General features: G+C 68.8%; 406 protein-coding genes and 7 tRNA genes (2 of these 413 cut by a window edge). 140 read left to right on the top strand and 273 right to left on the bottom strand.

Annotation, left to right across the window (positions count from 1 at the left end; translation table 11 throughout):
- On the bottom strand, positions 1–1,968 hold the 5' portion of the coding sequence (locus tag B7K24_RS05535) for an immune inhibitor A domain-containing protein (protein ID WP_144268138.1). 330 nt of this gene lie to the left of the window's left edge; the window shows 1,968 of its 2,298 coding nt (coding positions 1–1,968); its start codon is at positions 1,966–1,968; the stop codon falls past the left edge of the window.
- A gap of 443 nt (positions 1,969–2,411) precedes the next feature.
- Here B7K24_RS05535 and B7K24_RS05530 point away from each other — a divergent pair, with 443 nt between their 5' ends.
- The 3 genes from B7K24_RS05530 to B7K24_RS05520 all read left to right on the top strand — a co-directional run bounded on the left by B7K24_RS05530 (position 2,412) and on the right by B7K24_RS05520 (position 4,661).
- Positions 2,412–3,344 carry a type IV toxin-antitoxin system AbiEi family antitoxin domain-containing protein gene (locus tag B7K24_RS05530; protein WP_159449160.1) on the top strand — a complete coding sequence of 311 codons (933 nt, stop codon included), beginning with the start codon at positions 2,412–2,414 and terminating at the stop codon, positions 3,342–3,344.
- A gap of 361 nt (positions 3,345–3,705) precedes the next feature.
- A complete protein-coding gene (locus B7K24_RS05525) occupies positions 3,706–4,170 on the top strand; it encodes a hypothetical protein (protein WP_084129106.1) in 465 nt (154 codons plus the stop codon).
- Positions 4,167–4,661: an RNA polymerase sigma factor gene (locus B7K24_RS05520; RefSeq protein ID WP_234986562.1), complete on the top strand. Its 495-nt coding sequence runs from the start codon at positions 4,167–4,169 to the stop codon at positions 4,659–4,661. Before B7K24_RS05525 ends, B7K24_RS05520 begins: the two co-directional genes overlap by 4 nt.
- A 179-nt stretch (positions 4,662–4,840) precedes the next feature.
- Here the strand turns inward: B7K24_RS05520 and rho are convergent, their stop codons facing one another.
- Entirely contained in the window at positions 4,841–6,676 is a 1,836-nt protein-coding gene (gene rho / locus B7K24_RS05515) for a transcription termination factor Rho (protein WP_084129271.1), read from the bottom strand.
- A gap of 419 nt (positions 6,677–7,095) precedes the next feature.
- Between rho and B7K24_RS05510 the strand changes: the two genes are divergently transcribed.
- The 4 genes from B7K24_RS05510 to B7K24_RS05495 all read left to right on the top strand — a co-directional run bounded on the left by B7K24_RS05510 (position 7,096) and on the right by B7K24_RS05495 (position 10,243).
- The gene (locus B7K24_RS05510) at positions 7,096–7,539 is read left to right on the top strand and encodes a DUF6325 family protein (protein ID WP_084129105.1); all 444 of its coding nucleotides are present in this window, start codon (positions 7,096–7,098) and stop codon (positions 7,537–7,539) included.
- A 1-nt stretch (position 7,540) separates the two neighbouring features.
- Positions 7,541–7,906 carry an SHOCT domain-containing protein gene (locus tag B7K24_RS05505; RefSeq protein WP_084129104.1) on the top strand — a complete coding sequence of 122 codons (366 nt, stop codon included), beginning with the start codon at positions 7,541–7,543 and terminating at the stop codon, positions 7,904–7,906.
- 62 nt (positions 7,907–7,968) lie between these two features.
- Entirely contained in the window at positions 7,969–8,943 is a 975-nt protein-coding gene (locus B7K24_RS13530; RefSeq protein WP_200808279.1) for a TIGR00341 family protein, read from the top strand.
- Positions 8,944–9,049: 106 nt separating this feature from the next.
- Entirely contained in the window at positions 9,050–10,243 is a 1,194-nt protein-coding gene (locus B7K24_RS05495; protein ID WP_084129102.1) for an ROK family transcriptional regulator, read from the top strand.
- A gap of 61 nt (positions 10,244–10,304) precedes the next feature.
- On the opposite strand, the gene B7K24_RS05490 is transcribed toward B7K24_RS05495, so the two are convergent.
- The 3 genes from B7K24_RS05490 to B7K24_RS05480 all read right to left on the bottom strand — a co-directional run bounded on the left by B7K24_RS05490 (position 10,305) and on the right by B7K24_RS05480 (position 13,660).
- Entirely contained in the window at positions 10,305–11,309 is a 1,005-nt protein-coding gene (locus B7K24_RS05490; protein WP_084129101.1) for a sugar phosphate isomerase/epimerase, read from the bottom strand.
- A 31-nt stretch (positions 11,310–11,340) separates the two neighbouring features.
- Positions 11,341–12,510 carry a Gfo/Idh/MocA family protein gene (locus B7K24_RS05485; protein WP_234986561.1) on the bottom strand — a complete coding sequence of 390 codons (1,170 nt, stop codon included), beginning with the start codon at positions 12,508–12,510 and terminating at the stop codon, positions 11,341–11,343.
- An 85-nt stretch (positions 12,511–12,595) separates the two neighbouring features.
- Positions 12,596–13,660, bottom strand: a complete 1,065-nt coding sequence (locus B7K24_RS05480) for a substrate-binding domain-containing protein (RefSeq protein WP_084129100.1) — start codon at positions 13,658–13,660, stop codon at positions 12,596–12,598.
- A gap of 315 nt (positions 13,661–13,975) precedes the next feature.
- Here B7K24_RS05480 and B7K24_RS05475 point away from each other — a divergent pair, with 315 nt between their 5' ends.
- On the top strand, positions 13,976–15,496 hold the full coding sequence (locus tag B7K24_RS05475; RefSeq protein WP_234986560.1) for a sugar ABC transporter ATP-binding protein: 1,521 nt from the start codon (positions 13,976–13,978) through the stop codon (positions 15,494–15,496).
- Positions 15,493–16,554, top strand: a complete 1,062-nt coding sequence (locus tag B7K24_RS05470; RefSeq protein WP_084129099.1) for an ABC transporter permease — start codon at positions 15,493–15,495, stop codon at positions 16,552–16,554. The genes B7K24_RS05475 and B7K24_RS05470 overlap by 4 nt, the downstream gene beginning before the upstream one ends.
- Positions 16,555–16,639: 85 nt before the next feature.
- On the opposite strand, the gene B7K24_RS05465 is transcribed toward B7K24_RS05470, so the two are convergent.
- The 8 genes from B7K24_RS05465 to B7K24_RS05430 form a co-directional block, all read right to left on the bottom strand.
- Complete coding sequence (locus tag B7K24_RS05465; protein WP_084129098.1) at positions 16,640–18,706, bottom strand: ABC transporter ATP-binding protein; 2,067 nt, start codon at positions 18,704–18,706, stop codon at positions 16,640–16,642.
- Positions 18,706–20,499 carry an ABC transporter ATP-binding protein gene (locus B7K24_RS05460; RefSeq protein ID WP_084129097.1) on the bottom strand — a complete coding sequence of 598 codons (1,794 nt, stop codon included), beginning with the start codon at positions 20,497–20,499 and terminating at the stop codon, positions 18,706–18,708. The genes B7K24_RS05465 and B7K24_RS05460 overlap by 1 nt, the downstream gene beginning before the upstream one ends.
- Positions 20,500–20,611: 112 nt before the next feature.
- Positions 20,612–21,220 (bottom strand): N-acetyltransferase, encoded by a 609-nt coding sequence (locus tag B7K24_RS05455; protein WP_159449159.1) that lies wholly within the window; start codon positions 21,218–21,220, stop codon positions 20,612–20,614.
- Positions 21,217–21,918, bottom strand: a complete 702-nt coding sequence (locus tag B7K24_RS05450; protein ID WP_084129095.1) for a ThuA domain-containing protein — start codon at positions 21,916–21,918, stop codon at positions 21,217–21,219. Before B7K24_RS05450 ends, B7K24_RS05455 begins: the two co-directional genes overlap by 4 nt.
- A gap of 60 nt (positions 21,919–21,978) precedes the next feature.
- Positions 21,979–22,668: a ThuA domain-containing protein gene (locus B7K24_RS05445; protein WP_084129094.1), complete on the bottom strand. Its 690-nt coding sequence runs from the start codon at positions 22,666–22,668 to the stop codon at positions 21,979–21,981.
- Between the two features lie 9 nt (positions 22,669–22,677).
- Entirely contained in the window at positions 22,678–23,577 is a 900-nt protein-coding gene (gene thrB, locus B7K24_RS05440) for a homoserine kinase (RefSeq protein ID WP_307181942.1), read from the bottom strand.
- Between the two features lie 29 nt (positions 23,578–23,606).
- Positions 23,607–24,665: a threonine synthase gene (gene thrC / locus B7K24_RS05435; RefSeq protein WP_084129092.1), complete on the bottom strand. Its 1,059-nt coding sequence runs from the start codon at positions 24,663–24,665 to the stop codon at positions 23,607–23,609.
- Positions 24,666–25,952 (bottom strand): homoserine dehydrogenase, encoded by a 1,287-nt coding sequence (locus B7K24_RS05430; protein WP_234986559.1) that lies wholly within the window; start codon positions 25,950–25,952, stop codon positions 24,666–24,668. It lies immediately after the preceding gene.
- An 85-nt stretch (positions 25,953–26,037) separates the two neighbouring features.
- Between B7K24_RS05430 and B7K24_RS05425 the strand changes: the two genes are divergently transcribed.
- Both B7K24_RS05425 and B7K24_RS05420 read left to right on the top strand, forming a co-directional pair.
- Complete coding sequence (locus B7K24_RS05425; RefSeq protein ID WP_084129268.1) at positions 26,038–26,871, top strand: DUF817 domain-containing protein; 834 nt, start codon at positions 26,038–26,040, stop codon at positions 26,869–26,871.
- Positions 26,872–26,901: 30 nt separating this feature from the next.
- Positions 26,902–27,480 (top strand): low molecular weight phosphatase family protein, encoded by a 579-nt coding sequence (locus B7K24_RS05420; protein ID WP_084129090.1) that lies wholly within the window; start codon positions 26,902–26,904, stop codon positions 27,478–27,480.
- A 37-nt stretch (positions 27,481–27,517) separates the two neighbouring features.
- On the opposite strand, the gene B7K24_RS05415 is transcribed toward B7K24_RS05420, so the two are convergent.
- From B7K24_RS05415 to B7K24_RS05405, 3 genes are all read right to left on the bottom strand, one after another.
- Entirely contained in the window at positions 27,518–27,739 is a 222-nt protein-coding gene (locus B7K24_RS05415; RefSeq protein ID WP_084129089.1) for a hypothetical protein, read from the bottom strand.
- A gap of 86 nt (positions 27,740–27,825) precedes the next feature.
- Positions 27,826–28,041 carry a hypothetical protein gene (locus B7K24_RS05410; RefSeq protein WP_084129088.1) on the bottom strand — a complete coding sequence of 72 codons (216 nt, stop codon included), beginning with the start codon at positions 28,039–28,041 and terminating at the stop codon, positions 27,826–27,828.
- 128 nt (positions 28,042–28,169) lie between these two features.
- Positions 28,170–28,550 (bottom strand): helix-turn-helix domain-containing protein, encoded by a 381-nt coding sequence (locus tag B7K24_RS05405; protein WP_084129087.1) that lies wholly within the window; start codon positions 28,548–28,550, stop codon positions 28,170–28,172.
- A gap of 100 nt (positions 28,551–28,650) precedes the next feature.
- Between B7K24_RS05405 and B7K24_RS05400 the strand changes: the two genes are divergently transcribed.
- Entirely contained in the window at positions 28,651–29,505 is an 855-nt protein-coding gene (locus B7K24_RS05400; protein ID WP_084129086.1) for an SDR family oxidoreductase, read from the top strand.
- A 73-nt stretch (positions 29,506–29,578) separates the two neighbouring features.
- Here the strand turns inward: B7K24_RS05400 and lysA are convergent, their stop codons facing one another.
- Both lysA and argS read right to left on the bottom strand, forming a co-directional pair.
- Positions 29,579–30,913 (bottom strand): diaminopimelate decarboxylase, encoded by a 1,335-nt coding sequence (gene lysA, locus B7K24_RS05395; RefSeq protein ID WP_084129085.1) that lies wholly within the window; start codon positions 30,911–30,913, stop codon positions 29,579–29,581.
- Positions 30,914–30,918: 5 nt separating this feature from the next.
- Positions 30,919–32,595, bottom strand: a complete 1,677-nt coding sequence (argS, locus tag B7K24_RS05390) for an arginine--tRNA ligase (RefSeq protein WP_084129084.1) — start codon at positions 32,593–32,595, stop codon at positions 30,919–30,921.
- 102 nt (positions 32,596–32,697) lie between these two features.
- Here argS and B7K24_RS05385 point away from each other — a divergent pair, with 102 nt between their 5' ends.
- Positions 32,698–33,657 (top strand): serine hydrolase, encoded by a 960-nt coding sequence (locus B7K24_RS05385; protein WP_084129083.1) that lies wholly within the window; start codon positions 32,698–32,700, stop codon positions 33,655–33,657.
- Here B7K24_RS05385 and B7K24_RS05380 read toward each other — a convergent pair.
- From B7K24_RS05380 to B7K24_RS05370, 3 genes are all read right to left on the bottom strand, one after another.
- Positions 33,654–34,412 carry an MBL fold metallo-hydrolase gene (locus B7K24_RS05380; RefSeq protein WP_084129082.1) on the bottom strand — a complete coding sequence of 253 codons (759 nt, stop codon included), beginning with the start codon at positions 34,410–34,412 and terminating at the stop codon, positions 33,654–33,656. The genes B7K24_RS05385 and B7K24_RS05380 overlap by 4 nt on opposite strands.
- Before the next feature lie 8 nt (positions 34,413–34,420).
- A complete protein-coding gene (locus tag B7K24_RS05375; protein WP_084129081.1) occupies positions 34,421–34,753 on the bottom strand; it encodes a hypothetical protein in 333 nt (110 codons plus the stop codon).
- Positions 34,754–34,842: 89 nt separating this feature from the next.
- Positions 34,843–35,871, bottom strand: a complete 1,029-nt coding sequence (locus B7K24_RS05370) for a LacI family DNA-binding transcriptional regulator (protein ID WP_084129080.1) — start codon at positions 35,869–35,871, stop codon at positions 34,843–34,845.
- 302 nt (positions 35,872–36,173) lie between these two features.
- Here B7K24_RS05370 and rhaI point away from each other — a divergent pair, with 302 nt between their 5' ends.
- The 6 genes from rhaI to B7K24_RS05340 are packed head-to-tail and all read left to right on the top strand — an operon-like array spanning position 36,174 to position 43,310.
- A complete protein-coding gene (gene rhaI, locus B7K24_RS05365) occupies positions 36,174–37,340 on the top strand; it encodes an L-rhamnose isomerase (RefSeq protein ID WP_084129079.1) in 1,167 nt (388 codons plus the stop codon).
- A 3-nt stretch (positions 37,341–37,343) separates the two neighbouring features.
- The gene (locus tag B7K24_RS05360) at positions 37,344–37,691 is read left to right on the top strand and encodes an L-rhamnose mutarotase (protein WP_084129078.1); all 348 of its coding nucleotides are present in this window, start codon (positions 37,344–37,346) and stop codon (positions 37,689–37,691) included.
- Positions 37,688–38,530 carry an alpha/beta hydrolase gene (locus B7K24_RS05355; protein ID WP_084129077.1) on the top strand — a complete coding sequence of 281 codons (843 nt, stop codon included), beginning with the start codon at positions 37,688–37,690 and terminating at the stop codon, positions 38,528–38,530. The genes B7K24_RS05360 and B7K24_RS05355 overlap by 4 nt, the downstream gene beginning before the upstream one ends.
- Before the next feature lie 18 nt (positions 38,531–38,548).
- Positions 38,549–40,585 carry a bifunctional rhamnulose-1-phosphate aldolase/short-chain dehydrogenase gene (locus tag B7K24_RS05350; RefSeq protein ID WP_084129076.1) on the top strand — a complete coding sequence of 679 codons (2,037 nt, stop codon included), beginning with the start codon at positions 38,549–38,551 and terminating at the stop codon, positions 40,583–40,585.
- The gene (locus B7K24_RS05345; RefSeq protein ID WP_084129075.1) at positions 40,582–42,024 is read left to right on the top strand and encodes a rhamnulokinase family protein; all 1,443 of its coding nucleotides are present in this window, start codon (positions 40,582–40,584) and stop codon (positions 42,022–42,024) included. The genes B7K24_RS05350 and B7K24_RS05345 overlap by 4 nt, the downstream gene beginning before the upstream one ends.
- Positions 42,025–42,026: 2 nt before the next feature.
- The gene (locus tag B7K24_RS05340; RefSeq protein WP_084129267.1) at positions 42,027–43,310 is read left to right on the top strand and encodes an alpha-hydroxy acid oxidase; all 1,284 of its coding nucleotides are present in this window, start codon (positions 42,027–42,029) and stop codon (positions 43,308–43,310) included.
- Positions 43,311–43,382: 72 nt separating this feature from the next.
- Here B7K24_RS05340 and B7K24_RS05335 read toward each other — a convergent pair whose 3' ends face one another.
- The 6 genes from B7K24_RS05335 to uxaC form a co-directional block, all read right to left on the bottom strand.
- Positions 43,383–43,853: a hypothetical protein gene (locus B7K24_RS05335; RefSeq protein ID WP_084129074.1), complete on the bottom strand. Its 471-nt coding sequence runs from the start codon at positions 43,851–43,853 to the stop codon at positions 43,383–43,385.
- 312 nt (positions 43,854–44,165) lie between these two features.
- Positions 44,166–50,099: a LamG-like jellyroll fold domain-containing protein gene (locus tag B7K24_RS13240; protein WP_144268134.1), complete on the bottom strand. Its 5,934-nt coding sequence runs from the start codon at positions 50,097–50,099 to the stop codon at positions 44,166–44,168.
- Between the two features lie 696 nt (positions 50,100–50,795).
- Entirely contained in the window at positions 50,796–51,899 is a 1,104-nt protein-coding gene (locus tag B7K24_RS05310; protein ID WP_084129073.1) for a sugar kinase, read from the bottom strand.
- Positions 51,900–52,520 (bottom strand): bifunctional 4-hydroxy-2-oxoglutarate aldolase/2-dehydro-3-deoxy-phosphogluconate aldolase, encoded by a 621-nt coding sequence (eda, locus tag B7K24_RS05305; RefSeq protein WP_307181990.1) that lies wholly within the window; start codon positions 52,518–52,520, stop codon positions 51,900–51,902.
- A gap of 5 nt (positions 52,521–52,525) precedes the next feature.
- Positions 52,526–53,902 (bottom strand): Gfo/Idh/MocA family protein, encoded by a 1,377-nt coding sequence (locus tag B7K24_RS05300; protein ID WP_084129266.1) that lies wholly within the window; start codon positions 53,900–53,902, stop codon positions 52,526–52,528.
- A 96-nt stretch (positions 53,903–53,998) separates the two neighbouring features.
- Entirely contained in the window at positions 53,999–55,435 is a 1,437-nt protein-coding gene (gene uxaC, locus B7K24_RS05295) for a glucuronate isomerase (protein ID WP_084129071.1), read from the bottom strand.
- A gap of 171 nt (positions 55,436–55,606) precedes the next feature.
- On the opposite strand from uxaC, the gene B7K24_RS05290 reads away from it, so the two are divergent.
- From B7K24_RS05290 to B7K24_RS05280, 3 genes are read left to right on the top strand one after another with little or no spacing between them, the layout of a single operon-like run.
- Positions 55,607–56,575, top strand: a complete 969-nt coding sequence (locus B7K24_RS05290; RefSeq protein WP_084129070.1) for a LacI family DNA-binding transcriptional regulator — start codon at positions 55,607–55,609, stop codon at positions 56,573–56,575.
- A gap of 12 nt (positions 56,576–56,587) precedes the next feature.
- A complete protein-coding gene (locus B7K24_RS05285; protein ID WP_084129069.1) occupies positions 56,588–58,111 on the top strand; it encodes a mannitol dehydrogenase family protein in 1,524 nt (507 codons plus the stop codon).
- The gene (locus tag B7K24_RS05280) at positions 58,108–59,664 is read left to right on the top strand and encodes a UxaA family hydrolase (protein WP_084129068.1); all 1,557 of its coding nucleotides are present in this window, start codon (positions 58,108–58,110) and stop codon (positions 59,662–59,664) included. The genes B7K24_RS05285 and B7K24_RS05280 overlap by 4 nt, the downstream gene beginning before the upstream one ends.
- Positions 59,665–59,724: 60 nt before the next feature.
- Here B7K24_RS05280 and B7K24_RS05275 read toward each other — a convergent pair whose 3' ends face one another.
- Positions 59,725–60,708 (bottom strand): amidohydrolase family protein, encoded by a 984-nt coding sequence (locus tag B7K24_RS05275; protein ID WP_084129067.1) that lies wholly within the window; start codon positions 60,706–60,708, stop codon positions 59,725–59,727.
- A gap of 2 nt (positions 60,709–60,710) precedes the next feature.
- On the bottom strand, positions 60,711–61,325 hold the full coding sequence (locus B7K24_RS05270; RefSeq protein ID WP_084129066.1) for an NAD(P)-dependent oxidoreductase: 615 nt from the start codon (positions 61,323–61,325) through the stop codon (positions 60,711–60,713).
- Between the two features lie 127 nt (positions 61,326–61,452).
- Between B7K24_RS05270 and B7K24_RS05265 the strand changes: the two genes are divergently transcribed.
- Positions 61,453–62,160, top strand: coding sequence for a TetR/AcrR family transcriptional regulator (locus tag B7K24_RS05265; protein ID WP_084129065.1), 708 nt, complete (start codon positions 61,453–61,455; stop codon positions 62,158–62,160).
- Between the two features lie 38 nt (positions 62,161–62,198).
- Here the strand turns inward: B7K24_RS05265 and B7K24_RS05260 are convergent, their stop codons facing one another.
- The 8 genes from B7K24_RS05260 to B7K24_RS05225 form a co-directional block, all read right to left on the bottom strand.
- A complete protein-coding gene (locus tag B7K24_RS05260) occupies positions 62,199–69,557 on the bottom strand; it encodes a beta-sandwich domain-containing protein (protein ID WP_159449158.1) in 7,359 nt (2,452 codons plus the stop codon).
- 547 nt (positions 69,558–70,104) lie between these two features.
- Positions 70,105–72,867: an alpha-L-rhamnosidase gene (locus tag B7K24_RS05255; protein ID WP_144268133.1), complete on the bottom strand. Its 2,763-nt coding sequence runs from the start codon at positions 72,865–72,867 to the stop codon at positions 70,105–70,107.
- A 2-nt stretch (positions 72,868–72,869) separates the two neighbouring features.
- On the bottom strand, positions 72,870–73,724 hold the full coding sequence (locus B7K24_RS05250; RefSeq protein WP_084129063.1) for a carbohydrate ABC transporter permease: 855 nt from the start codon (positions 73,722–73,724) through the stop codon (positions 72,870–72,872).
- The gene (locus B7K24_RS05245; RefSeq protein ID WP_084129062.1) at positions 73,721–74,653 is read right to left on the bottom strand and encodes a carbohydrate ABC transporter permease; all 933 of its coding nucleotides are present in this window, start codon (positions 74,651–74,653) and stop codon (positions 73,721–73,723) included. The genes B7K24_RS05250 and B7K24_RS05245 overlap by 4 nt, the downstream gene beginning before the upstream one ends.
- Positions 74,654–74,748: 95 nt before the next feature.
- Positions 74,749–76,080, bottom strand: coding sequence for an ABC transporter substrate-binding protein (locus tag B7K24_RS05240; RefSeq protein ID WP_234986557.1), 1,332 nt, complete (start codon positions 76,078–76,080; stop codon positions 74,749–74,751).
- A 117-nt stretch (positions 76,081–76,197) separates the two neighbouring features.
- Positions 76,198–77,193, bottom strand: a complete 996-nt coding sequence (locus tag B7K24_RS05235) for a LacI family DNA-binding transcriptional regulator (protein WP_255372778.1) — start codon at positions 77,191–77,193, stop codon at positions 76,198–76,200.
- Positions 77,194–77,476: 283 nt separating this feature from the next.
- The gene (locus B7K24_RS05230; RefSeq protein ID WP_234986556.1) at positions 77,477–79,696 is read right to left on the bottom strand and encodes a glycoside hydrolase family 3 C-terminal domain-containing protein; all 2,220 of its coding nucleotides are present in this window, start codon (positions 79,694–79,696) and stop codon (positions 77,477–77,479) included.
- 35 nt (positions 79,697–79,731) lie between these two features.
- The gene (locus B7K24_RS05225; protein ID WP_084129059.1) at positions 79,732–80,655 is read right to left on the bottom strand and encodes a hypothetical protein; all 924 of its coding nucleotides are present in this window, start codon (positions 80,653–80,655) and stop codon (positions 79,732–79,734) included.
- Positions 80,656–80,949: 294 nt separating this feature from the next.
- Between B7K24_RS05225 and B7K24_RS05220 the strand changes: the two genes are divergently transcribed.
- The 3 genes from B7K24_RS05220 (at position 80,950) to B7K24_RS05210 (ending at position 86,610) form a co-directional block, all read left to right on the top strand.
- Positions 80,950–82,161, top strand: a complete 1,212-nt coding sequence (locus B7K24_RS05220) for an MFS transporter (protein ID WP_159449157.1) — start codon at positions 80,950–80,952, stop codon at positions 82,159–82,161.
- A 66-nt stretch (positions 82,162–82,227) separates the two neighbouring features.
- Positions 82,228–82,875: a TetR/AcrR family transcriptional regulator gene (locus B7K24_RS05215; RefSeq protein WP_084129057.1), complete on the top strand. Its 648-nt coding sequence runs from the start codon at positions 82,228–82,230 to the stop codon at positions 82,873–82,875.
- A gap of 405 nt (positions 82,876–83,280) precedes the next feature.
- Positions 83,281–86,610, top strand: coding sequence for a DUF4978 domain-containing protein (locus B7K24_RS05210; RefSeq protein ID WP_144268131.1), 3,330 nt, complete (start codon positions 83,281–83,283; stop codon positions 86,608–86,610).
- Between the two features lie 90 nt (positions 86,611–86,700).
- Here the strand turns inward: B7K24_RS05210 and manD (B7K24_RS05205) are convergent, their stop codons facing one another.
- From manD (B7K24_RS05205) to B7K24_RS05165, 9 genes are all read right to left on the bottom strand, one after another.
- A complete protein-coding gene (gene manD, locus B7K24_RS05205; RefSeq protein WP_084129055.1) occupies positions 86,701–87,939 on the bottom strand; it encodes a D-mannonate dehydratase ManD in 1,239 nt (412 codons plus the stop codon).
- Between the two features lie 96 nt (positions 87,940–88,035).
- The gene (locus tag B7K24_RS05200; protein WP_200808277.1) at positions 88,036–89,040 is read right to left on the bottom strand and encodes an SGNH/GDSL hydrolase family protein; all 1,005 of its coding nucleotides are present in this window, start codon (positions 89,038–89,040) and stop codon (positions 88,036–88,038) included.
- A gap of 80 nt (positions 89,041–89,120) precedes the next feature.
- Positions 89,121–90,752: a hypothetical protein gene (locus tag B7K24_RS05195; protein WP_084129053.1), complete on the bottom strand. Its 1,632-nt coding sequence runs from the start codon at positions 90,750–90,752 to the stop codon at positions 89,121–89,123.
- Positions 90,749–92,731, bottom strand: a complete 1,983-nt coding sequence (locus B7K24_RS05190; protein ID WP_159449156.1) for a glycoside hydrolase family 28 protein — start codon at positions 92,729–92,731, stop codon at positions 90,749–90,751. Before B7K24_RS05190 ends, B7K24_RS05195 begins: the two co-directional genes overlap by 4 nt.
- 8 nt (positions 92,732–92,739) lie before the next feature.
- Positions 92,740–93,615 carry a carbohydrate ABC transporter permease gene (locus B7K24_RS05185; RefSeq protein ID WP_084129051.1) on the bottom strand — a complete coding sequence of 292 codons (876 nt, stop codon included), beginning with the start codon at positions 93,613–93,615 and terminating at the stop codon, positions 92,740–92,742.
- A 9-nt stretch (positions 93,616–93,624) separates the two neighbouring features.
- Positions 93,625–94,602: a sugar ABC transporter permease gene (locus B7K24_RS05180; RefSeq protein WP_084129050.1), complete on the bottom strand. Its 978-nt coding sequence runs from the start codon at positions 94,600–94,602 to the stop codon at positions 93,625–93,627.
- Between the two features lie 81 nt (positions 94,603–94,683).
- Positions 94,684–96,246 (bottom strand): extracellular solute-binding protein, encoded by a 1,563-nt coding sequence (locus tag B7K24_RS05175; protein WP_084129049.1) that lies wholly within the window; start codon positions 96,244–96,246, stop codon positions 94,684–94,686.
- A gap of 20 nt (positions 96,247–96,266) precedes the next feature.
- Positions 96,267–96,935, bottom strand: coding sequence for a DUF624 domain-containing protein (locus tag B7K24_RS05170; protein ID WP_159449155.1), 669 nt, complete (start codon positions 96,933–96,935; stop codon positions 96,267–96,269).
- Positions 96,936–97,076: 141 nt separating this feature from the next.
- On the bottom strand, positions 97,077–98,126 hold the full coding sequence (locus B7K24_RS05165; protein WP_084129047.1) for a LacI family DNA-binding transcriptional regulator: 1,050 nt from the start codon (positions 98,124–98,126) through the stop codon (positions 97,077–97,079).
- Between the two features lie 188 nt (positions 98,127–98,314).
- Here B7K24_RS05165 and B7K24_RS05160 point away from each other — a divergent pair, with 188 nt between their 5' ends.
- Entirely contained in the window at positions 98,315–99,904 is a 1,590-nt protein-coding gene (locus B7K24_RS05160) for a glycoside hydrolase family 31 protein (RefSeq protein ID WP_084129046.1), read from the top strand.
- Here B7K24_RS05160 and B7K24_RS05155 read toward each other — a convergent pair.
- From B7K24_RS05155 to B7K24_RS05135, 5 genes are all read right to left on the bottom strand, one after another.
- The gene (locus B7K24_RS05155; protein WP_084129045.1) at positions 99,867–100,433 is read right to left on the bottom strand and encodes an asparaginase domain-containing protein; all 567 of its coding nucleotides are present in this window, start codon (positions 100,431–100,433) and stop codon (positions 99,867–99,869) included. The genes B7K24_RS05160 and B7K24_RS05155 overlap by 38 nt on opposite strands.
- 56 nt (positions 100,434–100,489) lie before the next feature.
- Entirely contained in the window at positions 100,490–101,296 is an 807-nt protein-coding gene (locus tag B7K24_RS05150) for an energy-coupling factor transporter transmembrane protein EcfT (protein ID WP_084129044.1), read from the bottom strand.
- Positions 101,293–103,056, bottom strand: coding sequence for an ABC transporter ATP-binding protein (locus B7K24_RS05145; protein WP_084129043.1), 1,764 nt, complete (start codon positions 103,054–103,056; stop codon positions 101,293–101,295). The genes B7K24_RS05150 and B7K24_RS05145 overlap by 4 nt, the downstream gene beginning before the upstream one ends.
- A gap of 81 nt (positions 103,057–103,137) precedes the next feature.
- Positions 103,138–104,043, bottom strand: coding sequence for a cell division protein FtsQ (locus tag B7K24_RS05140; protein WP_084129042.1), 906 nt, complete (start codon positions 104,041–104,043; stop codon positions 103,138–103,140).
- A 38-nt stretch (positions 104,044–104,081) separates the two neighbouring features.
- On the bottom strand, positions 104,082–105,707 hold the full coding sequence (locus B7K24_RS05135; RefSeq protein WP_084129041.1) for an HAD-IA family hydrolase: 1,626 nt from the start codon (positions 105,705–105,707) through the stop codon (positions 104,082–104,084).
- 103 nt (positions 105,708–105,810) lie between these two features.
- Between B7K24_RS05135 and B7K24_RS05130 the strand changes: the two genes are divergently transcribed.
- Positions 105,811–106,806 carry a LacI family DNA-binding transcriptional regulator gene (locus B7K24_RS05130; RefSeq protein ID WP_200808276.1) on the top strand — a complete coding sequence of 332 codons (996 nt, stop codon included), beginning with the start codon at positions 105,811–105,813 and terminating at the stop codon, positions 106,804–106,806.
- A gap of 27 nt (positions 106,807–106,833) precedes the next feature.
- Positions 106,834–106,906, top strand: a tRNA-Arg gene (locus tag B7K24_RS05125).
- A gap of 199 nt (positions 106,907–107,105) precedes the next feature.
- On the opposite strand, the gene B7K24_RS05120 is transcribed toward B7K24_RS05125, so the two are convergent.
- The 5 genes from B7K24_RS05120 to B7K24_RS05100 all read right to left on the bottom strand — a co-directional run bounded on the left by B7K24_RS05120 (position 107,106) and on the right by B7K24_RS05100 (position 111,100).
- Positions 107,106–108,146 carry an NAD(P)-dependent alcohol dehydrogenase gene (locus B7K24_RS05120; protein ID WP_084129040.1) on the bottom strand — a complete coding sequence of 347 codons (1,041 nt, stop codon included), beginning with the start codon at positions 108,144–108,146 and terminating at the stop codon, positions 107,106–107,108.
- A gap of 9 nt (positions 108,147–108,155) precedes the next feature.
- Complete coding sequence (locus B7K24_RS05115; RefSeq protein ID WP_159449154.1) at positions 108,156–109,427, bottom strand: multidrug effflux MFS transporter; 1,272 nt, start codon at positions 109,425–109,427, stop codon at positions 108,156–108,158.
- Positions 109,428–109,553: 126 nt separating this feature from the next.
- On the bottom strand, positions 109,554–109,802 hold the full coding sequence (locus tag B7K24_RS05110) for a hypothetical protein (protein WP_084129038.1): 249 nt from the start codon (positions 109,800–109,802) through the stop codon (positions 109,554–109,556).
- 4 nt (positions 109,803–109,806) lie between these two features.
- A complete protein-coding gene (locus tag B7K24_RS05105; protein WP_084129037.1) occupies positions 109,807–110,676 on the bottom strand; it encodes an aldo/keto reductase in 870 nt (289 codons plus the stop codon).
- Positions 110,677–110,746: 70 nt separating this feature from the next.
- Positions 110,747–111,100, bottom strand: a complete 354-nt coding sequence (locus B7K24_RS05100) for a hypothetical protein (protein WP_144268129.1) — start codon at positions 111,098–111,100, stop codon at positions 110,747–110,749.
- Between the two features lie 61 nt (positions 111,101–111,161).
- Here B7K24_RS05100 and B7K24_RS05095 point away from each other — a divergent pair, with 61 nt between their 5' ends.
- Positions 111,162–112,052: a patatin-like phospholipase family protein gene (locus tag B7K24_RS05095; RefSeq protein ID WP_159449153.1), complete on the top strand. Its 891-nt coding sequence runs from the start codon at positions 111,162–111,164 to the stop codon at positions 112,050–112,052.
- Here B7K24_RS05095 and ald read toward each other — a convergent pair.
- Positions 111,961–113,067: an alanine dehydrogenase gene (ald, locus tag B7K24_RS05090; RefSeq protein ID WP_084129034.1), complete on the bottom strand. Its 1,107-nt coding sequence runs from the start codon at positions 113,065–113,067 to the stop codon at positions 111,961–111,963. The two genes, B7K24_RS05095 and ald, sit on opposite strands and share 92 nt — an antisense overlap.
- A gap of 228 nt (positions 113,068–113,295) precedes the next feature.
- On the opposite strand from ald, the gene B7K24_RS05085 reads away from it, so the two are divergent.
- The gene (locus B7K24_RS05085) at positions 113,296–114,120 is read left to right on the top strand and encodes a class II aldolase/adducin family protein (RefSeq protein WP_084129033.1); all 825 of its coding nucleotides are present in this window, start codon (positions 113,296–113,298) and stop codon (positions 114,118–114,120) included.
- A gap of 64 nt (positions 114,121–114,184) precedes the next feature.
- Here B7K24_RS05085 and B7K24_RS05080 read toward each other — a convergent pair whose 3' ends face one another.
- The 3 genes from B7K24_RS05080 to B7K24_RS05070 all read right to left on the bottom strand — a co-directional run bounded on the left by B7K24_RS05080 (position 114,185) and on the right by B7K24_RS05070 (position 117,533).
- Positions 114,185–115,027, bottom strand: a complete 843-nt coding sequence (locus B7K24_RS05080; RefSeq protein WP_084129032.1) for a M15 family metallopeptidase — start codon at positions 115,025–115,027, stop codon at positions 114,185–114,187.
- Positions 115,028–115,212: 185 nt separating this feature from the next.
- A complete protein-coding gene (locus B7K24_RS05075) occupies positions 115,213–116,247 on the bottom strand; it encodes a hemolysin family protein (RefSeq protein WP_084129031.1) in 1,035 nt (344 codons plus the stop codon).
- A complete protein-coding gene (locus B7K24_RS05070; RefSeq protein ID WP_084129030.1) occupies positions 116,244–117,533 on the bottom strand; it encodes a hemolysin family protein in 1,290 nt (429 codons plus the stop codon). The genes B7K24_RS05075 and B7K24_RS05070 overlap by 4 nt, the downstream gene beginning before the upstream one ends.
- A gap of 94 nt (positions 117,534–117,627) precedes the next feature.
- On the opposite strand from B7K24_RS05070, the gene B7K24_RS05065 reads away from it, so the two are divergent.
- The 4 genes from B7K24_RS05065 to B7K24_RS05050 all read left to right on the top strand — a co-directional run bounded on the left by B7K24_RS05065 (position 117,628) and on the right by B7K24_RS05050 (position 123,874).
- Complete coding sequence (locus B7K24_RS05065) at positions 117,628–118,533, top strand: ATP-binding cassette domain-containing protein (protein WP_084129029.1); 906 nt, start codon at positions 117,628–117,630, stop codon at positions 118,531–118,533.
- Complete coding sequence (locus tag B7K24_RS05060) at positions 118,530–119,336, top strand: ABC transporter permease subunit (RefSeq protein ID WP_084129028.1); 807 nt, start codon at positions 118,530–118,532, stop codon at positions 119,334–119,336. The genes B7K24_RS05065 and B7K24_RS05060 overlap by 4 nt, the downstream gene beginning before the upstream one ends.
- Before the next feature lie 183 nt (positions 119,337–119,519).
- On the top strand, positions 119,520–123,269 hold the full coding sequence (locus B7K24_RS05055; RefSeq protein ID WP_373994158.1) for a multifunctional oxoglutarate decarboxylase/oxoglutarate dehydrogenase thiamine pyrophosphate-binding subunit/dihydrolipoyllysine-residue succinyltransferase subunit: 3,750 nt from the start codon (positions 119,520–119,522) through the stop codon (positions 123,267–123,269).
- The gene (locus tag B7K24_RS05050) at positions 123,266–123,874 is read left to right on the top strand and encodes a GDSL-type esterase/lipase family protein (protein ID WP_084129027.1); all 609 of its coding nucleotides are present in this window, start codon (positions 123,266–123,268) and stop codon (positions 123,872–123,874) included. Before B7K24_RS05055 ends, B7K24_RS05050 begins: the two co-directional genes overlap by 4 nt.
- A 199-nt stretch (positions 123,875–124,073) precedes the next feature.
- Here B7K24_RS05050 and B7K24_RS05045 read toward each other — a convergent pair whose 3' ends face one another.
- Entirely contained in the window at positions 124,074–125,165 is a 1,092-nt protein-coding gene (locus tag B7K24_RS05045; RefSeq protein ID WP_144268128.1) for a type IV pilus twitching motility protein PilT, read from the bottom strand.
- A 122-nt stretch (positions 125,166–125,287) separates the two neighbouring features.
- On the opposite strand from B7K24_RS05045, the gene B7K24_RS13765 reads away from it, so the two are divergent.
- The gene (locus B7K24_RS13765) at positions 125,288–125,362 is read left to right on the top strand and encodes a 50S ribosomal protein bL37 (RefSeq protein ID WP_371327667.1); all 75 of its coding nucleotides are present in this window, start codon (positions 125,288–125,290) and stop codon (positions 125,360–125,362) included.
- Positions 125,363–125,532: 170 nt separating this feature from the next.
- Here B7K24_RS13765 and rsrA read toward each other — a convergent pair whose 3' ends face one another.
- A complete protein-coding gene (gene rsrA, locus B7K24_RS05040) occupies positions 125,533–125,769 on the bottom strand; it encodes a mycothiol system anti-sigma-R factor (protein WP_084129025.1) in 237 nt (78 codons plus the stop codon).
- Positions 125,769–126,371 carry a sigma-70 family RNA polymerase sigma factor gene (locus tag B7K24_RS05035; RefSeq protein ID WP_234986555.1) on the bottom strand — a complete coding sequence of 201 codons (603 nt, stop codon included), beginning with the start codon at positions 126,369–126,371 and terminating at the stop codon, positions 125,769–125,771. Before B7K24_RS05035 ends, rsrA begins: the two co-directional genes overlap by 1 nt.
- Positions 126,372–126,545: 174 nt before the next feature.
- On the opposite strand from B7K24_RS05035, the gene B7K24_RS05030 reads away from it, so the two are divergent.
- The 3 genes from B7K24_RS05030 to rsgA are packed head-to-tail and all read left to right on the top strand — an operon-like array spanning position 126,546 to position 129,384.
- Positions 126,546–127,049: a hypothetical protein gene (locus tag B7K24_RS05030; RefSeq protein ID WP_144268127.1), complete on the top strand. Its 504-nt coding sequence runs from the start codon at positions 126,546–126,548 to the stop codon at positions 127,047–127,049.
- Complete coding sequence (aroA, locus tag B7K24_RS05025; protein ID WP_234986554.1) at positions 127,046–128,365, top strand: 3-phosphoshikimate 1-carboxyvinyltransferase; 1,320 nt, start codon at positions 127,046–127,048, stop codon at positions 128,363–128,365. Before B7K24_RS05030 ends, aroA begins: the two co-directional genes overlap by 4 nt.
- Positions 128,362–129,384, top strand: a complete 1,023-nt coding sequence (gene rsgA, locus B7K24_RS05020; RefSeq protein ID WP_084129022.1) for a ribosome small subunit-dependent GTPase A — start codon at positions 128,362–128,364, stop codon at positions 129,382–129,384. Before aroA ends, rsgA begins: the two co-directional genes overlap by 4 nt.
- An 87-nt stretch (positions 129,385–129,471) precedes the next feature.
- Here the strand turns inward: rsgA and B7K24_RS05015 are convergent, their stop codons facing one another.
- Positions 129,472–130,482: a DMT family transporter gene (locus tag B7K24_RS05015; RefSeq protein ID WP_084129021.1), complete on the bottom strand. Its 1,011-nt coding sequence runs from the start codon at positions 130,480–130,482 to the stop codon at positions 129,472–129,474.
- A gap of 38 nt (positions 130,483–130,520) precedes the next feature.
- Between B7K24_RS05015 and B7K24_RS05010 the strand changes: the two genes are divergently transcribed.
- Positions 130,521–131,057 carry an ABATE domain-containing protein gene (locus tag B7K24_RS05010; protein ID WP_084129020.1) on the top strand — a complete coding sequence of 179 codons (537 nt, stop codon included), beginning with the start codon at positions 130,521–130,523 and terminating at the stop codon, positions 131,055–131,057.
- 19 nt (positions 131,058–131,076) lie between these two features.
- Here the strand turns inward: B7K24_RS05010 and B7K24_RS05005 are convergent, their stop codons facing one another.
- The 3 genes from B7K24_RS05005 to B7K24_RS04995 all read right to left on the bottom strand — a co-directional run bounded on the left by B7K24_RS05005 (position 131,077) and on the right by B7K24_RS04995 (position 133,311).
- The gene (locus B7K24_RS05005) at positions 131,077–131,913 is read right to left on the bottom strand and encodes a DUF4097 family beta strand repeat-containing protein (protein ID WP_084129019.1); all 837 of its coding nucleotides are present in this window, start codon (positions 131,911–131,913) and stop codon (positions 131,077–131,079) included.
- Complete coding sequence (locus B7K24_RS05000; protein WP_084129018.1) at positions 131,910–132,392, bottom strand: toxin-antitoxin system HicB family antitoxin; 483 nt, start codon at positions 132,390–132,392, stop codon at positions 131,910–131,912. Before B7K24_RS05000 ends, B7K24_RS05005 begins: the two co-directional genes overlap by 4 nt.
- A gap of 151 nt (positions 132,393–132,543) precedes the next feature.
- Complete coding sequence (locus B7K24_RS04995) at positions 132,544–133,311, bottom strand: SDR family NAD(P)-dependent oxidoreductase (protein ID WP_084129017.1); 768 nt, start codon at positions 133,309–133,311, stop codon at positions 132,544–132,546.
- Between the two features lie 123 nt (positions 133,312–133,434).
- Between B7K24_RS04995 and B7K24_RS04990 the strand changes: the two genes are divergently transcribed.
- Complete coding sequence (locus B7K24_RS04990) at positions 133,435–134,295, top strand: helix-turn-helix transcriptional regulator (protein ID WP_084129016.1); 861 nt, start codon at positions 133,435–133,437, stop codon at positions 134,293–134,295.
- Positions 134,296–134,384: 89 nt separating this feature from the next.
- Positions 134,385–134,837 (top strand): SRPBCC family protein, encoded by a 453-nt coding sequence (locus tag B7K24_RS04985; protein ID WP_084129015.1) that lies wholly within the window; start codon positions 134,385–134,387, stop codon positions 134,835–134,837.
- 152 nt (positions 134,838–134,989) lie between these two features.
- On the opposite strand, the gene B7K24_RS04980 is transcribed toward B7K24_RS04985, so the two are convergent.
- Positions 134,990–135,385 (bottom strand): DUF2510 domain-containing protein, encoded by a 396-nt coding sequence (locus B7K24_RS04980; RefSeq protein WP_084129014.1) that lies wholly within the window; start codon positions 135,383–135,385, stop codon positions 134,990–134,992.
- A gap of 141 nt (positions 135,386–135,526) precedes the next feature.
- Here B7K24_RS04980 and B7K24_RS04975 point away from each other — a divergent pair, with 141 nt between their 5' ends.
- On the top strand, positions 135,527–136,405 hold the full coding sequence (locus B7K24_RS04975; RefSeq protein ID WP_234986553.1) for a pseudouridine synthase: 879 nt from the start codon (positions 135,527–135,529) through the stop codon (positions 136,403–136,405).
- Between the two features lie 19 nt (positions 136,406–136,424).
- Here the strand turns inward: B7K24_RS04975 and B7K24_RS04970 are convergent, their stop codons facing one another.
- From B7K24_RS04970 to B7K24_RS13720, 6 genes are all read right to left on the bottom strand, one after another.
- Positions 136,425–136,823 carry a VOC family protein gene (locus B7K24_RS04970; RefSeq protein ID WP_084129013.1) on the bottom strand — a complete coding sequence of 133 codons (399 nt, stop codon included), beginning with the start codon at positions 136,821–136,823 and terminating at the stop codon, positions 136,425–136,427.
- Between the two features lie 63 nt (positions 136,824–136,886).
- A complete protein-coding gene (locus tag B7K24_RS04965) occupies positions 136,887–137,693 on the bottom strand; it encodes an alpha/beta fold hydrolase (RefSeq protein ID WP_084129012.1) in 807 nt (268 codons plus the stop codon).
- A complete protein-coding gene (locus tag B7K24_RS04960) occupies positions 137,690–138,010 on the bottom strand; it encodes a HigA family addiction module antitoxin (RefSeq protein WP_084129011.1) in 321 nt (106 codons plus the stop codon). The genes B7K24_RS04965 and B7K24_RS04960 overlap by 4 nt, the downstream gene beginning before the upstream one ends.
- The gene (locus B7K24_RS04955) at positions 137,985–138,212 is read right to left on the bottom strand and encodes a type II toxin-antitoxin system RelE/ParE family toxin (RefSeq protein ID WP_234986552.1); all 228 of its coding nucleotides are present in this window, start codon (positions 138,210–138,212) and stop codon (positions 137,985–137,987) included. The genes B7K24_RS04960 and B7K24_RS04955 overlap by 26 nt, the downstream gene beginning before the upstream one ends.
- A 156-nt stretch (positions 138,213–138,368) precedes the next feature.
- Positions 138,369–139,550 carry a multidrug effflux MFS transporter gene (locus B7K24_RS04950; RefSeq protein ID WP_144268126.1) on the bottom strand — a complete coding sequence of 394 codons (1,182 nt, stop codon included), beginning with the start codon at positions 139,548–139,550 and terminating at the stop codon, positions 138,369–138,371.
- A 65-nt stretch (positions 139,551–139,615) separates the two neighbouring features.
- Positions 139,616–139,744 (bottom strand): hypothetical protein, encoded by a 129-nt coding sequence (locus B7K24_RS13720; protein WP_255372777.1) that lies wholly within the window; start codon positions 139,742–139,744, stop codon positions 139,616–139,618.
- A 100-nt stretch (positions 139,745–139,844) separates the two neighbouring features.
- Here B7K24_RS13720 and B7K24_RS04945 point away from each other — a divergent pair, with 100 nt between their 5' ends.
- Together B7K24_RS04945 and B7K24_RS04940 are read left to right on the top strand one after the other, a co-directional pair.
- Positions 139,845–140,714 (top strand): helix-turn-helix transcriptional regulator, encoded by an 870-nt coding sequence (locus tag B7K24_RS04945; RefSeq protein WP_084129009.1) that lies wholly within the window; start codon positions 139,845–139,847, stop codon positions 140,712–140,714.
- Between the two features lie 33 nt (positions 140,715–140,747).
- A complete protein-coding gene (locus B7K24_RS04940) occupies positions 140,748–141,773 on the top strand; it encodes a zinc-dependent alcohol dehydrogenase family protein (RefSeq protein WP_084129008.1) in 1,026 nt (341 codons plus the stop codon).
- Positions 141,774–141,854: 81 nt separating this feature from the next.
- Here the strand turns inward: B7K24_RS04940 and ychF are convergent, their stop codons facing one another.
- Positions 141,855–142,940 carry a redox-regulated ATPase YchF gene (ychF, locus tag B7K24_RS04935; RefSeq protein ID WP_084129007.1) on the bottom strand — a complete coding sequence of 362 codons (1,086 nt, stop codon included), beginning with the start codon at positions 142,938–142,940 and terminating at the stop codon, positions 141,855–141,857.
- 77 nt (positions 142,941–143,017) lie between these two features.
- On the opposite strand from ychF, the gene B7K24_RS04930 reads away from it, so the two are divergent.
- Positions 143,018–143,221, top strand: coding sequence for a hypothetical protein (locus tag B7K24_RS04930; protein ID WP_084129006.1), 204 nt, complete (start codon positions 143,018–143,020; stop codon positions 143,219–143,221).
- Positions 143,222–143,372: 151 nt separating this feature from the next.
- Here the strand turns inward: B7K24_RS04930 and B7K24_RS04925 are convergent, their stop codons facing one another.
- From B7K24_RS04925 to B7K24_RS04910, 4 genes are all read right to left on the bottom strand, one after another.
- Positions 143,373–145,118 (bottom strand): ABC transporter ATP-binding protein, encoded by a 1,746-nt coding sequence (locus B7K24_RS04925; RefSeq protein ID WP_084129005.1) that lies wholly within the window; start codon positions 145,116–145,118, stop codon positions 143,373–143,375.
- Positions 145,115–146,050, bottom strand: coding sequence for an ABC transporter permease (locus B7K24_RS04920; RefSeq protein ID WP_084129004.1), 936 nt, complete (start codon positions 146,048–146,050; stop codon positions 145,115–145,117). The genes B7K24_RS04925 and B7K24_RS04920 overlap by 4 nt, the downstream gene beginning before the upstream one ends.
- Positions 146,043–146,969 (bottom strand): ABC transporter permease, encoded by a 927-nt coding sequence (locus B7K24_RS04915; RefSeq protein ID WP_084129003.1) that lies wholly within the window; start codon positions 146,967–146,969, stop codon positions 146,043–146,045. Before B7K24_RS04915 ends, B7K24_RS04920 begins: the two co-directional genes overlap by 8 nt.
- 312 nt (positions 146,970–147,281) lie before the next feature.
- Positions 147,282–148,949 carry an ABC transporter substrate-binding protein gene (locus B7K24_RS04910; protein WP_084129002.1) on the bottom strand — a complete coding sequence of 556 codons (1,668 nt, stop codon included), beginning with the start codon at positions 148,947–148,949 and terminating at the stop codon, positions 147,282–147,284.
- A 296-nt stretch (positions 148,950–149,245) separates the two neighbouring features.
- On the opposite strand from B7K24_RS04910, the gene rmuC reads away from it, so the two are divergent.
- Positions 149,246–150,553 (top strand): DNA recombination protein RmuC, encoded by a 1,308-nt coding sequence (rmuC, locus tag B7K24_RS04905; RefSeq protein ID WP_159449152.1) that lies wholly within the window; start codon positions 149,246–149,248, stop codon positions 150,551–150,553.
- A gap of 126 nt (positions 150,554–150,679) precedes the next feature.
- On the opposite strand, the gene B7K24_RS04900 is transcribed toward rmuC, so the two are convergent.
- A complete protein-coding gene (locus tag B7K24_RS04900) occupies positions 150,680–151,648 on the bottom strand; it encodes a 4-hydroxy-3-methylbut-2-enyl diphosphate reductase (RefSeq protein WP_373994155.1) in 969 nt (322 codons plus the stop codon).
- Between the two features lie 31 nt (positions 151,649–151,679).
- On the opposite strand from B7K24_RS04900, the gene xseA reads away from it, so the two are divergent.
- Positions 151,680–152,942, top strand: coding sequence for an exodeoxyribonuclease VII large subunit (gene xseA, locus B7K24_RS04895; RefSeq protein WP_234986551.1), 1,263 nt, complete (start codon positions 151,680–151,682; stop codon positions 152,940–152,942).
- A gap of 35 nt (positions 152,943–152,977) precedes the next feature.
- Here the strand turns inward: xseA and B7K24_RS04890 are convergent, their stop codons facing one another.
- Positions 152,978–153,409 carry a hypothetical protein gene (locus tag B7K24_RS04890; protein ID WP_159449151.1) on the bottom strand — a complete coding sequence of 144 codons (432 nt, stop codon included), beginning with the start codon at positions 153,407–153,409 and terminating at the stop codon, positions 152,978–152,980.
- 88 nt (positions 153,410–153,497) lie between these two features.
- Between B7K24_RS04890 and B7K24_RS04885 the strand changes: the two genes are divergently transcribed.
- From B7K24_RS04885 to B7K24_RS04870, 4 genes are all read left to right on the top strand, one after another.
- A complete protein-coding gene (locus B7K24_RS04885) occupies positions 153,498–153,785 on the top strand; it encodes an exodeoxyribonuclease VII small subunit (RefSeq protein WP_084128998.1) in 288 nt (95 codons plus the stop codon).
- On the top strand, positions 153,782–154,708 hold the full coding sequence (locus tag B7K24_RS04880) for a carbohydrate kinase (protein ID WP_084128997.1): 927 nt from the start codon (positions 153,782–153,784) through the stop codon (positions 154,706–154,708). The genes B7K24_RS04885 and B7K24_RS04880 overlap by 4 nt, the downstream gene beginning before the upstream one ends.
- Before the next feature lie 29 nt (positions 154,709–154,737).
- Positions 154,738–156,141 carry a class II fumarate hydratase gene (locus B7K24_RS04875; RefSeq protein WP_373994154.1) on the top strand — a complete coding sequence of 468 codons (1,404 nt, stop codon included), beginning with the start codon at positions 154,738–154,740 and terminating at the stop codon, positions 156,139–156,141.
- A 116-nt stretch (positions 156,142–156,257) separates the two neighbouring features.
- Positions 156,258–157,571 carry an NAD(P)/FAD-dependent oxidoreductase gene (locus tag B7K24_RS04870; protein WP_084129257.1) on the top strand — a complete coding sequence of 438 codons (1,314 nt, stop codon included), beginning with the start codon at positions 156,258–156,260 and terminating at the stop codon, positions 157,569–157,571.
- 74 nt (positions 157,572–157,645) lie between these two features.
- Here the strand turns inward: B7K24_RS04870 and B7K24_RS04865 are convergent, their stop codons facing one another.
- The 3 genes from B7K24_RS04865 to B7K24_RS13525 all read right to left on the bottom strand — a co-directional run bounded on the left by B7K24_RS04865 (position 157,646) and on the right by B7K24_RS13525 (position 158,764).
- Complete coding sequence (locus B7K24_RS04865; protein WP_084128995.1) at positions 157,646–158,131, bottom strand: hypothetical protein; 486 nt, start codon at positions 158,129–158,131, stop codon at positions 157,646–157,648.
- Between the two features lie 200 nt (positions 158,132–158,331).
- Positions 158,332–158,601: a metal-sensitive transcriptional regulator gene (locus B7K24_RS04860; protein WP_084128994.1), complete on the bottom strand. Its 270-nt coding sequence runs from the start codon at positions 158,599–158,601 to the stop codon at positions 158,332–158,334.
- 1 nt (position 158,602) lies between these two features.
- On the bottom strand, positions 158,603–158,764 hold the full coding sequence (locus tag B7K24_RS13525; RefSeq protein ID WP_200808273.1) for a hypothetical protein: 162 nt from the start codon (positions 158,762–158,764) through the stop codon (positions 158,603–158,605).
- A gap of 107 nt (positions 158,765–158,871) precedes the next feature.
- Between B7K24_RS13525 and B7K24_RS04855 the strand changes: the two genes are divergently transcribed.
- Positions 158,872–160,548: an FAD-dependent oxidoreductase gene (locus B7K24_RS04855; RefSeq protein ID WP_084128993.1), complete on the top strand. Its 1,677-nt coding sequence runs from the start codon at positions 158,872–158,874 to the stop codon at positions 160,546–160,548.
- Positions 160,549–160,692: 144 nt separating this feature from the next.
- On the opposite strand, the gene B7K24_RS04850 is transcribed toward B7K24_RS04855, so the two are convergent.
- The 4 genes from B7K24_RS04850 to hemE form a co-directional block, all read right to left on the bottom strand.
- On the bottom strand, positions 160,693–161,883 hold the full coding sequence (locus B7K24_RS04850) for a ferrochelatase (RefSeq protein WP_084129256.1): 1,191 nt from the start codon (positions 161,881–161,883) through the stop codon (positions 160,693–160,695).
- A gap of 5 nt (positions 161,884–161,888) precedes the next feature.
- A complete protein-coding gene (gene hemQ, locus B7K24_RS04845) occupies positions 161,889–162,563 on the bottom strand; it encodes a hydrogen peroxide-dependent heme synthase (RefSeq protein ID WP_084128992.1) in 675 nt (224 codons plus the stop codon).
- A gap of 259 nt (positions 162,564–162,822) precedes the next feature.
- On the bottom strand, positions 162,823–164,109 hold the full coding sequence (locus B7K24_RS04840; RefSeq protein ID WP_159449150.1) for an NAD(P)/FAD-dependent oxidoreductase: 1,287 nt from the start codon (positions 164,107–164,109) through the stop codon (positions 162,823–162,825).
- Entirely contained in the window at positions 164,102–165,193 is a 1,092-nt protein-coding gene (hemE, locus tag B7K24_RS04835; protein ID WP_144268125.1) for a uroporphyrinogen decarboxylase, read from the bottom strand. Before hemE ends, B7K24_RS04840 begins: the two co-directional genes overlap by 8 nt.
- A gap of 55 nt (positions 165,194–165,248) precedes the next feature.
- On the opposite strand from hemE, the gene B7K24_RS04830 reads away from it, so the two are divergent.
- From B7K24_RS04830 to B7K24_RS04800, 7 genes are all read left to right on the top strand, one after another.
- Positions 165,249–166,568, top strand: a complete 1,320-nt coding sequence (locus B7K24_RS04830) for a glutamyl-tRNA reductase (RefSeq protein ID WP_234986586.1) — start codon at positions 165,249–165,251, stop codon at positions 166,566–166,568.
- 335 nt (positions 166,569–166,903) lie between these two features.
- The gene (locus B7K24_RS04825) at positions 166,904–167,896 is read left to right on the top strand and encodes an iron ABC transporter permease (RefSeq protein WP_084128988.1); all 993 of its coding nucleotides are present in this window, start codon (positions 166,904–166,906) and stop codon (positions 167,894–167,896) included.
- A complete protein-coding gene (locus tag B7K24_RS04820; RefSeq protein WP_084128987.1) occupies positions 167,893–168,924 on the top strand; it encodes an iron chelate uptake ABC transporter family permease subunit in 1,032 nt (343 codons plus the stop codon). Before B7K24_RS04825 ends, B7K24_RS04820 begins: the two co-directional genes overlap by 4 nt.
- Positions 168,921–169,715, top strand: a complete 795-nt coding sequence (locus B7K24_RS04815; protein WP_084128986.1) for an ABC transporter ATP-binding protein — start codon at positions 168,921–168,923, stop codon at positions 169,713–169,715. The genes B7K24_RS04820 and B7K24_RS04815 overlap by 4 nt, the downstream gene beginning before the upstream one ends.
- Positions 169,712–170,251 carry a hypothetical protein gene (locus B7K24_RS04810; RefSeq protein ID WP_084128985.1) on the top strand — a complete coding sequence of 180 codons (540 nt, stop codon included), beginning with the start codon at positions 169,712–169,714 and terminating at the stop codon, positions 170,249–170,251. The genes B7K24_RS04815 and B7K24_RS04810 overlap by 4 nt, the downstream gene beginning before the upstream one ends.
- A 13-nt stretch (positions 170,252–170,264) precedes the next feature.
- Positions 170,265–171,377 (top strand): ABC transporter substrate-binding protein, encoded by a 1,113-nt coding sequence (locus B7K24_RS04805; protein WP_084128984.1) that lies wholly within the window; start codon positions 170,265–170,267, stop codon positions 171,375–171,377.
- An 84-nt stretch (positions 171,378–171,461) separates the two neighbouring features.
- Positions 171,462–172,301: a siderophore-interacting protein gene (locus B7K24_RS04800; protein ID WP_084128983.1), complete on the top strand. Its 840-nt coding sequence runs from the start codon at positions 171,462–171,464 to the stop codon at positions 172,299–172,301.
- A 72-nt stretch (positions 172,302–172,373) separates the two neighbouring features.
- Here B7K24_RS04800 and B7K24_RS04795 read toward each other — a convergent pair whose 3' ends face one another.
- Positions 172,374–173,732, bottom strand: a complete 1,359-nt coding sequence (locus tag B7K24_RS04795; protein WP_084129255.1) for a PhoH family protein — start codon at positions 173,730–173,732, stop codon at positions 172,374–172,376.
- A 367-nt stretch (positions 173,733–174,099) separates the two neighbouring features.
- Positions 174,100–174,864 (bottom strand): isoprenyl transferase, encoded by a 765-nt coding sequence (locus B7K24_RS04790; RefSeq protein ID WP_084128982.1) that lies wholly within the window; start codon positions 174,862–174,864, stop codon positions 174,100–174,102.
- Between the two features lie 77 nt (positions 174,865–174,941).
- Between B7K24_RS04790 and B7K24_RS04785 the strand changes: the two genes are divergently transcribed.
- A complete protein-coding gene (locus tag B7K24_RS04785; RefSeq protein WP_084128981.1) occupies positions 174,942–175,598 on the top strand; it encodes a hemolysin III family protein in 657 nt (218 codons plus the stop codon).
- Between the two features lie 20 nt (positions 175,599–175,618).
- Here B7K24_RS04785 and B7K24_RS13235 read toward each other — a convergent pair whose 3' ends face one another.
- Positions 175,619–175,846 (bottom strand): hypothetical protein, encoded by a 228-nt coding sequence (locus tag B7K24_RS13235; RefSeq protein WP_144268123.1) that lies wholly within the window; start codon positions 175,844–175,846, stop codon positions 175,619–175,621.
- Positions 175,847–175,885: 39 nt separating this feature from the next.
- On the opposite strand from B7K24_RS13235, the gene B7K24_RS04780 reads away from it, so the two are divergent.
- Positions 175,886–176,293, top strand: coding sequence for a DUF4307 domain-containing protein (locus tag B7K24_RS04780; RefSeq protein ID WP_159449148.1), 408 nt, complete (start codon positions 175,886–175,888; stop codon positions 176,291–176,293).
- An 88-nt stretch (positions 176,294–176,381) separates the two neighbouring features.
- Positions 176,382–176,867 carry a transcription elongation factor GreA gene (greA, locus tag B7K24_RS04775; protein ID WP_084128979.1) on the top strand — a complete coding sequence of 162 codons (486 nt, stop codon included), beginning with the start codon at positions 176,382–176,384 and terminating at the stop codon, positions 176,865–176,867.
- A 56-nt stretch (positions 176,868–176,923) separates the two neighbouring features.
- Here greA and rlmC read toward each other — a convergent pair whose 3' ends face one another.
- Positions 176,924–178,069 (bottom strand): 23S rRNA (uracil(747)-C(5))-methyltransferase RlmC, encoded by a 1,146-nt coding sequence (gene rlmC, locus B7K24_RS04770; RefSeq protein ID WP_084128978.1) that lies wholly within the window; start codon positions 178,067–178,069, stop codon positions 176,924–176,926.
- Position 178,070: 1 nt separating this feature from the next.
- Positions 178,071–179,480, bottom strand: coding sequence for an AI-2E family transporter (locus B7K24_RS04765; RefSeq protein ID WP_084128977.1), 1,410 nt, complete (start codon positions 179,478–179,480; stop codon positions 178,071–178,073).
- Between the two features lie 99 nt (positions 179,481–179,579).
- Between B7K24_RS04765 and msrA the strand changes: the two genes are divergently transcribed.
- A complete protein-coding gene (msrA, locus tag B7K24_RS04760; protein WP_084128976.1) occupies positions 179,580–180,227 on the top strand; it encodes a peptide-methionine (S)-S-oxide reductase MsrA in 648 nt (215 codons plus the stop codon).
- Positions 180,228–180,248: 21 nt separating this feature from the next.
- Here msrA and B7K24_RS04755 read toward each other — a convergent pair whose 3' ends face one another.
- From B7K24_RS04755 to B7K24_RS04745, 3 genes are all read right to left on the bottom strand, one after another.
- The gene (locus tag B7K24_RS04755; RefSeq protein ID WP_084128975.1) at positions 180,249–181,241 is read right to left on the bottom strand and encodes an acetylxylan esterase; all 993 of its coding nucleotides are present in this window, start codon (positions 181,239–181,241) and stop codon (positions 180,249–180,251) included.
- Between the two features lie 89 nt (positions 181,242–181,330).
- The gene (locus B7K24_RS04750) at positions 181,331–182,128 is read right to left on the bottom strand and encodes a Bax inhibitor-1/YccA family protein (RefSeq protein ID WP_084128974.1); all 798 of its coding nucleotides are present in this window, start codon (positions 182,126–182,128) and stop codon (positions 181,331–181,333) included.
- A gap of 151 nt (positions 182,129–182,279) precedes the next feature.
- Entirely contained in the window at positions 182,280–182,819 is a 540-nt protein-coding gene (locus B7K24_RS04745; RefSeq protein WP_084128973.1) for a YaeQ family protein, read from the bottom strand.
- Positions 182,820–182,856: 37 nt separating this feature from the next.
- Here B7K24_RS04745 and B7K24_RS04740 point away from each other — a divergent pair, with 37 nt between their 5' ends.
- Positions 182,857–183,288, top strand: a complete 432-nt coding sequence (locus B7K24_RS04740; RefSeq protein WP_084128972.1) for a YdeI/OmpD-associated family protein — start codon at positions 182,857–182,859, stop codon at positions 183,286–183,288.
- On the opposite strand, the gene B7K24_RS04735 is transcribed toward B7K24_RS04740, so the two are convergent.
- From B7K24_RS04735 to B7K24_RS04715, 5 genes are all read right to left on the bottom strand, one after another.
- A complete protein-coding gene (locus tag B7K24_RS04735; RefSeq protein ID WP_234986550.1) occupies positions 183,285–184,727 on the bottom strand; it encodes an MDR family MFS transporter in 1,443 nt (480 codons plus the stop codon). The genes B7K24_RS04740 and B7K24_RS04735 overlap by 4 nt on opposite strands.
- A gap of 50 nt (positions 184,728–184,777) precedes the next feature.
- Positions 184,778–184,851: transfer RNA gene (locus tag B7K24_RS04730), tRNA-Leu, on the bottom strand.
- A gap of 139 nt (positions 184,852–184,990) precedes the next feature.
- On the bottom strand, positions 184,991–185,947 hold the full coding sequence (locus tag B7K24_RS04725; RefSeq protein WP_084128970.1) for a Ppx/GppA phosphatase family protein: 957 nt from the start codon (positions 185,945–185,947) through the stop codon (positions 184,991–184,993).
- Positions 185,944–186,492, bottom strand: a complete 549-nt coding sequence (locus B7K24_RS04720; protein WP_084128969.1) for a DUF501 domain-containing protein — start codon at positions 186,490–186,492, stop codon at positions 185,944–185,946. The genes B7K24_RS04725 and B7K24_RS04720 overlap by 4 nt, the downstream gene beginning before the upstream one ends.
- A 10-nt stretch (positions 186,493–186,502) precedes the next feature.
- On the bottom strand, positions 186,503–186,955 hold the full coding sequence (locus B7K24_RS04715; RefSeq protein WP_144268122.1) for a septum formation initiator family protein: 453 nt from the start codon (positions 186,953–186,955) through the stop codon (positions 186,503–186,505).
- Here B7K24_RS04715 and B7K24_RS04710 point away from each other — a divergent pair.
- Positions 186,954–187,292 (top strand): hypothetical protein, encoded by a 339-nt coding sequence (locus B7K24_RS04710; protein WP_084128967.1) that lies wholly within the window; start codon positions 186,954–186,956, stop codon positions 187,290–187,292. The two genes, B7K24_RS04715 and B7K24_RS04710, sit on opposite strands and share 2 nt — an antisense overlap.
- A gap of 146 nt (positions 187,293–187,438) precedes the next feature.
- On the opposite strand, the gene eno is transcribed toward B7K24_RS04710, so the two are convergent.
- From eno to mfd, 4 genes are all read right to left on the bottom strand, one after another.
- A complete protein-coding gene (eno, locus tag B7K24_RS04705) occupies positions 187,439–188,722 on the bottom strand; it encodes a phosphopyruvate hydratase (RefSeq protein ID WP_084128966.1) in 1,284 nt (427 codons plus the stop codon).
- A gap of 86 nt (positions 188,723–188,808) precedes the next feature.
- Positions 188,809–189,483, bottom strand: coding sequence for a MazG family protein (locus B7K24_RS04700; protein WP_234986549.1), 675 nt, complete (start codon positions 189,481–189,483; stop codon positions 188,809–188,811).
- The gene (locus B7K24_RS04695) at positions 189,476–190,099 is read right to left on the bottom strand and encodes a hypothetical protein (RefSeq protein WP_144268120.1); all 624 of its coding nucleotides are present in this window, start codon (positions 190,097–190,099) and stop codon (positions 189,476–189,478) included. The genes B7K24_RS04700 and B7K24_RS04695 overlap by 8 nt, the downstream gene beginning before the upstream one ends.
- 5 nt (positions 190,100–190,104) lie before the next feature.
- Positions 190,105–193,626, bottom strand: coding sequence for a transcription-repair coupling factor (gene mfd / locus B7K24_RS04690; protein WP_084129253.1), 3,522 nt, complete (start codon positions 193,624–193,626; stop codon positions 190,105–190,107).
- Between the two features lie 53 nt (positions 193,627–193,679).
- Between mfd and B7K24_RS04685 the strand changes: the two genes are divergently transcribed.
- The 10 genes from B7K24_RS04685 (at position 193,680) to B7K24_RS04640 (ending at position 204,497) form a co-directional block, all read left to right on the top strand.
- Complete coding sequence (locus B7K24_RS04685) at positions 193,680–194,357, top strand: response regulator transcription factor (protein WP_084128964.1); 678 nt, start codon at positions 193,680–193,682, stop codon at positions 194,355–194,357.
- Positions 194,354–195,757 carry a cell wall metabolism sensor histidine kinase WalK gene (locus B7K24_RS13230; RefSeq protein ID WP_144268119.1) on the top strand — a complete coding sequence of 468 codons (1,404 nt, stop codon included), beginning with the start codon at positions 194,354–194,356 and terminating at the stop codon, positions 195,755–195,757. Before B7K24_RS04685 ends, B7K24_RS13230 begins: the two co-directional genes overlap by 4 nt.
- A gap of 121 nt (positions 195,758–195,878) precedes the next feature.
- Positions 195,879–198,044 carry an MMPL family transporter gene (locus B7K24_RS04675; RefSeq protein ID WP_084128963.1) on the top strand — a complete coding sequence of 722 codons (2,166 nt, stop codon included), beginning with the start codon at positions 195,879–195,881 and terminating at the stop codon, positions 198,042–198,044.
- The gene (locus tag B7K24_RS04670; protein WP_084128962.1) at positions 198,041–198,664 is read left to right on the top strand and encodes a hypothetical protein; all 624 of its coding nucleotides are present in this window, start codon (positions 198,041–198,043) and stop codon (positions 198,662–198,664) included. Before B7K24_RS04675 ends, B7K24_RS04670 begins: the two co-directional genes overlap by 4 nt.
- Positions 198,665–198,704: 40 nt before the next feature.
- Complete coding sequence (locus B7K24_RS04665; protein WP_084128961.1) at positions 198,705–200,156, top strand: adenosylhomocysteinase; 1,452 nt, start codon at positions 198,705–198,707, stop codon at positions 200,154–200,156.
- Positions 200,153–201,463 (top strand): amidohydrolase family protein, encoded by a 1,311-nt coding sequence (locus tag B7K24_RS04660; RefSeq protein ID WP_084128960.1) that lies wholly within the window; start codon positions 200,153–200,155, stop codon positions 201,461–201,463. Before B7K24_RS04665 ends, B7K24_RS04660 begins: the two co-directional genes overlap by 4 nt.
- Positions 201,460–201,909, top strand: a complete 450-nt coding sequence (locus tag B7K24_RS04655; protein ID WP_084128959.1) for a cupin domain-containing protein — start codon at positions 201,460–201,462, stop codon at positions 201,907–201,909. The genes B7K24_RS04660 and B7K24_RS04655 overlap by 4 nt, the downstream gene beginning before the upstream one ends.
- A gap of 65 nt (positions 201,910–201,974) precedes the next feature.
- A complete protein-coding gene (locus B7K24_RS04650) occupies positions 201,975–202,874 on the top strand; it encodes an ABC transporter substrate-binding protein (protein ID WP_084128958.1) in 900 nt (299 codons plus the stop codon).
- 13 nt (positions 202,875–202,887) lie between these two features.
- Positions 202,888–203,766 (top strand): amino acid ABC transporter permease, encoded by an 879-nt coding sequence (locus tag B7K24_RS04645; RefSeq protein WP_084128957.1) that lies wholly within the window; start codon positions 202,888–202,890, stop codon positions 203,764–203,766.
- Positions 203,763–204,497, top strand: a complete 735-nt coding sequence (locus tag B7K24_RS04640) for an amino acid ABC transporter ATP-binding protein (RefSeq protein ID WP_084128956.1) — start codon at positions 203,763–203,765, stop codon at positions 204,495–204,497. The genes B7K24_RS04645 and B7K24_RS04640 overlap by 4 nt, the downstream gene beginning before the upstream one ends.
- A 50-nt stretch (positions 204,498–204,547) precedes the next feature.
- On the opposite strand, the gene B7K24_RS04635 is transcribed toward B7K24_RS04640, so the two are convergent.
- The 5 genes from B7K24_RS04635 to B7K24_RS04615 all read right to left on the bottom strand — a co-directional run bounded on the left by B7K24_RS04635 (position 204,548) and on the right by B7K24_RS04615 (position 211,465).
- Positions 204,548–206,476 carry an FAD-dependent oxidoreductase gene (locus tag B7K24_RS04635; RefSeq protein ID WP_234986547.1) on the bottom strand — a complete coding sequence of 643 codons (1,929 nt, stop codon included), beginning with the start codon at positions 206,474–206,476 and terminating at the stop codon, positions 204,548–204,550.
- 149 nt (positions 206,477–206,625) lie between these two features.
- Positions 206,626–209,184, bottom strand: a complete 2,559-nt coding sequence (locus B7K24_RS04630) for a glycoside hydrolase family 65 protein (RefSeq protein WP_084128955.1) — start codon at positions 209,182–209,184, stop codon at positions 206,626–206,628.
- The gene (locus tag B7K24_RS04625) at positions 209,181–209,930 is read right to left on the bottom strand and encodes an HAD family phosphatase (protein ID WP_255372776.1); all 750 of its coding nucleotides are present in this window, start codon (positions 209,928–209,930) and stop codon (positions 209,181–209,183) included. The genes B7K24_RS04630 and B7K24_RS04625 overlap by 4 nt, the downstream gene beginning before the upstream one ends.
- 266 nt (positions 209,931–210,196) lie before the next feature.
- Positions 210,197–210,769 carry an aminoacyl-tRNA hydrolase gene (pth, locus tag B7K24_RS04620; protein ID WP_200808272.1) on the bottom strand — a complete coding sequence of 191 codons (573 nt, stop codon included), beginning with the start codon at positions 210,767–210,769 and terminating at the stop codon, positions 210,197–210,199.
- A 93-nt stretch (positions 210,770–210,862) separates the two neighbouring features.
- Positions 210,863–211,465, bottom strand: coding sequence for a 50S ribosomal protein L25/general stress protein Ctc (locus B7K24_RS04615; RefSeq protein WP_084128952.1), 603 nt, complete (start codon positions 211,463–211,465; stop codon positions 210,863–210,865).
- A gap of 196 nt (positions 211,466–211,661) precedes the next feature.
- Here B7K24_RS04615 and B7K24_RS04610 point away from each other — a divergent pair, with 196 nt between their 5' ends.
- A complete protein-coding gene (locus B7K24_RS04610) occupies positions 211,662–212,456 on the top strand; it encodes a DUF1206 domain-containing protein (RefSeq protein ID WP_084128951.1) in 795 nt (264 codons plus the stop codon).
- Positions 212,456–213,184 carry a phosphatase PAP2 family protein gene (locus B7K24_RS04605; RefSeq protein ID WP_084128950.1) on the top strand — a complete coding sequence of 243 codons (729 nt, stop codon included), beginning with the start codon at positions 212,456–212,458 and terminating at the stop codon, positions 213,182–213,184. Before B7K24_RS04610 ends, B7K24_RS04605 begins: the two co-directional genes overlap by 1 nt.
- Positions 213,185–213,211: 27 nt before the next feature.
- On the opposite strand, the gene B7K24_RS04600 is transcribed toward B7K24_RS04605, so the two are convergent.
- From B7K24_RS04600 to B7K24_RS04590, 3 genes are all read right to left on the bottom strand, one after another.
- Positions 213,212–214,192: a ribose-phosphate diphosphokinase gene (locus B7K24_RS04600; protein ID WP_084128949.1), complete on the bottom strand. Its 981-nt coding sequence runs from the start codon at positions 214,190–214,192 to the stop codon at positions 213,212–213,214.
- 84 nt (positions 214,193–214,276) lie between these two features.
- Complete coding sequence (gene glmU / locus B7K24_RS04595; RefSeq protein WP_084128948.1) at positions 214,277–215,821, bottom strand: bifunctional UDP-N-acetylglucosamine diphosphorylase/glucosamine-1-phosphate N-acetyltransferase GlmU; 1,545 nt, start codon at positions 215,819–215,821, stop codon at positions 214,277–214,279.
- 411 nt (positions 215,822–216,232) lie between these two features.
- Positions 216,233–217,081: a hypothetical protein gene (locus tag B7K24_RS04590; protein WP_084128947.1), complete on the bottom strand. Its 849-nt coding sequence runs from the start codon at positions 217,079–217,081 to the stop codon at positions 216,233–216,235.
- A 123-nt stretch (positions 217,082–217,204) separates the two neighbouring features.
- Between B7K24_RS04590 and B7K24_RS13415 the strand changes: the two genes are divergently transcribed.
- Entirely contained in the window at positions 217,205–217,372 is a 168-nt protein-coding gene (locus B7K24_RS13415; protein ID WP_159449147.1) for a hypothetical protein, read from the top strand.
- Between the two features lie 27 nt (positions 217,373–217,399).
- Positions 217,400–217,618, top strand: a complete 219-nt coding sequence (locus tag B7K24_RS04585; protein WP_084128946.1) for a hypothetical protein — start codon at positions 217,400–217,402, stop codon at positions 217,616–217,618.
- A 61-nt stretch (positions 217,619–217,679) separates the two neighbouring features.
- Here the strand turns inward: B7K24_RS04585 and B7K24_RS04580 are convergent, their stop codons facing one another.
- The 6 genes from B7K24_RS04580 to B7K24_RS04560 form a co-directional block, all read right to left on the bottom strand.
- Positions 217,680–218,006, bottom strand: a complete 327-nt coding sequence (locus B7K24_RS04580) for a hypothetical protein (protein WP_084128945.1) — start codon at positions 218,004–218,006, stop codon at positions 217,680–217,682.
- 222 nt (positions 218,007–218,228) lie between these two features.
- Positions 218,229–218,594 carry a DUF2335 domain-containing protein gene (locus tag B7K24_RS13410; protein ID WP_159449146.1) on the bottom strand — a complete coding sequence of 122 codons (366 nt, stop codon included), beginning with the start codon at positions 218,592–218,594 and terminating at the stop codon, positions 218,229–218,231.
- A gap of 14 nt (positions 218,595–218,608) precedes the next feature.
- Complete coding sequence (locus B7K24_RS13405) at positions 218,609–218,857, bottom strand: hypothetical protein (RefSeq protein WP_159449145.1); 249 nt, start codon at positions 218,855–218,857, stop codon at positions 218,609–218,611.
- A 174-nt stretch (positions 218,858–219,031) separates the two neighbouring features.
- Entirely contained in the window at positions 219,032–219,328 is a 297-nt protein-coding gene (locus B7K24_RS04570) for a hypothetical protein (RefSeq protein WP_084128943.1), read from the bottom strand.
- Between the two features lie 50 nt (positions 219,329–219,378).
- Positions 219,379–219,630: a DUF4190 domain-containing protein gene (locus B7K24_RS04565; RefSeq protein ID WP_234986546.1), complete on the bottom strand. Its 252-nt coding sequence runs from the start codon at positions 219,628–219,630 to the stop codon at positions 219,379–219,381.
- A 198-nt stretch (positions 219,631–219,828) separates the two neighbouring features.
- Positions 219,829–220,542 carry a hypothetical protein gene (locus tag B7K24_RS04560; protein WP_084128941.1) on the bottom strand — a complete coding sequence of 238 codons (714 nt, stop codon included), beginning with the start codon at positions 220,540–220,542 and terminating at the stop codon, positions 219,829–219,831.
- A 156-nt stretch (positions 220,543–220,698) separates the two neighbouring features.
- Between B7K24_RS04560 and B7K24_RS04555 the strand changes: the two genes are divergently transcribed.
- The 3 genes from B7K24_RS04555 to B7K24_RS13715 all read left to right on the top strand — a co-directional run bounded on the left by B7K24_RS04555 (position 220,699) and on the right by B7K24_RS13715 (position 221,568).
- The gene (locus B7K24_RS04555; protein ID WP_084128940.1) at positions 220,699–220,899 is read left to right on the top strand and encodes a hypothetical protein; all 201 of its coding nucleotides are present in this window, start codon (positions 220,699–220,701) and stop codon (positions 220,897–220,899) included.
- Between the two features lie 75 nt (positions 220,900–220,974).
- Positions 220,975–221,412 (top strand): hypothetical protein, encoded by a 438-nt coding sequence (locus tag B7K24_RS04550; RefSeq protein WP_084128939.1) that lies wholly within the window; start codon positions 220,975–220,977, stop codon positions 221,410–221,412.
- 21 nt (positions 221,413–221,433) lie between these two features.
- Positions 221,434–221,568, top strand: coding sequence for a hypothetical protein (locus tag B7K24_RS13715; RefSeq protein WP_255372775.1), 135 nt, complete (start codon positions 221,434–221,436; stop codon positions 221,566–221,568).
- Between the two features lie 159 nt (positions 221,569–221,727).
- On the opposite strand, the gene B7K24_RS04545 is transcribed toward B7K24_RS13715, so the two are convergent.
- Positions 221,728–221,943 (bottom strand): hypothetical protein, encoded by a 216-nt coding sequence (locus tag B7K24_RS04545; RefSeq protein WP_084128938.1) that lies wholly within the window; start codon positions 221,941–221,943, stop codon positions 221,728–221,730.
- 98 nt (positions 221,944–222,041) lie between these two features.
- On the opposite strand from B7K24_RS04545, the gene B7K24_RS04540 reads away from it, so the two are divergent.
- Positions 222,042–222,470 carry a hypothetical protein gene (locus tag B7K24_RS04540; protein ID WP_084128937.1) on the top strand — a complete coding sequence of 143 codons (429 nt, stop codon included), beginning with the start codon at positions 222,042–222,044 and terminating at the stop codon, positions 222,468–222,470.
- Positions 222,471–222,748: 278 nt separating this feature from the next.
- Here the strand turns inward: B7K24_RS04540 and B7K24_RS04535 are convergent, their stop codons facing one another.
- The 3 genes from B7K24_RS04535 to B7K24_RS04525 all read right to left on the bottom strand — a co-directional run bounded on the left by B7K24_RS04535 (position 222,749) and on the right by B7K24_RS04525 (position 223,746).
- Positions 222,749–223,285: a hypothetical protein gene (locus B7K24_RS04535; protein WP_084128936.1), complete on the bottom strand. Its 537-nt coding sequence runs from the start codon at positions 223,283–223,285 to the stop codon at positions 222,749–222,751.
- Positions 223,282–223,503 carry a hypothetical protein gene (locus B7K24_RS04530; protein WP_084128935.1) on the bottom strand — a complete coding sequence of 74 codons (222 nt, stop codon included), beginning with the start codon at positions 223,501–223,503 and terminating at the stop codon, positions 223,282–223,284. The genes B7K24_RS04535 and B7K24_RS04530 overlap by 4 nt, the downstream gene beginning before the upstream one ends.
- Before the next feature lie 171 nt (positions 223,504–223,674).
- Positions 223,675–223,746 (bottom strand) — tRNA-Gln (locus B7K24_RS04525).
- Between the two features lie 94 nt (positions 223,747–223,840).
- On the opposite strand from B7K24_RS04525, the gene B7K24_RS04520 reads away from it, so the two are divergent.
- Together B7K24_RS04520 and mscL are read left to right on the top strand one after the other, a co-directional pair.
- A complete protein-coding gene (locus tag B7K24_RS04520; RefSeq protein ID WP_084129250.1) occupies positions 223,841–224,455 on the top strand; it encodes a TetR/AcrR family transcriptional regulator in 615 nt (204 codons plus the stop codon).
- A gap of 57 nt (positions 224,456–224,512) precedes the next feature.
- Entirely contained in the window at positions 224,513–224,971 is a 459-nt protein-coding gene (gene mscL, locus B7K24_RS04515) for a large conductance mechanosensitive channel protein MscL (RefSeq protein WP_084128934.1), read from the top strand.
- A gap of 59 nt (positions 224,972–225,030) precedes the next feature.
- Here mscL and B7K24_RS04510 read toward each other — a convergent pair whose 3' ends face one another.
- The 7 genes from B7K24_RS04510 to rsmI form a co-directional block, all read right to left on the bottom strand.
- Positions 225,031–225,960, bottom strand: a complete 930-nt coding sequence (locus B7K24_RS04510; protein ID WP_084128933.1) for a 4-(cytidine 5'-diphospho)-2-C-methyl-D-erythritol kinase — start codon at positions 225,958–225,960, stop codon at positions 225,031–225,033.
- The gene (gene rsmA / locus B7K24_RS04505; protein ID WP_200808271.1) at positions 225,957–226,841 is read right to left on the bottom strand and encodes a 16S rRNA (adenine(1518)-N(6)/adenine(1519)-N(6))-dimethyltransferase RsmA; all 885 of its coding nucleotides are present in this window, start codon (positions 226,839–226,841) and stop codon (positions 225,957–225,959) included. The genes B7K24_RS04510 and rsmA overlap by 4 nt, the downstream gene beginning before the upstream one ends.
- Positions 226,842–226,845: 4 nt before the next feature.
- Complete coding sequence (locus B7K24_RS04500; RefSeq protein WP_307181875.1) at positions 226,846–227,580, bottom strand: G5 domain-containing protein; 735 nt, start codon at positions 227,578–227,580, stop codon at positions 226,846–226,848.
- A 196-nt stretch (positions 227,581–227,776) separates the two neighbouring features.
- The gene (locus B7K24_RS04495; protein ID WP_084128931.1) at positions 227,777–228,613 is read right to left on the bottom strand and encodes a TatD family hydrolase; all 837 of its coding nucleotides are present in this window, start codon (positions 228,611–228,613) and stop codon (positions 227,777–227,779) included.
- Positions 228,610–230,406 carry a methionine--tRNA ligase gene (gene metG / locus B7K24_RS04490; protein ID WP_084128930.1) on the bottom strand — a complete coding sequence of 599 codons (1,797 nt, stop codon included), beginning with the start codon at positions 230,404–230,406 and terminating at the stop codon, positions 228,610–228,612. Before metG ends, B7K24_RS04495 begins: the two co-directional genes overlap by 4 nt.
- A 93-nt stretch (positions 230,407–230,499) precedes the next feature.
- Positions 230,500–231,351 (bottom strand): M15 family metallopeptidase, encoded by an 852-nt coding sequence (locus B7K24_RS04485; protein WP_084128929.1) that lies wholly within the window; start codon positions 231,349–231,351, stop codon positions 230,500–230,502.
- On the bottom strand, positions 231,348–232,187 hold the full coding sequence (gene rsmI, locus B7K24_RS04480) for a 16S rRNA (cytidine(1402)-2'-O)-methyltransferase (RefSeq protein ID WP_234986545.1): 840 nt from the start codon (positions 232,185–232,187) through the stop codon (positions 231,348–231,350). Before rsmI ends, B7K24_RS04485 begins: the two co-directional genes overlap by 4 nt.
- 60 nt (positions 232,188–232,247) lie before the next feature.
- On the opposite strand from rsmI, the gene B7K24_RS04475 reads away from it, so the two are divergent.
- The gene (locus tag B7K24_RS04475) at positions 232,248–233,765 is read left to right on the top strand and encodes a dolichyl-phosphate-mannose--protein mannosyltransferase (protein ID WP_084128927.1); all 1,518 of its coding nucleotides are present in this window, start codon (positions 232,248–232,250) and stop codon (positions 233,763–233,765) included.
- A 3-nt stretch (positions 233,766–233,768) separates the two neighbouring features.
- Here the strand turns inward: B7K24_RS04475 and B7K24_RS04470 are convergent, their stop codons facing one another.
- On the bottom strand, positions 233,769–234,137 hold the full coding sequence (locus tag B7K24_RS04470; RefSeq protein ID WP_084128926.1) for a rhodanese-like domain-containing protein: 369 nt from the start codon (positions 234,135–234,137) through the stop codon (positions 233,769–233,771).
- Between the two features lie 286 nt (positions 234,138–234,423).
- The gene (locus B7K24_RS04465; protein ID WP_084128925.1) at positions 234,424–234,861 is read right to left on the bottom strand and encodes an Lrp/AsnC family transcriptional regulator; all 438 of its coding nucleotides are present in this window, start codon (positions 234,859–234,861) and stop codon (positions 234,424–234,426) included.
- Between the two features lie 188 nt (positions 234,862–235,049).
- Between B7K24_RS04465 and B7K24_RS04460 the strand changes: the two genes are divergently transcribed.
- Together B7K24_RS04460 and B7K24_RS04455 are read left to right on the top strand one after the other, a co-directional pair.
- The gene (locus tag B7K24_RS04460) at positions 235,050–236,108 is read left to right on the top strand and encodes an ornithine cyclodeaminase (protein ID WP_084128924.1); all 1,059 of its coding nucleotides are present in this window, start codon (positions 235,050–235,052) and stop codon (positions 236,106–236,108) included.
- A gap of 64 nt (positions 236,109–236,172) precedes the next feature.
- On the top strand, positions 236,173–237,408 hold the full coding sequence (locus B7K24_RS04455; protein ID WP_159449144.1) for an AI-2E family transporter: 1,236 nt from the start codon (positions 236,173–236,175) through the stop codon (positions 237,406–237,408).
- A gap of 183 nt (positions 237,409–237,591) precedes the next feature.
- Here the strand turns inward: B7K24_RS04455 and B7K24_RS04450 are convergent, their stop codons facing one another.
- The 3 genes from B7K24_RS04450 to B7K24_RS04440 all read right to left on the bottom strand — a co-directional run bounded on the left by B7K24_RS04450 (position 237,592) and on the right by B7K24_RS04440 (position 241,872).
- The gene (locus B7K24_RS04450) at positions 237,592–238,557 is read right to left on the bottom strand and encodes an FKBP-type peptidyl-prolyl cis-trans isomerase (protein WP_234986544.1); all 966 of its coding nucleotides are present in this window, start codon (positions 238,555–238,557) and stop codon (positions 237,592–237,594) included.
- A 155-nt stretch (positions 238,558–238,712) separates the two neighbouring features.
- Positions 238,713–239,504: a transglutaminase family protein gene (locus B7K24_RS04445; RefSeq protein ID WP_084128922.1), complete on the bottom strand. Its 792-nt coding sequence runs from the start codon at positions 239,502–239,504 to the stop codon at positions 238,713–238,715.
- Between the two features lie 31 nt (positions 239,505–239,535).
- Positions 239,536–241,872 (bottom strand): AAA family ATPase, encoded by a 2,337-nt coding sequence (locus tag B7K24_RS04440; RefSeq protein ID WP_084128921.1) that lies wholly within the window; start codon positions 241,870–241,872, stop codon positions 239,536–239,538.
- A 54-nt stretch (positions 241,873–241,926) separates the two neighbouring features.
- Here B7K24_RS04440 and cls point away from each other — a divergent pair, with 54 nt between their 5' ends.
- Positions 241,927–243,375, top strand: coding sequence for a cardiolipin synthase (cls, locus tag B7K24_RS04435; RefSeq protein WP_084128920.1), 1,449 nt, complete (start codon positions 241,927–241,929; stop codon positions 243,373–243,375).
- A gap of 10 nt (positions 243,376–243,385) precedes the next feature.
- Here cls and B7K24_RS04430 read toward each other — a convergent pair whose 3' ends face one another.
- The 4 genes from B7K24_RS04430 to B7K24_RS04415 are packed head-to-tail and all read right to left on the bottom strand — an operon-like array spanning position 243,386 to position 246,345.
- Positions 243,386–243,703 (bottom strand): hypothetical protein, encoded by a 318-nt coding sequence (locus B7K24_RS04430; RefSeq protein WP_084128919.1) that lies wholly within the window; start codon positions 243,701–243,703, stop codon positions 243,386–243,388.
- A gap of 6 nt (positions 243,704–243,709) precedes the next feature.
- Positions 243,710–244,537, bottom strand: coding sequence for a hypothetical protein (locus B7K24_RS04425; RefSeq protein WP_084128918.1), 828 nt, complete (start codon positions 244,535–244,537; stop codon positions 243,710–243,712).
- A complete protein-coding gene (locus B7K24_RS04420) occupies positions 244,538–245,206 on the bottom strand; it encodes an iron-containing redox enzyme family protein (RefSeq protein ID WP_084128917.1) in 669 nt (222 codons plus the stop codon).
- Positions 245,207–245,217: 11 nt separating this feature from the next.
- On the bottom strand, positions 245,218–246,345 hold the full coding sequence (locus tag B7K24_RS04415; protein WP_084128916.1) for a 3-oxoacyl-[acyl-carrier-protein] synthase III C-terminal domain-containing protein: 1,128 nt from the start codon (positions 246,343–246,345) through the stop codon (positions 245,218–245,220).
- A 148-nt stretch (positions 246,346–246,493) separates the two neighbouring features.
- Here B7K24_RS04415 and B7K24_RS04410 point away from each other — a divergent pair, with 148 nt between their 5' ends.
- A complete protein-coding gene (locus B7K24_RS04410; protein ID WP_084128915.1) occupies positions 246,494–247,348 on the top strand; it encodes a Sir2 family NAD-dependent protein deacetylase in 855 nt (284 codons plus the stop codon).
- Positions 247,349–247,416: 68 nt separating this feature from the next.
- Here B7K24_RS04410 and B7K24_RS04405 read toward each other — a convergent pair.
- Both B7K24_RS04405 and B7K24_RS04400 read right to left on the bottom strand, forming a co-directional pair.
- A tRNA-Ala gene (locus B7K24_RS04405) sits at positions 247,417–247,492 on the bottom strand.
- 161 nt (positions 247,493–247,653) lie between these two features.
- On the bottom strand, positions 247,654–248,385 hold the full coding sequence (locus B7K24_RS04400; RefSeq protein WP_084128914.1) for an SDR family NAD(P)-dependent oxidoreductase: 732 nt from the start codon (positions 248,383–248,385) through the stop codon (positions 247,654–247,656).
- Positions 248,386–248,493: 108 nt separating this feature from the next.
- Here B7K24_RS04400 and B7K24_RS04395 point away from each other — a divergent pair, with 108 nt between their 5' ends.
- The 3 genes from B7K24_RS04395 to B7K24_RS04385 all read left to right on the top strand — a co-directional run bounded on the left by B7K24_RS04395 (position 248,494) and on the right by B7K24_RS04385 (position 252,896).
- Complete coding sequence (locus B7K24_RS04395; protein WP_084128913.1) at positions 248,494–249,129, top strand: HdeD family acid-resistance protein; 636 nt, start codon at positions 248,494–248,496, stop codon at positions 249,127–249,129.
- Between the two features lie 281 nt (positions 249,130–249,410).
- Positions 249,411–251,615, top strand: a complete 2,205-nt coding sequence (locus B7K24_RS04390; protein WP_084128912.1) for a glycoside hydrolase domain-containing protein — start codon at positions 249,411–249,413, stop codon at positions 251,613–251,615.
- A 3-nt stretch (positions 251,616–251,618) separates the two neighbouring features.
- Entirely contained in the window at positions 251,619–252,896 is a 1,278-nt protein-coding gene (locus B7K24_RS04385) for a glycosyltransferase (protein WP_084128911.1), read from the top strand.
- 57 nt (positions 252,897–252,953) lie between these two features.
- Here B7K24_RS04385 and B7K24_RS04380 read toward each other — a convergent pair whose 3' ends face one another.
- The 4 genes from B7K24_RS04380 to glp form a co-directional block, all read right to left on the bottom strand.
- The gene (locus tag B7K24_RS04380) at positions 252,954–254,858 is read right to left on the bottom strand and encodes an adenylyl cyclase (RefSeq protein ID WP_200808270.1); all 1,905 of its coding nucleotides are present in this window, start codon (positions 254,856–254,858) and stop codon (positions 252,954–252,956) included.
- 246 nt (positions 254,859–255,104) lie between these two features.
- Positions 255,105–256,112, bottom strand: a complete 1,008-nt coding sequence (locus B7K24_RS04375) for a hypothetical protein (RefSeq protein ID WP_084128910.1) — start codon at positions 256,110–256,112, stop codon at positions 255,105–255,107.
- Positions 256,113–256,166: 54 nt separating this feature from the next.
- A complete protein-coding gene (locus B7K24_RS04370; RefSeq protein WP_084128909.1) occupies positions 256,167–256,742 on the bottom strand; it encodes a GNAT family N-acetyltransferase in 576 nt (191 codons plus the stop codon).
- Between the two features lie 4 nt (positions 256,743–256,746).
- The gene (glp, locus tag B7K24_RS04365; protein WP_159449143.1) at positions 256,747–257,952 is read right to left on the bottom strand and encodes a gephyrin-like molybdotransferase Glp; all 1,206 of its coding nucleotides are present in this window, start codon (positions 257,950–257,952) and stop codon (positions 256,747–256,749) included.
- A 98-nt stretch (positions 257,953–258,050) separates the two neighbouring features.
- Here glp and B7K24_RS04360 point away from each other — a divergent pair, with 98 nt between their 5' ends.
- The gene (locus B7K24_RS04360) at positions 258,051–258,680 is read left to right on the top strand and encodes a 5-formyltetrahydrofolate cyclo-ligase (RefSeq protein WP_200808269.1); all 630 of its coding nucleotides are present in this window, start codon (positions 258,051–258,053) and stop codon (positions 258,678–258,680) included.
- A gap of 9 nt (positions 258,681–258,689) precedes the next feature.
- On the top strand, positions 258,690–258,893 hold the full coding sequence (locus tag B7K24_RS04355; protein WP_084128906.1) for an FmdB family zinc ribbon protein: 204 nt from the start codon (positions 258,690–258,692) through the stop codon (positions 258,891–258,893).
- 13 nt (positions 258,894–258,906) lie between these two features.
- Here B7K24_RS04355 and B7K24_RS13400 read toward each other — a convergent pair whose 3' ends face one another.
- From B7K24_RS13400 to manA, 7 genes are all read right to left on the bottom strand, one after another.
- Positions 258,907–262,998, bottom strand: a complete 4,092-nt coding sequence (locus B7K24_RS13400; protein ID WP_159449142.1) for a DUF4011 domain-containing protein — start codon at positions 262,996–262,998, stop codon at positions 258,907–258,909.
- A gap of 188 nt (positions 262,999–263,186) precedes the next feature.
- Positions 263,187–263,259 (bottom strand) — tRNA-Arg (locus tag B7K24_RS04345).
- Positions 263,260–263,336: 77 nt separating this feature from the next.
- Positions 263,337–264,320: an aldo/keto reductase gene (locus B7K24_RS04340; RefSeq protein WP_084128905.1), complete on the bottom strand. Its 984-nt coding sequence runs from the start codon at positions 264,318–264,320 to the stop codon at positions 263,337–263,339.
- Positions 264,321–264,419: 99 nt separating this feature from the next.
- The gene (locus B7K24_RS04335; RefSeq protein ID WP_234986542.1) at positions 264,420–265,130 is read right to left on the bottom strand and encodes a C40 family peptidase; all 711 of its coding nucleotides are present in this window, start codon (positions 265,128–265,130) and stop codon (positions 264,420–264,422) included.
- 149 nt (positions 265,131–265,279) lie between these two features.
- The gene (locus B7K24_RS04330; RefSeq protein WP_084128904.1) at positions 265,280–265,984 is read right to left on the bottom strand and encodes a metal-dependent transcriptional regulator; all 705 of its coding nucleotides are present in this window, start codon (positions 265,982–265,984) and stop codon (positions 265,280–265,282) included.
- Positions 265,981–267,312, bottom strand: coding sequence for a UDP-glucose/GDP-mannose dehydrogenase family protein (locus B7K24_RS04325; protein WP_084128903.1), 1,332 nt, complete (start codon positions 267,310–267,312; stop codon positions 265,981–265,983). Before B7K24_RS04325 ends, B7K24_RS04330 begins: the two co-directional genes overlap by 4 nt.
- A 25-nt stretch (positions 267,313–267,337) precedes the next feature.
- On the bottom strand, positions 267,338–268,495 hold the full coding sequence (gene manA, locus B7K24_RS04320; protein WP_084128902.1) for a mannose-6-phosphate isomerase, class I: 1,158 nt from the start codon (positions 268,493–268,495) through the stop codon (positions 267,338–267,340).
- 41 nt (positions 268,496–268,536) lie between these two features.
- Here manA and serC point away from each other — a divergent pair, with 41 nt between their 5' ends.
- A complete protein-coding gene (gene serC / locus B7K24_RS04315) occupies positions 268,537–269,661 on the top strand; it encodes a phosphoserine transaminase (protein WP_084128901.1) in 1,125 nt (374 codons plus the stop codon).
- Entirely contained in the window at positions 269,658–270,545 is an 888-nt protein-coding gene (locus B7K24_RS04310; RefSeq protein WP_084128900.1) for a CAP domain-containing protein, read from the top strand. Before serC ends, B7K24_RS04310 begins: the two co-directional genes overlap by 4 nt.
- Positions 270,546–270,612: 67 nt before the next feature.
- Here B7K24_RS04310 and B7K24_RS04305 read toward each other — a convergent pair whose 3' ends face one another.
- Positions 270,613–271,518: a DUF3027 domain-containing protein gene (locus B7K24_RS04305; RefSeq protein ID WP_234986541.1), complete on the bottom strand. Its 906-nt coding sequence runs from the start codon at positions 271,516–271,518 to the stop codon at positions 270,613–270,615.
- Entirely contained in the window at positions 271,515–271,898 is a 384-nt protein-coding gene (locus tag B7K24_RS04300) for a cold-shock protein (protein WP_084129245.1), read from the bottom strand. The genes B7K24_RS04305 and B7K24_RS04300 overlap by 4 nt, the downstream gene beginning before the upstream one ends.
- Before the next feature lie 206 nt (positions 271,899–272,104).
- Between B7K24_RS04300 and B7K24_RS04295 the strand changes: the two genes are divergently transcribed.
- From B7K24_RS04295 to B7K24_RS04285, 3 genes are all read left to right on the top strand, one after another.
- Positions 272,105–272,854 carry a hypothetical protein gene (locus tag B7K24_RS04295; RefSeq protein ID WP_084128898.1) on the top strand — a complete coding sequence of 250 codons (750 nt, stop codon included), beginning with the start codon at positions 272,105–272,107 and terminating at the stop codon, positions 272,852–272,854.
- A gap of 194 nt (positions 272,855–273,048) precedes the next feature.
- A complete protein-coding gene (locus tag B7K24_RS04290; RefSeq protein ID WP_084129244.1) occupies positions 273,049–273,336 on the top strand; it encodes a WXG100 family type VII secretion target in 288 nt (95 codons plus the stop codon).
- 28 nt (positions 273,337–273,364) lie between these two features.
- Entirely contained in the window at positions 273,365–273,631 is a 267-nt protein-coding gene (locus tag B7K24_RS04285; RefSeq protein WP_084128897.1) for a DUF4031 domain-containing protein, read from the top strand.
- 111 nt (positions 273,632–273,742) lie between these two features.
- On the opposite strand, the gene groL is transcribed toward B7K24_RS04285, so the two are convergent.
- From groL to B7K24_RS04270, 3 genes are all read right to left on the bottom strand, one after another.
- Entirely contained in the window at positions 273,743–275,368 is a 1,626-nt protein-coding gene (groL, locus tag B7K24_RS04280; RefSeq protein ID WP_084128896.1) for a chaperonin GroEL, read from the bottom strand.
- Positions 275,369–275,636: 268 nt separating this feature from the next.
- A complete protein-coding gene (locus B7K24_RS04275) occupies positions 275,637–276,263 on the bottom strand; it encodes a LytR C-terminal domain-containing protein (RefSeq protein WP_084128895.1) in 627 nt (208 codons plus the stop codon).
- A 9-nt stretch (positions 276,264–276,272) separates the two neighbouring features.
- Positions 276,273–276,563: a DUF3263 domain-containing protein gene (locus tag B7K24_RS04270; RefSeq protein WP_084128894.1), complete on the bottom strand. Its 291-nt coding sequence runs from the start codon at positions 276,561–276,563 to the stop codon at positions 276,273–276,275.
- 106 nt (positions 276,564–276,669) lie between these two features.
- Here B7K24_RS04270 and B7K24_RS04265 point away from each other — a divergent pair, with 106 nt between their 5' ends.
- Positions 276,670–277,338 (top strand): uracil-DNA glycosylase, encoded by a 669-nt coding sequence (locus B7K24_RS04265; RefSeq protein WP_084128893.1) that lies wholly within the window; start codon positions 276,670–276,672, stop codon positions 277,336–277,338.
- Here B7K24_RS04265 and B7K24_RS04260 read toward each other — a convergent pair.
- The 6 genes from B7K24_RS04260 to B7K24_RS04235 form a co-directional block, all read right to left on the bottom strand.
- The gene (locus B7K24_RS04260; protein WP_084128892.1) at positions 277,335–278,735 is read right to left on the bottom strand and encodes a signal peptidase I; all 1,401 of its coding nucleotides are present in this window, start codon (positions 278,733–278,735) and stop codon (positions 277,335–277,337) included. The genes B7K24_RS04265 and B7K24_RS04260 overlap by 4 nt on opposite strands.
- A 20-nt stretch (positions 278,736–278,755) precedes the next feature.
- Positions 278,756–279,181 carry a hypothetical protein gene (locus B7K24_RS04255; RefSeq protein ID WP_084128891.1) on the bottom strand — a complete coding sequence of 142 codons (426 nt, stop codon included), beginning with the start codon at positions 279,179–279,181 and terminating at the stop codon, positions 278,756–278,758.
- A 470-nt stretch (positions 279,182–279,651) separates the two neighbouring features.
- Positions 279,652–279,724: transfer RNA gene (locus B7K24_RS04250), tRNA-Thr, on the bottom strand.
- Positions 279,725–279,952: 228 nt separating this feature from the next.
- A complete protein-coding gene (locus tag B7K24_RS04245; RefSeq protein ID WP_084128890.1) occupies positions 279,953–280,786 on the bottom strand; it encodes a thioredoxin domain-containing protein in 834 nt (277 codons plus the stop codon).
- 42 nt (positions 280,787–280,828) lie between these two features.
- Entirely contained in the window at positions 280,829–281,314 is a 486-nt protein-coding gene (locus B7K24_RS04240) for a MauE/DoxX family redox-associated membrane protein (protein WP_084128889.1), read from the bottom strand.
- 119 nt (positions 281,315–281,433) lie between these two features.
- Positions 281,434–283,065 (bottom strand): serine/threonine-protein kinase, encoded by a 1,632-nt coding sequence (locus tag B7K24_RS04235; protein WP_084128888.1) that lies wholly within the window; start codon positions 283,063–283,065, stop codon positions 281,434–281,436.
- A gap of 165 nt (positions 283,066–283,230) precedes the next feature.
- Here B7K24_RS04235 and B7K24_RS04230 point away from each other — a divergent pair, with 165 nt between their 5' ends.
- Positions 283,231–284,382, top strand: a complete 1,152-nt coding sequence (locus B7K24_RS04230; protein WP_084128887.1) for an ABC transporter ATP-binding protein — start codon at positions 283,231–283,233, stop codon at positions 284,380–284,382.
- Positions 284,383–284,538: 156 nt separating this feature from the next.
- Positions 284,539–285,858: a DUF4032 domain-containing protein gene (locus B7K24_RS04225; RefSeq protein WP_084128886.1), complete on the top strand. Its 1,320-nt coding sequence runs from the start codon at positions 284,539–284,541 to the stop codon at positions 285,856–285,858.
- 36 nt (positions 285,859–285,894) lie between these two features.
- Here B7K24_RS04225 and rlmB read toward each other — a convergent pair whose 3' ends face one another.
- The 5 genes from rlmB to B7K24_RS04200 all read right to left on the bottom strand — a co-directional run bounded on the left by rlmB (position 285,895) and on the right by B7K24_RS04200 (position 290,087).
- A complete protein-coding gene (rlmB, locus tag B7K24_RS04220; RefSeq protein WP_084128885.1) occupies positions 285,895–286,845 on the bottom strand; it encodes a 23S rRNA (guanosine(2251)-2'-O)-methyltransferase RlmB in 951 nt (316 codons plus the stop codon).
- Positions 286,846–287,025: 180 nt separating this feature from the next.
- The gene (cysS, locus tag B7K24_RS04215; protein ID WP_084128884.1) at positions 287,026–288,441 is read right to left on the bottom strand and encodes a cysteine--tRNA ligase; all 1,416 of its coding nucleotides are present in this window, start codon (positions 288,439–288,441) and stop codon (positions 287,026–287,028) included.
- 10 nt (positions 288,442–288,451) lie between these two features.
- Entirely contained in the window at positions 288,452–288,940 is a 489-nt protein-coding gene (gene ispF, locus B7K24_RS04210; protein ID WP_084128883.1) for a 2-C-methyl-D-erythritol 2,4-cyclodiphosphate synthase, read from the bottom strand.
- Positions 288,937–289,608: a 2-C-methyl-D-erythritol 4-phosphate cytidylyltransferase gene (locus B7K24_RS04205; protein WP_144268117.1), complete on the bottom strand. Its 672-nt coding sequence runs from the start codon at positions 289,606–289,608 to the stop codon at positions 288,937–288,939. Before B7K24_RS04205 ends, ispF begins: the two co-directional genes overlap by 4 nt.
- The gene (locus B7K24_RS04200) at positions 289,605–290,087 is read right to left on the bottom strand and encodes a CarD family transcriptional regulator (RefSeq protein ID WP_084099629.1); all 483 of its coding nucleotides are present in this window, start codon (positions 290,085–290,087) and stop codon (positions 289,605–289,607) included. Before B7K24_RS04200 ends, B7K24_RS04205 begins: the two co-directional genes overlap by 4 nt.
- A gap of 173 nt (positions 290,088–290,260) precedes the next feature.
- Here B7K24_RS04200 and B7K24_RS04195 point away from each other — a divergent pair, with 173 nt between their 5' ends.
- The gene (locus B7K24_RS04195) at positions 290,261–290,731 is read left to right on the top strand and encodes a hypothetical protein (RefSeq protein WP_084128881.1); all 471 of its coding nucleotides are present in this window, start codon (positions 290,261–290,263) and stop codon (positions 290,729–290,731) included.
- 311 nt (positions 290,732–291,042) lie between these two features.
- Here B7K24_RS04195 and pstB read toward each other — a convergent pair whose 3' ends face one another.
- From pstB to B7K24_RS04165, 6 genes are all read right to left on the bottom strand, one after another.
- Complete coding sequence (pstB, locus tag B7K24_RS04190; protein ID WP_084128880.1) at positions 291,043–291,822, bottom strand: phosphate ABC transporter ATP-binding protein PstB; 780 nt, start codon at positions 291,820–291,822, stop codon at positions 291,043–291,045.
- 20 nt (positions 291,823–291,842) lie between these two features.
- The gene (gene pstA, locus B7K24_RS04185) at positions 291,843–292,835 is read right to left on the bottom strand and encodes a phosphate ABC transporter permease PstA (protein ID WP_084128879.1); all 993 of its coding nucleotides are present in this window, start codon (positions 292,833–292,835) and stop codon (positions 291,843–291,845) included.
- Positions 292,835–293,833 carry a phosphate ABC transporter permease subunit PstC gene (gene pstC, locus B7K24_RS04180; protein WP_084128878.1) on the bottom strand — a complete coding sequence of 333 codons (999 nt, stop codon included), beginning with the start codon at positions 293,831–293,833 and terminating at the stop codon, positions 292,835–292,837. The genes pstA and pstC overlap by 1 nt, the downstream gene beginning before the upstream one ends.
- A gap of 97 nt (positions 293,834–293,930) precedes the next feature.
- Positions 293,931–295,088 (bottom strand): phosphate ABC transporter substrate-binding protein PstS, encoded by a 1,158-nt coding sequence (gene pstS / locus B7K24_RS04175; RefSeq protein ID WP_084128877.1) that lies wholly within the window; start codon positions 295,086–295,088, stop codon positions 293,931–293,933.
- Between the two features lie 241 nt (positions 295,089–295,329).
- The gene (locus B7K24_RS04170) at positions 295,330–296,025 is read right to left on the bottom strand and encodes a response regulator transcription factor (RefSeq protein ID WP_084128876.1); all 696 of its coding nucleotides are present in this window, start codon (positions 296,023–296,025) and stop codon (positions 295,330–295,332) included.
- Positions 296,022–297,134 carry a cell wall metabolism sensor histidine kinase WalK gene (locus B7K24_RS04165; RefSeq protein ID WP_144268116.1) on the bottom strand — a complete coding sequence of 371 codons (1,113 nt, stop codon included), beginning with the start codon at positions 297,132–297,134 and terminating at the stop codon, positions 296,022–296,024. The genes B7K24_RS04170 and B7K24_RS04165 overlap by 4 nt, the downstream gene beginning before the upstream one ends.
- A gap of 146 nt (positions 297,135–297,280) precedes the next feature.
- Here B7K24_RS04165 and phoU point away from each other — a divergent pair, with 146 nt between their 5' ends.
- Entirely contained in the window at positions 297,281–297,940 is a 660-nt protein-coding gene (gene phoU / locus B7K24_RS04160) for a phosphate signaling complex protein PhoU (RefSeq protein ID WP_084128874.1), read from the top strand.
- A gap of 172 nt (positions 297,941–298,112) precedes the next feature.
- Here phoU and B7K24_RS04155 read toward each other — a convergent pair whose 3' ends face one another.
- From B7K24_RS04155 to dacB, 26 genes are all read right to left on the bottom strand, one after another.
- Positions 298,113–298,856, bottom strand: coding sequence for a phosphoglyceromutase (locus B7K24_RS04155; protein ID WP_084128873.1), 744 nt, complete (start codon positions 298,854–298,856; stop codon positions 298,113–298,115).
- Between the two features lie 48 nt (positions 298,857–298,904).
- Positions 298,905–299,960 carry a beta-propeller fold lactonase family protein gene (locus tag B7K24_RS04150; protein WP_159449141.1) on the bottom strand — a complete coding sequence of 352 codons (1,056 nt, stop codon included), beginning with the start codon at positions 299,958–299,960 and terminating at the stop codon, positions 298,905–298,907.
- A gap of 77 nt (positions 299,961–300,037) precedes the next feature.
- The gene (locus B7K24_RS04145; RefSeq protein WP_084128871.1) at positions 300,038–300,358 is read right to left on the bottom strand and encodes an Lsr2 family protein; all 321 of its coding nucleotides are present in this window, start codon (positions 300,356–300,358) and stop codon (positions 300,038–300,040) included.
- A 150-nt stretch (positions 300,359–300,508) separates the two neighbouring features.
- Positions 300,509–300,727: a hypothetical protein gene (locus tag B7K24_RS04140; RefSeq protein WP_084128870.1), complete on the bottom strand. Its 219-nt coding sequence runs from the start codon at positions 300,725–300,727 to the stop codon at positions 300,509–300,511.
- A gap of 1 nt (position 300,728) precedes the next feature.
- Complete coding sequence (lysS, locus tag B7K24_RS04135; RefSeq protein WP_084129243.1) at positions 300,729–302,192, bottom strand: lysine--tRNA ligase; 1,464 nt, start codon at positions 302,190–302,192, stop codon at positions 300,729–300,731.
- Positions 302,193–302,427: 235 nt separating this feature from the next.
- A complete protein-coding gene (nadC, locus tag B7K24_RS04130; protein WP_084128869.1) occupies positions 302,428–303,351 on the bottom strand; it encodes a carboxylating nicotinate-nucleotide diphosphorylase in 924 nt (307 codons plus the stop codon).
- A gap of 46 nt (positions 303,352–303,397) precedes the next feature.
- Positions 303,398–305,086, bottom strand: coding sequence for an L-aspartate oxidase (locus tag B7K24_RS04125; protein ID WP_084128868.1), 1,689 nt, complete (start codon positions 305,084–305,086; stop codon positions 303,398–303,400).
- Positions 305,087–305,234: 148 nt separating this feature from the next.
- Positions 305,235–305,696: an aspartate 1-decarboxylase gene (panD, locus tag B7K24_RS04120; RefSeq protein ID WP_234986540.1), complete on the bottom strand. Its 462-nt coding sequence runs from the start codon at positions 305,694–305,696 to the stop codon at positions 305,235–305,237.
- Positions 305,693–306,556 carry a pantoate--beta-alanine ligase gene (gene panC, locus B7K24_RS04115; protein WP_084128867.1) on the bottom strand — a complete coding sequence of 288 codons (864 nt, stop codon included), beginning with the start codon at positions 306,554–306,556 and terminating at the stop codon, positions 305,693–305,695. Before panC ends, panD begins: the two co-directional genes overlap by 4 nt.
- Positions 306,557–306,615: 59 nt before the next feature.
- Positions 306,616–307,497 carry a Rossmann-like and DUF2520 domain-containing protein gene (locus tag B7K24_RS04110; protein WP_084128866.1) on the bottom strand — a complete coding sequence of 294 codons (882 nt, stop codon included), beginning with the start codon at positions 307,495–307,497 and terminating at the stop codon, positions 306,616–306,618.
- On the bottom strand, positions 307,494–309,152 hold the full coding sequence (locus B7K24_RS04105; RefSeq protein ID WP_084128865.1) for a PH domain-containing protein: 1,659 nt from the start codon (positions 309,150–309,152) through the stop codon (positions 307,494–307,496). Before B7K24_RS04105 ends, B7K24_RS04110 begins: the two co-directional genes overlap by 4 nt.
- Positions 309,152–309,631 (bottom strand): PH domain-containing protein, encoded by a 480-nt coding sequence (locus tag B7K24_RS04100; RefSeq protein ID WP_084128864.1) that lies wholly within the window; start codon positions 309,629–309,631, stop codon positions 309,152–309,154. The genes B7K24_RS04105 and B7K24_RS04100 overlap by 1 nt, the downstream gene beginning before the upstream one ends.
- Before the next feature lie 38 nt (positions 309,632–309,669).
- Positions 309,670–310,137, bottom strand: a complete 468-nt coding sequence (locus tag B7K24_RS04095) for a DUF3180 domain-containing protein (RefSeq protein ID WP_159449140.1) — start codon at positions 310,135–310,137, stop codon at positions 309,670–309,672.
- 1 nt (position 310,138) lies between these two features.
- Positions 310,139–311,260, bottom strand: coding sequence for a 2-amino-4-hydroxy-6-hydroxymethyldihydropteridine diphosphokinase (folK, locus tag B7K24_RS04090; protein ID WP_084128862.1), 1,122 nt, complete (start codon positions 311,258–311,260; stop codon positions 310,139–310,141).
- Positions 311,261–311,264: 4 nt separating this feature from the next.
- A complete protein-coding gene (gene folP / locus B7K24_RS04085) occupies positions 311,265–312,080 on the bottom strand; it encodes a dihydropteroate synthase (RefSeq protein WP_084128861.1) in 816 nt (271 codons plus the stop codon).
- A gap of 3 nt (positions 312,081–312,083) precedes the next feature.
- Positions 312,084–312,650 (bottom strand): GTP cyclohydrolase I FolE, encoded by a 567-nt coding sequence (gene folE, locus B7K24_RS04080; protein ID WP_084128860.1) that lies wholly within the window; start codon positions 312,648–312,650, stop codon positions 312,084–312,086.
- Positions 312,647–314,656, bottom strand: coding sequence for an ATP-dependent zinc metalloprotease FtsH (gene ftsH, locus B7K24_RS04075; protein ID WP_084128859.1), 2,010 nt, complete (start codon positions 314,654–314,656; stop codon positions 312,647–312,649). Before ftsH ends, folE begins: the two co-directional genes overlap by 4 nt.
- 190 nt (positions 314,657–314,846) lie before the next feature.
- Positions 314,847–315,689 carry an endonuclease domain-containing protein gene (locus B7K24_RS04070; RefSeq protein ID WP_144268115.1) on the bottom strand — a complete coding sequence of 281 codons (843 nt, stop codon included), beginning with the start codon at positions 315,687–315,689 and terminating at the stop codon, positions 314,847–314,849.
- 269 nt (positions 315,690–315,958) lie between these two features.
- Positions 315,959–317,119: an adenylyl-sulfate kinase gene (gene cysC, locus B7K24_RS13225; protein ID WP_144268114.1), complete on the bottom strand. Its 1,161-nt coding sequence runs from the start codon at positions 317,117–317,119 to the stop codon at positions 315,959–315,961.
- Positions 317,119–318,135 carry a sulfite exporter TauE/SafE family protein gene (locus B7K24_RS04060; protein ID WP_084128857.1) on the bottom strand — a complete coding sequence of 339 codons (1,017 nt, stop codon included), beginning with the start codon at positions 318,133–318,135 and terminating at the stop codon, positions 317,119–317,121. The genes cysC and B7K24_RS04060 overlap by 1 nt, the downstream gene beginning before the upstream one ends.
- A 2-nt stretch (positions 318,136–318,137) precedes the next feature.
- Entirely contained in the window at positions 318,138–319,382 is a 1,245-nt protein-coding gene (locus B7K24_RS04055) for a sulfate adenylyltransferase subunit 1 (RefSeq protein ID WP_084128856.1), read from the bottom strand.
- Complete coding sequence (cysD, locus tag B7K24_RS04050) at positions 319,382–320,293, bottom strand: sulfate adenylyltransferase subunit CysD (protein ID WP_084128855.1); 912 nt, start codon at positions 320,291–320,293, stop codon at positions 319,382–319,384. Before cysD ends, B7K24_RS04055 begins: the two co-directional genes overlap by 1 nt.
- Positions 320,290–321,087 (bottom strand): 3'(2'),5'-bisphosphate nucleotidase CysQ, encoded by a 798-nt coding sequence (locus B7K24_RS04045; RefSeq protein WP_084128854.1) that lies wholly within the window; start codon positions 321,085–321,087, stop codon positions 320,290–320,292. The genes cysD and B7K24_RS04045 overlap by 4 nt, the downstream gene beginning before the upstream one ends.
- Before the next feature lie 140 nt (positions 321,088–321,227).
- Positions 321,228–321,767, bottom strand: a complete 540-nt coding sequence (gene hpt, locus B7K24_RS04040; protein WP_084129241.1) for a hypoxanthine phosphoribosyltransferase — start codon at positions 321,765–321,767, stop codon at positions 321,228–321,230.
- 59 nt (positions 321,768–321,826) lie between these two features.
- Complete coding sequence (gene tilS / locus B7K24_RS04035) at positions 321,827–322,831, bottom strand: tRNA lysidine(34) synthetase TilS (RefSeq protein ID WP_084128853.1); 1,005 nt, start codon at positions 322,829–322,831, stop codon at positions 321,827–321,829.
- A gap of 3 nt (positions 322,832–322,834) precedes the next feature.
- Positions 322,835–324,238: a D-alanyl-D-alanine carboxypeptidase/D-alanyl-D-alanine-endopeptidase gene (gene dacB, locus B7K24_RS04030; protein WP_084128852.1), complete on the bottom strand. Its 1,404-nt coding sequence runs from the start codon at positions 324,236–324,238 to the stop codon at positions 322,835–322,837.
- A 66-nt stretch (positions 324,239–324,304) separates the two neighbouring features.
- Here dacB and B7K24_RS04025 point away from each other — a divergent pair, with 66 nt between their 5' ends.
- The gene (locus B7K24_RS04025; RefSeq protein ID WP_084128851.1) at positions 324,305–324,829 is read left to right on the top strand and encodes an inorganic diphosphatase; all 525 of its coding nucleotides are present in this window, start codon (positions 324,305–324,307) and stop codon (positions 324,827–324,829) included.
- Between the two features lie 97 nt (positions 324,830–324,926).
- Here B7K24_RS04025 and B7K24_RS04020 read toward each other — a convergent pair whose 3' ends face one another.
- From B7K24_RS04020 to B7K24_RS03995, 6 genes are all read right to left on the bottom strand, one after another.
- Complete coding sequence (locus B7K24_RS04020) at positions 324,927–326,279, bottom strand: hypothetical protein (RefSeq protein WP_144268113.1); 1,353 nt, start codon at positions 326,277–326,279, stop codon at positions 324,927–324,929.
- Between the two features lie 32 nt (positions 326,280–326,311).
- Positions 326,312–327,406 (bottom strand): glycosyltransferase, encoded by a 1,095-nt coding sequence (locus tag B7K24_RS04015; RefSeq protein ID WP_084128849.1) that lies wholly within the window; start codon positions 327,404–327,406, stop codon positions 326,312–326,314.
- A 2-nt stretch (positions 327,407–327,408) separates the two neighbouring features.
- Positions 327,409–328,605: a hypothetical protein gene (locus B7K24_RS04010; protein ID WP_144268112.1), complete on the bottom strand. Its 1,197-nt coding sequence runs from the start codon at positions 328,603–328,605 to the stop codon at positions 327,409–327,411.
- Positions 328,606–328,621: 16 nt separating this feature from the next.
- Positions 328,622–329,764: a glycosyltransferase family 4 protein gene (locus B7K24_RS04005; RefSeq protein ID WP_084128847.1), complete on the bottom strand. Its 1,143-nt coding sequence runs from the start codon at positions 329,762–329,764 to the stop codon at positions 328,622–328,624.
- Positions 329,765–329,866: 102 nt separating this feature from the next.
- Positions 329,867–331,129: a glycosyltransferase family 4 protein gene (locus B7K24_RS04000; RefSeq protein ID WP_084128846.1), complete on the bottom strand. Its 1,263-nt coding sequence runs from the start codon at positions 331,127–331,129 to the stop codon at positions 329,867–329,869.
- A 137-nt stretch (positions 331,130–331,266) separates the two neighbouring features.
- Entirely contained in the window at positions 331,267–332,754 is a 1,488-nt protein-coding gene (locus B7K24_RS03995; protein ID WP_084128845.1) for an NlpC/P60 family protein, read from the bottom strand.
- 199 nt (positions 332,755–332,953) lie between these two features.
- Here B7K24_RS03995 and B7K24_RS03990 point away from each other — a divergent pair, with 199 nt between their 5' ends.
- Positions 332,954–334,150, top strand: coding sequence for a homoserine O-acetyltransferase (locus B7K24_RS03990; RefSeq protein WP_084128844.1), 1,197 nt, complete (start codon positions 332,954–332,956; stop codon positions 334,148–334,150).
- 42 nt (positions 334,151–334,192) lie between these two features.
- On the opposite strand, the gene B7K24_RS03985 is transcribed toward B7K24_RS03990, so the two are convergent.
- Positions 334,193–335,554 carry a UDP-glucose/GDP-mannose dehydrogenase family protein gene (locus B7K24_RS03985; protein ID WP_084128843.1) on the bottom strand — a complete coding sequence of 454 codons (1,362 nt, stop codon included), beginning with the start codon at positions 335,552–335,554 and terminating at the stop codon, positions 334,193–334,195.
- A 200-nt stretch (positions 335,555–335,754) separates the two neighbouring features.
- Positions 335,755–336,762 carry an NAD-dependent epimerase/dehydratase family protein gene (locus tag B7K24_RS03980; protein WP_084128842.1) on the bottom strand — a complete coding sequence of 336 codons (1,008 nt, stop codon included), beginning with the start codon at positions 336,760–336,762 and terminating at the stop codon, positions 335,755–335,757.
- 806 nt (positions 336,763–337,568) lie between these two features.
- Between B7K24_RS03980 and B7K24_RS13220 the strand changes: the two genes are divergently transcribed.
- Together B7K24_RS13220 and B7K24_RS03975 are read left to right on the top strand one after the other, a co-directional pair.
- A complete protein-coding gene (locus B7K24_RS13220) occupies positions 337,569–338,888 on the top strand; it encodes a hypothetical protein (protein ID WP_144268111.1) in 1,320 nt (439 codons plus the stop codon).
- 52 nt (positions 338,889–338,940) lie between these two features.
- Positions 338,941–340,077, top strand: coding sequence for a glycosyltransferase (locus B7K24_RS03975; protein WP_144268110.1), 1,137 nt, complete (start codon positions 338,941–338,943; stop codon positions 340,075–340,077).
- On the opposite strand, the gene B7K24_RS13215 is transcribed toward B7K24_RS03975, so the two are convergent.
- From B7K24_RS13215 to B7K24_RS03950, 6 genes are all read right to left on the bottom strand, one after another.
- Positions 340,051–341,382, bottom strand: a complete 1,332-nt coding sequence (locus B7K24_RS13215) for a hypothetical protein (RefSeq protein WP_144268109.1) — start codon at positions 341,380–341,382, stop codon at positions 340,051–340,053. The genes B7K24_RS03975 and B7K24_RS13215 overlap by 27 nt on opposite strands.
- Positions 341,366–342,457 carry a glycosyltransferase gene (locus tag B7K24_RS03970; protein ID WP_084128840.1) on the bottom strand — a complete coding sequence of 364 codons (1,092 nt, stop codon included), beginning with the start codon at positions 342,455–342,457 and terminating at the stop codon, positions 341,366–341,368. Before B7K24_RS03970 ends, B7K24_RS13215 begins: the two co-directional genes overlap by 17 nt.
- A gap of 36 nt (positions 342,458–342,493) precedes the next feature.
- Positions 342,494–342,928 carry a serine O-acetyltransferase gene (locus B7K24_RS13745; RefSeq protein ID WP_084128839.1) on the bottom strand — a complete coding sequence of 145 codons (435 nt, stop codon included), beginning with the start codon at positions 342,926–342,928 and terminating at the stop codon, positions 342,494–342,496.
- 143 nt (positions 342,929–343,071) lie between these two features.
- On the bottom strand, positions 343,072–343,878 hold the full coding sequence (locus tag B7K24_RS03960) for a glycosyltransferase family 2 protein (protein WP_084128838.1): 807 nt from the start codon (positions 343,876–343,878) through the stop codon (positions 343,072–343,074).
- Positions 343,875–344,405, bottom strand: coding sequence for a DapH/DapD/GlmU-related protein (locus tag B7K24_RS13740; protein WP_084128837.1), 531 nt, complete (start codon positions 344,403–344,405; stop codon positions 343,875–343,877). Before B7K24_RS13740 ends, B7K24_RS03960 begins: the two co-directional genes overlap by 4 nt.
- A 15-nt stretch (positions 344,406–344,420) precedes the next feature.
- A complete protein-coding gene (locus B7K24_RS03950; RefSeq protein WP_159449139.1) occupies positions 344,421–345,035 on the bottom strand; it encodes a WecB/TagA/CpsF family glycosyltransferase in 615 nt (204 codons plus the stop codon).
- A gap of 360 nt (positions 345,036–345,395) precedes the next feature.
- Between B7K24_RS03950 and gmd the strand changes: the two genes are divergently transcribed.
- The 3 genes from gmd (at position 345,396) to B7K24_RS03935 (ending at position 348,897) form a co-directional block, all read left to right on the top strand.
- On the top strand, positions 345,396–346,421 hold the full coding sequence (gene gmd, locus B7K24_RS03945) for a GDP-mannose 4,6-dehydratase (protein WP_084128835.1): 1,026 nt from the start codon (positions 345,396–345,398) through the stop codon (positions 346,419–346,421).
- A gap of 20 nt (positions 346,422–346,441) precedes the next feature.
- The gene (locus B7K24_RS03940; protein ID WP_084128834.1) at positions 346,442–347,443 is read left to right on the top strand and encodes a GDP-L-fucose synthase; all 1,002 of its coding nucleotides are present in this window, start codon (positions 346,442–346,444) and stop codon (positions 347,441–347,443) included.
- A 71-nt stretch (positions 347,444–347,514) separates the two neighbouring features.
- Positions 347,515–348,897: a polysaccharide biosynthesis tyrosine autokinase gene (locus B7K24_RS03935; RefSeq protein ID WP_084128833.1), complete on the top strand. Its 1,383-nt coding sequence runs from the start codon at positions 347,515–347,517 to the stop codon at positions 348,895–348,897.
- Here B7K24_RS03935 and B7K24_RS03930 read toward each other — a convergent pair whose 3' ends face one another.
- The 3 genes from B7K24_RS03930 to B7K24_RS03920 form a co-directional block, all read right to left on the bottom strand.
- Positions 348,898–349,371, bottom strand: a complete 474-nt coding sequence (locus B7K24_RS03930) for a hypothetical protein (RefSeq protein ID WP_144268108.1) — start codon at positions 349,369–349,371, stop codon at positions 348,898–348,900.
- A 200-nt stretch (positions 349,372–349,571) separates the two neighbouring features.
- Positions 349,572–350,099, bottom strand: a complete 528-nt coding sequence (locus tag B7K24_RS03925) for a hypothetical protein (RefSeq protein WP_084128831.1) — start codon at positions 350,097–350,099, stop codon at positions 349,572–349,574.
- A 46-nt stretch (positions 350,100–350,145) separates the two neighbouring features.
- Positions 350,146–351,921 carry a DUF4012 domain-containing protein gene (locus B7K24_RS03920; protein WP_234986539.1) on the bottom strand — a complete coding sequence of 592 codons (1,776 nt, stop codon included), beginning with the start codon at positions 351,919–351,921 and terminating at the stop codon, positions 350,146–350,148.
- A 59-nt stretch (positions 351,922–351,980) separates the two neighbouring features.
- Here B7K24_RS03920 and B7K24_RS03915 point away from each other — a divergent pair, with 59 nt between their 5' ends.
- Positions 351,981–352,532 (top strand): low molecular weight phosphatase family protein, encoded by a 552-nt coding sequence (locus tag B7K24_RS03915; protein WP_159449138.1) that lies wholly within the window; start codon positions 351,981–351,983, stop codon positions 352,530–352,532.
- On the opposite strand, the gene B7K24_RS03910 is transcribed toward B7K24_RS03915, so the two are convergent.
- Genes B7K24_RS03910 through B7K24_RS03900 form a run of 4 tightly spaced genes read right to left on the bottom strand, consistent with a single transcriptional unit; the run spans position 352,529 to position 356,983 of the window.
- Entirely contained in the window at positions 352,529–353,008 is a 480-nt protein-coding gene (locus B7K24_RS03910) for a CAP domain-containing protein (protein ID WP_084128828.1), read from the bottom strand. The genes B7K24_RS03915 and B7K24_RS03910 overlap by 4 nt on opposite strands.
- The gene (locus B7K24_RS13395) at positions 353,005–353,496 is read right to left on the bottom strand and encodes a CAP domain-containing protein (RefSeq protein WP_159449137.1); all 492 of its coding nucleotides are present in this window, start codon (positions 353,494–353,496) and stop codon (positions 353,005–353,007) included. Before B7K24_RS13395 ends, B7K24_RS03910 begins: the two co-directional genes overlap by 4 nt.
- Positions 353,497–353,540: 44 nt before the next feature.
- Complete coding sequence (locus tag B7K24_RS13390; protein WP_159449136.1) at positions 353,541–354,101, bottom strand: YdcF family protein; 561 nt, start codon at positions 354,099–354,101, stop codon at positions 353,541–353,543.
- The gene (locus tag B7K24_RS03900) at positions 354,098–356,983 is read right to left on the bottom strand and encodes an FAD-binding and (Fe-S)-binding domain-containing protein (RefSeq protein ID WP_084128826.1); all 2,886 of its coding nucleotides are present in this window, start codon (positions 356,981–356,983) and stop codon (positions 354,098–354,100) included. Before B7K24_RS03900 ends, B7K24_RS13390 begins: the two co-directional genes overlap by 4 nt.
- 365 nt (positions 356,984–357,348) lie before the next feature.
- Between B7K24_RS03900 and B7K24_RS03895 the strand changes: the two genes are divergently transcribed.
- Positions 357,349–360,957, top strand: coding sequence for a hypothetical protein (locus B7K24_RS03895; RefSeq protein ID WP_084128825.1), 3,609 nt, complete (start codon positions 357,349–357,351; stop codon positions 360,955–360,957).
- A 140-nt stretch (positions 360,958–361,097) separates the two neighbouring features.
- On the opposite strand, the gene B7K24_RS03890 is transcribed toward B7K24_RS03895, so the two are convergent.
- Together B7K24_RS03890 and B7K24_RS03885 are read right to left on the bottom strand one after the other, a co-directional pair.
- Entirely contained in the window at positions 361,098–361,898 is an 801-nt protein-coding gene (locus B7K24_RS03890) for a L,D-transpeptidase (protein WP_159449135.1), read from the bottom strand.
- A gap of 89 nt (positions 361,899–361,987) precedes the next feature.
- On the bottom strand, positions 361,988–363,502 hold the full coding sequence (locus tag B7K24_RS03885; protein WP_144268107.1) for a sugar transferase: 1,515 nt from the start codon (positions 363,500–363,502) through the stop codon (positions 361,988–361,990).
- A gap of 134 nt (positions 363,503–363,636) precedes the next feature.
- Here B7K24_RS03885 and B7K24_RS03880 point away from each other — a divergent pair, with 134 nt between their 5' ends.
- The 3 genes from B7K24_RS03880 to B7K24_RS03870 all read left to right on the top strand — a co-directional run bounded on the left by B7K24_RS03880 (position 363,637) and on the right by B7K24_RS03870 (position 366,867).
- Positions 363,637–364,512 (top strand): polysaccharide pyruvyl transferase family protein, encoded by an 876-nt coding sequence (locus B7K24_RS03880; protein ID WP_144268106.1) that lies wholly within the window; start codon positions 363,637–363,639, stop codon positions 364,510–364,512.
- On the top strand, positions 364,509–365,339 hold the full coding sequence (locus tag B7K24_RS03875) for a methylenetetrahydrofolate reductase (protein ID WP_084129239.1): 831 nt from the start codon (positions 364,509–364,511) through the stop codon (positions 365,337–365,339). The genes B7K24_RS03880 and B7K24_RS03875 overlap by 4 nt, the downstream gene beginning before the upstream one ends.
- Positions 365,340–365,400: 61 nt before the next feature.
- Positions 365,401–366,867 (top strand): NAD-dependent succinate-semialdehyde dehydrogenase, encoded by a 1,467-nt coding sequence (locus B7K24_RS03870; RefSeq protein WP_084128822.1) that lies wholly within the window; start codon positions 365,401–365,403, stop codon positions 366,865–366,867.
- A 123-nt stretch (positions 366,868–366,990) separates the two neighbouring features.
- On the opposite strand, the gene manD (B7K24_RS03865) is transcribed toward B7K24_RS03870, so the two are convergent.
- Both manD (B7K24_RS03865) and B7K24_RS03860 read right to left on the bottom strand, forming a co-directional pair.
- Positions 366,991–368,232 carry a D-mannonate dehydratase ManD gene (gene manD, locus B7K24_RS03865; RefSeq protein WP_084128821.1) on the bottom strand — a complete coding sequence of 414 codons (1,242 nt, stop codon included), beginning with the start codon at positions 368,230–368,232 and terminating at the stop codon, positions 366,991–366,993.
- An 11-nt stretch (positions 368,233–368,243) separates the two neighbouring features.
- Positions 368,244–371,312: a glycoside hydrolase family 2 TIM barrel-domain containing protein gene (locus B7K24_RS03860; RefSeq protein ID WP_234986537.1), complete on the bottom strand. Its 3,069-nt coding sequence runs from the start codon at positions 371,310–371,312 to the stop codon at positions 368,244–368,246.
- 106 nt (positions 371,313–371,418) lie between these two features.
- Here B7K24_RS03860 and B7K24_RS03855 point away from each other — a divergent pair, with 106 nt between their 5' ends.
- A complete protein-coding gene (locus B7K24_RS03855; protein ID WP_084128820.1) occupies positions 371,419–372,936 on the top strand; it encodes an alpha-N-arabinofuranosidase in 1,518 nt (505 codons plus the stop codon).
- A 172-nt stretch (positions 372,937–373,108) separates the two neighbouring features.
- On the opposite strand, the gene B7K24_RS03850 is transcribed toward B7K24_RS03855, so the two are convergent.
- From B7K24_RS03850 to B7K24_RS03840, 3 genes are all read right to left on the bottom strand, one after another.
- The gene (locus tag B7K24_RS03850; protein WP_159449134.1) at positions 373,109–374,422 is read right to left on the bottom strand and encodes an ABC transporter substrate-binding protein; all 1,314 of its coding nucleotides are present in this window, start codon (positions 374,420–374,422) and stop codon (positions 373,109–373,111) included.
- 87 nt (positions 374,423–374,509) lie between these two features.
- Complete coding sequence (locus B7K24_RS03845) at positions 374,510–375,313, bottom strand: carbohydrate ABC transporter permease (protein WP_084128818.1); 804 nt, start codon at positions 375,311–375,313, stop codon at positions 374,510–374,512.
- On the bottom strand, positions 375,313–376,185 hold the full coding sequence (locus tag B7K24_RS03840; RefSeq protein ID WP_084128817.1) for a carbohydrate ABC transporter permease: 873 nt from the start codon (positions 376,183–376,185) through the stop codon (positions 375,313–375,315). Before B7K24_RS03840 ends, B7K24_RS03845 begins: the two co-directional genes overlap by 1 nt.
- Positions 376,186–376,375: 190 nt before the next feature.
- Here B7K24_RS03840 and B7K24_RS03835 point away from each other — a divergent pair, with 190 nt between their 5' ends.
- Positions 376,376–377,368: a LacI family DNA-binding transcriptional regulator gene (locus B7K24_RS03835; protein ID WP_084128816.1), complete on the top strand. Its 993-nt coding sequence runs from the start codon at positions 376,376–376,378 to the stop codon at positions 377,366–377,368.
- Positions 377,369–377,483: 115 nt separating this feature from the next.
- Here the strand turns inward: B7K24_RS03835 and B7K24_RS03830 are convergent, their stop codons facing one another.
- The 3 genes from B7K24_RS03830 to B7K24_RS03820 form a co-directional block, all read right to left on the bottom strand.
- Positions 377,484–379,652 carry a bifunctional diguanylate cyclase/phosphodiesterase gene (locus tag B7K24_RS03830; RefSeq protein WP_159449133.1) on the bottom strand — a complete coding sequence of 723 codons (2,169 nt, stop codon included), beginning with the start codon at positions 379,650–379,652 and terminating at the stop codon, positions 377,484–377,486.
- 113 nt (positions 379,653–379,765) lie between these two features.
- Entirely contained in the window at positions 379,766–380,833 is a 1,068-nt protein-coding gene (locus B7K24_RS03825; protein WP_234986536.1) for a family 43 glycosylhydrolase, read from the bottom strand.
- 331 nt (positions 380,834–381,164) lie between these two features.
- A complete protein-coding gene (locus tag B7K24_RS03820; protein WP_084128814.1) occupies positions 381,165–382,559 on the bottom strand; it encodes an oligosaccharide MFS transporter in 1,395 nt (464 codons plus the stop codon).
- A 312-nt stretch (positions 382,560–382,871) separates the two neighbouring features.
- On the opposite strand from B7K24_RS03820, the gene B7K24_RS03815 reads away from it, so the two are divergent.
- Positions 382,872–383,576, top strand: coding sequence for a hypothetical protein (locus B7K24_RS03815; RefSeq protein WP_144268105.1), 705 nt, complete (start codon positions 382,872–382,874; stop codon positions 383,574–383,576).
- 3 nt (positions 383,577–383,579) lie between these two features.
- On the opposite strand, the gene B7K24_RS03810 is transcribed toward B7K24_RS03815, so the two are convergent.
- Positions 383,580–384,593: a tocopherol cyclase family protein gene (locus B7K24_RS03810; protein WP_084129236.1), complete on the bottom strand. Its 1,014-nt coding sequence runs from the start codon at positions 384,591–384,593 to the stop codon at positions 383,580–383,582.
- Positions 384,594–384,647: 54 nt separating this feature from the next.
- Between B7K24_RS03810 and B7K24_RS03805 the strand changes: the two genes are divergently transcribed.
- Positions 384,648–385,226, top strand: coding sequence for a dienelactone hydrolase family protein (locus B7K24_RS03805; protein ID WP_084128812.1), 579 nt, complete (start codon positions 384,648–384,650; stop codon positions 385,224–385,226).
- On the opposite strand, the gene B7K24_RS03800 is transcribed toward B7K24_RS03805, so the two are convergent.
- Positions 385,223–385,474, bottom strand: a complete 252-nt coding sequence (locus B7K24_RS03800) for a hypothetical protein (protein WP_084128811.1) — start codon at positions 385,472–385,474, stop codon at positions 385,223–385,225. The two genes, B7K24_RS03805 and B7K24_RS03800, sit on opposite strands and share 4 nt — an antisense overlap.
- A 97-nt stretch (positions 385,475–385,571) precedes the next feature.
- Between B7K24_RS03800 and B7K24_RS03795 the strand changes: the two genes are divergently transcribed.
- The gene (locus B7K24_RS03795) at positions 385,572–385,799 is read left to right on the top strand and encodes an RNA-binding S4 domain-containing protein (RefSeq protein ID WP_200808268.1); all 228 of its coding nucleotides are present in this window, start codon (positions 385,572–385,574) and stop codon (positions 385,797–385,799) included.
- Between the two features lie 181 nt (positions 385,800–385,980).
- On the opposite strand, the gene B7K24_RS03790 is transcribed toward B7K24_RS03795, so the two are convergent.
- The 4 genes from B7K24_RS03790 to tmk form a co-directional block, all read right to left on the bottom strand.
- A tRNA-Thr gene (locus tag B7K24_RS03790) sits at positions 385,981–386,056 on the bottom strand.
- A 41-nt stretch (positions 386,057–386,097) separates the two neighbouring features.
- Positions 386,098–387,648, bottom strand: coding sequence for an alpha/beta hydrolase (locus B7K24_RS03785; protein ID WP_084128810.1), 1,551 nt, complete (start codon positions 387,646–387,648; stop codon positions 386,098–386,100).
- Positions 387,649–387,711: 63 nt separating this feature from the next.
- Entirely contained in the window at positions 387,712–388,854 is a 1,143-nt protein-coding gene (locus tag B7K24_RS03780; RefSeq protein WP_084129235.1) for a DNA polymerase III subunit delta', read from the bottom strand.
- On the bottom strand, positions 388,851–389,507 hold the full coding sequence (gene tmk / locus B7K24_RS03775; protein ID WP_084128809.1) for a dTMP kinase: 657 nt from the start codon (positions 389,505–389,507) through the stop codon (positions 388,851–388,853). Before tmk ends, B7K24_RS03780 begins: the two co-directional genes overlap by 4 nt.
- 157 nt (positions 389,508–389,664) lie before the next feature.
- Between tmk and B7K24_RS03770 the strand changes: the two genes are divergently transcribed.
- Positions 389,665–390,252 (top strand): SGNH/GDSL hydrolase family protein, encoded by a 588-nt coding sequence (locus B7K24_RS03770; RefSeq protein WP_159449132.1) that lies wholly within the window; start codon positions 389,665–389,667, stop codon positions 390,250–390,252.
- A gap of 36 nt (positions 390,253–390,288) precedes the next feature.
- On the opposite strand, the gene B7K24_RS03765 is transcribed toward B7K24_RS03770, so the two are convergent.
- Together B7K24_RS03765 and B7K24_RS03760 are read right to left on the bottom strand one after the other, a co-directional pair.
- On the bottom strand, positions 390,289–403,395 hold the full coding sequence (locus B7K24_RS03765) for a PA14 domain-containing protein (RefSeq protein ID WP_144268104.1): 13,107 nt from the start codon (positions 403,393–403,395) through the stop codon (positions 390,289–390,291).
- A gap of 460 nt (positions 403,396–403,855) precedes the next feature.
- Positions 403,856–404,872 (bottom strand): Gfo/Idh/MocA family protein, encoded by a 1,017-nt coding sequence (locus B7K24_RS03760; RefSeq protein WP_084128807.1) that lies wholly within the window; start codon positions 404,870–404,872, stop codon positions 403,856–403,858.
- Positions 404,873–404,960: 88 nt separating this feature from the next.
- Between B7K24_RS03760 and B7K24_RS03755 the strand changes: the two genes are divergently transcribed.
- Entirely contained in the window at positions 404,961–405,596 is a 636-nt protein-coding gene (locus B7K24_RS03755; RefSeq protein ID WP_084128806.1) for a DUF998 domain-containing protein, read from the top strand.
- 3 nt (positions 405,597–405,599) lie between these two features.
- On the opposite strand, the gene B7K24_RS03750 is transcribed toward B7K24_RS03755, so the two are convergent.
- From B7K24_RS03750 to B7K24_RS03720, 7 genes are all read right to left on the bottom strand, one after another.
- The gene (locus B7K24_RS03750; RefSeq protein ID WP_084128805.1) at positions 405,600–406,487 is read right to left on the bottom strand and encodes a hypothetical protein; all 888 of its coding nucleotides are present in this window, start codon (positions 406,485–406,487) and stop codon (positions 405,600–405,602) included.
- Positions 406,484–407,017, bottom strand: coding sequence for a sigma-70 family RNA polymerase sigma factor (locus B7K24_RS03745; RefSeq protein WP_084128804.1), 534 nt, complete (start codon positions 407,015–407,017; stop codon positions 406,484–406,486). Before B7K24_RS03745 ends, B7K24_RS03750 begins: the two co-directional genes overlap by 4 nt.
- A 56-nt stretch (positions 407,018–407,073) precedes the next feature.
- Positions 407,074–408,450 (bottom strand): hypothetical protein, encoded by a 1,377-nt coding sequence (locus tag B7K24_RS03740; RefSeq protein ID WP_084128803.1) that lies wholly within the window; start codon positions 408,448–408,450, stop codon positions 407,074–407,076.
- Complete coding sequence (locus B7K24_RS03735; protein ID WP_084128802.1) at positions 408,447–408,983, bottom strand: sigma-70 family RNA polymerase sigma factor; 537 nt, start codon at positions 408,981–408,983, stop codon at positions 408,447–408,449. The genes B7K24_RS03740 and B7K24_RS03735 overlap by 4 nt, the downstream gene beginning before the upstream one ends.
- A gap of 73 nt (positions 408,984–409,056) precedes the next feature.
- Positions 409,057–410,595: a hypothetical protein gene (locus tag B7K24_RS03730; protein WP_084128801.1), complete on the bottom strand. Its 1,539-nt coding sequence runs from the start codon at positions 410,593–410,595 to the stop codon at positions 409,057–409,059.
- Entirely contained in the window at positions 410,588–412,177 is a 1,590-nt protein-coding gene (locus B7K24_RS03725; RefSeq protein WP_084128800.1) for a hypothetical protein, read from the bottom strand. Before B7K24_RS03725 ends, B7K24_RS03730 begins: the two co-directional genes overlap by 8 nt.
- Positions 412,177–412,935 (bottom strand): hypothetical protein, encoded by a 759-nt coding sequence (locus tag B7K24_RS03720; RefSeq protein ID WP_084128799.1) that lies wholly within the window; start codon positions 412,933–412,935, stop codon positions 412,177–412,179. Before B7K24_RS03720 ends, B7K24_RS03725 begins: the two co-directional genes overlap by 1 nt.
- Before the next feature lie 150 nt (positions 412,936–413,085).
- Between B7K24_RS03720 and B7K24_RS03715 the strand changes: the two genes are divergently transcribed.
- The gene (locus B7K24_RS03715) at positions 413,086–413,748 is read left to right on the top strand and encodes a DUF998 domain-containing protein (RefSeq protein ID WP_084128798.1); all 663 of its coding nucleotides are present in this window, start codon (positions 413,086–413,088) and stop codon (positions 413,746–413,748) included.
- A gap of 107 nt (positions 413,749–413,855) precedes the next feature.
- Here the strand turns inward: B7K24_RS03715 and topA are convergent, their stop codons facing one another.
- Positions 413,856–416,519, bottom strand: coding sequence for a type I DNA topoisomerase (topA, locus tag B7K24_RS03710; protein ID WP_084128797.1), 2,664 nt, complete (start codon positions 416,517–416,519; stop codon positions 413,856–413,858).
- A 173-nt stretch (positions 416,520–416,692) separates the two neighbouring features.
- On the opposite strand from topA, the gene B7K24_RS03705 reads away from it, so the two are divergent.
- Both B7K24_RS03705 and B7K24_RS03700 read left to right on the top strand, forming a co-directional pair.
- Entirely contained in the window at positions 416,693–418,144 is a 1,452-nt protein-coding gene (locus B7K24_RS03705) for an oligosaccharide flippase family protein (RefSeq protein WP_084128795.1), read from the top strand.
- A gap of 60 nt (positions 418,145–418,204) precedes the next feature.
- Entirely contained in the window at positions 418,205–419,029 is an 825-nt protein-coding gene (locus tag B7K24_RS03700; protein WP_084128794.1) for an inositol monophosphatase family protein, read from the top strand.
- A gap of 57 nt (positions 419,030–419,086) precedes the next feature.
- On the opposite strand, the gene B7K24_RS03695 is transcribed toward B7K24_RS03700, so the two are convergent.
- From B7K24_RS03695 to B7K24_RS03665, 7 genes are all read right to left on the bottom strand, one after another.
- Positions 419,087–422,110, bottom strand: a complete 3,024-nt coding sequence (locus B7K24_RS03695; RefSeq protein ID WP_144268102.1) for a leucine-rich repeat domain-containing protein — start codon at positions 422,108–422,110, stop codon at positions 419,087–419,089.
- A 121-nt stretch (positions 422,111–422,231) separates the two neighbouring features.
- A complete protein-coding gene (locus B7K24_RS03690; RefSeq protein ID WP_084128791.1) occupies positions 422,232–423,533 on the bottom strand; it encodes an alpha/beta fold hydrolase in 1,302 nt (433 codons plus the stop codon).
- A gap of 43 nt (positions 423,534–423,576) precedes the next feature.
- Positions 423,577–424,422: an anaerobic ribonucleoside-triphosphate reductase activating protein gene (locus B7K24_RS03685; RefSeq protein ID WP_084128789.1), complete on the bottom strand. Its 846-nt coding sequence runs from the start codon at positions 424,420–424,422 to the stop codon at positions 423,577–423,579.
- A 164-nt stretch (positions 424,423–424,586) separates the two neighbouring features.
- Positions 424,587–426,113, bottom strand: coding sequence for a methyltransferase (locus tag B7K24_RS03680; protein WP_084128788.1), 1,527 nt, complete (start codon positions 426,111–426,113; stop codon positions 424,587–424,589).
- 9 nt (positions 426,114–426,122) lie between these two features.
- Positions 426,123–427,544 carry a M20/M25/M40 family metallo-hydrolase gene (locus B7K24_RS03675; RefSeq protein WP_084128786.1) on the bottom strand — a complete coding sequence of 474 codons (1,422 nt, stop codon included), beginning with the start codon at positions 427,542–427,544 and terminating at the stop codon, positions 426,123–426,125.
- On the bottom strand, positions 427,541–429,079 hold the full coding sequence (locus tag B7K24_RS03670) for an MFS transporter (protein WP_084128785.1): 1,539 nt from the start codon (positions 429,077–429,079) through the stop codon (positions 427,541–427,543). The genes B7K24_RS03675 and B7K24_RS03670 overlap by 4 nt, the downstream gene beginning before the upstream one ends.
- Before the next feature lie 36 nt (positions 429,080–429,115).
- Positions 429,116–431,419 carry a sodium-translocating pyrophosphatase gene (locus B7K24_RS03665; RefSeq protein ID WP_084128783.1) on the bottom strand — a complete coding sequence of 768 codons (2,304 nt, stop codon included), beginning with the start codon at positions 431,417–431,419 and terminating at the stop codon, positions 429,116–429,118.
- A 201-nt stretch (positions 431,420–431,620) separates the two neighbouring features.
- Between B7K24_RS03665 and B7K24_RS03660 the strand changes: the two genes are divergently transcribed.
- Together B7K24_RS03660 and B7K24_RS03655 are read left to right on the top strand one after the other, a co-directional pair.
- A complete protein-coding gene (locus tag B7K24_RS03660) occupies positions 431,621–432,160 on the top strand; it encodes a sigma-70 family RNA polymerase sigma factor (RefSeq protein WP_084128782.1) in 540 nt (179 codons plus the stop codon).
- Positions 432,157–434,109, top strand: a complete 1,953-nt coding sequence (locus B7K24_RS03655; protein WP_084128780.1) for a hypothetical protein — start codon at positions 432,157–432,159, stop codon at positions 434,107–434,109. The genes B7K24_RS03660 and B7K24_RS03655 overlap by 4 nt, the downstream gene beginning before the upstream one ends.
- On the opposite strand, the gene B7K24_RS03650 is transcribed toward B7K24_RS03655, so the two are convergent.
- Entirely contained in the window at positions 434,096–434,482 is a 387-nt protein-coding gene (locus B7K24_RS03650) for a VOC family protein (RefSeq protein ID WP_084128779.1), read from the bottom strand. The genes B7K24_RS03655 and B7K24_RS03650 overlap by 14 nt on opposite strands.
- Before the next feature lie 169 nt (positions 434,483–434,651).
- Here B7K24_RS03650 and B7K24_RS03645 point away from each other — a divergent pair, with 169 nt between their 5' ends.
- Positions 434,652–434,903 carry a DUF4242 domain-containing protein gene (locus B7K24_RS03645; RefSeq protein WP_084128777.1) on the top strand — a complete coding sequence of 84 codons (252 nt, stop codon included), beginning with the start codon at positions 434,652–434,654 and terminating at the stop codon, positions 434,901–434,903.
- A gap of 16 nt (positions 434,904–434,919) precedes the next feature.
- Positions 434,920–437,493, top strand: a complete 2,574-nt coding sequence (locus B7K24_RS03640; RefSeq protein ID WP_084128776.1) for an AAA family ATPase — start codon at positions 434,920–434,922, stop codon at positions 437,491–437,493.
- A gap of 7 nt (positions 437,494–437,500) precedes the next feature.
- Here the strand turns inward: B7K24_RS03640 and B7K24_RS03635 are convergent, their stop codons facing one another.
- From B7K24_RS03635 to B7K24_RS03615, 5 genes are all read right to left on the bottom strand, one after another.
- A complete protein-coding gene (locus B7K24_RS03635; RefSeq protein ID WP_200808267.1) occupies positions 437,501–437,899 on the bottom strand; it encodes a hypothetical protein in 399 nt (132 codons plus the stop codon).
- Positions 437,896–438,192: a hypothetical protein gene (locus B7K24_RS03630; RefSeq protein WP_144268101.1), complete on the bottom strand. Its 297-nt coding sequence runs from the start codon at positions 438,190–438,192 to the stop codon at positions 437,896–437,898. The genes B7K24_RS03635 and B7K24_RS03630 overlap by 4 nt, the downstream gene beginning before the upstream one ends.
- A gap of 26 nt (positions 438,193–438,218) precedes the next feature.
- A complete protein-coding gene (locus tag B7K24_RS03625; RefSeq protein WP_084128773.1) occupies positions 438,219–438,386 on the bottom strand; it encodes a DUF4244 domain-containing protein in 168 nt (55 codons plus the stop codon).
- 129 nt (positions 438,387–438,515) lie between these two features.
- The gene (locus tag B7K24_RS03620; protein WP_084128772.1) at positions 438,516–439,484 is read right to left on the bottom strand and encodes a hypothetical protein; all 969 of its coding nucleotides are present in this window, start codon (positions 439,482–439,484) and stop codon (positions 438,516–438,518) included.
- Positions 439,465–440,514, bottom strand: coding sequence for a TadA family conjugal transfer-associated ATPase (locus B7K24_RS03615; RefSeq protein WP_234986535.1), 1,050 nt, complete (start codon positions 440,512–440,514; stop codon positions 439,465–439,467). The genes B7K24_RS03620 and B7K24_RS03615 overlap by 20 nt, the downstream gene beginning before the upstream one ends.
- 149 nt (positions 440,515–440,663) lie before the next feature.
- Here B7K24_RS03615 and B7K24_RS03610 point away from each other — a divergent pair, with 149 nt between their 5' ends.
- Both B7K24_RS03610 and B7K24_RS03605 read left to right on the top strand, forming a co-directional pair.
- Positions 440,664–441,461 carry an HAD family phosphatase gene (locus B7K24_RS03610; RefSeq protein ID WP_084128770.1) on the top strand — a complete coding sequence of 266 codons (798 nt, stop codon included), beginning with the start codon at positions 440,664–440,666 and terminating at the stop codon, positions 441,459–441,461.
- Positions 441,462–441,693: 232 nt separating this feature from the next.
- Entirely contained in the window at positions 441,694–442,629 is a 936-nt protein-coding gene (locus B7K24_RS03605) for a hypothetical protein (protein ID WP_084128768.1), read from the top strand.
- Between the two features lie 24 nt (positions 442,630–442,653).
- On the opposite strand, the gene B7K24_RS03600 is transcribed toward B7K24_RS03605, so the two are convergent.
- Positions 442,654–442,923, bottom strand: coding sequence for a hypothetical protein (locus B7K24_RS03600; protein ID WP_084128767.1), 270 nt, complete (start codon positions 442,921–442,923; stop codon positions 442,654–442,656).
- Positions 442,924–442,977: 54 nt separating this feature from the next.
- Positions 442,978–443,154 carry a hypothetical protein gene (locus tag B7K24_RS13385; RefSeq protein WP_159449131.1) on the bottom strand — a complete coding sequence of 59 codons (177 nt, stop codon included), beginning with the start codon at positions 443,152–443,154 and terminating at the stop codon, positions 442,978–442,980.
- Positions 443,155–443,328: 174 nt separating this feature from the next.
- On the opposite strand from B7K24_RS13385, the gene acs reads away from it, so the two are divergent.
- The gene (gene acs, locus B7K24_RS03595) at positions 443,329–445,338 is read left to right on the top strand and encodes an acetate--CoA ligase (protein WP_084128765.1); all 2,010 of its coding nucleotides are present in this window, start codon (positions 443,329–443,331) and stop codon (positions 445,336–445,338) included.
- Between the two features lie 61 nt (positions 445,339–445,399).
- On the opposite strand, the gene B7K24_RS03590 is transcribed toward acs, so the two are convergent.
- From B7K24_RS03590 to B7K24_RS03570, 5 genes are all read right to left on the bottom strand, one after another.
- A complete protein-coding gene (locus tag B7K24_RS03590; RefSeq protein ID WP_084128764.1) occupies positions 445,400–447,079 on the bottom strand; it encodes an ABC transporter ATP-binding protein in 1,680 nt (559 codons plus the stop codon).
- The gene (locus B7K24_RS03585; protein WP_084128762.1) at positions 447,076–448,122 is read right to left on the bottom strand and encodes an ABC transporter permease; all 1,047 of its coding nucleotides are present in this window, start codon (positions 448,120–448,122) and stop codon (positions 447,076–447,078) included. Before B7K24_RS03585 ends, B7K24_RS03590 begins: the two co-directional genes overlap by 4 nt.
- 1 nt (position 448,123) lies before the next feature.
- Positions 448,124–449,209, bottom strand: a complete 1,086-nt coding sequence (locus B7K24_RS03580) for an ABC transporter permease (protein ID WP_084128761.1) — start codon at positions 449,207–449,209, stop codon at positions 448,124–448,126.
- 88 nt (positions 449,210–449,297) lie between these two features.
- Entirely contained in the window at positions 449,298–450,968 is a 1,671-nt protein-coding gene (locus B7K24_RS03575; protein ID WP_084128759.1) for an ABC transporter substrate-binding protein, read from the bottom strand.
- 184 nt (positions 450,969–451,152) lie between these two features.
- Complete coding sequence (locus tag B7K24_RS03570) at positions 451,153–451,344, bottom strand: hypothetical protein (RefSeq protein WP_144268098.1); 192 nt, start codon at positions 451,342–451,344, stop codon at positions 451,153–451,155.
- Positions 451,345–451,422: 78 nt separating this feature from the next.
- Here B7K24_RS03570 and B7K24_RS03565 point away from each other — a divergent pair, with 78 nt between their 5' ends.
- Positions 451,423–451,881, top strand: coding sequence for a GNAT family N-acetyltransferase (locus B7K24_RS03565; RefSeq protein WP_084128756.1), 459 nt, complete (start codon positions 451,423–451,425; stop codon positions 451,879–451,881).
- 22 nt (positions 451,882–451,903) lie between these two features.
- Here the strand turns inward: B7K24_RS03565 and B7K24_RS03560 are convergent, their stop codons facing one another.
- From B7K24_RS03560 to B7K24_RS03545, 4 genes are all read right to left on the bottom strand, one after another.
- Positions 451,904–452,602 (bottom strand): phosphatase PAP2 family protein, encoded by a 699-nt coding sequence (locus B7K24_RS03560; protein WP_084128755.1) that lies wholly within the window; start codon positions 452,600–452,602, stop codon positions 451,904–451,906.
- Positions 452,603–452,727: 125 nt separating this feature from the next.
- Positions 452,728–454,383 carry an ABC transporter permease subunit gene (locus tag B7K24_RS03555; RefSeq protein WP_084128753.1) on the bottom strand — a complete coding sequence of 552 codons (1,656 nt, stop codon included), beginning with the start codon at positions 454,381–454,383 and terminating at the stop codon, positions 452,728–452,730.
- A complete protein-coding gene (locus B7K24_RS03550) occupies positions 454,383–455,297 on the bottom strand; it encodes an ABC transporter ATP-binding protein (RefSeq protein WP_084128752.1) in 915 nt (304 codons plus the stop codon). Before B7K24_RS03550 ends, B7K24_RS03555 begins: the two co-directional genes overlap by 1 nt.
- Positions 455,294–455,815 (bottom strand): GbsR/MarR family transcriptional regulator, encoded by a 522-nt coding sequence (locus B7K24_RS03545; protein ID WP_084128751.1) that lies wholly within the window; start codon positions 455,813–455,815, stop codon positions 455,294–455,296. Before B7K24_RS03545 ends, B7K24_RS03550 begins: the two co-directional genes overlap by 4 nt.
- Positions 455,816–455,917: 102 nt before the next feature.
- Between B7K24_RS03545 and B7K24_RS03540 the strand changes: the two genes are divergently transcribed.
- Together B7K24_RS03540 and B7K24_RS03535 are read left to right on the top strand one after the other, a co-directional pair.
- The gene (locus tag B7K24_RS03540) at positions 455,918–458,125 is read left to right on the top strand and encodes an RNA degradosome polyphosphate kinase (protein ID WP_200808266.1); all 2,208 of its coding nucleotides are present in this window, start codon (positions 455,918–455,920) and stop codon (positions 458,123–458,125) included.
- Positions 458,122–459,096, top strand: coding sequence for an NUDIX hydrolase (locus B7K24_RS03535; protein ID WP_084128748.1), 975 nt, complete (start codon positions 458,122–458,124; stop codon positions 459,094–459,096). The genes B7K24_RS03540 and B7K24_RS03535 overlap by 4 nt, the downstream gene beginning before the upstream one ends.
- Before the next feature lie 262 nt (positions 459,097–459,358).
- Here the strand turns inward: B7K24_RS03535 and B7K24_RS03530 are convergent, their stop codons facing one another.
- Positions 459,359–459,958, bottom strand: coding sequence for a hypothetical protein (locus B7K24_RS03530; RefSeq protein ID WP_084099754.1), 600 nt, complete (start codon positions 459,956–459,958; stop codon positions 459,359–459,361).
- Positions 459,959–459,990: 32 nt separating this feature from the next.
- On the bottom strand, positions 459,991–460,407 hold the full coding sequence (gene msrB / locus B7K24_RS03525) for a peptide-methionine (R)-S-oxide reductase MsrB (protein WP_084128746.1): 417 nt from the start codon (positions 460,405–460,407) through the stop codon (positions 459,991–459,993).
- Between the two features lie 437 nt (positions 460,408–460,844).
- Between msrB and B7K24_RS03520 the strand changes: the two genes are divergently transcribed.
- Together B7K24_RS03520 and B7K24_RS03515 are read left to right on the top strand one after the other, a co-directional pair.
- On the top strand, positions 460,845–461,135 hold the full coding sequence (locus B7K24_RS03520) for a DUF1540 domain-containing protein (RefSeq protein WP_084128744.1): 291 nt from the start codon (positions 460,845–460,847) through the stop codon (positions 461,133–461,135).
- 69 nt (positions 461,136–461,204) lie between these two features.
- Positions 461,205–461,373, top strand: the beginning of a protein-coding gene (locus B7K24_RS03515) for an AzlC family ABC transporter permease (protein WP_084128743.1). Its footprint extends 653 nt past the window's final position; only the first 169 of its 822 coding nucleotides appear in the window; it begins with the start codon at positions 461,205–461,207; its stop codon lies off the right edge, out of view.

The raw sequence follows: 461,373 nt of genomic DNA, 5'->3' as shown, positions 1-461,373 counted from the left end.
GTCCGAGTACGAGGTGTCCCAGTACGAGATCAGCAGACCCTCCTGGTAGGCGTAGTGGTCCACCAGGTCGGGCTTGGACTCGCCATAGCCGAAGAAGTACGGCCCGGTCTCGAGGTACTTGTCGTACGAGGTGTAACTACGGTTCGCCGCGATATAGAAGTGCGGGTAGTCCTCGGTGGACTCCTCCCCCACGATCGCGAAGCCGTCGGCGACCCAACCGTTGTCTGCTGACTCGGCATCGTCCGAGAAGACGCCCTCCACCGCGATGTCGTCGAGGAAGATGCCGTCGACCACGTCGGGGTCGTTACCCGCGACTCCACCGTCGGTCATGTAGCGCAGGCGGAGGCTCACGTCCTGTCCGGCGAAGGCGGTGAGGTCATAGCTGGCGTCCATCCAGTCGGCCTGGGTGCCGTCCGTCGCGAAGATGTCCTCCGTTGTGGTGAGGCTTCCCTCGATCGGCACGTAGCCCGAACCCGAGTCGACCTCGACGTAGAAGTAGTCGTAGCCGGTCTCGATGTCGTAGCGGGCCTGGAATGTGAGTTCTGCACCCTCGGCAGGGACGGTGAGGTCGCGGGTAAGGGTGCTGGAGAGGTCGTCGCCCGTTCCGGAGTACCACTGGCCTTCACCGCTGGCCGGCGCGCCCAGGTCGACCGTGACCGTCTTGGGCGGCAGGCCCACGATGAGGGACTGGGGCTTCTTCGAGTTGTACTCGGCGGGGCCAAGATCGACCTTCTTCTTAGTTCCCGCGGTCACGTACTCGTAGTCGAGCCAGCCCAACTGGAGCTTGTTCCACGCGCCCAGGTCGCCGCCGCGCTCGCCGAGCCCGCCGTCCCTCTTAGCGTTGAGCCGACTCTGCGCCATCAGCGTCCAGTGCTCGTTGTTGTTGTCACCGCCGGACAGCACGTTGTAGTCGTCCGGGAGCCCCAGGTCGTGGCCGTACTCGTGGTAGAACACGCTGCGCCCGCCGTTTTCAGGCTGGATGGTGTAGTCGCCGATCCACACGCCGGACGTGCCGATCTCGGTGCCACCCAGGGGGTTGCTCGACGGGCCCGCCAGGCCGATGGTGTTGGCGAAGGCGTACCAGCGGTGGGACCAGATGGCGTCCGAGCCGTAGATGGGGTCGCCATCGGCCTGGTCTCCACCCGCGTGGACGATCTGGAAGTGGTCGATGTAACCGTCCGGCTCATTGAAGTCGCCGTCGCCGTCGAAGTCGTAGCGGTCCCACACGTCGAACGACTGCAGGTCCGCGTTCACCTCCTCCTCGGAGCGGCCCTGGGCAAGCTGGTCCTCGTACCAAACGTTGGCGGCGTCCTTCACCAGGTCCCAGACCGTGCTGCAGACGTTCGAGCCACAGGCGTCGGTGCCGTAGCGGGCCTGCGAGTAGTCGACCTTGACCCAGTCCGTCACGGTGCCGTCCACGCTGTAGCGGCCCGAAGACTGCGTCTCGTAGTACTCCCGCAGCGACTCGTCGTCGCCGAAGTACAGGTCCTGGTAGTGGCCCTGGTCGTAGTCGGCCTGCCACACGGTGGAGTTGTCGACCTTGCGGTCGGGGGCCGGGATCTCGTTGTGGAGCGGGCCCTCGGTGCGCTGCGCATCCTCGGCAGGCTCGATGCCGTCGAGCTGCTCGTCGCCGAACTCGGCGAGAATCACGAAGATCCGGTCGGTCGCCTCGCGGGACAGCTCGACGTACTGGTCCTTCGTCTTCGTGCCGCCCTTGGCACCGCGGGCGTTGGGATTCGTCGCCGCAACGGCTTCCTCGCCGACCTTCGCGACAGTGCTTGCACCGCGCTGCTCGGTCTCTAGGTCACCGGTGAGGACCTGGGCCACCGCGCTCTCGCGCAGCGCCGAGCGCTTCTCGTCGAGGGGGTTCGGCATGTTGTCGCTCTGAACGGCTTCGCTCGCGACCGGATCCTCCGGTGGGGCGCCGTTGGCGCTAGGCGCGGCGTGGGCCGCGGGGACGGCGAACATGCTCCCTCCCAGAAGCGCAACTGTGGTCGCCGCCAGCATGGTCTTTCGCATCCATTCCTCCGTGCGTATCGGATGCCAGAGCCGCTCGTGGTGGTCCCGGCATCGTGCCAGGCGGGTCCGGTTGGCCCGCCTTGGTGCGTGACGCCTCGATGAGGGCTGTGGCGTCCCCATCGGAGGTCGCATCGTCACGACCTGGGGAATAGACGTAGCACCCGTTCGGGGCGAATGTCCTGGTTTGTGGGGTATTCAACATCTGACTTGCGCTCTCAGAAACCTCACAGTCGCGGGGGCTGGCGGCCGCATGCGCCCCGTGGATTCTGGCGGGACATGAGGGTCGGATTCGGGCCATTTTCGACCCTCATGTCCCGCTGGGACGCGCGGCGTTGTCCACAGATCGCGCCGAACGCTTCTGAAGGCTGCGGGAAGGTGGTCGGATGGCCGTTGTGCGCCTCATCCTCGACCTCATGGCACGCGATCGACCGCTCGCCGAATTCCTCGCATCGAACGCACATGCCTTCACGAGGTCGGATTTGGTGTCCGGTTGGTCGCGGGTCGCGCTCGAGCGCGTCGTACATGACGGCAACGCGGAGCGGATTCTTCCGGGCGTGTACTGCGGTCGTGCGCACCGCGCGCACCCGGTGGTCATGGGCGAGGCACTCAACCTGTGGCACCCCGCCGGGCTGGTCACCGGCCCGCTGGCTGTCCACTTGTATGCACCATCGATGCCCGTGCCTGCCGTCGCCCACGTGCGAGTCATCAATGGGCGCCGCCCGCGAGCCCCTTCCTGGGTACGCACCATTCAGGGCGACAGCGTCACGCGCAAGAGCTATCCGAAGATGATCGGCTGCACCGTCCCCCAAGACGCGGTCCTCGACGCATGGCGGGTCGGCTCGCCGGGCGACCGGCTCGACTTCCTCTGGCAAGCACTCTGGACAAAGGTGTGCACCGCCCGCCAGTTATCCAGCACTCTCGCACAGGCCCACCGCGTCCCGTCACGAAGCGCGTTGCAGCAAGTACTTAACTGGTTCCGCGATGGCGCAACGTCGCCGTTGGAGGTGCGTGCCAAGTACGAGACGTTTGCTGACGCGAGGTTCAGGGAGTTTGAGTGGCAGGTTCCGCTCGTGTTCGGCCCACGTCGCGCCGTCGTCGACATGCTGCATCGCCGCGCCATGGTCGTGGTGGAGCTCGACGGCGACCGGTTCCACTCCACCGTCAGAGCTCGCAATGACGACAGGAACCGGCAGACCGACCTCACCGCCGCCGGGTATTCGGTGGTGCGCTTTGGCTGGAACGACATCACGCAACGTCCCGAGTGGTGCCGCGAGCGCGTCCTGCGGACCGTGGCCGGTCGTCTTGCACGCCGTAGCGGGACATGAAGGCCGGAGTTCGATTCACGCACATCCCCGTGGCCCCACCCTTCGCCCTCGCGCCGGCGCACTTGTGGCCAACGCGCATGGACGATTGACCCCACTCCCGGCATGAAGGGGTATGAATGCATCACCGATGAACGACCTTGACCACCTGCTCGCGCGATCGGCGCCTCCGTCCACGCCTGACGGGCCCGCGATGGACGCAGCAATCAGCGCGCTCGTCGACGAGGCGCGCGCCGCGGCCACTCCACGCCGGCGCTGGCGACGCCGCGCGCTATGGACGGGCGCCGCGGTAGCGGTAATCGCCCTAGGAGGAGCGGGGGCCGCAGCGGTACTCCCGGATAGGCGTACCGAGCCAGATCCATTCATGCTCTCCACCGAGCAGTGGAACGCGATGCCCGCTCAGATCGAGTGGACCTATACGGATGCCGATGGCTACCGCTGCGCGGCGCGTCTCGTGACATCTGAGCTTTCCAAGGCGCAGGAAACCGAGATCCGCTCGCGGCTGAGCGATCCCGCATCGTTGCTCGAGGCCGACGGTGGCGCAGTGCGCGCCGAGTTCATGGCACGGTACGACGAGGACGAGCGCAAGCAGGAGATCGCAGACAGAAGCACGTGGGCCTCGTGGATCGAGCTCGCCTACGACGAAATCGCACGCCTCGACCTCGACGCTGGCACATCGGAGCTCGAGGGCGTGCCCATGACCTCGACTCATACCAACGAAACATTCGAGCACGCCTACTCCCGGCTCATCCTGGATGGCCTTGAGTCCGACCTCGTCGACCCACTCAGCGATCTTGTCCCGGACTCAGCCTGCGAGGTGGGCGAGTGAGTGCCGCCGACGATCAGTTCGCGGGCGACCTGCACACGCACGGGCCCGACATCCTCCGCTACCTCCAGCGCCGCTCCCCCGATGCCGCCGCCGACCTGTTGGGCGAGACCATGCTCGTGGCCTGGCGACGGCGAGCCGATGCGCCGAGCGAGGACGGCCAGACGCGCCTATGGCTCTTCGGGATCGCGCGGATGTGCCTCCGCGGGCACAGGCGCGACGAATCGCGCCGGTTGAGACTGACGGAGCGCGTAGCGGTACTCGCCGTGGCACCGCCCGACACCGACGAGGCGCTCGTCCTCGACGTGCGTGCCGCGATCGCGTCCCTCCCGGAGCCCCAACGCGAACTCGTCGAGCTCATTCACTGGGAAGGTCTCTCGATCGTCGACGCAGCATGCGTCCTGGGCACGAAAGCCTCGCCAGCGCGGTCGCGCTATGCGAAGGCGCGGGCCGCGCTTGAGGACACGCTGGCATCGGCCGTCGTGGACCGGTGAGTGCCTCGTAGCGGGACATGAAGGTCGGATTCGGGCGATTTTCGACCCTCATGTCCCGCCAGGAGCGAGGCGCGCGGGGCGGCTCGGGGCAGAAAGACGCGAGGGCCCCGGCGCCTCCCACAAGGGAAGGCTCCGGGGCCCTGGCGAGAGCAGCGCGGTCCGTCGGGGCCGCGTGCCGCCTACTTCGTGGTGAGCTCGTTGTCGAGGTCGTCCTTGCCCGGCGTGGTCTTGGCGACCTGCATCAGGAACTCGGCGTTCGACTTGTTCTCGCGCAACTTGCCCAGCAGCAGCTCGGTCGCGGCCTGCGCGTCGAGCGCGGTGAGCACGCGGCGCAGCTTCCACATGACCTTGAGTTCCTCGTTCGAGACCAGAATCTCCTCGCGGCGCGTGCCGGACGAGTTCACGTCCACGGCCGGGAAGATGCGGCGGTCCGCGAGCTGGCGCGAGAGGCGCAGCTCCATGTTGCCGGTGCCCTTGAACTCCTCGAAGATCACCTCGTCCATCTTGGAGCCGGTGTCGACGAGCGCGGTCGCGAGGATGGTCAGCGAGCCGCCGTTCTCGATGTTGCGCGCCGCGCCGAAGAACTTCTTGGGCGGGTACAGCGCCGCCGAGTCCACGCCACCGGACAGGATGCGGCCCGATGCGGGTGCGGACAGGTTGTAAGCGCGACCCAGGCGGGTGATGCCGTCGAGCAGCACCACGACGTCCTGGCCCAACTCCACCAGACGCTTGGCGCGCTCGATCGCGAGCTCGGCAACCTGGGTGTGGTCGGAGGCGGGACGGTCGAACGTCGACGCGATGACCTCACCCTTGACCGAGCGCTGGAAGTCGGTGACCTCCTCGGGGCGCTCGTCGACGAGGACCACCATGAGGTGCACCTCGGGGTTGTTCGCCGCGATCGCGTTGGCGATGTTCTGCATGATCAGCGTCTTGCCGGCCTTGGGCGGCGACACGATGAGGCCGCGCTGACCCTTGCCGATGGGCGCGACGATGTCGATCACGCGGGTCGACAGCAGGCGCGACTCGGTCTCGAGGTGCAGACGCTCCTGGGGGTACAGCGGGGTGAGGTCGCCGAACTCCTTGCGGTTCCTGGCCTCCTCGGGCGTCACACCGTTGACCGTCTCGACGTGCGCCAGCGCGTTGAACTTCTGGCGCTGGCCGCGGTCGCCCGGACGGGGAGGACGCACGGCGCCAGTGATCGCGTCACCCTTGCGCAGGCCGTACTTCTTGACCTGGTTCATGGACACGTACACGTCCGACTTGCCCGAGAGGTAGCCGGTGGTGCGTACGAAAGCGTAGTTGTCGAGAATGTCGATGATGCCGCCGACGGGCGTCAACTCATCGTCGTCGTGGACGTCATCCTCGTCCTGGCGCAGGCTCTGGCCTCCCTGGCCGGAAGCCTGCTCATCGCGCTCACGGCCACGCCCACGGCCGCGACCGCGGCCACGGCGGCGGCGCCCACCACGCTCGTCGTCATCGTCGCTCGCGCGGTTCTGATTGTCACCCTGGCGGTCGTCCTGAGCGTCCTTGGCCTCGGGCTTCTCGGCTCCGGGCAGCTGCAGTGCCTCGGCGGCACGGCGCGCTCGCTCGGAGCGGTCGTCCTGCTCGTTGCGGCGCTGAGTGTCGGCCTGGGCTGCCTGCGAGTCGCGGCCGTCCTGGCGCGCGTTCTGAGGCTGGCCGCCCTGCGACTGGCTGCGGCGCGAGCGCTGCGCGGCGGGCTTGTCCGCCGCCTCGCCGGAGGCGGGGGCCGATGCCGTGGCGTGGGCCGCGGCCTCGCTCGCCTGGGCGGAGCGGGCAGGCTCGGAAGCCTGCCCGGACGCATCGGCGGCGGGTGCGGCGGCCTTGGCGGCTGCGGCGCCGGCCTTCGAGGCCCGCTCCTTCTTCGGGGCGGTGGCGGGCTTGGCCGGGGCGGCTCCGCCGTTCTTGATGGCCTCGATGAGGTCACCCTTACGCATCTTCTTGACGCCAGAGACGCCCAGTTCGGAGGCGAGTGCCTGCAACTGGGGGAGCTTCATGGCGCTGAGGGCCGCGCTGTTGTCCGCGCTGGCCACGGTGGTGTCGGTCACACTGTTCCTTCCCTCGCACGAGCCGGGGCGGCTCTAGAGAATGTGAATGCGAGTGATCCCCTCAAAGCATCCGGGTATGCGCGTACGCCGTCGTCCGCTGACGCTTCAAAGTCTGGGAATCGTTCCTCACCCGCGACCTGTGTCTGCCGGGAGGAACATGGCCAGGTTAGCACCCGGCGGTTCGGCGGCTCAACCAGCGTGATGTCCGGGCGTGGCGCACGCGCGCGAACCTGCGGGTGCCCCGGATGTCACGGTGCCACAGCAGAGGAATCTGCGCGTCCATCTTGCTGGCGCCACCGCCGCGCAATAGCCTCAAGCTGACGAGCCGCCGACGGCGCGTCGGCAACCAACGAGAGGATGTGCGGTCCATGACCCTCGGACCCATCGAAATCGTGGTGATCGGCTTTGAGTCCGGCACCTTCAAGGGCGAGATCGTCCAGGAGCTAGGCACCCTGGTCGACGCCGGCACCATCAGCATCGTGGATGGCCTGTTCGTGCGTCGCACCGCCGAGGATGAGCTCGACTATCTGGAGCTGGACCAGGTCGGCGACGACTCCGAGGTGTCGCGCCTCGCGGCACTGGCGGACCGCATCGACGGCCTGGTGTCCGCGGAGGACGTCGACGAACTCGCGGGAGAACTGCCCGTGGGCGGCGCGGCGGCGATCCTGGTGTTCGAGCACACGTGGGTGAAGCCCCTGCGTGACGCCGTCTTCGCCGCCGGCGGCGAACTCGCCGAGTCCATCCGCGTCCCCGGCCCGGTCGTCAGCGAGGTTCTCGCCGAGATCGAGGCGCTCGAAAACGAGGAGAACTAACATGCCCCGCAGGATTGGCCGCCCCGGCCTCATCGGCACGATGGCTCGCACGGCCGTCATCTCGGGCACCGCCACCGCGGTGTCCGGCAACGTCGCTCGCCGGCAGGCCGGCCGCGCGCAGGCCCGCCAGGAGCAGCAGTACGTTGAACAGGCCCAGGCTCAGCAGGTGCAGGACAACCAGGCTCAGCTGGCCGCCATGCAGGCGCAGCTCGCGGCCCAGCAGGCCGCACCCGCGGCACCTGCCGCACCCGCCTCCTCGGCCGGTGACGACCTCATGGCACAGCTGTCCAAGCTGGCCGACATGAAGAACGCAGGGATCCTCAGCGACGACGAGTTCGCTGCCGCGAAGGCGAAGCTCCTCGGATGACCGGTTGGGCTTCCCTGATTCGGGAAACTCGCTGGTCAGGGAAGCTCAATAGCGTCGACTACATGCGCGACGCGGTCCTCTTCGAGGGGGACCGCGTCCGCGCGCAGTACACCCGCTTCTGGCTGCTCCTCATTCTTGCCGCGGCCATCGCGACGGCGGGCATCGCGGCCGATTCGACCGCCACGGTGATCGGCGCAATGATCGTCGCGCCGCTCATGCGCCCCATCCAGGGGACCATGCTCTCCACAGTCTTGGGAGACCGTCGCCAACTCATCCGCTCGATCGCCACCATGTGTGCGGGCGCGGCGGCGGCCGTCGGCGTCGGCTTCCTGCTGGGGCTCCTCCTCGTGCAGCCCATGCTCGCCTCCACGAACGGTCAGATCGCGGGGCGCGTGTCGCCCGGGCTCGTCGACCTGTTCGCGGCGCTCGCCACGGGCGTCGTGGGATCGATAGCGCTGGTGCGCTCCGACATCTCGGACACGCTGCCAGGCGTCGCCATCGCAATCTCCTTGGTCCCGCCGCTGTGCGTGGTGGGCCTCACCCTCGAGTCCGGCGCGTGGTCGCAGGCGCTGGGGGCGCTCCTGCTCTTCGTGACCAACGTGGCCGCGATCCTCGCGACCGGCGCGATCGTCATGGCGATCTACGGGTATTCGAAGTTGAGGCTGCTCGAGGTGGAGGACATGGAGGCCGAGCGCCGCCGCCGCGTCCGTGTTTACCTCACGACCGCGTCGCTGGTGCTGCTCGTGTCCGGCCCGCTCGCGTGGTCGACGGCGAAGGCCATCGAGGACCGCGGCCGCATCGCGTCGGTGCAGTCGTACCTCGAGGACCTCACGGTGGACACCCGCTGGGCAGTCGTCTCGGTCACGCCGCGCGAGGACAACGTCATCTACGTGGTCGTCAAGGGCACTCCCCCGTTGCCCGACGTCGATGAGGTCTACGCCGGCATGGAGAGTGCCGGACTCGATGCCGACGACATCGTGCTCGAATTCATCCCGTCATACACCTTCGACGTGAGCGGCGAACGCGATAACTTCTAGCGTGACCCCCACACGGAGGCGCACTTATGACGAACGCGGAACATAAGTCGCGTCCGTGCGGTGGCGGACGGCCCACTTTGGTCACCCGGTCCGATACGATCGAGAGATGATCGACCAGCGCGGGCAGGAGACCCTCACCGGTTCCGCGCAGTCGGAGATCTTCCAGATTCTGCGCGATGGACGCCCGCGCACCCGCTCCGAGCTCGCAACCCTCACAGGACTGGCCCGCTCCACCGTGGCCGCCAGGGTCGACGCGCTCTTGCGCACGCGCCTGATCACCCCGGTGGCGGATGCCGCGTCGACGGGGGGACGCCCGTCTCGCCAGTTCGCCTTCGACGGTACGCAGCACGGGGTCTTGGGCGTGGACATCGGCGCCACCCACGCGCACATCGCCATCAGCGACCTCCAGGGCACGCTCCTCACCGACTCCGTCGCCTCGATTGCCGTAGCCGAGGGCCCAGAAGCCGTCCTCGGCTGGGTCATCGAGGAGGGCGCCCGCCTGGTCGCAGCGTTGGACGCCGCGCCCGGGTTCCTGCGCGCTATTGGCGTCGGCCTGCCAGGCCCCGTCGAGCACACCACCGGCCTCCCCGTCGACCCGCCGATCATGCCCGGCTGGGACCGCTTCGACGTGCCCGGCATGCTCACGCGCGCCTTTGGCGTGCCGACCTTGGTCGACAACGACGTCAACGTCATGGCCGTCGGCGAGCACGACGCCTTTTTCCCCGATGTCGACGACCTGCTCTTCGTGAAGGTGTCGACGGGCATCGGCGCCGGCGTTATTGCCAGCGGCCACATGCACCGCGGCGCGCTCGGTATCGCTGGAGACATCGGCCACGTGTGGGTGCCCGAGGCCGACGACGTCCCGTGCCGATGTGGAGCGACGGGCTGCCTCGAGGCGATCGCCGCGGGCCCCGCCATCGCCGCGCGGCTGCGCGAGTCCGGCCTCGACGTCACAGGCCCGCAGGACGTCGCCGCGGCGGTGACCCGCGGTGACATCGAGGCGGTGCGCGCGGTGCGGGATGCCGGCCGCATCATCGGCCGCGTTCTCACGACCTGCGTGAGCCTCATCAACCCCGCGGTCATCGTGTTGGGCGGACCCATCGCGAACGCAGGCGAGCACCTCCTCGCGGGTGCGCGCGAGGTGATTTACGCGCGGTCGACGCCGTTGGCCTCTGGCGGACTACAGATTGTGCGCTCGCGCGGCGCGGACAATGCTGCGGTGGCGGGAGCCTCGGCCATGGCGATCCAGCAGGTGCTGTCGGTGGACAGCATCGAGGCACTCATTCGCGAGAACGCGTAACGCGTCGCGCCGACCGAGCAACGCCCGGCCGGCGCGACATCAGACTCCTGCGAAGGGTCGGTCAGTCCTTGGTGCTGAACGCGGCGTCGAAGGCCGCGTCGGGGGCGTCGAACGCCAGGCGACGGACGAACTCGAGCGCCTCGGGCGCGCCGAGCAGCCGGTCCATGCCGGCGTCCTCCCACTCGACCGAGATGGGACCCTCGTAGCCGATCTGGCTCAGCATGCGGAACGCGTCCTCCCATGGCACGTCGCCGTGGCCGGTAGAGATGAAGTCCCAGCCGCGGCGAGGATCGGCCCACGCGAGGTGCGAGCCCAGGCGGCCGTTGCGGCCGTTGACCATGCGCTTGCGGGTGTCCTTGCAGTCGACGTGATAGATGCGGTCCTTGAAGTCCCACAGGAAGCCCACCGGGTCGAGGTCCTGCCACACCATGTGGCTGGGGTCCCAATTGAGGCCGAAGGCCTCCCGGTGGCCGATGGCCTCGAGCGTGCGCACGGTGGTCCAGTAGTCGTACGCGATCTCGCTGGGGTGAACCTCGTGCGCAAACTTCACGCCCTCCTCGTCGAACACGTCGAGGATGGGGTTCCAGCGGTCCGCGAAGTCTTGGTATCCCGCGTCGATGGCGTCTTGACCGACGGGCGGAAACATCGCGACGTACTTCCAGATCGACGATCCGGTGAAGCCGATGACGACGTCGACGCCCAGGCGCCGTGCCAGCCGCGCGGTGTTCTTCATCTCCTCCGCGGCGCGCTCGCGCACGCCTTCGGGGTCGCCGTCGCCCCACACGCGCGGGCCCACGATGTCTTGGTGGCGATGATCAATAGGGTCGTCACAGACCGCCTGACCCTTGAGATGGTTGGAGATCGCGTAAAGCTTCAGGCCGTGGCGCTCGAGCAGGTCGAGCCGGCCCTGCACGTACTCCTCGTCGTCCCACCGCCACGGATCCAGGTGGTCGCCCCAGCAGGCCAACTCGAGGCCGTCGTAGCCCCACTCGGAGGCGAGCCGGGCCACCTCCTCAAGCGGAAGGTCGGCCCACTGGCCAGTGAAAAGGGTGATCGGTCGCGTCATTGTCAGTCCAATCCTTTCCGTGAAGTATGTGTCAGGCGGCGGTGGTGAGCCAGGTCGAGCCCGCCTCGGCGGAGCGCTCGACGGCGTCCAGCACCCGCTGCACCTGGTAGCCCTCCGTGAACGACGGGCGCGGCTGCTCCCCCGCGGCGATCGCCTCGACGAAGTCCTTGGCCTGGTGCACGAACCCATGCTCGTAGCCCAGGAGGTGACCCGGCGGCCACCAGGCCGAAAGATATGGATGCTCGGCCTCGGTCACGATGATGCGCTTAAAGCCCTGCTCGGTCGCGGGCGCCGTAGCGTCGTAATACTGCACCGCGTTGAGGTCCTCGAGGTCGAACAGGATCGCGCCGCGGTCCCCCGCCACCTCGATACGCAGGCCGTTCTTGTGGCCCGTCGCGAAGCGTGTGGCCTCGAACGCGCCCAGTGCGCCGGAGGCGAATCGCCCCGAAAACGACGCGTAATCATCGACCGTCACGGGACCCGTGCCGTCGCCCACCGAACCGGACAGACCCTGGCCCGCGCCGAGCATCGGCCGCTCCTTCACGAACGTTTCGATGATGCCGGAGACGGACTCGAGGGACGAGCCCGTGATGAACTGAGCGAGGTCGACCGCGTGCGCACCGATGTCCCCCAGGGCTCCGGACCCGGCCTTGGACTTATCCATGCGCCACGTGAGCGGCGCCTGGGGGTCGGACAGCCAATCCTGGAGGTACTGCGCGCGCACCTGGCGGATGGTGCCGACGGCGCCGCGCGCCACGAGATCCCTGGCAAAGGCGGCGGCGGGGATGCGGCGGTAGGTGAAGCCCACCATCGCGAAGACGCCGCGCTCGGCGGCGGCAGCGGCGGCAGCGGCCATCCGACGAGCCTCCTCGACGGTGTTGGCCAGCGGCTTCTCGCACAAGACGTGCTTGCCGGCCTCGAGGGCGGCGATCGCCATGTCGCAGTGGAGGTGTCCGGGGGTGACGATGTCAACGATGTCGATGTCGTCGCGGGCGATGGTCGCCGCAAAGTCCTCGGAAGCCTCGGTCCAGCCCCACGTGGAGGCGAGCTGCGCGTTCTTGTTGGGGTCGCGGCCCACCATCACCGCCATCTCGGGCGTGGCCGGCAGGTCGAAAAATCGGGGGGCTGTCCTCCAGCCCTGGGAGTGTGCGGCGCCCATGAATCCATTGCCGATCATGGCGACGCGCATAGGCGCGGGCATCTGGCTCTCGCTTTCTGTGGTGGAGAAGGGGCGGCCGATGCGGTGGTCGCGTCTGCGCGCGACCACCGCACCGTCGGGGGTCCGGTTAGGACTCGAAGCCGATCTCCAGGTAGTCGTCGACGTTGTCCGCGGTCACCACCGGGGCGTCGAGGACGATCCGGTGCGGGACACCGGGCGACGCGAGGTCGGACATGTCGGCGCCCTGAGCCACGAGGCGGGCCAGCGCGATGCCGTCCGCCGCCTGGGTCGACGGGTAGATGACGGTGGCCTCGAGGACCGAGTCACCCGCCTGGATGGCCTCCATGGCGTTGAGCGAGCCGGCGCCGCCCACCATGAAGAACTCGTCACGTCCGGCCTCGTCGATGGCCGCGAGGACGCCGATGCCCTGGTCGTCGTCGTGGTTCCACAGCGCGTCGATCTCGGGGTTGGCCGCGAGCAGCTCCGCAGTGACCTCCTGGCCGCCGGCGATGGTGAAGTCGGCGGCCACGCGAGCCGACACGGACAGGCCGCAGTCCGCGAGCGCGTCGTTGAAGCCCGCGGAGCGGTCCTGGGTGAGCGGCAGGGAGTCGATGCCGGCGACCTCGGCCACCACGGCATCGGACTGGCCCGCGAGCTGCTCACAGATGTAGGTACCGGCGCTCACACCCATGCCGTAGTTGTCACCCAGGATGGTGACGCGCGCGGCGTCGGTCGAGGAGAACTCGCGGTCGACGTTAATGACCGGGATGCCGGCCTCCATCGCCTTGAGGGCCGCTTCGGTCAGGGCCGCGCCGTCGGTAGGCAGCAGCACAATGGCGTCGACGCCGTCGTTGATGAACGTCTCGACCTGGCTAATCTGCAGGTTGGCGTCGTTGGTGCCCTCGGCGACCTTGAGCTCGACGTCGTCATACATCTCGGCCTGCGCGAGCGCGGCCGAGTTGATCGCGCCCAGCCAGCCGTGGTCGGCGGCGGGACCGGAGAAGCCGATCACGACCGTCTCGCCCGAGCCGGACTCTTCGCCCTCGTCGGTGCCGCCTGCCTCGGCGGTGGTGGTGCTCTCCTCGGCCGAGCCGTCGTCGTCGGAGCTGCAGCCGGCGAGGAGCGCGACCGCGGCGATCGCGGTGGTGCCGGCGGCAAGCATCCGCATGCGTGTGGAGCGGGATGCGTACATGGATTCCTCCTGATGTGGATCACTGTCGTCGTTGCCAGCGATGCGGCTTCTCAGGGCCTCTCTCATCCTCGGGAGAGGGCTGCTGATGTCCACACTGACACTCGCACGCTAGCAGGGTTTGGCGCCATGTGTGCAACTTTTGTTTGTCCCTCGTCATAACGATTCGGCAACGACCGTCCCGCCGCCCTCGGGGCAGAGTCGGTCATTTACCCTGGTAAACAGCACCACAACGATGGAGATCCGGCCGACGCCGTGGCTGAACTCCAGCCACACCCCCCTTGCGAGGGCTCTAGGACCCCGTGTTATGTTCATCGCGTGATCGAAGACGACCACCCCGTGTCATTACTCGAGGTTCGGGGCCTCGTAAAGACCTTTGGCAGCGCCCGCGCGCTCAAGGGAGTCGACCTCCAGGTCCTCCCTGGAGAGGTGCATTGCGTGCTCGGCCAGAACGGCGCCGGCAAGTCGACCCTGATCAAGACCTTGTCGGGAGCACACCAGCCCGACGAGGGCGAGATCGTGTGGAACGGCGAGCCGGTGACGATCGAGAATCCCGTCGCCGCGCTCGAACTGGGCATCGCCACGATGTACCAGGAACTCGACGTGGTCGACGGCCTCTCGATCGCCGAGAACATCTACCTGGGCCACGAGTTGGCGCGCGGCGGCGTCCTTAGCCGGCGCGAGGCAGCCAAGCGCACGCGCGACCTGATGAAGCGCCTGGGGCACCCTCAGCTCTCCCCCTCACGCGAAGTGGGGACGCTGTCGCCCGCCAACAAGCAGATTGTGTCCATGGCTCGGGCCTTGTCGCACGACATCAAGCTGATGATCATGGACGAGCCCAGCGCCGTGCTGGACTCGGAGGAGGTCAATAACCTCTTCCGCGTGGTCGACGAGCTCACCTCGCAGGGCATCGCCGTCATCTACATCTCGCACAGGCTCGAGGAGATCGAGCGCATCGGCGACCGCATCACCGTGCTCAAGGACGGCGCGTCGGTCGGCTCGAACCTACCGGTCGCCCAGACTCCCCCGCGCGAGCTGATTCCCCTCATGACGGGCACGGACGTCGCGCACGTCTTCCCCCAGCGCGCCCCCATCGCCGATGACGCGCCCGTGGTGCTCGAGGTCGAAGGCCTCACCCTCGCGGGTGTCTTCGAGGATGTCAGCCTCACCGTGCGCGCGGGCGAGGTCGTCGGGCTCGCCGGACTCGTCGGCTCGGGCCGCTCGGAGATCCTCGAGACCATCTACGGCCACCGCAAGCCCACCTCCGGCACCGTCTCCGTCGGCGGTCGGCGCCTCAAGCCGGGTTCCGTCGGAGCGGCCGTCGCCGCGGACATGGGCCTGTCCCCCGAGGAGCGCAAGAGCCAGGGCCTGCTGCTCGAGGAGCCTATCTACCGCAATGCGACGCTGTCGACGTTCAGCCGCTTCGCGAAGGCCGGCCTGCTCGACGAGGCCGCCGAGCGCCGCGCCACCGAAGAGCAGATGAAGGCCCTCGAGCTGCGTCCCGCCGAGCCGAACCGCATCACTCGCACCCTGTCGGGCGGCAACCAGCAAAAGATCATGCTCGCGCGCTGGCTCATCCACGGCACCAAGGTGCTGGTCCTCGACGAGCCCACCCGGGGCGTCGACGTGGGCGCCCGCGTGGAGATCTACGGGCTGATCCGCGACCTTGCGGCCGCCGGCACCGCCATCCTCGTCGTCTCCTCGGAGATCGAAGAGGTCTTGGGCCTGGCCGACCGTGCCCTCATCATCGCCGACGGGCACGTGCTCGCCGAGCGTTCCACCGCCGACATCGACGAGCACGGCGTGCTCGACATGGTCATGAAGGGAAGTGCCGCGTGAGCGAGCAGACCACCACCCCAGCGCCTCGCCCCGGGGCGACCGAGAACGCCGGTGACCCGGCGGGCTCCGCCCCCAAGGCCAACCCCCTCAAGCAGTTCTTCAGCGGCCCCGCCGGCCGCAGCATCGGCCTCGTGGTCGCGTTGATCCTGCTGATCGTCATCGGTGCCATCACCGCGGGCGAGAACTTCATGAACGTCGACAACATGTTCGTGATCCTGCGCTACGCCTCCGTCATCGGCGTGGTGTCGATCGGCATGACGTTCGTCATTACGGCCGGCGGCATCGACCTGTCGGTCGGCTCGGTGCTGGGCCTGTCCTCTGTTGTCGCATCGCTGGGCGCGATCCAGACCGCCTCCGAGGGCTTCTGGCCTCTCATGGTGTTCGTCGCCATCGCCGTGGGCGTTCTCGCGGGACTGACCAATGGCTTCATCATCGCCTACGGCAAGGTGGTCGCCTTCATCGCGACCGTCGCCATGCTTGCCGCCGCGCGCGGCCTCGCCGAGCTCATCTCGCAACGCTCCACACAGGTCGTCACGAACAACGGCTTCCTCGACTTCTTCCGCGGCGACCTGTTGGGTGTCTCGTGGGTGGTGTGGATCTTCGCGCTCGTCTCGCTCGCCGGTTGGTTCGTCCTCAACCGCACCACGTTCGGCCGCCGCACCGTCGCGATCGGTGGCAACGAAACCGCCGCCCGCCTCGCCGGCGTCGCCGTGAAGCGCCACACCGTGTACCTGTACATGATCGCCGGCGCGTGCGCGGGCATCGGCGCCACCATGACCCTGGCCCGCACCACAGCTGGCACGTCGACGCATGGCATGCTCTACGAACTCGACGCGATCGCCGCGGTGGTGGTCGGCGGCACGCTGCTGATCGGCGGCCGCGGCACCATCGGCGGCACCGTCCTGGGCGTGCTGCTGTTCGCGACGCTGAGCAACGTGTTCACCCAGAACAACCTGTCGTCCTCGGTGCAGCTGGTCGCGCGCGGCGTCATCATCGTCGTCGCGGTCATGCTGCAGCAGCGCTTCGCCAACCGCGAGTCCACCGGCTCGGGAGGCTAACGCCACCACCTTCGCGCGAAGGCCGCCGCCCCGTGAGGGGGCGGCGGTCTTCGTCGTTGCCGGTCCGGATGGCCGATGCCGTGGCTTACGCCTTCGCCGCGCCCCCACCCTCGCGCGGCTCGGGGTCCGTTACCCGTGAGTCCTGCGGTAGCGCCGCCTCAGGGACGACGCCCTCCTCGACCGGAGCCGGGGGAATCGGGGCGACCGTCGCATCGGCCGGCTCCTCGAGAGCCTCGTCACTGATGCCGCCACCGAGCGGGTCGTCGACGTCGTCGACCGGCGCCGCGAACTGCGCCTCATAGAGCCTCGCATAGGCGCCGTGCGCGGCGATCAGCTCGTCGTGGCTGCCCTGCTCCACGATGTCGCCGTGCTCCATGACGAGGATGAGATCGGCGTCGCGGATGGTCGACAGGCGGTGCGCGATGACGAAGCTGGTGCGGTCCTTGCGCAGGTCGGCCATGGCCTGCTGGACGAGCAGCTCGGTGCGCGTGTCGACGGAGCTGGTGGCCTCGTCGAGGATCAGCACACTGGGCCGCGCCACGAAGGCGCGCGCGATGGTGATGAGCTGACGCTCACCCACCGACACGTTGGTCGCGTCGTCGTCCAGGACCGTGTCGTAGCCCTCGGGCAGCGAGTGCACGAAGCGGTCCACGTACGCGGCCTTCGCGGCGTCGAGGATCTCCTCTTCCGTGGCCGTGGGGCGACCGTACGCGATGTTGTCGCGGATGGTGCCGCCAAACAGCCACGCGTCCTGCAACACCATGCCCGTGCGCTGGCGGAGGTCGTCGCGGGTCATCTGCGCGATGTCCGTGCCGTCGAGCGTGATGCGGCCGCCGTCGAGCTCGTAGAAGCGCATGATGAGGTTCACGAGTGTGGTCTTGCCCGCGCCCGTGGGCCCCACGATCGCGACCGTCTTGCCCGGCTCCGCGACCATCGACAGCCCCGTGATCAGCGGCTTGTCCTCCTCGTAAGAGAACCTCACGTCCTCGAACTCGAGGCGGCCGCGGAACTGCGCCGGGGTGTCGGCGGGGTCGAGGTCGTCGCTCTGGTCGTCGGCGTCGAGTAGTTCGAAGACGCGTTCGGCCGACGCGACGCCCGACTGCAACAGGTTGAACATCGAGCCCAATTGGCTGAGCGGCTGCTGGAACTGGCGGGTGTACTGAATGAACGCCTGGATGTCGCCGATGGGCAGCGAGCCGTTGGCCACCATCACACCGCCGACCACGGCCACGGCCACGTAGACGAGGTTCCCCACGAACATCGTGGCGGGCATGATGATGCCGGAGATAAACTGCGCGCCGAAGGAGGCCTGGTAGAGCTCCTCGTTCTTCGCGTCGAACTCCTCCTGCGTGCGGGCCTGGCGGCCGAACACCTTCACGAGCGAGTGGCCGGTGTAGGTCTCCTCGATCTGGCCGTTGAGCTCTCCAGTGTGCTTCCATTGCGCGACGAACTTCACCTGCGAGCGCTTGGCGACCTGGGTGACGATGATCAGCGTCAACGGGATCGACACGAGGGTGACCAGCGCGAGCACCGGCGAGATCACGAACATCATCACGAGCACGCCGATCACCGTGAGCACCGAGGTAAACAGCTGGCTCAGGGTCTGCTGCAGCGTCTGGGACACGTTGTCGATGTCGTTAGTGACGCGGCTGAGGAGCTCTCCGCGCTGATGCTTGTCGAAGTAGCTCAGGGGCAGGCGGTGGATCTTGGTCTCGACGCGTTCGCGCAGCCGGTAGACGGTGCGCTGCGTCACGCCGTTGAGGATGTAGCCCTGGGCCAGCGACAACAGGGACGAGGCGACATAGATCACGACCACCCACAGCAGGATGCGGTGGAGGCTGTCGAAGTCGATGCCGGTGCCCGTCACCAAGCCCTCGAAGATCACCGTGGTGGCGTTGCCGAGGATCTTGGGGCCGATCACTGCGAGCGTCACCGATGCAGCGCCGAGCAAGATGACGACGGCCACCAGCGCACGCTCCGGCGCGAGTTCGCCGAAGAGGCGCTTGAGGGAGGCGTTGAAGTTCATCGCCTTCTCGGTGGGCATGCCCGCCCCACCCATCGGGCCCGGGCCGCCGCCGCGCGGACGTGCACGGGCCGCGGCCTTGGTGTCGGCGTCCTGCACCGGCGCGGTGGTCTTGTCCTGCTTGGCCATCACGCCTCCTCCGCCCGTAGCTGGGTACTGACGATTTCTTGATAGGTGGGCGAGGTCGCGAGCAGCTCGTCATGCGTACCGCGGTCCACGATCTCGCCGTCCTCGATCACCAAGATGAGGTCGGCGTCCTGGATCGAGCTGACGCGCTGGGCGACCACGATGACCGTGGCATCGGCCGCCGCCGTCTTCAGCGCCGCGCGTAGGCGGGCATCGGTCGCGGTGTCGAGCGCGCTGAACGAGTCGTCGAAGAGCAGGATTTCGGGCTTGCGGATCAGCGCACGCGCGATGGACAGGCGCTGGCGCTGGCCGCCCGACACCGTCGTGCCGCCCTGTGCCATGGGGGTGTCGAGGCCGTCCGGCATAGCCTTCACGAAGTCCTCGCCCTGGGCGACGCGCAGCGCCTCCCAGATCTCCTCATCGGTCGCGTCCTCCTTGCCGTAGCGCAGGTTGGAGCCGACCGTGCCGGAGAACAGGTACGGGCGCTGCGGCACCAGGCCGATGCGGGTCCACAGCGTCTCGAGGTCCGCCTCGCGTAGATCCACACCGTCGATGCTGACGGTGCCGTCTGTCGCGTCGTACAGGCGCGGCACCAGGCCCACCAGGGTGGACTTGCCCGCGCCGGTCGAGCCGATGATCGCGGTCGTCGTGCCCGGCGTGGCGGTGAAGGACACGTGCTTCAGCACGGGCTCCTCGGCGCCAGGGTAGGCGAACGTGACGTCGTCAAAGACCACGGTGCCGCGCTGCGCAAAGGTACGGGTGGCATCGGCCGCCTGGACGACGGTGCTGTCGGTCGACAGCACCTCGCTGATGCGGTCGGCCGAGACGGAGGCGCGCGGGATCATCACGAACAGGAACGTGGCCATCATCACCGACATGAGGATCTGGATGATGTAAGTCAGGAACGCGGTCAGCGCCCCCACCTGCATCTGACCGTTCTCGACGCGCTCGGCACCAAACCACAGCACCGCGACCGAGGAGACGTTCATGATGAGCATGACGATGGGGAACATCGCGGCCATCAGGCGGCCGGCCTTCAGAGCGGACTCGGTGACCTTGTCGTTGGCCTGGGCGAAACGCGCCGTCTCCTCGCGCTCACGCACGAAGGCGCGCACCACGCGGATGCCCGTGAGCTGCTCACGCATGACGCGGTTGATGGCGTCGATGCGCTTTTGCATGCGCTGGAAGTGGGGCACCATGCGCGAAATGATCGCGATCACGGCGATCAGCAGCAAAGGGATGGCGATCACGAGGATCCACGACAGCGTGGCGTCCTGGTGCAGCGCCATGAACACGCCGCCGATGGCCATGAAAGGCGCCGTCACGAGCAGCGTGCAGCCCATGAGGACCAGCATCTGAACCTGCTGCACGTCGTTGGTGGAGCGGGTGATGAGGCTGGGGGCGCCGAAGCGCTGCACCTCGTTCTCGCTGAACGAGCCGACGCGCCTGAAGATGTTCGCGCGCAGGTCGCGACCCACGGCCATCGCGACCTTGGCGCCGAAGTACACGCCGGTGATCGCGAACGCGATCTGCAGCAGCGACAGGGCGAGCATGATGCCGCCCACCTGCCAGATATAGGGGATGTCCCCGGTCGCGACGCCGTCGTCGATGATCGACGCGTTGAGACTGGGCAGGTACAGGTTGCACACCGCCTGCGCGCCTTGGAAGATCACCACTCCGAGGAGCAGCTTCCAGTAGGGCTTGGCCGATGCGACGAGCAGCGGCCACAGGGCGCCCTTCGTCTTCTCGTCGTCCTTCGCGCCGCCGGTGCTGGCGCGCGTGGCGACGGCCGTCATGCGGCCGCCTCGCACATGCGTGTGATGGTCATGAGTTCACAGTAGAACTGTCGCGCCTGGTGCGTGGCCCGCGCGGGACTTCCGTTCGCTACCAGCGTGCCGCCCTGCCCTGCTACGGCAAGGAGCGAACGAACGTGTCCGGGTCTGCCTCCGAGACGGGAGTGAACCCCACGCGCGGGTAGAACGCGCGAGCGCCGTCGTTGCGCGGGTCGATACCGAGGTGGACGCCCCTGGCGCCGCTGTGAGCGAGCACACCGCACGCCGCCTCGATGAGCGCGCGGCCGGCTCCCCTCCCCTGCGCCTCGGGCAAGAGGTCGATATGGAGGTGGGCGGGAAAGTCCTCGATCACCTCGAGGAGCATGCGGCCATGGTCGGCGGCGCTGCGCAGGAGCTTCTCGTCCGCCTCGGTCACGAGCGCGTGGCGGTCGGCGACCGAGGGCCACCAGGTCTGGGTGAACCATGTCTGAAACGCGCGGGTGTCCGCGGTACCCAGCACATAGCCCAGCGGACCGTCGCCCTCGTCCCACACGAGCGCGAAGCAGGCGGGGCCGTGGAGGTAGGGCGTGGCGTAGACGTCCGCGAGCGCGGTGTCGTCGCTGTGGTGGCCGGTGGCATCGGCCCCCGCGTCGCCGGTGAGGCGACAGATTCTCGCGATGGCGGCGGCGTCGCCGGCGCCGGCCTCGCGAATGGCTGGATGGACCGGTGAAGAGGCGGCGATCACAGGCGCTGGTCCCGTGCCGCCCAGTCCATGCCGCGCTCGATCAGCGCGCTGACCTGCGGCATCTGCAGCAGCTCCACGGTGTGGCCGAGGGTCGTGGCGAAGATGCGTCCCTCACCCCACTGCCGGGTCCACGCGACAGGCATGGTCAGCGGCCGCGACCACTCGTCTCCGTCGCCGGGCACGAGCTTGCAAGTGGCCAGTACCTCGTTGAGGGAGTCCGTCAGCACCCAGTACTGCTCGGTACTGACGGCGAAGTCGTCCAGGCTGGCAGTGATCGGGTGCACGGCCCCGGCATCGGTGACGTGGACCGTGTAGTCCCGATACGGGTCGACATCGGTGCGGCCCCGGTCCTCGGGCGCATGGGGGTGAGCGGCGAACTGGGCTCCCGTCAACTGCAGGTAGTCGGGCGCATTGCGGAACGAATCGATAAGGCCGCCATGCCAGCCGGCGAGACCGGCACCCGCCGCGACGGCGGCGCGCAGGCCTTCGACCTCATCGACGGTGGCGCTTCCCATGGTGACCGATTGAACGATGAGGTCGTAACGCGCCATCGCATCGGCGTCGGCATAGATCTCGGGAGTGTCCTCGATCTCGACCCGAAAGTTCATGCGATCGAGCGCGGGCAGGAAGTGGTCGGTGGACGCCACCGGGTCGTGTCCCGGCCATCCCCCTCGGACAATCAAGCAGGCCCTCGTCATGCGTCCCCTTTCGCGGCGGTGCGAACGCGCCCATCATAGGGCGGCACACGGGTGGCCTCGCTAGCCCGCTGTCCGCGCCGCCCAGGCGAGGCCGCAGCGGATCACGTGCTCGACCTCGGGGCGCAGGAGTGTCTCCATGTCGTGGCCAAGCGTGTGGACGAAGATGCGCCCCCGACCCCAGCGTCGCGTCCACACCACCGGCATCGTCACCGGCGCATCCCACTCGTCGCCCATCTCCGCCACCATCGTCGCGGTCGCGAGCACCTCGTTGAGGCCGTCGGCGAGGACCCAGTACTGCTCGGTCACGACCTCGAACGCGTCCACGCCTGCGGTGATCGGGTGAGACGCGCCTGCGGCCGTGGGAGTCACGCGGTAGCGCCGGAAGGGCGGCGAACCCGGAGCAGTGTCTGGCGGTCCAGGGTGTGCGACAAACTGTGCCCCGAGCATCTGCAGGTAGTCCAACTGGCCGCGGTACGCGGCGATGAGGCCGCCATGCCATCCGGCGAGACCCGCGCCGGCGACTACCGCCGCTCGCAGCCCTGCAGACTGCTCATCGGTGATGGTGCCGTTCGTCACCGCCTGAACGATGAGGCCGTAACAGGCCATACGGTCCGCGTCCGCGTAGACCGCCGGGCTCTCCTCGACGTCGACCGCGAAGCCCAGATCCTCGATCGGGGCGACCATCGCCTCGGTCTGCGCGACCGGGTCGTGCCCAGGCCAGCCACCGCGGACAATGAGGCAGCGGGACATGGCGGCGCGCTACACCCGGTGGGTGGTAGCTCCGGGCACCCGCTCAACCGTGTGCACCACGCGCCAGTTCTCGTCGCCGATGCCGCGCGCCCACTGGGGCATGCCGGACTTCAGGCCATGCGCGGCGAGGTCGGTGCCCAGCACCAAGACCGAGGGCCCGGCCCCCGAAACGACGGCGGCCAGGCCCTGTGCGCGCAGGTGCGACATCATCGCCATGGCGGCCGGCATCACGTCGGCGCGATAGCCCTGGTGCAGGCGGTCCTCCGTGCCCTCGAATAGCAGCTCAGGCTGGCCGTTGAGCGCGGCCACCAGCAGCGCGGCGCGGCCCACGTTGAACGCGGCGTCACCGTGGGGCACCTGCAGGGGCAAGACGGAGCGCGCCTGCTTGGTGGGCAGCGTCGATCCGGGGATCAGAACGGCGGCCTCGATGCCCTCTGCCATCGACAGCGTGGCGGCCTTCGCGCCCGACTCCCCCACCCACGCGACCGTCGCGCCGCCGTAGATCGCCGGCGCGGCGTTGTCGGGGTGGCCCTCGAATTGGGTCGCGATCTCGAGCGCGACCTCGGCGGACAGCGCCTCGGGCTCGGCGATCAGTCCGCGCGCCGCGGAGATGCCTGCGACGACAGCGGCTGCGGACGAACCGAGCCCGCGGCCATGCGGAATGCGGTTGACGGCGCGGATCGACAGCCCGGTCTGCGACGCGTTGACGTGATCGAGCGCGGCGCGTAGCGCACGGACGACCAGGTGGGACTCGTCGCGCGGCAGCGAGTCGGCGCCCTCACCCTCGATGTCCAGCTCAACGGCGGCCGATGCGACGGCGCGCACCTCGACCTCGTCGGCCAGCCCCAGGGCGAGGCCCAGCGAGTCGAAGCCGGATCCGAGGTTGCCCGCGGTCGCGGGAACGGTCACGACCACATGGTCGGCGCCCAACCGCATGGTTACAGCCCCAGGACCTGTGCCGCGGCGGCAACGTCGACGGGGATCACGGTCGGCTCGACCTCGTGGCCCGCGAGCGCGGTCGCGGTGTCCTTGAGTCCGTTACCCGTGACGGTGCACGTGATAGTGGCGCCCTTCGGCACCTCACCGAGCGCCGCGGCGGCCAGCAGACCCGCGATGGGCGCGGCCGAGGCGGGCTCCACGAATACGCCCACGTCGGCCGCGAGTCGCGCCTGGGCGGACAGAATCTGGGTGTCGGACACCGCACGGATCCAGCCGCCGGACTCGTCGCGCGCGGCGACGGCAAGGTCCCACGAGGCGGGCTTGCCGATGCGGATCGCGGTCGCGACCGTCTCGGGGTCCTTGATGGGGTGGCCTGCGACGAACGGCGCGGCGCCGGCGGCCTGCACACCCCAGATCTTGGGTCGCTTGGTGGCCCGGCCCGCATCGGCGAACTCCGTGAAGCCCATCCAGTACGCCGAGATGTTGCCGGCGTTACCCACGGGGAGCATGTGAATGTCGGGGGCGTCACCCAGCTGGTCGATGATCTCGAACGCCGCGGTCTTCTGACCCTGCAGGCGATACGGGTTGACGGAGTTCACGAGCGCGACGGGGTACTCCTCCGACAGCGAGCGCACGATGTCGAGGCACTCGTCGAAGTTGCCGTCGACCTGTACCAGCTTCGCGCCGTGCACGATGGCCTGCGCCATCTTGCCCGCGGCGATCTTGCCCTGGGGGATCATGACGACGCAGTTGAGGCCCGCGTGGGCGGCGTAAGCGGCGGCCGAGGCGCTCGTGTTGCCGGTGGAGGCGCACACCACCGTATGGTCGCCGTCCTTCACGACCTGGGTGATGGCGCTCGTCATGCCGCGGTCCTTGAAGGACCCGGTCGGGTTCATGCCCTCGACCTTGACGAAGACGTCGGCTCCCACCTCGGCCGAGATCGACGGCGCATGCACCAGCGGCGTGCCGCCCTCGCCGAGCGAGATGAGGCGATCGTCCTCATCGAACGGCATGTGCTCCAGGTATTCGCGGATCGCTCCGCGCCAGACGTGTGCCACTTACTCTCCCTCGATCCTCAGGACGGACCAGACATCATTGACGGCGTCGGAGGCGCGCAGGTCCTCGACCGTCGCACGCAGCGCGGCCTCGGACGCGCGGTGCGAGGACAGGATGAGGCCCGCATGGCCCTTGCCCGCCTGCTGACGCACCGACTCGATGCCCACGCCGTGGTTGGCGAACATCTGCGCCACCTGGGCGAGCACTCCGGGCCGGTCGGGCACGCTCATGCGTACCGCGTAGCGCGTCTGGGCATCGTCGATGGGCAGCACATCGTGACGCGCATAATTCGATTCGCGCGGGCCGCGGCCGCCGCCGGCGACGTGACGGGCCACGGAGACGACGTCTCCCAGGACGGCCGATGCCGTGGGCGCCCCTCCCGCTCCCTGGCCGTAGAACATCAGCTCGCCTGCCGCCTCGGCTTCGACGAACACCGCGTTGAACGCGCCGCGCACGCCGGCCAACGGGTGGGAGGCGGGCAGCAAGGTGGGATGGACGCGGACGCTGACGCCGGCATCGGCCTGATCGGCAATCGCCAGCAACTTGATGACGCGGCCCGTCTCCTGGGCCGCCGCGATGTCGTCCGCGGTGACCGCGGTGATGCCCTCGCAGTAGACGTCATCGAGGTGCACGCGCTGGTGGAAGGCGAGCGACGCGAGGATGGCGGCCTTCGCGGCGGCGTCGTGGCCACCCACGTCGGCGGTCGGGTCAGCCTCGGCGTAGCCCAGCCGCTGAGCCTCCGCGACCACATCTGCGTAGTCGAGACCCTTGGTGGTCATCTCGTCGAGCACGTAGTTGGTGGTGCCGTTGACGATGCCGAGGATGCGGGTAACGTGGTCACCGGCGAGGGACTCGCGCACGGGACGGACCAACGGGATCGCCCCCGCGACGGCGGCCTCAAAGTAGAGGTCGGCGCCGGCGTCGTCGGCGGCCTCGTAGAGCTCGGCACCGCGAGTGGCGAGCAGCGCCTTGTTAGCCGTCACCACACCGGTGCCGGCCGCGAGCGCGCGCAGAATGAGCGCACGCGCGGGCTCGTCGCCGCCCATGAGTTCGACGACCACGTCGGCGGAGTCGACCAGCGCCTCGGCGTCCGAGGTCAGTAGGTCGACCGGGACCACCGCGTCGCGCGGCACCGACGTGTCGCGCACGTAAATGCCCGCGATGTCGACGGGCGCACCCACACGCGCGGAGAGATCGTCGCGCTGTTCGGTGAGGAGTCGCACCACCTGGGTGCCGACGGTCCCGCATCCGAGGATGGCGATCTTGACGGAAGCTGCGGCGGTGGACACGGCGCCCACTCTATACGGGTCACAGGCGGCGGCTCGTGCGGTGCGCCTCTTGTCCTGCGGCCTGCCCGTGGTGCTGAATGGGCGGATGACCGCCTTCTCCACCCGGCCCGCCCTAAGGCGTGCCCACGCGGAACTGCGGCTCCTGGGGCTCTTCGTGGTGACACAGCTGCGATGCCTGGTGTTTGCCATCGCGATCTTCGCGGCGATGGCGGTGACGGAGCTGGTCGACGCCGGCATCGGCCGCTACGACGCGCTCCTCGTCGCCGGCCTCGCCATCACCGCCGTCCTGTGGTGGACGGGGTACGAGACCACTCGCGAGGTCGGCGTCATCTTCGCCTTCCACCTGTTGGGACTGGGCCTCGAACTGTTCAAGGTCAGCCAGGGCTCGTGGGCCTACCCCGCTGAGGGCGTGACGATGATCGCTGGGGTGCCCCTGTATTCGGGATTCATGTACGCCGCCGTGGGCTCCTACCTGTGCCAGGCGTGGCGGCGCTTCGACCTGCGCATTACCGGCTACCGCGCCGCGCCCATGCTCATCTTGGCGGTCGCGGCCTACGCCAACTTCTTCACGCACCACTGGATGTGGGACGTGCGCTGGCTCATCGCCGTCCTCTTCGTGATCGCGATGTGGGACACGTGGGTGCACTACAGCCTGGGCGACACGCGATTGCGCATGCCACTGGCGGTCGCCTTTGTGCTCATCGGCTTCTTCCTGTGGCTCGCGGAGAACGTGGGCACCTTCCTTGGCGCCTGGCAGTACCCCGACCAGGAGGCGTTCTGGCAAGCGGTCCACATGGGCAAGCTCGGCTCCTGGGCCCTGCTCGTCACGCTGAGCTTCGTCATCGTCGCGACGCTCAAGCAGTACGAGGGCACGTTCTACGGCCACGCCGGGGACGAGGCGACGGTGACGCGGCGATAGCCACCGCCACGGTGACGTAGCCTGCGTGGCATGTCACGCCCCGCCCGAGTCACCATGGTCTGCACCGGCAACATCTGCCGCTCCCCCGCGATGCACTATCTCGCCCGGCGCGAATGGGGCGATGCCGCAGAGGTCACGAGCGCCGGCATCTATGCGGAGATCGGCATGGATGTGCCCCAGCCGATGCGCCGCGCGGCCGAGCGCCACGCGCTTGTCATTCCGAGGCATCGGCCCACCCAACTCGACACGCGCATCCTCAGCCAGGCCGACCTCGTGCTGGTGGCGACGCAGCAACACGCCAGGTGGATCGAGGCGGAATGGGGCGGCGTCGCGCCCCACGTCTTCGGCATCAAGGAGGCGGCAGAACTCGCCGGGCGGGCTCAGCGACCTGCCGGTGACACCGCCGCAGAACGGCTTGCGAACGCCGCCGCGGCATTGCACGCCGCCCGCGAGGCTGACCCCGCTCCGCTGCGCAGCCTGGACGACCCCTGGTCGCTCGACCAGGGCACCTACGACCGCGTGATGGACGAGATTGTCAAGGATCTCGCCGCGCTCACCGAGTGGGCCGGGCTGGGCCGGACGCACGAAAGCGGCGACCCGGAGCGCTGAGGGGGGGTGTGCTCCGGGCCGCCGCAGTGGCGGCGCGTCAGTGGCCGAACGCCTGAATGGGCGGCATCTTCTCGCCGCCCGGGTCGACGCTGGAGTCGTCGACCTCGGCATTCGCGTCCGCGCGCGTCTCGCCCGTGGGACGGTCCTCGGACTCGTCCTGCGCGTCAAAGGCGGTGCGTCCCTTGGCGCGTCGTTCCTCCTCGACCTCTTGGGCGAGTTGGGTCAGGGCGTCGGTGCCCTCGTGATCCTTGAGTGACATGGCGGTCTCCTTTCCACCGTGTCCGGCAACGCCGGTCACGTCTAGGGAACGCCCACGAGTCGCTCAGATACTTCTCAGGTAGCGCCTCACAGCGGCCCGAGGTTCGCGGCGCCGGGCGGTGCGTCGATGTCGACCTCGTCGTCGTCCTCGTGGTCTTCGCGGGTCTCGCCGTCGTCGGCCGGCGTGTCATCATCCGGCATTAATCCAGCGCCTCCACGCTCGCGCTCCGCCTCAACCTCGTCGGCGATGTCCTGGAGGGCCTGGGTGCCCTCGTGAACATCCTTGTCGGTGGGGTCTGACATGATCTCGCTCCCTCCGTCGGGTGGACGACACGGTGCCGCCTCGCCCGCGTCAACGCGTCGACGCCGCCAGACCTTCCCCGGCGGCCGATGCGTCGGCGGGCTCGCGCTCCCCCGCGCCGTGGCGTGGGTCAGCTCCCGTAGCGTTGACGCGCCTCGTCGATCTGGGGCACGGCGGCCTCAAGCAGGTCGGCGAGGTCTCGAAGCCGCGTGGCGACCTGGGACCCGAGATCGGTGAGCGTGTAGTCGACCCGTGGCGGCGACTCAGCGTAAGCCGTGCGGGTGATCATGCCGTCGCGCTCGAGGGTGCGCAGCGACTGCGCGAGCATGCGCTCACTCACGCCATCGACGCGGGAGCGAAGTTGGCCGAACCGTTGCGTTCCCTCGCCAAGCGCGATAAGGATGAGGGAGGGCCATTTGTCGGCGACGTCCTCGAAGGTGGATCGCGACGTGCAGTCCCGCGCGAAGACATCGGCCACCAGGGCCTGATCCGGCGCGGAGTCGAGCGACATGCTCCCCAGAATACGTCCGAAACTGCGGAATAAGTAGTCACTTACTGATCGTTAGCATTGGCGTAGCATCCGCATAACTCCCCCTACGGAAGGACGCATCATGACCACCATTGCCGTCACCGGCGCCAGCGGCCAGCTGGGCCACCTCATCGTCGAGCACCTCCTGAACCGCGGCGTGGACGCGGGCGACATCGTCGCCGTGGCGCGCACCGAGTCGAAGGCCGCCGACCTGGCCGAGCGCGGCGTCACCGTTCGCCACGGCGACTACGACGCCCCCGAGACCCTCGACGCCGCCCTCGCGGGTGTGGACCGCGTCGTCCTCGTGTCCGCCTCCGAGCCCGGCAAGCGCCTGCCCCAACACCAGGCCGTCATCGCCGCGGCCGAGAAGGCTGGCGTGAGCCGCATCGTCTACACGTCGCTCATCAGGGCCAGCGAGACGTCCAACCCGCTCGCCCCCGAACACGTGGCGACCGAGGAGGCCCTCGCGGCATCGGCCATCCCTGCCACGATCCTGCGTAACTCCTGGTACATCGAGAACTACACCGCGCAGATCCCCGGCTACCTCGCCCAGGGCGCCATCACGACCGCGACCGCCAACGCGCGCCTGTCAGCCGCGACCCGCAGCGACTACGCGGAGGCGGCTGCCGTCGCGGCGCTCCAGGACGCCGAGGGCGCCACCTACGAGCTGGGTGGCGACACCTTCACGATGACCAATCTTGCGGAAGCTATCACCACCGCAACCAACACGGACGTGCGCCACCACCTGGTGAGCGTCGACGAACTCGTGGGCGGCATGGTTCAGGGGGCGGGCATGGATGAGGGCACGGCCCGCTTCTGGGCGAGCGTCGATGCCTCGATCGCCAAGGGCGAGCTCGAGACCGAGTCGACTGACCTCGCGGACCTCATTGGCCACGAGCCCACGTCGATGCAGGACGCGGTGCGCGCAGCGCTGTAAGTCGCGTCTGGAAGGACCGCAGCCCGGCCCCCTCGTGGGAGCCGGGCCGCGGTGCGTGAGGCCTCTGCGGGGGTCACTCCCCCGCGACGTCCCAGCTGAGCAGGTCCTCGAGGGTGTCGCGGCGGACCAGCACCTTCGATGCCCCGTCGCGCACGGCGACCACGGCCGGGCGCAGCGCGGCGTTGTAGGTCGAGGCCATCGAGCGGCCGTACGCACCGGTCGCCGCGACGGCGAGCAGGTCGCCGCGCCTTGTGTCCTCGGGTAGGTCGACGTCGCGGACCACGATGTCGCCGCTCTCGCAGTGCTTGCCGACCACGCGCGACAGCGTCATCGGCGACGAGGACAGCCGCGAGGCGACCTCGGCGTGGTACTCGGCTCCGTACATGATGGTGCGCGGGTTGTCGCTCATGCCGCCATCGACGGCGACATACTGGCGCGAGCCGCCATCCTCCAGGCGAACGTCCTTCGTGATGCCCACCGTGTACAGCGTGAGCCCGGCAGGCCCGGCGATCGCGCGCCCCGGCTCGATCGAGAACCGCGGCCACGCACCACCGATGGGATCCATCACGGCCGCCACCGCATCGGCAATTTCGTAGGCGGCCACGGACGGCTCGAGCGCCTCGGCATCGGCCGTATACGCGATGGCATAGCCGCCACCCAGGTCGACCTCGGGAAGGTCGGCCCCGGTGTCGGCCGTGAAGGCGGCGCGCAGGCGCAGCATGCGGTCCGCGGACTCGCGGAAGGCCTCGACGGACAGGATCTGGCTGCCGATGTGGGTGTGGATGCCCAAGAGCTTCAGGCCGGGGGCGTCGTGGCACGCGAGCAGCGCGTCGTAGGCGGCGCCGGACGCGAGCGACAGGCCGAACTTCTGGTCCTCGTGGCTGGTCGCGATGTACTCGTGCCCACCCGCGTGCACGCCGGTCGTGACGCGCACCATCACGGGCGCGATCACACCCATCTCGCGCGCGAGCGCGTCGAGCACCTCGATCTCCGTGAACGAGTCGACGATGATCCGCCCCACGCCCACGGACAGCGCCCGGCGCAGCTCGTCCTCGGCCTTGTTATTGCCGTGAAGGCCGATGTGCTCGGGCGGCATGCCGCCACGCAGCGCGATCTCGAGCTCGCCGCGCGAGGCGACGTCGAGGCACAGGTCCTCCTCGCGCATCCACCCGGCCACCTGCGAGGCGAGGAAGGCCTTGCCCGCGTAGTAGACGTCGACCTTGGCGCGGTGGCGGCCAAACGCGGCCGTGAAGTGGTCGCGGAAGGCGGCCGCGCGCGCACGGAAATCCGCCTCGTCCACCACGTAGAGGGGCGTGCCGTGCGCGGCCGCGAGGTCGCGCACGTCGATGCCGCCCACGCTCAGCGCACCGTCGTCACCGCGGGCGACGGACGAGGACCAGACCGCCATCGGCGTCACATCCGCTCGGGCGCGGAGACGCCCAGCAGGTGCAGGCCGTTGCGCAGCACCTGCTGCGCGGCGTCGTTGAGCCACAGGCGCGTGCGGTGCAAGTCGGTGACCTCCTCCTCGCCCTGCGGGGTCACGCGAGTGCGGTCGTACCAGCCGTGATACGTCGAGGCGAGCTCCTCGAGGTAGCGGGCGACGCGGTGCTGCTCGCGGAACTCGACGGCCTGGGCCACGATGCGCGGGAACTCGCCGAGCACGCCCAGCAGCTTCGAGTCCCACTCGTGCTCCAGCTGGGCGGCGTCGAAGCCGTCCTCGCGGGCGATGCCGTACTCGGCAGCGTTGCGCTGCACACCGCACGTACGGGCGTGGGCGTACTGGACGTAGAAGACGGGGTTCGCGTTGGTCTTGGACGCCAGCAGGTCGAGGTCGATGTCGATCGACGAGTCCGCGGAGGAACGCGCGAGCGAGTAACGCGCGGCGTCCACCCCCACGGCACCCACCAGGTCCTCCATCGTGACCACGTTTCCCGCGCGCTTGGACATGCGCACGGGCTCGCCATCCTTCACGAGGTTCACCAACTGGCCGATGATCACCTCGACCAGGTCAGGCGAGTAGCCCAGGGCCGCCGCGGCGGCCTTGAGGCGCGCGATGTAGCCGTGGTGGTCCGCGCCCAGCAGGTAGATGCACAGGTCGGCGCCGCGCTCGGCCTTATCGCGGATGTAGGCGATGTCACCCGCGATGTAAGCCGCGTTGCCGTCCGACTTCACGACCACGCGGTCCTTCTCATCGCCGTGGTCGGAGCTGCGCAGCCACCAGGCGCCGTCAGCCTCGTACAGCGCACCCGACTCCTTGAGTTCCTTGAGCGCGTGCTCGACCTTGCCCGACTCGTGCAGCGAGTCCTCGTGGAAGTACACGTCGAACTCGACGCCGAAGTCCCTCAGCGAGTTCTTGATCTCGTTGAACATGAGGCGCACGCCGCGCACGCGGAAGAACTCGATCGCCTCGTCACGGGGCAGCTCGAGCGGATCGGTGTCGCCGTTCTCCATGGCCTCGACCATGACCTCATTGGCGATGTCCTGGATATACTGGCCGCCGTAGCCGTTCTCGGGCGCGTCCTCACCCGCGACGACCGCGTAGAGCGAGCCCGCAAAGTTGTCGATCTGGCTGCCGTGGTCGTTGAAGTAGTACTCGCGGGTCACCATCGCGCCGTGGAACTCGAGCAGGCGCGCGAGCGAGTCGCCCACGGCCGCCCAACGCGCACCGCCCAGGTGCACGGGTCCCGTGGGGTTCGCCGAGACGAACTCGAGGTTCACCGACGTGCCCGTCAGCGACTCGCCACGGCCGTAGTCGGCACCGTACTCGACAATGCCGCGCGCCAACTCACCGGCGGCGCCTGCGGCGAGGCGGATGTTGATGAAGCCGGGGCCGGCGACCTCGGCCGCGTCGATGCCGTCGATCTCGGCCAGGCGCTCCACCAGGGTGTCGGCGAACTCGCGCGGGTTGGTGCCTGCCTTCTTCGCCAGCTGCATCGCAATGTTGGTCGACCAGTCGCCGTGCTCGCGCTGGCGGGGACGCTCCACGCGGATGTCCTCGGGGACATCGAACGGGGACAGCTGGAAGTCGCTGTCGTCGATGCCCTGCAGCAGGGCGGCGCGGATCTGGGCGGCAAGTTCCTCGGGAGTCACCCGTCGAGTCTATCGGCGCGCACACGGTGCTGCCCTCCTGGGTAGTCTCGCTTCCGAATGGCCGATGCCACGGCCGGGCGCCGTAGAGACGAGGGAGTCGCGATGGGTTTTGAGGAGGCGCTCGGCTGGGCGCGCGCGCAGGTCGAGACAGGTGCTTCTCCGGGCGGGGTGTTGGGACTCGTGACCGCCGACGGTGCGGTCGAACTCGACGCCGTCGGCGACGCCGCCCCGGGTGACGCCTATCCCCTGTTCTCCATCACCAAGGCGCTCGTGGGGCTGACCGTCGGGCGCCTCCTCGAGGCCGGCTCGCTCTCGCTCGATGATCGGCTGGCCGATGCCGTGGCCGGCTTTGGCTCAGACCGTCCCGACGAGGTGCAGTTGCGCCATCTGGTGTCTCATAGCGCAGGGATCCCCGAACCCGCGCTCGACTTCGCGGGCGATCTCGACGAGGCGCTGCTGGCGCCCGGCCGCGACTTCGAGGCGGGCACGGTGTCGCGCTACTCGTCCATCGGCTACCAGGGCATCGTGCGGATGATCGAGCACGCGACGGGGCGGTCCTGGCGGGAGGAGCTAGCCGCCACCCTCGCCCCGGTGGGCGCCACCGGGGTGACGATGGAGACCGATTCCTCGGCGCATCGGCCGGTGCTCCGCGGCGACGCCGCGCTCGACTGGGATGCCTTCGCTCGCCTACGCCACCCCGGGGCGGGCGCGGTCGCGACCGCCGAGGACCTGCTCGCGGTGGGACGGTCCCTTCTGGCCGACGACGGGGCCCTCGTCTCACCGGCCACGCTCGCGCTGATGCGCACCTCGCTGACGGCGGGCATGGCCACGATCGACCCGTACCCACCTGAACGCGGCTGCGAGTGGGGCGTCACGTTCTGTCTACGCCGGCGCGTGCCGGGGCTCGTCGCGACCGACGGGTTCGGCCACGCGGGCTGGGCGGGCACCGAGTTCTGGGTGCACCCCGAGCGCGGCGTGGCGTTCGTCTGGCTCACCAACGTGGCTGGCGCCGAGGGCGAGGGGATGGACCCGATCGCGCTGGCCAACGCCGTCCTCGCCTAGGGGACGAGCCGGCTCTCCCCTCGCTCGAGGAGCGTGACGCGGTCGCTCGCACCGGCAGCGGCCACCGCCGCGACGAAGGCCTCGCGCGGCTGCGTGAAGTGCGCCCAGTCGTCGATGTGAGCCGGGATCACCGTCGCGTCGGGCCAGCGCGAGGCGATCTCGAGGGTGCGTTCGGCATCGGCCGTCAACATCATGTCGTTCAGACGAGGGGAGCGCGCGGCTCCGGCGAAGACGATCGCGACGTCGACCTCCGGGAAGCGGTCGGCGACCCTGCCCGCCTTGCGCACCGAGGAGTTGTCGCCCGAGACATAGAGCGTGGGCCAGCCCTCCGCCTCGAGCACGAATCCCGTCACCTGGCCGGCGAGGTGCTTCACCACGGACGGGCCGTGGCGCGCGGGGACCGAGGTGATCGTGACCGTCGACGTGCCGCCGGGGATGATCGCCTGATCCCAGCGCCGCATGCCCTGGGCCGCGGCGAGACGCTCGCCTCCCTCGGGCGTGGTGAGGATGTGGCGGACGCCGTCGAGCATGGCGCGTCCAGAGACGTCGAGGTTGTCCTCGTGCTCGTCGTGGCTGAGCAGCACCACGTCGATGTGGCCCACCTCTTCGCGCGTCACAGCAGGCCCCGCGAGCTTGGTGAGGTTGCCGACCGGGCCTGGATCGTCGAACGTGGGGTCGGTGAGGAAGCGCAGCCCGGCGTACTCGATGAGCACGGTGGGGCCGCCGATGAGGGTGAGCTGCGCCTGCGCCGTCATGGCGCTAGTCAAGCACCTCGGCGCACCTCGACGGCCTCGACCTGGCATTGGACGGGGAAGGACTCGGCGCACGCGCCCGTCCACACGTTGATCGCGTCGCCGGCAAGGATGTCCGCGGCGCTGTCGACGGCACCGCCGACCGCCACCTCGGGGCCTAGCACGAAGGTGGTGCCCTCGAAATACTCGTAGCCGGGCGCCGTCCCGAACGACACGCTCGTGGTGTCCCCCTCGGTGACCACGGCATCGGCCTTCCCGACGGCCTCCGGCTCACGCTCGGGCAGGCTCGAGCCGCACCCGGCGAGGACCAGGGCGACGCCGGCGACGGCGATCAAGCGCTTCATCCCCACAGTGTGAACCGTTTCCTGCTCCGGCACCCGGTGCGTCGCCCCGTTTGCGGCGGTGGCGACGGCGTGTCGAGCCGCGATCCGGTTCAAACTGTCTGGGATGAGGGGGTCTGGGTGGAGGCGCGGACCACGAGCTCGGGCTGGAACACCACGTGGTCACGGGTGGCGCCCTCGGCGGCCTCGCGCTCGGCGAGCAGCAACTCGACGGCGGTCGTGCCGATGGCGCGGCGCGGCTGGCGCACCGAGGTGATCGGGACCACGGCGGCGGCGGCAAACGAGATGTCGTCGTAGCCCACGAGCGCGACGTCGCCCGGGATCGACACCGGGTCGGGCCCCGACAGCAGCGCCTGCTGGACGCCGATCGCGAGCAGGTCGTTGGCCGCGAAGACCGCATCGACCTCACCGGCGCGCACCATGTCGCGCACCTGCGCGCCCACGCGCATGCCTTCCTCGAGCGTGAGCGCCTCGGTGTCGAGACGCACCATCGAGGAGCCGTCCACCTTGGCGATCGCGAGGTCGGCGCCGGCATAGCGGTCGGCCACCTGGTGGATCGAGTGAGGGCCACCCACGAAGGCGAGCCGGCGACGGCCGCCCTCCAGCAGGTGCTCCGCCGCTATCCGACCCCCAGCGACGTCGTCGACGGCGACCGAGGCGACCGAGGCATCGGCCGTCGAACGGTCCACCAGCACCACGGGGATGCCGTGCTCGCGCAGACGCGCCACGGAGTCCCCCGCATCCGCGGTGGGCACCAGCAGCACGCCCGCGACGCGTTGGGTCTCGAACTGCTCAAGGTGCTTGCGCTCGCGCGCGCCTGACTCGTCGGAGTTGGCCAGGGTGACGGTGAGGCCCGCTTCCTCGGCGCGGGCCTCGGCGCCGCGCGCGACGTCGGTGAAGAAGGGGTTCGACACGTCGAGCACCACGAGGGCGAGCGTGGTCGACTGCCCGGCGCGCAGCTGGCGCGCGGCGGCGTTGGGGACGTAGCCGAGCTCCGCGATCGCCTCGCGCACCCTCTCGACGGTCGTGGCCTTGACCTGGTCGGGGCGGTTCAGCACGTTCGACACGGTGCCGACAGACACCCCCGCCCGCTGCGCGACCTCCCGCACACTGACTGCCATCGCTTACGCCCTCTCGTCTACCTATCCCATGAATCGTTACACAGGCTCGCGCACCAGCAGGGACGCTCGCGGGCGAGAGCCACACGGCGGCCCCGTCGCCGCATCCGACACGCGCATCTGCCCGAGTGGCTGGAAAGCGCTATCCGTCTGTGACACGATAACAGCACGTGCAGTGCGGCACGGCGAGCACTCCCGTGTTGACAGGGGTCGCTCGGGGCCGTACTGTCGGCAGAGTTGAAACGATTCACAACGGCGACAAGGCACCCACGCCACTCGCCCCGGCAGGACAGGACAACGACGTCATGACGAACTTCGCGAGCATCGCCCCGCGTCTCGAGGAACAGGCCATCGAGCTGCCCTCGTGGGCGTTCGGCAACTCCGGCACACGGTTCCGGGTGTTCACCACGCCCGGCACACCGCGCGACCCCTTCGAGAAGATCGCGGACGCCGCGCAGGTCCACCGGCACACGGGGCTCGCCCCGACCGTCGCCCTGCACATCCCGTGGGACAAGGTCGACGACTACAGCGCACTCGCGGCCCATGCGAAGAACGAGGGCGTCGCGCTCGGCACCATCAACTCGAACACGTTCCAGGACGCCGACTACAAGCTGGGTTCCCTCGCGCACCGCGACGACCGCATCCGCCGCAAGGCCATCGATCACCACCTCGAGTGCATCGACATCATGGATGAGACGGGCTCGCGCGACCTCAAGATCTGGCTCGCGGACGGCACCAACTACGCCGGCCAGGACGACATGCGCGGCCGGCAGGACCGCATGCACGAGGCCCTCCAGGAGATCTACGCTCGCATCGGCGAGCACCAGCGCCTGGTCCTCGAGTACAAGATCTTCGAGCCGGCGTTCTATCACATGGACGTGCCGGACTGGGGTACGAGCTACGCTCAGGTGGCGGCGCTCGGCGAACGCGCCACGGTGTGCCTCGACACGGGCCACCACGCCCCCAGCACCAACATCGAGTTCATCGTCATGCAGCTGCTGCGCCTCGGCAAGCTCGGCTCATTCGACTTCAACAGCCGCAACTACGCCGACGACGACCTCATCGTAGGCGCCGCCGACCCGTTCCAACTGTTCCGCATCATCGTCGAGGTCATCCGCGGCGGCGGCTACGGCAAGGACGGCGACACCGCATTCATGCTCGACCAGTGCCACAACATCGAGGACAAGATCCCCGGCCAGATCCGCTCCGTGCTGAACGTCCAGGAGATGACGGCGCGCGCGTTGCTGGTGGACCGTGAGGCTCTGACCGCGGCACAAATCGAGGGCGACGTCCTGAAGGCCAACGGCATCCTCATGGACGCCTTCTACACCGACGTCCGCCCGGACCTCGCCGCGTGGCGCGAGTCCCGGGGCCTGCCCGCCGACCCCATGCAAGCCTTCGCCGATTCGGGCTACCTCGCCCGCGCCGCCGAGGAGCGCGTGGGCGGCACGCAGGCCGGCTGGGGCGCCTAAGCCGTGCCCCGCATCTGCTTCACCCTCCAGGTGGACCCGGCGCGGCTCGACGAGTACGTCGAGGCCCACCGGGCCGTCTGGCCCGAGATGCTGGAGGCCATTCGCGACGCGGGGCGCCGGGACTACTCGCTGTTCCTGTCCCCCACCGGCCTGCTGGTGGGCGTGTACAAGACCGATGACGATGCCGCCTCCGCGGCGGCCCTCGCCTCGGACCCGCGTACCGCACGCTGGGAGGAGACGATGGCGCCGTTCTTCGTCTCACTCGATGGTGATCGCCCGGACCAGGGAGCGCCGCAGCTACCCGAGGTCTTCCACCTCGAAACCCAACTGAGCGCGGCGGGCCTGTCGTGACCGCGGCCACCCTCACGGTCGAAGACGTCTTCATCGACGGTGCCGTTCCCGCCCGTCTCTATCGGCCGGCCGACGCGGCCGCCGGCTCTCGCGGCATCGTCTGGTGTCACGGGGGCGGCTTTGTCCACGGCGACCTGGACATGCCGGAGGCCGATGCCGTGGCGCGCCGGTTTGCGGGCGCCGGTCACGTGGTGCTGTCGGTCGACTACCGGCTGGTCACGGCCGCCGGTGAGAACCGCTTCCCCGCCGCGCACGAGGACGTCCTCGCCGCCGTCGCGTGGATGGCGGCGCACGCCGAGGAGTTCGGCGTGGATCCGGCACACCTGATGCTGGGCGGCGCGAGCGCGGGCGGCAACGTCGCCGCGGGCGTCGCGCTGCGGCTGGCACGCGAGAGCGCGGCCGGTGCCGGCGGTCACGCGCCGACCCCCGCCGACCTCTACCTCGCCTATCCCGTCACCCACGCAAGCCTGCCGAGCGCGAGCCCGCAAGCGGCATCGGCCGTCGTCAAGGCCCCCGAAGGCAGGCGGTTCCGCCCCTCCAAGGTCGCAGCGATGAACCTGCACTACGTGGGCGACGCCGCGATCCTCGCCGACCCGTACGCCTTCCCCGGCGGGCACGACCTCACCGGAATGCCCCGCACGCTCATCATCGACGGCGACGCCGACGACCTGCGCGCGATGGGCGAAACCTTCGCCGCCGAACTCGAGGCGGCTGGCGTGGACGTCACCTACGCCGTCGAGCCAGGCACCACGCACGGCCACCTCAACCACCCCGAGCTCCCCTATGCGGAGCGCACCCTCACCACCGTCCTCGCCTGGCTCGCAGGCGAGACCCCCTGACTACCTCGAAGGACGATCATGACGAACCCCGTCGCCCATGACCTCATCACCCGCTCCAACCGCCTGGGGGCCGACCCCAAGAACACCAACTACGCCGGCGGCAACACGTCCGCGAAGGGCTCCGAGACCGACCCCGTGACGGGCGAGTCCACCGAGCTGCTGTGGGTCAAGGGCTCGGGCGGCGACCTGGGCACGCTCAAGGAGTCCGGCCTTGCCGTGCTGCGCCTGGACCGCATGCGCGCGCTCGTGGACGTCTACCCCGGCGTCGAGCGCGAGGACGAGATGGTCGCGGCGTTCGACTACTGCCTGCACGGCAAGGGCGGCGCGGCCCCGTCGATCGACACCGCCATGCACGGCCTGGTCGACGCCAACCACGTGGATCACCTTCACCCCGACGCCGGCATCGCCATCGCGACCGCCGCGGACGGTGAGGAACTGACCCACAAGATCTTCGGTGACGCGGTGGTGTGGGTGCCGTGGCGCCGCCCGGGCTTCCAGCTGGGCCTCGACATCGCCGCCATCAAGGAGGCCAACCCGCAGGCGATCGGATGCATTCTCGGCGGTCACGGCATCACCGCGTGGGGCGACACCTCGGACGAGTGCGAAGCGCGCTCGCTGCAGATCATCGACACCGCCGCGGCCTACATCGAGGCCAACGGCAAGCCCGAGCCCTTCGGCCCGGCACTGGACGGCTACGGGGCGCTGGCCGCCGACGAGCGTCGCGCGAAGGCCGCCGCCCTCGCCCCCACCATTCGCGGTATCGCGTCGACGGACAAGCCCATGGTGGGTCACTTCACCGACGCCGACGTGGTGCTGGACTTCCTTAGCCGTGCCGAGCACCCGCGCCTCGCGTCGCTCGGCACCTCCTGCCCCGACCACTTCCTGCGCACCAAGGTCAAGCCGATGGTGCTCGACCTTCCCGCCGACTCCTCCGTCGAGGACGCCAAGGCCAGGCTCAAGGAACTTCACGAGGCCTACCGTGCCGACTACCAGGCCTACTACAAGGCCCACGCGACCTCGGAGTCGCCCGCCATCCGCGGTGCCGACCCGCTCATCGTGCTGGTTCCCGGCGTGGGCATGTTCTCGTTTGGCGCGAACAAGCAGACCGCGCGCGTGGCCGGCGAGTTCTACATCAACGCCATCAACGTGATGCGCGGCGCCGAGGCCCTGTCGACCTACAGGCCCATCTCGGACGCGGAGAAGTTCCGCATCGAGTACTGGGCACTCGAGGAGGCCAAGCTCCAGCGCATGCCGAAGCCCAAGAGCCACGCCACCCGCGTCGCGTTCGTGACGGGCGCAGCCTCGGGCATCGGCAAGGCCATCGCGACCCGCCTCGCCGCCGAGGGCGCGTGCGTGGTGATCGCCGACCTGGACCTCGCCAAGGCCCAGGAGGCCGCGGCCGAGTTGGGCTCGACCGACGTCGCCGTGGGCGTGCAGATCGACGTGTCCAGGGCCGATGCCGTGGCGGCGGCGATCAACGAGGCCGTCCTCGCGTTCGGCGGCGTGGACCTCATCGTCAACAACGCGGGCCTGTCGCTGTCCAAGCCGCTGCTCGAGACCACCGAGCGCGACTGGGACCTCCAGCACGACGTCATGGCGAAGGGCTCGTTCTTGGTCTCTCAGGCGGCCGCCCGAGTCATGATCGACCAGGAGATGGGAGGCGACGTCCTCTACATCGCCTCCAAGAACTCCGTGTTCGCCGGCCCCAACAACATCGCGTACTCCGCCACCAAGGCGGACCAGGCTCACCAGGTGCGCCTGCTCGCCGTGGAGCTGGGCCAGTTCGGCATCAAGGTCAACGGCATCAACCCCGACGGCGTCGTGCGCGGCTCTGGCATCTTCGCCGGCGGCTGGGGCGCCAACCGCGCTAAGACTTATGGCATCGACGAGGAGAACCTGGGCGAGTTCTACGCGCAGCGCACGATTCTCAAGCGCGAGGTGCTCCCCGAGCATGTCGCGAACGCCGCGGCCGTCCTCACGGGCCCCGACATGACCCACACGACCGGCCTGCACGTGCCGGTGGACGCGGGCGTGGCGGCGGCATTCCTGCGATGAGCCCCTCCCCCGCGAACCCGGTGGCCGTCGCCGCCGTCGACCTGGGCGCCACGAGCGGCCGGGTGATGGTGGGACACGTGGGCCCCGGGGAGTTGCGCCTGCGTCAGCTGGCGCGGTTCCCCAACGGCCCCGTGGCCCTTCCCGACGGGCTGCACTGGGACGCCCAGGCGCTGTACCGCGCAGCGCTCAGCGGCCTGCGCGATGCGCATGCCTGGGAGAGCGGCATCGCCTCGGTCGGCATCGACTCCTGGGCCGTGGACTATGCGCTGCTGCGCGGCGACCGCACCCTCGGCGAGCCGTTCCACTACCGCGATGCCCGCTGTGAGGCGGGAGTCGCCGCGGTGCACGCCAAGGTGGGATTCCCGGGGCTGTACGCGCGTAACGGCCTGCAATATCTACCCTTCAACACGGCGTACCAACTGGCCGCGGAGGACCCCGCGGTGCTGGGGCTTGCCGACCGCATGCTGCTGGTGCCCGACCTCCTCGCGTTCTGGATGACGGGTCAGCAGGTGGCGGAGCGCACCAACGCGTCGACCACCGGTCTGCTCGACGTGGCCAGCCGGGAGTGGGACCTGGCCCTCATGGAGGCGTTGGGCCTGCCCGCCGCGGTGCTGCCCGGCCTCGTGAGCCCCGGCGACCGCATCGGCCCTCTGCTGCCGTCGGTCGCCGAGGCGACCGGGCTGGCGACCACCACCCCGGTGACGGCCGTGGGAAGCCACGACACGGCATCGGCCGTCCTCGCGACCCCGATGCGCGAGACGGGAGGCGCCTACATCTCCTGTGGCACCTGGGGCCTGGTGGGCGTCGAGACCGAGGCGCCGGTGCTGACCGACGCGGCGCGCGAGGCGAACTTCACCAACGAGGGCGGCGTGGATGGCCGCACAAGGTTCCTCCACAACGTCATGGGCCTGTGGCTGCTGAGCGAGACGATTCGCACCTGGGAGCGCGGCGGAGAGAGCGTGGACCTCGAACGCCTACTCGCCGAGGCCGATGCGGTCGGCGACGACGTTCCCGTATTCGACGCCAATGACGACTCCTTCCTTGCGCCCGGAGACATGCCGGCGCGGATTGCGCAGTGGCTCACGGAGCGCGGGCTGCCGGCACCGTCATCGCGGGCCGAGATGGCCCGCTGCATCATCGAGTCGCTCGCGGCCGCGTTCGCTGACACGGTCGCCGAGGCCTCGCGCCTGTCCGGCCAGGCCGTCGACACCATCCACCTCACCGGCGGTGGCTCCCAGAACCGGCTGTTGTGCCAGCGCACGGCAGACAGGTCCGGCCTTCCCGTAGTCGCCGGCCCCGTCGAGGCGACCGCGCTGGGCAACGTGCTGGTGCAGGCGCGCTCGCTCGGCGCAACGGGTGAGAGCATCGAATCGCTGCGCGACCTCGTGGCGCGCACGCAAAACGTCCGCACGCACGAGCCTCAGGGAGGCACCCGATGAAGATGGAGCGACGCGTCCCGCGTCCCGCCGACCTGGCCCCGCTGATGCGGTTCAAGGGTTTCGAGCCCAACGGCCGCGCCCGGCGCCTGGCCAAGGCGCACCGGATCGAGGACCTGCGCACCATCGCGAAGCGCCGCACCCCCAAGGGCGCGTTCGACTACACCGACGGCGCCGCGGAGTTCGAGCTGTCGCTGGGTCGCGCCCGCCAGGCCTTCCGTGACATCGAGTTCCACCCCGCGATCCTTCGCGACGTGTCCTCCGTGGACACGTCGGTGGAGATCCTGGGCGGTGTGTCCGCGCTGCCTTTCGGCATCGCCCCCACCGGCTTCACGCGCATGATGCACGCCGAAGGCGAGCGAGCCGGGGCCTCCGCCGCTGGCGCCGCGGGCATCCCGTTCTCGCTGTCGACCGTGGGCACCACCTCGCCCGAAGGGGTCCGCGAGGCCAACCCCGACGGCCGCAACTGGTTCCAGCTGTACATGCAGAAGGACCGGGACAAGTCGATGTCGCTGGTCTCCCGCGCCGCGGAGGCCGGCTTCGACACGCTGCTCGTCACGGTGGACGTGCCCGTGGCCGGAGCTCGCCTGCGCGACTCGTACAACGGCTTCACGATCCCGCCGCAGCTCACCCCCGCGACGGTGCTGAACGCCATCCCGCGCCCCGAGTGGTGGTGGAACTTCTTCACCACCGAGCCGCTCACGTTCGCGTCGCTGTCCGAATGGAACGGCACCATCGGCGAGCTGCTCAACGCACTCTTCGACCCCACCGTCGACTTCGACGACCTCGCGTGGATCCGCGACCAGTGGCCCGGCAAGGTGGTCGTCAAGGGCATCCAGACGGTCGACGACGCCAAGCGCGTGATGGACCTCGGCGTGGACGGGATCGTGCTGTCCAATCACGGCGGCCGGCAGTTGGACCGCGCACCTGTGCCGTTCCACCTGTTGCCGTCGGTGCGTGCTGCCCTCGGCAAGGACGCCACCATCATTCTCGACACGGGCATCATGTCGGGGGCCGATGTCGTGGCCGCCCTGGCGATGGGCGCCGACTTCACGCTCGTGGGACGCGCCTACTTGTACGGCTTGATGGCGGGCGGGCGCGAGGGCGTGGACCGCACCATCGAGATCCTGCGCACCGAGATTGTGCGCACCATGAAGCTCCTGGGAGTGGCATCCGTGGCCGAGCTCGACCCCGGCCACGTCACCCAGCTGCGCTCGCTCGCCCCGTGGACCCCAGCCTCTCCTCCGGGGGCTCGCAGGGCGCCGGCGAAGAAGCGCGCCGCGTCCTAGGGGGAGGAAGCGAAAGGGGCCCGCGACGGCGGGCTCCTTTCGTCTGTCTACTGTGTGCGGAGTGCGGCGGCGTTACGCGGCGGGCAGCTCGCGAGCCACGGTCAGTCCGTCACCCTCAAACGTCTGGAAGTGCGAGGAGTCGGTCGTGATGATCGTGTAGCCCTCGGCCGTCAGCAGCCCGGTGTCGGTCCCGGCGGCCTCGCGGGTCGCGAGGTCGGCGTCCTGGTCCTCGGCGGTGTCATAGATCGCGAGGGTGGTCTCGACGGCGCCGTCACCGTCCACGTCGCAGGTGTACTCCCACGCGGCAGTCACGTCCTCGCCTGCCACCTTGCCGCCGGCCCACGTGCCACCGAAGGTCTCGCAGCCGGTCAAGGTCTTCACGTTGGCCACCACGTCGCCGACGTTGACGGCCTGTTCCGCAGCGGGGCTGGTCGACGCGGTCGGGGTCGAATCAGCCTCGCTCGCCGGGGCACAGCCCGCGAGCAGGACGGCGCCGATGCCTGCGACGGCGAGGGCGGAGACGGTGGAGCGGGAAAAGAGCATGGGTGATCCTCGTATCGATGCGGGTGAGGCCGGGTGGGCCTCTTCTATTGCACCGCCTTTGAGGACGCATCGTGTGCGCCGTTGGTCCCGCGAGTCGCGGGGCAAAGCCCGCGCGGCCGCCCGACCGGCGGGCCAGAAGATTCTAGGCCCTCGCTCAGGCACGCTTTGCCACACACGACCCCTGTCGCAGGCCCGCCGGCAATGGCACGTGCCTCGGCCGTGGGCACTGGCACACCCCCGCGTCGAGCCTCACAGAGCGCTCGCGAACCTCGCGCCGCGGCTGAGGAGAGCGAGGCCCGTCCCGCCGCGAGGTCACCCGGCGGAGGAGGCCCGCCGCATCGCTCCACGACGGCTCAGAGCGACGGCCATTCCCGCGCTCATCAGCAGCATGGCAAGCGCAAGCCATCCCGCCACCTGGCCCGCCGGTCCCGTGTCCGCCAGGGCGCCAGCGGAGGCGGCCGTGAGCGTCAGCGGTGCCCACCCGAGTACCTCACCTGTCTCGCTATAGACCGCGATGGTGTGCTCGCCCAATGGCGCCGTGAAGGGGATCGTCACGGAGAAGGTACTGTCCCACTCGACGGATCGAATGCCCAGCAGGGTCGGCTCAGAATAGATGTACACCGACACCCGCTCGCCCACATGCCCGCCGTGGCGGAACCCGACGCGAATAGTCTGGCCCGGCCGCGCCGACTCCGGCAACACCAATTGACCCTCCGGCGAAAGCAAGACCTCGTCGAGGGCGAGCGGAGACGCCGCGTTGCCGTTGCCGCCACCGTTGCCGTTGCCGTTGCCGTTGCCGTTGCCGTTGCCGTTGCCGTTGCCGTTGCCGCCACCGTTGCCGTTGCCGTTGCCGTTGCCGTTGCCGTTGCCGTTGCCGCCACCGTTGCCGTTCCCGCCACCGTTGCCGTTGCCGTTGCCGTTGCCGTTGCCGCCACCGTTGCCGTTCCCGCCACCGTTGCCATTGCCGTTGCCGTTCCCGCCACCGTTGCCGTTGCCGTCGTCATCGGTTGACATACGCAGGAACGTGATCGAGTGAGCCGGGAACGTGTACGTGAAGGACGAGGAGATCCCTTCGACGGTGTCGATTACCGGCGCAACCGGAGTCGCGGTCCGCGTGTTCGTCGCTGCAGGACTCGCGGCGATCACCGTCCGCTGCGCCTCGTTGCCCACCTCGAGCGAGCCAAGGTCAATGGCTGTGCTCGCCGCGCGACCCTGAGCGTTGACAACCTTCAGGATCACGTCGCCGGTCGCATCGTCCTGTGTGAGCACCTGTGCGAAGGGCTCGACGACCTTGTCGTCGTCGAAGGAGCCCTCCAGCACCCCGTCGAGGTATAGATCGACGTGAGTGCCGCGGACTTCGATCCGCACTTCATATTCGCGGCCCGTCTCGATGCTGTGCCCCTCCTTGGCGAACACCGTCTCCTTCGCCCCGTTCGTGGCCTTCTCGACCACACTCCGAGTGTTGTTCCACCCTCCGAGGTTCCACCAATAGAAGTTGCCCGAGTCCTTCACGCCAAAGCCGATCAGGAAACCCTCGGCACCTGCGAGTTTGGTGGCCTTCATGTCGATGTTGTAGTCGGTGGCCGTCACGGGCGGTCCCGCGACGAGAGTGTCTTGGGCCGACGTGGACGTTTGCACGTATGCGCCGTCATCGACAGCCCACGTGCCGCGGCCCGCAAGCGATTCCCAACCGTCAGCGTCGCCGTCCTCGAAGTCGTCGGAGAACAGAACGGTGTCCTCGTGGTCCGTGACGACGACGTCGTCGTAGCGGGCCGACGTTGACCACGTCGATAGGCCCACACTGCCGGTGATGGGCTGCGCCTCGATGACATCGCCAGAGGCCTCTGTCGGGACCACACGATCGCCGACGTTATTCATGAAGAGCTTCTGAACTTCGTAGTTTGCGGAACCCCACGACTCATCGTTGTCGAACCAGATCATGTCCGGTGTCCACTGGTAGTGCTCGGTGTTCGCGAGCAGCGGCGCGTACGACGCCATGGTGACGAGGTCAGCGTTGCGCTCCAAGCCCGTCATGAACGCCGCCTCGGCGAGCGCGTTCGCGAACCGGTTGTCGAGCGATGCATACTCACCCAGCCACACCTTCGGACCCGAGCGATCGTAGGAGTCGTAGCGGTCGTTGTTCTGGAGGAACCACGTGGGACTGTTGTAGTAATGCTCGTCGACCATGTCGACACCCTCGGCGATGTTCTGCTCCCAGTGGAGGTCGAAGGCTGCCCCTTGGTCATCGGGACCGGAATTGCTGATCACCATCACGTCCGGATACTCGGCCTTGATGGCATCGCGGAACTGCGCGAACACCTGCATGAACTCCACAGGGAAGTTCTCTTCGTTTCCCACCTCCAGTCGGTCCATGCCGAATGGCTCCGGGTGCCCCATCTCGGCCCGCACGGCGCCCCACTCGGATGTCGCAGGGCCGTTGGCGAACTCGATCAAGTCGAGCGCATCCTGAATATGCCGTTCGACGAGCTCTGGGTCGTTCCACTCCCCGTCCCGCAAACTCTGACCGCAACCATTCATGAGCGCGGGTACCACGGGTACCGGCTTCGCGCCGATGTCTTCGGCAAACTGGAAGTACTCGTAATAGCCGAGCCCATAGGTCTGGTTGTAGCCCCAGAAGTTCGCATTGGTGGCGCGTTCCTCCACGGGGCCGATGGTGTCCTTCCACTGGTACGACCGCGACCGCTCATAGTCCGAGGCTGCGTCGTAGCCCTCATGGCTGTTGACATTGACGATGCACCCGCCGGGGAATCGGATGAACCCCGGGTCGAGGGCCTCGATCTTCTCCGCCAGGTCGGCGCGCAGCCCGTTCTGGCGTCCCTTGTATGTGTCCTGCGGGAACAGCGAAATCATGTCCAGCCGCAGGGTTCCTGTGCCGGATGCTTGGACGTCGAGTCGTGCCGCGTCCGTCGTCGTCGTGGCCGTGAGGACACCGGTCAAAGGCGCCCATTCGTCGTCGCCCACGACAACCGTGAGGGTGTCGGATACGGCGGCTCCGTCACCGTCTCGCAACGTGACGTGGAGTGGCGTGCCCGCGGGAGCGGTGGTACGGGCGTGGACGGAAAAGTTGTACGACGCTCCGTCGTCGATAGCGAAGCCTGCGTTGTAGCCCGCGTTGCTCACACCATAGGTGCCGTCTCCCTCGCTCGTGAGGTCCAGCCGGAGATAGGTGCGATTACGTTCGTTGAGGCGCTCCGCATCATTCGGCGTGGATGCCGAGCCTGAGCCGGACGACGTGCCAGACGCTGTCCATGCGGTCATGCCGGTGTAGCCAGAGGCGTCCACAGGAAGGAACTCGAAGGACCGGTTGCGGACCATCTCGGCGTACAAGCCGCCGTCGGCAGCCCAGTTGATGTCCTCAAAGAACACGCCGTACATCGTGTCGTCGATGTCGGCGCCCGTTTGCCCGTCGACGACGGCGATCGAGTACTCACCCTCCGCGTCATTCGGATAGGCCTCAAGGAGGCGCTCCTGTTCCTCGCCGGTGATCGGCAGGACAGTGCCATGCCGCGCGTTCGTGGGCAGCTGCGCATCGATCACCGAGGTCCAATCACCGGAAGCGATGTCATACGTCTCGAACAGCATGTACCCCTCGCCACCGTGATAGCTCGGCTGGTCGATCATGAGATACCAGTGGTCGGGGTCCTCGTTGTCACGGAAAGCGCTCGGGCCCTCGCCCTGGGTAAACGTCCCACCCCACGGGTTCGGTTCACCCACGCCGATGTGCTCCTTGACGAGCTGCCACCCAGCGTCTGGCGACGACGTCGTGGGCAAGGCGTCCGATACCGTCGCGCGAAGGTCCGTCGACCTCTCCTGACGAATGTCGAAGCTCGCCTCGTCCTTGATGAAGCGATAGAAGACATCGCCATCTTTGACCACGTTGGCGTCGATCATGCCTAGCCCTGCGCCACGCTGAACATCAACCCACTCCTGCGGCTCGCTGAAGGTCACGAAGTCCCGCGTGGTGACATACATCATGCGGTTGTACGTGGTGGTGACGTCGCGGCCAGCAGTCGATGCTGACGGATAGAGGTTCGAGGCCCAGTACACGATGTACTCGCCGGCCTCGTCGTCGTAGGTCGCCTCGGGAGCCCAGGTGTTGCCTGCGTATTCACTGGACACGGTGATCGAGCGCTGTTCGCCCCAGTTCACGAGATCGGTGGACTCCCACACGTTGAGGCGTCGACTCCCTGTCTCCTGAGCGGTCCCAAAGTCATAACCGCTATAGAGCTCATTCATGTTGAGGTCAGTTGAGATCATGAAGAAACGGTCACCCTCCGGCGAGCGCATGACGAAGGGGTCCCTGATGCCCTCCTCACCCAGGGTGGATTGAAGGACGGACTCACCGTTGTTGAGGTCCTGCCACGCGAGCGGACTGTTGCCCAACGAAGTCGCGAAGTAGATCTCCTCGCTGACGGTCGTCGACTCACCCGTGAAGAAGGGGAAGAAGTATGCGTTGTACTCGGATACGGCCGGCAGCGGCAACACGGTCGCTTCAAACTCCTTGGTATCGCTCAGGTCACCGAGCGTGAGGGTTGCCGTCAGCGTGACGGACACCGGGTCCTCGCCATTGGCCGGGCGGGTCACCTCGCCGGTAGGCGTCACTACCGCGTTGTCTGACGAACTCCACGCGATGGCGCTGCCGTTCTCGCCCGAAGTCGGCAATGTCAGGTTTCCGCGCACCTCATCGGCATGAACGAGCGACAGCGCGGCAACATCGGCAGCCAAGGCTTCCGCGTCGCTCGCGGGTCGGTCCTCGTAGAGCGCGGCGACGTCAGCATCCGTCAGCGCACCGTCATAGATCGTGACGTCGCGTAGACCGCCCTCGTAGAACACGTCGGGATAGGACGAGCGCCCCAAGAACGCCACGAGGTCGGAGCCGAAATCCGACACCGTGCGAGTCGTCGCAACAGTGTCGACCACGGCACCGTCCAGGTAGCCAGTGATCGACGTCGGCGTGATCACCGCGGTGTACATCGCCCACTCGCTACCCGTCACCGGACCCGCCACACCTCGGTCGGCAAACGTCGGAGAGATTCCCGACTCAGTCGTCCACGGCTCCGACGGAGCGTTGCCGTCCGTCACGACAGCCTTGAACCGGCCGTCCGGGTTCGCGGGATTCAGCAGGAAATACTGCGCCGGCGGCGAAACCTCCGAACCAAAGAACATCGCCGCATAGTTGCCAGGACCCGTCTCATTCTGGAGCCACATCGACACACTCACCGAGTCACGACCATCAAACAGCCCCGTCGGCAACTCGACATACGCCGCATCTGACCCCGGAGCACCCCCAGGAAGCATCAACGCGGACCCCACCACAGACGCCCCCTCGCCCACGATCGTCGCATCGTGACCATTTCCCGTGGCATCCGGCACCGACGTCCCACTCGTCGCCGCAAAGTCGTACTCCGCCAAAGGAGCGCCGTCGAAGGGAGCACCCGCAGCGTGAAGCTCAGTGACATCGGCCGCTGTCAGTGCACCGTCGAAGATGACGACATCTCCAATGCCGCCCTCGTAGAACACGTCGGGATAGGACGAGCGCCCCAAGAACGCCACGAGGTCGGAGCCGAAATCCGACACCGTGCGAGTCGTCGCAACAGTGTCGACCACGGCACCGTCCAGGTAGCCAGTGATCGACGTCGGTGTGATCACCGCGGTGTACATCGCCCACTCGCTACCCGTCACCGGACCCGCCACACCTCGGTCGGCAAACGTCGGAGAGATTCCCGACTCAGTCGTCCACGGCTCCGACGGAGCGTTGCCGTCCGTCACGACAGCCTTGAACCGGCCGTCCGGGTTCGCGGGATTCAGCAGGAAATACTGCGCCGGCGGCGAAACCTCCGAACCAAAGAACATCGCCGCATAGTTGCCAGGACCCGTCTCATTCTGGAGCCACATCGACACACTCACCGAGTCACGACCATCAAACAGCCCCGTCGGCAACTCGACATACGCCGCATCTGACCCCGGAGCACCCCCAGGAAGCATCAACGCGGACCCCACCACAGACGCCCCCTCGCCCACGATCGTCGCATCGTGACCATTTCCCGTGGCATCCGGCACCGACGTCCCACTCGTCGCCGCAAAGTCGTACTCCGCCAAGGTCTCAACCGATACGGCGGCCTGTGCCTCTGCGGCAGGAACGAGTACGGCGACCGCCAAGGAAGCGGCCGCCGACATCGCAGCAATGACAGTGGCCTTTCGCTCGAGAAATGCAGTGGGCCTCATGGTGGCGTCCTCCTTGACGTACCTCTACGAATCTGGACCGAAGAACGGCCCTATCTGCGAAAAGTGATCGCTCACATTCTGACTCCAGGCGATCCCCGGGCTCTTCGTTGAGGGGGTTGAGTCGAGAATGTTCTCGTTCACATTCACCAGCATGATTGTCCAGTTCGACCCGTACGTCAAGGGCGTCGTGTGAGAATCTCGCGCCACCAACGAGGGTTCAGCGCAGAAATGCAGCCCGTCCGCGCCTCGCGCGCACTCGCACGTGATCGCTCACATTGCCACCGATGCCCTACCAACGGTCAGAGCGAACTCGACCTTCGCATCCGTTCAGGCACACACCCCTTGGACCGCGCTCGGGCGTCAGTCTGGCCTCGAGACGAGTCGATTCAAGGCGCCGCGTCGAGGTCCGCTGAGCGGGCCGGTCAATGATGCCGCCTCGTGGTGGATGCGGGTGCTGGCGTGGAAGCACGCCGAGTCCCAGGAGGAAGGAAAACGGGACGGGGTAAGCGACGGTTGACCCCGCCCTTTGATGATCCTTCCCTTGCCACCAGCTCGCGGCGCCTACCCCGCACACTCCACCGCCCACCGTGCATTCTGGCGGGACATGAGGGTCGAGTGCGGCCCGGAATCGACCTTCATGTCCCGCTAGCACGGGTGGGGAGTGGCCGATGCCGTGGCGGGGTTGGCGGTCCGGGTTTAGCGGTCGACGCGGGCACCTCCTCCGGCGGCCAACTTGTGCACCTCGGCCTTGGTGGCCATGGTCGTGTCGCCAGGGGTGGTCATGGCCAGGGCGCCGTGGGCGGCCCCGAGGTTGACGGCACGCTCAAGGGTGTCGCCTTCGAGCAGGCCGTGAATCAGCCCGGACGCGAAGGAGTCTCCGCCGCCGACCCGGTCGAGGATCTCGAGGCCGTCACGTTGCGTGGCACGCACCACGCCAGAGTCCTTCGACCATGCCAGGGCACCCCAGTCGTTCACGGTCGCGGATCGCACGCCACGCATGGTGGTGGCGATGACGGAGAAGTTCGGGAACGCCTCAGCGGCGGCACCGATCATCTGCTCAAAGCCGGCCACATCCAGTTCAGCCAGGTCTTCGTCGACGCCAGGAACCTCAAACCCGAGGGAGGCGGTGAAGTCTTCCTCGTTGCCGATCATCACATCCACATGGGGTGCGATGGCGCGGTTGACCTCTTGGGCACGCTCCTTGCCACCAATCGCCTTCCACAGGCTGGGCCGATAGTTCAGGTCATAAGAGACGACGGTGCCGTGGGCGTGGGCGGCCTCCACGGCCGCGATCACGGTCTCGGCAGCGGTGTCCGACAGGGCCGCGAAGATGCCGCCGGTGTGAAGCCAGCGCACACCAAGCTCGCCGAAAAGATGATCGAAGTCAACGTCATCTGCAGTGAGCTGGGATGCGGCGGTGTGACCACGGTCCGAGACCCCGACCGCTCCGCGCACGCCAAAGCCACGCTCGGTGAAGTTCAGGCCGTTACGCACAGACCGGCCGATTCCGTCATAGTCCTTCCAGACGACGTTGCTGATGTCGACGCCTCCAGCGAGGATCAGGTTCTCCACCAAGTGGCCGACCTCGTTATCGGCCAACGCCGTCACAATGCCGGTGCGATACCCGAACGCGCGGGCAAGACCACGCGACACGTTGTACTCACCCCCACCCTCCCAGGCCGTAAAGGACCTGGCGGTGCGAATACGCCCCTCGCCCGGGTCCAGACGCAACATCACCTCGCCCAGCGAGACCGCATCGAAACGACACTCGGACGCTGCCTTCACGTTCAGCACAGACACTCAGGCCTCCTTCACCAGCGCGACGGCCTCCGCCGTCAGGCGCTGCACCTCATCAACATCACCGGCAGCAATCAGATCGCGGGGCACCATCCACGAACCCCCCACCGCATGCACCGCCGGGATCGACAAATACTCGTGAAGGTTCTTCGGCCCGATCCCACCCGTGGGCACAAACCTCACATCCTTGAACGGCGCCGCCAAGGCCTTGACCGCGGCCACACCGCCAGAGGTTTCCGCCGGGAAAAACTTCACCGTCGACACCCCCAACTCCAGGGCAGCCATCACCTCCGACGCCGTCACCGCACCCGGCAAAGCCAGCACCCCCCGCTCGGCACACCGCTCCACCACCGCACGGCTCAGTCCAGGCGAGACCACATACGACGCCCCCGCATCAGCCGCCTCATCCACCTGAGAGGCCGTCACCACCGTCCCAGCACCCACGACCATGTCACCACGAGCAACCATCACCCGAATCGACTCCACAGCAGCCGCCGTCCGGAACGTCACCTCCGCCACCGGCAAACCCCCCGCCACCAACGCCTCAGCCAACGGCCCCGCGTCAGACACCGCATCCAACACCACCACCGGCACCAACCGATGCTCACCCAACCGAGCCAGCACGTCGCTCACAGCGCCTCCCCGAGGTCGAGCGCGGCGATGTCGACCGGCTGGCCGGTGCGCAGCGACTGGTTACCGGCGATGCCGACGGACACCGCTCGGAGCCCGTCGCGATATCCGGCCGCGCGGCCCAGGGGGTCCTCCCCCACCAGCAGGTCGCGGCGGAAGACCTCCATCAGCAGGATGGCGTCGCCGCCGCCGTGGCCGCCGATGCCCGCGGGGATCTCGACCTCGACGGGAGCCTCCCAGTGGCGCTGGACCACCAGGCGGTCGCCCTCGGGGCGCAGCGACTGGGTGGCGACGCCCTCGGGCGTGGCGGAGGGGTCAAGCGTCACGTGTCCGTCCGGGTCGGCGATCACCGCACCCCGCTCGATGACCTCGAGCTCGGCCCGCCCCTCGGTGCCGTTGACCGTGACGCGGTAGCCCTCCCACGGCGCGTGGGCGTTGAGCGAATACGTCATGACGGCGCCCGAGCGGTAGTCCACGACCAGGGCGAGGTTGTCTTCGATGTCGATGCCGTCGTCGAACACGTCGCGGTCGCGAATGTAGCCGTCGTGGTGCTCGGACTTGAGGTAGAGCTCCTCCAGACGCGGGTCGTCGCGCAGGTCGAGCGAGAAGGGGTCGCCCTCCGCCCCGGTGCCTCGCGAGGGACGCTCACCCAGGCCGCGTGCGCGGGCGTTATCGCCGCCATAGAACTTGAGCCCGCCGCGGGCGTAAACGCGTTCGGGGACGTCGCCCAACCACCAGTTCACCAGGTCAAAGTGGTGCGAGGACTTGTGGATCAGCAGTCCGCCGGAGTTGGCCTTATTGCGGTGCCAGCGGCGGAAGTAGTCGGCGCCGTGGACCGTGTCGAGCGCCCACTCAAAATGCACGGACGTGACGCGGCCGATCCGGCCCGACGCGATCACCTCGCGCAGCGTCGAGTTGCGCGGCGCGTAGCGGTAGTTGAACGTCATGACGAGGTCGCGGCCCGTATCCGCGACGGCGGACGTGATGGTCTGGCAGCCCTCCGCGGTGGTGGTGAGTGGCTTCTCGACCACCACGTTGGCGCCGGCACGCATGGAGCGGTCCACCATCTCCGCGTGGGTCGCGTCGATGGTGGTGACGATGACGGTGTCGACCGACTGCTCGGCGATCATCGCCTCGAGCCCGTCGGCGTCGTAGCGCGGCAGCCCCGCACGCCCCTCGGCGCCCGAGCGCGAGCCGGCCACGCCGTCGTAGTACTCGATGCGCCCGGGGTTGCGGTCGAGCCAGGCGACGATCTCGGCGACGTCCGCGTGGTCGCCCGTGATCGCATCCACGTACATGCCGGCGCGGTGGCCCGTGCCGATGACGGCGTAGCGCGTGCGGGGGCGGTCGGCGGCCGGCTCCTCGAAGACGGGCATCACGAGCGGACTCGGCCCACCGGCGGGCTCGCGGCGCGGCGGGGCGGTGGGGTTCTGGTCGGCAACCTGGGTCACGGTGCGGGGGTCCAATCGGGTTCAGCGGGAGATGGCCGGGTACACGGCGCGGGGAATCTCGTAGGCGAGGTCCACGGCCGTCTCGGCCGCCTCCTCGAGCGACAGCCGGTGCTCGGCAACCAGGTGCGCGAGGTGGCCCGCGTCGATGCGCCTGGCGACGTCGTGCCTGGCAGGAATCGACAGGAACGCGCGAGTGTCGTCGACAAAGCCGGCCGTGTTGTAAAAGCCCGCGGTATCGGTGACGGTGTCACGGAAGCGGCGCATGGCATCGGGCGTATCGAGGAACCACCACGGCGCCCCCAGCCGCACCGCCGGGTACACCCCGGCGAGCGGCGCGAGTTCGCGGCCGAACACGTCCTCGTCCACGGTGAACAGCACCAGCGTGAGGCGGGGGTCGTGACCATAAAGGTTCAGCAGGGGACGCAGCGCGCGGGCGTGGTCAATGGGGACGGGGATGTCGTAACCCACGTCGGGCCCGCGCTCGGCGAACACACGCGCGTCGTAGTCGCGCAGAACGCCCGGGTGCAGCTGCATGACGAGGCCGTCCTCACACGACATCCGCGCCATCTCGGTGAGCATGTGGCCGGCGAAAGTGCGGGCCGATGCAGGATCGATCTTGCCCGCGAGCGCAGCCTGGAGGATCCGGTCGGCCTGGGCGGGGCTGAGGGGGGTGGTCTCGGCGTAGAGGTGTCCGTGGTCGGTGGCGCGAGCGCCCGCAGCGACGAACGCGGCGCGGCGCGACTCGATGGCCTCGATGTAGGTCGCGTAGTTGACGATGTCGATGCCCGCGCGTTCACCCATCGAGCGCACGCTCGCGAGCCAATCGGGGCGGTCGAGGTTCACCACCGCGTCGGGACGGAACGTGGGCACCACGCGGTCCGCGTAGCCGTCGCCAGCCAGCCGTGCGTGCGACGCTAGGGGGTCGTCGGCGGCATCGGTGGTTGCGAGGATCTCGATGTGCAGGCGGTCGAGCAGGGCGAGAGGCCGGAAGGCGGGCTCCGCCAGGCGCGCGGCGATCGCGTCGAAGGTCTGGTCGGCGTTGTCGGCGCTCAGGCGCGAGGTGACGCCGAGCACCTCCTCCAAGACGTGCTCCATCCAGATCCGCGTCGGCGTGCCGCGGAACAGCTTCCAACGCGAGGCGAACGCGCGCCAGATCTCGCGGGCGTCGGTCTCCACCGGCTCCCCATCGCGGCGAGGCACGCCCAGCGAGTCGTGGGAGACGCCCTGGGAAATCAGCATGCGCACGAGGTAGTGGTCGGGGATCACCAGGAGTGAGGCGGGGTCGCCGAAGGGGCGATTGTCGGCGAGCAGCGCCGCGTCGACATGTCCGTGCATCGACACGATCGGCAGGTTCCGAGTGGCAGCGAACAACTCACGGGCGATCGCGCGCTCCTCGGGCTGGGCAGGCAGCAACCGGTCGTCGTGCAGAGTGCTGAGCGGCGTGGTGGCGACAGTCACCTGGACCTCCTCGTCCTGATTGATTGGCACGTCAATGTGAAAAACTTGAATGCGCTTTCACGGCGTAAATCCCACTCTCTCACGCACAGAGACCTACGGCAAGCCCTTACCTAAATGAAAGATCCTGTGTCATGATGGGGCGACTCGCACCGTTCGGGAAGGGAGGCATCGATGGCCACACTGCAGGAGGTTGCGGTGGCCGCAGGCGTCTCCCCCGCCACCGCCTCGCGTGCGCTCAGCACCCCCGCATCGGTGTCGATAGAGCGCCGTCACAGGGTGCTTGAGGCGGCCGAACGCCTGGGCTACCGGCCCAATCGATCGGCTCAGGACCTCGCCTCGGGACGCAGCCGTCACATCGGCCTGGTCGTGCCCGACCTCGCCAACCCGTATTTCGCCACCGTGGCCAAGGGCGTTCAGGCGCAGGCTCGTGGGGCGCATCGCTCGGTCCTCGTCGCCGACACCGACGAGGACGTACGCGCGGAACGCGAGATCCTGGGAGACCTGCAGCCCAACGTCGGTGGACTATTGCTGTGTTCCCCTCGCCTCCCCGAGGACGAGGTTCGTGACGCCGCCACCCGCGGCCCGCTCGTCATTGTCAACCGCGAGGTTGCCGGTCTCGCCTCGGTCAGTTTCGACGTTGCCAGCGGCGTGCGCGCCGCCCTCGAGCATCTGAAGGCCCTCGGACACACGCGCGTGGCATATGTCGGCGGCCCTGCTTCATCGTGGTCGGACGCTCGCAGGCGTGCCGCGCTCGGCGACGTGAGCGGAGTAGAGATCGTCGACATCGGCGGCCATCGCCCCATCCACCAGGGCGGCGTCGCCGCGGCGGACCTCATCGTCGCCGCCGGAGCGACGGCCGTGCTCGCGTACAACGACCTGGTCGCGCTGGGCGTCATGAGCCGGCTTACCGCTCGGGGCCTCGACGTCCCTGGCGATATCTCGGTCGTCGGGTTCGACGACATCCCCGCGGCGTCGTACGCCTCCCCCGCCCTCACCACCGTCGCGTTGCCGCTCACCCGAGCGGGCCACGAGGCCACCACGCTACTTGATGGGCTCGACACGGCGGCCGCACCTCCCACCGTTCGCCTTGCCGTCGAACTCGTCGTGCGCGACTCGACCGGGCCCGCTGCCCGCCCCTGACAAAGGATGACAATGACGTCACTGCCCCGCCTATCCACCGCCACCCTCGCGTCCCTGAGCGCGTCCGGATTCCCTAGCGCCGTCGCGATACCGCCCGGACTCGACCGCACTACTGCGCCCGGTATCGTCCACTTGGGCATCGGCGCCTTCCACCGCGCCCACCAGGCCGTCTTCACTCAGCGCGCCGCGGCAGCGACGGCGGACGATCGCTGGGGCATCGTGGGCGTCACTCAGCGCAGCGCGGGGGTGCGCAGTCAGCTCGCACCCCAAGACGGGCTCTACGGGGTACTCGAACTCTCGGACGCTGGCGCAGGGATCGAGCTCGTCGGCCAGGTTCGCGACGTGTTGTTCCCCGCCGAGCAGACGGCCGACGTTCTCGCCGCCATCGCCGCCCCCACCACCCACATTGTCTCGCTGACGGTCACCGAAAAGGGCTACCGGAGGTCCGCCAGCGGCGGTCCCGATATGACCGATCCTGCGCTGGCTTTCGACCTCGAGCTCCTGTCACGAGAGATCGACGGAGCGGCCGATGCGACGGTCACCTCTCACAGCGCCATTGGTTTGCTCCTCAGAGGCCTCGCCCACCGCTGGCACGGTGGCGGCGAGCCCCTCACGGTGGTGGTGTGCGACAACCTGATGGACAACGGCCCCCAGGTTGAGTTGCTCGTCCATTCGATCGTCGACGCGTGCCCTGCGGCCGGGGCCGAAGGTTTCGTGGACTGGCTGCGCTCGTCGGTGGCCTTCCCCGCGACGATGGTCGATCGCATCGTCCCTGCCACGACCGACACCCATCGAGCGACTGCATCGGCCCTGGTGGGCGCGACGGACGCCGGCCTCGTCGTGGCCGAACCGTTCATGCAGTGGGTCATCCAGGATCGCTTCGCAGGAACCCGGCCTGCGTGGGAGCATGCCGGGGCGCAGATCACCGACGACGTGAGTGCATACGAGCACACCAAACTGCGCATCCTCAATGGGACACACTCGGCGCTGGCCTACCTGGGCGCGCTGCGAGGTCACGCGCTGATTGCCGACGCCGTCGCTGATCCCGAGCTCCACGCCTTCGCCCGCGCCCTGATCGACGAGGACGCCGTGCCGTCCTTGGCGCCGTCTGCCGAGATCGACACCGCCGCGTACCGTGAGTCAGTGCTGGAACGCTTCGCCAACGCGGCCATCGGCCACACGACCGTGCAGATCGCCATGGACGGTTCACAAAAGTTGCCCATCCGCTTCCTCGCGACGGCTCGGGACCGGTTGGCGGCGGGCCACGTGCCGCATGCGATCGCTCGCGCGGTCGCCGCTTGGATGCTCTACGTCCGCGCCACCACTGACGGCGAACTCGAGGTGGCGGGGCGCCGCGTGGAACTCGACGATCCGCTGGCCTCGCTCCTCGGCGAGCTGGCCGCGGGCCCGCTCGACGGCCTCGCCGACAGGCTCATCGACGGCAGCGGGATTTTCCCGGCCGGCGTGGCTGACGACGACCGCTTCCGCGCTGCGGTGAGATCCGCGGTGGCCGACCTCCAGGCGGTGACCGTATGACCGAGCCAGCCACGGCATCGGCCCTCGATTTTGCCGACGTCACCATCGTGCTGGCCGAGGGCGACGACGTCGCCGTGGCGACGCGCGACCTCGCGGGCGGCACCGTCGTGACTGGCGCACCTGGGGGCGACCTCACGGTGGGCTCGAACGTCGCGCGCGGGCACAAGATCGCCCTCCGCGCAATCGCCGAGGGCGAGTCGGTACGCAAGTACGGCCAGGTCATCGGACGCGCGACGGCCCCGATGAAGGCCGGCGCACACGTTCACGCCCACAACCTGGGCATGGACGACGGCGCACGCGAGATCGAGGTGGGCGTCGACCGCCGCCCCACCGTACCTGCCACGCGACTGCGCACCTTCGAGGGCTACCGCCGCTCCGACGGCACATGGGGCACCAGAAACTACGTGGGCATCGTCACGTCGGTGAACTGCTCGGCGTCGACCGCGCGCATGATCGCGGACCAATTCCGGGGTCCCGTGCTCGACGCCTATCCCCACGTGGACGGCGTGGTCGCCCTGACGCACGACACGGGCTGCGGATTGGTCCCCACGAGCGAGGGAGCGCAGATCACGCGGCGCACCCTTCAGGGCTACGCCTCGCACCCCAATATGGCCGGACTGCTGGTGCTAGGCCTGGGCTGCGAGATGTTGCCGGCCGCGACCATTCTCGATGGGGTGACGCTGCGTTCGGACCTGCCGGTCACCACCCTGACCATTCAGGACACGGGCGGGATCCGCGCCACGGTGCGCGCGGGCGTCGCCGCCATTGAAAAGATGCTTCCCACGATCGAGGCGCTACGACGCGAGACGGCGCCGGCATCGGCCCTCGTTCTCGGCACCAACTGCGGAGGGTCCGATGGCTATTCAGGGATTACTGCCAACCCCGCACTCGGACACGCAAGCGATCTCTTGATCGCCCAGGGCGGACGCTCGGCGCTAGCCGAAACGCCCGAGGTCTACGGCGCCGAGCACCTGCTGCTGCGCCGCGCTGTGTCCCAGGACGTGGCCGATGCCCTGGTCAGCCGCCTGCAGTGGTGGGAGAAGTATGCCGCTGACGGGGGCGGCACGCTCGACAACAACCCCTCCCCTGGCAACAAGGCCGGCGGACTCACGACCATCCTCGAGAAGTCACTCGGCGCCGTGGCGAAGTCCGGTTCGTCAGAATTGGTGGCGGTGCGCGAGTACGCGGAGAAGATCGACCTGCCCGGACTGACGTTCATGGACACGCCTGGCTACGACCCCGTGTCGGTGACCGGCTTGGTCGCGGGCGGGGCCACCGTCGTCGTGTTCACGACGGGCCGCGGCTCGGTGCTGGGCTGCAAGCCTGCGCCGTCGATCAAGGTCGCGACCAACACCGAGACCTACGAACGCATGCGCGAAGACATGGACCTCAACGCGGGGCGCATCGTCGACGGCTCTGCTTCCTTGGAGGAGGTGGGGCGAGAGATCTTCGAGAAGATCCTCACGGTCGCCTCCGGCGAGCAGACCGTGTCGGAAGAACTCGACCTCGGGTCCGACGAATTTGTGCCGTGGCAATTGGGGGCCGTGACGTAGGCGAACCGCGCGCGCAAGCGTCAGCGCCGTGCGGGCCGAGATCGCCAGTCGCCGACCCGGTCACCGCACGACGAACGCCTCAAGTCGCAGGAGCCGCCGCGCGTTGTCGGCGCCTATCTTGCGCTTGGCCGCAGCGGACAGCGACGTCGCCTCCAAAGCCGCAACGGCATCGGCCGTGCGCTCGTATGGATAGTCGACCGCGAAGGCGACGTTGTCGATACCCACGATCGCGACGAGCGCCTCGATGACCGCGGGCGAGAACACGCCACTCGTGGTGACCACGACGTTGTGTCCGAAGTACTCCGACGGGGGCCGCTCGAGCGGCTGGGGCGGGGTGATGGTGGCGTACCGGGAGTTGAATCGGGTGAGCTGGAAAGGGAGAAACTCGCCCGCGTGACCGAGGATCATCGTCGCGTTCGGATGGCGGTCGAACACACCCGAAGCGATCACCCGCATCGCGTGCCCTCCGGTGGTCGCCTGCCAACTCCAGAGTGCTCCGTCTAGCTCCGGCCGGCCGTCGAGTACCCGCCAATGATCTGCCGCGGGCATGCCCGGGTGGAGGTAGAGAGGAACGCCCAAGTCGGCGAGCGTCGCCCACAACCCGTCGTATGCCGGGTCGTCCAGGTAGCGGCCCTGAACATGGTCGTTCACCAGTGCACCGACGCTTCCGAGCTCCTCGACGCTGCGTCGCAGCTCGACGACGGCGGCGTCGGGGTCCTGGAGCGGGAGCGTCGCGAAGGCGGCGAAGCGGTCGGGGTGTATCGCGACGAAGGCGGCGAGAGAGTCGTTGGCGAACCGCGCAGCCTCCACCGCGTGCGCGGGGTTCGCGATCGCCTCGACACCGGGGGTGGTCAACGACAGGACCTGCATGGCGACCCCATGCTCGTTCATGTCGGCAAGTCTGAGGTCGGCGACCTCCGGCAACCGCGCCGCCATGTCGGCAAGAAAGCGCGGCTCGACATTGGACGGCAGGGGCACCGAGAGCCCCATGTCGGCGAGCGCGGGGACCATCACGGCCTCCTCGATCGCGATGTAGCCGTCCATCACTACTTGGCCACCGGCACGAGAATCTCGGCACCGGCCGTGGGCGTCTCTGCCTCGTCGAGCATCGCGGCCGCGACTGTCGCTCGTGACGCGTGCGGGGGCAGTACCGGAGCCGGGTACTCGGCCAAGCGAGGGCTCCGCCGGTTCGCGCTCACAGGCCCGACCCATAGGTCGGGCGCGTGGAAGACCGTAGCGCCGCCCTCGAGTGCCAGCGCGTCCGCGGCGGCCTTCTCCTCCAGCTCCTTGCCGACGAACATCTTCATGATCGCCTGATACAGCCCGCCGCCTGCTCCCGTCGACGTGCCGGAACCGAGCGCGCCAAGCCACAACACCCGTGCGCCAGCCGCCGCGAGGACTCGCGCGCCGGCAACCAAGACGCCTGGCCCGTCGCCCTTACTGATGCCGAGGGCGGAGATGACGACGTCGACGTCGCCAAGCGACGGGAAGGCCTCCGGCGACGTGACGTCCGCCCGCCGAACCTCGACGGCACCGCCGGTCGGCGGCTCGTACGCCTCGGGCGCGCGCACCAGCGCCACCACGTCGTGCCCGCGCTCAAGCGCCTGCTCGGTCACCAAGCGGCCCACCTTGCCGGTGGCTCCAAGAACTGCAATCCGCATTGCCCACTCCTTAACTAAACATATGTTGGTTACCTAAGTGAACACCTGTAGGTTGGTATTGTCAATCGGTCGGACGCGAACCATCTGGGCGACGTCCGGCCGACCCACGGACTGAGAGGAGGGCGCCATGCCGGAGTCGCGACCGGAAAGGCGGCGCAATCCGCGCGGGCAAGGCCGGCTCTTGCGCGAGCAGCTCATCGAGGCGACGGGAGACCTCCTCGCCACCCTCGAGCACCCCGAGACCCTCACCTTGCGTCAGGTGGCGCGCGAGGTGGGCGTGGCCCCAGCCAGCATCTACAGCCACTTCCCCGACCTCGGCGCGCTGGTGCAGCACGTGCTGCTGATGCGTTACGCCGAGCTCGCTGCACTCATGGACACGGCGGCGGCTCGCGCGACAGACCCTCTGGGCGATCTGTGTGGGCGCGCGCACGCCTACGTCCGGTGGGGCGTCGCACATCCCGGCGAATACCGCACCCTGTTTGGTGGCGGGATCTCCCACGGCGATGTCTCCGTCAGCGCGCACGGCGCAGGGGAGGCCCTCCTCAGCGCCGTCGTCGCGTCCTTGGCGGAGGCCCGGCTACCCCACCCCGACGCGACAAGTAGCGAGGACCCGTGGGAGGCGGGGCTACTGCTGTGGACGGGACTCCACGGCCTCGTGGGCCTCTACAACGACCACGGCGCCATGGACTGGCCGTCGCTCGACACGCTCATCACTTCCACTGTCGCCCTGCACACCAGGCGCCTCCCCGAGGAGATCGCGGCGCGGATGGGCGCCCTTGCTCCCGACCTTCCAGATGCGACGGCTCGGGGGCATCTCGGGGACTCACCCACGTAGCGCTCGCCGATGCTCGGGAGGGCGCAAGGAGTCGACGATTACGACGCCGCGTCAGCTCCCTGGGCCCCATCGGTGACGGTGATGTTGTCGAACCTCCATTGGGCTCCGTTCGCGCCCACACCGGCATAGCCGTACACGTACGTGTCGTCATCGACATCGATAATCGGCTCGTCCTCACCATCGACGAAGACCTTGATATTCGACCCCGTCGTCACCACCTTCAGGTGATGGTCCACCGACCAATCAGTGTCACGCTGCACCGAAGCCAAACGCGTGATCGACGACCCTGCACGATCGAGCTCGATGAGGCCCGAGTGGTTCCACGCGACGAAGTACCCAGAATCGTTGATGGTGTCGGACGGGGCTTGCTTGCGGAACAACACCGCCGCCCAGTTCTGACCACCCTGATACGACAGATCAGCCTCGTAGGTCGCATCACGCCACACACTGCCCGTGATCGCCGACTGATACCTCCACGCACTGCTGCCACCGAGCGTGGACTGCACGTACGCACCATCAACGACCGACCACGAACCGCGGCCAGGCGACCACGCGCCCGCACCGGCGGAAAAGTCATCGAAGAAGTCGCCAACGGTATCAAGCTCAAGCGTCACATCGACCGTCGCCGACTCACCCTTGACCACGACCACACCGTCAACCGTGGCCGTGCGGAACAGATCCTTCTGCACCGTCATCGCGTAGGACCCGGCCGGAATGTCCTCAAACGCGAACGAGCCATCCGACTGAGTCAACACCGAATATTCATGCTCCTCGCTGACCACCGACACCGACGCACCCGACACCACCGCGCCAGCATCATCAACCACAACACCCGACACACCCCCGACATCGTCGTAGTCCTCACTCGCGCCATAGGCCGCAACAATGGTGAAGTAGCTCGCTGCCTCGTTGGACGTCGCCGCATTGCCTCCCAACGTGAGAGTCGCGCCGGCGGCAACCCGCTTGGCGAAGAGAACGAGCGACGCCTCTGAGCCATCGGCCACGACGGCACCCAACTCGGTCTCTTCGAAACCCTCTGCGTCGAGCCACGATGGCCACCACACGCCGCGCCCACGCTCGTCGAACGCCACGTAGACGACGGATTCCTTGGCGAACCCCAGCTGCAGGTAGTCGGACTCTGCGCTGACCCGCTTGTCGTCGTTCGCGCCCGGGATGAGCACGGCGCCAGCAAGAGACTCTGGGAATTCGGCCAGAGCGTAGGCGCGGTCGACGTAAGGCAATGCGCCCACGTCGCCGCGCCTCGCGTTGTCGAGAGAGGCAGGTGTCACCACGGACACGTCATCGAGGTCGATGGACAGCACGTCGACGTCGACCGTGGCTGCCTCGCTGAGGGCCGTCTGCCTCATGCCGTTCTTGGGATCGTCGTAAGTCGCGGCGACCTGCACCGACATCGGACCGTACTGACCGGAGGCGCGTGTCACGTTCCACGTCGCGGACGCCTCGCCTCCGGCAGGGAGGCTAGCGAACTCGACGGAGGTCAGCGGCGCTGCGGTCCACCCCTCGGGAAGGCGCGGTTCGAGGACGACGTCTGCAACCGCGTCCGCACCCGCGTCACCGAGGTGCGTGAAGGTCGCGGTGAGCTCGGCGCTTTCGCCCATCTGCGGCCCGTCGAACTCGGCGAGCGAGACCTGGACAGGAGTCTGATTCACCCCGACGTGATAGACGATCGTGTGAATGTCTAGCCCCTGGCTCAGGTTCACCGCGACGTAGTGGCGGTCGGCATACCAATACTGATTGTCGTCGAGCGTGATCGGTGCCGTGGTGAACGTGCCGTCGGCCTCAAGGCGCGCCTCGACGGGCGTCCGGTCACGATCCACGTAGACCTGCAAACGGCCGTCCTCTACGAAATCGGGGTGTGCGGACAAGTCGACCTGTCCCTGGAGGACGAAGGTCGCCGAGGGAACCGAGGTGACGTGGTCCGTCTCGCCGGTGCGTGAGGCGGTGAGCTCGACGTCCTGTGCACCTTCGACGACAGCGGACGCGTTCCCGTTGAGGCCGAGCGGGGTCGTGTCGTAGACCCGCTCCACGCTCGTTGACGGGTCAACGAAGACCGCGTTCTCGATCACCAGATCGCTGATGAACTTGTTCGACCGAAAGGCAGAGGCCGGATTCTGCGTCGAGTGGAGCGTGACATTTCTGGCGTGCACGCCGTCGACCGGCGCACGCGAAACGGCACTCGAGAATCGGAAGAGCTGCGGGCTCGTGGTCACGTCCGAGGTCGTCGTGACACCGTCGATCCAGATGCCGCGCACGGTCGGGTTGAAGATGTCCGACTGCTCGAACGGCAGGGTCTCGGGATAGTCGGCGTCAAGCTCCATCACAGCCCACTTAGCCTGCTCAATGACGCTGTCCCTCACATGCCAGTTCTCGATGGCGCCGCCGCGATTCGCGTTGGTCTTGAGCTTGAACGCCATCACCATGCCCGGTCCGCCAAAGGTCAGGTCGTGCGCAAAGACATCGCGCACGCCTCCGGACATCTCGCTGCCTGCTGACACACCAGCCGAGTTGCCACCGTCGTTGCGGAACTCGCTATGGCGGATGATGATCCCGGCACTTGCCTCTCGCTGCTCCCGGCCGTCGCGATTGCGGCCCGCCTTAATCGCCACACCGTCGTCGCTGACGGTCACGTCGACGCCTTCGATCACCACATTTTGGGAGGACTCGGGGTCGATGCCGTCGTCGTTGTTCCAACCTGTCGACTCGTACCCGGTGGTCTTGTTGCTATAGATGTCGACACCCCGGACAAGGATGTTCTGGGAGTTCATGGGGTGGATCTGCCAAAACGGCGCGTTGCGTAGGCGTACGTCTTCGATCAGGATGTTCAACGAGTGGTTGAACTCGATGAACGCAGGTCGGAACGTCGACTCAAGAATGGTTGCATCCGCGGGGACGTCCATGCGAACGACCTCGCCATCCACCATCGTCGGAATCGACTCGGGAGCCTCACCGTCATCGGTGAAGATGCGCTTCTCGACCGGTGTCGCCTGCGCGTTCATGACATTGAGCACGCCCTGCTGCCCGTAGCCGGCGTCCAGCGAGCGGTCCTCTACCGAGAGCTCCCCCCAGTAGCCCTTCTTCCAAGGACGCCAGTTCCACATGTCTTCCTGGGCGTCTAGCGTGCCGCCGCCAGTCACCGCAATGTTGGACTGCCCGAGCGCGTTGACGAAGGCGGAAAAGTTGTAGATGTCGGTGCCCTCGTAGCTGGTGAGGGTCACGGGGTAGTACTCGTTGGTCTTGTTGCGCATGAACTTCACGGTGGCGCCTTCCTCGACCAGGAGGTTCACGTCGTTGAGCAGCGTGATGGCACCTGAGTAGTAGGCGCCGTTGGCGTTTTCGGACTCGCCGGCGGGGATACGGACGATCCCACCGCCAGCCGACGAGCAGTCCTCGATCGCCGCGTTGATCGCGTCACCGTAGTACCAGACCTGTTGTTCCTTGTACACGAGGGGCGAACCCGTATTGGCGGGTGATCCGGCCTCGTTTCCATCGGCATACACCTCGGTAGCCTCGCGAATCAGATCCCCATACTCCGCATCGGTCACCACGCACTCACGCTGCGGGAACGTGGGTGTGTGCGCATTGACGGTGCTATCGATGGTGTCGTAGCGCGCCGCATCCCAGTAGTCGCCCGCAGCGGCCTGCTCGGACTCATCGTGGATGGCGATTGCATAGGTGCCAACTGTCACCCCATCCTCGGCGAGGATCTCGACCACGTCGCCGTGCTCGACCACGCCGGTGCGCGGGGACCCTGTGGAGTCGAGCACCGCGCGCGTCTGCGAGGAGTCATCGGCGGCTCGCAGTTCTGCGAGCGTGTCAGTGGCCGTACTACCCGGCGACACGGTCACTGTCGACGTCCCGACGGCGAGAACGGCGTTGGCGTTCCCCGCCGCGACGATCACGGTGCCGGTCGACAGGCCCTCGACATCTGGATCGTCGACGAGGCCGACCAGGCTCCACACGCTGACCGCGCCCGGCTCTTGGTTCCGCGACCACCACTGGGCGCGCCAGACCTGGTCGTCGTGGACGGCGAGGTCTCCAGTGGTATAGATGCCGGAGGCCGTCCACTGGCGGACGTTGCCGAAGGAGGTGTCGACGAGCGCGCCGATTTCTACCCAGGCACCACGGGGGTCGCCGGGTGCCTGGCCGCGAGTGGTCCACTCCGCACGCCACACCGACCCCTCGTACACGGCCAGGTCGCCAGCACTGTACGGCCAGGACGCCGTCCACTCGCGCACCTCACCGAACTCCGTCTCAACCTCGACACCCAGCTCCGCCCACGGTCCCGTCGCGCGGCCGGGCTCCTGGTACTTGGTCCACCATTGCGCAACCCAGATGGATCCGTCGTGGCGAACCTGTGCCCCTTCCTGGTAGACACGCTCCGCCTCCCACGGCTGGATCGGATCGGCGTCCACCGACACCGTCACGCTGACATCGACGGACACGTGGTCGGGGTTCGTCACTCCCTCGGGGAGAGTGACCACTCCGTCGACGTCGAAGGTCTGCGACGTGTAGGAAGACGGGTCATAGTCGCTGTCGTCGACGGCCCAGGTCACGTCGGCAGCTCCCTCGCCGGCGCTGGTGTGAATGGCGATCGACTCGGGCAGAGCAAGCGCCTCTGCGGACTTCGCCGTTCCATTCGCCAGGCCGACGATGGGGTCGAGCGTCGCCACGCACTCGAGCACCACTTTCTCTGGCGTGTCATCGGTGACGGTGATGTTGTCGAAGCTCCATTGGGCTCCGTTCGCGCCCACACCGGCATAGCCGTACACGTACGTGTCGTCATCGACATCGATAATCGGCTCGTCCTCACCATCGACGAAGACCTTGATATTCGACCCCGTCGTCACCACCTTCAGGTGATGGTCCACCGACCAATCAGTGTCACGCTGCACCGAAGCCAAACGCGTGATCGACGACCCTGCACGATCGAGCTCGATGAGGCCCGAGTGGTTCCACGCGACGAAGTACCCAGAATCGTTGATGGTGTCGGACGGGGCTTGCTTGCGGAACAACACCGCCGCCCAGTTCTGACCACCCTGATACGACAGATCAGCCTCGTAGGTCGCATCACGCCACACACTGCCCGTGATCGCCGACTGATACCTCCACGCACTGCTGCCACCGAGCGTGGACTGCACGTACGCACCATCAACGACCGACCACGAACCGCGGCCAGGCGACCACGCGCCCGCACCGGCGGAAAAGTCATCGAAGAAGTCGCCAACGGTATCAAGCTCAAGCGTCACATCGACCGTCGCCGACTCACCCTTGACCACGACCACACCGTCAACCGTGGCCGTGCGGAACAGATCCTTCTGCACCGTCATCGCGTAGGACCCGGCCGGAATGTCCTCAAACGCGAACGAGCCATCCGACTGAGTCAACACCGAATATTCATGCTCCTCGCTGACCACCGACACCGACGCACCCGACACCACCGCGCCAGCATCATCAACCACAACACCCGACACACCCCCGACATCGTCGGAGATGTCGAAGCGGTAGTCGTTGCTCATCACACCGTTGAAAGTAGCGGCCACGGTCACACTGCCGGCGAGTCCGGGCTGGAGCACGGAGCCGTCGAGGCTCGCGTGCTCCTCACCGGAGGTGATGGTCCATGCGGGCGTCGCCGCGTCGAGGACGTGCACGCCCCCGCGAGCGTCGGTCCCGGTCATAATCAGGTTCTCGAGGTCGTAACTCTCGCCGTTCTGGGCGAGCAACGTGGGCTCCGCGGAGATCTCGATCGACTCCAGTCTCGCTGCGGGCTGCACCTCTTGATCGTTCATGTAGTAACGAATCGAGGGGTCCACGGCAGGGCTGTCGAACGTCGACGGGTCGATCTCAGTCGTCGCCGGCGCCTTGCCGACGCCCATGTACCCCATGGGGTGGTAGCCGCCTTCCCAGTAGTTGGTCATCGAGAAGCGCAGGCTGGGCACGTCGCCACCGGGGTCGAGGACGGCGAGTTGGAGCGCGTAGTCCTTGACGGGCAAGCCGTCCGGCAAGGTGAAAGTACCCGTCTCAGTGTTCGCGACCGGAGCGTTGGAGTACTCAAGTACTCCCTTGCTCCAGTTCCCGCTCTTCTTCTTGTCCCACGTGGCGATGCCACTGCCCGGTTGCCAATCTCGCACGTCGACGTCGTCGAACGTGTCGCTCCAGACGACCTCTCCAGTGTCGGGATCCTTGAGGCTCAACTGAACCGGCCAGTCGTAGTACATGGGCGCGGAACCCTTGTTCGTGACCGTGAATGACACGTCGAACTCTTCGCCCGGTTGTACTTGGGTGGGGTAGCTGAACTCGTCCATGACGTACCGGTAGCCGAGGTCGCGCTGGATCTGTTCGGCTCGCGAGTCGATCAGCGCCTTGTTGTCGAGGTAGGCCTCGCGGCCACCCACGGCATCGTCTGCCGTCCACCGCGATCCGTAGGGGTAGTCACCGAGCCAGGTGAGGTAGGTGGCGTGAGTGGAGCGGATCGCGTTCGTGGTGTTGTTCCACAGTTCCGTGTCCAGGTACGTGTTGCGCACGAGGGGGTTGCCGTGAATGTTCGTACCGTTGTAGTCGAAGGCGGGCTCGCCGCCGATGGGCTTGGTGTCCCAGTTCGACGCTGTCCGCAGGTCGCCCCACGAGTCGTTGTACTGGCCGAAGGCGTCGGGATTCTCCCATTGACCCTTGTCGTAGTAGCGAACCTGGACATGCTTGTTGGTGAAGTACTCGGTGAAGTACCTCTCGATATTCGCCGGCTGTGCGGTGCCGTGCTGCTCGCCCCACGTTCCGAAGATGCCCATCTTGATGTACGACACGCGAGGGTCGTCCTCCCACAGCTCCGCGAGCCGTTGGATGAGGCGTTCGAGGCGCGCATCGAACTCGGCGCTCGTGAAGTCGCCGTTGGCGAGGTCGTCGGGCCAGTGGTCCCCGGCGAGACCGAAGAAGTCGCCAGAGTTGCCCGAGGTCGAGGTCGGGAACCTCAGGTACACGATCGGGATCACCTTGATGTTGTATTCCTCGTAGCCGTGCCACTGGCCCGCGGCGTCGTAGCCGCCCCAGCGCGCGTCAAAGTACTCGGCGATCTTTTCGATGCCATCGCTCTCGTCATTCTCCAAGGCATCCCACGGCAGGAACGACTGGATCTGCGTCGACCAGGGCTGGTAGTCGAGCGGCTGGTCGTTCTGAGGGTTCTCACCCCCCGTGTTGACGTAGAAGTGTTTGGAGGCCAGGCCCATCAGCGGATTAGCGATCGCGCCGTCGTACTCGACAGGTCGGACCGTGGTCACGGGCGCCTCGGCTTCCTCGGCGAAGGCCGCCGATGGCATGGCGCCGAGAGAGGCGACCAGCGTCGCGAGGGCAGTCCACGAGGCTGTACGCAGGGCAGGAGGTGTCATCGTGCGTCCTTTTCGTCGTTGAATGTCGCAAGGCGCCGCCAGCATCGTCGTGGCCGCGCAAGGGTGAAACGGGCAGGGAAGAACGGCTTGTCGGTCAGGTCTCTCGCCACAAGGGGATGAGCGGCCGAGGCAGGGCACATGGCCGGGGAGCGGGTGTGTGGCGCGTCGTCCGAGTGCGCATGCGCTTACCTCCTCGTAAGTGCCGCTTCATGTCAGCAACAGGCTCCAGTGCCGGTCGCGATCGCAATGAACCGTTCCATTATTGCCACACGGATGAGCGCAGCGCAAGTGCAGAGCCGAGATTTCTTACCGCGCGTCAGATTGCATAGATCCAGGTATTTAGCCTTGAAAGGACAAAGCGGAGCGCCAGCTTGCCGGGTCGACGACCGCGCGTGCCCCTCGAAGCCGGTCATGATTCGGTTCATATTTCGGTGCACCACCGGCTTGCCGTCGGCGCTCAACCGACCCAGTGCGGACTGCCGATGGCACCCGTCGCGCGTGGCGGGAAACAGGGTCTGGGGCGCGCACCCCCGGACCCTGCCCCCACTCACACCTCGGACAGCGCCTTGTCGATCTCGTCGACAATGCCCCCGGGAAGCACCAGCGCATGCATGCGGAAGGTGCCGTGCGCGCCCCACTCCATGGTGCGCAAGAACTCTCGGCTCGCCGGCAACCCCAGAAACTTCTCGGCGGCCTTGCGCACTGCCGCATACGCCTCGTCGTCGCGACGGATCTCGACGAAGGGGGTATCGGCGGAAAAGGTCGGTCGGCTCACACGCGGCCTCGGCACGCGCACAGTCCACTCGTGGTCGCCAGAGGCCACCTCGACGGGATCGGCAAGTCCAGGCACGTGCACTGTCGCCGTCGTATTCGGCGGCACGGTCACGCGGATGACCACCTCATCACCCTCGCGCGCCCAGCCCGCCGCGTGCGCGCCATAGGACGACTCGTACGTCGCCTCGGCGTGGTCGAGCCCGTCAACGAACACGGGACGCACCTCAGTGCGTTGATAGCCGGGAGCCGCGTGCGCGAGCCCCGCGACGCGACGGTGAAGCCAGTCGGCGATCGCCCCGAGCGCGTAGTGGTTGAAGCTGGTCATCTCCCCGGGGTTGACCGTGCCGTCCTCGAGCATCGAGTCCCAGCGCTCCCAGATGGTGGTGGCGCCCATGGTCACGGGATACAGCCAGGAAGGGTTCTCGTCGTTGAGGACGAGCCTTCCGGCTACGTCGACGTGCCCGGTGTCGGTCAGCGCGTCTGCGATGAGCGGCGTGCCCACGAAGCCCGTCGAGATTCGGTAGCCGGCCTGCTCGACCAGCTCGGCGAGTCGGTCGCCCATCGCCTGCCGGCGCGAGTCGTCCACGATGCCGAAAGCGATGGCAAGCGCGTAGGACGTCTGCGCATCGGACATCAGGCGTCCCGTTGCGGTGACGTACTGCGCAAGCCACGCCTGCCGCACCCGCTGCGCCAGTGCCGCGTACCGGGCCGCGACCTCGCCGTCGCCCAGGACCTCGGCGGCCTGGGCGACCACGTCGGCAGAACGGAAAAAGTGCGCGGTGGCCACGAGGTCCTTATCAGCCTTCGCGGCGGCGGGGCGCTCGGGCGGTGCGGTGGGGTCGAGCCAGTCGGCGAACTGGAAGTCGCCCTCCCAGAGGAGGTTCTCCCCCGCGCGGCCCGCCATCCAGTCGACCCACAGCCGCATGCTTGGGAACTGGCGGGCAAGCGTGTCGCGATCGCCGAAGCGCTGGAACAGCGTCCACGGCACCAGCGTCGCGGCGTCCCCCCACGCGGCGGTACCCACGTGCGCCGAGTTCAGCACGTCGGGCACCACGAAGGGAACCGAGCCATCCTCAGTCTGCTCGATCGCAAGGTCCTCGAGCCACGACGACAGGAACGCGTCGGCGTCGTGAAGGAAGGACGCGGTGGGGGCGAACACCTGGATGTCTCCCGTCCACCCCAGCCGCTCGTCACGTTGAGGGCAGTCGGTCGGAATCGACAGGAAGTTGCCACGCATGGACCACACCACGTTCTCGTGCAGCCTGTTCAGCAGCGCGTGCGACGAGGTAAACGTGCCGGTCCTGCGCATGTCGGAGCCGACCACGACCGCTGTCACATCAGCGGGGTCAAACTCGCCGGGCCAGCCATCGATCTGCGCGTAGCGGAAGCCATGGAAGGTGAATCGCGGCTCCCACACCTCCTCGCCCGTGCCCTCAAGGGTGTACGAGTCCGTCGCCGCGGCACGGCGAAGCGGGCGCAGCGCGAGCTCGCCGTGCTCGAGGACTTCGGCATGGCGCAGGGTGACCACGGTCCCTGCAGGGCCGCTCACACGAAGGCGAAGGTGACCGACGAGATTCTGACCAAAGTCGAGTACGGTCGCGCCGGCGGGCGTGGTGATGACCTCCACCGGCGCGAGTTCCTCGGTCGCCCGTACGGGCGGACTGGTGCGCGGCACCGGCTCCGGATTGACGGGGGCCGATGCGGCACTCACCCAGGCGGTCGGGTCACCCCGGCGTGCGTCGACATGCTCGCCGGCATAGATGCCGGAGGCGACGACGGGGCCCTCGTCTGTCACGTCCCACGACCCGTCCGTGATCACCTGGTCGACGCTGCCGTCGTCGTAGGTCAAGGTGAGGACACCCGAGAATGACGGCTGCGACGAGCCGTAGAGGCACTGCTCGAGCCCGTCCCACCCAAACTTTTCAGCGAACCAGCCCGCCGCGACGTCGGTTGTCACGTCGCGCTCCCCCGCAGCGAAGAGGTGGGTGACGTCGGTGGCGGCGTAGGTGTCTCGCACGCCGTAGGTAGTCCACCCAGGCTTCAAGCGCTCGTCGTCGACCGCGACGCCGTCGACGTACACCTGGTACACGCCGTGAGCGGTGGCGTGAAGCATCGCCGAAACAAGCCCCTCGCGCACGTCGACGGCGCGACGCAAACGTACGGGGCACTGCTCGGCGCGGGGGTCGGGGTGCGACACCCACGCTGCCGGCCAGTCTTCGCGCACTCCGCACACGAGCAGGGCGTCGTCACTCCACGATGACCACCCGGTCTCGGGTGAGTAGACACGCACGCGTACCGTGCCGCGCTCGCCGCTACCCAGCGGGCTGAAGGGCCACGGAACTCGAGCCGACGTCGCGCCGGCGACCTCGAACACCCGCGTGCCGCTCGCGCCGGTCCAGGCGACCTCGGCCGCTTCCTGGCTCCAGCCAGGCGCGTCGGTTGCGGTCGCCCAACTGAGGAACGGCGTACGAGTCATGACGATGGCACCAAACGCCTCAGAGTCGATGCGAGCGGTGACGGTGGTGACGAAGGACACGCTTACCCCTTGACTGCGCCGGAGGTCATGCCCGCGACGATCTGACGGTTGAAGAAGACGTACATGATGAGCATCGGAACCATGATCACGAGGATGTTCATGAACATGAGGTTCCACTGCGTGGAGAACTGCCCCTGGAGGGCATACAGGACAACCTGCAAGGTCGCACCGTCGTCGCCGGGGAGGAAGTACAGAGGGTTTTGGAAGTCGTTGAACACGGTGACGGCCTGAACCACGATCACGGTGACGATGACGGAACGCAGCAAGGGGAAGATCACCCTAAAGAAGAGCCGGACAGGGCCGGCGCCGTCCATAATCGCCGCCTCGTCGAGCTCGCGCGGGATGCTTGCGACGAACGCGCGGAACATCAAGATGCAGAACGACATCCCGAAGGCGACCTCGATAAAGATCAGCCCGTGCAGAGTCTTGTAGATACCCAGCGCCTGCATGACCCAGATCGTGGGGACCACGGCGGGCGGCACGATGAGCCCCGCGAGGACGAGGAAGTTGATGAGCGGGTTCCACTTCGACTTCCGACGCTGGAGGACGTACCCCACCATCGCACTCAAGATCACCATGATCGCGATCGAGCCCACGGTGAGCAGGGTCGAGTTGATGAACGCCGTGATGATGATGCCGTCGCGGTGCTCGAAGACCTCTTGGAGGTTCTCGAAGAACGCCCACTGCGTGGGCCACGAGAACTGCAACATCGAAGCTTCGGCCCGGTCCTTCGACGCGGTCAGGAAGATGAACGCGAACGGGACGAGGAAGACGACGGCCGTGACGACGATCGCGACGAGGCCACCGATGCGCGAGTAGGCGCGATTGGCCTTGGAGATTCCTGTGGCGCTGCTCACTGTTCCACCTGCTTGCGGTTGAGGAACCAGAACAGCGGGATGACGATCGCCGCCACCAAGAGGAACAGCACGACGTTGCCCGCCGTGGAGAGTCCATAGAAGCCGGCCTGGTATTGCTTATAGACCACCGAGGCCAGGACGTCGGAACTGAAGCCCGGCCCGCCCTTGGTCATGGTCCAGATGAGGTCGAACGAGCGCAGCCCGCCGATGAGGGACAGGATGATGACGGTCGCCGTCGCCGGCTTCATGAGCGGCAGGGTGATGTGCCAGAAGTTACGGAAGGCGTTGGCCCCGTCCACCCGCGCCGCCTCGAAATACTCCTGAGGAATCGCGACGATGCCCGCGATGTAGATAAGCGTCGCGATGCCGACACCGCGCCAGATGTCGACCGCGGCGACCGACAGGAGCGCCATGTCCGGGTCGGTGATCCACCCGGGCCCGTCAATGCCCACCTTGGCGAGCAGGTTGTTGATCAGGCCGTCGAAGGGATCCATGAGGACCGAGAACGTCACACCCACACCCACAGCACTCACGAGAGTCGGGAAGAAGATGACCGACCGAAGGTAGCCTCGGGCGATGATCTGGCTCGACAGGAAGACCGCGAGCAGGAGGCCGATGACGACCTTTGCTGCGGACGTCACCACCGCGTAGATGATGGTGTTGACCAGGCTGTCAAAGAGGTAGGGCTCAGAGAAGAACGTGCGGAAGTTGTCGAGTCCGATGAATTCCGAGTCGAAGATCGTCCAGCGCGTCAGGGAGAAGTAGAACGAGGCGAAGGTGGGCACCACGAACAGTGCGGTGTAAATCACTCCCGCGGGCGCGTAGAACCACATGGGGTACATGCTCTTGCGCTTGGGTGGCCGAGCCTTGGGCGGCGGTTCGGATGAGGCCGATGCCGTGGTGGGGGCGGGAGTGTGGGTGTCCGTCATGGTGGTGCTCCGGTGAGTCCCGGCCCGTGGCGATGGACGCCACGGGCCGGGGGTGGTGAGTGAGGTGAAGGTGCCGGATCATTCCGGCCCGGGGGTCACCAGCCTTCGAGACCCAGCTGCTGCGCCTGCTTCTTGACGTCCTCGTCGTAGTACGCGGCCGCGTCCTCCGCTCCGCGAATGCCGGAGCCGACCTCGACCATGATGTTCTCGAGGGCGGGGCCCTTGACCGGGGACAGGAACTCCAGGGCGGGAGCGGTGTTGCCGGCGTCGAAGTACGGGAGCATGTCCGCGATCATCTGCGGCACCTCGTCTGGCAGCGTGCATCCGTCGACAAAGTACGGACCCTGCGCGCCGACGGCCTCGGTCTGCACGTCGCAGGCCTCGGGCGTCGCCACCCAGCTCAGGAAGTCCTTCGCCGCATCGGCGTGCTCGCTGGACGCGGGGATGTAGAAGCTCGACGACAACCAGGAGGTCAGCGGCGATTCGCCGGAGTCGCCAGGCATGGCGAAGAGGCCGACGTCGTTGACGTTGTCCGGGGTGTTGTTCTGAAGCTCGGTGAACGCGAAGGTCAGCATCGGGTAGTGAGCGCCCTCGCCGAGCGCGACCATGCGCATGCCGTCGGGAACACCCGCCGTGGGGAAGTCCTCGTTCAGGTAGCCGGCATCGGCCACATCCTGGAGGTGCTGGAAGCCGTTGATTGCGGGAGGGCCGTCGGCGTACTTCACCTCGTTGGCGGTGTACTTGTCTGCCCACTCGGGGTCGGCGGCGATGACGTTGCCGAAGTCCGCGAGCACGAACAGCTGCGAGGTCCAGGTCTCACCATAGGTCTGCACCACGGGTGCCACGTCGGGCTTGGCCTCCGCGATCGCGGCGTTGTTGGACATGAACTCGTCCCACGTGGTCGGAACCTCGAGGCCGAGCTCCTCGTAGAGCGGGATGTTGTACATCACGCCGCCGCCCATGGCGGTGCCGGCGGGAACGCCGTAGGCGGCGCCGTCGACGGTGACGCCCGCCTTAAAGGTGTCGGACACGGCGTCGTAGTTCTCGATGTCGTCCAGCGGCGTCAGCGTCTGGCCCGGCGCGAGCGCCTGGAACAGGGAGCCGGCGTTGTAGATAAAGATGTCCGACATGTCGCCGGTCTGGAGGCGCGTCTTCACGACGTTGTCTCCCTCGGTGCCGCCGGGACGCTGCTCGATGTCGATCGTCACGTTCGGGTTCGCCTCCTCGTAGGCGGCGACGAGCGCCTCGGCGATTCCGATGGTGAGCTCACCGTTGTCGATGAGCATGCTGAGCTCGACGGGTTCGGCAGTGTCTCCCGAGGCAGAGGCCGCGGGGCCCTCCTCTCCGCCGGATGAACACGCAGCGAGGCCGATGGCGGAGACCGCCAGCATTGCCGGGAACGCCATCCTGCGATTCCTGAAAGTCATCATTGTCCTCCATTCGCGCCGAGGCCCCAATGCCTCGTCGATGAACCGATTCAACCACACGATGCGCGTGTTGCCAACCACGAAATGTAACGGTTCAGCGACAGTGGCGCGCTCGAGTCACCCACCCGAGCTGGCACGCACCACGAGCGTGGGTGCGAGCGAGCGCGGGCCGTGCTCATGCGAACCGCGGCCCGCAGCCGCCTGACGCTCCTCGTCGATCAACGAGATGGCGAGCCGGGCGATCTCCTCTTGCGGCTGCGCGATGGTGGTGAGAGGCACCACCGCGGTGCGGGCAAAATCGATGTCGTCGTAGCCGACCACCGCGATGTCATCAGGCACCACGACCCCGGCTCGCGACAACTCCATCATGAGCCCAAGAGCCACCAGGTCGTTCGCGGCAAAAACACCATCTGGCCGTTCCGTCGGCGTCAGCGCCATGATGCGACGGGCCGCGTTGACCCCCTCCGCCACCGTCAGGTCGGCGGTGCCAATGACCGTGACCTGCGCACCCGCGACGGCCTCGGCCGCCTGCACGGCGCCAGCAAGACGGTCGGAAACCTGGCCGACCGGGCCGCCCACGAAGCAGATCTTCCTGCGCCCCGCATCCAGCAGGTGCGAGACGGCCAGGCGGCCACCTTGCGTGCCGTCGAGGGTCACCGAGCAAAAATCGCGCCCGTCGGCATGCTCGTTGAGGAGCACCACCGGCGTACCCCTGCCCCGCACAGCACGCAGTTCATCGGTCACGCCCTCCACCGGCGCGACGAGAAGGCCACGCACGCGCGCCTCCTCGAACTCGCGCAGGTACCGCAGTTCGCGCGCGGGGTCCTGATCGCTGCTCGCGATCATCATCGACGAGCCGCCTGCCTCCGCGGCGACCTGCGCGGCGTGAGCGACCTCGGCGAAGAAGGGGTTCGCGATATTGAGGACGAGCATTCCGATGCTGTTGGCGGCCGAGCCCCTGAGCTGGCGCGCGTGCGAGTTGGGGACGAACCCGAGCTCCGCAATCGCACGGTGGACACGCTCGGCGTTGCGGGCGCTCACGGTCGGCACGCCGTTCAGTACGTTGGAAACCGTGCCCATCGACACGCCTGCATGTGCGGCGACCTCACGCACCCCTACCTTTGCCCGCAACGTGTGTCGCTCCCCTCGTACGCCGTCGTATCGATGTCAGCAGCTCACGACCCCTGGCTCGGGGCGCTGCACTGCTGCGCTCAGTCTGCCACGAATGAACGAACACAATGAACGGTTTCACCAGATAGCGGCGCGCGGGCGCCGTTGGCGCGTTCGCGGCGGGTGCACGCGTGAGGACCCGAGGGGGAACCACGCACGGGTCGCGGGCCACACCGTTGGTGTGACCCGCGACCCGTGACCCGTGACCCTGCGCCGAGGGGCCGCTTCAGGCCTGTCGGTCGAGGAGACCTGCCAGCTGAGCGCGGTCGAACAGCATGCCCTCGAAGTCCGCGATGAGGCGTAGCGGCATGTCTCCCGCCATCCGCTCCAGGTCCTCGCTCATGGGGAAGTAGGCGCCGGTCGACACGCCGTCTCGTAGCCTCGGGCCCACCACTGGGTGGCGCAGCGCCTCACTGAGCGACGCCCACTGGTCGAGGGCGGCCGTGTCGACATCAGGCTCTACATCGAGCACCGTGTGCGAGCGGAGGTCGCGGGAAGACGACCCCAACCACACCGAGACTCGCCCTCCGTCGACCTTCCACTTCCCGCCGCGGACATCCCAGTAGGCAAAGTCACGGCGCTCAAGCGCAAACTCGACGTTGGCCGATTCACCGGAGTCGAGCTCGACGCGGGCAAATGCCTTGAGCTCACGTGGCGCTCGGCGCACGTCACCGTCTGGCACTCCGACGTACAGCTGCACCACCTCCGCGCCAAAGCGGTCGCCCGTGTTCGTGATGGTGGCCGTGACACGGAACTTCTCACCCGCATCGCGCACCGCGACGTTGCCGTACTCGAAGGCGGTGTAGCTGAGCCCGTGCCCGAACGGGAAACCTACTGGACCGTCGATCAAGTCATGGTGTCGGTACCCCACAAAAACACCCTCGCCGTGCCGGACGTGGCCCGCTTCGCCAGGAAACGTGGCGAAGGCACTTGTGTCCTCAAGCCTCAGCGGGATGGTCTCCGCGAGGCGACCCGAGGGATTTGCATCACCTGTGAGGACCCTCGTGATCGCCGACCCGCCTGCCTGACCAGCAAGCCACATCTCGACGATGGCTGGAGCCGTATCCGCCCACGACGAGAGGACGACGGGCGCGCCGTTCTGAAGGACGATGACGACTCGCGAATGGTTCGCGAGGAGGCGCTGAGCAAGCTCGACTTGTGCGGCGGGAAGGTCGAGGTGGGGCCGGTCGTACCCCTCGGACTCGGCGTTCTCGGGAAGTCCCAAGAAGAGCACGACCGTCGTGGCCCGCGTCGCAGCGGCGCAGGCGGCGTCTGCGAGCGCGTCGTCGTGATCCTCGAGCGAGTACCCCGGCTCGAACGCCACCTCTTCATCGAACCGCGCACGCAATTCGTCGAGTGGGCTCTCGCGTCGCGTCGGCACCACTTGGCTCGAGCCCGAACCTTGCAGTCGCGGGCTTCGCGCCAACTCACCGACGATGAGCACCCCGGTCGCGCTGGGATCCAGCGGCAGCACAGGGCCATCGTCGACGGGATCGTTGCGCAACAGCACCATGCCTCGTTCCGCCGCGTCGCGCGCGAGTCGATGGTGCGCGTCGTCGTCCGGCACCGTCGCCACGTCCGAACGCCGTGTGCGTTCCGTCAACGCGAGTATGCGACGCACAGAGGCATCGAGGTCTAGCTCATCGATCTCGCCGGACTCGAGCGCACGCTCCAGGTCTTCCCGACCCGCGATTGCGGGTCCGGGCATCTGAAGGTCAAGGCCCGCCTTGAGTGACGCGGTCCGGTCGGAGACACCTCCCCAGTCAGACACGACTGCTCCGTCAAATCCCCATTCGCCGCGTAGGACGTCGGTGAGTAGCGCGCGGCTCTCGGCCACGAATTCGCCATTCACCTTGTTGTACGACGACATGACGGTCCACGGGCGCCCGCCCTCGATCGCGCGGCGGAACGCCTCGAGGTACACCTCACGAAGGGCACGCTCGTCGACGTCCGCCGAGATCCGCATGCGGTCCGTCTCCTGGTTGTTGACGGCAAAGTGCTTCAGGGAAGCCGCAACTCCTTGCTCCTGAATGCCTGCGATCACCTCCGCGGCCAAGTCGCCCGCGAGGACGGGATCTTCGCTGAAATACTCGAAGTTCCTGCCCCCGAGCGGGGATCGCTTGATGTTGACGCCGGGACCAAGGAGGACATCGACATCGCGCGCCGCCGCCTCGGCACCCAGCGCCGCACCCACGCGGCGCGCCATGCCGCGATCCCACGTCGAGCCCAGCGTCACCGCCGGAGGAAAACACGTCGCCGGTATCGCGTTGCCGATGCCAAGGTGGTCGCCCTCGGTCGGTTGCTTGCGCACGCCGTGGGGTCCGTCGGCGAGCTGGAGCGGCTCCACGATCTCGACACCTTCACGCGTCACTCCCGAGGTGCTCCAGAAGTCCGCGCCCACCAGAAGAGCGATTTTCTCCCGGACCGTCAGGTCCTCAGCGATCACCGCGGTCTCGACAGCAGTACCGGCCCGATCCCCCATCACAGGTGACGCAGGATCGAACGCAACTCGGCGCTGTCGCCTGCGGACGCAGCGCCGTGCGCCTCGACCATCAACTCCATCCAACGGATGGGACGCTCACCAGGCAGATCGACGTACAGGAGTTCCTCGCGTTCCCACGTGTAGAACTGGCGACGCTCGATCTCAAGCGCCTGCATCTCCTCGTGGGTCGTCCACTCCTCGAAGAACCTTCCCCAGTCGGCAATGCTCGGGTAGACGCGCTGGTGGATGCGCAACTGAGAATCGAGAGAGCCCGCAGCAAAAGCGCGGTGGCGGTTCGGGAGGGGGTGGCCCGCGGCGGATTCCACGACATCCGTCCTGTGTTCGAGTTCGAACTGCTGCTGCCACATGCCCGGACGGATCTCCTGGATCTGGCGGTACATGATGGGCATCGGCTTGCGCGTGCGGATGGCGGCGGGAGCCTCGCTGGGCTCGCCATCCTCCGCAATGTCGGGGGCGCGATACGCCGATTCGGGCACCGCGGGCTGGCGACCGGCCGCTGCCAACAGCTCGTCGAGCTTCGCCGCGGCTGCCTCACGTTGCGTCTGAACCGCTTGGTCCACCAGCTCGACCCATGCCGGCACCGTGTCACCGAAGGCGTCAACGTAGAACAGTTCTTCGCGCTCCCACTCGAACAGGTCGCGCCGTTCGGGCTCGAGCGCGGCAAGATCGAGAGACGCCGCACTCGCCTCGATCGCCGCGGCCCACTCCGCGAAGCTCGCATAGGTGCGTTCTTGAATTCGCGTCTGCGAGTGGAGCTCTCCAGCCGCGAACACGCGGAAGCGTTCCGGCTCGGGATGACCGAGCGGACGCATCAACTCCTCCGAGCGCGCCTCGAGCGCGAAGACGCGACCAAGCTGCCGCTCATCTCGAACCTCCTGCAAACGCCTGTGCATGATCTTCATTGCGTCACTCCTCGCTCTCACCGGGTACGGGGACACCGGCGTCCATAATCCCGCGCAACTGCGTGGCTTTTGCGAGCGTAACAGCCCTGGACAGGCTCCGCCTACGCCCCGTCGCACATAAACCGCGCACTTGCGCTTTTTTCGCGAGGGGTCCATGATCGCCTCTAACACCGCGGGCCGACGAAGGTTCGAGCCCCCTCGGGTGCATGACAGAGAGGTCACACGATGACAAGTTCCCCGGTCCCGGCCGAGGCCACCGAAGAAGCGCCCCGCCCTTCGAAGACGATCGGCGGCATGCGCTATATCGCCCCGTTCTTCATCGCCAATGCGGGCATGCTGGCGATCTTCCAGGGCCTGCAGCAGATCATCCTTCCCGCGCAGATCGCGTCTTTGGGCGACGAGAGCAAGGTGGGCTCCTACGGCCTCATCGCGTCCATCGGTGCACTCGCGGCGGCGCTAAGCAACCCGCTTTTCGGGGCAATCTCCGACCGCACGCGTTCACGCTTTGGCCGGCGCGCGCCCTGGCTGCTGCTCACAGCCGTCGTGTCCTTCCTGGTGATGCTGCTCCTTGCAGGAGCGTCGACGCTCTTCCTCATCGGTGCGGCGTACGTCCTCGTCATGGTGTCGACGGGCGGGTACCAGGCGGTGATCGCCACGACGGTTCCCGATCGTGTTCCCGAGCGCTTCCGCGGCACCATTTCCTCGCTGGCAGCGACGGGTTCAACCCTCGGCAGCATCGTCGCCATCAACATTGCAGCCAAGCTCGTTGACCAGCCCTTTCTCGCGAACGCCGTCATCGCGTCGATCCTCGTCATCGCCACCATCGTGCTGGTGGTGATTGCCCCGGACCCGACGGCGAGCACGTCGGCACCCGAGGCACAGGTCAAGCGCGAGCGCCAGTCCTCCTCGAGCTTCTTCGCCGGCCTGAAGGACCACGACTTCGCCTGGGCCTTCTGGTCGCGCGTGGCGATCATGGTGGGCTACTGGACCGTCTCGACCTACCAGCTCTACACGCTGACGGACTACATCGGTGCCGAGAACCTCCCTGGCGGCAACGTCACCGCGGCGACCGCCCTGCTGGGCACCATCAACTTGGGCTGCACCGGCGCCATGTCGTTCCTCGCGGGGCCGCTGTCGGACCTCGTGAAGCGCCGCAAGGTCTTCGTCGTCGTGGCATCGATCGGCGTGGGCATCGGAGCGCTCATCCCCGTGGTCATGCCGACCTGGACCGGCATGATCGCCTTCTCTGTGGTGATGGGCATCTCGTTCGGCACCTACTACGCGATCGACGCCGCCATCATGACCCTCGTCTTGCCCAGTTCGGAAAACAGCGGTCGCGACCTCGGGCTACTGAACATCGGCAACACCGGACCCCAGATCGCGGGCCCCTTCATCGCGGCGGTCATCATCTCGCTCGCCGGCGGCTACCAGGCGCTTTACATCTTCTGCGCCCTCGTCGCCGTCGCGGCGGCATTCCTCATCCTGCCTATCCGCAAGGTGCGGTGACTCCCGTGGGCTGGGCAGGCGCACCCAACTCGTCTGCCCAGCCCGCCTGCGCCTAGAGTGACACCCGTGACGAACAGCGAGTCCCGCCAATCCAATGCACGGGGCCCGTATGCCAAGAGCGAGCAACGCAGGCAAGTGATCCTCGATGCGGCAACGCGTCTCTTTGCCGAACGCGGCTACACCGCCTCCTCCGTGCGAGATGTCGCGGCAGCCGCGGGAATCAGCGAAGCCGGACTGCGCCACCACTTCGGCACGAAGGTCGCGCTGCTTCAGGAGGTTTTGGCCCGACGCGAGGCCGACGACCTCGGCGAAACTCGCGAGGCCCTTTCTGGCGCAGACACGCTGCGCCGCATCCTGGAGATCACGGAGCGCAACAGCCACCAGCGCCACGTTGTCGAGCTCTACGTCGCCTTGTCGGCAGAGGCCACTGCAGAAGACCACCCGGCGCATGAATACTTCGTCAACCGATACGCCTGGGTCGAAGACCTCCTCACCACTGCAGGCGAGCGCCTCCTGCATGAAGGTGCTCTGCGCCCCGGGATCGATCCGCGAACCTTCGCACGCACCCTCACCGGAGTGCTCGATGGGCTTCAGGTCCAGTGGCTCCTCCGCCCCGAAGTCGACATGGTCGCGGCAGCGCGAGCATTTATCGACTCGCAACTGCTGATGCCGCTCGCGGAGCTCGCGACTCCACCTCCACAGCCGCTGGACTAGCGAACACGCAGCGTTTCAGCGTCGCCTCTGGAACGCCTGGCGACGTCGAAGGCGGCAGTTGCACGGGCCCGTCGAGCGCCCCGAGAGTCACGATGTGAGCTCAGCGCGCCATGGATCCCCTGCGTAGACCCTGAAACCGAGGAATGCGCGCACCGTGGCGGAGCTCACACGACCCGATTTGGGACCGCATTCACTCGCCCCAGCGATACGTATCTCCGTTCGACACCAGGCGTGCATTCACGATCCGGACTGGGCCCCCGACAACAGAACAAAACCGGGCAAGACGGGAGCAGTTGCGCACCTTCCCCAATACCGGCACAATCGACCTGGCGTTTCGATTCGTATCGACAGCGACGGGTCGGGGCGTCACCCCTACGAACAACGACGTGACGTCAGGAGACAACGATGTCTACACCTATACGCCGGCGGACGGGCGCCACACTCGCCGCTCTCGCGGTGTGTGCCAGCCTCACCGCTCTTACTCCCGCGGAGGCCTCGGAGCCTGCAACCTCCGGGGCCAATCCGATCTCCGAGATCCAGCAGAACACGGACCCGAACGCCAAAGAGCAAGTCATGCTCGTCGACGGCGAGCCGTTCTTCTTCAACGGGACACAGATCCGCACTGACTGGATTCAGAACAACACCACGTGGACGGACGCCGAGTATCAGCGTGTCTACAACGAAGCGGCAGAGGACGGGTTCACCGTGGCGAACTCTCACCTCAACTGGCTCGACATCCAACCGGACCAGGTCTATTCCGCGACCACGTCCGGGTACGTTGCGGCCGGAACGCACGCCGACACGAACTTCTCATCGGAGGAGTCGTTGAAGGTTCGCTTCGATCCGGAGAACCCCGACGCTCAAGCGATCTCCTACTTCCAGTTCGACTTCTCGGACATCTCCGGGTCGTCGGCCGATGCCTCCAAGATCCGCATCCGAGTCAACGAGAAGGATGCCGGCACGGCCCACCTGCGCCTCTACGGCATCGCCGACAACTCATGGGACGCCTCGACCATGACCTGGAATTCGGGTTCGCCGAACCATGACGACTACGCCATCACCGGCGAGGAGGGGATCGACTACGTCGACCTCGGCGGGACTCCCTCGTGGGATCCCATTGACCAGGTGCACGTGTACGACTTCGACGTGACCGACTTCCTCAACGACATCGCCTATCCCCAGGGCAAGCTGGCGAGTTTCATGCTCGTCGCCGACGGCAGCAACTCCGTGGGCGTCAGCATCGACGGAGCGGGCGCGTCGGTGTCACCCAAGCTCGTGATCTCACGCGCTGACGTGTGGGACTACTCCTGGGTCGACAAGATGGTGGGCTGGGCCGAGTCCGCCGAAATGAAGATGGAGATCCTGTGGCTGGGATCGCAGATCGTGAAAGTTACCGCGGACAACTCCACCCCGTACTACGTCATCCGCAACTACGAGAAGGCCCAAGCCAAGGACGGCTCCACCCTCGTGAAGAAGGGCGGCGGACCCGACGTCCGAAAGAACACCACGTACATGTACATGATGTCGCTCGACGACCCGCAGTTGCGTGAGCTCGAGTACACCGCACTCCAGAGCGTCTTCGACCACATCGCGCAGTACGACGACGCTCACGGAAACAAGCACACGGTCATCGGCGCACAGCTCGTGAATGAACCCGGCGCCGCGATCTTCGGCGGCAGGTCGTACGCCCCCTATAGCCAGGCTGCGTACGAAGCGGGCGGCTACACGTCGGCCTCCAAGTTCATGAACCAGTCCTTCATGGACTACTCCCAGAACCTCGGGGCCGCGGTCAAGCAGTCCGATTACCCGGTCTACACCCGTATCAACTTCCATTCGGCGGAGATGAACTACGTCTACAACAACGAGCAGATGAAGGCTCGCGGTGAGACCTCGTACGTCGACTTCGTGGGATACGACCCCTACTTCGACGACACCAACGAGGCATATCTCTATGGTCAGGGCCTGTGGGACGACCGCTACTACGAGCGATACGACCACGGCGGCAACCTGCCCATGGTGATGGAAAACTCGGGGCGTCTCGACAACGGCGATTACCTCGCACTCGCCACCATTGCAGGCGGTGCCGTCTACAACCAGTACCAGTACATTGGCGGCGGCCCGTTCGGCATGTACTTCTACGACTTTGCCGCGCAGAACACCAACGTCGAGGGTATTGCCGCCACCAACAACTGGCTCAAGACGTTCGCGTACGACCTCGCCACCAAGTCACCCGACAGCAATGGCGGCGACCAACTGAAATTCTTCAATGCCCGTGCGAACGAATCGTCGACCTCGACGAAGAACATCCGTAGCGTGCCCGTGACGTACACGACCACGAACAAGGGCGTCGGGGTGGCGATCGAGAAGGCCGACGACACGATTGCCCTGGCGAGCAAGACTGACGCGCTGTTCACGCTGGATGGGCTCGCGCAGTACGGACCTGTGGAGGTCACGAGCGGCCACTACGACGCAAACGACGAGTGGAGCGTCGAGGCCGCCAAGGGATTCACCACGGTGGACGGCGACATCGTCCTCGAACTCGAGGCGTACGAGACGGTCCAGGTCGTCACGACGCACCCGATTGCCGCATCGGCCACCACGACGGTCCTCGACGAAGGATTCGACAGCCAGGCGACCTGGGCGTCGCCAGAGGGCTGGACCGTCTCCCCCAACGACACCATCGCGGAGGTCTACCCGAAGCCGGGCGACGCGGACAAGAGCCTTAGGCTCCGCCGCACGTCGAGCGTCGAAGGCGAGACCTACGCCGACAAGGAGATCGATCCGGTCGACGGGACAGTACGAGTCTCGGCTCGCATCCTCAAGGACGCCACGAGCCAAGGCCTGCGTGCCCCATACGTCTATGACAGCAGCGGCAGCCTCATCGCCGGAGTTGACTTCACCGACGCCGGAAAGATCGCCTACGTCACGTCCGAGGGTGGCAGCGTCGAGCTCCAGGGGTACATCACCAGGAAGTTCTACGAGGTTACGCTGGAAATCGACACCGCTCGCGATGTGTTGTCACTCGCGATCGACGGCAAGGTCATGGCCGACGACGTGCCGCTGGTCCAGGCCACCGACGACGTCGCGAAGGTGAGATTCTCCACCGGAGACAAGAGCATCGCGTACATCGACAAAGTCACGGTCGCCGCGACTCCGATCGCCGCGCCCACGGTGGACCTCACCCGCCCGGAGGCCATCCTCGTGTCGCCGGCAACGGCGGGACCGTTCAGCGCGGTGCACGTCCAGGTTGACGCGTCGGACAACCAGGGGTTGGCGACGCTCGTCGCCAACATCTACCGGGATGGCACGCTCGTCAAGAGCACCCAGACCAAGGCCAACGGCGCTACGTCGGCAACTCACGAGGCCACGGTCAACCTGCCCGACGGGAGCTACACCGTCAAATACAACGCGCATGACGTCGCGGGCAATGTCTCGGCGACTGGCCAGGCGGCGTTCGTCGTCGATACGACGGCGCCCACTGTCACAGTCAAGACCGGGGCATCATTCACCGTCGACAACGGTGACGCCTACGACGTCGTGAGTTTCAAGCTGTACGACTCGGGCAAGGTCGATCGCGTTGAGATCAACGGGGTCGTCAAAGACCTCGTGAACAACGCGTGGTCCGACGTCAACACGGTGCGTGCCGGAAGCCTCGGCGCCGTCGCGGGGTCCAACACCCTGCGGGTGTACGACGTGGCAGGCAATGTCACGACCCGCACGTTCGAACTGAGTTAGGCCACGCACCAAGGAGGGGTGGGGAGGACGGTGATGCCGTCCTCCCCACCCCTCCTCATGTCAGGAGACTGTGCTGCCTGACACGGCGCCCTACCAGTCGTGTACGGTCCCGTCCGCGAGCCGGTTAAACGGGAGATAGGCCTGCTCGTATGGGTACTTACCCGCCTCGTCGACGTTGAGCTCGACGCCGAGACCGGGAGCATCCCCCGGGTGGAGGTGCCCGCCTTCCCAGGTAAAGGACTGCTCGAAGACCTGATTGGTCCTGGCTCCGTGCTGCATGTACTCCTGGATGCCGAAGTTGTGGATGGCGAGGCCCAGATGCATGGCGGCGGCCATCCCCACCGGGGAGATGTCGGTGGGCCCATGCATCCCCGACTTGATCTGGTACATCGCCGCGTACTCCAGGGTCTTCTTCAGGGGCGTTATTCCTCCCATGTGCGTCACCGCGCCACGGACATAGTCGATGAGTTGGTCCCTGATGATGTCCTTGAAGTCCCACGCGGTGTTGAAGATCTCGCCGATGGCCAGCGGCGTCGTCGTGTGCTGGCGCACCAGTCGCAACGCCTCCTGGTTCTCGGCCGGAGTGCAATCCTCGAGCCAGAACAGGTCGTATGGTTCGAGCGACTTGCCCAGCTGCGCCGCCTGAATCGGTGTCATACGGTGGTGACCGTCATGCAGGAGCGGCAACTCCGGGCCGAATTCGTGGCGCACCGCCTCAAAGACCCCCGGAAGGTGGCGCAGATAGGCGCGCGTGTCCCAATCCTCCTGTACGGGACGCGCGCCCCGGCGAGCGGGCTCGTGGTCGTACCTCGCCTCTCCCCCGCCCGCTTGCGCCGCCTGGGCTGCGATGCCATAGATGGCCTTGAGACCCGGCACACCGGTCTGAACTCGAATGGCCTGGTAGCCCTGGTCAAGGTGAGCACGGACCGACTCGAACAATTCGGGTAGGTCCCTGCCCGATGCATGGCCATAGGCGAGCAAGCCCGTGCGACTGGCCCCGCCAAGCAACTGGTACACGGGCATGCCCGCCGCCTTGCCCTTGATGTCCCACAGCGCCATGTCGACAGCTGCGCTCGCGGCCATCGTCACGGGGCCCCTCCGCCAGTACGCCGACCGGTAAAGGAACTGCCAGGTGTCTTCGATGCGGGTCGCGTCGGCCCCGATGAGAAGAGGCGCGACGTGTTCCTCGAGGTAGGCCACCACGGCAAGCTCGCGCCCGTTGAGTGTGGCGTCGCCAATGCCGGTGACGCCGTCCGCGGTCGTCAGTTTGAGCGTGACGAAGTTGCGGTCCGGGCTGGTGACGATGACCTCGGCCTTGTCGATGATCACGGGGGATCCTTTCTCTCGTAAGGTGTGCCGGACGTGTTCGCCCACCGGCCGGTATGCGGGCACAGCAGTGCCGCGCCGTCGCGGGCGCCGGCGGACTCAGTTGAGGTTGAGGGCGCGCTTGAGCACCGCATGTACCCGCACCGCCATCCTGTGGAAACCCAGCGAGGTGGGGTGGAGCCGATCGATGGTGCACTCCTCTCGACCCACCGTGCCAAAGAGCTCGTGCCCATCGAGGAACCACACCTGACGATCGCCGTCGGCCCGGGCGGTAAGAAACGTCTCCATCGCGACGTCCCGCCGGCGTGCGGAGTCCTCTGGATCCGCATCGACCTCGGGACGAGTCATGATGAGCACGGGAATGTCGGGATGGGCGGCACGGACCGTCTCGAAGAAGGGGCGGTGTGTCAGGTCAAGGTGTTCGACCGTCGGCGCGTTGTGGTCGTAGTCGAGGACGAAGGCCGTGAGGGCGTCGTGCGCAGCGATGTGTGCGGCGACGGCCTGCTCACCTTGGGCATTGCCGGAAAACCCGTAGTTGAGGTGATCGGAGTCGAGCCACCTCGCGACCGTGCTCGTATAAGCCGCCCCGGGTCGCGGCGCTGCCGCGCCCTCGGTGATCGACGAACCGTAAAAGACGATGGGCGCCGCATGACGGTACGACGGGGCCACGGTGAGGCGCGCACTCGGGGGAAGATCGACCTCTAGGGACTCGATTTGCTCGTTTCGAGGAAGATTGATCGTGACGGTCTCCCAGCCAGGGCCCTTCACGATGGACACCTCGAATGGCACGCCCGCGTACCCGTACGCCCGTGGTGCGACCTGGCCCACAAACCGGGCACCCATGCCCGCGCCGATGTAGACGTCCGCTCCGGCCGCCGCCGGCAGCGCCATGGTCGGGTCGACGCTTTCCGTCTTCAGCACGAGGCGGACAGTGAACGAGGTCGCGTTGGTCGCGAACCTCACGCGACCACCTGCGGGGCGCCGCCCCAACCGCTCATAGGGCTCGGGCAGGCTCGCGATGAGATCCGGCGGAAGACGCCAAAACTCCTGCGCGCGTGCGTCGACGTGGGAGAGCCCGTGAAGGGACAGAGGCGGCTCCCCCATCCGTACCGTAGTTGTCCCACTCACAGACTCGTGGTGGTCGGGCACCCCTACTGTCGCCATCGCCGCTGACGCCTCCGAGCTCATCGTCGCACGGGCGCCACGGGGCGCCTGACCGAAATCTCTACTCCTGCTGGCGCGCTCTCGCTCCGCACGAAGACCACCTCAACGTCACCGAAGCGCTGGGTCCACTCGTCGGCCGAGCCCAGGTGTGGTGCGAGGACCTCCATCGCGTCGTCCGCGCCGACGCGTTCAGTCGCGATCCATACACCCTCGCCCTTGCGACCCGAAGCGATTCCGGCCGCGAGCCAATCGCCGATGACGACGGTCGCGCCGCGTTCGGCGCGCCGCACCAGCATGTCGCGGGTGGCGTCGGGCAATCGTGAACCGACGACGACAATGACGGGCGCGTCGGGCAGGCGGGCATCGGACACCATCTCGTCGTAGACGAGAACATTGTGCGCCGGCTGAAAAGGCTCGTGGACGTGGGTGGGCGCCGGGGCGCCGTGCGTCAGCGGGAACTGGTCACGCGCCACACCGTCGAGCTCCACGCGAGGAAACCGATACCCGTCGATGTGCAGGCTGATTCCGTGCGGCGGCGTCGTGGCGTGAGTCAGGACCCGCCATGCGTCGAAGACGCTGCTCGCCTGCTCGGGTGCACGCGCGTCGCGGTCGCCGAACGCCTGCACCCCACGCCCAAAGTCGCTGTCGTCGGCATGGATCAGCGCAACGTTCGGGGTCGCGTCACGGAACGACCAATCCACGCCGGCCGTCGGCACGAAGCTGCGGACAAACTCGCTCCACACGTCGCCGAATTCGGTGAGGACAAAGGAATCTCCGCCGAAGCGAGCGAGCACATCAATGTTCTCGACAAAGAGCTTGTCGGGCGCCAGCAGGTATGCCATCCGTAGCGCAGTGGCGAACTCCTCGGGCGAATGACCCGGGAACCCCGGCGCGCGCGTGAACCAGGGGCCGATGTCCGGTCCCCACAGATCAGCACACACCCACAATGGGCGGTCGTACTGGAGCGCCGCACCCATGGCCATCGCCATCTGCACCGGGTGGAAGGACTCCTTCATCATCTTCGGCGTGGGCGCCATCCCGCCGCGTGCAAGCGTGTGGAACATCGTGGGGAAGACGTGTTCCGCCGCCACCGTCAGCGGCGCGGCGGCCGCAGCTTGGGCATCGGCCACCACGTCCCGCACGCTCGCCGCCACGGCGCTACCCGCGGCTGCAAGGTCGGCGCCCGCCGTGTCGGCGAAATGTGGATACCAGCCGTCATGGCGGTACTGGCCCGCGTTGATCTGAAGGTGCTCGGGCTCGTCATACAACACCCCGGCGAGGATTCCCCTCGCAGACGCCGATGCGATCGCGGACGTGGGAATGTCGAAACGGTTGGTCCCCTCGACCCAAGGACCGTTGATGTTGCCGTACTCATTGCCGAGCACGACATCGATGGAGGCGCCGGCGAGATCCTCCACCATTTGGTCGTGCCCGTCCAGACCCGGCATGACATGGTGAACATAGAAGTCCGCACCGAGTTCACCGAGCAGCCCGACGAAATCCTGCGGCGAGGGAGCCGGATCCTGGGACGCCACGAGCCGGCCCGTTCCCGTGCGCATGATGGCGTCGGATGCGTCGCCCGCCCACGGGTCCTGCCACGCCACGACGGGCCCCTGAATACCAAGCTCCGGGCGGCCCTCGCCCCAACTCATGCCGTCACCCTCACAACCTCGGTGTGTGCCATGCCGTCAATGGCGACGTGGAGCGCCGCGTAGGTGATGCCGGCGTACCAAAAGCCGGTGCGGTCGGGATCAATGGGGTCCGACGTGAACCGTCCCTCCGCGTCGGCGGTCAGCACCACGCCTTCTGCGTCCCGGTCGACGTGCAAACGCACCTCGCCCTCCACTGGCTCGCCTCCCCACGTGACACGGCCCTCGACCGTGAAACGGCCCGTCACGGCAACGGGGTCTCCTCCTCCGGGGACCGGAAGACCAACTCCGCGGTCGTCGCGCACCACGAGATCGACGAACTCCAGAGGCTTCGACGAGTAGGTCTCAGTCTCTCTTGTGACGGGATCGGCGAATGTGACGTCCTCGAGAATAACGTCACGCACAAAGCGACCGAACTTCAGTCCCGTTGAGCCAGCACGGGCGGCATGGAACGTCGCATGCGCGTAGCGCACGGACGAAACCGGGGAGCGCGATACGGAACTCGGGACGGTAAACAGCGGCACTCCCGCGGGCACCGGCGCCACCGTGCTGACATTCACCACGCTGATCCGGCGGATCACCGGATCGTGGATATCGGTGCCGGGAATCGGCGGCGCGATCCCGTAGTTCGTGTCCAGCTGGATGAGGGACAGACCCACCTGGTGAACGGTGCAGTCGCGAAGATGGATGTCCTCAATCGCGCCGCCGCGCGTGGCGTTGGTCTTGATCTTGAGCGCGTGCATCAGTCCACGACCGTCGAAGACCACGTCGTGCACAAACACGTCGCGCACGCCTCCCGAGACCTCCGAGCCCATGGAGATGCCCGCAGAGTTGCCGGTGTCGTTGCGCACGTGGCAGTCACGGATGACGAGCCCGTTGCAGGGTTCGCGCCGCTCACGGCCGTCCCGATCGCGGCCTGACTTCACCGCCACCCCATCATCGTTGACATTGATGCGGCATCGCTCAATGACAACGTTCTCGCACGACTCCGGGTCGATCCCGTCGTCGTTGTTCCAGGTGTGCGGCTCGAATCCCAGCACGTCGCGGTCATTGAACACGTCGAGGTCTCTGATCATCACTCGACGGCTGCTCACCGGATGGACGATCCAGAAGGGCGCATTGCGAATCTTGATGCCCTCGATGAGGACGTTTTCGCACTCAAAGGTCTGGATAAAGGACGGCCTGAATGTTGACCGATAGACCGGTGTCGATTCGTCCAGTGGCGCGCTCGTCAGGGTTCCGTCGGGACCGCGACGCTCAATGGTGGCCGGCCGCGCGCCGCTCGCGGTAAAGATGCGCTCCTCCACCGCCACGCCCGCGACGTTCATGCCCAGCAGGGTGTTGAGATCTCCCAATCCGGGCGCCGGGGTGCCGCCTTCCACGTCGGGGCATCCCCAATAGCCCTTCTTGAAGGGCCGCCAGTTCCACAGATCCTCCTGGCCGTCGAGCGTCCCTCCCCCGCTGATGCCGACGTTGCGCGCGCCATAGGCATAGACCAAGGGCGACATCGAGTAAAGGTCCGAACCTTGGTAGCTCGTGCGCACCGCCGGATAGAAGCGACTGTCGATGTTGCGCATGAACTTGACCGTGACGCCGGCCTCGACACGCACTTGAACCCCACTGAGGAGCCGGATCGCTCCTGTGTAATGCGCGCCATCGGGATTGCGTGACGAGTCCGGAGGGATCAAGACCGTGCCACCGCCACGACGGTGACATTCGGCGATGGCCGCCGCGATGGCGTCTCCGTAGTACCAGACTGGCCGCTCCCGCATGATGAGAGGCGAATCGGTGGACGCCGGGTCTCCGGCGAGATTGCCGTCGGCATACACCTCGGTCTCGAGCCGCACCAGAGACGAGTACGGCTCGGCGGCAATGTCGATCACTGGCCCATCGAACCGAGGGACGTGCCGGTACACGTCATCGACGATCTCGCTGTAACGCGCATCGTCCCATGTGCCGGCAATGCCCGCCTGGTCAACCATGTCGAGAGTCATCCCTTCACCGCTCCAATGAGAATTCCCTTGGCAAAGTGTTTTTGCAAGAAGGGGTACAGAATCAAAATGGGCAAGGTCGCCGCCACGATGACGGCGAACTGGACACCCTGCTCTGGCGGCACGATGTCGAGATTGGTCTGGCCGAGCGTGTTGCTCAGGCTCGCCGAAGACGTGACTTGGCGCACAAACATCTGAAGGGTCCACATCGAAGAGTCGTTGATATACAGCAGCGGAGACATAAAGTCGTTCCAAATTCCCACCGCGTAAAAGAGTGCAAAGGTCGCGAGTACCGGCTTCGACAGCGGCAGCACGATGCGGAAGAACACGCCGATCTCGCTACAACCATCGACTTTGGCCGCCTGCTGCAACTCCTCAGGCAACTCCTGGAAGAAATTCTTAACGATGATCAGATAGAAGGGGCTGATCGCGAGCGGCAAGATCAGCGCCCAGTAAGAGTCCAGCAGCCCCATGCTCTTGACCACCAAGAACGTGGGAATCATTCCACCCGTGAACACCATCGTGAACACGACGAGGTTCAGAATCAGCGTGCGACCCGGCAGGTACCGCTTTGACAGCGGATACGCCATCGTGAACGTCAAGAGGAGTTGGACGAGCGTGCCAAAGACCGTGACACCGACAGTGACGAGCAGGCTGCGTAGGAAGGTATCCGTCGACAAAATGAAGTCATAGGACGCCGTCGTGAACTGCTCGGGCCAAAGGAAGAAGGGCCGGGCGGTGAGCTCGGACTCGGTCGCGAATGAGCCCGCGATCACGAAGATGAATGGCACCACGGTGACGAGCCCCAAAGCAATGAGAACGAGGGCGTTGGTGACATCGAGCGCCTTTTCGGACCGTGAGGTGTGAACTGACATGCGCTATCCCTAGAACAGAGTGCTCTGGTTGAACTTCTTGGCGAGGAAGTTCGTGCCGAAGATGAGGACCGCGCCGATGACGCCCTTGAACAGCCCCACCGCAGTGGAATACGAGAAGGCACCCTGCTCGATTCCCATGTAATAGGTGTAGGTGTCAAGGACCTCGGCGACCCCACGGTTGAGCGAGTTGGTCATCAAGTAGATCTGCTCGAAGCCCGTATCCAGCAAGGTCCCGCTTTGCAGGATCAGCATCACAATGATGGTGCTGCGGATCGCAGGAAGGGTGACATGCCACAGTTGCCGCATGCGCGTTGCCCCGTCGATGCGGGCGGCCTCGTACAGTGACGCGTCGACTCCAGCGAGGGCGGCGAGATAGATGATCGTGCCCCAACCCACGGACTTCCACAGCGTCTGCAAAATGATGAGCGGCCGGAACCACGCCGGATCCGTGAGGATGCTCTCGGTGTCGCCCGTGAGGCGTTCCACGAGCAGGGTGAGAGGACCGTCACCGTAGGCGAACAACAAGAAGGTGATCGACGCCACAATCGCCCACGACAGGAAATGGGGGATGTAAATCGCGGTCTGGATCATGCGCTTCAACACTGTCACCCTCAGCTCGTTGAGCATCAGTGCGACGATGATCGGCATCGGGAACACGATGACGACGTTGAGGAACGCGAGCACGACGGTGTTCCAGAACACGCGCGGGAAGTCCGGCGACGTGAACATCCGGTCAAAGTGCTTGAGGCCTACCCACGGGCTGTCCGACCATCCCAGCACCGGGACGTAGTCCTTGAACGCGAGCGTCACCCCGTACATGGGCATGTACTTGAAGACCACGAAGTAGATGACTCCCGGGAGCAGAAGCAGCATGAGCCATCGGTACTGCAGGAGCCGCACCTGCAGCGGCACCTTCCGCGGGCGCGCGGTTTCCCGGACCTCGCCGTCGGGCGCTGGCGCCTTTACCTCGTACGTGTCCACCGCCATCGCTGGACTCCTCTCTCGTGAGCCTTATGGAACGACGCGACGCCGGTACGGGGAGGACAAGCCTCCCCGGACCGCCGCGTTCTAGTGATCGGCGCTGTACGCCTCGTTGAGCTCATCCACAATTTGCTGACCGCCCTCGTCGAGCCAGCGCTGGATCTCGGCGCGGAATCCGGCCTCATCGATCTGTCCGACCACGTACTTGGTCCTGGCATCGATGATGATGTTGGCCAGCTGCGTCTGCTTGTCCGCCTGGGTGGGCGTCACGTACGCGAGGCCAACGTTCGGCACCGCGTAGTCAAGGTCGTGCGCCATGATGTCGATCTGCTCCGACACGAGAGCCTTGTCGGCCTCGCCGTCGGGTGCCTTGACGTAGAACTTGCGGCCGTTCTGGGCCATGTTCACGAGGCCGAAGGCGCTCGTGTCGGCGTTCATCGTCTCGCCCTCGGGGGTATCGGTGATGGGCTGCGAGAATCCATCGACCACCTCGTAGCTCACGCCCTCAATCCCGTTCACCATGAGGCGCTGCGCCTCTTCGGAGTTGAGCTTGTCGAGGACCTCGAGCACCTTGTCCAGCTGCTCTTCCGTCGTGATGGCCGACTTCGAGATCGCCATGACGCCATCCGATCCGGTGGTGGGGAGCGCGTGAAGTTCGCCGTCGGCTGCAGCGAGGCTGCCGCTGATCGTCACGTAGTCCCCGTAATTGTCGGGGTCAGACTCCTTAAACAGTCCAAGCAGGCCCTTGGCGGTCGATCCGGAACCGATGATGATGCCGCCCTGACCATTGAAGAAGGGGTCGTTCCAGTTGGCGGAGTCGAGCGTGGGGAAGTCCTGATTGACCTGGCCGTCGGCGTAGGCCTCCCGCAGCGCAGTGTTGGCCTCGAGGAACTGGTCGGTGACGACGTCAGGCGTGACCGTGCCGTCGATCACACCCCACCCGTTCGGTGCTCCGTACCAGGTCTGAAGGGCGTCGAAGGGCGTGCCCGTGTTGAGGTCACTCCAGTTACTGAAGATGAGTCCGTAGGTGTCGTCTTCGCCATTGCCGTCGGGGTCGTCGTGGGTGAACGCCTCGGAGACCGCCCAGAGATCTTCGACGGTTTCCGGCACCTCGAGGCCGAGGTTCTCGAGCCAGTCAGCGCGGTAGGTGACGGTGGTGCGCATCGGATCACGCCAGCGCATGATGCCGTACGAAACTCCGTTCACAAGAGTGTTCGCGAACACGTCGTCGTCGTACGGCTGGAGGTTGGGGTAGTCGGCGATCTGGTCGGTGATGTCCCAAAATCCCCCGGCTTCGGCATTCTGCACGAACGCCGACGTCTTCTGAGGTACCGCCATCACCGCAGGGATGTCCCCCGAAGCGAGGGTCGTCGCGACCTTGTCGGCGTAGTTCGAGTTGGGCACCCATGTGATGTCGAGGTCGACCCCAGCAAGCTCCTCGAGGGCCTGATGAAGGTCACCCTCGGGGTCCGGCGCCGCATCGGTGTAGAACTCGACCATGATGTCGAGCATTGTCAGGTTGCCGTCCGCGTCGAAGTACTTCGACTCCTCCGCGGCGTCGCCTGAGCACCCCGCGAGGGCGGTGGTGGCCAGCAGGCCCGAGCCGATGCCGGCGGCGATGAAGCCGCGACGGCGAGACATCTTTGTCATGTCGGTATTGCCTCTCGTGATCAGTGCGTCCGCAGCGGACGCGCAGGAAGGCCAAAGGTCTCGGAGTCGTCTCTGACACCGCTTCGCCGGGCCTCGTTATCGGCGAAGAAATGAAGGGCTAGCAGCGTGTTTGCTACTACCCACGCCCCCGGCGCGGCGAGGACCGCGAGGGGGAAGAAGTTAACGGCGGCCGCGATGGCTGCGCCGACAAGAATGGCGAGTGCGGCGGAAAAGGGCCGCGCGAGCACCATGCGCACCGCCAGTGACGGCGCGCGCCACGGAGCGATCTCGTAGTGCGCACGCATCGGCCCCACCCACCCGAGCGCCACCAACACGATGGCCATCGCCACGAGCAACATCACGCGCAGCCACGTGAGGTCGGCGCCCGCGCTGCGAGTCGCGAGAAGGTTGACCGCGAGCACGCTCACGACGACGGCAAGGGGGAGAACTGCGGCTTGGGCACCGGCGAAGGATGCGAGCCAGAACCGCGGACCGTCACGCCAGACCCGGTCGGCACGACCAAGCGACCGCTCGCGAACCAGGGTCGCCGCCGCCTCTGTTGCGGGTCCCAGCCCCAGCACCACGAGACCAGCCATGGTGCCGAGGATCCAGAACATCGCGAGCGACAGGGTCCAGATCACCCAATCGGCGGCTTCGTAAAGGAGTGATCCCGTACGCGATGCTTGCATGACCCAAAACCTCTCCGTTGAGGGGAGCTTTCGACGCTCCAATTCACTGTCGATTCGAATCGACATGCGTCACCATACGCGCGGATGATGGTTTTGACAAGCGCGACGCGTGTGGTCGCGCGACGGGGTCAGCCGCGCATGTTACGCAGGGAAGAGGACCGTGCTGCCGCGGCGGACAGGCGGCTCTGGGGAAACCAGCTGGAGCCGCGCCGGGCTCTCGTCGCCCTCGATGCGGGCAAAGAGCACATCCATGCCTAGCCGGGAGAGCCGATCAGGCTGAGGTGACACATTGGTCACCGCCGGCTCAAAGAGTTGCGCATTCGCGTCGGTGCACATGCTTACGAGCGACACGTCGCGCCCCACCTTCAACTCACGAATCCTCGCGAGCTGAGCCACCCACTCAGTGACCTGGGGCGTGCGGGCGATAATGCCGAGGCGGTCGTCCGCGTGCGCAAAGATGCGGGCCGCGGCCGTCTCCATCCCAGCCCAGCCTTCCCGCTCCCGGGAGACGATGTCGATACTCATCGCACGCTCACGTGCGCGCGCGATCGCACCCTCGTGAAACTCTCGAATAAACCGCAGGTCGGTCGCACTGAAGCCGGGTCCCTCGCCGACGAGCACCACCCGCCGGTGGTTGGTGTCGGCGAGCTCATCGACGAGCAGTTCGGCCGCGCGCCTGGTGTCAAAGTCCACCGCGTCCAATCCATGGCGATCCGCGGGCCGACCGAAAAGCACCACGGGAAGCTCGAGCCCTGCTGCAGCGTCGAGGCGGGGATCATCGGTCCGCACATCCATGAGCACGAATGCGTCTGCAATGCGCCTTCCGGCAAGTCGCTCGAGACCCTCGGGCCCCTCGTCAGCCGTATTCATGACGACCTCATAGTCGCGGGCACGCGCCTCCCCCATGACCGTCTCGAGGTAGGGCACGGTCTCATTGAGGTCCGCCTCAACGCCCAACCGGACAACGAGCGCAACGACATTTGTGCGCGCCCCTCGCAATGCACGTGCTCCCGCATTGGGGTGGTACGTGAGTTCGCGAATCGCGTCCTCGACACGCCGACGGGTCTCGGGTGAGATCGCACGCTTCCCGGTGAGAACGTACGACACGGTGCTCTGAGCGACGCCAGCCAGCGCCGCCACGTCCTTGCTGGTGGGCCGAGAACGAGCACCCTTGCCCTGCGTGTCTGCCATGGCACACAACCTAGGCGATCACTGCAGCGGCCTGGCCACAAGGCGCGCACAAGCCTCCGAGACTTGCGCCCCCGTCGCGCACGCCCTACGGTTGCCGGTAATAGCGATACGTATCAACGCTGATTCGTATCGACGACGACTCGCCGGGCGACTTGACCTCGCTCCGGCCTCGACCGCAAGGACATACCTTGACGCTCCAGCCGCCTGCCACCCTCACGTCCGCCCCAGCGACGCAACCCGCCACCGAGGTGACTCTCGCGCTCGAGCCGGGCGAACGGTGGTGGGGTGGCGCCGTCGAGGACGCGCATGCCTTGCCCTATGGCGGGCGCCGCTTTACTCGTGACCTCGCGGCCCCACATGCCTCTTCCGCACTCCTGGAGGAGGGAAAGCCTTCCAACCAGGCAGCCCCATTACTGGTATCGACCACCGGACGCATCGTCTGGTCGCCACGGCCCTTCAGCTTCACCTTCGCGGACGGCACGCTCAACGCGCGCGGCCACGAGCTCGTCAGCGAACGCGCAGGTTCGACGCTGGGTGAGGCTTTCCGTGCCGCCTCGGCGCGCTACTTCCCTGCATCTGGCTCGACTCCCGCCCGTGAACTTTTCACCGCGCCGCAATACAACACGTGGATTGAACAGCCCTACCACCCCACCCAGGCGTCGGTGCTCGCCTACGCGCAGCGGATTCTGGATGCGGGTATGAGGCCGGGAACGTTGTTCATCGATGACTGCTGGTCTCCGGACTATGGCACATGGCACTTCGACCCCGCGCGCTTCCCCGATCCAGCCGAGATGACGCGGATCCTCCATCGCCAAGGCTTCCACGTGATGCTCTGGGTTGTGCCATTCGTCAGCCCGGATTCGGCGGCCTTTCGTTCGCTCGAGAGCGAGGGCCTGCTCGTCCGTGAGGCATCGGGCCGCACCGCCGTACGTCGTTGGTGGAACGGCCTTAGCGCTGTACTCGACCTCTCACATCCGCGAGCGCGCACATGGATGACTGACCAACTCGATCGCCTCGTCCACGACGTTGGCATCGACGGGTTCAAATTCGACGGCGGTGACATCCGCGACTTTCGCGCCGACGACCTGACCGCGGCAGGAGCGCAGCCCGTCGATCAGTGCGAAGCGTGGGCCTCGCTCGGTAGTCGCTACCCGTTCAACGAGTACCGCGCCTCGTGGAAGTCGGGCGGACAGCCGCTCGCGCAGCGACTGCAGGACAAGCCTCCACTGTGGGGTCCGGAGGGCATCGGCGCGCTCATTCCCGAAATGCTCGCGCAAGGCATGATCGGCCACCCCTACGTCTGTCCCGACATGATCGGCGGCGGTGAGATCACCTCAATGTCGACTCAGACGGAGATCGACCAAGAGTTCTTCGTACGTTACGCGCAGGTGGCGGCGATGGCCCCGATGGCGCAGTTCTCTGTGCTCCCCTTCCGCGTGCTCGACGCGCGGCACCTCGCGGCAGTGGAGGCGGCCTTGGCCTTGCGTGAGTCATTGATGCCGCTCATCTCACAGCTCCTCGACAACGCCGCACTTACCGGCGAGCCGATGCTTCGACCGATGGAGTACCACGCGACGGGAATGGCGGATGTGACGGACCAGTATTTCCTCGGCCCCGATCTCATCGTCGCTCCGGTGATCGAACCCGGCGCACGCACGCGGGTGGTGCATTTGCCCGACGGGCAGTGGCGAGGCCTTGACGGCACCGCCTACGAGGGACCGTGCACAGTCACCGCTGACGTCACTCTCGATTCCATTCCCCGCTTCGCCCGTCAGTGACGTCGCGCTGGTGGGCCGTCGGGCGTGAGCCCACCGTCGCGACAAACGCCCCCGTCGCGAGGTCCTTGCGGACCGCGCCCGCGGGAAACAGCCGCGCGCCCATCGCCACGTATACGCCCTGACCCGCAAGCTGAGAAGCGGCGAGCGCAAACCCCAGGTTCACGTGTGCGTCGGTCCCGGCCACGGTCTCGGGCCGCAGCGCCCCGGTGAGGACGACCGTGACGCCGTCCGACACGCGCGCGGCCAGGTATTCGGCGGTGTCAGCCATCGTGTCGGTGCCGTGGGTGATCACGATGGCTCTCGCATCGGTCGCCGCCACCTCGCGGGCGAGCACGTCGCGGTCGGCATCGGTCATGTCGCGGCTGTCGATCGCGAGGACGCCGACCACCCGCACGGTGACTGACGGCACCATCGTGTGCAGGATGCGCGTCGCGGCAGGCTCCCCCACCGCGAGGTCACCCGAGAGCAGGTACTCCTTGTCGATGGTGCCGCCCGTGGCGATGACGGTGATGTCCGTGGCGTGGCTCATGTGCGTCCTCCCGTGCCCACTCTTGAGGGCTCAGGATAGGCGGTTGGGCCTCCGCGTCACGCGATGGTGACGAGCGCCCCCAACTCGAACGCCCCGACCACGGCCACCAGCGTCGCGGCCACGACGGCCACGTCGAGCGCTCCAATCCGTAGTTGCGCGATGCGAAGGTTTCGCCCCTGGGCCGCGGTGAAGCCGCGGGTCTCGAGCGACTCGACGGTGGTGCGCACCGACTTCGCTGTGTTGAGGAAGATTGGGTAAAACGCCTGCACAGCCCAGGTGCCCCAGCGCCACAGCGCCCTCAGTCCCAGGAAGCCGCGCGGCCCCTGCGGGCTACGCAGACGCAGGCCCGTGAAGACCGTTCCGAACTCCTCGAACAGGATGGGCATCATCCGATACCCGTAGGAGACGCCGAACGCGAGCAGCTCGGGCGCCTTCCACGCGAGGAGCCCCGTGCTGAGTTCCTCGGGGTCGAGCGACACGAAGGCCGCGATCGACGCCAGCGACACGGTCGCGAGCTTCAGCGTGATCTCGACGAGCGCGAGGGCCGTCTCGTGATCGCCGCCAAAGACCCAGGCCGCGCCGAACGCGTACGCGAAGTCCGTCACGAACCCGATCAAGAACAGCCCGAGCACCAGCGGTCCCACGCGCGCGAGCGCCGCGGAGACGGCGGTCAGACCGAACAGCGCGATGATCGTCACCAGGTCGTGCGTCAGCCACGGCACCACCGCCAAGATCAGGTACCAGCTGATCACCATGCGCGGATCCATCTTGGCGAACAGCCCGCCGCGGGTCGCGTACGCGGTACGGATCAGCTCGAGTTTCACCCATTCGACCGACAGGACGTCCCTGGTCTTGCGGCTCATGCGCGCACCTCCACCGGCTCCGAAGCATCGGCGAGTGCCACGGCCTCGCGCCATTGGGACACCGAGAGCGGCGCGGGCTCGATGCCCAGCGCGCGACCCAGCGCCGTGATCTGAGGCGGCACCACGTGCGCGCCCTCCAGTAAGGAATCGGACGAGAACAGCTCGAGGGGAGTCACGTCCGCGAGCACTCCCCCGCCTCCCAAGACGATCACGCGCGTGGCCCATTCCGCGACCAGGTGCATGTCGTGTGTCGCGACCACGGCGGCGGCAATCGCCCCGGACAGCTCGTCGAGCATCGCGATGACCGAGTCGCGGCTGGCCACGTCGAGCGATGCCGTCGGCTCGTCGGCCAACAATAGCGACGGCGTCATCGCGAGGCCGATGGCGAGGGTCGCGCGGCGCTGCTGACCCCCAGACAGGGTGCGGCCGTCACGGTCGGCAAAGTCGCTCAACCTCACCCGATCGAGCACCCGGTCCACCAAGGCATCGGCCTCGTCGCGCCCGCGCCCCGCTGGGAACAGGCGCACATCGGCCCTGATTGAGTCCTTGAGGAACATCTGCTCGGGCCGTTGGAACAGGTACGCGGCGTGCTCGGCGAGCTTGGTCGCCGACGACTTCTTGGTGTCGATCCCGTCGAGCGTCACCGACCCGCCGCGCGGCACCTGCAGCCCGCACAACAGCCGCATGAGCGTCGATTTGCCGGCGCCGTTGCCGCCCACGAGCGCCACCCGGTCGCCCGCGCGAATGGTGAGGTCCACGCCACTCAACACCGGGAGTAGGTCGCCCGCGACGGAGCGATAGCCATGCGAGACGGCCGATGCCACCGCGACCGGGCGATGCGTGTCGCCCTCCGTACTGGCCGGGTTCGTCCCCGCCACGGTGGGCTGCGAGGCCGAGCCGGCCGCAGCATCGGCCGCCCAAGAATCGCGCTGGCGCGCGCCTGCGGTGCGCAACACCGCCGCCGCCTCGTCGACCGTGCGCGGCGCCGCCGCGAGGTCGAGCCCCTCGCACGCCGCGACGATCTGGGGTGCGGGGATCCCGTGCGACGCAAGCTCGGCCGCACGGGCGGCGGCCTGTGGCGCGGGCAGGTGCCACACGGGTGCGCCGTCATCCATGAGCACCACCGACTTCGCGTACTGCGCGATGAACTCGGCGTGGTGCTCGATCACGATGACGGTAATGCCGTGAACCTGGTTGAGTTCGGTGAGGCGCTCATACAGAGCGTGGGCGCCGGCGGGGTCGACCTCGGCGACGGGCTCGTCGACCACAATGATGCGCGGGCGCATGGCGAGGACCGACGCGAGCGCCGTGAGGTGAGCCTGGCCGCCGGACAGCTGCCACACGAACCGATCGGCGAGGTGTGCGATGCCGAGCATCTCCATCGCCTGCTGGGCACGCTCGGCGTAGTCGGCCATGCCGAAGTTGGTGGGGCCAAACTCGACCTCGTCGCGCACGCGCGGGCGCACCAACTGGTTCTGAAAATCCTGGTAGACGTAGCCCACGGTCGACGACAGGGAGGCGACGGAGGACTCATAGGTGTCGACGCCGTCCACCCGCACCTCTCCCGCGAAGTCGCCCTCCCAGTAGTGCGGCACCAGCCCGTTGAGCGTCTTGCACAGGGTGGTCTTGCCCGAGCCGTTGCCGCCGATCACGGCCACGAAGTCGCCCTCCTCAATGGTGAGGCAGACGTTGCGCAGGCTGTCGCGCTCGGCTCCCGGGTAGCGGAAGCTCAGGCGGTCGATCTCGATGATGGCGCTCATACGGCGGTGCTCCTGTGGTGATGCTGTCGCGGTGCGGGGGACGGCGCCGCGGGCGTCCCGTGGGACGCCCGCGGCACGCGGTCAGTTGTCGGTCTTGCGGCTGCGGCTGAACTTCACGAGCGCGACACCCACGAGGAAGGCGATCGCGGCGGCGCCGACTCCCACCCACAGGAAGCCCGCGCCGTACGTGTCGAGGAAGTCCGGCTCGAACACGCCGATCGCGACGTCCCACGCTTCAAGGAAGGCGAAGAAGAAGGCGGCCACGGCGAGCGCGAGGGCCACACCCACGAACAGTCCGGTCCGGGGCGCCCCACCCTGAATGGGCTCGCCCGGCACGCGCGGGCGCATCCCGAGCAGCGGCTCGATGCGCCCGTGCAGCGCAGGGATCAGCCAGATGGCGGGGATCACGCCGAAGAGGACGCCAGTGATGACGATGTCGACCGCAAAGCCGATGCCCTCGAGGACCAGGATCGACTCGGGCAGGCCCTCGACGTACTCCGCGTCCTCGACGCCGATCCACACCTTCGACAGGTCCACGATCGCGGACAGCGCCTTGTCGATGACCACGACGGTCACGGCGGCGATGGCGATCTGGATCTTGTTCTTAGGGTTGCGGATCATCGAACCCGCGATGAACAGGGCGAGGAACATCTGGATGATGCCCTCGATCTCGGCCAGTCCCGAAAAGTCGCCCATGAGAAGGTCGACGAAGATGACCTCCCCCACGGGTGCGCCGAGCGCCGCCCAGAAGGGGTTGAGGAGGGCGACGAGTGCCAGCGGCACGAAGACGAAGTAGCTGACGGACACGTCCACGGGGCCGATCGACACCTCGGGGATGACCTCGATGACGATGTTCGCGACGCCGGACAGCGCCATCGAGAGGACAAAAATCATGAGCTTCTGCGAACCGCTGAGGTCGCGGCGCAGTCCTGCGGCGGTGCCTCGAAGACGGCCGGCCCGCTCATCGGGAACGGTGGTCTGGGACATGTCTGCTCCTTGGGAGTAGCTGCTGCTGGTGGGGTGGGTTACTGGGACAGAGAAAGCGACGCGGCGTCACGCAGCAGCGAGGCGAGCCCCGCAGCGGAGTCGACGACGTCGGTGGCGAGGCCGCTCGCAAGCGCCTCGTCGATCGGGGCGTCCGCGACGGCGCCGCCGCGGACGATGACACGGCGGCGAATGCCGGCCGCGAGCGCTCCCGCCGCGTCGGCATGCGGCTTGTCGCCGTAGAACCAGGTGGCCGAGGGGTCGGCACCGGCGATCGCGAGCGCCTCGCGCACGATGGAGGCGCCGGGCTTGCGTTCGCCGTGCTCGTCGGAGCACACGTAGGCGCCGATCAGGCCCGTCAGGCCGTGGTCGCGGCACGCGTCGCGCACGGCGCGGCCGGACAGAGTGTTCGACACCACGACGACAGGCATGCCCTGCGCCCGGCACTCCTCGAGCGACTCGCGCACCCCGTCTCGCAGCACACGGCGGCTCTTCGCGCGCCCGTAGCGGTGCATGAGGTCGTGGCACTCGGCGGCGAGCACGGCGCGGGCGCGCGAGTCGAGGTCCCGCCCGAAGTGTTCGACCCAGAACTCGTGCGGGCTGGTCTCGCAAAGCGAGTCACCCTTGGCCGCGGCGCGATGCTCGCGGGCCGTGGCGATCATCTGGATCGCGTCGCCGGGCTCAAGCGGGCTGTCGGGCGTCGACAGCAGGAACGCGAGCCGCTCGCCCAGCCGCATCATCTCCGCCGGGTTCTTCTCGGACAGGGAGATCACGCCGCCGTGGTCGATCAGCAGCGCGCCACGGCGTGCATTCTGGGCGGCCGATGCCGCGGCTGGCTCGCGTGCGATTCTCCCCGTCGGGGCACTCGCCGTGGCGCCGGCCTCCAGCGAGGCGACCAACGCATCGGCGAGCCCCTCGGGGGTCTCGAACGTCGCATCGGCCGTATGTGCGACAGCGAACGGCGGGTAGTCGGTGTGCTTGTCGCGGGTAATCAGCACACGGCCGATGCCCGCGCGGCGGCCGGCGACCACGTCGCGATCGAGCGTGTCGCCCACGTACCAGCAGTCCGCGGGATCGGCGCCGACGCCTGCGGCCGCGAGCGCGAGGATGCCGGGGTGCGGCTTGCGCATGCCGACCTCGTCCGAATACACCTGCACGGCGAATGCGTCGTAGAGCCCGAGCGACGCGAGGATGCGCCGGTGCGAGCGCCCGGAGTGCGCGTTGGAGACGATGCCCACGGGGATGCCGTGGCTCGCTGCCGTGTCGAGCAGGCGCCGGATGCCGGGGCGAAGGTGATGGTCCGTGATGAGGGTCTGGAGTGCGTCGAGCAGTTCGCCCGACTCCGCGGTCAGCAGTGCGCGGGCGTCCCCGGAAAGGTCGGCGGCGAGGAAGTCGCCCACGATCTCCCGCTGGGTGAGCTCGCGCGGCTCGGGCAGGCGGCTCGAGGCATGCTTCCAGTGCGTGAGCGCCGTGAGGCCCGCCTCGAGAGAGGCGCGCACCTGGGCGACGGGCACGTCGATGAGGCCGCGCTCGAGAGTCGCCGCCACGTAGGCCGCGGCATCGTCCAGGCCCGTCGGCCGCTTGGCCGTCGTGATGATCACGCCGCCGAAGTCGAGCAGGAGTGCGGCGGGGACGGGCAAGGGCGTCGCGGGCTGAGTGTCGTTCACATCGGCGACGCTAGCCAGGGGCTCCTGGAGCGTTCCAGTGGCGTTGCCTGTTGTTCGCCCGCGTTCGCCGAATGTTCACTGAGGGTTCTGATTGAATCGGCTCATGTCCGCCGACCGCGCCGCCCCCACCATCGTGGACGTCGCGCGCGCGGCAGGCGTGTCGAAGTCGCTCGTCTCCCTTGCCATCAGGGGCGACGTGGGTGTGTCCGACGCCACCCGCACGCGCATCCTCGCCGTCGCCGACGACTTGGGGTATCGCTCCAACGTGTTGGCGCGCGGGCTCGCGCGCGGCCGCACGCAGGTGATCGGTGTCCTGGTCTCGGACCTGTCCAACCCGTACCACGCGGACGTCGTCGCGGGCATCGAGTCGCGGGCCCTGGACGCGGGGCTCGGAACGGTCATCGGCCACGGCCGCTCACGGCCCGAGGTGCTCGCCGCGCGCCTGGACCAGATACTCGACCTAGGCGTGGACGGGGTCATCGTGGTCTCGGCGATGCTCGCCGCCGAGGCGCTCGACGCCGCCGCCACCCGCCGGCCGCTCGTCATGGTCGGCCGGCCGTTTACGCAGCCGCGGCGCGTGAGCGTGGTGCGCAACCACGACGAGCGCGGCGCCGCCCTCGCGCTCGACCACCTCCTGAGCCTGGGCCACCGTCGCATCGTGCACCTGGCATCGTCGAGGCGCGCCGCGGCATCGGCCCGTCGTCACGCCTATGGCGAGGCGATGACGCGTGCCGACCTTCCCGCGACGACCCTGTGGGTCGACGAGGGCGGCACGGCGGCACTGCTCGCGGCCTCCGGCACGCCCGAGGGACCCACCGCGTGCTTCGCCGGCAACGACCGCACGGCTGCCGCCTTGCTCCACGACGCGCTCGACGCGGGCCTCGATGTGCCCGCGCGGCTCAGCATCGTGGGCTACGACGACGCCCAGATCGCCCGCCAGGTGCGCCCAGGACTCACCACGGTCGCGCAGCCGCGCGAGGCCATTGGCCGCGAGGCGGCCAGGCTGCTGCTGTCACGCATCGACGGCGACCGCGACACGGTCGAGGTCACGCTCGAGCCGAGCCTGACCGTGCGGGGCACCACCGCCGCCCCCTGCTAGTCTTGACCCTCGCGGGTCACCCCGCATGCCCCCGTAGCTCAGCGGATAGAGCGCCGGTTTCCGGTACCGAAGGTCGCAGGTTCGATTCCTGTCGGGGGCACGTCGTATGCTCGCGACACAAGGGCCGCAGGGCGCGCTGAAAGGCGCGGACTCCTGCGGCTTTGTCGTTCCCGGCCGCGCACCACCGAGCCGCCCGCCCCCCCCCCCCCCCCCCCCCCGCACCCCCTTGCGCCCCAGGAGGCGCTGGGTGCCCGCTTTCGGTGAGAAACGGGCACTGGGTGGCTCCCAGCGCGCACGGCCTACAGCGTCGCGGCGTCGATGACGAACCGGTAGCGCACGTCCGACTTCAGCACCCGCTCCCACGCATCGTTGACCTGGTCCGCGGCAATGATCTCGACCTCGGGAACAATCCCATGCTCGGCGCAGAACTCGAGCATCTCCTGCGTCTCCGCGATGCCGCCGATGGTGGAACCGGTAAACGAGCGCTGGTTCGTAAACAGGGTGAAGACGGACATCGCGGCGGGCTCGGGCGGCGCACCCACGTTCGCCATCACCCCCGCAAAGTCGAGCATGCCGAGGTACGCGTCCACGTCCAGCGGCGCCGAGACGGTGTTGATGATGAGGTCGAAGGAATTGGCGAGTTCCGTGAACACGGAAGGATCGCTCGTTGCGTGGTGGGCGACGGCGCCGAACCGGAGGGCGTCGGCGCGCTTGGAGGAGGTCTGCGACAGCACCGCGACCTCGGCACCCATCGCGACCGCGAGCTTCACTGCCATGTGACCCAATCCGCCCATGCCGACCACGGCGACGCGCTTGCCGGGGCCCGCGCCCCACCGGCGCAGCGGCGAGTAGGTGGTGATGCCCGCGCACAGCAACGGCGCGACCTTCTCGAACGGAAGCGCGGCGGGCAGCGACAGCACGAAGTGCTCGTCTACCACCACGGCGGCGCTGTAGCCGCCCTGGGTGACGGTGCCGTCGGCGTCACGGGCGCCATACGTATCTGTGAACCCCTTCTCGCAGTACTGCTCGCGCCCTGCCTGGCAGTTGGCGCATTGGCGGCACGAACCCACCATGCATCCCACGCCCACGCGGTCGCCCACGGCCACGCTGGTCACCTCCGCACCGACCGCGGCGACCGTGCCCGCGATCTCGTGACCCACGGCCAGCGGGTACGTCTGCGCGCCCCAGTCGCCGCGCACGGTGTGAATGTCGGAGTGGCAGATGCCTGCCCACGCGATGTCGATGAGGACGTCGCGCGGCCCCACCTCCCGGCGAGTGACGCTGCCGCGCTCGAGCGGGGCGTCGGCGGACGGGGCAACAATGGCGGCAACGGTGCTCATGGCGCCATCCTAGGATGCGGCCGGCGCCTCGGCGGCACCCGTAGTTTCCTGGCCCTTCGCTTGTGTCGCCCGGCCCAGCACCAGCAGGACGGCGGCGGCGAGCGCGCAGCACACCGCCATCGCCCCGCCGACGAGGGTGGGTGTGGCGACACCCACCGCCCCCACGAGCGGCGCAGCCGCCGAGCCCGCGATCATCCGTGTCGCGCCCATGAGTGACGCGGCGGATCCGGCACGCTCGCGGTGGTCGTGGAGCGCCACCTCCTGGAGCGCCGGGTTCACGAACCCAAAGGCCGTGGTGAACACGAACAACGGCACCAGGAACAGCCAGACGCGCGAGTCGCCCGCGAAGGGGCCGAGGGCCGTCGCCGCCGCGGCGGCACCGAGCAGCACGGTCGCACCGATCACCACCACGCGCACCGGGGCGACGCGGCCCGCGACGCGGGCGCTGACTTGCGCCCCGGCGATCATCATGAGTCCGTGGCCGCCGAAGACGACGGCGTACGTGGTCTCGCTGAGCCCAAAGTGTTCGAGAAACAGGAAGGCGGAACTCGCCATGTACGACATCATCGCGGCGAACACCAACGCTCCCCCGGCGACTGCCAAGAGGTAGCGGCGGTCCGCGACGAGCGGCGCGTAGAGCCGCGGCCTGGCGACCGCGGCATCGGCCACGGGTGCCGCGCCAGGGCCCCACCGGCGCGGACTGAGTGCCCAGCTCGTGATCGCGAGCAGCGCCACCCCGACCCCGGCGAGCAGCCAGAACATCCCCCTCCACGGGGTCACCCCCAGCAGCCAGGCGCCGATGGACGGCGCGAGCACCACGAACGTGCCGTTGACCAACTGCAGTCGCGCGAGAGCACGCACCATCTGGGGTCCCTCGGACGCGTCGCGCACCATCGCGATGGTCAGCACGGCGGCCGAGGCGGCGCCGAGCCCCTGCGCGAATCGAGCACCGATGAGAACACCCGCGCTCGGCGCGAGCGCACACCCCACGGAGGCGGCGATGTAGACGACGAGAGCCACGAGCATGGGGCGGCGTCGGCCCACGCGGTCCGACCATGGCCCCGTGAGCAATTGGCCGAGAGCCATGCCGACGAAGGCCGCGGTCAAGGTCGCCTGGATGGCCGATGCCGACGTGCCGAGGTCCGCGACGATCGTGGGGAAGGCCGGCAGGTACAGGTCCATCGTCAGCGGCCAGATGGCCTGCACCAGGCCGAGCACGAGGAAGGTCAGCGCCGTGAGGCGCACGGGGGCCGCGACGGCGGCGGGTCTATCAACGGGCACGAGGTGCCCCTCCATCCGGCCGCGGGACGGGAACGAGCGGCCAGCTTCTACGCTAGAACGGAAAGGCCTTTCCCGCTACGTCGCGTCGGTGCGCGGCACGCCGCACCACACCCCGGGACCCGGCGTTCAGCTGCGCGCGAGCACGCGTGGCACCACCGCCACGAGCGCGAGCCCCACCACGATCTCCACCACCGCGAAGGCCGGCGACTCGACGGCTTCGCCCACGACGCGCCGCACCGAGCGGCGCCACACCTTGCGCGGCACTGCCCACTCCTTCTCGCGTTGACCGGGCACCGCGAGGCCCACTACGCCGTCGGTGACGAGCGCGAGCCCGGCCGTCCGCGAGGCGCTGGTGATCAGTCGGTTCTTCGCCATGACGTCAATCCTGCAACACGGATCCCAGCAACGCCATGTCATCCTCGGACAGCTCAAGCTCGGCGGCCGCAGCGGAGTCCAGGATCGAGCTGGGTCGCGACGCCCCCGGGATGGGGATGACGACGTCGGCGAGCGCCAGCTCCCATGCGAGGACCACCTGCTGCGCGGAGACGCCCCGAGCATCGGCCACCTGCTGGAAGGGAGCAAACCGGGTGCCGACATCGCCCGCCTTGCCGATGCCGCCCAGCGGGCTCCACGGCAGGAAGGCGATGCCCATGGCGGCGCACAGTTCTAGCTCGGGATACGACGTCACGAACGCCGGCGAGAACTGGTTCTGCACGCTGGCGAGTCGGCCGCCCAGGACGTCGTGGGCCTCACGAATCTGGTCCGGGTTCGCATTGGAGATGCCCGCCTGACGGATGACCCCTTCGTCGAGCAGCTCGGCGAAGGCGCCCACCGAGTCGGCGTAGGGCACGCGCGGGTCGGGCCGGTGATATTGCAGGAGGCCGATGCTGTCCACCCCCATCCGCTGTGCCGACGCCTTGGCTGCCTCCTTGAGGTACGCCGGGTCACCGTTCTGATACCAGGTGCCGTCGCCGGGGCGTAGGCTTCCCGCCTTGGTTGCGATCAGCACCGCGTCGGTGTCGCCGGGATAGGCGGCCACCGCGCGCGCGATGAGCTGCTCGTTGTGCCCTGCCTCGCCCGGGTTGAGGTGGTACGCGTCCGCCGTGTCGATGAGGGTGACGCCCGCGTCGAGAGCGGCATGGATGGTCGCGAACGAGCGGGCCTCGTCCGGCCGGCCCTCGATGGACATCGGCATGGCACCCAATCCGATGGCGCTCACCACCGTCTGGCCGAGTTCACGTCGCTTCATGCCTCTCCTTCACGTCAGGGGTGTCCCTCGAACGTACCTGGTAGGCCCGGAGAGCCTCAAATGCGCGTGCTCAGGCGGACGGCGAGGGGCTCGGGCTCGCCGCCACGTCGCCCACCAGGACCGGCGCGCCCGCGACGCCGTCGATCACCTCGACCTGGCAGCCGCCGAAGGTGCCGTCGGAGAACTCCCAGGACACGTCGACCAGGCCATCCTCGGGACCCTTCACGTCACCGCGCGCGATCGGAGGCAACCCCTCGGCAACCGCGAGCTCCTCGCACGCCGTGATCCCCACCTGCTGGTCCTCGGAAACGCCGGCACCCACCATCCACCAGATGACGGCTGCCACGATGATCACCGCGGCGACGGCGCCGGCCCCCACCATGGGCGCCCAGCTGCGCGGAGTCTGATCCGGGGATGCACTCATGGGCATCAAGGATAGGTGCGCCGCCGCGCGCGACGGCCCCACCCTTTCCTACGATGGGCGCATGCCCGCGCTCGACGACCTGCGCTACGTCCCCCGGCTCGGCCTCGCCCTCGGTGGCGGCGGCGCGCTCGGCGCCGCCCATGTGGGGGTGCTGCAGGTGCTCCACGAGCGCGGCATCGTTCCCTCGATCATTACCGGGACGTCCGCGGGGGCCATCGCCGGCGGGGCCCTCGCGCTCGGTGTGGACCCGTATGACCTCGAAGACCGCGTCCTGACGTGGTCGTGGGGCACGTTCGGCCGGTGGACACCTCGGCCCGGCCTGGGTCTCCTCACGGCCGACGCCCTGCTGGAGGGCCTCCGAAAGGTCGCCGGCGGTGACCCCCAGATCGAGGACCTGCCGACACGCTTTGCCGCGGTCGCCACCGACATCAACACCCGCAAGGCCGTCGTGCTCGACCACGGTTCACTGTCCCTCGCGGTGGCGGCATCGATCGCCGTGCCGGGCGTGTTCCGCCCCGTGCCACACCAGGGGCATCACCTCCTCGACGGAGGGCTGGTGCAGAACGTGCCGCTCGAGGCGTGCTTCGGGCTGGGCGCCACCCACGTCATTGGCGTGCGCCTCCAACCCGAATGGGACTTTCACGGCTTCGAATCGTCTGTCAGCGTCCACGAGTGGGAGATCAGCGCGGACGTCACCATGATCGAACCGCGCCTCGGAGGCCACACCGCGTGGGGCGTCGACGACCTTGGCACCCTCGTGCTGTTGGGACGCGAGGCCGCCGAGCGCGAGCTCGAGGACTACCCCGTCGTCGCGGGCCGGCCGGATCATCCCACGGCGCTCGAGCACCACATCGGCCGCATCACGACGCCGCCGCCAGCTCAGGCGCACTCGGAAGGTGAGCAAGCGCCTGCGCGACAGCACGGCATCGCAGGGTTCCTGCATCGACGTTGAGGCCACGCGCGAGCGCGCTGTCCGTCGCTAGGGCGTCGCGGCCGTGCGCGGCGAGCGCGTCGACGTAGGGAGCCGTCGCATGTGCGAGGGCCTCCGTCGCGGTCGCGCCCACCGCGCCGGGCATGTTGGCCACGCAGTACAGGGTCGAGCCGGCCACGCGGAACACCGGGTCGTCATGGGTGGTGGGACGCGAATCCTCGAAGCATCCTCCCTGATCGATCGCGATATCCACCAGGACTGAGCCAGGACGCATCCCTTCGACCATGGCGTGCGAGACGACCGTGGGCGCCGGGCGGCCCGGCACCAGGACCGCGCCAATCACCAAGTCCGCGGCCGCGACCTCCCGCGCGACCGAGGCGGGAGTCGACAGTTCGGTGCGGACGCGCTCGCCGTGGGCGTGGCGAGCCGCTGCCAGGCGAGACTCATCGAGATCGAGGACCACGGCATCGGCCCCCAACGCCACAGCCTCCGCCAAGGCGGCGCGACCGGCGACGCCCGCACCGATCACCACGACTCGCGCTCCCGGAAGGTCACCCACGCCGCCCAGGAGGACGCCGCGGCCTCCGCTCGGCGAGAGCAGGTGGTGGGCCCCCTCGAGGGTCGCGAGGCGGCCCGCGATCTCGCTCATCGGAGTCAGCAGGGGGAGAGTGCCGTCGTCGAGCTGAACCGTGTCGTAGGAGATCGCCGTCGTGCCCGCCGCGATGAGGGCGCGGGCGAGCGGCTCGTTGGCCGCAAGGTGCAGGAACGTGAACAGGATGTTCGCGCTAAGACGGTCGTACTCCTCCGGCACGGGCTCCTTGACCTTGAGCACCAGGTCCGCGGCCCATGCCTCATCGACGGTGCCGAGCCGTGCCCCCGCCGCGACATACGCCTCATCGGTGAGGAAAGATGCCGCGCCGGCACCCGCCTGGATCACCACGTCGTGCCCGGCCTTCGTGAGCCGGGCGGCTCCCTCGGGGGTGAGGGCCACCCTGGTCTCGCGGTTCTTGACCTCGGCGGGGACTCCGATGAGCATGGCAACTCCTGTTCTGCGTCCACCCCGCGGGTGACCGGACGGACGCGTCGGGCGGGCGTCCCAGGGATGGCGGGGCGCCTCACCATCCAGCCTGGTGCATCGGGGTCTGCCGCGCATCTCGACGCGGCCAAAGGCCTCGGACCTTTGTCCCGTGAGCGCCCTCGCCACGCGACGTAGAGTTGAATCGTTTCACAAACGAATGCCAGCCTGCGACACCCAGGAGAGATCATGCTGACCGACCTGCCCCGCCCCACCCTCGACGAGCTCATCGAGCAGATCGGCGACGGCGGCGCACGCATCTGCGACATCGACGCCTCGGAGGCCGGAGCCGGCAACATCTCGGTCTACATGGGCTGGGACGTCGAGGTGCGCCGCCACTTCCCCCACGCCGAGGAGATCACGCTGCCCGACCCGGCGCCCGCACTCGCGGGCGGCACGGTCCTGGCCACCGGCTCCGGCCGCCGCCTGCGCCAGTTGGCCGCCGACCCCCTGTCGGCGATGGGCGCCGTCGTCATCCACGAGGGTGGCGTGACCGGCACGCTGTACACGGCGAGCACGCGCCGGTTCGCGCGCCTGACGAGCGAATTCAACTCGCACCTCGCGGTGCATCAGGACCAGGTGGAGCGTCGCGGCATCGATTTCCAGGCCGTCGTGCACGCGCAGCCGCCGCACCTCACGTACCTCTCCCACATCCCGGCATATCGCGACACCGAGGCGATGAATCGCGCCATCCTGCGCTGGGAGCCCGAGACGATCGTGTCGCTGTCAGACGGGATCGGCGTGCTGCCGTTTTACATCCCGGGCTCGGAGCAGATGGGTGAAGCCAACGTGGCCGGGCTGCGCGAGCACGAGATAGTGCTGTGGTCCAAGCACGGCACCATGTCGCGCTCCGATGTCTCGGTCTACCGCGCCGTGGACCGCGTCGAGTATGCGGAGACCGCGGCCAAGTACGAGTACATGGACATCGTTGCCGGCGGCCGCGCCGAGGGGCTGACGCGCGACGAGATCTCGTCCGTCGCGACCACCTTCTCGATTCGCTCCCGCTGGCTGTAGTCGGCCCCGACACACGAAGACCCGGGTCGCCGCGGCGATCCGGGTCTGTGATGTGGGGCGAGGATCAGTCGGACGAGCGGTACGCGCCCGTCGAGCTCCAGTACGAGGAGTCGTACACGCCCAGGTCGTCGGTGCCGGGGACGTACTCCCAGTGCCACGGCTCCCACTTGCGCGACTTCGCCCAGGACGGGTTCTCCCAGCCCCACACGGGCCCGTTGGCCTCGAGCCAGCGCTTCGTCGCGCCCGTGTCGTCCGAGCCGCACAGGTCGATCGCGAGGCCCCAGCCGTGCACCGAGGTGCCGGGCGTGGCGGCGAGGTAGCCCTGGCTGCGCTTGGTCGCGTACTGGCTGGCAAGCGTGCGGTAGCCGTTGCCCACGCACAGGTCGCGTCCGAAGACCGCCTTGAACTGGACGTTGAGTTCCGCGAGCGCGACGGCGGCGTCGTTGCGGACGACCTCGCCGTTCCACAGGGTGCACAGCGACGAGTCGGTGAGCTTGCCGTTGTAGCCCTCCCACCCCTCGGACGGGTCGCAGTTGGGAAGGCTCGTGGAGACGATGTAGGTGGCCGATGCGGCAAGCGCCGTCGCGGACTCGTCGATCCCGGGCAGCGGGAGGTCGGAGGAGGCGAGCGCGACACCGCCACCCAGCAGGGCCGATGCCGCCGAGCTCGCGGGGACGTCGCCCGTCGCGAGCTGTTCGGCGCTCTCGTTCGCCTCGGCGTAGGGGGTGAGGGTGCCGACCATGGGGTAGACCACCATCGCGAGTGCGAAGCCCGCCAGCACTCCCGAGCGGGTGAGCAGCTTGCGGCGTCGGTGGGTGGTCTTGACCTGGAGTTCTTGAGTCTCCTGGAGGCGTCGCAGGCGACGCGAGCGGTGATGCGGCTGCGCGCCGTCCTCACGCTTGCTCACACAAGCCTCCACACAGATCGATTGCCATCGTCATCCCGCCATCCCCCTGGCCAGGATGCCGTCGATTGTAACCAAATGGTAACGACGAGCGCCACCCTCGGTCGTTGTCCTCATCGTCACCGCGGGCCCAACGCTTGAGAATATGGTCCGGTTCCCGCCGCGCGACAGGCCTTGTGAGGTTTGTCTCACGCCTCGCGCGACATCGCGTCGCGCACCTCGCCCACGAGCTCTTCGATGATGTCCTCGAGGTACACGAGGCCCACGGCGCGATCCTCCTGGACGACCTGTGCGAGGTGTGCCGCGGACTGCCTCATGAGGGCCAGCACCGACTCGACGCCAGCATCGAACGCCACGGTGGGCAGCGCGCGCACGCGCCACTCCTGGATGGGTTCCTCGCGCTCTCCCGGCCGCGCATAGAGCGTGTCCTTGATGTGCAGGTAGCCCACATAGTGGCCGTCCTCGTCGTGCACGGGCAGTCGCGAGTAGCCGGTCTCGCTGACGACCGCCTCAAACTCGTCGACGCTGACGCCCGCGGGCACGCCGCGCACGTCGCCGAGCGCGACCATCACCTCTCCGGCCGTGCGGTCGGAGAATTCGATGGCGCCCGACAGCAGCCCCTCCGCGTCCTGGAGTGTGCCTTCCTCGCTCGAGCGCTCCACGATCGAGTGCACCTCGTCGGCGGTGAACGCGCTCGTCACCTCGTCGCGTGGCTCGATGCCCACGAGCCGCAGCACACCGTTGGCGAGCCAGTTCAGGGCCGCAATGATGGGGCCGAGGACCCGCGCGATCCACACCAGCGGCGGACCAAAGAGTAGGGCCGCTCGCCCGGGGTTCGACACCGCCGAGTTCTTGGGCACCATCTCCCCCACGACGACGTGCAGCCCCACGACAATCACGAGCGCGATGATCACCGCGACGACGTGCGAGGCCTCGCTGGGGATCCCCAGCCCATGCAGCGGACCCTCGAGCGCGTGGGCGACGGCGGGCTCCGCGACCACACCAAGCGACACCGAACACACCGTCACTCCCAGCTGCGCCGTGGCGAGCATCAGCGACACGTTCTCGAGCGCCCACAGGACCGTACGGGCGGCACGCGAGCCCTCCTCGGCCAGCGGCTCGATCGAACTGCGACGCGCGGTGATCACGGCGAACTCGGCGCCCACGAAGAAAGCGTTGGCGAGAAGCAGGCCCGCCACGAGCAGCACCATCTGGATACTCATGGCGCCTCCGGGGCCGGGCGCACCCGCACCCGGTCGATGCGGCGGCCCACCATCCGTTCGACCCTCACCACGGCATCGTCCGTCGTGACCTCGTCGCCGACCTGTGCGACGCGGCCCAGTCGGGCCATGACGAAGCCGCCCAGCGTCTCGTAGGCGGGCGACTCGGGGATGGTGACTCCCACGGCCTCGGCCACCTCGTCGGGCCGGAGCACCCCCGGCACCACCCAATCGCCCGAGGGCATGCGATGCGCGGCGCTGCGGCGACGGTCGTGCTCGTCGGCGACCTCGCCGACCAGTTCCTCGACCACGTCTTCCAGCGTGACCAGTCCCGCCGTGCCGCCGTATTCGTCCTCGACGATGGCGACCTGCAGGCCGAGGTCTCGCAGTTCGAGCAGCAGCGGGCGCATCTGCAGCGTCTCGGGCACGCGCGGGGCGTCCACCATGAGGTCGCGCACGGGCACCTCGTGGCGGTCATGTGCGGGGACGGCGATGGCGGCGCGCAGGTGCACCAGGCCGATGACGTCATCGACGCCCTCCCCGACCACCGGGAAGCGCGAGTGGCCGCTCGCACGCGACAGCGCCATCACATCGGCCGCAGTGGCGTCGCGCTCCAATGTCGCGAGGCGTGTGCGATCGGTCATCACGTCGATGGCCGTGAGTTGGTCGAGGTCGATCGTGTTCTTCAGCAGCAGCGCCGTCGACGGGGCAAGGGTGCCCGCCTCCGCCGAGCGGCGTACCAGCGCGGCGAGTTCCTGCGGGGAACGCCCGCCCGAGAGTTCCTCACGCGGCTCGATGCCCATCACGCGCAAGATGCCGTTGGCGGAGCGGTTGAGGAGCGCGATGAGCGGCCCGAGCGCGGTCGTGAACGCCATCAGCCACGGCGCCACCAGCCGGGCGGTGCGGGTCGGGTCGGCGAGCGCCGCATTCTTGGGCACCAGCTCGCCGAACACCATCGAGAAGGCGTTGACGAGCACCAGCGACAGTGCGCCGGCGATGCCCGCGACCGCGGCGCGGCCCAGGGCCGTGGACTCGAGCGGCACGCTCAGCAGTTGCACGAGGGCCGGCTGCGCGGTGTATCCCAGCAGGATGGTGGTGAGCGTGATGCCCACCTGGGCCCCTGACAACTGCGTCGACAGGCGGGCGAGGGCGCGGCGCACACGCTTGTCCTTGCCACCGTCCTCCACATGCGCGGGGTCGAGCGCGACCAGCGAGAACTCGGCCGACACGAACACGGCGGTCCCCACGGTCAGCAGGACACCGACACCTACCAGCAGCCACTCGGTCATCTGAGGCGCGAACTCGGATAGTCCATAGTCCCGCCAGCATAGCCATCGGTCGTTAGCATCGACAGAGTTCCACGTCGCCACGGAAGGGGAACGCGTGCACCAGCAGGCCATCGAGGTCGACGGCGTGACGAAGCGCTACGGCGCCGTCACCGCCGTCGAGGACCTCTCGTTCACCGCCCAGCCCGGGCGCGTCACCGGGTTCCTCGGCCCCAACGGTGCCGGCAAGTCGACCACCCTCAGGATTCTCGTGGGGCTTGCGACCGCGACGGCCGGCACCGCCACCTTCGGCGGGCGTTCCTATGTGGACATCGCTCGGCCCGCGTCCGTGATCGGCGCACAGTTCGAGGGAGCGTTCCACCCGGGCCGCTCCGCCCGCGACCACCTCCGCGTGTACGCGCCCGTGGTCGGGGTTGATGACGCCCGGTGCGACGAGGTCCTCGCGATGGTGGGCATGACCGACGCCGCACGCCGCCGCGTGGGCGGCTACTCGCTGGGAATGCGCCAACGCCTGGGGCTCGCCACCGCGTTGCTGGGCGATCCCAGCGTGCTGGTGCTGGACGAGTCCGCCAACGGGCTCGACCCTGCGGGGATCCGTTGGCTGCGTTCCTTCTTACGCGCCTTCGCCGACGAGGGCGGCACCGTGCTGCTGTCCTCGCACATGCTCAGCGAGGTCGAGCAGACCGTCGACGATGTGGTGATCATCTCCGGCGGGCGGCTGCGCCATCACTCGTCTCTCGACGACCTGCGTGCGATGACTCGCCCCGGCGCCACACTGAGGTCGCCCGATGCCGTGGCGTTGGCCGCGTTTGTCAGGTCCCGTTTCGGTGAGGCCGGGACCGTCGAGACGGCCAACCGGGCGCGCATCGTCGGGGTCACGGCGGCCGAGGTCGGGGCGGCCGCCTTTGCCGACGGGCTCGAGGTACACGGGCTGTCCGACGAGGGCGAAAGCCTCGAGGACCTCTTCCTCAGACTCACGGCCACGACGGAGGGGATCCGATGACCGCCGCGCTGGCGTCCGAGTGGCGCAAGCTCCTCACCACGCGCCTGTGGTGGGTGCTGCTGGCCTGCATGATCGCGGGGGCGGCGTTCATGGCCGGCATCGTCGCGTTCTCCTTCGCGTTTGCCGATCAGCTGGGGGGCGACAGCGCCGCTCCTCCCGGGATGGACGATCGCTCGATGGCGGCCACCATCTATGGGCTCGCCGTGTCCTTCGGCTACGTCTTCCCCGCGATCCTGGGCGCGCTGGCGGTCACGGGCGAGGTGCGCCACCGCACCATCGACACGACCGTATTGGCCGATCCGCACCGGGGCCGCATCATCACCGCCAAGATGATCGCCGTCCTGCCTATGGCGGCGGTGTATGGCGTGGCGGGTATGGCGGGCGCCGTGGCTACCGGCGCGACCGGCCTCCTTGTGGCCGGCTCACCGACCTACCTTGACGACGCCTCGATGTGGGGGTCGATCGGGATGGGCGTCGTCGCGCTCACGGTCTGGGGTTTCGTGGGCGTCGGCCTCGGTGCGGCGGTGCCGCACCAGGTGGCGGTCATCGTCGCCCTGATCGGCTGGACCCAGCTGGTCGAGCCGATCCTGCGACTGGTGCTCGGGCTCATCGAACCCCTCGCCGGAGTCGCCGCCTATCTGCCCGGCGCCGCGGGGGACGCCATGGTGGGCGCCTCGTTCTATTCGTCGACCGGCGCGGGCGACCTCCTGGCGCCGTGGGCGGGCTTCGCTGTGCTGCTGGCCTACGGAGCGGTGGCCGCCGTGATCGGGTGGCTCACGACCTTCCGTCGCGACCTCACCTGAGGCGCGCGGGCCGGGTGTTGAGCATCGGGACACAGCGACTAGGCTGGGGCACGATCACACTGACGTATCTGACGCTACAGCGCCAAGAAAGCGAGCGGTCCCGCTGTGTCTACCGACACTTCCTCGCCTGATATCGAACGCACCACCGTCTCCCGGCCCGCCGATGCGCCGTCCGTGGCCTCACTGATCGTGGGCTCCGGCAGTACGCAGGCGAGCCCCAGCGTCGCTCCGCCGAAGCCCTCCGAGGTGCCCGCGGCGGACGCAGGCGAGAGCGCGAAGAAGGTCGTCATCGCCCCCGCCGCCACCGACGCCTCGGCGGCAAAGTCGGCGCCGAGCCCGGCCGCACCGGCCGCCAGCGCCGCCGCGTCCAGCACGCCCGCCCCCACCCCGGCCGCCGAACCGGCGACGCCCTCGCCCGAGGCGAGTGCGGCATCGGCCGTCTCTCCCGCCCAGCCGGCCACGGCATCGGCCACAACGGAGCAGCCTCCTACGCAGCCCATCGCGACCGCCCAGGCTCCCTTCGCCTCGTACCTGCAGCGCGATGACCACCAGCTGCTGAGCGCCAAGGACGTCAAGAGCGGCGTCGAGCGCCTGCGCGGGCCGGCGGCACGCGTGGTGGCGAACATGGAGGCGTCACTTGAGGTGCCGACCGCCACCTCGGTGCGCACCATTCCCGCGAAGCTGCTGATCGACAACCGCATCGTGATCAACAACCACCTCACGCGCACGCGCGGCGGCAAGGTGTCGTTCACGCACCTGATCGGCTACGCGATCGTGGAGGCGCTCGCCGAGCTGCCCGCGATGAACGCCGCCTATGTCGAGGACGACGGCAAGCCCGCCGTCAGCACCCCCGAGCACATCAACTTCGGCCTCGCGATCGACCTCGCCAAGCCCGACGGCTCGCGCCAGCTCCTGGTGCCGAACGTCAAGGACGCGGACAAGATGAACTTCGCGACCTTCTTCGCGGGGTACGAGGACGTCGTCAAGCGCGCGCGTGCCGGCTCGTTGCAGGCAAGCGACTTCCAGGGCACCACCATCACGCTGACAAACCCGGGCACCATCGGCACCGTGCACTCGGTGCCGCGCCTCATGGGCGGCCAGGGCACCATCATCGGCGTGGGTGCCATGGACTACCCCGCGGAGTTCCAGGGCGCGTCCCTCGACACCGTGACCCGCCTGGGCGTGTCCAAGGTGATGACGCTCACCTCGACCTACGACCACCGCGTCATTCAGGGTGCCCAGTCGGGCGAGTTCCTCGCGCTGGTGCACAAGAAGCTGCTGGGCCTCGACGGGTTCTTCGACCGCGTCTTCACCGCGCTGCGCGTGCCCTACGAGCCGGTTCGCTGGATCCAGGACGCCGCCACCAACGAGACGGCTGAGGCCGCCAAGCCCGCGCGCATCGCCGAGCTCATCCACGCCTACCGCTCACGCGGCCACCTTATGGCGGACGTCGACCCGCTGTCGACCCGCATCCGCAAGCACCCCGACCTCGACGTCCAGACCCACGGCCTCACGCTGTGGGACCTGGACCGCGTCTACGCGACGGGCGACTTCGGCGGCAAGGACCGCTGGAAGATGCGCGATGTGCTCGGCCTGCTGCGCGACGCGTACTGCCGCACCATCGGCATCGAGTACATGCACATCGCGGATCGCACGCAGCGCCAGTGGCTGCAGGAGCGGCTTGAGGTGGGCTACACCAAGCCCGCCCCCGAGGAGCACCTCCGCATCCTGCGCCGCCTCAACGCCGCCGAGGCCTTCGAGGCGTTCCTCCAGACCAAGTACGTGGGCCAGAAGCGCTTCTCGCTCGAGGGCGGCGAGTCGCTGATCCCGCTGCTGGACGCCGTGATGTCCTCGGCCGCCGAGGCCGGCATCCAGGAGGTCTGCATCGGCATGGCCCACCGCGGCCGCCTCAACGTGCTCGCGAACCTCGCCGGCAAGTCTTACTCGCAGATCTTCTCCGAGTTCGACGGCACGGCCGTCCCCGGCTCGGTGCAGGGCTCCGGTGACGTGAAGTACCACCTCGGCACCGAGGGCACCTTCACCGCCGAGACCGGCGCGACCACCAACGTCTACCTTGCGGCCAACCCCTCACACCTCGAGGCCGTGAACCCGGTCCTCGAGGGCATCGTGCGCGCCAAGCTCGACCAGTTGGGCGCCGACCCGGCCACTGAGGGCTTCCCGGTGCTGCCCGTGCTGGTGCACGGCGACGCGGCCTTCGCGGGCCAGGGCGTGGTCATGGAGACGTTGAACCTTGCGGGCCTGCGCGGCTACAAGACCGGCGGCACCGTCCACGTCATCATCAACAACCAGGTGGGCTTCACCACGGGACCGGGCGACTCGCGCTCCACGCGCTACTGCACGGACCTCGCCAAGGGCTACCAGATCCCCATCCTGCACGTGAATGGCGACGACCCCGAGGCCGTGGTGCGTGCCGCGCGCCTGGCCTTCGAGTACCGCGAAGCCTTTGGTCGCGACGTCATCATCGACATGGTCTGCTACCGCCGTCGCGGTCACAACGAGGGCGACGACCCCTCGATGACGCAGCCGCGCATGTACGACCTCATCGAGGGCAAGCGCTCCGTGCGCCACCTCTACACCGAGTCCCTCATCCGCCGCGGCGACATCACCGAGGAGGAGGCCGAGGCGGTCTCGCAGGACTACCTCGCTCAGCTCGAGCGCGTGTTCCTCGAGACCCGCGAGGGCTTCTCTGGCACCGACACCGAGTCCATCTCGGGCCTCGAACTGCCGTCCTCGCAGTCGTCCGATGCCGGCGTGATGGTCGGCTGGCAGACGGCCGTCTCCCAGGGCCAGGTCGAGCGCATCGGCCGCGCTCACACGCGCCCTCCCGAGGGCTTCGCCGTCCACCCCAAGCTCGCCAAGCTGCTCGAGCGCCGCGAGGCGATGAGCCGCGAGGGAGGCATCGACTGGGGCTACGGAGAGATCCTCGCCTTCGGCTCGCTGCTGCAGGAGGGCGTCCCCGTGCGCCTGGCCGGCCAGGACGCGCGCCGCGGCACCTTCGTGCAGCGACACGCGGTCTTCCACGACCGCGCCACCGGCGCCGAGTGGACGCCACTGCAGTACCTCGCCTCGGACCAGGCGCGACTGCACATCTACGACTCGTCGCTGTCCGAGTACGCGTGCCTGGGCTTTGAGTACGGGTACTCCGTCGAGCGCCCCGACGCGCTCACCCTGTGGGAGGCGCAGTTCGGCGACTTCGTCAACGGCGCCCAGACCATCATCGACGAGTTCATCTCGTCGGCCGAGCAGAAGTGGGGACAGTCGTCCTCCGTGGTGCTGCTGCTGCCTCACGGCTACGAGGGCCAGGGACCGGACCACTCGTCCGCACGCCCCGAGCGCTTCCTCCAGTTGTGTGCCGAGGACAACATGATCGCGGCCATGCCGTCGACCCCGGCGTCCTACTTCCACCTGCTGCGCCGCCAGGCCTACCAGCGTCCGCGCCGCCCCCTCGTGGTGTTCACGCCCAAGTCGATGCTGCGCCTGCGCGCGGCAAGCTCGGACGTCGAGGACTTCACGACCGGCACGTTCCAGCCGATCATCGGCGACCTCGTCGACCCCTCGGGCGTGACCCGCGTGCTGCTGTGTGCGGGCAAGGTGTACTACGACCTCGCCTCCAAGCGCGAGAAGGACGGCGACACGTCGACGGCCATCCTGCGCCTCGAGCAGCTCTACCCGCTCGACCACGACGCCATCCAGGCGGCGCTCGCACCGTTCGGCGACGCGGAGATCGTGTGGGTCCAGGAGGAGCCGCGCAACCAGGGCGCGTGGACGTACCTCGCGCACGCGTTGCCGCACGTCATCGGCCGCGAGGTGCGAGGCGTCACCCGTCACGCCTCGGCCTCCCCGGCATCGGGCCTCAGCTCGCGGCACCAGGCCGAGCAGGCCGACGTCGTCGAGAGGGCCTTCCAGCGATGAGGAACGTATTCTTCGTGGGCGACGAGCTGGTCGCGGGTCAGGGCGATCCCAAGGCCCTGGGCTGGACCGGCCGTGTCGCGGCCCGCACCGCCCCACTCGCGGCGGACCTGCGTTTCCACACGCTCGCCGTGCCCGGCGAGACCACGGCCGAGCTCTCGGGCCGCTGGGACGAGGAGGCGCTGCGCCGCGTGGGCCACGACGACGCCTCGTCCACGCAGAACTTCGTGATCTTCGCGCTGGGCCGCCACGACGTGGCCCGCGGGGTCTCCCCCACGATGACGCGCCTGCACCTAGCGAACACGCTTGACCGCGCGTCTGGCCTGGGCTTTCGCGCCATGATCGCGGGGCCCCCGCCCATCGCGGCCGCCGACAAGCGCACGCTGGCCGAGTACGCCGCGCTGACCGAGGAGGCCGCCGCGCGTCGCGACGTGCCCTTCATCGACATGTACGGGCCGCTGGCCCGCCACGAGCAGTGGGCCACCGACATGGACGCCTCCGGCGGCGAGGTGCCGCTGCAGGCCGGCTACGGCCTCATGGCCTGGCTCGTGCTGCACTCGACGTGGCACTCGTGGCTGGGCGTCGAGCCCGCGCGCGCCGAGAACTGAGCGGCTCGCTCACCCCTGCGTCCCGCGCTTTGCGCCCTGCGCCCCATGGGACAACCACCGTCGCTCTGACGACTTCTGTGCGTCCTGTGGGACATTCACCGCGCAGGCAGTCGGTGACGGTCCCATAGCGCGCACGAAAGTGCTGAGAGCAACGGTGAGCGTCCCATAGGGGGCAGGACCCCGGACGGGACACCCGGCCTTACGCGATCACACCCGCGTTCTTCAGCGTCACGGTGAGGTCGTGCGGGCGCGAGGCGATCGACACCGCATCGTCGAGCGTGACCGAGCCGTCCGCGACGAGGCGGAACAGGTGCTGGTCGAAGGTCTGCATCTTGTAATACTCGCCGTCGGCGATGAGGTCCAAGATGGGCGGCTGGCTCGACGGGTCGACGATCGCCTCGGCGATACGGCCGTGGTTGACCATGACCTCGGCGGCGAGGGTGCGACCGTTGCCGTCGGCCTTGCGGATCAGGCGCTGGGACACGATGCCACGCAACGTCTCGGCGAGCGTGGCGCGCACCTGGCCCTGCTCGTGCGGGGTGAAGAAGTCGATGATGCGGTTGATGGTGTCCTGCGCGTCCACGGTGTGCAAGGTGGCGAGCACGAGGTGACCGGTCTCGGCTGCGGACAAAGCCGCACGCACGGTCTCGATGTCGCGCATCTCACCGATCAGGATGACGTCGGGGTCCTGACGCATCGCGCCACGGAGCGCGGCGGTGAAGTCGAGCGTGTCGGAGCGCACCTCGCGCTGCGAGATGATCGCCTTCTTGTCCTTGTGGAGGACCTCGATGGGGTCCTCGATGGTGATGATGTTGACCTCGCGCAGCGTGTTGATGAGGTCGATCATGGAAGCGAGCGTGGTGGTCTTGCCCGAGCCGGTCGGGCCGGTCACGAGCACCAGGCCGCGCGGCTCGAGCGCGAGGTCCGCGATGACCTGCGGCAGCCCGAGCTCCTCCCACGGGGTCGCACCCACGGCGACGCGACGGAACACCAGACAGTCGGTGCCGCGCGCGACATACGTGTTGACGCGGAAGCGTCCCACGCCCGACAGCGAGAATGCGAAGTCCGCCTCGTGGGTGTCGCGGAACTGGGCGACCAGGTCCTCCGGCAGCACCTGCGCGACCATGTGCCGGGTGTCCTCGGCCGTCAGCGGCGGCACCTGCAACTTGCGCAGGCGCCCGTCGACGCGGATGCGCGGGGCCGAGCCCACCTTGCAGTGCAGGTCGGATCCTCCCGTCGACGCGAGGGCGTGGAGGAACGGGATCACGGATGCAGGCTGCTGCTCACTCACGCCTGACCCATCGGCACGAGTCGCCTGTTTCTTGAGGAAGAGGCGCGAGGCGTCGTGCACGAGTCGAGTGTGGGATGATGGAGGGTCGAGTCGTCAGCTGCGCGTGAGAAAGGGGGAACCCGATGAGCAAGCGAGGCCGCAAGCGCAAGGCGCGCGCCAAGGGCGGAGCCAACCACGGCAAGCGTCCCAACGCCTAAGTGCGAGAGCAACGCACGCACGAGCCCGCATCGGTTTTCCGATGCGGGCTTCGTCGTTGTCTGGGAGGCGGCGGGCCGATGCGCCAGAAGGGTCGCGAGGGAACCCCACCTCAGGGCGGGGCACGCTCGGCGACGCGGTGACCCGGCGTTGCCGGGCCACGCGAGCGCGGCTAGACGCTTGCGGAGCGAATCGACGCGAGGATGCGCTGGCGCATCTCCTCGGGTGCGGTCTGGCCCCCGGCACGCGCGGTGAGGTTCTTGATGCGTTCCTTGATCTGATGCTCTGCCTCGCATGGCGGGCAGGTCTTCAGGTGCGCACCGATGCGCTGCAGTTCATCCTGAGGAAGCTCGTCGTCGATGTACTCGAACAGCCGATCCAGGGCCTCTTCACACTCTCTACCGGGCATCACACACCTCCCTTACTTTCCTTCTTGGCGGCCGGTCGCTTGTCGGTAAAGCCCCGATCGGCCGCGTATTCCTTTAACTGTTCCCTCAGCAGTTTTCTGCCGCGATGAAGCCGAGACATCACGGTTCCCACGGGGGTATCCATAATTTCGGCAATCTCTTTATAGGCAAAGCCCTCGACGTCAGACAGGTACACCGCCATGCGGAAGTCTTCGCTGAGCGCATCCAGCGCATCCTTGATGTCGTCGTCACCAATGCGCTCGAGCGCTTCCTGCTCGGCCGACACGAGCCCGGTGCTGGTGTGCTCCGAGGCTGCTGCGAGTTGCCAGTCCTCGACCTGCTCGGCGTCGGAGCGCTTGGGCTCGCGCTGCTTCTTGCGGTACGTGTTGATGAACGCGTTGGTCTGGATGCGATACAGCCACGCCTTGAGGTTCGTGCCTGGCGTGAACTTGTCTTGGGCGGCGAAGGCCTTGGCGTAGGTCTCCTGGACCAGGTCCTCAGCATCGGCCCCGTTGCGTGTCATACGCAGGGCCGCGGCGTAGAGCTGGTCCATATAGGACAGCGCCTCCACCTCGAAATCGAAGTCCTGCACAGTGTCGCTCATGATGGGCGAGCCTACCCCGGTGCGCACGGCTGTCGCCGACGCACCGCGGGCTCTCGTCACGGTGGCTGTCATGGCACGAACAACGCAAGGCAACTGATCTGCATTCCCCGCCATTGCATCGGCCGACACTTCCGCCCCCTCCCGCCCGCGCGATGAGGTTGGTAGCGTAGGAGCATGTTGCGTCATCTCGCCCGACCGCTGCTGGCCACCTGGTTCGTGTATGGAGGAGTGCAGTCCGTCCTCGAACCCGAGAAGCGCGCCGAGCGCGCCGCCCCCGTTGTCGAGCCGCTGCTCCAGCAGGCCGGCGTCGAGGACGTCAAGACCACCGACCTCGTCAAGGTGCACGGCGCGGCCACGATCGCCGCCGCCTCGATCCTGGCGTTGTCGCGCACGCCGCGCACCGCCGGCCTGGTGCTCGCCGGCCTCACGGCCGCGACGGTGGCCGTGGGTCGCCCCTTCTGGCTCGAGACCGATGAGGCCAAGAAGGAGGAGCAGATGGAACTCTTCCTCAAGAACGTGTCGCTCTTCGGCGGCACGCTGCTGGCCGCCACCGCGGGCCACCGCTCGAGCAAGAAGGCCAAGGTCAAGGCCAAGAAGGCCAAGCTGGAGTCGAAGAACGTCAAGGTCGAGGCGAAGAAGGGCCTCAAGGGTCCCAAGCTGACCGCCAAGAAGAAGTGACGCCCGCGGACCTGCCCCGCGGCACCGGCCCGGGCCAGGTCTGGCCCGCCCCCGCCGCGCCCGGCCCACTCGACGCCACCGTCGAGGTGCCCGGCTCCAAGTCCCTCACCAATCGTTTCCTGGTCCTCGCGGCGATGGCCGATGCGCCGGTCACCATCCGCGGCGGCCTCCGCTCACGCGACTCCGCGTTGATGATCGCCGCGCTGCGCGCGCTCGGTCAGGACGTGGACGACTCGGGCGACGAGTGGACCGTCACGCCAGCGCCGGTTCGCGGCAACGCCGAGGTGTTCTGCGGGCTCGCAGGCACCGTCATGAGGTTCGTGCCTCCCCTGGTGCTACTCGCCAACGGTCCCGTCACCTTTGACGGCGACCCGGAGGCACGCGTGCGTCCCATGGGGCCGTTGCTCGACGCGCTGCGTGCGCTCGGCGCGACCATCGACGACGAGGGCCGCGGAACACTCCCGTTCACGGTGACGCCGCCCGAGTCCGTGCCGGCCGAGGTCGCGGTGGACTCCTCGGCCTCGTCACAATTCGTCACCGGGCTGCTTCTCGTCGCCGCCCGGCTCCCCCACGGCCTCACCGTGCGCCACACCGGCGAGACCCTGCCGAGCCTCCCGCACATCGACATGACGTGCGAGACGCTGCGCGGGGCCGGAGTCCGGGTGGACCAGCCCGACGAGCGCACCTGGATCGTCCACCCCGGCACGCTGTCGCTCGGCGACGTACGCGTCGAGCCCGACCTGTCCAACGCGGGCCCGTTCATCGCCGCACCGCTCGTGGCAGGCGGCACCGTGCGCATCCCCGGCTGGCCCTCTCACACGACCCAACCCGGCGCACTCTTCCCCGACATTCTCGAACGCATGGGCGCCACCTGCTCGCTCGACGGCGACGTGTTGCGCGTCAGCGCGCCAGGGCTTGGCGCCGGCGGCATCCGCGGCATTGAGGCAGACCTCTCCCCCGCGGGTGAGATCACGCCCACCATCGCCGCGCTGTGCGCGCTGGCGGCCGGCCCGTCCACCCTCGCCGGCATCGGCCACCTGCGTGGTCACGAGACGGACAGGCTTGCGGCGATCGCAGCGGAAGTGACGCGCGTCGGAGGCGTGTGCGTGGCCGATGACGACTCGCTGCGGTTCGAGGGGCTGCCGGCCGGCGGGCTGCGCCCAGCCGCGATGGAGAGCTACCACGACCACCGGATGGCGACCTTCGGGGCGATCCTCGGGCTCGCGGTGGAGGGCACCGAGGTGATTCACGTCGCCACCACCGCCAAGACCATGCCCGATTTCCCTGCCATGTGGACGGGGATGCTCAGCGCGTGAGCGACTGGAGCCGCTACGACGAGTCCGACGCCAGGGTCCGCCCCGGCAAGGGCTCGCGGCCGCGTTCCAAGAAGCGCCCCGCCCACGCCGATGCCGTGCCCGGCACCGTCGTCGGCGTCGACCGTGGGAGGTTCTCGGTCGAGCTCGACGACGCCACGGCACTCACGTGCGTGAAGGCCCGCGAGCTGGGCCGACGCGGGCTGGTGGTCGGCGACCGCGTGGGCGTGGTGGGCGACACGTCCGGCGCCGAGGGCAGCCTGGGCCGCATCGTGAAGCGCGAGCCGCGCTCCACCGAGCTGCGGCGCACCGCGGACGACGCCGACCCCACTGAGCGCGTGATCGTCGCGAACGCCCAGCAGCTGGGCATCGTGACGGCGCTGGCCGACCCCGAACCCAACCCCCGCATGATCGACCGCTGCCTGGTGGCCGCGCTCGACGCCGGCATGGAGGCGCTGCTGGTGCTGACGAAGGGCGACCTCGCCTCGGGCGAAGCCCTGCGCGCCGCCTACGAGCCGCTCGGTGTGACGGTGCTGGTGACGACGGTGACGCGCGGCGAGGACGGCGAGCGCGAGATCGCCGGGATTGAGGCCCTGCGCGCCGAACTGCACGAGCGCTCGACGGTGCTCGTCGGGTACTCGGGCGTCGGCAAGTCGACGCTCGTCAATGCGCTGGTGCCCGATGCCGGGCGTGCCACCGGCGTCGTCAACGACGTCACGGGCCGCGGACGCCACACGTCCACCTCCGCGGTGGCACTGGATCTGCCCGACGGCGGCCGCATCATCGACACCCCCGGTGTACGCACGTTCGGCCTCGCCCACGTGGACCCGCAGCACTTTGTCGAGGCGTTCCCCGACGTTGCTCAGGCCGCCGCCGACCTGTGCCCGCGCGGCTGCCAGCACGAGTCCGCGGCGGCGGGCTGCGAGCTCGACGCGTGGGCAGAGGGCGACCCCGACCGTGAGGCGCGCGTCGACTCGATCCGGCGCCTGCTGAAGGCCCGCGCGGAGGCGGAGACGTACTAAGAGAAAATGGCGGTCCGGGCGGCGCGCAAGGAGGGGGTGGCGCCGGCCCGAACCGCCAGGTCTAAGACCCGTCCGGTCAAGAAACCGTCAGACGGCGACGGGAGCGGGAGGGTCGGTCACGGCCGGGGGTTCGAGCACGGACTCGACGGGGCTTTCCGCGGGACGCTCGCCCAGCTTCACCACGATCACGCCGGCGACCACGAGCAAGGCGCCGCCGATCTGCATGGGACCGGGAACCTGGCCCAAGAGGAACCAGGCGAACAGCGCGGCGGCGAGCACCTCGGTCAGTGCAACGAACGAACCAAGCCGGCTGCCGAGGCGGCGGTTCGCGGCGATGCCGGCGACGTAGGACACGCCTGCCGTCACCACACCCAGCACGGCCACGACGGCCCACCACGGCGCGGCGAAGGGCACGAACTGGACCGTGCCGGTAGCGAAGGCGATGGGGACGATGCCGGTAACCGCGGCGATCGACAAGATCGTCAGCGCGCTCAGCATGCCTCCGGCTGCCAGCGTCAGCGGGGGCAGCCCGTTCGAGTCATCGCCGGACAAGATGAAGTAGACGGACGCGCCCACCATCGCACCCAGGGCCCACGCGATACCCACGAGGTCGATCTCGCCGCCGCCGAGCACATCGAGCAGCAGCACCAGGCCCGCGAACGCGATGCCGGCGCCACCCAAGGTGAGGCGCGTGGGGCGGTGGCCGTGACGCAGCCACATGAACAGCACGACCACGACGGGCGCGAGGTATTCGATGAGCAGCGCGACAGAGACGGGCAGGTGCTGCACCGCCATGAAGTAGAACAACTGCGCTCCGGCGACCGCGAAGGCACCGTAGGCGACGATCGTGGCCCACGAGCGGGCGACCAGTTCCCAGCGGCCGCGCAGCGCGACGATGCCGGGGATGAGGAGCACGGCGGCGGCAATGGCGACACGCACCAGCGTCGCGGCGCCCGCGGTCCAGCCGAGGTCCATGAGGCCGCGCCCCAGGGATCCCGAGAGCCCGAAGGAGGCCGATGCCACGAGCGCGAAGGCAAGGCCGGAGCCGAGTCGCGGCGTCACCGTGGGCGCAACCGTGTCATGAGTCAAAGTCGCCATGACTGATGACAGTAGCGGCCGAGTGGTAATGTGTCAAAATGGTCTTTGCACGTGACACGATCGAGGCCCTCGAGGCCGCTACGTTCCTCGCGAACTCCGAACTGGAACCCGACACGCTGACGGAGATGGACCAGCTCGACGCGTTCTTTGACGACTTCCACTACAGCGGTACTCGACCGGTTACTCAGGACCTCGAGCCCGTTCGCGCCATCCGGGAACAGCTGCGGACGCTATTCAAGGCGAGCCGCGACGGCGCCGTACCGCTGGTCAACGAGATCCTGGCCTCACGTCACGCGCTACCGCAGTTGGTACGCCACGACGGCGTCGACTGGCACATTCACGCCACCACCGAGGATCGCCCCTTCGACGAGCGCATCCTTGTCGAGACCGCGATGGGCATGATCGACGTGATCCGCGCCGACGAGATGAGCCGCTTCTCGCGCTGCGAAATGGACGACTGCGACGGCGTGGTCTTTGACATGTCGCGCAACCGCTCGCGCAAGTACTGCACCACCACGTGCACCAACCGCGCCGCCGTGCAGGCGTACCGCGCGCGCCAGGCGGACGAGGACTAGACCCGGCGCGCTACGGCCCTCACGCCGCCCGGTACACCCGGATGGAGCCGAACCCGGTGCGTGCGTGCAGCTCCACGGACCTCTCGCCCTCAGCCGGGCCGTGGTCGGCGTCGAGCTCAGTGCGCACCTCCCCATGCGTGGACGTCGCGTCGAGCCACACCGCCGTCCCTCGCGGCACGCCCACCTTCACCGACCCATGCGTCGCCTCGAACCGGGACACCCCGGCACTCAGCGAGGCCACCTTGATGGACCCGTTGGTCGAGCGGGCCTCCACCCCACCAGACGCGCGCTCCACCTGAATCGAGCCGTTCGTGGTGTCGAGCCTCGCGCTGCCGGCCACGTCCTCGACCTTGATCGAGCCGTTGGTGCTGCGTGCCGCGAGCGAGCCGCCCACGCGGCCCACCCTGACCGAACCGTTCGACAGCGTCACGCTGGCACCGCCGACGACCTCACGCACCTCGACCGCGCCGTGGCCGCCATTCACCTCAAGCGAGTGCGCGCGCTCCACCCTCACCGCGCCGTACGAGGCCGCCACGCGCGCCGTACCCAGCACGCCGGTGAGGCGCACCTCGCCGTACTTGGTTGATGCATCGACCCCCAGCCCTTCGGGCCCCTCGACGATGACGTCGACCGAGTCGGGTCGCCCGAACATGGTCGAGCGCGCTGGCACCGTCACCACGACGGTGTCGCCCGCACGCTCCACGGAGGCGTTCTCGGCCGCCTCGCGGTCCCCCGCGCGCAGCCGGTTGCTGGGATTCACCACGACCGAGACTTCCTCGCGGCCCGCGATGCCGACCACCTCGATGCGCCCCGCAGGGATGTCCACGCGCACGGCCGTGATCTCAGCGGCGCTCATCGCACCCACCCCTGGTAGGAGGCGGCGGCGCGGCCCCGGCGCGACTGCGGCCCGGGGCTCACTGCGCCCGCGACGGCGCGCACGAGCCAGGTGTTGAGCGAGACGCCCTCGGCCGCGGCGGCAGCCTCGGCGCGCGTCTTCAGCGCGTCGGGTAGGCGCAGCGTGGTGCGCGAGGTCGCCTCGTCGTCGACCTCGGGCGGGGCCGATGCGACGGCCGGGGCCGCCTCCGCCTCGCCTTCCGGACGGGTCACCACGAAGTCCACGTCGCGACCGCGCACCCGCAGGTCGACGGAGCCCGGGGCGAGGTCGCGGGTGATCTCACCCGCGGCCTCGGACAGCGCCTCGACGAGGACGAGCCGGGTCGCGGCATCGAGGGCGCCTGCGAGACGGTCGGCGGTCTCGCGGGTCTCCTCGGTGCCGGCTGCAGCGGCAGCCACGAGCTGACGTTGCAGCTCTTCGGTGTAGTGCATGAGTTCCATGACGCCACTATGACACCAGAGTGACACCAACGCAAGCGCATCGAGGTGTTGTACCCTCCTGTCAGGACTTAGGTCCTACGCACGCGAGTGTGGCCGCCGGGGCTCGTCACCCCGGATCACGCAACGGCGGCCATACCGCGACGCGAGAGCCTCAGAGGCGATACCCGCCCGAGGCCTCGATCCGCTGGGCGGTGACCCAGCCCGCGCCAGGATCCACCACGCCCGCGATCACGCCCGCGATGTCGTCGGCCACCGCTGCGCGGCCCAGAGCGGTTCCATCGGCGAAGACCTTCCGCACGTGTTCGTTGCCCTCCCACCCCGAGAAGGCCGTCTCGACCGGGCCCGGCGCCACCTGATTCACGCGGATGCCGCGAGCGCCGAGCTCCTGCGCCCAGTAGCGGGTCAGCACGTCGACCGCGCCCTTCATCGCCGCGTAGGCGTCGCGTCCCACGTGCACGAACCGGGTGAGGCCCGTGCCGAGGAGCACCACCGCTCCCCCATCGGCGAGCAGCGATTCGCCGTCCGCCGGCGTGACGAGGGCCTGCGTCAGCAGGTACACCCCACGCACGTGCGTCGCGTACAGCGCATCCAAGGTTGCCGCGTCCGTCGTCGCGAGCGTGGTGTCGGCGCCCTGGCCCGCATTGTTGACGATCGCCGTCAGCTGAGCGCGTCCCCAATGCGTGGAGAGCACCTCGCGAAGGCGGGCCGCAAACGGCGCGAGAGCGGATGCATCGGCCACGTCGAGGGCCAGCGCCGCCGCGCGGCGGCCCAGCGCCTCGACCTCGGCGACCACGGCATCGGCCTCCTCGGAATGCGAACGGTAGGTGAGAACGACGTCGTGGCCGCGCCTGGCCAGTTCGACGGCTGTCGCGCGGCCGATGCCACGGTTGGCTCCAGTAATCAGGGTGACGGGTTTCATGGGTGACCTCCTGTGGTGGGTGTGACGTCAGCCTCCCGGCGAGGTACGGGGCGAACCAGGCGGCGCTCACCCTGGGGCTGACAGCCCCAGGGTGAGCGCGAGCGCGGCCCGCATACTGGGGGCATGGACCTCGACGGACTCGGCGCCTTCTTGCGCACGCGACGCGACCGCCTCACCCCCGCCGCCGTCGGACTCGTGCCCGGCCCGCGGCGGCGCGTGCCGGGACTGCGCCGCGACGAGGTAGCAATGCTCGCGGGCTCCTCGGTCGAGTACTACACGGAACTCGAGCAGGGCTCGAAGACTCAGCCGTCGGAGCAGATGCTCGGGGCGCTCGCCCGTGCGCTGCGCCTCTCGGTCGATGAGCGGGATCACCTGTTCCGCCTCGCGAGCCGCCCTGTCCCCGCGCGCGGCGACGACGCCCACGTGTCGCCCGCCATGCTGGCGCTGCTCGATCGCCTCGATGACACCGCCGCCGCGGTCGTCAACGACCTGGGAGAGACCCTGATCTCCAACCGCCTCGCGGTCGCGCTCATGGGCGAGAAGACCGGAATGGCCTGGCCCCAGTCTTCGCAGATCTACCGGTGGTTTGTGACGCCCGATGACGGACGCTGGATGCATCCCGAGCACCAGCACACCCGGCTGTCGGAATCGCTCGTGGCCGACCTTCGCGTCGCCGCGGGCCGCCGCGGTCCCGATGACCCGCGACTGGCACGGCTGGTACGGGACTGCGCCGACGCATCGGCCGAGTTCCGAGAGCTCTGGGACGCCCACGAGGTCCGACTTCGCCGTGCCGATGCCAAGGTCTTCGTCCACCCGAGCATCGGCGAGATCGATCTGCTGTGCCACAGCCTGCACACCGATGACGGATACCAACGGCTGCTGTGGTTCAGTCCGAGGGAGGGGACGGACGCCGCGGAAAAGATGGCACTGCTGGCCGTCGTGGGATCGCAGAACGTGACGACGGCCGGTGAGCGCAGGCCCTGACCGTCGTGGAATGTTCTGAGAGACCCAGCCCGTTGACGACTGACGTGGGCGGCAGATCGTCGTCCCGCAGAAGTGGAAGGAGTCACCCTATGACCACCGCCACCAGCACCGTGGACGTCAACGTCCCCATCAGCACCGCATATGACCAGTGGACGCAGCTCGAGTCGTTCCCGCACTTCATGCAGGGCGTCGAGCAGGTTGTTCAGGTTGACGACCGGCTCACCCACTGGGTGACCAAGATCGGCGGCGTCGAGCGCGAGTTTGATGCCGCGATCACCGAACAGGTTCCCGACAGCCACCTCGCTTGGCAGGCCACCGCTGGCCTCAAGCAGGGCGGCCGTGTCACCTTCGAGGCCGTCGGGCCCGAGGTCACTCGAGTATCTCTTGCCCTCGACTGGGAGCCCCTCGGCGCCACCGAGAAGATCGGCTCCGCACTCAGTGTCGATGACGGCCTGGTCCGCACCGACCTCGAACAGTTCAAGCAGTTCATCGAGGAGCGCGGCACCGCCGAGGGCGGCTGGCGCGGCGAGGTGCACGCCTGACCTCACGCTCCGTGGACGACCGCAGGGCTCGGCGCCTTTCACGAGGGGCGCCGGGCCTTGGCGTTTCCGCGTCGGGTGAACGCGCCACGGCGAACGCGTTGCGACGGCCGGATCGTCGAGGTGTGGTCGACTCCCCTGATGTGACCACGGCTCTACGCCGGGGTGAGCCGTTCGAACACCATCGTCGCCTGGATGCGGTCTCCTCCACCAAAACCTCCTGTGCCCGACGACGCCGTCGTGATGGTGTGGAGGCGATAGCCCAGCGCGGCTTGCCCGTTGATGACGCGCTCGAGCTCCGTGAGGTTGTTCGAGCCCGAGCCCCACATCTTCTCCTTCAGCACCACCTGCAGCACCACGTAGCTGGCACCGGCCGCGCCGGGACGAACCTGGGCGCCCGCGTTGGCATCGGCCTGGATGCGGTTGATCATCCCGGTCATACCTTCCCCGGTGGCCTGTGGCTCGCGGAAGTTGTCGGTCCAGGACTGGCCGTCCCACCACCGCTCCTTGCCCGACCCGTCGTCGTACCAGCCTGCCTCGGCATTCGCCATGGTGCCTGCCCCTTTGCTCGTGCGGTGTGCTGGCCTCAGGCTAGCCCGCCGGTCGCCGCTCCGTACGATGGACCTCGTGCCGTCCTTACCCGCGTGTCGTCCCGCCTGATGCCGCGCTCTCCCCTGCCTCAGCGTGAGGGCTTGGACGCCTCCTGGGTGCGCACGCCGGGTCCGGCCGATGCGCCGGGCACCTGGGCCACGATGGAAGAGTTTCTGCTGGGCCGGCTTCCCGCGGCGGCCGACGTCTCGCGGCGTTTGGCCGCCGGGGATTTTGTTGACGAGACTGGGGCACCGATTGCTGTGGATGCCCCGTTCCGCCCGCACCGGATCGTGTGGTTCCACCGCCCCCTCACACCCGAGACGCCCGTGCCGTTCCCGATCCCCGTCCTGGATCGCACCGACAACCTCGTGGTGGTCGACAAGCCGCACTTCCTCGCGACCACCCCTCGCGGGGCGCACGTGCGCGAGACGGCGCTGGTGAGGCTGCGCGTCGAGCTGGGCCTGCCCGAGCTTGCTCCCGCGCATCGGCTGGACCGCCTCACCGCCGGCGTGCTGGTGTTCACCACGCGGCGCGAGGTGCGGGGCGCGTACGCGGGCGTCTTCCAGTCGCGGACGGTGACGAAGACGTACGAGGCGCTGGGGCGGTGGGATCCGACGCTGTCGTTTCCCCTGAGGCTCGTGGGGCGCATCGAGAAGCGGCGCGGCAGCCTGCAGGCCGAACTGGTCGCGGGCGAGCCGAATGCCGAGACGCTCGTGGAGGTCATCGAGGTGCGGGGCGACTGTGCGCGTTACCGGCTGTCCCCCGTGACAGGAAAGACGCACCAGCTGCGCCTACAGATGGCCGATGCCGGCTTGGGCCTCGTCGGAGACCCCCTCTATCCGGTGGTCGCCCCGGACGCACCGGACGACTACGACGAGCCGCTGCGGCTGGTCGCGCGATCGCTGGCATTCACCGACCCTCTCGACGGGACCGAACGGTCCTACGTCAGCAAGCGCCAGCTGGAGTGGCCGCGCGCGTGAGGCGGCCTTGGGCTTCGGGTTAGCCCAGATTGATCTGCCAGCTCACTCCGTAGCGATCGTTCACCCAGCCGAAGCGCGCTGAGAAGCCGTAGTTGTCGAGCGGCATCAGCACCTGGCCGCCGTCGCTGAGAGCGGCGACAAGCTCCTCTTGCCGCTCAGCAGACTCGGCCTCGATCCAGATTGACAGCGAAGGCGTGAAGCCAAACTCGTGGTCGATGAAGCTGTCTGAGACATAGAACTCTTGCCCGGCGATGCGGAAGCGTCCTCGCATGATGGTGCCTTCGGGCGCGGGGCCCTCTGCCGGATACAGATCCAGGTCGAGGATCTCACCATCGTCAAAGAGCGAGACATAAAGGTCGATGGCCTCGCGGCCCACTCCGCCCTGGAACATGAGAAAAGGAATCGCAGAGTCGCTCATGCCTAGCAACTCTAGGCGCGGTGCGGGATGTGCGCACCGTTCGCTTGACGGGCGGTCACGCCGTCAACGGACGCGGCTGAGCCAGGCACGGAGCACGTCCACCCATTCATCGAAGGCGTCGAGGTGAGCGTCGTGGCCGCCGCCGTTCAGGACCACGTAGTCCGTGCCGTGGCGCCGACGGATCAGTTCCTGCTGCTGTTCGGCCGTGAACATCCCGTTGGCACCGAAGACCACCAGGGTCGGCACCGCCAACGATTCCCACTCGCGCCACCGCGGCTCGTGCACCGCCTCCAGCGTTCGCTGCATGACGTCGCCGTCGAACCGCGGCATCAGTCCCGAGGCTGTCGGCTCCAAGTCCTGGATCAGTGCGTCGACAATGGCACCGCGTCCCAGAAACGCTCGAGCTGCAGCCTCGTCAACAAAGGGAGTTGGCCAGGTCGCGAAGAACTCTCCCAGCGCGTTTGCCTCGTCGGGGTCCGGGATCCCGCCTGCGTGACCCTCGAGCATGACGAGCCCGGCGAAGAGGTCCGGGCGAGCGGCGGCGGTCAGGAACGCGGTGTGAGCACCCATGGATTGACCGACGAGGGTCCACCGCGCACCCGGCTGGAGGTGTTCCAGCAGGGCGACCACGTCGTGAACGAATGCGTCACGCGACAGATCGGCCGGGCGGCGCGTGCTCTCGCCGTGGCCGCGCTGGTCCATCAAGACCACGCGAAAGCGGTCACGGAGCGCATCGGCGGTAGGCAGGAACTCTCTGGAGCTTCCAGCGAGGCCGTGCAAAAGTAGCAGCGGTGGGCCGTCGCCGCCGCAGTCGGTCACCCGTAGCGCGACATCGCCTCGCTCGACAAGAAAACTCCGCGCTACCGTCACGCGACCTCCACGGGTGTGATCGCCGCGACCTGTTCACGCAGGGCGCGGCGCTCGAGCCGCAGCTCGTAGTGAGACTGCAGGTTCATCCAGTAATCCGCTGTCGTTCCGACATAGGCGCCGAGACGCACCGCGGTGTCGGCCGTGATGCCACGCTTACCGTGGACGATCTCGTTGATACGCCGCGGCGCGACACCGATGGCGACCGCGCGTTTGTTCTGGGTGATCCCGAAGCTTTCGATGACGTCCTCCATCAGGATCTCGCCTGGATGGATCGGCGGGATCAGGCCGTCCTCAGTGGTCGTCGACGAGCTCACCATCATCCGCACCGCCGTTCTTCCATCGAAAGCAGATTCTCCCTTGGTCGTTCACACGGATGCTGTGCCGGCCTGCACGGTCACCCTTGAGCAGCTCAAGATGGATTCCTGGCGGGATCCGCAGGTCCTCCACCTCAGGCGCAGCGTGGAGCACGTCACGTTTGCGAAGCGCGGCGCGCTGAACTCGACGATCGATCGCCTTCACGAACTCCTCGTCCCAGATCCACTCAGCATTCTTGTCGCTGAAGGGTCTGATCACACGAGCATCACATAACGGAATGCGTCAATAACGCTAGACGTTAAACCGGAACTCCACCGCGTGACGTTGCCGAATAACGTCTGGGGGGGGTGGGGCGGGGTGTCACGCGGATCGAGACGCTGTCGCAGAGTCTCGACGTCCGATGAGCACGGCGAATACGGCTGCGCCCGCCGCCGCGGTGACGAGCGCGACCGTCGCGGTCGGTGTCGCGGTGTGGGGTCCGAGGATGCCGGCGAGCGGCGCTGCGGCCGCGCCCGCGGCGAAGCGGGTCATGCCGAGAATGGACGATGCTGTACCCGCGAAGTGCGGGTAGTCGACCAGGGCCAGGGTGGTCGCCGGCGGTGACACGATCGCGGCTCCGGCTGCGATGAGGACGAACGCGAAGATCGTGAGCGCCAGGGATGGCGACCCCAGTGCGGTGACGAGAAGCGCGCCTCCCCCGGCGATCATGATCGCGAGACCCACGACGAACACAGCGCGGTCACCGACCCGCTCCGCGAGACGGCCCGCAGAGAACCCGGCGGTCGCGAAGGCCGCGGCGTTGAGTCCGAACACGAGCGCGAAGGTGGACGGTGCGAGCCCGTAGATGCCTTGGAGGATGAAGGGTGCGCCGGCGAGGTAAGCGAAGTAGGCGGCTGAGGTGAGGGAGCTCGAGATGGTCGCGCCGACGTAGAGGCGGTCGCGGGCGAGCACACCGAGCTGTTCGCGAACCCTGCGCAGGCCGCCGCTGGTGCGACGGTCGGGCGGCAGGCTGTCGGGGAACGAGACCGCGATAGCGGCGGTGACGATGATGCCGATGGCGGTGAGGATGACGAAGAATCCTCGCCACGACAGGTGCTCGGCGAGGAAACCGCCAACGACAGGTGCGGCGATGGCGGCGAGGCCGGAGATCACGATGATGCGTGCGTAGTAGCGCGTGAGGCGTGCACCGTCGTAGATGTCGCGTCCGACCGTCTGGGCGATGACCAACCCGACCCCACCGGCGAGCCCCTGGACGAACCTGGCGACGACGAGCACCTCAATGGTCGGGCTGATGGCGCACAGCGCCGAGGCGATCGTATAGATGACCAGCCCGACCAGCAGGGGTGTGCGCCGACCGAACCGGTCGGACATCGGCCCGGCGATCACCTGCCCTGCGGCGAGGCCGATCAGGCAGGCGGTCATCGTCAGCTGCGCGGACGACGCGGTGCCGTCGAGGTCGATCGCGAGGGACGGCAGGACCGGCAGGTAGAGGTCCATCGACAACGGACCGAACACCGTGAGCGTGCCAAGGATGACGGCCATCCACACTCCGGACTCACGCAGCCGAGACCGCTCCCGACCTTCGCGTGCGGTTCGCTCCGTGGCGCTCACCATGTCCACCACAGCGGCTCGCCGGTCGCATCGTCCACAGCAAGGGGCATGCGCTCAAGTGACGCCGTCGCACCGAAAGGCCAGACGGCGATGAGAGCGAGCACCGCAACGGAATACCTGTTCATGTCTTCAGGAAAGCGCCGCCATGGCGGCTGCGGGAGTCCCGCTGCTGACGTGCCCTCACAGGGCATCCCACGCTCGAATGGGGCTCCCTATCCTAGCGACATGGACAACCACAGCGAGGTGCGCGAGTTCCTGATGTCGCGCCGCGCACGCATCGAACCCGAGGACGTCTGGCTGCCACGTGGCCGCGACCGCCGCGTGCCCGGGCTGCGCCGCGGCGAGGTCGCCGCTCTCGCCGGAGTGAGCGTCGAGTACTACTCCCGGCTCGAACGCGGAGCGATCGCCGGCGCATCCGAGGCCGTCCTCGACGGACTCGCAAAGGCGCTGCAGCTCGAGCCCGCCGAACGCGAACACCTCTACCGCCTCGCGCACCAGGGCGCGCAGACCGCCGGCCGCACCCGCGCGCGCAGGTCTGGCGAGCGAGCGTGGACACCGGAGCCGAGCATGCGGTGGCTGCTGGAGTCCATGACGGACGCCGTCGCACTGATCGGCAACGGCCGCACCGACCTGCTCGCCTGGAACACCCTCGGCGGGGCTTTGATGTCCGACATGATCGCCACCGCCACCACCCAGCCGCCGAACTTCGCGCGGTACCTCTTCCTTGAGCCCAGTGCACGCCACTTCTTCGCCGACTGGGACTCGGCCGCATCGGTCAACGTCGCACAGCTGCGCACCGAGGCCGGACGGGATCCCCACAGCAAGCCCTTGCATGACCTGGTCGGGGAGCTGTCGACGCGCAGCGACCACTTCCGGGAGCTGTGGGGCCGTCACGACGTGTGGCAGCACGATGCGGGCGTCAAACGCTTCCACCACCAGCTGGTGGGCGACCTCGAGCTGGCATTCAACGGCCTCGACCTGGTCGGCCAGGAGGCCATCCAGATGACCGTGTTCACCGCCGCACCCGGATCAGCCTCGCACGAGGCGCTCACCCTGCTCGGCACCCTTGCCATCACCCAGGACCACGCTCGCTGACACGAGCGCCTTACCCCTTCTGAGGAGACCACCATGCGCGGCGCACTCATGTACGGCCCCGGCGACGTCCGCGTCGAGGACCGCGACGACCCCGTCGTCGAGAAGCCCACCGACGCCATCGTCCGACTCGCCGCGTCGTGCGTCTGCGGTTCGGATCTATGGGCCTACCGCGGCCTCGAACCCCTCCCCGCCGTCCCCACCCCGATGGGCCACGAATACGCAGGCACCGTCATCGCCGTCGGCGAAGAGGTGACCAACGTCAAGGTCGGCGACTTCGTGGTCGGGTCCTTCTTCGCCTCCGACAACACCTGCGAGATCTGCCGCTCCGGATATCAGACCCACTGCCCGCACCGCGAGGCCGCAGCACGAGGCGGCGCGCAGTCCGAACTCCTTCGCGTCCCACTCGCCGACGGCACCCTCGTCGCCACCCCCACCCAGCCCGAGCCGGACCTCATCCCTTCCCTGCTCGCCGCATCCGACGTGCTCGGCACCGGATGGTTCGGCGCGGTCGCCGCCCAGGCGGGGCCGGGCAAGACCGTCGCCGTCGTCGGCGACGGCGCGGTCGGGCTCCTCGCCGTCCTCGCGGCGCGCGAGCTCGGGGCGACCCGCATCATCGCGATGAGCCGCCATGCCGACCGCCAAGCCCTCGCACGCGAATACGGAGCCACCGACATCGTCGCCGAACGCGGCGACGACGGGGTCGCCCGCATCAAGGAGCTCACCGACGGCCTCGGCGCGCACTCCACCATCGAGGCCGTCGGCACCCAAGAGTCCATGGATCAGGCAATCAAGGCCACCCGCGCTGGCGGCCACGTCGGATACGTCGGTGTCTCACACGACGTCACGCTCGACGGGCTCGGCCTGTTCTTCTCCGGGGTCCACCTCCACGGCGGCCCCGCCCCGGTACGCCACTACCTGCCCGACCTCATCGGCCGAATCATGCGCCGCGAGATCAACCCGGGCAAGGTCTTCGACCTCACCCTCCCCCTCGATGACACCGCCGCCGCCTACCAAGCCATGGACGAACGCCGCGCCATCAAGGCAATGCTCACGATGTGACGCGACCAATGGTCAGAGCAAGACTCGTGACTGGAGCGGTCGGAGACGGGCTACGCGCCACCGTCAGAGGTTGAACGGGAACTACACGTTAAACCTGAACTCCACCACGTCGCCATCGGCCATGACGTAGTCCTTGCCCTCCATGCGCACACGGCCGGCGGCCTTCGCATCGGCCATGGAGCCGTGCTCGACGAGGTCGTCGAACGAGACCACCTCGGCCTTGATGAAGCCGCGCTCGAAGTCCGTGTGGATCACACCGGCGGCCTGCGGAGCCGTCGCGCCCTTGGGGATGGTCCACGCGCGCGACTCCTTGGGGCCGGCCGTGAGGTAGGTCTGCAGGCCGAGGGTGTCGAAGCCCACGTGCGCGAGCTGGTCCAGTCCGGACTCGCTCTGGCCGGTGGACTCGAGCATCTCGCGCGCCTCGTCGCCATCGAGCTCGATCAGCTCGGACTCGAACTTCGCGTCCAGGAAGATCGCCTTCGCGGGAGCGACGAGCGCCGCCAGCGACGCCTTGCGCTCCTCGTCCATGAGGCCCGCGTCGTCGGTGTTGAAAACGTAGATGAACGGCTTGGTCGTCAGCAGGTTGAACTCGCGCAGCAGCGCCGTGTCGATGCCTGCCGCGGCGGCGCCGGCGAAAAGCGTCTGGCCGGCCTCGAGGACCTCCTTGGCCTGCTGCACGGCGGCAAGCTGCTCGGGCGAGCCCTTCTTGATCTTCACTTCCTTCTCCAGGCGCGGCAGGACCTTGTCGATGGTCTGAAGATCGGCGAGGATCAGCTCCGTCGAGATGGTCTCGAGGTCGCCGGCCTCGTCCGTGGACCCCTCGACGCGCGTGACGTCGGTGTCCTCGAACGCGCGGGTGACCTGGCAGATCGCGTCGGCCTCGCGGATGTTCGCGAGGAACGCGTTGCCCAGGCCCTCACCCTCGGAGGCACCCTTCACGATGCCGGCGATGTCGACGAACGACACGGTGGCGGGCAACTGCTTCTCGGAGCCGAAGATCTCCGCCAGCTTGCCCAGACGCGCGTCGGGCAGCGGGACCACACCGACGTTGGGCTCGATCGTCGCGAACGGGTAGTTCGCCGCGAGCACCTCCGCGCGGGTCAGAGCGTTGAACAGGGTGGACTTGCCCACGTTGGGCAGACCGACGATTCCAATAGTGAGAGCCACGGTCGTTCATTCTAGTAGCGACGGCCGATGCGCGGGTTCGGCGGGCGGCGCTGGCCCATCCCGCATACGGTAAGGCTATGGACGGACTCAACGCCGTGTTCAATCCCGGCGCCAACGAGGCCCTCGACGAGATGGCCAGTGAGAAGGTGCTGCCGGCACCTGCGCCCATCCCCGGCCCCCCGCTCGTCACGGACGACGGGTGCGAGGTAGTGATCCCCGCCTTCGGCGTCGGCGACGCGGCCATCCTCCCCGAACCCCCGCGAGTGGCGAGACGGGACTGAAGGCCGGCCACGGCATCGGCCGCACGCTTGCGAGGAGCCACCCAGTGCCCGCTTCCGGCGAAAAGCGGGCACTGGATGCCTCGCAGGGCGTAGCAAACGGCCCGGCACCCCCTCGCGGGGGCGCCGGGCCGTCAGCAGCAGTCCTGAAGGACTAGACCGTCCACTCCAGGCCCGCGCCGGGAATGGCGTCGAGCAGGCGCTGCGTGTAGGGCTCGCGCGCGTTCTCGAAGATCTGGTCGGTCGTTCCGGACTCGACGATCTTGCCGCGCTCCATGACCGCGACGTTGTCCGCGATCACGCGCACCACCGCGAGGTCGTGCGTGATGAACAGGTAGGTCAGGCCCAACTCGGCCTGCAGGTCCGCGAGGAGCTGCAGGATCTGCGCCTGGACCAGCACGTCGAGAGCGGAGACCGCCTCGTCGAGCACCACCACGTCGGGCTTGAGCGCGAGCGCGCGGGCGATGGCCACGCGCTGACGCTGGCCGCCGGACAGCTCGTTCGGGTAGCGGTTGAACAGCTCTGCGGGAAGCGAGACCTGCTCGAGCAACTCGAGGACGCGCGCACGGCGGGCTTCCTTGTCGCCCGTCTTGTGCACGCGCATGGGCTCCGCGATGCTCGAGGCGATCGACCGCTGCGGGTCGAGCGACGAGTACGGGTCCTGGAACACCGGCTGCATGCGCGAGCGCAGGTTGAAGAGGTCCTTGCGGGACACTCCCGTCATCGCGGTGCCGCCGACGGTGATCTCGCCGCTGGTCGGCTCCTCGAGGCCCAGGATCATCTTCGCGGCCGTCGACTTGCCCGAGCCGGACTCGCCCACGAGCGCAAGCGTGGTGCCCTTCGGGATGTCAAAGCTGATCTTGTCCACCGCGGTGAAGGGCTCCGAACGGAACCCGCCCTTGCGGATCGAGAACACCTTCGTGAGGTCCCGCACCGAGATCACGGCGGGGGCGTCGGCGTCAACGGCCTCCGCCCGCTGCTCGGCCATCTGCGCCACGTCGAACGTCTTCGCGTCCTGGCTCTCGCCGGCAATCGACGACTCCAGACGGCGCGACGCAAGCGACGGGGCCGCCGCGATGAGGCGCTGCGTGTACGGGTGCTGAGGGTTCGACAGCAGGTCCTTGCTGGGACCGGCCTCGACGATGCGGCCCTGGTTCATCACGATGACCTTGCTGGCACGCTCGGCGGCCAGGCCCAGGTCGTGGGTGATGAGCAGCACCGCGGTGCCCTTGTCGCGGGTGAGGGACTCGATGTGATCGAGGATGACCTTCTGCACCGTCACGTCGAGCGCCGAGGTCGGCTCGTCCGCGATCAGCAGCTTGGGGTCGGCGCCCAGGCCAATACCGATGAGCACGCGCTGACGCATACCGCCGGAGAACTGGTGCGGGAACTGCTTCATACGGCGCTCGGCGTCGCCGAGACCCGCCTGCTGCAGCACCTCGACGGCACGAGCCTCGATGTCCTTCTTGGACGTCGCGACGCCGTTGGCTCGGATCGCCTCGCGCACCTGGAAGCCGACCGACCACACGGGGTTGAGGTTCGACATCGGGTCCTGCGGGACGTAGCCGATGACGCCGCCACGGATGGCAGCCATCTGCTTCTCGTTGTGGTCAACGATGTTGGTGCCCTCAACGAGCACCTCGCCGCCGGTGATGTCACCGTTGCCGGGCAGCAGCTTCATCAGCGCGGTCGCGGTCGTGGACTTGCCGGAACCGGACTCGCCCACGATCGCCACGGTCTCGCCGGGGTAGATCTCGAACGAGACACCACGCACGGCCTTCACGAGGCCGTTCTGCGTCTGGAAGCCGACCTCGAGGTCGCGGACCTGGACGAGCGGCTGGCTCGGGTCCGCCACAGGGACGGTGCCGTGGGAGTCGGTCACAGGGATGGTCTCCGTCATCGTCGGGCCCTCGCCTTCGGGTCGAGCGCGTCACGGATGAGCTCACCGAGGAAGGTGAAGGCGAGCACCGTCAGGGTCAGCGCGAGGGACGGCCAGAACAGCGCACCGGGGTTGGTGCGCAGCACGGTCTGCGCCTGCGCGATGTCGTTGCCCCACGAGTAGTAGCCGTTAAGGCCAATACCGAGCAGCGACAGGGTCGCCTCCGCGGTGATGGCCGCACCGAGCGACAGGGTCAACGCCACGATGACGGGGCCCATGGAGTTGGGCAGCACGTGCTTGAGCAGCGTGGAGCCGCGCGAGCGTCCCACCGCCTCGGATGCCATGACGTACTCGAGGTTCTTGTTCCTCAGCACCTCGGCGCGCACGATGCGCGCCAGCGACGCCCAGGCAAAGCCACCGATCGCGAAGGAGATCACCAGCGGGTTGCGGTAGTCGGACAGCACCGACATGACGACCACGGCCGCGAGGAAGTACGGAATCGAGAAGAAGATGTCGCCAATGCGTGACAGCAGCGAGTCCACCCAGCCGCCGTAGTAGCCGGCGATCGCGCCCATCGGCACACCGATCACGCCGGTGATGAGGACCGTCAGCAGACCCACGGTCAGCGACGTCTCGGCGCCGTAAACGATGCGAGCCCAGATGTCGTAGCCCTGAAGCGTGTAGCCCAAGGGGTGGCCGGGCTCGGCGGGGGCGTTGCTCAGCGACAGGTCACCGCGACCGGGGTCGGCGTCGGTGAACCAGGACGGGAACAGCGCCATGATGAGGATGATCGCGGAGATCACCAGGGCGACGTAGAACAGCGGACGCTTGCGCAGGTCACGCCATGCGTCGATCCACATGTTCGACTTGCGCGCCGACAGATTGACCTGGTCGACCGCGCCTGGCTGGGTCTCGTCGACAGGGGCGACGTAGTGTGCGTTGCGGTCAGACATAGCGGATCCTCGGGTCGAGCACGGCGTACAGCAGGTCCACCAGGATGTTCACGATGATGTACATCACGGTGAGGATCGTCACGAACGACACGACGGTCGCGTTCTCGCCACGAAGGATCGCGTCGTACAGCACCTTGCCGATGCCGGGAATGTTGAAGATGCCCTCGGTCACGGTCGTACCGGCAATCAGAGCACCGAAGCTGGCCGCGGTGTTCGTAATCACCGGGATCAGCGAGTTGCGGGCCACGTGCACGGGCGTGACGCGCTTGGACGTCAGGCCCTTCGCGTAGGCGGTGCGCACGTAGTCGCCTTCACGGGCCTCGATTACCGAGCCGCGCATGAGGCGCATACCCACCACGTAGATCGTGAGCGCGATGGTGAGGCCGGGCAACAGCAGCGAGCCCCAACTCACGTTCGCGCCGACCGTCACGGGCGCCCACCCGAGCTTGATACCGATGAAGTACTGGGCGAGGAACAGCGCCACGAACGGGGGGATCGAGTTCAGCACGAGCGCCATCAGCAGCGAGGCGTGGTCGGCGAACTTGCCCTTGCGCAGACCCGAGAGCAGTCCGAAGCCCACCGCGAGGAGGAACTCCGCGACCACGGCGATCGTCACCAGTTGCAGCGTCACCGGGAAGGCTCGCGCAAAGACGTCGTTGACGGTCTGACCGGAGAAGGTCACGCCCATGTTCCCCGTGAGGAAGTCCTTGATGTACATGAAGTACTGGACGATGAAGGGCTGGTCGAGGTTGTACTGCTCGCGTACTGCCTCGAGGACCGCGGGGTTCGGGGTCCGGTCGCCGAAGAGGGCGAGGACGGGATCTCCTGGCATGGAGAAGACCATGAAGTAGATCAGGAACGTGGTTCCGAAGAACACGGGAATGGCCTGGAGAAGGCGCTTGACCACATACAGCGTCATATGCGCACTCCTCGGGCGTCAGTCGGTGAATGCATAGGGTGCCGATTCTAGTGTGAACAGGCACGCGGGTAGCGCGTGCTGTCAGCGAGGGTACTCGCAGGCGCCTCGTTTGCGCGATTTTCGCGCGTCATGTGCGCCGCTGTCGAGCCGGCCGGCGCCGGGGTGCGGCGGCCTGAATGCCCAGGTGTGGGCGGGAGATGGCCGATGCCATGGTGATCCCTGGCATCGGCCGTATGCGTCTCGATGTGGAGACACAGCAGGGCCCGCTCCGCCCGGAAGCGGAGCGGGCCCGTCCGTCAGATCTGGTGGGGCTTACTCAGCCTTGGTGATCTGGTAGTACAGCGGGACCGAGTGCCAGTCGAACACGACGTTGTCGACCGACTCGGAGAAGCCACCGTTGACGTTGGAGTACCACAGCGGGATGGCGGGCAGGTCCTGGAACAGAACCTCCTGAGCCTCCTGGAACTTGGCAATGGCCTCGTCCGAGGTCGCAGCGGTCTTGCCCTCGTCGATCAGGGTGTCGAACTCCTCGGAGGAGTAGTCACCATCGTTCGAGCCGGCACCGGTGTAGTAGAGCGGGCCGAGGAAGTTCTCGAGCGACGGGTAGTCCGCCTGCCAACCGGTGCGGAACGACGCCTCGATGTCGCGGTTCGTGACATCGGTGCGGAACTCGGCGAAGGTCGCGTAGGGCAGGCCCGCCGCGTCGATGCCGAGGGTGTTGGTGATCTGGTTGGCGACAGCGTCGACCCAGGTGTCGTGGCCACCGTCAGCGTTGTAGGCGAGCTCGAAGGTGCCCTCCCACGGCTCGATGGCGTCGGCCTCGGCCCACAGCTCAACGGCACCCTCGGGGTCGAAGTCGAGGACCTCGGAACCGGGGATGGAGTCCGACCAGCCGTCGATGACCGGCGAGGTGAAGTCCGAGGCAGGCGTGCGCGTGCCCTCGAAGATCACGTCGGTGACCTGCTCGCGGTCGATCGCCATGGACAGGGCCTGGCGGCGCAGCAGGCCGGCCTCGCCCTGGAAGCGCTCGTCGTTCGCGGGGATGGTGAACGACTGGAAGATGGCGGCGGGCTGGTTCACAGCGCGGTCGCCGAGGTCGGCCTCGTAGGTGGCGAAGGCGGCCGGGGGGATGCCGTCGATGACGTCGACGTTGCCACCGAGGAGGTCGGCGTAGGCCGCGTCCTGGGTCGCGTAGAAGGTGATCTGGAGGCCACCGTTCTGGGCGACACGCTCACCGGCGTACGAGTCGTTCACCGACAGCATGATCTGGACGTCGTGCTGCCAGTCGTCGGCCGATGCGAGGGTGTAGATGCCGTTACCGACGGGCGCCTTGCCGAAGGCCTCGGGGTCCTCGAAGAACGAGTCGGGCAGCGGGTAGAACGCCGAGTAGCCCAGCGCGAGGGGGAACTCCGAGTTCGGAGCGGCGAGCGTGATGGTGAAGGTCATGTCGTCGACGACCTCGAGGCCGGTCATCTCGGGGGTGGAGCCACCCTCCTCGTAACCGTTGAAGCCCTCGATCTGCTCGAAGAAGTACGAGTTCAGCGCGGTCGCGGCGTTGGCCGGGTCCGCACCCCAGTTCCAGGCGTCCACGAAGTTGTGGGCCAGGACGGGCGTACCGTCGGTGAACGTCCAACCGTCCTTCAGCTTCACGGTGAAGGTCAGGTTGTCCTCGGTCTCGATGGACTCCGCAACCTCGTTGTGAGCGGCGCCGTCGCCGTCGTAGTACACGAGGCCCGCGAAGAGCGAGTCGATGATCTTGCCGCCACCAGTCTCGTTGGTCGCGACCGGGATCAGCGGGTTCTGGGGCTCCGAGCCGTTGGTGGTGATGACCGCAGCCGACGTCTCCTCGGTGGGAGTCGCGCCGTCAGTGGCACCGCTGGTGGTCTCCTCTGCCGGGTCCTCCGACGAGCATCCGGCGAGGACGAGGGACGCGCTGAGCGCGGCCGCAACGCCACCGAAGATGGCCTTGTTGTTCTTCACTATTCCTCCTTGCGCCCGGCACAAGGGTGCCGGACTGGGATGGGACGCTCCGGGTCTCGGAGCGACTCACATTTTTCCCACGGACGTGCCCGCAGGGTGCAGACAGGATATGCAGGGCTTTTTTGCCAGTGTGTTTCACGGTGGGGGCATGGGCGGGTTTTGTTCCCGAATCGTGACAATGAGTGGCCTTAATGTGACCGATCTCACACCTCGAGCGTGTCGCGCATGTGTCGACGCAGATGTCTCGAGGCACGGACAGCGCCCCCGATGTCAGGGGCCCGTGCGAGGGTGTGGCCATGATCGAGACGGTGATGGTGGTGTTGGCCCTGTTCGCGGGGGTGGCGGGGGGATTTGTGTGGGCGACCGCGCGAGGTGCCCGGGCATCTCATGAGGGCGCACGCGCCGCCGCGAGGGCTGACGCCCTCGAGGAGCGGCTGCGGTCCGACGCCGAGGCGTGGAGCCGGCGCGAGGCGGAGCTCCTGCGTTCGCACGCCGCGCGCCTGGAGGAGGTGCGCGGTGATCAGGAGACGCTGCGCGCGCAGTTTGCCGAGCTCTCCGCGCGTCAGTTACGGGCCAGCCAGGAGTCGCTCTTGCAGGTCGCACAGGAACGACTCAGCCGCGAACGCGTTGCGGCCGACGCCGAGCTCGCCAAGCGCGAGCAGGCCGTGAAGCAGATGGTCGAGCCGGTCGCGAAGGCGCTGGCCGAGGTGCAACGCCAGACCGCCGAGGCCGACCGCACGCGCGCGGCGGGCCAGGCCCAACTGACCGAGCAGGTGCGCCAGATGCTCGAGGCGTCCGCCCAACTCGACAAGCGCACCAGCGACTTCATCAATACCCTCCGGCGTTCGGATGTGCGTGGCAACTGGGGCGAGGTGCAGTTGCGGCGAGTGGTTGAGCTCGCGGGGATGCTCCCCCACGTCGACTTCACCGAGCAGGATTCGGTGCGCGACGCGGACGGCAACCTGCTGCGGCCGGACATGACCGTGCATCTGGCGGGCGGCCGCACCATCGTCGTCGACTCCAAGGTGGCGCTGTCGGCCCTGCTCGAGGCCTTCGAGACCGACGACGAGACGGTGCGCGCGGCCCGGCTCGCGGCCCACGCGCGGCACGTGAAGAAGCACGTCGACGACCTCGCGGCCAAGCGCTACTGGGACCAGTTCGACTCGGCACCGGAGTTCGTCGTCATGTTTGTGCCGTCAGAGGCGTTCTATCAGGCCGCGCTCGAACAGGATGCCGACCTCCAGGAGTACGCCTACGGCAAGCGCGTGTTCATCGCCTCCCCCACCACCTTGGTCGCGATGCTGCGCACCGTCGCGCACGCGTGGCGCGAGGACACTCTGGCCAAGAACGCTCAGGCGGTGCTCGCCGCCGGCCGCGACCTCCACGACCGGTTGTCGACCATGGGTGAGCACCTCGCGAAGGTGGGCCGCTCGCTCGAGGGCGCCACCAAGGCCTACAACGCCACCGTCGCCTCGCTCGAGTCGCGCGTGCTGGTCAGCGCTCGCCGCTTTGGCCAGATGCAACACCTCGAGTCCGAATTGGGTGCCGTGCCGCAGGTCGAGACCGAGCCTCGCGCGCTCGCGGCGCCCGAGCTGACGGACTAACGCCGTCCTGCGCCCTAGGGGACAGCCACCGTCGCTGTGCGCGGATCCGTGCCCCCTATGGGACAGCCACCGTCGCTCTGAGCAGATGCGTGCACCCTCCGGGACGGCGACCGCTCGTCGGCGACCTCAGGACGCGGCGCGGGCCTTCATGTCGGCGCGGATCTCACGCGGCAGCGAGAACATCAGGTCCTCGGTCGCGGTCGTGACCTCCTCGACGGTCGCATAACCGAGTCCGGCCAGGCGATCGAGCAGGTCGCGCACCAGGATCTCGGGCACGGACGCGCCCGAGGTGACGCCCACGGTCGACACGCCCTCGAGCCAGGCCTCGTCCATCTCGGAGGCGCGGTCGATCCGGTAGGACGCATCGGCGCCCGACTGCAGCGCGACCTCGACCAGGCGCACCGAGTTCGACGAGTTCGCCGAGCCCACCACGATGACCAGCTCGCACTCGGGCGCGAGCTTCTTCACGGCCACCTGGCGGTTCTGCGTGGCGTAGCAAATGTCGTCGCTGGGCGGGTCTTGGAGATTGGGGAAGCGCTCGCGCAGGCGGCGCACGGTCTCCATCGTCTCGTCCACGGACAGGGTGGTCTGGGACAGCCACACGACGTTGTCGGGGTCGGCCACCTCGATGGTGTCGGCCTCCTCGGGCGAGTTCACGACGATGGTGTGCTCGGGCGCCTCTCCGGCCGTGCCCTCGACCTCCTCGTGGCCCTCGTGACCAATGAGCAGGATGGTCTGCTGCGACTTCGCGAAGCGCACGGCCTCCTTGTGCACCTTGGTGACGAGGGGGCACGTGGCATCGATGGTCAGCAGGTTGCGGGCTGCCGCGCCCTCACGCACCGCGGGCGACACGCCATGGGCGGAGAACACCACGCGGGCGCCCTCGGGAACCTCGTCGGTCTCGTTCACAAAGATCGCGCCGCGCTCGGACAGGGTCTCCACCACATACTTGTTGTGGACGATCTCCTTGCGCACGTAAATAGGTGCGCCGTGCAGCTCGAGCGCCTTCTCGACGGCGATCACCGCACGGTCGACGCCGGCGCAATAGCCGCGCGGGGCGGCGAGCAGCACGCGAGTGGGCTTGGTGTCAGGCATATCGTCCATCCTACGTGGCAGTCTGAGGGGCGTGACCGACGCCCCCTTGTCCAACGACCGAGGATCCGTGACGCTTCCAGCGACCGCCGCGGAGACCAGCCCCGAGCGTCCCTGGCCCGTGCGCCACCTCTCGCCCAAGATTCGCGACTTCATCGCGCGCCTACCCGAGGTGTGGGTCGAGGGCCAGGTACTCAACGTCAAGCGCTGGAAGCACATGGTGTTCCTCACCCTGCGCGATACCGATGAGCAGATGTCGCTCAAGGTCACGGTCCCGGCCACCGAACTCGATGCCCTGGGTGGCTCCCTCAACGACGGCGCCCGCGTGGTCATCCACGCCAAGCCCACGTGGTGGATGAAGAACGGCGACCTGCAGATGATGGGCGACGCCATGCGCGCTGTGGGGCTCGGCGACCTGCTGGCTCGGCTCGAGGCGCTGAAGGAGGCGCTCGCCGCAGAAGGGCTGTTCGATGCCGACCGCAAGCGCGAGCTCCCCCTCGTCCCCACCCTGGTGGGGCTGGTGTGCGCCAACCAGGGCGACGCCGAACACGACGTCGTCGAGAATGCTCAGCGCCGCTGGCCCTCCGTGCGCTTCGAGATCCGGCGCGTCACCGTCCAGGGCGCACGCTGCGTCCCCGAGACCACCGCGGCCATCCGAGAGCTCGACGCCCACCCCGAGGTGGACGTCATCGTCGTGGCGCGTGGAGGCGGCTCGTTCGAGGACCTGCTTCCCTTCAGCGATGAGCAGCTGGTCCGCGTCGCGGGCGCCACGGCCACGCCGCTGGTGAGCGCCATCGGCCACGAGAAGGACTCCCCGCTGCTCGACCTGGTCGCCGACTACCGCGCGTCGACGCCCACCGACGCGGGCAAGCGGATCGTCCCCGACGCCGCCATCGAACGCGACACCATCGCCGGCCTCATCGCGGACGCCCGCCACGCAATGACCGCGCGCATCGACCGCGAGCACGCCGGCCTCGCTCAGTTCCGCTCGCGCCCGGTCCTGACGTACCCCGAACGGATGCTCGACCCGTTCCGCGACCAGCTCTCCCGCGTCCACGATGCCTCGGGTCGCGCGCTCGTGGGGATCCTGACGGCGGCCGATGCCGCGGCGCGTGAGCTTGCCGCTCGCCTCACCGCGTTGTCACCTCAAGGCACGCTCGACCGCGGCTACGCGGTCGCGCGCACCGCGTCAGGCGAGGTCGTCCGGGATGCCAGCGCCCTCGCCGCGGGCGACGCGCTTCACCTGAGGTTCGCTGCCGGCACGGCCGATGCGGAGGTGACCGCCACTCACGGGTGACGGCCGGGAGACCCGGCCACGGCATCGGCCGCCCATCAGCGCGCGAGACCCACGCGCCCGAGGAGACCCGCCGCCCCACCCTTCGAGGAAAGTCTTTCGCGCGCCGCGGCCGAGTACTCCTTATGGAACTGGCGACCCAGCCTGGCGATGAGCGCATCGGGCACGGCGGGGTTAGAGATGAGAGCGAGCACCACCTCGACGACCTTGTCGGCCGCGAGATCCTCATGGATCTGCGGGAGCATGTCGGGTCGCGGATTGCGGGCGAGGCCCGCGCGCACGGTCGCGGATTCGTCGCGGCAGAGTTTCAGGAGGGTCGTCAGCGGGGTTCCAGGGCGCTCGGCGACGGCCGCTCGCACCATCGCCTCGTCCGAGCGGGCGAGGGTGGCGAGCTCGTGGTCGGTCAATCGGGCGTTGAGGTCCTGCAGACTCGCGAGCGCGGTCTGGCGTGAGTACTGGGCGCTGAACATGGCGATCACTCCGTTGTGATGTCGTGTGTGGACGGGTGCCCCATGAGAGGGCCCACACCAGCGACTATGACGCGGTAGTTTGGCGGGCATGGCAGGAACCAACGACGACGTGGCGGCACTGGGCTACGAGGATGCGCGCGACGAACTGGTCGCGATCGTGGCGAAGCTTGAGGCCGGCGCGGCCACCCTGGAGGAATCTCTGGGGCTGTGGGAGCGCGGCGAGGCGCTCGCGGCACGCTGCCAGGAGCTGCTCGACGGCGCACGCGACCGCATCACGTCGGCGCGCGGCACGGACGCAGTCGAGGACGACGCGGCTCTCGACGACGCGTCCGATGCCGGCGTCGTGGGCGTTATCCCTGCCGAGGACGACGAGTGAGCGGCCACGCCCTCGTCATTGGTGAGGCCCTCATCGATGCTGTGACGCGCGCCGACGGCTCCACGTCGGAGCACGTGGGCGGCTCGCCCGCCAACGTCGCGTTCGGGCTGGCGCGGCTGGGCCGCGACGCCGAGCTCCTGACGTGGTTCGGCGATGACGCGAGGGGCGCCGCCGTGCGCGCTCATCTCGAGGGGGCCGGCGTCACCCTCGCCGCGGGCTCGGACGCCGCCCCGTCGACGTCGGTGGCCGCGGCCACGCTCGACGCGACAGGTGCCGCGACCTACGACTTCGATCTCACCTGGGACCTGTCCGCTGCGGCCACGCCGCGCGCCAACCCGATCGCGGTGCACACCGGCTCGATCGCGGCGGTTCTTGACCCGGGCGCGGACCGCGTGATGCAGGCCGTGACCGCCGCACGCGACACGGCAACCGTCACCTACGACCCCAATGCGCGCCCGTCGCTCATGGGCGCGCCGGGCGAGGCTCGCGAGCGCGTGGAGGCGCTGATCGCTCAGGCGGACGTCGTCAAGGTCTCCGACGAGGACATCGCCTGGCTGACCGAGGGCGCACCGGTCGACGAGGTCGCCTCGTCCTGGGTCGAGTCCGGCCCCGCGCTCGTGGTCGTCACGCGTGGCGGCGACGGCGCGAGCGCCTTTGTGACCGGTGGCGTCCGCGTGGACGTGCCGGCGCAGCGTGTCGCGGTCGTCGACACCGTCGGCGCAGGCGACTCGTTCATGAGCGGCCTTATCGACGGGCTGTGGGGCGCGAACCTGCTCGGCGCGGACCGCCGCGAGGCGCTGCGATCCGTCGACGCCGCTACCGTGAGCGCCGTGCTCGACCGGTGCGTGCGCATCGGCGCCATCACGGTGTCCCGAGCGGGCGCCAACCCGCCTACCGCGGCCGAACTGGACGCGCTCCCGTAAAGGGCTCCGGTCCTGACACAATGTGCGCCATGAGCAACGACGCACACCCCGAGTACCGCATTGAACACGACACCATGGGTGAGGTCCGCGTCCCCGCGGACGCGCTCTACCGCGCGCAGACCCAGCGCGCCGTCGAGAACTTCCCCATCTCCGGCATCCGCCTGGAGCGGCGCCACATCGAGGCGCTCGCGCGCGTGAAGAAGGCGGCCGCCCGCGCCAACGCCGAGCTCGGCGTGCTGGACAACGACATCGCGGAGGCGATCGTCGCGGCGGCCGATGAGGTCGCCTCAGGTGCGCACGACGCGCACTTCCCCGTCGACGTCTTCCAGACCGGCTCGGGCACCAGCTCCAACATGAACACCAACGAGGTCATCGCGACCCTCGCGACCCGGACCCTGGGTAGCGACGTCCACCCCAACGACCACGTCAACTGCTCGCAGTCGTCGAACGACGTGTTCCCCACCTCAGTACACGTCGCCGCCACGAGCCAGCTGGTCAACGACCTCCTCCCGCAGCTCGAGCGCCTCGCCCAGTCGCTTGAGGCGAAGGCGAGCGAGTTCGCCGAGGTCTACAAGTCCGGCCGCACGCACCTGATGGACGCCACCCCCGTGACGCTGGGCCAGGAGTTCGGCGGCTACGCCGCGGCGATCCGCTACGGCATCGAGCGCCTGAGCGCCGCCCTCCCCCGCGTCGCCGAGGTCCCGCTGGGCGGCACCGCCGTCGGCACCGGCATCAACACCCCCGACGGCTTCCCGCAGCGCGTCATCGCCCTGCTCGCCGAAGACACCGGCCTGCCGATCACCGAGGCGCGCGACCACTTCGAGGCGCAGTCGGCGCGCGACGGCCTGGTCGAGGTCTCGGGCGCCCTCAAGACCATCGCGGTGTCGCTGACGAAGATCTGCAACGACCTGCGCTGGATGGGCTCGGGCCCCAACACGGGCCTGGGCGAAATCGCGCTGCCCGACCTGCAGCCGGGTTCGAGCATCATGCCGGGCAAGGTCAACCCGGTCATCCCCGAGGCCACCCTCATGGTCTGCGCGCGCGTCATCGGCAACGACGCGACTGTGGCGGTCGCGGGCGCCTCGGGCTCCTTCGAGCTCAACGTGCAGATCCCCGTCATGGCGCTGGGCGTCCTCGAGTCGATGCGCCTGCTGGGCAACGCCTCCCAGGTGCTCGCCGAGCGCACCATCGACGGCATCACCGCGAACGTCGAGCGCGCGCGCTTCCTCGCCGAGGCCTCGCCCTCGATCGTCACGCCGCTCAACCGCGTCATCGGCTACGAGAACGCCGCGAAGATCGCCAAGCACGCCGTCAAGGCCGGGCTCACGGTGCGCGAGGCGACCATCGACCTCGGCTTCGTCGAGCGCGGCGAGATCACCGAGGCCCAGCTCGACGAGCTGCTCGACGTCACCACCATGGTGGGCAAGCGCTAACGTCTCGGGGCCGATGCGGTGGCGGGTTTCGTACGAAGCCTCGCCACGGCATCGGCCCTTGGCGTCTGCGTGGAACACAGCGGGGGCGCGGTCGGTTGCACCTCTCGGAGGTCACCATGAGCGCAACGAAGATCCTGATCGTCGGCGGCGGCTACGTCGGCCTGTACACCGCCCTGACGCTGAAGAAGAAGGCCGGCAATCACGTCGACATCACCATCGTCGACCGCCGCCCCTACATGACGTACCAGCCGTTCCTGCCGGAGGCCGCGGCCGGGTCGATCGAGCCACGCCACGCGGTCGTTCCCCTGCGACGCGAGATGTCCGGTGTGCGCGTTCTGCAAGGCAAGGTTACGTCCATCCGTCACGGCTCGCGCGAGGTCGACGTCGCGAGCGACTTTGGCGACGAGTGGACGCTGGGCTACGACGAGATCGTCATCGCCCTGGGCTCCGTGGCACGCACCCTTCCGATCCCCGGGCTCGCGGAGTTTGGCATCGGCTTCAAGTATGTCGAGGAGGCCATCAACCTCCGCAACCGCGTGCTGGGACGGCTGGCGCGGGCCGCATCGACGCAAGACCCGTTGCTCCGACGACGGCTGCTCACCTTCGTGTTTGTGGGAGGCGGGTTCGCCGGTGTCGAGGCGTTCGCCGAGACCGAGGACATGGCGCGCGCGGCACTGCGCTACTACCCCGAGCTCACGCCCGAGGACCTGCGCTTCGTCATGGTCGAGATGATGCCCCGCATCCTTCCCGAAATGGGCGAAGAGATGGGCGACTACACCCTGAAGGAGCTGCGCGAGCGCGGCATGGAGGTGTTCCTCGAGACCAAGCTCGAGTCCTGCGTCGACGGCCACATCGAGTTGTCCAACGGCGAGAAGTTCGAGGCCGATACGCTCGTGTGGACGGCAGGCGTGAAGCCCTCTCCCGTGCTCGCGGCCTCCGACCTGCCGCTCGGCCCCAAGGGACATGTCATCTGCTCCCCTACCCTGCAGGTCACCGACGAGGAGGGCACCGTCGTCGAGGGCGCGTGGGCGGCCGGCGACTGCGCCCAGGTTCCCGACCTCACCAAGGAGCAGCCCGCCTATTGCGCACCTAGCGCCCAGCATGCCGTGCGTCAGGCCCGCCACCTGGGCAAGAATCTCGCGGACCACCTGGCCGGTCGCGCGCTCGCGGACTATAAGCACAAGCACCTCGGGCTGGTGGCGTCGCTCGGCCTCAACAAGGGTGTCGCCGACGTGATGGGGGTGAAACTACGCGGCTGGCCCGCGTGGTTCATGCACCGGACATATCACATGAGTCAGATCCCTACGGTGAACCGCAAGGCACGGGTCATCGTGGACTGGACCACGGCGCTGTTCTTCCGGCGCGACCTCGTGTCGATGGGACGCATTCACGAGCCGCGTCGCGCCTTCAAGGAGGCGGCGGACAGCTGACGCCCTCGACCCTGGTGAGCCTCGGTCACGGTCGATGGCGGGCCGTGACCGAGGCTCGCTCGGGTCCAGGGGTTTCAGGCCGCGGTGGCCGCCCACAAGAGATGCTCGGTGGCGCATGCCGCGTAGGCCTCGGTTGCGAGGTCGTCGAGAGCCTCGGCGGCAAGGGTGTCCGACTCGAGGCGCACCACGCTGACGGCGAGGACCGCGTCGAAGCGCACCTGCACCACCGCCCCTCGCGAACGCGGCTTGATGGCGCGCAGCGCCGCAACGGTGGGCTGGGCGGCCAGCTCACTCACGAACCAGCGCGACTGGCCCTGCGCGAGCACGGCGCCACGTGAGTCGGCGCCGTCGAAGCGGATGGCGTCCACGCAGGGCTCGTGGCCGCCGTCCGCCGGCCAGGTCGCGACCACGTGGCGGAAGGAGTGGGGGCACATCGAGGCGTGAGGCACGTCGCCGACGACGACGGTGGACCCTCCGTCGGTATCGAGCGAGACGGTGATCTGCGGCACGGCGGCGGCGAGGGCCGAGACGTGCACGAGGGTCGACACGGGGACGGTCATGCGGTGCTCCTTGACGCTCGCGGCCCCGGCTCGCGGGGCGATGCGGCAACGGTAACGGCCAGCGAGGATTTACGCAACAGTCTTGTTTCGCAATGTCGAGAATGCGCCGCAATGGCTCGCGGGCGGGCGCAAGACCCCAGGCATGCGCCAGGGCGGGGCGCCACCACCATCCGTGGCGCCCCGCCCTGTCGTCGACGGCGTCAAGCGAGCGACATGAAAACCTTCTCGAGGCGCTCGAGCGCCTCCTCCCGGCCCTCCTCGTTGTCCGAGGTCAAGCAGTCCTTCACGCCGGTCGAGATCATCATGAAGCCGGCACGGTCGAGCGCCTTCGAGACGGCAGCGAGCTGAGTGACGGTCGGCTCGCACGCCTGGCCCTCCTCGACCATACGGATCACCGCGTCGAGCTGGCCGCGAGCGCGCTTGAGGCGGTTCAGCGCCGCGCGCTGGACGACAACGTCATCGGTGCTCATGTCAGTTGCCGCGCAGCCAGGGGAAGAACGAGCGGCCGGCAGGCTTCTCGTGGCCGCCGCACCACTGCGAGGCGGGCACGGTGCGCTTGACCGAGTCGACGTGCTGGCCGCAGCCGGTCCAGGTGGTCTTTCCGCACTGGCGGCAGGTGGTGGGTGAACACATCAGGGAACTCCTTGAGGTTGAGACGTTGCCGGCATCCTGCACCGGCGGGGTTGCGACCACTATACCCCCGGGGGTATTCTGGATGCAATCCCACGGAAGGAATCTTCATGGCTCAGCATGTCATCATCGTCGGCGCGGTCGCGGCCGGAATGTCCGCCGCCACCCGCCTGCGCCGCCTCGACGAGGACGCAAGGATCACCGTCCTCGAGGCCGGCGATCACCCCTCGTTCGCGAACTGCGGACTGCCCTACTACGTGGGCGGCGTCATCGCCGAGCGCGACGCCCTGCTCCTGCAGAGCCCCGCCTCGCTCGCCGCCCGCTTCAACATCGACGTACGCGTGCGTTCACGCGTCACCGCCATCGACCGGTCCGCGAAGACCGTCAGTGTGACCGGCCCCGACGGCACCTCGTCCACCGAGTCCTACGATGCCCTGATCCTCAGCCCTGGAGCCAGGCCGATCGTCCCGCCGATCCCCGGCGCCGAGCGTGCCCTCACCCTGCGCGACATCGCCGACGTGGACCGCCTTGCGGCCGCCACGGGTGAGTCCCGCTCCGCCGTCGTCATCGGCGCCGGATTTGTTGGCCTCGAGGTCGCCGAAAACCTCCGCCACCGCGGACTCGACGTCACCGTCGTGGAGCTCGCGCCCCAGGTCCTCACCCCGCTGGACGCCGAAATGGCGATTCGCGTGGAGCAGCGCCTGACCGCCAACGGCGTGCGCGTCCTCACCGGCGCCTCGGTCAGCCAGATTGATACGGCCGATGCCGCGGTCACCCTCGCGGATGGCTCGACCGAGACGGTCCCCGCCGACCTCGTCGTGGCCGCGATCGGCGTCCAGCCCGAGGGTTCGCTGGCGGCCGACGCCGGACTCGACCTGGGCCCGCGCGGCTCGATCCTCGTGGACGACGACATGCGCACCTCTGACCCCGCCATCTTCGCGGTGGGCGACGCGGCTACTAAGGCCGACGCGTTCGGCGACGGCCCGACGCTGATTCCGCTGGCGAACCTCGCCAATCGTCATGGCCGCCGCGTGGCAGACGTGATCGCGGGTCGCGCGCACCACGCCGTGCCGAGCATCGGCACCGCCGTGGTGGGTGTGTTCGGACTTACCGCCGCCGCGACGGGCCGCTCCGAGCGGCGCCTGCTGGCCGAGGGCCGCCCCCACCGGGTCATCCACACCCACCCCATGCACCACGCGGGCTACTACCCCGGCGCGGCGCAGATGACCCTGAAGCTCCTCGTCGACCCCGACACCGACCTCATCCTGGGCGCCCAGGGCGTGGGCGAGGCTGGCGTAGACAAGCGCATCGACGTCATCGCGACCGCCATCGCCGGAGGCCTCACCGCGAGCTCGCTGGCCGACCTCGAGCTGGCCTATGCCCCCGCCTACGGCTCGGCAAAGGACCCCATCAATATGCTCGGCTACGTCGCCGAGAATCTTGCGACCGGCGAGACCCCGTCGGTGCAGTGGCACGACCTGACGGCCGACGAGGCCCCGGTGGTACTCGACGTGCGCACCGATGCCGAGCACGCCTGCGGCACCGTCACCGTCGACTGGCAGGAGCCCCTGTCGATCCCCGTCGACGAGCTGCGTGCCCGTCACGGCGAGCTGCCGCAGGGCAAGACGATCGTCGTGCACTGCCAGGTGGGCCAGCGCGGCCACACCGCCGCCCGCCTGCTGCGCCAACTGGGATACGACGCGGTCAACCTCGACGGCGGCTACCTCACCTGGCGCGACGGCCAGGCGGCGACGGCCGCCCAGCCGGCCATGGCATCGGCCGTCTGATCCCAGGGCTCCCAGCCGCCCGCGTACCGCTCAACACACACCTGGTGATGATGTGACTGAGGGGGCTGATGCGCATTCACATCAGCCCCCTCAGTCACGTGCGTCACTGCCGTGTGTTGAGCGGTACACACAGCGCGGGAAGGGTTAGGCGCCCACGCCTCCGTCGGCAGCGGCCGAGGCAATGGTGGGCTTCTTCGCGCGTCCCAGGCAGCAGTCCGCGGGGCACACGTCCTGCCACGGCCCCAGATCCGTCAGCGCGACGCGCTCGCGCGGCGTGCCGCCCTCGCTCACGTGCCGCTCCTCGACGAGGTCGATGAGCCCCGACACAAAGGCGGGGTCCACGCCCACCGTCGGAACGCGCACCATGGGCAGGTCGCGCTCCTCGCAGGTCTCGAGAGCCTCGTTGTCGAGGTCCCAGGCGACCTCCATGTGGTCGGAGACGAAGCCGATGGGAGAGATCACGAGGCCGGTGGTCGACTCCGGCAGCGCCTCGATCGCGAGGTTGATGTCGGGCTCGAGCCACGGGATCGACGGGTCACCCGAGCGCGACTGGAAGACCAGCGACCACGGCACGCCGGGGAACTCCTTCTCGACCGCGTCCATCACGAGGGCCGAGACGGCACGCTGCTGCGCGACGTACCAGCCGCCGCCCTCGTACCAGTCCTCGCCATCACTCGTCGGCACGGGTTCGCCGCTCGGAAGCGTCTCGCGCGGGCCGGACACGTTCGCTGCGGCGGACGGGATCGAGTGGGTCGCGAACATCACGTGCGCACCCTCGGCCTTGCCCGCCAGGGCCAGCTCGCGCAGGCCGCCGAGGACCGCGTCGATGTTGGGCTGCACGAACCCGGGGTGGTCGAAGTACTGGCGCACCTTGTCCAGGGTGAGCTCGCCGGTCAGACCTGTCTGTGCGAGCGCCTCGGCGAGGTCCTCGCGGTAGGCGCGGCAACCGGAGTAGCTCGAGAAGGCCGTGGTGACGAGCACCAGCACCTTGCGGTGGCCGTCGGCGTGGAGCTCCTTGAGCGCATCCGTGAAGTACGGCGCCCAAAACCGGTTGCCCCAGTAGACAGGGAGGTCGAGGCCGCGCTTGGCGATCTCCGCCTCCAGCGCGACCTTGAGGTCGCGGTTCTGCTGGTTGATGGGGCTGATGCCGCCAAAGTGGCGGTAGTGGTGCGAGACCTCCTCGAGGCGCTCGTCCGGCACCCCGCGTCCGCGCGTCACATTACGCAGGTAGGGGATGACGTCGTCCTGGCCCTCGGGCCCGCCGAAGCCGGCCAGCAGGATGCAGTCGTAGGTGGCGGGGTCGAGCGTGCGCTCAGCGGCGGCGAGCGTCGGCATGTCGGTCACGACGCCAGCACCTCCACGGCCTCGGCGGTCTCGATGCGTCGGCCCGTGTAGAACGGCACCTCCTCGCGCACGTGGCGACGGGCCTCCGTGTAGCGCAGGTCGCGCATCATGTCGACGAGGTCGGTCACCTCGTCGGCCTCCATGGGCAGCAGCCACTCGTAGTCGCCCAGCGCGAAGGCGGCGACGGTGTTGGCGACGACGCCCTTGAACGCGGCGCCCTTGATGCCGTGCTCGCGCAGCATCTGGCCGCGCTCCTCGTCGCTCAGGAGGTACCACTCGTAGCTGCGGACGAACGGGTACACGGTCAGCCAGTCACGCGCGCGCTCACCGCGCAGGAACCCGGGCACGTGGGCGCGGTTGAACTCGGCGGCGCGGTGGACGCCGGCCGCGGACCATGTGAGCTTGGTCTCGGCGAGCAACTCGGTGGCGCGCAGTTCGCGCAGCGCGAGCTGCAGGTCGGCGAGGTCGGGGCCGTGGAGCCACAGCATGACGGTGCCGTCGGCGCGCAGGCCCGACACGTCGTAGATGCCGCGCAGGACCACGTCATGCTCGGCGAGCTCCTCGACGGCCGCATCGAAGTGCTCGACGACCTCCTGAAGCTCCTCATCGGGAGCGTCGAGGAAACCGTCGAGGACGGAGAACAGGGTGAAACCGTGAGGCTGATCGGTCATGCGCCCATTCTCACCGTTCGCGGCGGTCAGGGGAAATCGCGCAGGCACGGGCTCGCTGCACACGGGCACATGGCGGTCCGAGGAACATCCGCGCGCTGGTTCCGAGCGGGACGTTGGTCCCTGGCCGCGGCCGTTTCGAGGTGACGGTGATTCCAACCGCCGGCGGCGTGTCGGGGGCCGATGCGCGGCGTGGCGTCCGCATCACCGTCACGTTCGTACGGGACGGGCTGCGTACGGGGCGAGCTACATGCGGGGCGGGCTAGGCGCCGAGCGTGGAGCGCTGGTCGTCGTCCACGATGGCCGCCAGCCCCGAGAACCCGGCGGCTGCGCCAACGAGGTGGATGCCGGGCACGGGCTCGCGGTCGCCGGCACGTGTGGGCGACGCGTCGTGCCACACCACCTGCACCAGGTCGCGCACCTGGCTGTCCTTGAGTGGCACGCCCAGCAGGCGAGACGCGTCCGCGAGCGCGAACGGCGCGAGGTCCTCGGCGGTCTCGAGCGAGTACGACAGGCGCACCAGATGACGCCGCGGCGCCTCGCGTGCCACCCACCGCCACTTCGCGGTCGCGTGAGTGAGGGCCTTGGCGCGCGTCACCCCGTCGATCGCCAGCACGCCTGAGCCGCGCGGATGGCTATCGAGCTCGGGGGCGTCCAGCGACAACGTGACGAGCGCGACCTGCTTGTCGGGGGCGCGCTCGACCTGCGGCACCAACGCGGCCGCGGCGGGGCGGGAGGAGGCGACCACGACCGCATCGGCGTCGTAGCGCCCGGCCTCGGTCCAGAGCCTCCAGCCCTGATCGACGCGCATCAGGGACGACACCGCGGCCCCGGTCACGATGCTCACGCCCTTCGCGCGGGCATCGGCTGCGAGCGCGTCGGTGAGCGTCGCGACGCCGCCGTCGAGGCCCAGCACGGCCGAGCCCGCGGGCGCGTTGGCCCGCCGGTGCCCCGCGGCCCTGATGAGGCCCCGCTCGGTGATCTCGGCGGCGAGTCCGCCCGCCGCCGCATCCACGCGCAGTTCGTCGACCGGGCGAGAGAAGATGCCGCGAGCAACGGGCGCCATCAGCCGCTCGACGGCGCGGTCGCCCAGGCGCCGGCGCGCGACCTCGCCCAGCATCGCGTCGGGGGCGACCAGTTCGCGCGGCAGCCACGGCTCGACCGCGGCTCGCAGTGCGCCGCCGAGGCCGAGGGCGCGAATGACATCGGGCGCGAGGGACCGCGTGGGGATCCCTAGCCATCCGGCGGCAGGCATGGGATAGGCACGGTCCGGCCCCACGATCCACGCGGGCCCACCCGTGGGAGCCACGAGGCGATCGGTCAGGCCCAGTTCCTCAACGAGGCGCTCCACATAGCCGCCGCGCGTCGCGAACGACTCGGCACCGGCGTCCATGTCGAGGCCGTCGACGCGCACTCGAGAGACGCGTCCGCCGACGTGGCCCTCGGCCTCGAGAACCGTGACGGAGTGACCCGCGGCCGCGAGGCGACGCGCCGAGAGCAGGCCCGCGGGGCCCGCACCGATGACGGTCCAGGAGCGCGGCTCAGCCACGCTCATGCACCTCATCCACGATGCGCTTGACGACATCGGGGTCGGCGTGAGGGGGCATACCGTGACCCAGGTTCACCACGTGCCCGGGGGCCTCGGAGCCACGGTCGAGGACGTCCTGGACGTGACGCTCGAGGGCCTCGACGGGCGCGCCGAGCATCGCGGGGTCGATGTTGCCCTGGAGCGGGAAGCGGCCTCCGACGGCCCGCGAGGCCTCATCGAGCGGCGTGCGGTAGTCGACGCCGAGCGCCGTCGCACCTGCCGCGCCCATGGGGTCCAACAGGTGGCCGGCGTTGGCGGCGAAGTGGATGCGCGGCACGCCGAGGTCGGCCACCGCCATCAGGGCCCCACGCGAGCCCCCCGCGCACTTCTCGACGTACGTCGCCTCCGACAGCGACCCCGCCCACGAGTCGAACAGCTGCACCGCCGAGGCCCCGGCGAGCACCTGCGCGCGCAGGAACAGGCCTGCGGCACGCGACGTCCACGCCACGAGCGCCTCCCACACGTCGGGAGCGGCCCACATCAGTTCGCGCGCGGCCATGTGGTCGCGCGACGGGCGGCCCTCGACCATGTAGGCGGCGAGGGTGAACGGCGCACCGGCGAAGCCGATCAGCGGCGTCGACTCCAACTGCGCGACCGAGAGGCGCACGGCCTCGCGAATGGGTTCGAGCGCGGCGTCGAAGTCGCCGCCGTCGCCGGGCTCCCCAAGCTCGGGCAGCGCCTCAATGTCGGCCATCGTGCGCATCGGCCGCTCAAAAACCGGTCCGACGCCGGGGGCGATGTCCACGCCCACGCCGGCCACCTTGAGCGGCACGACGATGTCGGAGAAGAAGATGCCGGCGTCCACTCCGTAGCGCCGCACGGGCTGCAGGGTGATCTCGGCCGCGAGCGCGGGCTCCAGACACGACTCGAGCATCGTCGTGCCCTCGCGCACCTTGAGGTATTCGGGCAGCGACCGTCCCGCCTGGCGCATGAACCACACCGGCCGATGCGTGGGCGCCCTCCCCTCGAGCGCCGCGATCAGCGGAGCATCCGTCGTCACGCCGGCGGCAAGGGGATGGTCGGAAGGAAGCAGGTCGAAGCTCATGACCCACGATTCTGCCTTGTTTGGCGGACGTGTCAGAATGGGGGACGTGGTATTGATGTCTCTCGTCGCCAGCCACCACAATCGCGATCTCACCGTGCTTGAGCAGCTCAGCATTGGCTCGGACACCCTGGGGTCGACCGTGGTGAAGAGCGATTCCCCCATCCGCGGTGCCGTCGTGCTCCCGACGTGCAACCGCTTCGAGGTCTACCTCGAGGTCGAGGACGTCGAGGCCGGCCGCGCCGCCGTCGTGGACGCGATCGAGCGCTCCAGCGCCCTCGACCGTGGTGCCATCGACACCGCCCTCGCCACCTATGAGGGCGACGACGCGGTCCAGCACCTGCTGTCGGTCGCCTCGGGGCTTGAATCGATGGTCGTGGGCGAGCGCGAGATCTCCGGCCAGGTGCGCCGCGCGCACAACGACGCGCAAGCTGCCGACCACCTCTCCCCCACGCTCGACCGCCTCTTCCAGTCCGCGCTGCGCACCTCGCGCGTGGTGGCGTCGTCGACGGGCCTGGGCACGTCTGGCCGCTCCGTGGTCTCCGTCGCCTTCGACCTCGCGTCCGCCACCGTCGAGTGGCAGGGTGCCCGCGCCGTGCTCATCGGCACCGGCGCGCTCGCCGAGACGGGCGTGGGCTCCCTGCTCGCCCGCGGTGTCGACATCGCGGGCGTGTACTCCCCGTCGGGGCGCGGCGAGGAGTTCGGCCGCCGCCACGGCATCGCGTCGCTGAGCCTCGAGCAGCTGCGCGCGTCGCTCGCCGGCGTCGACATAGTGCTCGCCTGCTCGGGCGGCGAGTCGATCGTGCTGACGCCCGCCATGGTCGCGGCCGCGCGCGCGGAGGCGTCGAAGGATCTCACGATCGTCGACCTCGCACTTCACCGTGACGTCGCGCCGGGCGTCGCCCAGATGCGCGGGGTCCACGTGGTTGATCTCGACTCTGTGGGCGCCACCGCGCCCGGCGAGTCAGTCAACGCCATCGAGGCTGCCCGCGCCATCGTCGCTCACGCCGTGGCCCGCTTCGGAGACGGCGAGACCGCCCGAGCGCTCGACCCTGCCGTTGTCGCGTTGCGCGAGCACGTCTTCGGACTGCTCGAGCGCGAGCTCGCCCGCGTGCGTCCCGCCGCCGGCGCCTCCGCCGAGGCGATCGCGCAGGCCGATGCCACCGAACAGGCCCTGCGCCGCTTTGCCAAGACCCTGCTGCACACCCCCACCGTCCGGGCGCGTGAGCACGCGCAGGCCGGTCAGGCGGATCGCTACCTCGGCGCGATTCGCGCGCTGTACGGCATCGACGTGGACCTCCCCGCCGATGCGTGCCCCGCCGACGAGATCGACGCGTCGCACCCGGTCGATTCCGACCTGGGTCACCAGCACCACTAGGCCCCCACGACGTCCTCGGGGTCCTCTGCGCCCTGCGAGTCACGCAGTGCCCGGTGCGGGCGATTTTCGCGCACTGAATGGCTCCCCCGAGACAATCCTTCGCAACAGTTTGGCAACGGTCCACCACGCCTCCACACCGTGGGGCGCCGAGCCACAGCGGGCCGATCACGGCATCAGCCCAGGTAGATGGGCCCCGCGGCGGCGCGATCGCCCAGCATGGCGTCGCCATTTACCCGACGGGCGCGTTGCTTTAATGCCGCGAGATGGCGTAAGTTAGGCAAGCCTCACCAGGCGCACCGCGACGTGCGCCGGTCCCCCCTGACACAAGGAGCACCATGCCTCGGCGCGCCCTGATCGCGATCGCTGCCGCCGCAGCATTGCTGATCGCCGTGGCGTTGTCGCTGGCCATCGGCGCGCGGGCCATCGACCTTGCGACCGTGTGGGAGGCCCTCACCGACCTCAACCCCGAGGACCCGGAGCAGCTCATCGTCACGGACCTGCGCGTGTCCCGCACCGTCATCGGCATCATCGCGGGCGCCTCGCTCGGCATCGCCGGCGCACTGATGCAGTCGCTCACCCGCAACCCCTTCGCCGACCCCGGCCTGCTGGGCATCAACGCCGGAGCGTCGCTCGCCGTTGTCATCGCCCTCACGCTCGGCATCGGCGGCTTCGCCGCGCAGGTGCCCTTTGCGTTCGCGGGCGCGGGGATCGCGGCCGTGATCGTCTATGCGATCGGCGCTCGCGGCGCCGCGGCGGGCGCCCCCGTGCGCCTCGCCCTCGCCGGCGTCGCCCTCACCGCCCTCATCACATCGCTGATCAACGCGGTGCTGCTCGTCAGCGACTCCACGCTCGACCAGTACCGCCTGTGGGTCGCCGGCTCCCTCACGGGCCGCCAGTCGGACGACGTCACGTCGCTGCTGCCCATCGTCATCGTCGCGGTGATCGCGGCGCTCATCGTGTCGCGCCCGCTGCAGGCGGTGGCACTCGGCGAGGACACCGCCCGCGCCCTGGGCATCAACATCACCGCCACCCGCGCCGTCGTCATCGTGGTGGTTACCCTGCTCGCCGCGTGTGCCACCGCGGCGGCCGGCCCCATCGTGTTCGTGGGACTCGCGGTGCCTCACCTCGCCCGCGCCCTCGTGGGCGCCTCGCTGCCGTGGCTGCTCATCGTCAGCGCGCTCGGCGGCGCGGCACTCGTTCTCGTGTGCGACGTCATCGGCCGCGTCATCGCACCCCCGGGCGAGATCGGCGTCGGCATCACCACCGCCCTCATCGGTGGTCTCATCTTCGCCCTCATGGCTCGCCGCATGAAGGTGGTGGAGCTGTGAAGATCCTGCGCATCGGCCCCCTCGGCATCACCACCCACCAGCGCACCTTCGCCGTGGGCCTCCTCATGTTCGCGGTGCTGGCCGGGCTGCTGGTGTTTGCGCTGTCGTGGGGCAAGGCGGACATCACGGTGCTCGACTCCCTGAAGGCCGCCGTCGGCATCCCCGTCGGTGCGCCGGGCGACTTCGTGGTGGGGCAGGTGCGCGCGCCCCGCGCCCTCACCGCCGTGCTGGTGGGCGCCACCCTGGGCCTCGCCGGCGCGATCCTGCAGTCCCTCACGCGCAACCCCCTGGCCTCGCCCGACTTCATCGGCATCACCGCGGGCGCCAGCACCGGCGCCGTCGTCACGATGTGGATGGGCATCGGCGCCTCACTGTGGATCACCGCTGCCGGAGCCGCCATCGGCGCGCTCGTCACCTCCGCCGCGATCCTCGCGCTGTCGTGGCGGCGAGGCATCGTGCCACTGCGGCTGATCCTCGCGGGCATCGGCCTCGGCTTCGTCGCCCAAGCCTTCACCCAGTACCTGCTGACGCGCATGGACGTCCACGATGCCGGGACAGCGCTCGGCTGGCTCGTGGGCTCCGTCACGGGCCGCACCTGGACCCACGTCACGGTGGCCGCGCTCATCCTGGCCGTCCTCGTCCCCGTCGTCCTGTGGCACGCCCGCGCGCTGCGCACCATGGAGATGGGTGACGACACCGCCAAGGCGCTCGGCATCTCCGTGGGCCGCTCGCGCGTGGTGTTGTCCGTCGCCGCGGTCCTGCTCGCGGCGGCCGCCACCGCCATCACGGGCCCTATCGGCTTCATCGCCCTCGTCGCGCCCGCGCTGGCCCTGCGCCTCACGCGCAACGCCGGCGTCACCCTGATTCCGTCGGCGCTCATGGGGGCTGTGCTGCTCCTGGCCGCCGACCAGCTGTCGCAGCTCATGCCCGCGACGCTGCAGTTCCCCGTCGGCATCTTCACCGCCGCCATCGGCGCCCCCTACCTGCTGTGGCTGGTGTGGCGCGCATCCCGAGGAGGTCCCTCATGAGCAGGCTCGAGACTCGCAAGGCCGTCATCGGCTACGGCGGCACGCCCATCGTGCACGGCGTGGACGTGCAGATCCCGGACGGCAAGATCACCGCCATCGTGGGCCCCAACGGCTGCGGCAAGTCCACCCTGCTACGCGCGCTCATCCGCCTGCTGGCCCCCATCGACGGCGCCATCGCACTCGACGGCCAGGACATCCACTCGATCCCCACCCGCGAGGTCGCGCGGCGCGTCGGGCTCCTGCCTCAGTCGCCCCTCGCCCCCGCGGGCATCACCGTCAAGGAACTCGTCGCCCGCGGCCGCACGCCCCACCAGAAGGTGCTGCGCCCCTGGTCCAGCACCGACGAGACCGCCGTCATGAGCGCGCTGCACTCGACCAACCTGACCACCATCCAGGACAAGGTCGTCGACGAGCTCTCGGGCGGCCAGCGCCAGCGCGCCTGGATCGCCATGACGCTCGCGCAGGACACGCCGCTCATGCTGCTCGACGAGCCCACCACGTATCTGGATATCTCGCACCAATACGAGGTCCTCGAGCTGCTGCACCGTCTCAACGAGCGCCAGGGCCGCACCATCGTCATGGTCGTCCACGACCTGCACCAGGCGGCCCGTTACGCGCACCACGTCATCGCGATGTGCGAGGGCGAGGTCGCCGCCGCCGGCGCGCCCGAGGACGTCTTCACGGAGGAGCTCGTGTCCCGCGTGTTCGACATCGACGCCCGGATTGTCCCCGACCCGGTCACGGGCACCCCGATCATCGTCCCCGCGCACGGCCCGGGAGGCGCCCGATGACCGTCAGCGCCGTCCAGATCCGCTCCGCCGCCGCGCTGATGGGCGCGGTGCCGGGCCTCGCGGCCCGTCTCACGCTTCCGGCCGATGCCGTCGCTGGGTCCAGAAGTCCGGTCACCCTCGTCGCAGGAGACAGCCCGGACGCCACGATGTGCGGGCACACCTTCCGGGCGCTCGTGCTCGAGCGCCATCTTGAGGGCGAGGGGCTCGAGGACGCTCACCTGCTCCTCGACCACGCCGACCCCGCCACGGGCCTCATCCGCCGCGGCGGCGTGCGCTGGTTCGTCTCACCGCTGCCCGCGAAACTGACCGTCACGACCCTGCGCGAGGCCGGCCACACCCGCGCCCCGCTGCAGTCGGTGGTGCGCGGCGACGACGCGCTCGGCGTCTCCGTCGTCGCGGTACGTGACCAAAGCCGCGCCGCGACGGACGACGCGCTCGACGCTGCGGCGACAGCGGCATCGGCCGCCTGCCTCGTCGCCCATCTCCTCACCACGTCTGGCCTCATGGCCCACCCCACCCGCACGACCCACCCCTAGGAAAGGAATCCCCATGCACCAGCGCATTTCGCGCGGCGCCGCCGCCGTCTCGATGGTCGCCGCCTCGGCGCTTCTGCTTGCCGCCTGCTCGTCGGACGCCGAGACGGAGGAGACGACCTCCCCCGCCGCCGAGACGAGCGAGTCCGCGACCGCGACGGCCGACGCCGAGGCCGCCGCCTTCCCCGTCACCCTCGACACCGTCATGGGCGAGGTCACCGTGGAGTCCGAGCCGCAGCGCGTCGTCACCCTCGGCTCGCACGAGCACGAGTACCTCTACGCCCTGGGAGTCGCCCCGGTCGCCGTACCCGTGTCTTGGCAGGGCTACGACAACGGCACCGGCCCGTGGGCCGACGCAGACCGTGAGGCCGCGGGCGCCACGCCCGAGCTGTTCGAGCCCGGCACCACCACGTACGACGCCGAGGCCATCGCGGCGTTCGAGCCCGACCTCATTGTCGCGACCTACCCCAACCACACGATGACCGAGGAGGAGTACACGCTGCTGTCCGGCATCGCTCCCGTGGTGACCCGCCCGGCCACCGACTCCGAGGGCAACGAGACCGCCGAGTGGGGCGTCACCCTCGCCGACGAGCTCACGATCTTGGCCGAGGCCACCGGCACCACGGCCGAGGCCGACCAGATCATCTCCGACATCGACGCGGCGTATGCCGAGGTCCGCGACGCGCACCCCGAGTGGGAGGGCCTCACCTCGCAGGTGGGCGGCTTCTACGAGGGTCAGGCCTTCGTCTATGCCGCCGCCGACACCCGCAACCAGTTCCTCGCGAACCTGGGCCTCGACGTCGCCTCGATCGAAGGCACCGACGAGGCGTGGAAGCAGATCAGCGCCGAGCAGCTCGACGTCCTCGGCGAGCTCGACTCCGTCGTGTGGCAGGTTGCCACGACCCCCGACTCGCGCGGCGAGCTTGAGGCCCTGCCCCTGTTCGAGTCCCTCAACACCACCGAGACCGGCGGCAACCTTTGGCTGACCGACCCGGTCCTCGAGGGCGCGTTCTTCGCGAACTCGCCGTCGTCGATCGAGTACTCGCTCGACGCGTTCGTGCCGATGCTCGAGGCCGCTCTCGACGGCGACCCCGCGACCGAGGTCGTCCCCTTCTCCTCGGAGGGCTAACCCCTCCCGGTGAGGGCCGATGCCCGGGCGCCCCGCGCATCGGCCCTCACCACCGTGTCCCCACCCCCCTTGTCTGGAGCCAGCATGACCGACTCGTTCGTCGTCACCGTCGCCGGTGCCGAGCAGATCAGCCCGAACCTGCGGCGCGTCACCCTCACCGGTGAATCGCTCACCGCGTGGGAGTCCACCGGCCAGGCCGATGAGTTTGTCCACGTCCACATCCCCGACGCCGATCCTGCCGACGGGTGGGAGGACGACCACGACATCGCGCGCCACTACACAATCCGCCGCTGGAACCCGCAGGTGCCGAGCGTCGACATCGACATCGTCACGCACGGCCACGGCCGCGGAGCCTCCTGGGCGCGCGAGGCCGTCGTGGGCGACACCGTCGCGATCTCCGACGCGCATGGGTATTACTCGCCGCCCGAGGGCTCCACGCGCCGCCTGATGGTCGCAGACGCCACGGGCCTGCCCGCGCTCGCGCGCATCCTCGAGGAGGCCACGCCCGACGAGACGTTCGACGTGCTCGTCGAGCTGATCTCCATGGACGACGCCATCGCGCTGCCCTCGCCCGCCACCGTCAACGTCGAGTGGCGCGTGTCCGGCAACGGCCGCGGCCCGTCCGCGCTGGTGTCCTGCATGGAGCGCATGGATGAGCCCGAGGGCGACGTTTACGTGTGGGTCGCGTGCGAGTCCGCACAGTCCCGCCGAGCCCGGAAGTTCATCAAGGAGACGTGGCCGCGTCACTACACGCTGTACCGGATCGTCGGCTACTGGCACGTGGACGCCGAGGAGCAGCTGCGTAAGTGGGAGGCGCTCACCGAGGCCCAGCGCGAGCGCTACATGGAGATCTGGGACGAGAACCGCCCCGACGAGGTCAACTGGGAAGAGCTCGAGCCCTATCTGCAGGAGTTGGGGCTGTAACTCACCTCCAGAACGACGGACGGGCCGATGCGATGGGTAACCATCGCATCGGCCCGTCCGTCTGTGCGGGGTCTAGAGGTCGAGCCGCTCGAGCATGTCGGTCACGAGGGCCGCGACCGCGGAGCGCTCGGAGCGCTCGAGGGTGACGTGCGCGAACAGCGGGTGGCCCTTGAGCGCCTCGATCACTGCGGCGATGCCGTCGTGGCGGCCCACGCGCAGATTGTCGCGCTGGGCGACGTCGTGGGTCAGGATCACGCGCGAGTCTTGGCCGATGCGGCTGAGCATGGTCAGCAGCACGTTGCGCTCGAGCGACTGCGCCTCGTCGACGATCACGAATGCGTCGTGCAGCGAGCGGCCGCGAATGTGGGTCAGCGGCAGCACCTCGAGCATGCCGCGCGCCATGACCTCCTCGACGACCTCCGAGGAGACCATCGCGCCCAGGGTGTCGAAGACCGCCTGGGCCCACGGGTTCATCTTCTCGGACTCGTTGCCGGGCAAATACCCGAGGTCCTGGCCGCCCACGGCGTACAGCGGGCGGAACACCATGATCTTCTTGTGTTGGCGGCGCTCCATGACCGCCTCGAGCCCGGCGCACAGCGCGAGAGCGCTCTTGCCGGTACCCGCGCGGCCACCCATGGAGACGATGCCGATCGCCTCGTCGAGCAGCAGGTCGATCGCGATGCGCTGCTCCGCGGAGCGGCCGTGCACGCCGAACACCTCCTGGTCGCCACGCACCAGCTGGATCGCGCCGTCGTTATCCACGCGCCCTAGCGCGGAGCCGCGCGGCGAGTGGATGACCAAGCCGGTGTGCACGGGTAGGGTCGCGAGGTCCTCGCCCGTGTCGGCAGCAGGGGGTGCGGTGAGGCGCTCGGCCTCGTACAGCTCGGACATGTGCTCGTCGGTCAGCGAGATCTCACGCATGCCCGTCCAGCCCGAGTCCACGGCGAGCTCCGCGCGGTACTCCTCGGCCTCGATGCCGAGCGCGGAGGCCTTCACACGCATGGGCAAGTCCTTCGAGACCACCGTGACCGAGTGGCCCTCCGCCTTCAGGTTGGCCGCCACGGCGAGGATGCGGGTGTCGTTGTCGCCCAGGCGGAAACCGCTGGGCAGGACGTTCTGGTCGGTGTGGTTGAGCTCCACCCGCACCGTGCCGCCGTGCTCATTGGCCTCGATCGCCTGATCCAGGGTGCCGTGCGCGATGCGCAACTCGTCGAGGGTGCGCAGCGCCGAGCGCGCGAAGTAGCCGAGCTCGGGGTGGTGGCGCTTGGCCTCGAGCTCCGTGATCACCACCACCGGCAGCACGACGGCGTGCTCGGCGAATCTCTTCAGCGCTCGCGGGTCCGACAGCAGCACGGACGTGTCCAGCACGAACGTCCTGAGTTCCGTCGCATTGGCGGCGTTGATGGAGGGGGTGGTGTCGAACTGGGTGATGGTCACGTAGAGCTCCCCGCGCTTGAGCCGCAGGGCGCTCGCACGCCCTCCGGCGTGTCTCTTAGTCCCGCATCCGGTGGATACGGCTTAGTGCGTTAACCACGATCCTGACGCTACGCCGCCGTTTTCTTGTCAAGCAGCGACACGCCGCGTGTCACATGTTCGTCACATGCCCTCGTGCTCGGGGCGGGCCAGCGATGGCGCGGGCGTCACGGACGGCGTCACTGCCGCCCGTCACACGCGGGAATGACGGGTCGGGGTGCAGGATTCTGCGCTCGGGCCCGTCATCTGGCGACACGACGGGCGGGAGTGCTGCGGGGGCGAAGCGCGCAGCGCGCGGGGGTCAGCGATGGCGGCGGGTCGGGCTTCAGCGACCGTGGCGCCGCTCCCGCTGCGAGAAGGCACGCAGCGCGCGCAGGAAGTCCACGTGGCGAAAGTCGGGCCAGTAAGCGTCACAGAAGTAGAACTCGGAGTGCGCCGACTGCCACATGAGGAAGCCCGACAGCCGCTGCTCGCCCGAGGTGCGGATCACCAGGTCGGGATCGGGCTGGCCCTTGGTGTAGAGGTGCTCGGCGATGTGCTCGACGGAGAAGGACTCCGCGGCCGCCTCCATCGACATCCCCGAGTCGATGGCGCCGCGCAGGTACGCGCGCACGGCATCCGCAATCTCGTGGCGGCCGCCGTAGCCGACCGCGACATTCACGTGCAGTCCGGTGGCCGATGCCGTCGTCGCGACCGCAGCCGCGATGCGGTCAGCGGCAGGGCCGGGCAGCAGGTCGGCCGAGCCCACGTGCTGCAGGCGCCAGCGGCCATCGGCGGCGAGCGTCTCGACGGCCGCGCAGATGATGTCGAGCAGCGCATCGAGTTCGCCGGGATCGCGCTCGAGGTTGTCCGTGGACAGCATCCACAAGGTGACGACCTCGACGCCGGCCTCCTCGGACCACTCGAGAACCTCGGAGATCTTGTCGGCGCCGCGACGGTGACCGTCGGCCGTGGACGCGCCCGACTGTCTAGCCCAGCGACGGTTGCCGTCGAGGATGACGCCGATGTGGCGGGGGGTCTGTCCGGAGGTGCGCAGTAGGCGCTCGAGCTGGCGCTCGTAGGGCCCGTACAGGAGCCTGCGCAGTCCCATGTGCCCGCCTTTCGCGTCGCCGCCGTATGCCGCGCCCTACGGTACTCCGCGGGAACAACCTACGGTAACGTAGGTTCATGGCCGAGAACCTGCCTGATCCCGCGAAGCCGCTGATGCGCGGCTGGCTCCACCTCGGGGCCGCGCCCTTTGCGCTGATCGCCGGCATGATCCTCGTGGTGTTCGCTCCCACGCTCGCCGGCCGCGTCTCGACGGCCGTCTTCACGCTGACGGCCGTCATGCTGTTCGGCACCTCCGCGGTGTACCACCGCGGCAACTGGGGCCCCACCGCCAAGGCCGTGCTGCGGCGCATGGATCACGCGAACATCTTCCTCATCATCGCGGGCACGTACACGCCGCTCACGGTGATGTTGCTCGAGGGCACGACCCGTACTGCCGTGCTGATCACGGTGTGGGCCGGGGCCCTCGTCGGGCTGCTCCTGCGCATCTTCTGGCTGGGTGCCCCGCGCTGGCTGTACGTGCCCCTGTACGTTGCGCTCGGCTGGGTCGCCGTGGGCTTCATGGGCCCGTTCTACGAGGCCGGCGGCGCGGCGGTCGTGACGCTGATCGTCATCGGCGGCCTGTGCTACACGGTGGGCGCGGTGATCTACGGCACCAAGTGGCCGCGCGGCTCAGTGAAGTACTTCGGCTTCCACGAGATCTTCCACGCCCTCACCATCGCGGGCTTCCTGTGCCACTACGTGGCGATCGCCCTCGTGGTGTTCACCGTCACCTGACGGCACCCCTTGGCGGCGGATTAAGCGCGCGGCTCGTCGGGCTCGTCGCCCTCGCTCGCGGCGATCTCACCCGAGGAGGCAGCATCGTCGGCCGATGCCGCGGCGCCTTCCGCTTCGCCCTCCGGCGGGCGGGTGCGAACCTTGCGTAGGTGCTTCGACAGCGACAGCATCAGCACCACCGCCGCGGCGACCATCAGGAATGTCGCGACAAAAGCCGCGAAGCCCGGGCCTCCAGAAAAATTCGCCACCGTCTTTCACCTCATTTCCGTGAACTATCCTGCCTCATGATGACCGAGTCGCAGCACACCCCACCCGCCTCCGAGGAGGAGGCCGCCTCCGCGCGCCCGCGGCTGAGCCGGCGCGGGTGGATCCTGTCCATCGCGGGCGTCGTCGCGCTCACGGCCGTCGCCGCATGGTTTGGCCTGTCGCAGGCGAACTCACCGGTGCGCTGGCAGGACGTGGGCTTCGCAATCGATTCACCCACCCAGGCGGAGGTCACGTTCGACGTGCACCTGTACAGCGACGAGCCGGCGGTATGCCATGTGCGTGCGCTGTCGGTGAGTTACGCCGAGGTAGGGGTGGCGCAGACCACGGTCGACCCGGCGGAGGGCACGAGCCAGCGCATCACGCTCGACATCGCCACGGTAGAAGAGGCGACGAGTGCCCAGGTGAACTACTGCGACATTGAGCGCTGACGCGCGACGCTTCTTTCCGTTCTGCGTCACCTGTTGCTAACCTGTCCAGTCACGCTCGCAACACGCGCACGTCGCAAGGGAGGAACCCGTGTCTGAAGACACCACCGGCACCTGGCTGACCCAGGAGGCCTACGACCGCCTGCAGGCGGAGTACGACCACCTCACCGGTGAGGGTCGCGCCGCGATCGCCAAGGAGATCGACGAGCGCCGCCAAGAGGGTGACCTCAAGGAAAACGGCGGCTACCACGCCGCGCGCGAGGAGCAGGCGAAGCAGGAGGCGCGTATTCAGCAGCTGCGTCACCTGCTGGAGACCGCCACCGTGGGCGAGGCCGCTGCGGCCGACGAGGTCGCCTCCGGCACCGTCGTCACCGCCGAGGTCATGGGCCGTGAGATGCGCTTCCTCGTGGGCTCCCGCGAGGTGGCCGGCGGCACCGACATCGACGTGTTTTCCGCGCAGTCGCCCCTCGGCGCCGCGCTCGTGGGCAAGAAGGTCGGCGACGAGACGTCGTACGAGGCCCCCAATGGCAACCAGATCCCCGTCAAGGTGATCGCGGTGGAGCCCTTCACCGGGTAAGCGCCGCATACCGGTCGCTGCGGCCCGCCTGCCCTCGTGGCCGGCGGGCCGCAGCGCTACCGGCGGGTCATCAGGACGGCGACCTCGCCGTGCCCCGTGTGCGGGAACATGTCGAAGAGTCGGGCCGTGCGGGCTACGTAGGACGGCATGTCCGCCATGTCCCGCGCGAGTGTGGCGGGGTTGCAGCTGGAGTAGATAATCGCGTCGGTGCCCGAGCTCTCGAGCCACGCGGTGAGCTCACTTCCCAGGCCTCGACGCGGTGGATTGACCACGACGGCCTCGGGGCGCGACGCCTGCTCGCCCGCCCACGCCACGGCATCGGCCGCCACAAAGGTGACGCGATCCGCTCCGACGACGCCCGCCTGAGCCATCTGCGCCGCGCTCAGGCGCGCCGCGTCGATCGCGGCGTCGGAGATCTCTACACCGGTCACGGTGCGGCCGCGCGCGAGGCTGTGGAGCGCGAGCCCGCCCACCCCGCAATACAGGTCCCACAATGTCGCGGGGGCGACCTCGTTGACCCAGTCCGCGACCTGCGCGTACAGCCGCATCGCGACCTCCGTGTTGGTCTGAAAGAAGCTGCGAGGGCCGAGGTGGAGCGGCACGGCACCGAGGGTGATGGGGAGCGTGTCGGCGTCGGTCAGGACGATCTCGCGCTCGCCCTCGGTCACCGCCTTGTGTTCGGGGAGCACGTTGAGCGTCGCCACGTGGAGCGACGGCAGCGCCTCGCGCAGCCAGGGCAGATGCTTTACCAGGCGGGTGTGGGCCTCGGTGGAGCGCATGACGAACCGCACCATGAGGCGGTCATCGGGCGCGAGGGTGACGAGGATGTGCTTCAGTTCGCCGCGGCGGTGGGGCACCGAGTAGGGCTCGAGCCTGGCGCGCGTGACGAAGTCGGCGAGGACCGGGAACGCCGCGGCGAGCGGCTCGGGATAGAGCCCGCAGTGTTGCAGGTCGGTGCCGTGACCGGCCGCGTCGAGGATGCCGAGCGTGGGCGCGTCGGTGGTGCCCGCCACGACCATCTTCGCCTTCGTACGGAAGCCCGACTCGGCAGATCCGACGGGGCTCAGCCACGCGAGGTCGGGCGCGAGGGGTGCGAGCAGCGTCTCGACGTGAGTCTGCTTGTCGGCGAGTTGACGCGCATACGGCGTCTCGATGAGGGTGCACGAGCGGCAGACGCCCGCGTCCCAGTAGTCGCACTGCATCTCAGCGTCCGGGGTCTGTCTCGCCCCGCTCGTCGCTATCCGAGTCGTCGCCGACATGATTGTCATCGTCGCGGCCCTCGGACCGTCGCACGCGGATCTGTCCCGTCGAGGGGGGCAGCTCTTCCTCGTCCACCGTCGACGCGCTTCCGGTGGCGGTGTCCGTCGCGGAGCTGTCGGGAAGGTCGCTCGAGGCCACGGGCTGCTGCCCGGAGACAGCGATGTCGCTGGTGCGGCCCATGCGGCCGCGGGCACGCTGGACGATCTGGCGTGAACGTTGGGCGAACACGGGCACCTGGGACGTGATGGGGGGCACCTCTTCTTCGTCGGGCTTGTACTCATCACGCAATGCCCGAGAGAAGGCGTAGAAGAAGGACACGATCGGCACGGCGATCACCGCACCCACGAGGCCCAGTGTCAGGGTTCCGGCCGAGATGGTCAGCAGCACCACGAGAGGGTGCAGGCTAAGTGCCTTGCCGAAAAGCCAGGGGTACAGCACGTTACCTTCGAGCTGCTGCACCAGAAGCACGGCGCCCAGCATCAGCAGCGCTGTGGTCCAGCCGCCGTCGACGAGCGCAACGAGCGACGCGATCGCGCCCGACAGGGTCGCACCGAACATCGGGATGAAGGAGAACAGGAACACCAGGATCGCGATGGGAAGCGCGAGCGGCACGCCCAGGAGCCACGCCGCAAGGCCGATGCCGACCGCGTCCACGAAGGCGACGAAGACCGTCGTTTGGGTGTAGCGGCGCAGCGTGTTCCATGCGTGAATTCCCGCGTTGTCCACCCGGTCGGTGGCGTTACCCGGCGCGATCCGCGCGGTCCACAGCCACAACTTACGGCCGTCGCGCAGGAAGAAGAACAGGGCGAACAGGGCGATGACCATGCCGGCCACCACCCCGCCGATGGTGGAGGCCGCTCCCAAGGCACCGCTCGCAAGTCCGCTGACGTTGTCGGTCGCGAAGCCCTGCACCTGCTCGACGTACCCGTCGAGCTGCTCCTGGCTCATGTGAAGCGGGCCAGTCGCGAGCCAGTCGGTGAAGGTCTGGAAGCCCTCGATCGCCGCGTCACGCAAATCTCCGAAGCCGGAGACGATGGACGTGGAGGCGGCTCCGAGCAGGAACGAGACGATGCCCAGCAGCGCAAGGATCGACAACAACGCACCGAGTCCGCGCGGAATGTGCCACCGCTCCATGTGGTGCACCACCCGCTCGAGGGGAGCGGCGATCAGCAGCGCGATGATGAGCGGCACGAAGAGGGTCGACAGCGTGGTGAAGATGTAGAAGAACGCGACCAGCACGATGCCGAGCACGATGAGGCGCCACGACCACGCGGCGCCCACGCGCAGACCCAGGGGGACGCGGCGTAGCACGTCGTCCCTTGGCACGCTGGAAGAATGCTCGGTGTCAACCATGCGCCGAGCCTAACGCGGCCCTGTGACAGACACCGCGCGCACGCGCGGAACAGCAACACCGGTTACTGCGTTAGACCTGCACGGAAGGGAGCACCACCCATGCTTTTCGGAACCGACAAGACCCGCATGATCACTGCCGACGAGGCCCTCCCGGGACGCGACGTGGGCTTCGAGATCGCCGACCGCCACGTCGTCCTCGGCACCCCCCTGACCGAGCCGTGGCCCGAGGGTCACGAGGTGCTCTACGTGGGGATGGGCTGCTTCTGGGGGGCCGAGCGCATCTACTGGCAGACCGACGGCGTGTACTCGACCGCCGTGGGATACATGGGCGGCTGGACCACCAACCCCACCTATCAGGAGACCTGCACCGCCAGGACGGGTCACGCCGAAACGGTCCAGGTGGTCTACGACCCCGCCAAGGTCTCGCTCGAGACGCTGTTCGCGCGCTTCTGGGAGAACCACGACCCCACCACGCTGCACCGCCAGGGCGGCGACATCGGCACCCAATACCGCTCGGCAATCTTCACCACCACGCCCGAACAGCAGATCGCCGCCGAGCACTCACGCGAGAAGTATCAGGCCGCGCTTGCCGACAAGGGCTTCGGGAAGATCACCACGCAGATCGTGCCCGCCGAGGAGGCCGGTGACGGCGTCTTCTACTACGCCGAGGACTACCACCAGGGCTATCTGCACAAGAACCCCGGCGGCTACTGCAACCACGGCTTCTGCCAGGCGTCGTACGCGTAGCCCCGCGGGCCCGCCAAGACCTTAGGACTCCCGCGTCAACGCGCGCACGAAGGCGAGGCGTCGCGCCACCTGGTGGCCGGCGCCTCCCTCGTGTTCGTTGTCCTCGTACACGACCATCTCGGTGGTCGGCGCCTCACTGGCGAGCGAGCCGTAGGCGTTGAACGCGGCATACACGGTCGACGGCGGACAGGTCGCGTCGCGCAGGGCGACGGAGCTGAGCAGCGGCGCGGTCGCTCGCTTCGCGTGATTGGCGCCGTCGAGGTAGGACAGCGTGTCGAGCACGCGGTCGCGGGTGCCACGGTGCACCGACAGGTAGCGCACCACCTCGGCGTAGGGCCTCTCATCCGTGATCGCGATGGCTCGTTCGATATGGCACAGGAATGGCACATCGGCCATGACGCCGGCAAGCCCGTCGGCGAGCCCCGCGACAGCGAGCGCCACTCCCCCGCCCTGCGAGGTGCCCGCGAAGAAGATCTGAGACGGGTCGATGCCGTCGATGGACCGCGCCGCCTCGACGCCGCGCACCGCATCGGTGAAGAGGCGCCGGTAGTAGTGGTCGTGAGGGCTCTCGATGCCGCGGGTCATCACTCCATCCGAGGCCGGCCCACTCGCCCCCACATCGGGAGTGTGCCCTCCGGAGCCCCAGTTCGACCCCTGCCCGCGCGAGTCGATCCACAGGGTCGCGACCCCGGCCGCGGGCCACAGGGTGTGCTCGATAGGTAGCCCCCTGCCGCCCCCGTATCCGGCGACCTCGACCACACACGGGAGTGGGGCATCGGCCCCGCGCGGACGGGCCAGCCACGCCTTGATGGGCTGCCCACCGAAGCCCGCGAATGTCACGTCCTGGACGTCGACGAGCGCCAAGGAGGCCCCGGCATCGGCCATCCGGAGGTCGAGGGGGAATGACCGAGCCTCGGCGAGCGTCGCGGACCAGAACTCGTCGAAGTCGGCGGGTTCACGCACCTGGGGTCGGTAGGTTTCGAGCTCCGGCAGCGGCAGATCGAACTGAGGCATGCGGCGAGACTAGCGCCACCGACACGACGACCGCCCGCGGCGTGGCCAGTGAGGCCGTGCCGGGGCGGTCGCGGTGAGAAGCGGAGAGCCTAGTCGCGGCCCTGCAGGATTGCGATGAGGCGCAGGAACTCGGTGTACATCCACACGAGCGTGACGACCAGGCCGAACGCCGCGGTCCACTCGTACTTCTGCGGGATGCCGCGCTTCACGCCGTTCTCGATGAAGTCGAAGTCCGCGATGAGCGAGATGCAGGCGAGGCCGACGGCGACCAGGCCGATCGCGACACCCAACCAGCCGGAGCGCAGGCCCCACGCGGAGTCGGTTCCGCCGAAGATCATCACACCCAGGTTGACCAGGGAGAACAGCAGGTACGAGATGCCGCCGATGATCAGGATCTTGCGCATCTTCGACGTGTAGCGCACCTTGCCGGTGCGATAGAGGTACAGGCACACGCCCGAGGTCACGGCAGTCGCGAGCAGCGCCTGCATGGCCGCGCCGGGCACGTCGAAGCCGGTCTCGATGTAGATCGACAGCGCACCGAGGAAGTAGCCCTCGACCCCGGCGTAGATCATCGCGAGCACGGGGTTCGTGGTGCGCTGGAACACGAGCACCATCGCAAGCACGAAGCCGGCGAGGCCCGAGATCATCAGGCCTGCGGTCGACGGGAACAGGTAGCCGGGGATCGCGGCAATGAAGGCCAGCACGATCATGCCGGCGGCCTTCGTCGTCACACCCTCGTAGGTCATGCGACCCATGTCGGTCGCGGTGGCGCTCGGGGCGTCGAACTGCGACTGGAGGTCCTCGGCCGTCACGGTCGAGCCATCCTGGTTGATGGTCGCGCCGGGCTTGAACGCGCTATTGGAGCTGCTGAAGACGGGGCTGGCCACGTGGTCCTCCTCGTAGGGTGCGGTCGTTGTCAGGGTAACGAACGGGACCTGCACTTCGGCATCGGCCGTAAGGGGGATTCGCTGTGGGCGTGATCGGGGACCGAAACCCCGCGTCGTGCCGGCACGGACGCTCCACAGGCGCCGAGGGCCGTCAGCCCAGCGGGTGGTCGGTCACCTGGGTGTCGAGTGCGTCGCCGTTGATCTCGACGTACAGGTGGCGCTCCGTCATCGTCACCGTGAGGCGGTTGCGCCGCTCGAGGCGTCGCGCCACCTCATCGACAAACGCGCCATCGACCGCATGCAGCACGATGTCCTCGCGCCGGTGGATGCGCTTGCCGTCCCAGCGCGCGAGCACCTTCGCCGGGTCGCGATGCGTGTACACCGTCGTGTGCTCGGCGAGCCGGCTGCCGTGGTGGAGGCGGTCGGCCTCGGGCGCGCCAACCTCGATCCACGCGGTGATCGCGCCGGTGAGGTCACGGGCGATCACGGCGGGCTCGTCGGTGGTGGCGATGCCGTCGCCGAACGCGATGCCCTCGCCGTACTCGAGGCAGTACGCCAATACGCGCGTCACGAGGAAGGCCGGGGTCTCGGACGGGTGGCGAGCGACGCGTAGGTCGAGATCCTCGTAGACGCCGCGGTCCATGTCCGCCAGTTGGACCTCGAAGGTGTGGATGGTCGCTCCGGCTGCCATGGGGCAAGGCTACGGGCGCGGCGCTAGCGTGATTGCCATGGACTTCACCGCGGTCGTCGAGCCGCACGAGAAGATGAGGGGCCTCGAGGTGCCCGATGCTGTCGTGGCCTCCTTGGGCGGGGGCGCCCGGGCGCGCGTGTTGGTCACGGTCGGTGGCCACACGTGGTCGACCGCGCTCGCGCGGATGCAGGGGCGCAGCCTCATCGGCGTCGCGAAGGCTCATCGGGAGGCGGCCGGTCTCGTGGTGGGCGAGTCCGTCACGGTCTCCGTCGAGCTCGACCCGGACGCCGACACGGTGCAGGTGCCCGCCGACGTGGGCGGAGCGCTCGCGAGTGCGGGACTGCGCCACACGTTCGACGCGCGCACCGTGAGCCAGCGCCGCCACCTCCTGCGCGTGATCGACCAGGCCAAGCAGGCACCCACCCGGGCGCGCCGCATCGAGGCCCTGGTGAACGAGCTCCGCGCTTAGGCGGCAGCCTGCTCCGCGCGCCGCTGCCGAGCCGCCTCGCGGTCGCGCGGCATCACGGTGGTGAACACGGCGAGCACCACGGCGCACACCGTGGTGAAGATGAAGACCAGGTGCAGGGCATCCATGAGGCCGTCGCCCTGCGGGGCGCCATCGGCCCCCACCTCGGCCGTGGCGTTGACCATGGCGCCGCAGATCGCCACACCGAGCGCCGAGCCCAGGGATCGCGCGAACACGTTGACGCCCGTCACCGCTCCGCGGATGCCGTGAGTGACCGACGACTGCGCGGCGACGAGAGTCGGCACCGCCGTGAGCCCCATGCCCGCGCCCACCAAGAACGTCGCGCCGGCGGTCGCAATCAGCGGGGTCTCTGCGCCCAGCGTCAGCGTGGCGGCGGCGCCCACCACGACGAAAGCCGAGCCGATCATGGCGGTGAGTCGAAAGCCCAGTCGCAGGTACAGGCGGCCCGAGTTCGAGGCGGTGAGCGGCCATCCCACCGTCATGGCCGCCAGCGCGAAGCCTGCGATCAACGGCCCGTAGCCGAGGACGCCTTGAGCGTAGATGGGGATGTAGGTCGACAGCCCCAACACCACCATGCCCACCACGAGCGAGATCGCCGTCGCGACCCCAATCACGCGCCGGCGCAGCAGCCGTAGGTCGACGATCGGGTGAGCGGCACGGAGCGCGTGGCGGACGAACAGCGCGAGCAAGAGGGCACCAGCACCGAGGACCGTCACGGACGGCCACGAGGACCACGCCCACGTGGTGCCGCCCTCGAGCAGGCCCACCAAGAGCAGCGGGGAGCCCACGCTGAGGAGCACGGCGCCCGTGTAGTCGATGGGCTCACGCGCCCCCTGCAGCGGCGTCTCGCGGTAGCGGCGGACGATCATCCAGACGGCGACGGCGCACAGCGGGATGTTGATGAAGAAGATCCAGCGCCAGCTGAGAAACTCCGAGAAGACTCCACCCAGCGTGGGTCCTAGCACCGATGACGCCGCCCACACGGAGGCGAGGTACCCCTGGACCTTGGCGCGCTCCTCGAGTGTGTAGATATCCGCAGCGATAGTCTGCGACACCGGCATGATCGCGCCCGCGCCCAGGCCCTGCAGAACGCGGCCCGCGATCAGCGCGCCCATCGACCACGCGGCACCGCAGAGGACAGAGCCGGCAAGGAACACGGCGACGCCGGCGAGGATGAGGCTCTTGCGTCCGAAGATGTCGGACAGTCTGCCCGCGAGTGGCGTGCTGACGGCCTGTGCAAGGAGGTACGCGGAGAACAGCCACGGCACCTGCGCAAATGAACCCAATTCGGTCGCGATGGTGGACGAGGCGGTCGCGATGATCGTCGCGTCGAGAGCCACGAGCGCGGTCGCGAGCATCAGGGACAGCAGGATGGGGCCGCGCTCCGAGCGCAGGCCCACGGAGGCAGACGTCGGGGGCACGAACCTATGCAACCACCCCCGGCGCGCTCCCATTCCCTGGGCGCGCCCCGTGCCCCCGGCGGGACTCGAACCCGCACTGCGCCGATTTTAAGTCGGCTGCCTCTGCCAATTGGGCTACGAGGGCGTGACCACGATTGTGCCCCACGCGCCGGATCGGTTTGGCCCACACCTGGGACCCATGTGACAGGGGTGACGCCTGAGACGCCACCTGCAGACCCACGGGCCCCCTGCGCCACATCTGTGGGCCATACCGACAGCGGGGGTTAGGCGCGCACGACCGCCGAGAACGCGATCCCGTCGAGGATGTCGTGCTCGCTCGTCACGACCTCCTCCAGTGCGCCGCCTGCGGCCGCGACCTCGTCGCGCACCCGCGCCACGACCTCGCGCCACACGAGCGCGCCGGCGCCGATGACGTCGACGCGACCGGGGTGCATGAACGGCATCGCCGCCCGCTCCTCGCGGGAGGCGGCGAGCAGAACGTCACAGGCCGCGAGCACCTCGGCCACGGGCAGGCGCGCGCCATTGATCTTGTCGCGGTCGTACTCGTCCAGGCCCAGCGCCTGCGCGGTGACGGTCGTGATGGTGCCCGCAAGCCCCACGAGCGTGCGAGTCTGTGCCAACGGCACGTCCGCGAGCGCCGCGTCGAGCGCCGCGTGGACATCGGCGACAGCGCCCGAGACCTCGGTGGCCGACGGCGGATCACTCAGCAGGTGGCGCTCCGTCATCCGTACGCAGCCCACATCCATCGAGTGTGCCGCCTTGGGCGCGCGCTCCCCCAGCACCATCTCGGTCGAGCCGCCGCCAAGGTCCACGACGAGGTACGGCGGCACCAGGGCGGGATCGACGACGGAGACCGCACCTCGGAAGCTGAGCTCGGCCTCTTCGTTGCCCGAGACCACCTCGGGCTCCACCCCCAGGCGCTCGCGCACCCCGGAGATGAACTCGTCACGGTTCGACGCGTCGCGCGTGGCGGACGTCGCCACGAACCGGATCGCCTCGACCTGATGCTCACGGCACAGCGCGGCGTACTCGTCGGTCGCGGCGAGCGTGCGCTCGAGCGCCTCCGGCGCAAACTGCCCCGTCCGGTCGACGCCCTGACCCAGGCGCACCACGCGCATGAGGCGCACCACATCGGTCAGCGACTGGCCGTCGGCCGCGACATCGGCGATGAGCAGGCGGATCGAGTTGGTGCCACAGTCGATGGCGGCGACGCGGGTCATGCGGTCTCCTCTTCGGTCGGGTTGGCAACGTCGGGGTCGGCGGCGTCGGCAGCGCACGTGCAGCGCTCAGGGCTCCAGGACGGCGCGATCATCGTGAGCGCCTCGTCTCCCAGCGGGTTGACGCCCGGCCCCGCGGCGAGCGCGTGGCCCACCAGCACGTGAAGGCACTTCACGCGGTCGGGCATGCCGCCGGCCGAAATGCCGTGGATCTCGGGGACGTCCTCCATCGCGTAGCGCTCCTCGAGGTAGCGCTCGTGGGCGGCGCGGTAGGCCGCGGCAAGAGCCTCGTCGTCGCGCAGGCGCTCGGACATCTCCTTCATCACGCCGTTGGCCTCGAGGGTCGAGACCGCGGCGACCGCGTCGGGGTGCGTGAGGTAGTACTGCGTCGGAAACGGGGTGCCGTCGGAAAGGCGTGGGGCCGTGTGCACCACGGTGGGGCGGCCGCATGCGCACCGGGCGGCGATCGCGACCACACCGCGCGGTGGACGTCCCAACTGCTCACGCAGGGCGTCGATATCGGCGGGCTGGACGGTGGAGTCAGTCACCCTGAGGAGTCTAGTTGTCGTCGGCGGGGGCGTCGTCGGGGGCGTGGGTGGCGTCGGACTTCTCCGATACGGCGGGAGCCTTACGGTCGACCTCGCCGGCGACCTCGACCGAGTTCCACAGCGCGTCGTACCAGGTATCACCCTGGGCCACCGCCTCCTCGGCGCTCGCCTCATCCTCGGCTCCTACGGCCTCGAGGGTCTCCGGGTCGAGCACACGGTAGGCCGTCTCGCCGGGGTACACGTAGGTCAGCCGCTCGCGCGCCTGCGCCTCGATGTACGCGTCGTCGTCCCACCGCGCGACATCGGCGGTCAGGTCATCGACCTCGGCCTGTGCGGCCGCAGCATCTGCCCTGAGCCCGTCGAGCATGTTCTGCTGCTCCAGATACGCGCGCGCTGTGGGCCACACGACCGCGAAGGCGAGGATCGCGACGAAGACAATGATCGCGGTGCGCCATGTGAGCATGCCGGCCCACGAGCCCGAGGGTCGCCCGGCCGTCATCGACGGGGTGCTGGGGGCCGATGCCGTCGTCGCCTTTGTGCGCGACGTCCTCCCCGGGCCGGTGCCGGGGCGCGACGAGGCGGTCCGGATCGCGCCCGTCGCGGGCGAACGCCGGGACCCGGCGCGGGTCTCGCGCGAGGCTCCCGTGGTCGCCGCGGTGCGAGCGGTGGTGGGTTTGGCACTCGCGCGCGGCGTCGGCCGGGCGCTCGTAGGCGCGCCGGGACGTCGGGGTGAGCTCACGGCTCCATTCTCACCGACGCTAGCGGGCCCCGGTGACACCGCGCCGCCGCGAGTCGTGTGATTGCGGGCGCGCCGGACCGGGAACCCCCGCCCGGCGCGGTCATTTCGCGGATTGCCAGCGTGGGCGGGCCGACATACGCGAAGGCCGCGGACCCCGTGAGGGATCCGCGGCCTTGGCGGTGCGGCTGGCGCGGTAAGGGCGAAGCCTTACGCGGCGTAGCGACGCGGGAAGGCGGACTTGCCGGCGTACTTCGCGGCGTCGTCCAGCTCCTCCTCGATGCGCAGCAGCTGGTTGTACTTGGCGATGCGCTCGCCGCGGGCGGGCGCGCCGGTCTTGATCTGGCCGGTGTTGAGCGCGACGACCAGGTCGGCGATCGTGACGTCCTCGGTCTCACCCGAACGGTGCGAGACCATCGAGGTGAAGCCGGCGGCCGTCGCCATCGACACGGCGTCGATGGTCTCGGTGAGGGTGCCGATCTGGTTGAGCTTCACGAGGAGAGCGTTGGCCGCCTTCTCGTCGATGCCGCGCTTGAGGCGGGTCGGGTTGGTGACGAACAGGTCGTCGCCGACGATCTGGGTCTTGTCGCCGATGGTCGCGACGAGGTGCGACCAGTCGCTCCACTCGTCCTCGGACAGCGGGTCCTCGATCGACACGAGCGGGTAGTCGTTGACGAGCTGCTCGTAGTAGGCCGACATCTCCTCGCCGGTCTTGGCGGCACCCTCGAACTGGTAGGCGCCGTCCTTGAAGAACTCGGTCGCGGCGACGTCGAGCGCGAGCGCCACGTCCTCGCCGGGCTTGAGGCCGGCCTTCTCGATGGCGACCAGGATCAGGTCAAGGGCGGCACGGTTCGACTCGAGGTTGGGGGCGAAGCCGCCCTCGTCGCCCAGGCCGGTGGCCAGGCCGCGCTCCTTGAGCACGGACTTCAGGGCGTGGTAGACCTCGGCGCCGTAGCGGTAGGCCTCGCGGAACGTCGGGGCGCCGACGGGAGCAATCATGAACTCCTGGATGTCGACGTTCGAGTCGGCGTGCGAGCCACCGTTGAGGATGTTCATCATCGGCACGGGCAGCAGGTGCGCGTTGGGGCCGCCGATGTACTTGAACAGGGCCAGGTCGGCGCTGTCGGCAGCGGCCTTGGCGACGGCGAGCGAGACACCGAGGATGGCGTTCGCGCCGAGCTTGCCCTTGTTGTCGGTGCCGTCGAGGTCGAGCATGATCTTGTCGATGATGCGCTGCTCGGTAGCGTCGAGTCCGACGATCTCGGGGGCGATGTCGTCGATGACCGCGTCCACGGCCTGCTCGACGCCCTTGCCCAGGTAGCGGCCCTTGTCGCCGTCGCGACGCTCGACCGCCTCGAAGGCACCGGTGGAGGCACCCGACGGGACGGCTGCGCGTGCGAACGTGCCGTCTTCCAGGGCGACCTCGACCTCGACGGTGGGGTTGCCGCGCGAGTCGAGGATCTCGCGTGCTCCGACGGCCTCAATGCTGGCCATGATGCTCCTTCGGTTGTGTGGATTTCCTTGGGGGTTCTCTGGGGAGTCTATCGAGGGGCGTGCGTGAGCGCGCCGCGACGATGGTCCTACCCGGATGAAGATTCGGTGGCCGCGTGGGCGGCCTTTTCTGAGGCCGATGCCGCACTCGCCTCGGCCTCGCGGGCGGCACTTTCGTACGCGCGGGTGGCGTCCCTGAGTGCACCCTCGGCGTCGACTCCCTCAGCCTCGGCACGGGCCACGAGGGCGAGGAGCTGCTGGCCGATGCCGACGCCGGCCTCGTCACGCACCTCGAGCCCGTTCTTGGCCGCGCGGGAGAGGACCTTCTGGGCGCGCGCGAGGGCGGGCTGGGCGGCGGGGATGCCGTCCATCACCGACTCGCGGTTCTTGGTGGCCTTCTTGATTTGCTCCCAGCGGCCCAGCGTCTCCTCGGCGGTCAGCTGCTCGCCGCCGTCGGCAAAGACGTGCGGGTGGCGCTCGACGAGCTTGTCGGCCACGCCGCGCGCGATCTCGTCGATGTCGAACGGATCCTCGGGGTGGTCCTGGGCCACGCGGGCGTGGAACACCACCTGCAGGAGCACGTCGCCGAGCTCCTCGCGCAGGTCGGTCCGGTCACCGGACTCGACGGCCTCCGCGAGCTCGTACGCCTCCTCGAGCGCATGCTTGATGAGCGACTCGTGGGTCTGCTCGGCGTCCCACGGGCAACCGCCAGGCGAACGCAGGCGGTCCATCACCTCGACCAGTCGGGCGAGGGCGTCACTCACTGGCGAGCCACTCCTGGCCGCCCGCGACGAACATGTTCGCCGCGTTGAACTCGGTGAACCACGCGGGCTGGCCCGCGGTGGCCATGCTCGCGGCCGTCTCGCTGACCTCGGCGATCGAGGCGAGCAGCTGGTCGACGTCGAAGTCACCCTCGCGCGGCGACACGGTGGTGCTCGCGGCGACCTCCTCGGCGATCTCGCGCATGAGCGAGTCGTCCTCGGGGATCATCGTGAACGCGGCAATCAGGTAGGTGGCCTCGAAGCCATCCACGAGCGCGTCGCTGGGCTCGCCCGCGACCTCCTCGGTGGACTTCACCTGCGCCGCGGCCTGCTCCATCGAGAAGCGCGAGTACTGCAGACCCAGCTCGTCGATGCGGTCCAGCATGGGCTGGCGCAGCAGTTCGAGGGTGACGGCCTGCTGGCGGGTCACCGGCTGGTGAGCCTCGTAGGCCCACGCGTCGTAGAGGTCGGTGACCTCCGCGTTGGTCAGGGTGGTCTGGGCGGCTGCGGCGGCCACGGCCGGCGCCTGAGGCTGCCCGGGTACCGCGCACCCGGCCAACACCAGCGCCGATCCGAGGACCGCTGCGCCCAGGGCGCGACGACGACGGGACTCAGTCATGCTCGTCATCCTACTGGCGCGACCGCGGTCGCCTTGACGACCTCACGCACCCAGTCGAGCACGGGTAGGCCCTCGACGGGCTTGCCGCCGATGCGCTGGGTGAGCGGCGCGGGGACCAGGATCTGGCGCACGGCCGGCTTGATCAGGGTGCCCGGGTAGAGCCGGTTCACGCGCAGCGCCGCCGAGTCGGGTAGCTCCACGGGGCTGAAGCGCACGTACTTGCCCTGAGCGACCACGTCGGTGATGCCGGTGCCGCGCAGCTCACAGCGCAGACGCGCCACGGCGAGCAGGTTCTCGACCGGCTCGGGCACGTTGCCGTAGCGGTCGGCGAGCTCTTCGGCGACCGCGTCGAGCGCCTCGCCATCGGCGGCATCGGCCATCTTGCGGTACGCCTCGAGGCGCAGGCGCTCGTGCTCGATGTACTGCTCGGGGATGTGCGCGTCGATGGGCAGGTCGATGGTCATCGCGGGACGCTCCTGGTCGCCCTCGCCGCGGAAGTCCGCGACGGCCTCGCCCACCATGCGGATGTAGAGGTCGAAGCCCACGCCCTCGATGTGGCCCGACTGTTCCCCGCCCAGCAGGTTGCCGGCGCCGCGAATCTCGAGGTCCTTCATGGCGACCGCCATGCCCGCGCCCAGGTCGGTGTTGGCCGCGATGGTCTGCAGGCGATCGTGGGCCGTCTCCGTCAGCGTCCGGTCCGCGGGATACAGGAAGTAGGCGTACGCGCGCTCCCGTCCGCGGCCCACGCGCCCGCGCAGCTGGTGCAGTTGCGACAGGCCGAAGGTGTTGGCCTTCTCGACGATCAGGGTGTTGGCGTTCGAGATGTCGAGACCCGTCTCGACGATCGTGGTGCACACGAGCACGTCGTAGCGCTTCTCGTAGTAGTCGACGATGACCTGCTCGAGCTGCTTCTCGCTCATCTGGCCGTGCGCGACCGCGATGCGGGCCTCGGGCACCAGCTCGCTGAGGCGCCGCGCGGCGCTCGTGATGGTCTTCACGGAGTTGTGGATGTAGAAGACCTGGCCGTCGCGCATGAGCTCGCGCCTGATCGCCGCGGCGACCTGCGGGTTCTCGTGCGGGCCCACGTAGGTGAGGATCGGGTGACGCTCCTCGGGCGGCGTCGCGAGCGTCGACATCTCGCGGATGCCGGTGACGGCCATCTCGAGCGTGCGCGGGATCGGGGTCGCCGACATGGCGAGCACGTCCACGTCGGTGCGCATCGCCTTGAGCGTCTCCTTGTGCTCCACGCCGAAGCGCTGCTCCTCGTCGATGATGACCAGACCCAGCTGCTTGAAACGCACCGAGCCCGTAATGAGCCTGTGCGTGCCGATGACCACATCGATGGACCCGTCGGAGAGCCCCTCGATGACCTCCTTGGCCTCCTTGTCCGTCTGGAAGCGCGACAGGGCCGCGACCTTGACGGGGAACTGCGCGAACCGCTCGGAGAACGTGTCCACGTGCTGCTTCACCAGCAGCGTCGTGGGGCACAGCACAGCCACCTGGGTGCCGTCCTGGATCGCCTTGAACGCCGCGCGCACGGCCACCTCGGTCTTGCCGAAGCCCACGTCGCCGCACACGAGTCGGTCCATGGGAACGGTGCGCTCCATGTCGCTCTTGACCTCATCGATCGTGGTGAGCTGGTCGGGGGTTTCGACGAAGGGGAAGGACTCCTCGAGCTCGCGCTGCCAGGGGGTGTCGGGGCCGAACTCGCGGCCGGTCGTGGCCATGCGGGCGCTGTAGAGCCGAATGAGCTCCCCGGCGATCTCCTTGACCGCCTTCTTGGCGCGCGACTTGGTCTTGGCCCAGTCCGAGCCGCCCATCTTGTTGACGCTGGGCGCCTCGCCGCCCACGTACTTCGTGACCTGGTCCAACTGATCGGTGGGCACCGACAGGCGGTCGGCGGGGCCACCGCGCTTGGACGGCGCGTATTCGATGACCAGATACTCGCGCTCGATGCCGCGCACGGTGCGCTTAGTCAGCTCGACGAAGCGGCCCACGCCGTGCGCCTCGTGCACCACGAAGTCTCCCGCTCGCAGCTGGAGAGGGTCGACGGCGTTGCGCCTCCGGCTGGGCACCTTCACCTTGGGCCCGGCGGCAACCGCGGCGCGGCCGGTGAGGTCGGACTCGTGCATGACGAGCACGCGGTCGTCCGCGCTGGTAAAGCCGGCACCCGTGATCTGGGGGACCACGGACACGATGCCGTCGACACGCTCGTACTCGGCCTGCACCCGTGCGGGCACGCCCTCCTCGGTGAGCTGCTCGGCGAGCCGGTGCGCGCTGCCCGTCGACGCGGCCGTCACGACCACGGTCCAGCCGTCGGCCATCCGCGAGCGCAGCAGGCCCACCGCTTCGCGGAGGCGACCACGGTGGTCCTCGAGGTCGGTGATGCCGGTGACCACGGCATCGGCCGCACCAAAGGGACCCAGGCTTGCCCAGTGCACGCCGCGGGAGTCCGCGGCCTCGCGGAGTTGCTCGAGGGAGAGGAAGGAGCCCTCGGAGGGTTCGAGGGGGCTGTCCGCGCCGGCGGCGGCGGACACCCATGCGGCGGCGAGGAACTCGTCAGCGGTGCGGGTGAGGTCCTCGGCCCGGCGCGCGAGGCGCTCGGGCTCGATGAGCAGCATGCGGGTGTCGCGCGGCAGGATCGCGGGCACGGAGGTGAGGCGGGTGACCAGCAGCGGGATGAGGGACTCCATGCCCTCGACCGCGTGGCCGTCGGCGATCTTGGCGAGCATCTCGGAGGCCGCCGGGATCTGGTCGATCAGCTGAGCCGCACGGGCGCGCACGTCGTCGGTGAGCAGCAGCTCGCGGCACGGCGGGGCCCACAGGCGCTCGACGTCGGCCAGGGAGCGCTGATCGGCGACGGAGAACGAGCGGATCGAGTCGACCTCGTCGCCGAAGAACTCGATGCGCACGGGGTGCGGGTCGGTGGGCGCGAACACGTCGACGATGCCGCCGCGCACGGCGTACTCGCCGCGCTTTTCGACCATGTCCACCCGCGTGTAGGCGGCCGCGGCGAGCGACTCGGCCAACTCAGTGAGGTCGCGCTCGTCGCCGACCTTGAGGTGGACCGGCTCAAGATCGGGAAGCCCCGCGACGATGGGCTGCAACAGCGCGCGAATGGGTGCGACGACCACCTCGAGCGGCGGGATGCCGGCTTCCTGCTCCACGAGCTCCGGGTGCACGATCCGGCGCAGGGTCGCGAGGCGGCGAGCGACGGTGTCGGAGCGGGGGCTGAGGCGCTCATGCGGCAGCGTCTCCCACGCGGGCAGGACGGCGATGCGGGCGGGGTCGCGGTATCCGCCGAGTGCCGCCGCGAACGTGTCGGCGTCGCCACCGGTGGCCGTGACGACCACGAGAGGACCGTCGAGATCGGCACGCGCGACGAGCGCCGGCGCGGCGGCAGCAGCCGCGGTGAGGTGCGCACCATCGGCGAGCTCGCGGGGTGCGAGGGAACTGAGCAGGGCGCTGAGCGGCTGGTTCACGAGTCTCCAGGCATGGATAAGGACCGGATTTTCCGGCTCACCCATCTTAAGGACGCGCACCGACAAGCGATTCCCCGCCCCTCCTTAGACTGGCGCGCATGGCAGCGATTCGCGTCCTCGTCGTGGACGACGACCCAGGCATCGTCGAGGTGCTGCGTGCCGCGCTGGAGTTCGCGGGCTGCGAGGTCGCAGTAGCCACCTCGGGCGTCCAGGCACTCGACCGCGTGGGCGACGCCGATGTCGCGGTGCTCGACCTGGGGCTGCCAGGCATCGACGGCATGGAGGTCCTGCGCCTGCTGCGCGGCCAGGGAAACGCCGTACCGGTCCTCGTGCTCACCTCGCGCGACAGCATCGATGAGCGCGTGGCTGGACTCAAGACGGGCGCCGACGACTACGTCGTCAAACCGTTCGCCGTCGCCGAGGTGGTCGCCCGCGTCGAGGCGCTCGCGCGGCGCGCCGCCGGGAGTCCGGTGTCTGTGCTGCGGGTCGCCGACCTGGACATCGACCAGGAGGCCAAGCGCGTCACGCGCGCCGGGGTCGAGATCTCACTGTCCCCCACCGAGTACCGGCTGCTTGAGCACCTCGCGGTCAACGCGGGACGGGTGCTGTCGAAGAGCCAGCTGCTCGACCACGTGTGGGGCTACGACTTCGGAGGCGACGGCAACGTCGTCGAGCGATTCGTCTCCAACCTGCGCCGCAAGATCGACGACGACCGCGATCCGCTGCTGCACACCGTGCGCGGGTTCGGGTACTCGCTGCGGGCCGGAACGCCGTGAGCAGCCGGCCCTGGTCGCTACGGCGCACCCTGGTGGTGCAGACGGTCGCCCTGCTGGCCGTCGCGGCGGTGGGCGTCCCGCTCGCGGTGTCCGGGATCGTCGAACGTCAGCTGGACGCTCAGGTGGAGGACCAACTGACCGGCGTGACGGCAAGCGTGGGCCAGGCGCTGTCAGGGCAAGAAGACGTCACGCTCGACGTGGGGTCGATCCGTGGAGTCGTCGGAGCCTCGTTCGTCATCGTCGGAGTGGCCGAGGACGGAGAGGTCCGGGCGCCCGCGGGCGAGGCCAGCACCCTGTCGCAGGCGGACGCTGACACGCTGGTCACGGCAACCGAGGGCCTCCGCGCGGGAGAGACCGTCGAGGCCGACACGTCGGGGTTCCCCGTGACCGCCACGCGCGCCCGCACACCTGGCTTGTCGCTCGTGACACAAGCCGGCGAGACCATCGCGATGGACTCTCTAGTGCTTGCGGTCGACACGAGCCGCGACGCGACGATCGTGCGCCGCCTTCGCCTGGTGTCAGCCGTGGTGGGCGCCGCGGCGCTGGTCGTGCTCGCCGCCGCCACCGCCTTCACCATCCGCCGCGGGCTCGCGCCGCTCGACGCGATGGCGGCCGATGCGCATGCGGCGGCGGCGGACCGGGAGGCGACGTTTTCTGCCGGCGATGGCCCGCGCGAACTTCACGACCTGGCCGTCGCCCTCGAGGACGCCTTCGAGGCGCGCCATCGCGCCGAGGCGACCGTGCGAGCGTTTGTGGCCGATGCGTCCCACGAGCTTCGCGGCCCCCTCACCACGCTCAATGGATGGCTCGACCTCTATCTTCAGGGAGCGGTCGAGCCCGGCCCCGACCTCGACCGTGCGATCGCCTCGATGGAACGCGAGACGGGCCGCATGCGCCTCCTCGTCGACGAGCTGGGCCTCCTTGCGCGCCTGGACCGCGGCCTGCCGCTGACGATGGCGCCGGTCGATCTCGTGGGCCTCGCGCGAGAGGTGGTCGACGACGCACGGGTGGTCGATCAGTCGCGCCCGCTCGCGTTCACGGCACCCCGCCCCGCCCCCGTCGTCGGCGACGACGCGAGGTTGGCGCAGGTGCTGCGCAACCTCGTGGGCAACGCGATGCAGCACACCCCCGCCGGTACGCCCATCGAGGTGGGCGTGCACGTCGAGGCGGCCGATGCTGTGGTCACCGTGGTGGACCACGGGCCCGGCATCGCGCCCGAACACGTGGGGCGACTCTTCGACCGCTTCTACCGGGCCGACCCGTCGCGAGCGGGTGAGGGCTCGGGTTTGGGGCTGTCGATCGTCAAGTCGATCGTCGATGCACACGGCGGAACCGTCACGGTCGATTCCCACGTGGGCGAGGGAGCCACCGTGACGGTCAGGCTGCCGCTCGCGGGGTAGCGGGGAACCCACGCGCCGCGACCGTCAGGAAACCGTCAGGCCGCGCGCAGGCCCACGCTCAGGCCGCCGAGTTTCACTGGCGCGGTCACCCGCCGGGGGTGGCGTGACCGGAAGGAACCCCATGTCCTCGCTTCTTGCCCGCATCGGCCGCTGGTCGGCACTTCACCCGTGGCGCGTCCTCGCCGCCTGGATGGTCGTGGCGGTCGGTGCGGGCCTGGGTGTGCTGACCTTCGGCAGTGCCCTCGAGGACGACTTCTCCATTCCCGGCACGGAATCCCAAGAGGCCTACGACACCCTCGAGGAGGACTTCCCGTCCGCGGCGGGAGCCTCTCTGAAGTACGTGGTGGCGGACGCGGATGGCGGGGCCGTCACGGGCGCCGACACTGCCGCAGCCGTCACTCACCTCGCGGGCGAGCTCGCCGCAGTCGACGGCGTCGCCTCCGCTCCTGATCCGTTCGCGACCGGCACGGTGTCGCCCGACGCGACCACCGCGCTGATCACCGTGGGTCTCGACGACCGCGGCGGCGAGGTTGACGACGCCACGCTCGACGCTCTCGACGCGGTCGTCACCGCCGCCGAGGCCGAGGGGCTCACCGTCGTCGCGTCGGGCCTACCGGAGATCCCCGAGGGCTCCCACATGGCCGAGGTGGTGGGTGCGGCCATTGCGTACATCCTCATGGCGCTGACGTTGGGCTCACTCGTCGCCGCAGGCTTGCCGCTGGCCTCCGCGGGCATCGCGCTCGGGATCTCGCTGGCGGGCATCGGCCTGCTGTCGCACGTGGTCGCCGTTCCCGCCGCCTCGACCGCGCTGGCCTCGATGCTGGGCCTCGCCGTCGGCATCGACTACGCCCTCTTCATCATCGTGCGCCTGCGCGCCGAACTCGCCGCGGGCGTGCCCCTCGTTGAGGCCATCGCCGCTGCAGCTCGCACCGCGGGCAGCGCCGTCGTGTTCGCCGGCGTCACCGTCATCCTCGCAGTGGTCGGCCTCGCGCTCACGGGGGTGCCGTTCCTCGCGGCAATGGGAGCCGTGACCGCACTTGCGGTCGCCGTTGCGGTGGCCGCGTCTCTCACCGCCCTGCCCGCGCTGATGGGGCTGCTGGGCGAGCGGCTGCGACCGCGCGGCACCGCCGTCACACGTGCACGCGGCAATGGCGGCTGGGGCGACCGCCTGCTGCGCCGGCCCGCCACGGTGCTCGTCGCCGGCGTTCTCGCGCTCGGCGTGGTCGCGATGCCCGTCGGCGCCATGTCCCTCGCCCTGCCCGATGGCGGCTCGGAGCCGGCGGGCTCCGACGAGAGGTTGGCGTACGACGCGATCTCGGAGGCGTTTGGACCCGGCGCGAACGGCCCGCTCCTGGTGCTCGCGGACGTGTCCGACTCGGCCGATCCCGTCGCGGCCGGCCAGGCGACCGCCGCGACGCTCGCCGAGCTCGACGGTGTCGCCGCGGTCCAGCCGCCCCGACCGAGCGAGGACGGGTCATCGATGCTGATTGCCGTCACGTCCGAGACCGACCCATCCTCAAAGGAGACCGCCGCCCTCGTCGACGACATCCGCGACCTCGAGTCCGAGGTGACGGCGACCACAGGCGCGACGATCGCCGTCACCGGCCAGACGGCCCTCGCGGTGGACGTGGCCGACAAGCTCGCCGCCGCGCTGGTGCCGTTCGCGGTCGTCATCTGCGGCCTTACCCTCGTGCTCCTCATGGTGGTGTTCCGGTCGATCCTCGTGCCCGTCACGGCGGCGCTCGGCTTCCTGCTCTCGCTCGGTGCGGCGCTCGGCGCCACCGTCGCGGTGTTCCAGTGGGGGTGGGCGGGAGACACCATCACCGAGGGTGCGACGGGACCGCTCGTCGCGTTCCTGCCGATCCTCGTCATGGCGGTCCTGTTCGGCCTGTCCATGGACTACCAGGTCTTCCTCGTGTCGCGGATCGCGGAGGCTCATCGCAAGGGTCTCGGTCCCGTCGAGTCGGTGCGCGCTGGCCTCACGTCCGTGGGCCGCGTCGTGGCCACCGCCGCGGCGGTCATGATCGCCGTGTTTGCCGCGTTCGTCGTGTCGGGAGACGCGATGACGCGCCCGCTCGCGTTCGCCCTCCTCGTCGGCGTCGCGCTCGATGCGTTCGTCGTGAGGCTTACCCTCGTTCCCGCCGTGCTCGCCCTGCTCGGGGAGCGCGCGTGGTGGCTGCCCGCGTGGCTCGACCGGATCCTGCCGCACGTACACATCGACGACGAACCCGAGCCCGGCTCGCTCACCGTCATCGACGCGCACTCGCCGGCGGACGCGCACCGATGATCGCCGTCCTCGTGGCCACCGTCGCCGGCGTGGCTGTCACCGCGGCGAGCGTCGTCGGCGCGGCGCGCTCACGCGGTGGGCGACGCGGCCTCGCGGTCGCGGGGGGCATCGCCGGAATCGTCCTGGTGGTCGCCGCTGACCTGCTGCCCCGGGCCATCGCAGAGAGCCACCTGGTGCCACCCACCGACGAGGGGGTCGATGTGGTCTTGTCATCCCTGCCCCTGGCGGTGCAGTCCTTGACGGGCGGGACGCGCGTCGATGTCCACGTGGGTGCGCAGGCCGTCACGGAGCGGCTCGACGAGGCCCTCACCGGCACCCCGCTCGAGGGAGCGACGCTGACCCTGGGCGACGGCGTCATTGCGGCGACGGGAGACGTGGATGTGCGCGGGATGGCGTTGACCATGAGGGCCGAGGTCGCCCTGACCGTCGCCGACGGCGCGCTCACGCCGACGCTCGAGTCGCTCACCGTCGCTGGCCTGGAGGTCCCGCCTGACGCCCTTGGCGGGCTGCCCGCGCGCGCGGGCGGCGGCGAGGACACCCTGCTAGCAGACTTCCCGGACGCCCAGGTGATCGCCGTGGCGGTGACGCCAGAGGGCATGGATGTGACGATCAGGGTGTAGCGGGATTCGACGACCGGCCGCCAAACCTAGACTTGGCACCATGACCGATGCGCGCGGCGAGGCGGAGCGGCTGCTGCGCCGCTTCGCCCGCGACACCAACCTGCTGATCGCCGGCCGAGAGTTCCACATCACCGGGGACGGCCCGGTGGCCGCGGCCCTCACCGCCATGCTCGCCGATATGGGCGCTCGGATCCTCACTTCCGGCTCTCACGCGGCCGATGCGACGGCAGAGGTCATCATCGATGTCACCACCGGGGACCTCACCCTGGGCGGAGCGCCGGTGGGCGGACGCGGCGACGCGGCCGGCCGGCTGGACTTCGCCGCCGCACACATGCCCGTGTCGGCGGCGGTCGCCGCCGACCTCGCTGAGGCCGGCACGCTCGCGGGGCTCAGCATCGGCGTCTCCATGACGCTCGAGCCCAAGACCGCGAACCTGGCGCTCCTGCTCGCGCGGGCCGGAGCCACGGTCGCCGTGTACGCCCACCCCGACGAGACCGACGAGGCCGTCGCCGAGGCGCTCAGGCAACGCGGCGTGCCCGTCGACGCCGACGCGACCCTCGCCACGCCCGCGGCCGAGCGCCAGGCAGCCCTGAGCTTCCTCGACCGCGGCTTCGACGTGTTGGTCGACGACGGCTCCCACGTCACCCGGCTGGCCCACGAGGCTCGCCCGGACCTCGTCAAGCGATGGATCGGCGCCACCGAGGAGACCACCAGCGGCCTCACGCCGCTGCGCCGCATGCAAACCGCGGGCGTGCTCGCCACGGGTGTGATCGCCGTCAACGACGCGATCACCAAGACCGGCTTCGACAACCGCTACGGCACCGGCCAGAGCTGTGTCCTCGCGGTCGCTGACCTCCTCGACGCCGCCGGCGTGAGCGTGCGCGACCAGCCCGCTCACGTGGTGGGATACGGGCCCGTGGGCGAAGGCGTCGCCGCGCACCTGCGAGCGCTCGGCGCCACCGTGACCGTGAGCGAGGTCCACCCCGCCCGCGCGCTGCTGGCCGCCCACGACGGCTACGAGGTCACGACGCTCGAGGCGGCCGCATCGGGCGCCCTCGTGGTTTCCGCCACGGGCTGGCCCGGCACCGTGCCCGCGAACGTTTCCGACGTCGCGGCGGCCGTCGCCGTGGCCGGCGGCGTCCCGCACGAGATCGCCTGGGCCGGCGACCTCACGCCCGTCGCACCCCACGTCGAGCGCACCTCCACCGGGGCGCTGATCTTGGACCGCGGCGGCTGCATCAACGTCACCGCCGCCGAGGGCAACCCCATCGAGATCATGGACCTGTCGTTCGCGACCCAACTCGCTGCGGTTGCCGAGGTCGTCACCACGCACCCCGCCGTGGGAGTCCACGCCCTGTCCCCCACCGCCGTCGACCGCGTGGCCGCGACAGCGGCGCGCGTGCGGAGGGTGCCGCTCGAGCGGAGCCCCGCCACGGCATCGGCCATCGACACCGACTGGCACAGCCCCCGCTACCGCGAGGAGATCGCATGACGTCCTTCCCCGTGACCCTGTACTCGGCGGCACTCGTGCTGCCGGTGACGGCGCCCCCGATCCTGGACGGCGCCATCGCCGTGCGCGGCGAGAAGATCCTCCACGTGGGCGAGCGCGCCTGGGTGGAGCGCTCGCTCGCGGAGCGCGGCGTGCCCGTCAACCACGTGCACTGGGACGGTGTGCTCACGCCCGGGCTCGTCAACGCCCACACCCACCTCCAATACACCGGCATGGCCGAGGTCGCCCAGCGCACCTACCAGGGCTTCGAGGACTGGATCACGGGCTTCAACCCGGTCTACCAGCGAGGACACGACTGGGGGGCCGATGCCGCTGCGGGGGCAGCGATGCTGGTCGCCACCGGCACCACGGCCGCCGCGGACATCGTCACGGACCCCGAGGCCGCCCACGCGCTGCACGACGCGGGGCTGAGGGGCATCGCGTACTGGGAGGTCATGGACTGGACCAACGCCGACTGGTCCGCCCACGGCCGCGCCGAGGTCGAGGCGGCCCTCGACTCGCTTCCCGACCGCCCCGGCACCGGCCTGTCCCCGCATGCCCCGTACTCGCTCGAGATTCAGCCCCTGCTCGAGATCCCGGACATCGTCCGCGAGCGCGGCCGCCGCATCCACATCCACCTGGGCGAATCGGGCATCGAACGCGAGTTCGCGCACGAGGCGCGCGAGCCCTGGCAGACCCAGGGCCTGGGAGGCTTCGTGGAGCTGCGTCAGGCGGGCTTCGGCACGTCCGCGACCGACTACGTCGACCACCTGGGTGTGCTGGGCCCCGACTGCCACGTCGCCCACGGCGTATACATGTCCGAGCGCGACCGGGCGATCCTGCGCGCGCGCGGCACCACCGTCGCGCTGTGCCCGCGCTCCAACCACATCATCGGGCTCGACAACCCGCCCGTCGCCGCGTACCTCCGCGAGGGCTCCCCCATCGCGGTCGGCACCGACTCGCTGTCGTCCTCGCCGTCGCTTGACCTCATGGGCGAGGTCAAGGAACTCATGCGGATCGCGCGCGCCCAGGGATACTCGAGCGACGACCTCGCCGAAAGGCTGCTGACCGCCGCGACCCTGGGCGGCGCGCACGCCATGGGCATCGACGAGGGCCCGCACCGCACGGGGTACTTGGCCGTGGGCGCCCGCGCCGATCTGGCATTCTTCGACGTGCCCGTCACCTCCATCACCGACACCCTCACCACACTCGCCGAGGCCGGCGACGGCCACGCCGCCGCGACCATCATGGGCGGGCGCGTGCGCCACGCGTCGACCCGCTTCACCGAGCAGACCGGAGCCCACGCATGACTCACGGCGATCTCGCCCGGCCCGCCACGGCATCGGCCCTCGACCTAGAAGCCCACCCCGAGGGCGGCTGGTTCCGGCGTATCTGGACCGGCACCGTGCCCGTCGATACCCCCGGCGGCGTGCGCCCCGCGGCCACCACCATCCACTACCTGCTGACGCCCGGCGAGCAGTCCGCCTGGCATGTGGTGACGAGCGACGAGCTGTGGCTGTGGCACGGCCCCGGCACCCTCACGCTGTCGCTCGGCGGAGACGGCGACCAGCCGGCCGATGCCGCCGCGACCCACACGTTGGGCCGCGACCTGGCGGCGGGTCAGGTCCCGCACGTGCTGGTACCTGCGGGAACGTGGCAGGCCGCCGAGCTCGCGGGCGACGAAGAATGCCTGGTGTCCTGCGTGGTCTCGCCCGGGTTCGACTTCGCGGATTGGGCGCTCGCGACCGCCGAGTAAACTCCCCCCGTACGGGAGCCGTCAGCGTCGACCCCGCTCCACCACCTTTTGTTTTGGAGAGCTGTATGTCTGCACGCACCCTGAGCCGCTTCGCGACCGCGGCCGTCGCCGTGTCCGCCTTCGCGCTGGCCGGCTGCTCGTCGTCGTCCGAGGGCGAGTCCTCGGCCACGCCCACCGGCGCCGCGACCACGGAGGCCACGGCCACCGCGACCGCCTCCGCCGAGGCCGGCGCCGCGCTCGAGACCGTCACCGACGGTGTCCTCACCATCGCGACCGGCGAGCCGGCCTACGAGCCCTGGATGATCGACGACGACCCGACCTCGGGTGAGGGGTTTGAGTCCGCCGTGGCCTACGCCGTCGCCGCCGAGCTGGGCTACGCCCCCGAGGACGTCGAGTGGGTCCGCACCACGTTCGACGCCGCCATCGCCCCCGGCGCCAAGGACTGGGACCTCAACATCCAGCAGTTCTCCGTGACCGAGGAGCGCAAGAGCGCCGTCGACTTCTCCTCGCCGTACTACACGACCTCGCAGGCCGTCGTCGCCGTCGAGGGTGGCGTGGCCGCCGACGCGGCCTCGATCGCCGACCTCGCCGGTGCCGCCGTGGGCGTCGCCGTGGGCACCACCTCGTATGACGTCGCCGTCGAGGCGCTCGGCGAGGACAACGTCCAGGTCTTCAACTCCGTCGCCGACGTGGTTGCCGCGATCAACGCGGGCCAGATCGACGCGTTTGTCACCGACCTGCCCGGCGCCTTCTACTCCGCGGCCGTCGAGGTCGAGGGTGGCGTCATCGTGGGCCAGTTCGCGGGCTCCGAGGGCGGCGACGAGTTCGCCTTCGTCCTGCCCAAGGACTCGCCCAACACCGAGACCGTGACCGAGGCGGTCGACGCGCTCGCCGCCGATGGCACGCTCGCCGCGCTCGAGACCGAGTGGCTCTCGGACGCGGTCGACGTTCCCGTCCTGAACTAGGACAATCCTCGGCATGAGCAACGGAGCGTCGCAGTCCGCGAGTGACGTGACCCACGAGGTCAGCGCCCTCGAGATCGAGCGACGGCAATACCGTCAACGCGCCTCGCGGCGCTCCGTGCTCATCGCCGTGGGCTCGACGGTGGCCTTCACCGTCATCGCCTCCCTGATCGTGGTCAACACCCCCGGGTGGGAGGCCGTCAAGGAGTCCTTCTTCAACTGGGAGATCGGCCGCGACAGCTTCGCGGGCATTCTCAAGGGCCTCTGGCTCAACATCCGCGCGCTGTTCTTCGCCGCGATCGGCGTCGCCATTTTCGGCACGCTCTTGGCCGTGCTGCGCTCGCTGCGCGGGCCCGTGTTCTTCCCGCTGCGCGCCGTCGCCACCATCTACGTGGACCTGTTCCGCGGCATGCCCGTGCTGATCGTGCTGTACCTCGTGGGCTTCGGCATCCCGGCGCTGGATATCTTCCCGCGCATGGACGCCGCCGTGTGGGGCACCATCGCCATCGGCCTGTGCTACTCGGCGTACGTCGCCGAGGTGCTGCGCGCGGGCATGGAGGCCGTCCACCCCTCCCAGCGCATCGCCGCACGCTCGCTGGGGCTCTCCCACGGCAAGACGCTGCGCCTCGTGGTGATCCCCCAGGGTGTGCGCAAGGTCATCCCCGCCCTCATGAACGACTTCGTGTCGATGCAGAAGGACGTGGGCCTCATCTCCGTGCTGGGCGCAGTGGACGCGATCCGCGCCGCACAGATCGACGTGGCCTCGACCTACAACTTCACGCCCTACGTGGTCGCGGCGCTGCTGTTCGTGGCGATCTCCGTGCCGCTGACCCGCCTGACGGATTATGTGGCCGGGCGCATGAATATGCGTGAGCAGATCGGAGGCACCGTATGAACGTCCTCGAGATCTCGGACCTGTGGAAGTCCTTCGGGGACAACACGGTCCTGTCGGGCGTGGACCTTACGCTGGCCCAGCACGAGGTCGTGGTCCTCATCGGCGCCTCCGGCTCGGGCAAGTCCACGCTGCTGCGCACCATCAACCTCATCGAGCGCATCGATGACGGCCGCATCGTGCTGTCCGGCGACGACATCTCCGACCCGCGTGTGGACGCCGACAGGGTGCGCTCGCGCATCGGCGTGGTCTTCCAGCAGTTCAACCTGTTCCCGCACATGAAGGTCATCGACAACGTCACCCTCGCCGCACGCCAGGTGCACGGGCAGGACGGCGCGGCCGCTCGCGCGCGCGGTGTCGAGCTGCTGACCCGGTTCGGCCTGGGCGACAAGGTCGACGCCTACCCCGACCGCCTCTCGGGCGGCCAGCAGCAGCGCGTCGCCATCGTGCGCGCCATCCTCACCGACCCCGAGCTGCTCCTGCTCGACGAGATCACCTCCGCCCTCGACCCCATGCTCGTGGGCGAGGTGCTGGACCTGGTGCGCGGCCTCAAGGACGCGGGCTCCACGATCCTCATGGCCACCCACGAGATGGCCTTCGCGCGCGACGTCGCGGACCGCGTGGTGTTCATGCACGGCGGCCGGATCATCGAGTCCGGGCCTCCGGCGCAGATCTTCGACGCACCCCAGCGCCCCGAGACGCAGGAATTCCTCGCGCGCGTCACGCACCGCTAACGCCGTGGACGGGGGCCGATGCGACGGTCACCCGCCGCATCGGCCACGCCTTACAGCGCGAACGCCGCCTCGAAGCCGGCGTTGATCGCGTCGCCCACCTTGGCGGGCTTCACGCAGTCGCCCACGGCGATGACGGTGCCGCGGCTCTCGAGCGCCGCGGCCAGGCCCGTGGCGGGACGTACGCCGAACGCGGAGATGACGGTGTCGGCGTCCACGCGGCTCTCACCGTCGGGCCCGTCGACCACCACACCCTCGGCGTCTACGGTGGTGACGCGGTGCCCGGTGAGCACGGTCACACCGGCCTCGGCGAGATCGCGTAGCAGCGTGATGCGGTTGATCAGGAGCAGGTCGGCCGCCACGGCATCGGTCATCTCAACGATGGTGACGTCGTGGCCCTCCTGGGCCTTCTCGAGTGCGAAGTCCGCGCCCGAGAGTCCTCCGCCGCAGACGACCAGGCGCTCGCCCAGCTCGGCGCCCAGGTGGGCGTCGACGACCTCGATCACGTTCTCGCCGTCGAGCCCAGGGATGGGCGGCACGAGAGGCGTCGAGCCGGCCGCGACGATGATCGCGTCGGCATCGGCGAGCGCGGGCGAGGACGCCTCGATCTCGGTGCCGAGGTGCACGGTGACGGGGAGGCCCGCGAGCTGGCGCTCCCACCAGAAGATCATCGAGCGCAGCTCCTTCTTGAACTCGGGCGTCGCGGCGGGCCACAGCACACCACCCAGGCGCTCCTCGCGCTCGTACAGGTCCACGCGGTGGCCGCGCACGGCAGCGACGCGCGCGGCCTCCAGACCGGCAGGGCCGCCGCCGACGACCACGACGTGCTTCTCGACGTCCGCGGGCTCGATGACCCGCTCGCGCTCGAAGCCCACCGCGGCGTTCACCGCGCAGCCCAGCGGCCGACCCACGAAGGCGTTGCCCACGCACAGCTGGTTGCACCGAATGCACGGGCGGATGTCGTCGCGCCTGCCGTCGGCGAGCTTGTTCGCCCACTCGGGGTCGGCGATGAGCGCACGGCCAATGCCGGCGAAGTCCATCTCGCCGGCCGCGATGGCCTGCTCGGCGCGCTCGGCGGTGAGGTTGCCGCAACCGAGCACCGGGATCGACAGCGCGTTCTTGAAGGACTGGACCGAGCCCAGCATGCAGTTGTCGCCCAGGTAGTACGGAGGGAAGACGTAGTCCATGGCCTCGTAGGAGCCCTCGTCGATCATGAGCATGTCGAGGCCCGCGTCCTCGAGTTGCAGCGCGATCTCGATCGACTCGGCGGGAGTGCGGCCACCCTCGAAGCGGTGGTCGACCGACAGGCGGAACGTGACCGGCAGTCCGGGCGCGCCCACCTTCACAGCCCTGATGATGTCGACCGCGAAGCGGCAGCGGTTCTCGACCGAGCCGCCGTACTCGTCCTTGCGGCGGTTCCACACGGGCGACAGGAATTGATCGATGAGGTAGCCCGTGTGGCCATGAATGTCGATCGCGTCGATGCCCGCCTCGGCGCAGCGCGCAGCCGCCTCCTTGAAGCGCTGCACGATGACCTTGATCTCCGCGCGCTCCAGGGGGCGGCACGTGACGCTGGGGTCCGCATAGTGGCCGTTGTCGGAGGCGGAGATGGGCGGGTTGTCGGGGTCGACCACGTTGATGTTGCGCCCCAGTCCGGCCGTGAGCTGCACCGAGATCGCGCCGCCCACGGCGTGGACGGCCGCGGCGAGCGCGGTCAGGCCCGGCGTGGCGGCATCGGAGTCGACCCGGCCCAGCCCCTCGTTGATCATCTCAAAGTCGTTCGTCACCGCGTTGATGCCCGTGACGACAAGTCCCGCGCCGCCCTTCGCGCGCTCGGCGTAGTACGCGATTTCACGTTCCGTGAGGTGCCCATCACGATCGCCCATCTCCGTGCCCATGGGCACCATCACCACGCGGTTGCGCAGCGTCAGGGCGCCCAAGCTCGTCGGCGACAAAACGTGATCAAAGGACGTGACGGACACGGAGTTCTCCCAGGGTCGACGGTGAGGACTCACCTCAACCTAGGGACGCGACACCCCCGGTATCCGGGACGTTTGCCCCTCCCAAGGCGAGGGCCGATGCCGTGGTCGCCACGGCATCGGCCCTCGCCTGAGGTGTCGCTCGGGCGGCGTCAGGACTCCGGCATATGCAACTGTTGTGTCTCCGTGGGCGGCTCCTCGACGTCCTCGGTGACGGACGTGGGCAACGACGGCGTGATGACGGTGCCGTCGGCGCGCACGGTGCCGTGGAACGCCTGGGCGTCGGGCGCGCCGGGGATGCGCTCGCCCTGGTGATCCAGCGGCACCTCGAGCTCCTGCAGTTGCGTGAGCGAGTGCCGCTCGCCGCGCACGTCCACCGTAAGCCCGGGCCCCTCCTCGATGGCGAACAGGATCGACTCCTGACGCACCGTCACCCTCACGCGTGTGCCGCGCTGGGTGATACGGTACGTCAGCGAGGGCCACTGCTCGGGCAGGCGCGGGTCGAAGCGCAGCACGTCGTCGTGGTCGCGGAAGCCACCAAAGCCGTAGACCAGCGCCGACCACACGCCGCCCGTCGACGCGGTGTGGACGCCGTCGGCCGCGTTCTCGTGCAGGTCCGCGAGGTCGACGTAGAGGCCGTCCCAGAAGTAGCGCAGCGCGAGCTCGTGATAGCCCACCTCGGCGGCGATGATCGACTGGACCACACCCGACAGCGTCGAGTCGCCCGTGGTGATCGGGTCGTAATACTCGAAGTCCTTGCGCTTTTGCTCCGGCGTGAAGTGCTCGCCTTGGAGGAACAGCGCGAGGACCACGTCGGCCTGCTTGAGAACCTGGAAACGGTAGATGACCAGCGGGTGGAAGTGCAGCAGCAGCGGGCGCTTGTCGGCGGGAGTGTTCTCGAGATCCCACACCTCGCGCTCGTTGAACAGCGCGTCCTGCGGGTGGATCCCCAAGAGGTCGTCCCACAGGATCGCCATGCCGTCGGCGGCACGCTCCCACTCCTCGACCTCGTCGGGGGTGACGCCCAGGCGCGCGACGACCTTCTCGAACTGCTCGGGCCAGCGGTCGCGGAGCTTGCCCAGGCTCTTGGCGGCGACGCGCAGGTTAAACCGGGCCATGACGTTCGTGTAGAGGTTGTCGTTGACGACGGTGGTGTACTCGTCCGGCCCGGTCACGCCATGGATGCGGAAGGACTCGCCCTTGCCCTCGACCTTGCGCCAAAAGCCCAGGTCGGCCCACATGCGCGCCGTCTCGATGAGGATGTCGATGCCGTTGCGGGACAGGAACTCGTCGTCACCGGTCGCGCGCACGTACTTGTCGACCGCGAAGGAGATGTCGGCGTCGATGTGATACTGCGCGGTGCCCGCGGCGTAATAGGCGGAGGCCTCCTCGCCGTTGATGGTGCGCCACGGGTACAGCGCGCCGTGCTGGGCGAGCTCCGCGGCGCGCCGGCGTGCGGCCGGCAGCATCTGATAGCGGTAGCGCAAGGCGTTCCGCGCGATGATGGGCGACGTGTACGTGAAGAACGGCATCACGTAGATCTCGGAGTCCCAGAAGTAGTGGCCGCCGTAGCCCGAGCCTGTGAGGCCCTTCGCGGCCACCCCCAGGCCGTCTCCGCGCGCGGCGGCCTGGGCGAGCTGGAACATGTTCCAGCGCACCGCCTGCTGCACGTCGTCGTGGCCCTCGATCTCCACGTCCGAGCGTGACCAGAAGCCGTCGAGCCAGGCGCGCTGGTCCTCGTACTGCTTGGCGATGCCCTCCGCCTCGACCCGGTCGAGCGTGCGGTGGCAACGGTCGGCGAGTTCGCGCGCGGGAACCACGCGGGAGGTGTGATAGCTCACGACCTTGGTGAGGGTAAAGGTCTGGCCCGGCCGGGGACGGGCGCGGAAGACGTGCTTCGCGTAGTCCTCCTCCGCCTCACAGACCGTGTCGAAGTCGCCGTCGAAGTCGACGGTGTGCTGCATCGCGACGGCGAGGGTCATCTTGGAGTTCTCGGCCTGATACCCCAGGACGGCGCGGCGGTCGTCACCCGTGTGCAGGCGGGGCTCGAGCACGCGCTTGTCGAGCTTCGAGGCCTTACGCGGGTCGTTGATGCCGCTGTTGGGGGTGGGGTTGGCGCGGTACTCGTCGATGCCGGCCGCGCGGTTGAGGAGCTGGGACGAGATCGCGATCGGCGCCTCCTCGTCCAGCAGCGTGACCTCGAACTCCATGACCGCGACGTGGCGCTGCGCGAAGGACACCATGCGCCGCGAGCGGATGCGCACACGGTTGCCCGACGGCGTGCGCCACAGCAGCTCGCGGGTGAGCACACCATCGCGCATGTCGAGCACGCGCGAGTATTCGATCAGGTCGGCGATCGACAGCAGGAGGGGCTCATCGTTGACGTAGAGCCTGATGATCTTGGGGTCGGGGACGTTGACGATGGTCTGGCCCGTGCGCGCGAAGCCGTAGGCCTCCTCGGCGTGCAGGATGTCCCAGGTCTCGTGGAAGCCGTTGATGAACGTGCCGTGCGCATGCGCGTCGTGCCCATCCTCGATGTTGCCGCGCAGGCCCAGGTAGCCGTTGCCTACGGCGAACAGCGTCTCGGTGACCCCCAGGTCGTCCTTGGAGAACTCCGTCTCGACCAGGCGCCATGGGTCGGCGGGGAAGCGTAGCCGGTCAAGGTACTGCGGCGCGCTGGTGTCGCCGCTGGGGCGCTCGGCGGCCCTCATCCGAGGAGCTCCGCGAGGTCGTCCACCACGATATCGGCGCCGTTGTCGAGCAGTTCCTCGGCTCCCGCGCCGCGGTCCACGCCGACCACGAGGCCAAAGTCGCCCGCCGCGCCGGCCTGCACACCTGAGAAGGCGTCCTCGACGACCACGGCCGCCTCCTGAGGCACCCCCAGGAGCGCCGCGGCGCGCTGGTAGGTGTCGGGGGCGGGCTTGCCAGGGATCTTGTCACGCGCGGCGACGGCGCCATCCACGACGATCTCGAAGTGGTGGTCGAGCCCTGCCGCGGCGAGCACCTCGGGCGCGTTACGCGAGCTGGAGACGACCGCCATCGGCACGCCCAGCGCCTTCAGGTGATCGATGAGGGCGACCGAGCCCGGGTAGGGCGCGATGCCCTCGTCGCGCAGGACTGCCGCGAACATGTCGTTCTTGGCGTTGCCCAGCCCGCAGACGGTCTCGGTGCCGGCGGCGTCGGTGGGGTCGCCCTCGGGAAGCGTGATGCCGCGGCTCGCGAGGCACGCCCGCACACCGTCGTAGCGGGGCTTGCCGTCCACGAACGCGAAGTAGTCCTCGTCCGTGTAGGCGGGCGTGACGTCGTGGGCCGTGAAGTAGTCGGTGAACATGCGCTTCCAGGCGTGCATGTGGACCTCGGCGGTGGGGGTAAGCACCCCGTCCAGGTCAAACAGCGCGGCCCCGAAGCGGCGGTCGCTCACCTGGGGGATGGCCCAGGCAGTCTCGGTCGTGGTCACGCTTCCTCCCTCGTATTCGCGGTCAGCGTGCCGGACATGCGAACAATGCAACTGTCCGCCACCACGGCACTTCCGATAGTAGTGACGCGGGTGGGGGGCCTGTCCATTCCCTTGTGCACCAGACCACCGGTCGGTTTGGCCCACGGTTGGGGCGCGAGTGACGCGAGGGACCGGTGTGACGCACACCGGAGCACCACGCGTCCACATGCGTCACAGGTGTGGGCCAAACCGACCCACGGGCTGAGCCAAGCCGACTGCAGGCGGGCCTACCGCGGCGAGTGGAAGCGCTGCTGCGTGGCCTCAAGGCCGTGGTCGAGGATCGACTCCACGGCGTCGGCGCCGTCGGAGATCAGCAGGTCAAGTTCCTTGCGCTCGGCGGCGGAGAAGGGCTTAAGCACAAACGTCGCGGCGTCCATGCGTCCCGGGGGGCGGCCAATGCCGACGCGCACCCGGATGTAGTCGGGCGTGCCGAGCGCCTTGGTGATGTCCTTGAGGCCGTTGTGGCCGCCGGAGCCTCCGCCGCGCTTGAGGCGCACCTCGCCGAAGGGGATGTCGAGCTCGTCGTGCACCACGATGACGGCAGTGGGCTCGACCGACTGGTATTTCGCGAGCGACGAGACGGGACCGCCGGAGACGTTCATGTAGGACATGGGCACCGCGACCACGACGGCCTGGCCCGCGAGGCGCACGGTCGCGGCCCTGGTGCGGGTCTTCTTGTGCACCGACAGCGCGCCGCCGCCGCGCACCGCGAGCTCGTCGACCACCATCTGGCCGATGTTGTGGCGGGTCCCCGCATACTCCTCGCCCGGGTTGCCCAGGCCGATCACGAGCGCGCTCAACGGTGTCTCCTCATGGGTGGAAGTTTGCCGTGACGCACGAGGCGCCCGCCACCAGCGGTGACGGGCGCCTCGTGTCACGAATACGCGAAAGGCTTAGGCCTCGTCGCCCTCGGCGGCCGCGGGGGCCTCCTCGGCAGCCGCGTCGTCCTCCTCCTGCGCCTGCGGCGCGGCGATGGAGGCGATCTGCTGGTCGGCGTCACCGGCGAGCTCGATGCCCTTGGGGAGGTTCACGTCGGAGGCGAGGATCTTCGCGCCCTCCTCGAGGCCCTCGATCGAGACCGTGAAGGACTCGGGCAGGTGGGTCGCCTCGGCGAGCACCTGGAGGGTCGAGGCCTCCTGGAAGTGGATCGTGCCAGGAGCCGACTCGCCCTCGAGGTGCAGCGGGATGTCGACGACGATCTTCTCGCCCTTCTTCACGATGAGCAGGTCGACGTGGACGATCCACGGCTTGATGGGGTGACGCTGCACGTCCTTCGGGACGGCGAGCTCTTCCTTGCCGTCGAACTGCACCGTGAGGAGCGCGTTCGAGTTCTTCAGCGCCATCATCGTGTCGTGGCCGGGAAGCGTCAGGTGCACGGGGGCGGCGCCGTGGCCGTACAGGACCGCGGGGATCTTGTCATTGGCGCGGATGCGGCGGGCGAAGCCCTTACCGAAGTCGCTGCGGATCTCAGCCGCGAGCACAAGCTTGTCAGACATGGGGTTCTCCTTGGGAGTCGGTGGTGGAGCCAGGCAAGGCAGGCGTCAAACATCACACCGCCGCGTCGATCACGTCAGTACCCATCAGGGCCCAACCTCGCCGTGGAACTCGAATAGTGTACCCGAACCCGCCCTCGGCGAGCACGTCGTTCCAGGCACGCGGAATACGCGGGCCGATAGTGAATGTTCATTGCGCATGGCTACGACACCGACGTCCATGAGGCAAGGCTCCAGCGGTGACGCCTGGGAGAAGGGCGCCCGTGCTGGGTACGCCGTCTCCGGCGGTCTCCACATCATGCTCGGCTACCTCATCGCACAAGTCGCGCTCGGCGGCGGCGGCGGCGAGGAGGCAAGCTCCAGCAACGCGCTGTCCCAGGTCGGCGAATCGACGCTTGGCGCGGTGCTGCTGTGGATCGCCGTGGTCGCCTTCGCGGCGCTGGGACTCTGGCAGTTGGCCGATGCCGCACTCTCCCGCCACAAGGCCAGTGACCGCGTCAAGGCGCTCGCCAAGGCGGTGGTGTACCTCGCCTTATCAGTGACCGCAGCGTCGGTCGCCATGGGTTCGTCCGGCGGCAGCGACGACCAGCAGGCGCAGGGTCTCGTCGCGACGGCGCTGGGTTGGCCCGGGGGGCAGTTCATCGTCGGCGCCGTGGGTGTCGGCATTATCGGCGCCGGCATCTTCCACGTCGTGAAGGGAGCCAAGAAGAAGTTCCTCGAGGACCTCACGGGTGTGCCCCGAGGCTCGGGCAAGACCGTGCGCGGACTCGGCATGGTCGGATACATCGCGAAGGGCATCGCGCTTGGCGCCGTGGGCGCCCTGATCACGTACGCCGCCGTGACGGCCGATCCGGACAAGGCCGAGGGCCTCGACGGCGCCGTCCAGAGCCTGCTCGACCTCCCCGGCGGCCAGATCATCGTGGTGCTTGTCGGCATCGGCTTCGCGGCTTACGGGCTGTACTCGTTTGTCCGCGCCCGCTACGCGAGGATGTGATGAGCGTGATCTCCCCCGGCCCCTGGCCCGTCGCGCCCACCGGGCGGGAGGCCGGCAGCGCCCTCGCCACGCGAGTCTTGCTGCCCGCCGGCATCCTGTGGGTCGCCGTCGTCGGCGTGGGCTTCCTCGTGGTCGACGTTCTTCAGGTTGACGAACGCGCCATCAGCGAGGCGTTTGTGGACGTACGCACCCCCACCATGAACACCGTCACGGCGGTGGTGTCCGAGATGGGCAACACGCAGGTCCTCATGGCCACCTGCCTCCTCGTCGTCGCCGTCATGTGGTGGCAGACCAAACAATGGTGGTTTGCCATGGTGCCCGCGCTGGCTCTGGGCGTCGAGGCCTTGGTGTTCCTCACCGCCTCCATCGTGGTGGGACGGGAGCGACCCGAGGTCGAACAGCTCGACCACGCCCCGCCCACCTCGAGTTTCCCGAGCGGCCACACGGGCGCCTCCACCGCCGTCTACCTGTCCTTCGCGCTGTGCGCGACGCGCATCCACCATGCCGGCCTGCGGGTCTCGGTTCAGGTGTTCTGCGTCATCGTGCCCGTCGGCGTGGGCCTGTCGCGCGTGTACCGCGGCATGCACCACCCCACGGATGTGGCGGCCGGCTGGGCCGTGGGCACCGCGTGCGCGCTCATCGCGTGGAGTTGGCTCCCGCTGCGCGACGCCGCGGAACTCGCCGCACGCGCAGAAGCGCCCCTCACCGCGGGTGAGGGGCGCCCCTAAGCGGGCGACCGCATCGGCCGCCTGAGATCAGACGTTGCCGTTAAACAGGCTGGTCACCGAGCCGTCGTCGAAGACCTCGCGCACGGCGCGGGCCAGCAGCGGCGCGATCGACAAGATGGTGAGCTTGTCGAAGCGCGACTCCTCGGGCACCGGCAGGGTGTCGGTGATGACGACCTCGCTCACGCCCGAGTCGCGCAGGCGCTGAACCGCCGGGCCCGACAGCAGGCCGTGGGTGGAGGCCACGATGACGTCCTTCGCGCCGTTCTCGAACAAGGCCTCGGCGGCCTGAACGATGGTGCCGCCAGTGTCGATCATGTCGTCGACCAGCACACAGGTGCGGCCCTCGACCTCGCCGACCAGCTCGTGCACCTTGACCTGGTTGGGCACGGAGGGGTCGCGACGCTTGTGGATGATCGCGAGCGGGGCGCCCATGTGGTCGGACCACTGGTCGGCCAGGCGCACTCGGCCCGCGTCAGGCGAGACGATGGTGAGGTTGTCCGGCGCGACGCGTGAACGCACATACTGCGCGAGCAGCGGCATGGCCCACAGGTGGTCGACGGGACCGTCGAAGAAGCCCTGGATCTGGGACGTGTGCAGGTCCACCGACATGATGCGGTCGGCGCCGGCGGTCTTGAACAGGTCCGCCATGAGGCGCGCCGAGATGGGCTCGCGACCCTTGTGCTTCTTGTCCTGACGGGCGTAGCCGTAGCAGGGCATGATCACGGTGATGCGCTTGGCCGAGGCACGCTTGAGCGCGTCGACCATGATCAGCTGCTCCATGATCGCCTCGTTGATCGGCGCGGCGTGAGACTGCAGGACGAACGCGTCTGCGCCGCGTACCGACTCACCAAAGCGCACGTAGAGCTCGCCGTTGGCGAAGGTGTACGCGGTCGTCGGGAGGAGTTCGATGCCCAGCTCGGCGGCCACCGCTTCGGCGAGTTCGGGGTGTGCCCGACCGCTCGCTAGGACCATCCGCTTCTCGCTAGCGTGCGAGATGTCTGAGCTCATGACACTCCTCATGTCGAGTTCTGGGCAGGCGCAGACACTACTGTAATGGCCGCGCGGGGGTGCGTGGTGTGGCGAGAGTCCTGATCAGCGCTCGTCGGGGTGCGTGGGCGGCTCCGCCTCGGGGCTGGGCGCGCTCTGCGGTTCCTCGCTCGCCGCCTGCGCGGCCTTGGCCGATGCCGTGCCCGGCCGGCGCGACACGACCCACCCGTCGACAACCTGCTGAGGCACGTGATTGCGCGCCAGGGCGCCCGAGGGCACGTCGCGGCGCACGGTGGCCCCGGCACCCGTGTAGGCACCATCGCCGATGGTGACGGGCGCGATGAGCTGGTTGTCCGAGCCGATGCGCACGTGACTACCGACCGACGTGTGATGCTTCTCGACGCCGTCGTAGTTCACGAAGATCGTGGCCGCACCGATGTTGGTGTGCTCGCCGATCGTGGCGTCGCCCACATACGACAGGTGCGGGACCTTGGAGTGGGCGCCGATCGCTGCGTTCTTGGTCTCGACGAACGCGCCGATCTTGCCGTCCTCCCCCAGGTGGGTGCCCGGGCGCAGGAACGAGAACGGGCCCACCTTCGCGCCCGCATCGATGACAGCGCGGGTGCCGTGGGTGCGCACCACCGTCGCACCGGCTCCCACCTGCACGTCGGTGAGGGTGGTGTCGGGACCCACCGTCGCGTTCGTGGAGATCTCCGTTGCCCCGTGCAACTGCGTGCCCGGAAGGATGGTCGCGTCGGGCGCCAGCTGCACGTCGGCGTCGATCCACGTGGTGGCGGGGTCGACGATGGTGACGCCCTCGCGCATCCAGTGCTCCACGATGCGCTCGTTCAGGGCACGTCCGGCCGCGGCGAGCTGGACGCGGTCGTTGACGCCCTCCACAGACGGGGCGTGCGGGGCGACGTATGCATGGGTGTGGCCGCCGGCCGCTCGCGCGATGGCGATGACGTCGGTGAGGTACATCTCGCCTTGGGCGTTGTCCTGGCCGAGCTGGCCCAAGGCGTCGCGCAGCGTCGCGGCGTCGAACACGTAGATGCCCGCGTTGATCTCGGCGATCGCGCGCTGCTCCTCGGTGGCGTCCTTCTGCTCGACGATGGCGAGCACCTCGCCGGACTCGTCGCGCACGATGCGGCCGTATCCGGTCGGGTCGTCGACCTTCGCCGTGAGAACGGTCACGGCGGCGCCGTGCTCGGCGTGCGCGTCGACCAGCGCACCGAGAAGCTCCCCGTCCACGAGCGGCACGTCGCCGCTGGTGACGACGATGGCGCCCTCGACCTGGGTCTCCATCACCGAGTTGTCGCCCGCCGCGCCGGCGGCCACCTGGGCGGCGATCGCGGTCGCGTCGAGGGCGGACAGCCCGCAGTACACGGCGCGGCCCGTACCCGGGATGTCGTCCTGGTCGGCCAGCAACGCGGTGGGGGCGAGCTCCTCGATGTGGCTCGCGACCCGCTCGCGCTCATGGCGGATCACCACGACCACTCGCTGCGGCTCGAGCGCCGCGGCCGCGTGGAGGGCGTGGCCCACCAGCGAGCGTCCGGCAATCTCGTGGAGCACCTTGGGGGTGGCTGACTTCATGCGGGTACCTGCTCCGGCCGCGAGGATCATCACGGCTGCGGGACGGGAGTGACTCACCGGATCCCCTTGTCTGGCGCGGGTTGCGCCGTCGATCGGACTCGTGGACTCACTCTATCCGCGCCCTCACCCGACCGTTTGAACCGGAAGGGGAGCCGACACGCGGGGCCAGCCACGGCATCGGCCGTCCTCAGCGGCGTGGCGGGCACCGATCCGGTTCGAACTGCCCGCAGAGACGGGTGTGCGTGGCTCCGCCCGCAGGATTCGAACCTGTACTACGAAACGTCTGCATTCAGCGATCTACCTCGGTTTGCATACTCGCCGCCGCCCGCGCGACGACCTCGGGTGCTAGAAAAGCGCTACCAAACGCACCATTGAACCCGCCTGGTGGCCGCCGTCGCAATCCATGCTATGAGGCGTTGATGCCCCTGCGGCGACCGAAACATGGGCGCAGCGCGCGGAAGCGATCTGTCAGCTTCCGTCCGCGAGCCGGCGCAGAATGTTGGCGAGCATGATGGCCGAGTCAGCCGCGATGCCAGCGTCACGCCGTGAAGGTGTAGACCGGTGCTTGACTGTGTGGGCGAGGGCGACCGACTTCTTCGCCACCGCCCTCACCGCCTCGTTCTCCGCGCCTCCCGCTGTATGGCTTACGAAGGCGCCGATGCGAATGTCGGTCTTGTCGATCCCGGGCGGCTTCTCGTCTGAGTGCCAGTGCACGTCCGGTTCAAAGACGGCCTCGCTGAGAGCCTCGATCACCGCCACGGAGCGGTTGCCGACGTCCCTGTAGTCCTGGGGGTTCACGGCAGTGCGGAATCGGAACTTGAGCGCGACGATCTCCTCGTCGACTCGCGGCCATCCGGTGGTCTGCCGTGGCGACACCGCCTCTGCCGTAACGGAGCCACTCTGCTCATTGAGGAGTTGATCGAGGGCGTCTTCGAGCGGCCCGAAGTGCTTCTCGAGCAGTTCACGGCGGCACTGCCAACTGCCATAGCAGCCTTCGCGGCCCCAGTATGAGCGGAAGGAGTCAAAGTCGCGGAACGGCAGGTTGATCTCTTGCCCATGCCGGCTCACAACCGCCCGTAGTGCGAGGAGCAGCATGCGGGACTGAGAATCAGTGACGAACTGCTCGCCGTCGGTGCCGTAGTGACGGTACTCGTCATGCACCAGCAGGGTGAGGCTCTGGGCTGACTCGAGGTCGTCGTCACCCGCGATGGGGCCGGAGCGCAGCGCAGCCACCTTCTCTTCGTCAAGGACTTGCTTGCTCCATGTCCAGGCGTCGACCCCGCCATCTTCCTCAATGATCAGGTCCTCTAGGCGCATGAACCCATGGTGCCAGCCCGCATTGACTCACGCATCGACTTCTTCGCGAGAGCCCGTGGCACTGGCTGTACGCCGGGCCAACAAAGTTCTCCCGAGGGCAGGGTGGATCAGGGGGGGCTCGTCATGGGCAACGCGATTGGCCGGATCGTCGAGCATGAAGGCGCCGTTCACGACCTCCACGCGATGGCATCCGGCGGGATCCTCGCCAACCGGATGGAACCCATCGCACAAATGGTGCCACCCGGCACGATGCGGCTCGTGGGCGACCGCATGGACGTCGACGAGGCCTAAATCCCCATCGACGGCTCGCCCCGCTCCGTGGCCATCCTCCTCGAAGTCATCCCCCGCATGGGCGTCACCCCCATGGCATCCGGCGGCGTCACCGGACAACCAACGATTATCCCGCAGTCGGTCCACAACAGCAGCCCGCTAAACATCACCATCGAGCACCTTGACCTCAACGGCGGCGGGTCCTTCGAAGCCGACATGTACGCCCGCAAGCGTGAGGCCTCGGTCGGCGGTCACCGTTGGCCGTGAGCCACCCCGTGCCGTCCTCGACTCCACACCGGGCCGAGGACGGCACCGACCGGGATGCTTGCTAGTCGCGGACGAACACGAATTTGGTCGCCAGCGCGACCATCAGGCCACCGCGCTCGGTTTCCGGCACTCCTGCGGCTTCCAGCGCTGACTCGAAGAACTGACGGGCCTCGGCCTCCCCGAACTCGGCCGAGGCGGCCATGACAGCGACCTTGGTCAGGAACTCGTCCTCGTTCGCGGCGTCGCCGTAGGGCGCGCCAGGTGTGCCTTTTGTTCCCAATGTCGCCCAACTGTTAGCCAGCACTGGCTTGAGCCCCTCTGGGACGTCGGGCCACGCGTCTCGCAACGCTTCCGCCACCTGGTGGCTCACTCCACTTTCCTGCTGCACTGCGCCTCCTTGTTCGTAGGGTCGACCGCAGAGTATCCACGCCCTCCGACATAGAACTTCCAGGTGGAGCGCGCGCCACAGGAACGAATCAGCGTCGCCTCGGCACGTGTTCCGCGCGCGCCGCGCGCGGCCCAAAGAGGTCGCTACGGTGTCGAGTGGGGGACTCCCCGTCATGCGCCTGCGCGGACTGCTAGTTCGAGATGCCCGAGTTTGACACCGGCGTTACTGCTCCTTGGCCGCGTCGGCCTTATCAGTTGCCCTAGTCCTGGTAGAGCGTGGGCGTCGGGTAGCTGCGATGATCTGCGGCCCTCCGGATATGAGGGAGGCCGCCCCAGCGATGATGCCCGCCACGTCGTAACCCTTGATGACAAGGATCGCCGCAACGCCAGCGAAGAGCCAAGGCAAATAGGAGACGCCTATGGTCGCGAGGATAAGCGCGGCACCCTCAGCGCGGACCGGGATCAACGCAGCCTTATGCTGCGCCTTCTGTGCGGCTTTCGCCATGCCGACGATCTCGGATGCCAGTCCCGGCACTACATTCTCGTAGGCCTGAAGTTGGGCCGCCTCAGGGAGCGGTCCCGAACGCATGTGAAGCGCCGTAGTTACGCGGTGTGTCGCCCCTGTGTCAGGGTGCGCGTCTGATCGAGCCGCGTCGAGGCCGCCATGCTCTCCGACAGAAGTGCTCCCACTTCCGCCCACTCGCAAGTCTCCGCGGTCATCTCCATCGCGCGCTCGCTCAGTTCCCTCAAGCGAGTCGGATCTGGGCTCATCGCCATCTCGATCCCGTGGTCCAGACCCCGTCGGATCGCTTCCAGGGTGCTCATCGGCCCTTCCCTTTCCAGCAATGCCATTGGTCGACTCCTCGTCCCCCATTGTAGAACGCCCCCAGCTGCGCTTGTGTTCCGACGCTAGCAGTCATCTCGAGCGCCTGCGGCCTGAGCGCCTCACGCGCACCGGGCCGTCTGTGGACAGTAGCGCACCGGCTTGGGCCACGTAACCCCCCTGTGAGATTTTGGGGGTTCCGGTCAATCGCCGTAGCAGCCGGCGTCGCGCATGCCGTCGTCGATGTAGCCCATGAGGGCGCCGCTGTTGTTGTTCGGGTCGTCAGCACGCTCCCACACGTCGAACATCTCCTGCAGTGCCGTGCAGTCGCCCTCCGCGATCTCCTCGTCGATGATGCGACGCAGTTCACTCGGCCGACCCTCTTCCCAGTCCAACCGCTCAGCCGTCAGGACGTCCGTCGGTTCGGCAGCCGACTCTTCGCCACCGCTCCATAGCGCGATCACCACAACGACAGCACCGACGATGAGGACCGCGCCCAAACACCCTCCGCAGCCGGTGCGCGATGAGTCCAGGCGGAATGACCCAGAGGTCAAGAGAACGACGAGTTGAGGGCGCTGGTGAACGCCATCAGGAACAGAATCCCGATGATGCTGAACAGGATGCCCGCGTACCCGGTGATGAGTCCCGCGATGGCGAGGCCCTTACCGGAGCGCGGCTGCAGGCTGCGCGCGAGCTGCCGCATCGCGACATGACCGCAGACGACCGCGACCGCACCGAGGATCATGCCGATGTACGGGATCCACGCGAACAACACGGCAGCGATGCCGAAGCAGAGCGACACGACCGTGATGCCTAGGTATGGCGGTTTCACCGCGTAGACAGCAGGATATTGGGGCCCGGAGCCGGGCGCTGGCTGCTGCATGTTCATTGCTGATCCCCCTCAGGAACATTGCTGCACACGGTATCGGCACAAAGGGAGTTCGGCTAGAGCATTGCCGTACATCCCGCCCGCTTCTTGTCCTCAGCAGCCGATTTCGGGTCAACCGTTCCCGAGGGCTTGGCGTAGATCAAGATAGAGGTAACCGAGAACCCGCACGTCAGAGTGCCAATCGAGACCACACTCGGCCACTTCCAGATCCCCAAGGACGAACTCGGCGGCTTCCTGGTCATCGTCGGCGAGGTCGTGGGGCAGTCGGTCTCGCGCCAGCATGTCCACAACGGCGCCCGCGAGGGTGTTCCAGTAGACCTGCTCGAACCCTTCAAGCTTCATGAGCTCGGTGTTGGCGATCACTCGATTCACGGTCGCGTTGCACTCGCGCGCCGATTTCTCTGCGATTTGAAGATGATCCAGATAGCGAACTAGAGCATCCAGGCCCGGATCCCTGATCGTCTTCGCCCAGGTTGCGACTGGTGACCCCTGAACTGCACGCTTGATCGTGTCCGACTCGAATCCGACGATAGACGTCGAACCGCGTTGGTACGTCGTGTCTTCGGCTCCGCTTGTGGCACGGCTGAGGACTTCGCGCAGCGCAAGCCAATCGTTGCGGTCCTTCCGCACCTGTCCTCGCTCTTGGGCATGCGACTCGAACGTGAGAACCACCAGCCCAACTACAGCTCCGGTGACAAGTGCGACAGCAACGTCTGGGAGGAATTGTGACCAGTCCGAAGAAAACCACGCCGCGTCCATTAAGACTATGCCGCCGAGGATGAGCAAGATGGCACCGATGGCGTAGACGACTCGCCGGTTCCCCATGGCGAGACCCTAGCGGCTAGCGGATAGGAGCGGAACGGAGTTGGACCTCCACAGCGCGACCTCGCGGATCACCTACGGGATCGTCTCGACCGGCGTGCAGGCCCGCGCACCGCCGCCGCTGAGGAGTGTGTCGGCGCCCCGCCCTGCGCTTCCCTCGTGCCGCTCACCCTCCACCACTCCACCCTGACCGCCACTCTCCAAGGTCGCAAGTGGGTCGTGACGGACTCCTCGGGCACCACGGTGGCGTGGATTGTCCCGGCCGGCGCGGGCTGGTCCCTGTCGCGGCTCACGGGCTCGGATGATGTGCAGACCTTCGCGAGCGCGCAGGAGGCGTTGGAGAGTCTGGCCTCGTCCTGAACTCACGAAACCTCAGCCCGATCATAGAGGTGGTGGTAGTTGTGCATCGAAACAGCAAGGTGGTTAGGTCACGATATGGACGACGGTGAAGACCTTCTCATGCTCGCGCTCGATGAAGAGCTGGCGCGACTCTCAAGAGGATTGGCAAGCATCCAAGCGCGTGCGGGTGTCCTAGCTGCGGTCACCGGTATCTCAGCCGGACTCGTTGGAGACGGTGCAGACCCGGGGCTACTGCTCATTGCTGCGATGTTTGCTTCAGCGACGATTTTTGCGCTTGTTGCGGTCTGGCCAGCGCCGGTTTCGACCCCGGATGTAGAAGCGGTTTGGAGAGACCTGCCTGGCCTAACACGCGAGCAGGCCCTCGACCATTTCAGGCGGGCGAAGCTCGACAGGTGCATTGAGTTCGATGAGTACATCTCGATGAGGTCCCGAGCACTCCAGGCCGGCGTCATTGCAGGATCTGTTGCCTTGACGCTACTTTTTATGGCATTGGTTGCCGCTGCTGTGCGGTAGGTGAACAGGTAGGGATTGGTCATGGGCGACGATAAGAATGAGCAGCGACCGGCTGATAAACCCTCGAAGAAGCCATTGCCGCAGCAGAAGAGTCCTTGGTCGAAGCAAAAGTTCGGCGAGAGCGGCGGCAACCGCCCGCAGAGCGGCTCGAAGTAAAGCCGTGTTCACCGCGTGGACCTAGTCACTTTCGGGTGTGACACAGGTCTTACGTCTGGTTTGTAATGCCGTCTTGGCCGTAGCGTCGCTGTTCGGCGGCTCTAGCCTGCGTGGCCGATCCCCTCAGCAGGCCCGGGCTGGAGCCGCCACCAACGGGGGTTAGGGCGCGGCCGGCGCGCTGTAGTCGGTAACGATCGCCTCGACGTACTCGGTGAACATCTCTTGGATGCCGGCGGCCTTGTCGGCGATGTACCAGTCGATCGGCGCAGTGAATCCGAAGCCGGTGACGCCAACCGCGACCGCTCCGATAAGCGTCTTCACGAGCGACGGAGGCAGCACCTCGGCCAGTAGGTCAACGACGTCAGATCCACGCATGCACACATCATGCCGTCAGGGTCTGACATCGACGCCCCAAGTCGAAGTGATAGGAGCTGCCCTAGCCTGGTGATACCTGAGGAACGGAGGGTTACCAAATGAGCAACGAGACCACACTCGGCTATCCGTGGCACAAGATCAACCCCGGAACCGACGAGCGCATCGTCAAGCTCCGCAGCGGCACTAGCGTTACCGACCCGTTCGAGGCCACCGACAACCTGCAAGATCTCGACTTGCCGTGTGCGTGGACCAACCTCAAGAGTGGTTTGACTGTCGTGGCGCTTGCAACCGTGCGGAATCACAACGGGTACGACGCCGTCGTCGGTGTCCGGTACTACGTCCTCGCCGGCGACGAAGCCACAAACGTGTCCGCGGATGTCGCTGCACACGCAGATGTGCCGGCAGACCTATTCGTCCCTGACGGGGGAAGCGACCTAGCCGTGCACATGAGCGAGATCTCCGAGGAGCGTGCCAAGTTCGCCAGCCGTGCACGCGGAGCGCTGCTCGAATGGGTGCAGACCCGCTGACAGGAAACACGTAGACGACGCCCCGGCCAATTCACTTGGTCGGGGCGTCGTCCTTTCGTCGTGTCAGTCGGGTTGGCAGGTCTCGCATCCCCCGTCAGGGCACGGGATCACGCACGCGCCGCGGCAGCTCGAACAGATGTCGAGGTCGCGGTCGAGGTCGGTCGACCGTTCGACGCCTTCCCCGTGACAGTCGGGGCATCAGCGTTGTCCGGCGCCCGGCTCTGTGGGCGGGTCGCCAGCGATGTACGACCCGTCACCGTTGTCGATCCATGACGCCATCACGCACCGCCGTGCTCGCGGCCAGCACCGCTCATGAGGGCGAACGTGTCGAGGCCGAACACGGCGGCGATGCTTGCGAGCTCGTCGACGTTGAACGGCGACTGCTCGTCGAGACACGCGAGGAATCGCGTGCGCGGGATCCTGGCGCGTTGCGCGACCGTCGCAGCCGTCCAGCCGTGACGCGCCTGCAGTGCCGTCATACGCAGGGCGACGGCCCTACCTGCAGCGACGTGCGCCGTCGTGCCCGCGTTGGGGCGCACGGACGCGGCCTGTACGCGTTCCAACTCAGTGACGAGGTGACGGGCCCACGCGAGCGCCCGACCGAGCCGCGACCAACCTGCGCCCTCGTCGTTGAACGTCATCGCCTCGACCGACACCTCGACGGGCGATGCGGGCACGAGCCCGTGGTTCGTGTGCTCCCAGTCCTGACCGATGGTGAACGTCTCCTCGGCGACCGCGTAGCGGGTGAAGGCCTTGCCGCCGTCGAGCTCTGGAGCGTCGTGCTCGCGCGCCCACGCGGGACCGGCGGCGCTCACAGATCGCCCTCCTGCTCGATCTGCTCGAGGTACGGGGCAGGGTCGATTCCACGCCGCTCGCACTGATCGATCACGAACTCGGCGAGGGGACGGCCGTCGCGCTGTGCGGACTTCGCCGCGGTGATCGGGTCGCGCTCGAGTTGCAGACGCAGGCCCTCGCGGTGGATCTGCGCGATCCGCTCACGAATCGTGCGAACGGAGTGAGTAGCGTCGTTCATGGCGGAACCAACTTTCCGTCGGCCCGCCCGGTGTTGCTGCACCGAGGCGGGCGCTTTCGTTTGGGACGCCAGAGCCTGGGTATCGAGTCGAAAGTGCACGCTTGTTGCATGGTCGCCGTCGACGGGGCCAATAATCCGGCGTCATCGCTGCTAATCGGCTACTCGTCTCGGCTCCGCCCACAGGATTCGAACCTGTACTGCGAGGCTCCAAAGGCCTGCGTGCTGCCGTTACACCAGGGCGGATCGGCGATCCCGGAGATGCCGGGGTGCCCAGTCTGCCAGGATTCGCGGCACACTAGGGACCGTGACCGACGAACGCAAGCCTCCCCGCGCCCGCATGACGGCTCGCGATCGGCGCGAGCAGCTGCTCACCGTGTCGCGCACACTGTTCGCCGAGCGAGGGTTCGACGGCACCTCCGTGGAGGAGATCGCGGCGCGCGCGGACGTGTCCAAGCCGGTGGTCTACGAGCACTTTGGCGGCAAGGAGGGCGTCTACGCGGTCATCGTCGACCGCGAGGTCGAGGCCCTCCTGGGCGCCCTGTCTGGCGCCCTCGCCGAGCGCGGCCACCCGCGTCAACTGGTCGAGCGCGCTGCCCGCGCACTGTTGGACTACATCGAGTCCTCCCCCGACGGATTCCGCATCCTGGTGCGCGATTCGCCCGTGGCGCAGGCCTCCGGCACGTTCTCCTCACTCATCGGCGACGTCGCCAACCAGGTGGAGCACTTGCTGGCCCACCAGTTCGTCAAGCGCGGACTCGACCCCGCCTCGGCGCCCATCTACTCGCAGATGCTGGTGGGCATGGTGGCGCTGACGGGACAGCACTGGGCGGAGGTCCGCGAGCCCAGCAAGGACGAGGTCGCCGCTCACCTGGTGAACCTCGCGTGGAATGGCCTGAGCAACTTCGAGCGGGACCCGATGGCCCCCGGATCGGACACGACGCCTCTCGCGTAGCGACAACACCCCTGGTCCTGGCCTATCGTCGGACGTAATGACGTCTGGGAGGACAGCATGATTCAGGGATTCAAGGCCTTCATCACCCGTGGCAACGTGGTGGACCTCGCCGTCGGCGTGGTCATCGGCGCGGCCTTCACGGCCATCGTCAACGCCCTCGTCAACTCCATCATCAACCCCCTCATCGCGGCGATCTTTGGCCAGTCGGACCTCGCACAGGTCGCGACCTGGACCCTCAACGACGGCGGCACTCCCGATGACCCCTCCGACGACGCGATTCTGTCGTTTGGCGCGGTTCTCGATGCCGCACTGAACTTCCTGCTGGTCGCCGCGGCCATCTATTTCCTTGTGGTCCTGCCGCTCAACAAGCTGGCCGAGCGCCGCAAGAAGGACGAACCCGCGCCCGGCGAGTCCGTCTCCCCCACCGAGGTCGAGCTGCTGGTCGAGATCCGTGACGCGATCCTCGCCGGCAAGACGGCCGATGCCGCAGCTCCCGAGGAGCCCAAGGCACCCTAAGCATGGGGCGGCGCCTGACGGCGCCCCGACGCTGAAGGCGCCTAGGGCGCCTAGGGCGCCTAGGGCGCCAGGATGGTCGCGCCGGTGGCGGGGGCGGATGCGGTGAGCACCGTGTGCGCCACCTCCTCCGCCCTGAGGTGGGCGGCGATCGCGAGGGCGTGCTGGCGCGAGCGCGCAAGCGCGGCCACCGTGGGACCCGACCCTGACACCATCACGCCCAGCGCCTCGGCGTCCTCCGCCGCGTCGATCACGCGGTGCAGGCGGGGTGCGAGCGTCAGCGCAGGCCCCTGCAGGTCGTTGTGGAGGCTCGCGCCCAGGGCGTGAGCGTCGCCCGCCATGAGCGCCGTCATGACGGCCTCGCTAATGCGCGGCTCCCCCACGGCGATCTCTCCCGCGGCCACCTGGCGATCGAATTCTCCGTAGACGGCGGGCGTCGACAGGCCCCACGACTGCGTCGCGAGCACCCAGTGGAACTCGCCGTGCGTCATCGCGGGTGACAGGTCGGAGCCGCGCCCCAGACCCACCGCCGTGTGCCCGTGCAACGCAAACGGCACGTCCGCGCCAATCGTGGCGGCGACCGCGTCCAACTCCGTGCGCGACAGGGCCAGTTCCCACGCCTCGGCGCACGCAAGGATCGCGGCGGCGGCGTCGGCCGAGCCTCCCGCCATGCCGCCGGCCACGGGCACGCCCTTCACGATGTGCAGGTCGGCGCCGTCGTCCACGCCATACGTGTCCCTCAGCGCCTGTGCCGCGCGCACCACGAGGTTGTCGGGCCCCGTGGGCACGGCGGCAAGGTCGATGCCCAGCCCCCGCGGCGCCTCCACGCTCACGCGCAGTTCGCTGTCCGCGCGGGGCGTGGCGGTGACGGTCTCGAAGAGGTCCACCGCCTGGAACACGGTCGCGAGCGGGTGGTAGCCGTCCTCGCCCAGGGCACCGACGGCCAGCTGGAGGTTGACCTTGCCAGGGGCGCGGACCGTGACGGCTCTCATGCCTGTAGCGTGCCAGACCCGCCGTCCGCCGCGCCGTCGGCGGCACTGAGCGCCTCGGCGATACGCGCAAAGTCGTCGATGCCCAACTGCTCGCCGCGCGTCAGCGGCTCGATGCCCACGCTCAGCAAGGCGGCCTCGGCCGCCGCACCGGAGCCGGCGATGCCCGACAATGCGCCGCGCAGACCCTTGCGCCGCTGCGCGAAGGCCGCGTCGATCACCGCAAAGACCTCCTCGCGAGAGGCCGACGTCACGGGCTGCTCGCGTCGCTCCATGAGCACCAGCGCGGAGTCCACGCGTGGCACGGGCCAGAACACGGCGCGGCCCACGTCGCCGGCGCGGCGGGTCGCGGTGTACCACGCAGCTTTCGCAGACGGGATGCCGTAGGTGCGCGAGCCGGGGGGCGCCGCGATGCGGTCGGCCACCTCGGCCTGGACCATCACCAGCACCTTGGCGAGGGCAGGGAACGTCTCGAGGAAGTGCAGGATGACCGGCACGGAGACGTTGTAGGGCAGGTTCGCCACGAGGGCGTCGGGCGGCGACGGCAGCTGCGCGACCTTCAGCGCGTCCTGATGGATGACGGTGAGCCGTTCTGCCGCCTCGGGCGCATGGGACGCGACCGTGTCGGGCAGGGCCGCGGCGAGAATCGGGTCGATCTCGACCGCGGTCACCCGCGCGCCGGCCTCGAGCAGCGCGAGTGTCAGAGAGCCCAGGCCGGGTCCCACCTCGACGACGTGGTCTCCCGGCTGGACGCCGGCGATGCGCACAATCCGACGCACCGTGCCGGCGTCGACCACGAAGTTCTGCCCCCACTTCTTGGTGGGCGCGGTGCCGAGCGACTCGGCCAGGGAGCGTATCTCGGACGGGCCGAGCAGGTCGGCCACGGGTTTAGTACCAGCCGATGCGCTCGGAGTGACCCCACGCGGCACACGGCGTGCCGTAGCGACCGCTGATGTAGCCCAGGCCCCACTTGATCTGCGTCGCGGGGTTGGTGGCCCAGTCGGATCCGGCCGAGGCCATCTTCGAACCGGGAAGCGCCTGCGGGATGCCGTGGGCGCCGGACGAGCTGTTGTGGGCGTTCGAGTTCCACCCGGACTCGCGGGTCCACAGCGCGTTGAGGCAGTTCCACTGGTCACCGGTCCAGCCACGGGCGGCGGCCAGCTCCTTGCCGATCGCGCGGTTGGTGCCGGAGTTCGAGACGCCGGTGGGAATCTTGGGGGCGGTGCGGGTACCGATCGCGACGACCTCGTCGACGGGCTCCTCGACCACGACGGACATGGCCTCCTCCCGCTCGACCTCGACGCCGTCCTTCACCGTGACGTTGTAGCTGACGAGCATGGTGCCGTCCTCGCCCTCGGTCACGACCTTCTCGGTGCCCTTTTCCTCGGAGGAGTCCTGCTTCTCCACCGAGCCGTGCTCGATGGCGACCTCCTTGGTCTCCGTCACGATCTCGATGTCGGCGGCGGCAGCCTCGACGGGTGCGAGGGTGGTCGCGGTGATCGCTTCCGCCTCCTCAGCGGTGGGTGCCGCAAAGGCGTTCACCCCCACCGAAGCGAACGAGCCGAACGCAAATGCGCCGACCGCAGCGGTCGCAATAACTCCCTGGGCGGTGCGGACGCGCACGCCCTTCTTCTGACGCTGCTCCCGTCGTCCTCCAGGGGCAGGCGTCGTACGTCGGTAACTCAAACGGCCAATCCTTTCGTCTCGTCGCGGCCATCAAAAACGCGACGATTCACCGGACTGTTATCTCATAGTTACATTCGGATGCGCTAGTCCTGGGTACGGCCGATGCCGTGGTTGACCCGGTGATAAAGGTCACTTACCAGGGACCATACAGGTTGTCGGAGGTCTCCCAGATCCGGGTGCAGAACGCCTCCAGATCCATGCCGAGCACCGTGGCGAGCGTCCTGGCCGTCAGCGCGGCCATGGCGGGAGAGCCCGGCTGGCCGCGATGCGGATGGGGCGTGAGGAAGGGCGCGTCCGTCTCGACCAGCATGCGGCTGGGAGGCGTGACGGCGGCCGCCGCGCGCAACGGGTCGTTGTTCTTGAACGTCACCGTGCCGGCGAACGACAGGTACCACCCCTCGGCCACCGCGAGCCGCGCCATGGCGGCGTCGCCCGAGAAGCAGTGGAAGACGGTGACGTCGGGCGCGCCGTCGGCCAGCAGCACCTCGATGACGTCGGCGTGGGCGTCGCGGTCGTGGATCTGCAGCGGCAGGTCCAGTTCCTTAGCCAACGCGATGTGGTCGCGGAAGGCCCGCATCTGCGCGTCGCGTCCCTCGGGTCCGGTGCGGAAGTAGTCCAGCCCGGTCTCGCCGACCACGCGGATGCGCTCGCCGCGCGCCAGCGCGGCGATCTCGGCGAACGCCTCGTCGTACGTCCCCTCGGCCGCCAACACCGCCGCGTCGTTGGGGTGCAGCGCGACCCCGCCGAGCATCTGCGGAAACCGTGCCACGGCATCGGCCGTCCACCGAGCCGACTCGAGATCGCAACCGATGTTCACGACCCGAGTGACCCCGGCATCGGCCGCCTGAGCGAGCCGCGCCTCGACACTCAGCGGCTCGTCGCCCGCCGGGTACTCGAGGTGGCAGTGGTTGTCGACGATGGGCGCCGGGAGCGACTCAGGAACGGGCGGCCAGGCTCCGCGGCGCGTCACTCGTCGTCGCCACGCATCCGCTGCAGCTCGTCCTCCACGATGGAGTCGTCGAGCTTCACGAAGATGGGCGACGGCTTGTCGACGGGTGTGCCGGGCACGATGTCCCTGCGGCCCCACGTGCCGTGCGCGGACGAGTAGTCACCCTGGATGACGGGGTAGTGCCGGCCCGCGATGTCCAGGTCGTCGACCTCGTTCATCTGAGGCATGGGAGCCATGGTGTCGGTGCCGCCGAGCGCCTCGTGCACCTTCTGGGCGCTGTGGGGCAGGAACGGCGCGAGCATGGTGTTCGCGTCGGTCACGAGCTGCGCGGCGACACCCAGCACGGTCTCCATGCGGGCGGGGTCCTCGGTCTTGAGCTTCCAGGGAGCCGTGTCGGCCAGGTACTTGTTGGCCTCGCCGACGGCCTTCATGGCCTCGCTGATCGCGGCGCGCTGGCGGTGCGCACCGAGCAGGTCGCCCACGGTCGTGAAGGCGGCCTCGGAGGCGGCCAGCACCGCGCGGTCCGCGTCGGTCGCGCCCTCGAGCGAGGGGATGGTGCCGACGTTCTTGTGCAGCAGCGTGGCGGTGCGGTTGACGAGGTTGCCCCAACCGGCGACCAGCTCGTCGTTGGTGCGGCGCTTGAACTCGGACCACGTGAAGTCGGAGTCGTGGCTCTCGGGCCCGGCGGTCGCGATGAAGTAGCGCAGCGCGTCGGGCTGGTAGCGGGCCAGCATGTCGCGCACGTAGATCACGTGGCCGCGGCTCGAGGAGAACTTCGCGGACTCCATGGTGAGGAATTCGCTCGAGACCACCTCGGTGGGCAGCTGGAGGTCGCCGAACTGCGACAGCTGGCCGCCCTTGGAGCCGCGACCGTTGGCCGCGAGCAGCTCCGCGGGCCAGATCTGCGAGTGGAAGGTGATGTTGTCCTTGCCCATGAAGTAATAGGACAGGGTCTCGGGGTCGTTCCACCACTGCCGCCACGCGTCGGGCTCGCCCTCGCGGCGCGCCCACTCGATCGAGGCGGACAGGTAGCCGATGACCGCATCGAACCAGACGTAGAGGCGCTTGGCGGGGTTGTCCTCCCAGCCAGGCAGCGGGATGGGGATACCCCAGTCGATGTCGCGCGTCATGGCGCGCGGGCGCACGTCGGCAAGGAGGTTGCGCGAGAAGTTCAGGACGTTGGGGCGCCAGCCGTGGCGCGAGCCCAACCAGTCCGACAGCGGCTCGACGAGCGCGGGCAGGTCGAGGAAGAAGTGCTCGGTCTCGATGAACTTGGGCGTCTCGCCGTTGATGCGGCTGACGGGGTTCTTCAGGTCGATCGCGTCGAGCTGGTTGCCGCAGTTGTCGCACTGGTCGCCGCGGGCGCCGTCATAGCCACAGATGGGACAGGTGCCCTCGATGTAACGGTCGGGAAGAGTGCGGCCCGTGGACGGCGAGATCGCGCCGCGGGTGGTCTGCTCGATCATGTAGCCGTTGGTGTGCACGGCGGAGAACATGTCCTGCACTACTTGGTAGTGGTTACCGGTGGTGGTGCGGGTGAAGAGGTCGTAGGACAGTCCGAGCGACACGAGGTCCTCGACGATGACGCGGTTGTAACGGTCCGCGAGCTCCTGCGGGGTCACGCCCTCGCCCTCGGCCTGCACCAAGATGGGCGTGCCGTGCTCGTCGGTGCCGGACACCATCAGGACGTCGTGGCCCGCCATGCGCATGTACCGGCTGAAGACGTCCGAGGGCACGCCGAAACCGGCGACGTGGCCGATGTGACGGGGCCCGTTGGCATACGGCCAGGCGACAGCGGAGAGGATGCGTGACATGGCGACCATCCTAGTGACCGTGCGGGGCGCCTTTCGCGGAGTCGCTGAGGGGGGCCGATGCCGTGGCCGGGCGAGCGCGGCCCTCTCCTGATCTCAGGGGTAGTCGGGTGCGGGGCTGAGCTCCAGGTACTCCTCGAGGGTCGCGGCGCCAGACTCGTGCATCGCTGAAGCCATCTCGGCGCCGACGTAGCGTAGGTGCCACGGCTCGTAGACGTAGCCGGTCACGTCCTCGGAGCCGTCCGGGTAGCGCACGACGAAGCCGTGCTCCCAGCCGTGCTCGGCTACCCATTCGCCCGCGGCCTCCTCGCCGAAGCAGCGCTTGATGCGGCAGGCCGCGGAGGCGTAAATGTCGACGGCGAGGCCGGTCTGATGCTCGGAGTACCCGGGCCGTGCCGAGAATCGCTCCGCACTGTTCACGCCATGCTCGGCCGCGTAGTCGCCGAAGAGCGACTCCTGGAAGCCATACGACCGATAGGCGGTCGCGACGGAGAACGCGGCGCCGGCATCGGCCGCCTCCTGTCGCATGGCGACGAGAGCGTCCCCGGCCTCGGACCGCATCTGCTGGCTCGCGCCGCCGGGAATGGCCGTCAGGTCGGCGAGGTCGTCGGGCACGTACGTCTCGGGCTCGAGCGGGCGTGCCTTATTGACGATCACCGTCACCGCGTCGGGGCTGTCGAGGTCGTATGCAGGCGCGGCGTGAATTGAGGGCGGCGCGGCCGAGGCGTCGATGCTCGGCGCCGTGACTGCCGGGCTGTCCCCTGCCGCCGGGCTCGCGCCGGCGGGCGACGGGGTTGCCGTCACCGTCACGGCCGCCTGTGGATCGTCCGCGTCCCGCTCACCCATCGCCCATGCGGCGCTGCTTCCGCCGGCGGCAAGTACCGCCACGACGAGCGCGGTGATGACGCCGGCGTTCGGCCGGCGTCCGCGAGCGTGGGGACGCGTCACGCGTCCCCGTGGCGCGCGGCGAGCACGGCGCTGTACAGCTCGCGGCGCGGCACCCCAGCCGTGGTGGCGAGGTCCGCGACGGCGTCCTTGGCGCGCTCGCCCGCCGCGACGCGTGCGAGCGCCTCATAGACGAGCGCCTCCATGGTGGGAGCCGCTGCCGGCCGGCCCGCGACGGTGACGACGATTTCGCCGCGGACACCCGCGGATGCCCACGAGGCGAGGTCCGCGAGCGCGCCACGCCTGGTCTCCTCGTGGGTCTTGGTGAGCTCGCGCGAGACCGCCGCCTGGCGGTCGGCGCCGAACGCCAGCGCCATCGCCTCGAGGGTGGCCGCGAGCCGGTGCGGGGCCTCGAAGAACACCATGGTGCGCGACTCGGTCGCCAGGTCGGTGAGGGCCCGGGCCCGCTCGCCCTCCTTGCGTGGCAGGAAGCCCTCGAAGCAGAACCGGTCCGTGGGAAGGCCTGACAGGGCGAGGGCCGTCAGCACCGCCGACGGCCCGGGCAGCACCTCGACCGCGACGGCCGCCGCGGCGGCGGCCTCCACGACCCGAAACCCGGGATCGGAGACGGTCGGCATGCCCGCATCGGACACGAGCACCACGAGAGCGCCGGCGGCCGCGCGCGCCACCAGGTCGGCCGCCCGGTCGCGCTCGTTGTGGTCGTGCACCGCGAGCACCTCGGCGGTCACGTCGATCTCGAGGCGACGGGCCAGGTCGCGCAGCCGGCGGGTGTCCTCGGCGGCGATCACGTCGGCCTCGGTGAGGGCCGTACGGAGCCTGGCGGAGGCATCGGACGTATTGCCGATGGGGGTCGCCGCGAGTACGAGCCGTCCTGTCATGGCTCCAAGCGTCGCACACGTCGTCCCAGGTTCCTGGCGGCCCGCCATTAGGCTTCCCCTGTGATCGGGGAGAGGCTGTGGCGCTGGCGAGTGGCGCTGATGGTGACCGTGGTCGGCGTCTACGCCGCCGTCATGCGCTTCGGGACGCTCGGCTTCCCCACCGAGCTCGTCTTCGACGAGGTGTTCTACGCCCGCGGCGGCTACTCGCTGGTGGAGCTGGGGTTCGAGGGCGAGTGGGGCGGCGACAACCAGGACTTTGCTCACGGCGACTTTTCGCAGCTGAGCGACGAGGGCGACTTCGTGGTGCACCCGAACACGGGCAAGCTGCTCATCGGCCTGGGCATGAAGGTGTTCGGCCCCACGCCGTTTGGATGGCGCGTCATGGGCGCGCTGGTGGGAGTCGCCGCGTGCATCATCCTCGCGATGACGGCGCGCAGGCTCTTCAACTCCACGATCTGGGGCACCGTCGCGGGCGTCCTGCTGGCCGTCGACGGCGAGCATGTGGTGCTGTCGCGAGCGGCCCTGCTCGACGGATACCTGACCTTCTTTATTGTGCTCGGCTTCGCGCTGCTCGTGACGGACAGGTTCCGCACGCGCGACCGGCTCGTCACGGCGGCCGCGCGCGAACGGGCCGAGTACGGATGGGGCGATGAGGTCCGGCTGCCGGGCGGCGGCCCGCACCTTGGGATGCGCTGGTGGCGACTGGCTGCCATCCTCGCCTTCTCGCTGTCAGTCACCGTGAAGTGGAACGGCCTGTACTTCATGGCGGCGTTCTTGGTGCTGTCGGTGGTCTTCGATTGGTACGACCGGCGCGCCGCGGGCTACGAGGGCTGGTTCGCCGGCGCCTTTGTCCGCGCCATCCCCGCGTTCCTCGCGACGGTCGTCATCCTGCCGGTGGTCTACCTCGCGTCGTGGATCCCGTGGTTTACCTCGGAGAACTCGTGGGGCCGCCATTGGGCCGAGGACAACCCCGGCCAAGGACTCACGTGGCTGCCCGACGGCCTCAACTCGCTGATCCACTATCACCAGCAGATGTGGGACTTCCACCGCGGGCTCGACACCCCGCACAACTACGAGTCCAACCCGTGGGCATGGCCGTTCCAGTGGCGTCCCACCGCGTTCTACTTCGAGGACGCGCCGGACGCCGACTGCGGCGCCGAGCGCTGCGTGAGCGCCATCCACGCGATCGGTGAGCCGCTCATCTGGTGGACCGCCTTCGCGGTGCTGCTGTACGCCCTGTGGCGGATCATTCGCCACCGCGACATGCTGGCGCTGACGGTGTCGCTGGGCTACCTCGCGGCGTGGGTGCCGTGGCTGCCCTTCGCCCACCGCACCATCTTCACGTTCTACACGGTCACCATGTCGCCGTTCGTGGTGCTGCTGCTGGTGTGGGCCATGCAGCGGATCGCGCAGCCCGCGCGGCTCGACGGGGCATGGAGCACGCGCGGGCTCGCGATCGTCGGCGTCTTCCTTGGCGTGGCGCTGATCCTCGCCGGGTTCTTCACCCCGATCTGGACGGGAGAGCCGATCCCGTTCCGGTACTGGCAGGCACACATGTGGCTGCCCAGCTGGGTGTAGTCCCTAGTTGACGACGTCGAGGCCCGTGGCCTCGGCGGCATCCGCGATGCCGCCGGCGTCTACGACGGTGAGGCCAGCGTCCTCGAACACCGGCGTCGCCTGACCGGAACGGTTGCCCGACTGGCAGTAGACGACGTATTCGGCGTCCGCGTCGAGCGCGGCGACATCGGCCACGAACGTGGCCGACTGCAGGTCGAGGTTCACGGCGCCGTCCAGGTGGCCGCCGTCGTACTCCGACGGGGTGCGCACGTCCACGACCACCGTGTCCTCGGTGAGGTCAATCGACTCCGCGGGCGCCGAGCAGGCCGCGAGCGCGACCGCCGCGCCCAGGGCCAGCGCCCAGGCACGGACGGGGCTCAGCGTCGCCGCCATCAGCCGTGGCCCTGGCAGCGGTCCGCGGGCGCGACGCCGGCCAGGGCGTCCTCGACGTGCTGGCCGCAGCCGGCCCACGTGGGCTTGCCGCACACATCACAGGTCACTCGCATGCACATGTCTTGTCCTTTCGTAGAGGGAGGCCACGTTCGTGGCAACGCGACGACTATACCCCAGGGGGTATTTCGGCCGCATGCCAGACGACGCCAGGGCGGCGCCTGTTCGTCACGGCGGGAGCGTCACCCTTGGTGGCGCTCGGGTCCCCGGCCACGCGGCGCCTGCGACGCTACTGGCCGCGACGCTCGATGAGCCGCGACAACACGATGGCCGAACGCGTCGAGTCCACCTGCTGAGGTGAGCGCACCTTTTCCAGCGCCAATTCGAGGTGCCGGGTGTCCTTCGCCCGCAACGTGACGAGCGCATCGGCCTGGCCCGTCACCGTCGTGGCCTCGATCACCTCGGGAATGTCCTTCAAAATGCGCCGCAACTCGCTGGGCCCCACGATGCCCCGGCAGAACAGCTCGACGTATGCCTCGGTGCCATGACCGACCGCCTCGGGGTCGGTCAGCACCGTGAATCCTCGGATCACGCCGTCCTCGGTCATGCGATCCACGCGGCGCTTCACTGCGGAGGCCGACAGCCCCACCTGCTGGCCGAGGTCGTGATAGCTTGCGCGCCCGTCTTCTCTCAGCAGGTCGAGGATGCGGGTGTCGAGGGAATCCATCGTGATGAACCTTTCCTGCGCGCGGCGCTCGCTTCACATGCACTTCGCTTCATACTTGCATGATTCCCGCGTCAAGAGCCATCTTCACGCGCACTTTCCCTGTCATCCTGGAGTCAGGGAGGTGAGTCGACGACGACCACACGGCACACCTCCCTGTCCCCGCTGCCGATGAGACAAGGAGGCGAGTCATGGTGATGCTCGTCGACGTTCCCCGCATGTCCGCCTGGATCGCCCACGAGGGTGCCGCCGCCGCGATCGACGGCATTCGTTCGCGCCTCGAGGCCGACTACCGCCGCTGGCCTCAGTTCGACAAAACCCCCCGCATCGCGTCCCACTCACCCATCGGCGTCATCGAGCTCATGCCGATTGCCGATGCCGACCGCTACGCCTTCAAGTACGTCAACGGCCACCCCGAGAATCCGCTGCGCGGCTTCCAGACCGTGACCGCCTTCGGCGCGCTCGCCGACGTCCACAACGGCTACCCGGTGCTCATCGCGGAGATGACCCTCCTGACCGCCCTGCGCACCGCCGCGACCTCGGCGATGGCCGCCGTCGCGCTCGCGCGACCGGATTCGACCACCATGGCCATCATTGGCAACGGCTCGCAAAGCGAGTTCCAGGCAGTCGGGATGCGCGCGGCACTCGGCGTCTCCAGGCTGCGCATCTTCGACACCGACCCCGGCGCGATGGACAAGGTCGCGCGCAACCTCGAGCCGCTCGGCTTCGAGATCTACCGCGCCACCAGCGCCGAGGACGCCTGCCGCGGCGCAGACATCGTCACCACGTGCACCGCCGACAAGACTCTCGCGACCATCGTGCGCGACGAGTGGATCGAGCCCGGCACACACCTCAACGCCATCGGCGGGGACTGCCCCGGCAAGACCGAGCTCGACCCCGCGATCCTCACCCGCGGCGACATCTTCGTCGAGTTCACCCCCCAGACCCGCATTGAGGGCGAGATCCAGCAGCTCGCGCCCGATCACCCTGTCACCGAACTGTGGACCGTCCTGGACGGCACCGCGACCGGCCGCACGTCGGACGATCAGGTCACCGTCTTCGACTCCGTCGGCTTCGCCCTCGAGGACTTCTCGGCGCTGGCATATCTGGCCGACGCCGTGGCTGGCACCGCGTTCGCCGGCGAGGTCGACCTCATCGCCGAACCGCACGATCCGCGCGACCTGTATTCGCTCGTGGCCGAGGCCGCCCGGCCCGTCACCGAGGTGCAGTCGGGTACGCGCGCCGCCTGACGCATCGGCCATCCCCAGGGTGGTGCCTACCGCCGGTCGGCGCCACCCTGGCACGATGGTGGCCATGAACGCCGAGAACCCACCCGACACGCTCGTCCCCTCCGAGGTCGCGCAGGCCGCCCAGGCCGTCAAGGGCGAGCGCCCCGACACCTCACCGCCGGCGTGGGTGAACCGCTTCGTGTGGCAGTCGGCGTGGAAGGTGGTCGTCGTCGTCGCGCTTGCCGCCCTCGCCGTGGTGGTCGTCATGCAACTGCGCCACCTCATCGGCGTCCTGGTGATCTCCCTGTTCTTTGCGCTCGCGATCATTCCGGGCGTCGAGGCACTCGTGCGCCGCTTCCACATGAGGCGCGGGGCGGCCGTCGGCATCATCTTCATCACCGCGATGGTGGCGGTAGTGCTCATGGTGGCGTTCCTCATCCCGGCAATCGTGCAGTTCGCCTCCGCGGTGGGGGCTCACCTCAATGAGTGGCTTGACAACGTCAACCAATGGTCGGCCGACTACTTCGGCGGCGACGTGGTCGACACCGAGGCGGCGGAGGAGGCCACCGCACCCATCCTGCGCGCCGTTCAGGAGTGGGGCGACAACGTGCTCGGCATCGTCTCCAGCGGCTTGGGCCTGGTGTTCGACGTCTTCACGATCCTGACGTTCACCTTCTATTTCGCGGCCGACTTCCCGCGCCTGCTGCGCACCATCATGCGGCGCATGCCCCCGCAGCGTCAGCAGGTGGTCGGCTGGGTGGCGCGCACCTCGATTGAGCAGACGGGCGGCTACTTCTACTCCCGCCTGCTGCTGATGATCATCTGCGGCACGGGCGCCTTCTTCGTCATGCTGCTCGTGGGGCTGCCGCTGGTCTACGCGCTGCCCATGGCGCTGTTCATGGGCTTCGTGTCCGAGTTCATCCCGTTCATCGGGACCTACGTGGGCGCGATCGTGCCCTCGCTCGTGGTCCTCGCCGTCGAGGGCTTCGTCCCCACCCTCGTGCTGGTCGCGTACGTGCTGGTTTACCAGCAGATCGAGAACTACGTCCTCAACCCGCGACTGTCGTCCAAGACCATGGAACTCAACGGCGCCGTAGCCTTCGGTGGAGCCATGGCCGGTGGCGCCATCGCGGGACCCATGGGCGCCTTCATGGCCCTGCCCGTCGCAGCCCTCATCACGTCGATCGCGAAGAACACCGGCCGCACCTACGAGGTCGTGGAGCAGATCGAGGCGGGCGAGGGCGACGAAGCCGGCAACGCAGCTGCCCCCGCGTCGGCTCCCGCCGTCGCGACGCCCTCCCAGGGAACGCCGGGTACCTAACCCGGCCACGGCATCGGCCCTCCGCCCGGGCTGCCGCCATGCCCGATTCCTTGAGGCTGCGATGGTCACATCCGGGCCGAAAGTGACCATCACAGCCTCAAGGAATCGCCGGAGCAACGACAAACGCCGGCCGCGTCACCTCCGTGAGGAGGGACGCGGCCGGCGTCGTCGTGTGCGGAGCGGTTAGCTCGCGGCGAGGATGTCGACCACGAACACCAGGGTCGAGCCGCCGGGGATCGAGGACGTGTCCGAGTCGCCGTAGCCCAGGTCCGGCGGGATCACCAGCAGCACCTGCGAGCCGACGGTCTGGCCTGCCAGGCCCTGAGTCCAGCCCGCGATCACGTTCGAGAGCGGGAAGGAGGCGGTGGTGCCGCGGTCCCAGGACGAGTCGAACTGCTCGCCGTCCCAGATCCAGCCGGTGTAGTTCACGGTGAGGGTGTCGGTCTCCTCGACCACGTCGCCCTCACCCTCGATGAGGGGCTGGACCACGAGCTCGGTGGGCATCTCACCCGCATCGGCGAAATCGATGCTGGGCTTGCCGGTGTCGTCGAGCGTCACGGTGGGCAGGCCCTCGTCGGGCTCCACCGCGGCACCCTCGGGGCCGTCGAGCACGGTCGTGACCGAGTCCACGGTCACGGCCATGTACTGCGACGGCGTCACGGTGCCGTCGTCAGCCTCGCTGCTCGGGAAGGCGTAGATGAAGGTGGCACCCACGTTCTGGCCCTTGATGGCGTCGTACAGCACCGTGTCGGTCACGCTCTCCTCGGAGAACGTGATGGCCTCGGGCACACCGCCCTCGTAGGTCGAGTAGACCTGCGAGCCGTCCTCGCCCGACCACACGGTGTAGGCGAGGTTGACGACATCGCCGTCCTCGACGGGCTCGCCGTCGCCCGGGGCGATCGCGCGCGCGGCGCGGTTATCGACGTTGAGGGGCGCCTCGAACTCGAGGGTCGGGGCGTCCTCGCCGTCGGTCCAGGTGATCTCCTCGAGGGCCGCCTCGGCGGCGGAGTTGTCGACCTCGGCGGGGGCCGATGCCTCGGCCGAGGGGGAGGTGGTGGCGTCGGTCTCGGCGTCGCTCGAGCAGGCGGTGAGGCCTAGCACCGAGAGGGCACCGATCGCGACGGCGGCGGTCCAGCGGGTGGTGATCAAGAGTGAAGCTCCTTGATGGGCGCCTTCATGGCGCGCGGGGGCCGGGCAGAGGCCGGCCATGGTCATGGTCAGTCAACCGATGGGCGCGCGCGGAGGTTCCCGCTTCGCACCGCTCTCAGCATTCTCTCAGCATTGGCCGATGCATGGCGACGGGCTCAAGGAAGGCTCATCAGGGCGTCGGGCTCGTCGGTCGGTAGCCGTTCGGCGACCGCGCCGACCTCCATCGACACCAGGCTGACCGGGGCGCCCACCGTCGTGAGAAAGGCCGTGTCGGCCGCGTCCCTGCCAGTGGCGATGCGCACGAGCGACGGGCGCGGCGCGAGCCCCGTCGCGTCAACGACCCACCACTGCCCGTCGACGAGCGCCTCCGCGACCGCGTGGAAGTCCATGGGGCTCAGCCCCGGCGCGTACACGGCGGCTACGCGGGCGGGCACGTCGAGTGCGCGCAGCAGCGCGACCACCAGATGCGCGAAGTCGCGGCACACGCCCTGGCGCGCCAGCATGGTCGCGACCGCACCGTCGATGGGCCGGGACGAGCCGGACACGTAGGTGAGCTGCTCACCCACCCACCGCGCGATGTGCCGCACCAGGTCGTGCCCCTCACGCCCACCCGCCTCCGCGAGCGCGACCGGGCCCAAGGTGTCCGATTCGCAGTACCGGCTGGGCCGGAGGTACTGCACCTCATCGAGGGCCGATGCCGTGGCAGGCTCGGGCTCGCCGGTCACCGTCGCGCGGTAGGTCACCTCGATCCGGCCGGCCTTCGCGTCGAACGCGTGCAGGCGGGTGCCGTGGGCGTCGACGATCTCCTGCGGCTCGAGCGCGGCGCCGTCGAGCGTGATGGCGAGAGACTCGTCGACCTGCCACCCGCGCGCAACGGCGATCGCGAGATAGCCGCGCGCGTCACCGTCGGCGTCCAGGGTGAGATGGCAGTGCACGTCGCGTCTCATGACCGCATCGTCTCACCGCGGGGCACGCGCGTCACGATGACCGCGCCTCGTCGACCCAGGTGAGGAACGCCTCGGCGTCAAGGATGGGCTTGCCGTACTCCGCGGCCTTGCGGGCCTTACCCGACTGGGTACCGCGCTCGGCGACCACCAGCAGGTCGGTGCGGGTCTTCGTGACCGACGGGACGGGCACCAGGCCGGCGGCCGTCGCCATCCGCTCCATGCGGGAGCGGTCGATCATGCCGCGGGCGGACATCACGGTGCCGGTGAAACACACGCGGGCGCCGGGCGTCAGTAGGGTTGCGGGGTCCGCGGGCCCCTCGAGGGTGAGGTCGGGCGGTAGCACCTCGACGCCGAAGTGACGCTCGGCCTCTCGCAGCCGGGTCATCACGGCCTCGTCCTTATCGATGACGCGTCCCCAGGCGGCACCGAGCAGGTCGGCGAGCACCGCCGCCGGATCGTCCTCGGCGGAGAGGTTGCCGCCCACGACGAAGCCGGTCGGGCCCGCCGTCCCCTCGTCGCCCGTGGTGCGGGCCAGCAGGTAGCCGCGGCCGCGCGGAAGGGCCGAGAAGGCGGTGCCTGCTGCCGTGAGGGGCGCATGACCGAGGCGCCAGCGGGCGGCGGCATCCCGGATCGCGCGGGCGCGGGCGAGCGCGGTGGGTGCGCGCAGCGCGGCGCGGTCGGCGTCCGCAAGCGCCGCGGCGGGCAGCTCGACTCCGAGCGCCATGGCCTCGACGTGCCCGTGACGCTTGAGTTCAAAGTCGATCCAGCCGAGCGCCTGGTCGATGCCCACGCCCACGGGCACGCGGCCCGCGAGCAGGGGCGACAGAGAGGCCCAAGCCTCGGCCAGCACGGGCGCGAGCTGCACGTCCCGGGTGGTGAGGCCGAATTGGGCCTGGGCCTCGTACAGGTCGCTCGTCGGGTTCACCACCGTCGTGGCCTCGTCGCCGTCGTCGGTCACGACGGCGATCTCGACCGGGCGCGGACGGTAGCGGTCGCCCGCCTGACCCACGGTGAGGACGGCCAGGTACGCCTCCCCCGCCACGGCATCGGCCGCCTGAGAACCGGCACCAAGGAAGCGGCGGATGCGTCCGTCGGTCTTGAGGTCGCGCGGCAGCACGTCGCGCTTGAGGACCAGCCCCTCGAGGCTCGTGCAGCGGCTGAGCGCCACGTAGAGCTGGCCGTTGGCGAAGGTGCCGCCGGTGAGGTCCACGACCACGCGCTCGAGGGTCTGGCCCTGGGACTTGTGGATGGTGATGGCCCACGCGAGCTTCATGGGCAGCTGCGTGAAGGTGCCGACCACCTCGCGGCCGAGCCCGCCGCCGGTGACGATCGGACGAGTGATCTCCCAGGTATGAGCGCCGACCGCGACCACGGAGCCGTCCTGGAGTCCCACGCGCGCCTCGGGGCCGTTCGGCGTGTCGATCAGCGCCCTGATGCGGCCCAGCGTGCCGTTGGCCCAGCGGTCGGCCGGGTCGTTGCTGAGCAGCATCACCTGGGCGCCGACGGCGAGGTCGAGCACCTCTTCGGTGGGTAGCTCAAAGCCGTCCATGTCGCCCCGGATGCTGGCGCGGTAGGAGCGGGGTCGGGCGTCGAGGCGCTCAAGCATCTGCCGGTTGCGGGAGCGGACGATGCGGTTCGTGGTGGCGAGGGTCAGCCAGAACTCGTGGGCGGGCGGCTCGAAGTCCGGATCGGTGCGGGCGTTGAGGGTCCGCCTCGCGTCCTCGAGGAGGGCGCCCTCGCGCACGGCGTTGAGGATGTCGACGAGCGCCGCGTCACCGTGTTGGCGGAACACGTGGGTGAGTTCGACCACGGGGAAGTGGCCCCGCTCGAAGCGACGGGCGGAGAAGAAGTAGGGCGTGCCGTAGTGCGCATCGAAGTGGTCGACCTCGCCGTCGCGCACGACGGGCGGAAGCTGATGGAGGTCGCCGACGAGCACCAGCTGGACTCCGCCGCACGGCTCGCCGGGGTGGGGTCCGAACCTCTCGAGCGCCGCGACCATCGCATCGAACAGGTCGGCGCGCACCATGGAGGCCTCGTCGACGATGAGGATCTCGAGTTCCTTGAGCGTCGCGGCGAACCGGCCCGGGTAGTAGGCGCGGCTCAGCACCGTGTCCTCCGTCACCCCCATGGGGAAGGAGAACAGACGGTGGATGGTGAAGCCGTCCACGTTGAGCGCGGCGATGCCGGTCGGCGCGACGGTAACGGCACGGCGGCTGGTGTCGCTGAGAAAGTGACGGATGAGCGTGGACTTACCGGTGCCGGCCCGGCCCGTCAGGAAGACGTTGGCGCCGGCGTGCAGCAGCGCGAGGGCGCGCTCGAACTCGTCGGTGAGGGTGATGCCCGCCGGCGACGTTTGCTGAGCGCTCATGGTGGTGCGAGCCTAGCCGCGGCTACGGCCACGGCGTCCCGTACTCTGACGGCCATGATCACGGTTCCGGCGACGTTCTCCGCCGTCCTCTGGTGGATGCTGATCGTGCTGGCCGTGGTGGTGATCCCGCCCCGGCGACGTCCGACCGCGGGCATGGCCTGGATCCTGCTCATCGTCATTTTGCCTGTGCCCGGCTGGTTGGCCTTCCTGTTGTTGGGGCACTACAAGCTGCCGCAGGCGCGGCGCGACGTCCAGACGCGCATCAACGCCACCATCGACGCCCAGGTGGTGGAGGCCAAGCGGCGCATGGGCGCCGGCGTCATTGACGCCGCGGTGGACCCGGCGTACCACTCCGTGGAGCGCCTGGCGTGGGACTACGGGCGGCTGCCCGTCATGGCGGGAAACTCGCTCGACATCCTCAATGACTACGGCGCATCGCTCGAGGCGATCGTGCGCGACATCGACTCCGCCCGCCACAGCGTGTGGGTCGAGTACTACGCGATGACCCTCGACGACACCACGCTCCCCTTCTTCGAGGCGCTCGCGGCGGCCAAGGGCCGTGGAGTCGACGTCAGGGTCCTCTACGACGAGTGGGGATCGCGCAGCTACGACGGCAAGAAGCCCATGCTGCAGTTCCTCGCCTCCGCGCGAATCGCGCACCGCGCCATCCTGCCGCTGCGCCTTCCCGGCAAGGGGTACGTCCGCCCCGACCTGCGCAACCACCGCAAGATCGTGGTGGTCGACAACGCCATCGGATACACCGGTTCGCAGAACATGATCGACCGCACGTACCACCGCAAGGACGACATCGCCTATGACGAGCTGGTGGTGCGCGCGTCGGGGCCGATCGCGATCGAACTCGCCACGCTGTTCATGACCGACTGGGTCTCGGAGGGTGGTTCGTTCGATGACCCGCTACAGCCCCCGAGCGACGAGGCATCCTCGCTTCCGGGCGTCTCCCTGCAGGTCTTACCGAGTGGACCCGGATTCGACGGCGAGAACAACCTCGCGGTTTTCACCCACCTGTTGCATCTCGCGCGCACCGACATCATCATCGTGAACCCCTACTTCGTGCCCTCCGAGGCCCTGCTGGAGGCGATCGTCTCCGCCGTACACCGCGGCGTGCGGGTGCGCATGATCAACTCCGAGGCGATGGACCAGTGGATGATCGGCTACGCGCAGCGGTCGTACTACGCGGTGCTGCTCGAGGCGGGCGTCGAGATCTACCTGTACCGGGCGCCAACCCTCCTGCACTCGAAGTACATCGTGGTCGACGGCAAGGTGGCGATCGTGGGCTCGAGCAACATGGACATGCGCTCGTTCGAGCTCAACTCCGAGCTCTCGCTGATCTGCTACGACGAGGCGGTCGCGCAAGAACTGACCGCCATCACGGACACCTACCAGGCGTCTTCAAGCCAGCTCACCGTCGAGACCTGGCGACAGCGCCCCCTGTACCGGCGCACGCTCGAGAGCATCACGCGGCTGACGTCGGCCATCCAATAGCGGCTCGAGGTCAGACCAGTCCTGCCCACTGGGCGACCGCCACGACTCCCGCGAGCGAGAAGGTCGCGACCACGGCGACGACGGCCCAGAAGCCGGCGGTCGCGGCGCGATCGCGGCCGGAGCGCGGCTCGGCGTGGAGCGGCGCGGGATCGGGCAGGGGCGAGGCGATCCAGGCGGCGGCGTGGGGCTGGCCGCAGAAGACCGCGCCCACGTCGCCGAGGCTCGTCGCATGCGGGCGTGTCACGGCGACGGCGAGCCACGAGTCCCCGTCGAGGGAGACGCCGCACATGTCACATACCAGGGTGCCGTCGGTTGCGTCGTGGCCCATGTGAACTCACCTTTCCAGGGTCGATGCGGCGTGCTCCACCAGCCGCGCGTGCGCGTACTCACAGACCAGCGCATGCCGGTACACCATCTGCGGAACGTCGACGTTGGAGTCCATCCACAGGCTCATGCCGCCCGCCTTCCAGTGGCGGAACTCGTCATCTCCCGTGAGCAGCGTGAGGATCTCGAGGAACGAGTCGTCGAAGCGCATGGAGTGGACGGCGCGGCGGTACTCCTCGAGCGTCAGCGCCATCGAGAACGGGATGTTCATCAGGCACAACGCGGTCTGGATGTCGAGGCGCAGGAACCGGCGTCGGCCGCGCTCCGCGTCCAGGGCGGGCACGTCGAGATGGGCGAAGTTCAGCGACTCCGGGCGCGTGATGCGGGCGCCGTCGAGGGCGATGAGCACGTCGTACACGTTGACGTCGTGCTCGACGACCGCCTGGTCGCCGAGGCCCGCGAGCGCGGTGGGGCGCAGCGCCACCGGCTCCATCGCGACCGGGGTGTTGCGGATGATGAAGTTGACCAGGTTGGTCTCGACCACGAAGTGCCGGATGAGCAGCTCGACAGCATCGGGCGAGACGCCGCGGCGCAGGAACCACACGCACAGCCAGTCCATCATCGCCAACGGCATCCAGCGAAACGGGGCCACCCGTTTGACGACCGAGATCACCGCCACCGTGACGCGCGACAGGATGCGGGCGATGGGGTAGAACCACCGGCGCGAGGGGCGCTGCTGGTCGGCGATGATCTGGCGCACCACGGCGCGCTCGAGCGGGACGGAGGGATCGGCGTAGACCGCCTCCCACATGCTCGGATTCGAGCGCGCGGCCCCCATCTAGTTGTCCAGTTCCGTCAGCTGCATCGCGTAAAGCCTGGCGACGACCTGCGCGCAGCGGACGATCTCCGCGCCGGCATGGTCGTCGATCATGCCCGAGGTGAGGATGGCCTCCAGGTTCCCCGTGTGCTCACCGTCGGCCTCCTGGTGATAGAGCATGAAGTGCACCTGACCGTCGGCGAGCCCCAGCACCTCTTGGAAGCGTCGCGCCCATCCGGCGGCGCGGCGGGCGCCCAGGCCCTCGATGATGAACATGGCACCCAGCAGGCCCACGGGATTGGGCCGGTCGGCATACGTGAACATGAAGCCCGACAGCGCCTCGGAGCCGATGTTCTTGCGGCCCGCGCGCAGCTCCTCGAGTGAGCCGCCCACAGCCACGTAGTCGCGCTCGAGCATCAGGAAGTCGCGGTGCTCCTCCTCGGCGTGACGGATCGCGGCCGTGCGCAGCTCGAAGTGATCGATGTCGAAGTTCGAGGCGGCGCGCGAGATCCACGGCGAGCCGTCGACCACCTGCTGACGAAGGTTGAACAGCAAGCGCTGATAGTCCTCGAGGGTCACGGTGCCGTCGGCGAGGCGTTGCAGGACGGGGACGCGGTCGAGCTGGTCTTCAAAGTCGGCCCACACCTGCGCGAGGCTGTCGGCGAGCGAGGGGGCTTCGGTGACGGTCACGAGGTGTCTCCTTAACTGCCGGCGGGGCCGACGACGGTGAGGTGGGCAAAGGCGAACGCGAAGCGGGCCGACTCGGGAACGGCGAGCAAGACGGTCTGGCCCGGGAGGAAGCGACCCGAGTGCCAGGCCTCCTCGAGCGCGATGAAGATGCTGGCCGAACCCGTGTTGCCGCGACTCTCGAGGTTGGAGTACCAGCGGTCCGTGTCGAGGCTCGGCATGCGCTTCTTGATGCCATCGAACGCGAGGTCGCGAAAGGCGTGGGTGCTGTAGTGGCAGACGACGTGGTCGAGGTGCTTGAGGTCGATGAGCCCCGTATCGACGAGTTCCTCGAACTGGGCGATGCCCGCCTCCGCGAGCTCCCCGAGCACCGCCGTGTCCTGGCGCAGCACGAACATGCCCCTGGCCTCGGCCTCCGCCACCGGCACGTCCTGCCACGTGGAGCCCACGGCGGGGTCGATGCCGTCCATGCCCGAGCGCATACACACGTCGTGGTCGTGGGCGAGAGAGACGTGGCGTACCCAGTCCACGCGCAGCGACGGCCGGGTGGGGTGGGGCTGAAACTCGACGACGGCGGCGCCGGCACCGTCGGAGAGCATCCAGCGCAGGAAGTGCGAATCCATGCGGGCGTTGATGCCGTCGAAGCGCCGCTGGCGCAGGCTTCGGCTGGGCAGCTCCGAGGCCACCACGGCGGCGCGCGGGTGGTCACCCAGGCGAATCTTGGCGACGGCGGCATCAAGGGCCGCGAGGCTCGAGGCGCACACGCCCGCGGCGGTCAGCACCTGCATCGGCCCTCCGCCCAGGCGTCCGTGCACCATGGAGCCGAAGCCAGGCACGAGCGCGTCGCCCTGAGTGGTCGCGACGGCGAGCATGCGCAGGTCCGCGGGGCCGATGCCGCGGTCGGCTAACGCTGCCTGCAGCGCCTTCACCGCGAGTTCCTCGTTGAGCTCGGTGGGCTCACCGTGCGCGTCGAGCGCGTAGTGGCGGGTGCGGATGCCGTTTTCCTCGAGCACGCGCCGGCGGATCCGATCGGTGACTCTGTCGTCGCCTCCCAGGCGCGCCGCAATGCCGTCGTTGTCGACCGGATCCCCTGGCAGATAGCTGCCGAGTCCCGTCAGGTATGCATGCGCCCCCGATGCCATGGCCCCGACAGTAGCGGGCAACACCGCTCAAGGGGAGGCTTTCCACAGAAGCCGCACCAGGCATAGGCCGATAAGTGGCGACACGGGCAGCGCGCCCCGTGCGACGATCGAGTGAACCCACATGAGCGAGACGGCCTGGAGGTAGCCCGTGACGACCGAGGACGTGCGCCGCCCCGCACCGGTGACCACCGAGCTGTCCCGCGCCCTGGACGTGCTGGCCGGCCGCACCGTCGGCGTGCTGACCGGCGCGGGCGTCTCGACCGACTCCGGCATCCCCGACTACCGCGGCGCCGACTCTCCCCGGCGCACCCCCATGACGTTCCAGGACTTCGTGGGCGACGAGGCCAACCGGCGCCGGTACTGGGTCGGTTCCCACCTGGGTTGGAAGGCGTTCGCGAGCACGCGCCCCAACGCCGGACACGCGGCGCTGGCCGCGCTCGAGACCGCCGGGATCGTGACGGGTCTCGTCACCCAGAACGTCGATGGGCTCCACCTGCGCGCGGGGTCGCGGCGCGTGGTCGAGCTCCACGGCAACATGCGCGGCGTGACCTGCCTCGCGTGCGGGTCCGCGTCGTCCCGCGCGGAGGTCGCCCAGCGGCTCGAGCGCGACAATCCCGTGCTCGGTGTGCCCGATGGCGTGGAACTCGGTCCCGACGGCGACGTCGCGCCGCGCGCGTGGCAGACGGTGTCGGTGCCCGGGTGCCTCGTGTGCGGCGGGATCCTCAAGCCCGATGTGGTGTTCTTCGGGGAATACGTGCCCGCGGCATGGACCCGGGCCGCCGAAGAGATCATCGACGCGGCCGGCGCGCTCGTGGTCGCCGGCTCGTCGCTCGCCGTGAACTCCGGCTTGCGTCTCGTCTCACGCGCGTCCCGGCGCGGCGTCCCCGTCGTCATCGTCAATCGAGGCGCGACCAAGGGGGATCGCCGAGCATCCGTGAAGATCGATGCCGGCACGAGCGAGACGCTGGACGCGCTGGCTCAGGGACTCCAAGAGCGCCTGTGACGCTTGCCGGTCGCTGAACCCCGCCGGAAAAAGTGAAGGGCCGCACCATCCGGTGCGGCCCTTGTCCTTGGTGGAGCTGAGGGGAATCGAACCCCTGACCTTCTCATTGCGAACGAGACGCGCTACCAACTGCGCCACAGCCCCAAGGCGGAGACTAGGTTATCACCCCGGCAGGGGTGGTCTCCACCACCGGGGCTCGCAGCCACCGTCGCGCCCCGTGCTCTGCCCCTGGTGGCCCGATCTGCGGCACGAAGCTCGATGTCGAGCCGCAGATGGGGACATTTGCACCAACGAGCGAGGGCCGTCTACAGCTCGCGGTGGACCACCTGGGCGCTGGTCTGCGCGGTCGCGAGCATGAGGATCTGGTCGATGTTCACGTGGCGGGGTCGTGAGGCGACCCAGCGCACCGCATCCGCGATGTCCTCTGCACTCATGGGGGTGACGCCCTCGTAGACCTTGGCCGCCTTTTCCTCGTCGCCGCCAAAGCGCACCACGGAGAACTCCGTCTCCACCATGCCGGGGTCGATTTCGCTCACCCTCACGGGCTGGCCGATGAGCTCGAGGCGCAGCACCCGCGTGGCCGCGGCCACCGCATGCTTGGCCGCGTTGTACCCGCCACCACCCTTGTAGGGCTCGCGCGCCGCGATCGAACCGATCACGATGACCTGCCCGTCGCCCGACGCCACGAGCTTGGGCAGCAAGGCCTTCGTCATGCGCACCGTGCCGAGCACGTTGACGTCGTACATCCACTGCCACTGGTCGATATCCGCCTCGGCCATCGAGGCCGTGCCGAGGGCGCCGCCGGCGTTGTTCAGGAGCAGATCGCAGCTTTCGACGGCCTCACAGAACGCGTCGACCGAGGCCTGATCGGTGACGTCGAGCTCCATCGCCGTCCCGCCGATCTCTGCCGCGAGCGCCTCGAGCCTGTCCACGCGGCGCGCACCGATCACCACATGCCAGCCGTCGGCGGCAAGCGCCCGCGCGCTGGCCGCGCCGATTCCGCTCGAGGCTCCGGTGATCACGGCGGTTTTGGGCATGGCGACTCCCGTCTCGAACGTCTTGGTCCTCCCAGTATCGCGCCTCCGCCGCCGCGCAAGTGCCGGCCGATAGCATGACCGCGTACAGCATCGGCCCTGGAGGATCCCGTGACGCAGCAGCAATTCCCCCGTTCGCCCTTCGACGGGCTCGAGATCGACCCGGAGAAGATGGCTCGTTCGGCCGTCAACGCGGCGCGCACCATGCTCGGCGTGCTCGGTGCGCTGGGGGTCATCATCGGTATCGCCATGCTGGTGTGGCCCGGCAAGTCGCTCGTGGTCGCCGCCACCTTCGCCGGCATCTTCTTTGTCATCACGGGCGTGGTGCGCACGTCGATCGGCATCTTCACTCGCGACGTCTCGAGCGGCTTCCGCCTGCTCAACATCATCCTGGGCCTGTTCCTGCTGCTCGGCGGCATCGTCGCCCTGAAGAACCTCACGGCCGCCGCCGAGGTCCTCACCGTCATCACCGTGGTCCTCATCGGCATGGGCTGGCTCATCGAGGGCGTCGCGACCCTCGCGCAGGCGGGCCGCGGCAAGACCTCCGGCATGGGTTACGTGCGCGGCGCGATCTCGATCATCGCGGGCCTCGTCGTCATCATCGTCCCGGCGTGGTCGGCGCTCGCGCTGGTCGTCATGATGGGCGTCACGCTCGTCCTGATCGGCATCGTGGGGCTGATGCAGGCCTTCGCGCTGGGTAAGAACCTGCCTCCCGTCGGCGAGCAGCACACGACGATCGACGGCTAACACCGCGCCTGACTTCGCAAGGGCCGATGCCGTGGCCAGCCAGCCGCGGCATCGGCCCTTCGCTTGTGGTCACCTGGTGGCCCGATATGCGCCACGAAACCGCGCTTCGCGGCGCAAATGTCCCCATTTGCGCCATGAGGGCGGGGGTGCGACACCCGGAAAGTTAAAGCGTTCGTCACATTTCGGCAATGAGGCCGGAATCCGGTCCCTTTACCGTCACCGGTAGCGGCCCACCGGCGGGTCGCGCCATGCTGAAGGCCACGGGAGAGAGGCGGACGCCCATGCTGGAGCACGTGGATCCCTTCATCGGGGTCGACGCCACCGACCTGCCCGAGCCCAGCGGGCTCGCGGCGACCTGGTGGTGGCCCAAGCCGCAGGTGGGCAATACCCACCCGGGCGCGGTGCATCCGCTCGGCATGGTCTCGGCCTGCGCCTACTCCGGCGCGTACCCCACGGGCTACGGCCTGTATGAGCTGTCGACCGAGGGCGTGCCGGCCAACCTGCACGACGACCTCGTCGCGAGCGGCTTCACGCACTTCCAGCAGTCGGGCACGGGCGCCATCCGCAAGTACTACAACTACATGCGTGTCACGCCCATGCTCGAGCCGCTCGACGAGTTGGGCCGCACCTGGAACCTCACCAACGAGCAGGCATCCCCTGGTCGCTACCGCGCGCGGCTCGACTCGGGCATCACCGCGGAGCTCACCGTGGGCCCCAAGTCCGCCGTGCACCGCTACACGTTCCCGGCCCACGCCGACGCCCGCGTCATCGTCGACATGTCGATGGGAGGCCTCGCCATCCCCTACGGCTCGACCGTGCCGCTGCGCGCCCACCTCGAGTCCGTCGAGCCCGGCATCATGCAGGGCGAGATCGTCGTCGAGGGGGCGCCGCTGTCCGTCCACATCGAGTGCGACGTCGACGGCTGGCGCCAGCTGCTCTGGTACGACCGCAGGCTCATGCCCGGCGGCTCCACCCTCGCATTTGACCACATTCGGCCCACCACGCTGCGCCCGTTCGGCTTCATGTGGGGCGGGCCCACCACCGAGGGCCAGACGGTCGAGCTGCGCATGGGCTTCTCGCTGCGCGGCGTCGACCAGGCGCGCAAGAACCTCGAGCGCGACGGCGCCTCGGGCGGGCCGTCCTTCAGCCGCCGGGCCCAGGCCACCCGCGCCGCGTGGGACGAGTCGCTCAGCCAGATCCACGTCGAGACCGACAACCACCAGCGCCGCGAGGTGTTCGCCACCGCGCTGTACCACTCGCTCGTGAAGCCCTCCTTCGCCGCCGACGAAAGCCCGTTCTGGCCCACCAAGGGCCCCTGGGTGTTCGACATCTCGACCATGTGGGACATCTACCGCACCCAACTGCCGCTCCTGACCGCCCTCCAGCCTGAGAAGGCCGTCGAACTCGCCAACGCCCTGCTCACCATCTGCGAGCAGGAGGGCAACCTCCCCATCGGCTACCGCATGGCGCGCGGCTCGGACCGGTTCGGCCGCCAGGGCAGCGCGCTCGCCCACACGCTGCTAGCTGACCTCGCGAAGCTGGGCCTGCCCGGCATCGACTGGGAGTGGGCGCTTGTCCACCTCGCCGCCGACCTGCGCCGCACCTATGGCGAGGACTTCCTCCAACATGGCCTGGCTCACCCCATCAGCCATACCCTCGACATCGCGCACGGCTACTGGTGCACCTCGTACATTGCGCGCGCCATCGGCGACGACGCGCTCGCGGGTGAGTTCGAGCGCCTCGCGGGCCGCTGGCTCAACGCCTTCGACGAATCGACCGGCCTGCTCAAGGACTCCACCTTCTACGAGGGCACCAAGTACAACTACTCGTTCCGCCTGGTGCACGACATGGCGACGCGCATCGCGCTCGCGGGCGGCGACGACTCCTTCGTCGCCCTCCTCGATCGCTTCTTTGGGTACGGGGCCGATGCCGTGGTTCAGCCCGGCGTCGCGCCCGGCCTGGAGGAGATGACCGAGGGCTACGCCCTCGGCCGGTTCGAGGGTCTCAACAACGAACCGGATATGGAGGCGCCCTGGGCGTACCACTACGCGGGGCGCCCCGACAGGACAGCCGAGGTCGTTCATGCGATCATCAACCATCAGTTCGGCACCGGCAGGGGCGGGCTCCCAGGCAATGACGACTCGGGCGGCCTGTCCAGCTGGTACGTGTGGGCCTCGTTGGGGCTCTTCCCGGTCGCGGGGCAGTCGATCTTCCTGCTGCACCCGCCGTCGTTCCACTACTCCACCGTCTCGATGGCGCGGGGCACCCTCACCATCGACACCTCCGGCTTCGTCGAGCCCACGCCCGGCGGCCCAGTCCAATACATCCAGTCCGCAAGCCTCAATGGAGAGGCCATCGAGGGGTCGTGGATCGACGCCTCGGTGGTGCATGAAGGCGGCCGCCTACACCTGTCCCTCGGCCCCGAGCCGAGCGACTGGGGCCGCAACGTCCGTCCCCCCTCGTGGGGCCCCGAACAGGAGGTGTGAGCCATGAACGCAATCCCCGACCGCCGACTCGTCATCGTCGTGCGCGCCGATCCGGTGATCTGCGGCCATTCCGGTGAGGCCCGCAACCTCGCCGAGGTCGCCCTCACCCGCGGATTCGACGACGTGCGGATCGTCACCTGGCCGCTTGACCGCCTCGAGGAGACCGGGCTCCCCCTGAAGCCCCTCGACACGGTGCTCCCCTACTCCCCCGGCATCACCGTCGAGCGCCCCGACCCCGTGGGCGGCTACAAGATTCCCGACGGCCGCTACCTCGCCGGCCTCACCGGGCGCCTCATCGAGCTGTTCACCGACGGCGTCCCGACGGTGTGCCTGTCGCTATACCTGTCGCCTCACACGGTGGCGGTGGCCGATGCCGTGAGGGCCGCCCACGCCACCGGCCTTCCCGTGAACGTCACCACGGTCGCGGAGGCCGTGGGATCCGACGTCACCGACATCGTCCGCGCGTGCGTCGAGGAGGGACGCTTCGGCGCCGCCGCCCACGTGCTGTCGAGCTACCTGTCGCAGGACCACTGCGTCGCGGTGTCGCGCTACACCAAGGAGGTCATCGTCGAGGCCGCCAGCGAGATCGACGAGCGCTTCGGCACCACCTTTGCGGGCGAATGCGCGGCGCGCGTCGCCATCTCCTACCCCGCGATCGACACCTCGTCCTACCTCGTGCTCGACCCCGAGGTCACCGACGAGTACCTCGCCGACCGCGGCCTCACCCGCGACGGCTATGTCCTGTTCCTGTCCCGCCTGGGCGCCGCGAAGGGCGTCGACGATCTCATCGACGGCTTCGCCGCCTCGATGGCCAGCCACTCCAAGACGCTCGTCATCGCCGGCCGCGGCCCGGATGCCGCCGCGCTGCGCGACTACGCGGCGTCGTCATCCGCGTCCGACCGCATCGTCTTCCTCGATGACGTCGGCGACGAGGAGAAGCCGCACCTGATGGCCGGCTGCGCCGCCTACGCGTTGCCCTCCAAGCCGCGCCCGGAGTTCACCGAGACCTTCGGGATCGCGCTCGTCGAGGAGATGCTCGCCGGCGGCGGGCCGGTCATCACGTGCGACACCGGCGGCATCGGCGAGGCCGTGGGCGACACCGCACTCATGGTGCCGGTCGAGGACCCCGCGGCCATCGCGGTGGCGCTGGACCGCGCGGTGCTCGGCATGACCGACGCCGAGCGCGCCGCCCACCGCGAGCGCGCCCGCGAGCACGGCCTGCACTTCGACCGCGAGCGGGTCTTCGACCGCCTGATGGCGGGCATTTCCGTCACGGTCTAGGCCACACACGACGGACGGCCGATGCGGTGGTCACCCACCGCATCGGCCGTCCTGGTGTTACGGGGTCGGGTAGTCGACCACGTACTCGGGGCTGCCCGAGGTCGCGGGCGGCACCGCGTCTCCCACGCCGTTGACGACGTGGTTGATGGTGCCGGCCGACAGGTTCACCGTCATGATGTGGTGAAGCTGGACGCCGGGAGTCTGGGGAACGTCGAAGCCGTTCTCGGTGACGATGGCCGGGTTGTTCTGGTTGAACACATACACGCCTGCGCCATACAGGCGGTGTTCGGTGACGTCATCGGCCACCTTGTACCCGGCCCATCCGAGCGTGCCGTCGGGCATGGTCCAGTCCGCCTGGGTGGGCGGGTCGTACGGCAGCTCGTTCTGATATAGCACGACGGTGCCGCGTTCGCCGTTCCAGATGGTGTTGTGCTCCTGGAAGTGCTCGACGAAGAGACCGGTGGCCGTCACGTCATCGCCGTTGACGATCACGCCGTTGAGCCCCGTGTTAGTGCTCCATCGGTCGGTGTCGCCGTTGACGCCCTCCGTGAAGCCCTCGACGCCGTGATCGCCACGCCACACCCAGGTGTGGTCGATGAGCACATCGTCGGCGTTGACCTCGAGTGCCGTCTCGGTCTTGCCGATGTGCGGCCCGCCCACGCGGAAATAGACGTCCGAGAGGGTGATGGGGTTGTCCGCATCGGCCTTGTTGCCGTGACCTTTGCCGCCCGCCTTGCCCACGCGCAGCAGCGCCGGGGAGAGCTCCGTGCCCGCGTCGATGGTGACGCCCGCGACGATGATGCCCGGCTTGTCACTCGTCGCCAGCGGCACGGCGCCACCGACGGCCGTGAGGGTCGCGTGGCCCAGGCCGAGGACGACCGTGTTGGCGCGCTTGACCGAGATGGTCTGGGCGACGTCGTACACGCCCGGCGTCAGGAGCAGGTGCTTGCCGCGGGCGAGGGCCCTGTTGATGTCCTTGACGGAGTCCTCGGGCGAGGCCACGAAGAAGTCGTCGAGCGAGATCGACCGGCCCGCCGCGTCGCCCTCATCCCAACTGACGCCGCTCGTGTCGGCCTGCGCGGCCGGCACGCGCACCCGGTAGTCGCCGTCCTCGTCGACGTACAGGTACGGCTTCTCGTGGCTCACCGGGGTCTCGTCGAGCACGGTGTAGGGCGTGCCAGGGAACGCCGCGTCGGTGGGCACAGGATCCGGGCCAAGACCGCCGAACTCGACGCCAGAGAACACCTGGTTCCATACGGCGTTGGACCAGTTGCCGACCTCAGAGTTACGGGTGAGCCACTGCTGCTGCGAGCCATTGATGACGGTGCCGGAGAAGCGCGAGTCGGCGATGTAACCGCCGCTCGCGTACTGCGGCCCTGCGGTGCAGTAGTCCATGAGGCTGACCTGCCCGGTCACGTCCAGGCGGCGCATCGAGACGGCCTGCGAGACCGCCCAGAAGTTGGAACCGGTGCGGCAGCCGCGGTCGCCGGTGTCGACGGTGAGGTGCAGGTTGGCCAGGGTGCGCCAGAAGTTCACAAGCGCGATGCAGTTGCCGGTGCCGCCGTCGGCGAGGCAGCGGTTGTATACCTCGATGGTGCCGGTGATGTCGACGTCACCAGGCTGTTCTCCGAGGCCCGCGACCTCGGTGTAGTAGCCCACCTCGACGTGCAACGGATCGCCCGCCCCATACTCGCCCGGCATGAAGAGCACCGCGTGGCGGGCCTCGGTCATCTCGGCGTCGCGCTGCTGATCGGCCAGATCGCCCATGACCTGCTCGATCTCGGCCGTCGTCATCGACGGATCGATGATCGTGACGTTTGGGCCGAGGTTCGCCGGTCCGTCATGGTGGGGATTGCCCTGGGCCGCGGCGGGCGAGGCCAGCGCGGCCGCGGCGGCGACGCCGACGGCGGTGACCAGCGTCGCGGTGCGTCCGCGCGCGGTCGATGTCATGCGTGTCGTCATCGACACTCCTTCCGGCCCTCGACGCTGAGGACCTTGGTGACACAACGGACACTCTGCCCATTACTTACTGGACGGTAACCAACGGCTCCAGGTGTCGCAACTGGTGGAGGCGCGCAGTCCGTGGGTGTCCACGCCCTATGACGCTCCCGAAAACGACCGCCAGGGTCACGGGCCGGGAGATTGACGCCGTGTGGCTACCGCCAGCGCGAGGGCGGGGAGTGGCGCCGGGGCGGCGGGGAGGGAGAACTACGCCGAGTGGCGACGGCGCGCGAGGATCGCGTCGAGCGCACCCGTCGCGGGCTCGGCCTCGACGGCGTCTGCCGCCGCAGGCTCCTGCGACTCACCCCAGCGGGCGGCGCGGGCGCGCGACGCGTCGTAGTCATCGGCCGACACGGGGCGGGCCTCACGCTGACGCACCGTGGCCTTCAGCGTGTAGGACGGCGCAGGGATGGCGGGCGGGCTCCACGCGGCGGACTCTTCGGGGGCGGGCTCGGCAACCGCGACGGGCTCCTCGACCACCACCGGCGCGGGAGCGGCCAGCGGTGCGAGGTCCTCGGCGGTGACGATGCGGATCGCCTGGGTGGCGACGTCGGACGGCTCGGCGGTGCGGCCGGCGGCACGCTCGCGGCTCACCACGCGCAGTGCCTGGGTCGCGGTCGCCGCAGCCTCGACCTCACGGGCGACCAGGAGGACGCGCTCGTCGGCGCGGCGCTGGGCAGCAGCCGCGCGGGCACCCTGGGTGACCACCGCGACGAGACCGGCGGTGACGGCCGCGCCGATGATCGCGGAGGCACCAGCAAAGGCGACAAACCCCCAGGCCACGAGCGTGGCAACGAACGCCACTCCCGCGACGGCCACGCGGCGCTTGGCCTGGGCGGCCCGCTCGGCGAGGATTTCGCGACGGTCCTTGCGCAGGTGGTACGACTCTCGCTGGGCGAAGGTCGCCGCGCGGTCCAGCGGGCCGGACGGGCGCGACATCGATTCGGCACGCTCGGATGCGGAGCGCTCCGACTCGGCGCGCTCCGCGCGGGTGAGCCCGGTAGTCAACAGCGGAACCTCGCCCGAATCGGTCGAGGGGCGGGTGATGGCGCGCTGAATGCGCTCGGCCGACGACCGCACCACGCGCATCTGTGCGGAGTAGCGGTCCTCGGTGCGCACAAGCGCGTACTCGGAGCGCTCCTTGATCCGCTGCGGCAGGACGTACGCCACGACGAGCCCGAGGGCGATGATGGCGAGAAGTCCGACCGGAACCATGACTCAGAACGGTACGGCCCCGGGCCCGTCACGCCCGGGATGGCGCGCGGCGTGTCAGTGCCCTGAATCCCAATATCGGCCGATGCGGGCCATGCCTTGAGTGCGCACAAACACACGGTGGTCGCGCCAGTCTCCGTCGATGTAGAGGTAGGAGCGTCTGAGCCCCTCCTCGACGAAGCCCAACTTCTCCGCCACACGCACCGAGGCCGCGTTTTCGGGCCTCACCGCCACCTCGACGCGGTGGAGGCCCGCGGCGAAGCAGTGCTCGGTCGCGAGCGCGACGGCGGTGGGCGTCATCCCGCGCCCGGCATGCGCCTCGTCGATCCAATAGCCGATCGACGCTCCGCACTCGGCGCCCCATCGGATCCCCGCGACGGCGACGCGACCGACAAGGTCGCCGTTCGAGGTGATCACGAACGGGTAGCCCGCGTCGTCACGCCACTGACGCCGCTCGCGCCGCACGAGGCCGGCAAAGGTCAGTTGCGGCTCGCGCCGGCCCGGAGGCAGCGTGGCCTCCCACGGGCGCAGCCACGCGCGGTTGCGACTGCGCAGCGCGTGCCACGCCGCCTCGTCGGAACGCTTCAGCGCGCGAAGGGTGATGTCTCCACGCGCGAGTTCGACGGGACGCATGGCGCTACCCCCACAGCGCGCAGCGCACGACGTCACCCTCGTGCACGGCGAGGCCCGACTCGCCCGACCACACCAGAGCATCGGCCCGCGCGAGATCCGTCACCGACAGGCGGTCGCTGAGCAGCGGTGTGACGAGGGACTCGCCGTCGACGTCCTCGAGCGTCACGGGCGTGGCCCGGATGGCGCCTCCGGGGACGCTCCAGCTCCGGGTGGCGCGGGCCGCGACGGTCTCGCGCTCGCGCGAGGCGTACCCGCACATCGCCCGCAGCGCCGGGCGCACGCACGCCTCGAAGCCGATGGCCGCGGCGCCCGGATTACCGGGCAGTGACACGACGGGCAGTCGCCTGTCACCGAACTCCAGCGATCCCAGACCCTGGCGGCCGCCGGGGCGGACCTCCAGGTCAACGACCTCGAACGCACCCATACGAGACATGACGGACGCGACCGTATCGCGAGGTCCATCCGACAGCCCTCCGGTCGTCACGATGACGTCGGCGCGCACCATCTGGTCCTCGATGGCGGCGCGTAGCGCGGCGGGGGCGTCGGGGACGGGGCCGACCCGCAGAGCCTGGGCGCCGGCACGGCGGATCATGCCGGTGAGCAGGTGGCTATTGGCGTCGGTGACCTCGCCGCCGACGCTGCGCGCACCGGGATCGATCAGTTCATCACCCACGGCGAGCACCACCACACGCGGCACGGGGTGGACGCGCAGGCGCGGCAGCCCGAGCGCGGCAGCCGCCGCGACCTGACGCGGACCCAGTCGGGTACCCGCGGCGACGACGCGTGTGCCGGCCTCGACCTCGCTGCCGGCGGCGAGGACGCCCACGCCGGCGGCAATCGGCGCGTCGAACGCCACACGGGCGACGCCGCGATCGGTGTCGTCGGCGGCGACCACGGCATCGGCCCCGCGCGGCACGAGTGCGCCGGTGGGGATGCGCGCGGCCGTTCCGGGAATGTGGGTGCGCGGGGAACGCGACGAAAAGTCGATGTCGTAGGAGACGGGCAGCACCGTGCCCCGCGAAAGGTCGCCGGAGCTGACGGCGTACCCGTCCCTCGCGGCGACGGCGTACGGGGGCACCGCATGACGAGCGACGACGTCATCCGCGAGCGTGCCACCGAGAGCATCGCCGATCAGCACGTCCATCACGGGGTTCGGCACGAGCGCCTGGGCCACCGCCGCAAGGTGGTCGGCCAGGCTGCGCGTCGTCATGGGGGCCATTGTGGTGCCGGGCGCGCGGCGGCCGCAACAATGCTCCTTGTGAGGGACACGACACGGCGATGTCACACTTCCCTGGCACAATGGACCCCATGACACCGCAGTCGGCCCACGGCACCCGTGCGCCCGCCCCGGAAGAAGAGAAGGCCCATCTGCGGGCCTCCATTCGCAAGGACCGCATGCACCGCTCCGAGCGGCGCAATGCCGAGTTGGCGGAGATCCTCCGTGACCGGGTCCTCGACATCCCCGCCGTGGCGGACGCCAGGTGCGTGTCGGTCTACGCCTCTCGCCCGCACGAGCCCGGGACTTTGCCGCTCATTTCAGCCCTGCACGACCGCGGCGTCACGGTGCTCATTCCTCGACTCGGTGATGGGCTCCAGCGCGGGTGGTCCGAGTTTCACGGCGCCGACGACCTCATCGAGCGCGCGCCCGGACGTCCCCCTGAGCCGTCGGGCGAATTCCTGCCCTTCGACGCGCTCGGCGACGCGGATGTTGTCGTCGTGCCGGCGCTGGCGGCCGATGCCACCGGCACCCGGCTGGGTCAGGGCGGCGGCTGGTACGACCGTGCGCTCGAGTTGGCTCGCCCCGACGCCCCGGTCATCGCGCTCACCTTCGCCTCGGAGTTCCACGGCCCCGGCGAAAGCCTGCTGCCGCGCGAGGACCACGATCTTCCGGTCACCATGGTCGTCACCCCGCAGCTGACCACCGTCGTGCCCGCGTAAGATACGCACATGCCCACGTACACCTACGCCTGCCGCGCGTGCGAGCACCGCTTCGAGACGGTGCAGTCCATCCATGACGCCGCCCTCGAGGCGTGCCCCGAGTGTGCCGGCGACCTGCGTCGCGTGTTCGGCAACGTGGGGGTGACCTTCAAGGGGTCGGGCTTCTACCGCACCGACTCGCGCGCCGCCGCCAAGTCGAACTCGGCCTCCTAGGCGCGCACCCCGCTCACCAGTGCGGGGGCTTTTCTCGCAGGATCTCCTCGTCGCGCGAGGATGAGCCGCGCCCACCCCACGCCTCGTCGGAGTCCTCCCACGCCTTGGTCGGGATCAGCGGACGGTCCGCTCCGCGCGGCGATGCCTTGGGGGCCGATGCCGTAGCCGGCTTGATCTGGGGCGCACCGTCGCTCGGCTCGGCTTCGGCTTCGGCTTCGGCTTCGGCTTCGGCTTCGGCTTCGGCTTCGGCTTCGGCTTCGGGCTCAGCCTGATCCTGCTCCTCGTTCTCGCTCACGGTCTCCTCTTCGGCGAGGTCAGCGGACGGCGCCTCGGGCGCCGAGGCCGCCACGGCATCGGCCACCTCAAGGGTGGACAGGCCGATGGTGAGCGCGTCGGGCTCGGGGAGCGACGGCGCCGGCTCGGGGGCGGTGAGATCCGGCAGAGGCAGACTCGGCTCGCCCTCGGGAAGTCCCAGGTCGAGGGCGTCCTGCACCTCTTCGGCGGCCGTGTCGTTTTCCGGCAGTGCAGCGAGCACCTGCGCCGCGGCGGCGTCGGGGTCCATAAAGACATCGAGCGTCCACAGCGGCACCACACGCCAGCCCAGGCGCTCGAGCCCCGCGCGCTGGCGGCGGATGCGGTCGCGCAGCGACACCGAGCCGGCCGGGGTCGCCTCGTCGGTGACGACGGCGACGGTGTAGTCGCGGTCGTGACGGCCCCCGACGACCATGGGGATCGCGTCCGCGCCCGTGCCGTAGCGCACGTGCACGGCATAGCCGTCGCGGCGCAGCCGCTGGGCCACGTCGGCGAGTAGCCAGTCGGACGGTGCGGGCTCGGGGCGCTCGGGGGCGACGGGGTCGGAGTGCGAGGCACGCACCAACTCGCGGAGGTCCTCCACCCCCTCGGCCTCAGCGGTGCCGATACTCGCGAGGCTGTCATCGTCGAGGGCGGTGAGCACCGTGATGTCGTGAGTCGCGCACACGAGCGCCTGGACCAGCGCCTGGCGGCCCCACTCCTCGGACAGCGCGCCCAGGTGGGTGGGCGCGTGGCCGTCACGGTCGCGAGCGAAGCCAAGGGTGAGGACCACCTCGTGGGCATGATGACCGGCGACGTCGCCGAGCGTCTCCACAGGGATCGCCATGAGGCGATCGTCATGCTGAGCCAGGGCGTCACGCACACGTGCCGCGTGCAGGTCGTTTCCTGCCACGACGACCAGTTCGGAGCGCGGCACCGAGTCGAGGCTGCGTGCGGCGTACTCGACGACCGCGGCGACCTCCTCCTTGGTGGACTCCACCGTGGTGGTGCCCGCCACGGGCGTACCCGAGGCGTCGACGACGGTGACCGTGAGTCGGCCCTGGCCGCGCGCGGCGGGCTGGGTCGGCAGGGCTCGGCCATAAGCGGACGCGGCCAGCAGCGCGCTCACGCGCGGGTCACGCGGCTGCGGGGCGGCGTGCATCGTCACGCGCGGCAGCATCGTCGCCATCGCCGCGACGGCCGACCGGGTGGCCGCTTGGGCGTCGCCGACGACGACGACCTGCTTGGCGCGCGCGAGGGTGGGAACCAGCTCGGCCAGGGCCAGCGACTCGGCGCCGACCACGACCGCGAGGTCGATGGAGCGCGACGCGGGGGCCAGGCGAGAGATCTGCTCGGCCTTGGCCAGGACGACCGGTCGCAGGGCCGTGACGAGGGGGGCGAAGTCGCGCCACAGCTCCTTATAGGACGCGTCTGCGCCCTCGACGAGGGCGGCGAAGAGATCACGAGCAAGATCGGGGTGGCGCGCGATCGCGCTGCGGCGACGCTCGGCCGCTGCCCGCATGAGAGGGCCGATGCGCGCGCCGGCAAAGACGGCATCCTTCGCGCGGAACTGCTCCATCGCAGCGGCCAGGGCGCCGTACTCGGTCAGCGTGAGATCGGCGGTGACGATGGCGTCGAATGCGGCCGCCCACCAAGCGAACTCGAGGTCGCGACGGATCTGCTCCGGCCCGGCCTCGCGGGCACGCAGGTCGGCGACGAGCATCGCGAAGCCGCCCGACTCCACGTCGATGTCGACGTCGGAGACCTCCGACGACTCGAGCGAGCCGGGCACTCCCAGCGCCAACCGATCGAGGCGGTCAGACATGTCGTCCCACGCCTGGGCGGGCAGATCATCGATGCCCGTCACGGCCGCGACGGTCGCCGCGATGGTCTCCCACTCGCTGCGGGCACGAGCCACGCGCTCGACGAACACGTCGTAGTCGTCGGGGACCACCGGCCAGCCGCCGGCCGAGCAGTGGGACCGCCACTGCTGAGCGAGCTCGTGGGCGCGCACCAGCTCGTCGTGCAGCGTGTCCTTGCCACGGCCGGGCCGCAGCAACTCCACGGCGCGCCGCATCAGCGCGCGTCGATCGCGTCGCGGCATGTCGACGTGGCGCGAGGAACCGTGCGGCGCGGTCGCCGCCACGAGGTCGCTCAGTGACCGGTGGAACACGGCCGGCGAGAAGATCTCGAGGATCTCGCGCAGCGCGGCGAACATGTCGACCTGCGAGATCCACGTTGCGAACGAGTCGGCCTCATCGACACCGGTCTCGTGCGCGGCGATGGCCGCTTCAGCGCGCATCTTCGGCAGCGAGCGTCCGGTGAACGAGGCGAGCGCCTCGTCGAGCCGCGTCGCCTGCTCGGGCTCCGCGTGACCCGTCCACCAGGGGTCCATGCCCTCGAGCGCGATGCTGCCCGACTGCGCCGCCTCGTCGGCGTCGCGCGCCGCCGCATCGCCGTCCTCGGGACCGAGCGCCCGTGCCAGTGCGGCCGCGACGGACGCAAAACCGTGTTCGGTGACCACCTCGGCAGCGTCGGCGCCGAGGCGTGCCGTGGTGCCGGGAGCCGGCGTGGACGTCGTGATCCGCACGATCGCCTGGACCGCCTCGAAGGCACTGACACCCCACGGCCGGTGCGAGCGGTGCAACGCGTCGAAGCGCCGGTGCAGGGCGGAGCGAGCGCGCAGCAGCTCCTCGCCCGCATGGCGCATGGCCGTGTCGTCGACGTGTGGCGTGCCCATCGTGATGGCCTCGAGCAGCCGGGTGCGCGCCCCGGTATTCCACGTCTGGACCGTGCCGTCGATCACCAGGTCACCCGCGCCGATGGCGCCTAGGCGGCGCGCCACGGCACGCAAGGCACCCTCCTCACCGCCCACGATCGCGACGGTACGGCCCGACGCGGCGCCATCGGCGCCGATCGCCGCCGCGGTGCCCACGGCATCGGCCCCCGGAGGGCTGTGCAGGAACACATCCCGGCCGGTCGCAATGAGGTCGAGCGCAGCGAACTGGGTGTCATCGAGGTCGCCGGCGCCACGCTCCGCGAAGGGATCTCGGTCGCCCTTGGGGAAGGCGGGAAGCGGCTCCGCGAGGGTGGCGACGGCGTCGCGGTCTCCCGCGGCAGCGGCGATGATCGGCGAGGCCGAGATGACGGAGTCCAGGTCGTCGAGGTCGTCGAGCAGTCGCTGCTCGGGGTCCTCGTAGGCGCCGAGCACCAGGCGATCGCGCACCGTCAGCGATTCACCCAGGAGATCGGTGCGCGACCGCACCGCGTCCCACAGAGGGCGAGGGTCGAAGTCCCGCCCGGAGGTGACCGGTGGCAGCTCAGGCGGATTCTCGTCACCGGCCTTCACCGCGCGCTCGCGTAGCAGCGCGACGACGATGGGGTTGATCCAGGTGTGGTCGCGCAGAGTGAGGTGAACGTCGCGCTCGCGGTGGCGTTCAAGGTCGACGGCACGCAGCAGTAGCGGCATCTCGACATCGCGCTCGGACTCGTGCCACGCGAGGGTGCCGATCGCGATGGCTCCCGTCCAGGCGCCCGTGGCAGCCTTGACCCGCTCGGCCTCCTCGAGGATCACGCGGCCGCGATGCAGGACGGTGTCCCTGGTGGCTTCGTCACGCAACAGGCTGGTCAGCGCGGTGGGTCGGCCCGCGAAGAGCTGGGCGAGCCCGGAGGGGTGCGAGTGCCTGAGGTCGATGACGTTGGCGCTCGTCGCGACCAGGTCGCGCAGAGGCGAGACGGTCGCCTGCGACTGCAGCTGGTCCCGCCATTCCTGGAGCGCGTCGGAGACGAGCGCTCGGCCGATGTAGTCCACCACTCCCCTACGGTATCCGCTTCACTGCAAGGCTCCTGTGACCCACGCCGTTCACGCTCGGTGACGCTATCCCAGGTGCCCCCACATGCAGACAGTGCACGCCCGCTTTTTCAGCCGACGTGCACCGTTGGAGAGATTGTGAGCCTCGGCGGGGGTTTCGTCAAACCGACGCTCACCGTCGTTGAAAGGAGTGCGCCTGGACAGATTCGAACTGTCGACACCCGCTTTAGGAGAGCGGTGCTCTATCCCCTGAGCTACAGGCGCGTGGGGCACCTAGAAGGGTACCCCCAATGTCGGGTGAGACAGGTGGCCGATGCCGACCACGGCATCGACCATCGCCCTCACCAGCGCGTGTGGACGAACTCGCGGATTTGGTCGTTGTAGATCTTGGCGAGGGCCGCGCGGCGCTCGTCGTCGAGCCCCTCGAGGGAGCCGGCGGCGGCGTTGGCGCGTGCCTGATCGGGGTTCGAGGCGCCGGGGATGACCGTCGAGACGCCCATCTGCACCAGCCACGCAAGCGCCATCTGGGCGGTCGTGCGGTCGGGCGGCGTCAGCGCGGCCACGTCGCGCGCGGCACCCACTCCCACCTCGAACGGCACGCCGGAGAAGGTTTCGCCGACGTCGAAGGCCTTGCCCTCCCGGTTGAACGTCCGGTGGTCAGCCTCGCCGAACGTGGTGTGCTCGTCGTACTTGCCCGAGAGCAGGCCCGAGGCGAGCGGCACGCGCGCGATGATGCCGACGCCCGCGTCCCGTGCGGCGCCCAGCACCTGCTCGAGCGGCTTGCGGCGAAAGAGGTTGACGATGATCTGGATCGACGCCAGGTCGGGCTCGCGCAGGGCGGCGAGCGCCTCGTCGCAGGTCTCGACAGAGACGCCCCAGCGGGCAATGCGGCCCTCCTGCTGCAGAGTGCGCAGGTCGTCATACGTCTGCGGGTCGTCGAACACCTCAGACGGCGGGCAGTGCAACTGCACCAGATCGAGGGTCTCGACGCCGAGGTTCTCCCGCGAGCGGTCGGTCCAACGGCGGTAATTGTCGAGGTTGTACTCGGCGGCCTCGTGCGGGTCGGCGCGCCGCCCCATCTTGGTCGCCACCGTCATGGCGGGATCGTTGCGCCGGGCCGCGAACGCGCCTACGGCGCGCTCCGAACGGCCGTCGCCGTACACGTCCGCCGTGTCGTAGAACGTCACGCCGGCGTCGGCAGCGGCATCGAGAATCTGCTGTGCAGTGTCGTCGGCGACATCGGTCCAGTCGGCACCCAATTGCCAGCATCCCTGGCCGATCGCGGAGACCTCGCGCGCCATCCTTGGCACAAAGTTCTTCTGCATGACTCCACCCTAAGCCCGCACGGCGACCCGCTCGACCCAGACGCGACGACGGCCGCTCACCCCAGTGGGGTGAGCGGCCGTCATCAGCGACAACGCGAATCAGGTGACGCGGACGTACACCGGGTTCGACTGCCAGATCGGGCGGAACTGGATGGTCTTGCCGGGGCGAGGGGCGTCGATCTGCAGGTTGGGACCCGCATAGATGCCCACGTGGCCGGGGCTGACAATGATGTCGCCGGGCTGGGGGTTCGACACGCGAGTACCCACGCTGTAGTACGCGCCCGACGAGCGCGGCAGCGAGATACCCAGCTGGCCGTACACGTACGACGTGAAGCCCGAGCAGTCGAAGCCCGACGGCGACGAGCCGCCGGAGACGTAGGGCACGCCCACGTACTTCGAGGCCTCGGCGATCACCGCAGAGCCGGAGATGGCCGCCGTGACCGACGCCGACTGGGCGACGGGGCGAGCCTCGGACGACGAGCTCGATGAGCTGCTGCTGTCCGACGACGAGCTCGACGACGAGGAGGAGCTGGTCGAGGCCGGCGGGGCCACGACGACGGGCTCGGGGTCCTCCGACACGTCAATCTGGGGGGTTTCGACGTCAAAGCCGGCATCGCCGGAGGCGGTCACCTCCGAGGCCACGGCGGCGAGGTCGGCCGAGGCCGCGTCGGCCTCCAGCGCAATCTCGCTCGTCCCGGTCTCAGCCGTCACGTCCTGGGAGACGAGAGCGGCCGCGGCGGCTCCCGTGAGGGGCACCACCACGAGTGCCGCGCCGGCCGTAGCCGCCACCGCACGCGTCCTGGCGCGCATGTATCCGTACCTCAAAGTCCTTGCGTTCCTTCCGCGCTGCCATCAACGCGTCGATGTTCCCGGCACACCCGTCCCAGAGGGGGTCTCTGGAGCCATCTCAGGTGCCCGACGAGGTCGTGTCCTCTCGAGTCAATAAACGCCCATGTTACCTAATCGTGATCAAAATCCAAGTCGGCGACCGCAAAGACATGCCTCGCGGCGTCCCAGGCGAGGGTGATCTCGCCGCGCTCCGCGACCACCCTCACACCCTCATCGGTCCCGCTGACGCACACCGTCTCCCCAGGTATCAGGCCGACAAGCAGCGCATCCTTGAGGAATCCCACCGCAGCCTGAGGGTTCTCGCCAATGCGCGTCACCCGGACCTGAGAAATTCCCGCGTCGACAGCGGCCTCAAGGGACATCGGCACGCCCGCAGCCCCGTCGGGTCCCTGTCCCACGCCGAGCTCATCGAGGCCCGGAATGGGGTTGCCGTAGGGCGACATGCGAGGCGCCCCGAGCATCTCCACGAGGCGCCGCTCCACGCGGTCGCTCATGACGTGTTCCCAGCGGCATGCCTCTTCGTGGACGTAGGGCAGATCGAGCCCGATGACGTCGACAAGAAGACGTTCCGCCAGCCGGTGCTTGCGCATCACGCGCATGGCCGTGCGCTCGCCCAGGTCGGTCAACTGCAGGCTTCGGTCGGGCTGCAACACCACCAGGCCGTCGCGCTCCATGCGGGCGATGGTCTGGGACACCGTCGGACCCGAGTGCTCCAACTGCTCGGCAATGCGCGCACGCATCGGCACCACGCCGTCCTCGATGAGCTCCCAGATGGTGCGGAGGTACATCTCGGTGGTGTCGATGAGGTCGCTCATGAGGCGAGTCGTCCCATGCCGCGGTAGTCCCAGCCGGCGTCGATCCAGTCCTGGGCCGGCAGGCAGTTGCGGCCGTCGATAACGCGGGCGTGCTTCACGACCTGCTTCACCGTCGCCGGGTCAAGCTCGCGGAACTGCTTCCATTCCGTCGCGACAACCACGAGGTCGGCGTCGCGGCAGGCTTCCATGGCGTCGTCGACATAGGTCAGGGTGGGCCACACCTTTTGGGCGTTCGCATTCGCCTCGGGGTCGTGCACGCTCACGGTCGCGCCCTGCAGGTGAAGCTTGCCTGCCACATCCAAGGCGGGCGAGTCGCGAATGTCGTCGCTGTTGGGCTTGAACGCCGCTCCCAGCACCGCCACCCGGGTACCCGGCAGGTGCCCCACGAGCTCACCGGCGAGGCTGATGACGTGCTCGCGCCTGCGCATGTTGACGCCATCGACCTCGCGCAGGAAGGTCAGCGCCTGATCCACGCCCAACTCGCCGGCGCGCGCCATGAACGCGCGAATGTCCTTGGGCAGGCAGCCCCCACCAAAACCCAGGCCGGCGCCGAGGAACTTGCGGCCAATACGGGCGTCGTGACCGATCGCATCGGCCAAATCGACGACATCCGCACCGGTGGCCTCGCACACCTCCGCGATCGCGTTGATAAACGAGATCTTGGTCGCCAGGAACGCGTTCGCGGAGACCTTCACCAGTTCCGCGGTGGCCAGGTCGGTCACCAAGAACGGCGTGTCACGCTCGATGGCGTCCGCGTACACACGCCGGGCGACCTCCTCGATACGGCCAGGACGGGCGGGATCCACACCCACCACCAGACGGTCCGGACGCAACGTGTCCTCGACCGCGAGGCCTTCGCGAAGGAACTCCGGATTCCAGCCCAACTGCGCCTCATCGCCCACGGGCGCGAGCTCGCGCACCCGCGCGGCCAGTCGCGCAGCCGTGCCCACCGGCACCGTGGACTTACCCAGGATCGTCGCCGGGCGCGTCAGCAGCGGCGCGAGGGTCTCGATCACCGAGTCGACGAACGTCATGTCCGCCGCGTACTCGCCCTTCTTTTGCGGCGTGCCCACACCGATGAAGTGCACGTCGGCGAACTCGGCAGCCTCGGCCGCATCCGTCGTGAAACGCAGACGCCCCGAGTCCACATGCTTGCGCAGCAGCTCCGGCAGGCCGGGCTCAAAGAACGGCACCTCACCGTTCGACAGCCGCGCCACCTTGTCGGGATCAATATCGACACCGATGACCTCATGACCCAACTCGGCCATACCCGCGGCGTGAGTGGCACCCAAATACCCGGTACCAAAAACGGAAATGCGCTCGCTCATGCCGCCACCTTATCGGTGCGAGGTCCTACATTTCTGCGCGCCTGCAGGCCGTATGTGCCACGGCAGCAATGCCCTCAGCAGAAATCTCCGCATCGCCCTCGGACGCGCGCACAAACAGTGCCTGTCCCGCCGTGAGGTTCTTCACCTCGCCGGCCGCGGCAATGGTCGCGGTGCCGGTCACGCACAGCACGATGCGGGGGTCTTCTCCGACGATCGCCTTGCCCTCGTTGACGACGGTCAGCGCGAACTCGTCCTCGACCGTCTCGAGGCGTCGCACCGGCCCGTCGCGCCATTCGGTGGGCCGAGCCGCCATCGCGGGCACCGCGTTGGCAAGCGATAGGAGCAGCGGCACATTGATGTGCTTCGGGGTCAGGCCCGCGCGCACCACATTGTCCGAGTTCGCCATGATCTCCACGCCGAGTCCCGACTGGTACGAGTGCAGGATGCCTGCCCCTGTGAACACGGCCTCGCCCGGCTCCAGTTCGACGAGGTTGAGGGCAAGCGCGACAATGGCTCCGGGGTCGTCGGGGAAGTGGGCCAGGGCATCGGCCGCGGCCCGGAGAGACGTGCCGGGGGCCGATGCTCCACCCACCCGGGCCAGAGCCGCATAGGTGTCGTGGTCGGCGCCTCGCGTGAGGACATCGGCGAGGAACGCCTCGGCGTCGTCGGCGCGCGCGAGCGCGCCAGCCAGGACGTCGGCGCGTGCCGTCCCCAGGGCGCGCAGATCCTCCGCCGTCTCCTGCAGGTCGCGGACGCCCGCCAGCACCCGCATGGGCGTGATCGCCACCACCATTTCCGGCTTGTGGAAGGGGTCAAGGAAGGAGTGCGGCGCTCCGCCGGTGCCGCGCTGTTCGCGGGCGAATCCCTCGCGGGCCTGCTCGAGCGTGGGGTGCACCTGGATCGACAGCGGCTTGTTGATGGCGAGGACCTTCAAGAGGTACGGAAGACGGGCGCCCCATCTCGCCACCGCATCGGCCCCCAGCATGTCGACGGGGTGCTTCGCGATGAGTTCGTCGAGCGGCATGTGCCCGTGCTCGTCGGGGACCCATGATGGCGCGGAGTCGTGCGCGCCCCACCACGCCTCGGCATAGGGCGTGCCATCTGGCCCGAAGCCCAACAGACGCGGAATGTCGTCGGTGGTGCCCCAGTCGTAGTGGCGAAGGGTCGGAGTCAGTCGCTGCACGCGCGACAGTCTGCCAGTCGCCCCCGCACTACGCTGGCGCCATGGCGACCGAACTCACCATCCCTACCGATCTGCTGCCGCGCGACGGCCGCTTCGGATCGGGCCCGTCCCGCGTCCGCGACTCCCAGATTCAGGCGATCGTGGATGCCCAGCCCACCGTGCTGGGCACCTCGCATCGGCAGGCTCCCGTCAAGAACTTGGTGCGCGATGTCCGCGAATCCCTCGCGGAGTTGTACCAGCTCCCCGACGGTTACGAGGTGCTGCTCGGCAACGGCGGCTCGACGTCCTTTTGGGATGCCGCGACCTTCTCTCTCGTCGAGCGTCGCGCTCAGCACTGTGCCTTCGGGGAGTTTGGTGCGAAGTTCGCGGCCGCCACCCGGGCCGCGCCGCACCTGGAGACGTCAGATGTCATCGAGGCTCCTGCCGGCGATGTCGCCTTCCCCGTTGCTCGCGACGGGATCGATGTCTACGCATGGCCCCACAACGAGACGTCGACGGGCGCGATGGCCCCCGTGGTGCGCCCCGACGGCGCCGGGGACGCGCTGACCGTGATCGATGGCACCTCGGCCGCCGGTGGCCTGGCGCTCGACGTCACCCAGGCGGACGTCTACTACTTCGCGCCCCAGAAAAGCTTCGGCTCCGACGGCGGCCTGTGGTTCGCCCTCGTGTCCCCCGCAGCCGTGGAGCGCATCGAGCGCATCGCCGCCTCCGGTCGCTACATCCCCGACACCCTCGCACTCAAGAATGCCCTGGAAAACAGCCGTCTCCAGCAGACGCTCAACACTCCTGCCCTCACGCCCCTCATCATGATGCGCGAGCAGTTGACATGGATGCTCGCGGGCGGCGGCATGGATTTTGTGACATCCCGCACATCGGAGTCCGCACGCCGCATTTATCAGTGGGCTGACGCTGCTGAATATGCCGTGACCTTTGTCACAGAGGCTTCTCACCGCTCTTCAGTGGTAGCTACGGTCGACCTGCTCCCGCCGGTGGATTCGACCGAATTGCGTTCGATCCTCCGTTCCGCGGGAGTCGTAGATATCGATCCGTACCGCAAGCTCGGACGCAATCAGATTCGTGTCGGGATGTTCCCGTCCGTCGATCCTGATGACGTCTCCGCATTGACGGCCTCGATCGACTGGATTGTGGAGAAGTTACTGACATGACCGAGACGCAGGAAGTCCTCGACCCGCGCCGGCCCCGCCGCCGCGCCCTCGGAGTCTTCCTGCTCGGCATGGTCCCCCTCGTCGTCGCCGGCACCGCCGGTGCTGCCGCGGCCGAGCTGCTACCCACGGCGGAGCCCACGCCGGTCACCTTGGCCGCGGACGACGATGCCCCGGCCGTCGACTCGACCCCGGAGGCAGACGTCACGGCCGGCATCGTCGCGCCCGGCGTGGCGGCGGAGGTCAACCTCGCGGCCGCCGTCCAGCAGATCAAGGTCACGGTGCCCGAGCCGGAGCCCGTCGTCGAGACCCCTGCTCCCGCCGCCGAGTCGTCTGCACCGAGCGCGCAGCAGTCGGCGCCCTCGCACAGCGCGGGGACGAGCACCAACAAGTCGACCACCAAGAAGTCCACGTCAGAATCCACGCCGAAGGCCGCGACGGAGAGCAAGCCCGCCGGCACGTCGTTCGAGCAATACTGCTCGTCCCCCAAGGATCCCTACAGCGCGAGCGGCGGCGCACAGGCGCTCATGGCCGCCGCGAACCAGGAGCGCGCCCGCATCGGCATCGCACCGCTCAGCTGGAGCGGGTCACTCGCCTCTGCCGCCACCGAGTGGTCGAAGTCGATGGCAGCGAAGGACGCCGCGACGGACGCGACGATGGACGCCCTCGCGCACAACCCGAACCGTCCCGGCGCGGAAAACGTGGCCGTGAGCAACTCGAGCGGTGGCGTCTCCGAGTCCGCCGCGCACAACCGGGCCCACAGCGGCTGGATGTACTCGAACGGTCACTGCCTCAACCTGATGAACCCGGCCTACACCCAGATGGGGGCGGGCTCCGCGGCGACGCCGGACGGCACGACGCGCTACACCACGGCGAACTACCGCTAACGCACGGCAAACGAACGGCCGATGCCGTGGCGAGGTCGCCACGGCATCGGCCGGTTTTTCGTCTCGACTAGTCCGACTCGGTCTCGGAGGTGGGGGCGTCGACCGCCTCTGGGGCCGTCGTCTTCGCCTCGTCGGCGGTCTCGGCGCTCGTGGCGGCAGCGTCCTCGGGCTCGGGCGCCTGCTCGGGCTCGGGCGCCTGCTCGGCCTCGCGCTCGTCGGCCGCGCCTGCGAGCGATTCGGGGACCACGGCATCGGTGTCGAAGACGGGGTCGTTGGCTGGCCAGCGGGTGGACTGCTGCTCGATGTCGGTCTGGGAGTGGGCGCCGCAGCCGTGGTCGACGGCCACGACCTTGCCGTCGGAGGGCGACCACTCGTTGGAGCAGGCACCGAACTCCGTGCGCAGGGCGCCCGTCAGCGGAATGAAGAAGGCACACGTCGAGCACGGCTGGGACGACGCCACGGCGGAAGGCGCGGACGGGCCGTGGGAGCCGCGGTGCCAACGCTTGGCGGCGCTATCGCGCCCCTCGGGAGCGAGCACGCGCTCGCGACCAAGGCCGAGCTCCCAGATTTCCATGGCGTCCTCGAACTCCGGGTTGGTGAGCTCGAAGCCGGGCATCAGGCGCGCGTCCTCGTGGATCTTCGGCAGCACCATCGACGGCTCGAGGTCGCCGGGGCGCACGCGGTCGGCCCATGGGATCCATGCCGGCGCTAGCAGCGCGTCATCGGCGGGAACGAGGTGGGCCTCGCACACCTTGGCCTCGCGAGCACGCGGCGCGCGCGAGAGTGTGACGGACCACACCCAGCCGCGGTAGCCCGGCATGGTGCACGCGAAGAGGTGGGTGACCAGGCGGTCCTCGTCTTCGTGAGTCCCGAGGTGCTCGCCCACCCATTCGGCGCCGTCGGCCACCTCGATCGCACTCTCGCGGGCAAGGTCGACGGCGGCGTCCAGCACTGCATCCATGGGGTGGCTCACGCCTCCAGTTGATCGGCGACGGCGCGGAGCACGGATGCGACCTTCTTGCCGCGCTCTCCGTCGGGGTAGCGGCCCCGGCGCAGGGAGTTCGACACGCCATCGAGCATCTTGATGAGGTCCTCGACGATGACCGTCATCTCCTCGGGCTTCTTGCGCAGGCCCTGCGAGACGGTCTTGACGGGATCGAGGATGGACACGGCGAGGGCGGACGGTCCGCGGCGACCGTCGGCGACGGAGAAATCGACACGTGTGCCGGGCTTGGGAGACGTCACTCCGTCGGGCAGCGCCGACGCGTGGAGGAACACCTCGTCGCCGTCGTCGCTGGCGATGAAGCCGAACCCCTTGTCAGAGTCGAAGAACTTCACACGGCCGGTGGGCACATCTACCTCGCTGGTCTCATTGGGCGCCGCGGATTCGGCGCCCACCCAGTCTAGCCGTAGGGCTCGACACGACTGCCCGCGGGCGTCCCGGGACCGCGGCCGATGCTACGGTCACCTCTCGTGCCGCGGCCGAGTTTGCCTCGGCGCCCCTTCGCGACGCACACTGGAACCGTGCACAACCGCACGACACACGGCTGAGGTGAACCATGGGCACGACCCTCGTCCCCGGATGGCTGGTCCCCGCGTACATGCGCGCGGCCACCGGCGCTGGCGCGACCGCGGATCAGGCACAGATCCAGGCCGCGGGCCAGCGACTTCTCGATCGCTGGAGCGAACCAGCTCGCCGCTTCCACGGCGTCAGCCACCTCGTGGACCTCCTGCAGCACGTCGACGAACTCCAGCAGGAGACGCAGCACCCTCACATCGTGCGCCTAGCCGCGTGGTATCACGGCGCTATCTTCGACGCCGCAGAGCGGGCCGCGTACTCCAACCGCGGCGGCGAGGACGAGGTTGCCTCCGCACAGTATGCGCGTGACGAGCTGTCGGCCCTGGGACTGCCCGCTCCGCGGGTCGACAAGGTCGCGACACTCGTGGCCGGCCTCGTGCGTCACTCGACGGGACAGGGCGACGCGGCGGTCTTGTCCGATGCCGACCTCGCCATTCTCGCCGCCGACCCCCGCCGCTATAAGCAGTACGTGAACGCTGTGCGCGACGAGTATTCGCACATCCCTCAGGCGCGCTACCTCGCGGCGCGCCGCGCCATCGTCACCAAGCTCCTCAGGCGTGAGCGCATCTACATCACTCCCCTGTGCGTGGATTGGGAGCGCCAGGCGCGCCAGAATCTCACCGCGGAGCTCGCGTGGCTCGACCGTGACGACGAGCGCTGCCGCCTCGACACGGCCGCCCTGTCATCCGCCGCGGTCATCGACGCCGCGCACGCACCGACCGCGCGCTGACAGCCCGGGACGCCGACACCCCACGACTCCGCTCACACGCAGCGCACTGCGGAAGCCCGGGAGTCTCGCCCGCGTCGTCCCCAGTCCCGCACGATCCCCTCGGTCTCCCCGAGCACGGACGTCCCCCTGTGGATGATGGTCGCCGCCTCGTAACGTCGCAGGAGTCCACCCCCGACGACCCCGAGGAGACTCCCATGACCCGCTTTCACGTCGACGCCGCCGAGGTGGCGCAGGCCTCCGCCCTCGCGCACCGCTCAGGCGACACCATTCGTGCCGAGGTCGGTTCCCTCATCGCGCAGTTGACCGCCCTGGAGGGATCCTGGCAGGGCGGCGCCGCGACGGCCTTCGCCGGCGTGCTCGACCAGTGGCATGCCGCCCAGGCCCAGGTCGAGTCCGCTCTCGACGCACTCTCGTCGGCGCTCGGCACAGCAGCCACCACATATCAGGAGGCAGAGGACGCCGCGACGCGCATGTTCGGCTGATGCTCGTGGCGGGCGTAGTGTCGACGCCGTGACCGTGCTGATCGACCCGCCCCTGTGGCCGCGCCACGGGAAGGTGTGGGGACACATGGTCTCCGACTCGTCACTCGAGGAGCTGCACGCCCTCGCGGCGGCCGCGGGCATCCCCGCCCGCGCGTTCGACCGCGATCACTACGACGTGCCCGCAGAGCTCTACCCGACGCTCGTCGACCTCGGCGCACACCAGGTCGACACCCGCGAGTTGGTCAGACGGCTACGTGCCTCGGGCTTGCGCGTCACCTCCGCTCAGCGACGCTAGCCCCCCCCGTCGTGGGCCACACCGGCGACGGACTCCAGACACGACGAAGACCCCAGGGCGAACCCTGGGGCCTTCGTATGCGTATCAGCGCGGACGCTGAAGCGACTGGACTTAGAAGCCCATGCCGCCCATGTCGCCACCGCCGGCCGGCATGGCCGGCTCGGGCTCGGGGATGTCCGCGACGACGGCCTCGGTGGTGAGGAACAGGGCCGCGATCGAGGCCGCGTTCTGCAGCGCCGAGCGGGTGACCTTCACCGGGTCGTTGACGCCGGCGGCGAGGAGGTCCTCGTACACGCCGGTCGCAGCGTTCAGGCCGTGGCCGGTCTCGAGGCCCTTGACCTTCTCGACCACAACGCCGCCCTCAAGGCCGGCGTTGACAGCGATCTGGCGCAGGGGCGCGGAGATGGCGGCCTCGACGATGCGAGCACCGGTGGCCTCGTCACCTTCGAGCTCGAGCGAGCCCAGGGCGGCGGCGCCGGCCTGGATCAGGGCCACGCCACCACCGGCGACGATGCCCTCTTCGACGGCAGCCTTCGCGTTGCGGACGGCGTCCTCGATGCGGTGCTTGCGCTCCTTGAGCTCGACCTCGGTGGCCGCGCCCGCCTTGATGACGGCGACGCCACCGGCGAGCTTGGCGAGGCGCTCCTGGAGCTTCTCGCGGTCGTAGTCCGAGTCCGAGTTCTCGATCTCGGCACGGATCTGAGCCACGCGACCGGCGACCTGCTCGTCGGCGCCAGCGCCGTCGACGATCGTGGTGTCGTCCTTGGTCACGACGACCTTGCGGGCCTGGCCCAGCAGGTCGAGCGTGGCGGACTCGAGCGAGAGGCCGACCGACTCCGAGATGACCTGACCGCCGGTGAGGACGGCCATGTCCTGCAGCATCGCCTTGCGGCGGTCGCCAAAGCCGGGGGCCTTGACGGCGACGACCTTGAGGTTGCCGCGCAGCTTGTTGACGACCAGGGCCGCGAGGGCCTCGCCGTCCACGTCCTCGGCGATGATCGCGAGGGGCTTACCCGCCTGCATGATCTTCTCGAGGATGGGCAGCAGGTCCTTGAGCGACGAGATCTTCGACTCGAGCAGGAGCACGTAGGCGTCCTCGAGGACAGCCTCCTGGCGCTCGCCGTCGGTGACGAAGTAGGGGTTCAGGTAGCCCTTGTCGAAGCGCATGCCCTCGGTCAGCTCCAGCTCGATACCGAGCTGGTAGGCCTCCTCGACGGTGATGACGCCTTCCTTGCCGACCTTGTCCATCGCCTCGGCGATCTTGTCGCCGATCTCCTGCTCACCGGCGGAGATGGCGGCGGTCGCGGCGATCTGCTCCTTGGTCTCGACCTCCTTGGCGGAGGCGAGGAGCTGCTCGGTCACGGCGGCGACGGCCTTCTCGATGCCCTTCTTCAGGGCGATCGGGTTGGCGCCGGCCGAGACGTTGCGCAGGCCCTCGCGCACGAGCGCCTGGGCGAGCACGGTCGCGGTGGTCGTACCGTCACCCGCGACGTCGTCGGTCTTCTTGGCAACTTCCTTGACGAGCTCGGCGCCGATCTTCTCGTACGGCTCCGACAGCTCGATCTCCTTGGCGATCGAGACACCATCGTTGGTGATGGTGGGCGCGCCCCACTTCTTCTCGAGCACGACGTTGCGGCCCTTGGGGCCGAGGGTGACCTTGACGGCGTCAGCGAGGGCGTTCATGCCCCGCTCCATGCCGCGGCGGGCCTCCTCATCGAAGGCAATCATCTTTGCCATGGGTGTGAGTCCTCTTTCGATGACGGTGGCTGGCAAGTCGCCCGCGACGGACGACGCCTGTCCGCTCGTTCACGTCACGACCGGACCCGGCGCCTCGACTGCTAGCCGAAGTTCGTTAGCACTCTCAGGGTGTGAGTGCTAACGCCGATTCTGGCACTCTCCCCTGTTGAGTGCAAACCGTTCAGGGACAGTTCACTGAGGGCGTGACGTCACCACTGGCATGGGGCCGGATGGGAGGCCGATGCCGCGGTTGCGCGATCCGGCGCGGTCAGTTGCCGGGGTCAGAGGCGAGCAGGACCTCGATGTCGGCACCACCGGGCGTGCCGTCACCTGAGACAACGTCGATGCCGAGCTCGTCGGCGATCGCCTGCGCGGTGTCGGCGAGGCTCTCGTCCTCGTACGCGACCGTGTTGACCCCGTCAGGGATCAGCGACGCGTCGATGTTGTTCGCCTCGATGCTGGTGAAGCCGGCGTCCTCGAGGATTTCTTGCTGGGATCCCGCGAGCCCCGAGATGCCGGCGCCGTTGCGCACATGCACCTCGGTATCGAACAGGATCTCCGGTTCCGGCTCTTCCGAGGGGGTCTCGGACGGGGTGGCGGACGCCGACGGCTCGGCGGATGGCTCGGCCGACGGCGACGCCGAGGCCGACGGCGACGCCGTCGCCTCAGCGGACGGAGTCGTCGTGATGGTCGCGACGGGCTCGGGCTCGTCGCTGTCGTGGCCCGAATTCCACAGGAAGACAGCGACCAGGTAGCCCACCAGGCCCGCGGCGATCAGCGCGAGCAGCGGCGGGAGAACCTTGGTCCACCACTTCGCCGGGGTGCGGTGGACGCCGACAGGACCGCCCTGGTCGGCGATGTCGTCGAACTCGTCGCGGTCGTATTCCTGTGGCACGTCGTCACTCTAGCGAACGGATGGCGCACCCCACGCACGCGTGGAGCGGCCCCGCTGGCGCGCCTCACGCATGCGACGCAGGCGCTTCACCAGCATCGGGTCCGCCTCGAGTGCTGCGACGGTGTCGATCAGGGCGCCGAGCACTTGGTAGTACTGCGTCGCCGACATGCGGAACAGTTCGCGGATCGCGTCTTCCTTCGCGCCGCCGTACTTCCACCACTGTCGCTCGAAGGCCAGGATGGCGGCATCACGCTCGGACAGGCCCTCGGGCTCGTGTGCCTCGATCGCGGGCTCACCCATGCGCCACCTCCCTCACGCGTGCTCGTGCGCCCCAGCCTAAGCGGGCCGGAAGGACAATTCGTGCAGGCGAACCGAGCATCGGCCGCGTGTCGTTAGGGTGAGCGCCATGGCGAAGCCGTGGCGAGAGCAGGTGGCGAGCGATTGGGCGGAGGCGCTCGAGCCCGTCGCGCCGCAATTCGACGCGATCGGCGAGTTCCTGCGAGGCGAGATCGACGCGGGGCGCGTCTACCTTCCCGCGGCCGATGCCGTCCTACGGGCTTTCCGCGCGCCCCTCAGTTCCGTACGGGTGCTGATCGTGGGGCAAGACCCCTATCCCACGCCCGGCGATGCGGTGGGGCTGAGCTTTTCGGTCGCGCCCGGCCACCCGATGCCGCGCTCGCTACGCAACATGGCGCGCGAACTGGCGGACGACACGGGCGAGGTGCTGGCGTCGGGGGACCTCTCTCCCTGGGTTGATCAGGGCGTGATGCTGCTCAACCGCGTACTGACGGTCGCGCCCGGCGAGGCCGGGTCCCACCGCCGACGCGGGTGGGAGGAAATCACCGAGCACGCCATCCGGGCGCTCGCTGCACGCGGCGGGCCGCTCGTCGCGGTGCTGTGGGGCCGCGATGCGCAGAGCCTCGCGCCGCTCCTCGGACCGCTACCGATCGTCGCGTCAGCGCATCCCAGCCCGCTGTCCGCGTCGCGCGGCTTCTTCGGTTCACGCCCGTTCTCGGCGGTGAACCGTCTTCTGGTCGAGCAGGGCGGCGAGCCCGTCGTGTGGGGGACGAACTAACTCTGCGTGCACAACGCGCCGCGGCCTCCCGTTTGCGACTTGAACTCGACGTATCCCTCCTTGTTCGACCCCCAGGACTTGTTGACCCAGAAGACGAACTGCGTGCCGGAACATGTCGCGCGCACAGGATTTCCATTGGAGTAGACGTATTTCGGGGTCCACGTGGGCCATCCGCCACTGTTGACCGAGGTGTCGACGTTCACTCGCCAGTTGGTCGCGGTCGTCACGACCTCGTATTTCATCCACCACGACACGACGACCGGGTAGGGGCTGTACGACTGAATCGCCCACGTCGTCACACTTGCCGTACAAGGAGTGGAGATGGGGTTGTCCGCGGAGTCGAGCGCCGTGCATGAGATGGTTTGGGGAACCGGCGCCATGTAGTTCCAGGTTCCGATAAACAGCCAACCGCCGACCTTGACCACCACCGTGTCGACATCGTCGGCGTCATAAGCCGCGCCGGACGGTGCACTGACGGTGGGTGTTGCAGTCGTGGCGCCCCCTCCGAGCACGCCGACCCACGGAGCAGAAGTTCCGTCGCCGTGAAGACTGATCTCGAGAGGCACATTGGGGCCCTGGCAACTCGAAGGCAGGTTCGCGAGCTTCACTTGCGAGTACTGCTGACCCTGAGCGGTCCCTGTAGGGCTCACCGTGAGCACACCCGCGAGATCGGCACACGGGCGCAAGGTGCTCGCAAAGGCACTCTGCGCGGTCACCACGGAAAGCTGGGCTGCGCTGGCAGGCGTCACACTTGCCATCGTGATCAACGTGGCCGCGACGAGGAGCGCCACGACGCCCGTCGCTGAGCCCGTGACCTTGCGAGGAGCGCGCGCTTTCTTCACGACGGGGGCGCCATCCGTCACGTCTGCCGGGTCGCCGCGCTCGGAACGGCTTGCGCCACTGCACTTACTCGGCCAGATCAGAATGGCCAACGCGAGCAACAGGACAAAGAACCACGTGATCGGGTTCAGCAGCACAACGGTGACGTGCCCCACGAAGGGCAGGTGCACCCGCACGATGCCGCGCACCTCGTCGGCCGTCGGCTCGAACGGATCGATGAAGTCGTTGTTGTCGCCCTGCAGCACCCACCCGTCGTCAGCATTGCCGCCGATGATGCGGTGAACGATCTGCGCGCCGCCGAGGTCGTCCGGGGCGTAGACGATGACGTCGCCCACCTTCGGCTCACCGGTGCGGGCGATGACCATGTCGCGCGGCTCGTAGGTGGGGAGCATCGACTCGCCAGAAACCAGCACGTAGGACGTTCCACCATGGAGGGTGGCGGGCCACGCGAACCACGCCATGATGGCGAGCAGAATCCAGCCGGCAACATTGCCTGCCGCCCGGGCACCTCGACGAAGCGCGCCAGTGCGCGCCTCGTCGAGGGTCGGCTCAGCCATGGTGTGGTGGTGTCGCGGTCTTAGCCGATGACGACGGTGGCTTGCCCGAGGTTAGTCGCGACGAGCACTGCGGGGGCGATCGAACCGACCGACACCTTTCCGGAGGCGACCGTCACGTTGCTCTGTGTCGCGGTGCCAACGATGTCGCCCGCTGCATCCGCGAGCTCGACGGTCACCTTCTTCCCCGCACACGCGGCATCGACGCCGGTGAGGTACACGTCGGTGATGACGTACGCGCCCGCGCCGTTCTTGCCGTAGTTGTAGCCAATCCCTACTGTCGCATCCGCGTCGCACGGCGCGAATGCCGCCGAGACACCGATGGCGACCTCGTGCTCCGGGGTCACCGTTAGCTGCGACGCCGACGCGACCGACAGCCCCGCCACGCCCACGATGCCCAGCAGCACCGCCGCGAACTTGCGCTTGTTCTTGTTGTCCTTCTCAGCCATGTTCTGTCCTCAGTAGTTTTTGGGCGCACTCCACCCCCTCATGAGTGGGTGCCATCTCGGCGTGAGTCCGTTCTCGACCAGTGGTCGATAGGTGACTTGCTTCACATCTCGACGACTGATGTATCGGATCATGCCGCGCAAAACGTGAGGTAATTCACATGCCACGCGTGAGTCGCATCGTTTCGATGCAGTTTTGTGACCTCAGTGGCATCCTGCACTTCACGAATCGGACAAAGCACTGACGCCCTCAATCCCGGTTCCGGTGTGACGGTCGAGAGGTCGACATGCTGCTCGATGCCGGCTCGGACACGGTGTGTCGTTTAGATCACCGTCACGGAGTGACGCCGCGGAGAGCCGCAACCCCCCAGGAGGCGCGCATCGACGCGGCGACATAGGGGTGAGCAACGACGCATGAGGCCGGCACCGCCGAGTCGGCGAGAGAGTCAGCGCGACGCGCGAGGAAAAAGAAGAGCTGACAGCGGGACTCGAACCCGCAACCCCCGTATTACAAGTACGGTGCGCTACCAATTGCGCCATGCCAGCGTCGGCCCGGTGAGCCCGCGCCGTCGCAACAGGATACCGAGAGCCAGCCGCCGCATCGGCCGTCCCGAGCCGGGGCATGCGTCTCAGGAGTCATCTGGTGCCCGGAAATCGCGAAAAGCGGGCACGAGGTGGCTCCCAGCGCGCGCGGCGCGCGTCAACCCGCAAGCGCGCACAAAAACTGCACCCCGCCGGCCACACGGGCCGGCGGGGCGCAGAGCGCGACAGCGGTTACTCGGTAACGGTCACCGTGCCAGCGTTGACGTCCGCGACGTACTGGGCGAGGGCGCCGGGCTGGAAGTACATGACGTCGTTCTCCTGCTCGAGCACCTTGCCGTCGTCGAAGGAGTCGCCGGGGTCGGCCATGCGCAGGGTCGGGGTGCCGGGCACGCCATCCTGCGAGGACTGGTCGGTCGCGGCGATGACCCACTTGGTGAACTCGCCATCGGTGAAGGTGTCGGCGACCTCCTGGGGCACGCCCACGCCCACGGCGATGTCGGCAATCTCCGAGTCGGACAGGCCCTCCGTGTTCTCGGCGGGCTGGTTCTCAAACATCGCCGTCTGGAACTCCATGAAGTGCTCGGGGGCGGCGTCCGCGACGGTGGCGGCGGCGTTCGCGGCGCGCGTCGAGTAGTTGGTGCCGTTGGAGTAGCGGTCGAGGATCGAGATGGGGTGGACGTAGAGCGCGACGGAGCCATCCGCGATCATCGCGTCGATGTCCTCGCCGTTGGTCTCCTCGAATTGGCCACAGATGGGGCACATAAAGTCGAGGTAGACGTCCAGGCGCGCGGCGTCCTCCGGGCCAGCCACACCCGCGATGGCGTCGGAACTGATCGGGATGCCGCCGCTCAAGTCCGCACCCGTGGGCGCGTCGGCCGCGTCGAGCTCGGGCACGTCGCCCGAGCGCACAATGAAGTAGACGACGCCCGCGAACAGCAGGATCACGGCAATGACCGAGACGCCGATGATGGCGGCGGTGCGACGCTCCTGCGCCTTCACCTGCGCCTGCGCGGCCTTGCGAGCCTGCGCGGCGCGCTCGTTCTTATTGGACTTGTTCGAGGCCATGGATCGGTTTCCTCCAGCAACGGGGGTCGGGATGGAAAGAGTCTAGACAGGCTTGGGCGCCAGCCAGTTGTCGACCGAGAACTTCGATCGCGGCCAGATCGCCAGGTAGAGGCCCAGCACGATGAAACCGGCGCGCTCGAGCATGTGAACGGGGTAATTGGTGGTGCCCTCGGCGACATCACCGCCGCCGCCAAAGCAGCCGCAGTCGATGGACAATCCCTGACTCCACGCGTAGATGACGCCGATCGAGAAGCCCACCATCATCAGCAGCCAGACAATCGCCGCCCAGCGGGTGAACAGGCCCGCCGCGAGCACCACCGCGAGGGCCAACTCAAAGAAGGGCAGCATGGTGCCGACGAACGGCACGATGGCCTCGGGCAGCAACCGGTATGCACGCACCGCGATGATCGACTGCGGGATGTCCAGCATCTTGGGGATCGCGGCGGCCACCAGGATGGCGGCCATGGCCAGACGCACCACGGTGGACAGCCAGGGCTGCACGGTGGTCCATCGCTCGGCGACGGTCATTGATCAGTCTCCTCAGGCACGATCAAGCGTTCCCGGGCAGGGAACTTGTCGCTTCAACGTACCGCAGGGAGGCCTGGTTCCCAGGACCTTTGGTCCGCCGAATACGTCCGATGCCGGGGTCAGGATGGGAGGTCGGGCAGCGGCCACCAGACGGGTTCGGTCAGCAGCAGCACCACCAGCGTCATGACCGCGAGCGCCACGACGGCGACCACGACCCATGCCGTCGACACGCCGCGCGTGGGCGCGACGCCGGAGACCGTGCGGTGCGCACCCTCGCGGGTCAGCCCGGCCCACGGCCCCCACCACAGCGTGGCCTCGGCCGCGAGCCCCGCGATGACGAGCACGATCGCATGCCCCCACGTCTGGGCCTCGCTGCTCGATCCCGCCACCGTCTGCGAGCTCACCAGCCACCAGCCGAGCGCCCCGACGCCCACGCCGAGCACCGCGGCGAGCAGGATCGACGGCAGCGCCTCCCCCGCCGCACGCAGCAGGTGCCACGGCAATCCCATGGTGTGGAGTGCAGCGTCTCCGCGCCGTGGACCCCGTTTGGCGCGCGAGGCAGCGAGCGCCAGTGCACGGCGCTGAACGGTGCGCACCACGATCGCGGAGACCACCATGAAGAGGAACGTGATCACGGGAGCGAGGGCGGTGGCCGACGCCGTGGCGACGGCGAGCGCCGCGATCACCACCTTGCGGCGGGGCGCGCCGGCCATCACCACCTGTGCCGGTTCGCCCTCGAGGAGCCCGTTGAACCCCTCGGGTGAATCGGGGTCGGTGTCGCTTGCCACGGGCCACACGTCGGTGTCCGCACCGTCGCCCACGGAAGCCGGGGTGAAGGTGCGCACGGGTTCGGTGAGGTCGGAGTCCTCGGCGACCGCGGCATCGGCCGTATGCGTCATCACCGCGGTGGGAGCGATGCCTCCCATGACGGCGGTGGGGTCCATTCCTCCCGAGCGCGGCAGCACGGTGGTGTCACCGCGCAGTGCGGCCACTACCTGGTCGGGTGTGGGGCGGGCATCCGTGTCGCGACTGAGTGCCGCGGCGATCGCCTCGGAGCCGGGGAAGACCGGCAACTCGACCTTTGCCTCGAGCGTCTTGGAGATCGCACCGGTGCCCGATCCGAACGGCGCCTTGCCCGTCGCGGCATACGCCAGCGTCGCCGCCCACGACCAGTCGTCGGCGCGCATGCCGGGCTCCTCGCCGTCGATGACCTCGGGCGCGACGTAGCCGGCGGTACCGGACACGAGCCCGTCGCGGGTGAGTCGATCGTCGGTCTCGCGGTGCGACAGGCCAAAGTCGATAAGCACGGGGCCGTCGGGGCCCATCATGATGTTCGACGGGGTGACATCGCGGTGGATGACCCCTGCCTCGTGGGCCGCCGCCAGGGCTGACGCCGTCCGGTCGGCGAGGTGGGCGAGATCCGTCTCACGCATCGGCCCGTGGTGCTGAACGTAGTCCCACAGACTCTCACCCGGGATGTACTCGAACACGACGAACGTCTCATCGCCGTCGAGTTCCGCGTCGAGGATCGACGGCACCGCGGAGTGCCTGAGCGACTGGAGGGCGTGGACCTCACGCTCGAGGCGCAGCGCGGCCACCTCGTCCTCGCGCGCGTCGACGAGTTTCAGTGCCGCGAAGTCCCCGCCGTCGTCAACCACCTTGTAGACGGCGCCCGAGCCACCCCTGCCGAGCTGCTCGACGATGGTGTAGCCACCAATCTCGTCGCCCGGTTCGCGCGCTCGCACTGCCATGGCGATAACGCTACATGCAGGGAGGTTGGAGTTACGGAAGCGGTGTGGGAAGATGTGGCCAGTCGTCGCAACGGTTGCGGCAACTAGTGTCACTGTGGACACCACACCGGCACTCTTCACCACGGATCGTCTGGCACGTACCTGCCAGTGAAGGGAAGCATCACTATGGCCACCGTTACCTTCGACAAGGCGTCGAGGATCTACCCCGGCACCGAGCGTCCTGCCGTCGACTCGCTTGAGCTCGACATCGCAGACGGCGAATTCCTCGTTCTCGTCGGCCCGTCCGGCTGCGGAAAGTCGACCTCGCTGCGCATGCTCGCAGGACTCGAGGACGTCGACAAGGGCAGCATCTACGTCGGTGACCGCGACGTCACCCACGTCCAGCCCAAGGACCGCGACATAGCGATGGTGTTCCAGTCCTACGCGCTGTACCCGCACATGACCGTCGCGGACAACATGGGCTTCGCGCTCAAGATCGCCAAGGTCGACAAGGCGGAGATCCGCCAGCGCGTCGAGGCCGCCGCGAAGATCCTGGACCTCACCGAGTACCTGGACCGCAAGCCCAAGGCCCTCTCCGGTGGTCAGCGTCAGCGTGTGGCCATGGGCCGCGCCATCGTTCGCCAGCCGCAGGTGTTCCTCATGGACGAGCCGCTGTCGAACCTCGACGCCAAGCTCCGTGTCCAGACCCGTACCCAGATCGCCGCCCTCCAGCGTCGCCTGGGCACCACCACCGTCTACGTCACGCACGACCAGGTCGAGGCGCTCACCATGGGTGACCGCATCGCGGTGCTCAAGGACGGCCTCCTCCAGCAGGTCGGCACCCCGCGCGAGATGTACGACGCCCCGGCCAACGTGTTCGTCGCCGGCTTCATCGGCTCGCCCGCGATGAACATCTCGACCTTCAACATCGAGGGTGGCGCCGCCAACATCGGTGGCAACAAGATCGCCCTTGAGCGCGATGTCGTCGGCCGCATGACCGACGCCGACGCCGGCAAGCTGATCCTGGGCTTCCGTCCCGAGTCGCTCGACCGCGTGGCCCCCAACACCGAGGGCTCTTTCCCGGTCGAGGTCGTCGTCGTGGAGGAGCTCGGCTCCGACGCCTTCGTGTACGGCCAGCTCGCCGCGCCGCTTGCGGCCGAGGGTGCTTCGGTCTCCAACGAGGGCCAGGTCATCGTCCGCGTTGACCCCCGCGACGTGCCCAAGAAGGGCGAGAACGTGTGGGTCAAGATCCGTCCGGGCGAGCAGCACGTCTTCTCGTCGGCCACCTCGGACCGCCTGTCCGACGCGGTGACCACCGACAAGTCGGCGGCCGTCTGACGCTGACGTCGTTCACGCCGAAAGGGGCGGTCCGGGGCAACCCGGGCCGCCCCTTTCGCTGTGCCTGCCCCCGGCCGGCCGATGCGGTGGCGGGGCGTCGTACGAAAGCCCGCCACGGCATCGGCCGCCGTCGGTGGCGAGCCCTAGAGTGGTGACATGGCCTTGAAGATCACCGGCGCGGTTGACCCTGAGCTGTTGGACCTGCCGTGGTCCGTTCCGCTGGAGACATGGCCCAAGGACACCCTCGCGGCCCTCCCCCGCGGTATCTCTCGCCACGTGGTGCGGTTTGTGCGCTTCCGCGGGCGCGTGCTTGCGGTCAAGGAGACCGTCGCTCCGATGGCGAAGCGCGAGTTCGACATGCTCAAGGAGCTGGGGCGGATGGGCGCGCCGTGCGTGGTGCCCTTCGCCGTCGTCGATGGCCGCGTGGACGACAACGGCGAGGAGCTCGCCGCCGCACTCGTGACCGAGCACCTGCAGTTCTCGCTGCCGTACCGAGCACTGTTCAGCCAGGCCCTGCGCGACAACACGCTGACGCGCCTCATCGATGCGCTGGCCGTGCTGTTGGTGCGGCTGCACCTGCTGGGCTTCTACTGGGGCGACGTGTCGCTCTCGAACGCACTGTTTCGTCGCGATGCCGAGGCGTTCTCCGCCTACCTCGTCGATGCCGAAACCGGCGACCTGCACCGCGACCTGACGCCGGGCCAGCGCGCGTACGACATCGACCTGGCGCGCACCAACATCATCGGCGAGATGTTCGACCTGCAGGCCGCCGCCGAGCTCGACGATGCCGTCGACCCGCTCGAGGTGGGCGACCGCATCGAGGAGCGCTACAAGGAGCTGTGGAACACGCTCACCGAGAAGCAGACGTACCGCGAAAACGTGCGCAAGCACGTCGCCGAACGTGTCCAGGCCCTCAACGACCTGGGCTTCGACGTGGGCGAACTGGACATGACGCAGACCGCGGACGGCTCGGAGCTGACCATCCGCCCCAAGGTCGTGGACGCCGGCCACCACTCGCGGCGCCTGCTGCGGCTGACGGGCTTGGACGTGCAGGAGAACCAGGCGCGACGCTTGCTGAACGACATGGACGAGTACCGGGTCGTCACCGGTAACGAGGAGGACGAGGTGCTCGCCGCGCACGAGTGGCTCGCCGACGTCTTCGAGCCCACCGTGCGCGCTGTGCCGCGCGAGTACCGCCGCAAGCTCGAGCCCGCTCAGGTGTTCCACGAGGTGCTCGACCACCGCTGGTTCCTCGCCGAGAAGGACCCCTCCGTCACGATGCCCGAGGCGGTCGCGTCCTACGTCAAGAACGTCCTTCCCACGCACCCCGACGAGCAGGCGGTGCTGGGCCACGAGATCTCCGAGTTCGAGGACGGGGTCGACGCCGCCGGCATGCCCGTTGCGCGTGAGGCGCCCACGCACACGACGATGATTCACGCATGGCAGAACCTGCCGCGCACCGGGCAGCTGGACTAGGCGCCACTCGGGCCCGGCGACCGGCCTGGCCGTGTCTCAGCCCAGCCGGCGCCCCGCCTCGTACAGCGCGATCGACGCGGCGACCGAGGCGTTGAGGCTCTCGACCTCGCCGATGGGGATCGACACGATCTGGTCGCACGTCTCGCGCACCAGGCGCGAGATGCCGTCACCCTCGGAGCCCACCACGATCACGAGGGGACCGTCGAGCAGCTGCGACTCGTGCAGGTCGACCTCTCCCCCGGCGTCCAGGCCGATGACGAAGCGGCCGGCCTTCTTATAGGCCTCGAGGGTGCGGGTGATATTGGTGGCGCGGGCCACGCGCAAGCGGGCCGCGGCACCGGCCGAGACCTTCCACGCGGCGACGGTCACGCCCGCGGCGCGGCGCTCGGGGATGACGATGCCGGCGGCGCCGAACGCCGCGGCAGAACGCATGATGGCGCCCAGATTGCGCGGATCCTGGATGCCGTCGAGCACCGCGATGGGACCGCGCTCGTCGAGGAAGTCCTCGGGGTCGGCGTACTCGTACGGCGGCACCTCGAGCGCGACGCCCTGGTGGGGGCTGCCGCCTGCCAGACCGTCGAGCGTGGCCTTGGCCACCTCGCGCACCGGCACGGAGTTCTCGACGGCGAGCGACACGATCTCGGTGACGCGGTCGTCGGCGTCGATGCGGTTGAACACCAGCAGCGTGGTCGCCGGAACGCCCATACGCAGCGCCTCGAGCACGCTGTTGCGACCGATCGCGAGCTCGTTCGAGGACGACGTGCGGTCGCGCGGCGTCACGCGGCCCTTGCCCTGGGGTCGCTTCGCGGCCTCCGCCTCGGCCTTCTTCTTCGCCTTGTAGGCCTTGTGGTTGGGCCGGTCTTCGGCCCTGGGGGTCGGCCCCTTGCCCTCGAGCGCCTTGCGCCCGTGCCCGCCGGTGCCGACGGTCGCGCCCTTCTTGGAGCCCGCGTTGCGAGTCGCGCCGCGGCGCTTCGAGTTACCTGCCATGGGGACAAGGGTAGTCGCCGAGGACAGGGCTTCGCTTGCACGGTCGGTTTGGCCCACACGTGTGACGCGTGTGACCTATGCGGCCGGTGGGACGGCCCCATGTGTCACGTCGCACCCCTGCGTCACATCCGTGGGCCAAACCGACGGGCGAGACGCGGGCCGGTTCGGCGCCCGGCGACGTTAGTCCTGGAGAGACCAGCGGGCGCCGTCGGCGCCGTCCTCGACCACAATGCCGGCCTCGGCCAGGCGGTCGCGGATCGCATCGGCCGTGCCCCAGTCCTTCGCCGCACGAGCTGCGGCGCGGGCCTGAATGTCGGCCTGCACCAGAGAATCCAGGGCGGTCATCGCGGAGTCCGCACCGGAATCGGCTGCGGCCCACGTCTCGCTCGCCGGGTCGAGACCCAGTGCGTCGAGCATGGCCCGCACCGACAGCAGCGACTCGGCAACCACGGCATCGTCACCGCCGGTGAGCGCGGCGTTGCCCGCACGCACCGTCTCATGCACGTGCGCGAGGGCACGAGGCACGGACAGGTCGTCGTCCATCGCCTCGACGAAGGGCTCGGGCAGCGTGGCCGCCCGCACCTCCGCGAGGGTCAGCGCGCCGACGCGGTCCGACGCGCGCGTGACGAAGCCCGCGAGGCGGTTCCACGTCGCAGTGGCGTCCTCCATGGTCTGCTCGGAGTACTCGAGCATGGAGCGGTAGTGCACCTGGGCCAGGGCCAGGCGGAGCGCCGCGGCCGGGTATCGCGACAGGACCTCGGACACCAGCAGGCCGTTGCCCAACGACTTCGACATCTTCGCGCCCGACTGGGTGACCCAGGCCGAGTGCATCCACAGTTGCGCGAAGTCGTAGCCCGCGCCGCGCGACTGGGCCTGCTCGTTCTCGTGGTGAGGGAAGCGCAGGTCAAGGCCGCCGCCGTGGATGTCGAACGCATCGCCGAGGAACCGGCGCGCCATCGCGGAGCACTCGATGTGCCAGCCGGGACGTCCGGGACCCCAGGGCGAGTCCCACGACGCCGTCTCGGGCTCCGTCGACTTGCGCGCCTTCCACAGGGCGAAGTCGCGCGGGTCGTGCTTGTCGTCGGCGGGCGCGTCGGGGGCGGGAGTGAGGTCGTCGAGCGCCTGGCGGGTCAGCGAGCCGTACTCCGAGAACGAGCGCACGTCGAAGTACACCGAGCCGCTCAGCTCGTAGGCGTGGCCGCGCTCGATGAGCCGCGCGACAAGCGCGATGATCTCGGGGATGTGGCCGGTGGCGCGGGGCTCGGCGGCGGGCGGCAGCACGCCCACGGCGGCATAGGCGGCCTGGAACTCGCGCTCGTAGGTCAGCGCCCACTGCCACCACGGCACGCCCGCCTCGGCGGCCTTCATCAGGGTCTTGTCGTCGATGTCGGTGACGTTGCGCACCATGGTCACCTGGTGCCCCGTGCGCTCGAGCCAGCGCTGCAGCACGTCGAACGCGACGGCGCTGCGCAGGTGACCCACGTGCGGGCTGCTCTGCACGGTCGGCCCACACAGGTAGATGCCGACCTTCCCGGGCTCAAGCGGCTCGAAGGCGCGCTCGGTACGGGTCGAGGTGTCGAACAGCGTCAGAGTCACGCGAGCCAGGCTACCGGTCCGATGCAGGGAAGACGAGTGCCGTTGCGATCGCGGCGATACCCTCGCCGCGGCCCGTCAGGCCCAGGCCGTCGGTCGTGGTCGCGGACACGCTGACGGTCGCATTGATGGCCGCTGCCATGGTCGCCTCCGCCTCGGCACGCCGTGGCGAGAGCTTGGGCCGATTGCCGAGGATCTGAACGGCGACGTTACCGATCTCAAAGCCCGCCTCGCGCACGCGCCGCGCCGTCTCCTCGAGGAGCGCGACGCCGGAGGCGCCAGCCCACTCGGGACGGTCGGTGCCGTAGTTGGAGCCCAGGTCACCCAGACCGGCGGCGCTCAGGAGCGCGTCGCACGCGGCGTGGGAGGCGCAGTCGCCGTCGGAGTGGCCGGTGAGCGGAGTCTCCCCGGGCCACGTGAGGCCCGCGAGGGCGAGCGTGCCGACGCCGGGCTCACCAAACGCGTGGACGTCGACGCCCTGGCCGATGCGGGGGATGGTCATGCACTCTCCTTGCGGCTGGTCGCGATGGCCGATGCCACGGCAAGGTCGCGCGGTCGGGTCACCTTGAGTCCGTCCTCATGCCCGCCGACGGCAACCACGCGATATCCGCATGCGCGCGCAAGGGTGGCGTCGTCCGTCGCTCCCGACTCGCCGCGGCGGTGCGCGTCCAGGATCGCGGCGGCGCGAAAGGTCTGAGGCGTCTGGACGGCGCGGACGGCCGTTCGGTCGACGGGATCGCCGAGGGCTCCGTTGGCGGCGGGGGCCGCCACGAGGGTGTCGACGACATCGACGACGGGAACGGCTCCGTCGGCGCCGGCCAGGACCGCGTCGACCGTGGCAAGCATGACGTCGGCGGTCTGGAACGCGCGCGCCGCATCGTGGATCAACACGATGTCATCGTCCGCGAGCCCCAAGGCACGAAGACCCGCGTGCACGGAATCCTGACGAGAATCCGCGCCGGCAACCACGGTCACCCCTGGTACGGACGCCCTGAACTGATCAAGGTGCGACGCGGGCGCGGTGACGACGACGGCATCGGCCACCTGAGAGATGGCGTCCACTGCCCAGGCGACCAAAGGCATGCCACCCACAGGCACGAGGGCCTTGGGGAGGTCGGCGCCCAGTCGGGTACCAGAGCCGGCGGCCGTAACGACCGCCGCGATGGTCACGAGGCGAGGACCTCGTCCAGGCGCTTCTCCGCCGTCTCCTCGTCGCACTTCTCGGCAAGCGCGAGTTCGCTGACGAGGATCTGGCGCGCCTTGTGCAGCATGCGCTTCTCGCCGGCGGACAGGCCCTTGTCGGTGTCGCGACGCGACAGGTCGCGCACGACCTCGGCCACGCGGATGACGTCACCGGAAGCGAGCTTCTCGACGTTGGCCTTGTAGCGACGCGACCAGTTGGTGGGCTCCTCGATGTAGGGCTCACGCAGCACGTCGAAGACCTTCTCGAGGCCTTCCTTGTCGACGACATCGCGGACGCCGACCAGGTCGACGTTCTCCGCGGGAACCTCGATGGTGAGGTCTCCCTGCGCCACCTTCAGCTTGAGGTACGTCTTCTCCTCGCCCCGAATGATGCGCTTCTTGATGTCCTGGATCTGCGCCGCACCGTGGTGCGGGTAGACGACGGTCTCGCCGACGGCAAAGTTCATGGTGCAGTGTGCCCCTTCGTAGAGATCCATAGTCTAACATTCCGCCCCTGTGAATAACAGGGGCGTCATTCGGGGTAGGGCCTTCGCGCGCGCGTGCGCACACGCGGGAACTGAGGCGCGCCGCACCCGCGCGGGCCAGTATCCTTGTCGCAGTCTCCCCGGAAGGAACCGCAGTGAAGCTCACCGTCCCCGCCCGACTCGCCGCCGCGTCGCTGGCCGCCGTCGCGCTCGCCGGATGCTCCTACGTGAACCCCATCACGACCCACAAGAACTACTCCGCCTCCGACGGCACGCAGCTGGTGGTGGGTGACGTCTCCGCGCTGAACCTCATCGTGCTGACCGAGGAGGTGGACGCGCCCGCGACGCTGATCGGCACGCTGATCAACGACTCGGCCGAGGACGTCGACCTTGACATCTCGATCGACGGCCAGAACACCACCAACCTGACGGTGCCTGCGGGCGAATCGGTCAAGCTGGGCCCGGCCGACGGTGACACGGAGGTCTCCGGCGTCGCCGTGGCCGCTCCCGGCCTGATCGCGAACGTCGCCTTCGCCGCCGACACCGTCGACGTGCACGCCGTCGAGGTCCCCGTCATGGACGGCACCCTGCCCGAGTACGCGGATCTGGTCGCCGAGATCGGCTAACCACTCATCCGCACAGCCGCGGCCCCGCTGCCCGTGAGGGGAGCGGGGCCGCGGCACTTTCGGGCAGGGCGGCACCCGGCGCCGTGGGACGCGTCGCCCCGACGCCCGCACATCGGTGTGGCCCACAGGTGGGACGGATGTGACACATGAGGCTCAGGATGGGTTCACACCCGCCCCCTGGGCACCACCCGTCACAACTGTGGGCCAAACCGATCGGGGGGGGTGGGAAGCACACGGGGCGGAGGCGACCGGGCGGAAACGCCAAAGGGCGCCGGTGCCGTAGCACCGACGCCCTCAGCGACAGCGACGGATCAACCGAAGCGGCCCGAAATGTAGTCCTCGGTGGCCTTCTCGGACGGGGTCGAGAACATGACGGGCGTCTCGTTCATCTCGATGAGCTTGCCGGGCTTGCCGGTGCCGGCGATGTTGAAGAACGCGGTGCGGTCGGACACACGCGCGGCCTGCTGCATGTTGTGAGTCACGATGACGATCGTGTACTGGTCCTTCAGCTCGGCCATGAGGTCCTCGATGGCGAGCGTGGAGATGGGGTCGAGCGCCGAGCAGGGCTCGTCCATGAGTAGCACGTCGGGCTTGATGGCGATCGCGCGGGCGATGCACAGGCGCTGCTGCTGGCCACCCGAGAGCGACGAGCCGGGACGGTCCAGGCGGTCCTTGACCTCGTTCCAGAGGTTGGCGCCGCGCAGCGACTCCTCGACGAGGTCGTCGGCGTCGGAGCGTGACACGCGCTTGTTGTTGAGGCGGTAGCCGGCCAGCACGTTCTCCGCGATCGACATCGTGGGGAACGGGTTGGGGCGCTGGAAGACCATGCCCACGTGGCGGCGCACGGTGACGGGGTCCACGTTGTCGCCGTAGAGGTTGACGCCGTCGATAAGCACCTCGCCCTCGACGCGGGCGCCGGGGATGACCTCGTGCATGCGGTTGAGCGTGCGAAGGAAGGTCGACTTGCCGCAACCGGACGGGCCGATGAATGCGGTGATGGACTTGGGTTCGATCGACAGGGAGACGTCCTCGACCGCGAGGAACTCGCCGTAGTAGACGTTGAGGTTGTTGATGTCGATGCGCTTGGACACTGCTGGCTCCGGTTCTGGCCCTAGCGGCCGGACTTGGGGGAGAAGAACTTGGCGATGAGTCGGGCGACGAGGTTCAGCGCCATGACGATGAGGATGAGGACGAGTGCGGCGGCCCAGGCACGGTACTCGGGGATCTGGGCGATGCACGCGGCGTCGTCGGGGCTACAGGGGATCGCTCCGGCCTCGTACTCCGAGATGATGTAGACGGGCAGGCTCATCATGCGGCCGTCGAAGAGGTTCCAGTTGAGCGAGTCCGCGACACCCACCGCCACCAGCAGGGGCGCCGTCTCGCCGACCACACGCGCGATGGCGAGCGTGATACCCGTGGTGATACCCGCGATGGACGTGCGCAGCACGACCTTGAGCACGGTCAGCCACTTGGGCACGCCCAGCGCATAGGAGGCCTCGCGCAGCTCATTGGGCACCAGGCGCAGCATCTCCTCGCTGGAGCGCACCACGACGGGGATCATCAGCACGCTCAGCGCGATCGCGCCGACGATGCCCAGCTTGGTGCCCGGCCCGACCAGGATCGCGAACAGGGCGTAGGCGAACAGACCGGCCACGATGGACGGGATACCGGTCATCACGTCCACGAAGAACGTGATGGCCTTCTGCAGCCAACCCTTGCCATATTCGACGAGGTAGATCGCGGTCAGCAGGCCCACGGGCACGGAGATGACGGTCGCGGCGAGCGTCATCATCAGCGTGCCGACGATGGCGTGGCTGATGCCGCCGTACGGGGCGTCGCCGCCGAAGATGCCGCGCATGGTCTGGTTGAGGAACTCGAGGTTGAAGCCGCCGTCGCGGCCCGCGGCATCCGAGATCATGAAGCGATCGATGCCCTTGATGAGCACCGTCGCGAGCAGCCAGATCAGCGGGATGACGGCGAGGATGAACGCCCCATAGATGAGGCCGGTCATCATCGCGTTCTTGGTGCGCCGCGAAGAGGAAATCTCGCCGAAGGCCGGTGCGCCGGTGCGGCGGGCGGGGGCGGTGGTCTGGGTGGTGGCCATCAGTTCGCTCCCGAGAAGTCCTTGCGGCGGGAGACAATCCACCGCGCGAGCATGTTGACCAGCAGCGTGATCACGAACAGCGCCAGACCCATGGCGATGAGCGAGTTCACGCCCATCGAGTTCGCCTCGGGGAACTGCAGCGCGATGTACGCGGCAATGGTGTTGTGCTGGTTGGGCTGCAACACGGCGGCCGAGAAGGTCAGTCCGGGGCTGATGATCATCAGCACGGCCATGGTCTCGCCGAGCGCGCGTCCGAGGCCCAGCATGGTCGCGCCGATCATGCCGGAGCGGCCGAAGGGGAACACGGCCATCTTGATCATTTCCCAACGGGTGGCGCCCATGGCGAGGGCGGCCTCCTCGTGCAGCGTGGGGGTCTGCAGGAACACCTCGCGCGACACGGCGGTGATGATCGGCAGGATCATGATGGCGAGGACGATGCCGGCGCTCATGGCGACGCGGCCGGTGAAGATCTCGCCGGACTCCGGCGGCGCGAAGATCGGAATGAAACCCAGGTAGTCCGCGAGGAACTGATAGAAGGGCTGCATGAAGGGCACGAGCACCGCAACGCCCCACAGGCCGTAGACCACGGAGGGCACGGCCGCGAGCAGGTCGATCATGTAGCCCAGGCCCTGCGCCAGGCGGCGCGGCGCGTAGTGCGAGATGAACAGCGCGATGCCGATCGCGACGGGCGTCGCGATCAGCAGGGCGATGACCGAAATCACCAACGTGCCGAAGATCAGGTAGCCGATGATCTCCATCAGCGACTGACCCTGATCGGGCTTGATGAAGGAGACGGTCTCGCCCAACTCCTCGGACCCCATCGCAATCGCGGGCCAGGCCTCGGCAAGGAGGAACGTGGCGACGGCGGCCAGGGTGATGAGGATCAGGGCGCCGGCACCGGTGGACAGCCACCGGAAGACGCGGTTAGCGGCGGCTCCCGGGTGGGTGCCGTAGTCGCTCTCGGTGGGCGCCTCAGGCGAGGAGGTGCTCTGTGTCACGCGCGGATCTCCCTCAGGGTGAGCGTCGTGGTGGTGGACATGCAGTGGTGGGCCCACCCTAGCCGGGTGGGCCCACCGCTGTGAGGACCCTGAAGGATCAGGCGTTCGCCGCGATGCCGTCGAGGATCTCGGTGATCTGCGCCGAGAGCTCGTCGGTCAGCGGGGCGATGCCGGCCGCGTCGGCGGCAGCGGCCTGGCCCTCGGGCGAGGCGACGTACTTCTCGAACCCGGTGACGAGCGCACGCTCGTTCTCGTCGTCGTACTGCGAGCAGACGATGTGGTACGAGACCAGGGTCAGCGGGTAGGCCGACGAGTCGGTCGTGGTGCGGTCGATCGCGTAAGCCAGGTCGTTCTCACCATTGGCCTCGTCCGACAGGGGCGACGCGGCGACGATGTTCGCGGCGGCCTCGGCGGAGAAGGGCACGTACTCCTCGCCGACCTTGATGGCGACGGTGCCGAGCGAGCCGGCGCGCGAGGCGTCGGCGTAGCCGATCGAGCCGGGGGTCGCGGTCACATTCTCGACCAGGGCGGAGGTGCCGTCGGCACCCACACGCTGAGCGGAGGTCTCGGGGAACTCCTTCGAGGCCTCGTAGCCCCAGGCGCCGTCCGACGCCTGCTCGAGGTAGTCGGTGAAGTTCTCCGAGGTGCCGGACGAGTCGGAGCGGTGCACCACGGTGATGGTGGTGTCGGGCAGCTCGACGTCGGGGTTCTGGTCGGCGATGGCCGGGTCGTTCCAGGTGGTGACGACGCCGTCGAAGATCTGCGCGATGGTCGCGGCGTCGAGGTTCAGCGAGGTGACGCCCTCGACGTTGAAGATGACCGCGACGGGCGAGATGTACATGGGCAGGTGGTACGCGCCACCGTCACCGTCGCAACGCTCGACGGCCTGCTCGTACTCGCCGGCCTCGAGGAGACCGTCCGAGCCGGCGAAGGGCACGGCGCCCGAGAGGAACTGCTCGATGCCACCGCCGGAGCCGACGGGGTCGTAGCCGACGGTGACGTCGGGGTACATGTTCTGGAAGCCGGCGCGCCAGGCGTCCATGCCGGACTCCTGCGACGAGGCGCCGGCGCCCTGCAGGTTGCCGGAGAGCTCAGCGGTGGCCTCGGCGGTCTCGCTGCCCTCAGCGGCGGCGGACTGGGTGGCCTCGGGGGCCTCGGACTCGGTGGTGGCCTCATTCGAGGGCGAGCAGGCGGCGAGCGCGAACGTCAGCGCGGCGGCCGAGATGACGGCGCCACTACGGAATGCGATCTTCACAGTGGGGTTCCTCACATGGATGGGAAGTCTGCTGGTGGTCCGGCTTCCTGCCGGACGAGTCCAACGTAGGGACGCTAGGTAACGCCACGAAGGGCCCTAACTGAAGTTCCGGTGAACGTTCGGTAAACGCGGCGGCCCTCGCCGAGCGCCGTGGCCGTTTCTTGAGGTAGAGACGGCCGATGCCGTGGTGGGGTGTCGTACGAAACCCCGCCACGGCATCGGCCGACTGTCGTAGGAAAAATCACGCCTCGAAGGTGTAGCCCACCCCGCGGACGGTCTGGATCAGACGCGGGTGCGAGGGGTCCTCCTCGATGCGGCCGCGCAGGCGCTTGATGTGGACGTCAAGGGTCTTGGTGTCGCCGAAGTAGTCGGCGCCCCACACGCGGTCGATGATGACCTGGCGCGGCAACACGCGGCCGGCGTTCTGGGCCAGCAGGTGCAGCAGCGAGAACTCCTTGGGCGGCAGCGACTGGGTGCCGTCCCCGCGCACCACGGTGAGGCGCTCGGGGTCGAGGGTGAGCCCGGCGATGGTGAGGCGCTCGGGCTCGTCGGGGAAGTCGGTGGCGCCCGCGCCCTGGCGGCGCAGCACGGCGCGAATGCGGGCGACCAGCTCGCGCGCGGAGTACGGCTTGGTGACGTAGTCGTCCGCGCCCAGCTCGAGGCCGATGATCTTGTCGACCTGATCGTCCTTCGCCGTCACCATGATGATCGGCACGTTCGAGCGCTCACGGATCTCGCGGAACACCTCGGTGCCCGACATGCGCGGCAGCATGAGGTCGAGCAGCACCACATCGGCGCCATCGCGCGTGAACGCCTCCACGCCCTGCAGGCCGTCCGCGGCCAAGATGACCTCGAAGCCCTCGCGTCGTAGCAGGTACTTCAGTGAATCGCGGTAGGACTCCTCGTCCTCCACGACGAGGATGCGGGCCTCGCTCATTGCTCCTCCTGATGGGCGGTAAGGCGAATGGTGAAGGTCGAACCGACTCCCGGCTTCGACCACACGTCGACGGTTCCCGAGTGCTGCAGGACGACGTGCTTGACGATGGACAGGCCCAGGCCGGTGCCGCCGGTACTGCGCGAACGGGCGGCGTCGACCCGGTAGAAGCGTTCGAAGATGCGGTCCTGATCGGCCCTCTCGATGCCGATGCCCGCGTCGATGACCTTGAGCACGGCGGCGCCGGCCTCGGTCTCGAGCGAGACGGTGACGTTCGCGGAGTCGTCGGAGTAACTGATCGCGTTGTCGACGAGGTTGCGCACGGCCATCACCAGCAGGTCGTGGTCCCCCATGACCAGGGGGCGGGTGCGGATGTCGGCGACGAGGTTCACGTGCTTGGACTCCGCGTGCATCTCGGCGCCCTCGCACACCTCCTCGATGACGCCCGCGAGCGACAGCTCGTGGTGGTCGACCACGGACTCGCCGCCCTGCAGGCGCGAGATCTCGATGATCTCCTGGATGAGCTTGGTGAGCCGGCGCGACTCCTTGCGGATCTTCTTCGCGAAGCTGCGCACCATCTCGGAGTCGTCCGGGTTGTCCTCGATGGTCTCTGCCAGGAGCGACAGCGCCCCCACGGGCGTCTTCAGCTCGTGCGAGACGTTGACGGCGAACTCGCGCCTGGTGAGCTCGGCGGCATGGCGCTCGGTGTCGTCGTTGGCGACCGCGAGCGCGAGGTCGTCCGACAGCGGCGTGACGCGCACGTGCACCACGGAGTCCACCCCGAGCACGCCGCGGCTGACGACGATGTCGTCCTCGCGTTCGGCATCGGCCGCCCAGGCGATCTCAGCGAGGTCGGCGACCCCCGGGTGAAGCGCGCCGTCGGGCCGGGTGACCCCGAGCGCGCTGGCCGGCGTGTTCGAGAAGGCCGCGCGGCGGTCGCGGCGCACCAAGATGGCGCCCGAGTGCAGCGCGGCGAGCACCTCGCGGGTGCGGTGAGGGACGAGGGTGTTGGCCTGGGCCCGCTTCCTCTCGGCACGCCACCGGGTAAACGCGAGGAAGCCGGCACCGAGGAGTGCGCCGGCCACCAGGGCCAGCCAAGTCTCGGTGGTCATGTGGTCACAGTAACGAGCGGATGACGAGTTCACCCAACGTTTCCCGTTCGTCACCTGATGTTCACCGAGGGGCCTGGGAGAACCTTTCATCCGCCCACACGGCAGTGACACACTAGGGGGCGGACTGAAGCCCCATAAGGAGAGTCATGCGCACGCTGTTCAACGCCGAGATGTCGGACCTCGCCGGCGATCTCATCACCATGAGCCGCCACGTCGAGTCCGCGATTACGCGGGCCTCCGAGGCGCTGCTCACTCAGAATGTCGAGCTGGCCCAGGCGGTCATCGCCGACGACGTGAAGCTCGACGAGCTTGAGCGCAACGTCGACGAGCGTTGCGTGCTGCTCATCGCCCAGCAGCAGCCGGTGGGCCTCGATCTGCGCACGATCATCTCGTCGCTGCGCATCTCCGCCTCCCTCGAGCGCATGGGCGACCTCGCCCAGCACATCGCCGAGGCCGCCCGCCGCGCCTTCCCCGACAGCGCGGTGCCCGCCGGTCACGCCGAGATCTTCGCGGGCATGACGGAGGCCGCGAAGAAGGCCGCCAACGAGCTGGTCGCTCTGCTCGAGCAGCGCGACCTCAACACCGCCGCCGGCATCGTCTCCGACGACGACACGCTCGACGCCCTGCACTCCGAGTCCTACAAGACGCTGCTGGCCGAGGGCTACACGGGCTCCGTCCAGGAGACCCTCGACATCGCGCTGCTCGCACGCTTCTTCGAGCGCTTCGGCGACCACGCCGTCGCCGTGTCCCGCCAGATCGTCTACTTGGTCACGGGCGACCACTCCGGCTCGCGCGCCGTCTTCTAGGCCGCTTGCTGCTTACTGCGGCGTCAGCCCCGGGCCGTGTGGTCCGGGGCTGATGTGCATCTGGGGGCGGGTGGCGCCCGGACACAGCAACGGGGCCCCCTCCCGAAGGTGAGGGCCCCGCGCTCCCCCGGCCGGCAATGAGAGGCCGACCGGTCCGTTCAGTGACGGCTGGTTACTTCTTGCCCTGGTTCGCGACGGCCTGGATAGCGGCCGCGGCGGCGTCGGCGTCCAGGTAGCGACCACCGGCGGTCACGGGCTTGAGGGTCTCCTCGTCCAGCTCGTAGACCAGCGGGATGCCGGTGGGCACGTTCACGCCCACGATGTCGTCATCCGCGATCCCGTCGAGGTGCTTGATGATCGCGCGCAGCGAGTTGCCGTGCGCGGCGACCAGCACGGTCTTGCCCGCCTTGAGGTCCGGCACCACGTCCGACTCCCAGTACGGCAGCGCACGCTCGAGGACGTCCTTGAGGCACTCGGTCTTGGGGGTCGGCTCACCGGCGTAGCGGGGGTCGCCCTCCTGCGAGTACTGGTTGCCGGCGCTGATCTCCGGCGGCGGCACGTCGTACGAGCGACGCCAGGTCATGAACTGCTCCTCGCCGAACTGCTCGAGGGTCTCGGCCTTGTTCTTGCCCTGCAGGTCGCCATAGTGACGCTCGTTGAGGCGCCAGTTGCGCTTCACCGGGATCCAGTGGCGGTCGGCGGCGTCGAGCGCGAGGTTCGCGGTCATGATCGCGCGGCGCAGCAGCGACGTGTGGACCACGTCGGGGAGGAAGCCCTCCTCCTTCAGCAGCTCGCCGCCGCGCTTGGCCTCGCCCCAGCCCTTCTCGTTGAGCTCGACGTCCACCCAGCCGGTGAACAGGTTCTTCGAGTTCCAGTCGCTCTCGCCGTGGCGGAGCAGGATCAGTGTGTAGGTCATGGTTTCAGCGTAGCGCCGATGCGCCTGGCACGGTCCGGGACCGAAGGCTCAACCCGCCATCACGAAGGCCGGGCTCGGCAGTGCGGCCGATGCGGAGGGCAGCTCCTGGATCAGGCCCACCTCGGGCTCGGGGGCCAGGGCGAGGACGTCGGCGAGCGCGTAGGTGCGCACCTCGTGTCCGCGCTCGCAGCCCACGTGAAGGCGGTCGCCCACCACGGCGAAGTGGCGTGGCCAGTGGCCCGCGTCGAAGGAGCCGCGGTAGCGCACCTCTCCCTCGGGCGACAGGTCGTGCACGGCAATGACGTCCGCGCCGCGCACTCCCACCAGCAGCACATCGTCGACCTGGAGGATGCCCGACGAGTCCCTCGCCTCGGCCGTCCGCGCGGCGGACGTCGTCGCCGGAATCTGGGCAATCAGGTCGGCCGATGCCGTGGCGGGCTCCCAGCGCAGCGTTAGTACCGAGGTGGACAGTTCCCCGAGCACGTAGATGAGGTCGCCGTTGACGGCGAAGTGACGCGGGCCGGTGCCCGGTGGGAGGGCGGCGGCGATGCCGTCGTCGTCGAGCAACCCGTCGGGGCGCAGCGCATAGCGTCGGAGCTCATCGGTGCCGAGGTCGCACACCAGCAGGTGCTTGCGGCCGGGCGCATAGCCCACGAAGTGCGCGTGAGAGGCGTCCTGGCGGGCCTCATTCGGGCCCGAGCCCGCGTGGGCGAACATCTGCGCGGGCGCGTCGTCCTCGAAAAGCCCGTCGTCGCCGATGCGGATGACCGACAGCTCGGACGACACGTAGTGGGTGAGGTACAGCGTGAGGGCGCCGGCGGCGAGCATGCCGTGGCACGCGGACGATCCGCCCGTGGGGATGCTCGCCAGCACGCGGGGCGATGCGGGGTCGGACACGTCCACCGCGTGCACCTGGGAGTGCTCCGACTCGGAGATCGCGTAGATGAGCGGAAGGCTCGGATGGGCGACCAACCACGAAGGTGCGTCGAGAGCGAGGGCGAGGGTGGCATCGGCCGGCGTCTGTCGCCACAGCCCCTCGCCCATGCCGGTCGGCGTGCCCAGGCCCGCCTCGGGGAACGTGCCCCACCACAGTTGATTGGTCATGTCATCTCCATTGGTGCATGGAACACGTTCGGCCCCGCCCCGTGCGTGGGGCGGGGCCGAACGTGCGGAAAAGAGTGTTAGTGAGCCTTGGCGTACGCCTCGCGCACCTCGGTCGAGATGCGTCCGCGCTCCGAGATGTCGAAGCCGTTGTCCTTGGCCCATGCGCGAATCTTCGCGACGTCGTCGCGGCGGCCCGCCGCGGCGCGCGTGGTACCGCGCTTGGTCGAGACCTTGCGCGCCACCGAAGTCCAGTGCTCGAACGAGCCCCGCATTTCTGCCGCATGGTCAGCGGAGAGGTCAATCTCGTAGGAAATGCCGTCGAGGGAGAAACTCACGGTCTCCGTGGCCTCGCCTCCGTCGATATCGTCGACAAGAACGACCTTCACCTTTTGCGCCATCGAAAAATCCTTTCTTTAAAGGTTTTCCAAGAGTCACATACCGGACACCTTGCCGTCAACTTTCCTGCGGCCTTTTGATTGAATACACAAGAAAATCCCCCTCAGGAACGATTCCTGAGGGGGATTTCGCCGCGGTTATCGGCTACATTCTCATGACTGAGATTCCACGGTGGGCGATGGCGCCTGCGCCTCGGGCGAGCCGGATGCGGGCCCAGTGGCCGCATCGGCCTCCTGCTGTTCCTCGATAGCCGCCAGCGCCTGACGCTCGTTGCGGTCGGCGCGAATGACCGCGCGCATGGCGAACCAGAACACGAGCCCCACGCCGATCGACGGGATGATGCCGACCGCGACCGCCTGCCAGGTCGACATCTCAGACGCCCTCGGGCTTCACGAGCGGGAACGTGATGGTCTCGCGGATGCCCAGGCCGGTCAGCGCCATGAGCAGGCGGTCGATGCCCATGCCCATGCCTCCCGACGGCGGCATCGCGTATTCCATCGCGGTGAGGAAGTCCTCGTCGAGCACCATCGCCTCGTCATCGCCCTGAGCGGACATCCGTGCCTGCTGCTCGAAGCGTTCGCGCTGGATGACGGGGTCCACCAACTCGGAGTAGGCCGTGCCCAGTTCGAAGCCGCGGACGTAGAGGTCCCACTTCTCGACGACGCCCGGAATCGAGCGGTGGTCGCGCGTGAGGGGGCTGGTCTCGACCGGGAAGTCGCGCACGAACGTGGGCGCGTGGAGCTTGTCGCCCCAGTAGTGCTCCCACAGTTCCTCGACGAGCTTGCCGTGGTTGATGCGCTTGGGGTCGACCGAGACCTCCACCGCGTCGCACCACTGCTGGAGCTTTTCGACGGGCGTCTCGGGGGTCACCTCCTCGCCCAGCGCCTCCGACAGTGAGCCGTACATGCTGAGCTCCGCCCAGTCGCCACCGAGGTCGTACTCGGTGCCGTCGGCGAGCGTCACCACGGTGCCGCCGAAGACGTCGTTCGCGGCGCCCTGGATGATGTCCTTGGTCAGCGTCGCCATGGTGTTGTAGTCGCCATAGGCCTCATACGCCTCGATCATCGCGAATTCCGGCGAGTGCGACGAGTCGGCGCCCTCATTGCGGAAGTTGCGGTTGATCTCGAAGACCTTTTCCACGCCACCCACGACGGCCCGCTTCAGGAAGAGTTCGGGGGCGATACGCATGTACAGGTCAATGTCATACGCATTCATATGCGTGATGAACGGACGCGCGGCGGCGCCACCGGGCTGCGTCTGCAGCATCGGCGTCTCGATTTCGATGAATCCGCGAGAATGGAGGCTCTCGCGCAGGCTGCGCATCACGCCGGCGCGGTGGCGCACGGTGTCGCGAGCCAGCGGGCGGGCGATGAGGTCGACGTAGCGCTGACGCACGCGCGACTCCTCGGACAGCTCCTTGTGCAGCACGGGAAGCGGGCGCAGGGCCTTGGCGGCGATGGCCCACTCGGAGGCGAACACCGACACCTCGCCGCGGCGCGACTTGATGGCGCGGCCCTTGGCGAACAGGTGGTCGCCCAGGTCCACGTCCGCCTTGAACGCGGCCAGCGAGTCCTCGCCCACCTCGGCAAGGCTCAGCATGATCTGCAGGCGCTCTCCCGCGCCATCCTGGATGGACGCGAAACACAGCTTGCCGGTGTTACGCACGAACACCACGCGGCCGGCGACCGCGACGACGTCCTCGGTCTCCTGGCCGTCCTCGAGGTCGGCGTAGGTGGACTTCACGTCGGCGATCTCGTGGGTGCGGCCGACGGACACCGGGTACGCCTGGCCGCCCTCGGCAATCAGGCGGTCGCGCTTGGCGCGGCGCACCTTCATCTGCTCGGGGAGGTCGTCGGCGTGGTCGTTCTGCTCAGTCACGCCCTCTAGGGTACCCGCGCGTGTGTGGGACCCCGCCCCGCGTACCGCTCAACACACAGCTGGGGCTGATGTGACTCACGGGGCTGATGGGCCTCAACACTGGCCCCATCAGCCACACGCGTCGCAGCCGTGTGTTGAGCGGTCCAGCGACGAGGCGCAAACGACACGGACGGGGCGCCCGCGACCGAGCGGCTTAGTCGAGGTCGAGCGCGAGGTCGATGATGGGGCTCGAGTGGGTGAGGGCGCCGACGGACATGAAGTCCACGCCCGTCTCGGCGACCGTGCGGGCCGTCGCGAGGGTCAGGCCTCCCGTCGCCTCGAGGCGGACCGGGCCCGCCTCACCCTCGAGCCCGCGCACCACCGCGACGAGGGCACGCATGCCATCGGCCGTCATGTTGTCGAGCATCAGGAAGCGCGCTCCGGCGGCGATGGCCTCGCGCGCCTGCTCCTCGGACTCGACCTCGACCTGGACGGGAACCTCGGGGAAGCGGCGCGTGACCGCCTCGATCGCGGCAGTGATGGATCCGGCGGCGACGATGTGGTTGTCCTTGATCATCGCGCAGTCGAACAGGCCGTGGCGCTTGTTGACGCCCCCGCCCATGCGCACGGCGTACTTCTGGATCTCGCGCAGGCCGGGAGTGGTCTTGCGGGTGTCGAGGACGCGGGTGCCGGTGCCGTCGAGGACATCGACCCACAGGCGCGTGTGCGTCGCGACGCCGCTGGCGCGAGACAGGAAGTTCAAGATGGTGCGCTCGGCGATGAGAACCACGTGACCGGGCCCCTCGATGGTCGCGACGGCGGTGCCGGCGGTCAGCGCGTCGCCGTCCTCGGCGTGCAGCTGGATGCTGGGCCGGGGAAGGCTCAGGCGCTCGGCGACCTGGATGAGCACCTCCGCGATCACGGGCGCGCCGGCCAGGACGCCGTCGGTGCGCATCACGATGCGGCCGGAGACGTTGTCCGTCGCCGCGATGGTGGCCTGGGTGGTGACGTCCCGGCCGGGCTCGGAGCCGAGGTCCTCGTCGAGGGCCTGGGCCACGGCGCCCGCGAGCCACGAGGCGCTTAAGGGGCGAGTCTGGTCGCGGTCTTCCGGGTGAATCACGTTCTCGGGGTCAATCACGGCGTCTAGCGTAGCCCGGTCCCCGGGGCCTCACGGCGCGAAGGTCCTAGATCTCGAGCGGCGCCTTCATGACGCGCAGGTGGCCGTCGGGATCCAGGTGCGTCGCGATGCGCACCCTCCAGCGGTCGTCGGTGTCGGGAAAGTCGGTGCGCAGGTGTCCGCCACGGGTCTCCTCGCGGGCGAGGGCGGCCGCGACGAGGGCCGAGGCACACGCGAGCACGTTCGACGTCTCCCACTCCGCGGTCTGCGGCTGGCCACCGGGGGCATCAACCCCGCGAAAGCGCGAGCGGATAGCGTCGAGCCGCTCCCCCGCGCGTGCGAGCCCCGCACCATCGCGCACAGGCCCGGCGCCGCGGTGAGCGAGGGTCTGAATCTGCGGCCGCATGGTGGCCGGTACGAGGGACGACGGACCGGGACGGTCGACGGGCTCACGCTGGGTGACGGTGGCATCGGCCACCGCCGAGGCCGCGTCCTTCGCGGCCCGCACCCCGAACACCAGCCCCTCGAGCAGGCTGTTGGACGCCAGTCGGTTGGCGCCGTGAACCCCCGTGCAGGCGGCCTCTCCGATCGCGTAGAGGCCCGCCACCGTGGTGCGGCCGCGCAGGTCCGTGAGGATGCCGCCCGAGTGATAGTGCTGGGCGGGCGCGACGGGGATGAGGTCGCGGGCCATATCGATGTCACGCTCGGCGAGGCGCTCCCAGATGGTCGGGAAGCGCTCGCGCAGGTAGCGCTTGCCCAGGTGGCGGCAGTCGAGGAAGACGTTCTCGCTGCCCTCCTCCTCCATCATCGCGACGATGCCCTTGGAGACCACGTCACGCGGGGCGAGCTCGGCCATCTCGTGACGCTCGACCATGAAGCGCTCGCCCGCGCCGTTGAGGAGGTAGGCGCCCTCGCCGCGCACGGCCTCGGAGATGAGCGGCTGCTGGCCGCGAGCGCCCGCGCCCTGCCACAGGACCGTGGGGTGGAACTGCACGAACTCGATGTCCGCGACGGCGGCGCCCGCGCGCAGGGCGCTCGCGAGGCCGTCGCCGGTGGAGCTGGCCGGGTTGGTCGACGAGCGGAACACCTGGCCGATGCCGCCGGTCGCCATGATCACCGACTTCGCCAGGGCGGCGCCCACGCCATCGCGCGAGCCCTCGCCGATGATGTGCAGGGTCACGCCGCACACGGGTCCGGGGCGGCCGTCCGCGTCGGGGGCGGCGGTGAGGAGGTCGACCACCATCGCGTGCTCGATGACCTCGATACCAGGGTCGTTGCGCACGGCCTCGAGCTGCGCGATGAGCGCGCGGGAGATCTCGGCACCCGTCGCGTCGCCGCCGGCGTGGGCGATGCGGTCGCGGTGGTGCCCGCCCTCGCGCGACAGGGTGATGCCGCCGTCGGGGCCCGTGTCGAACAGGGCGCCGCGCCCCACGAGGTCGCGCACGCGGTCCGGCCCCTCGGTGACGAGTGCGCGCACGGCCGGCTCCGAGCACAGGCCCGCACCCGCGACGAGGGTGTCGGCCAGGTGCTCGTCGGGGGTGTCATCGGGATCGAGCGCCGCGGCGATGCCGCCCTGCGCCCACACCGTGCTGCCGGAACTCAGCTCACCCTTGGTCACCACGAGCACACGGTCCACCTTGGCGCGCAGCTCGAGCGCGGCGGTGAGGCCGGCGATACCCGAGCCCACGACGATGACGTCGGCTGCGATGGTCCAGCCCGGGGCGGGCGCGGCCAGATGACGCACAAAGGAGGTCATGGCCCCAACTTAGTGGCGGCGGCGCGCTCCCCTCGCCATCGGTTTGGCCCACGCTTGTGACGCATGTGCACCGGTGGGAGGCGTGTGACGTGCACTCGCTGCACATGCGTCACACCCGTCACAGTTGTGGGCCAAACCGATAGAGGGGTCAGGACTTGAAGGCGTCCCAGCCGCGCTCGTGGAACTCGTGGACCGGAATGCCGGAGCGCTCGAGGCCGTAGCCGTCGGGCACCGAGCCGGGGTCGTCGCATTCCTGCAGGATGCGGTTGTCGCGGTCCACGAAGACCACGTGGGGCTCGAAGGTGCGCGCCTCGTCGTCGGCGAGCATGCCGTAAGCGATGACGATGATGAGGTCGCCGGGATTCACCAGGTGCGCGGCGGCGCCGTTGATGCAGATCTCGCCGCTACCGGGCTCGCCGGGGATCGCGTAGGTGGTCAGGCGCGCGCCGTTGGTGACGTCGACGACGTCGACCTGCTGGCCGGGCAGCAGGTCCGCGTGCTCCATGAGGGTCGCGTCGATGGTGATCGAGCCCACATAGTGCAGGTCGGCTTGCGTCACGGTGGCCCGGTGGATCTTCGAGATCATCATGGGCCGTTGCAGCGAGGTCATCGCTGGTCTCCTTCCGCGCCGGGTTCGCCGATGCGCGTGGTCACGTTGTCGATCAGTCGGGTCTCGCCTACGCGCGCGGCGACGGCGAGCACCACCTCTCCACGGTAGTCGTCGTTGGCCTCACTCGCGTCCGCGGGGTTCAGGGCCGCGAAGTAGTCGAGGTCGATGCCGTCGTGGGCGTCCAGGACGTCGCGACCGGCTCGGAGGGTGGCGGCGAGGGAGGCGCCGCTTCGCGCCGCGTGGTCGGCCGATGCGAGGGCCCGGCTGAGGGCGAGGGCTCGGCTTCGCTCGTCGGGGCTGAGGAAGACGTTGCGGCTGGAGCGGGCAAGGCCGTCGTCGTCGCGCACGGTGGCGGCGGTGGCGATCTCGACGGGGAAGTTCAGGTCGCGGACCAGGGCCTTCACCGCGATGACCTGCTGGGCGTCCTTGGCGCCGAACACGGCGACATCGGGCGCGGTGAGGTGGAGCAGCTTCGCCACCACCGTGAGGACGCCGTCGAAGTGGCCGGGGCGCGCGGCGCCCTCGAGCACGCGGCCGATGACGCCTGCGCTCACCGTCACGACGGGCTCGCCGTGGGGGTACATCTCGTCGTCCGAGGGCGCGAAGACGGCGTCGACGCCGAGCGGCTCGAGCAGGGCGAGGTCAGCGTCGAGAGTGCGCGGGTAGCGCTCGTAGTCGGCGGCCTCGTCGAACTGCAGGGGGTTCACGAAGATGGTGACGACCACCTGGTCGCCGAGGTCCTTGGCGCGGCGGATGAGCGCGAGATGTCCCTCGTGCAGGGCCCCCATGGTCATCACGACCACACGGCGGTCGCCGCGAGGCAGGGCGGCGAGATCCGCCGCGGTCCGAATGAGCTGCATGGGGCTATTGTCCCGCGCGGCCGAGGCGGCGAGTGCAGGGTTCGAACAGTCGGTGCCGATCAGTCGGCGCCGAGCGCCGCGATGATGTCCGCGTACTGCGCGGGGCCGATGCGCCCGCCGGACAACGCCAGGTCGGCCGTCGCGCGCGCCATGGCACGGTAGGCAAACAGCATCTCGTCGTGGCCGGCGAGCGCATGGACGTGGGCGGCGACGGTGCCCGCATCGCCGCGCACGACCGGGCCGGTGAGCGTGGTCACGGCACCGGGCGCGTCGCCCAGGGCGCCGTCCACCGAGGCATGCACCAGCGGACCCAGGACGCGCGCGGGCTCCTCGACGCCGATACGGGCGAGCAGTCCCCCGGCCTGGCTCAGCGCCGTCACGACGTGATTCGCCCCGTGCACCAGGGCGGCGTGATAGGCGGGACGGTCGCGGTCGTCGAGGACGAAGGGCTCGCCGCCCATCTCCACCGCGAGCGCCTGGGCGATGGGCAGCAGCGGGGCCGCGCCCGACACCGCGAACGCGGCGCCGGTCATCCGTGTCAGGTCGAGCGACGTGCCGGTGAAGGTCATCGCGGGGTGAATGGCGAGCGGCAAGACGCCGCGGGCCGCGGCGTCCGCGAGCGCCTCGGTTCCGAGGCGCCCAGAGGTGTGGATCGCGATCTGCCCGCCGCGCCAGGCACCCAGGGACGCGAGCCCCGCGGCCACGGCGGCCACCGAGTCATCCGGCACGGTCAGCAGGACCACATCGGCGGCCCGCACCACCGCCTCGGGGTCCATCACCGGCACGCCAGGCAGGAGGGCGTCGATGCGCGCGAGCGTCTCCTCGGACACGCCCGTGGCGCCGACGATCTCGTGCTCGGCCTGGCGCAGCGCCGCTCCGAGCACCGCGCCCACGCGCCCCGCACCGACGATGCCGATCGACAGCCGGCCGGGCTTGCTCATGCGCCGTCCTCGCGGATCCCCACGGCGGTCATCCACTGCTCGGGGGTCTGGCGCCGGCGACCCTCCGCGGCCCGCTGGGCCTGGGCGTCGAGGAGCGCCCACGCATCGGCCACATCCAGATGCTCGGCGACGGGTGAGACGGGACCATTCGTCGAGTGCACGGTAAAGGTCGCGACGCCGCGCCAGCGCTGCAGCGGTCCCTGCGTGAGGCCCAACGACTGCGTGCGCTCGTGCGGGACCACGAACATGTCGCGCACCAGCCAGCCGCGCCGGATCATCAGCGCGCGGTCCGTGGCGCGCACGCCGCGGTGGCGCCACTGCCACGGGTCGAACAGCCGCGCGCGGCGTGTGACGGGCGTGAAGCCACCCTCGTCGCCCGTGCCCGAGAGTGCGAGCGAGACGGTGCCGGCGGCGTCGGGGTCGCCCAGGTCGGGAAGCACTAGCCACAGCGCCGTGAGCGCGTCCTGGCGCGTGCCGACGGGCAGCAGCGTCGACACCGCCGCCTGATCGTCCTGGTAACCGGCCACATTGATCGTGACGCGCCACCAGTCCTTCTTCCGCCACAGCAGCGACTGCTGGAACTGGACGGCCTGCACGCGACCCGGCGGCACGGTCTGGCGGCGGGTCTCGGTGAGCCCGTGACGCAGCCGGATGCCGTCCTCGGAAATGGCGGCGGTGAACCCGAATCCGCCCGACAGCTGCGACCAGAAGTAGCCCAGCAGACCCAGCACTGCGGGCACCACGGTGAACAGCGACGCCCCCGCGACGGCCAGAATCTCGTTGACGTCGATGGGGAAGATCCACACCACGAGCCCCACCCACAGCGGCAGCGTGCAGATCCACAGGAACGGCCACGACAGCACGATCGACTGCAGCAGCCGCCCGATCGGCACGGTGTACACCTCGCGCTCGGGCGCGGCGGCCGTCTCGGTCGCGGCGCCGGGTCCGCCCAGCGACCTCCGCCCGCCGGTGACGTCCCTCAGGGAGGCGGCCGATGCGTCGGCCGGCTCCTCGCCCTCGCCCCCCACAGGGGCGGGCTGGGGAGAGCCCGCCACGGCATCGGCCTCCACCACGGCGCTGACGGAAGCGTCGCGACCCTCGGCCTTGGCGCGCTTGACGCCGGCGGCGAGGGCGAGGAGCTCGTTGCGCATGGCCTCGGCGTCGCCCAGGCGCAAGTACTCCAGGGCAATCCCGGAGTTCTCGCCGCCGGCGACCTCGACCTTGAGCACCGCGAAGCCGAAGATGCGGGCGAGCAGGGGCTGGACCACGTCGACGGCCTGGACGCGGTCGAGCCTGGCCTGCTTGTGCTGCTTGAAGAGGACGCCCTTGCGCTGCTCGATGGCCTCGTCGGACAGGCGGTACTCGTCCACGCGCCACTGCAGGTAGCCGATGCCGATGGCCATGCCCACGATGACGACCGCCGCCAGGATGACCCACAGTAGCGAGCCCCAGAGCCAGTGGGCGGCCTCGACGAGGTCCTCCTCGGCGCCGGCCCAGTCGGGCGCGACGTTGTACAGGGCGATGGTGCCGACCACACCGAAGACGGCCCAGCCGCCAAGCAGCGGCGAGACGGGGTGCAGGCGGGTCCACTCGCGAGGCGCCCGGTAGATGCGGGCCGGCTGCGAGGGCTGGCGTGGTTGCGAAGGCTCGGTCATCAGAGGCCTGCCAGCTGCGCCTCGCCGCGGCTGGAGAGGCGGTCGCGCAGGCGGGCGGCCTCGGACTCGGGGACGCCGGAAATCGACGCGTCGGTTCCCGGCGAGGCGGTGTGGAGTTGCACCTTGGCGATGCCGAACGCGCGGCTGAGCGGTCCCGCCTCGACCTCGACGTACTGCATGCGCCCGTACGGCACGACCGTGACGGAGCGCCACAGCCGGCCCTTCTTCACGATCAGGTCGTCGTCGCGCTCGATCCACGCGTGCGCGGTCACTTGGCGGTAGACGATCCACGACCCCCACGCGCCGCCGATGACGAACACCGCCGCCGCGAGCCACACCCAGGCCGTGGTGAGGGCGCCGACGACGATGACGGCGATCAGCGGCAGCCCCATGCAGATCCACAGGACGATGAGGCGGGCGGAGATCAGCTTGCGTGAGACGTAGGTCCAGGCTGCGCCGTCGGGGTCATACCAACTCATGGGCCCAGTGTGCCAGGAGGGACGACGGGAGCGGGCGGCTATGCGGGGCTCGCCTCGCCGCGGTCGTCGTCCTCGTCCGAGTGCTTGCACCAGTGCTCGGCAACGAGGCCCGCAATCACCAGCAGCAGCGACGCGGCCGCGGCGATGAGTGCCGAGATGATGACCTCGCGGCGCGGGCCGTGCGACCAGTCGTCGAGCAGGCCCAACGCGTAGCCGCCGTAGGCGCCCGTCAGGACCGCGCCACCGTAGGCGCAGGCCTGGGCGAACACGACCGTGCGGGCGGCGCGCAGGGCGGACAGGTCGGGCTTCTTGCCCGTGAGGAAGCGGCGCACTTGCCAGCCGAACCACAGCGCGCACGCGGCCGCGACCAGGGCGATGGCCGCCGCGGTCCACGGCACATGCGGCGGGGTCGCCCCCGAGGACCACAGGCCCGCGGTCAGCAGCCAGACCAGAGCAAGCGAGACCAGCCCCACCAGGGTGAGGCGCTGCCACGACAGGGCGGACACGTCAGCGCGGAGAGACGCCCGCGGGCGCGGCGACGGGAGCATCGGCCACCGCGTCCCAGCCCGCGCCCACGCGCGTGAGGGCGTCGAAGCCCGCCTGACGCAGCAGATCGACGACCGCGCCGTGGGGCAGCAGGCGGGCGTCGGGCTCGATCGCCGCCCACGGCTCGAGCACAAAGCGGCGCAGGTAGGCGCGCGGGTGCGGCAGTTCAAGGTCGGCGGCGACCCCCGTCACACCCTCGTACTGAATGAGGTCAAGATCCAGGGTGCGCGCGGCGTTGGGCACGGAGCGCTCGCGTCCGTGGGCGAGCTCAATGCCCAGCAGCGCGTTCAACAGCTCGCGAGGCGACAGGGCGGTCTGCACGCGCACCACGCCGTTGAGATAGTCGGGCTGCTCGAGGCCGCCCTCGGGTACGGAGCGCACCAGGGGCGACACCGTCACGACCTGGACGCCGGGGATCCGGTGCAGGTCGCTCAGGGCCGCACGAAAGGTCTGCTCGACGTCGCCCAGGTTGCCGCCCAGGGCGATGAGCGCGCCGGTGGGCTGCGCGGGGCGTGCGTCCATCTGGTCGCCGCCGCCCACAACCCCGGGAGCGCCGCTGACGCCAGCGCCGCCAGCGCCGCCTGTGCCGCCGGTGCCAAGCCCCGAGACCTCGGGCGCCTCGGTCGGGTCGTCCGACTCCCCCGCCGACGAGCCGATGCGCTTGTCCGCCCACAGCGACCCTTCGCGCTGGTCGCGGCGGATGGTGACGGTGACGTCCTTGAACTCGACGTGCAACGGCGCCTGCGGCTTGTGCACGGTCACGTCCACGCATTCGACCAGCGGGATGCCGAGGACGGCCTTGGCGATGCGCTCCGCGACGGCCTCGATGAGCTTGACGGGCTCGCCGCCCAGGACATCGGCTACGCGGTCGGCGATCTCCGAGTAGTTGACGGAGCGCGTCAGGTCATCGCGGGCACCCGCGGCACGCGTGTTGGTGTGCGCCACGACGTCGGCGAAGAAGAGCTGGCCGCTCTCCCGTTCTGCCTGGAAGACGCCGTGAAATCCCTCGAGTCGGATACCTTCGACGGCGATCTGGTCCAGCTCGATGCCGTCCTTGACGTACGGGCGCGTGTGCACAGTCATGTCCTCACTCTTGCGTGTGTTCGGCGTTCTGCCAAGCGGACACGACACTGATCGCGTCCCTTGCTGCCCCGGCATCGTGGACCCGCACGGCCCACACGCCGCGCTCGGCCGCGAGGGCCGTGATGGCCGTCGTCGCGTGGTCCCTGGAGGCGGCCGATGCGTCACGCCCCTCCCGCTCAACGGCGGCACCTAAGAAGCGCTTGCGGCTCGCACCGATCAGCACGCGGGCGTCTCCGGCCCATCCGGGGATATCTGCGAGGAGCGGCCAGTTGGAGGCGGCGACCTTCGAGAATCCGAGGCCGGGATCGAGGATGATCCGTGCGGGGTCGACGCCCGCGGCGGTCAGCGCGTCCACGCGCGCGGCGAGCTCGTCGCGCACCTCCGCCACCACGTCGTCATACCTGTCGAGGCCGTCCATCTGGGTCGAATGCGCGCGCCAATGCATGGCGATGTAGTCACAGCCGGCGCCGGCGATCACGGCGGCCATCTCCGGGTCGGCGAGGCCGCCCGAGACGTCGTTGATGATGCTCGCGCCGGCCTCGAGCGCCGCGGCCGCGGTGGAGGCGCGCATGGTGTCGACGGAGACCGCAATCCCGGCCTCGACCAGGCCGGACACGACCGGCACCACCCGGGTGAGCTCCTCCTCGGGGCTCACGCGCTCGGCACCCGGACGCGTGGATTCGCCGCCGACGTCGACGAGGTGAGCCCCGTCTCGGGCGAGGCGGATGCCGTGGGCGAGTGCGGCATCGGCCGTATCCCAGCGACCCCCGTCGCTGAAGCTGTCAGGGGTGACGTTGAGGATCCCCATGACGAGCGTCATGGACTATTTCCCGAGGATGAGGCTCATGGCTTCCGCGCGGGTGGCGCCGTCGCGCATGATGCCGCGCACGGCGCTCGTGACGGTGCGGGAGCCGGGCTTGCGAATGCCGCGCATCGACATACAGAGGTGCTCGGCCTCGACCACGACGATCACGCCGCGGGCACCCAGATGGGTGACGAGGGCGTCGGCGACCTGCGTGGTGAGGCGCTCCTGCACCTGGGGGCGTCGCGCATACATCTCGACTAAGCGAGCCAACTTACTGAGTCCGGTGATGCGGCCGTCCTCGCCGGGAATGTAGGCCACGTGGGCCACGCCGTGGAACGGCACCAGGTGGTGCTCGCACATCGAGTACAGCTCAATGTCCTTGACGAGGATCATCTCCTCGTGGCCCAGCTCGAAGACGGTGCTGAGGATGTCGCCGGCGTCCTGGTGAAGGCCCGCGAAAAACTCGTCGTAGGCACGCGCCACGCGGCCGGGTGTGTCCTTCAGGCCGTCGCGGTCGGGGTCCTCGCCGATGGCGAGCAGCAGCTCGCGGACGGCGGCCTCGGCGCGCGCGTGGTCGACCGTCATGCCTGGTCCGTCGGTTCCGCTTCCACGGGCTCCTCGCCCACGGTGTCCTTGGGCTCCTCGAGAGGCGGGGCAGGCGCGGTGACGGGCTTCTTGCGCGGCGCGGTCTTGGGCGCCCACTCGCCGCTGACCCAGTGCTTGCGCTTGGCGACCTTCTTCACGTCGGCGAAGATCTCGGCCAGCTCGGTCTCGTTGAGGGTCTCCTTCTCCAGGAGCTCCTCGGCGAGGCGGTCGAGCAGGGCGCGGTTGTTCTGCAGCGCCTTGGTGGCCTCGGCCATGGCGTTGTCCATGAGCGTGCGGACCTCGCGGTCGACGATCGCGGCGTTCTGCTCGGAGTAGTCGCGGCCGTGGCCCATGTCGCGGCCCATGAAGACCTCGCCCGAGCTGCCGGCCAGGCGCACCGAGCCGATGTCCGTGGACATGCCGTACTCGGTCACCATCTGGCGGGCGATGTCGGTGGCCTGCGAGATGTCGTTGCTGGCGCCGGTGGACGGGTCGCCGAATACGAGTTCCTCGGCGATGCGCCCGCCCATCGCATACGCGAGGTTGTCGAGCAGCTGGTTACGCGTCTTGGAGTAGCGGTCCTCCTGTGGCATCACCATCGTGTAGCCCAGGGCGCGGCCGCGCGGGAGGATCGTGACCTTGGTGACGGGGTCCGTGTGGTTCATCGCGGCCGCCACGAGCGCGTGACCGCCCTCGTGGTACGCGGTGACGGTCTTGTCGTGGTCGTTCATGACGCGGGTGCGCTTCTGCGGGCCGGCAATGACGCGGTCGATGGCCTCGTCCAACTCGACGGGGCCGATGAGCTGGCCATCCTTGCGGGCGGTGAGCAGCGCGGCCTCGTTGAGGACGTTGGCGAGGTCGGCGCCCGTGAAACCAGGGGTGCGACGGGCGATGACCTCGAGGTCCACCTCGGGCGCCATCGGCTTGCCCTTCGAGTGCACCTCGAGGACCTTCAGGCGGCCCTTGAGGTCAGGCCCGTCGACGCCCACCTGGCGGTCGAAGCGGCCCGGGCGCAGCAGCGCGGGGTCGAGGATGTCGGGGCGGTTGGTGGCCGCGATGATGATGACGTTGGTGGTGGCGCCGAAGCCATCCATCTCGACGAGCATCTGGTTCAGCGTCTGCTCGCGCTCGTCGTGACCGCCGCCCATGCCGGCGCCGCGGTGGCGACCGACGGCGTCGATCTCGTCGACGAAGATGATCGCGGGCGCGTTCTTCTTGGCCTGCTCGAACAGGTCACGCACGCGGCTCGCACCGACACCGACGAACATCTCGACGAAGTCCGAACCGGAGATGTGGAAGAACGGCACTCCGGCCTCGCCCGCGACGGCGCGCGCAAGCAACGTCTTACCGGTGCCGGGAGGGCCGTACAGCAACACGCCCTTGGGGATCTTCGCGCCCACGGCCTGGAACTTCGCGGGGGCTTCGAGGAACTCCTGGATCTCGCGCAGCTCATCGACCGCCTCGTCCACACCGGCGACATCGTCAAACTTCACGGTCGGGGTGTCGGGCGTGACCAGCGAGGCCTTCGACTTGCCGAACTGCATGAGGCGGCCGCCGCCACCCTGCATGGACGACATCAGGAACCAGAACAGGCCCACCAGCAGCAGGATCGGCAGGAAGGTGAAGAGGATGGTGGTCCAGATGGAGGTCTGCGGAACCTCGGAGTCGTAGCCGCCGGCGGGGTCGGCGGCTGTGATCGCGTCGACGACCTGCTCACCCTGCGGCGCGACGTAGAAGAACTCGACGCGGTCCTCGTAGTCCGCCCACTCCTTGGGAGCGTCATCCGGGAGGTTGTCAGCGAAGTCCTCGATCAGCACCAGCTCGACGCGCTGGTCGCCGTCGACCATCTTCGCCTGGTCCACCAGGTTGGCCTCCAGCAGCGCGATGCCCTGCGAGGTGTCGATCTGCTGCACGCGCGGCGCAAACAGCCCGGAGACGAGCCACCCCAGCACAACTGCCAGGATGATCAGCGGAATGATGCGGCGCAGACTGAAGGCATTCTTCATGGTGCTACGAGACTACGCGAGGCCACGGGGTGGCTGTGAAGGGTTTCGCTGTGGGCGTTCTTGGGTCCCGCGCGTACCGCTCACCACACACCTGGGACTGATGTGGCGTAAGGGACTCATGGGCATGCGCTCCTGCCCCCGCCGCCCCACTCGCACCAGCCGTGTGTTGCGCGGTACGCGGGCGGAGACTTCACCGGGTCCGGATGGCCTCCAGGCAGGCCAACACATCCGCCACGAGGCGGTCCGGGTGGTACACGGCGTCCGCATAGGCGAAGCGGATCACGCTCTTTTGCTCTGCGACGATCCTGCGGTCTCGCCGCCGGTCTTCGGTGAATTGACCGGGGTCGCTGTGATAACTCTTTCCGTCGATCTCGACATAGAGCACACCTTCCACAAGAAAGTCCGCTCTCTTCCCGTTGCCGAGAGAAGCCTGGACCTCCACATGCAGGCCCGCTGCCCGCATCGCTACTCGCGCACACGTCTCGGGCACCGAGCCCGCACCTGGCTCTGCCGCGTGCTCAAGCCACCGCCTCGTGGTGAGCGGAGTCACGGTGAAGTCCGCCATCTCCGAGCGCCGCAGGTCACCGCGTGCGAGCGCATGGTCGATAGCGACCAACTGAGCGAGGGGACTCACGCAATGGCTCATCATGTCGAGCGCACGGGCGACCGGCACGATCCGGCTCCCCTGCCTGTGGCTGCGCGTCCGGTGAAGCACCACGCCCTCCCGCGCCTTGGATTCGCTCGCAGTACCGCCCCGCGCTGCCGCGATCTCGAGGTGAAGATCCTCGGCGGGATCGAGAAGCCGCAGTCCGTGTGCGCGCACCGCACTGACACACGAAACCCGCGCGTCGAAGTAGCAGGCTTGCGCCGCGTATGGGTATGCGTGCGGGAGGGCCAGCACCCCGGTGAAGGGTCGGCAGAGTGCGCCATCGCGAACTGCGGCATCGATCGCGCGGCGGGTCACTCCCTGCGCGAGCAGCGTGCCGCGGCGCGCGGCCCCGCCGAGTCTCATGACGGCGCGCACCGGGTCCATCGCCCCACCGTGCGCGAACCGCACCACGAAGAGGGCCGGCACCCTCACGGCTGTGAAGAACCACCCGCGTTCACGCGCCTGTGGACGGCGCCCATGCGCCGCGCTGCCCGGTCCGGATGCCGGCCTTCCGCGTACCGCTCAACACACACCTGTGACTGGTAGGGAGGACGGGGCTGGTGTGCATGCACACGGGGCACATGCGTCCCACGCGCACCAGCCGCGTGTTGAGCGGTACGGGGGCGCGCCGGGCACGGGCCGAAGCCGGCAGGTCAGATCGTGTAGTCCCCGCCGCTCGACGCCGTCAGGTACCGCACCACCTCGGCGGCGCATTCCTCCACCGACTCGCCGTTGGCCCCCACCACCACATCAGCGTCGGCGGGCGTCTCGTACGGGTCCGAGATGCCTGTGAACTCGGCAATCTCACCTCGACGCGCCGCCGCGTACAGGCCCTTGCGGTCGCGCGCCTCGCATACCTCCAACGGCGTCGCCACGTGGACCAGCACAAAACGACCCACGCGTTCGGCCATCTCCCGCATCTCGGCACGCATCGACTCGTAGGGCGCGATGGGAGCGCAGATCGCCATGCCGCCGTGCGACGACACCAGCGACCCTACCCAGCCGATACGCCGCACATTCAGCTCACGGTCAGCTCGCGAGAACCCCAACCCCGAGGACAGCATCGCCCGCACCTCGTCGCCGTCCAGCAGCGTGACACGCTGCGAGCCGTCGGCGCGCAGGCGTCGCGTCACCTGCCGCGCGATAGTCGACTTGCCCGAACCGGACAGGCCCGTAAACAACACCACGGCGCCGTCGCCGGGCGCGCGCGTCGACCCGCGCTGCACGACCACATTGGAGGCGCACACCACGGAGGCGAGGTGCTCCAGCAGCTCGACGGACGCGTCGCCGGAGACGTGCTCGGCGGCCGGCCGGGGCAGCACGCGCACGTCGAGCCCGTCGCGCTGCAGGGAACGGACAGAGGAGGACAGCGCCGACGGGTCACCCTCGTCCAGCACAATGACCGTTCCGGCCAACGCGCCGGAACGGCGGCCCAGGAGCAGCGTGGCGTCCTCGGCGAGATCGTCGAACGCCGCGGGACGCAGCTCGGGCAGCAGCGGCAGCGCGGGCTCGCGCACCATGGTCACGGGACCGGCGATCCACGTCCCGGCCGCCGACGTTCGCCGATCGTCAACGTCCACGGTGGCGATGGGTGTCGCCTCGGTGTCGAGCAGCGTCACGGTCCGTCCCGGCGCGATATCCGGGATGCGGAGGGTGGCGATATGAGCGCCCGCGACCAGGGAGGCGCTCACGGCGGCCGATGCCTGGGTCGCCCCCGCGGCCGGCAGCAAGTATCGCGGCGTGGGCCCGTACGCGCCGATGCGCATGAGCTCCAGTTCGTTGAGCTGCTGCGGGCTGAGGCGAACGCCGTGCATTACTTCTCCTGGCTTGGGTCGGGGGAGGGTAACGATGGATCGGGCGAGGCCGGCGAGGGCGAGGCCGATGACGGCGCGGCCGACAACTGCGTCGCCGCCGTGCCCTTCTCCTGGAACGTGAAGAACGCGAAGCCCAGGCGGTGCCGGATCCAGCCCCACGCGAGCGTCCCGAGCACCATCTGCGCACCGACCGCGGAGAACGCGATCGTGTTGGACAGCCCCATCATCTTCAGGCCCGACAGCGTCAGCACAAACACGAGCGCGCGGCGCACGATCCCGCCGGAGACCCGCGAGGACAGCTGCGCTCCCAGGTACGTGCCGGGGATCGAGCCGATAATCACCGGCAGGGTCACGGACCAATCCACGTCGCCAAACGCGAGGTGCGCTACAGAGGCGGCGACCACCAGCGGCACCGCCTGCACCAGGTCGGTTCCCACCAGCTGGTTCGCCTTCAGCGCCGGGTACAGCGCCATCAGAGCAATGATGATCAGCGAGCCAGAGCCCACGGAGGTCAGCCCCACCATCAGCCCGCCGAACACGCCCACCAGGATGGTCGGCACCGGACGCGGCACCACCACAGGCTTGTCGAAGGGCAGCGCCATCGCCCGCCCGTCCCGCACCATCGCCCGCTCGCGCAGTCGCAGATACGCGCGCACGGCCAAGCCGCCCGCAGCGATCACCAGCACCACGCCCAGCGCGTGCTTCACAAAACTCTGCAAGGCCGCGGGATCGATCAGGAAATGCGCCGCCAACACGCCCAAGAACGCGGACGGCACCGACCCATACACCAGCAAGCGAACCAGCTGCCAGTTCACGGTCTTGTTCCGGATATGCACCCACGAGCCCGCGGGCTTCATGAACGCGGACGCCACCACGTCGGAGGACACGGCGGTCACCGGCGGGATGCCGAAGAAGAACACGAGCGTCGGCGTCATGAGGGCGCCGCCGCCCATGCCCGTCAGTCCGACGACCACGCCGATGCCGAGCGCCGCGAGGACGAGGAGGGCAATCTCCATCGTTAGTTGCGGATCACTCCGGCGCCGACGGTGCGGTTGGTCGCCTCGTCGATCAAAATGAACGAGCCCGTGATGCGGTTCTCCGCGTAGTCATCCACCAGCAGCGGCGAGGTGACACGAAGGGACACACGGCCGATGCTGTTGAGACCCAGCTCGGTCGCCTCCTGGTCGCGGTGAAGGGTATTCACGTTGAGTTCGTAGGCGATGTCCTTGACCATGGCGCGCGCCATCCGGGTGTTGTGGAGGATCCCGACCTTGTCGCGCGTCTTCAGTGCGGACGAGTCCATCCAGCACACCGTGGCCTCGATGTCCTGCGTCGGCTCGGGGTGGTTGCCCTTGCGGCAGATGATGTCGCCGCGCGAGATGTCGATCTCGTCCTCGAGCCGCACGGTCACCGACATGGGCGGGTAGGCCTCGTCGAGCGGTCCGTTGGGGCCGTCGATCGCGGCCACGCGGGTCGACAGACCCGAGGGCAGCGCCATGACCTCGTCGCCCACCTTGAGGATGCCGGACGCCACCTGGCCGGCGAAGCCGCGGTAGTCGGGGTGCTCGGCCGTCTGGGGGCGCACCACGAACTGCACGGGGAAGCGCACGTCCTGGAGGTTGCGGTCCGACGCGATGTGGACGTTCTCCAGGTGGTACAGCAGCGACGTGCCCTGGTACCAGTCCATGTAGGTGGAGCGGTCAACGATGTTGTCGCCCAGGAGCGCGGACACCGGGATCGCGGTGAGGTCGGGGATGTCGAGCTTGGAGGCGAACTCCGTGAACTCGGCGTAGATCTCCTCGAAGCGCTCCTGCGAGTAGTCGACGAGGTCCATCTTGTTCACGGCGAGCACGATGTGCGGCACGCGCAGCAGCGACGAGATGGTGGCGTGGCGGCGCGACTGCTCGGTGAGGCCCTTGCGAGCGTCCACGAGGATCACCGCGAGGTCGGCAGTCGAGGCTCCGGTCACCATGTTGCGCGTGTACTGCTGGTGGCCAGGAGTGTCCGCGATGATGAACTTGCGCTTGGGGGTCGCGAAGTAGCGGTAGGCCACGTCGATGGTGATGCCCTGCTCACGCTCGGCACGCAGGCCGTCGGTGAGGAGCGCCAGGTCGGTGGTCTCGGCGCCACGGTTCTTCGACGCGAGCTCGATGGACTCCAGCTGGTCCTCGAAGATCGACTTGGAGTCGTACAGCAGGCGGCCGATGAGGGTGGACTTGCCGTCGTCGACGGAGCCGGCGGTGGCGAAACGCAGAAGGTCCATTAGAAGTACCCCTCCTTCTTGCGGTCCTCCATGGCGGCCTCGGACACTCGGTCGTCGCCGCGGGTGGCACCGCGCTCGGTCAGGCGGGTCGCCGCCGTCTCCTCGATGATCTTGTCGATGGTGTCCGCCTCGGACTCGACGGCCGCGGTCAGCGTCGCGTCGCCCACGGTGCGGTAGCGCACCTTGCGGACCTCGGTGGGCACGCCCTCCGGCGGCACCGCGAACTCGTTGGCGGCCATCCACATGCCGTCGCGCACAAACACCTCGCGCTCGTGCGCGTAGTAGATCGAGGGGACCTCGATGTCGCGCGAGCGGATGTAGTCCCAGATGTCCAGCTCGGTCCAGTTGGACAGCGGGAACACGCGGATCGACTCGCCGGGGTGGACCTTGCCGTTGTACAGGTTCCACAACTCGGGGCGCTGGTTGCGGGGGTCCCACTGGCCAAACTCGTCGCGGAAGGAGAACACGCGTTCCTTGGCGCGGGCCTTCTCCTCGTCGCGGCGCGCGCCGCCCATGCAGGCGTCAAAGCGGTTGTTCTCGATGGTCTCGAGCAGCACCGGCGTCTGAATGCGGTTGCGCGACCCGTCGGGCGCCTCGCGCACCTTGCCCGCGTCGATGGCCTCCTGGACGGAGCCCACGACGAGCGTCAGGCCGTACTGTGCGACCACGCGGTCGCGGTACTCGATGACCTCGGGGAAGTTCTGGCCGGTGTCGATGTGCACGACGGGCATCGGCACGGGAGCCGGAGCGAACGCCTTGATCGCGAGGTGCAGCAGACAGATCGAGTCCTTGCCTCCCGAGAACAGCAGGGCGGGCCTCTCCATCTGCGCGACGACCTCGCGAATGATGTGGATGGCCTCCGCCTCGAGCGCGTCAAGCTGGCTCAACGCGTGGGACGCGGGCTGGGTCATGCTTCTTCTCCAGACGTTGCGGCGGCGATGGTCGCGAGGATGCGCTCGGCAAGCTCGGGACGGCACACCACCAGGTCGGGCAGGTAAGGATCGGCCTCATTGTAGACAAGCGGCGATCCGTCGATCCGGGAGCAGAACAGCCCCGCGGCACGGGCAATGGCGATGGGGGCGGCGGAGTCCCACTGGTACTGGCCGCCCGCATGCACGTAGGCGTCGACCTGCCCGCGCACCACGGCGGCGATCTTCACGCCGGCGGATCCCATGGGCACCAGCTCGGCGTCGAGGGCCTCGCGCACGGGCTCCGTGATGGCCGGGGGCCGCGAGCGCGACACGGCCAGGCGGACGGGTCCGTCCTCGCGGGGGCCGATGCCACCCACGGTGTCCGTGTCCAGCACCAGGTCTTCGCCCGGGATGGCGACGGCTGCCGCCGTCAGTTCGCCAGGAACATCGGCCGATGCGTCGGCCGGCTTCGCGCCACGGGTCCACAGGGCCACGTGGACGGCCCAGTCGGCGCGGCCCTCGGAGTATTCGCGGGTGCCGTCGAGGGGGTCGATGATCCACACGCGCTCCGCGCTCAGCCGCGCCGACGAGTCCCGCGCCTCCTCGGACAGGACCGCGTCGTCGGGGAAACGCGAGGCGAGCAGCGCCGCGATGCGCTCCTGCGCCTTCGCGTCACCTGCCTTGCCGCGGGCCTTGCCGTCGAAGTCCTCGGAGAACCCGGCGCGGACCTCGAGCAGGACCTCGCCGGCCTCGCGCGCGATGTCGGCCGCGGCGGCGGCGTCTGCAGCAGTCAGTGTGATCTCCCCCTCGGGTGGTCTGGCTGAACCCTACTAGGCAAGTAGACATGTGGCATCCACCGGTCGTACACACTGCGCGCCACGTGCTGCTCCCGGTGGGTGTCCAGGGCCGGGCGTGGCGGACGTGAGGCGAGGGGTCAGTTGTCCCCGTAGACCTCGGGCTTGAGGATCGCGACGAACGGCAGCGTGCGGTAGTGCTCCGCGTAGTCGAGCCCGTAGCCCACGACGAACTCGTTGGGGATGTCGAAGCCCAGGTAGCGCACGGGGATGTCGACCTGGGTGGCGTCGGGCTTGCGCAGCAGCGCGGCGACCTCGACCGACGCCGCCCCACGCGACTTCAGGTTCCCCAGCAGCCAGTGCAGCGTGATGCCCGAATCGATAATGTCCTCGACGATCAGCACGTGACGGCCGGTCAGATCGGCGTCGAGGTCCTTGAGAATGCGCACGACGCCTGACGACTTGGTGCCACTTCCGTAGGACGAGACCGCCATCCAGTCCATCTGAACCTGCGGGGGCAGGCGACGCGCGAGGTCAGCCATCACCATGACGGCGCCCTTCAGCACGCCCACCAGCAGCAGGTCCTCGCCCGCGTAGTCCTCCCGCACCCTGGCCGCGATCTCGTCGAGCTTCCGGCGGATCTCGTTCTCCGTGACGATGATCTTGGTGAAGTCGTCCATGTCGTACTGGGGTTCCACGGGGATCCTTCCGGGGATGGCCGATGCGATGGCGAGGCCCGTCAGGACCGGTCGCCCGTTTCTCGGGTGGGGTGGGAGATGACCAGCCTGCCATATTCGCGCCTGGCCTCGTAGCCTCCAGGGAGGGAGACGGCGCCCTGGCCGCGGTACCCCACGACCAGCTGGTCCACGGCGTTGACGTGCGCGGCGGTGAGAGCGCCGGCGCCGCGGTGTTCGGCGAGCATCTTGATCATGCGCGAGCGGATCGCGTCGGGAAGGGCCGCGAGCATGTCGCAGCGCCACTGCTCTTCTGGCGACTGCGGGACGGAGCCCAGGGTGGCCCTGGCCTGACGGTCGAGTTCGTCGGCATCGGCCTGCAGCAACGCCGCCGACCGTGCGAGGCCCGACACCACGCCCGGCCCGAGCACCTCGACGAGCGCGGGCATCACCTGGGTGCGCAGCGCCGAGCGGCGCGGGCCGTCCGTGACGGTGTTGGTGGGGTCGTGCCACGGGTCGAGCCCGAGCGCCTGGCATGCGGCGATGGTGTCCTTGCGGCGCAACGACAGGAGGGGACGCACGATACGCCCGCGCCGGGCCGGGATACCGGCCAGGGCCCGCGCCCCGCTGCCGCGCGCGAGCGCCAAGAGCACCGTCTCGGCCTGGTCGTCCATGGTGTGGCCGGTCAGCAAATGCGGGTGGTGCCCGCCCACCTCATCGATGCGCGCGTTGAGGGCGGCATACCTGGCGTTGCGGGCCGCGGCCTCGAGCCCGCCGTCGCGCCCCACGGTGACCTTCTCGATGAAGACGTGGTGGAGGCCGGCCTTGCGCGCCTCGGCGGCGGCCCGCTCGGCCACCGCGGCGGAGCCCGGCTGCAGCCCGTGGTCGACGATGATCGCGCCGGTGAGGTAGCCCTCCTTGCGGCCCACGTAGGCGGTGGCCGCCGCGAGCGCGAGCGAGTCGGGCCCGCCGGAGCAGGCGACCCAGACACGGGTGCCGATGTCACAGCCGTCGAGGGATTCGCGCACCGCGTTGCGCACGGCGGCGACGGACGGGTGTGGCCCGGTCACGCGTTATCCCTCACAGCTACATTCTGCCAGCGCGACGACCATGTCGTCGAAGGTGTCCCGCGGCCCCTGCGGGTTGTACTCCATGCCGTCGGCCATGGTGGCGAAGGCCAGCCATCGGCCGTCGGCGGTCTGCACCACCCCTGCCAGCGACGACACCCCGGTGAGCGAGCCGGTCTTGGCCCGCATCTGGCCGGCCGCCGCGGTGTCCTCGTAGCGGCCGGACACGGTGCCCTCGAGCGCGCCCACGGGCAGCCAGTCGGGCAGCTCGGAGGTGGCGGGGTCGGCGTAGGCGAGCTGGAGGGTCTGGGTGAGCATGGCCGGCGAGATGCGGTTGTTTTCGGAGAAGCCCGCGCCGTCGTACAGCTCGAGCCCCGCGACGTTGACGCCGAGCGCGGTCAGGCCCGCCCGCGTGGCCTTAGCGGCACCCTTGGGGGTGGTCGCGCGCCCCGTCTCGAGCGCGTGGACGCGCGCCGTGATCTCGGCGATGGTGTTGTCGGACTCGTACAGGGTGAGGGCGGCGACGTCCGCGAGCGGCGCGCCTTCGACGGTGGCGACGACGTCACCGACGGCCGATGCCCGCGTCACCTCACCCTCCACCGTTACCCCCCGTTCGCCAAGGCGGGCGGCGAACACGTCGCCCGCGGCGAGCGACGGATCGTCGTAGCGCGGCGCGTAGTGCTCGTCGGTCATGCGGGCCGCGTCGACCGCGAGCCCCGTGGCCGCGGCGACGTAGCCAGAGGTCATCGCGTAGGCGGGCCACTCGGGGTTGAGCGCGGGGCCCTCGAAGGCCGAGTCGTCGACCGCCAGGGTGACGGGAGCGGAACCGAGGTCGGGTACGGCGCTCGCGACGGCATCGGCCAGATCCCCCAGGCCGGCCCAGCCGTTGGCGTCCTCGCCCTCTCCGCCGTGGCCCGCATCGCCCGCCAACAACATGTCGCCGCCGGCGACGAGGGTGACGGTGCGCGACGACGCATCCCACGTGGCCGACGTGGTCATGCGGTAGTCGTCCCCCAGGTCCACGACGGCCGAGACGGACGTGAGCAGCTTGGTGGTCGAGGCGGGCACCTGGGTGTCCGCGGCGTCAACGTCGGCGAGCACCTCGCCGGTGACGAGGTCGATCACGGAGACGTTGGTGGACTCCCCCGTGCGGGAGTCGGCGCGCACGGCCTCGGCGAGTTCCTGGACGCGGGCGGCCGCCGGCAGCGCGGGTCCGTCGGTCACCCCCATCACGTCGACGCGCGCCGCCGGCGACGGCTCGACGGCCTCGGCGGTACGGAACGGGGCGGGCGCCACGGCCTCGGGCGAGGCGGTGAGGAAGCCGGGGACGGCATCGGCCGCATCGAGCCAGAGGTAGGCACCCCCTAATGCCAGGACCGCGACGGCCCCGACTGCTACCCTTGCGCGCACGCGTCACCTCTTTTCGTGGGCCACACTAGTGCCCAAAGACTCTTCGACGACGCTTAGGACTTTTCTATGGAATTCGACGTCACGATCGAGATCCCCAAGGGATCGCGCAATAAGTATGAGGTGGACCACGAGACCGGGCGTATCCGCCTGGACCGCATGCTGTTCACCTCGACCCGCTACCCGGACGACTACGGGTTCATCGACGGCACGCTGGGCGAGGACGGGGACCCGCTCGACGTGCTGGTGCTGCTGGAGGAGCCCACGTTCCCCGGCTGCCAGATCCGCTGCCGCGCGCTGGGCATGTTCCGCATGCGCGACGAAGCCGGCGGCGACGACAAGGTCCTCGCGGTGCCCGCGGGCGACCAGCGTCAGACCTGGCGCCGCGAGCTCAACGACGTCTCCGACTTCCACCGCCTGGAGGTCCAGCACTTCTTCGAGGTCTACAAGGACCTCGAGCCCGGCAAGTCCGTCGAGGGCGCCCACTGGGTGAGCCGCGAGGAGGCCGAGGCGGAGATCAAGGCGTCGATGGAGCGTGCCAAGGGCACGTCGTTCGCGCACATGAACCCGCTGGTGCCGCCGCCGGCGCACTAAGCCCGCAGCAACGCACAAGGCGCCGCTTCCCCATGTGGGGAGCGGCGCCTTGTGCATGGGCCCGGCGTGGTTGGGGCGGCCGATGCTGTGGCGGGGTTTATACCCGCTCCTCGTCTGCCTCGACACCGTCGAGCGCCTCGAGATCGTGAAGGTCGTCACGATCAGTGTCGCCATCGGGGTCGGACTCCGTGAGCTCCACTGCCGGGTCCCAACTCGCCACCCGCGCCGGAGCGGTCGACGGCTCCGACGCCACATCGTCGAGGTCGGCCGCGGGGTCGGACTCGGCAAGGTCGTCCCACACCGAGTCGTCGTCGGGCTCGGGCGCCGAGGGCTCGTCGGGCGCCGTCGGGTGACGCCGCTCGGGGCCCGCATAGATGCCGCCGCGGGACCACGCCGCACCGGCGATCGCCAGCGGCAGCATGGCCGTCAGGTGGCGGGTCGCGGACCCGTAGTCGGGCTCGAACAGCGCCTGGATGACCACGAAGGCGACGAGGAGCAGCAAACAGTCGCGTGCGCCGCGGATCACGCGGCGGTGGGTGGGGTCGGCCGATGCCGCGCGCAGCCCCGACCCCCGCAACACCACGATCACGGTCACCGTGATCGTGGTAGTCATCACGAACGCGCCCCAGTAGAAGATGCCGCCGACGGCGAGCAGGGTCAGCGGCACGCACAAGAGCACGAAGATCAGCAGGATGTTGAGGACGTCATCGACGTAGCCGCCGGATTCGAACACCGGCGTGATGAGGGTGGAGACGTCCGTGGCCTCGCGCGAGCTGTTGATGTCGCCGCGGATGGCCGCAGGCGACTCTCCCGCCATCACGAGGTAGCCGGTCGCGACGACGGGGAGTGACAGCGGCACCACGAGCCAGCGCCACCCACCCAGGCCGTAGCGCCGGTCGGCGAAGGCGAGCAGCACAAACACGGCGGCGATCGCGATCCAGTATGAGCGGAACAGCACCCCGTAGGTCACGACGAGGACGACGATGGCGGGCAGTCCCACCCGAGTGCGGGACACCACCACGCACAGCACCACGACCATGAGCGCGATGACGTCCTTGCTGTAGCCCGACAGGTACACGATCGACAGGACCAGGAAGGTCGCGGCGAGGATCAACACCGGAGCGTCGAGCCGCGCCCGCCAGGCACCCACGGGGCCCAGCGCGAGCAGGAGTGCGAGCCCAACGAGTGCCAGGCTGAGCGCCGCGACGGCGAGGGGCGACGAGGCGAGCCCCAGCACCTCATAGAACCGACCGGTGCGTCTGAAGCTCTCGTCGAGGGGGATCTGCTCCCGGTGCTGCGCGATCGCCTGGATGAGGTCGGCGTCAAGCGAATACCTGGCCGGGAGCACGTCTCGGGCACGCAACGACGCGGTGAGGGCGAGCAACCAACACACCACCAGGGCGCTGATCGCGAGTTGGCGCCCGCGGTCGATGCGTACCCGGCCACGCACCACTGCCCTCGTTCGGGCGCTCGCCCCGGCCCTCATCGCGCGAGCTCCCCCAGGACCGTGTAGAACCGTGCATCCGCGGCGGCCGCGTCCCACTGCCCGGCGGTCGCGGCGCAGCCGTCGCGCAGGCGCGCGAGCAGTTCCTCGTCGGCGAGCAGTCCTTCCCACACGCGCGCGATGTCGCTGGCGGCGGCATGGGCCGGCAGCAGGACGCCGTTCACGCCGTGCTCGACGATCTCATCCACGCCCGGGATGTGCGTCGCGATGACCGGGGTGGCGCCTGCGAGGGACTCCATTAGCGACACAGGGAGGCCCTCATGGAGGCTGGGCAGGCACTGCACGTCGGCCGCGGCGACGTAGGTCCAGCCGTCCTCCCGCCTACCCAGCACGCGGACCCGGTCGGCGACGCCGAGCGACTTCGCCAGGCGTTCGAGGTGCTCACGCTCCGGGCCGTCGCCCACCAGCGCGACCTTGAGGCGGGGACCGGCCACGAGGGCGGCCGCCTCGACCACGAGTTCCGGCTGCTTCTCGGCGACAAGGCGTCCGCAGAAGACGGCCAACACGTCGCCGGGGCCCGCCCCCATCTCCGCGCGCCGCCGCGCGACCTCCTCGGACTGCGCCTGCACCCACCGGCGCGCCTCTGCCACGTCGATGCCCTGGCGCATGAGGTGGGCGTGACGCGTGTGCCTCATGTGGGGCGCGTCCAGGCACGAGGCACTCACGGCGAAGTGGGCATCGGCGAAGCCATTGGTCGCGGCGGCCGCCCACGCGACGATCCGGCTGCGATAGCGGGTGTTGTGCACAAACTCGACCACGGGGCAGCGGATCAGGCGCAGCGCGCGGGCGACCTTCATCACCACCGCATCGGACGGCGCGTGCACCACCACCACATCCGCGTCCACTCGCCGCACCAGGGAGACAACCGCGCGCAATCCGGCCACGTATCCGCGCCCACGCGACGGCACCGAGTGCCCGCCGGCCGCGACGAGCGCGTCCTCGAGATCATGCTCGGAGGGGAGCGTGTTGACGACCCACGTCTCGTGGTCGTGACCTACCCGCCGCAGGCGCGAGATCAGCAGGCGCTGGACGCCGCCGTGGTCCAGCGACCGCACCACCTCAACAACGTGCACACTCAGCCCCCCTCGACCACGCGTGAGGCCACGCGCGTACGGCGCCTCGACAGCAGCGCGTAGTACGCGATGGCGGCCAGCACACCGAGTGCCGACAGCGCCAGGACCGACCCCTCGCCGGACATCGTCAGCAAGATAGCACCCACGCCCGCGGCGCGGAATGCCTCCCAGATCAGCCGTCCGCGCTGGTCTCCCAGCATCACGAGGAGCTTCGCGACGGGAGTCTGCGCCACCGTCACACCCCAGAACGCCGCCGCGCCCACCATCAGCACGGCGACCTCCCCACCGGTGAGCCCGTCGGCGGCGCCGGAGAACGCCATGGCGGCCACGCTCGCGACCGTGGTCAGCGCGCCGAGCGCCGCACCGAGCACCCAGCCGCGGCGCACCTGCGCACGCGAGACCACGTCGCCGCGGCGCACCACGGCCGCCACCTCCATTTCGACGGACGGCGCCACCAACTGGTGCCCCACCGTCGCCATGCCTCCCGAGATCCGCGTGATCACCGCCCATGCCGGCGCCAACACCCCGAGCCCCGCGACCGCAAGGCCGCTGCCCTGCGCGGAGATCGCGTCCAGCACCCCGGCGAGGGTCGCACGGTAGCTGAGCCTGACGTAGTCGGCCATCGCGCGCGACCGCGACCCCCGCGCGGCCCCCCACACCTCACGCCACTGCGGCCAGGTACGGGAGACGGCGAATGCATCGGCCGCCAGAAAACTCACCGCGGCGGCGAGGATGAGCGCCAGCCCGGAGCCCCAGGCCACCGCCGCGACCGCAACCGCGGCGAGGCTGGCGGCCCCGTAGACGACGCGCAGCGAACCGACGTCCGCGAAGCGCTCGAATCGCACCAGCCCCGCGAGCGCACCGATGTATCCGGTCTGCGCGGCGCACAGGGCCCCGGCGGCCAGACACGTGGGGAGGTCGTAGCCCAGCGCCCCCAGCGCGCCCGCCGCAACCGGTCCGGCAGCGAGCACACCGAGCATCAGCACCCTGGTGGCCGCCGCACCCTCCGCGTCACTCACCACCGGCAACAGGGATTGCGTCCCCATCGAGGCGAGCATCGCGACGATGGTGGACACCGCGCTCGCCACCACGAGGTCCGTGAGCGGCTCGGTGAGACGCAACACAATCGGCACCAGCATGGCCGCGAGCGCCATGCCCTGGCCGGCGAGACCCGCGTAGAACGCAGGGCTCCGCCCCAACCCCCGGACGCGGCCCTCAGACGCGGGCGGCCGCACGCGCCATTGCAGTCCTATAGACGTGTTCGAGCGACGCCGCTTGGGCCTTCGCCGAGAACTCCTCCTGCACCTCCCTCATACCCGCTGACGCTAGCCGCTGCCACAGAGCCTCGTCGTCTAGGACGCGCACCAACGCGTCAACCGACTCCTCGGGCCGCGAGAACAACAGGGGTGCGGACAGCTCGCTGACGGACGGAATCTGCCGGGCGACGATGGGCGTGCCCGAGGCCATCGCCTCCAGCAGGCAGACGGGCATGCCCTCGTACTTGGCGGTGTGGAGGACGGCGGTCGCCGAGCGCAGGTGTTCCATGACCTCGCACCGCGGCAACCATCCCAGGACGGCCACCCCGGCATCGGCCAAGGTCTCGCGCAGCCTGTCGTCGCCGTCGCCGATCCACACGAACTCGATGGCCCCGGACGCGGCCTGGGTGCGCGACGCCCTGGCGACGGCGGCGAAGAGTTCCGGGTCCTTCTGATCGCACAGACGGCCGATGCCCACCACGCGTCGCGGATAGCGCTCCACCTTGGGTACGGCGGGGGACGCCGGGGTCAGTTGGTGAGGCACGTAGGCGATCCGCTCCTCCGGCAGGCCGAGCGCCGCGAACTCGCGCGCCTCGTGCAGGCTCACCGCGGCGCCCACGTCGGTGCGTGCGATGAGGACGCACTCGGCCACGTGCACCACGCGACGCATCCACCGGCGCCCGTACCCGAGGAACGCGAACGCGTGAGGCGTGTACACGATCGCCGCGCCCCGGCGCGGGCGCAGCACGCGGACCATGAGCCCCGCGACCGTGGAGTGCACATGGACCACGTCGTAGTCACCGCGCCGGACGCCCAGCCACGCCCGCAGCAGGCCCGCGCGAGAGGAGACCTCGGTCACCCCCACGGGAGCCGCGTGCGCGTGCCCGGTGCGCGAGCCCTCGCGCGAGCGCGCCAGCACCGTGCTGTCCACGCCGGGCTGCTCCCGGTATTGGGCGATCACGGCCTCCACTCCCCCGCCATAGGCCTCCGTCACGTGCAGCACGCGGAGGTTGCCGCCGCCGGGACGCGGCGCGGCGGTCGCGCGAGTCGGTGAGGGGGCGCGGCGGGCCGATGCGGGCCGGCCGGTGTCGTACAGGACCATGCGCTGAAGCCTTTCCGGGATGGACTTCGGGGTTCACGTCGTTGTGAGGAGGCGAGCAGGGATCGCCGACGGGTGGCGTGGATGACGCCACGGGCGCGGTCGTTAGGGACTAGGTGCGACGGTGGCGAGGACGGCGCGCAGCTCGCGACGGTGGCGCTCCATCCCGTAGCGTTCGCGGGCCCATGCGCCGCGCACGCCGGCTTGCTCGCGTGCCGCGTCGGGATCCGACAGGACGGACAGGATCGCGCGCGCAAAGGCCGCGGGCTCGGCGGGCACGGGCATGGCGCCGGGGCAGTCGATGCCCTCCCACGCGATGTCGGTGCCGACCACGGGACGGTCGAGGACGAGCGCCTCGATGACCTTGAACTTCACGCCGCTGCCGGTAAGCAGGGGCGCGACGAACACGTCGGCAGCGGCCACATAGGCACGCGGGTCCTCGACCCACCCGGTGACCTCGATGCGGGGATCCGCGGCGGCCGCGCGCATGGCGGGAGTGGGGTCGGCGCCCACCAGCACCAGGCGCGCATCGCACCGCGCCGCCACCAACGGCCACACCTTGTCGACCAGCCACATCGCGGCCTGGGAGTTCTTGGGGAACGCGAACGCGCCGCTGAGCACCACGGTCGGGAGGTCGGCGCCCGGCGCAAAGTCGGCTCCGGCCCTCCCCACGGGGACGAGCGCGGCGTCCGCGAGCGGCGGCTCGATGACCCAGAAGGCGGATTCGCGGCCCGGGCACGCCTGGACGGCGAGGTCACGGTCCTTGTGGGAGAGGAACACCACCGCGTCGGCCCGCGAGAACAACCGCCTCTCCGCACGCGACGTCACCCAGCCGCGGGCGGCGAAGTAGGCCTTGCGCCAGCCGCGCGCGTAGGCGGCGCGCCGGCCCCACAGTTGGGCGTGGATGTCGTGGCAGACGATGACGGTCGTGGCGCGCGCGTTGAGGCGTCGCACGTCTGCCAAGAGCCCCGCGCTGTCGGTCCAGTGAAACTCGACGACGTCGGCGTGCGCGATCGTCTCACGCAGGTGCGGCTCGCGGCGCAGCCGGCGGCGGAACTCCGCACCCAGGCCCGCGCCGCGCAGGCCGTTCCAGACGCGGTCACGCCCGCGCACGTGGAGGTCGGCGTCGGCGCCTCCCACCAGATGCACCTCGGCGCGCCGCGTCCACGTCTCGAGGGCGCGGCGATTGCCGGAGTGAGACGGCGCGATCACCCGCACCGTGCCGACCTCCTCGAGGACGTCGAGGTGGCGGGAGAGGTAGGTGGCGCCGGCGCTCGCGATGCCGGGGAAGGGCAGCTCGGGGGTGATGACGACCAGCCTCAGGGCGGCGCTGTGCGCGGCGTCACTTCGCGTTGCGGCGTCCCTCATGCCGACCCCCAGCACCGTCGGTCTCGCCGCACCTCAGCAGCTGCAGCGGTGCGGACATTACGTCTTGGTGTGGATCATGTCACACTCGGCGCGCCGCGAAAAGGGCAGAGCTCACCCCTCGTAGGGGGCCAAGAGGGCTACGGGCGACCGATGTACGGCATCATGTCGCTCACGCCCCACGCGTACAGCGAGCGCGTCTGGGACAGGACGCCGGGCTTGCGGGCCTCCATGACCATGCCGTTGCCGATGTACATGGACACGTGATAGATGCCCGCCGTGGTGCCGTTGCTGCTGAGGAACACCAGGTCGCCCGGGCGCAGCTCCGAGTACGGCAGGTGCGTGGTCGCGGCGTACTGGGTGCGCGACGTGCGCGGGATGTACTTGCCCGCCACACTCCACGCCTCCTGCGTCAGCCCCGAGCAGTCGTAGTACGTGGGGCCGGTGCCGCCGTCGAGGGTCTGGGAGTACGGGTGGCCCTGCAGCGACAGCGCGTGGGCGGTCGCGGCGCGGCCCTGCGCGGCCGAGGACGACCACGACGGCTCGGGCTCCGGGTCCGGCTCCTTGGTGGGCTCCGGCGTCGACGTCTTGGTGGGCTCGGGCTCGGAGGTCTTCGTCGGCTCCGGCTCCGAGGTCTGGGTCGGATCGGGGGCCGATGTCTCGGTCGGCTTGGGCGAGGAGGTCGGCTTGGGAGACGAGGTGGGCTTCGACGTCGACGTCGCCGTCGGCTTGGGCGTCGAGGTGGAACCCGCCCCACCGGAGGAGCCGGCGCCCCCGACCGCGTTCGACACCTCCTCGGCGTCCTGCTCGGCCTCCAGGCGCTCCTGCTCCGCCTCAAACGCGGCGCGCTCGCGTGCGGCGCGCTCGGCGGCGAGGCCGTCCTGGCGCTCGCGCTCGAGGTCCTCCGTCACCCCGCGCAGCTGCGCGAGACGGGTGACGGCGGCGCTGCGCGCCACCTCGGCATCGGCCACCGCCTGGTCCGCGGCGACGCGCGCCGACTCGGCCGCATCGAGCGCACCCTGCGCGGCCTGCTCGGCCTCCTGAGCCTTGACGGCCGCCTCTTCGGCGTAGGCACGCGTGGTGGTCGCGACGAGCTCGGCCGCGGACACCTCCTGCACGGTCACGTCGGCCTCGGCCGAGGCGCGGCTCACGGCCTCGGACCGCTGGATGACCTGGTCGAAGCCCTCGGCCTGCGTGATGGCCTCGAGCGAGCCCATCGATCCGGCGTTCTTGTACGACTGCATGGCGGCTCCCGCGAGTCCGCGGCGCGCGAGCGCGAGGGCCTGCTCGGCCTCGTCGGCGCGCTGCTCGGCGCTGGCGAGCTCGGCCTGCGCGGCCTCGGCCTCGTCGGCCGCGACGTGATAGTCCTCGCCGGCGCTGAGGGCGGCGACCTCCGCGTCCTGCAGCGCGGACTCGAGCGACGCGATCGCGGCATCCAGCGAGTTCACCGACGCGGCGGCGCCGTTGGCGGCCTCGCGCGCGGCGGCGATCTGGTCCTCGCCCGGGTAGTCGTCGGCGACGGCGATACCCGAAGGCCCGGCGGCGAGCGCGGTGACCGTGATGCCGATGACGGCGAACGGCACGGCGATGCGCTCGATGCGGCGGCGCGCGGCGGCAGAGCGGGCCATCGTTCTCGCTTCCCTCGGTGCGTGGGGCAAACCCGCGCGGAACGTCACAGTTGTCACATGTGTCACATGCGAACCAATGCCTCACACTATAAACATCCGCCCCACGGGGTCACAACCCCTTGTGACGAGGTCGACGGGCCCGCGCTCCTGGGCCAATGGACGCCCCGTCAGCCCCGCGCGGTGCCCTATCGTGGCGAGCATGGATGACGACGGCATCGAGTCGGACGCGTACGCCGCGGACCAAGGACCCGGCGAGGGCACACCCATCCCCGCCTCGGCCGCATGGCGCGAGGGCGACCACCCCGGGCACCGCCAGTTCTTCGCCCTGGGTGACCTGCCCCTCGAGGCCGACCCCATGGGCGTGCTGCCCAACGTCACCATGGCGTATGAGACCTGGGGCGAGCTCAACGCCGCCAAGGACAACGCCGTCTACATCGCGCACGCGCTTACGGGCGACAGCCACGTCTTCGGTCCCGCCGAGCCCGGCCACCACACCGGCGGCTGGTGGCACGCCTTCGTGGGTCCGGGCAAGCCCATCGACCCCGAGCGCCACTTCATCGTCTCCGCCAACGTCATCGGTGGCTGCCAAGGCACGACCGGCCCAGCATCGCCCCACCCCGAGGACGGCCAGCCGTGGGGCGGCCGCTTCCCCTACGTCACCATGCGCGACATGGTCGCCGCGGAGATCCGGCTCGCCGACTACCTGGGCATCGACCGCTGGCGCCTCATCGCCGGCCCCTCGATGGGCGGCATGCGCGCCATCGAGTGGGCCGTGACCGTCCCCGAGCGCGTGGGCGCCATCGCCCCCGTCGGCTCGACCGCCGCCGTCACCGCCGACCAGATCGCATGGTCCACCGCGCAATTGGCCGCCATCAAGGCCGACCCCAAGTTCCGCGACGGCAACTACTACGACGCCGCCGACGGCAACGGGCCCCACGTGGGCATCGGCATCGCACGCATGATCGCGCACACCAACTACCGGAGCGAGGGCGAGCTCGCGGATCGCTTTGGGCGGCGTTATCAAGGCGATTCCGATCCGCTGGGCAAGGGCGGTCTCTTCGCCATCCAGTCGTACTTGCAGCACCACGCGCGCAAGCTCGCGCGACGCTTTGACGCCAATACCTATGTGCGCCTGTCGCAGGCGATCCAGTCGCATGACGTGGGCCGCGGGCGTGGAGGTGTCGAGACGGCGCTCGCGCGCTACACCGGGCCTGCTCTTGTAGTGGCAGTGGACTCGGATCGGCTGTATCCACTGAAGAACTCGATTCAACTAGACCGCGGGTTCGCTGGATCGGCGGGCGTGAAGGTGGTCCACTCACCCGTCGGCCACGACGGGTTCCTGGTGGAGTCGGGACAACTGAACGCCTTCATCTCCGAGTTCGAGCGGGAACTTTAGCTGGCGTGCCCAGGCGGCAACGCCGCTCGGGCTTCCACCACGTCAGTCGCGCAATCCCGTGTGGATGTGTTCCGGGCTTCCCAGGCGTCCCATGCCGCGGTAGTCCCAGCCGGCGTCGATCCAGTCCTGGGCCGGCAGGCAGTTGCGGCCGTCGATAACGCGGGCGTGCTTCACGACCTGCTTCACCGTCGCCGGGTCAAGCTCGCGGAACTGCTTCCATTCCGTCGCGACAACCACGAGGTCGGCGTCGCGGCAGGCCCCCATAGCGTCGTCGACATAGGTCAGGGTGGGCCACACCTTCTGGGCGTTCGCATTCGCCTCGGGGTCGTGCACGCTCACGGTCGCGCCCTGCAGGTGAAGCTTGCCTGCCACATCCAAGGCGGGCGAGTCGCGAATGTCGTCGCTGTTGGGCTTGAACGCCGCACCCAGCACCGCCACCCGCGTACCCGGCAGGTGCCCCACGAGCTCACCGGCGAGGTTGATGACGTGCTCGCGCCTGCGCATGTTGACGCCATCGACCTCGCGCAGGAAGGTCAGCGCCTGATCCACGCCCAACTCGCCGGCGCGCGCCATGAACGCGCGAATGTCCTTGGGCAGGCAGCCCCCACCAAAACCCAGGCCGGCGCCGAGGAACTTGCGGCCAATACGGGCGTCGTGACCGATCGCATCGGCCAAATCGACGACATCCGCACCGGTGGCCTCGCACACCTCCGCGATCGCGTTGATAAACGAGATCTTGGTCGCCAGGAACGCGTTCGCGGAGACCTTCACCAGTTCCGCGGTGGCCAGGTCGGTCACCAAGAACGGCGTGTCACGCTCGATGGCGTCCGCGTACACGCGCCGGGCGACCTCCTCGATACGGCCGGGACGGGCGGGATCCACACCCACCACCAGACGGTCCGGACGCAGCGTGTCCTCGACCGCGAGGCCTTCGCGAAGGAACTCCGGATTCCAGCCCAACTGCGCCTCATCGCCCACGGGCGCGAGCTCGCGCACCCGCGCGGCCAGTCGCGCAGCCGTGCCCACCGGCACCGTGGACTTGCCCAGGATCGTCGCCGGGCGCGTCAGCAGCGGCGCGAGGGTCTCGATCACCGAGTCGACGAACGTCATGTCCGCCGCGTACTCGCCCTTCTTTTGCGGCGTGCCCACACCGATGAAGTGCACATCGGCGAACTCGGCAGCCTCCGCCGCATCCGTCGTGAAACGCAGACGCCCCGAGTCCACATGCTTGCGCAACAACTCCGGCAGACCAGGCTCAAAGAACGGCACCTCACCGTTCGACAGCCGCGCCACCTTGTCGGGATCAATATCGACACCGATGACCTCATGACCCAACTCGGCCATACCCGCGGCGTGAGTGGCACCCAAATACCCGGTACCAAAAACGGAAAGACGCTCAGCCATACCCAAACACTAGCGGTCGGAGGCGACACCCTTCACGCTAGCGAGAGGGATGCGCGCCACGACCACAAGCTCGTTTGTCGCGATTGTCACATTTCCCAGTTAGGCAAGGATAAGCCACGATTCGGCGAAGGAACTCAGAAGAAGAACAAGACTACCGTAGGAATTCCATTAAAAGCCGCCATCGAGGTAAACTCCGACCACTAGCGGCCATCTCCATAATAGTCGCCATACCATGCGACGAATTTCCTGACCCCCTCACGCACGGAGGTGAATGGGATATGGCCGACCAATTTTTCGAGCCTATCGACATCGGCATAGGTTTGCACTACGTCACCGGGCTGCATTTCCATGAAGTTTTTTCGAGCCACTGCTCCCAAAGTCTCTTCTATGACCTGCACGAAATGCAGCAGCTCGATCGGGTTGCCATTACCGATATTGACGACTCTCCAAGGCGCGATGTTCGAGGAGCCTAGGACTTGTCGTGCGTCCCCGTCGGGACGAGGCACGGACCTCGACAACCTAATGATCCCCTCGACGAGGTCATCAATATAAGTAAAGTCACGACGCATTTTGCCGTGACCATAGATGTCGATGACGCGATCATTTAAAATACCATCGACAAACTTAAATAGCGCCATGTCGGGCCGGCCCCAAGGGCCATAGACCGTGAAGAACCGAAAGCACGTGGTTGGAATAGCGTAAAGGCTGGAATAGGAGTGAGACATAGCTTCTCCAGCACGCTTGGTCGCGGCGTAGAGCGATGCGGGCGCATCAGTCCGATGGTCTTCGCAGAATGGCACCTCGACATTCCCGCCGTAGACCGACGATGTCGACGCAAACATGAAGTGGCTAGGCGGGCGGACGCGCATGGCCTCGAGCAATGAGAAAGTTCCACCAACATTGGACTCCATATACGACTTCGGGTTCTCAATGCTGTACCGCACACCTGCCTGCGCAGCAAAATGAAAGACCTGCTCAGGAGCGAAAGTCGCGTAGACCTTTGCTAGGCGGCCCTCGTCTTCAAGCAGCCCGCGTTCAAACGAGAACCCCGAGAACTTGCTCAGCACTCCAAGGCGCGCCTGCTTAAGTTCCGGATCGTAGTACTCAGTTAACGCGTCGTAACCCAGAACCTCGTGTCCCTCGCTTAGAAGCCTCGCTGCCACGTGGAATCCAATAAACCCGGCAGCGCCGGTTACGAAAATCTTCATAGCCCACCTAGCTCGTCTCGTCTACTCAATATTCTAACCAAAGATGATTGCAGTCCCCCACCGCGCGTCAATCCAATTAACGGCGGGCAACGATCGCCGTGCCATTGACGTCGTTGCAGGGCACCTTGACCTCGATACTCGATCGTAGTGCGGCAAGGAGCGCTACAAGCCACCTCAACACATCGTCAGCAATAGAACCTCTGGGCAAGTGCCCGCGCAACAAACATTCCTTAATGCGACCAAGTGGGACGCCTTTACTACTAGACCTCCGCCACCACAACCCGCTGCGATTCTCAGCACTCTCGAGGGCGTGGTCCGCGGCTCCGCGGCCACGCCATTGAAGTCAAGGCGTTCGCCGTCGATACCTGCATACGCGAAATGCAACCGAAGGTCATTGCAGCGGAAGGCTCCAATCAACAGGCGCCCGTGCCTAACACACGGGCACTCCTGACCCTAGTGGAGGATGCGACGCAACTACCTTCGTGCGTGGAGACGAGGCCCGAGCTTCCCAAGACGGTCGAAGCCTGCGGTAATAGGCTTAGCAAGGAGAGCGGGCTAGCTCAACTGAGGAACACTTTGATCACTCCTAGTTCGAACGCGTGCAGAGTTCTCACACGCGCCGGAACGCTCCCAATGGCCACCCCGCCTGGACCCAGCGTGCGGAGCGGGTGCTCTTCGCCAATGGCGCTGCGCGCTCAACGCGCGCCTTGTTTCTGCAGCGATCAACGTGACTCCGCGAGACGCGATGACTTCGTATACTGTCTCAGCCATTTGCACCAGACTCGCACTTAGATTGGGGCAGCCGGATGCTAGGTAAGCTCAAGGCCCTACTGCTCCGCAACGAGGTTTTCACCGACTCGACGGTACGCCTGAGCATTGCGGTACTGTCTGGAGTCCTGACACTCGGGTCAAGTTGGCTGGTGATCGGCGCCCTCGGCCCGAGCGCGTTTGCACTCGTCACCCTCATATGGTCGACAGTTCTCCTTCTTCCCTTCGCTGACTTGGGAGTTGGGGCTGCGGTGACAAACGTTATTTCAGCATCCTCCAACGCGTACAACAGTCGGATAGTGACACTCACGGTTGCAGCGGCAGCCAGGAAATTGACGTTCGTTGCAGCGGTAATAGTACTCGCAGCCGCCCTCTTGCCAGCTGTATCTGACCACGTACCACAACTGCAAGTGCGCGTTCCAGGGATGCCCGGGGTGACTGGCGGCGTGGCTCTTACGCTTGTCCTCTTTGCAATAAATCTCCCCCTGTCCTTGTGGAAACGAATCTTGCTCGGCGCTGGAAAGAACCGGGTCTTAATTGCAATCGGAACAACGAACGCCCCAGTGACGGCGGCGATTGCAGTCGCCACCGTCTACTTCTCGCTTCACCCGATCATACTTATCGCGGCTCCGTCCGTTGGAGCCCTCCTTGCCAGCGCAATTGGCCTCAGTTACGCTTCAAGAAGGCGACTCGTCAATCTCAGGAGTATCGCGACTACTGCTACATCGAAATTAAAGACACGGGGAATAAACCTATGGCACACCGGTGCGCCCATGCTTATCGTGCTCGTAGCTACCCCGATCTTGACCCAGAGCGACCGATACATTCTCGCCATAACGCAAACACCGGCTGCACTTGCATCGTATTCTCTCGCGGCACAGTTGTACGCGCCGCTCCTTGCAGCCCTGACGGCCGGCGGCGCATCGCTGTGGCCAAAGTTTTCACGGGCTCGGGCAGCCGGGCTCCCGGCTCGACCAATCCTTGTACAGGCTTATAAGCAGACCGCTGTGCTTGGCTCAGTCGCGGCCATCGGCCTAATATCGATCGGACCCCCGTTGCTCAAAACCATAGGTCAGGGCGAGGTGAATGTCACATATGGGTTGCTGGGCGCGTTCTGTACACTAATTCTAGTTCAAGCCATCACCATACCTGCCGGCATGTTGTTAACGGACGCCCGTGGCCTACGCGCACAGGCTGTCACTGCGGTGATTGCTCTCACCGTTAAGATCATTCTCGCAACACATCTTGTCGCGCTCGGCCCCGCTGCACCGGTGTTGGCAACAGCAGTCGCGCTATTTATATTTCAATCGATTCCACTCACGACGCTCGCCGTGCGCAGAACGGTTGCGACCCGTTGAATCTGCGTTAACGATCCAATAGCGACCATACTCCGAACGGAACAAACCAGCCGTGCCAACCACTCCTAAGGCAAGTCGAACCATCGCAGAGCAAATTGAAATTGATAATCTTTTGCCCGGTGGGATCGACACTTGCATCAGCGACCTCATCTGCTTCCAGGGGGAGCAAGAGTCCATAGCCGTTGTGGGAATCGACAGTTCTGGCGAGCGCCCACTTGGTCGCTGGACGAGCATAAACTATCGAGGTCAGACTGTACCCTTTATGCCGGTCGCAAGGATTGACCGAACGCGCAAGCGGAGAAAGTTGCGCTTACCGGACTCGTTCGCGTTTATCGCGGGCACCATGAAATACCGCAGACAGTTGCCTGCTGGACCAATTCAGACTCACCGGATCGAAACCGGATTCGTGCTGGGACTCGGGTCACGACGCGAAATTATCCAGTTTATTCATAACAACGCCTCCGGTCTTACCGGAAGAACTTCCGAATCGAGTTGGCGGAGTTTCCCCAAGGTCTACACGTGGCTAGAGAGTCGCATTCTGCGAAGAGCTTCCAAGATTGTCGTATTTAACAAGGAGGACGGCGAGCGACTATCGAGGAAATCCAACCGTGTTAAGGCGTCCAAGACCTGGTACAACCCGGATGTCTTTCATTTCACCGCGACGCCACCGTCGCCCAAGAGTGTGATCTGGGTTGGCCGGCTAGAAGAGCAAAAGAACCCGCTATTCGCCCTTGACGTCCTAAGGGAACTATTGCTCTTGGAGCCCGGGGCCCGTATGACAGTTGTCGGCGATGGTTCGTTCCGCGCTGCGATGGAAGACAAAGCTAGGAACGTGGGTGTATTTGCGGCACTGACATTTGCTGGAGCCCTCCCGAGAGATTCTGTCGCGGATGCGTACCGAGAGCACGCCGCGATGCTTATGACGTCACATTTCGAGGGGTCACCGCGTGTTCTATTTGAGTCCTGCGCCTCGGGCACTCCGGTCGTCGCGACCGCAGGAGCTGACCAAGATTCCATCCTCGACGGCTTTCAGAACGGTATCCGCGTCCAATCGCCAGACGCGCGACAACTTGCAGAAGGGTTGCTCGAAGTCTTCAAATTCGACCGACAACTTTGCAGTATCTCGATGCAAGCGAACTCAGCAGCACTTGTGGTCCCCACCTTACTTAGACAAACTCAGCCGTCTTGAGCGTCGTCGAACGGTTTCTTTGTGCATGTCCGCAAAATAGCCAACCACGCCCAGAGCTAAGCCCAACTCTTGGACGTGCGTCGGCGAGAACAGAATATCCCATATGACCGCGACGCAAATCAGGAGGAGCATACCTACGGCCACCATCGGGAGGCCGTAAGAGTCCCTAACAATTCTTGCCCCCATTCCTGCCAGGGTGAACAGGGAAACCAAACCGATTATCGCCCCAATCACGCCGAAGCTCGACCACGCATTCCACAACGCGGAGTGAAACTCAAATCGACCTTCGAGCATCGCAGACGCAACATTCGTCTGTAGTTTCAGTGCGTCGGGAACCGGCATCGCGGACGTTGCAGTCAACAGTTCCTCGCCGTTGGGGACAATTCCAGTTCCGTAACCAAAGGGCTGTCCCCGCATGAGCTCAATCGCGGCCGACCATTCGGGGCGGCTACCGGAAACTGGATCGCCCGCGTAAATGAGCGACGCCGAAATTCGTCGCTGAGCGTATTCTCCCAACATTCCGGACGTCGCAAGACGTAACAACAGCCAGGCCGCGACACCTGAAGCGATTAACACACCCCATAGACGCCTGGACTGGATAATCGAAACACGGGCACCGCTTGGGCCTTCGCCACGTGGAGAAACCGCAAGAGCGAGCATCGCGATGACCACTACCAAGGACCAGCTGCGATAATCATTGATGATACCAAGCGCGAACGATGCAGAAAGAATCGTTAAGGCAACAAACTTTCCACGACCGGCAAATATCGCCATTACAATAAGAGTCAGGGGAAATGCAAAGCCAAACTTCCACGGGTTTTCCGAGAATCGGGTACTCACGAGCGGTGCGGCGACCAGCATTCCGACCGCGGCATGGGCGACCGCCCAACGTAGGCCGTACCGCTTCAAGCAGTAGTACACGACTATCGTGAAACCAAAGATCGCCGAGATCTCAATGCTGCGCGATAGGGCAACTCGCAGATCGAACTCTCTCCCTAGAAGCGAGATCTGCAAAAGTGTCTGGGCACCAGCCGCGAGGCACAGCGCAGCATATATCTTCATTAGGCGAGACGTCTGAGGATACCGGTGGCGGCCAACTACTATCACCACCGCTACGACAATCACGATGATGTACCCCACCCGAAGAACCGTGCCGCCGAGTAAAGGAAGACCTGACATCCAAAGAGTTAGTGCCAGTACCAGTGCCTGGAAACTCCTCCTGCCATCGCGGTGCGACACGAAATACCTGTTATAAGTCCCTTCCGGCGCTGTCGCCCGAATTCCTGAGTTAGGCATCTTCGCCACGGTTGAAGTGGATCAGAACACGTTCCAAGGCATCGGTAGACTCATCGATGCTGAAACCCAGTAGCCACTCGCTCAGGTACGGCGGCTGGATGGTCGAGGCTTTCAGCACGCTCGCGCCCCATGTCTCTACACGGTCGATGTCGACCAGCAAACCGGTCACTCCGTGGATGACGGCATCCGCTACTCCGAGCGCGCCAGAGTAGGCCACAACTGGAAATCCTAGCGCGGTCGCCTCGACAAGGACATTTCCGAAGCCCTCGGTATACGACGGTAGAACGACAACGGAATTGACTGGAATGCGTTCAAACCAATCGCCGGGACTGCCGTGCATCTCGATGTCTACGTCTCGTCGTGCACCGTAGATTTGGATTTCCTTTAGTAAGGGCCCGGCTCCGAAGTAGTGTACACGTGCCGTGATCCCTTGGTCTCTTAGCCAAGCCGCAATATCGACCGCAAGCAGAGGTCTCTTCTGAGCAACCAAGCGTGCAGGAACGACGATGGACAGGTGCTTAGACGCTTCCGCCGAGCGCGGCTGCAAGGCGCCCGGCTCAGAGACTTTCCCCATGGCAGGATTGCGGACCACAACGGTTTTATCCTGGGGAATCCCGTAATGCGATATGGCCTCTGCCGCCACAGGGTGCGAGATAGCGACGTATCCATCACAATATCGATAAAGAGCCTTTGCGATCAATTCTTGGACGCGGCCCGACAAGCCTAGATGTTTCCGACTTAGTCGATCGACGTTGCGGCCGCTAATGATGACTTTCACCGGGATGGAACTAGGAGTTTGTAGACGAGCGGTCAACGCCATGATGTTGAAGAATGGCATCAGACTAAGCACTATGTCGGGTTGCGATTTCTTGATTAGGCGCGCTAGTGACCGCGACTTGCGGACAAGGCCTCCGCCGCGCATCAGAACGATGCCTAACTCGGGTGGCGCCGCCCCCGGCTCAGGTGGAGCCGAGAGCGCCAAGGTCACATTGTGGCCACGCGCCGCGAGCTCTCGCGCCCAAGTTAGACCTACGTACTCCGCTCCTCCACCTTGAATGCTAGGGAGCACCACAACAATCTTCATTCTCTTCCCATCGCAGGGCGAAGCGAGGCGCTTCTCTCAGTGTTCATGATCGCGAGGCCACCAGCGAGGCATGATCGCGTCGGAGCCGCGCTGGGAAATCACCTTGGCAGGAGCGCCCGCGACTGTGACGCCCGGGGGCACGTCCTTATTAACTACCGCATTCGCTCCAATGACCGCACCATCGCCCACATGGACAGGACCATAGATCACAGCGCCCGGACCGATGTAAACACGGCTACCGATGACTGGTGCACCCGTCCCATCGGTACCAATGTTCGTAGCTGAGTGGATGCGCACGAAAGACCCGATGCGCGCGTGCGCATTCACTACCACGCTACCGTGATGAGCAATGCCTAGACCGGGTCCAGCGACATTCGGCCCCAACGTGATTCCCGTTCGCAAGGATGCGATCGCCACACGGGCCCGGGCGACCACCACCAAAAGTCGGCCTGGAACGCCAGGTAATCTCATGACTGCCTCAAGTTGGCGCAACCGTATCTGATAATCCAACTCGGGGTGACGGAGGCGTCTTAGACCCCGTCTGGGTGGATTGTTGTGCGAAGCGCGGTCCGCGCGAACTGCAAACGTGTATTGCCTATATGTTTGGGTAAACCTCACGCTAAGTTGAACCTCTCGAATAGTCGTCTCTTAAGGCGTCCCGCTTCCCAACGTGCTGCGAGCATAATCGTGAAAATCTCGTCTAGCATTACAGATGCACCCAACCGCATTTGGTGGCTTTTGCGAATTTCCTGGTAGCGACGCGCAGTTCCGATCGAGGAGCTCGCGCCGTGTGCGCCATTAATCTTGTACAAAGACTGGACTTCTCGGAAAACCTTGGGCATTCCATGACTCGCTAGACGCACCGCCAACTCCTGATCCGCTGAGAATCCGAAACGTAAATTGAATCCTCCTTCCTCCAAGAGGATTGAACGCTTTGCGAAAAGAGTCGGATGTGGCACGAAGTCCAGACCGAGAGACAACCGACGTAGGCTGAAAGTCGGGTTTGAGTAGTCACGTATCGGAGTAAGCTCATCGTCAACATATGTGATCGCCCCATAAGACCATTCCCACTGCTCACGGCGATAGCTCTCTGATACCGCAGCGAGCGAGTCGGCGCGTGGAAGGCGATCTCCACCATTCATGAACAAGACGAGTTCGCCAGTAGCGACTCTGAGGCCTCGATTCATGGCATCGAAAATGCCGTCGTCGGGCCCCGATGAAAATTTACAATCTACGTCCAGTGCATAGGTCGATTCTACCCATTCGGCGGTCCCGTCACTAGACCCTCCGTCGACAATGATGTGCTCAAAACTCGCGCTCTCCTGGCGCAAGACGCTCTCGCATGCGAGCTTGAGATTCTCAAGGTCATTAAACGTGACGGTTACAATTGAGATAATGGGGGCCGGTTGCGCCATGCTCATTTACTTTCCCATTCCCCGTGCACTCCCCTAGCCACCTCGGTTGACCACTGCCGAAGATCACGCGTACGTCGATCGCTATCGCTGGGCCACTTGGCAACACGGTCTAGCAAGTCGGCCGTCCCAGCTATGGGCATTGCAGGATTTCCCGCGACTACGGTGCCCGCCGCGACACTCTTCGTGACCACTGCACCCGCGCCGACGACTGCGCCGTCACCGATCCTCACGCCAGGCATGACGATCACGCCAAAGCCCACAAAGCAATGCGCGCCAACCTCGATACGCTCGTACCGGTAGCGTCTGCCATTTTCATCTCGCACGAGCGCCCCGATGCCATCGTGCGTGATGAATTGAACCCTTCCGCTAATTGTCGTTCCAGTTCCAATTGACACCAGCCACGGCTCGGAACCGAATCCCGATGAGAGTAGGCGCACATTCGCACCGAGCTCCACTCCGAGATATTTTGCTTCTGCCTCCCTGCCACGTAAGATCCTAATTGCGATCCGACGCGCATTGCTTAGCTTTTTCATCTATTTTCCTTCTACTTACTGGGAGACCCCATCGCCGCGAATCAGTAAACGCAGCAACGTGGCATTTCCAGTCATATATCGACGCCAGAGTCGACGGGGCTCTTTCACGAGTCGATATGCCCATTCGAGCCCGACTAGTCGTAAGAACTTCGGCGCTTCCTTGCGGTTGCCCGCCTTGAAATCGAAAGCAGCGCCAACACCAATAACCACTTTGCCAGTCCTAACGGCAATCTTTTCAGCAACCCAGTCTTGCTTCGGGCTTCCCAGACCAAGCCAAATAATATCGACGGCATCTAGAGGGACTCCCTTGACGCACGACTCCACCAACTCTTCGCCGACAGGAAGGAAGCTCGGACTATAGAAAGCCTCGCCAATAGCGTCAGGATGCGCCACACGGAACCAATCCTCAAGGCGGCCGATTACTTCTGGGCTTCCTCCCACAAAAGCGTGGCTCAAGTACTCTTCTAACCCCGCGGAAATTAAGTCGTCCATGAGATCTGAGCCGCGAAGCTGAACATATCCCCGCAATTTCCGAAGCCGCAATGACGCGACGATTACGCGGCTGTCTATAATCGCAAATGCGCGATTGACAACTCCCGCATATTCCGGGTTGATGGCGGCGTTGTGCACTGTAAAGGCGTTCGCCAGAACGACATGGGAACCCGCCGCTGACTGCCTCGCCATCTCAAGGACTCTTACCGTGAGGTCTCGTCGCGATCCCCTGGCAACATGTATATTTCCGATTCGCGCCATTCGAGAATCTCCACAGTATAATCGTATTGATAGGCAAGGTCGATCAACTTCGCCATTGCGTTTGCCGGGGACGCAAGACCCTAAGCAGTGTACGCTAAGATTCGCAGGTTAACCGTGGGGTTTGAGGGTCGGCGACTGTGCGACGTGGGCGCCGTGTTTTCTCCTCGCTCATTGACGATACAGTTCTCACTACCGCTAATTCGCCGTCTTTCAGCCGGCAACCGCCAAAGGACCTATATGACGAAGCGCGCGTTTATTACTGGCGTAACGGGCCAGGACGGCTCCTACCTCGCCGAGCTCCTGCTAGCCAAGGGGTACGAAGTCCATGGCCTCATCCGCCGTGCGTCGACGTTTAACACGTCACGGATCGACCACCTTTACACCGATCCGCATAACAAAGACGCGAGGCTTTTTCTTCACTATGGGGACCTCTCTGACGGTTCACGCCTTGTCTCGCTCCTTCATGACATCAACCCGGACGAGGTTTATAACCTCGCGGCCCAGTCTCACGTGCGAGTGAGTTTCGATGAGCCCGAGCACACCGGTGACGTCACGGGCATCGGTTCCATGCGCATGCTGGAGGCCGTTCGCAAGGCCGGCATCCACTGCCGCTTCTATCAGGCCTCCACCTCCGAGATGTTCGGCGCCACCCCGCCCCCGCAGGGTGAGGACACCCCCTTCTATCCCCGCTCGCCCTACGGTGCCGCCAAGGTCTACTCGTATTGGGTGACGAAGAACTACCGTGAGGGTTACGGGATGTTTGCCGTCAACGGCATCCTTTTCAACCACGAGTCTCCCCGCCGCGGCGAAACGTTCGTCACACGCAAGATCACCCGCGCCGTCGCACGTATCAAGGCGGGCCTGCAAGACGAACTATGGCTCGGTAACCTCGACTCCATTCGTGACTGGGGATACGCCGCCGAATACGCCGAAGGCATGTGGCGCATGCTGCAGGCAGATGAGCCCGAAGACTTCGTGCTGGCCACCGGTGTCGGCATCACGGTGCGTGACTTCCTCGATGCGTCCTTCGAACACGCGGGCCTGAACTGGCACGACCACGTCAAGTTCGATGAGCGCTACCTTCGCCCCACCGAAGTCGACGCCCTCATCGGTGACCCCACGAAGGCCGAGCAGAAGCTCGGGTGGAAGGCCTCCGTCCACTCCGCGGACCTCGCGCGTCTGATGGTTGATGCCGATATCGAGATGCTCAAGCACGAAGGCCGTCCCTGGATCGACACCGTTACTCTCGACACCTACAAGTAGCTCCCTGGAGTCGACGAACTATGACGACCATCGACGACGGCCCGCGCATCACCGACAACGTCAATTACACCCCCGCACGACTCGACCGCGACGCCACGTTCTATGTGGCAGGCCACCGGGGCCTCGTCGGTGGTGCCATGTGGCGCACACTCGAAGCAGAAGGCTTCACCAACCTCGTCGGACGCACCTCATCCGAGCTGGACCTCACGGACCGTGAAGCGGTGTTCGCGTTCATGCGCGACACCAACCCCCAATACGTCGTCCTCGCCGCCGCCAAGGTCGGCGGAATCCTCGCCAACAACACGTACCCCGTCGAGTTCCTGAGCGACAACATTCGTATCCAAACCAACGTCATCGACGCGGCGCTCGAGACCGGCGTCGAGAGGCTGCTCTTCCTAGGTTCGTCCTGTATCTATCCCAAGATGGCAACCCAGCCCATCACGGAGGACGCCCTCCACACCGGCTACCTGGAGCACACCAACGACGCATACGCGATCGCGAAGATCGCCGGCATCATGCACATCCAAGCCGCACGCCGCGAATACGGCAAAGCATGGATTAGCGCCATGCCCACCAACCTCTACGGCCCCGGCGACAACTTCTCCCCCACCGGATCCCACGTACTCCCGGCCCTGATTCGCCGCTACCACGAAGCCGTCCAGTCCGGCACGGACGTGGTCACCAACTGGGGCACCGGCACACCCCGACGCGAGTTCCTCCACGTCGACGACATGGCCGCCGCCTGCCTCCACCTCCTGGAAAACTACGACGGACCCCAACAAGTCAACGTCGGCACCGGAACCGACGTCACCATCGCCGAGATCGCGGAGACCACCGCCGCCGTCACCGGCTACACCGGCACCACCGAATGGGACACCACCAAGCCCGACGGCACCCCGCAAAAGCTGCTCGACGTCTCCAAGCTGGCCCAAGCGGGCTGGACCGCGAGCATCGGCCTCGAAGACGGCCTCCGCTCCACCTACCAGTGGTTCCTGGAGAACGCGGAACACCTCCGCGAGTAGTCGCTCACCCTGCGCGCCGCGTGGACATGGAAGAATGACTGCAGTCCGTTCGGCTGCTGATGGGGAGAAACGTGGAACTGCAGGACTACCTCCTGGTACTACGCAAGAACTGGCTGATCATCGTGTTGCTCACGGTGCTGGGCGCCGGTGCCGGAGTGGCGTACTCCCTCCTGGCGACGCCCTCGTATTCGGCTTCGTCCAAGGTGTTCGTGTCGACCACCGGCGCCGACAACGCCTCCGAGCTTCAGCAGGGCAACAGCTTCACCGTGCAGCGCGTGCAGACCTACGCCGACCTCGTGCGTACTGCCGCCGTGCTGCAGCCCACCATCGAGGAGTTGGGTCTCGACGTCTCCGCGAGCGGCCTGCGCGGCATGATCTCGGCATCCGCCCCGACGAACACTTCGGTTATCGATGTCACAGCAACCAACACGGACCCGGTCTACGCGGCGTCCCTTGCCACGGGCACGGCGAATGCGCTCATTGAGGTGGTCGAGGCGATCGAGACGACTGATGCGGCTGACGGGGCCTCTCCCGTCCAGTTGACGCTGGTGCAGGAGGCCGAGATCCCTCAGGCTCCGGTGAGCCCCAACAAGCCGCTCAACACCGCCCTGGGCCTGCTCCTGGGACTCGCGGCGGGGCTGGCGATCGCGCTGCTGCGCCACGCCCTCGACACCCGTATCCGTGGCGAGCGCGACCTCGAGCTTCTCGCGGAGACGCCTGTCATCGGCGGCATCGTGTTTGACCCCAAGGCCACCGAGCGCCCGCTGGTCATTCACGCCGACCCGCGTAGTCCGCGCGCCGAATCCTTCCGTACGCTGCGCACCAACCTGCAGTTCCTCGATGCCGGGCGCGAGCGCTCCTTTGTCGTGACGTCCGCGCTCCCCGGCGAGGGCAAGTCCACTACGGCAGCGAATCTCGCGATTTCGCTGTCCGACGCAGGTGCGAAGGTCCTCCTGGTGGGTGCCGACCTGCGCAAGCCGAAGATGGCCGAGTACATGGGCATCGAGGGCGGAGTGGGGCTCTCCGACGTGCTCATCGGCCGCATGGGCCTCCATGACGCCGTGCAGCGGTGGGGACGCACCTCGCTGTACCTCTTGCCCGCCGGCGCGATTCCGCCCAACCCCTCGGAGTTGCTGGGCTCGACGGCGATGTCTCAGCTCATCGAGCGCCTCAACGACGAGTTCGACGTCGTGCTGTACGACGCTCCGCCGCTGCTGCCCGTGACCGATGCCGCAGTACTCTCGCGCCTGGTGGGCGGCTCCGTGGTCGTGGTAGCCGCGGGCAAGACCCGCACCCATCAGGTAGAGGGCGCGCTCGACGCTCTCGCCAATGTGGCGGCGCCCGTCTCGGGCTTCGTGCTGACGATGCTGCCCACCAAGGGCCCCGACGCCTACGGGTACGGTCGCTACGGCTACGCCTCGTCGACCTACGGCGAGAAAGCGACGAAGAAGTAGCTAGTCGTCGTCGCGGCGGCGACGCGCGGCGATAGCGATCGCGGCGCCTCCGCCGACGAGCACGATGGCGGCAACGGCGATGCCGACCACCTCGGGACCCGTCACGCTGAGATCATCGGAGGCAGCCGCGGCTGCCTCCGAGACCACGGAGATGGTGGCGGTGTCGACAGCGACGCCGTCGAGGAGCGCCGTCACACCGACGGTGCCGCTTGCCGATGGCACGGTGACGGTGAACATGACGGGCGTCGCATCCGACTGGATGACCTTGACCGCCGAGGTCACGGTGCCTGCAATGGTGGCGTCCTCGCCCGAGCTGGTCACCTGGACCTGGGCTTCGCTTCCGGCCGGTCCGCCGACCGACACCATCACCTCACCGCCCGGGACGACACGCTGCGCGTTGACGGTGAGCGCGTCCTGGGGTGCGGGGTAGGCGTTCGCCGCCAGTGCCGCCGTCGGGGCGGAGGCGAGAGCCACTGCGAGTGTGCACGCGGCGAGGGAACGACGGATCAACGGATGCTCCAGACTGGCGGCGAGGAGGTCTCGCGCCCGCGCGACCATAACATCCGGAATGTCCCGCGTCCCAATCCTGACGCCCGGCTGTGACAAGGTCGCCACACACAGCAGCGGCCCCGCACCTGTCGGTGCGGGGCCGCGAAAAGAGTCTGTGCTGGCGGTTACGCGTCGGTGCGGCGGCGCGAGGCCACCACGACGGCGCCGGCGCCGGCGATGAGCAGGACGGCAGCGCCCGCGACGAGCACGGTGTTGTCGGAAGGGCCGGTGCCGGAAAGCTCGTCACCCGAGGCGGCGGCGCCGGTGTCGGTGCCGCCGGCCGAGGCGGTCGCACCCGACTCGATGGTGATGTCGCCGGCGTCGCCGCTGACCTCACCGTCGGCCGAGAGCACATACGTGCCGGTGGCGTCTTCGGGGAGGGTCACGGTCGCGGCGGCCGCGCCATCCGCGTCGGCCTCCTTGGTGACCGAGGTGGTGCCCGCGAGGCTGCCGGGACCGACACCCTCACCGGTCAGGGTGAACGTGACGGTCTCGCCGGCCACAAAGCCGTCGAACGTGAAACTGCCGCTGCCACCAGCGGGGATCGTGGCGGTGCTACCGCCAACAGGGGTGGGCGTGTAGGCCATGGCGGCGGTGGGCGCGAGAGCGAGGGCAACGCCGGCGATCAGCGCGGCGGCAGTCTTGCGAATCATGTGGTCCCCCAGTGAGACATGGTGCACGTTCAAAGTCACGGACAGGCTAACAGGTATTTGTGCTGCTCCCACCCAAAGTTTTCACATCTGTAACATTCGCCACTCGCGACAAGGGCGTCCACGCCACCTGGGGCGCCTGAGGTGCAGGCTCGGCGAGGCTGGTCTGGAACTCAACAGTGGTGCCTTCACCAGGGCTGAGGTCGATCCGGAGCGTCAGCATGGCGCGTCCGTCGTGAGTGTCGGGGCTGTACAGCGCCGCGTTGCCATCCTGCTCGACACGGGTCACCGTGGAGCCCTCGGGCGGGTAGAAATGCATATTCGCCACGAATTGTCCTACGTCGACGAATTGCCCGCCACCTGAAACATAATCGGGTAATTCTTCGATATCGCCGTCGTAGGTGTGGGTGAAGGTAACCGCGAGGGTCTGGCCGCGCACCTCGCCGCCGGCGCAGACCGTGTTGGTGACCTCGATGTCCTGGTCGATGTAGTACCCGATCTTCGCGCCGTTGGCGTCGTTGAGGTAGACGCCGGTGGTGTCCCCGTCACTGACGAGGTCTCCGGCGAGCGGGACCGTGGCGAGCAGGTCCTGTTCCGAGCCGTGGGCCGACCACGCGAGGAAGCGCCGCTGGTCGATCGCCGTCTCGACACCACCCATCACGTCGGTGGTGCCGCCAAGGAGCTGGCCGAAGAGCTCGCGGGCCGCGAGGGCGAAGAACGCATCGGACTGCTGAGGCTCGGGGTACTTCCAATACACGTCGGACAGCAGCACCTGCGCGAGGTTGTCGCTCGTGATCTCCACGTCGTCGATGGTGACCGGCTCCATGCCGTCGAGCATGTAGCCCATGGCGACGGGGTCGATCGACAGCACGCCGTCGACGGCCTCGCCCGTCTCGCGCTCCCAGAACGCCGCCATCACCTCGGCCGCGCGCGGGTATTCGGGGGTGAAGTTCACGTTCTGCGCGTACTGGGCCATCTTGATGGAGTAGATGCGTTCCTCGTCGTCCGTGAGGGTTGCCACCGGGTTCTGGGGGTCGCTCATGGTGGAGGCTGGGATGTAGTCGCCGAGCGACACGCGTCCGTCGTCCACGGTGAGCTCGAGCACCGCGCCGGGGATGCCACCCGAGGCGCGCGGCTCGGCGTTGTTTTGCACCATCAGCGCGTAGGTGCGCGGCTCCTCGCCGCCCAGCATGGTGGGCAGGAGTTCGGCGGCGACGTGGGCCACGTAGACCAGGTCGCCCATCTGAGACAGATCGTCCTCAAGCCCCTCGTACGGGTCGGAAATCTGCTCGAGCGTGCCGGTCATGTCGACGGCGGCGAGCTGCTCCGACTGCTCGGCCAGGACATCGGACGCTTGAGCGAGTGGCGCGCGGAAATCCTCCAGGAAGAACGGGTCGATGCGTCCGTCCTGAATGGGGGGCGCCTCCAACGCGGAGAGGTCACCCATGTCCGCGAGCGGGCCCAGGGCATCGTCCGCGATCACGCTGACCGACTGACCCACCTGCTGCAGCGGCACCGTCTGGTCGCTCACCCACGGCACGTGGGCCGCGAGGTCCCAGTGCCACCCGGACGAGTGCGCGGCGAAAGTCGCGGCCGCGACCTGCAGGTCCGCGACTTCGGTGGTCAGCGCCGTGGCGTCACGGTCGGTCACGGCCTGCTGGGCCGCGGCGGCCGACGACTCCAGCTCATCGACCGACGTGAGCAGCTGGTAGCCGTCCCAGGCGAATAACCCGACCGGTACCAGGGCCAAGACAGCGGCGCCGGCCACGACCCATGGCCACCGTCGCGCTGGCCTGGTGCCGGCATGGGCCGCTACGGTGGGCACTGTTCGCTTGCTCCTCGACGTGGGCGGTGGGGACGCGGACAGGACTGAGGGGTTCAACCATGACGAGCATCCTGACGGTGTGCACCGGCAACATCTGCCGCTCCCCTGCCGCGGAATTGTTGCTGAAAGAGTACCTGGGCGACCTCGCCGCGGTGAGCAGCGCGGGCGTGGGCGCCATGGTGGGTCGCGGGATTCCCACAGAGATGCTGATGAACCTGGACGGCGCGGGCATCGACGGCCGCGGGCACGCGGCGCGACAACTGACGTCGACGATCGCCAGCGAGGCGGGCATCGTCGTGGCGATGACCCATGAGCACCGCACCGAGATTGTCCAGCAGACCCCCGCCGCGCTGCGGCGCACCGTCCTTTTCGACGAGCTCGTGCAGGCCGCGCGCGCCGGGGCGGAGCTCGAGGGCGACACCCCCGCCGAGCGGCTCGCTGACATTCCAGAGGCCATCGCGGCCTTCCGGCCCCAGCTCGCCGGCATGGAGATCGCCGACGTCCCCGACCCCTATGGACGCGAGCAGGAGGCCTACGACGAGTCCTTCGCGATCATCGAATCCGGCGTGAAGGACATCGCGGACTGGATCAGGGGCGAAACGCCGGGCTAGGAGATCGCCGAACCCGCGCCGGGGTCACCCTCCGCGACCCACGAGCACGCGAGCGCCTGAGCGGCCGGCACGCAGCCCACGCCCAGGTAGTGGTAGCCGGGCGTGAGAATGTTGGCCGCGTGACTGGGGGAGTTCATCCAGGCATCGACGGCCTCGTCGGGCTGAACGTCCATGCGGATGAGGTTCTCCCCCGCCAGCTCGCCGTCGGTGCACTGCGCGGTGAGCGTGGCGTGGGTCAGCTTCTCGTCGTCCTTGACCGCGTCGGCGCGCTCGGTGGCCTCGGCTGCCAGACAGTCATCCCACATAAGAGGCTCGAGGTCGTTCTTGGCGCGCACGGCATTTGTTTCGTCGAACAGCGCCCGCGCGTAGGTGTCCGCGTCGGGGAGGTCGACCGGCTCGTCGGCGCCGCAGCCCGCGAGGGCCGTCGCCGCCAGGGCGAGACCGGCGACGGCCGCCAGCCGGGGCATCGGCCTCATGCCGTATATCCCTGGAAGATGATCGAGCAGGCCATGCCGGCCACACCCTCGCCGTCCTCGGCCACACGGGTGTTGTCGGCGGCCGCGACGGGCACACAGCCCACGCCCGCGATCTCGAACTGCTCGTCGACCAGGTTGGGCGCCTGGGTGGCCTCGGCGGCCCAGGTGTCGACCACCTCGGTGGCGGTCTGATCGGAACGGGAGACGTTCTCGCCGGCGTAGTCGTAGTCGCCGCAGTCGGCGGGAAGGTCCTCGGTGGGTGCCTCGACGGCGCCCAGCAAACCCGTGGCACGCTCGCGCGCGTGGTTCGCCAGGCACTCGCTCGCCTCCAGGCGGTCGACGTTCTGGTCGAAACGCAGCACGTTGACCTGCTCGAGGATCTGCCGCTCGAACGCCGCGGCGTCAGGGAGGTCGACGGCCTCGGACGAGGGCGCGCAGGCGGCGAGCGTCAGGGCGGCGAGGGAGGCGAGGACGAGGCGGCGGAGCACGCCCCTAGGGTACGGGGCGCGCGTGGCGGGACGGCGCCCGCTCCTCAGCACTGCTCGTACGTGAGCCCGGCCTTCATGAAAGCACCGGTCTGGTACGCGTACTGATAGGCCCAGTACCAGGGGTCCAGGTCCTCCCCCGAGTCGATCATCGACAGGTCGCCGCCAAAGCAGCGCTCCATGTACACCCGTGCGCGTTCGATGTGCGGCGTGAAGGTGATGACCGAGGCGCTGTCCCACTCGTTCGCTGTGACCTCGGACTCCAGCCACTGGGCCTCGCCGCGCGTGGTGAACGGGTCGGGCATGTCGCACAGCACCCGGTAGCGGGCGAAGTCCCCCGCGCCCGCGCACGCGGCTTGCGCGAGCGACCACTCGGTCTCGTCGGGGTTGAGCGAGACCATGAGCGTGTCGGCGCTGCCGGACTCGAGCATCTCGAGCGCCACCTGCATGCGCGCGTCGGTGGGCGGGCCGATGACGTACGCGACGTCGGACTGCTCGGGCGCGGCGTCGGCGTCGGGGTCCACGTAGACCTTCCAGCCCGCCGCGGCGATGACGCCGGCGAGCAACGCGAGCCAGAAGATCCAGCCGCCCAGGCGCTTGAGGCTCATGCCGTCGCACCTGCGTCGGGCCAAACGCCGATGCGCTCCGCGAGCAACTCCGCGAGATGCATGCCGCGCGTGCCGGCGAGGTCCTCGGCCTGGGTGCGGCAGCTGACGCCATCGGCCAGGTAGATCGCACCATCGGGGGCGTGGCGCAGCGCCGGCAGCAGCGAGTTCTCTGCGACCGCGACGGACGTGTCGTAGTGACGCTTCTCCGTGCCCCAGTTGCCGGCCAGCCCGCAGCAGCCCGCCGTCTCCGTCACGCTCGCGCCTGCCGTCTTCAGCAGTTCGTGGTCCGGCGTGAAGCCGGTCACCGAGTAGTGGTGGCAGTGCGGCTGCACCACCGCGGTCACATCGTCCAGTCGTGGCACGCTCCACCCCTCACGTGGTCTGGCCGGCGCCTTCCCCATCAGCACCTCAGCCAGGGAGAACGTACCGCGAGCCACCGCGTGAGCGCGAGGGTCGTCGGGCAGCAATTCCGTGAGGTCGCCGCGCAGCGTGGCGGTGCAACTAGGCTCGACGCCGATGATCGGGATGCCGTTGACCGCGTACGGACCCAGCACCTGGAGCAGGTCCTGGAGGCGGCGGCGGGCGCCGTCCAGCTGGCCCGTCGAGATCCAGGTGACGCCGCAGCACACGGACTGCTCGGGCACGATGACCTCGAAGCCCGCGTCCTCGAGCACCGACACCATCGCGGCGGGGATCTGCGCGTCCAGGCCGTCCGTGAAGCTGTCCGCCCACAAGACAACCCGGTTTCCGGCGGCCGATGCCGTGGCCGGCTTCCCCTTCCGCCTCGCCTTCGCGACGGCAGACTTGCGGAACGGCGTGGTCGAGAAGGTGGGCAACGTCCTGCGGGTGTCCATGCCGGCGAGGCTCACCGCGGTCTTCTGGATCCACCGGGGTTTGAGCGCCGCGTTGACGAGACCCGGCGCGATGCCGATGGCCTTGAGCCAGCGCGGCAGCCACCCAATGGAGTAGTGCGCGACGGGGCGGATCTTGTTCTTGTAGGTGCGGTGAAGCACCTCGGCCTTGTAGGCGGCCATGTCGACGCCCGACGGGCAGTCGGAACTGCAGGCCTTGCAGCTCAGGCACAGGTCGAGCGACTCGCGTACCTCGGGGGCCTTCAATCCACCGATGAGCGTGCCGTTGATGGCGTCCTGCAGCACGCGCGCGCGGCCGCGCGTGACGTCCTTCTCGTCCTTGGTGGCCGTGTAACTGGGGCACATGAAGCCGTTGTTGCCGCCGATGGAGTCAGCGCGGCACTTCCCCACACCTGTGCAGCGGTGGACGGCCTCGGTGAGGTCACCGTGGTCGTGCGCGAAGGCGAGGCCCGTGGATTTGGGCGTGCGGGGCGCGGCGGGGCGGCGCAGGTCGGCGTCCAGGGGGGCGGGGTCGACCACCACTCCGGGGTTGAGGTGGCGCTGGGGGTCGAAGAGGCGCTTGATGTCGCCGAACAGGCCGATGGCCTCGGGCGAGTACATCGTGTGGAGCAGCTCGCCGCGGGCGCGGCCGTCGCCATGCTCGCCGCTGAGGGACCCGCCGTGGCGGGCGACCAGCGCGGCGGCGTCCTCCATGAAGGCGCGCAGGGGCCTGCCGTCGTCCTGGAGCGGGATGTCGAGGCGCACGTGGATGCAGCCGTCGCCGAAGTGGCCGAACGGCTGGCCCGTGACGCCGTGGCTGTCCATGAGCGTGTCGAACTCGCGCAAATACGTGCCCAGGTTCTCGGGCGGGACGGCGGCGTCCTCCCAGCCGGGCCAGCACTCCTTGTTGTCGGCGCTGCGTCCGGCGAGCCCGGCGCCGTCGGCGCGGATGGCCCACAGGCGCGCGGCCTCCGCAGGATCCTCGAGGACCCGTACGGAGCTGGTGCCGGCATCGGCCGTGATCCTCGCCAGAATCTCCCGCGCCTCGTCCTCGGTGTCGGCTCCGACCTCGACGAACAGCCAGCCGGCTCCCGGCGGCAGGTCGGGGATGGCCTGGTCACCCTTGGCGGCGCGGATGCGGGCGATGAGGCGGGCATCCAGGCCCTCCACCGCGTGGGGTGAGTGGGCCATGATCGGCACGACGGCATCGGCCGCCTGGGGCATGTCCTCGTAGCCGAAGGCGACCGTGAGGCGCACGGGGGCGATGGGGACCAGGCGCACGGTGGCCTCGAGCGTGGTGGCGAGCGTGCCCTCGGTGCCGACCAGGAAGCGGGCGAGGTCGCCGCCGAGCTCGGGCAGCAGGTGCTGGAGCGAGTAGCCGCTGACCTGGCGCTCGAACCGACCGAACTCGGTGCGGATCAGCGCGAGGTTGGCGCGGATGAGGTCGTCGAGTCCGTCGATGGCGGCGGTGCCCTTGCGGCCGGCGGTGAGGCGGCGGCCGTCGCCGGTGATGACCTCGAGGGCGTGGACGTTGTCGCTGGTCTTGCCGTGGGCGACGGCGTGGGGGCCGCACGCGTTGTTGCCGATCAGGCCGCCGAGCGTCGCGCGGTTGGTGGTGGAGGGGTCGGGGCCGAAGCGCAGGCCGTGCTTGGCTGCTTCCTTTTGGAGGTCGCCCAGGATGAGGCCGGGCTGGACGCGGGCCGTGCGGTTTTCGGGGTCGAGCTCGAGCAGCCGGTTCATGTGGCGGCTGGTGTCGATGACGACGCCGGGGCCGATGGAGTTGCCGGCCACGGACGTGCCGCCGCCGCGCATGGTGACCGGGGCGGCGATCTCTCGCGCGGCCGCGAGCGCGGCCTCGAGGTCGTCGGTGTCACGCGGGAAGACGACCACCTGGGGCGGGACGCGGTAATTGGAGGCGTCGGTCGAGTACTCGGCGCGGCGCCGGGGGCTGTCGTCGACCTCCCCGTCCACGCGCGCGCGCAGGTGTGCGGCCAGGTCGGTGCTCTCCGGGGCGATCGTCACGGGCGCCATTGTTCCACTGGGGCTCGGCTGCTCGGACGCCCCGCCGACGGTGTGAACCGGATCGCGGGCGGGCGCGCCGGTGATCTTGGTGCCGCGAGGGTCGTCCGCGGTGCGTCGCGGGGCGTCCCGGTGCGAACTGTCGGGTCGCGGTCGTGTGGTCCGGGCGTGGGCCCTTGGTCCCGGTTTTGGGAGCATCACGCTTTCCACGCCGATAACACTGTGACTTTCGTCACACGACGATTCTCCTGTCACATCAGCCACATCAGCAACACGTCCAAGTTGCCAGTGTGACAAATATCACTACCGTCGTCCTTAAGTGTCGCGGCGCTGAGGGGCGCTCTGGGGGGCGCCAGCCGCGGCAAAGGAGGAATGCAATGAAGCTGAGGACCCATTTCCACATGTGGGTGGCTGCGGTGGTTGCCGCGACACTCGCCATGATCGGACTGACGACGGCGTCGCTCCCGGCGCTCGCCACCGGGACCGACGACTCCGTCAAAGTCTGTTCCGACATCGTCTCGGGCGACGGCTGGTCGAACAAGATCGACGTCACCGGAGATAAGAAATCGGTCGAGGTCACCGCGCCCGCCGGCAAACTCATCGACAAGTACTGCGTGAAGTCCGCTTCCACGCAGAACGGCAACGGGCCGGAGATCAAGAACGTCGACCCGCCGGCCAAGACGGTCACCATCACGCACTCGTCCGGCAAGGACGTGTCGCACTACATGGTGCACTACGTGCCGCAGGGCAAGCCGACCGTCGAGTACTACTGCGACGGCACCATCACCGCCACCTGGCCGTACGCCTTCGACGGCCAGCACATCAACTTCAAGATCCAACAGCTGGACGACGACGGCAAGCCCTTTGGCCCCGAGGAGTCCATCTCCTGGCACTGGGACGTCAACACCCCGGGATACGGGCAGAAGACCTACACCGTGAACTTCAGGGACACCGCGAAGTGGGCCACGCTGAACTGGGAGTACTTCCGTATCACCTTCATCCAGGTCAATGAACTCGACATCTGGCCCAACGTTGACTGCGGCGAGCCCACGCCCGACCCCATGTATGTGTGCCAGTGGGACGCCGAGAACGATGTCGCCGACATCGTCGAGGTTGCCGAGGGCGGCCTGCCGCGCGACCAGGTCGACGAGTCCGACTGCACGCCGTCGATGATCGAGATCTGTGTGGCCGACGGCAACGGCGGCTTCGAGAAGGTCTCCGTGTACGACGACGAGGTGGGCTACACCGCCGTGGACCCGAAGAAGTGTGAGACTCCCCCGCCGCCCGTGTGCGAGAACTTCAGCGAGAACCAGATCGCAGCCATCCAAGAGATGGGCTACGAGCTGAAGTTCAAGCGCGGCTCCACCACCGACTGCTACTACTACGTCTACGTCTGCTGGAAGGTCGACCAGGGGGTCGACAGGCTGGTCGAGGGCTACCAGGCCGTCGTCACCCAGGCGAACTTCCCGCAGAAGTGGCTGGCCGAGGGCGCCAGCAAGGAGGCCCTGCTCGGCTCCGGCGACTGTGGAGTGCCGGTCTGTGACGTCGACCAGTGGATCCAGCTGGACCGCTACCGGATCGACGGCACCTCGGACCAGGGCGTCCTCGACAACCTGCGCAGCTCCAAGCTGCTGACGTGGCCCAACGGCGGCAAGCCTGCCGACGACGCCATCTGGACCCCCGAGATGGTCCACTGGATCATCAAGATCGAGAACTCGGGCGAATGCGAGCCTCCGCCGGTGGACTACTGCGTGTTCGACAAGGACACCGGGACCGCGAGCCACGCCTCGCTCGCGGCGTCCGCCAACCCCGCAGCGCAGGGCTGGGACCACTACGTCCTGTGGGAGAACTACTCCGAGCAGGCCCCCGTCCCCGCCGGCTGCGAGCTCACCAACGACGAGTACTGCGTCCCCGACGGTGACGGTGGCTACGAGTACGCCACCCTCTGGGAGGGCGACCCCGCCATCGAGACCGCGGTCGACGCCAAGTACTGCGGCCCGGTCGTCACCATCTGCGAAGAGGGCGAGGGTGGCTGGTACGGCCAGGACTACTACGAGGAGGACCTGCCCGAGGAGTACACGGAGTGGACCGGCGACGCCCGCGACTGCTTCGACGTCTCTGACAAGGTGAAGATCTGCCACGCCACCGAGTCCGGCCAGAACCCGTTCAACAACATCGAGATCTCGTTCAACGCGATCTTCAACGGCTCGCAGTGGGAGTTCGACTTCGCGAATGGCCACGGCACCGATAGCGGCACGCACGACGCCGACATCATCCCGCCGTTCAGCGTCGAGAAGAACGGGTACACCATCGCCTTCGACGGCAGGAACTGGCCCGAGGAGTTCGAGGGCGAGTCCGGCTGGGAGGCCTGGCTCGACTACTGGAAGAACGACTGTGCGACCCCCGTCACGCCGAGCGCCGGTGGCACGCACACCGACCTCACCTGCCTCAACCCCGACTTCGGCGGGTTCGACTACGAGGCCGTGATCGGCTCCTTCCAGAGCCCCGTGGTGTTCACCCTGGTGAAGCTCGGCGAGGACGGCGTCACCGTCGTCGACACCTACGGCCCGTTCCTGCCGGGGGCCGAGGTGGACATCAGTGCCCTCGACCTGGGCCCGGGTGACTACCGCATCACCGCCATGCCCGCGCCCGTGCTCGCCGAGCCGGGACTGGTGCAGCCGATGGTCATCGAGCTGAACCCCTACGCGCTGTTCACGTACGAGTTCACCATCGACGAGCCCGACGAGGACTGCTTCGACATCGACAGCTCGTACGTCGAGGCCATCTGCTCCGACGGGACGCCGCTGATCAACTGGACGGTTGACCTCAACGACCCGGCCGCCCAGTTGCCCAACGAGGCCAGCGACCTCACCGAGATCACCATCACGTTCTCGAAGGAGGGCTTCACCCCCTGGTCGACCACCGTGGCCATCGACCCTGCGGACTACCCGCTGTGGTCCGGCCAGATCGAGTGGCCCGGCTTCGGTACCGACGGCGACGGCAACCCCAACGCCTGGCCTGGTTGGGACACCATCGACGGCGTGCTGAAGAACGTGGGCACCGACAACTACGGGTGGACCCGTGACGGCGCGACCGTGACGGTCCAGCTCAACCCGGAGACCGAGATCACCGGCGTCACCTACCCCGCCGCCGCGGGCGACTGTGAGCCCCCCGTGATCGAGGTCTGCGAGTTCACCGACGGGGCCGCCCAGATGGTGACCTACTACGGCGAGGCCCCCGCGGGTGCCATCGCGTGGGTCAACGGCCTGGAGTGCACGCCCATCCAGATCTGCTCGGAGGCCGATGGCGAGTGGTCTCCCCTCACGATCATGGAGTCGATGTTCAACTCCGAGACCGACCAGCTATGGCGCGACGACATGTTCGCCGGCGGCTGTGAGGAGCCCGCAGAGCCCACGCTGACCGGGTCCTTCATCGGCGGCACCTGTGTGGCCGATGCCCCGTGGCTGTCCTACAACATCGTGGTCACCAACCCCGATGACCAGCCGCTCGACGGAGTCGAGGAGGGTGAGGAGCCCATGGCCACCATCACCTTCGTCAACCCCGATGGCGAGGACTACACCCTGCCGGGCACCTACCCGCTGGGCGAAGGCCGGATCCTCTGGCCCGGAGCGGCCGTCGCACCCGCGGCGGGCTACACCGAGGACCAGATCGACCCGACCAACGGAGACACCTTCGTCGCCACCGACTGGCCCGGCTGGGTCCAGGACGAGGACGGCGAGTGGATGCCGGTGGACGACCCCCAGGACAACTTCGGTTGGACGCGTGACGGCGTGCAGGTCCTGGTCCAGGTCAACCCCGAGACCACGGTGACGGTGAACTACCCGCCGGCCACCCCGACCTGCGCGGCCAACCCGCCGACCACCACGACCGTGGTGCTCGACGCGCCGCCGCTCACGCCGACCAAGGTCGCCGACGCCCCCAAGCCCGTGGCTGTTCGCGTCGCGAGCGTCACGTACACCGGCTGACACGCACCCCTGCACTAGTCAGCCGGAGGGCCCCCTCCCGCGAGCCTCAGCCTCGCGGGAGGGGGCCCGCCTTTTGTCTCCCCTACGGAAGGCACGACAAGACGGCCGATGCGTGGTGCATCGGCCGTACTGAAGCCGCCTTAGGCCGCGGTCAGGTCCGCGGCCTGGTCGGAAATGTAGACCGGCGTGCCCAGCGGGACGCCGAACTCGGTGACGAGCTCCGTGATCGCGTCGTTGGCCATGCGGATGCAGCCCGAGGAGACGTAGCTGCCGAGCCTGTCGGGCTCGTCGGTGCCATGAATGCCGATGATCGCCTCGCCGCCCTTGAACTCGTCCAGGACGGGCGAGTAGCCCGACAGGCCGTAGGCGAACGGGCCGTAGACGCCCTCGGGATCCGGCGGCTGCAAGAGCTCACGGATGTAGTAGACCCCGCCGGGGGTGGGGCGGTCGTCACGACCCACGCCCACCTCGGCGGTGAAGACCTCATCGTCGCCCTCGAAGAGGCTCAGCGTGAAGTCCGTCAGCGAGATCTCGAGGCGGTAGGACGTCGCGGTCAACTGCTCGTCGGCCAGCGGGATCCAGCCCGTGGAGCCGTTGGGGCGCACGGGCAGGTACACCTCGGCCCAGTCGTCGCGCAGCTCCTTCACCAGGAACGTCAGCGGCGTCTGTCCCGGTGCGCTGAGGACGTCCTCCGCGGCCACGGTCTGGGTCACAGTGCCGTCGACCTCGTCGTACACGTCGACCCTGTCGCTAGGGGCGGTCACGATGTAACTGGCCGGCGTGACGTCAACATCGCCTCCCTGGGGCGAGGATTCGACGTCCGGCGCAGAGATGCTGGGGACAGGCGCCGAGGTCGCCGACGTCGAGATCACCGGCTCCGGATCGCCGGTGCAACCCGTCAGGAGTAGGGCAGACGCGCCCACGAATGCCAGCGTGCGCATCGGCCTTTTCATGCTTTGCCTCCAGGAGCGCGCCGCCCTCACGACACGCTCCCTCAGCCTAGTGACCGATGTCACTCGTGGCTACCGATTTAGTAGGCTCCACGACCCGCGACGACGGCCCAGGCAGTGCGGGCCAAGATCACCAGATCGCCGCCGATGGACCAGTTTTCCGCGTAGTACAGGTCGAGGCGTACGGACTGCTCCCAGTCCAGGTCCGAGCGACCCGAGACCTGCCACAGACCCGTGAGGCCCGGCTTCACGAGCTGGCGGCGCCCCACGTTCTCCTCCCACTGCTCCACCTCGCGCGGCAGCGGTGGGCGCGGCCCCACCAGCGACATGTTGCCCTTCAGCACGTTGATCAACTGGGGAAGCTCGTCGATGGAAAAGCGGCGGAGGAACTTGCCCACACGGGTGACCCGCGGGTCGTCCTTCATCTTGAACAGGACCTCGTTGCCTGCGTCCACACCCTGCACGGCGTGGAGCGCGGCCAACCGCTGCTCGGCGTCGGTGTACATGGAGCGGAACTTGTACATGGTGAACAGGCGGTGGTCCACACCCACGCGGATCTGCTTGAAGAACACCGGGCCGGGGCTCTCGAGCTTGATGGCGATGGCGACGAGGGCCATGGGGATGGCGAGGACCAGCAGACCCATGAACGCCGTGATGCGGTCCAGGGTGTTCTTCAGCGCGTAGCGGCCACCCTCGAATCGCGGGGCGTCGACGTGCATCAGCGGCAGGCCGTCCACGGGACTCATGGACACGCGGGGCCCGGCGACGTCGACGATGGTCGGCACCACGATGAGGCCCACGCCCGTGCCCTCGAGCTCCCAGCCCAACTCCTTGGTTTCGCGCAGGGACATGGCGTCGGTGCCCGCGAGGATGACGTACTCGGCGTTGGCGTGAATGGCGAGTTCGGCGGCATCGTCGGCACCGCCGAGGACCGACACGCCCTCGATGGACTCGTGACGATCCGCCCCCGACCCCGGCAGGCACGCGCCGATGACCGCGTAGCCCGCGCGCGGCACGGAGTGCAGGCGACGGATCATCTGGCGCACGGTCTTGGGAGGGCCCACCACCACACACTGGGCCTGGAGCTGGCCGGCATCGCGTTGCGACTTGACGAGCGAGCGCCACGCCGCGCGGTAGACGAGCAACATCAGCGTGCCGAAGGGGATCGCAAAGAGCAGGTAGCCGCGGCTGATCTGCCACTGGGTCAGGAAGCCCACGATCGCGATGCCGGCAAACACGAGCCACGAGGCGTGCATGACGCGCTGGAACTCCTCCGGCCCGTGGCCCAACACGGCGGCGTCGCGGGACTTGGACCAGCCCAGCAGCACGACCCATACGACGATGATGGCGACGGTCACGAGGGCGTAGGCGGGCCCGTTGTCGCCCTGCACGGGGATGAACGGCTCCCAGCCGAAACGCACCCCATGCGCGAGCGCCATCGACAGCGTCACCACGAACAGGTCAGACACGGCGAGGCGGCGCTCATACTTCTTGGCCCAGCCACGCCTGCCGCGCATGCGCTGCGTGCTGGGGCGCACCAGCGGCACGGCGCCCGTCACGTCGCTCGGCGTCGTCTCCGACGGGTCCTCTGCCACCGCGGCTCCCCCCACTGCACTCTCCCTCAAGAGTTTGGTCGTTGCGTCAACAATACCGGCGGCCACCGACAGTCCCGGGCCGATGTGACGTTCCTGACCCGTACGCTCGTCCTGAACCGAACTGAGGAGGACGCGTGAAGGGCCAGGCCGCACGAATCGCCGGGGTCGCGGTGGTGCACTGGAATGCGCGTGCCTCCGTGGGCTCCGGCCCGGTCACACGGCGGGTGCGGTGGCCGCACCGACGCGCCAACAACTTCGGCGACCTGCTCGGACCGCTCGTGGTGTGGGCACTCGTCGAGCGTGGGCGCGATACGACAGGTGAGGCGAGCGGTGGTGGCACGGCAGACGCCAACCGAGCCACGGCATCGTCCGCCCGTCTGCTGACCGTCGGGTCGATCCTCCACCTCGCCCAGCCCGGCGACGTCGTGTGGGGCACGGGCGTGAACGGCAAGGTGCCCGAGTGGTCGTACCGCCCACGCGACCTCGACCTGCGCGCGGTGCGCGGGCCACGAACGGCGGCCGCGCTGCGTGAGCGCGGGCTCGATGTGCCAGACGTCTTCGGCGACCCCGGCCTGCTCGCACCGACGCTCCTGGGCGTGACCCGTGCCGCCGAGCCGCGCGGGGTGGTGCTGCTGCCCAATCTTCATGACGAGAGCCGGTGGCGGGGCCTGCCCGGATACGTCAGCCCGCGCACGCCAGCACGCGAGGTCATCGCGGCCGTCGCGAGCGCGGAGGCCGTCATCGCGTCGTCGCTGCACGGCATCGTGATCGCCGATGCGCTAGGCGTGCCGAGCGCGGTGGTGCAGCCGCGCGCCGAGCCACCCTTCAAGTACCAGGACTACTACGAGGGCACCGGGCGTGAGGCGCCCGCGTTTGCCGCCGACCCGGACGCGGCGCGCGCCGTGATCGCCGAACCCGCCCTCGACCTGGACGCGGTGACCGTGACGCTGCTCGCGGCGTTCCCGTGGGACCTGTGGGGACGCACGGACGCGGGGAGCGCCTCTCGATGATCGGCCACGACGCCGTCCTCGCGGACCTCTCGATCGAGCTCTCCGCGGCCGACCTTCCCCAGGTCCAGGAGGCCGCCGCGCGGCTTCCCGGCGGAGCGCGCGTGCATGTGACGGCCCTGACCACCGAGACCCACGCCGACCGGGTCGCCACCGCCTCCGAACTCGTCACCCACGGCCTCACGCCCGTGCCGCACCTCGCGGCGCGACGCATCGCCTCCGCGGCAGCGCTCGGGGCCAGCGTCCAGGACTTCGCCCACGCGGCCGCCGCCGCGTCGGTCTTCGTCATCGGCGGTGACCCGCGGACGCCAGCGGGCCCCTTCGCGAGCGCGCTCGACGTCATCGAGTCCGGCGTGCTGGCGCGTCACGGGGTGCGCGAGGTGGGGGTCGGCGGCTACCCCGAGGGCCACCCCGCGATCGCGGACGACGTGCTGTGGGACGCGCTGGCGCGAAAGAGTGCCGCGCTCACCGATCAAGGCATCGCGGGCTCGATCACGTCACAGGTGTCCTTCGACGCCCCGGCGGTCCTCGCGTGGATCGCGCGCGTGCGCGAGCACGGCATCATGCTGCCCATCCGCGTGGGCGTGCCCGGCCCCATGGGGGTGGCGAGGCTGCTGGCGTTCGCGCGCCGCATGGGCGTCGCCTCGACGGCGAGCCTCGCCCGCAAGTACGGCGCACAGCTGGGCGGCATGCTCGGCACAGCCGACCCCGACGACTTCCTCGACGCGCTGTTCGCCGGGCTCGATACTCGGGTGCACGGTGAGGTCTCCACACACCTGTACACGTTCGGCGGTCTCGGTGCGACGCTCGACTGGATCGGCGCACGCTGAGCGGATGATCCTCGGCTCCTCAGCCGTTGTCCCTCCCAACGCCACCAGCGAAGGAGTCACCATGACCGACGAGACCGCCCTCCTGTCATCCGTCCCCACCGAGCTGTTCATCGGCGGCCAGTGGCGGCCGGCATCGGACGGCGGCACGCTCGACGTGAACGACCCGGCGACGGGCATGCGGCTGGCAACCATCGCCTCGGCCACCCCCAACGACGCGACCGCCGCCATGGACGCCGCGAGCGACGCCTTCCCGGCGTGGTCGCGCACCCCCGCCCGCGAGCGCGGCGAGATCCTGCGCCGCGCCTTCGACCTGCTCATGGAGCGCGCCGACGACTTCGCGCTGCTCATGACGCTCGAGATGGGCAAGCCGCTCGAGCAGTCGCGCGGCGAGGTCACCTACGGCGGCGAGTTCCTGCGGTGGTTCTCCGAGGAGGCCCCGCGCATTGCCGGCCGGTACGGCGCGAACCCCGAGGGCAGCGGCCGGATGATCGTCAGCCAGCACGCCGTGGGCCCGTGCTACCTCATCACCCCGTGGAACTTCCCGCTCGCGATGGCCACGCGGAAGATCGCCCCCGCGGTGGCCGCCGGCTGCACGGTCGTCATCAAGCCCGCGTCGTCGACGCCGCTGACCACCCTCGCGTTCGCCGCGCTCCTCGAGGAGGCGGGCGTGCCAGCGGGCGTGGTCAACGTCCTCACGACCTCGTCGTCCAGCGACGTGTCCGAGCCCATCCTCGCCGACCCGCGCCTGCGCAAGCTGTCCTTCACCGGCTCCACCTCGGTGGGATCGTCGCTGCTGAAGCAGGCCGCCTCCGGGGTGCTGCGCACCTCGATGGAGCTCGGCGGCAATGCGCCGTTCGTGGTCTTCGAGGATGCGGACCTGGACGCCGCGGTCGAGGGCGCGATGGCGGCGAAATTCCGCAACATCGGACAGGCGTGCACGGCTGCCAACCGGTTCCTGGTGCACGAGTCCGTCGCGCCGAAGTTTGCGTCCCGCGTCACCGAGCGGGTCGAGGCCATGAGCGTGGGGCGCGGGACCGAGGACGGCGTGGACATCGGTCCACTGATCGATCAGGACGCGCTGGATAAGGTGACCTCGCTCGTGGCCGATGCCGTGGAGCGTGGCGCCCGCGTCCTCGCCGGCGGCTCGGCGGTCGACGGCGAGGGCACCTTCTTCGAGCCCACCGTGCTGGCCGACGTCCCCGCGGACGCCGACCTCATGCGCGAGGAGATCTTCGGCCCCGTCCTCGCCATCACGACGTTTGCCACCGAGGACGAGGGCGTGGCTCTCGCCAACGACACCGAATACGGCCTGGTGTCCTACGTCTACACCGAGTCCCTGGCGCGGGGACAGCGCATGATCGAGCGACTCGACACCGGGATGATGGGCCTCAACGTGGGCGTCATCTCCAACGCCGCGGCGCCCTTTGGCGGCGTCAAGATGTCCGGCCTGGGCCGCGAGGGCGGCGCCGAGGGCATCCACGAGTACCTCGAGACCAAGTACACGATGACGCCGGACCCGTTCGCCTAAGCCCCTCCCCTCGGACAGTGTGAACCGCAACGGGACGCGACGCGCCGGGCCGGCCACGGCATCGGCCGTCGGTACCGGCGTGGCGCGGCGCGAGTCGGTTCACACTGTCGGGGGAGGTGGGGTTCACCAGTCGTGCATGGACCCGTCGCGCAGGCGGTTGACCGGCAAGTACGCGGGCGCATACGCGTGCGCGGCAGCCACCTCGTCGTCGTACTCGACTCCCAGGCCGGGAGCATCGGAGGGGTTGAGCAGGCCGTCGGCGAACGTGAAGCCGGACCGGAACACCTCAAGCGTCGCGGGCGAGTGCTGCATGTACTCCTGGATGCCGAAGTTCGGGATCGCGACGCCCAGGTGCAGGGCCGCCGCGAGGCCGACCGGAGACACGTCGGTGGGCCCGTGCGCACCCGACTTGATCTGATACACCGACGCGAAGTCGAAGATGCGGCGCAATCCGGTGATGCCGCCCGCGTGCGTGACGGGGCTGCGCACGTAGTCGATGAGCTGCTCCTCGAACATCTCGCGGTAGTCCCACACCGTGTTGAACACCTCGCCGATCGCGAGCGGCGTGGTGGTGTGCTCGCGCACCCGGCGCAGCACCGCGGCATTCTCCGCGGGCGTGACGTCCTCGAGCCAGAACAGGTCGTAGGGCTCGAGCGACTTGCCCAGCCGCGCCGCCTGGATGGGCGTGAGGCGGTGGTGGGCGTCGTGCAGCAGCGGCAGCTCGGGTCCGAACTCGTTGCGCACCGCCTCGAAGACGGAGGGCACGTGGCGCAGGTACGCCGAGGTGTCCCAGGTCTCCTCGACGGGCACGGCACTGCGGCGCGCCGGCTCGTAGTCGTAGCGCGCGTCGCTGCCCGCGCCCGCGGCGGCGTTGGCCGAGGACGCGACGCCGTAGACCGACGGCAGGCCGGGGATGCCCGACTGCACACGGATGGCCCGGTAGCCCTCGTCGAGGTGCTGGCGGATGGAGTCGAACAGCTCCGGCAGCTCGGCACCCGAGGCGTGACCGTAGGCGAGCAGGCCGTCGCGGGAGCGCCCGCCCAGCAACTGGTACAGCGGCATGCCGGCGGCCTTCGCCTTGATGTCCCACAGCGCCGTGTCGACCGCGGCGATCGCGGCCATCGTGACGGGCCCGCGGCGCCAGTAGGCACCCCGGTACAGGTACTGCCACGCGTCCTCGATGCGCGACGCGTCGCGGCCGATGAGCAGCGCGGCGACGTGCTCCTGGAGGTAGGCGGCGACCGCGAGTTCGCGGCCGTTGAGAGTCGCGTCCCCCAGGCCGGTCAGGCCGTCCGCGGTGATACGCAGGGTGACGAAGTTACGGCCCGGGCTCGTGACGAGGACCTCAACGTTGGTGATCTTCATAGCTGTTCCTTTCACGCCTCGAGCGCCGTGATGCGCAGGACCATCGTGTAGGGCGCGGCGTGGAGCTGCGCGTTGGGCAGGACGCCAGGGCCGCAAGCCGCGGACCCGACGCCGTGCTGGGCGACGTCCAGGTGGACGTAGAGCCGGCCGTCGGGCACCAGGTCGCTCGGGTGCTTGGCGGCATGGAGTGCCTCATCTGACCATGGCCGCAGCGACAGCTCGAAGCCGTCCACCGGGACCCCACCCAGGGTGAGCGCGCCGGCCTCGATGAGCAGCCCGCCGCCGTCGGCGAAGCGCACCTCCGCGCGGGTCACGCCGCGGCGCGCGCCGTTCTCCTGCGGGTGCGTATACACGGTCTGCCAGTCCGCGACGGAGTGCGTCCAGCGCCCGGCGCGGGCGGCGGCGAAGGTGTCGCGGTACGACTCCTCGGGGCCCTGACCGCTCCAGTCGACGGTGGCGGCCAGCACCTCGGGCGCCTCGAGCACCAGCTGCAATCCGAGCCTCGCGACGGGCCCGGGCCAGCGGCCCTCGGCGTCGACAGACACGGCGAGTTCGACCGCACCCGTGCCGTCGTCGACGGGCGTCCAACGGAACTCGCTGCGCAGACCGCAGCGCGTGGCGGGTCCGCCGGTGCGGGCCCGCACCACCGCCGCGCCGTCCTCGATCGTCACGGACTCGAGCCGCTGCTCCAATTGGTGCAGGCCGGCCTCCTCCCACAGCGCCTTGTCCGACGGCGGGATCCACATGCCGGCGCGGTTGTCGTTGTCCGTGGGCGCACGCCACGCGTCGGGGCGGAAGAGGTGCACGTCACGGCCCGCGAGCGACACCAGGTCGCCGCGCGCGTCGATCCGCGCGGGGCCCGCGACGATGCCGCCGGCCGCGCCACCGTCGTCGGCCGGGACGGCCGCGCCGGAGGCGCGCGTCGGCAGCGCCGCGGGCACCAGCATCCGCTGCCCGCGGCCGAGAACACGACCCTCAGCCACGGCATCGGCCGCCCATCCCAGGCTGCCCACGGCGTCGCCCCTCACGGAGGCGACCACCTCCCACCAAACGGGCTCGCCGACCATCGGTTCGGGCAGATCGACGGACGGTACCGGCACGTCGAGCGTCTCACCGGGGGCCAACGGCGGCGCCTCGATGACGCCGGACGCGCGCACCTCGCCCGCGCGGTGCACGGTCCACGTGAGTTCGATTGTCGACGTGTCGCGGAAGGCGAAGCGGTTGCGCACGGTGAGGCCGTCACCGGAGGACGGCACCTCGATACGCACCGGCGCGAACACCGCCGCGACCTCGTACAGCGACGGGGACGGGGTCCGGTCGGGAAGGAGCAGGCCGTCGGCGACGAAGTTACCGTCGTGGAAGCGCTCGCCAAAGTCGCCGCCGTAGCCGTAGAACGCGGTGCCGTCGGCCTCGCGGCGGAGGATCCCGTGGTCGAACCACTCCCAGATGAAGCCTCCCGCCAGGCGCGGGTAGCGGTCGAACAGCGCCTCATAGTCGGACAGCCCGCCCGGGCCGTTGCCCATGGCGTGCGCGTACTCGCACTGGATGAACGGCATCTGGCGGCGCCTCGCGTCCAGGTCGGCGCGCGCGAGGGCGGGCTCGACGCCGCGGCCAATGAGCTCGACATGCTCGCTCGTCGCATACATCCGCGAATACACGTCGACCTCGTCGGAGGAGTAATCACCCTCGTAGTGCACCAGTCGCGTGGCGTCGAGCTCGCGGACGGCATCGGCCATCGCCTTCACCGCGCGGCCGCGGCCCGCCTCGTTGCCCAGCGACCACATGATGATGCTGGGGTGGTGGGCGTCGCGGCGCACCATGCGGCGCACACGGTCCACGATGACGGGCTCCCACTCGGGGTCGTCGAGCGGGTTGCCCGCCCAGTCACCCTCCTCAAAGCCGTGCGTCTCGAGGTCATTCTCGTCGATGACGTACAGGCCGTAGCGGTCGCACAGGTCGAGGAAATGCGGATGCGGCGGGTAGTGGCTGGTGCGCACCGCGTTGATGTGGTGGCGCTTCATCAGCAGCACGTCGGCCAGCATCACCTCGGGGGTGACGGCGCGCCCGCGCGCGGGGTCGAACTCGTGGCGGTTGACGCCGCGCAGCTTGATGGGGGCGCCGTTGACCAGCAGCACGGCGTCGCGCACCTCGATGCGGCGGAAACCCACCGCGAGCGTCACCGTCTCGCCCGGCGCCTGCACGGTCGCCTCATAGAGCCGCGGCAGCTCCGCACTCCACGGCTCGACCTCGACCGTCGCGCTCTCGCCGACCGCGAGGTCGAGGCCCAACTCGGGGACTTTGACGCGGGCGGCCGATGCCCCCTCGCCCTCCGCACTCACCGTGAGGGTGCCGAGGTGGGTCAGGTGGTCGTAGTCGGCCATGACGGACACGTGGTCGAGGCCGCCTGCGGGGCGGTGCTCGAGCGTGACGGGGCGGAAGATGCCCGACATCCACCACTGGTCCTGGTCCTCGATGTACGACATCGCGGACCACTGGGTGACGCGGACCGCGAGGAGGTTGTCGCCGGGCTGGAGCGCGTCCGTGACGTCGATCTCGCTCGGCAGGCGGGACCCGTGCGACGTCGCGATGACCTGCCCGTTGAGCGCGACCTGGAACCACGAGTCCACGCCCTCGAAGCGCAACAGCGTGCGGCCGTCGGTGGGCCAGTCGGCGGGCACGGTGAGGATGCGGCGGTACTCCCCCGTGGGGTTGTCGTCCGGCACGAAGGGCGGCTCGATGGGGAACGGGTAGTGACGGTTGCTGTAGGCGGGGGCGCCATACGGCCAGGACTCAGGTGCGCCGGCGAGCTGCCAGTGGCCGGGAACCTCGATCTGGTCCCAGTCGGCGCCGGCCTCGTCGCGCGCCACGCCGGTGTCGGGGTGCGGGAACAGGCGGAAGCGCCAGGCGCCGTCGAGGCTCATGGCACGCGCGGACGAGGCCTCGAACGCGGGGCGGAACCGGGCGGCCTGAATCCCCTCGGGGACGGCGACGGTGACGTGACTGGAGGGCATCTTCGATCTCCCGTGATCGTGGGTGAGGGCGTTCACGAAGGCGATGTGTGCCGCCGCCTTCGCGTTCATGGTTCAACGTTGTACTATAGTCGGCACCGGGGCCGATGCAACTCGGCCGCCTCACCACCTACGTCCCTCGACCCGCGCGCTGTTGCGCGCTCGAGAAGGAGCAACGATGCACCACGCACGCCTCACCATCCATCCCGACTTCGTCGTGGGCCCCGTGAGGCGGGGCACCTTCGGCACGTTCGTCGAGCACCTCGGCCGCTGCGTCTACACCGGCATCTTCGAGCCCGGCCACCCGACGGCAGACGACCAGGGCTTCCGCGGCGACGTGCTCGCCCTCGTCAAGGAGCTCGGCGTGAGCACCGTGCGCTATCCAGGAGGAAACTTCGTCTCCGGATACCGCTGGGAGGACGGCATCGGCCCCGTGGAGGATCGCCCTTTGCGCCTCGACCTCGCGTGGCACTCGACCGAGCCCAACACGTTCGGCCTCAACGAGTTCATGGCGTGGACCAAGGCGTCCGGCACCGAGGCGATGATGGCCGTCAACCTCGGCACGCGCGGCATCCAGGAGACGCTCGACGTCCTCGAGTACTCCAACGGCAAGGGCGACACCCACCACGCGGCGCTCCGGCGCGAGCACGGAGTCGAGGAGCCTCACGGCGTCACCTTCTGGTGCCTGGGCAACGAGATGGACGGCAAGTGGCAGCTGGGCGCGAAGACCGCCCGCGAGTACGGCCGCCTGGCCTCCGAGACTGCACGCGGCATGCGCCAGATGTACCCCGACCTCACGCTCGTCGCGTGCGGCTCGTCCGGCTCCGACATGCCCACCTTCGGCACGTGGGAGCGAGAGGTCCTCGAGGAGTGCTTCGACGAGGTCGACCTCATCTCCGCGCACGCCTACTACCGCATCGAGGACGGCGACCTGGGGTCCTTCCTCGCGAGCGCCCAGGACATGGACCACTTCATCGACGCCGTGAGCGCCACCGCCGACTCCGTGGCGATCGCCAAGAAGTCCTCCAAGCGCGTCCACATCTCGTTCGACGAGTGGAACGTCTGGTACCACGACCTCGATAGCCCCACGATTCCGAAGGGCGACGACTGGCCCGTCGCGCCGCCCCTCGAGGAGGACAACTACTCGGTGGCCGATGCGGTGGTGGTCGGCAACCTGCTCATCACCCTGCTGCGTCACACCGACCGCGTGCACTCGGCGAGCCAGGCGCAACTGGTCAACGCCATCGCGCCGATTACCACCGAGCCGGGCGGCGCCGCGTGGCGTCAGACGATCTTCCACCCGTTCGCCCTCACGGCCGCCCACGCGCGCGGCGAGGTGCTGCGGGTGGCCGTCGACGCACCGTCCTACGACAACGCGCGCTTCGGGCAGTCCGCGCTCGTCGATGCCGTCGCGACGTATGACCGCGAGTCGGGCGAGGTCGTCGTGTTTGCCGTCAACCGCGCCACCGAGGACTCCACACGGCTTGAGCTCGACCTCGCCTCGCTCGGCGAGCTCAGCCTCATCGAGGCCGTCACCTACGCGAACGACGACCCGTTCTGGCGTGCGTCGAAGGACACCGAGGCCGACGTGCTGCCGGCGCCCAACGCGTCCGCGACCGTCACCGACGGCGCCCTCGCCGTCGACCTGCCGGCCGTGTCGTGGTCGATGATCCGTCTGGGCGGAGCCTCCTCCTAAGCCGCCCGGTCCCCCGCGCCCCCCGCCGTTCCTCTCCACGGCGGGGGGCGTTTTTGTGTGTGGCCGATGCCGTGGCGAGGTGGGCTACGGCGGCCCACCACCGCGTCGGCCACCCACAAGACAGCACAGCGCCCGGCATCCTGACGGATGCCGGGCGCTGTGCGGTGTGGCGTTAGTCGTTCAGCGTCGCGAGCTCGGTCGCGGCGCCGGCGCCGTTGGCGATGTTCTGGAGGACGACGCCCAGGTCGTTCTCGAGTCCACCGTTGGTGGCCGAGGTCACCTTGCGCGGGTACGCGGCGGCCTGGAGCGAGTCCGTGACGGCCTGGACGCTGTCGAGCGCGATCTGCGACTCGTCGTCGCCGAGCTCGGGCGAGATGTCGGTGGCCGCGGGGAAGCCCTGCATCATGTTGACCCAGATCTGCTGGCCCTCGCCGACCGAGAGGAACTCGGCGAACGCCGTCGCCGCCTCGAGCTTGTCGCCCTCGAGCTCGGAGCTCAGCGCGATCGAGTAGTCGACACCGCTGGTCGCGAGCGCCTCGTTGTCACCCAGCGTGGGCAGCGGCGCCATGCCGATCTCGTCGCCCTCGACCGCGGAACCCGGGGTCTCGGCGTTGCCGGCGAGCGTCGCGCTGACGTGCCACGAGCCGGTCGGCATCGCGAGCGAGTTGCCGGCCAGGAAGTAGTCGTCACGAGCCGACGGGTAGGTGGTCGTCGACGTCGCCGCCTCCTGGAAGATGCCGTCGGAGAAGAGCTGAGCCCAGCGCTCGGCGGCCGCCACGAGGGCGTCGGACTCCCACGGGATCTCACCCGCGGCGGCGCGGTAGATGTCGCCGCCCTCGCCGTACTGGTTGCTCAGCCACACGAAGAAGTCGACGTCGTGCCACGCGTCCGCGGCACCCATCGCGAAGGGCGTCATGCCGGCCGCGTTGGCGGCGTCGGCAATGGCGACCATGTCCTCGTAGCTTTCGGGCAGGCTCAGTCCCAGCTCGTCAAAGGCGGTCTTGTTGTAGAGGTAGAACTCGCTTCCGGCGGTGAGGATCGGCACGGCCTTGACCTCGCCGTCGGAGGTGCTGGTCTCCTCGAGCAGCTCGGGCTTGATGCCGTCGATCCAGTCGGCGGCGTAGTCCTCGGTGGGCATCGCGAATTCGGCGTAGTCGTCGAACGCGGAGCCGACCTGGATGCCGAACATGTCGGGGGTCTCGCCCGCGAGGATCAGGTTGTCGAGCTCGGTGAAGTAGTTGGTCGCGTCGTCGGCGCCCTGGAAGTCGATCTCGATGTCGGGGTGCGCGGCCTCGAACGCCTCGATGATCGGGGTCCACTGGTCGACCGTAGGCAGCCAGGACTGGTAGCGCAGGGTGATGGTGCCGCCGTCGCCCTCAGCGCCGTCGGCCCCGTCCGAAGCGCCCGAGCACCCGGCCAGGGCGATCAGCGCACCGCCGGCGACGAATGCCGTCGCCGCACGGGTTGCGGTGTTCCTTGACTTCATGACTCCTCCTTGAGTGTGGTGGTGGGCAAGCCCACCTAGGGGACGAGCACCGGGGGCGGCACTCATGTGGGGGTTGAACTCGTGTCGCTAGCTCTTGACCGCGCCGGCGGTGATGCCGGTCTGCAGGTAGCGCTGGCTGGAGACGTAGACCAGCAGCGACGGAATGGTCAGGAGGATGAGGCCCGAGTACAGCTGGGCGATCTGCTCCTGGCTCATGCGCTCGAACTGCAACAGCGACACGGCCTGTGTGACCGGGTACATCGACTCGTCCGACAGCAGCAGGTTGGGCAGCAGGTATTCGTTCCAGCAGTACACGAACGAGAGCACGCTGACGGTGGCGATCGCCGGACCCGACAGGGGCACGAAGATCTGCCAGAAGATGCGGAACGGGCGCGCGCCATCGATCGTGGCGGCCTCGACGATCTCCTCGGGGATGCCGTCGAACGCGTTCTTCAGCAGCATCAGCATGATGACGACGTTGAACGAGACGAGCGGCAGGATCACGCCGATGTACGTGTTGCGCAGCTCCATGCCGGAGATGATCGTGAACAGGGGCGTGACGACCGCGGCGATCGGGATCGCGAGGCACGCGAGCAGCAGGCGGTAGATGACCGTGCGGCCACGGAAGCGCATGCGGGAGAAGGCGAAGGCGCCCAGCGACCCGATGATGACGATGACGACTGTGGAGCCGCCGGCGATGAGGAAGCTGTTGCCTACCGCGGACCAGTAGTTGAACTGGGGGTGGTTGAGGACGGCCTCGTAGTTGCCGATGCCGCCGATCGCGAAGGACTTCACGATGGCCACGCCGATGGGGTAGAGCCACAGCGCGGCGAGGCCGATCAGTACGGCGTACATCGCCACGGTGGCGGCCTTGGTTCTGCGGGTCTTCATCAGGAGTCCTTCCTGTTCGCCATGCGGCCCTGGATCGCGGCGAGCGCGAAGGCGATGACGAGGATCACGATGCCGAGCGCGGCGGAGTAGCCCGCCTCGCGGTCGAGTCGCGCCTGGTAGAGGTACGTGGTGAGGAAGTGGGTGGACACGCCGGGGCCGCCCTGGGTGGTCAGCCACACCTGGTCGAAGGTCTTCAGCGAGCCGACGATGCCGAGCGTCACCAGCACCGCCGTCGTGCCCTTCAGCGAGGGGATGGTGATGCTGAACAGGCGGCGCCACCAGCCCGCGCCGTCGAGCTCGGCGGCCTCGTACATCTCCTCGGGAATGCTCATGAGGCTCGCGTAGTAGACCATCATCGAGAAGCCCATCCACGAGAAGACGTTGATGATGATGATCGACCAGACGCCCAGGTCGGCCCCCAGCCACTGGATGACGGCGCCGTCGTCGAGGATGCCCAGCGCGCGCAGGGTCTCATTCAGCGAGCCGTAGTTGGCCTCGTACATGTACTTGAAGACGGTCGCGATGATCGCGGGGGCCATGGCGATGGGCAGGAAGAAGACGGCCTTGAAGAATCCGCTGCCGGGAAGCTTCTCCTTGGCGATGACCGCGATGAGCAGGCCGATCGCGGCCTGCAGCACGATCGTGACCACCATGAACAGCAGCGTGTTGCGCAGGGCGATGTAGAACGTCCTGTCGCCGAACATGTCGACGTAGTTCTGCACGCCGATGAACTCCATGCTGGTGAGGCCGTTCCAGTCCGTCAGGCTCGCAAAGCCCGCGAACCCAATCGTGGTGTACAACAGCACGCCAGCGATGATCACGACCGGGGCGATGTAGAGGTAGGGGACCCACCGCGCTCCGTGTGCTCTCATGTCTTCCTTCCACCTAGTACAACGTTGAACTATTTGGATCGAGAGGCCGCGAGCTCGCCTTGTGAGCGGCCGGACCTCCGTCATAGTTCGACGTTGAACTGAACTTGTGTTCGTCACAGTAGCACACCGCTAGGATCGGGCTACCACTCGTCGAAAAGCGGTGCCTGTGGGGGCGCGGGAGAGGCAGGCCATGAAGCGGGTACGGCTCGCAGACGTCGCGGAACACGTCGGCGTCAGCACCAAGACGGTGTCGAACGTCGTCAACGGCACCGGTTGGGTCAGCGACGCGGTGCGCGACCGGATCCTGATCGCCATCGACGAGCTGGGCTACCGCCCCAACCTCGCCGCGCGCCAGCTGCGCCAGGGCCGCAGCGGCACCATCGCGCTGTGCATCCCCAACCTCGCCGAGCCGTACTTCGCGGAGCTCGCGGCCGAACTCGTCGACCGCGCCCAGGAGCGCGGACTCACGGTGCTCGTCACCCAGACCAAGGCCAAGGCAGACGTCGAGCTTGCCGTCATCGAGGCGCAGCGGCTTCCCGCCGTCGACGGCATCATCCTCAGCCCCCTCGCGCTCACCGCCGCCGACATCGAGGCTCGCCGCAGCGAGGTGCCCCTGCTGCTCATCGGCGAGCTGGGCCAGACCATCGCCGGCGACGCGGTCGCGCATGTGGGCCCCGACAACACCGCCGCGGCCGCCGACGCCACGCGCTACCTCATCGACCACGGCTGCCGCCGCATCGCCGTCGTCGGCGTCCAGCCCCACTCGCACACCGAGACGGCACGGCTGCGCCTGGCCGGCTACCGCCAAGCCCTCGACGAGGCGGGCATCGGCTTCGACGAGTCCCTGCTGGTCGAGGTCGAGAACTACAACAGGGCCGAGGGCACCGCCGCAGTCGAGTCCCTGCTGGAGCGCGGCACCGACTTCGACGGGGTGTTCTGCTTCAACGACTCCTTGGCGTTCGGCGCGCACTTCACCCTCGCCCGTCACGGGTACTCGCAGCCCGACCAGGTACGCGTCATCGGTTACGACGCCATCGAGGAGGGCAAGTACACGGTGCCGCCGCTTGCGAGCGTCGACCCCGGCGTCGCCTCCGCAAGCACCCTCATGCTCGACCTGCTCGCCGACGGCGCCCGGGGCAGACGCGGTCACATCGAGGTTCCTCACCACCTCGTCGAGCGCTAGCCTGCTGCCCCGGCAGTGTGAACCGAAACTCGGCCCGAGACGCCGGGCGAGCCTCAGCATCGGCCATCCTCGGCGGCGTGGCGCAGCTCGGACCATTTCACAGGGTCGCGGCGGTTCAGTCTGTCGCGGCCGGGGATAGGCAGGTCTCTTCGAAGGCGGCCACGGGCATCGGCCGTCCCAAAAGGTAGCCCTGGTAGAACGCGCAGCTGGTGCCGCGGAGGAAGGCCAGCTCCGCCTCTGTCTCGATGCCCTCGGCCACCACCTCCAGGCCGAAGATGCTCGCGAGGTACAGCACGGCGTTGACGACGGCGGCGTTCTCGTCATCGGCGTCCACGCCACGCACAAACGTCCGGTCGATCTTGAGGCGCGACACCGGGTAGCGCTTGAGTAGGCTCAGCGAGGCGAAGCCCGTGCCGTAGTCGTCGAAGGCGAGGGACACGCCGAGGTCACGCAGGCCCGCGAGCGCCCGGGCGGTCTCGTCGTCATCGCGGGTCAGGATCGTCTCGACAAGCTCCAACTCGAGCGCGCTGCCGGGCAGGCCGGTGTCCGCGAGGATGCGCTCGACCGATTCGACCAACGTGTCGCTGCGCAGCTGAGACTCGAACAGGTTGACCGCGATGTGGAAGTCGGGGATCTCCTCGCGCCATCGCGCCGCCTGTTCGCACGCGGTGCGGATCACCCACTCGCCCACTGCTGGCGCGATCGGCTTGCGCGCGAGCGTGTCGATGAAGTGCGCCGGGGACAATTGCCCTCGCGTGGGATGGTTCCACCGCATCAGGGCCTCGGCACCGACGAGGGTCGCGCCCCCACGCGCCCATTGCGGTTGGTACACCAGCTCAAACTGTCCCTCGTGATACGCCGTCCGCAGTTCCTGGCGCAGCGTGTGCTGCTCGATGGCACCCTTGCGCAACGCCGGCTCGTACACGCACACATGCCCGCGACCGCGGCCCTTCGCGCTGTACAGCGCAAGGTCGGCGGCGCTCACCAGCATCTCGGCCGATTGCGCGTCTTGCGGATACGCCGCGATCCCCACCGACACGCCAATGTCGACGCGCTGGCGCTTGGCGACGTACTGACCGCTCACGGCGCGAATCAGGGTGTCGCCCAGGTCGATGGCTCGCGCGGCGTCGTCGCCCTCGACAAGAACGGCGAACTCGTCCCCGCCCAGGCGCCCCACGCAGCTCGCGCCCTCCATCGACGCCTTGAGCCTCGTCGCGACCATCGTCAGGAGCTCGTCGCCGACGGTGTGTCCCAGGGTGTCGTTGACCTCCTTGAATCCGTCCAGGTCAAGCATGATGAACGTGACGGGCTCCCGGCGCGACACGTGTCGCTCAAGCGCCTCGTGCAAGGAGCCCCTGCTCTTGAGTCCCGTGAGCGAGTCGGTGGTCGCCAGTCGGTAGAGCCGACGCTCGACGTCCAGTTGTGCGGTGAGGTCCCTCACGATGGCGCCCACGGCCATCTCGGAGCCCTCCCACCACGACGACAACGAGAGCTCGACGGGAATTCTGGTGCCATCCCGGCGCTGCCCCTCCGCCCGGACGCGGTGGTCAGGGGCCGCGCCTCCCAGCGCCGCCGACAGCCGCTCGAAATCGCGGAAGAACTCGGCGCGCTGCTCCTGGGGGATGATCCGCTCGAGCGGCGAGCCGAGCATTTCCGCGGCGCTGTAGCCAAAGAGCTGCTCGGCCGCGGCGTTCCAGAACGTTGTGCGACCCTCACCGTCGGCGCACATGATCGCGTCGGGCGAGGTAGCCGCGATGTTCCTAAAGCGCGCCTCGGTAGCGGCACGGCGCACCTCACGGCACCGCGACTGCAGCCTGTCGGCCACGAGCAGCGACACGTCGGCAATGGCGCGCGCCGCCTCGGCCTCAAAGGGACCCCCGTCGGCGAGGTCGACGATGGCAAGGGTGCCAAGCACCGTCCCGTCCTCGTCATGAAGATCGCTCACGTGGCTGCGCCCCGCCGCGATGGCGCGCCCCACGTGCGTCACACCGGTGGCATGTGCGCCTGTCGACGCGAACCCCGCCGGCGTTCGTTCCTCGGTCATGCGACCGTGCTGCACACGGAGCGCCAGGCTCGCCACGGCGGTCGGCGTCTCGCCGCCCAACGGTGACGTGAGCACCAGCGGCTCCTCGCCGGGCACGATGACGATCGCGAGCGGCGACGCGAACAGCACCTCGAGTGCGACCGTGGCCGCGTCAAAGTCGCCGGCGGCGCCGTCGGCGCGGCCGGCGGGCAACGCTGTGGGCGCCGACGTGGTCCCGGCGCCCTCCCAAGGCGAGTCCACGGGATGACTATGCCACCTGCAAGACCGCCCACATTCCATGCGTCGGTAGGAATTGGTCGCGAAACGACAAAGCGGGGCCGATGCCTCGGCACCGGCCCCGCTCGCATTCATCCTTACGCGGGCTGAGCCTCCGCATCGGCCGTCGTCATCCCGCTCGCCGGCAGCACCTCGATCGAGGTGGGCACGGGGCGCTGCAGCGGCGCGGGCGTGCCCCACTGTGGCTCGCCGTCGACGAACGGCAGCACCTGCGCGCATGCCTGGCGGTTGGGCTCCCACAGCGGGTCGCCCACGATGGTGGTGTAGGTGCGGGCGTGGTAGACGAGCACGGTGTTGCCGTCGGCGTCCTCGGTGAACGAGTTGTGGCCCGGTCCGTAAATGTCGACGCTCGGGTCCGAGGTGAAGACCGGCTGGTCCGACTTGGTCCACGACGCGGGGTCGAGAAGGTCGGCGTCGGCGTCCGCCGTGAGCAGCCCCATCGCGTACTCGATGCCGGTGCCCGAGGCGGAGTACGTGAGGTAGATGCGTCCGTCGCGAATGAGCACGCTCGCGCCCTCGTTGACGGAGAACACCTGGCATTCCCAGTCGAACTCGGGACGGGTGAGGAGGACCGCGGGGGTCGCGAGCGTCCAGGGGTTGGCCATACGTGCGATGTACAGGTTCGAGTTGCCCTCGATCGCGAGGTCCTGCTGCGCCCACACCAGGTACTGCTCGCCGCCGTGCACAAAGCTGGTTGCGTCGAGAGCGAACGTCTCCCAGCCGGTGTCGACCTGGCCGCGCTCGACCCACGTTCCCGTGATCGGGTCGTCGTCGGTGCACTCGAGGCAGTAGACGCGGTGGTTGAAGGTCTCCGCGGCGCCGGGCTCGTCGGCGCTGGGCGCACCGTTGGGCGAGGCGGCGTAGTAGATGTACCAGGCACCATTCACACGGTGGATCTCGGGGGCCCAGATGAGGTTCGACTGCGGGCCGGACTGGTGCTTGGTCCAGATGGTGACCTCGTCGGCTGCCTGCAGGTCCTCGAGGCGCTCCGCGCGACGCAGCACGATGCGGTCGTACAGCGGGTACGAGCCCGTGAAGTAGTACTGGTCGTCGACGCGCAGGACGCACGGGTCGGCGCGCTGCAGCACGATGGGGCTTGGGATGCTCTGGTCGTTGGACATGATGACCTCAGTCTTGGTGGGCACGCGCGGGATGACTCTCCGCGCGCGGCGTCCTCAGCGACGACGCCATTTTCTAACGTTGTAAATGGTACCCGACGAGCGGGGTGGAGGAAGCGGCGAAGGTCCCGTGCGTGCGGCTGGCGCTTCGCCTCACTGAGTGCCCACCAGGATGCACCGCGGTGCACGCGGGCACATGGAGTGTCCACTGGGGTGCGGGCCCCCGGGCCAGCAGCCCAGTGGACAACCAGTGCGCTCCCCTGCACCCCGCCGCGCCCCAGTGGACAACGGTTGAGCTCCACAGCGAAGTGAAGCCCCGGCACGCCGCGCGCCATCGATGCGGCGTGCCGGGACGGACCTACTTGCGAGCAGAATCCACTACCTCGGGGTCACCGGGGCGGCGGGCCTCGCCGGAGGCGGAGCCAGCCACCGCGGCCGCCGTCCCCACGCCGTCGGCATCCGCAGCGTCGAGGGTCTCGCCAGACCCGGTCTCACCGGGAGCCAGCAGACCCTTGTCATTGCGCATCATGAAGCTCGCGATGACGGTCACGGTGGTGATCACGCCGGCCATGATGAGGTAGCCGTTGGAGAAGCCGATCTCCTGGTACATCACGCCGAAGGTGGTCGAGAACAGCGCCACACCGAGCGACTTGGCGACACCGAAGCCGAGCATGTACGCGGTGGCCGAGATCCGCACGTTGAACATGCGGGTGATGTACTTCATTACCGACACGAGCATCAGGGGCATCTCGATCGCTGCGAGCAGGCGCCAGGCGATGAGCGCCTCGGTGGTGGTGAAGAGCGCCGAGCCGAGCACGCGCACCACGAGGATGGCGGCGAACAACTGCAGGCCGCGCTTGGCGCCGATCTTGTTGACGAACCACGGCGCGATCAGCATCACGGCAGCCTCGGCGAAGATCTGGATGGTCACCACGTTGGCGAAGAGCTGCTCGGGGTTGCCGTGCTCGACGAGGCTCGCGAAGTACACGGAGAACTGCTGGTCGAAGACGTCGTACAGGGCGGCGGTGCCGAACATCAACACCACGAATCCCACGAAACTGCGGTCGCGCAGCAGCGTCTTGAGGGTGGCCATCGAGATGCCCTCGCCGGCCTCCTCGCCATCGGCGACGCCGGTGTCACGGGCGGCATCGGGCACCCGCGCCACGAACAACAGCACACCCAGCACGAGGGCGCAGAACGTCGCGGCCCACCACACGCTGTCGGGGTTGGTCGCCCACAGGACGCCGCCCACGAAGGTGGCCGAGGCGCCACCGAGGGAGCCAAACAGGCGGGCGTGGCCGTACTCGAACCCGTTGGCGCGCGATGCACGCTCATTGAAGGCCTCGACGACCGACACACCGGCGAGCAGGACCAGAGCCAGGTACATGCCACCCACCACCGCGGCGAGCGTCATGTTGACACCCATCAGGGGCACGAACACGAAGGAGAAGAACGGCCCGACCATCGCGGCGCACAGCGCCACAAACGCGAAGAGGTACTTGCGCAGCCCCAGGCGGTCCTGCAGGTAGCCGTAGAGCGGCTGCAGGCACAGCGCGGTGATGGCCATCACGGAGTTGACCAGGCCGATGTTGCCCGACTTCATGCCGCCGTCGGCGAGCCACAGGCCCAGGAAGCTGAAGGCGATCTGCCAGATGGCGAAGTAGAAGAAGTACAGGCCGCCGTAGTTCCAGAACACGCCGCGCTTCAGCGAGGCGGTCAGGGTGGGGGCGGAGGCGGTCGCGGTGGCGCTCATGCGAGCCGTCCTTTCGGTACAGGGGCGCGCGGGCGCGTCCGGGGTAGGAGGGGCGCGGGGCCGATGCATCACTCGGGCTGGCAACATCCGTCACCAAAGGGAGGAAAGCGCAGTGCGGCCGGGGCGGGAGGCGACGGTCGCGCCGGCGAGGGGCCTCGCGCGAAAGGACCCGTCTTCGGGTCCGTCGTGTCACACTACCCTCCCATTGGGAACGGTCACAGCCGACGGCCCTAGGTCCCGGTCCGTGTCCGAAATGTGACGCAACCGCAACCGGGGCGTAGCCGAAAACGCGCTGGCAGGTGGCATGGCCATGTGACGATGGAGACCCCGCGCATCGAGGCGCCCGTGTTCCACGCGCCCCGCCTGAAAGGACCCTCGATGCGACGCCACCTCATCGCCACGCTTGCCGTCACGACGGCGCTGCTGTGCGCGGGCTGTGGCGCAGATTCCGCGGAGGACGCGGCACCCTTGGCCGCCCCCGGCGCCACCGAGATTGCGCCGAGCACCGATCCGGCGGGCATCTACTGGGATGCGGTCGCGAACATCGAGACCGAGGTCGACGAGATCATCTCCGTCGCGATCGGGCAGTCCTTCCACGATCGCGTGGGCGGTCAGGACACCTCGGTCGCGCTGTCCACGGTCGCGTCGACCGATCTGGGCTGGCCGCTGGACGCCGGCTTCGAGACGATCCCTGAGGCGTCGAGCGACGAGGAGGTCCTCACCTCGGGCGCCGACGATCCCGCCTCCATCGGCGACCACACGGCCGATGCCACCCGCGCCGAGGCCTTCCTCCGCTTCGGCTCCGAGGACTCGCGCGACTACGCGCGCGACTTCTGCCGAATCGTGGCCGAGGGCACCCGCGCCGAGTTCATCGCGGCGGTGGCCGATGCCTCGGATGCGTCCCGTACCGATCTCGCCTCCCCCGCCGCGTCCGGCGCGGAGCTCGCGCCCGTCGTGTGCCCCGAACTCACCGACGAGTACTTGGGCGCCCTCCGCGAACTCGGCTCGCTCGGATAACGCTCACCCCAACTGGGCGACGTCCCCGTGCACCTCGAGGCCCGCGGCCTCGCCCGTGTCGGCAAAGATGACGTCACCGCTGGCATTCACCAGCTCCACATGCACGCGGGCGTCGAGGGTCTCCTCGACGCGCTTGTGCATTTGAGTGCGGATGGGCGCATGCAGCAGGCCACCCCGGCGGCGCTCGGCACGCAGGCGCAACTCCATTCCAGACCGAGCCTTCATACGCCAGGTGATGGTCGCATCGGCCGCCTGAAGTGAGGTGACGCGGGCGCCGGTGTAGGTCGCGAAGCGGTGCAGGTCGTCGCCCATCCTCAGTCCCACGATGAAGCCCGCGAAACTGGCGCGTCCCCACGGGATGCGCGCGATCGAGGCGGACAGGCTCACGTCCGGGCGCGAGAAATGGTTGGTCTGCATCCAGATGTACGCCTGCGGGAACGCGCGGCCCCAGTCCTTCTCGAGGTAGCCGCGTCCGCCGTCGAAGTTCAGCTCACGGCCGGCGAGGGTCAGCGTGCCGGCGAGGTCGTGGCCGAACGAGACGAGCCCGTGATAGCACTCCATGACCGGCACCCACGCGTAGCGGCCCATGACACCGGGCTCGGTCAGGGTCACGGGCCAGGGATCGAGCGGGCTGGTGAAGCCCACGCGGCCGGCGAGCCGTGGCCCGTCGAGGTCCACGTCGATGCCTCCGACGCCGAAGCGATTGCGCCCCACCGCGACGTTGAACTCGCGCGCGTCGGCAAGGAAATCGGTGACCGGGAACGACTCGTACCAGGACTCGCCGGTCGAGCCGTCGAGGACCTGGACGAAGGCCTCGTCGGGCGCGGTCGCGCCGGGACCGCTCAGGAAGATGCCGGGGATGAGGGCGATCCGGTGGGACCGGTCCGCGCTCACGAGCTTGACGTACCAGCCTTCAAAGAACCCGCGTCCACCCTGGTAGGAACCGTGATAGCCGTTGGGGTGGAGCGTCGCAGCGAAGGTGCGCGCGGTGCGCGTGAGGGAGCCGGGGATGCCCATTTCGCCAGCGTACGTGCGGTTGCGGATCGTGGATAGTGCGACGACGATGGGCCGATGGCTCAGATACTGCTGCTGCATCACATCCAGGGACTGACCGACGGCGTGCGCACCTTCGCGGACTCGCTGCGCGCTGCCGGACACACGGTGGTGGTACCGGACCTCTTCGACGGCCACACGTTTGACACCATTGAGGACGGCTTCGCGTGGGTGCGCTCGCAGGGCTTCGACGAGGTCCGCTCCCGCGGCTTGCAGGCGGCCGATGCCATGACCGGGCCGGTGGTGTACGCCGGGCTCTCGTTCGGGGTCACGATGGCGCAGCGGCTCGCGCAGACGCGCCCCGACGCCGCCGGGGCGCTGTTGCTGCACTCGTGCATGCCTGTCTCGGAGTATTCGGAGGCGTGGCCCGCGGGCGTGCCGGTGCAGATTCACGGGATGACGGGCGACGAGTTCTTCGACGAGGACCTGCCCGCGGCGAGGGCGCTCGTCGAGGGCGCCGGCGATGCTGAGCTGTTCGAGTACGACGGTTCCACCCACCTGTTCACCGACGCGTCGCTGCCCGACTACGACGCGGCTGCGACATCGCTCGTGATCGAGCGGTCACTGTCGCTGCTCGAGCGGGTCGAGTCGCCTTAGCCCCTGAGCTCCGTCTGCGCGCGGGCGAGCCAGGCGAGCGCGCGGACACTCTCCCAGGAGCCGGGCCTGAGACCATCGGCGGTCGACGCGGCGCGCGCGAGCAGGGCCGCGGCATCGGGCGTGTCCTTGGCCGCGAGCGCGAGCACCGCGAGCGCCTCCACGCTCTCCCACGTGCCCGCCTTGAGCTGCTCGGCGGCAGACACTGCGGTGGCGCGCACCGAGGCGCCGGGGTCGTAGCGAGTATCCATCCTCACCTCCGTGGCGGGGGCGCGGTTGCTCCCTGACGGCATCGTGGCACGCGGCGGCCGCCTGCGGAAGGGGCTGTCGCGCAGATACGATGCGACTATGGCGAGACCCCAACCGATCGACGACGTATCCAAGGGCGAGGGCGTGCTCCGCCTGGGCCAGTTCCTCCAGATGGCGGGGCTGGTGGACTCGGGCGGCGAGGCCAAAGAGGTTATCCGCGAGGGCCTCATCACTGTGAATGGCGAAGTCGATGAGCGCCGCGGCCGCCAGCTGGCCGTGGGCGATGTCGTGGCTTTCGGCGGGCGCCGAGCGCGCGTCGCGGAGTAGCTCGCCCCGCTTGCGCCCTGCGCGCGCTCGCTTGCCAGCGCGCATGCTTCGTGGGAGGCGCTGAGCGCCCGCTCTTTGCGAAAACCGGGCACTGAGTGGCTCCCAGGAGACACGCCGCGTGAGTGGTGGCGCGCGGACCTACGCAAAAGGCCCCGATCCGCGTGGATCGGGGCCTTTTCGATGGAGCCGCCTAAGGGAATCGAACCCTTGACCTATTCATTACGAGTGAATCGCTCTGCCGACTGAGCTAAGGCGGCGTGCACCCCCGTGAGGAGGTGCGGTCCACCATGATAGCGGGTCAGCAGCGAGTTCCCGAATCCGGCAACTCTCCGTCGACGAGGAAGCCGTCGACGCTGTCGATGACGCACTGGTTGGAGCGGCCGTACGCCGTGTGCCCCTCGCCGTCGTAGGTCACCAGAGGGGCGTCGAGCTGGGTCGCCATCGCCTCGGCCCACGCGTACGGCGTGGCCGGGTCGTTTGTCGTTCCGACCACCACGATGCGCCCCGCCGCACCCGCAGCGGCCGCCTCCAGCGAGTCGACGATCTCGGCGTCCGAGGCCGGCCAGCCCTCGCAGCCGGTGCCCGAGGCGAACCACCATCCGAACGTCGGCGACGCCTCCTCTGCCTCGGCCGTGAACTCCTCAATCTCGGCGTAGGTGACCGGGTCCTCCTCGGCGCTGTCGGCGCAGTTGACGGCGGTGAACGCCCAGGTCGAGTTCGTCAGGTAGGTGTCGGAGGCCGCGTCGCGGTCGAAATACAGGTTTGCCAGTTGGTACATGATGGCGCCCGTGCCGGTCGTCTCGATCTCCCGGAATCCCTGGGTGAGGTACGGCCAGGAGTCCTCCGAGTACAGGGTCACGATGATCCCGTACAGCAGCAGGTTGCGGTTCAGCGGGTAGGTGCCGAGCGTGCGCAGCGGCTCGTCGAGCGCCTGATTCAGGAGCGCGGTGGTCTCGGCGAGGCCCTCGTCAACGGTGTCGCCCAGCGGGCAGTCGCCCTGGTCGATGCACCACGAGAGGTAGTTGCGGTAGGCGTTCTCGAAGCCCCCAGCCTGACCGAGCGTCAGCTCCTGACCGTCCATCTCCACGTCGAGCGCACCGTCGAGCACCATCCGACCCACGTTGTCGGGGAACACCTCCGCGTAGGTGGCGCCCAACTGCGTGCCGTACGAGAAGCCCAGGTAGTACAGCTCGTCGTCGCCCAGCACCGTGCGGATGACGTCCATGTCGCGCGCCGCGCTCACGGTGTCGACCTCGGTGAGGAAGTCTCCCGTCTCCTCGAGGCAGCCGGCCCCGAACTCCTCGGTGCGGGCCACCTCGGCGTCCACGTCGTCCTGGCTCTCGATCACCACGTCGGACATGTAATAGTCGTCGATCACGCCGTCGGGGCCGCACTGCACGGGACTCGACTCGCCCACCCCGCGCGGATCGAAGCCCACAATGTCGTACGCGTCCAGCAGGTCGTCGCCCGCGATGGTCGCCAGGTACTCGGTCATGTCGAGACCCGAACCACCCGGACCGCCCGGGTTGATGAGCAACGAGCCGAGGCGTTCGGCGTCGCTGCGGGCCGGGTGACGGTTGATCTCGAGGCTGACCGTCTCGCCGTCGGGCTCGTCCCAGGTCAGCGGCACCTGCAGCGTGGCGCATTCGAGTTCGCCACACGCACTCCAGTCGACGTCCTGGAAGTACACCGCGGGCAGGTCGCTCGCTTCCGGAGCGGCCGATGCCGTCGCGCCGCCCGTACCCGTCGCCTCGTCCGTAGGGCTGACCTGGGTCTTGTCGGGGATGCAGGCGGTGAGGACGAGCAGGCTCGCCGCGGCGAGGGCCACGGCGCGGAGCGGTGATCTCATGGCGTCAGCCTACGGGGCGCGAAGGACGTTCCGGGGGCGCTCCCGTCACGGGCTCCGCGCGGCTCAGGCTGCGGTCCGGGGACGCAGCGCGAGCGCCATCGCCTCCAGGGCGAGCACGGGCGACACGTTGCCGGCGAGGCGCTTACGGGCTTCGGCCAGGGCGTCGAGGCAACGCAGGGTGTCGGTGAGGTGCGTGCGGCCCGCGAGCTGCTCGATGTGCCCGCGGTGCGACTCGTTGACGAGCGCCTGGCCGGCGCCCACTTGGATGACGGACACATCGCGGTACAGGCTCATGAGGTCGATCAGCGCGCGGTCGAGCACGTCGCGCTTGTGGCGCGTGGCGCGGCGCTTCTGGTCCTCCTCGAGCTGCTTGACCTGGCTGCGCAGCGCGGGTGGGAGGCGTCCGCCGTCGTCGGCGCCGAGGGTGCGCAGGAGCTCGTTGCGCTCGGCCACGTCGCGCTCCTCGGTGGCGGCCTTGGCGTCCTCCTCGGCCACGGCGACGAGGTCGGCGGCGGCGAGGACGGCGTCGCCTACTCCCCTGATCTCGGTGGCGAGGGCGAGGATCTGCTCGCGGCGGGCGCGGGCATCGGGGTCGCGGGCCAGGCGGCGGGCGACGCCGATGTGGCTCTGGGCGGCGTAAGCGCACTCGCGGGCGAGACCGGGGTCGACGCCGTCGCGCTCCACGAGGAGACGGGCGACGTCCTCGGGGTCCGGCACGCGCAGGCCCACATGCCGCGAGCGCGAGCGGATGGTCACCATGACGTCCTGCGCGCTCGGCGCACATAGCACCCATACGGTGCGGGCCGGCGGTTCCTCGATGGACTTGAGCAGCAGGTTGGTGGTGCGCTCGGCCATACGGTCGGCGTCCTCGACGATGATGATGCGCCAGCGCCCCTCGGAGGGGCGCGACTGCGCGGTCGCCACCAGGTCGCGCACCTCGTCGATGCCGATGACGACCTTTTCGGTGGCGAGCACTGTGACGTCGGCGTGAGCGCCGGACAGCGCCGTGGTGCACGCGCGGCACTCGCCGCAGCCGCCCTCCGTGCACTGCAGCGCGGCGGCAAACGCCCGCGCTGCAACCGACCTGCCCGAGCCAGGCGGGCCGGTGACGAGCCAGGCGTGGGTCATCGCCTCGGGCCGCTCGGCGGCCGCGCGCAGCGGCGCGATGGACTCCTGCTGACCCACCAGCTGGTCCCAGACACTCACGGCGTGCCCCACGGCTCGAGGCCCTCCGCCGCGGGTGGGACGACGATGCCCACCTTCACGAGGGCGGCGTCCACGGCCGCGGCGACGTCGACCGCTACCTCGTCGATGGTGCGCGCCGCATCGATCACCGCGTAACGCGCCGGGTTCAGCCCGGCGCGCTCGAGGAACGCCTGGCGCATGGTGGCCTGATGCTCGGCGGTCTCGCGCTCCACGCGGTCGAGCTCGCGGTCCAGGCGCTCGGCCCGCGGTTCCATGTCCAGCACGATCGTGAGGTGCGGCACCAGGTCCTCCGTCGCCCAGCGGGAGATGCGCTCCACCTCGTCCCCCAAGCCACGGGCTCCGCCCTGGTACACGACGGACGAGTCGATGTAGCGATCCTGGATCACGATCCCACCGGCCTCGAGGGCCGGGCGCACCTTGGTGGCGATGTGGTGCGCGCGGTCGGCGGCATACAGCAGGGCCTCGGCCCGCGGCGCCACGTGGTCTCCGTGCATGATCGCCTGGCGCAGCTCCACGCCCAGCGCCGTGCCTCCCGGCTCACGCGTGACCGTGATGTCCCGGCCCGCGGCACGCAGGTGCGTCGCGAGTCGGTCGATCTGGGTGGTCTTGCCCACGCCGTCGCCGCCCTCGAACACCACGAAGAAGCCGCTCATGCGACCAACCTACCGGCGGGTACCGACACCGGCGCACGGGGCTGTGGACGTGCGGGGGCCAGCCACGGCATCGGCCGGACGAAAAAACTGCGGCGAGCCCCTTGAGGTGCCGATAGGACTGGGGAGACACTGGTCACTGAGGGGTGACATGAGACGCGTGGCGATTCTTGTGGCGGCGATGATCGCATCGCCGCTCGCGGCGTGCGCGCCCGAGCCTCCGACCGCCGTGTTTGTGGGCGATGGGGCGACGCTCGTGGCACCGACCGATGCGCCCTCGTGGGTGGATTCGGTTTCCGCCTCGCAGGGATGGGCCGAGATCAACGCGGGCTGCTCCGACTCGGGCTACACGCAGCGCGGCACGGTGTGCATGGCAACGTTTCGCGAACAACTCCCCGCTCTGGTGGTTGACGAGCCCGATGTCGTCGTGGTCTCTGGCGGCCTGTCCGACCTCGACGCGACACCGGGCGAGATCCGCGCGGCGGTGCGCGCCACGTACGTCGAGGCACGCGAGACGTTCCCGAAGGCGACCATCTACGCGGTGGCGGGCCTGGCCAGTGGCCCTTCGGACGCGGTCACGGTCCTGGATGATGCCGTCGCCGAGGCGGCGGCCTCGGTGGGCGCCGTCTATGTCGACGTCAGCGAGCCGCTGACCGACCCCACGCTGGTGGCCGATGACGGCTCGTTGACCGCGGCGGGCCACGCGGCGGTCGCGGAGTTGACGTCGAATGTCATCAGCGCGAAGTAGCCGACGGGCCGGCGCGCACGCGGTCCCGACGGCGCACTACACGACGGGCGTCGCCCGCCAACCGCTAGCGGGCCCACCACCCGTGTAGAGGAAGCCGCTTCCCACCACACCCGCAACGCCGGACGAGCGCGGGGCCGGGAGGCTCGTGAGCTGCGTCCACGCCGCCGTTGTCGGGTTGAACGCCTGCACGGTAGCCGTGTCGGTCGTGTGGTTGAGCTTGCCGCCGATCACCACGATGCGACCGTCCAACACGATCGTCGAACTGGTGTGGTGGTTCACGGCGCTCGGCATGGGTGTGGACGCCGACCACGAGTTCGACGCGGGGTCATAGACGAACACGTCGTCATGCGCGACGGACGGACCGTCGTGGCCCGTCTGTCCCCCGATGATGTAGAGCTTGCCTCCGACGACGGCCGATCCCGGGTGGTTGCGCCCCTCGGGGATGGCTGCCGCGGTCACCCACGACGTCGCGCCATTGGCGATGTCGAGGGTCCAGTGGTCGACGGGTTCCGTGGTGCGCGCAAGGTTGGTGCCCGACACGAAGTGCAGCTTGCCGTTGAGGTACTCGAGCGCGCCGGAGGCTCGCACCTGGGGCAGGTTAGCGAGCCGGGTGTACGCGTTGGCCGACACGTCGTACTTGTAGACCTCGACGGTACCGAACATCTGCCCCGAGGAACCGTTCTGCGAGATGTAGCCGCCGGCGAGATAGATGTCCTCGCCGTCCGTCGTGATGCCGGCGTGCGTGGCGCCAGTCCCCGGCCCACCGTTGCCGGCCAGGTAAGGCAGCGGCGCGATGGCGGCCCAGGCGTTGGTGCCCGGGGTGTACTTGTACGACCTTGAGGTAGGCGTCGAACCCGCCACCTGCGAGTCAAAGCCTCCAAATTGGTAGAGCACGCCCCCGACCATCTCGCCTTGCGCCTCGGACACGCTGTACTGCTGGTTCGCGATCGCGCTATAGGTGAAGGTGTTGGCCGCAGGCGTGCCGCCGCCGGACGAGGCCTTCACGATTTCGATCGCGGACACCTTCGGCTGGTCAACCGTCGAGACAAGCGAGATATTGAGCGTGCCGTCGACGACGGAGACGGTGTTCGTGGTGGTGTAGGCGGTCATCGGCGCGACCTGGGCGTTGAGGTCGAGGTTGACGATCTCCGTGGTGCCACCTTCGAAGTTCACCGAGAACACTCGCTTGCCAGTGCCGCCCGCGCCGCCGCCGGTGGCGCCGTGATAGATCTCGGCGAAGTGCATGGTGACGTTGTAGCCTCCCGAACCCGAGACAGGAATGGCGTAGTTGATAGTCCCAGGCGAGGCGGTGGTGCTCCGCTCCGTCAGATACAGCACGTCGTCGGTGGTGTTCGCGATCTGCGTCACAGCGCTGTTGGTGTACGTCTTGGTGTTCACACCAGTGACGTAGGGCGAGTCCGCGACCCAGGTGTTGCCGCCTGTCGTGACCGTGGGTCCACCCGCGTTGATGCGGATGGCGGGCACGTCGACGGCCGACGTGTCGATGGCCGTCGCGGCTCCCGGCGTGGCGTTGCCCGTCGCGTCGAGGGCGACAATGCGGTAGAAGGTGGCTGCCGCGCTCGGGGCGCCGGTGTCACGGAAGGTGGTCCCCGTGACCACACTGGTACCGCTGGCCGAGGTCCACGGTCCGGCCGCGAAGGCGGAGCGCTCGACGCGGTAACCCATGAGGTCGGCATCGGCCGAGGCCGCCCAGGTGAGGTCCACCCCGCTACTGTCAGCCTCGCCCGTGGGCGCCGCGGGCGCCGCCGGCGCCGTGGCGTCCGGAGTCACGGGCAGCACGTTGGTGACAAGGTAGACGTTGTCCTGGAAGTCACAGTTGGTGGCGCCCACACCGCACTGGCTGACCGAGCTCACGTAGTCGTGACCGACCCACCAAGAACCGGGCACCACGTCGCCGTCGACGTCCTTGAACGGCCAGGTCTTCACCGCCATGTAGTCCGTGCGGTTGGTCGACTGGCCACTCACGGCCATGTCAAAGGTCGCGGCGGGGTTGTTCAGGGTGAGCGTGACGGGGTTGCCGGCGCCGGTCTTGGGGAACAGCGACTGGGCGTCGAGTCCCGTCATCGACACCGAGTTGTTACCGATGCGCAGGGTCTCGTTGCCGCCCTGGCCGTGGAACGAGGCGAGCTGCACCGCCTGCACGGGCTTCGACGAGTCGAGCCGCTTCCACAGGGTGGAGCGCACCTCATCACCGTTGAGCGGGGAACCGTGGTTCTCCGAACCGTTGCCCAGGCCCAGGTCCTCGGCACCCACAAACGTGTCACTCTTGAAGAGGTCGACGACCTGGCCCAGGCTCAGTTCATTGCCGCCCTCGGGCTGCGCCATGTATCCGGCACGCAACTCAATCACGGTGGAGGCGGCGCCCACGGCGCTTGAGGCGAGTGTCAGCGAGGCCGACCGGATGCCCTTGGCGCCGCCCGAACCGATGAACCGGACGGTGAGGTCCTGCGACTCGCCGGGCTCGATGATGAGCGGCAACGTGGGCGCATTGACCAACTGGAACTGGCCGGCCTGCCCGCCGCCCAACGTGAGCGCGGTAATGCGCAGGTCCTTGGCGCCCGTGTTCTCGACCTCGACGGTGGCGCTGTCGTAGGAGCGATACAGGAGGGTCGGCGTCGCACCCGTCGACATGGTGCCGCTGTTCATGCGGTGCATGGTGAGCACGTCGTCGTAAAGGCCGGGGATCGGGTCGCCGTTGGGCTGGTGGGGGATCTGGGTGTTTGTGAGCTCGAGCGTTCCGCCGATGTCCAGGACCGTGAACGCGATCGTGCGGGTCGACACACGGTCCTCGGAGTCGGTCGCCTCGAAGACCACCTCGTACTCGCCCGGCTCGTCGAGCGTGAAGGGTGCGGTGTAGTCCACCGGGGTGGCGCCGTCGATCGAGTACGTGAACGACTCGATGGACGCGCCGGACGCCGCCAGTGCCTGCGCGGTCACCTCGACCACGCCACCGTCGTAGTGGTCCGCGATCGCCGCACCGTTGCCGGAGATCGTCAGGCTCGGTGCGCTCAGCGCGGTTCCGGCGATGGTGACCCAGTTGACCTTGGTGTTGATACCCGTGGGCGTCAGCGTGAGTTTGCCGTCGCTCACCAGCACCTCGGCACTGCCGCTGGCAAACGGTGTCCCGGTGGTGGGCGTGAAGCCCTCGATGAGCGGCTCTCCCTCAGCCGCCAGACCGTGCACCGAGTCGGTGTACTCGCCGTCACCTACCGAGGCGGTGACGGTGTAGGTGCCGTTGGCGAGGGCGTACTCCCAGGTGCCGACGGTGCCGCCGGCAATCGTGGAACCCGTCGTCGTGACGTTCTGCATCAGGATGAGTCCCTGCTGCAGCGGGTTGCCCGCGGGTGTGGCGCGCAAGCGCGTCATGGACGAACGGTCGAACGGTGCGTCGTTGACGAGCCAGCCGTAGCCCGTGGTGTCGTTGTACGCCGCGCCCGTGTCTGCCGTCCATCCGGCGGGCACGGATGCCGTGGAGGGACGGAAAGTGACCTGAGCGGTGGTGGTGGGCTCGCTGGGCTCGAGCCCATCGCCCTTGATCGACACCCAGTTGATCTTGGTGTTGCCCTCGGTGGCGTTGTCCACCACGTCGCTGTAGTCGGTAGAGACGGTCAGCCGGCCATCGGTGACCTCGACCGTGCGCACGCCCGTCTGGAAGGGCGTGGCCGTCGTGGGGACGAAGCCGTTGATGATGGGCTGGCCCTCGACGTAGACCCTGTGCGTGGAGTCGAGGTAGTTCGCGTCACCGACGGAGAGCGCAATCTCATAGGTGCCGTTGGGCACCTCGTACTCCCAGTAGCCATCCGTGTAGGGCGGCTGCGTGACGTTATCCATGAACGCGTAGGTCTTCAGGCGCTCGTCGCTCGGGTACGCGATGCCGCTGAGCGCGCCGGTGCGGTACCGGGTGGCGATGGTGCGATCCACCGGCTGGTCGTTCGCGGCGTTGAGCCAGCCGAACCCTCGCTCGGAGCTGAAGGCTCCGCCCGTCTCCGCGGTCCAGCCCTCGGGCACGGGGGCCGATGCGGGCTGGAAGTTGACCTTGACCTGCGCACCATCCGAGGGGTCGTCGCCGCCGGGGTCGGTGACCGTGAGCGGGACGATGTCGATGAAGCCGATCTTGGTGTTGACACCTCCGCGCGGGTCGATCGTCAAGAAGCCGTCGGCAACCTCGACCGTTGCGGTGCGGATGCTGTGGCGCGTCGCCGAGCCCGCGACGCCGCTGGGGACGAAGGCGGGGACAAGCACCTCGTTCTCGGCGTTGATCACGTGAGATTCGGGGTCACTGTTCACGGCAGGGTCGCCGACTCCCACGGTCACCTCGTACTCACCGTTGGGAAGCTGAATCTCCCAGTACCCGTCGATGTTGGTGCCGTTGAAGGTGCCGGCCACGTCGGACGGCTGCATGTGCATGAAACTGTCAAGCCTCATGTCGGGCTGGCTGGTGCCCCGGTCGCGGGCATTGCCGGGTGTGGTGCCGCCCACCGAGAGGTTGACATCGTCCTCGGTCGTCAGCGACTTCCATCCGTAGGTCAGCCCACTGCCTTGATCTGCACCCGTGCGGCTACCGAATGCCTGGCCGAAGTCACGGATGTAACCGGCCGCAAGATCGCCCGATGCGGTGGTGAAGTCGACCTTGATGGCGTCGCCACCCGAGCCGGTGTCCGTCACGGGCTTGATGCCCGAGACCAGGAAGACGTAGTCCTGGTAGTCACCGTTGTCGGCATCCTCGAACGCCAGGATGTAGGTGTTCGCGATGCGTACTCCGTTGCGGTTCTCCGCCGGGTAGATGCGGGCGCGGTGCGCGCTTCCGGCCGGGGAGTTGAGGCGATCCTCGGTGTAGCCGTAGCGGGTGAAGTACGGCGAGTAGTAGTAGAAGCCAAACTCGTCCACGGCAGGATCGAACTGCATCACCGACCCTGGCGTCGTGGCCGGCAGGAGGGACTGGTAACCGGCGCCACCGGTACCGTTCATGGCACCGAGGCTCACCCGCTCGGCCGCACCGCCGTCACCGGTGTACCAGCCGAAGCTCACGGTGTCCGGCGGGGCGTAATGTGCAAGCGCCTTCCACGTGACGGGGCCGGTGCCCGACTTGGTGAACAGCGGCTCAAGCACCTCGTCGCCCCTGGCGGCGGGATCCATGCCTCCGGCGAGCGTGGTCCAGCCCACGTTGACCTCGTAGCCCAGCGTGCCCAACACCTGGTCGAGGGTGGGCTCATTGCCGCCTTGAATTCCGAACATAGCGAGGCCAAACAGCGGCACCGTCACGCTCGACGACGCGGTGGCGAGGACCAACTGCGCGGCCTTCTCACCCGCCGTGGAGTTGGGCGTGAATCGCACGGTAAACGTCGCCGAGGCCCCCGGAGCCAGGCTCGCCGGCACGGTGCCTTCGATCGCGAACTCGGCAGCGTTCGTGCCGCCGATGCTCGCCGCGAGGCTCTGCGCCTCGCTCGACTCATTCGTCACCGTGATCGACTCGGCATCGGTGCGGTGAGCGGCGGTCGTCGACGCATCGATTGTTCCGCCGGCCCTCACTGCGGAGAAGACCAGCTCATCCTTGTTCGAGGTCACCTTCGCGGCCTGCTGGCTCGCTGGCACTCGCAGCAGGAACAGCCCCTGCGAGCTTCCCGCACGGTCGTACTGGTTCACGTAAAGGTTGCCGTTGCGGGTGTCCTCCACGACCTCGAGCGGGTCGTTGAAGCCGCCCACGCCGCCGATGGTGCTGTTCGGGACGCCGGTGATGCCCACCTCCGTCTGGGCTCCGAGTATGGCGCCCGTGACAGGGTCGGCCTGAAGGAAGATGAGGTCGTTGTTGTTGGAGAAGCGCACCACGATGATGCGGTTCTCGAGTTGGCCACCGAACGTCTTGCTCTGATATTCGATGGTCCCGTTGGGGCTCTTGTTGTACTCGAAGTCGTAGGCGACACCCTTGTAGTGCGACTCGGGCAAGGTGCCCAACGGATACTTCGAACCGCCCTGGCCCGCCCACTGTGGCGGGTTCGCGGGGTCGTTGCCCTCGTGCAGCACAAACTCGCAACGGGTGGGGTTCGGGTGACCGTAGTAGCCGCCCTCGACCACGTCGTAGAGGTGGTCGCGCTGAGTCGGGTGGTTAGAGATCGCCGGAACCGAACGCGGCACGTAGGTGGGGTCGCGATCCTCGCGTGCGAGGCACGCGGCGGTGACATCCTGACCGTTGACGGAGCTAAAGCCGGGGATGCCCGCGGCCGCGACGCGGGTCCACGTGTTGGTGGAGGCGTTGTAGGTCACGCCTGGCGAGTTGCCGCCTCCTGCCGTGCCGTTAGTCGCGACGTAGATGTGCCCGTTGGAGTGGTAGGTCAGGTCGTACGCATTGCGGATTCCGGTCGCGTAGATCTGCAGCGCGGCGTCCTCCGCCCACGGGTTGTAGGGGCTCGCGGCGTTGTAGCCATTGCGCGCGTCCTCACCCGAGTTGCCCGACGGTGCCGTCTGCACCAACAGCGGGTTGTCGCCCTCAGCATCAGCCACCGCCGCCTGCACCCGCGGGTGCTCGGTGTCGAAGTGGAGCAGTGCAGCGGTCAGCAGTTGCTCGCCTCGCTGACCCCATGAGTTGTCGAGGTCGCCGGCAGCCTGGTTCGAGCCCTGCAGGACGTAGATGTCCCCGCCGGGTCCGTACACCATGGAGTTGGTGAGGTGGTCAGACTGCGAACGCGGAAGGCCCGCGAAGACCTTCTTCTCGTTCTCGAGGTTGGGCCCGCTCAGCAGGCTGATACCGCTGATGAACTGGTTCTGCTCATTGCCCACGTTGGCAGAGGTTTTCGTGACCCACACTCGGAGGTCGCCAGCGGTACTGGACTCGTCGAACAACAGGCCGACCATCGCGAAGCCCTGGTAACCCAGGTCCGTCATGTTTGACAGGGCGCCGGTCTCCTCGTTCACGTCGAAGCGGAACAGGCCCTGTCCGATGGTGGTGCCGTACAGGCGCTCGTCCGGGCCGAAGGTGAAGGAGGCCCAATACTTGTTGACGTTCGGGAGGGTGATCTGCACCTTCTCGAAGGCCACGTTCGTCAGCGGCGTGAACTCCTCACCGCCCACGATCACTCCGTCACCGGTCGTAAAGATCGACGTAAACGGCACGAAGGGGAGCCCGAAGAGGTCCTTGACCTCGGAGCTGACGGTGAACCGGTACGTCGTGTTCGGCGCGAACTCGCCGTCCGGATCGAAGTTGATGGTGTCGTTGCCGCCCGAGGTGTTCACGGAACCGGGCACCTCCGCGCCCGTGGCCACGTTGAAGACCTTGACGTTGCCCGGCATCGTGGTGTCGTCCACGCCGCCGCCAGCGTGAACGCGAGCGAAGGTCGCTGCGACACCGCCGGTGACGTCTGCGTCGGTGGAGCGGTTGAGCGGGTTCACGACATCGATGTGGGGGCGATCCACCTCGAGCCCCACGATCTCGACGTAGGCCATCTTCGTGTTGAACCCACCCCGGGCGTCGATGGTGAGGCGGCCGTCATAGACGCCTACCTCCGTGGTCACGGTCTCGAACTCATCGGCCGCCGAGCCCTGGAACCCTTCGATGGCGACCGACCCCTCGACGTTAATCACGTGGAGGGAGTCATACTCGGTGGCACCCATCTGGTCGCCTACCGCGACGGTGACCTCATAGAGGCCATCGGGAACCTCGATCTCCCATGCGCCCGGAGTCTTGACCCCATTGGTGCCGTTGCCACCGTCCACGTCGCCGTACTGCATGTGGATGATGGTGTTGAGGTTCGGGTCGATGCCTGGGCGGGCCCGGTCGCGGCCGTTGCCGACGAGGGACAGCTCGTGACCATCCGCGTCGACCCAGCCGTAGCTCAGGCCCTCGCCCTGCGTGGACCCGGTGCGCTCACCGTAGGCCTGGCCCCAGTCCGCCACGTATCCCGCCTGCGGCACGCCGCCCGTCGCGAGGAAGTCAACGCTGATATCGGTCGTGTTGGGAACGCGGGGCGTCGCGTAGACCTCGTTGGACGGGTCAGACGCGTTGTCCCAGTCGTCGACCGCCACCACCTGATAGAAGTACGTCGTGTTGTTATCAACAAAGGTGTCGGTGTAGGTCGGCTCCGTGATGAGGTCGCCACCCGACACGACCACACTGCCCGTGTAGGCACCGGTCTCGAGCGACCGGTAGACGCGATAGCCGGCCAGCGCGACGTCGTCGACGGGGTCCCAGGTGAGGACCACCTCGGCGTCTCCCGACTGCACCTCAAGGTTCTCCGGTGCGTCCGGCGGAATGGTGTCGTTCACGACGACGAGGATGGCGGCGACGATGCTCGACGCGCCGGATTCGTTACCGGCGCCATCCACCGCGGTGATTACGTAGTAGTAAGCGGTGTTGGGCAGGAGCGTCGTGTCCTCGAACTCCGTGCCGGTCGCCAGCAGCGTGGTCAAGAGCTGACCGTTTTCCGGCGTCACGCCCGGCGTGGTGCTGCGGTACACGTTGTAGCCCACCACGTCGCTTGAGGCGGACGCGGTCCAATGCACCGTGATGCTGTCGTCCCCGATGCTGACGTTGGGGCTCGTCGGGGCGCTGGGCGCCGTGGTGTCTGGGGCTTCCCAGTCGACGATCAGCTCGGCTCCACCACCTGCCTGCACCCACGTGATCTGAATGTCGTGCTCACCTGCCTCGAGCGGCACCGCGAAGGTGGCGGTCTCTCCCGCTGTCCAGCCGTTCGCCTCGTAGACGACCTCACCGTCGATCGTCATGGCGATGCCGTCGTCGTGACGCACGGAGAACTCGTAGGTGCCGGCCTCGGCGACCGACAGGGTACGGGCCGCCGTCGCCGAGTAGTACGTCGCGGGAACGCCGCTTGTCGGCGCGGTGCCCGCCGGCAGAGACTTGTCGAGGTTAGCCACGCACTCGGCGGCGATCGGAGATCCTGCCGCGTCGGTACCGACGTAATAGGACAGCACCCAGTCATCCTCGGTGCACTCTTCCTGCACCGCCAGCGCCCAGTCGAGAACGAGCTCGGCCCCGTAGCCACGCTGGACGTACTCGACGGTGATGTCATGGCTTCCGGCGGTGAGCGGAACCGGCACGGCACGTGCGATGCCTTCGCTCCACTGCGTCTGGGCGTAGACCTCGACGCCATCGATCAGGAGGCGCACGCCGTCGTCATGCGTCACGGAGAACACGTATGTGCCCGTCTCGGCGAAGTCGACCGTGCGGTCGAAACGCGCGGAGTAATAGGTAGCGGGCACTCCGGCGAGCGGGCTCTCGCCGGTCGCGAGCGAGCGGTCGAGCTCCGTGAGGCACTCCGAGCCAATTGGCGAGCCGGCCAACTCGGTGCCGGTGAAGTAGTCGACGGACCATTCGGAGGCGTCACACACGGCATCGTCGACCGTGTCCCAACTGAGGATGACCGTGGCGTCGTAGCCTCGCTGGACATATTCCACGACGATGTCGTGCTGCCCAGCATCGAGGGCGACGGGTACGACGCGGGCCATACCCTCGCTCCATTCGCTCGCCTCGTACACGACCGTGTCATCGATGATGAGGCGCGCGCCGTCGTCGTGCTCGAGAGAGAACACATAGGTGTCGGCCGACGCGATCTCGACGGTGGTCGAGAAGCGAGCCGAATAGTTCGCGCCGGGGACGCCTGCCATCGGCGACTGGCCAGTACCGAACGTCTCGTTGATCTCCTCAAGGCACTGCGATGCGATCGCGGGGCCCGCGAGCGCCGTGCCGGCGAAGTACTCAGCGGTCCACTCGGAGGCGTCGCACAGCACGTCCTGAGCGATCGCCCAGTCCAAGACCAGGGTCGAGGCCAGGCCAGCTTGGACGTGCTCGATGACCACATCATGGGTACCCGCCGTGAGCGGCACGGGGACGGCGCGTGCGGCGCCGCCGCTCCACTCGTTCTCGTCGTACACCGTCTCGCCGTCGATGATGAGGCGCGCGCCGTCGTCGTGCGTGAGGGAGAAGACGTAGGTGCCCTCAGCGGCGATGTCGATCGTTCCCGAGACGCGCTCCGAGTAGTTGTTCGCGGGGACACCCGGCATCGGGGCCTCGCCCGCTGCGAAGTTGCGGTTGACCTCGGTCAGGCACTCCGACGCCAGCGGAGTGCCCGTGAGCGTGGCCCCGAGGTAATAGGCCACCGACCACTCGCCAGCCTCACACAGGGCGGTCTCCGTGAGCTCCCAGTCGAGCACCAGGGAGGCGCCATAGCCGCGCTGGACGTACTCCACCACGATGTCGTGGTCGCCGGCGGTCAGTGTGACCGCCACGAGGCGCGCCTCGCCCTGGCTCCAGTTGTCGGCGTCGTAAACGACGTCGCCGTCGATGAGCAGCCGCGCACCGTCGTCGTGAGTCAGCGCGAACACGTAGTCACCGGCCTCGGCGAACTCCGCGGTCGTCGAGAAGCGTGCCGAGTAGTCGGTGGCGGGGACTTCGTCCGCGGGCGATTCACCGCTCGCATACGTCTGGTTGATGACGCTCAGGCAGTCCTCGGCGATGCGCGGACCGGCCAACTCGGTACCGGCGAAGTACTCCACCGCCCACTCCGTCGCCGCGCACTCGACGGGATCGACGACCTCCGCCACGGTGGCGGATGCCGCTGCCGACGCCTCCGACTCGAGGTCGTCCTCGCCCACGGCGACGACCACATAGAAGTACTTGGTGCCGGGCACCGCGGTGGTGTCATCGAACTCGGTCTCGGCAATCGCCGAGCCACCCGACAGCGGCGTTCCATCCGTGGCCACCTCGCTCGAGGTGCCGCGGAAGACCTGGTAACCCACCGCACCGGCCACCGCATCCCACTCCACCAGGATGCTGTCGGCATCGGCCGTCGCGGTCACGTTCGCGGGTGCGTCGAGGGTCGGATCAACGACCTCCGCCACGGTGGCGGACGCCGCCACCGACGCCTCCGACTCGAGGTCGTCCTCGCCCACGGCGACGACCACATAGAAGTACTCGGTGCCGGGCACCGCGGTGGTGTCATCGAACTCGGTCTCGGCAATCGCCGAGCCACCCGACAGCGGCGTTCCATCCGTGGCCACCTCGCTCGAGGTGCCGCGGAAGACCTGGTAACCCACCGCACCGGCCACCGCATCCCACTCCACCAGGATGCTGTCGGCATCGGCCGTCGCGGTCACGTTGGCGGGCGCATCCGGCGCCACGGCCGCGGCGGGCACCTCGACAGACTGCTCGGCCGCGGCGCTCGACTGGGGCGCGCTCGACGAGGCGGCAACGACCGTGTAGTAGTACGTCTGGCCCGCCTCGACGGTGTCGTCGGTGTAGGTCGTGCCCGTGACGGGCTCGCCGGTCAGAGGCGTCTCGGTGGAGACGGGCGAGGTGGCGCTGCGGTACACGAGGTACTCCTCGGCGCCGGCGACGGCGGTCCAGCTCAGGTCGACCGATGCCTCGTCGGCACCCAAAGCGGCGGAGAAGTCGCCCGGAGCAGCAAGCGGGGCCGCCTCCACCTCGTAGATCTCGACGAACGAGAGCTTGGTGTTGACACCTCCGGTCGGTGCGATGGTGAGCTTGCCGTCCGTCACCTCCACCTCGACCACGCCCTGCTCGAAGTACAGCGGAGCGGCTCCGTCGAAGCCGTCGATCGCGGTCTCACCCTCGACGACGACCGTGTGGCTGCTGTCGAAGTTTCCGTCGCTCGTGTCACCCGCGGCGACCACGACGGCGTACGCGCCGTTCGGGACGTCGAGTTCCCACACGGCCTGCTCCGTTGACACCCCGTTAGTGCCGGGCGTGGGCGGAGGAACCGTCGTCGACTGACCGTACTGCAGGTGGATGATCGAGGTCAGGCGCCCGTCGGTGATGCCATTCGTGTTGCTCCTGACGCGAGTGTTCGGACCAAAGTTGAAGGGTGTCCCGTCGTCAGCGGTGATCCAGCCAAATCCTGCACCTTCGGAGTACGGGGCTCCGCTGTCGCGGATGTAGCCGCTCGCGAGCGCGCCACCGGAGGTCGTGAAGTCGTACTTGCCGACCAGCTCGCCGTCGGGCGCGGGCGTTGGCACCGTCGCCTCGATCCCGGTGACCGATTCGTTGCCGGCTTCGTCGACGGCGTGGATGGCGTAGACCCATTCCTGCCCGACAAACACGCGACTGTCAGTGAAGGTCGTGCCCGACACCAACTCATCGCCGCTGATCAAGTTCGCCGCTACCGGATCAACCGGAGAGCCCGCCGAGCGGTACACGCGGTAGCCCTCGACGTCGTCGTCGACCGACGGGGTCCACGTCAGTCCCGTCGAGTCAGGCTCGGCGTCCACGGAGAGGCCCTCGGGCGCCTCCGGCGGCACGGTGTCCAGTTCCGAGACGGAGAAGTCGGCAAACGCGAAGGGGACCGGAGTCGTGAGCGAGTCCATGTTGCGGCGGGTGGCGAAAACGCCACCGAACGCAGTTGTCGTCGGGTCGGAGGTGAGCTCGGGCAGGAGGCTGCCGTCCGAGAAGTTCGCGGGAAGCCCTACCTCGCCTAGCTCGACGGTGGCGCCCGCACCGATGGCATAGCTCGCATGCGCGGTGCCCGTGACCGCGTCGAGCGTGAGGGTCAACGTGACTGGCGTCGCGTCAGTAATCGGCACATTGGCCGACGTCACCTGGTCGTCGGTGGGCGCGGACGTGTCCATCACGCCGCCGATCTCACGCGCCAACTGGACCTGGCGGCTCGTGCCCGAGGTCAGCACCACGAGCTTGACGTAGTTGTCGTCGTCCGGGCCGAACCAGAGTCCACCTTGCGCAGAGTTCGTCGCATTGCCGGGCACCGTCATCGTCGTGCTGAGCTGGACCTTGGCTCCCGCGGAGGCCAGCGGGACACCGAAGGCGTTGTCCTGGGTGTTGCGGAAGCGGTCCGAGCCCGAAGTGCCCTGCAGCACGTACTGGATGCCCTTGGTCGCGTCGATGACGAGGCTGCCGCCCGCAAGGCTGACGAACTGAGGCAGGTAATAGCCCTGGTAAAGGCCATCCGGGTCGGCGCCACCGGCGCCCGTCGTCTGCTCAGACGTCGAGGGCTGCACCATCGTAAAGCCAAGATCACCGCCCAGCGCGTCGGCTCCGGCGTGCAGCCCCTCTTCCGTGCCATCGAACTCGAGCGACACGTCATTCGTCGCGACGAGCGCGTCGAGAGGGAGCGGCGAGTACGGGGATGGCCACGTGCTCACGTCCGGGTCGTACGTGAACGTGTGCGCCGACGCGGCGGGCGCTGTGACTCCCGTCACAAGTAGGGCCACAGCGGCAACTGCGGCCGCGTTCCACCAGCGGTGGCGCGACATCGAGTGGTGAGTTCCGGCGCGCATAGACGTGCTGTTCGACATTCCACTAGCCCCTCAGTAGTGAATCGACCGGCACTCACCAGCGAGAACCGGCTACCACATCACTCACGTGACCAGGTGTGACATACGTCACGTGTCGGTGTGATGTTCGTCACACTAACCGCTCTGTCGAGGTTCAACAACCCGAGCGAGACAACTTTTCGCGAACTTGTGGCACAAGCCCAAACGGACGTATGTACGCGAACCCCACAAACCTCCCGTGGATTACCGCGGCGCCGCTACGGGCACAAAAAGGCGGCGCCCCACTCGCGATGAGTGGGGCGCCGCCTGTCGCGTGAAGGTCGCTGCGTCAGCGCTCGTTGGGGTAAACCACGCCAATCTGCGCACGGACCTCGTCCATGATGCGCATGAGTTCCAGCGACTCGTCGAGCGTGTGTAGCGGCGACTCCGTGAGGCCGGCGGCGACTCCACGGGCAACCTCGGCGGCTTCCCACTGGAAGCCGTTCTCGGCGCGGCCGTCGTAGGTCCAGCTGGTGCCGTCGAGGCGACGCACGGTAAACCGGGTGGGGTTGTAGAAGGTGCCCTCGATCTCGATCGCGCCAGCGGTGCCGCCGATGTGTGCCTGGCACGGGGTGCGGCCGGCCATCGTGGTCGTGAGGCTCGCCTGGGCGTTCGGGTAGTCGAAGACCATGGAGACCTGGGCGTCCACACCCGCGTCGGTCAGCCGGCCCACCGCAGTGATGCTGTCCGGGCCACCGAGAATGTCGTGCGCGAAGGCGATCGGGTAGATGCCGAGGTCAAGCAGGGCGCCGCCGGCGAGGTCGGGACGCTTCATGCGCTCGACGTGCGCGATGGGCTGACCGTGGTCCGCCTGGACCGACACCACATCGCCGATCTCGCCGCGCGCAATCGCGGCGCGCAAGGCGTACATGTGGGGCAGGTGGCGTGCCCACATGGCCTCCATGACGAAGACGCCCTTGGTGCGGGCGGCATCCACGATCTGCTGGGCCTGGCCCTCGTTCTGCGTGAACGCCTTCTCGACGAGCACGTGCTTGCCCGCGTTGATCGCGAGGATCGCGGGCTCGTGGTGGTTGTTGTGGGTGGTCGCGACGTAGACGATGTCGACCTCGGGGTCGGCGACGAGCTCCTCATAGGAGCCGTAGGCCTTCGCAATGCCCTTCTCGTCGGCGAACGCCTGGGCCCGTTCCACGCCCGAGGCGGCGGCCACGGCGACCACCTCGGACTGCGTGTACTGGGTGACAGCGTCGGCGAGCTTGCGGGCGATGCCGCCGGCGCCGAGGATTCCCCACTTGTATCCGGGGGCGTCCATGGGGTTCGGGGCGGTGAAGGGCTGCGTTGCGCTCATGGTCCGAGACTAGTCACCCCAGCGCGACGGCTCCAACAAACCCCGCCCTGCCACCCATCCGCGAGTGACCCGTGTGCGAACCTCAGACATGCCCAGAACCGACCCCGTTGTCACGCTCGGACGTGCGGCGATCGTGGGTGCGCTGGCGTGGGTCGGCATCATCGCGGTGCTCCATCTGCTCCGCCCGGACCTCGCTCCTGGAGACGCGTACATCAGTAACTACGCCCGTGGCGACTGGGCTTGGCTGATGAGGCTCGCGTTCTTCCTCAACGCCGCGGGCTGGGTGGCCGCCGGCGAGGGCATGCGCCGCACGGTGCCGGGGCGGGCGGGCGTCACGCTCGCCGTCCTCGCGTGGCTCGGCGCGCTGGGACTTGTCATAGCTGGGGTGTTCCGCGCCGACCCGCTCGGCTCGCCGACCGTCAGCGCGGAGGGCTGGCTCCACTCACGCGGCGCCGGGCTTGCCTTCATCGCCCTCATCGCGCTCGGCTTCGCGGGCTGGCTCGCCTTCCGCGACACCACTATGTGGGGCCGATGGACACGGGTCTCCCTCACCTATGGCCTGGTCGCGAGCGGGCTGCTCGCCGTCTACCTTGTCTGGGCCGATGCCGTCGGCGACGGCTTTGGGTGGTGGCAGCGAGCGCTGGCGTTCGCGGTCATCCCGGCATGGCTCGCGGCGCTCGGCGCGCGGCTCGATCGCATCCGCTCCGGTCAGACGGAAAACTGAACGTCACTCGGGATGCACCGATGATCCCGCATCGTCGGGCATTGCGGTCGGTGCGGTCGTCGTGTTCGGCGGCAGGCTCGGGTCGACCACGATGGTCGCGAGCAGCACCCGCTCGTCGTCCGCGAAGGTCCCCCAATACTGAGCGACGAGCCGTGTGTCCTGAAAGTCGGCTTTCTCGGTAGCCTCGACGTTCTCCCACGTCTGGTCCTCGCCTTCGCATTCACCAATCCGCGCGACTCGCACTCCATTCGAGCCACCGCCGATCGGCCCCGCGATACCCGTCACTGTCGTGTCCTGCACGTAGCCCACCACCTCCTCGCCGTCGAGCGCGACGGTGGCGATGCGGATGGCGTTGACATCGCCGCTCACTCGCGCACTCCACACCTCCTCGCGGGGATCCCAGTCGTTGGTGGGCCCGTCGGGCCACTCCGAAACAATCGGCTCCGGCGTGGCTGGTGGGTCACCGGGCATGACGTCGTGGAGGGTCTGAGAGACGGCCTCCAGCAAGACGTCGCGTCCTAGCGCCCGGGCGTCGTGCACAGTGACACCTGGGTGCAGCGAGACCTGGTCACCACATCTCACCTCGTTGTCACCAGTGAGCAGGAGCGCGGGATCGCCCATGGGCGATGTCTCTGTCGCCTCGTACTCGTATGGGCCCGACGGCCGGGCGGGCTCCGCGCGGTCCACGAACAGCGGCGTCCACGACCACAGGCCCGCCACACCGACGGCCAGCCCCGCTGCGATGGACGACTGCGCGACGGCGCGCCGCCGGCGTCCGGCCCGGATGGCCGATGCCGTGGCCGCCACCCGCTTGTCGGTCGCCATGGCCTGGGCCACGCGGCGTGCGGTGCTGTCCGTGGCGCGCTGGACAGCATGGAACATGTCGCTCATCGCGCCCCCCTGTCCATGACCGGCGAGGTCTCCGCCTCTTCCGCGTTGAGACCGGCAACGGCGGCAAGCCGATCACGGGCCTCTTGGAGGTACTTCTTCACGGTGCCCTCTGACAGCCGCATCGTGTGGGCAATGTCTGCGAGCGTCAGGTCGTCGAAGTACCGCAGTGCGGCAACGGTGCGGACGCGAGGAGGAAGGGTCGCGAGGAGGCGGGTGACCTCGTCTTCTCCGACAATGTCGCTGGCGTGGTCGACAACGGGCTCCGCCCAGACGAACGAGGGGACCAATCGGCGCCAGGTTGCCTCACGGCGCACCCGGTCGACATGCAACGTACGCATGGTGGCACGCACATAGGCTTCTGCCGCACGTTCGTCACGGAGCCGACGGCGCTTCACGAACGTCTTCACGATGGCGGCCTGCACGAGGTCGTCGGCCTCGTGCGCCGAGCCTGTCAACGCGAGCCCGTACGAGGCCAGGCGCCGCCCACCGTCGCGCAAGACAGCCGCGACCAGGTCACTCGTGTCCGTCACTCGTCATCTCCCCCGCCCACATCCTAGAGACGGCTGAGAACACGCAAAGGGTGGGGTCAGCCTTCCGGATCCAGTTCAGGGATGGAGGGGACTCCCTGCACCACCGTGACGTCCGACATGACGGCCGTCCCGACCTCACCCTCGATTGAATCCGAATAGATCAGCCGTGCGCGGTAGTCGCCCGCCGGGATCAGGTCAGGCGAGCCGCAGTCCCAGACCTGGCTCAGGGCCACGAACCATCCAGCATCGTCGTGCGGGAGGTCGTCCCGTTCGGACCAGGCGGCATCGAACACCCACCGGTCTTCGCCGGACGACAGCACCAGCCGCGCCGGTTCACGCCCGAACTCCTCGACCGCGAGCCCCGCGTCGGGCCCAAGCGGTGCCGGGTAGCCGCCCACCAGGGCATCGTCACCGTAGCCATAGAGTCGCCCCGTCTCGAGAGTGCCCGGGATCGGCGCCAACGCCGCGGTTGAGGTGTCCTCCACGCCATCGTGTGCCGTGGCCTCCGCGGCGCCCAGGGTTGCCGGACAGGTAAATCCGCCTGCCAACATGACCGACCCAGCCGTCGCGAGGTTCTCCGGCACATCCGAGCCGGCCATCTGTGGGACCCCGGTGTACTCCAGGTCACCCCCGCTGACCACGATGGTCGCGAGCGCCGTCTGCAGGTTCGCCGACCACACCTGCGTCGCGAGCACGGGCTGGTAGGTGCCGTCGACGAGAGCGCCAGACGGGGCGCCGTTCGCACAGTCACCCGGCAGCGGGCTCCAAAGGGGCCCGGACTCCGCGCTGCCACCAGGACCACCACCTTCGGCCCCCTCGGCCACGCCGATGCCAACGATCTCGCCTGACCGCATCAGTAGCGGCACTGTCGTCGTCGAGATGCCCGCCCCATCCTGCCAACCCACGGCAGTCTCGAAGTGGTGGGCTTCATACCCCACCCAGATGGAGTCGGGGTCATCCACCACGGTGTCGTCGTCCAGCAACGACCGCGACGCAGCCGACACCTGCACCCCCGCCGACAGCACCGACGGGTCGTGGACCGTGACGCCCTCGGCGAGGTTCACCGCGGCGCCACAGATGAGCTCATTCGGCAGGCGTAGGTCGACAGGCACGTTATCGCTCATCCGCGCCGATCCGTCCACCGTGTACTCCGTCGCGCCCTTAATGTCGGGCAACTCGTACCGGGGCGTCGAGTCGACCGACGTGCCGGCCGGCCCCACGGGACCGGAGTCGCCCAAGGGCGCAAAACTCCACACCCCCACCGCGATCAATGCCACGCCCGCGACCACCCCGGCGCCGCCGAGCGCCCTCTGCCGCCGCCCACGGCGCACCCGCGCACCCAGCCCGTCCGCCACCTCGACAGAGGTGAGCCGCGAACCCGACCCTGCCGTCGCATCGGCCCCGATCCTGCCCAACTCCTCGTGAAGGTTCATGGCCGCTCTCCCTTCGCCACGACATCGGCCCGTTCGTCGATCTCGATATCCGTGCCCACCACCGACGCCATCCGGTCCAGGGCCTCGGACAGGTAGCGCTTGACCGTGCCGGTCGCGAGACGCATCTCGTGCGCGACGTCCGCCACGGGCAGGTCATCGAAGTACCGCAGCACCACGGCGGTGCGCTGGCGTGGGCTCAGCGACGCGAGGCCGCGGGCGACGGCATCGGAGGCAGCCACCGCGTCCGCGTGATCGGGCAACTCGCCCGCCCCGACCAGCCCTGGCGCCACGCGACGCCACCGCGCCTCGCGGCGCAGCCGGTCCAGGTGGAGGGTCCGCATCGCGGCACGGACGTAACCCTCCGCGGCTGCGGCATTGGGCAGGCGACGGCGCCGTACAAAGACCTTCACGATCGCGTCCTGCACCAGGTCCTCGCCCGCATGCTGCGACCCGGTCAGCAGGTACCCGTACGCCGCGAGCCTGCCGGAGGCGCGCTCCAGCAGGTCCGTCAGCAAGGCATCGTCGGCGTTCACCGCTCCCCTTTCGTCGGCATATGAACGGCCGATGCCGCGGTGGGGTTGTGGCCGACCCCCCCCCCTTTTTTCTTCAGTCGACCAGGGTGATCTCGCCGGAGTCGACCCACGTGGTCAGGTACCCGTAGCCGTCGCTCACGAGTCCCTCGACGTGTTCGCCGTCATACTCAATCGCGAGCAGCGCTCGGTACGTTCCCGCCTCGGGAAGGGGCCATTCGCCGCACGTGGCCGCCATGTGGTTGGCCATGCCGACAATCTCGGTGCGGTCACCGCTGGCCAGGTCGATCAGGAAGTCCACCTGAACGGGAGCGGCAGAAAGGAGCGCTCCCGTCCCGGGATCGAGCAGATACAGGTCACCCAGCTGCGTCCAATACGGCCACTCGCCGCTGGATTGCTGTTCCTCATCGAGTGTCATCCACCACTCATCTCCTGTAAGCGCCCCGCGCGGGAGGGTCCTGGGCAGCGTAAGGTCCGAGACCTCGGTCGGAACCACGGGGATGTCGACACCGTCACCCGCGACCGCGAGAGCACTCGCCGTACAGGGCGCTTGGAGACGCACACCACTGGTGGCTGATGACAGTGGGACGCCCGTATCGGCCACGAGGTCCCGTACCTCGGCTGCGGTCGAGCGGTGCGGCACCTGTGCGAACTCGCGGCTGGCGGCCTCTTCGGCGTCCGCAATCTCTTCCGGGGTTGCGGGATCGAGGGCGGCGGTGAGCCCCGCCTCCTCAAAGCCGGGAAACTCCACCATGGTCCCGTCGAGCCCGGCCGCGTCCGTATTAGTCAGCAACGGCGTGCCGTCCTCGTCCCTGACCTGCACAAACGTGTGCAGGCTGGTCGGCAGGTCGGGTGCGAGATACGGATATCCGCTCGTCGACCCCAGTGTCCCTAGACACGAGGGCTCCATCTGAGACATGTACGTGATCGAGCTGCGGTCTACGGCGGCGTCATACATGGGCACGGCAGAGTCGAAGCTCCAATGACCGGTCTCGAACACCGAAAGGTCGACCGGCCACGCGGACGTTGCGCTGATGAGGCGTCCGCCCGACACCATATAGGCCACCGCATCGACGTCGTACAGCGCGTCACCGTCCCAGCTCACCGTGATGGCTGTCACGACGCTGGTCAACCCCTGCTCGGGGTCCTCGGCGAGCGCGACCACGCCGTCGTGTCCAATCTCGGTGATGGTGAGCTCGGACGCCCACGCGACTTCCAGGGGCCGGGCGAGGATCTCGACCCCTAGGTCGCGCACCTCGTCCGATGCGATCACCACGCCGGGCTCGCCGAACGGCACGTAGGGCTCCGGGTTCATGCTGGGACCGCAGGATCCCCCCGCGCGGTCGTCGAGGCGCATGATGAGCGCCTCGCCCACAGTGCCGTCGGACGCGTCGATGCTGGGGAGCGGCTGTTCGGGGCGCAGGGTGAGGGCCGATGCCGCGGCGACCACGAGCGCCACGCACGCCGTACCCGTGCGGACCGTCGTGCGGCGACGACGGCGCCGGCGAGCGGTCGCCATGTCGACGGCTAGGGCATCGGGGTCGGCCAGCGCCTGCGCGACCTGTTCCCCGGCGCTGTGTCCTGCGGCCTCGAAGGCATCGCGTGCGTCACGCATCACGCGGACCCGCGATGAAGGGACCCTCGACGACCGCGATGTCGCCAAGGTCATACCAGGCGACCATGATGCCCGCAGCCTCCGTCGGGACCGGCATCGACTGGTAGTCGAACACCGCCGTCGCGTTGTGCTGGTCGACAACGAGCGCACGATACGTGCCGGGCGTGAGCTCGTCGACGTCCTGGCACCCCCCAGCCCCGCCATACGACGAGATGCGGGACACGTCCTCCGGGAGCCCTTCGCTACCGAAGGTCCGCTCGAGGTCCAAGGGCGCCTGTGCGACGAGAGCACCGCCAGAGTCCAGGAGGTAGAGCGTCAGGGAGTCCGACGCCCAGCTGCCCTCAAGGGGGGTGTCCGGCGCCTCCCACACCGTCCCCCCGCGCAACCCGTCGAGAGACAGTTCGTCGGGGAAGTCACGCAACCATGCGATCTGACGGAGATCTGTAGTGGCGGGAATCACCGACAAGTCGGCCCCGTCCGACGCCAGCTGCGCCGCTACGTCCTGGCAGTCTGCGACGAGCCGCGCACCGGCGCCCGCCTTGGCGAGAGCAGTTCCTTGCTCCCGGACCAGGTCCCGGACCTGTGCCGGCAACGACGGTGTGGGGGAGATGCGCGGCCGGGCGTCGCGTTGTTCGGTAGCTGCCGCCACCTCCTCGGGGCCGGGCGGCGCGAGGTCGATCGTGTCGTTGAGGTCGGCGTATCCGTGAAACTCGATCGTGGTGCCGTCGAGCCCCGCCGCGTCGATGAACGTCGCCAACGGCTCGCCGTCCTCGGAGCGCACCTGCACCGCCGTGTGGATCTCGGCGGGAAGGTCAGGCGCCAGGAAGCTCTCCATGCCGGCCGCCGTCGGGTCGTCGCCCAAGCAATACGGGATGAGCGGGGAGACGAATGTGACAACGCTGCGGCCGGTGGTGGGGTCGTAGCGAGGAAGCCGCGCCGCTGACGAGTAGTCCCAGGTCTGGCGCATGTCGCGTGGCGTCCCCACGACCGGGCTGATGGCGCGTCCGCTCGCGACGAGTTGGGCGCCCGCATCGACCTGATACAGCGCATCCCCAGCCCAGCTCACCTCAAGCGCGACGATGTGGACGTCTGCCCCAAAGTTATAGGTGGTGGATTCGTCGGCGATCAGCGCGCCCTGCTCGAGCTTGGTCTCCTCGAATTCGTAGCCGGCATCGTCGGTCCTCAGGATGCGGCCCTCGACACGGATGTCGGCGTCGCGGACGTCGTCGGAGGCGATGCTCACGCCGCGCTCCGCTCGGGGCAGATAGGGGTCCGGTTCCGTCGAGGGATAGCACCACTCGCCGCCGTCCCAGGTGGACGCCATCACTGCCATATCCCTCACCACCCCGTCAGCACTTGTGCCCGCGGGCAGTGGCGGTTCGGGGCGCAAGGTCAGCGCCGATGCTGCAGCGGCCACAAGCGCGACGCACGCCGTGCCGGCACGCACGGCGGTGCGGCGGCGCCGTCCGCGGGTGGCCGCGCCGATGTCGTCGGCGAGGCCATCGGCGTCGGTGAGGCCATCGGCGATAGCGCTTGCAGCGCTGTGGCCGGCGGCATCGAAGGCGTCGCGTGCGTCCCGCATCACGCGGAGCCCGTGACGACCAGGCGCTCGACGTCCTGCTCGCTGGTGCCGAGCTTCGAGGCTAACCGCGAGCGCCCCAACGCGAGCAGCTCGATGACCTCGTCGCGCCCAAGACGCATGGAGCGAGCGATGGCGCGCGCATCACGGTCCAGTCGATAGTGCAGCGCCATCGCGAGGCGGATGTCGTCGGGTAGGGCCGCGATGGCGAGGTCGAGGTCGGACAGCGACGCACGGGCCGAGGGCTCGGGCGGCGACGAGACCGGCGCGCTCACGTCATTTGGCTCGGGCGAGACGGGCGCGACCTGCGGTACCGGTGCCGGCGCGGCCGCTTGCTCCGCACGCAGCCCAGGAGCGGCGGACCCCGGTGTCGGAGGCGCGTAAGGGTTGTGGGAGGAGGCCTCCGGGGCCGGAGCGCCCTCTCGGCCAGAGGGTTGTGCGGCGTGCGGCGCGGTCGCCGACTCCTGCGCGGCGGCAGGGGAAGGAGGCGCAAACGTCGAGCTCGCGATGTCGCCCTCGGCCGCCGGGTTCGGTTCGGCGAGCCCTCCCGACCGCCATCGCTCGCATGCAACGACGGCGAGGGCGTCGCGCATGCGCGCCTGGAGACCGCGCGAAAGCCTCCATCCACGCGCCACCGCTCGCGGCGCCGCGGCGCGCATGAGCGCCGTCGCACCCTCGACCGAGCCGGTCAGCGCGAACGCCAGACCGGCCAACGTCGGGTCGCGGTACAGCGTCGTGACCGCGTTCTCGACCCTCGTCATGAAACCCCCTGGCGGCCACCCTAGACGACCGGTGTCTCACCCGGCTAGCACCGACTCGCGAGGCCCGAGCGAGAGCAATTCGAGGCGCCGCTCCGGTCGCCGTCACCAGGCGTAATCTGGAAACACAGGCATCCTCGAGAGGGGGCCGTCATGGAGGCAACGACGCTCTCCCCACGCACCACCGGCCGCGTGCCGCTCTCGGTTGCGGCGCTGGGCCTCGCGGGGATGTACACCGGGACCATCTGGGTGGCCGTCGTGCTCACGCTGCACGTGGTGCGCGACGACCTCGATCCCTGCTGCTCGGCGATGGGCGACTACGCCGCAGGGGACCTGGAGTGGCTCATGCAGGCGGGCTTCGCGATCGTCGGGTTCGGCTGGATGGGTGTGGGCATCGCGCTGCGACGCGCCCTGCATGGCGTGGCGGGCGCACGCGTCCTCCGCACCATCCTCCTGGCCGTCGGCACCGGCCTGGTTTTCGCCGGAGTGTTCCCCGTCGGCGACACCATGCACACGGCAGGCGGAGTCGTCGCCTGGGCGGGTCTGGTCGCCTTCGGGATCGCCGCCGCGCTGACCTTCGCACGCACCCCTACGTGGCACCGCCTCGCGACCGCGCAGGTGATCTTTGCCGTCTCGGTTCTCTCCCTCGGCCTCGCCGCCATGGTGTGGGGGGCGCAGGTGGGCGAGGGCTTTGGATGGTGGGAGCGAGCGCTCGCCGTCCTGGTCATGCCCTGCTGGCTGGCCCATCTGGGCTGGACGCTGAACCGCGCAGCGAGCAAGACACCACAGCGCCCCTCACCCTCGCCGTCGGTTTAGCCCACGGATGGGACTCATGGCGACTCCTGTGACACATGCGACGGTCGCACGTGTCACATCAACCCCACAGGTCACACCTGTGGGCCAAACCGACGCGGGTGGTGGCGCTACTTCTTCTTGGGCGCGGCCTTCTTCGCGGGAGCCTTCTTGGCCGCCGGCTTGCGGGCAGGCGTGCGCTTCTTGGCCGGGCCCTTGGCGCGCTTGTCCGCGATGAGCTCGAACGCACGGGCCTCGTCCACGCCGTCGACCTCTTCACCGCGCGGGATGGTCGCGTTGGTCTCGCCGTCGGTGACGTAGGGACCGAAGCGGCCGTCCTTGATCACCACGGGCTTGCCCGAGACGGGGTCGTTGCCGAACGCCTTCAGCGGTGGAGCCGCGGTGCGGCCGCGGCCACGCTTGGGCTGCGCGTAGATCGCCAGCGCCTCCTCGAGCGTGATGTCGAGCAGCTGCTGCTCCGACTCGATGGTGCGCGAGTCCGTGCCCTTCTTGAGGTACGGGCCATAGCGGCCGTTTTGCGCCGTGATCTCCTCGCCGTCCTCGGCGACGCCCACCACGCGCGGCAGGCTCATCAGCTTCAGCGCATCCTCGAGTGTCACCGTCTCGAGGTACATGTCCTTAAACAGCGACGCCGTCTTGGGCTTGCCCTTCGCATCCTCCGGCAGCACCTCCGTCACGTACGGGCCGTAGCGTCCGCCCTTGGCGACGATCTCGTAGCCCGACTCCGGGTGCTGACCCAGGGACCGCTCGTCGCCGCCCTGGTTCGCGAACAGCTCCTCGGCCTTCGCGACCGTCAGCTCGTCGGGAGCCAACTCCTCGGGGATGGACGCGCGCTGCTGCTCGCCGTCCTTGTCACGCTCGATGTACGCGCCGTAGCGGCCGTTGCGCGCCGCGATGCCGTCGCCGATCTCGAACGTGTTGACCGCACGCGCGTCAATCTCGCCCAGGTTGTCGAGCAGCTCGCGCAGCCCCTCCTGGGCCGCGCCCTCGCCGCCGAAGTAGAACTCGCGCAGCCAGTCCTTCATGGAGCGCTCGCCCGAGGCGATGCGGTCGAGCCCCGCCTCCATCTCCGCCGTGAATCCGTAGTCGACGAGCGACGGGAAGTGCTCCTCGAGCAGGCCCACGATCGAGAACGCCAGCCAGGTCGGCACCAGCGCACGCTTGTCGATGCGCACGTAGCCGCGGTTGATGATGACGTCCACGGTCGAGGCATACGTCGAGGGACGGCCCAGCTTGCGGTCCTCGAGCTCCTTGATCATCGCGCCCTGCGTGTAACGCGGCGGCGGGTTAGTCGCGTGGGTCAGCGCCTCGAGGTCAGTCGCGTCCAAGGCGTCCCCAGCAGCAACCTGCGGCAGGCGCGACTCGCCGTCGGCGGGCTGCTTGCCCTCGTCGTCGTCGTAGCGGGCCTTCTCGGTGGACTCGACGTACAGCGCGCGGAAGCCGGGCGCCGTCAGAATCGTGCCGGACTTGGTGAACTCGACGCGATGCCCGCCGGACGACTGCGCCCCGACGGTGATCGTCGAGGTGGTGCCCACGGCATCGGCCATCTGGGACGCCAGGGTGCGCTTCCAGATCATCTCGTACATGCGGAACTCGTCGCCGCGCAGGCGGGCGCGCAGCGAGTCCGGCGTGCGGAACTTGTCGCCGGCGGGGCGGATCGCCTCGTGCGCCTCCTGCGCGTTCGAGTCGGCGGAGGCGTAGATGCGCGGCGACGTGGGAACGGCGTCGGGGCCGAACAGGTCGATGGCCTGCGAGCGCGCGGCCTTGATCGCCTCGCTCGACAACACCGGCGAGTCCGAACGCATATAGGTGATGTAACCCTGCTGGTACAGGGCCTGCGCCACTCCCATCGCCTGGCGCGCACCGAGGCCCAGCTTGCGCGAGGCCTCCTGGATCAGCGACGAGGTGATGAACGGCGCGGCGGGGCGCTTCTTGTAGGGCTTGGACGTGACGTCGACCACGGAGAACGCGGCGTGGGCCAGTCCCGCCGCGATCGCGCCGGCCTCGCCGGCGGTGACGTGGTGGACCTTGTCCGAGGTGAGCACGCCGCGGTCGTCGAAGTCCTTGCCCGACGCGACACGCTTGCCGTCGACCTTGGACAGGCGGCCCACAAAGGCGACGCCGGCATCGGCGCCCTGAGTGGCCGTGAAGCGCGCCGTGAGGTCCCAATACTCGGCGGACTGGAAGGCCATGCGCTCACGCTCGCGGTCCACCACCAGGCGCAGCGCGACCGACTGGACGCGGCCCGCGGAGGAGCCCTGGCCCACCTTGCGGCGCATCACGTCGGACATGTCCCAGCCGTACAGGCGGTCGAGGATGCGGCGGGTCTCCTGCGCCTCGACCATCTCCATGTCGATCTCGCGCGGCGCGGCGAGCGCACGGTTGATGCCCTCGCGGGTGATCTCGTGGAAGGCCAGGCGCTTGACAGGTACCTTCGGCTTCAGCACCTCGAGCAAGTGCCACGCGATGGCCTCTCCCTCGCGGTCCTCATCAGTGGCGAGGTAGAGCTCGTCGGCGTCCTTGAGCTTCTTCTTGATGTCGCTCACGATCTTCTTCGAGCGCACCGACACCTGGTAGTAGGGGTCGAAGTCGTTGTCGATGTCGACGCCGTACTTGCCGTAGGGGCCCTTCTTGACCTCGGCGGGCATCTCCTTGGGCTCGGGGATGTCGCGAATGTGACCCACGGAGGACACGACGTCGTAGTCGGAGCCGAGGTAGCCGCCGATCGTGCCCGCCTTGGTTGGCGACTCGACGATGACGAGCTTGTGTGCCATGGGTTCCTGCCTAACGACGTTGGGGAGAGTTTTTCGCGCCGTGTCAAGGGGGCGAGACGCTCACAGAATACATACGGGTCAACGGGTGTCTATCGGGACGGGTTCCTCGCGGCCCCGCCGTCACGGCTCCGAGTAGCATCACCAGCACCACCTCACCCACCCCGAGGAGCACCGTGTCAGGACCCGAGCCCGCGCTCGCCACCTCCGGCGCTCGCGGCGCCGTGGTGACCCTCGCGGGCCAGGTCGTCATGGTCGCGACACGGGTGGTGGGCCTCGCCGTGTTGGCGCGCCTGCTGACGCCCGAGATCTACGGACTCATGGCTATCGCCACCGGCTTTTCCACCTTCGCGGTCGCGGTCACCACACTGGGCCTCCCCATGGCGATCGCCGGGGCAGCCGAGATCTCCCGGCGCGCACAGTCCACGCTGTTCTTTCTGTCGCTCGCCTTCGGCGTGGTCGTGGGCGGCGTCATCGCTCTGGCCGCGCCGCTCATCGCGAACCTGTGGGGCGAGCCGCAGCTCGAACCCGTGCTGCGCTGGCTCGCGCTCGCACCGGTCATGGGCTCCGCGCTCGGCATCTTCCAACTCCATCTCGCACGCCAGCTGCGGTTCGTCGCCGTCGCGGCCGTCGGCACCGTCGCCACCGTCACGAGCTTCGCGCTCGCCATCGCGGTGGCGGCAGGCGGCGGAGGCATCGAGGCGCTCGTCGTCCAGACCCTGTCGATGCCCGCGATCGAGCTCATCCTGCTCGCGATCGTCGGGCGCTGGCTTCCCGGCCGGCCCCACCGCCTGGGCGCCGACGAGCGCGCCCTGATCCGCAACGCGCGCCACCTGCTGGGCATCAACGTGCTGGGCCAGACAGGCCGCTACGTCACGGCGCCCATGCTCGGCCTCGTCGCCCCGCCCACCCAGGTGGGCCTGTTCGACCGCGCCCAGCAACTGGTGTTGCTGCCACTGGGCCTCACCATCGACCAGATGAAGCGTGTGGCGCTGCCGGTGCTGACACGGGTGCGCGACGACCGCGAGCGCCTCGCCTCGTATTACCGGCGCGCCCAGCAGCTCGCGACCTATGGCACCGGGCTGTTGTTCGCGCTGCTGGCGGCGCTCGCCGAACCCGTGGTCGCTGTGGTGTTCGGGTCCGGCTGGGAGGCGGCGGTGCCGCTGCTGAGGGTGCTCGCCCTCGGAGGGATCGTGCGCGCGTTCGGGCTGACCGTCCAGTGGCTGCACATGGGCGGCGGCTCGGCGCAGGCCGGCCTGCGGTTCAACGCATGGGCCATCCCGCTCGTCGTCGCGATCACCGCTACCGGCCTTCCGTGGGGCGCGATGGGCGTCGCGGTCGCGAATGGCGTGGGCTGGCTGGTCTATTGGCCGCTCGCAGTGCGCGACGGCGCGCGGGCCGTGGGCATCCCGGCTGCGCCGGTGATGGCCGATGCCGTGCGCGTCTCGCTCACGGTTCTCGCCCCCACGGCGGTGGCCGCCTGGGCAGCATCGTCCCTCGTTGAGGGCGCATGGCCGATGCTCCTGCTGGGTTCGGCGGCCGCGCTCGCCGTCCTGGGGGTCGCCTTCGTGGCGCTGGCGCGGGTGCGCGCGGACGTCACCTCGCTGGTCGCGATGGTGAGGGGCTAAGCGAGCGTTCGCGACACACCCCGTCACCCGGCTGTCACCCGCGCGTGCCACGATGGACGCGTGAACAGCGAAGCCGTCGAGACCCTCATGCGCCGCATTGCGGACGACGTGATCCGCCCCCGATTCCGCTCCCTGGCCGACGCGGAGATCACCACCAAGACCGGCCCCCACGACCTGGTCACGGTCGCCGACGTCGAGGCCGAGCGGGCCCTCACTCCCCTGTTGCGTGAGATCGAGGACATCGCCGTGGTCGGCGAGGAGGCGACCGAGCACGACGCTTCGCTGCTCGACCTGCTGGGCTCCGAGCCCGCGGCGTGGACCGTCGACCCGGTGGACGGCACGTGGAACTTCGCGCACGGGAAGGTCGACTACGCCGTGATGGTCGCGCGGGTGGTGGGCGGACAGACGCATGACGGCTGGATCCTTCACCCCGAGACCGGGGACCTGTTCGGGGCCCAGCGTGGCGAGGGCGCCTGGGTCGTGAGGGGCGAGGGCGGCAAGCCCGAGGCCCTGCCCGTGTTCGACGGCCCCGCCCGACCGCTGTCGGCGCTGCGCGGTGTGGCGATCGCCCGGTTCCTTCCCGGCGGCCTGGCCGAAGGCGTCGCGGGACTCGCCGAGGACGTGGGCGAGGTGGTACCCCCGCGCATGTGTGCGGGCTGGGACTATTGGGACCTCGCGAACGGCACCAACGACTTCCTGCTGTGGTCGCGCGCCAAGCCGTGGGACCACGCGCCCGGCGTGGCCATTGTGCGCGAACTGGGCTACGTGGCCCGCTACCTCGACGGCACCGACTACCGGCCGGAATTGCCCGGCCAGCCGTTCCTCGTGGCCCGCGCGAACGAGTGGGACGCCGTCGCCGAGCGCATCACCGCGCGCATGAACTAGACGGCCGATGAACCCCGTGCGGGCGGCGAGAATGCTCGCCGCCCGCACGGGGACACGCTAGGCCCGGTGGCGTCGCCCGATGAGGACCATGCCGCCCGCCGCGATGAGCGCTGCAGCCATCCCCAGCGGGAGTGCCATGTCCGACGGGCCGCTCGCACTCAGCCCGTCCAGGCCGTTCGCCGAGGCGTCACCATCTGCCGCCCCGGACGTCGCACCCACCTGGCCGACGGGGTGGGCGGCCTCCTCGACGTCACCGGAGTCGCCTCCATCGGTGTCGCCGCCCATGGCACCGTCTTCGCCCGCGGGATCGTCCTGGCCCGCCGGGTCGTTGTCGCCTGCCGGGTCATCGTCACTCACCGGCGTCTCCGTGTCCGGGCTCTCCTCCCCGACGGGGTCGCCGTCGCCCGGCGCGGGGGTCTCGGGATCCTCAGGGGAGCCCTCGGGCTCGTCCGCGGCTGTCACGGTGAGCGGCTGCCAGCCGAAGAGGTCGCCGAACACCGTGTAGACCGCGATCTTGTGCTCGCCGGGCTCCGTGTCCGCGGGAATCCGCACCACGAAGGACTGCTCCGTCGGCGCGTCGAGGATGTCCAGCTGCACGGGCGTAGAGAAGAGGACCACGTCCATGAAGTCGTTGGGGTCGGGCTCGTCCTCAGAGTCGTCGCCTACCGGCGGCTCCTCGTCCTGGGCCACCGCGAGCGCAAGCGGAAGCGCCAGGGGCTCGGGGTCGCCCGTCGGCTCGGGCTCGGGCGTGCCGGTGGGCGCGGGGTCGGCCACGAGCGTGAGCAGATCGCCGGCCTGGACCGACGACGGGATCGTGAACCCGCCTTGGGCCTCGGGAGTGAGGTCGTCCTCGCTGGGCGTGTAGTCGCCCGGGGTGAGGCCCCCGAACTGCGCCTCGAAGACCAGGTCCTCGGTGCCGACGATGAATGGCAGCTCGGGGTCGTAGCCCACGAACTCGGTCCCATACGGCGCCACAGCCTCGGGTCCCTCCTCGATGACGAAGCCCTCCTCGACGTGCTGCCAGCGCTCGTCGAAGGTGTCGGGGCCCTTGTCGAACGTCACGTCGACCAGGCACATCGGGTCGATGACGCCGCCGGAGAACGGAGCGCGCGCGCCGTCGCAGTCCAGGCCGAGCGCGCCGTCGTGGACGAAGAACTCGAACGGCGGGACGTGAGAGAAGAGCTGGTCGGCCAGCCCGAGCCTGTCCGCACGGTCGTGCAGCACGACCTTGCTCAGGTGGGTGTCATCGAGGAACGCGAAGTTCCCCAACGCCGTCATGTCGCCCTTGATCGTGACCTCGGTCAGCGTCGGGATGAAGGCAAAGGCCTGCTCGCCCGTCGACGTCAGGGTCGGCGGGAGCGTCAGCGTGGTGAGTGCGGTCGACGCAAATGCGGACGTGCCGATCGAACTGACCAGCCCCAAGTCGACCGTCGCGAGCGCGCTGGCATGCTCGAAGGCGCGCGGCGCGATGGTGCGCAGATTCACCGGAAAGGTGATCGAGGTGAGCGCATCAGCATCGGCGAAGGCGCGATCCTCGATGGCGGTGAGGCCATCCGTGAGGTTGACCGTGGCGAGCTCATCGGCGTCCTGGAAGGCCCGGGCGTCGATGACCTTCACGGTCGAGGGAACGGTCAGCGACGTCGCGGTCGCGGCCACACTCACGCGTCCGTCGCCGTCGCCCAGGATCTCTACCGGAGCGCCGCCCAGGCTCGACGGCACCACCACGTCGGCGCAGCCGGTGATGTCGAGGACTCGCGCCCCGGTGCCTTCGAGCTGGTAGGTGTACGTGCACCCGTCCTCGCCCACCGCGTTGCGGATGTCCGCCTCGAACTGGGCGACGAGCGTCACGTCCGAGGCACCGACGGTGTAGGGCAGGGCCGGCGCGAAGCCCGCGAGGCGCTGCCCGGGCGGAGTGATGACGTCGGGTCCTTCCGCGATCACCGTGCCCTCGACCAGGTCGCGCCGCACGTCGGTGCCGAGGGCGCCCAGGTCGAAGGTGACGTCGCTCAGGCAGTCGCTGGTGAAGGTCTCGCCACCGATCGTCACGGACTCACCGCTGCAGTCCAGGCCCATGGCGCCGTCGTGGAACAGCAGGCGCAGGCGGAAGCTGGTGCCGTTGAACGTGGACGAGCCGAACGAGGCCACCGGGCTGCGATCGAGGATGTGCACGTCGCCCAGCGCGGTGTCACCCTCGAAGGTGTGGTTCTGGAAGGCGAGCACGCTGCCGCGCAGCACCACCTCGGTGAGGTCGTCCATGAAGGCAAAGGCACGATCGCCCGTCCCGCCCACCGTCGCGGGGATGTCGAGCGAGGTCACGGCGCTGCCCCTGAACGCATCCGCACCCACATGCTTGAGTCCCTTGCCGAGGTCGACCGACGTCAGCGCGGTCGCGTCGGTGAAGGCATTCCTGCTGACGACCGTCACCGAGTCCGGCAGTGTCAGCGAGGTGAACGTGGACACATCGCTCATGGGGTCACTCAGGCCGACCGTGACCACCGAGAGGCCCTCGATCACGCTCGGCACCACCACGTCGGTGCACCCCTCGATGTCGCTGATGACCGCTTGCGTGGCCGCCGCGATGAAGGTGTAATAGCAGCCATCCGCGCCGAGGAACCGCGGGTCGTCGTCCTCCTCCACGAGGGCCGATGCGACGGCCGGCTCGGCCAGTCGCGCAGCCTTGGGCGCGGGGCTGGGCTCGACCGGGAGGGCCGATGCGGTGGGCGCCGGCTCCGTCGCGACAGGCTCGGCGTCGCTCGCGACCGCCTCGGTCACCTCGGGCTCGGTCACCTCAGGCTCGGTCACCTCGGCCTCAGCGACGGGGGCCTCGCTGGGCTGCGCGGCCGGCTCCTCGACCGGGAGGGCGTCCGTCGGCCCCTCGGCGGCCGACGGCTCGGGTACGGGACTCGCGACGGCATCGGCCGTCGGGACGGGAGACGCGGAAGGCGTCACGGACGGTGACGCCTCCGCGGCGAGGCCATCCGCGGCACTCGCGGCGCTTCCGCCGAGCGCGGCGGCCGCGAGCACCGCGACGGCGGCAGCGGCGGCGCCCGCGCGGCGGGCAAGGGACATGGGGGCAGACATGGAGAGGCTCCTGGGGTCGGCTGACGGGGTACGGCCCGCGGCCATCTCGCGTGCTCGGCCTCCACGCTAGAGGCGCACGCGGCTCCCGGCCAGCGTTCTCAGGACACCCTCATGTGCGCCCTCAGATCTCCTCAGAAACTCCGTCGGCGGAACCCAAGAAAGCGTCGAGGTGACTCAGGAAGTCCTTCCACGCGGGCTCGTCCTCGCCGAGCAGGTGGTTGGCGCTCTCGAGCAGCACGAGCGAGGAGTCGGGGATGAGGGTGGCGAGCTCGCGTGCCTGCGACACCGGCACCCTCACGTCGCCGCGCGAATGGAGGATGAGCGTGGGGCAGGTCACTCGCGGCGCCTCGTCGACCACGTCGATGTGGGCGAACTCCTCAAGGAAGTTCACGGCATTCGCGGCCGAGGTGGTGCTGCGCTGGAACTCGGTGAAGGCGTCCCAGTCCTCGAGCGTGCCCTCGGGGAGGAACTGCGACGCGAAGACACGCATGAAGCTCGAGTCCTGCTGCTCCCAGCCCACCCGCGCGAGGTCGACATCGAGGGCGGCGGCTGCCCGCTGGGCATCGTCCTCGGCCCGCACGATTCGTCCGCGGGCATATCCGCCCGAGAGCACCAGGCGCTCCACGCGGTCGGGATGGCGGGCGGCGTACGCGACCGCCACCGCGGCACCCTGCGAGATACCCAAGAGCGGAAAGGTCTCCACCCCGGAAGCCTCGACGACGGCCTCGAGGTCGGCCACCCAGTCCTCGAACGTGTTGCTGGGCGGATCCCAGTCGGACATCCCGCACCCTCGCTCGTCGTAGCGAATGAGGCGCCGGCCCCACGCCATGCCGCGGTTCCAGTGAGCCCACACGGGGCTGTCCCACTCGAGGTCGAGGTGTGTGATCCAGTTCGCGGCCTTCACGAGCACAGGCCCCTCACCGACCGTGGCGTAGGCGATGCGGGAGCCGTCTGCGGCGGCGCAATACCGGATCGCCTGCGTACCGACCACCGTGTGGGACGTGGCGACGGGGGTGGTGGGCGCCGGAGCGCGGCCCGCGGGCGCAAAGCTCGCCGGGCCGACCGGAGCGGGTGGCGGGACGGGTGCGGAGCCTGCCGCGGCATCGGCCACCGTCACGTCGCCGACGAATTGATAGCCGCGACCGTGAACGGTGCGGATCAGTCGCTGCGCGGCACCCGTGTCTCCAATCGCACGGCGCACCGTACGCAGGGCGGTGGTGAGCGCGGCGTCCGACACATACGTGGTGCCCCACACCGTTTCGAGGATCTCCGGCTTCGTCACGACCCGGTCACGCTGCTCGATCAGCACGCGCAAGAGGTCGAAGGCGCGGGGCTCGATGCGCACCGGGTCTGCACCCGCGCGCAACTGATAGCGGGCCGCGTCGAGCACGAACCCCTCAAAGTGCAACTCCCCCACGGCCACGCTGGAACTCTACCCACCGATGCACGTCGACGGAAGGCGGCGATTACCGCACGGTGAACTTGCTCAGATCCGTGAGGGTCAGGACATCGCGGATGCCGCGCCCGCCGAGGCGGTCCGCGTAGCGGGGGTTCGCGATCCCCGCGATGACCTCCTGCAGAGCAATACGGTGCACCCCGCGCGCCCGGAGGGTGTCGGCAAGGTCCAGTATCTCCGCGCGGGTGTGAAGGGTGGGGTCGACGGTGATGGTGACCTCGAAGGCAGTCGACGAGGCCTGGAGGATGTCGAGCGAGCGCCATGCCGCGTCGCCCGCCACTAGCGAACCGGTGACGGCGCCGTAGCGGCTGGGCTGGCCCTTGATGTCGAGCGAAACGAAGTCGACCAGCGGCAGCGCGCGCTCGAGCCGCGCAGGATACGCGCCACCGGTGTGCAGGGCGATGCCGAGGCCGGCCTCACGCATGAAGGCCATCGCGGGGAGGAGCGCGGCTTGCCGGGTGGGCTCGCCGCCGGTGAAGACGATGCCATCGATGTCGCGGTGGACTCCCGTCACGTCGGCAACCACGTCCGCCCACGTCCAGCGGCCGATACCCTCGTCGCGTCGCATGGACGGGTCAAGGCAGTACCCGCACGTCCACGGGCATCCCTGCAAGAAGAGCGCGGCGACGGTGCGTCCACGCCACAGCATCGTGGTCGCGGGGAGGTAGCGAGAGATCGCGAGGGTGGCGGGAGAGCCGGGCGCCGGCATCGCTCGCGGGGCGGGCGGCTCCCAGGGTGTGACATCGGGCCACGGTGCGAGGTCGAACCATGGCACTCCGTCCCACCACGACACCGTGTCCCCGTGAGGAGCCGTGATCACCGGCGACGCGGGTGGGAACGCGGCGGACGCGGGCATGGCAACGACTCCTCGATCAGGGGTAATACGGCCGACTGCCGCGAGGAGAGAACGCACGGCATCGGCCCCGCGCACCCCACCACCACTGTGAGGTGCGTCACGTCGCTCCCTGCGGCATGGTCGATGGAGCGCAGCCACCGCGTGGTCGGGCTCAGCGCCCCTCGTTAGCGGATGAGGAAGCCGTCACGCACCAGGTCGCGAATCGCGGGCACCAGCCCACCCACCATGGTGCCTGCCGGGACGTCGAGCAAGGCGGCGAGCGCGTGCGCAATCTGGCCCGCCGTCAGCTCGCCGTCGCACGCACCCACGAAGCCCGCGAGCGCCGTGTCGGCCTTGATGGAGCGGCCCAGCGCGCCGCCTTGGCGCAGCAGGAGGTGTTCGGGATCGACGAGCAGCGGGCGCCCGTAGGTTTCCTTGGTGACGTCGGGCGCCACCGTCAAGGCCGCGTCGAGCAGAGCTTCGTCGCTGGTCTGCGCGAGCCAGTCGTGTGCGTCAAGGCTCGCGGCGAGGTGGGGGCCAAGGGGGCTGGGAAGGGCACCCTCGTGCTCCTCGAGCCGGCGCAGCGTGGGCGAGCCGTGCATCGGCCGGCGCAGCAGCACCGCGCCGAAGCCGATGGCCTCGACCCCGGTGGCATCGAAGGCCCGCAGGTAGGTCTCGTAGGCGTCCCTGAACCGCTCGGCGTCGCGCTCGGGCGTGATGCCGGCGTCGCGTAGCCACGTCTCGGCGTACTCGGCGGCGTCGAGTGCGTCGCGCTGGATGACCCAGGCGTCGAGCGGCACGGGACTCGCGTCGAGCCACGTCTCAAGTCGACTGGTCCAGTCGCCGCGGATCTCCCAGTTGCCCAGGAACTGTGCGATGCCGCCTGGATGCAGATGCGCGCCGGCCTCGCGAATGAGGGTCTCCACGACGGCATCGCCCTCAAGCCCACCGTCGCGGTACTCGAAACGGGGCGCGCCGGGAGGGGTGATGACGAACGGCGGGTTGGACACGATGAGGTCGAAAGCCTCGCCCTCGACGGGCTCGAGCAGGCTTCCCTCGCGCATGTCCCAGGCGGCCTCGCGCAGGGCGGGCCGGTTGATCGCCTCGCTCAGGCGCGCGTAGGCGAGCGCGCGACGGGAGATGTCGGTGGCGACGACCTGGTCTGCGTGAAGAGAGGCGTGGAGGGCCTGGATGCCGCAGCCGGTGCCGAGGTCGAGCACACGCCCCACGGGGCGGCGCACCGTGACCGAGGCGAGCATGGTCGACGCGCCCCCGACCCCGAGCACATGGTCGGGTTGCACCGCCCGGCCGGTGATGGCCTCGCGCGGGTCGGACGGCACCCACCAGTCCACCTGGACGTCGCCGTCGGCGGCGGCGTGCGGGCTGAGCTGCACGAGGGCGCGGCCGGCACCGTCGGTCATGGCGACGAGACCGGTGCGGGCGGCTCCGTCCGCCGTGAGCGCGGGCAGCGCGGTCGACAGGTCGGCATCACTGAGGACGTCGCCGAGCACGAAGAGCCGGGTCAGGAGCGCGTGCCGGTCCGCCCCTGCGTCGCGTGCGGCCATGAGCGCGGGCGTGATCTGTTCGCGACCGAGCGCCCTTGCCGCGCGGTCCCCCACCACGGCCTCGACGGCATCGACGGTCCATCCCGCCAGGTCGTCGCGCAGGCGCGCGGCGTCGTCGGCAGACAGCTGTGGCACGTTCTCACTCACGCGCCCAGGCTAGCCCGCGGCGGCGCCGCCCTTGGCGGCATCGGGCCCCAGCGCCGGGCCGGTCAGCAGCGCCCGGTAGAACTCCACGCCGCGGCCCAGCGACTCGATCGACACCTTCTCGTTGGGGCCGTGGATGGCCTCGCGATGCGCCTTGTCCATGAGCAGCGGCGAGAACCGGTACACCGCCGGCGCGATGCGGGCCACGTGGCGAGCGTCGGACGCAGCCATCATGACGTAGGGCACCACAACCGCCTCGGGATAGGACGCCGCCACGGCCGCACCCAGCGCCTCCCACCGCTCGTCGCCGGCCGTGGGCGAGACGGGAGAGGGCTCGGACGCCTCGACGATCTCCAAGGAGACGCGCTCATCGTCGATGGCCTCGCGCAGGTGTGCCACGGTGGCGGCCACCGAGGACCCCACGGCGATGCGGCAATTCAGTGTGGCGCGGGCCCGGGTGGCGAGCACGTTTTGCGCGGGGCTGCCCTCGAGCATCGTGATCGCGGCGGTGGTGCGCACCATGGCCGCAAGCTCCGGCCCCAGGCGAGGCATGAGGGTCGCGAGTGGCCCGCGCAGCTTCCCCGCGCGGCCGAGGACGGACCCGAGCGGGAACCTCAGCGACGGCGCGAGCCCCTCGAACATCTCCACCGAGAGGTCGTGCAACGACGACGGGAACGGCGCGGACTCCACGTTGACGAGTGCGGCGGCCAGAATCCCCGGCGCCGACTCGCGCGGCGGGGTCGAGGCATGGCCTCCGAGCGACTCGACTACCAGGTCGATGGTCGCGATGCCCTTCTCCGAGGCGCCGATGACCGCAGCGGGGCCGCTCATTCCGGGGAAGGCCCCCGTCGCGACGGCGCCGCCCTCGTCGAGTACGAGCCACGGCTCGATGCCGCGCTCCTCGAGCAGCGCGGCGGCCGCGACCGCCGAGGGACCGTGCTGCTCCTCGTCGGCGCCGAACAGCAGGTAGACGTCACGCGCGGGCGTCCACCCGGACTCGAGGAGCTCCTCGAGCGCGTCCATCAGCACCACGAGCGCGCCCTTGTCGTCGAGCGTGCCGCGGCCGTGGACATAGCCCGCGTCGATGGCGCCGTCGAACGGCGGGTGCTCCCAGCCCTCGGCCTCCCAGTCGTCGGGGACGGGCACCACGTCCTGGTGGGCCATGAGCATGACGGGACGCTCGGGGGTGGCACCGGGCACGCGCAGCAGCAGGCCGGCGCGGCCCACCGAGTCGACCTCGGCCGCGGCAAACACGCGCGGGTAGCACTCCTCCATCGCCGAGCGGTGGGCGGCGAACACCTGCGCAACCTCGGGGCTCAGGGGCGCGTCGCCGGGCGGGCAGACGGTGGGGATCCGCACCAGGGCCTGCAGGTGGGCGGCGGCGCTGAGCGCGCGCTCGCTCGCGTGGGCGGCCGATGCCTCGTTCCTCTTCATCGGGTCTCCTCGCCTTCGTGGGGGGTCGGCTTGGGGTCACGCTCGGCGGCGGTGCGCACCCCATCGGGCAGGGCATCGGCCGCCGGCAGTCCGTCGCCCGCGGCGCGAGTGGCATCGTTGGCCTGGAAGGCCACCTTCGGCACCGCGAAGAGCACGAGGAGGGCGACGATGGCCGTGCCGCCGCAGATGGCCCACACGGTCATGTAACCCGACAGCGACCCTGCGCCGGATTCCTCGCCCGAGCTGGTCGCGACGGCGCCCGAGGCGAGCGCGATCGCGAACGCGGACGAGGCGAACGAGCCGCCGATGGTCTTGGTGGTGTTAGTCAGACCCGTGGCGATACCGGTCTGGTGGGGAGGCGCCGCAGCGGCCGCGGCGGCGGGAAGCGCGGCCACGAGGGCTCCGGAGCCCAGTCCCGCCACCATCATGCAGGCGAGCACCTGCACAAAGTTGGCGTGCAGCGGGATGAGGGCGAGGTAGCCGGCGGCCACCAGACCCGAGGCCCCGATGAGCACGAACCGAGGCGACCACACCGCCGAGGCCTTGGAGAAGATCGCGGCGCCGATGAGCAGCGACACCACGTACGCGCCGATCAGGTACGACGCGGTCGCCGAGTCGAGCCCCAGGCCGTAGCCCACCTCGCCCGGGTCGGTCCGCGCGAAGGTCGACAGTGGGCCCTGCGCGCCCAGCACCGAGACGCCGAACAGGGCCGAGGTCAGGATCACGGGCCACACGGTGGGCAGGCGGAGCATCGTCATGTCGACGAGCGGGTCGTCGGAGCGCTCCTCGACCTTGACGAACACCCACAGCAGCGCGAGTCCGATCGCGACCATGACGATGACCCATGCGTTGATGCCGTTGAAGCGCACCAGGGACAGGCCGCCGGTGATCGCGAGCAGCGCGAGGGTCAGCACGGTGGTGCCGCGCGTGTCGATGGTGCCGCCGGCACGCACGCCGGGGTCGGGCACCTTCACGATGACCACCACGAGTGCGATCGTCACCAACACCGCGGGCACCAAGAGCGTTGCCCACAGCGGCAGCATCACGCCGAGCTGGCCGCCCAGCAGCGCACCTGCGATCGCACCCGCCTGGAGCGCGACGACGATGATGCCCGCGCCGCGGCGGGTGAGTGCCGCGCCGTCGGGGAGGTCTCGGGCGCGCGAGTGGATGATCGACACGTTCATGGGAAGCCACACCACGTAGAAGCCCTGGATGGCCCACGCCACCAGGAACACCGCAAACGACGCGGAGAACGCGATGGCATAGGACGCGAGCATCGTCACAATGAGCGATCCGATGAGCACCTTGCGGTGGCCGATCATGTCGCCCAGGCGCGCGAGCACGGGCACCACGATGGCGCTCAGCAGCAGCTGCGTGGCCTCAAGCCAGTTGATGTCCGCGTCGTGGATGGCGAGCTTGTCCGCGATGTCGCTGAACAGCGGCGTGTAGAAGCCCTGAATGACACCCGAGGTGGCCTCGACCACCACGAGCGCCCCGACGATCCCGCCGGCAAGACGAACCCTGTTTCCCCTCATACGCGGATCATGCCAGGACCAGATGTCGGCGACGTGTCACGGCGTGGGCGAACCCTCGCGCGCCACCTCGGGCTCGGAGGCTTCCTCCTCGATCCCGCCCGCGTGCGAGCGGATCGAGGCCCGCGCCACGGCCGTCACCGCAATGGCGGCGGCGACGCCCGCGATGACCCAGCGCAGCCACCCGGCCGCGTCGCCGTACATCAGCGCCACGACCGCGGGCGCGATCAGCAGCGCCACGAGGTTCATCACCTTGATGAGCGGGTTAATCGCAGGCCCGGCGGTGTCCTTGAACGGGTCACCGATGGTGTCGCCGATGACCGTGGCCTCGTGGGCCGGCGAGTTCTTGCCGCCGTGGTGGCCGTCCTCGACGATCTTCTTCGCGTTGTCCCAACTACCGCCGGAGTTGGCGAGGAACACCGCCATCAGCACGCCCGTGCCGATCGCGCCGCCCAGGAACCCCGCGAGCGCACCCGGGCCGAGGGCGAAGCCCACGAAGATCGGCGCCATCGCCGCGAGCAGCCCCGGCGTCGCGAGCTCACGCAGCGAGTCGCGCGTGCAGATGTCCACGACGCGGCCGTATTCGGGACGGGTGTGGCCGGTCATGATGCCGGGCATCTCGCGGAACTGGCGGCGCACCTCCAGCACGATCGCTCCGGCCGCGCGCGTCACCGCATCTATCGCAAGTCCCGAGAAGAGGAACACCGTCGCCCCGCCGATGATCACGCCCACGAGCGTCAGCGGGTGGATGATCGCGTAGGAGAAGTCGGCGGCCGTCGCCGCCGCGTCCTCGAGTGCGTGGGTGACGGCCTCGCTGTAGGAACCGAACAGGGCGGTCGCGGCGAGCACCGCCGTCGCGATGGCGATGCCCTTGGTGACGGCCTTGGTGGTGTTGCCCACGGCGTCCAGGTCGGTGAGGATCTGCGCGGCCTCCTCGTCGACGTCGCCGGACATCTCGGCGATGCCCTGGGCGTTGTCGCTGACCGGCCCGAACGTGTCCATGGCCACGATCACGCCCACCGTGGTGAGCAGACCGCAGCCCGCGAGCGCCACCAGGAACAGCGCCAGCGCCACCGAGCCGCCGGCGACAAAGAACAGGATCACGATGGCGCCGGCGATCACGGTCGCGGTGTAGACCGCGGACTCGAGCCCCACGCCGATGCCCGAGAGCACCACGGTCGCCGCACCCGTGCGGGACGTCGCCGCAACGCGGCGCGTGGGCTTGGCGCCCACGTCGGTGAAGAACCCGGTGATCCACAGGATGAGGCCCGCCAGCCCAATGCCGACGAACACCGCGACCGTCGCGATGAGGCGCGGGTCGCCGGACTCGGACTCGATCGACGCGCCCGTGAACTCCGAGAACGAACCGGGCAGGTACACGTACGCGGCGATCGCGGACAGCACCGCGCCGATCGCCGCGGCCGCGTAGAAGCCGCGGTTAATCGCCGCCAGGCCGGACTCGCCGCGCTTGACGCGCGTGATGAACACGCCGATCGCGGCCACGACCGCGCCGACAGCGGTCACGATGAGCGGGAACACGAGACCCTGCTCCCCCATCGCCGCCTTACCCAGGATCAGCGCGGCGACGAGCGTGACCGCGTAGGACTCGAACAGGTCCGCGGCCATGCCGGCGCAGTCGCCCACGTTATCGCCCACGTTGTCGGCGATGGTCGCGGCGTTGCGCGGGTCGTCCTCGGGGATGTGCTGCTCGACCTTGCCCACGAGGTCGGCGCCCACGTCGGCGGCCTTGGTGAAGATGCCGCCGCCCACGCGCATGAACATCGCCAGCAGCGCCGCTCCGAAGCCAAAGCCCTCCAGCACCGCGGCCGCGTCGCCGCGGAAGATCAGCACCACCGCGGCGGCACCGACCAAGCCGAGCCCCACCACGGACATGCCCACGGCTCCGCCGGTGCGGAACGCGATGCGCGCCCCCGCGGCGCGCCCGTCGGGCCCCGTCGACGCGGCCGCCACGCGCACGTTGGCGCGCACCGCGAGCCACATGCCCATGTAACCGATCGCGGCGGAGAATCCCGCACCCAGCAGGAAGAACAACGACCGCCCCACCCGCACCCCGGCGTCGCCGGGAAGCAGGAACAGCAGGCAGAACACGATCGCGGCGAACAGCACGAGCGTGCGCATCTGGCGCGTCAGGTACGCGGACGCCCCCTCCTGAACCGCCCCCGCGATGTCGCGCATGCGTTCAGTGCCGTCGCGTTCGCGCAGCACCTGTTGGCGCAGCACATAACTGAAGATGAGGGAGACCACCGCGATGGCGGCGATCACGCCGACGATGACCAGGTTCGAGGAGCCAACCTCGACCTCGGTGCCTGTCACAGTGCGCATACGTCCTCCTTGACGAACGCTCACGGGGTCCACCACGCTGTGGACCCACCGGGCTGCTTGCCACTCTAGGGGAAGCCTGCAACCCAGGCCGGGAACCCGGCGACGTGGGGCGACAAGCCAGCCACGGCATCGGCCGCCCCAACGTTTTGACGGACCTGTCCGTCGACACTGTGAACCGACAGCCTGTGAGCGGAGGACGTCATGGCCCTGTGGCGGGACACGATGGAGCAGCTGGTGCGCGACCGTGAACGCGCACTGCTGTCGTACGCCTATCTGGTGTGCGGCGACCCGGTGCAGGCGCAGGACCTGGTGCAGGACGCGCTGGTCAGGACGTTCTCGCGGGAGCGTCCGGGCCTCACGTCGCTGAAGGCGGAGGCGTATGTGCGTCGAGCGATTACCTCGACGTATGTCGACGGCTATCGCCGTCAGCAGCGCTGGCAGCGGGTGCAGCACCTGTTCAAGGCCGATGCGGTGGTTCCGGACCGCTTTGGCCAGGTCGAGGCGGGCTCCGACGTGGCCGATGCGCTGGCGACCCTGCCGCCACGCGTCCGGGCCTGCGTGGTGCTGCGGTTCTTTGACGACCTCACCGTGCCGCAGATTGCGCGCCAGCTTGGCCTGGCCGGCGGCACCGTGAAGCGCTACCTCAGCGATGGGCTGGGGCAGCTGGAGTTGGCCCTCGGGCCACTCGAGGACGCGGCGGTCGCGGATGGCGCGACCGCCGAGGAAAGGAACGCGCGATGAAGCTCTCGGATGCACTGCGCGGGGCGGCGGACACCGCACCCGTGGACGGCGTGACAGTCTCGACGGCCGATGCGTCACGCAAGGTGGCGCGCCGGCGCGCCTTGCGGACGGGCTCCAACGGCGTGGTCGCCGTGGGTGCGGTTGCGATCCTGGGCGTGGGCCTGATCGGGCCCTCCTTTGCCTCCGCTGGCGACGAGGACCGGTTTGCCGCGGGCGACATGGCGACCGAGGAGTCAGCACCCGCGATGGGGGGTGACGCCTCGGGCGGAGCGGCATCCGGCGAAGCGGCCGACGGCTACGCGGGAGGCTCGATGCTGGCCTCGCCGTGGATGTGCGGCGCGGACTTCTCGGCATCGGACCCCGCGTGGGAGTACGGCGACGCGTCCGGCGTGGAGTTCTCCGTGGGCTCGCTAGAGGCGGCCGACGGCGGCTACGAGATCGAGCGGACCCTCACCGCCTCGCGTCCCGTCGACCTCGTCACTGGTGGCGACTACGTGGTGACGTGGGACGGCATTATCGTCGGCTCGTACATCGAGCCCGACCCCGTGATCTACGGCCCCGCCGACGAGCCGTCGCTGCCCGCGGGCGAGGTGTACGAGCGGCTCGACCCCGCGACTGAGTTCTCCTCGCTGCAGTCGTGGCAGACCATCACGGCGGTCAACTGCTGGGACGGCGCCCCGCTGCCGGCAGGCGACTACGAGGTTCACCTCGCGCAGACCCTCGCGTATCCGGTGGTCGAAGTAGACGAGCCTGCGACGGATCCCGCGCCTTCCGCTGAGCCGAGCAACGTGCCGAGTGCCGTGCCAAGCGATATGCCCACGGAGGAGTCGGAGGTGACCGATCCTCCCGTCACCGACATGCCCGAAATCTTCCGCGTGGCGGCAGACCCGATCGCCCTGACGATCGAGGGCGAGCGCGTCGACGACCCGTTCGGCGCCTACCTGGGCACCGCCGAGCCCGAGCCGCTGCCGGAGCCGACCGGCACCATCGAGCCGGACCCTGTCGACCCTGGCGAGCCCGGCACGCCGGTCGAGCCCACCGAGCCCAAGCCCGACCCACTGCCCACCGAGCCGACGGATCGCTTCGGTTCGAAGGCGCTGACGCCCGACGTCGCCCGTCAGATGTTCGAGTCCGCGGCCACCGACGACTCCTGGGACATGGCCGCCGGCAGTTACCGCTGGATCATGAACGACGGAACCTCGGGCGTGTACCGCTACTACGGCTGTGCGTGGGGAGGCGGCGACGGGTCGACGTTCCCCGAGAGCACCTCCACCATGGAGCTGCTTGACGTCGACGTGACCGCGCCGTCGTCGCTGTCGGTGAGCTACGGCTTTGTGGTCGACGGCAACCCCGAAGTCGCCGCGACCGTCACCAATACCTCGGATTACGCGATCACGAACTTCTGGGCCACGCAGCCGCAGCTATACCTCGTGCGCGACGGGCGCATCGTCGCCGAGGCCTACCCGCAGTCGATCGATCGCAGCGGCGACATGGTGATCATGCGAGAGGAGGCGGACATGGCAGCCGATGCCGTCGCTCCCGACGGCGCCGAGATGCTCATTGCCCCCGCGCCCGAGTCCGGTGCGTTGGCTCCCGACGCTTCGGTCTCCGGCACCTACCTGTGGCGGGACGTGACGCGCTGCGACGGTGGCGCCGGCGGTGTGGAGGCGGGCACCTACACGCTCCTCGCCTCGACCAGCCTGAACGTCTCGGACTACGACGCGATGTACTACGAGGATGGAACTGTCGACGACTCCGGGCTCCTCACGCCGCAGGTCGAGCCATTGGTACCGAAGTCCGATGCTCTGTCGGGCAACGGGTCCTCGTCGAGCATGAGTTCCGCCGGTGACGAGCCTGCGGTGCTCCCCGCACCCGCGCTCGACGTCAGCGAGAGCGCGTGGATCGACCTCCAACGATGGACGTCGCTGGGCACCATTACGGTCCGGTGACGGCCTCCGGGAACGCCCACACGCCCAGCTCGTTGCCGCTGACGTCCTCGAAATGCAGGCGGAAGCCTCCGGGAAACTCGAAGATATCCCTCGTCAGGGTGCCGCCAGCGGCAAGAATCGCGTCTCGTGACGCGTTGAGGTCTCGCGAGAACAGCACAGCAAGAAGCGTGCCGTCGGCGACCTCGCCCACCCGAGTAAGCCCGCCGGCCTCACGGCCGTCTGGCGTCACAATGCCTCGGTACCCGGGCCCGTACTCGGTGAAACGCCAACCGAAGGCGTCGCGGTAGAACCGTTCCGCCGCGTCGATGTCGAGCGCAGGAATCTCGATGTAGTCGAAGCCGTGATGAACATGGATGGAGTCACGATCTGCCATGACCGCATGCTGGCCATGCCCTTGGACCCCGTCAAGAGCCGCGTGACCAGGTGCACAGGCCAACATATTCCGGAAACATGGGTGAACTCACCGATGTGTGAGCGTGGCGGGCGTACTGGACTGGTGGTGCACGGTCACCCGGGCCGGGCACCACACGAAAGGCAAAGTCATGGCTCTCTTCATGGATGTGCACCACCTCGACGGATCGGTCAGCATGGCGGACGTGGCACAGGCGCACGCCGCCGACCTTGAGAAGCAGTCGGACCACGGCGTCCACTACCTGCGGTACTGGGTCGACGAGCCGGCAGGCAAGATCTTCTGCCTGGTCGACGCACCCGATGCGGAGGCCGCCAACACTGTCCACCGCGAGGCCCACGGCCTGGTAGCGGACGAGATTCACCCCGTCACGGAGGGCGTCTGACCGCTTTAATGGTCAGATGATCGTCGAACGCGAGGATCACCTGACACAGCTCGCTTCCCTGCGGGAGGCGGCAACGAGGGGTGCGGGCGCGTTCGTCCTGGTGGCGGGAGAAGCGGGTCAGGGAAAGACCACGCTGGTGCGCGAGTTCCTCACACACGGGTACGAGGGGTGCCGGGTGCGTGTGGGAGGCGCGGACAACGTCACGACGGCGGACGCGCTCGCCGCGTTCCAGGAGGCCGTGCCCGAGATCGCCGACGACGTGGCCGCCGTGCAGGCCGGGGCACTGAGCCGCTACACGCTTCACACGCGACTGCGGGCCACCCTCACCCGCGAGCCCACCGCAATGGTGCTCGAAGACATGCACTGGGCGGACGACGCGACCCTCAATGCCCTGCAGTTTTTAGGCCGACGGAGCGAGACGGCACCGCTGATGGTGATCGCCACCTTCCGCCCGGACGACATCGGCCCTAGCCATCCGCTCACTCAACTCCTCGATGAGGCGGCTCGGTGGCCGCACACCACTCGGATCGACGTCCCGGCGCTCACCGTCGACGGCGTCGCCACTCTTGTGGCGCACGCGCGCTCCGTCACCGACGCCGCGACGCTGCACGCCCGCACCGCGGGCAATGCGTTCTACGTGACGGAGGTGCTCGCTACCAGCGGTTCCACGCTGCCCACCGGTGTGGCCGATGCCGTGCGCGCCCGACTTGCACGGCTCTCCCCCGACGCGCGGGTCGCCGCGGAGGCGGCCGCGGTCGTGGGGGACAGCGCTCCCGCGGACCTCATGGCCGCCGTGGCGGGCTGCTCCCTCGACGCCATCGACGAGTGCGTAGAGCGAGGAATGCTCGTCGTGCGCGACTCTGGGGTCGCGTACCGGCACGAGCTGGCGCGAGAGGCCGTCGAGGCCGCGGTCACGGCCCCTCAGGCGCGTCGCCTGCACCGCGCCGCGCTCACGGAGGTCCAGCGACGCACCCCCGAGGATCACCGACGGATCGCGCACCACGCTGCACAGTGTGGCGAGGCCACCGTCGCCGCACACCACGCGGCCATCGCGGGACGGCACCTGGCCGCGCTGGGAGCCCACCGCGAGGCGGCCACGCAATTGCGTGCCGCGCTACGGCACGGGCCACCGGCCAACGACCGCGCGGGCCTTTACGTCGAGCTCTCACACGAGTGCTACCTCACCGACCAGCTCTTGGAGGCGCTGACCGCGCGCCATCATGCACTCGAGTTCCATGCGGCGGCAAACGAGGCCATGGAGGTCGGCGACGACCAGCGGTGGCTATCACGGCTGTCCTGGTTTCTGGGTCGCGGGGCAGATGCGGAACGCTTCGCCCAGGACGCCTGCCACACCCTCGAACCCCTGGGGCCGTCGGTACCGCTGGCGGCGGCGTGGAGCAACCTGTCGCAGCTGCGGATGCTCGCGGACGACACCGAGGAGGCGGTGCGGTGGGGCGAGCAGGCCATCGCGCTCGCGAGCGAGCTGGGCGAGGACGAGATCCGGATCCACGCGCTCAACAACGTGGGCTCGGCCATGGCCGTCTCGACATACGAGCCCGCGGGTGTTGCCCGGCTGCGCCAAAGCCTCGATGGGGCCCTCTTGGCGGGCTTCGAGGAACACGCGGCACGGGCCCAGACCAATCTGGGCTCGGCGGCGCTGAGGCACCGCAAGCTACCCGACGCCCTGGCACAACTGGAGGCCGGGATCGACTACACCGAAGCCCACGACCTGGACTCGTGGACCCGGTACATGAAGGCGCTGCGGGCCGACGCCCTGGTGCATGTGGGACGGCTCGACGAGGCTCTCGGCGTCGCTCACGAGGTACTGGGACCCCAGGGCGTGTCCCCCATCTCGACCATTCCCGCGGCATGCGCCGCGGCGAGGGCGACGATGCTGCGCGGTGACGATCCGCAGTCATACCTTGCGCTGGCGCAGCGGCTCGCGGCGGAAACAGGCGAGATCCAGCGCATCGGCCCGGTGGCCTGCGCGGCCGCGGAGTATGCGTGGCTGGATGGCCGCGTCCACGACATCGCGGCAGCCACCGATCTCGCCTGGGAGCTCGCTCAGGGCGCACCGGATCCTTGGCTGCTGGGCGAGCTCGCGTGGTGGCGTCACCTTGCCAGCCTGGCGGCCACGGTGGAGCTCTCCTCCCTCGCGCCCCCGTTCGCTTGCATGCTTGCCGGGGACGGTGAGAGCGCGGCGCGGGAATGGAGCAACGTGGGCGACCCCATCTGGGCCGCCTATGGCGCCGCGGCCGGACCTCACGGAGCCATGGCGCACCGCGCCATCGCGGCCGCGGTCGCCGCCGGCGCAAGCGCAGTGGCGGCTGCTCTCGGGCGCGAGCGCGCGCGACGCGGTGGGAACGGCCCGTCGTCGGACCACGCCGGGGTGGGCCTGACGCCACGCGAGGGGGAGGTGCTGCAGTTGCTGGCCGCGGGGCTGTCCACGCCCGATATCGCCAGGGAGTTGGTGCTGTCGCGCCGGACCGTGGAGCACCACGTGTCGGCGGTGCTGCAGAAGCTTGGCGAGCCGACCCGGGCGCGAGCGGTCGCCGCTGCCGTCCACCGTGGCCTGGTCGACCGCGGGTAAGGTCCCATTAGCCTCCGCCGACAAACGCGGGCCCCGCCGCCGCCGAGGCCGACCGGCGAGCCACCCCCTCACCCGCCGTCACCGTGACGGTGACCACGGCACCGTCGGCGCGGCACGCGGTGACGACGGCCCCGTTGCGACGGGCGGCCTCGCCGGCGGCCGAGCATCCCGGCCCGGACGCGTCGCGACCAGCCGCGGCCGCCTCCCGCGCCGCGAGTGCTCCGGCGAGCGCGGCCATGTCGGCTCCCGTCCTCGCGCGAGACGCAGCCATCAGGGTGGTCGCCGCGGCCAGCCCCAGCGCCAGGACGACGACCATCGCCACCACGATGCCGACCATGAGCACCGTCGCGGCACCCTCGTCGCGCGACGCCCTCGCTCGCGCAACCGCGTGACGGTCGACTGTCACCGTTCTTCCCTCGCCACCGCGCGGGCCACCACGTCCGGTAGCCACGCCGGACCGTCGGCCGTGACGGTCGCCGTCACCCACGCACCGTCGGACGCGAGGCCGAGGGTGGCGTCGGTCATCCGGGAGCCGAAGGCGGAGCGCGCGGCGACCTCCCCCTCGACGGCTGCCGTGCGCGCGGCCGCCGAGGCCGCATCGGCCGCGCTCAGGTGCGCCATCGCCCACGCGAGCGCTCCCAGCATGAGGGCGAGCACGAGCACGGCGGCCGGGAGCACGAGGGCCAGCTCGGCCGTCACGGACCCCCGGTCGCCGCGCCCGCGGATCATCCGAAGGCCGACCTGATGACGCCCAGCAGCAACTCGCGCACCTCGTCGGAGCGAATGATCGCGATGAGCAGGCCCGCGAATGCCGCCGCCGCGACCGTGACGAGCGCGTACTCGGTGGTCGCCATGCCGTCGTCCTCGCGCCACAGCCTCTCGAAGCGCCTCATGATCCTCCCTTCCGCGAAGGACCGTCCTCCGCTGTCTCCACGGTGCGCGTCGTTCCGCCGCCGGGGAGGCGCCCACGCCACATCTGGGGAGGCTGCCCGCAGGAGCGGTGAGGCTGGGGACGACGGCGCTCATACGACCGTTCCGAGGTCGACCGACGCGACCACCGCGACGATGAGTGGCACCACGCCAACCAAGATGAAGGCGGGCAGCAGGCACAGTGTGAGTGGCAGCGCGAGGGTCACCGACAGTTCAGCCGCCGCCTTCTGGCCCGCGCGCTTGTCCTCGCGCACCGCCTGGTCGATCGCGGCCGCGAGCGCGGGGCCGGCCGATGCCCCGGCCAGGTGGGCGGCCTGGAGCGCCTGACGCACGGCACCGGCCAGGCCCTCGGCACCGGTCAGGTCCTCGGCATCGGCCCCCGACCACGCCTCGTCCCACGGCGCTCCGTGTGCGAGTTGCTCGCCCGTCGCGACGAGCGCCTCGCCGTCGGCGCCACCCAGCACCACCCCGATGCGCATGAGCGTGCCGGGCACGTCGATGCCGGCGGCGAGGACCGCGTCCACGAGCGCGAGCACGAGCGGAGCGGGCAGTTCCGTGCCGGGCGGCTCCGCGCGGGCGAGCAGGGCCCGCGTCCACCTCCGGCCGACCCACGTCAGCAGCCCCGCGCCCGCCAGCAGCATCCAGCCCAGGGGCGTCAGCGCGACAAGCCTCAGCGCGCCGGGGTCCAGAGCCGCCGCGAGCCCGAGCCCGGCCAGCGGCAGCCAGCCCAGCACGCGAGCGCTCATGCGGGGGCCGGCGAGGGCCGCCTCGCGCGCATCGGCCGCCTCCTCGCGCGCGTGGAGCACCGCGAGGACCCGGCGCAGCACCGCGGCGAGCGGCATTCCGCCCTCATCGGCGAGCGTCGCGGCGGCGGCGAGGGCTCGGGTGACCACGGCATCGGCCCCCGGCACCACGGGACGCCCCTCGTCGGTGACGCTCAGCCCGGCGAGCGGCCATGCTTGTGCCGCGGGCAAGCCGGATTCGAGCAGGGCGACCGCATTCGCGAGTGCGCGCGTGGGGGCCGGTGGGGGTCCGGCCCTGTTACGCCGCCACGGCCGCACGGCCGGCCTCCTCCATGCCCAGGCTCGCCGCGAGCGCACGCCACGCGGGCCCCGCCTCCCAGCCGCGCGCGCCATGCGAGCCCCGCGTGAGGGCCGGCACGGCGACCAGGTCACCCGTGCTCGAGCGCGCGAGCGTCGCCACCTGAGCGACCCTCCGCACGCCGGCGACGTCGCGCTCCACATGCACCACGGCATCGAAGGCGATCGCGGCCTGCAGCTCCACCGTGCGCTGGTCGAGGCCCGCGAGAGCACCGAGCGCTACGAGCCGCGCGGGTACATCCGCCGTCGAGTTGGCATGCAGCGTCGCGAACCCGCCCCGGTGGCCCGTATTAAACACGGAGAGCACCTCGCGCACCTCGGCGCCACGGCACTCCCCCAGCACCACACGATCGGGCCGCATCCGCATGGCCTCGCGTACCAGTGTGGACAGGCCGACCGCGCCCGAACCCTCGATATTCGCGCGCCTCTCGATCAACCGCACCACATGCGGATGGTCCGGCCGGAGCTCGCCGGCCTCCTCGATCACCAGGATCCGCTCGGCGGGGTCGACCAAGCTGAGCAGCGACGCCAGCAGGGTGGTCTTGCCCGACCCGGTCGCGCCGGTGACGAGCACGGACAGGTGCTGCGCCACCATCGCGCGCAGCACCCGCCCGAGCGAACCCGTCACCATGCCCGACGCGACCAGGTCATCCATGGCGAGCGCCCGCTGCCGCACCGTCCGGAGCGAGATAGCCGCACAGTCGGGCGACAGCGGTGGCAACACGGCATGCAGCCGAGTGCCGTCGGGCAGGCGCGCGTCCACCACGGGAGCCGCGTCGTCGAGCCGGCGTCCCCCCGCCCCTGCCATCCTCACCGCGAGCGCCCGTACTGCGGCGGCATCCGGCAGGTCGACACCCACCATCTGCAGGCCTCCTCCCCTATCGATCCACGCACGCCGGGGCTCCTGCACCAACACGTCCGTCACCCCCGGCAGCGCAAGCACCGGACCGAGCGGCCCGGCCCACTGCGGTGCGTCTCCCGACCCGTCCATACGGCGAGGCTGACACGGGAGCCGGCCACGGCATCGGCCGCTCGCCATATCGGTGGACACAGGCCGATCCCGCGGCGGGCCGGGGACGACGCTGCACCCTGGCCGGCTGTCCGCGGCCGCCGCTAGGCTGGGTCGAAACAGGAGGTTTCATGGCCCGCTCGACCCGCCGCCCGTCCGCGGCCTTCTTCGATCTGGACAAGACGATCATCGCGACCAGCTCGTCGATGGCGTTCTCACGGTCCTTTTACGAGGGAGGACTGGTCACGCGGGCCGATGCCCTGCGCACCGCCTATGCGCAGTTCCTGTTCCTGGTGGGCGCGGCGGACGAGCGCCAGACCAACCGTCTGCGCGACTCCCTGAGCGACCTGGTCAAGGGCTGGGAGGTCGCCAAGGTCACGCAGATCGTCAACGAGACGGTGCACGAGCACATTGACCCCGTGGTCTATGCCGAGGCGCTCGAACTCATCGACCGCCACCATGCGAATGGCCGCGACGTGGTGATCGTGTCCGCCTCGGTCCGCGACATCGTCGAGCCCATCGCGCAAATCCTGGGCGCGGACCACGTGATCGCCTCCGAGCTCAAGGTGAAGAAGGGCCACTACACGGGCGAGGTCAGCTACTACGCGTACGGCGAGGCGAAGGCCGATGCCATACGAGCGCTGGCCGAGGAGCAGGGCTACGACCTGCGTCGCAGCTACGCCTACTCCGACTCGATCACCGACGCTCCGATGCTTGACGCCGTGGGTCACGGCTTCACCGTCAACGCCGACCGCGCCATGCGCAAGGCCGCCATCGCTCATGGGTGGGGAAACCTGCGCTTCAAGCGTCCTGTCGAGCTGCGCGGACGCCCCTCGACGCGGTCGACGCTGACCGTCGCCCTTGCCATTGCGGCGGTCGTGGTGGGCGTGGCACTGATCGCGCGAGCGGGCAAAGACAACGAGGAGTAGCCCTCCCCGCACCTCCCGCACACCGTGGTCAACACCACACCAACGTTTTGTGAACGTCGTGCGTTATGAGAGTCAAGGAGAGTCCTAAGTGCCGCCTTCCGGGCGCGTGCCAGGGACGCGAGTGCCGTGAGGCGCGGCGTGCTCGAAACGGACACGCGCGGCACGTATCCTTGTGCCTCAACCCCACGATGGAGCAGCGGGCGCACGCATGCGCCGGGAGGAACGGGAGCCCATGCACAAGGGCCTGATGGTCGTCGGTGCGATCACGGTGGCAGGCGCCTCCGCGGCCGTGGGGTGGTTCGGCGTGAAGTGGCTCGTCTCGAGCGACGCGCCCTCGGCCGCTGCCCCCTCCGAGACCCCCGCCGGGGCGACCGTCGAGCTGGCGTATGACCTCGAGGACATCGAGTCCGCCGCCGACGGCCTGTTCACGCCGCCGGCCTGCGGCGAGACCTGGACCGCGGAGCCGCAGTCGGCCCACGGCATCATCCCGGTCGTCACCGTGGAGTCTGCCGATGGCGCCGCGGCCGCCCGGGTGGCCTTTACCTCCGAGGCCGAGGGCATCACCGCGTTCCTCGCTCAGCAAGGTCAGCTCATCGTGACGCGCGACGACGTGGTCGTCACCCCAGAGTGGGGCTCGGAGTTTGTGCCCGAGCTCATCATGACGGCCGGGGAGACTCCGTCCGCGCAGTCCGACTCCTACGCCATCACCGGCTCGTCGCTGTGCGATGTGGCCGACGAGATGTCCGCTCTGTGGGATGACTTCGACTGGGACAACGCCACGGACGAGGAGATCACCGAGCGCTACGAGGAGGTGGCGGCCTTCGAGTCGGAGCACGCCGAGCTCCCCGCCGGTGAGTACAAGGTCTACGCCTGGAGCCCCGTCATCCAGGGTGAGGCGGCCGCGATTGCGCGCGAGCTGACCGAAGAGGGCCTCACCGACCTCGCGCTCCTGCAGTACACGGCCGGATATTCGGCCATCGCAGGCGACGAGCGCATCGCACCCTATTGCGAGGAATCCGAGACGCCGGATGGGCAGACGGAACTGCTGTGCGACGTGCCGCAGGACGTGCTCACTGACGTGCTCACGCGCGACGTACCCGAGTCGTATGTCGTGGATGCCGCGCCCACCGTCGCCATCTCGGAGGCCTTCACCTTCACGGTGGAGTAGGGCGCTCCCGCGTCGCCCCGAGACTCACCCGGTCTTGCGCCGGAAGTCCTGGTGGCCGTGTGCGGCGCCGTTGTTACGCATGCCGCCGCCGGACGCGGCGTGACTGCCGGGGTGTTCCACCTGGCCGTCGTTGCCCACCCACTGCGCCATCGCGGACTGGGTGTCGCCACCCTCGATGGCTCGCATGAACTCCTGCGCCTCGTCGGCTCCTAGCGTCTTCGCCAACTTGCCGTGGTGGAAGATCACCACCTCGCCGCTCGCCCTCGTGCGGTAGTCATAGCCTTCTGCGCTCATCTGCCCATCGTCACACCGATCGCCCTCGGGCGCGCGGGGAAGATGGCCGATGCGTCAGCTGGGGTCGTCTTGGCCGTCCGTTTCGCGCGGCTCACCATCACCGTGGGGGACCTCTTCGCCCAGTGGGTTGGTCTGCACCGGCTGCTCATCGGGGTCGTGGCGCTTGTCCTGTTGCTCCACGACCTTGTCCTTCAGGCCGTCCGCATCCGCGTCGTTGTTCTTGTGGCTCATAGGGCGATCGTCGCACCGCGGCGGCCGGCGTGCCAGTGGTTTCGCCCACCGCTGACGCGGGAATACCCCACACAGAGTCCGTGCCGAAATACCAGGCCACCTGTGGCATCGGCCATCTAGCAGGCATCCTTACAAACGTTTGGCAATGTCGGGGGCCGCGCCTACTCTGACCGCATGGTCAATGATGCCCAGACAAAGTCCCCCGCCCTCGAGAACCTCCACACGGAGAGTCGCTCGTTCCCTCCCTCGATCGACTTCGCGTCGCAGGCCAACGCGCGCTCCGACATGTACGCGCGCGCGGACGCCGACAGGCTTAGCTTCTGGCGCGAGGAGGCGGAGCGCCTGCACTGGGCCACGCCGTTCACCGAGACCCTCGACTGGTCCGATGCGCCGGTGGCGCGCTGGTTCGCCGACGGCACCCTCAATGCGTGCGACAACGCCGTGGACCGCCACGTGCGCGAGGGGCGCGGCGAGCGTGTCGCCTTCCACTTCGAGGGCGAGCCGGGAGACACCCGCACGCTGACGTACGCGGACATGCAGCGCGAGGTGTCGAAGGCCGCAAACGCCCTGGCAGGTCTGGGGATCACGAAAGGCGACAGGGTCGCCATCTATCTGCCCCAGATCCCCGAGGCCGTGGTGTCCATGCTCGCATGCGCACGCATCGGCGCGATTCACTCCGTGGTGTTCGGCGGCTTCTCCGCCGACTCGCTTCGCCAGCGCATCGACGATGCCCAGGCCAAGCTCGTCATCACGGCGGACGGCGGCAACCGGCGCGGCACTCACCTGGCGCTCAAGCCGCTGGTGGACGCGTCCCTCGCGCCCAGCGACGCACACCCGGAGCCCGCACAAAGCGTCGAGCACGTGCTCGTGGTCAAGCGCACCGGGCAGGACACCGCCTGGACCGACGGTCGCGACGTGTGGTGGCACGACGTCGTGGAGCCCGCATCCGACCAGCACGAGCCCGTGATGGTCGAGGCCGAGCACCCGCTGTTCATCCTTTACACGTCGGGAACCACCGGCAGCCCCAAGGGCCTGTTCCACACCACCGGCGGCTACCTCACGGGCGCCGCGTACACGCACCGGGTGGTGTTCGACCTCAAGCCCGAGACTGACGTGTATTGGTGCTCGGCGGACGTGGGCTGGATCACCGGCCACAGCTACATCGTCTACGGACCCATGATCAACGGCGCCACCCAGGTGCTCTACGAGGGCGTGCCCAACGCCCCGCACGAGGGCCGCTGGTGGGAGATCATCGAGAAGTACCAGGTGTCGATCTTCTACACGGCACCCACCGCGATCCGCACCTTCATGAAGTGGGGCGAGGCGATCCCCGCGAAGTACGACCTGTCGTCACTGCGACTGCTCGGGTCGGTGGGTGAACCCATCAATCCCGAGGCATGGATGTGGTACCGCCGCGTCATCGGCGGAGACCGCTGTCCCATCGTCGACACGTGGTGGCAGACCGAGACCGGATCGATCATGATCTCGCCGCTGCCAGGGGTGACGGCGACCAAGCCCGGCTCCGCGCAGGTTCCCCTTCCCGGCGTCTCCGCGGCCGTCGTCGACGACGACGCCCACGAGGTGGGCCCCGGGCGCGGCGGCTACCTGGTGCTCGACCAGCCGTGGCCGTCCATGCTGCGCGGCATCTGGGGCGACCGCGAGCGCTACGAGCAGACCTATTGGAGCCGCTTCGAGGGCCTGTACTTCGCGGGCGACGGCGCCAAGCGCGATGCGGACGGCGACATCTGGCTCATGGGCCGCGTCGACGACGTCATGAACGTCTCGGGCCACCGCCTGTCCACCACAGAGATCGAGCATGCGCTCGTGTCCCACCCGTGGGTCGCCGAGGCCGCCGTCGTGGGCGCCGCGGACGAGACCACCGGCCAGGCCGTGGTCGCGTTCGTCGTGGTGAAGTCCGATGCGGCGGGCGCCTCCGCCAGCGGCCACGAGGTCGCGGTCGCCCTGCGCGAACAGGTCAAGGACCAGATCGGCGCCCTCGCGAAGCCGCGCACGATTCTTGTCGTGTCCGAGGTCCCCAAGACCCGGTCGGGCAAGATCATGCGTCGCCTGCTGCGCGACGTCGCCGAGCACCGCGCCGTGGGCGACGTCACGACCCTCGCCGACTCCTCGGTCATGGACGCGATCCGCGACGGGCTCGAGACCGGCAAGGCCGACGACGACTAAGCGCTGAGGCACTGAGCGCGACGCCGGCGTCCTTCCTCCTTGGGACGCCGGCGTTGTCACGTCAGGCCCGCATCGCCTCCCACTCGGCTCGGCGCCGTGCCTGTTCCTCGGGATCGGGCACGGGAAGGGACGCGAGCAGGCGCTGCGTGTACGGGTCCTGTGGGTCGCCCAGCACCCGCGCGCCCGTCCCCTCCTCGACCAACGCCCCTCGATGAAGCACCGCAATGCGGTCAGCGAGCATGTCGACCACCGCGAGGTCGTGGCTGATGAACAGCGCCGCGAATCCCAGCTCGCGGTGCAGCTCGTCGAAGAGGTCCAGCACTCTTGCCTGGACGGACACGTCGAGCGCTGAAGTCGGCTCGTCCGCGATCAACAGTTCGGGATCGAGGGCGAGGGCGCGCGCGAGCGAGGCGCGCTGACGCTGGCCGCCGGACAGCTCGTGCGGGAAGCGATCGCCATAGGAGCGGGGCAGCTGGACGGCCTCGAGCAGCTCGTCCACGCGACCCCGCGCGGCGGCGGGGTTGCGAAAGCGGCCATGCACCACCAGCGGCTCCGCGATGCACTGCGCGATAGTGAGCAAGGGATTGAAGCTGGTCGCCGGATCCTGGAACACGAAACCCACGCGAGAGCGAATGGGGCGGATGGCCCTCTCCTTCGCGGCGAGCATTTCCACGCCCAGCACCGACAGCGATCCGCCGCTGACGGGGGTCAGTCCCGCCATCGCGCGCCCGATCGTCGTCTTGCCGGAGCCGGACTCACCCACCAGGCCCAGCACCTCGCCGGGACGGATCGCGAACGAGACGCCGTCCACGGCCACAAAGTCGGGCTGGCGAAGGCGTCCGGGGTAGACGATCCGCAGGTCGCGCGCCTCGACCACCGGCGCTGCCGCATCCCACTCCGGCGAGCGCCGGGAGGCACGCTCCGCGGCCCGCGCGAGCCCCACGCCGATGCGGGGGACCGAGCCCAGGAGCTGGCGCGTGTAGGCCTCACGGGGCTCGGCGAAGAGCTCCCGCACGTCCGCCTGCTCCACGACCTTGCCCTGGTACATCACGGCCACGCGGTCGGCGAGATCCGCGACCACGCCCATATTGTGGGTGATCAGCACGATCGCGGCGCCGAACTCGTCCCGGCAGCGACGTAGCAGGTCGAGAATCTCCGCCTGCACCGTGACGTCGAGCGCCGTGGTGGGCTCGTCGGCGACGATCACGCCGGGGTTGAGGGCGAGCGCCTGGGCGATGACCACCCGCTGCTTCTGTCCCCCCGAGAACTGATGGGGATAGTGGTCCACGCGCGTCTCGGGATCGGGGATGCCCACGCGCCTCATGACGTCGATGGCCTCCGCGCGGGCCGCCTTCTTCGAGATGCGACGATGGGCGCGCAGGCCCTCGGCAATCTGCCAGCCCACCGTGTAGACGGGGTTGAGCGAGGTGGACGGCTCCTGGAACACCATCGCGGCCGTCTCGCCGCGAAGCTCGCGCAGGGCGTCGCCCTTGAGGGTCGCGACGTCGACCTCGTGACCATCACGGCCGGTCACGACTACGGCCCCGCCCACGCTCGCGGTTTCCGGCAAGAGCCCCAGGATCGATGACGCCGTCACGGACTTGCCCGATCCGGACTCCCCCACCACGGCGAGGACCTCGCCGGCGTGGACGTCGAGGGTGACGCCGTCGACGGCTCTCACCGCGCCGGCGTCCGTCGCAAACGTGACGGACAGGTCGCGAATCTGCACCACGTCGGTCATACGGTGCCCTCCTTCGTCATGGGGGTGGCCGATGCCTCGGCGAGGTCCGTGTCGCCGTCACCGGATCCGGGGTCACCCTCGGGAGCGAGCAGGTCCTCTGCGGGCTCGCCTCCCGCGGCGCGGCGACGCAAACGAGGATCGGCGAGGTCGTTGAGGCTTTCGCCCACGAGGGTGAGGCCCATCACCGACAGGACGATGGCGAGGCCGGGGAACAGTGCGGTCCACCAGATGCCGCTCGTGACGTCGGACACCGCCCTGTTGAGGTCGTAGCCCCACTCGGCCGCGGCGGTCGGCTCGATGCCGAAGCCCAGGAATCCCAGCGCGGCGAGCGTGAGAATCGCTTCCGAGGCGTTGAGGGTGATGATCAGCGGCAGGGTGCGGGTCGAGTTGCGCAGCACGTGGCGGGTCATGATGCGCGCGTGACTCGCGCCGATGACCCTCGCGGACTCCACGAAGGGCTCGGACTTGATGCGTACCACCTCGGCGCGCGTCACGCGCAGGTACTGCGGGATGAAGATCACCGTGATCGACAGCGCGGCGGCGAGGATGCCGCCCCACATCGACGACTGGCCTCCCGAGACGACGATGGCGACCACGATCGCGAGGAGCAGCGACGGGAAGCTGTACAGCGCATCGGCCACCACCACCAGGATGCGGTCGAGCCAGCCGCCGAAGTACCCCGCGATGAGACCCAAGGCGACGCCGACCACGATGGAGGCAATGACCGCGACCACGATGACGTACAGCGCGGTGCGCGCTCCCCAGATGAGGCGGGACAGGACGTCGTAGCCGCCCGTCGTGGTGCCGAGGAGGTGCGCCGCAGAGGGTTCCTGGAGGGCCCCGAATGCACCGTCGTCGTCGCGCAGCTGCGCAAAGCCGTAGGGCGCGAGCAGTGGGGCGAAGATCGCGGTGAGGACGAAGATGCCGGTGAGGAGGAGGCCTGCGATGAGCATGCCGCGCTGCAGTCCGACCGAGGAACGCACCTGGGAGATGACCGGCAGACGCTGGAAGAGCGAGGGGCGGGCCGATGCGGTGGTGGCCATGTCAGTACCTCACCCTCGGGTCGATCAGCGCCGCGATGACATCGACGATGAAGTTCGTCAGCGCCACGACGACGGCGAGGAAGGCGACGATGCCCTGGACGGCCACGAAGTCGCGCGCGGTGAGGTACTCGGCGAGCTGGAAGCCCAGCCCCTTCCACTCGAAGGTGGTCTCCGTGAGGACCGCACCGGAGAGCAACATGGCGATCTGCAGACCCACCACGGTGACGATGGGGATGAGCGCCGGACGGTACGCGTGCTTGCGTAGCAGCCGCCGCTCGGACACGCCCCGTGAACGCGCCGCCCCCACGTAGCCGGCGCCGAGCGTCGAGATGACATTGGTGCGCACCACGCGCAGGAAGACGCCGGCGGTGAGGAGGCCCAGTGCGAGCGCCGGGAGCACGGCGTGCAGGAGCACGTCGCTGATGATGTCCCAGTCCCCCGTGCGGACAGCGTCGATCAGATAGATGCCGGTCGCGCCGTCCAGGCGCTGAAGGGTGAGTTCGCTGCGCGTATCCGCCCGCCCGGCGACGGGGAACCAGCCCAGCCATACCGAGAAGATCAGCTTGAGGAGCAGCCCCGCGAAAAACACGGGCGTCGCATACGCGACGATCGCCCCCAGCCTGGCCGTCGCATCGGGCCACCGATCCCGGCGAAAGGCGGCCATCCTTCCCAGCGGGATGCCCACGGCGAAGGCGATGATGAGCGCGTAGAACGCGAGCTCGAGGGTGGCGGCACCGAAGGTCGTGATGATCTCGGTGACGGGGCGGTGGTCGGACAGCGCGGTGCCGAAGTCGCCGGTGAGGATGTTGCCGAGGTACTCCAGGTACTGAACGATCAGGGGTCGGTCATAGCCGGCCTCGTGCACACGCTCGGCGAGCTGGTCGGCGGGCAAACGCCCGCCGAGCGCGGCGGTGATGGGGTCGCCCGTCGCGCGCATCAGCACGAAGACGGTGGTGACGAGAATCCATACGGTGGGGATGATCAGCAGGGCGCGTACGGCGATGTACCGGCCGAGGGATCCCCCGCGAGACTTCTTCGCTGTCGCGGCAGGCTTGGGCCCTGCGGCGACGGGTGCGGTGGTGGTCATGAGGTGTCCTTGCTCGCCGCTCACGCGGCGTGGGGTGGGGTGGGCACGGCGTCGGGGGCCGGGTTGCCCCGGCCCCCGAGCTCATGCATCAGCCCTTGGACAGAGCCCCGTAGCGGAACTTGAACGAGGCGTCGAGGGTGTCCGCGGCACCCGAGACATCGGTGCCGGTGACCGCGACCTGGGCGCCCTGCAGCAGCGGCAGGGTCGACAGGTCAGCGGCGACGGCGTCCTGGATCTCGCCGATCAGCGCGGCGCGCTCATCCGGGTCGGCCGTCGTGGCCTGCGCGAGGATCATCTCGTCCACCTCCGGGTTGGAGTAGTGGTTGCCCAAGAAGTTCTCCGTGAGGAAGAAGGGCGTGAGGTAGTTGTCCGCATCCGAGTAGTCCGGGAACCAGCCCAGCTGGTACGACGGGTACACGTCGGAGGTGCGGTCCTGGGCGTACTGCACCCACTCGGTCGACTGGAGGTCGACGGTGAACAGGCCCGAGGACTCGAGCTGGTCCTTGATCAGCGCGTACTCGTCGGCCGAGCCCGCACCGTAGTGGTCGGGGTTGTATTGCAGGCTCAGTGCGACGGGCGTCTCCACGCCGGCGTCCTCGAGGGTCGCGGCGGCCTTGTCGAGGTCGGGAGCGCCCGCGCCGTCGCCGTACATCTCCTTGAGCGACTCGGTCGCACCGGTGAGGCCGTCAGGGACGTAGGAGTACAGCGGCGTGTAGGTGCCGCGGTAAACCTGGTCGGCGATCGCCTGGCGGTCGATGATGTCCGCGGCGGCCTGGCGGACCGCGAGAGCCATGGCCTCGTCGGCTTCGGCGGTCGTCGCACCGTAGGGCATGGTGTCGAAGTTGAAGACGATGTAGCGGATCTCGCCGCCGGGGCCGTCGAGCACCTGAACGCCGTCGTCTCCACGCAGGTCCTCGATGTCGGTGGCCGACAGCGAGCGGAAGGCCACATCGATGTTGCCCTCCTGGACGTCGAGCTTGAGGTTCGACTCATCCGCGTAGTACTTCACGTCGACGATGTCGGTCTTGGGCGCGCCGAGCAGACCCTGGTAGTCGGGGTTCGCCTCGTAGCTCACCAGGTTGTTCATGTCGTAGTCGGCGATCGTGTACGGGCCGGCGAAGGCGCCCCCGGCGACGATGTCGTCATCGGGGGTCAGGGCATCGGCAGCGAAGACGTCCTCGTCGACGATGGGGCCGGCGGGGCTCGACAGGATCTGCGGGAACACCTGGTCGTTCTCCGACTTCAGGTGGAACACGACGGTCGTGTCGTCGACGGCGTCCACAGAGTCGAGGTTGTACAGCAGCGAACCGGGGCCGTTGCCGCCATCAGCACCGGACTCGAAGATCGCGAGCATGCGGTCGAACGTGAACTTCACGTCCGACGACGTCAGGTCGTTGCCGTTCGCGAAGGTCAGCCCGCTCTTCAGCGTCACGGTGTACTCGGTGGGGGCGGTGAACTCGGCCGACTCGGCGATGTCGGGCTCCACGTCGGGGCTGCCCAGCGGGGTGTTGAGAAGGAACGGGTACACCTGGTTCATCACCGCGAACGAGCCGTTGTCGTACGAGCCCGCGGGGTCGATGGTCGTGATCTTGTCGGTGGTGCCGACGATGATCGGCTCCCCACCGCCGCTCGACTCCGCTCCTGCGGAGGCGGTCGAGCTCGACTCGGGGTCGCTGTCGGAGCAGGCCGCGAGCGAGAACGCGGCGACGGCCACCGTGGCAAACGCTGCTGCACGGCGACGGCTAGACGGGTTGAACATGGATGGGTCCCTCCTGGATGAGACGGTTGCCGCCCCCGGGTTGAGGGAGGCTCCGCGCCTTCATTCCTAGCAGGGAGAACGCTCAGTTCTCACAGAGTGCGACCACTGTTAACACGCGTGCAACAGGCCCGTGACGAGCGCCCGCGTGCCGTGATCGAAACGTGACCGAACCGGCTCGCCGGGCCTATCCTTCGGCGGGGATCCACACAAACGAGGTGATCTCGTCGATGCCCCATTTCACGGCGAAGAGCAAGACGAAGACTCCGAGGCCCACGAAGATCGCCTGCGGCCAGCGGTCGCGATGGCGCACCACGTACGCGATGATCGTCGCGATCGCCACGATGCCGGCGATCACGATCCACGCAGTCGTTCCCATGCGGTGAGAGTAGCGCCGCCGGGACACGACGCGGTGCACGCGGCCCCTCACAGGCGTACCGCGTGGCACACTCCAGGCGTGGAGATCGAGATCGACGACCTCAGCCGACCCCAGGTGCACGCACTGCTCGCCGCACACCTTGAGGCCATGCATGCAGGGTCACCGGCCGAGTCCGTCCACGCCCTCCCCCTCGATTCCTTGCGCGGTCCGGACATCACGGTGTGGACGGCCTGGGAGGACGGCACGCTGCTGGGCATCGGCGCGCTGAAAGAACTCGACCATGCGCACGGCGAGGTGAAGTCGATGAGGACGGCCGATGCCGCGCGTGGCCGCGGAGTCGCGACGGCACTCCTAGGAGAAATCCTGCGCGCCTCCCGCGAGCGTGGTTACGCCAGGGTGAGCCTCGAGACAGGGAGGGACGAGCCGTTCTGGCCGGCGCATCGGCTCTACGAGCGCCACGGGTTCGTGAACTGCCCGCCGTTCGCGGACTACGGGCCCGATCCCCTCAGCCGGTTCATGACGCGCGAGGTCCGTTAGCGGCGCAGGGAACGGCAGGGGCCTACGCCGGTTGCGCACCCTCCGGCAGGTCTCGCTTGAGATCCATCAGCCGGTCCACGGTCACCACCAGGCCCAGGGTGAACAGCCCCACGCACGCGCCGGCGGCGACGTCCGTGAGGAAGTGATAGCCGAGGTACATGCGGGTCAGGCCCACGATGCCGATGACCAGCACCGATGACAGCGCCCACCACCACAGCGCGTGCCGGGAACGTTCGCCGCGCCACAGCAGGTAGCCGGTGACGAGCACGAGGGTCGCGGCTCCCGTGGTGTGGCCGGAGGGGAACGAGAAGCTGGTCTCGAGGCCGGGCACCGCCTGCACCTCCTCGGAGGGCCGGGCACGACCGATGGCCATCTTGGCCACCTGCGTGATGACCGTCGAGACGATCATGGCCCCGACGAGCAGCGCGGGATCGCGCCACGAGCCCGATCTCCAGCGCCAGAATCCCGCGCCTACCGCGACCAGGATGGGCAACACGATGGGCCCGAAGACGGTCGTGATCACGGTCATGACGGCGGTCAGCCACGCGACGCGGTGGTCGGCGAACCATTGAATGAGCGGCTCGTCCCACGGCACGAACTCGTCCTGCTCGACCACCACGTCCATCAGTTCGAGGAACGCGAACGCCGAGACCACCGCGACGATGAGACCCGGGACGAGGGCCCGGACGAGGGGAGGGAGACGAAGCCACTGGTCACGCATCGGGTCAGCCTACGTTGCGCGCCCCTTGGCGCTCTCCTGGCGGCCCGGAATCCGGCACTTACCGCACTCTGGCGCCGCACATGCGGACATGTGCGCCACGAGGGGGGTGGGCGCGACGGTAGGGGTCAGCCGCGCAGGTCACGCCTGCCGTACGCCGCAATGCCCACTGCGATCAGCACCGCCGCGAGGGCGGTGAGCAGTCCCAGGCCGCCCCACAACACCCCCACCTCGAGCGGGTTCTGGCTCGCGTACCAGTGCACGGGCGACACCCGTGCCCACTCGGCGTAGTCGGGGTTGACCGGCAGGAACGCGTTGACGCCCCAGGCCAGGACGGCGAGACCCGCGGTGCCGGCGGTCGCCCACTGCGCGCGCCCGGTCGCCGCGCCGATCGCGAACGCCAGGGCGCCGAAGAACCACCCGAGCCCGGCCACCATGAGCCCGGACGCGGCGATGCCGGACCACGTCATTCCTAGGCCGCCCACGGCGTTGCCGAGCGCGAAGCCCAACGCGACGCTGATCCCGACCACGACCGGCACCACGGCCACCGCCACGCCCTTGCGTGCCGCCACCGACGTGCGCGAGAGCGGCAGGGCGAGCAGCACCGCCACGGACCGACGCCGCTCCTCGCCCGCGAGCGCCGCGCCCGCACTCACTGCGGCCGCAATGACCACGAGCGGCGCGACGATCGAGAGGACCTCGCCCGAGTAGAACCCCTCGGGCGTCGACATGTCCACGAAACCGATCATCGCGAGGATCGCGTCAGGCATGGAGTCCGCGAGCGATCCAATGTCGCCGCCGATGGCGGTAAACAGCACGCCTACCACTACGGCCTGGAAGGCCACGAAGGCGGCGCCGACCAGCATGAGTGGCCGCACGTCTGTCACCGCCTTGGTCGCGATGCCGCGCGTGGAGCCGCTGCCGACGAGGAGCGAGACGACCCTGCCCACGCGCGGATCGGCACGCAAACGGTCCAGCAGGGGCGTGCGCGCGCCCCCGGCGCCCAGGTCGCGGCGGTTCAGTCCCCACCACGCCACGAGCGCGAGGACCACCACCGCGCCGAGCACGATCACCACCGGCGCCCAGTCCACGCCGTTCAGCATGGGCTGCGGGCCCTGCAGCCAGTACCACGGTGAGATCTTGGCCCACGCCTCCCCGCCGTCGAGCAGGGGCAGCATGCCCGAGGCGAGGAACGACAGCACGATGAGTCCCACCGTGACCGACGAGGCGAGCGCCCTCTGCCCCGTCCACGCGCCGAGCGCGAGCGCCACCGCGGTGTACAGCAGCGCCACGGCCACAAGGTGGACGGTGGCCGCCGTCACGTTGATGCCATCGAGCGTCTCGCCCGACATGAGCGCCGCGAGCCCGTAGGACAGGGAGGCGAGGATGGCGGTGGCGGCGACGACCGTCGCGGCCGCGAGGCCCTTCGAGGTCAGCAGGCGCGTCCGCGAGCGCGGGATCGCCCCGAGCACATTCATGGTGCCCTCGGCCTCCTCGCCCGCGATGGACGCCGCCGCCATGGACACCCCGATCCCGGCGATCACGAAGGGGCCCATGAAATTGAACATGTTGCCCAGCATCATGCCGACGACGCCGCCCTCGGCGGAGATACCCACGATCGACAGGTACGCCTCGGGCATGGCGGCGATGAACGCGTCGGCGTCCTCGCCCATCCCGGCGAACGCGGCGATCCCCATCCACGCCACGAGGAACAGCGCGACCACGCCGATGAGCGCGCCGAGCCACCGGTCGCGCAGCGTCTTGAGATAGACCGAGCGCAGCATCACCGCTCCTCCGCCGCCTCGACCTCGTCGCGGTAGAACTCCAGGAAGATCTCGTCGAGGTCCACACTCGCCGACGCGACGGACAGCACGTCGTGCTGCGTGGCGACGGCCAGCAGCGGCGCCATCGACCCCTCGTATTGGGCGGTGACGGTGGCTCCCTCGACCGTGGCCTCGTGCACGCCCTCGAGCCCCTCGAATGCCGCGGCCGGCACGGGCGCGGCGAACTCGAGCGTGATGCGCCGGAGCGCCTTGTCGTGCAGCTCGGCCATCCGCTCCACCGCGATGAGGTGACCGCGGCGGATGAACCCGACCCGGTCCGCGACGCGCTCGACCTCGGAAATGGTGTGGCTGGACAGGAAAATGGTCCCCCCGGCATCGGCCGTCTCCCTCAACAGCGAGTGGAACTCGAGCTGGACGAGGGGGTCGAGGCCGGTGATGGGCTCATCGAGAATCAACACCTCGGGCCGGTGCATGAAGGCCTGCAGGATGCCGATCTTCTGGCGGTTGCCGCTCGAGTACTCGCCCACCTTGCGCTCGAGGTCGGCGCCGATGCGCTCGCTCAGCTGGTCCACCCAGCCCCAGTCCACACCGCCGCGCAGGTTCGCCAGGTACTGCAGCGTCTGACGCCCGGTGAGGTTGTTCCACAGCGCCAGGTCGGCAGGCAGGAACCCGATGCGCCGGTGGATCTCGACGGCGTCGCGGCGGGAATCCATGCCGAGCACGCGGCACGCTCCCGACGTGGGCCGAATGAGGTCGAGCAGCGTGCGGATGGTCGTCGACTTGCCCGCGCCGTTGGGGCCGAGAAAGCCGAAGATCTCGCCGGGATGCAGCGCAAACGACACGTCGTCCACGGCGGTGAAGTCGCCAAAGCGCTTGGTGAGGTGATCTACCTCGAGGGAGGGGGTGTCGGTCATGAGGTCTCCTGAGCGAGAAACGCCGCGAGGCGGCGACGGGTGGCAGGCCATTCGGCCTCCCAAAAGCGGACCATCAGGTCCAGCGAGCGGATGCGGTCGGGGCGCTCGGCGGGCATGACCGCCGCACCGGCATCGGCCAAGGCCCTCAACCCAGCGATGCGCTGGTCCTCGGTGCCCATGATCTCGGTCCACATGTCCTGCGGCACCTGGTAGCGGGCGGCGCGCTCGCCGGGCAGCCGCACGCGTTCGACCATGCCGACGGGGGTGAGCTGGCGCAGTTGGGTCGAGACGGAGCCGGCGGACAGGCGGAGGGCCGATGCCACCTGGGCTTGCGTTTGGGCCGCCGGTTCGCACACCGACAGGTATCCCAGGATCAGGCCCGCGGCGTGGGTGAGACCGCCGCTTTCCCAATAGGCGGCCACCTGGCGCACGTAGGCCTCGCGGGCGGGGTCCAGTCCGTCGGAGTCACCCCGCCCGCCGGGCGCGTCGCCGTTGTCGGCGACCACAGCATCGGCCATATTTCAGTGATACCTGAAATCTCTGAAGATCACAAGCGTGCCCAGGCAAATTCCAGGCAAAGGACTAGTCCGGCCCGCGCGGGCCGTGACACGATGGCCCCTATGTCAGAGACCTCGACCACCGCCCACGAGTCCGACGAGACCACCGCTCTCGCGACGGTGGACCTGGCCGAGCCCGAGCCCGAGGGCTCCGACCTGCCCGACGACCGCTTCCTCGACCGCGAACTGTCGTGGCTCGCGTTCAACCAGCGCGTGTTGGAGCTGGCCGAGGATGAGGCGACGCCGCTGCTGGAGCGCGCGCGGTTCCTCGCGATCTTCGCCTCCAACCTCGACGAGTTCTTCATGGTGCGCGTCGCCGGCCTCAAGCGACGCATCGCGGCGGGCTTCGCGCTGCCGAGCGCGACCGGCATGAGCGCCACCCGCCTGGTGGAGATCCTCACCGAGCGCGCCCACCAACTCATGGACCGTCACGCCGCGGTGTTCGAGGAGAACGTCCTGCCGTCGCTCAACGACCAGGGCATTCACATCGTGCGCTTCGACGAGTTGGGCCCCTCCGAGCAGGACCGGCTGCGCAAGCTCTTCCGCTCGGACATCTTCCCGGTGCTCACGCCGCTCGCGGTGGACCCCGCGCACCCGTTCCCGTACATCTCGGGCCTGTCGCTCAACCTCGCGGTCGAGCTGCGCGATCCGGACAACGGCAAGAACCTGTTTGCGCGCGTGAAGATCCCCGAGACGCTGCCGCGGTTCCTGTCGGTGGACTCCGAGGGCCACGCCGCGGCCGTCGTTGACGCCTCCGCGCTAGACGACGAGCCGCGCTCGTTCGTGCCGCTCGAGGACGTCATCGCCGCGCAGTTGGACTACCTGTTCCCCGGCATGGAGGTCACCGACCACCACACCTTCCGCGTCACCCGCAACGAGGATGTGGAGGTCGAGGAGGACGACGCCGAGAACCTCCTCAAGGCCATGGAGAAGGAGCTGCTGCGCCGCCGCTTTGGCCCCGCCGTCCGGCTCGAGGTCGCGCAGGACCTGCCGCAGCACATCCACGATCTGCTGGTGCGCGAGCTGGGCATCACGGAGCGCGACGTGTTCGCGCTCGTGGAGCCGCTGGACCTCACCGGGCTGAACGTCATCGCGGACCTGGACCGCCCGCGCCTGCAGTTCCCCGCGTTCCGCCCCACCACCCATCACCAGCTCGCGCCGGTCGAGACGGCCGACGAGCAGAACGTGTTCGAGGCGATCCGCCGCGGCGACGTGCTGCTGCACCACCCGTACGACTCGTTCTCGACGTCCGTGCAGGCGTTCCTCGCGCAGGCCGCCGTGGACCCCAAGGTGCTCGCCATCAAGCAGACGCTGTACCGCACCTCGGGCGACTCCCCCATCGTGGACTCCCTGATCGAGGCCGCGCGCAATGGCAAGCAGGTCGTCGCGCTCGTGGAGATCAAGGCGCGCTTCGACGAGCAGCAGAACATCTCGTGGGCCCGCAAGCTCGAGAAGGCGGGAGTGCACGTCGTGTACGGCCTGGTAGGCCTGAAGACGCACTGCAAGCTCTCGCTCGTGGTGCGTCAGGAGGAGACCGGGCTGGTGCGCTACTGCCACGTCGGCACCGGCAACTACCACCCCAAGACCGCGCGCCTGTATGAGGACTACGGCCTGCTCACGCGCGACCCCGAGGTGGGAGCCGACCTCACCAAGCTGTTCAACCAGCTGTCCGGCTACGCGCCCAAGGCGAAGTTTCGCCGCCTCATCGTGGCGCCCACGGGCGTGCGCATGGGCCTCATCGAGCGCATCGACGCCCAGGCCGAGCGCGCCCGCGAGGGCAAAGAGGCCTGGGTCAAGATCAAGGTCAACTCCGTGGTGGACGAGAAGACCATCGACGCGATGTACCGCGCATCGCAGGCGGGTGTTCGCATCGACCTGGTGGTGCGCGGCATTTGCGCGCTGCGCCCCGGCGTGCCCGGGCTGAGCGAGAACATCCGCGTGCGCTCCATCCTGGGTCGGTTCCTGGAGCACTCGCGTGTGTTCGCGTTCGCGGGCGACGAGGAGCCCGAGGTCTTCATCGGCTCCGCGGACCTCATGCATCGCAATCTTGACCGCCGCATCGAGGCGCTCATCACCATCGTGGCTCCCCAGCAGAAGGACTTCCTGGTCGAGAACATCGACATGGCGATGTCCGACCAGGTCGCCGGCTGGGAGCTCGGCGAGGACGGCACCTACACGCGCGTGGTGGAGGACGCCGAGGGCACCCGCCTGCACGACCTTCAGGCGACCTATATTCGCCGTCAACCCAAGCGCAGGGCCAAGCGCAAGTGACCCACTATCCGCCGGGCACCGTCATCGCGGCAGGTGCGCTCGTGTGGCGGGTCAAGAACGGCGAGCTGCAGGTGCTCGCGGTGCATCGTCCCCGGTACCACGACTGGTCGTGGCCCAAGGGAAAGCTGGACCCGGGCGAGACGCTACCCGCGTGCGCCATCCGCGAGGTCGCCGAGGAAACCGGCAAGCAGGTGATCCTTGGCCAGCCGCTGCCCACGCTGCGCTACCCCACGGGCGGCAAGACCAAGGTGGTGAAGTACTGGGCGGCCGAGGTGGTCTCGTCGACCTCCCACCCCGCGGTGCTGGCACGCCCCGCGGTCAAGAGCGCGTCGAAGAACGAGATCGACCAGGTGCGCTGGCTCACCGTGGAGCAGGCGCGCGAACGCATCACCTTCCCCGAGGACCTCCGCCCGCTCGAGGTGCTGGTGCAGGCGTGGGAGGACGAGCGCCTCGACACCCGCGCGTTTGTGCTGGTGCGCCACGCTCGCGCCAAGCGGCGCAAGGCCTGGAAGGGGGCCGATGCGCGCCGCCCCATCACGAAGAAGGGCGCCGAGCGCTCACGCCAGCTGGTGCCGCTGTTCGCGGCCTTCGGCGCGAAGTCGATCGAGAGTTCGCCCGCTCGCCGGTGCGTGGCGACGGTCGAGCCGTATGCGGAGGCGTCCGGACTCGAGATCCGCACCCACGACGCGTTGACGGAGCCCGGCCACGCCGAGAAGCCGCTCGCGACGGCCAACACGTTTGTGAAGCTGCTGGGCAAGTCCAGTTCGCGGGTGGTGTGCGCGCACCGGCCGACGCTGCCCACGATCGTGGAGATGATGCGGGCCGCGACCAGGCCGTACACGCGTGGCGCGCTGCCTCGCAAGAATCCCTATCTGCCCGCCGGCGGTGTGCTGGTCGCGCACATGCTCGACACCTCGGCCGGACCGCGGGTGGTGGCCATCGAGACCCACCTGCTGCAGATTCACCCGTAGCCGCGAACGCGGCCGGTGGAAGGGGCGGACACCGGACCGGGAGCGCCAGTCGGCGCGAAGGCCGCTCGTGGCGGCTGATGTTGGAGCCCGGGGCTACCGCGGTCCGATGTCCTGTCTCTACTCTACGTCGGCTGGCCAGGTTTTGTTCCCGCCCTGGGGATGCGCCTCCGCGGCCGTGCGCGCCAGGAGCCATGGGGTGCCCGCTTTCGCGCGGAACCGCACACTTCGTGGCTCCCCTGGCGCGAGCGGGGCGGCCGGCGACTCAGTCGAGCCGGTCCTCGTTCCACATCGCGGCGCACTTCTCGAGGTCCTCCCCGGTGCGCAACAGCTGGGAGGCGCGCAGCGCGGTGCGGTGGGCACGGCGGTCGTTGTGCCCGTCGTCCGACTCGGCCTCATACGCGGCACCCGTCGCGACCACGCGGCAGAAGGCCCCTGCACGCTGCAGGGCCACCGCCAAGTCTCCGCTGAAGACACCGGACAACACCGAGTCCGCCAAGGTCTGCACCTCGCGCGGACCGGGCGGGTCCTCGACTCCTGCGATCGCGTGGCGCACGTGAGCGGCGTGGACACCGTGGTGGTAGGACCGCGCCACGGACTCGGCGTCGTATTTGACCCATTCGCGCAGCATGTAGATGCGCCACAGGGCGCCGGGCAGGGTGTGGGCGCCGGCCTTCGACCACATCATCGCGACGGTGTCGATGCCTTCCTCGTCCACGAGCCGCACCAGGCGTTGGGTCAGCTCGGGATCCTGAGACGCGCGCGCCTGGGACACGAGCGCGAGTGCTGTCTCGTGAGCGATCAGGCCGCGGTCGGCAGGATCGATGTCGCCTTCGATCTGCTCGGCCTCCTCCATGTCGAGCATGGCGGGCCGGCGGAAGCGGGGCTCAACCAAAATCAGGCCTGCTCAGCGTCGCCGGCGGCATCCTCGAACGTGAGCGACACCGAGTTGATGCAGAAGCGGTCACCAGTCGGGGTCTGCGGGGCGTCGGCGAAGACGTGTCCCAGGTGGGAGTCGCACGTCGCGCAACGCACCTCCGTGCGGAGCATCCCGAGCGAGCGGTCCTCACTCAGCGTGACGGCGTCGTTCTCGGCGGTGAAGAACGACGGCCAGCCGCAGTGAGAGTCGAACTTGGTGTCCGAACGGAACAGTTCGGCGCCGCAGGCGCGGCACCGGTAGACGCCGTCGCGCGTGTTGTCGAGCAGTTCGCCGGTCCATGGGCGTTCGGTGCCGGCCTCCCGAAGGACCTGGTACTCGGCGTCGGAGAGTTCGGCGCGCCATTCGGCGTCGGACTTCGTGATCTTCGCGGTCATGACTGCCTCCTGAAGAAGGGAAGTAAGGGAACCCGCCCGGCGGGCGCTTCATGGGAGTCGCGCCAGGCGCGGTGCCCCCACAGGGTACGCGACTCGGCGACCCGCCTGCCTGGCCAGCTGAGGGGGGGATTGGCCAGGCAAGCGGAGGTCGACCGGAGTCGCCCATGCGGCTCGCGCCGTGACGGGTTCAGAGTGTTAGACGCGGCAGCGACCCGTTTTGTTCCCCACCGCCGGAGACGGAAAAGTCACACTCCGCCCTGACCGCACGGGCACTCCCGACGCGACTGCCCGAACCGTCTCGGAAATACGCGCATTTCACGCACGTTTTTCCCATAAAGGAATGCCTTTGTTTCTTTAAAGATAAATGTGGCAACCGCGCCTTTGTCGTGCCTATTCTGGGCCTGACAGTCCCGCTCCCAGAGCCCCTTGGAGGAATCATGGCCACGATGATCAGCCTGCCGATCGTCTCATCGTGTTCGGTCGAGACCTGCGGCTTCAACCATGACGGTTGCCGCGCCGGCGCCATCAATGTCTCCGGTGATCATGCCCATTGCTCAACCTTTGTGGCGAGCGAGGACAAGGGTGGTCACGCCGACCACGCTGGGGTCGGTGCGTGCATGCGCACCGACTGCACCTACAACGAGGACATGGCCTGCACCGCGGAGGCGATCGAGGTCGGAGCCTCCTTCGACACCGCGGACTGCCTCACCTTCGAGGCGCGCGCCTAGCAACGACGCCCGTCATACCCGCCAGTTCGCGCGCCACCGGCACCGTGCGCGCGTGCCACACTGGCACGCATGACCCCGGACCCCGCCGACGCGGCCGGCGGACCGGACCACCGCGACCCCGCCGCACCCTCGCCACAGCCCCGCGCCTTCGCGCGCATCGGCCATGCCCAATGGGCCGACTTCTGGGCGGGCACCAAGGCCATCGCGCCGCTGATGCCGGGCTCCGCCGTATTCGGCC

It is taken from the genome of Demequina sp. NBRC 110055 (assembly GCF_002090135.1).
Classification (GTDB): domain Bacteria; phylum Actinomycetota; class Actinomycetes; order Actinomycetales; family Demequinaceae; genus Demequina.
The sequence above is the reverse complement of the archived record's forward strand: the minus strand, read 5'-3'. Positions and strand labels throughout refer to the sequence as shown.

Bases quoted from the DNA above. Each gene is read 5' to 3' on its own strand.
- B7K24_RS05350 (WP_084129076.1), top strand. From the start codon at position 38,549: ATGACGAACCCCGTCGCCCATGACCTCATCACCCGCTCCAACCGCCTG.
- B7K24_RS04590 (WP_084128947.1), bottom strand. From the start codon at position 217,081: ATGCGCCTAGAGGACCTGATCATTGAGGAAGATGGCGGGGTCGACGCC.
- B7K24_RS13390 (WP_159449136.1), bottom strand. From the start codon at position 354,101: ATGAGCCTCAAGCGCCTGGGCGGCTGGATCTTCTGGCTCGCGTTGCTC.
- B7K24_RS04650 (WP_084128958.1), top strand. From the start codon at position 201,975: ATGTCTGCACGCACCCTGAGCCGCTTCGCGACCGCGGCCGTCGCCGTG.
- rho (WP_084129271.1), bottom strand. From the start codon at position 6,676: ATGAAGCTCCCCCAGTTGCAGGCACTCGCCTCCGAACTGGGCGTCTCT.
- B7K24_RS03580 (WP_084128761.1), bottom strand. From the start codon at position 449,209: ATGACCACCACCGCACCCGTCGCCGCAGGGCCCAAGCCTGCCGCGACA.
- hpt (WP_084129241.1), bottom strand. From the start codon at position 321,767: ATGGACGACTTCACCAAGATCATCGTCACGGAGAACGAGATCCGCCGG.
- B7K24_RS04790 (WP_084128982.1), bottom strand. From the start codon at position 174,864: ATGGGACTGCGCAGGCTCCTGTACGGGCCCTACGAGCGCCAGCTCGAG.
- mfd (WP_084129253.1), bottom strand. From the start codon at position 193,626: ATGGGTGAGCCGGAAAATCCGGTCCTTATCCATGCCTGGAGACTCGTG.
- B7K24_RS04400 (WP_084128914.1), bottom strand. From the start codon at position 248,385: ATGCCCAAAACCGCCGTGATCACCGGAGCCTCGAGCGGAATCGGCGCG.
- B7K24_RS04325 (WP_084128903.1), bottom strand. From the start codon at position 267,312: ATGAGCGAGCGCATTTCCGTTTTTGGTACCGGGTATTTGGGTGCCACT.
- B7K24_RS05385 (WP_084129083.1), top strand. From the start codon at position 32,698: ATGGGTTTTGAGGAGGCGCTCGGCTGGGCGCGCGCGCAGGTCGAGACA.
- B7K24_RS03995 (WP_084128845.1), bottom strand. From the start codon at position 332,754: ATGGCCCGCTCTGCCGCCGCGCGCCGCCGCATCGAGCGCATCGCCGTG.
- B7K24_RS13525 (WP_200808273.1), bottom strand. From the start codon at position 158,764: ATGTGTTCACCCACCACCTGCCGCCAGTGCGGAAAGACCACCTGGACC.
- B7K24_RS05410 (WP_084129088.1), bottom strand. From the start codon at position 28,041: ATGTCAGACCCCACCGACAAGGATGTTCACGAGGGCACCCAGGCCCTC.
- B7K24_RS13740 (WP_084128837.1), bottom strand. From the start codon at position 344,405: ATGAAAAAGCTAAGCAATGCGCGTCGGATCGCAATTAGGATCTTACGT.
- B7K24_RS03870 (WP_084128822.1), top strand. From the start codon at position 365,401: ATGACCGACGAGACCGCCCTCCTGTCATCCGTCCCCACCGAGCTGTTC.
- B7K24_RS03650 (WP_084128779.1), bottom strand. From the start codon at position 434,482: ATGGCAGATCGTGACTCCATCCATGTTCATCACGGCTTCGACTACATC.
- B7K24_RS03625 (WP_084128773.1), bottom strand. From the start codon at position 438,386: ATGAGGCGCTTCGAGAGGCTGTGGCGCGAGGACGACGGCATGGCGACC.
- B7K24_RS03605 (WP_084128768.1), top strand. From the start codon at position 441,694: ATGCACAAGGGCCTGATGGTCGTCGGTGCGATCACGGTGGCAGGCGCC.
- B7K24_RS03530 (WP_084099754.1), bottom strand. From the start codon at position 459,958: ATGCTCGACATGGAGGAGGCCGAGCAGATCGAAGGCGACATCGATCCT.
- B7K24_RS04805 (WP_084128984.1), top strand. From the start codon at position 170,265: ATGCACCAGCGCATTTCGCGCGGCGCCGCCGCCGTCTCGATGGTCGCC.
- B7K24_RS05420 (WP_084129090.1), top strand. From the start codon at position 26,902: ATGTCACGCCCCGCCCGAGTCACCATGGTCTGCACCGGCAACATCTGC.
- rmuC (WP_159449152.1), top strand. From the start codon at position 149,246: ATGATCGAGACGGTGATGGTGGTGTTGGCCCTGTTCGCGGGGGTGGCG.
- B7K24_RS04710 (WP_084128967.1), top strand. From the start codon at position 186,954: ATGCCGGCCCACGAGCCCGAGGGTCGCCCGGCCGTCATCGACGGGGTG.
- B7K24_RS04060 (WP_084128857.1), bottom strand. From the start codon at position 318,135: ATGGAGATTGCCCTCCTCGTCCTCGCGGCGCTCGGCATCGGCGTGGTC.
- B7K24_RS05110 (WP_084129038.1), bottom strand. From the start codon at position 109,802: ATGGCGAAGAACCGACTGATCACCAGCGCCTCGCGGACGGCCGGGCTC.
- B7K24_RS04105 (WP_084128865.1), bottom strand. From the start codon at position 309,152: ATGACCGAGCCTTCGCAACCACGCCAGCCCTCGCAGCCGGCCCGCATC.
- B7K24_RS13405 (WP_159449145.1), bottom strand. From the start codon at position 218,857: ATGGCATTGCTGGAAAGGGAAGGGCCGATGAGCACCCTGGAAGCGATC.
- B7K24_RS04460 (WP_084128924.1), top strand. From the start codon at position 235,050: ATGGTGATGCTCGTCGACGTTCCCCGCATGTCCGCCTGGATCGCCCAC.
- B7K24_RS03985 (WP_084128843.1), bottom strand. From the start codon at position 335,554: ATGGCTGAGCGTCTTTCCGTTTTTGGTACCGGGTATTTGGGTGCCACT.
- B7K24_RS04815 (WP_084128986.1), top strand. From the start codon at position 168,921: ATGAGCAGGCTCGAGACTCGCAAGGCCGTCATCGGCTACGGCGGCACG.
- B7K24_RS03805 (WP_084128812.1), top strand. From the start codon at position 384,648: ATGGCTCAGATACTGCTGCTGCATCACATCCAGGGACTGACCGACGGC.
- B7K24_RS04860 (WP_084128994.1), bottom strand. From the start codon at position 158,601: ATGAGCACCGATGACGTTGTCGTCCAGCGCGCGGCGCTGAACCGCCTC.
- B7K24_RS04330 (WP_084128904.1), bottom strand. From the start codon at position 265,984: ATGAGCGACCTCATCGACACCACCGAGATGTACCTCCGCACCATCTGG.
- B7K24_RS04240 (WP_084128889.1), bottom strand. From the start codon at position 281,314: ATGACCGTCGCCGAGCGATGGACCACCGTGCAGCCCTGGCTGTCCACC.
- B7K24_RS04990 (WP_084129016.1), top strand. From the start codon at position 133,435: ATGGACCTCGACGGACTCGGCGCCTTCTTGCGCACGCGACGCGACCGC.
- B7K24_RS04125 (WP_084128868.1), bottom strand. From the start codon at position 305,086: ATGACCTCCTTTGTGCGTCATCTGGCCGCGCCCGCCCCGGGCTGGACC.
- B7K24_RS04850 (WP_084129256.1), bottom strand. From the start codon at position 161,883: ATGCCGACGCTCGCCGCCGCTGAGCGCACGCTCGACCCCGCCACCTAC.
- B7K24_RS05070 (WP_084129030.1), bottom strand. From the start codon at position 117,533: ATGACCGAGTGGCTGCTGGTAGGTGTCGGTGTCCTGCTGACCGTGGGG.
- B7K24_RS03970 (WP_084128840.1), bottom strand. From the start codon at position 342,457: ATGAAGATTGTTGTGGTGCTCCCTAGCATTCAAGGTGGAGGAGCGGAG.
- B7K24_RS05130 (WP_200808276.1), top strand. From the start codon at position 105,811: ATGTCCGCCGACCGCGCCGCCCCCACCATCGTGGACGTCGCGCGCGCG.
- B7K24_RS04430 (WP_084128919.1), bottom strand. From the start codon at position 243,703: ATGGGCCACGACGCAACCGACGGCACCCTGGTATGTGACATGTGCGGC.
- B7K24_RS03655 (WP_084128780.1), top strand. From the start codon at position 432,157: ATGAAGCTCTCGGATGCACTGCGCGGGGCGGCGGACACCGCACCCGTG.
- eno (WP_084128966.1), bottom strand. From the start codon at position 188,722: ATGGCCAGCATTGAGGCCGTCGGAGCACGCGAGATCCTCGACTCGCGC.
- B7K24_RS04290 (WP_084129244.1), top strand. From the start codon at position 273,049: ATGACCCGCTTTCACGTCGACGCCGCCGAGGTGGCGCAGGCCTCCGCC.
- B7K24_RS05220 (WP_159449157.1), top strand. From the start codon at position 80,950: ATGCGCTATATCGCCCCGTTCTTCATCGCCAATGCGGGCATGCTGGCG.
- B7K24_RS05265 (WP_084129065.1), top strand. From the start codon at position 61,453: ATGCCGGAGTCGCGACCGGAAAGGCGGCGCAATCCGCGCGGGCAAGGC.
- B7K24_RS03590 (WP_084128764.1), bottom strand. From the start codon at position 447,079: ATGACCGACGTGGTGCAGATTCGCGACCTGTCCGTCACGTTTGCGACG.
- B7K24_RS05030 (WP_144268127.1), top strand. From the start codon at position 126,546: ATGTTGCGTCATCTCGCCCGACCGCTGCTGGCCACCTGGTTCGTGTAT.
- rlmC (WP_084128978.1), bottom strand. From the start codon at position 178,069: ATGCAGTGCGACTACTGGGACGCGGGCGTCTGCCGCTCGTGCACCCTC.
- B7K24_RS04520 (WP_084129250.1), top strand. From the start codon at position 223,841: ATGACGGCTCGCGATCGGCGCGAGCAGCTGCTCACCGTGTCGCGCACA.
- B7K24_RS05015 (WP_084129021.1), bottom strand. From the start codon at position 130,482: ATGGCGACTTTGACTCATGACACGGTTGCGCCCACGGTGACGCCGCGA.
- gmd (WP_084128835.1), top strand. From the start codon at position 345,396: ATGACGAAGCGCGCGTTTATTACTGGCGTAACGGGCCAGGACGGCTCC.
- ftsH (WP_084128859.1), bottom strand. From the start codon at position 314,656: ATGAAGAATGCCTTCAGTCTGCGCCGCATCATTCCGCTGATCATCCTG.
- B7K24_RS05415 (WP_084129089.1), bottom strand. From the start codon at position 27,739: ATGTCACTCAAGGATCACGAGGGCACCGACGCCCTGACCCAACTCGCC.
- B7K24_RS04940 (WP_084129008.1), top strand. From the start codon at position 140,748: ATGCGCGGCGCACTCATGTACGGCCCCGGCGACGTCCGCGTCGAGGAC.
- B7K24_RS03800 (WP_084128811.1), bottom strand. From the start codon at position 385,474: ATGGATACTCGCTACGACCCCGGCGCCTCGGTGCGCGCCACCGCAGTG.
- B7K24_RS05190 (WP_159449156.1), bottom strand. From the start codon at position 92,731: ATGGTTGACCAGGCGGGCATTGCCGGCACATGGGACGATGCGCGTTAC.
- B7K24_RS04995 (WP_084129017.1), bottom strand. From the start codon at position 133,311: ATGAAACCCGTCACCCTGATTACTGGAGCCAACCGTGGCATCGGCCGC.
- B7K24_RS03740 (WP_084128803.1), bottom strand. From the start codon at position 408,450: ATGAACCTTCACGAGGAGTTGGGCAGGATCGGGGCCGATGCGACGGCA.
- lysA (WP_084129085.1), bottom strand. From the start codon at position 30,913: ATGGCGGTCTGGTCCTCGTCCGTCGCCCGCGGTGACGACGGTGCGCTG.
- B7K24_RS04140 (WP_084128870.1), bottom strand. From the start codon at position 300,727: ATGTCGACCTGGCAGGCGGTCGCGGTCGGCATCATCCCGTCGATCGGC.
- B7K24_RS05165 (WP_084129047.1), bottom strand. From the start codon at position 98,126: ATGGCAGACACGCAGGGCAAGGGTGCTCGTTCTCGGCCCACCAGCAAG.
- B7K24_RS03600 (WP_084128767.1), bottom strand. From the start codon at position 442,923: ATGAGCGCAGAAGGCTATGACTACCGCACGAGGGCGAGCGGCGAGGTG.
- B7K24_RS04545 (WP_084128938.1), bottom strand. From the start codon at position 221,943: ATGCGTGGATCTGACGTCGTTGACCTACTGGCCGAGGTGCTGCCTCCG.
- B7K24_RS05375 (WP_084129081.1), bottom strand. From the start codon at position 34,753: ATGAAGCGCTTGATCGCCGTCGCCGGCGTCGCCCTGGTCCTCGCCGGG.
- B7K24_RS05290 (WP_084129070.1), top strand. From the start codon at position 55,607: ATGGCCACACTGCAGGAGGTTGCGGTGGCCGCAGGCGTCTCCCCCGCC.
- msrB (WP_084128746.1), bottom strand. From the start codon at position 460,407: ATGACCGCGAAGATCACGAAGTCCGACGCCGAATGGCGCGCCGAACTC.
- B7K24_RS04685 (WP_084128964.1), top strand. From the start codon at position 193,680: ATGGCAGCGATTCGCGTCCTCGTCGTGGACGACGACCCAGGCATCGTC.
- B7K24_RS05175 (WP_084129049.1), bottom strand. From the start codon at position 96,246: ATGACAAAGATGTCTCGCCGTCGCGGCTTCATCGCCGCCGGCATCGGC.
- B7K24_RS03550 (WP_084128752.1), bottom strand. From the start codon at position 455,297: ATGACCGACACCCCCTCCCTCGAGGTAGATCACCTCACCAAGCGCTTT.
- B7K24_RS04170 (WP_084128876.1), bottom strand. From the start codon at position 296,025: ATGAGCGAGGCCCGCATCCTCGTCGTGGAGGACGAGGAGTCCTACCGC.
- B7K24_RS03980 (WP_084128842.1), bottom strand. From the start codon at position 336,762: ATGAAGATTTTCGTAACCGGCGCTGCCGGGTTTATTGGATTCCACGTG.
- B7K24_RS05105 (WP_084129037.1), bottom strand. From the start codon at position 110,676: ATGAAGCGACGTGAACTCGGCCAGACGGTGGTGAGCGCCATCGGATTG.
- B7K24_RS04830 (WP_234986586.1), top strand. From the start codon at position 165,249: ATGTCTCTCGTCGCCAGCCACCACAATCGCGATCTCACCGTGCTTGAG.
- B7K24_RS05035 (WP_234986555.1), bottom strand. From the start codon at position 126,371: ATGAGCGACACTGTGCAGGACTTCGATTTCGAGGTGGAGGCGCTGTCC.
- B7K24_RS03785 (WP_084128810.1), bottom strand. From the start codon at position 387,648: ATGAGATCACCGCTCCGCGCCGTGGCCCTCGCCGCGGCGAGCCTGCTC.
- B7K24_RS03860 (WP_234986537.1), bottom strand. From the start codon at position 371,312: ATGAACGCGAAGGCGGCGGCACACATCGCCTTCGTGAACGCCCTCACC.
- B7K24_RS03915 (WP_159449138.1), top strand. From the start codon at position 351,981: ATGACGAGCATCCTGACGGTGTGCACCGGCAACATCTGCCGCTCCCCT.
- B7K24_RS03570 (WP_144268098.1), bottom strand. From the start codon at position 451,344: ATGGGAACGACTGCGTGGATCGTGATCGCCGGCATCGTGGCGATCGCG.
- pstA (WP_084128879.1), bottom strand. From the start codon at position 292,835: ATGGCCACCACCCAGACCACCGCCCCCGCCCGCCGCACCGGCGCACCG.
- B7K24_RS05085 (WP_084129033.1), top strand. From the start codon at position 113,296: ATGCTGACCGACCTGCCCCGCCCCACCCTCGACGAGCTCATCGAGCAG.
- B7K24_RS03725 (WP_084128800.1), bottom strand. From the start codon at position 412,177: ATGCGGGACGCACGCGACGCCTTCGATGCCGCCGGCCACAGCGCTGCA.
- B7K24_RS05010 (WP_084129020.1), top strand. From the start codon at position 130,521: ATGGTCTTTGCACGTGACACGATCGAGGCCCTCGAGGCCGCTACGTTC.
- cysD (WP_084128855.1), bottom strand. From the start codon at position 320,293: ATGACCCAGCCCGCGTCCCACGCGTTGAGCCAGCTTGACGCGCTCGAG.
- B7K24_RS05300 (WP_084129266.1), bottom strand. From the start codon at position 53,902: ATGCCCGTCTTCGAGGAGCCGGCCGCCGACCGCCCCCGCACGCGCTAC.
- B7K24_RS03670 (WP_084128785.1), bottom strand. From the start codon at position 429,079: ATGAGGGGAAACAGGGTTCGTCTTGCCGGCGGGATCGTCGGGGCGCTC.
- lysS (WP_084129243.1), bottom strand. From the start codon at position 302,192: ATGAAGGTGCGCCGCGCCAAGCGCGACCGCCTGATTGCCGAGGGCGGC.
- B7K24_RS05425 (WP_084129268.1), top strand. From the start codon at position 26,038: ATGACCGCCTTCTCCACCCGGCCCGCCCTAAGGCGTGCCCACGCGGAA.
- B7K24_RS05075 (WP_084129031.1), bottom strand. From the start codon at position 116,247: ATGAGTATCCAGATGGTGCTGCTCGTGGCGGGCCTGCTTCTCGCCAAC.
- B7K24_RS03540 (WP_200808266.1), top strand. From the start codon at position 455,918: ATGTCAGAGACCTCGACCACCGCCCACGAGTCCGACGAGACCACCGCT.
- B7K24_RS04340 (WP_084128905.1), bottom strand. From the start codon at position 264,320: ATGCAGAAGAACTTTGTGCCAAGGATGGCGCGCGAGGTCTCCGCGATC.
- B7K24_RS04885 (WP_084128998.1), top strand. From the start codon at position 153,498: ATGGCAGGAACCAACGACGACGTGGCGGCACTGGGCTACGAGGATGCG.
- B7K24_RS04380 (WP_200808270.1), bottom strand. From the start codon at position 254,858: ATGACGACACGCATGACATCGACCGCGCGCGGACGCACCGCGACGCTG.
- manD (WP_084128821.1), bottom strand. From the start codon at position 368,232: ATGAAGATCACCAACGTTGAGGTCCTCGTCACGAGCCCGGGCCGTAAC.
- B7K24_RS05100 (WP_144268129.1), bottom strand. From the start codon at position 111,100: ATGAGTGCATCCCCGGATCAGACTCCGCGCAGCTGGGCGCCCATGGTG.
- B7K24_RS04640 (WP_084128956.1), top strand. From the start codon at position 203,763: ATGAACGTCCTCGAGATCTCGGACCTGTGGAAGTCCTTCGGGGACAAC.
- ald (WP_084129034.1), bottom strand. From the start codon at position 113,067: ATGCTCATCGGAGTCCCCGCCGAGGTCAAGAACCGCGAGACCAGGGTG.
- B7K24_RS05370 (WP_084129080.1), bottom strand. From the start codon at position 35,871: ATGGCAGTCAGTGTGCGGGAGGTCGCGCAGCGGGCGGGGGTGTCTGTC.
- B7K24_RS05335 (WP_084129074.1), bottom strand. From the start codon at position 43,853: ATGCTCTTTTCCCGCTCCACCGTCTCCGCCCTCGCCGTCGCAGGCATC.
- B7K24_RS03660 (WP_084128782.1), top strand. From the start codon at position 431,621: ATGGCCCTGTGGCGGGACACGATGGAGCAGCTGGTGCGCGACCGTGAA.
- rsmI (WP_234986545.1), bottom strand. From the start codon at position 232,187: ATGACAGGACGGCTCGTACTCGCGGCGACCCCCATCGGCAATACGTCC.
- B7K24_RS04150 (WP_159449141.1), bottom strand. From the start codon at position 299,960: ATGACCAATCAACTGTGGTGGGGCACGTTCCCCGAGGCGGGCCTGGGC.
- B7K24_RS05285 (WP_084129069.1), top strand. From the start codon at position 56,588: ATGACGTCACTGCCCCGCCTATCCACCGCCACCCTCGCGTCCCTGAGC.
- tmk (WP_084128809.1), bottom strand. From the start codon at position 389,507: ATGAGCGGCTTCTTCGTGGTGTTCGAGGGCGGCGACGGCGTGGGCAAG.
- B7K24_RS04165 (WP_144268116.1), bottom strand. From the start codon at position 297,134: ATGACCACCGAGACTTGGCTGGCCCTGGTGGCCGGCGCACTCCTCGGT.
- B7K24_RS05240 (WP_234986557.1), bottom strand. From the start codon at position 76,080: ATGACTTTCAGGAATCGCAGGATGGCGTTCCCGGCAATGCTGGCGGTC.
- B7K24_RS03895 (WP_084128825.1), top strand. From the start codon at position 357,349: ATGAAGCTGAGGACCCATTTCCACATGTGGGTGGCTGCGGTGGTTGCC.
- B7K24_RS04260 (WP_084128892.1), bottom strand. From the start codon at position 278,735: ATGGCTGAGCCGACCCTCGACGAGGCGCGCACTGGCGCGCTTCGTCGA.
- B7K24_RS03640 (WP_084128776.1), top strand. From the start codon at position 434,920: ATGATCGTCGAACGCGAGGATCACCTGACACAGCTCGCTTCCCTGCGG.
- metG (WP_084128930.1), bottom strand. From the start codon at position 230,406: ATGTCACGCATCCTCTCCGCTGTCGCCTGGCCGTATGCCAACGGGCCC.
- B7K24_RS03730 (WP_084128801.1), bottom strand. From the start codon at position 410,595: ATGCGTGACGCACGCGATGCCTTCGAGGCCGCAGGACACAGCGCCGGG.
- B7K24_RS05465 (WP_084129098.1), bottom strand. From the start codon at position 18,706: ATGGCCAAGCAGGACAAGACCACCGCGCCGGTGCAGGACGCCGACACC.
- B7K24_RS04155 (WP_084128873.1), bottom strand. From the start codon at position 298,856: ATGACCTACACACTGATCCTGCTCCGCCACGGCGAGAGCGACTGGAAC.
- B7K24_RS03675 (WP_084128786.1), bottom strand. From the start codon at position 427,544: ATGAAGAGGAACGAGGCATCGGCCGCCCACGCGAGCGAGCGCGCGCTC.
- B7K24_RS04265 (WP_084128893.1), top strand. From the start codon at position 276,670: ATGGCGAAGCCGTGGCGAGAGCAGGTGGCGAGCGATTGGGCGGAGGCG.
- B7K24_RS04000 (WP_084128846.1), bottom strand. From the start codon at position 331,129: ATGAGGGACGCCGCAACGCGAAGTGACGCCGCGCACAGCGCCGCCCTG.
- B7K24_RS04605 (WP_084128950.1), top strand. From the start codon at position 212,456: ATGAGCGTGATCTCCCCCGGCCCCTGGCCCGTCGCGCCCACCGGGCGG.
- B7K24_RS04255 (WP_084128891.1), bottom strand. From the start codon at position 279,181: ATGGCTGAGAAGGACAACAAGAACAAGCGCAAGTTCGCGGCGGTGCTG.
- B7K24_RS04675 (WP_084128963.1), top strand. From the start codon at position 195,879: ATGTCCTCGCTTCTTGCCCGCATCGGCCGCTGGTCGGCACTTCACCCG.
- B7K24_RS04070 (WP_144268115.1), bottom strand. From the start codon at position 315,689: ATGGACCCGGTGCGCGCCGTCATGAGACTCGGCGGGGCCGCGCGCCGC.
- B7K24_RS03645 (WP_084128777.1), top strand. From the start codon at position 434,652: ATGGCTCTCTTCATGGATGTGCACCACCTCGACGGATCGGTCAGCATG.
- folP (WP_084128861.1), bottom strand. From the start codon at position 312,080: ATGACGCTCGTCATGGGGATCCTCAACGTCACCCCTGACAGCTTCAGC.
- B7K24_RS04335 (WP_234986542.1), bottom strand. From the start codon at position 265,130: ATGCGCGCCAGGACGCGTGCGGTGGCGGCTACGGCCGGCGCGGCACTC.
- B7K24_RS04370 (WP_084128909.1), bottom strand. From the start codon at position 256,742: ATGCGTCCCGTCGAACTCGCGCGTGGAGACATCACCCTTCGCGCGCTG.
- B7K24_RS04385 (WP_084128911.1), top strand. From the start codon at position 251,619: ATGAACGCAATCCCCGACCGCCGACTCGTCATCGTCGTGCGCGCCGAT.
- B7K24_RS04920 (WP_084129004.1), bottom strand. From the start codon at position 146,050: ATGTCTGACCGCAACGCACACTACGTCGCCCCTGTCGACGAGACCCAG.
- glp (WP_159449143.1), bottom strand. From the start codon at position 257,952: ATGACGACGCGCAGCCTGGCCGACCACCTTGCGGCGGTGGCCCAGGCG.
- groL (WP_084128896.1), bottom strand. From the start codon at position 275,368: ATGGCAAAGATGATTGCCTTCGATGAGGAGGCCCGCCGCGGCATGGAG.
- B7K24_RS04510 (WP_084128933.1), bottom strand. From the start codon at position 225,960: ATGAGAGCCGTCACGGTCCGCGCCCCTGGCAAGGTCAACCTCCAGCTG.
- B7K24_RS04200 (WP_084099629.1), bottom strand. From the start codon at position 290,087: ATGAACTTTGCCGTCGGCGAGACCGTCGTCTACCCGCACCACGGTGCG.
- B7K24_RS04725 (WP_084128970.1), bottom strand. From the start codon at position 185,947: ATGACCCGCGTCGCCGCCATCGACTGTGGCACCAACTCGATCCGCCTG.
- B7K24_RS03900 (WP_084128826.1), bottom strand. From the start codon at position 356,983: ATGGCGCCCGTGACGATCGCCCCGGAGAGCACCGACCTGGCCGCACAC.
- B7K24_RS04980 (WP_084129014.1), bottom strand. From the start codon at position 135,385: ATGGCGAATGCCGAGGCAGGCTGGTACGACGACGGGTCGGGCAAGGAG.
- B7K24_RS05450 (WP_084129095.1), bottom strand. From the start codon at position 21,918: ATGACGAGGGCCTGCTTGATTGTCCGAGGGGGATGGCCGGGACACGAC.
- B7K24_RS04780 (WP_159449148.1), top strand. From the start codon at position 175,886: ATGACCGAGTCGCAGCACACCCCACCCGCCTCCGAGGAGGAGGCCGCC.
- B7K24_RS05270 (WP_084129066.1), bottom strand. From the start codon at position 61,325: ATGCGGATTGCAGTTCTTGGAGCCACCGGCAAGGTGGGCCGCTTGGTG.
- B7K24_RS03750 (WP_084128805.1), bottom strand. From the start codon at position 406,487: ATGAGCGACATGTTCCATGCTGTCCAGCGCGCCACGGACAGCACCGCA.
- B7K24_RS03685 (WP_084128789.1), bottom strand. From the start codon at position 424,422: ATGCCCGCGTCCGCCGCGTTCCCACCCGCGTCGCCGGTGATCACGGCT.
- B7K24_RS13240 (WP_144268134.1), bottom strand. From the start codon at position 50,099: ATGAGGCCCACTGCATTTCTCGAGCGAAAGGCCACTGTCATTGCTGCG.
- B7K24_RS04310 (WP_084128900.1), top strand. From the start codon at position 269,658: ATGACCGAGACGCAGGAAGTCCTCGACCCGCGCCGGCCCCGCCGCCGC.
- B7K24_RS03875 (WP_084129239.1), top strand. From the start codon at position 364,509: ATGATCGGCCACGACGCCGTCCTCGCGGACCTCTCGATCGAGCTCTCC.
- B7K24_RS13410 (WP_159449146.1), bottom strand. From the start codon at position 218,594: ATGCGTTCGGGACCGCTCCCTGAGGCGGCCCAACTTCAGGCCTACGAG.
- B7K24_RS05275 (WP_084129067.1), bottom strand. From the start codon at position 60,708: ATGGACGGCTACATCGCGATCGAGGAGGCCGTGATGGTCCCCGCGCTC.
- hemE (WP_144268125.1), bottom strand. From the start codon at position 165,193: ATGAGCTTCGACCTGCTTCCTTCCGACCATCCCCTTGCCGCCGGCGTG.
- B7K24_RS05400 (WP_084129086.1), top strand. From the start codon at position 28,651: ATGACCACCATTGCCGTCACCGGCGCCAGCGGCCAGCTGGGCCACCTC.
- B7K24_RS03560 (WP_084128755.1), bottom strand. From the start codon at position 452,602: ATGCGTGACCAGTGGCTTCGTCTCCCTCCCCTCGTCCGGGCCCTCGTC.
- B7K24_RS03795 (WP_200808268.1), top strand. From the start codon at position 385,572: ATGGCGAGACCCCAACCGATCGACGACGTATCCAAGGGCGAGGGCGTG.
- B7K24_RS05200 (WP_200808277.1), bottom strand. From the start codon at position 89,040: ATGGGGGAGCCGCCTCTGTCCCTTCACGGGCTCTCCCACGTCGACGCA.
- B7K24_RS13530 (WP_200808279.1), top strand. From the start codon at position 7,969: ATGCGCGACGCGGTCCTCTTCGAGGGGGACCGCGTCCGCGCGCAGTAC.
- B7K24_RS04810 (WP_084128985.1), top strand. From the start codon at position 169,712: ATGACCGTCAGCGCCGTCCAGATCCGCTCCGCCGCCGCGCTGATGGGC.
- B7K24_RS04745 (WP_084128973.1), bottom strand. From the start codon at position 182,819: ATGGCAGCCGGAGCGACCATCCACACCTTCGAGGTCCAACTGGCGGAC.
- panD (WP_234986540.1), bottom strand. From the start codon at position 305,696: ATGACCTCGCTGCAACGGCCCATGATGATCTCGAAGATCCACCGGGCC.
- acs (WP_084128765.1), top strand. From the start codon at position 443,329: ATGGTCAATGATGCCCAGACAAAGTCCCCCGCCCTCGAGAACCTCCAC.
- B7K24_RS04615 (WP_084128952.1), bottom strand. From the start codon at position 211,465: ATGTCTGACAAGCTTGTGCTCGCGGCTGAGATCCGCAGCGACTTCGGT.
- B7K24_RS03990 (WP_084128844.1), top strand. From the start codon at position 332,954: ATGGATGACGACGGCATCGAGTCGGACGCGTACGCCGCGGACCAAGGA.
- B7K24_RS04630 (WP_084128955.1), bottom strand. From the start codon at position 209,184: ATGAGGGCCGCCGAGCGCCCCAGCGGCGACACCAGCGCGCCGCAGTAC.
- folE (WP_084128860.1), bottom strand. From the start codon at position 312,650: ATGACGGTCGACCACGCGCGCGCCGAGGCCGCCGTCCGCGAGCTGCTG.
- B7K24_RS05495 (WP_084129102.1), top strand. From the start codon at position 9,050: ATGATCGACCAGCGCGGGCAGGAGACCCTCACCGGTTCCGCGCAGTCG.
- B7K24_RS05260 (WP_159449158.1), bottom strand. From the start codon at position 69,557: ATGACACCTCCTGCCCTGCGTACAGCCTCGTGGACTGCCCTCGCGACG.
- B7K24_RS04235 (WP_084128888.1), bottom strand. From the start codon at position 283,065: ATGGCAGTGCGAGCGCGCGAACCGGGCGACGAGATTGGTGGCTACACC.
- B7K24_RS03845 (WP_084128818.1), bottom strand. From the start codon at position 375,313: ATGAAGACCCGCAGAACCAAGGCCGCCACCGTGGCGATGTACGCCGTA.
- B7K24_RS04470 (WP_084128926.1), bottom strand. From the start codon at position 234,137: ATGGCGGCGACGCTGAGCCCCGTCCGTGCCTGGGCGCTGGCCCTGGGC.
- msrA (WP_084128976.1), top strand. From the start codon at position 179,580: ATGCTTTTCGGAACCGACAAGACCCGCATGATCACTGCCGACGAGGCC.
- B7K24_RS05525 (WP_084129106.1), top strand. From the start codon at position 3,706: ATGCTCTCCACCGAGCAGTGGAACGCGATGCCCGCTCAGATCGAGTGG.
- B7K24_RS04445 (WP_084128922.1), bottom strand. From the start codon at position 239,504: ATGAGACGCGACGTGCACTGCCATCTCACCCTGGACGCCGACGGTGAC.
- B7K24_RS05510 (WP_084129105.1), top strand. From the start codon at position 7,096: ATGACCCTCGGACCCATCGAAATCGTGGTGATCGGCTTTGAGTCCGGC.
- B7K24_RS04415 (WP_084128916.1), bottom strand. From the start codon at position 246,345: ATGGCATCGGGGGCGCATGCATACCTGACGGGACTCGGCAGCTATCTG.
- B7K24_RS04100 (WP_084128864.1), bottom strand. From the start codon at position 309,631: ATGAGTTGGTATGACCCCGACGGCGCAGCCTGGACCTACGTCTCACGC.
- B7K24_RS05405 (WP_084129087.1), bottom strand. From the start codon at position 28,550: ATGTCGCTCGACTCCGCGCCGGATCAGGCCCTGGTGGCCGATGTCTTC.
- B7K24_RS13720 (WP_255372777.1), bottom strand. From the start codon at position 139,744: ATGAACAGGTATTCCGTTGCGGTGCTCGCTCTCATCGCCGTCTGGCCT.
- B7K24_RS05050 (WP_084129027.1), top strand. From the start codon at position 123,266: ATGAGGAACGTATTCTTCGTGGGCGACGAGCTGGTCGCGGGTCAGGGC.
- B7K24_RS04295 (WP_084128898.1), top strand. From the start codon at position 272,105: ATGGGCACGACCCTCGTCCCCGGATGGCTGGTCCCCGCGTACATGCGC.
- B7K24_RS03855 (WP_084128820.1), top strand. From the start codon at position 371,419: ATGCACCACGCACGCCTCACCATCCATCCCGACTTCGTCGTGGGCCCC.
- B7K24_RS03715 (WP_084128798.1), top strand. From the start codon at position 413,086: ATGGAGGCAACGACGCTCTCCCCACGCACCACCGGCCGCGTGCCGCTC.
- B7K24_RS04985 (WP_084129015.1), top strand. From the start codon at position 134,385: ATGACCACCGCCACCAGCACCGTGGACGTCAACGTCCCCATCAGCACC.
- B7K24_RS03720 (WP_084128799.1), bottom strand. From the start codon at position 412,935: ATGACGAGGGTCGAGAACGCGGTCACGACGCTGTACCGCGACCCGACG.
- B7K24_RS05225 (WP_084129059.1), bottom strand. From the start codon at position 80,655: ATGAAGATCATGCACAGGCGTTTGCAGGAGGTTCGAGATGAGCGGCAG.
- B7K24_RS04540 (WP_084128937.1), top strand. From the start codon at position 222,042: ATGAGCAACGAGACCACACTCGGCTATCCGTGGCACAAGATCAACCCC.
- B7K24_RS04390 (WP_084128912.1), top strand. From the start codon at position 249,411: ATGCTGGAGCACGTGGATCCCTTCATCGGGGTCGACGCCACCGACCTG.
- B7K24_RS05340 (WP_084129267.1), top strand. From the start codon at position 42,027: ATGGAGCGACGCGTCCCGCGTCCCGCCGACCTGGCCCCGCTGATGCGG.
- B7K24_RS05345 (WP_084129075.1), top strand. From the start codon at position 40,582: ATGAGCCCCTCCCCCGCGAACCCGGTGGCCGTCGCCGCCGTCGACCTG.
- B7K24_RS03820 (WP_084128814.1), bottom strand. From the start codon at position 382,559: ATGAGCGCCACCGCGACCGCCTCCGCCCCCACCCTGACCGCCTCGCTG.
- topA (WP_084128797.1), bottom strand. From the start codon at position 416,519: ATGGCACACAAGCTCGTCATCGTCGAGTCGCCAACCAAGGCGGGCACG.
- B7K24_RS04530 (WP_084128935.1), bottom strand. From the start codon at position 223,503: ATGAACGACGCTACTCACTCCGTTCGCACGATTCGTGAGCGGATCGCG.
- B7K24_RS04440 (WP_084128921.1), bottom strand. From the start codon at position 241,872: ATGAGCGCTCAGCAAACGTCGCCGGCGGGCATCACCCTCACCGACGAG.
- B7K24_RS03610 (WP_084128770.1), top strand. From the start codon at position 440,664: ATGGCCCGCTCGACCCGCCGCCCGTCCGCGGCCTTCTTCGATCTGGAC.
- B7K24_RS05505 (WP_084129104.1), top strand. From the start codon at position 7,541: ATGCCCCGCAGGATTGGCCGCCCCGGCCTCATCGGCACGATGGCTCGC.
- rsrA (WP_084129025.1), bottom strand. From the start codon at position 125,769: ATGCCCGGTAGAGAGTGTGAAGAGGCCCTGGATCGGCTGTTCGAGTAC.
- B7K24_RS04660 (WP_084128960.1), top strand. From the start codon at position 200,153: ATGACGTCCTTCCCCGTGACCCTGTACTCGGCGGCACTCGTGCTGCCG.
- B7K24_RS04855 (WP_084128993.1), top strand. From the start codon at position 158,872: ATGGCTCAGCATGTCATCATCGTCGGCGCGGTCGCGGCCGGAATGTCC.
- B7K24_RS05195 (WP_084129053.1), bottom strand. From the start codon at position 90,752: ATGAGTTGGGGCGAGGGCCGCCCGGAGCTTGGTATTCAGGGGCCCGTC.
- B7K24_RS03520 (WP_084128744.1), top strand. From the start codon at position 460,845: ATGGCCACGATGATCAGCCTGCCGATCGTCTCATCGTGTTCGGTCGAG.
- B7K24_RS04765 (WP_084128977.1), bottom strand. From the start codon at position 179,480: ATGGTTGACACCGAGCATTCTTCCAGCGTGCCAAGGGACGACGTGCTA.
- B7K24_RS03960 (WP_084128838.1), bottom strand. From the start codon at position 343,878: ATGAGCATGGCGCAACCGGCCCCCATTATCTCAATTGTAACCGTCACG.
- B7K24_RS03760 (WP_084128807.1), bottom strand. From the start codon at position 404,872: ATGAGCGCAACGCAGCCCTTCACCGCCCCGAACCCCATGGACGCCCCC.
- B7K24_RS04645 (WP_084128957.1), top strand. From the start codon at position 202,888: ATGAGCAACGGAGCGTCGCAGTCCGCGAGTGACGTGACCCACGAGGTC.
- B7K24_RS04560 (WP_084128941.1), bottom strand. From the start codon at position 220,542: ATGGGGAACCGGCGAGTCGTCTACGCCATCGGTGCCATCTTGCTCATC.
- B7K24_RS05170 (WP_159449155.1), bottom strand. From the start codon at position 96,935: ATGCAAGCATCGCGTACGGGATCACTCCTTTACGAAGCCGCCGATTGG.
- B7K24_RS04600 (WP_084128949.1), bottom strand. From the start codon at position 214,192: ATGAGCTCAGACATCTCGCACGCTAGCGAGAAGCGGATGGTCCTAGCG.
- B7K24_RS13415 (WP_159449147.1), top strand. From the start codon at position 217,205: ATGGGCAACGCGATTGGCCGGATCGTCGAGCATGAAGGCGCCGTTCAC.
- B7K24_RS04740 (WP_084128972.1), top strand. From the start codon at position 182,857: ATGGACTTCACCGCGGTCGTCGAGCCGCACGAGAAGATGAGGGGCCTC.
- cls (WP_084128920.1), top strand. From the start codon at position 241,927: ATGATCACGGTTCCGGCGACGTTCTCCGCCGTCCTCTGGTGGATGCTG.
- B7K24_RS04055 (WP_084128856.1), bottom strand. From the start codon at position 319,382: ATGGACCTTCTGCGTTTCGCCACCGCCGGCTCCGTCGACGACGGCAAG.
- B7K24_RS03555 (WP_084128753.1), bottom strand. From the start codon at position 454,383: ATGCTGCGCTCGGTCTATCTCAAGACGCTGCGCGACCGGTGGCTCGGC.
- B7K24_RS05460 (WP_084129097.1), bottom strand. From the start codon at position 20,499: ATGACGGCCGTCGCCACGCGCGCCAGCACCGGCGGCGCGAAGGACGAC.
- B7K24_RS04960 (WP_084129011.1), bottom strand. From the start codon at position 138,010: ATGGTGAGCTCGTCGACGACCACTGAGGACGGCCTGATCCCGCCGATC.
- B7K24_RS13220 (WP_144268111.1), top strand. From the start codon at position 337,569: ATGCTAGGTAAGCTCAAGGCCCTACTGCTCCGCAACGAGGTTTTCACC.
- B7K24_RS04025 (WP_084128851.1), top strand. From the start codon at position 324,305: ATGGAATTCGACGTCACGATCGAGATCCCCAAGGGATCGCGCAATAAG.
- B7K24_RS04890 (WP_159449151.1), bottom strand. From the start codon at position 153,409: ATGTTCAGCGCCCAGTACTCACGCCAGACCGCGCTCGCGAGTCTGCAG.
- B7K24_RS13715 (WP_255372775.1), top strand. From the start codon at position 221,434: ATGGGCGACGATAAGAATGAGCAGCGACCGGCTGATAAACCCTCGAAG.
- B7K24_RS04225 (WP_084128886.1), top strand. From the start codon at position 284,539: ATGGCCTTGAAGATCACCGGCGCGGTTGACCCTGAGCTGTTGGACCTG.
- B7K24_RS05180 (WP_084129050.1), bottom strand. From the start codon at position 94,602: ATGGCGGTGGACACGTACGAGGTAAAGGCGCCAGCGCCCGACGGCGAG.
- B7K24_RS04875 (WP_373994154.1), top strand. From the start codon at position 154,738: ATGAGCAACGACGCACACCCCGAGTACCGCATTGAACACGACACCATG.
- B7K24_RS04900 (WP_373994155.1), bottom strand. From the start codon at position 151,648: ATGCCTGACACCAAGCCCACTCGCGTGCTGCTCGCCGCCCCGCGCGGC.
- B7K24_RS04785 (WP_084128981.1), top strand. From the start codon at position 174,942: ATGGCCGAGAACCTGCCTGATCCCGCGAAGCCGCTGATGCGCGGCTGG.
- B7K24_RS04945 (WP_084129009.1), top strand. From the start codon at position 139,845: ATGGACAACCACAGCGAGGTGCGCGAGTTCCTGATGTCGCGCCGCGCA.
- B7K24_RS05185 (WP_084129051.1), bottom strand. From the start codon at position 93,615: ATGTCAGTTCACACCTCACGGTCCGAAAAGGCGCTCGATGTCACCAAC.
- phoU (WP_084128874.1), top strand. From the start codon at position 297,281: ATGCGCACGCTGTTCAACGCCGAGATGTCGGACCTCGCCGGCGATCTC.
- B7K24_RS05380 (WP_084129082.1), bottom strand. From the start codon at position 34,412: ATGACGGCGCAGGCGCAGCTCACCCTCATCGGCGGCCCCACCGTGCTC.
- B7K24_RS04375 (WP_084128910.1), bottom strand. From the start codon at position 256,112: ATGGTTCCGGTCGGACTTCTCGCCATCATCGCCCTCGGGCTCGTCGTG.
- B7K24_RS05150 (WP_084129044.1), bottom strand. From the start codon at position 101,296: ATGAGCCGCAAGACCAGGGACGTCCTGTCGGTCGAATGGGTGAAACTC.
- B7K24_RS03940 (WP_084128834.1), top strand. From the start codon at position 346,442: ATGACGACCATCGACGACGGCCCGCGCATCACCGACAACGTCAATTAC.
- B7K24_RS05155 (WP_084129045.1), bottom strand. From the start codon at position 100,433: ATGAGCCACGCCACGGACATCACCGTCATCGCCACGGGCGGCACCATC.
- B7K24_RS04145 (WP_084128871.1), bottom strand. From the start codon at position 300,358: ATGGCGCAAAAGGTGAAGGTCGTTCTTGTCGACGATATCGACGGAGGC.
- B7K24_RS04360 (WP_200808269.1), top strand. From the start codon at position 258,051: ATGACACCGCAGTCGGCCCACGGCACCCGTGCGCCCGCCCCGGAAGAA.
- B7K24_RS04110 (WP_084128866.1), bottom strand. From the start codon at position 307,497: ATGAGCAAGCCCGGCCGGCTGTCGATCGGCATCGTCGGTGCGGGGCGC.
- B7K24_RS03925 (WP_084128831.1), bottom strand. From the start codon at position 350,099: ATGATTCGCAAGACTGCCGCCGCGCTGATCGCCGGCGTTGCCCTCGCT.
- B7K24_RS05245 (WP_084129062.1), bottom strand. From the start codon at position 74,653: ATGACGGACACCCACACTCCCGCCCCCACCACGGCATCGGCCTCATCC.
- B7K24_RS03665 (WP_084128783.1), bottom strand. From the start codon at position 431,419: ATGCGCACTGTGACAGGCACCGAGGTCGAGGTTGGCTCCTCGAACCTG.
- B7K24_RS04005 (WP_084128847.1), bottom strand. From the start codon at position 329,764: ATGGTCCTGTACGACACCGGCCGGCCCGCATCGGCCCGCCGCGCCCCC.
- B7K24_RS05445 (WP_084129094.1), bottom strand. From the start codon at position 22,668: ATGTCCCGCTGCCTCATTGTCCGCGGTGGCTGGCCTGGGCACGACCCG.
- B7K24_RS13385 (WP_159449131.1), bottom strand. From the start codon at position 443,154: ATGAGCCACAAGAACAACGACGCGGATGCGGACGGCCTGAAGGACAAG.
- B7K24_RS03545 (WP_084128751.1), bottom strand. From the start codon at position 455,815: ATGGCCGATGCTGTGGTCGCCGACAACGGCGACGCGCCCGGCGGGCGG.
- hemQ (WP_084128992.1), bottom strand. From the start codon at position 162,563: ATGACCGATCAGCCTCACGGTTTCACCCTGTTCTCCGTCCTCGACGGT.
- B7K24_RS04425 (WP_084128918.1), bottom strand. From the start codon at position 244,537: ATGGGGGCCGCGCGCTCGAATCCGAGCATGTGGGAGGCGGTCTACGCC.
- B7K24_RS04930 (WP_084129006.1), top strand. From the start codon at position 143,018: ATGGACGGACTCAACGCCGTGTTCAATCCCGGCGCCAACGAGGCCCTC.
- B7K24_RS04970 (WP_084129013.1), bottom strand. From the start codon at position 136,823: ATGAGCGACTCTGCGATTCCTTTTCTCATGTTCCAGGGCGGAGTGGGC.
- B7K24_RS04550 (WP_084128939.1), top strand. From the start codon at position 220,975: ATGGACGACGGTGAAGACCTTCTCATGCTCGCGCTCGATGAAGAGCTG.
- B7K24_RS04715 (WP_144268122.1), bottom strand. From the start codon at position 186,955: ATGCTCACATGGCGCACCGCGATCATTGTCTTCGTCGCGATCCTCGCC.
- B7K24_RS04800 (WP_084128983.1), top strand. From the start codon at position 171,462: ATGACCGACTCGTTCGTCGTCACCGTCGCCGGTGCCGAGCAGATCAGC.
- B7K24_RS05060 (WP_084129028.1), top strand. From the start codon at position 118,530: ATGACCGCCGCGCTGGCGTCCGAGTGGCGCAAGCTCCTCACCACGCGC.
- B7K24_RS04865 (WP_084128995.1), bottom strand. From the start codon at position 158,131: ATGACCGTCCCCGTGTCGACCCTCGTGCACGTCTCGGCCCTCGCCGCC.
- folK (WP_084128862.1), bottom strand. From the start codon at position 311,260: ATGACTGTGCACACGCGCCCGTACGTCAAGGACGGCATCGAGCTGGAC.
- rlmB (WP_084128885.1), bottom strand. From the start codon at position 286,845: ATGGCAGGTAACTCGAAGCGCCGCGGCGCGACTCGCAACGCGGGCTCC.
- B7K24_RS04695 (WP_144268120.1), bottom strand. From the start codon at position 190,099: ATGACTGAGTCCCGTCGTCGTCGCGCCCTGGGCGCAGCGGTCCTCGGA.
- B7K24_RS04355 (WP_084128906.1), top strand. From the start codon at position 258,690: ATGCCCACGTACACCTACGCCTGCCGCGCGTGCGAGCACCGCTTCGAG.
- B7K24_RS05005 (WP_084129019.1), bottom strand. From the start codon at position 131,913: ATGAGCGCCGCTGAGATCACGGCCGTGCGCGTGGACATCCCTGCGGGG.
- B7K24_RS05095 (WP_159449153.1), top strand. From the start codon at position 111,162: ATGCCCGCGCTCGACGACCTGCGCTACGTCCCCCGGCTCGGCCTCGCC.
- B7K24_RS03835 (WP_084128816.1), top strand. From the start codon at position 376,376: ATGAAGCGGGTACGGCTCGCAGACGTCGCGGAACACGTCGGCGTCAGC.
- B7K24_RS03840 (WP_084128817.1), bottom strand. From the start codon at position 376,185: ATGAGAGCACACGGAGCGCGGTGGGTCCCCTACCTCTACATCGCCCCG.
- B7K24_RS04245 (WP_084128890.1), bottom strand. From the start codon at position 280,786: ATGGCCTCGAACAAGTCCAATAAGAACGAGCGCGCCGCGCAGGCTCGC.
- B7K24_RS05210 (WP_144268131.1), top strand. From the start codon at position 83,281: ATGTCTACACCTATACGCCGGCGGACGGGCGCCACACTCGCCGCTCTC.
- B7K24_RS05490 (WP_084129101.1), bottom strand. From the start codon at position 11,309: ATGACGCGACCGATCACCCTTTTCACTGGCCAGTGGGCCGACCTTCCG.
- B7K24_RS03585 (WP_084128762.1), bottom strand. From the start codon at position 448,122: ATGGCCACCACCGCATCGGCCCGCCCCTCGCTCTTCCAGCGTCTGCCG.
- B7K24_RS05000 (WP_084129018.1), bottom strand. From the start codon at position 132,392: ATGGAACTCATGCACTACACCGAAGAGCTGCAACGTCAGCTCGTGGCT.
- B7K24_RS03695 (WP_144268102.1), bottom strand. From the start codon at position 422,110: ATGTCTGCCCCCATGTCCCTTGCCCGCCGCGCGGGCGCCGCCGCTGCC.
- B7K24_RS05145 (WP_084129043.1), bottom strand. From the start codon at position 103,056: ATGAGCGCCATCATCGAGATCGACCGCCTGAGCTTCCGCTACCCGGGA.
- B7K24_RS05280 (WP_084129068.1), top strand. From the start codon at position 58,108: ATGACCGAGCCAGCCACGGCATCGGCCCTCGATTTTGCCGACGTCACC.
- B7K24_RS05120 (WP_084129040.1), bottom strand. From the start codon at position 108,146: ATGAGCACCGTTGCCGCCATTGTTGCCCCGTCCGCCGACGCCCCGCTC.
- cysC (WP_144268114.1), bottom strand. From the start codon at position 317,119: ATGCACGGCGTTCGCCTCAGCCCGCAGCAGCTCAACGAACTGGAGCTC.
- B7K24_RS04670 (WP_084128962.1), top strand. From the start codon at position 198,041: ATGATCGCCGTCCTCGTGGCCACCGTCGCCGGCGTGGCTGTCACCGCG.
- rhaI (WP_084129079.1), top strand. From the start codon at position 36,174: ATGACGAACTTCGCGAGCATCGCCCCGCGTCTCGAGGAACAGGCCATC.
- B7K24_RS03910 (WP_084128828.1), bottom strand. From the start codon at position 353,008: ATGAGGCCGATGCCCCGGCTGGCGGCCGTCGCCGGTCTCGCCCTGGCG.
- panC (WP_084128867.1), bottom strand. From the start codon at position 306,556: ATGCAGCTCATTCGGACCGCGGCGGATCTCGCCGCCCTGCCTCGCGGC.
- ispF (WP_084128883.1), bottom strand. From the start codon at position 288,940: ATGACCATCCCCCGCATCGGCCAGGGCGTCGACGTCCACGCGTTTGGT.
- B7K24_RS03850 (WP_159449134.1), bottom strand. From the start codon at position 374,422: ATGAAGTCAAGGAACACCGCAACCCGTGCGGCGACGGCATTCGTCGCC.
- B7K24_RS05485 (WP_234986561.1), bottom strand. From the start codon at position 12,510: ATGCCCGCGCCTATGCGCGTCGCCATGATCGGCAATGGATTCATGGGC.
- B7K24_RS05480 (WP_084129100.1), bottom strand. From the start codon at position 13,660: ATGTACGCATCCCGCTCCACACGCATGCGGATGCTTGCCGCCGGCACC.
- B7K24_RS04465 (WP_084128925.1), bottom strand. From the start codon at position 234,861: ATGGATTCCCTCGACACCCGCATCCTCGACCTGCTGAGAGAAGACGGG.
- B7K24_RS04950 (WP_144268126.1), bottom strand. From the start codon at position 139,550: ATGGCCGTCATCCTTGGCACGCTCACGGTGTTCGGTCCGTTGTCGATG.
- B7K24_RS04925 (WP_084129005.1), bottom strand. From the start codon at position 145,118: ATGACGGAGACCATCCCTGTGACCGACTCCCACGGCACCGTCCCTGTG.
- serC (WP_084128901.1), top strand. From the start codon at position 268,537: ATGGCGACCGAACTCACCATCCCTACCGATCTGCTGCCGCGCGACGGC.
- B7K24_RS04610 (WP_084128951.1), top strand. From the start codon at position 211,662: ATGGCTACGACACCGACGTCCATGAGGCAAGGCTCCAGCGGTGACGCC.
- B7K24_RS04870 (WP_084129257.1), top strand. From the start codon at position 156,258: ATGAGCGCAACGAAGATCCTGATCGTCGGCGGCGGCTACGTCGGCCTG.
- B7K24_RS04825 (WP_084128988.1), top strand. From the start codon at position 166,904: ATGCCTCGGCGCGCCCTGATCGCGATCGCTGCCGCCGCAGCATTGCTG.
- B7K24_RS04915 (WP_084129003.1), bottom strand. From the start codon at position 146,969: ATGACGCTGTATGTGGTCAAGCGCCTTCTCCAGGCCATTCCCGTGTTC.
- B7K24_RS03615 (WP_234986535.1), bottom strand. From the start codon at position 440,514: ATGGACGGGTCGGGAGACGCACCGCAGTGGGCCGGGCCGCTCGGTCCG.
- B7K24_RS04455 (WP_159449144.1), top strand. From the start codon at position 236,173: ATGAACGCCGAGAACCCACCCGACACGCTCGTCCCCTCCGAGGTCGCG.
- B7K24_RS03575 (WP_084128759.1), bottom strand. From the start codon at position 450,968: ATGTTCAACCCGTCTAGCCGTCGCCGTGCAGCAGCGTTTGCCACGGTG.
- B7K24_RS04755 (WP_084128975.1), bottom strand. From the start codon at position 181,241: ATGCCTCAGTTCGATCTGCCGCTGCCGGAGCTCGAAACCTACCGACCC.
- B7K24_RS05140 (WP_084129042.1), bottom strand. From the start codon at position 104,043: ATGTCCCAGACCACCGTTCCCGATGAGCGGGCCGGCCGTCTTCGAGGC.
- B7K24_RS04655 (WP_084128959.1), top strand. From the start codon at position 201,460: ATGACTCACGGCGATCTCGCCCGGCCCGCCACGGCATCGGCCCTCGAC.
- B7K24_RS04665 (WP_084128961.1), top strand. From the start codon at position 198,705: ATGACCGATGCGCGCGGCGAGGCGGAGCGGCTGCTGCGCCGCTTCGCC.
- B7K24_RS03890 (WP_159449135.1), bottom strand. From the start codon at position 361,898: ATGCGCACGCTGGCATTCGTGGGCGCGTCTGCCCTACTCCTGACGGGT.
- B7K24_RS03755 (WP_084128806.1), top strand. From the start codon at position 404,961: ATGCCCAGAACCGACCCCGTTGTCACGCTCGGACGTGCGGCGATCGTG.
- B7K24_RS13745 (WP_084128839.1), bottom strand. From the start codon at position 342,928: ATGAGATTACCTGGCGTTCCAGGCCGACTTTTGGTGGTGGTCGCCCGG.
- B7K24_RS03810 (WP_084129236.1), bottom strand. From the start codon at position 384,593: ATGGGCATCCCCGGCTCCCTCACGCGCACCGCGCGCACCTTCGCTGCG.
- mscL (WP_084128934.1), top strand. From the start codon at position 224,513: ATGATTCAGGGATTCAAGGCCTTCATCACCCGTGGCAACGTGGTGGAC.
- B7K24_RS04270 (WP_084128894.1), bottom strand. From the start codon at position 276,563: ATGGGTGAGCCCGCGATCGAGGCACACGAGCCCGAGGGCCTGTCCGAG.
- B7K24_RS04230 (WP_084128887.1), top strand. From the start codon at position 283,231: ATGGCCACCGTTACCTTCGACAAGGCGTCGAGGATCTACCCCGGCACC.